Origin of the sequence: Microlunatus kandeliicorticis, assembly GCF_014137855.1 — a bacterium.
In the GTDB taxonomy this organism is placed as follows: Bacteria; Actinomycetota; Actinomycetes; order Propionibacteriales; family Propionibacteriaceae; genus Microlunatus; species Microlunatus kandeliicorticis.
Genome location: NZ_JACGWT010000002.1, coordinates 1 through 461,373 on the forward strand (window position 1 = coordinate 1; position 461,373 = coordinate 461,373).

409 protein-coding genes, 4 tRNA genes, 3 pseudogenes and 1 riboswitch (1 of these 417 only partly in view) are annotated in these 461,373 nt (G+C 72.5%); of the genes and pseudogenes, 171 read left to right on the forward strand and 245 right to left on the reverse strand.

Annotation, left to right across the window (positions count from 1 at the left end; all coding sequences use genetic code 11):
* A pseudogene (locus FHX74_RS04780) lies at positions 1–920 on the forward strand (5-methyltetrahydropteroyltriglutamate--homocysteine S-methyltransferase); the annotation flags it as partial.
* Positions 921–959: 39 nt separating this feature from the next.
* Here FHX74_RS04780 and FHX74_RS04785 read toward each other — a convergent pair.
* The 3 genes from FHX74_RS04785 to FHX74_RS04795 are packed head-to-tail and all read right to left on the reverse strand — an operon-like array spanning position 960 to position 3,657.
* Positions 960–1,865, reverse strand: coding sequence for a DUF2510 domain-containing protein (locus tag FHX74_RS04785; protein WP_182559002.1), 906 nt, complete (start codon positions 1,863–1,865; stop codon positions 960–962).
* 43 nt (positions 1,866–1,908) lie between these two features.
* Positions 1,909–2,853, reverse strand: coding sequence for an aldo/keto reductase (locus FHX74_RS04790; protein ID WP_328823636.1), 945 nt, complete (start codon positions 2,851–2,853; stop codon positions 1,909–1,911).
* 36 nt (positions 2,854–2,889) lie between these two features.
* Positions 2,890–3,657: a LemA family protein gene (locus FHX74_RS04795; RefSeq protein WP_182559004.1), complete on the reverse strand. Its 768-nt coding sequence runs from the start codon at positions 3,655–3,657 to the stop codon at positions 2,890–2,892.
* Between the two features lie 178 nt (positions 3,658–3,835).
* Between FHX74_RS04795 and FHX74_RS04800 the strand changes: the two genes are divergently transcribed.
* Positions 3,836–4,537 carry a hypothetical protein gene (locus FHX74_RS04800; protein ID WP_182559005.1) on the forward strand — a complete coding sequence of 234 codons (702 nt, stop codon included), beginning with the start codon at positions 3,836–3,838 and terminating at the stop codon, positions 4,535–4,537.
* Positions 4,538–4,609: 72 nt separating this feature from the next.
* Here FHX74_RS04800 and pyrE read toward each other — a convergent pair whose 3' ends face one another.
* The 8 genes from pyrE to FHX74_RS04840 all read right to left on the reverse strand — a co-directional run bounded on the left by pyrE (position 4,610) and on the right by FHX74_RS04840 (position 13,712).
* Positions 4,610–5,176, reverse strand: a complete 567-nt coding sequence (gene pyrE / locus FHX74_RS04805; protein ID WP_182559006.1) for an orotate phosphoribosyltransferase — start codon at positions 5,174–5,176, stop codon at positions 4,610–4,612.
* A 10-nt stretch (positions 5,177–5,186) separates the two neighbouring features.
* The gene (locus tag FHX74_RS04810) at positions 5,187–5,837 is read right to left on the reverse strand and encodes a hypothetical protein (protein WP_182559007.1); all 651 of its coding nucleotides are present in this window, start codon (positions 5,835–5,837) and stop codon (positions 5,187–5,189) included.
* A 57-nt stretch (positions 5,838–5,894) separates the two neighbouring features.
* Positions 5,895–7,145 carry an ROK family transcriptional regulator gene (locus FHX74_RS04815; RefSeq protein WP_182559008.1) on the reverse strand — a complete coding sequence of 417 codons (1,251 nt, stop codon included), beginning with the start codon at positions 7,143–7,145 and terminating at the stop codon, positions 5,895–5,897.
* 69 nt (positions 7,146–7,214) lie between these two features.
* Positions 7,215–8,009, reverse strand: a complete 795-nt coding sequence (locus tag FHX74_RS04820) for a spermidine synthase (RefSeq protein WP_268925936.1) — start codon at positions 8,007–8,009, stop codon at positions 7,215–7,217.
* 187 nt (positions 8,010–8,196) lie between these two features.
* Positions 8,197–9,102 carry an aldo/keto reductase gene (locus tag FHX74_RS04825; protein ID WP_235970332.1) on the reverse strand — a complete coding sequence of 302 codons (906 nt, stop codon included), beginning with the start codon at positions 9,100–9,102 and terminating at the stop codon, positions 8,197–8,199.
* 216 nt (positions 9,103–9,318) lie between these two features.
* Positions 9,319–11,934, reverse strand: coding sequence for an ATP-dependent chaperone ClpB (gene clpB, locus FHX74_RS04830; protein WP_182559009.1), 2,616 nt, complete (start codon positions 11,932–11,934; stop codon positions 9,319–9,321).
* A 130-nt stretch (positions 11,935–12,064) separates the two neighbouring features.
* Positions 12,065–12,898 (reverse strand): phosphotransferase, encoded by an 834-nt coding sequence (locus tag FHX74_RS04835; protein WP_182559010.1) that lies wholly within the window; start codon positions 12,896–12,898, stop codon positions 12,065–12,067.
* Between the two features lie 88 nt (positions 12,899–12,986).
* The gene (locus tag FHX74_RS04840; RefSeq protein ID WP_182559011.1) at positions 12,987–13,712 is read right to left on the reverse strand and encodes a glycoside hydrolase family 16 protein; all 726 of its coding nucleotides are present in this window, start codon (positions 13,710–13,712) and stop codon (positions 12,987–12,989) included.
* On the opposite strand from FHX74_RS04840, the gene FHX74_RS04845 reads away from it, so the two are divergent.
* Complete coding sequence (locus FHX74_RS04845; RefSeq protein WP_182559012.1) at positions 13,693–14,058, forward strand: hypothetical protein; 366 nt, start codon at positions 13,693–13,695, stop codon at positions 14,056–14,058. The two genes, FHX74_RS04840 and FHX74_RS04845, sit on opposite strands and share 20 nt — an antisense overlap.
* 238 nt (positions 14,059–14,296) lie before the next feature.
* A complete protein-coding gene (cls, locus tag FHX74_RS04850) occupies positions 14,297–15,763 on the forward strand; it encodes a cardiolipin synthase (protein ID WP_220483553.1) in 1,467 nt (488 codons plus the stop codon).
* On the opposite strand, the gene FHX74_RS04855 is transcribed toward cls, so the two are convergent.
* Entirely contained in the window at positions 15,744–16,304 is a 561-nt protein-coding gene (locus tag FHX74_RS04855; protein WP_182559014.1) for a DUF6886 family protein, read from the reverse strand. The two genes, cls and FHX74_RS04855, sit on opposite strands and share 20 nt — an antisense overlap.
* A gap of 93 nt (positions 16,305–16,397) precedes the next feature.
* On the opposite strand from FHX74_RS04855, the gene FHX74_RS20995 reads away from it, so the two are divergent.
* The 4 genes from FHX74_RS20995 (at position 16,398) to FHX74_RS04875 (ending at position 18,538) form a co-directional block, all read left to right on the forward strand.
* Positions 16,398–16,619: a type II toxin-antitoxin system Phd/YefM family antitoxin gene (locus FHX74_RS20995; protein ID WP_328823637.1), complete on the forward strand. Its 222-nt coding sequence runs from the start codon at positions 16,398–16,400 to the stop codon at positions 16,617–16,619.
* Positions 16,610–17,005, forward strand: a complete 396-nt coding sequence (locus tag FHX74_RS04865; RefSeq protein ID WP_182559016.1) for a type II toxin-antitoxin system VapC family toxin — start codon at positions 16,610–16,612, stop codon at positions 17,003–17,005. Before FHX74_RS20995 ends, FHX74_RS04865 begins: the two co-directional genes overlap by 10 nt.
* A gap of 115 nt (positions 17,006–17,120) precedes the next feature.
* Positions 17,121–18,053 carry a DUF929 family protein gene (locus FHX74_RS04870; RefSeq protein ID WP_182559017.1) on the forward strand — a complete coding sequence of 311 codons (933 nt, stop codon included), beginning with the start codon at positions 17,121–17,123 and terminating at the stop codon, positions 18,051–18,053.
* Positions 18,050–18,538, forward strand: coding sequence for a vitamin K epoxide reductase family protein (locus FHX74_RS04875; protein ID WP_328823638.1), 489 nt, complete (start codon positions 18,050–18,052; stop codon positions 18,536–18,538). The genes FHX74_RS04870 and FHX74_RS04875 overlap by 4 nt, the downstream gene beginning before the upstream one ends.
* Positions 18,539–18,559: 21 nt before the next feature.
* Here FHX74_RS04875 and FHX74_RS04880 read toward each other — a convergent pair whose 3' ends face one another.
* Genes FHX74_RS04880 through FHX74_RS04900 form a run of 5 tightly spaced genes read right to left on the reverse strand, consistent with a single transcriptional unit; the run spans position 18,560 to position 25,395 of the window.
* Positions 18,560–19,471 carry a phosphotransferase gene (locus tag FHX74_RS04880; RefSeq protein ID WP_182559018.1) on the reverse strand — a complete coding sequence of 304 codons (912 nt, stop codon included), beginning with the start codon at positions 19,469–19,471 and terminating at the stop codon, positions 18,560–18,562.
* Positions 19,413–21,122 (reverse strand): thiol reductant ABC exporter subunit CydC, encoded by a 1,710-nt coding sequence (gene cydC / locus FHX74_RS04885; RefSeq protein ID WP_182559019.1) that lies wholly within the window; start codon positions 21,120–21,122, stop codon positions 19,413–19,415. Before cydC ends, FHX74_RS04880 begins: the two co-directional genes overlap by 59 nt.
* On the reverse strand, positions 21,119–22,834 hold the full coding sequence (gene cydD / locus FHX74_RS04890) for a thiol reductant ABC exporter subunit CydD (protein WP_182559020.1): 1,716 nt from the start codon (positions 22,832–22,834) through the stop codon (positions 21,119–21,121). The genes cydC and cydD overlap by 4 nt, the downstream gene beginning before the upstream one ends.
* Positions 22,834–23,877 carry a cytochrome d ubiquinol oxidase subunit II gene (gene cydB / locus FHX74_RS04895; RefSeq protein WP_182559021.1) on the reverse strand — a complete coding sequence of 348 codons (1,044 nt, stop codon included), beginning with the start codon at positions 23,875–23,877 and terminating at the stop codon, positions 22,834–22,836. Before cydB ends, cydD begins: the two co-directional genes overlap by 1 nt.
* Positions 23,878–23,901: 24 nt before the next feature.
* Entirely contained in the window at positions 23,902–25,395 is a 1,494-nt protein-coding gene (locus FHX74_RS04900; protein ID WP_182559715.1) for a cytochrome ubiquinol oxidase subunit I, read from the reverse strand.
* 124 nt (positions 25,396–25,519) lie between these two features.
* On the opposite strand from FHX74_RS04900, the gene FHX74_RS04905 reads away from it, so the two are divergent.
* From FHX74_RS04905 to FHX74_RS04920, 4 genes are all read left to right on the forward strand, one after another.
* On the forward strand, positions 25,520–25,894 hold the full coding sequence (locus tag FHX74_RS04905; RefSeq protein WP_182559022.1) for a BlaI/MecI/CopY family transcriptional regulator: 375 nt from the start codon (positions 25,520–25,522) through the stop codon (positions 25,892–25,894).
* A 70-nt stretch (positions 25,895–25,964) separates the two neighbouring features.
* Positions 25,965–26,930 (forward strand): M56 family metallopeptidase, encoded by a 966-nt coding sequence (locus FHX74_RS04910; RefSeq protein ID WP_328823639.1) that lies wholly within the window; start codon positions 25,965–25,967, stop codon positions 26,928–26,930.
* Between the two features lie 13 nt (positions 26,931–26,943).
* Positions 26,944–27,546 (forward strand): DJ-1/PfpI family protein, encoded by a 603-nt coding sequence (locus FHX74_RS04915; RefSeq protein WP_220483554.1) that lies wholly within the window; start codon positions 26,944–26,946, stop codon positions 27,544–27,546.
* Positions 27,543–28,091 (forward strand): MarR family winged helix-turn-helix transcriptional regulator, encoded by a 549-nt coding sequence (locus FHX74_RS04920; RefSeq protein WP_328823640.1) that lies wholly within the window; start codon positions 27,543–27,545, stop codon positions 28,089–28,091. Before FHX74_RS04915 ends, FHX74_RS04920 begins: the two co-directional genes overlap by 4 nt.
* On the opposite strand, the gene FHX74_RS04925 is transcribed toward FHX74_RS04920, so the two are convergent.
* Entirely contained in the window at positions 28,085–28,735 is a 651-nt protein-coding gene (locus FHX74_RS04925; RefSeq protein WP_182559024.1) for a hypothetical protein, read from the reverse strand. The genes FHX74_RS04920 and FHX74_RS04925 overlap by 7 nt on opposite strands.
* A gap of 151 nt (positions 28,736–28,886) precedes the next feature.
* Positions 28,887–29,675: an enoyl-CoA hydratase/isomerase family protein gene (locus FHX74_RS04930; protein ID WP_182559025.1), complete on the reverse strand. Its 789-nt coding sequence runs from the start codon at positions 29,673–29,675 to the stop codon at positions 28,887–28,889.
* Positions 29,676–29,754: 79 nt separating this feature from the next.
* Here FHX74_RS04930 and FHX74_RS04935 point away from each other — a divergent pair, with 79 nt between their 5' ends.
* Entirely contained in the window at positions 29,755–30,642 is an 888-nt protein-coding gene (locus tag FHX74_RS04935; RefSeq protein WP_182559026.1) for a DMT family transporter, read from the forward strand.
* Between the two features lie 3 nt (positions 30,643–30,645).
* Here FHX74_RS04935 and FHX74_RS04940 read toward each other — a convergent pair whose 3' ends face one another.
* Positions 30,646–31,959 (reverse strand): MFS transporter, encoded by a 1,314-nt coding sequence (locus tag FHX74_RS04940; protein WP_182559027.1) that lies wholly within the window; start codon positions 31,957–31,959, stop codon positions 30,646–30,648.
* 228 nt (positions 31,960–32,187) lie between these two features.
* Between FHX74_RS04940 and FHX74_RS04945 the strand changes: the two genes are divergently transcribed.
* Together FHX74_RS04945 and FHX74_RS04950 are read left to right on the forward strand one after the other, a co-directional pair.
* Positions 32,188–32,604, forward strand: coding sequence for a VOC family protein (locus FHX74_RS04945; protein WP_182559028.1), 417 nt, complete (start codon positions 32,188–32,190; stop codon positions 32,602–32,604).
* Positions 32,605–32,701: 97 nt separating this feature from the next.
* Positions 32,702–34,060: an MGDG synthase family glycosyltransferase gene (locus FHX74_RS04950; protein ID WP_182559029.1), complete on the forward strand. Its 1,359-nt coding sequence runs from the start codon at positions 32,702–32,704 to the stop codon at positions 34,058–34,060.
* A 291-nt stretch (positions 34,061–34,351) separates the two neighbouring features.
* Here FHX74_RS04950 and FHX74_RS04955 read toward each other — a convergent pair whose 3' ends face one another.
* The 4 genes from FHX74_RS04955 to dnaK form a co-directional block, all read right to left on the reverse strand.
* A complete protein-coding gene (locus FHX74_RS04955) occupies positions 34,352–34,789 on the reverse strand; it encodes a heat shock protein transcriptional repressor HspR (protein ID WP_182559030.1) in 438 nt (145 codons plus the stop codon).
* The gene (gene dnaJ / locus FHX74_RS04960; RefSeq protein WP_182559031.1) at positions 34,789–35,970 is read right to left on the reverse strand and encodes a molecular chaperone DnaJ; all 1,182 of its coding nucleotides are present in this window, start codon (positions 35,968–35,970) and stop codon (positions 34,789–34,791) included. The genes FHX74_RS04955 and dnaJ overlap by 1 nt, the downstream gene beginning before the upstream one ends.
* 136 nt (positions 35,971–36,106) lie before the next feature.
* On the reverse strand, positions 36,107–36,802 hold the full coding sequence (gene grpE, locus FHX74_RS04965; RefSeq protein ID WP_182559032.1) for a nucleotide exchange factor GrpE: 696 nt from the start codon (positions 36,800–36,802) through the stop codon (positions 36,107–36,109).
* Positions 36,799–38,682, reverse strand: a complete 1,884-nt coding sequence (gene dnaK / locus FHX74_RS04970; protein WP_182559033.1) for a molecular chaperone DnaK — start codon at positions 38,680–38,682, stop codon at positions 36,799–36,801. Before dnaK ends, grpE begins: the two co-directional genes overlap by 4 nt.
* Positions 38,683–38,990: 308 nt before the next feature.
* Between dnaK and FHX74_RS04975 the strand changes: the two genes are divergently transcribed.
* The 3 genes from FHX74_RS04975 (at position 38,991) to FHX74_RS04985 (ending at position 42,102) form a co-directional block, all read left to right on the forward strand.
* Complete coding sequence (locus FHX74_RS04975; RefSeq protein ID WP_182559034.1) at positions 38,991–39,491, forward strand: DoxX family protein; 501 nt, start codon at positions 38,991–38,993, stop codon at positions 39,489–39,491.
* A 110-nt stretch (positions 39,492–39,601) separates the two neighbouring features.
* Positions 39,602–40,339, forward strand: a complete 738-nt coding sequence (locus FHX74_RS04980) for a response regulator transcription factor (protein ID WP_328823641.1) — start codon at positions 39,602–39,604, stop codon at positions 40,337–40,339.
* Positions 40,340–40,671: 332 nt separating this feature from the next.
* Positions 40,672–42,102: a sensor histidine kinase gene (locus tag FHX74_RS04985; RefSeq protein ID WP_328823642.1), complete on the forward strand. Its 1,431-nt coding sequence runs from the start codon at positions 40,672–40,674 to the stop codon at positions 42,100–42,102.
* A gap of 123 nt (positions 42,103–42,225) precedes the next feature.
* Here FHX74_RS04985 and FHX74_RS04990 read toward each other — a convergent pair whose 3' ends face one another.
* Both FHX74_RS04990 and FHX74_RS04995 read right to left on the reverse strand, forming a co-directional pair.
* Entirely contained in the window at positions 42,226–42,594 is a 369-nt protein-coding gene (locus FHX74_RS04990) for a hypothetical protein (RefSeq protein ID WP_182559035.1), read from the reverse strand.
* 149 nt (positions 42,595–42,743) lie between these two features.
* Complete coding sequence (locus tag FHX74_RS04995; protein WP_182559036.1) at positions 42,744–44,459, reverse strand: bifunctional 3'-5' exonuclease/DNA polymerase; 1,716 nt, start codon at positions 44,457–44,459, stop codon at positions 42,744–42,746.
* 140 nt (positions 44,460–44,599) lie between these two features.
* Between FHX74_RS04995 and FHX74_RS05000 the strand changes: the two genes are divergently transcribed.
* The 3 genes from FHX74_RS05000 to FHX74_RS05010 all read left to right on the forward strand — a co-directional run bounded on the left by FHX74_RS05000 (position 44,600) and on the right by FHX74_RS05010 (position 49,821).
* Positions 44,600–46,705, forward strand: a complete 2,106-nt coding sequence (locus FHX74_RS05000; RefSeq protein WP_182559037.1) for a glycosyltransferase family 39 protein — start codon at positions 44,600–44,602, stop codon at positions 46,703–46,705.
* Positions 46,706–46,733: 28 nt separating this feature from the next.
* Complete coding sequence (locus tag FHX74_RS05005; RefSeq protein ID WP_328823643.1) at positions 46,734–48,128, forward strand: bifunctional glycosyltransferase family 2/GtrA family protein; 1,395 nt, start codon at positions 46,734–46,736, stop codon at positions 48,126–48,128.
* Positions 48,129–48,216: 88 nt separating this feature from the next.
* Complete coding sequence (locus tag FHX74_RS05010; protein WP_182559038.1) at positions 48,217–49,821, forward strand: xylulokinase; 1,605 nt, start codon at positions 48,217–48,219, stop codon at positions 49,819–49,821.
* 22 nt (positions 49,822–49,843) lie between these two features.
* On the opposite strand, the gene FHX74_RS05015 is transcribed toward FHX74_RS05010, so the two are convergent.
* The 5 genes from FHX74_RS05015 to FHX74_RS05035 form a co-directional block, all read right to left on the reverse strand.
* Positions 49,844–51,067, reverse strand: coding sequence for a PQQ-dependent sugar dehydrogenase (locus FHX74_RS05015; protein WP_182559039.1), 1,224 nt, complete (start codon positions 51,065–51,067; stop codon positions 49,844–49,846).
* 116 nt (positions 51,068–51,183) lie between these two features.
* Positions 51,184–52,125 carry an ABC transporter substrate-binding protein gene (locus tag FHX74_RS05020; protein WP_182559040.1) on the reverse strand — a complete coding sequence of 314 codons (942 nt, stop codon included), beginning with the start codon at positions 52,123–52,125 and terminating at the stop codon, positions 51,184–51,186.
* Positions 52,126–52,258: 133 nt separating this feature from the next.
* Entirely contained in the window at positions 52,259–52,951 is a 693-nt protein-coding gene (locus FHX74_RS05025; RefSeq protein WP_182559041.1) for an ABC transporter permease, read from the reverse strand.
* Positions 52,948–53,604, reverse strand: coding sequence for an ABC transporter permease (locus FHX74_RS05030; protein ID WP_182559042.1), 657 nt, complete (start codon positions 53,602–53,604; stop codon positions 52,948–52,950). The genes FHX74_RS05025 and FHX74_RS05030 overlap by 4 nt, the downstream gene beginning before the upstream one ends.
* Positions 53,601–55,268: an ATP-binding cassette domain-containing protein gene (locus FHX74_RS05035; RefSeq protein ID WP_328823644.1), complete on the reverse strand. Its 1,668-nt coding sequence runs from the start codon at positions 55,266–55,268 to the stop codon at positions 53,601–53,603. Before FHX74_RS05035 ends, FHX74_RS05030 begins: the two co-directional genes overlap by 4 nt.
* A 356-nt stretch (positions 55,269–55,624) precedes the next feature.
* On the opposite strand from FHX74_RS05035, the gene FHX74_RS05040 reads away from it, so the two are divergent.
* The 4 genes from FHX74_RS05040 to FHX74_RS05055 all read left to right on the forward strand — a co-directional run bounded on the left by FHX74_RS05040 (position 55,625) and on the right by FHX74_RS05055 (position 60,424).
* The gene (locus FHX74_RS05040; protein WP_182559043.1) at positions 55,625–57,895 is read left to right on the forward strand and encodes a heterodisulfide reductase-related iron-sulfur binding cluster; all 2,271 of its coding nucleotides are present in this window, start codon (positions 55,625–55,627) and stop codon (positions 57,893–57,895) included.
* Positions 57,896–57,967: 72 nt separating this feature from the next.
* Positions 57,968–58,876 (forward strand): LLM class flavin-dependent oxidoreductase, encoded by a 909-nt coding sequence (locus FHX74_RS05045; RefSeq protein ID WP_182559044.1) that lies wholly within the window; start codon positions 57,968–57,970, stop codon positions 58,874–58,876.
* Positions 58,877–58,967: 91 nt separating this feature from the next.
* The gene (locus tag FHX74_RS05050; protein ID WP_182559045.1) at positions 58,968–59,663 is read left to right on the forward strand and encodes a hypothetical protein; all 696 of its coding nucleotides are present in this window, start codon (positions 58,968–58,970) and stop codon (positions 59,661–59,663) included.
* A complete protein-coding gene (locus tag FHX74_RS05055) occupies positions 59,660–60,424 on the forward strand; it encodes a DUF4097 family beta strand repeat-containing protein (protein WP_182559046.1) in 765 nt (254 codons plus the stop codon). Before FHX74_RS05050 ends, FHX74_RS05055 begins: the two co-directional genes overlap by 4 nt.
* A 361-nt stretch (positions 60,425–60,785) precedes the next feature.
* Here the strand turns inward: FHX74_RS05055 and dcd are convergent, their stop codons facing one another.
* The 5 genes from dcd to FHX74_RS05080 all read right to left on the reverse strand — a co-directional run bounded on the left by dcd (position 60,786) and on the right by FHX74_RS05080 (position 66,252).
* Positions 60,786–61,361, reverse strand: a complete 576-nt coding sequence (gene dcd / locus FHX74_RS05060; protein ID WP_182559047.1) for a dCTP deaminase — start codon at positions 61,359–61,361, stop codon at positions 60,786–60,788.
* Between the two features lie 62 nt (positions 61,362–61,423).
* Positions 61,424–62,935, reverse strand: coding sequence for an RDD family protein (locus FHX74_RS05065; protein ID WP_182559048.1), 1,512 nt, complete (start codon positions 62,933–62,935; stop codon positions 61,424–61,426).
* Positions 62,932–64,212, reverse strand: a complete 1,281-nt coding sequence (locus tag FHX74_RS21000) for an FHA domain-containing protein (RefSeq protein ID WP_220483556.1) — start codon at positions 64,210–64,212, stop codon at positions 62,932–62,934. The genes FHX74_RS05065 and FHX74_RS21000 overlap by 4 nt, the downstream gene beginning before the upstream one ends.
* Positions 64,209–65,207 (reverse strand): PP2C family protein-serine/threonine phosphatase, encoded by a 999-nt coding sequence (locus FHX74_RS05075; RefSeq protein WP_182559049.1) that lies wholly within the window; start codon positions 65,205–65,207, stop codon positions 64,209–64,211. Before FHX74_RS05075 ends, FHX74_RS21000 begins: the two co-directional genes overlap by 4 nt.
* A 73-nt stretch (positions 65,208–65,280) precedes the next feature.
* On the reverse strand, positions 65,281–66,252 hold the full coding sequence (locus FHX74_RS05080; protein ID WP_182559050.1) for a siderophore-interacting protein: 972 nt from the start codon (positions 66,250–66,252) through the stop codon (positions 65,281–65,283).
* Between the two features lie 62 nt (positions 66,253–66,314).
* On the opposite strand from FHX74_RS05080, the gene FHX74_RS21005 reads away from it, so the two are divergent.
* Entirely contained in the window at positions 66,315–67,451 is a 1,137-nt protein-coding gene (locus FHX74_RS21005; RefSeq protein WP_182559051.1) for a class I SAM-dependent methyltransferase, read from the forward strand.
* A gap of 4 nt (positions 67,452–67,455) precedes the next feature.
* On the opposite strand, the gene FHX74_RS05090 is transcribed toward FHX74_RS21005, so the two are convergent.
* Together FHX74_RS05090 and FHX74_RS19810 are read right to left on the reverse strand one after the other, a co-directional pair.
* The gene (locus FHX74_RS05090; RefSeq protein ID WP_182559052.1) at positions 67,456–67,596 is read right to left on the reverse strand and encodes a hypothetical protein; all 141 of its coding nucleotides are present in this window, start codon (positions 67,594–67,596) and stop codon (positions 67,456–67,458) included.
* A gap of 151 nt (positions 67,597–67,747) precedes the next feature.
* Positions 67,748–68,077, reverse strand: a complete 330-nt coding sequence (locus FHX74_RS19810; protein WP_220483557.1) for an SHOCT domain-containing protein — start codon at positions 68,075–68,077, stop codon at positions 67,748–67,750.
* A 167-nt stretch (positions 68,078–68,244) separates the two neighbouring features.
* Here FHX74_RS19810 and FHX74_RS05100 point away from each other — a divergent pair, with 167 nt between their 5' ends.
* Together FHX74_RS05100 and FHX74_RS05105 are read left to right on the forward strand one after the other, a co-directional pair.
* Positions 68,245–69,618, forward strand: a complete 1,374-nt coding sequence (locus tag FHX74_RS05100) for a sensor histidine kinase (protein ID WP_220483558.1) — start codon at positions 68,245–68,247, stop codon at positions 69,616–69,618.
* Positions 69,619–69,665: 47 nt separating this feature from the next.
* On the forward strand, positions 69,666–70,274 hold the full coding sequence (locus FHX74_RS05105) for a response regulator (RefSeq protein ID WP_220483631.1): 609 nt from the start codon (positions 69,666–69,668) through the stop codon (positions 70,272–70,274).
* 22 nt (positions 70,275–70,296) lie between these two features.
* Here the strand turns inward: FHX74_RS05105 and FHX74_RS05110 are convergent, their stop codons facing one another.
* The 5 genes from FHX74_RS05110 to FHX74_RS05130 form a co-directional block, all read right to left on the reverse strand.
* The gene (locus FHX74_RS05110; protein ID WP_182559053.1) at positions 70,297–70,629 is read right to left on the reverse strand and encodes an Hpt domain-containing protein; all 333 of its coding nucleotides are present in this window, start codon (positions 70,627–70,629) and stop codon (positions 70,297–70,299) included.
* Positions 70,626–71,000, reverse strand: a complete 375-nt coding sequence (locus FHX74_RS21010) for a response regulator (RefSeq protein ID WP_182559054.1) — start codon at positions 70,998–71,000, stop codon at positions 70,626–70,628. Before FHX74_RS21010 ends, FHX74_RS05110 begins: the two co-directional genes overlap by 4 nt.
* Positions 71,001–71,294: 294 nt before the next feature.
* Positions 71,295–71,486 carry a ferredoxin gene (locus FHX74_RS20675; protein ID WP_182559055.1) on the reverse strand — a complete coding sequence of 64 codons (192 nt, stop codon included), beginning with the start codon at positions 71,484–71,486 and terminating at the stop codon, positions 71,295–71,297.
* Positions 71,483–72,775, reverse strand: coding sequence for a cytochrome P450 (locus FHX74_RS05125; protein ID WP_182559056.1), 1,293 nt, complete (start codon positions 72,773–72,775; stop codon positions 71,483–71,485). The genes FHX74_RS20675 and FHX74_RS05125 overlap by 4 nt, the downstream gene beginning before the upstream one ends.
* A gap of 191 nt (positions 72,776–72,966) precedes the next feature.
* Positions 72,967–73,956, reverse strand: a complete 990-nt coding sequence (locus FHX74_RS05130; RefSeq protein WP_182559057.1) for a peptidoglycan-binding domain-containing protein — start codon at positions 73,954–73,956, stop codon at positions 72,967–72,969.
* Between the two features lie 318 nt (positions 73,957–74,274).
* Here FHX74_RS05130 and FHX74_RS05135 point away from each other — a divergent pair, with 318 nt between their 5' ends.
* Positions 74,275–74,949 carry a DedA family protein gene (locus FHX74_RS05135; protein WP_220483559.1) on the forward strand — a complete coding sequence of 225 codons (675 nt, stop codon included), beginning with the start codon at positions 74,275–74,277 and terminating at the stop codon, positions 74,947–74,949.
* Between the two features lie 142 nt (positions 74,950–75,091).
* Positions 75,092–77,197: an ATP-binding protein gene (locus FHX74_RS21015; protein WP_182559058.1), complete on the forward strand. Its 2,106-nt coding sequence runs from the start codon at positions 75,092–75,094 to the stop codon at positions 77,195–77,197.
* Positions 77,198–77,342: 145 nt separating this feature from the next.
* Here FHX74_RS21015 and FHX74_RS05145 read toward each other — a convergent pair whose 3' ends face one another.
* The 5 genes from FHX74_RS05145 to FHX74_RS05165 all read right to left on the reverse strand — a co-directional run bounded on the left by FHX74_RS05145 (position 77,343) and on the right by FHX74_RS05165 (position 83,355).
* Entirely contained in the window at positions 77,343–78,596 is a 1,254-nt protein-coding gene (locus FHX74_RS05145) for a choice-of-anchor P family protein (RefSeq protein ID WP_182559059.1), read from the reverse strand.
* A 170-nt stretch (positions 78,597–78,766) separates the two neighbouring features.
* Complete coding sequence (locus tag FHX74_RS05150; RefSeq protein ID WP_182559060.1) at positions 78,767–80,359, reverse strand: molybdopterin-dependent oxidoreductase; 1,593 nt, start codon at positions 80,357–80,359, stop codon at positions 78,767–78,769.
* Between the two features lie 94 nt (positions 80,360–80,453).
* Positions 80,454–81,164, reverse strand: coding sequence for a fasciclin domain-containing protein (locus tag FHX74_RS05155; protein WP_182559061.1), 711 nt, complete (start codon positions 81,162–81,164; stop codon positions 80,454–80,456).
* Between the two features lie 107 nt (positions 81,165–81,271).
* Positions 81,272–82,135, reverse strand: a complete 864-nt coding sequence (locus FHX74_RS05160; RefSeq protein ID WP_182559062.1) for a phosphotransferase family protein — start codon at positions 82,133–82,135, stop codon at positions 81,272–81,274.
* A gap of 26 nt (positions 82,136–82,161) precedes the next feature.
* Positions 82,162–83,355 (reverse strand): FAD-dependent monooxygenase, encoded by a 1,194-nt coding sequence (locus FHX74_RS05165; RefSeq protein WP_182559063.1) that lies wholly within the window; start codon positions 83,353–83,355, stop codon positions 82,162–82,164.
* A 138-nt stretch (positions 83,356–83,493) separates the two neighbouring features.
* On the opposite strand from FHX74_RS05165, the gene FHX74_RS05170 reads away from it, so the two are divergent.
* Genes FHX74_RS05170 through FHX74_RS05180 form a run of 3 tightly spaced genes read left to right on the forward strand, consistent with a single transcriptional unit; the run spans position 83,494 to position 88,069 of the window.
* Positions 83,494–85,149, forward strand: coding sequence for a DUF4091 domain-containing protein (locus tag FHX74_RS05170; protein WP_182559064.1), 1,656 nt, complete (start codon positions 83,494–83,496; stop codon positions 85,147–85,149).
* A 60-nt stretch (positions 85,150–85,209) separates the two neighbouring features.
* Positions 85,210–85,704, forward strand: coding sequence for a nuclear transport factor 2 family protein (locus tag FHX74_RS05175; protein WP_182559065.1), 495 nt, complete (start codon positions 85,210–85,212; stop codon positions 85,702–85,704).
* A gap of 34 nt (positions 85,705–85,738) precedes the next feature.
* Positions 85,739–88,069, forward strand: a complete 2,331-nt coding sequence (locus FHX74_RS05180) for a PDZ domain-containing protein (protein WP_182559066.1) — start codon at positions 85,739–85,741, stop codon at positions 88,067–88,069.
* 7 nt (positions 88,070–88,076) lie between these two features.
* On the opposite strand, the gene FHX74_RS05185 is transcribed toward FHX74_RS05180, so the two are convergent.
* Positions 88,077–88,742: a DUF998 domain-containing protein gene (locus tag FHX74_RS05185; protein WP_182559067.1), complete on the reverse strand. Its 666-nt coding sequence runs from the start codon at positions 88,740–88,742 to the stop codon at positions 88,077–88,079.
* A gap of 95 nt (positions 88,743–88,837) precedes the next feature.
* Between FHX74_RS05185 and FHX74_RS05190 the strand changes: the two genes are divergently transcribed.
* The gene (locus tag FHX74_RS05190; RefSeq protein ID WP_182559068.1) at positions 88,838–89,440 is read left to right on the forward strand and encodes a TetR/AcrR family transcriptional regulator; all 603 of its coding nucleotides are present in this window, start codon (positions 88,838–88,840) and stop codon (positions 89,438–89,440) included.
* A 22-nt stretch (positions 89,441–89,462) separates the two neighbouring features.
* On the opposite strand, the gene FHX74_RS05195 is transcribed toward FHX74_RS05190, so the two are convergent.
* Together FHX74_RS05195 and FHX74_RS05200 are read right to left on the reverse strand one after the other, a co-directional pair.
* Positions 89,463–89,810, reverse strand: a complete 348-nt coding sequence (locus FHX74_RS05195; RefSeq protein ID WP_182559069.1) for a VOC family protein — start codon at positions 89,808–89,810, stop codon at positions 89,463–89,465.
* Between the two features lie 253 nt (positions 89,811–90,063).
* A tRNA-Gly gene (locus tag FHX74_RS05200) sits at positions 90,064–90,137 on the reverse strand.
* 188 nt (positions 90,138–90,325) lie between these two features.
* Here FHX74_RS05200 and FHX74_RS05205 point away from each other — a divergent pair.
* The 3 genes from FHX74_RS05205 to FHX74_RS05215 all read left to right on the forward strand — a co-directional run bounded on the left by FHX74_RS05205 (position 90,326) and on the right by FHX74_RS05215 (position 94,055).
* A complete protein-coding gene (locus FHX74_RS05205) occupies positions 90,326–91,102 on the forward strand; it encodes a DUF1707 SHOCT-like domain-containing protein (protein ID WP_328823646.1) in 777 nt (258 codons plus the stop codon).
* Positions 91,103–91,197: 95 nt separating this feature from the next.
* On the forward strand, positions 91,198–91,689 hold the full coding sequence (locus tag FHX74_RS05210) for a PH domain-containing protein (protein WP_182559070.1): 492 nt from the start codon (positions 91,198–91,200) through the stop codon (positions 91,687–91,689).
* Between the two features lie 5 nt (positions 91,690–91,694).
* Complete coding sequence (locus FHX74_RS05215; RefSeq protein ID WP_182559071.1) at positions 91,695–94,055, forward strand: PH domain-containing protein; 2,361 nt, start codon at positions 91,695–91,697, stop codon at positions 94,053–94,055.
* 27 nt (positions 94,056–94,082) lie between these two features.
* Here FHX74_RS05215 and FHX74_RS05220 read toward each other — a convergent pair whose 3' ends face one another.
* Positions 94,083–94,520 (reverse strand): SRPBCC family protein, encoded by a 438-nt coding sequence (locus FHX74_RS05220; RefSeq protein WP_220483561.1) that lies wholly within the window; start codon positions 94,518–94,520, stop codon positions 94,083–94,085.
* Between the two features lie 103 nt (positions 94,521–94,623).
* Between FHX74_RS05220 and FHX74_RS05225 the strand changes: the two genes are divergently transcribed.
* Positions 94,624–95,193: a hypothetical protein gene (locus tag FHX74_RS05225; RefSeq protein ID WP_182559072.1), complete on the forward strand. Its 570-nt coding sequence runs from the start codon at positions 94,624–94,626 to the stop codon at positions 95,191–95,193.
* 73 nt (positions 95,194–95,266) lie between these two features.
* Positions 95,267–96,121, forward strand: a complete 855-nt coding sequence (gene ppgK, locus FHX74_RS05230) for a polyphosphate--glucose phosphotransferase (RefSeq protein WP_182559073.1) — start codon at positions 95,267–95,269, stop codon at positions 96,119–96,121.
* A 155-nt stretch (positions 96,122–96,276) separates the two neighbouring features.
* On the opposite strand, the gene FHX74_RS05235 is transcribed toward ppgK, so the two are convergent.
* On the reverse strand, positions 96,277–98,967 hold the full coding sequence (locus tag FHX74_RS05235; protein WP_182559074.1) for a DUF4062 domain-containing protein: 2,691 nt from the start codon (positions 98,965–98,967) through the stop codon (positions 96,277–96,279).
* Between the two features lie 44 nt (positions 98,968–99,011).
* Positions 99,012–100,649: an arginine--tRNA ligase gene (gene argS, locus FHX74_RS05240; RefSeq protein ID WP_182559075.1), complete on the reverse strand. Its 1,638-nt coding sequence runs from the start codon at positions 100,647–100,649 to the stop codon at positions 99,012–99,014.
* A gap of 74 nt (positions 100,650–100,723) precedes the next feature.
* Between argS and FHX74_RS05245 the strand changes: the two genes are divergently transcribed.
* Positions 100,724–101,545 (forward strand): aldo/keto reductase, encoded by an 822-nt coding sequence (locus FHX74_RS05245; protein ID WP_182559076.1) that lies wholly within the window; start codon positions 100,724–100,726, stop codon positions 101,543–101,545.
* A 184-nt stretch (positions 101,546–101,729) separates the two neighbouring features.
* On the opposite strand, the gene FHX74_RS05250 is transcribed toward FHX74_RS05245, so the two are convergent.
* Together FHX74_RS05250 and FHX74_RS05255 are read right to left on the reverse strand one after the other, a co-directional pair.
* Positions 101,730–102,227, reverse strand: a complete 498-nt coding sequence (locus tag FHX74_RS05250) for a DUF1707 domain-containing protein (RefSeq protein WP_220483562.1) — start codon at positions 102,225–102,227, stop codon at positions 101,730–101,732.
* Positions 102,228–102,258: 31 nt separating this feature from the next.
* Positions 102,259–103,053, reverse strand: coding sequence for an Fpg/Nei family DNA glycosylase (locus FHX74_RS05255; protein ID WP_182559077.1), 795 nt, complete (start codon positions 103,051–103,053; stop codon positions 102,259–102,261).
* A gap of 108 nt (positions 103,054–103,161) precedes the next feature.
* Between FHX74_RS05255 and FHX74_RS05260 the strand changes: the two genes are divergently transcribed.
* Positions 103,162–103,701, forward strand: a complete 540-nt coding sequence (locus FHX74_RS05260) for a hypothetical protein (protein WP_182559078.1) — start codon at positions 103,162–103,164, stop codon at positions 103,699–103,701.
* Here FHX74_RS05260 and FHX74_RS05265 read toward each other — a convergent pair.
* The gene (locus FHX74_RS05265; RefSeq protein ID WP_328823647.1) at positions 103,686–104,324 is read right to left on the reverse strand and encodes a GNAT family N-acetyltransferase; all 639 of its coding nucleotides are present in this window, start codon (positions 104,322–104,324) and stop codon (positions 103,686–103,688) included. The genes FHX74_RS05260 and FHX74_RS05265 overlap by 16 nt on opposite strands.
* A 117-nt stretch (positions 104,325–104,441) precedes the next feature.
* Here FHX74_RS05265 and FHX74_RS05270 point away from each other — a divergent pair, with 117 nt between their 5' ends.
* From FHX74_RS05270 to FHX74_RS05285, 4 genes are all read left to right on the forward strand, one after another.
* The gene (locus tag FHX74_RS05270) at positions 104,442–105,746 is read left to right on the forward strand and encodes an MFS transporter (protein WP_182559079.1); all 1,305 of its coding nucleotides are present in this window, start codon (positions 104,442–104,444) and stop codon (positions 105,744–105,746) included.
* 12 nt (positions 105,747–105,758) lie between these two features.
* Positions 105,759–106,436, forward strand: a complete 678-nt coding sequence (locus tag FHX74_RS05275; RefSeq protein ID WP_220483563.1) for a SanA/YdcF family protein — start codon at positions 105,759–105,761, stop codon at positions 106,434–106,436.
* Between the two features lie 238 nt (positions 106,437–106,674).
* Complete coding sequence (locus FHX74_RS05280; RefSeq protein ID WP_328823648.1) at positions 106,675–107,316, forward strand: hypothetical protein; 642 nt, start codon at positions 106,675–106,677, stop codon at positions 107,314–107,316.
* A gap of 195 nt (positions 107,317–107,511) precedes the next feature.
* On the forward strand, positions 107,512–108,552 hold the full coding sequence (locus FHX74_RS05285; RefSeq protein ID WP_182559080.1) for an NAD(P)-dependent alcohol dehydrogenase: 1,041 nt from the start codon (positions 107,512–107,514) through the stop codon (positions 108,550–108,552).
* A 71-nt stretch (positions 108,553–108,623) separates the two neighbouring features.
* Here FHX74_RS05285 and pgi read toward each other — a convergent pair whose 3' ends face one another.
* The gene (pgi, locus tag FHX74_RS05290) at positions 108,624–110,297 is read right to left on the reverse strand and encodes a glucose-6-phosphate isomerase (protein WP_182559081.1); all 1,674 of its coding nucleotides are present in this window, start codon (positions 110,295–110,297) and stop codon (positions 108,624–108,626) included.
* Between the two features lie 115 nt (positions 110,298–110,412).
* Here pgi and FHX74_RS05295 point away from each other — a divergent pair, with 115 nt between their 5' ends.
* Both FHX74_RS05295 and FHX74_RS05300 read left to right on the forward strand, forming a co-directional pair.
* Positions 110,413–111,945, forward strand: a complete 1,533-nt coding sequence (locus tag FHX74_RS05295; protein WP_328823649.1) for a deoxyguanosinetriphosphate triphosphohydrolase family protein — start codon at positions 110,413–110,415, stop codon at positions 111,943–111,945.
* A gap of 84 nt (positions 111,946–112,029) precedes the next feature.
* Complete coding sequence (locus FHX74_RS05300) at positions 112,030–112,755, forward strand: M50 family metallopeptidase (protein ID WP_182559082.1); 726 nt, start codon at positions 112,030–112,032, stop codon at positions 112,753–112,755.
* A 130-nt stretch (positions 112,756–112,885) separates the two neighbouring features.
* Here the strand turns inward: FHX74_RS05300 and FHX74_RS05305 are convergent, their stop codons facing one another.
* From FHX74_RS05305 to FHX74_RS05315, 3 genes are all read right to left on the reverse strand, one after another.
* On the reverse strand, positions 112,886–113,032 hold the full coding sequence (locus FHX74_RS05305; protein ID WP_182559083.1) for a hypothetical protein: 147 nt from the start codon (positions 113,030–113,032) through the stop codon (positions 112,886–112,888).
* Between the two features lie 162 nt (positions 113,033–113,194).
* Positions 113,195–113,683: a hypothetical protein gene (locus FHX74_RS05310; RefSeq protein WP_182559084.1), complete on the reverse strand. Its 489-nt coding sequence runs from the start codon at positions 113,681–113,683 to the stop codon at positions 113,195–113,197.
* A gap of 106 nt (positions 113,684–113,789) precedes the next feature.
* A complete protein-coding gene (locus FHX74_RS05315; RefSeq protein ID WP_182559085.1) occupies positions 113,790–114,770 on the reverse strand; it encodes an SH3 domain-containing protein in 981 nt (326 codons plus the stop codon).
* Between the two features lie 324 nt (positions 114,771–115,094).
* On the opposite strand from FHX74_RS05315, the gene FHX74_RS05320 reads away from it, so the two are divergent.
* On the forward strand, positions 115,095–116,459 hold the full coding sequence (locus FHX74_RS05320; protein ID WP_182559086.1) for a mercuric reductase: 1,365 nt from the start codon (positions 115,095–115,097) through the stop codon (positions 116,457–116,459).
* Positions 116,460–116,594: 135 nt separating this feature from the next.
* Here the strand turns inward: FHX74_RS05320 and FHX74_RS05325 are convergent, their stop codons facing one another.
* From FHX74_RS05325 to FHX74_RS05340, 4 genes are all read right to left on the reverse strand, one after another.
* The gene (locus FHX74_RS05325) at positions 116,595–117,224 is read right to left on the reverse strand and encodes a DNA-3-methyladenine glycosylase (protein ID WP_328823650.1); all 630 of its coding nucleotides are present in this window, start codon (positions 117,222–117,224) and stop codon (positions 116,595–116,597) included.
* Complete coding sequence (locus tag FHX74_RS05330) at positions 117,221–119,842, reverse strand: PEP/pyruvate-binding domain-containing protein (RefSeq protein ID WP_182559087.1); 2,622 nt, start codon at positions 119,840–119,842, stop codon at positions 117,221–117,223. Before FHX74_RS05330 ends, FHX74_RS05325 begins: the two co-directional genes overlap by 4 nt.
* A 102-nt stretch (positions 119,843–119,944) precedes the next feature.
* Entirely contained in the window at positions 119,945–120,934 is a 990-nt protein-coding gene (locus FHX74_RS05335) for a type IV toxin-antitoxin system AbiEi family antitoxin domain-containing protein (protein ID WP_182559088.1), read from the reverse strand.
* Between the two features lie 137 nt (positions 120,935–121,071).
* The gene (locus FHX74_RS05340; protein WP_182559089.1) at positions 121,072–122,208 is read right to left on the reverse strand and encodes a Gfo/Idh/MocA family protein; all 1,137 of its coding nucleotides are present in this window, start codon (positions 122,206–122,208) and stop codon (positions 121,072–121,074) included.
* Positions 122,209–122,283: 75 nt separating this feature from the next.
* On the opposite strand from FHX74_RS05340, the gene FHX74_RS05345 reads away from it, so the two are divergent.
* The gene (locus tag FHX74_RS05345) at positions 122,284–122,955 is read left to right on the forward strand and encodes a response regulator transcription factor (protein ID WP_182559090.1); all 672 of its coding nucleotides are present in this window, start codon (positions 122,284–122,286) and stop codon (positions 122,953–122,955) included.
* Positions 122,952–124,427 (forward strand): sensor histidine kinase, encoded by a 1,476-nt coding sequence (locus FHX74_RS05350; RefSeq protein WP_328823651.1) that lies wholly within the window; start codon positions 122,952–122,954, stop codon positions 124,425–124,427. Before FHX74_RS05345 ends, FHX74_RS05350 begins: the two co-directional genes overlap by 4 nt.
* A 37-nt stretch (positions 124,428–124,464) precedes the next feature.
* Here FHX74_RS05350 and FHX74_RS05355 read toward each other — a convergent pair whose 3' ends face one another.
* On the reverse strand, positions 124,465–124,932 hold the full coding sequence (locus FHX74_RS05355) for a nitroreductase family deazaflavin-dependent oxidoreductase (protein WP_328823652.1): 468 nt from the start codon (positions 124,930–124,932) through the stop codon (positions 124,465–124,467).
* Between the two features lie 63 nt (positions 124,933–124,995).
* On the opposite strand from FHX74_RS05355, the gene FHX74_RS05360 reads away from it, so the two are divergent.
* Positions 124,996–125,952, forward strand: coding sequence for a hypothetical protein (locus tag FHX74_RS05360; protein WP_182559091.1), 957 nt, complete (start codon positions 124,996–124,998; stop codon positions 125,950–125,952).
* 38 nt (positions 125,953–125,990) lie between these two features.
* On the opposite strand, the gene FHX74_RS05365 is transcribed toward FHX74_RS05360, so the two are convergent.
* Positions 125,991–128,186: an ATP-binding protein gene (locus FHX74_RS05365; protein WP_182559092.1), complete on the reverse strand. Its 2,196-nt coding sequence runs from the start codon at positions 128,184–128,186 to the stop codon at positions 125,991–125,993.
* 187 nt (positions 128,187–128,373) lie between these two features.
* Here FHX74_RS05365 and FHX74_RS05370 point away from each other — a divergent pair, with 187 nt between their 5' ends.
* Positions 128,374–128,730: a PRC-barrel domain-containing protein gene (locus tag FHX74_RS05370; RefSeq protein ID WP_182559093.1), complete on the forward strand. Its 357-nt coding sequence runs from the start codon at positions 128,374–128,376 to the stop codon at positions 128,728–128,730.
* A gap of 78 nt (positions 128,731–128,808) precedes the next feature.
* On the opposite strand, the gene secA2 is transcribed toward FHX74_RS05370, so the two are convergent.
* The 6 genes from secA2 to FHX74_RS05400 all read right to left on the reverse strand — a co-directional run bounded on the left by secA2 (position 128,809) and on the right by FHX74_RS05400 (position 136,661).
* Positions 128,809–131,124, reverse strand: a complete 2,316-nt coding sequence (secA2, locus tag FHX74_RS05375) for an accessory Sec system translocase SecA2 (protein WP_182559094.1) — start codon at positions 131,122–131,124, stop codon at positions 128,809–128,811.
* A gap of 154 nt (positions 131,125–131,278) precedes the next feature.
* The gene (locus tag FHX74_RS05380) at positions 131,279–131,554 is read right to left on the reverse strand and encodes a barstar family protein (RefSeq protein WP_182559095.1); all 276 of its coding nucleotides are present in this window, start codon (positions 131,552–131,554) and stop codon (positions 131,279–131,281) included.
* Positions 131,555–131,571: 17 nt separating this feature from the next.
* Positions 131,572–132,021, reverse strand: coding sequence for a ribonuclease domain-containing protein (locus FHX74_RS05385; protein WP_328823653.1), 450 nt, complete (start codon positions 132,019–132,021; stop codon positions 131,572–131,574).
* A 171-nt stretch (positions 132,022–132,192) separates the two neighbouring features.
* Positions 132,193–134,133: an ExeM/NucH family extracellular endonuclease gene (locus tag FHX74_RS05390; protein WP_182559096.1), complete on the reverse strand. Its 1,941-nt coding sequence runs from the start codon at positions 134,131–134,133 to the stop codon at positions 132,193–132,195.
* Between the two features lie 207 nt (positions 134,134–134,340).
* Positions 134,341–136,212, reverse strand: coding sequence for an acyl-CoA dehydrogenase (locus FHX74_RS05395; protein WP_182559097.1), 1,872 nt, complete (start codon positions 136,210–136,212; stop codon positions 134,341–134,343).
* Positions 136,213–136,319: 107 nt separating this feature from the next.
* Entirely contained in the window at positions 136,320–136,661 is a 342-nt protein-coding gene (locus FHX74_RS05400; protein ID WP_182559098.1) for a biopolymer transporter Tol, read from the reverse strand.
* Between the two features lie 59 nt (positions 136,662–136,720).
* Between FHX74_RS05400 and FHX74_RS05405 the strand changes: the two genes are divergently transcribed.
* Positions 136,721–137,290: a type 1 glutamine amidotransferase domain-containing protein gene (locus FHX74_RS05405; protein ID WP_182559099.1), complete on the forward strand. Its 570-nt coding sequence runs from the start codon at positions 136,721–136,723 to the stop codon at positions 137,288–137,290.
* Positions 137,291–137,394: 104 nt separating this feature from the next.
* On the opposite strand, the gene FHX74_RS05410 is transcribed toward FHX74_RS05405, so the two are convergent.
* The 6 genes from FHX74_RS05410 to FHX74_RS05435 form a co-directional block, all read right to left on the reverse strand.
* On the reverse strand, positions 137,395–138,207 hold the full coding sequence (locus FHX74_RS05410) for an ABC transporter ATP-binding protein (RefSeq protein ID WP_328823654.1): 813 nt from the start codon (positions 138,205–138,207) through the stop codon (positions 137,395–137,397).
* Complete coding sequence (locus tag FHX74_RS05415) at positions 138,204–139,301, reverse strand: ABC transporter ATP-binding protein (protein WP_182559100.1); 1,098 nt, start codon at positions 139,299–139,301, stop codon at positions 138,204–138,206. The genes FHX74_RS05410 and FHX74_RS05415 overlap by 4 nt, the downstream gene beginning before the upstream one ends.
* Positions 139,298–140,287: an ABC transporter permease gene (locus FHX74_RS05420; protein WP_182559101.1), complete on the reverse strand. Its 990-nt coding sequence runs from the start codon at positions 140,285–140,287 to the stop codon at positions 139,298–139,300. The genes FHX74_RS05415 and FHX74_RS05420 overlap by 4 nt, the downstream gene beginning before the upstream one ends.
* A 16-nt stretch (positions 140,288–140,303) precedes the next feature.
* Positions 140,304–141,314 carry an ABC transporter permease gene (locus tag FHX74_RS05425; RefSeq protein ID WP_182559102.1) on the reverse strand — a complete coding sequence of 337 codons (1,011 nt, stop codon included), beginning with the start codon at positions 141,312–141,314 and terminating at the stop codon, positions 140,304–140,306.
* A gap of 94 nt (positions 141,315–141,408) precedes the next feature.
* Positions 141,409–143,250: an ABC transporter substrate-binding protein gene (locus FHX74_RS05430; RefSeq protein WP_328823655.1), complete on the reverse strand. Its 1,842-nt coding sequence runs from the start codon at positions 143,248–143,250 to the stop codon at positions 141,409–141,411.
* Positions 143,251–143,708: 458 nt separating this feature from the next.
* Entirely contained in the window at positions 143,709–144,767 is a 1,059-nt protein-coding gene (locus tag FHX74_RS05435) for a LacI family DNA-binding transcriptional regulator (RefSeq protein WP_182559104.1), read from the reverse strand.
* 254 nt (positions 144,768–145,021) lie between these two features.
* Here FHX74_RS05435 and FHX74_RS05440 point away from each other — a divergent pair, with 254 nt between their 5' ends.
* On the forward strand, positions 145,022–145,774 hold the full coding sequence (locus FHX74_RS05440; RefSeq protein WP_182559105.1) for a sugar phosphate isomerase/epimerase family protein: 753 nt from the start codon (positions 145,022–145,024) through the stop codon (positions 145,772–145,774).
* Positions 145,774–146,892, forward strand: coding sequence for a Gfo/Idh/MocA family protein (locus FHX74_RS05445; RefSeq protein WP_182559106.1), 1,119 nt, complete (start codon positions 145,774–145,776; stop codon positions 146,890–146,892). Before FHX74_RS05440 ends, FHX74_RS05445 begins: the two co-directional genes overlap by 1 nt.
* 94 nt (positions 146,893–146,986) lie before the next feature.
* On the opposite strand, the gene FHX74_RS05450 is transcribed toward FHX74_RS05445, so the two are convergent.
* From FHX74_RS05450 to pdhA, 5 genes are all read right to left on the reverse strand, one after another.
* Positions 146,987–147,181, reverse strand: a complete 195-nt coding sequence (locus FHX74_RS05450) for a hypothetical protein (protein ID WP_182559107.1) — start codon at positions 147,179–147,181, stop codon at positions 146,987–146,989.
* A 3-nt stretch (positions 147,182–147,184) separates the two neighbouring features.
* Positions 147,185–147,403 (reverse strand): hypothetical protein, encoded by a 219-nt coding sequence (locus tag FHX74_RS05455; RefSeq protein ID WP_182559108.1) that lies wholly within the window; start codon positions 147,401–147,403, stop codon positions 147,185–147,187.
* Positions 147,404–147,614: 211 nt separating this feature from the next.
* Positions 147,615–149,150: a dihydrolipoamide acetyltransferase family protein gene (locus FHX74_RS05460; RefSeq protein WP_182559109.1), complete on the reverse strand. Its 1,536-nt coding sequence runs from the start codon at positions 149,148–149,150 to the stop codon at positions 147,615–147,617.
* A 112-nt stretch (positions 149,151–149,262) separates the two neighbouring features.
* Positions 149,263–150,222 (reverse strand): alpha-ketoacid dehydrogenase subunit beta, encoded by a 960-nt coding sequence (locus FHX74_RS05465; RefSeq protein WP_182559737.1) that lies wholly within the window; start codon positions 150,220–150,222, stop codon positions 149,263–149,265.
* Between the two features lie 11 nt (positions 150,223–150,233).
* Entirely contained in the window at positions 150,234–151,412 is a 1,179-nt protein-coding gene (pdhA, locus tag FHX74_RS05470) for a pyruvate dehydrogenase (acetyl-transferring) E1 component subunit alpha (RefSeq protein WP_182559110.1), read from the reverse strand.
* Between the two features lie 325 nt (positions 151,413–151,737).
* Between pdhA and FHX74_RS05475 the strand changes: the two genes are divergently transcribed.
* Complete coding sequence (locus FHX74_RS05475) at positions 151,738–152,673, forward strand: serine protein kinase RIO (protein ID WP_182559111.1); 936 nt, start codon at positions 151,738–151,740, stop codon at positions 152,671–152,673.
* A 51-nt stretch (positions 152,674–152,724) separates the two neighbouring features.
* Here the strand turns inward: FHX74_RS05475 and FHX74_RS05480 are convergent, their stop codons facing one another.
* A complete protein-coding gene (locus FHX74_RS05480) occupies positions 152,725–153,906 on the reverse strand; it encodes a Gfo/Idh/MocA family protein (protein WP_182559112.1) in 1,182 nt (393 codons plus the stop codon).
* Between the two features lie 362 nt (positions 153,907–154,268).
* Positions 154,269–154,814, reverse strand: coding sequence for a CGNR zinc finger domain-containing protein (locus FHX74_RS05485; RefSeq protein WP_182559113.1), 546 nt, complete (start codon positions 154,812–154,814; stop codon positions 154,269–154,271).
* 95 nt (positions 154,815–154,909) lie between these two features.
* Between FHX74_RS05485 and FHX74_RS05490 the strand changes: the two genes are divergently transcribed.
* The 5 genes from FHX74_RS05490 to FHX74_RS05510 all read left to right on the forward strand — a co-directional run bounded on the left by FHX74_RS05490 (position 154,910) and on the right by FHX74_RS05510 (position 158,653).
* Complete coding sequence (locus tag FHX74_RS05490) at positions 154,910–155,911, forward strand: EamA family transporter (protein WP_182559114.1); 1,002 nt, start codon at positions 154,910–154,912, stop codon at positions 155,909–155,911.
* A gap of 376 nt (positions 155,912–156,287) precedes the next feature.
* Positions 156,288–157,037 carry a uroporphyrinogen-III C-methyltransferase gene (gene cobA, locus FHX74_RS05495; protein WP_235970381.1) on the forward strand — a complete coding sequence of 250 codons (750 nt, stop codon included), beginning with the start codon at positions 156,288–156,290 and terminating at the stop codon, positions 157,035–157,037.
* Positions 157,038–157,080: 43 nt separating this feature from the next.
* Positions 157,081–157,560 (forward strand): RNA polymerase sigma factor, encoded by a 480-nt coding sequence (locus FHX74_RS05500; protein WP_182559116.1) that lies wholly within the window; start codon positions 157,081–157,083, stop codon positions 157,558–157,560.
* Complete coding sequence (locus tag FHX74_RS05505; RefSeq protein WP_182559117.1) at positions 157,557–158,171, forward strand: methylated-DNA--[protein]-cysteine S-methyltransferase; 615 nt, start codon at positions 157,557–157,559, stop codon at positions 158,169–158,171. Before FHX74_RS05500 ends, FHX74_RS05505 begins: the two co-directional genes overlap by 4 nt.
* A 68-nt stretch (positions 158,172–158,239) precedes the next feature.
* Positions 158,240–158,653: a VOC family protein gene (locus FHX74_RS05510; RefSeq protein ID WP_182559118.1), complete on the forward strand. Its 414-nt coding sequence runs from the start codon at positions 158,240–158,242 to the stop codon at positions 158,651–158,653.
* A gap of 25 nt (positions 158,654–158,678) precedes the next feature.
* Here the strand turns inward: FHX74_RS05510 and FHX74_RS05515 are convergent, their stop codons facing one another.
* The 4 genes from FHX74_RS05515 to FHX74_RS05530 all read right to left on the reverse strand — a co-directional run bounded on the left by FHX74_RS05515 (position 158,679) and on the right by FHX74_RS05530 (position 164,084).
* Positions 158,679–159,104, reverse strand: a complete 426-nt coding sequence (locus FHX74_RS05515) for a DoxX family membrane protein (protein WP_182559119.1) — start codon at positions 159,102–159,104, stop codon at positions 158,679–158,681.
* A 100-nt stretch (positions 159,105–159,204) separates the two neighbouring features.
* On the reverse strand, positions 159,205–161,103 hold the full coding sequence (locus tag FHX74_RS05520) for an ABC transporter ATP-binding protein (RefSeq protein WP_182559120.1): 1,899 nt from the start codon (positions 161,101–161,103) through the stop codon (positions 159,205–159,207).
* Positions 161,100–163,130, reverse strand: coding sequence for an ABC transporter ATP-binding protein (locus tag FHX74_RS05525; RefSeq protein ID WP_182559121.1), 2,031 nt, complete (start codon positions 163,128–163,130; stop codon positions 161,100–161,102). Before FHX74_RS05525 ends, FHX74_RS05520 begins: the two co-directional genes overlap by 4 nt.
* Before the next feature lie 324 nt (positions 163,131–163,454).
* Positions 163,455–164,084: a TetR/AcrR family transcriptional regulator gene (locus tag FHX74_RS05530; RefSeq protein ID WP_182559122.1), complete on the reverse strand. Its 630-nt coding sequence runs from the start codon at positions 164,082–164,084 to the stop codon at positions 163,455–163,457.
* A gap of 104 nt (positions 164,085–164,188) precedes the next feature.
* On the opposite strand from FHX74_RS05530, the gene xylA reads away from it, so the two are divergent.
* From xylA to FHX74_RS05560, 6 genes are all read left to right on the forward strand, one after another.
* Positions 164,189–165,367 carry a xylose isomerase gene (gene xylA / locus FHX74_RS05535; protein WP_182559123.1) on the forward strand — a complete coding sequence of 393 codons (1,179 nt, stop codon included), beginning with the start codon at positions 164,189–164,191 and terminating at the stop codon, positions 165,365–165,367.
* A gap of 150 nt (positions 165,368–165,517) precedes the next feature.
* Positions 165,518–166,111 (forward strand): hypothetical protein, encoded by a 594-nt coding sequence (locus FHX74_RS05540; RefSeq protein WP_182559124.1) that lies wholly within the window; start codon positions 165,518–165,520, stop codon positions 166,109–166,111.
* A 25-nt stretch (positions 166,112–166,136) separates the two neighbouring features.
* Positions 166,137–166,754 (forward strand): hypothetical protein, encoded by a 618-nt coding sequence (locus FHX74_RS05545; protein ID WP_182559125.1) that lies wholly within the window; start codon positions 166,137–166,139, stop codon positions 166,752–166,754.
* A 63-nt stretch (positions 166,755–166,817) separates the two neighbouring features.
* On the forward strand, positions 166,818–167,972 hold the full coding sequence (locus FHX74_RS05550; protein ID WP_182559126.1) for an S-(hydroxymethyl)mycothiol dehydrogenase: 1,155 nt from the start codon (positions 166,818–166,820) through the stop codon (positions 167,970–167,972).
* Complete coding sequence (locus tag FHX74_RS05555) at positions 167,969–168,571, forward strand: MBL fold metallo-hydrolase (protein WP_182559127.1); 603 nt, start codon at positions 167,969–167,971, stop codon at positions 168,569–168,571. Before FHX74_RS05550 ends, FHX74_RS05555 begins: the two co-directional genes overlap by 4 nt.
* 128 nt (positions 168,572–168,699) lie before the next feature.
* A complete protein-coding gene (locus FHX74_RS05560; RefSeq protein ID WP_182559128.1) occupies positions 168,700–168,912 on the forward strand; it encodes a plasmid mobilization protein in 213 nt (70 codons plus the stop codon).
* Positions 168,913–168,937: 25 nt separating this feature from the next.
* On the opposite strand, the gene FHX74_RS05565 is transcribed toward FHX74_RS05560, so the two are convergent.
* Positions 168,938–169,576, reverse strand: coding sequence for an FMN-dependent NADH-azoreductase (locus FHX74_RS05565; protein WP_182559129.1), 639 nt, complete (start codon positions 169,574–169,576; stop codon positions 168,938–168,940).
* A gap of 88 nt (positions 169,577–169,664) precedes the next feature.
* Here FHX74_RS05565 and FHX74_RS05570 point away from each other — a divergent pair, with 88 nt between their 5' ends.
* Together FHX74_RS05570 and FHX74_RS05575 are read left to right on the forward strand one after the other, a co-directional pair.
* On the forward strand, positions 169,665–170,141 hold the full coding sequence (locus tag FHX74_RS05570) for a MarR family winged helix-turn-helix transcriptional regulator (protein ID WP_182559130.1): 477 nt from the start codon (positions 169,665–169,667) through the stop codon (positions 170,139–170,141).
* 51 nt (positions 170,142–170,192) lie between these two features.
* On the forward strand, positions 170,193–171,407 hold the full coding sequence (locus tag FHX74_RS05575; protein ID WP_182559131.1) for an AI-2E family transporter: 1,215 nt from the start codon (positions 170,193–170,195) through the stop codon (positions 171,405–171,407).
* Between the two features lie 41 nt (positions 171,408–171,448).
* On the opposite strand, the gene FHX74_RS05580 is transcribed toward FHX74_RS05575, so the two are convergent.
* Both FHX74_RS05580 and FHX74_RS05585 read right to left on the reverse strand, forming a co-directional pair.
* Complete coding sequence (locus FHX74_RS05580) at positions 171,449–172,423, reverse strand: aldo/keto reductase (protein WP_182559132.1); 975 nt, start codon at positions 172,421–172,423, stop codon at positions 171,449–171,451.
* Positions 172,424–172,458: 35 nt separating this feature from the next.
* Positions 172,459–173,334 carry an NAD-dependent epimerase/dehydratase family protein gene (locus FHX74_RS05585; protein ID WP_182559133.1) on the reverse strand — a complete coding sequence of 292 codons (876 nt, stop codon included), beginning with the start codon at positions 173,332–173,334 and terminating at the stop codon, positions 172,459–172,461.
* A 127-nt stretch (positions 173,335–173,461) separates the two neighbouring features.
* Here FHX74_RS05585 and FHX74_RS05590 point away from each other — a divergent pair, with 127 nt between their 5' ends.
* The 3 genes from FHX74_RS05590 to FHX74_RS05600 all read left to right on the forward strand — a co-directional run bounded on the left by FHX74_RS05590 (position 173,462) and on the right by FHX74_RS05600 (position 174,676).
* Positions 173,462–173,863, forward strand: coding sequence for a phage holin family protein (locus FHX74_RS05590; RefSeq protein ID WP_182559134.1), 402 nt, complete (start codon positions 173,462–173,464; stop codon positions 173,861–173,863).
* Positions 173,860–174,387: a low molecular weight protein-tyrosine-phosphatase gene (locus FHX74_RS05595; protein WP_407941463.1), complete on the forward strand. Its 528-nt coding sequence runs from the start codon at positions 173,860–173,862 to the stop codon at positions 174,385–174,387. Before FHX74_RS05590 ends, FHX74_RS05595 begins: the two co-directional genes overlap by 4 nt.
* 73 nt (positions 174,388–174,460) lie before the next feature.
* Positions 174,461–174,676 (forward strand): hypothetical protein, encoded by a 216-nt coding sequence (locus FHX74_RS05600; RefSeq protein WP_182559135.1) that lies wholly within the window; start codon positions 174,461–174,463, stop codon positions 174,674–174,676.
* 82 nt (positions 174,677–174,758) lie between these two features.
* Here the strand turns inward: FHX74_RS05600 and FHX74_RS05605 are convergent, their stop codons facing one another.
* Together FHX74_RS05605 and FHX74_RS05610 are read right to left on the reverse strand one after the other, a co-directional pair.
* Positions 174,759–177,008, reverse strand: a complete 2,250-nt coding sequence (locus tag FHX74_RS05605) for a YhgE/Pip domain-containing protein (protein ID WP_182559136.1) — start codon at positions 177,006–177,008, stop codon at positions 174,759–174,761.
* 71 nt (positions 177,009–177,079) lie between these two features.
* On the reverse strand, positions 177,080–179,875 hold the full coding sequence (locus FHX74_RS05610) for an MMPL family transporter (protein WP_328823657.1): 2,796 nt from the start codon (positions 179,873–179,875) through the stop codon (positions 177,080–177,082).
* Positions 179,876–180,035: 160 nt separating this feature from the next.
* Between FHX74_RS05610 and FHX74_RS05615 the strand changes: the two genes are divergently transcribed.
* A complete protein-coding gene (locus FHX74_RS05615) occupies positions 180,036–180,662 on the forward strand; it encodes a TetR/AcrR family transcriptional regulator (RefSeq protein ID WP_182559840.1) in 627 nt (208 codons plus the stop codon).
* 129 nt (positions 180,663–180,791) lie between these two features.
* Here the strand turns inward: FHX74_RS05615 and mgrA are convergent, their stop codons facing one another.
* Positions 180,792–181,823, reverse strand: coding sequence for an L-glyceraldehyde 3-phosphate reductase (gene mgrA, locus FHX74_RS05620; protein ID WP_182559138.1), 1,032 nt, complete (start codon positions 181,821–181,823; stop codon positions 180,792–180,794).
* A gap of 151 nt (positions 181,824–181,974) precedes the next feature.
* Between mgrA and FHX74_RS05625 the strand changes: the two genes are divergently transcribed.
* The 3 genes from FHX74_RS05625 (at position 181,975) to FHX74_RS05635 (ending at position 185,955) form a co-directional block, all read left to right on the forward strand.
* Positions 181,975–182,670 carry a response regulator transcription factor gene (locus FHX74_RS05625; RefSeq protein WP_182559139.1) on the forward strand — a complete coding sequence of 232 codons (696 nt, stop codon included), beginning with the start codon at positions 181,975–181,977 and terminating at the stop codon, positions 182,668–182,670.
* Positions 182,671–182,780: 110 nt separating this feature from the next.
* Entirely contained in the window at positions 182,781–184,211 is a 1,431-nt protein-coding gene (locus FHX74_RS05630; protein WP_182559140.1) for a sensor histidine kinase, read from the forward strand.
* A gap of 88 nt (positions 184,212–184,299) precedes the next feature.
* Positions 184,300–185,955, forward strand: coding sequence for a glycosyltransferase 87 family protein (locus FHX74_RS05635; protein WP_182559141.1), 1,656 nt, complete (start codon positions 184,300–184,302; stop codon positions 185,953–185,955).
* 39 nt (positions 185,956–185,994) lie between these two features.
* Here FHX74_RS05635 and FHX74_RS05640 read toward each other — a convergent pair whose 3' ends face one another.
* Together FHX74_RS05640 and FHX74_RS05645 are read right to left on the reverse strand one after the other, a co-directional pair.
* Positions 185,995–186,954 (reverse strand): DNA-3-methyladenine glycosylase family protein, encoded by a 960-nt coding sequence (locus FHX74_RS05640; RefSeq protein WP_182559142.1) that lies wholly within the window; start codon positions 186,952–186,954, stop codon positions 185,995–185,997.
* Complete coding sequence (locus FHX74_RS05645) at positions 186,951–187,748, reverse strand: YaaA family protein (protein WP_182559143.1); 798 nt, start codon at positions 187,746–187,748, stop codon at positions 186,951–186,953. The genes FHX74_RS05640 and FHX74_RS05645 overlap by 4 nt, the downstream gene beginning before the upstream one ends.
* A 160-nt stretch (positions 187,749–187,908) precedes the next feature.
* Here FHX74_RS05645 and FHX74_RS05650 point away from each other — a divergent pair, with 160 nt between their 5' ends.
* From FHX74_RS05650 to FHX74_RS05665, 4 genes are all read left to right on the forward strand, one after another.
* Positions 187,909–189,447, forward strand: a complete 1,539-nt coding sequence (locus FHX74_RS05650) for a YibE/F family protein (RefSeq protein ID WP_328823658.1) — start codon at positions 187,909–187,911, stop codon at positions 189,445–189,447.
* Positions 189,448–189,542: 95 nt separating this feature from the next.
* Positions 189,543–190,007, forward strand: coding sequence for a group II truncated hemoglobin (locus FHX74_RS05655; protein WP_182559144.1), 465 nt, complete (start codon positions 189,543–189,545; stop codon positions 190,005–190,007).
* Positions 190,004–190,438, forward strand: coding sequence for an NUDIX domain-containing protein (locus tag FHX74_RS21020; protein ID WP_328823659.1), 435 nt, complete (start codon positions 190,004–190,006; stop codon positions 190,436–190,438). Before FHX74_RS05655 ends, FHX74_RS21020 begins: the two co-directional genes overlap by 4 nt.
* Before the next feature lie 42 nt (positions 190,439–190,480).
* The gene (locus tag FHX74_RS05665; protein WP_182559145.1) at positions 190,481–190,969 is read left to right on the forward strand and encodes a DUF4395 domain-containing protein; all 489 of its coding nucleotides are present in this window, start codon (positions 190,481–190,483) and stop codon (positions 190,967–190,969) included.
* A gap of 9 nt (positions 190,970–190,978) precedes the next feature.
* Here the strand turns inward: FHX74_RS05665 and FHX74_RS05670 are convergent, their stop codons facing one another.
* The 3 genes from FHX74_RS05670 to FHX74_RS05680 form a co-directional block, all read right to left on the reverse strand.
* Positions 190,979–191,401, reverse strand: coding sequence for an ankyrin repeat domain-containing protein (locus FHX74_RS05670; protein WP_182559146.1), 423 nt, complete (start codon positions 191,399–191,401; stop codon positions 190,979–190,981).
* A gap of 2 nt (positions 191,402–191,403) precedes the next feature.
* Entirely contained in the window at positions 191,404–192,870 is a 1,467-nt protein-coding gene (lysS, locus tag FHX74_RS05675) for a lysine--tRNA ligase (RefSeq protein WP_328823722.1), read from the reverse strand.
* Between the two features lie 142 nt (positions 192,871–193,012).
* Positions 193,013–193,672, reverse strand: coding sequence for a DICT sensory domain-containing protein (locus FHX74_RS05680; protein WP_182559148.1), 660 nt, complete (start codon positions 193,670–193,672; stop codon positions 193,013–193,015).
* 108 nt (positions 193,673–193,780) lie between these two features.
* Between FHX74_RS05680 and FHX74_RS19815 the strand changes: the two genes are divergently transcribed.
* Entirely contained in the window at positions 193,781–194,692 is a 912-nt protein-coding gene (locus tag FHX74_RS19815; RefSeq protein WP_220483565.1) for a heavy metal-binding domain-containing protein, read from the forward strand.
* A 16-nt stretch (positions 194,693–194,708) separates the two neighbouring features.
* Positions 194,709–194,906: a DUF5302 domain-containing protein gene (locus tag FHX74_RS05690; RefSeq protein WP_182559149.1), complete on the forward strand. Its 198-nt coding sequence runs from the start codon at positions 194,709–194,711 to the stop codon at positions 194,904–194,906.
* A gap of 305 nt (positions 194,907–195,211) precedes the next feature.
* Here FHX74_RS05690 and FHX74_RS05695 read toward each other — a convergent pair whose 3' ends face one another.
* Together FHX74_RS05695 and FHX74_RS05700 are read right to left on the reverse strand one after the other, a co-directional pair.
* Positions 195,212–195,886: an HAD family hydrolase gene (locus tag FHX74_RS05695; protein ID WP_182559150.1), complete on the reverse strand. Its 675-nt coding sequence runs from the start codon at positions 195,884–195,886 to the stop codon at positions 195,212–195,214.
* A 32-nt stretch (positions 195,887–195,918) separates the two neighbouring features.
* Complete coding sequence (locus FHX74_RS05700; protein ID WP_182559151.1) at positions 195,919–198,078, reverse strand: DUF5941 domain-containing protein; 2,160 nt, start codon at positions 198,076–198,078, stop codon at positions 195,919–195,921.
* Between the two features lie 104 nt (positions 198,079–198,182).
* On the opposite strand from FHX74_RS05700, the gene FHX74_RS05705 reads away from it, so the two are divergent.
* From FHX74_RS05705 to FHX74_RS05715, 3 genes are all read left to right on the forward strand, one after another.
* Positions 198,183–198,914 (forward strand): TetR/AcrR family transcriptional regulator, encoded by a 732-nt coding sequence (locus FHX74_RS05705; protein ID WP_182559152.1) that lies wholly within the window; start codon positions 198,183–198,185, stop codon positions 198,912–198,914.
* Positions 198,914–200,650 carry an ABC transporter ATP-binding protein gene (locus FHX74_RS05710; protein WP_182559153.1) on the forward strand — a complete coding sequence of 579 codons (1,737 nt, stop codon included), beginning with the start codon at positions 198,914–198,916 and terminating at the stop codon, positions 200,648–200,650. The genes FHX74_RS05705 and FHX74_RS05710 overlap by 1 nt, the downstream gene beginning before the upstream one ends.
* A 74-nt stretch (positions 200,651–200,724) precedes the next feature.
* Positions 200,725–202,707 carry an ABC transporter ATP-binding protein gene (locus FHX74_RS05715; RefSeq protein ID WP_407941470.1) on the forward strand — a complete coding sequence of 661 codons (1,983 nt, stop codon included), beginning with the start codon at positions 200,725–200,727 and terminating at the stop codon, positions 202,705–202,707.
* 12 nt (positions 202,708–202,719) lie between these two features.
* Here the strand turns inward: FHX74_RS05715 and FHX74_RS05720 are convergent, their stop codons facing one another.
* The 6 genes from FHX74_RS05720 to FHX74_RS05745 form a co-directional block, all read right to left on the reverse strand.
* Complete coding sequence (locus FHX74_RS05720; RefSeq protein ID WP_328823661.1) at positions 202,720–203,787, reverse strand: ABC transporter ATP-binding protein; 1,068 nt, start codon at positions 203,785–203,787, stop codon at positions 202,720–202,722.
* Positions 203,784–204,893, reverse strand: a complete 1,110-nt coding sequence (locus FHX74_RS05725) for an ABC transporter ATP-binding protein (protein ID WP_182559154.1) — start codon at positions 204,891–204,893, stop codon at positions 203,784–203,786. Before FHX74_RS05725 ends, FHX74_RS05720 begins: the two co-directional genes overlap by 4 nt.
* A complete protein-coding gene (locus FHX74_RS05730; protein ID WP_328823662.1) occupies positions 204,890–205,858 on the reverse strand; it encodes an ABC transporter permease in 969 nt (322 codons plus the stop codon). The genes FHX74_RS05725 and FHX74_RS05730 overlap by 4 nt, the downstream gene beginning before the upstream one ends.
* A gap of 31 nt (positions 205,859–205,889) precedes the next feature.
* On the reverse strand, positions 205,890–206,876 hold the full coding sequence (locus FHX74_RS05735; protein WP_182559155.1) for an ABC transporter permease: 987 nt from the start codon (positions 206,874–206,876) through the stop codon (positions 205,890–205,892).
* Positions 206,877–207,021: 145 nt separating this feature from the next.
* On the reverse strand, positions 207,022–208,671 hold the full coding sequence (locus FHX74_RS05740) for an ABC transporter substrate-binding protein (RefSeq protein WP_182559156.1): 1,650 nt from the start codon (positions 208,669–208,671) through the stop codon (positions 207,022–207,024).
* Positions 208,668–210,023, reverse strand: coding sequence for an ROK family transcriptional regulator (locus FHX74_RS05745; protein ID WP_182559157.1), 1,356 nt, complete (start codon positions 210,021–210,023; stop codon positions 208,668–208,670). The genes FHX74_RS05740 and FHX74_RS05745 overlap by 4 nt, the downstream gene beginning before the upstream one ends.
* Before the next feature lie 169 nt (positions 210,024–210,192).
* Here FHX74_RS05745 and FHX74_RS05750 point away from each other — a divergent pair, with 169 nt between their 5' ends.
* Positions 210,193–211,017 (forward strand): endonuclease/exonuclease/phosphatase family protein, encoded by an 825-nt coding sequence (locus FHX74_RS05750; protein WP_182559158.1) that lies wholly within the window; start codon positions 210,193–210,195, stop codon positions 211,015–211,017.
* Positions 211,018–211,174: 157 nt separating this feature from the next.
* Here FHX74_RS05750 and FHX74_RS05755 read toward each other — a convergent pair whose 3' ends face one another.
* A complete protein-coding gene (locus tag FHX74_RS05755; RefSeq protein WP_182559159.1) occupies positions 211,175–213,466 on the reverse strand; it encodes a glycoside hydrolase family 3 C-terminal domain-containing protein in 2,292 nt (763 codons plus the stop codon).
* A gap of 160 nt (positions 213,467–213,626) precedes the next feature.
* Here FHX74_RS05755 and FHX74_RS05760 point away from each other — a divergent pair, with 160 nt between their 5' ends.
* From FHX74_RS05760 to FHX74_RS05775, 4 genes are all read left to right on the forward strand, one after another.
* Positions 213,627–215,222 carry a molybdopterin-dependent oxidoreductase gene (locus tag FHX74_RS05760; protein WP_328823663.1) on the forward strand — a complete coding sequence of 532 codons (1,596 nt, stop codon included), beginning with the start codon at positions 213,627–213,629 and terminating at the stop codon, positions 215,220–215,222.
* A gap of 152 nt (positions 215,223–215,374) precedes the next feature.
* A complete protein-coding gene (locus FHX74_RS20135; RefSeq protein WP_182559160.1) occupies positions 215,375–216,547 on the forward strand; it encodes an NAD(P) transhydrogenase subunit alpha in 1,173 nt (390 codons plus the stop codon).
* Positions 216,544–216,918, forward strand: coding sequence for an NAD(P) transhydrogenase subunit alpha (locus FHX74_RS05770; protein WP_182559161.1), 375 nt, complete (start codon positions 216,544–216,546; stop codon positions 216,916–216,918). Before FHX74_RS20135 ends, FHX74_RS05770 begins: the two co-directional genes overlap by 4 nt.
* Positions 216,915–218,315, forward strand: coding sequence for an NAD(P)(+) transhydrogenase (Re/Si-specific) subunit beta (locus tag FHX74_RS05775; protein ID WP_182559162.1), 1,401 nt, complete (start codon positions 216,915–216,917; stop codon positions 218,313–218,315). The genes FHX74_RS05770 and FHX74_RS05775 overlap by 4 nt, the downstream gene beginning before the upstream one ends.
* Before the next feature lie 7 nt (positions 218,316–218,322).
* On the opposite strand, the gene FHX74_RS05780 is transcribed toward FHX74_RS05775, so the two are convergent.
* The 4 genes from FHX74_RS05780 to FHX74_RS05795 form a co-directional block, all read right to left on the reverse strand.
* Entirely contained in the window at positions 218,323–219,768 is a 1,446-nt protein-coding gene (locus tag FHX74_RS05780; RefSeq protein ID WP_220483566.1) for a hypothetical protein, read from the reverse strand.
* Between the two features lie 143 nt (positions 219,769–219,911).
* Positions 219,912–220,217, reverse strand: coding sequence for a hypothetical protein (locus FHX74_RS05785; protein ID WP_182559163.1), 306 nt, complete (start codon positions 220,215–220,217; stop codon positions 219,912–219,914).
* On the reverse strand, positions 220,214–220,966 hold the full coding sequence (locus tag FHX74_RS05790; protein ID WP_182559164.1) for an SDR family oxidoreductase: 753 nt from the start codon (positions 220,964–220,966) through the stop codon (positions 220,214–220,216). Before FHX74_RS05790 ends, FHX74_RS05785 begins: the two co-directional genes overlap by 4 nt.
* A gap of 52 nt (positions 220,967–221,018) precedes the next feature.
* Positions 221,019–221,333, reverse strand: a complete 315-nt coding sequence (locus tag FHX74_RS05795) for a DMT family transporter (protein ID WP_182559165.1) — start codon at positions 221,331–221,333, stop codon at positions 221,019–221,021.
* 11 nt (positions 221,334–221,344) lie between these two features.
* Positions 221,345–221,410: riboswitch (guanidine-III (ykkC-III) riboswitch) on the reverse strand.
* A gap of 54 nt (positions 221,411–221,464) precedes the next feature.
* Here FHX74_RS05795 and FHX74_RS05800 point away from each other — a divergent pair.
* Positions 221,465–222,028 (forward strand): GNAT family N-acetyltransferase, encoded by a 564-nt coding sequence (locus tag FHX74_RS05800; protein ID WP_182559166.1) that lies wholly within the window; start codon positions 221,465–221,467, stop codon positions 222,026–222,028.
* A gap of 12 nt (positions 222,029–222,040) precedes the next feature.
* Here the strand turns inward: FHX74_RS05800 and map are convergent, their stop codons facing one another.
* From map to FHX74_RS05830, 6 genes are all read right to left on the reverse strand, one after another.
* Positions 222,041–222,805 carry a type I methionyl aminopeptidase gene (gene map, locus FHX74_RS05805; protein ID WP_182559167.1) on the reverse strand — a complete coding sequence of 255 codons (765 nt, stop codon included), beginning with the start codon at positions 222,803–222,805 and terminating at the stop codon, positions 222,041–222,043.
* Between the two features lie 35 nt (positions 222,806–222,840).
* Positions 222,841–223,290 (reverse strand): ribose-5-phosphate isomerase, encoded by a 450-nt coding sequence (locus tag FHX74_RS05810; protein WP_182559168.1) that lies wholly within the window; start codon positions 223,288–223,290, stop codon positions 222,841–222,843.
* Positions 223,291–223,346: 56 nt separating this feature from the next.
* Entirely contained in the window at positions 223,347–225,098 is a 1,752-nt protein-coding gene (locus FHX74_RS05815; RefSeq protein WP_182559169.1) for a dihydroxyacetone kinase family protein, read from the reverse strand.
* A gap of 66 nt (positions 225,099–225,164) precedes the next feature.
* Positions 225,165–226,247 carry a zinc-binding dehydrogenase gene (locus tag FHX74_RS05820; protein ID WP_235970335.1) on the reverse strand — a complete coding sequence of 361 codons (1,083 nt, stop codon included), beginning with the start codon at positions 226,245–226,247 and terminating at the stop codon, positions 225,165–225,167.
* A 293-nt stretch (positions 226,248–226,540) separates the two neighbouring features.
* The gene (locus FHX74_RS05825) at positions 226,541–227,173 is read right to left on the reverse strand and encodes a hypothetical protein (RefSeq protein ID WP_182559170.1); all 633 of its coding nucleotides are present in this window, start codon (positions 227,171–227,173) and stop codon (positions 226,541–226,543) included.
* Between the two features lie 161 nt (positions 227,174–227,334).
* A complete protein-coding gene (locus tag FHX74_RS05830) occupies positions 227,335–228,417 on the reverse strand; it encodes a branched-chain amino acid aminotransferase (RefSeq protein ID WP_182559171.1) in 1,083 nt (360 codons plus the stop codon).
* 125 nt (positions 228,418–228,542) lie between these two features.
* Between FHX74_RS05830 and FHX74_RS05835 the strand changes: the two genes are divergently transcribed.
* On the forward strand, positions 228,543–229,304 hold the full coding sequence (locus tag FHX74_RS05835; RefSeq protein WP_182559172.1) for an SDR family NAD(P)-dependent oxidoreductase: 762 nt from the start codon (positions 228,543–228,545) through the stop codon (positions 229,302–229,304).
* 13 nt (positions 229,305–229,317) lie between these two features.
* Here the strand turns inward: FHX74_RS05835 and FHX74_RS05840 are convergent, their stop codons facing one another.
* Positions 229,318–230,379, reverse strand: a complete 1,062-nt coding sequence (locus tag FHX74_RS05840; protein WP_328823664.1) for a glycoside hydrolase family 130 protein — start codon at positions 230,377–230,379, stop codon at positions 229,318–229,320.
* 11 nt (positions 230,380–230,390) lie between these two features.
* Positions 230,391–230,816 carry a PPOX class F420-dependent oxidoreductase gene (locus tag FHX74_RS05845; protein ID WP_182559173.1) on the reverse strand — a complete coding sequence of 142 codons (426 nt, stop codon included), beginning with the start codon at positions 230,814–230,816 and terminating at the stop codon, positions 230,391–230,393.
* A gap of 157 nt (positions 230,817–230,973) precedes the next feature.
* Between FHX74_RS05845 and FHX74_RS05850 the strand changes: the two genes are divergently transcribed.
* A complete protein-coding gene (locus tag FHX74_RS05850) occupies positions 230,974–232,299 on the forward strand; it encodes a S1C family serine protease (RefSeq protein WP_182559174.1) in 1,326 nt (441 codons plus the stop codon).
* A gap of 350 nt (positions 232,300–232,649) precedes the next feature.
* Here FHX74_RS05850 and FHX74_RS05855 read toward each other — a convergent pair whose 3' ends face one another.
* Positions 232,650–233,087, reverse strand: coding sequence for a DUF1810 domain-containing protein (locus FHX74_RS05855; protein WP_182559175.1), 438 nt, complete (start codon positions 233,085–233,087; stop codon positions 232,650–232,652).
* 55 nt (positions 233,088–233,142) lie between these two features.
* The gene (locus tag FHX74_RS05860) at positions 233,143–235,545 is read right to left on the reverse strand and encodes a glycosyl hydrolase family 95 catalytic domain-containing protein (RefSeq protein WP_182559176.1); all 2,403 of its coding nucleotides are present in this window, start codon (positions 235,543–235,545) and stop codon (positions 233,143–233,145) included.
* A gap of 58 nt (positions 235,546–235,603) precedes the next feature.
* Between FHX74_RS05860 and FHX74_RS05865 the strand changes: the two genes are divergently transcribed.
* Positions 235,604–236,368, forward strand: coding sequence for an exodeoxyribonuclease III (locus tag FHX74_RS05865; protein WP_182559177.1), 765 nt, complete (start codon positions 235,604–235,606; stop codon positions 236,366–236,368).
* A 43-nt stretch (positions 236,369–236,411) separates the two neighbouring features.
* Here FHX74_RS05865 and menC read toward each other — a convergent pair whose 3' ends face one another.
* From menC to FHX74_RS05890, 5 genes are all read right to left on the reverse strand, one after another.
* Positions 236,412–237,542, reverse strand: coding sequence for an o-succinylbenzoate synthase (menC, locus tag FHX74_RS05870; protein ID WP_182559178.1), 1,131 nt, complete (start codon positions 237,540–237,542; stop codon positions 236,412–236,414).
* Positions 237,539–238,357: a GNAT family N-acetyltransferase gene (locus FHX74_RS05875; RefSeq protein ID WP_182559179.1), complete on the reverse strand. Its 819-nt coding sequence runs from the start codon at positions 238,355–238,357 to the stop codon at positions 237,539–237,541. Before FHX74_RS05875 ends, menC begins: the two co-directional genes overlap by 4 nt.
* Positions 238,354–240,369 (reverse strand): S9 family peptidase, encoded by a 2,016-nt coding sequence (locus FHX74_RS21025; protein ID WP_182559180.1) that lies wholly within the window; start codon positions 240,367–240,369, stop codon positions 238,354–238,356. The genes FHX74_RS05875 and FHX74_RS21025 overlap by 4 nt, the downstream gene beginning before the upstream one ends.
* A 34-nt stretch (positions 240,370–240,403) precedes the next feature.
* On the reverse strand, positions 240,404–241,972 hold the full coding sequence (locus FHX74_RS05885; RefSeq protein WP_182559181.1) for an amidohydrolase family protein: 1,569 nt from the start codon (positions 241,970–241,972) through the stop codon (positions 240,404–240,406).
* A 104-nt stretch (positions 241,973–242,076) separates the two neighbouring features.
* On the reverse strand, positions 242,077–243,000 hold the full coding sequence (locus tag FHX74_RS05890; RefSeq protein WP_182559182.1) for a phosphotransferase: 924 nt from the start codon (positions 242,998–243,000) through the stop codon (positions 242,077–242,079).
* Between the two features lie 77 nt (positions 243,001–243,077).
* Between FHX74_RS05890 and FHX74_RS05895 the strand changes: the two genes are divergently transcribed.
* Positions 243,078–245,210 carry a glycoside hydrolase family 36 protein gene (locus FHX74_RS05895; RefSeq protein WP_182559183.1) on the forward strand — a complete coding sequence of 711 codons (2,133 nt, stop codon included), beginning with the start codon at positions 243,078–243,080 and terminating at the stop codon, positions 245,208–245,210.
* A 108-nt stretch (positions 245,211–245,318) separates the two neighbouring features.
* On the opposite strand, the gene FHX74_RS05900 is transcribed toward FHX74_RS05895, so the two are convergent.
* The 5 genes from FHX74_RS05900 to FHX74_RS05920 form a co-directional block, all read right to left on the reverse strand.
* The gene (locus FHX74_RS05900) at positions 245,319–245,654 is read right to left on the reverse strand and encodes a VOC family protein (protein ID WP_182559184.1); all 336 of its coding nucleotides are present in this window, start codon (positions 245,652–245,654) and stop codon (positions 245,319–245,321) included.
* 133 nt (positions 245,655–245,787) lie between these two features.
* The gene (locus tag FHX74_RS05905; protein ID WP_182559185.1) at positions 245,788–246,264 is read right to left on the reverse strand and encodes a hypothetical protein; all 477 of its coding nucleotides are present in this window, start codon (positions 246,262–246,264) and stop codon (positions 245,788–245,790) included.
* A 70-nt stretch (positions 246,265–246,334) separates the two neighbouring features.
* A complete protein-coding gene (locus FHX74_RS05910) occupies positions 246,335–247,141 on the reverse strand; it encodes an ABC transporter permease (RefSeq protein WP_182559186.1) in 807 nt (268 codons plus the stop codon).
* Positions 247,138–247,974, reverse strand: a complete 837-nt coding sequence (locus FHX74_RS05915) for an ABC transporter ATP-binding protein (RefSeq protein ID WP_182559187.1) — start codon at positions 247,972–247,974, stop codon at positions 247,138–247,140. The genes FHX74_RS05910 and FHX74_RS05915 overlap by 4 nt, the downstream gene beginning before the upstream one ends.
* Positions 247,971–248,351, reverse strand: coding sequence for a DUF1048 domain-containing protein (locus FHX74_RS05920; protein WP_182559188.1), 381 nt, complete (start codon positions 248,349–248,351; stop codon positions 247,971–247,973). Before FHX74_RS05920 ends, FHX74_RS05915 begins: the two co-directional genes overlap by 4 nt.
* Before the next feature lie 300 nt (positions 248,352–248,651).
* On the opposite strand from FHX74_RS05920, the gene FHX74_RS05925 reads away from it, so the two are divergent.
* Positions 248,652–249,917 carry a hypothetical protein gene (locus FHX74_RS05925; protein WP_182559189.1) on the forward strand — a complete coding sequence of 422 codons (1,266 nt, stop codon included), beginning with the start codon at positions 248,652–248,654 and terminating at the stop codon, positions 249,915–249,917.
* 35 nt (positions 249,918–249,952) lie between these two features.
* Here FHX74_RS05925 and dnaB read toward each other — a convergent pair whose 3' ends face one another.
* From dnaB to FHX74_RS05985, 12 genes and pseudogenes are all read right to left on the reverse strand, one after another.
* Positions 249,953–251,257 carry a replicative DNA helicase gene (gene dnaB / locus FHX74_RS05930; RefSeq protein WP_235970398.1) on the reverse strand — a complete coding sequence of 435 codons (1,305 nt, stop codon included), beginning with the start codon at positions 251,255–251,257 and terminating at the stop codon, positions 249,953–249,955.
* Positions 251,258–252,080: 823 nt separating this feature from the next.
* Positions 252,081–256,292: a LysM peptidoglycan-binding domain-containing protein gene (locus FHX74_RS05935; protein ID WP_182559191.1), complete on the reverse strand. Its 4,212-nt coding sequence runs from the start codon at positions 256,290–256,292 to the stop codon at positions 252,081–252,083.
* The gene (locus tag FHX74_RS05940; protein ID WP_182559192.1) at positions 256,292–256,726 is read right to left on the reverse strand and encodes a pilus assembly protein TadE; all 435 of its coding nucleotides are present in this window, start codon (positions 256,724–256,726) and stop codon (positions 256,292–256,294) included. Before FHX74_RS05940 ends, FHX74_RS05935 begins: the two co-directional genes overlap by 1 nt.
* On the reverse strand, positions 256,723–257,178 hold the full coding sequence (locus tag FHX74_RS05945) for a TadE/TadG family type IV pilus assembly protein (RefSeq protein WP_182559193.1): 456 nt from the start codon (positions 257,176–257,178) through the stop codon (positions 256,723–256,725). The genes FHX74_RS05940 and FHX74_RS05945 overlap by 4 nt, the downstream gene beginning before the upstream one ends.
* Entirely contained in the window at positions 257,175–257,603 is a 429-nt protein-coding gene (locus FHX74_RS05950; RefSeq protein WP_182559194.1) for a TadE/TadG family type IV pilus assembly protein, read from the reverse strand. Before FHX74_RS05950 ends, FHX74_RS05945 begins: the two co-directional genes overlap by 4 nt.
* A gap of 82 nt (positions 257,604–257,685) precedes the next feature.
* Positions 257,686–257,871, reverse strand: coding sequence for a hypothetical protein (locus tag FHX74_RS05955; protein ID WP_182559195.1), 186 nt, complete (start codon positions 257,869–257,871; stop codon positions 257,686–257,688).
* A 121-nt stretch (positions 257,872–257,992) separates the two neighbouring features.
* Entirely contained in the window at positions 257,993–258,901 is a 909-nt protein-coding gene (locus FHX74_RS05960) for a type II secretion system F family protein (protein ID WP_182559196.1), read from the reverse strand.
* Positions 258,898–259,779, reverse strand: a complete 882-nt coding sequence (locus FHX74_RS05965; protein ID WP_182559197.1) for a type II secretion system F family protein — start codon at positions 259,777–259,779, stop codon at positions 258,898–258,900. Before FHX74_RS05965 ends, FHX74_RS05960 begins: the two co-directional genes overlap by 4 nt.
* A 95-nt stretch (positions 259,780–259,874) precedes the next feature.
* A pseudogene (locus FHX74_RS05970) lies at positions 259,875–261,242 on the reverse strand (CpaF family protein); the annotation flags it as partial.
* A gap of 179 nt (positions 261,243–261,421) precedes the next feature.
* Positions 261,422–262,276 carry a hypothetical protein gene (locus FHX74_RS05975; RefSeq protein WP_182559198.1) on the reverse strand — a complete coding sequence of 285 codons (855 nt, stop codon included), beginning with the start codon at positions 262,274–262,276 and terminating at the stop codon, positions 261,422–261,424.
* Positions 262,277–262,279: 3 nt separating this feature from the next.
* Positions 262,280–262,927 (reverse strand): SAF domain-containing protein, encoded by a 648-nt coding sequence (locus tag FHX74_RS05980; protein ID WP_182559199.1) that lies wholly within the window; start codon positions 262,925–262,927, stop codon positions 262,280–262,282.
* A gap of 266 nt (positions 262,928–263,193) precedes the next feature.
* Positions 263,194–263,859 carry an RNA polymerase sigma factor gene (locus FHX74_RS05985; protein WP_182559200.1) on the reverse strand — a complete coding sequence of 222 codons (666 nt, stop codon included), beginning with the start codon at positions 263,857–263,859 and terminating at the stop codon, positions 263,194–263,196.
* A gap of 922 nt (positions 263,860–264,781) precedes the next feature.
* Between FHX74_RS05985 and FHX74_RS21030 the strand changes: the two genes are divergently transcribed.
* The 3 genes from FHX74_RS21030 to FHX74_RS06000 all read left to right on the forward strand — a co-directional run bounded on the left by FHX74_RS21030 (position 264,782) and on the right by FHX74_RS06000 (position 267,298).
* Positions 264,782–265,309: a DUF3592 domain-containing protein gene (locus tag FHX74_RS21030; protein WP_182559201.1), complete on the forward strand. Its 528-nt coding sequence runs from the start codon at positions 264,782–264,784 to the stop codon at positions 265,307–265,309.
* Positions 265,310–265,518: 209 nt separating this feature from the next.
* Complete coding sequence (locus FHX74_RS05995; RefSeq protein WP_182559202.1) at positions 265,519–266,418, forward strand: ABC transporter permease; 900 nt, start codon at positions 265,519–265,521, stop codon at positions 266,416–266,418.
* Between the two features lie 37 nt (positions 266,419–266,455).
* Positions 266,456–267,298, forward strand: coding sequence for an ABC transporter ATP-binding protein (locus FHX74_RS06000; protein WP_182559203.1), 843 nt, complete (start codon positions 266,456–266,458; stop codon positions 267,296–267,298).
* A gap of 37 nt (positions 267,299–267,335) precedes the next feature.
* Here the strand turns inward: FHX74_RS06000 and FHX74_RS06005 are convergent, their stop codons facing one another.
* Positions 267,336–267,725, reverse strand: coding sequence for a hypothetical protein (locus tag FHX74_RS06005; protein WP_182559204.1), 390 nt, complete (start codon positions 267,723–267,725; stop codon positions 267,336–267,338).
* 91 nt (positions 267,726–267,816) lie between these two features.
* Between FHX74_RS06005 and FHX74_RS06010 the strand changes: the two genes are divergently transcribed.
* Positions 267,817–269,169 (forward strand): MFS transporter, encoded by a 1,353-nt coding sequence (locus FHX74_RS06010; protein WP_182559205.1) that lies wholly within the window; start codon positions 267,817–267,819, stop codon positions 269,167–269,169.
* Positions 269,170–269,206: 37 nt separating this feature from the next.
* Here the strand turns inward: FHX74_RS06010 and FHX74_RS06015 are convergent, their stop codons facing one another.
* The gene (locus tag FHX74_RS06015) at positions 269,207–270,712 is read right to left on the reverse strand and encodes a CCA tRNA nucleotidyltransferase (protein WP_407941471.1); all 1,506 of its coding nucleotides are present in this window, start codon (positions 270,710–270,712) and stop codon (positions 269,207–269,209) included.
* Positions 270,713–270,874: 162 nt separating this feature from the next.
* On the opposite strand from FHX74_RS06015, the gene FHX74_RS06020 reads away from it, so the two are divergent.
* The 5 genes from FHX74_RS06020 (at position 270,875) to FHX74_RS06040 (ending at position 279,284) form a co-directional block, all read left to right on the forward strand.
* Positions 270,875–273,004 carry a hypothetical protein gene (locus tag FHX74_RS06020; protein WP_182559207.1) on the forward strand — a complete coding sequence of 710 codons (2,130 nt, stop codon included), beginning with the start codon at positions 270,875–270,877 and terminating at the stop codon, positions 273,002–273,004.
* Positions 272,997–277,061 (forward strand): murein biosynthesis integral membrane protein MurJ, encoded by a 4,065-nt coding sequence (gene murJ, locus FHX74_RS20150; RefSeq protein ID WP_182559208.1) that lies wholly within the window; start codon positions 272,997–272,999, stop codon positions 277,059–277,061. Before FHX74_RS06020 ends, murJ begins: the two co-directional genes overlap by 8 nt.
* A complete protein-coding gene (gene sigM / locus FHX74_RS06030) occupies positions 277,058–277,819 on the forward strand; it encodes an RNA polymerase sigma factor SigM (protein ID WP_182559209.1) in 762 nt (253 codons plus the stop codon). Before murJ ends, sigM begins: the two co-directional genes overlap by 4 nt.
* Positions 277,820–277,986: 167 nt before the next feature.
* Positions 277,987–278,457, forward strand: coding sequence for a hypothetical protein (locus tag FHX74_RS06035; RefSeq protein ID WP_182559210.1), 471 nt, complete (start codon positions 277,987–277,989; stop codon positions 278,455–278,457).
* Complete coding sequence (locus FHX74_RS06040) at positions 278,454–279,284, forward strand: anti-sigma factor family protein (RefSeq protein ID WP_182559211.1); 831 nt, start codon at positions 278,454–278,456, stop codon at positions 279,282–279,284. Before FHX74_RS06035 ends, FHX74_RS06040 begins: the two co-directional genes overlap by 4 nt.
* Before the next feature lie 16 nt (positions 279,285–279,300).
* Here FHX74_RS06040 and FHX74_RS06045 read toward each other — a convergent pair whose 3' ends face one another.
* Complete coding sequence (locus FHX74_RS06045; protein WP_328823665.1) at positions 279,301–279,744, reverse strand: adenylyltransferase/cytidyltransferase family protein; 444 nt, start codon at positions 279,742–279,744, stop codon at positions 279,301–279,303.
* 177 nt (positions 279,745–279,921) lie between these two features.
* Between FHX74_RS06045 and trxB the strand changes: the two genes are divergently transcribed.
* Both trxB and trxA read left to right on the forward strand, forming a co-directional pair.
* On the forward strand, positions 279,922–280,938 hold the full coding sequence (trxB, locus tag FHX74_RS06050) for a thioredoxin-disulfide reductase (protein ID WP_182559212.1): 1,017 nt from the start codon (positions 279,922–279,924) through the stop codon (positions 280,936–280,938).
* A 50-nt stretch (positions 280,939–280,988) separates the two neighbouring features.
* Complete coding sequence (gene trxA, locus FHX74_RS06055; protein WP_182559213.1) at positions 280,989–281,312, forward strand: thioredoxin; 324 nt, start codon at positions 280,989–280,991, stop codon at positions 281,310–281,312.
* A 78-nt stretch (positions 281,313–281,390) separates the two neighbouring features.
* On the opposite strand, the gene FHX74_RS06060 is transcribed toward trxA, so the two are convergent.
* Positions 281,391–282,002, reverse strand: coding sequence for a GNAT family N-acetyltransferase (locus FHX74_RS06060; protein WP_182559214.1), 612 nt, complete (start codon positions 282,000–282,002; stop codon positions 281,391–281,393).
* Between the two features lie 55 nt (positions 282,003–282,057).
* Positions 282,058–282,192, reverse strand: coding sequence for a hypothetical protein (locus FHX74_RS20680; RefSeq protein ID WP_268925924.1), 135 nt, complete (start codon positions 282,190–282,192; stop codon positions 282,058–282,060).
* Between the two features lie 161 nt (positions 282,193–282,353).
* On the opposite strand from FHX74_RS20680, the gene FHX74_RS06065 reads away from it, so the two are divergent.
* The 4 genes and pseudogenes from FHX74_RS06065 to FHX74_RS06080 all read left to right on the forward strand — a co-directional run.
* The gene (locus FHX74_RS06065; RefSeq protein ID WP_407941464.1) at positions 282,354–283,685 is read left to right on the forward strand and encodes an aminotransferase-like domain-containing protein; all 1,332 of its coding nucleotides are present in this window, start codon (positions 282,354–282,356) and stop codon (positions 283,683–283,685) included.
* Between the two features lie 82 nt (positions 283,686–283,767).
* On the forward strand, positions 283,768–284,754 hold the full coding sequence (locus FHX74_RS06070; RefSeq protein ID WP_182559215.1) for a D-alanine--D-alanine ligase family protein: 987 nt from the start codon (positions 283,768–283,770) through the stop codon (positions 284,752–284,754).
* Positions 284,751–285,602: an SURF1 family protein gene (locus tag FHX74_RS06075; protein ID WP_182559216.1), complete on the forward strand. Its 852-nt coding sequence runs from the start codon at positions 284,751–284,753 to the stop codon at positions 285,600–285,602. The genes FHX74_RS06070 and FHX74_RS06075 overlap by 4 nt, the downstream gene beginning before the upstream one ends.
* A 9-nt stretch (positions 285,603–285,611) precedes the next feature.
* A pseudogene (locus FHX74_RS06080) lies at positions 285,612–285,947 on the forward strand (DUF3817 domain-containing protein); the annotation flags it as partial.
* 504 nt (positions 285,948–286,451) lie between these two features.
* On the opposite strand, the gene FHX74_RS06085 reads toward FHX74_RS06080, so the two are convergent.
* The 8 genes from FHX74_RS06085 to rpmH all read right to left on the reverse strand — a co-directional run bounded on the left by FHX74_RS06085 (position 286,452) and on the right by rpmH (position 292,356).
* Positions 286,452–287,420, reverse strand: coding sequence for a ParB/RepB/Spo0J family partition protein (locus FHX74_RS06085; RefSeq protein ID WP_182559218.1), 969 nt, complete (start codon positions 287,418–287,420; stop codon positions 286,452–286,454).
* A complete protein-coding gene (locus FHX74_RS06090; protein WP_182559219.1) occupies positions 287,420–288,310 on the reverse strand; it encodes a ParA family protein in 891 nt (296 codons plus the stop codon). Before FHX74_RS06090 ends, FHX74_RS06085 begins: the two co-directional genes overlap by 1 nt.
* A gap of 674 nt (positions 288,311–288,984) precedes the next feature.
* Positions 288,985–289,599 (reverse strand): 16S rRNA (guanine(527)-N(7))-methyltransferase RsmG, encoded by a 615-nt coding sequence (rsmG, locus tag FHX74_RS06095; RefSeq protein ID WP_182559220.1) that lies wholly within the window; start codon positions 289,597–289,599, stop codon positions 288,985–288,987.
* Positions 289,600–289,602: 3 nt separating this feature from the next.
* Positions 289,603–290,124 (reverse strand): Jag family protein, encoded by a 522-nt coding sequence (locus FHX74_RS06100; protein ID WP_328823666.1) that lies wholly within the window; start codon positions 290,122–290,124, stop codon positions 289,603–289,605.
* 257 nt (positions 290,125–290,381) lie between these two features.
* Entirely contained in the window at positions 290,382–291,413 is a 1,032-nt protein-coding gene (yidC, locus tag FHX74_RS06105; protein ID WP_182559752.1) for a membrane protein insertase YidC, read from the reverse strand.
* A gap of 94 nt (positions 291,414–291,507) precedes the next feature.
* The gene (yidD, locus tag FHX74_RS06110; RefSeq protein ID WP_182559222.1) at positions 291,508–291,828 is read right to left on the reverse strand and encodes a membrane protein insertion efficiency factor YidD; all 321 of its coding nucleotides are present in this window, start codon (positions 291,826–291,828) and stop codon (positions 291,508–291,510) included.
* On the reverse strand, positions 291,825–292,202 hold the full coding sequence (gene rnpA / locus FHX74_RS06115; RefSeq protein ID WP_182559223.1) for a ribonuclease P protein component: 378 nt from the start codon (positions 292,200–292,202) through the stop codon (positions 291,825–291,827). Before rnpA ends, yidD begins: the two co-directional genes overlap by 4 nt.
* Before the next feature lie 16 nt (positions 292,203–292,218).
* Entirely contained in the window at positions 292,219–292,356 is a 138-nt protein-coding gene (gene rpmH, locus FHX74_RS06120; RefSeq protein ID WP_182559224.1) for a 50S ribosomal protein L34, read from the reverse strand.
* Positions 292,357–292,910: 554 nt separating this feature from the next.
* Between rpmH and dnaA the strand changes: the two genes are divergently transcribed.
* The 4 genes from dnaA (at position 292,911) to FHX74_RS06140 (ending at position 299,534) form a co-directional block, all read left to right on the forward strand.
* Complete coding sequence (gene dnaA / locus FHX74_RS06125) at positions 292,911–294,659, forward strand: chromosomal replication initiator protein DnaA (RefSeq protein WP_182559753.1); 1,749 nt, start codon at positions 292,911–292,913, stop codon at positions 294,657–294,659.
* 708 nt (positions 294,660–295,367) lie between these two features.
* Positions 295,368–296,537, forward strand: a complete 1,170-nt coding sequence (gene dnaN / locus FHX74_RS06130; RefSeq protein ID WP_182559225.1) for a DNA polymerase III subunit beta — start codon at positions 295,368–295,370, stop codon at positions 296,535–296,537.
* 117 nt (positions 296,538–296,654) lie between these two features.
* Positions 296,655–297,713, forward strand: coding sequence for a phosphogluconate dehydrogenase (NAD(+)-dependent, decarboxylating) (gene gnd, locus FHX74_RS06135; RefSeq protein WP_182559754.1), 1,059 nt, complete (start codon positions 296,655–296,657; stop codon positions 297,711–297,713).
* A 135-nt stretch (positions 297,714–297,848) separates the two neighbouring features.
* Positions 297,849–299,534, forward strand: coding sequence for a ParA family protein (locus FHX74_RS06140; RefSeq protein ID WP_182559226.1), 1,686 nt, complete (start codon positions 297,849–297,851; stop codon positions 299,532–299,534).
* A 105-nt stretch (positions 299,535–299,639) separates the two neighbouring features.
* Here the strand turns inward: FHX74_RS06140 and FHX74_RS06145 are convergent, their stop codons facing one another.
* From FHX74_RS06145 to FHX74_RS06180, 8 genes are all read right to left on the reverse strand, one after another.
* Positions 299,640–300,275, reverse strand: a complete 636-nt coding sequence (locus FHX74_RS06145; RefSeq protein ID WP_182559227.1) for a hypothetical protein — start codon at positions 300,273–300,275, stop codon at positions 299,640–299,642.
* Positions 300,272–300,637: a hypothetical protein gene (locus FHX74_RS06150; RefSeq protein WP_182559228.1), complete on the reverse strand. Its 366-nt coding sequence runs from the start codon at positions 300,635–300,637 to the stop codon at positions 300,272–300,274. The genes FHX74_RS06145 and FHX74_RS06150 overlap by 4 nt, the downstream gene beginning before the upstream one ends.
* Complete coding sequence (eccCa, locus tag FHX74_RS06155; RefSeq protein WP_182559229.1) at positions 300,627–304,688, reverse strand: type VII secretion protein EccCa; 4,062 nt, start codon at positions 304,686–304,688, stop codon at positions 300,627–300,629. The genes FHX74_RS06150 and eccCa overlap by 11 nt, the downstream gene beginning before the upstream one ends.
* Complete coding sequence (locus FHX74_RS06160) at positions 304,685–305,683, reverse strand: hypothetical protein (protein WP_182559230.1); 999 nt, start codon at positions 305,681–305,683, stop codon at positions 304,685–304,687. The genes eccCa and FHX74_RS06160 overlap by 4 nt, the downstream gene beginning before the upstream one ends.
* A complete protein-coding gene (locus FHX74_RS06165) occupies positions 305,680–307,041 on the reverse strand; it encodes an EsaB/YukD family protein (protein ID WP_182559231.1) in 1,362 nt (453 codons plus the stop codon). The genes FHX74_RS06160 and FHX74_RS06165 overlap by 4 nt, the downstream gene beginning before the upstream one ends.
* Positions 307,042–307,108: 67 nt before the next feature.
* Complete coding sequence (locus FHX74_RS06170) at positions 307,109–308,041, reverse strand: hypothetical protein (RefSeq protein ID WP_182559232.1); 933 nt, start codon at positions 308,039–308,041, stop codon at positions 307,109–307,111.
* On the reverse strand, positions 308,028–309,299 hold the full coding sequence (locus tag FHX74_RS06175) for a DUF6177 family protein (protein ID WP_182559233.1): 1,272 nt from the start codon (positions 309,297–309,299) through the stop codon (positions 308,028–308,030). The genes FHX74_RS06170 and FHX74_RS06175 overlap by 14 nt, the downstream gene beginning before the upstream one ends.
* Positions 309,292–310,362 (reverse strand): RDD family protein, encoded by a 1,071-nt coding sequence (locus FHX74_RS06180; RefSeq protein ID WP_182559234.1) that lies wholly within the window; start codon positions 310,360–310,362, stop codon positions 309,292–309,294. Before FHX74_RS06180 ends, FHX74_RS06175 begins: the two co-directional genes overlap by 8 nt.
* Before the next feature lie 446 nt (positions 310,363–310,808).
* Between FHX74_RS06180 and FHX74_RS06185 the strand changes: the two genes are divergently transcribed.
* From FHX74_RS06185 to FHX74_RS06205, 5 genes are all read left to right on the forward strand, one after another.
* Positions 310,809–311,156: a hypothetical protein gene (locus tag FHX74_RS06185; protein ID WP_220483569.1), complete on the forward strand. Its 348-nt coding sequence runs from the start codon at positions 310,809–310,811 to the stop codon at positions 311,154–311,156.
* A 43-nt stretch (positions 311,157–311,199) separates the two neighbouring features.
* Complete coding sequence (locus FHX74_RS06190; RefSeq protein ID WP_182559235.1) at positions 311,200–311,514, forward strand: hypothetical protein; 315 nt, start codon at positions 311,200–311,202, stop codon at positions 311,512–311,514.
* Positions 311,515–311,592: 78 nt separating this feature from the next.
* A complete protein-coding gene (locus FHX74_RS06195; RefSeq protein ID WP_182559236.1) occupies positions 311,593–311,940 on the forward strand; it encodes a DUF6507 family protein in 348 nt (115 codons plus the stop codon).
* Positions 311,941–311,981: 41 nt separating this feature from the next.
* Positions 311,982–314,072: a hypothetical protein gene (locus FHX74_RS06200; RefSeq protein WP_182559237.1), complete on the forward strand. Its 2,091-nt coding sequence runs from the start codon at positions 311,982–311,984 to the stop codon at positions 314,070–314,072.
* A 28-nt stretch (positions 314,073–314,100) separates the two neighbouring features.
* Positions 314,101–314,751, forward strand: a complete 651-nt coding sequence (locus FHX74_RS06205) for a hypothetical protein (protein ID WP_182559238.1) — start codon at positions 314,101–314,103, stop codon at positions 314,749–314,751.
* 22 nt (positions 314,752–314,773) lie between these two features.
* Here the strand turns inward: FHX74_RS06205 and FHX74_RS06210 are convergent, their stop codons facing one another.
* On the reverse strand, positions 314,774–315,634 hold the full coding sequence (locus tag FHX74_RS06210) for a hypothetical protein (RefSeq protein ID WP_182559239.1): 861 nt from the start codon (positions 315,632–315,634) through the stop codon (positions 314,774–314,776).
* 319 nt (positions 315,635–315,953) lie between these two features.
* On the opposite strand from FHX74_RS06210, the gene FHX74_RS06215 reads away from it, so the two are divergent.
* From FHX74_RS06215 to FHX74_RS06245, 7 genes are all read left to right on the forward strand, one after another.
* Positions 315,954–316,433, forward strand: a complete 480-nt coding sequence (locus FHX74_RS06215) for a TY-Chap domain-containing protein (protein ID WP_182559240.1) — start codon at positions 315,954–315,956, stop codon at positions 316,431–316,433.
* A gap of 130 nt (positions 316,434–316,563) precedes the next feature.
* On the forward strand, positions 316,564–317,040 hold the full coding sequence (locus tag FHX74_RS06220; RefSeq protein ID WP_182559241.1) for a DUF6301 family protein: 477 nt from the start codon (positions 316,564–316,566) through the stop codon (positions 317,038–317,040).
* A 58-nt stretch (positions 317,041–317,098) separates the two neighbouring features.
* On the forward strand, positions 317,099–318,247 hold the full coding sequence (gene recF / locus FHX74_RS06225) for a DNA replication/repair protein RecF (RefSeq protein ID WP_182559242.1): 1,149 nt from the start codon (positions 317,099–317,101) through the stop codon (positions 318,245–318,247).
* On the forward strand, positions 318,240–318,866 hold the full coding sequence (locus tag FHX74_RS06230; RefSeq protein WP_182559243.1) for a DUF721 domain-containing protein: 627 nt from the start codon (positions 318,240–318,242) through the stop codon (positions 318,864–318,866). The genes recF and FHX74_RS06230 overlap by 8 nt, the downstream gene beginning before the upstream one ends.
* A 62-nt stretch (positions 318,867–318,928) precedes the next feature.
* Entirely contained in the window at positions 318,929–320,374 is a 1,446-nt protein-coding gene (locus FHX74_RS06235) for a hypothetical protein (protein WP_182559244.1), read from the forward strand.
* A gap of 134 nt (positions 320,375–320,508) precedes the next feature.
* Positions 320,509–321,021, forward strand: a complete 513-nt coding sequence (locus tag FHX74_RS06240; protein WP_182559245.1) for a DUF4352 domain-containing protein — start codon at positions 320,509–320,511, stop codon at positions 321,019–321,021.
* Positions 321,018–321,581 carry a hypothetical protein gene (locus tag FHX74_RS06245; RefSeq protein WP_182559246.1) on the forward strand — a complete coding sequence of 188 codons (564 nt, stop codon included), beginning with the start codon at positions 321,018–321,020 and terminating at the stop codon, positions 321,579–321,581. Before FHX74_RS06240 ends, FHX74_RS06245 begins: the two co-directional genes overlap by 4 nt.
* Before the next feature lie 7 nt (positions 321,582–321,588).
* Here FHX74_RS06245 and FHX74_RS06250 read toward each other — a convergent pair whose 3' ends face one another.
* A complete protein-coding gene (locus tag FHX74_RS06250) occupies positions 321,589–322,278 on the reverse strand; it encodes a hypothetical protein (protein WP_182559247.1) in 690 nt (229 codons plus the stop codon).
* Between the two features lie 355 nt (positions 322,279–322,633).
* On the opposite strand from FHX74_RS06250, the gene gyrB reads away from it, so the two are divergent.
* The 4 genes from gyrB (at position 322,634) to FHX74_RS06270 (ending at position 328,570) form a co-directional block, all read left to right on the forward strand.
* Positions 322,634–324,775: a DNA topoisomerase (ATP-hydrolyzing) subunit B gene (gyrB, locus tag FHX74_RS06255; RefSeq protein WP_407941465.1), complete on the forward strand. Its 2,142-nt coding sequence runs from the start codon at positions 322,634–322,636 to the stop codon at positions 324,773–324,775.
* A gap of 44 nt (positions 324,776–324,819) precedes the next feature.
* Positions 324,820–327,450: a DNA gyrase subunit A gene (gene gyrA / locus FHX74_RS06260; protein ID WP_182559249.1), complete on the forward strand. Its 2,631-nt coding sequence runs from the start codon at positions 324,820–324,822 to the stop codon at positions 327,448–327,450.
* A gap of 499 nt (positions 327,451–327,949) precedes the next feature.
* Positions 327,950–328,420 carry a DUF3566 domain-containing protein gene (locus FHX74_RS06265; RefSeq protein ID WP_182559250.1) on the forward strand — a complete coding sequence of 157 codons (471 nt, stop codon included), beginning with the start codon at positions 327,950–327,952 and terminating at the stop codon, positions 328,418–328,420.
* Positions 328,421–328,496: 76 nt separating this feature from the next.
* A tRNA-Ile gene (locus tag FHX74_RS06270) sits at positions 328,497–328,570 on the forward strand.
* 93 nt (positions 328,571–328,663) lie between these two features.
* On the opposite strand, the gene FHX74_RS06275 is transcribed toward FHX74_RS06270, so the two are convergent.
* From FHX74_RS06275 to FHX74_RS06295, 5 genes are all read right to left on the reverse strand, one after another.
* Complete coding sequence (locus FHX74_RS06275) at positions 328,664–329,824, reverse strand: tyrosine-type recombinase/integrase (RefSeq protein WP_235970413.1); 1,161 nt, start codon at positions 329,822–329,824, stop codon at positions 328,664–328,666.
* A gap of 2 nt (positions 329,825–329,826) precedes the next feature.
* Entirely contained in the window at positions 329,827–330,018 is a 192-nt protein-coding gene (locus tag FHX74_RS06280; protein ID WP_182559252.1) for a helix-turn-helix transcriptional regulator, read from the reverse strand.
* 190 nt (positions 330,019–330,208) lie between these two features.
* The gene (locus FHX74_RS06285; RefSeq protein WP_328823667.1) at positions 330,209–331,678 is read right to left on the reverse strand and encodes a replication initiator; all 1,470 of its coding nucleotides are present in this window, start codon (positions 331,676–331,678) and stop codon (positions 330,209–330,211) included.
* Positions 331,679–331,746: 68 nt separating this feature from the next.
* Positions 331,747–333,102 (reverse strand): FtsK/SpoIIIE domain-containing protein, encoded by a 1,356-nt coding sequence (locus tag FHX74_RS06290; RefSeq protein ID WP_328823668.1) that lies wholly within the window; start codon positions 333,100–333,102, stop codon positions 331,747–331,749.
* 128 nt (positions 333,103–333,230) lie between these two features.
* Positions 333,231–333,656, reverse strand: a complete 426-nt coding sequence (locus FHX74_RS06295; protein WP_328823669.1) for a hypothetical protein — start codon at positions 333,654–333,656, stop codon at positions 333,231–333,233.
* Between the two features lie 283 nt (positions 333,657–333,939).
* Between FHX74_RS06295 and FHX74_RS06300 the strand changes: the two genes are divergently transcribed.
* On the forward strand, positions 333,940–334,692 hold the full coding sequence (locus FHX74_RS06300; protein ID WP_182559254.1) for a helix-turn-helix transcriptional regulator: 753 nt from the start codon (positions 333,940–333,942) through the stop codon (positions 334,690–334,692).
* Here the strand turns inward: FHX74_RS06300 and ispF are convergent.
* The 3 genes from ispF to FHX74_RS06315 form a co-directional block, all read right to left on the reverse strand.
* The gene (ispF, locus tag FHX74_RS06305) at positions 334,689–335,180 is read right to left on the reverse strand and encodes a 2-C-methyl-D-erythritol 2,4-cyclodiphosphate synthase (protein ID WP_182559758.1); all 492 of its coding nucleotides are present in this window, start codon (positions 335,178–335,180) and stop codon (positions 334,689–334,691) included. The two genes, FHX74_RS06300 and ispF, sit on opposite strands and share 4 nt — an antisense overlap.
* Entirely contained in the window at positions 335,180–335,767 is a 588-nt protein-coding gene (locus FHX74_RS06310) for an HD domain-containing protein (RefSeq protein WP_182559255.1), read from the reverse strand. The genes ispF and FHX74_RS06310 overlap by 1 nt, the downstream gene beginning before the upstream one ends.
* 188 nt (positions 335,768–335,955) lie before the next feature.
* Positions 335,956–336,048 carry an Lsr2 family DNA-binding protein gene (locus FHX74_RS06315; protein WP_456238301.1) on the reverse strand — a complete coding sequence of 31 codons (93 nt, stop codon included), beginning with the start codon at positions 336,046–336,048 and terminating at the stop codon, positions 335,956–335,958.
* A 563-nt stretch (positions 336,049–336,611) separates the two neighbouring features.
* On the opposite strand from FHX74_RS06315, the gene FHX74_RS06320 reads away from it, so the two are divergent.
* Both FHX74_RS06320 and FHX74_RS06325 read left to right on the forward strand, forming a co-directional pair.
* Positions 336,612–338,081: a hypothetical protein gene (locus tag FHX74_RS06320; protein WP_182559256.1), complete on the forward strand. Its 1,470-nt coding sequence runs from the start codon at positions 336,612–336,614 to the stop codon at positions 338,079–338,081.
* A gap of 389 nt (positions 338,082–338,470) precedes the next feature.
* Complete coding sequence (locus FHX74_RS06325) at positions 338,471–339,823, forward strand: hypothetical protein (RefSeq protein WP_182559257.1); 1,353 nt, start codon at positions 338,471–338,473, stop codon at positions 339,821–339,823.
* Between the two features lie 741 nt (positions 339,824–340,564).
* Here FHX74_RS06325 and FHX74_RS21035 read toward each other — a convergent pair.
* From FHX74_RS21035 to FHX74_RS06355, 6 genes are read right to left on the reverse strand one after another with little or no spacing between them, the layout of a single operon-like run.
* On the reverse strand, positions 340,565–342,097 hold the full coding sequence (locus FHX74_RS21035) for a M23 family metallopeptidase (RefSeq protein WP_182559258.1): 1,533 nt from the start codon (positions 342,095–342,097) through the stop codon (positions 340,565–340,567).
* A gap of 3 nt (positions 342,098–342,100) precedes the next feature.
* Positions 342,101–342,670, reverse strand: a complete 570-nt coding sequence (locus FHX74_RS06335) for a hypothetical protein (RefSeq protein ID WP_182559259.1) — start codon at positions 342,668–342,670, stop codon at positions 342,101–342,103.
* On the reverse strand, positions 342,657–344,777 hold the full coding sequence (locus tag FHX74_RS06340; protein WP_182559260.1) for a hypothetical protein: 2,121 nt from the start codon (positions 344,775–344,777) through the stop codon (positions 342,657–342,659). Before FHX74_RS06340 ends, FHX74_RS06335 begins: the two co-directional genes overlap by 14 nt.
* Positions 344,774–347,560 carry an ATP-binding protein gene (locus FHX74_RS21040; protein ID WP_182559261.1) on the reverse strand — a complete coding sequence of 929 codons (2,787 nt, stop codon included), beginning with the start codon at positions 347,558–347,560 and terminating at the stop codon, positions 344,774–344,776. Before FHX74_RS21040 ends, FHX74_RS06340 begins: the two co-directional genes overlap by 4 nt.
* Positions 347,557–348,009, reverse strand: a complete 453-nt coding sequence (locus FHX74_RS06350; RefSeq protein WP_182559262.1) for a hypothetical protein — start codon at positions 348,007–348,009, stop codon at positions 347,557–347,559. The genes FHX74_RS21040 and FHX74_RS06350 overlap by 4 nt, the downstream gene beginning before the upstream one ends.
* Before the next feature lie 4 nt (positions 348,010–348,013).
* On the reverse strand, positions 348,014–348,241 hold the full coding sequence (locus FHX74_RS06355) for a hypothetical protein (RefSeq protein WP_182559263.1): 228 nt from the start codon (positions 348,239–348,241) through the stop codon (positions 348,014–348,016).
* Positions 348,242–348,693: 452 nt separating this feature from the next.
* On the opposite strand from FHX74_RS06355, the gene FHX74_RS06360 reads away from it, so the two are divergent.
* A tRNA-OTHER gene (locus tag FHX74_RS06360) sits at positions 348,694–348,784 on the forward strand.
* 968 nt (positions 348,785–349,752) lie between these two features.
* Here the strand turns inward: FHX74_RS06360 and FHX74_RS06365 are convergent.
* Positions 349,753–350,688 carry a family 43 glycosylhydrolase gene (locus tag FHX74_RS06365; protein ID WP_182559264.1) on the reverse strand — a complete coding sequence of 312 codons (936 nt, stop codon included), beginning with the start codon at positions 350,686–350,688 and terminating at the stop codon, positions 349,753–349,755.
* Positions 350,689–350,978: 290 nt separating this feature from the next.
* Here FHX74_RS06365 and FHX74_RS06370 point away from each other — a divergent pair, with 290 nt between their 5' ends.
* The 4 genes from FHX74_RS06370 (at position 350,979) to FHX74_RS06385 (ending at position 356,520) form a co-directional block, all read left to right on the forward strand.
* A complete protein-coding gene (locus FHX74_RS06370; RefSeq protein ID WP_182559265.1) occupies positions 350,979–351,986 on the forward strand; it encodes an ABC transporter permease in 1,008 nt (335 codons plus the stop codon).
* Complete coding sequence (locus FHX74_RS06375; RefSeq protein WP_328823670.1) at positions 351,983–352,939, forward strand: carbohydrate ABC transporter permease; 957 nt, start codon at positions 351,983–351,985, stop codon at positions 352,937–352,939. The genes FHX74_RS06370 and FHX74_RS06375 overlap by 4 nt, the downstream gene beginning before the upstream one ends.
* Positions 352,940–353,002: 63 nt before the next feature.
* On the forward strand, positions 353,003–354,673 hold the full coding sequence (locus FHX74_RS06380) for an extracellular solute-binding protein (RefSeq protein WP_182559266.1): 1,671 nt from the start codon (positions 353,003–353,005) through the stop codon (positions 354,671–354,673).
* Positions 354,670–356,520 carry a DUF2264 domain-containing protein gene (locus FHX74_RS06385; RefSeq protein WP_182559267.1) on the forward strand — a complete coding sequence of 617 codons (1,851 nt, stop codon included), beginning with the start codon at positions 354,670–354,672 and terminating at the stop codon, positions 356,518–356,520. The genes FHX74_RS06380 and FHX74_RS06385 overlap by 4 nt, the downstream gene beginning before the upstream one ends.
* A 223-nt stretch (positions 356,521–356,743) precedes the next feature.
* Here the strand turns inward: FHX74_RS06385 and FHX74_RS06390 are convergent, their stop codons facing one another.
* The 5 genes from FHX74_RS06390 to FHX74_RS06410 form a co-directional block, all read right to left on the reverse strand.
* The gene (locus tag FHX74_RS06390; protein ID WP_182559268.1) at positions 356,744–358,435 is read right to left on the reverse strand and encodes an acyltransferase; all 1,692 of its coding nucleotides are present in this window, start codon (positions 358,433–358,435) and stop codon (positions 356,744–356,746) included.
* Positions 358,419–359,414, reverse strand: coding sequence for a hydroxyacid dehydrogenase (locus FHX74_RS06395; protein ID WP_182559269.1), 996 nt, complete (start codon positions 359,412–359,414; stop codon positions 358,419–358,421). The genes FHX74_RS06390 and FHX74_RS06395 overlap by 17 nt, the downstream gene beginning before the upstream one ends.
* 87 nt (positions 359,415–359,501) lie before the next feature.
* Positions 359,502–361,265, reverse strand: coding sequence for a hypothetical protein (locus FHX74_RS06400; protein ID WP_182559270.1), 1,764 nt, complete (start codon positions 361,263–361,265; stop codon positions 359,502–359,504).
* Positions 361,262–362,386, reverse strand: coding sequence for a TRAFAC clade GTPase domain-containing protein (locus FHX74_RS06405; protein ID WP_182559271.1), 1,125 nt, complete (start codon positions 362,384–362,386; stop codon positions 361,262–361,264). Before FHX74_RS06405 ends, FHX74_RS06400 begins: the two co-directional genes overlap by 4 nt.
* Positions 362,387–362,508: 122 nt before the next feature.
* Positions 362,509–364,839, reverse strand: coding sequence for a protein kinase domain-containing protein (locus tag FHX74_RS06410; RefSeq protein WP_182559272.1), 2,331 nt, complete (start codon positions 364,837–364,839; stop codon positions 362,509–362,511).
* A gap of 182 nt (positions 364,840–365,021) precedes the next feature.
* Between FHX74_RS06410 and FHX74_RS06415 the strand changes: the two genes are divergently transcribed.
* Complete coding sequence (locus FHX74_RS06415; protein WP_220483573.1) at positions 365,022–366,293, forward strand: nickel-dependent lactate racemase family protein; 1,272 nt, start codon at positions 365,022–365,024, stop codon at positions 366,291–366,293.
* A 35-nt stretch (positions 366,294–366,328) separates the two neighbouring features.
* Here the strand turns inward: FHX74_RS06415 and FHX74_RS06420 are convergent, their stop codons facing one another.
* Both FHX74_RS06420 and FHX74_RS06425 read right to left on the reverse strand, forming a co-directional pair.
* Positions 366,329–368,737 (reverse strand): beta-galactosidase, encoded by a 2,409-nt coding sequence (locus FHX74_RS06420; RefSeq protein ID WP_182559274.1) that lies wholly within the window; start codon positions 368,735–368,737, stop codon positions 366,329–366,331.
* 17 nt (positions 368,738–368,754) lie between these two features.
* Positions 368,755–370,932, reverse strand: coding sequence for a glycoside hydrolase family 3 N-terminal domain-containing protein (locus tag FHX74_RS06425; protein WP_182559275.1), 2,178 nt, complete (start codon positions 370,930–370,932; stop codon positions 368,755–368,757).
* Positions 370,933–371,226: 294 nt separating this feature from the next.
* Here FHX74_RS06425 and FHX74_RS06430 point away from each other — a divergent pair, with 294 nt between their 5' ends.
* The 7 genes from FHX74_RS06430 (at position 371,227) to FHX74_RS06460 (ending at position 379,856) form a co-directional block, all read left to right on the forward strand.
* Positions 371,227–372,930, forward strand: coding sequence for an ABC transporter substrate-binding protein (locus tag FHX74_RS06430; RefSeq protein WP_182559276.1), 1,704 nt, complete (start codon positions 371,227–371,229; stop codon positions 372,928–372,930).
* A 28-nt stretch (positions 372,931–372,958) separates the two neighbouring features.
* Positions 372,959–373,948: an ABC transporter permease gene (locus tag FHX74_RS06435; RefSeq protein ID WP_182559277.1), complete on the forward strand. Its 990-nt coding sequence runs from the start codon at positions 372,959–372,961 to the stop codon at positions 373,946–373,948.
* Positions 373,949–374,009: 61 nt separating this feature from the next.
* A complete protein-coding gene (locus tag FHX74_RS06440) occupies positions 374,010–374,936 on the forward strand; it encodes an ABC transporter permease (RefSeq protein ID WP_220483574.1) in 927 nt (308 codons plus the stop codon).
* A gap of 3 nt (positions 374,937–374,939) precedes the next feature.
* Complete coding sequence (locus FHX74_RS06445; RefSeq protein ID WP_328823671.1) at positions 374,940–376,862, forward strand: ABC transporter ATP-binding protein; 1,923 nt, start codon at positions 374,940–374,942, stop codon at positions 376,860–376,862.
* Positions 376,863–377,290: 428 nt separating this feature from the next.
* Positions 377,291–378,274 carry an aldo/keto reductase gene (locus FHX74_RS06450; RefSeq protein WP_182559278.1) on the forward strand — a complete coding sequence of 328 codons (984 nt, stop codon included), beginning with the start codon at positions 377,291–377,293 and terminating at the stop codon, positions 378,272–378,274.
* Positions 378,268–379,137 carry an aldo/keto reductase gene (locus tag FHX74_RS06455; RefSeq protein WP_182559279.1) on the forward strand — a complete coding sequence of 290 codons (870 nt, stop codon included), beginning with the start codon at positions 378,268–378,270 and terminating at the stop codon, positions 379,135–379,137. The genes FHX74_RS06450 and FHX74_RS06455 overlap by 7 nt, the downstream gene beginning before the upstream one ends.
* Before the next feature lie 89 nt (positions 379,138–379,226).
* On the forward strand, positions 379,227–379,856 hold the full coding sequence (locus tag FHX74_RS06460; protein ID WP_328823672.1) for a DUF1345 domain-containing protein: 630 nt from the start codon (positions 379,227–379,229) through the stop codon (positions 379,854–379,856).
* An 81-nt stretch (positions 379,857–379,937) separates the two neighbouring features.
* Here the strand turns inward: FHX74_RS06460 and FHX74_RS06465 are convergent, their stop codons facing one another.
* From FHX74_RS06465 to FHX74_RS06480, 4 genes are all read right to left on the reverse strand, one after another.
* Entirely contained in the window at positions 379,938–380,687 is a 750-nt protein-coding gene (locus FHX74_RS06465; RefSeq protein ID WP_182559280.1) for a dienelactone hydrolase family protein, read from the reverse strand.
* 172 nt (positions 380,688–380,859) lie between these two features.
* The gene (locus FHX74_RS06470) at positions 380,860–381,759 is read right to left on the reverse strand and encodes a LysR family transcriptional regulator (RefSeq protein ID WP_182559281.1); all 900 of its coding nucleotides are present in this window, start codon (positions 381,757–381,759) and stop codon (positions 380,860–380,862) included.
* A gap of 62 nt (positions 381,760–381,821) precedes the next feature.
* Entirely contained in the window at positions 381,822–383,291 is a 1,470-nt protein-coding gene (locus FHX74_RS06475; RefSeq protein ID WP_182559282.1) for a sensor histidine kinase, read from the reverse strand.
* Positions 383,292–383,300: 9 nt separating this feature from the next.
* Positions 383,301–383,987: a response regulator transcription factor gene (locus FHX74_RS06480; protein ID WP_182559283.1), complete on the reverse strand. Its 687-nt coding sequence runs from the start codon at positions 383,985–383,987 to the stop codon at positions 383,301–383,303.
* A gap of 155 nt (positions 383,988–384,142) precedes the next feature.
* Between FHX74_RS06480 and FHX74_RS06485 the strand changes: the two genes are divergently transcribed.
* Complete coding sequence (locus tag FHX74_RS06485) at positions 384,143–384,784, forward strand: hypothetical protein (RefSeq protein WP_182559284.1); 642 nt, start codon at positions 384,143–384,145, stop codon at positions 384,782–384,784.
* Between the two features lie 114 nt (positions 384,785–384,898).
* Positions 384,899–385,273, forward strand: a complete 375-nt coding sequence (locus tag FHX74_RS06490; protein WP_182559285.1) for a hypothetical protein — start codon at positions 384,899–384,901, stop codon at positions 385,271–385,273.
* Positions 385,274–385,966: 693 nt separating this feature from the next.
* Here the strand turns inward: FHX74_RS06490 and FHX74_RS06495 are convergent.
* From FHX74_RS06495 to FHX74_RS06525, 7 genes are all read right to left on the reverse strand, one after another.
* Entirely contained in the window at positions 385,967–386,215 is a 249-nt protein-coding gene (locus FHX74_RS06495; RefSeq protein ID WP_182559286.1) for a hypothetical protein, read from the reverse strand.
* 95 nt (positions 386,216–386,310) lie between these two features.
* Complete coding sequence (locus tag FHX74_RS06500) at positions 386,311–388,989, reverse strand: DUF4118 domain-containing protein (protein ID WP_182559287.1); 2,679 nt, start codon at positions 388,987–388,989, stop codon at positions 386,311–386,313.
* 28 nt (positions 388,990–389,017) lie between these two features.
* On the reverse strand, positions 389,018–389,587 hold the full coding sequence (kdpC, locus tag FHX74_RS06505) for a potassium-transporting ATPase subunit KdpC (RefSeq protein ID WP_182559288.1): 570 nt from the start codon (positions 389,585–389,587) through the stop codon (positions 389,018–389,020).
* A 37-nt stretch (positions 389,588–389,624) separates the two neighbouring features.
* Positions 389,625–391,808, reverse strand: coding sequence for a potassium-transporting ATPase subunit KdpB (gene kdpB, locus FHX74_RS06510; RefSeq protein ID WP_328823673.1), 2,184 nt, complete (start codon positions 391,806–391,808; stop codon positions 389,625–389,627).
* The gene (gene kdpA / locus FHX74_RS06515; RefSeq protein ID WP_182559289.1) at positions 391,805–393,466 is read right to left on the reverse strand and encodes a potassium-transporting ATPase subunit KdpA; all 1,662 of its coding nucleotides are present in this window, start codon (positions 393,464–393,466) and stop codon (positions 391,805–391,807) included. The genes kdpB and kdpA overlap by 4 nt, the downstream gene beginning before the upstream one ends.
* On the reverse strand, positions 393,466–393,555 hold the full coding sequence (gene kdpF / locus FHX74_RS06520) for a K(+)-transporting ATPase subunit F (RefSeq protein WP_220483576.1): 90 nt from the start codon (positions 393,553–393,555) through the stop codon (positions 393,466–393,468). Before kdpF ends, kdpA begins: the two co-directional genes overlap by 1 nt.
* 108 nt (positions 393,556–393,663) lie before the next feature.
* Positions 393,664–394,518 (reverse strand): hypothetical protein, encoded by an 855-nt coding sequence (locus FHX74_RS06525; protein WP_220483577.1) that lies wholly within the window; start codon positions 394,516–394,518, stop codon positions 393,664–393,666.
* Positions 394,519–394,633: 115 nt separating this feature from the next.
* On the opposite strand from FHX74_RS06525, the gene FHX74_RS06530 reads away from it, so the two are divergent.
* Positions 394,634–396,922, forward strand: a complete 2,289-nt coding sequence (locus FHX74_RS06530) for a hypothetical protein (protein WP_182559291.1) — start codon at positions 394,634–394,636, stop codon at positions 396,920–396,922.
* 12 nt (positions 396,923–396,934) lie between these two features.
* On the opposite strand, the gene FHX74_RS06535 is transcribed toward FHX74_RS06530, so the two are convergent.
* From FHX74_RS06535 to FHX74_RS06570, 8 genes are all read right to left on the reverse strand, one after another.
* Positions 396,935–397,378: a MarR family winged helix-turn-helix transcriptional regulator gene (locus FHX74_RS06535; protein ID WP_220483578.1), complete on the reverse strand. Its 444-nt coding sequence runs from the start codon at positions 397,376–397,378 to the stop codon at positions 396,935–396,937.
* Positions 397,379–397,540: 162 nt separating this feature from the next.
* Entirely contained in the window at positions 397,541–398,656 is a 1,116-nt protein-coding gene (locus tag FHX74_RS06540; RefSeq protein WP_182559292.1) for a glycosyl hydrolase family 8, read from the reverse strand.
* 181 nt (positions 398,657–398,837) lie between these two features.
* A complete protein-coding gene (locus tag FHX74_RS06545; RefSeq protein ID WP_182559293.1) occupies positions 398,838–399,146 on the reverse strand; it encodes a metal-sensitive transcriptional regulator in 309 nt (102 codons plus the stop codon).
* A gap of 61 nt (positions 399,147–399,207) precedes the next feature.
* On the reverse strand, positions 399,208–400,269 hold the full coding sequence (locus tag FHX74_RS06550; protein WP_182559294.1) for a Gfo/Idh/MocA family protein: 1,062 nt from the start codon (positions 400,267–400,269) through the stop codon (positions 399,208–399,210).
* 64 nt (positions 400,270–400,333) lie between these two features.
* On the reverse strand, positions 400,334–401,218 hold the full coding sequence (locus tag FHX74_RS06555) for a sugar phosphate isomerase/epimerase family protein (protein WP_182559295.1): 885 nt from the start codon (positions 401,216–401,218) through the stop codon (positions 400,334–400,336).
* Positions 401,215–402,423, reverse strand: a complete 1,209-nt coding sequence (locus FHX74_RS06560; RefSeq protein WP_182559296.1) for an ROK family protein — start codon at positions 402,421–402,423, stop codon at positions 401,215–401,217. Before FHX74_RS06560 ends, FHX74_RS06555 begins: the two co-directional genes overlap by 4 nt.
* A gap of 68 nt (positions 402,424–402,491) precedes the next feature.
* Positions 402,492–402,824 (reverse strand): putative quinol monooxygenase, encoded by a 333-nt coding sequence (locus FHX74_RS06565; RefSeq protein WP_182559297.1) that lies wholly within the window; start codon positions 402,822–402,824, stop codon positions 402,492–402,494.
* Between the two features lie 59 nt (positions 402,825–402,883).
* Complete coding sequence (locus FHX74_RS06570) at positions 402,884–403,699, reverse strand: helix-turn-helix domain-containing protein (RefSeq protein ID WP_235970428.1); 816 nt, start codon at positions 403,697–403,699, stop codon at positions 402,884–402,886.
* A 192-nt stretch (positions 403,700–403,891) separates the two neighbouring features.
* On the opposite strand from FHX74_RS06570, the gene FHX74_RS06575 reads away from it, so the two are divergent.
* Genes FHX74_RS06575 through FHX74_RS06585 form a run of 3 tightly spaced genes read left to right on the forward strand, consistent with a single transcriptional unit; the run spans position 403,892 to position 406,745 of the window.
* Positions 403,892–404,938, forward strand: coding sequence for an amidohydrolase family protein (locus FHX74_RS06575; protein WP_182559299.1), 1,047 nt, complete (start codon positions 403,892–403,894; stop codon positions 404,936–404,938).
* Positions 404,938–405,717 carry a metal-sulfur cluster assembly factor gene (locus tag FHX74_RS06580; protein WP_182559300.1) on the forward strand — a complete coding sequence of 260 codons (780 nt, stop codon included), beginning with the start codon at positions 404,938–404,940 and terminating at the stop codon, positions 405,715–405,717. The genes FHX74_RS06575 and FHX74_RS06580 overlap by 1 nt, the downstream gene beginning before the upstream one ends.
* Complete coding sequence (locus tag FHX74_RS06585) at positions 405,714–406,745, forward strand: NAD(P)-dependent alcohol dehydrogenase (RefSeq protein ID WP_182559301.1); 1,032 nt, start codon at positions 405,714–405,716, stop codon at positions 406,743–406,745. Before FHX74_RS06580 ends, FHX74_RS06585 begins: the two co-directional genes overlap by 4 nt.
* Before the next feature lie 91 nt (positions 406,746–406,836).
* On the opposite strand, the gene FHX74_RS06590 is transcribed toward FHX74_RS06585, so the two are convergent.
* From FHX74_RS06590 to FHX74_RS06610, 5 genes are all read right to left on the reverse strand, one after another.
* Positions 406,837–408,228: a glycoside hydrolase family 15 gene (locus FHX74_RS06590; RefSeq protein ID WP_182559302.1), complete on the reverse strand. Its 1,392-nt coding sequence runs from the start codon at positions 408,226–408,228 to the stop codon at positions 406,837–406,839.
* A 61-nt stretch (positions 408,229–408,289) separates the two neighbouring features.
* Complete coding sequence (locus tag FHX74_RS06595; protein ID WP_182559303.1) at positions 408,290–410,788, reverse strand: FtsX-like permease family protein; 2,499 nt, start codon at positions 410,786–410,788, stop codon at positions 408,290–408,292.
* Entirely contained in the window at positions 410,785–411,531 is a 747-nt protein-coding gene (locus FHX74_RS06600; protein ID WP_182559766.1) for an ABC transporter ATP-binding protein, read from the reverse strand. Before FHX74_RS06600 ends, FHX74_RS06595 begins: the two co-directional genes overlap by 4 nt.
* A 251-nt stretch (positions 411,532–411,782) precedes the next feature.
* Positions 411,783–412,442, reverse strand: coding sequence for a response regulator (locus tag FHX74_RS06605; RefSeq protein ID WP_182559304.1), 660 nt, complete (start codon positions 412,440–412,442; stop codon positions 411,783–411,785).
* On the reverse strand, positions 412,439–413,719 hold the full coding sequence (locus FHX74_RS06610) for a sensor histidine kinase (protein ID WP_182559305.1): 1,281 nt from the start codon (positions 413,717–413,719) through the stop codon (positions 412,439–412,441). The genes FHX74_RS06605 and FHX74_RS06610 overlap by 4 nt, the downstream gene beginning before the upstream one ends.
* 122 nt (positions 413,720–413,841) lie before the next feature.
* Here FHX74_RS06610 and FHX74_RS06615 point away from each other — a divergent pair, with 122 nt between their 5' ends.
* Positions 413,842–413,988, forward strand: coding sequence for a DLW-39 family protein (locus FHX74_RS06615; protein ID WP_182559306.1), 147 nt, complete (start codon positions 413,842–413,844; stop codon positions 413,986–413,988).
* A 94-nt stretch (positions 413,989–414,082) separates the two neighbouring features.
* Here FHX74_RS06615 and FHX74_RS06620 read toward each other — a convergent pair whose 3' ends face one another.
* A complete protein-coding gene (locus FHX74_RS06620; RefSeq protein WP_182559307.1) occupies positions 414,083–415,609 on the reverse strand; it encodes a CHAP domain-containing protein in 1,527 nt (508 codons plus the stop codon).
* 244 nt (positions 415,610–415,853) lie between these two features.
* On the opposite strand from FHX74_RS06620, the gene FHX74_RS06625 reads away from it, so the two are divergent.
* Positions 415,854–417,134 (forward strand): GAF domain-containing sensor histidine kinase, encoded by a 1,281-nt coding sequence (locus tag FHX74_RS06625; protein WP_182559308.1) that lies wholly within the window; start codon positions 415,854–415,856, stop codon positions 417,132–417,134.
* A gap of 163 nt (positions 417,135–417,297) precedes the next feature.
* Here FHX74_RS06625 and FHX74_RS06630 read toward each other — a convergent pair whose 3' ends face one another.
* The 5 genes from FHX74_RS06630 to FHX74_RS06650 all read right to left on the reverse strand — a co-directional run bounded on the left by FHX74_RS06630 (position 417,298) and on the right by FHX74_RS06650 (position 422,274).
* Positions 417,298–418,011: a DUF4232 domain-containing protein gene (locus FHX74_RS06630; protein ID WP_182559309.1), complete on the reverse strand. Its 714-nt coding sequence runs from the start codon at positions 418,009–418,011 to the stop codon at positions 417,298–417,300.
* A gap of 119 nt (positions 418,012–418,130) precedes the next feature.
* A complete protein-coding gene (locus FHX74_RS06635) occupies positions 418,131–419,378 on the reverse strand; it encodes a sensor histidine kinase (protein WP_182559310.1) in 1,248 nt (415 codons plus the stop codon).
* Between the two features lie 19 nt (positions 419,379–419,397).
* The gene (locus FHX74_RS06640; RefSeq protein ID WP_328823674.1) at positions 419,398–420,075 is read right to left on the reverse strand and encodes a response regulator transcription factor; all 678 of its coding nucleotides are present in this window, start codon (positions 420,073–420,075) and stop codon (positions 419,398–419,400) included.
* Between the two features lie 120 nt (positions 420,076–420,195).
* Positions 420,196–421,563 (reverse strand): enolase C-terminal domain-like protein, encoded by a 1,368-nt coding sequence (locus tag FHX74_RS06645; RefSeq protein ID WP_182559311.1) that lies wholly within the window; start codon positions 421,561–421,563, stop codon positions 420,196–420,198.
* A 273-nt stretch (positions 421,564–421,836) separates the two neighbouring features.
* Positions 421,837–422,274: a BLUF domain-containing protein gene (locus FHX74_RS06650; protein WP_182559312.1), complete on the reverse strand. Its 438-nt coding sequence runs from the start codon at positions 422,272–422,274 to the stop codon at positions 421,837–421,839.
* 126 nt (positions 422,275–422,400) lie between these two features.
* Here FHX74_RS06650 and FHX74_RS06655 point away from each other — a divergent pair, with 126 nt between their 5' ends.
* Complete coding sequence (locus FHX74_RS06655; RefSeq protein ID WP_182559313.1) at positions 422,401–423,747, forward strand: FAD-dependent oxidoreductase; 1,347 nt, start codon at positions 422,401–422,403, stop codon at positions 423,745–423,747.
* A gap of 16 nt (positions 423,748–423,763) precedes the next feature.
* On the opposite strand, the gene FHX74_RS06660 is transcribed toward FHX74_RS06655, so the two are convergent.
* The 3 genes from FHX74_RS06660 to FHX74_RS06670 form a co-directional block, all read right to left on the reverse strand.
* Positions 423,764–424,417: a hypothetical protein gene (locus FHX74_RS06660; protein ID WP_182559314.1), complete on the reverse strand. Its 654-nt coding sequence runs from the start codon at positions 424,415–424,417 to the stop codon at positions 423,764–423,766.
* Positions 424,418–424,668: 251 nt separating this feature from the next.
* Complete coding sequence (locus FHX74_RS06665) at positions 424,669–425,262, reverse strand: hypothetical protein (protein WP_182559315.1); 594 nt, start codon at positions 425,260–425,262, stop codon at positions 424,669–424,671.
* A gap of 118 nt (positions 425,263–425,380) precedes the next feature.
* The gene (locus FHX74_RS06670) at positions 425,381–425,875 is read right to left on the reverse strand and encodes a MarR family winged helix-turn-helix transcriptional regulator (RefSeq protein WP_182559316.1); all 495 of its coding nucleotides are present in this window, start codon (positions 425,873–425,875) and stop codon (positions 425,381–425,383) included.
* Between the two features lie 80 nt (positions 425,876–425,955).
* Between FHX74_RS06670 and FHX74_RS06675 the strand changes: the two genes are divergently transcribed.
* Complete coding sequence (locus FHX74_RS06675; RefSeq protein ID WP_220483579.1) at positions 425,956–426,825, forward strand: VOC family protein; 870 nt, start codon at positions 425,956–425,958, stop codon at positions 426,823–426,825.
* Positions 426,826–426,910: 85 nt separating this feature from the next.
* On the opposite strand, the gene ygiD is transcribed toward FHX74_RS06675, so the two are convergent.
* A complete protein-coding gene (gene ygiD, locus FHX74_RS06680; RefSeq protein ID WP_328823675.1) occupies positions 426,911–427,786 on the reverse strand; it encodes a 4,5-DOPA-extradiol-dioxygenase in 876 nt (291 codons plus the stop codon).
* A gap of 98 nt (positions 427,787–427,884) precedes the next feature.
* On the opposite strand from ygiD, the gene FHX74_RS06685 reads away from it, so the two are divergent.
* Together FHX74_RS06685 and FHX74_RS06690 are read left to right on the forward strand one after the other, a co-directional pair.
* The gene (locus FHX74_RS06685; protein ID WP_182559317.1) at positions 427,885–429,126 is read left to right on the forward strand and encodes a cytochrome P450; all 1,242 of its coding nucleotides are present in this window, start codon (positions 427,885–427,887) and stop codon (positions 429,124–429,126) included.
* Between the two features lie 9 nt (positions 429,127–429,135).
* Complete coding sequence (locus FHX74_RS06690; RefSeq protein ID WP_182559841.1) at positions 429,136–429,288, forward strand: ATP-binding protein; 153 nt, start codon at positions 429,136–429,138, stop codon at positions 429,286–429,288.
* Positions 429,289–429,678: 390 nt separating this feature from the next.
* Here the strand turns inward: FHX74_RS06690 and FHX74_RS06695 are convergent, their stop codons facing one another.
* Together FHX74_RS06695 and FHX74_RS06700 are read right to left on the reverse strand one after the other, a co-directional pair.
* Complete coding sequence (locus FHX74_RS06695) at positions 429,679–429,972, reverse strand: putative quinol monooxygenase (protein ID WP_182559318.1); 294 nt, start codon at positions 429,970–429,972, stop codon at positions 429,679–429,681.
* Between the two features lie 38 nt (positions 429,973–430,010).
* Positions 430,011–430,083 (reverse strand) — tRNA-Ala (locus FHX74_RS06700).
* A 187-nt stretch (positions 430,084–430,270) separates the two neighbouring features.
* Here FHX74_RS06700 and FHX74_RS06705 point away from each other — a divergent pair.
* From FHX74_RS06705 to FHX74_RS06725, 5 genes are read left to right on the forward strand one after another with little or no spacing between them, the layout of a single operon-like run.
* Positions 430,271–430,690, forward strand: coding sequence for a DUF5318 family protein (locus tag FHX74_RS06705; RefSeq protein WP_182559319.1), 420 nt, complete (start codon positions 430,271–430,273; stop codon positions 430,688–430,690).
* Positions 430,683–432,989 (forward strand): transglycosylase domain-containing protein, encoded by a 2,307-nt coding sequence (locus FHX74_RS06710; protein WP_235970339.1) that lies wholly within the window; start codon positions 430,683–430,685, stop codon positions 432,987–432,989. Before FHX74_RS06705 ends, FHX74_RS06710 begins: the two co-directional genes overlap by 8 nt.
* Positions 432,989–434,464, forward strand: a complete 1,476-nt coding sequence (locus FHX74_RS06715) for a glycosyltransferase family 87 protein (protein ID WP_235970340.1) — start codon at positions 432,989–432,991, stop codon at positions 434,462–434,464. The genes FHX74_RS06710 and FHX74_RS06715 overlap by 1 nt, the downstream gene beginning before the upstream one ends.
* Positions 434,454–435,704: a hypothetical protein gene (locus FHX74_RS06720; protein ID WP_407941466.1), complete on the forward strand. Its 1,251-nt coding sequence runs from the start codon at positions 434,454–434,456 to the stop codon at positions 435,702–435,704. The genes FHX74_RS06715 and FHX74_RS06720 overlap by 11 nt, the downstream gene beginning before the upstream one ends.
* A 38-nt stretch (positions 435,705–435,742) precedes the next feature.
* On the forward strand, positions 435,743–436,300 hold the full coding sequence (locus FHX74_RS06725; RefSeq protein WP_182559321.1) for a hypothetical protein: 558 nt from the start codon (positions 435,743–435,745) through the stop codon (positions 436,298–436,300).
* Between the two features lie 20 nt (positions 436,301–436,320).
* On the opposite strand, the gene pip is transcribed toward FHX74_RS06725, so the two are convergent.
* Positions 436,321–437,283 carry a prolyl aminopeptidase gene (gene pip, locus FHX74_RS06730; RefSeq protein WP_182559322.1) on the reverse strand — a complete coding sequence of 321 codons (963 nt, stop codon included), beginning with the start codon at positions 437,281–437,283 and terminating at the stop codon, positions 436,321–436,323.
* A gap of 36 nt (positions 437,284–437,319) precedes the next feature.
* Here pip and FHX74_RS06735 point away from each other — a divergent pair, with 36 nt between their 5' ends.
* Positions 437,320–438,117 carry a tyrosine-protein phosphatase gene (locus FHX74_RS06735; protein WP_182559323.1) on the forward strand — a complete coding sequence of 266 codons (798 nt, stop codon included), beginning with the start codon at positions 437,320–437,322 and terminating at the stop codon, positions 438,115–438,117.
* 27 nt (positions 438,118–438,144) lie between these two features.
* Here the strand turns inward: FHX74_RS06735 and FHX74_RS06740 are convergent, their stop codons facing one another.
* Positions 438,145–438,729 carry a dienelactone hydrolase family protein gene (locus FHX74_RS06740; RefSeq protein WP_182559324.1) on the reverse strand — a complete coding sequence of 195 codons (585 nt, stop codon included), beginning with the start codon at positions 438,727–438,729 and terminating at the stop codon, positions 438,145–438,147.
* Between the two features lie 63 nt (positions 438,730–438,792).
* On the opposite strand from FHX74_RS06740, the gene FHX74_RS06745 reads away from it, so the two are divergent.
* On the forward strand, positions 438,793–439,377 hold the full coding sequence (locus FHX74_RS06745) for an ArsR/SmtB family transcription factor (protein ID WP_182559325.1): 585 nt from the start codon (positions 438,793–438,795) through the stop codon (positions 439,375–439,377).
* Positions 439,378–439,387: 10 nt separating this feature from the next.
* On the opposite strand, the gene FHX74_RS06750 is transcribed toward FHX74_RS06745, so the two are convergent.
* From FHX74_RS06750 to FHX74_RS06780, 7 genes are all read right to left on the reverse strand, one after another.
* On the reverse strand, positions 439,388–440,458 hold the full coding sequence (locus tag FHX74_RS06750; protein ID WP_328823676.1) for an alanine racemase: 1,071 nt from the start codon (positions 440,456–440,458) through the stop codon (positions 439,388–439,390).
* A gap of 43 nt (positions 440,459–440,501) precedes the next feature.
* Positions 440,502–441,614 (reverse strand): lipid II:glycine glycyltransferase FemX, encoded by a 1,113-nt coding sequence (locus tag FHX74_RS06755; protein ID WP_182559326.1) that lies wholly within the window; start codon positions 441,612–441,614, stop codon positions 440,502–440,504.
* Positions 441,615–441,624: 10 nt separating this feature from the next.
* Positions 441,625–442,398: an HAD family hydrolase gene (locus tag FHX74_RS06760; protein ID WP_220483581.1), complete on the reverse strand. Its 774-nt coding sequence runs from the start codon at positions 442,396–442,398 to the stop codon at positions 441,625–441,627.
* Positions 442,395–443,201 (reverse strand): ribokinase, encoded by an 807-nt coding sequence (locus FHX74_RS06765; RefSeq protein WP_182559327.1) that lies wholly within the window; start codon positions 443,199–443,201, stop codon positions 442,395–442,397. Before FHX74_RS06765 ends, FHX74_RS06760 begins: the two co-directional genes overlap by 4 nt.
* A 34-nt stretch (positions 443,202–443,235) precedes the next feature.
* A complete protein-coding gene (locus FHX74_RS06770; protein ID WP_182559328.1) occupies positions 443,236–443,619 on the reverse strand; it encodes a rhodanese-like domain-containing protein in 384 nt (127 codons plus the stop codon).
* The gene (locus tag FHX74_RS06775) at positions 443,616–444,164 is read right to left on the reverse strand and encodes a cysteine dioxygenase (protein WP_182559329.1); all 549 of its coding nucleotides are present in this window, start codon (positions 444,162–444,164) and stop codon (positions 443,616–443,618) included. Before FHX74_RS06775 ends, FHX74_RS06770 begins: the two co-directional genes overlap by 4 nt.
* A gap of 197 nt (positions 444,165–444,361) precedes the next feature.
* Positions 444,362–445,321 (reverse strand): EamA family transporter, encoded by a 960-nt coding sequence (locus FHX74_RS06780; protein ID WP_182559330.1) that lies wholly within the window; start codon positions 445,319–445,321, stop codon positions 444,362–444,364.
* 127 nt (positions 445,322–445,448) lie between these two features.
* On the opposite strand from FHX74_RS06780, the gene FHX74_RS06785 reads away from it, so the two are divergent.
* Both FHX74_RS06785 and FHX74_RS06790 read left to right on the forward strand, forming a co-directional pair.
* A complete protein-coding gene (locus tag FHX74_RS06785; protein WP_182559331.1) occupies positions 445,449–445,622 on the forward strand; it encodes an antitoxin in 174 nt (57 codons plus the stop codon).
* 137 nt (positions 445,623–445,759) lie between these two features.
* Positions 445,760–446,488 (forward strand): Type 1 glutamine amidotransferase-like domain-containing protein, encoded by a 729-nt coding sequence (locus FHX74_RS06790; RefSeq protein WP_182559332.1) that lies wholly within the window; start codon positions 445,760–445,762, stop codon positions 446,486–446,488.
* Positions 446,489–446,556: 68 nt separating this feature from the next.
* Here FHX74_RS06790 and FHX74_RS06795 read toward each other — a convergent pair whose 3' ends face one another.
* Positions 446,557–447,138: a TetR/AcrR family transcriptional regulator gene (locus FHX74_RS06795; protein ID WP_182559333.1), complete on the reverse strand. Its 582-nt coding sequence runs from the start codon at positions 447,136–447,138 to the stop codon at positions 446,557–446,559.
* Positions 447,139–447,258: 120 nt separating this feature from the next.
* Between FHX74_RS06795 and FHX74_RS06800 the strand changes: the two genes are divergently transcribed.
* Positions 447,259–448,488: an MFS transporter gene (locus FHX74_RS06800; RefSeq protein WP_182559334.1), complete on the forward strand. Its 1,230-nt coding sequence runs from the start codon at positions 447,259–447,261 to the stop codon at positions 448,486–448,488.
* Between the two features lie 77 nt (positions 448,489–448,565).
* Here FHX74_RS06800 and FHX74_RS06805 read toward each other — a convergent pair whose 3' ends face one another.
* The 6 genes from FHX74_RS06805 to pta all read right to left on the reverse strand — a co-directional run bounded on the left by FHX74_RS06805 (position 448,566) and on the right by pta (position 456,698).
* Positions 448,566–449,804 carry an MFS transporter gene (locus FHX74_RS06805; protein WP_182559335.1) on the reverse strand — a complete coding sequence of 413 codons (1,239 nt, stop codon included), beginning with the start codon at positions 449,802–449,804 and terminating at the stop codon, positions 448,566–448,568.
* A 37-nt stretch (positions 449,805–449,841) separates the two neighbouring features.
* Positions 449,842–451,569, reverse strand: a complete 1,728-nt coding sequence (locus tag FHX74_RS06810; protein WP_182559336.1) for an FAD-binding oxidoreductase — start codon at positions 451,567–451,569, stop codon at positions 449,842–449,844.
* Positions 451,566–452,420, reverse strand: a complete 855-nt coding sequence (locus FHX74_RS06815; RefSeq protein ID WP_328823677.1) for a lysophospholipid acyltransferase family protein — start codon at positions 452,418–452,420, stop codon at positions 451,566–451,568. Before FHX74_RS06815 ends, FHX74_RS06810 begins: the two co-directional genes overlap by 4 nt.
* Positions 452,421–452,533: 113 nt before the next feature.
* Complete coding sequence (locus FHX74_RS06820; RefSeq protein ID WP_182559337.1) at positions 452,534–453,349, reverse strand: SDR family NAD(P)-dependent oxidoreductase; 816 nt, start codon at positions 453,347–453,349, stop codon at positions 452,534–452,536.
* A gap of 42 nt (positions 453,350–453,391) precedes the next feature.
* Positions 453,392–454,555, reverse strand: a complete 1,164-nt coding sequence (locus FHX74_RS06825; protein ID WP_182559338.1) for an acetate/propionate family kinase — start codon at positions 454,553–454,555, stop codon at positions 453,392–453,394.
* A 1-nt stretch (position 454,556) separates the two neighbouring features.
* Positions 454,557–456,698: a phosphate acetyltransferase gene (gene pta / locus FHX74_RS06830; protein WP_182559339.1), complete on the reverse strand. Its 2,142-nt coding sequence runs from the start codon at positions 456,696–456,698 to the stop codon at positions 454,557–454,559.
* A 255-nt stretch (positions 456,699–456,953) separates the two neighbouring features.
* Here pta and FHX74_RS06835 point away from each other — a divergent pair, with 255 nt between their 5' ends.
* On the forward strand, positions 456,954–458,657 hold the full coding sequence (locus FHX74_RS06835; protein WP_235970341.1) for a glycosyltransferase family 2 protein: 1,704 nt from the start codon (positions 456,954–456,956) through the stop codon (positions 458,655–458,657).
* A 255-nt stretch (positions 458,658–458,912) separates the two neighbouring features.
* On the opposite strand, the gene FHX74_RS06840 is transcribed toward FHX74_RS06835, so the two are convergent.
* Entirely contained in the window at positions 458,913–460,109 is a 1,197-nt protein-coding gene (locus FHX74_RS06840) for a PQQ-dependent sugar dehydrogenase (protein WP_328823678.1), read from the reverse strand.
* A gap of 101 nt (positions 460,110–460,210) precedes the next feature.
* Positions 460,211–461,014, reverse strand: coding sequence for a deoxyribonuclease IV (locus FHX74_RS06845; RefSeq protein ID WP_328823679.1), 804 nt, complete (start codon positions 461,012–461,014; stop codon positions 460,211–460,213).
* Between the two features lie 212 nt (positions 461,015–461,226).
* Here FHX74_RS06845 and FHX74_RS06850 point away from each other — a divergent pair, with 212 nt between their 5' ends.
* Positions 461,227–461,373 carry the start of an ABC transporter substrate-binding protein gene (locus FHX74_RS06850; RefSeq protein WP_220483582.1) on the forward strand. Its footprint extends 981 nt past the window's final position, so the window shows 147 of its 1,128 coding nt (coding positions 1–147); it begins with the start codon at positions 461,227–461,229; its stop codon lies off the right edge, out of view.

Genomic DNA, 461,373 nt, shown 5'->3' on the forward strand with positions numbered 1-461,373 from the left:
GCCGGATCGACGCGGAGACCCACGACGCCCGGCTGCGTGAGGAGATCGCCCGGGTGGTGGCGCTGCAGGAACGGCTCGGTCTCGACGTCCTCGTGCACGGCGAACCCGAGCGGCACGACATGGTGCAGTACTTCGCCGAGCAGCTCGACGGGGTGATCAGCACCGAGCACGGCTGGGTGCAGAGCTACGGCAGCCGCTGCGTCCGGCCGCCGGTGGTCGTCGGCGACGTCAGCCGCCCGCGGCCGATGACGGTGGCCTGGTCGACCTGGGCCGCCTCGCTGACCGAGCGTCCGATGAAGGCGATGCTGACCGGTCCGGTCACCATCCTGGCCTGGTCCTTCGTCCGCGACGACCTGCCGGCCGGCGAGGTGGCCCGGCAGGTCGCGCTCGCGCTCCGCGACGAGGTGGCCGACCTGGAGGCGGCCGGGCTGCCGATCGTCCAGGTCGACGAGCCGGCCCTGCGCGAGCTGCTCCCGCTGCGGGCGGACGACCAGGACGACTACCTGACCTGGGCGACCGAGGCGTTCCGGCTGGCCACCGGCTGCGCGGCCGCGACCACCCAGGTGCACACCCACATGTGTTACGTCGAGTTCGGTGCGGTGGCCGCGGCCATCGCCGCGCTCGACGCCGACGTGATCAGCCTCGAGGCGTCCCGGTCCCGGATGGAGGTGGTCGGTCAGCTGGCCGGCTCGGGCTACCCGAGCGCGGTGGGCCCCGGGGTGTGGGACATCCACGCCGTCCGGGTGCCCGGGGTCGAGGAGATCGCCGAGCGGCTGCGGCTGGCGCTGGCCGTCTTCCCGGCCGACCGGCTCTGGGTCAACCCGGACTGCGGGCTCAAGACCCGCGGCTACGCCGAGACCGAGGCGGCGCTGGCCCACCTGGTCGCCGCGGCCCGGACGGTCCGCGCCGAGCTCGACTGACCCCGCCCCTCCCGCACCGGTGCTGAGTGCCGGAGTGCGTCAGCCGACGTCGAGCTGGGCCAGGGCCTTTCGCGCCGGGTCGACCAGCTGCGGGGCGGTGTCGGGGATCGAGGCGTAGAACAGGCCGTCCTCGCCGCCGCCGACGTCGACCACGGCGACGATCAGCAGCTCGCCCTTGGCCTTGACGTCGGGGATGTCGTAGCGGAGGTGCGACTCGATCAGCCAGCCGGGGTGGCCGTCGATCGCGTACGACCGGTTCACGCGGTCGTCCCGCTTCACCTCGGCGTCGCCGTAGAACCGGCCGAGGATGCAGGAGGTGACGATCATCGCCCCCTGCTGCGGACCGAAGAAGCCGTCGCCGGCGAGCAGCCGGGCGATCAGCACGCTGGCCTCCCAGCTCGGCCGGCCGTCGCGGGTCTCGAGGATCACCACCTGGTCGCGGACGTCCCGCCCGAACGGCACCCGGCTGTCGCTGATCGGCGCGCTCCACGGCCGGCCGAGCGCCGGGTAGGACAGCTTGCCGCTCACCACCCGGCCCCGGCCGTCGACCGCCGACCCGCTGCTGCTCACCTGGGTGCCCGGACACGGCGAGGCGCTCGTCGCCGGAGCGGTGGGCGGCGGGGCGTCGACCGGCGCGGACGCGGTCAGCGACCGCACGACCAGCACCAGGGCGAGCACCACGACCCCGAGCACGGCCACCGCACCCACCACCAGCCCGACCACGCCGGCCCGACGTCGTCCGGTGCCCGCGGCGGGGCCGGTGGCGCCAGGCACGCCGACCGCGCCGGGAACACCGGTGCTGGGCGGCCCGAACGGCGCCGCCGCTCCGGACGGCGGGGCTGCGGTCGGGGTGGTCGCGGTGACCGCCGACCAGGCGCGGCCGTCCCAGTACCGGTACGCCGCCTGGCCGCCCGGATCCGGGTACCACCCCGGTGCTGCGCTCACAGCCGTCGAGGGTAGGTGCCGGTGGGGTCGGTCCGGGCCGACCTCAGACGGTGCCGCCGGTGATCTCGATCAGCTCCGCCAGGTCGCCCGGCTCGGGCTCCCACAGGCCGGCCTCGACGTTGGCCTCGATCTGCTCGACCTTGGTCGCCCCGGCGATCACCGACCCGACGGTCGGCATCGCCGCGAGCCCGCCCATCGCCACCGCGAGCAGGCTGACCCCGCGGTCGGCGGCGAACTTCTCCAGCGCCTCGATCTGGTCGAAGTCGGCGGCCGCCAGCCGGTCGCCCATCCCGGCGAGCCGGGTGCCCTCGGGGGCGTCGGCGCCGCGCTTGTACTTGCCGGTGAGCAGACCGCTGGCCAGCGGGAAGTACGGCAGCATCCCCTGGCCGGTGTGCTCGAGGGCCGGGACCAGCTCCTTCTCGACGCCCCGCTTGAGCCAGGAGTACTCGTTCTGGGCCGAGACGAACGGCTCGTAGCCGCCGGTCCGGGCGGTCCAGTCGGCGTCGACGACCTGCCAGCCGGCGAAGTTCGACGAGCCGATGTAGCGCACCTTGCCCTCGTGGACCAGGTCGGTCAGCACCGAGAGGGTCTCCTCGATCGGCGTGGCCGGGTCGGGGGCGTGCATCTGGTAGAGGTCGATCCAGTCGGTCTGCAGCCGGCGCAGGCTGGCCTCGACGGCGAGCCGGATGTAGCGCCGCGAACCGCGGACGCCCCAGTCGGGACCGTTGGTGCCGCGCATGTCCATGCCGAACTTGCTGGCCAGCACCACCCGGTCGCGCTTCCCCTGGAGCGCCTTGCCGAGCAGGGTCTCCGACCCGCCGGCGTTGCCGTAGATGTCGGCGGTGTCGAACAGCGTGATGCCGTGGTCGATCGCAGCGTCGACCACCCGGGTCGCCTGCTCGTCGTCGATGCGCCCGCCGAAGTTGTTGCAGCCGAGGCCCACGGTCGAGACCGTCAGTCCCGAGTTCCCCAGCTGGCGAAAGGTCATGTCCGTCATGCGGCCCACGGTGTCACGGGCCGGGCGTCACACCTGACCCGGGTCGCGGTACTGCGGCTGCTGCGGCGGCTGGCCCGGCTGCTGCCACTCGCCGGCCCCCGGCTGGGGCTGGCCGGCTCCGAACGGCGGTGCCGACTGTTGCTGCGGGAGCTGCCCCTGGCCTGGGCCGGTGGGGCCGCCCTGGGCGGGCTGGTCGCCGCGGTAGGCGATCTCGCCAAAGTTCACGCTCGGGGCCTGCCGGACGGCCGGGTCGTTGACCTCGAAGTAGGTCGCCTTCTCGAAGTGGAAGAGGTTGGCCACCAGGTTGCTCGGCAGGCTCTCGACCTTGGTGTTGTAGTTGCGGACGTTCGCGTTGTAGTAGCGGCGGCCGTTGGCGATCCGGTCCTCGGTCTCGGCCAGCTGGCGCTGCAGCTCGAGGAAGTTCTGGTTGCTCTTGAGGTCGGGGTAGGCCTCGACGCTGACGATCAGGTTGCGGACGGCGCCCGACAGCGCGCTCTCCACCTCGGCCCGCTGCTGGCTCGGCAGCGCACCGTCGGACTGGCTGAGCGAGGCGGCCTGGTTGCGCAGCCGGGTGACGTCCTCGAGGGTGTTCCGCTCGTGCGCGGCGTAGGCCCGGACGGTCTCGACCAGGTTGGGCAGCAGCTCGTAACGCCGGTTGAGCTCGACGTCCACCTGCCGCCAGGACTCCTGGATCAGGTTGCGGCCCTTGACGAAGCCGTTGTACGAGCTGGCGAAGACGATCGCCAGGATGATCAGGATCACCAGGATGACGATCAGGACGATGACGGCTCCCACGGGGGGCCTCCTCGGTCGACGGTCGGGTCGCGCTCAGCCTAGCCAAAGCCGGGCCTCTGACCCCTGCCGCGGCGACGGCGCCTCCTCCGCGGAAGAAAGTTCCAACCAAACCGGTCAGAGGTGACTCAGAGCGGGTGAGGGCACAACCGGTGCCACTCGACGACGAGGAGGAAGCGCCATGACCATCCCCCGGACCACGGGCCACCCGACCACCGACCCCGGACGCACGGTCGGCCGCCGTCGGCTCTCCGGCCGCGCCGGGCTCGCCCTGGCCGGGGCCGGTCTGCTGGCCGCCACCGGCCTCGGCGCTCTGGGCCAGGCGACGCCCGCGCAGGCCGCACCGAGCGCCCCGCTGAGCACCGTCGACCTGCTGCAGAGCACCGACGTCGGCGCGCTCCGGGCAAACCTCGGCGAGCTGAACCAGCAGCAGACCGACCTCTACGGCGCGCGGACGGTGAGCGCGTGCACCGGGGAGGCGGGGCTCGACAGCGTGACCGGCGACAAGACCCTGGTGAGTCTCGGGTCGACCTGGAGCAACGCCGACGGCGAGAACCGGGCGCTGGTCACCGAGGCGGTCGCGCAGGCGAGGACCCCAGCGGCGGCGGCCCGGGCGGCGAACGCCGTGGTCACCGCGCTGCGCGCCTGCCAGCACGAGCCGAAGGGACACTGGCGCTACGGGCGGGTCTACCACGGTCCGCTGCGCGACGGCGACCACGTCTGGCTGGACGCGATCGACGGCAACGGCACGGTGAGCGGCGGTGTCGCGGTGATGCTCCGGGGTGACCGGTTCGGCGTGGTCGAGGTGAGCAACGCGGTCGGCGACGGCGACGACGCGATCAAGAACACGGTGCTGCCGGCCGAGCAGCGGCTCGGCGGCTGATCAGGCGACTGAGCTGGCGGCCGGGCGGGCGTGCGGACGCCGTCGCGCGGCGTCGCGCGTCGACGCCGGGGCTCAGCCCAGGCCGAGGTCGGCGGCGCTGACCGCCCAGCGGTACGGCAGACCGGCGGCCTCGATCTTCTCCCGGGCGCCGGTGTCGCGGTCGACGATCACCGCCACCCCGACGACCTCGGCGCCGGCGGACCGGAGCGCCTCGACCGCGGTGAGCACCGAGCCGCCGGTGGTCGAGGTGTCCTCCACCGCCAGCACCCGGCGGCCGGCCACCTCGGTGCCCTCGATCAGCCGTTGCATCCCGTGGCTCTTCTGCTCCTTGCGGACCACGAAGGCGTCGAGCCGCTCCCCGGTCGCCGCGGCGGCGTGCAGCATCGCGGTGGCCACCGGATCGGCTCCGAGCGTCAGCCCGCCGACCGCGTCGAAGTCCCAGTCGGCGACCAGCTCGCGCATCACCCGGCCGACCACCGGCGCGGCCGCCCCGTCGAGGGTGACCCGCCGCATGTCGACGTAGTAGTCGGCCTCGCGGCCGCTGGCCAAAGTCACCCGGCCGTGCACCACGCCGAGCCGTCGGATGTGCTCGACCAGGGCGGCGCGGTCGTCGGTCGGGGCGGTCTGCTCGGCGGTCACGGCGGCCACCCTAGCGGGGCGGTCGGACCGCACCGGCCGGACGGCTCGCGTACCAGCGGCCGACCGCGGGCACCCAGAGGATGGCCACCGCGAGCGCGATGTAGACGGTGGTCGGGACCCAGAAGGCGAGGTGGTCGCGGAGCCACCAGGCCGACCAGGCGAGCGCGGCGAGGCCGACCGCGGTGTGCGCGATCCGGGCCCAGGGCCGGCGGGCGATGAGCAGGAAGCCGGTGACCGTCGAGGCCAGCGGGAAGCCGACCAGCGGGAGGGCCAGCCCGTCGGCCAGGTAGAGCTCGAACCGCTCCGCCAGGTGGTAGACGGCGGCCTCGGGCTGCTGGGTGTAGCTGAACGTCGAGACCACGCTCAGCGCGACCAGCACGCTGAGGGCCAGCAGCACCAGGAACCCAACCGACCCGGTGACCGCCATGCTGGCCGACATCGCGATCACGGCGGGCCGCTGCCCGGTGGTCACCGCGTACGGGTTCGGCACCGGCACCGGGTAGGCCGGCGCCGGCGGGAAGCCGGGCGCGTACGTGTCGCCGTAGCCGGCGCTGTGGACGGGATCGACGGTGACCGGTGGCGGCACCGGAGCAGGAGGGACGGCCGGCGGACCGTAGGTGTAGCCCGGCCCGGGGCCCTGCTGCCACGGCCGCTCGCTCATGCCCCCAGGGTAGGTGCCGCGGGGGTTCGCTCCCCCGGCGCGCAGGGGCCCGGCTGGTCAGCCGGCGAGCAGCACCGACGGGTTGGTGGAGAAGGTGTGGTCGAGCACGAGGCTGGCGGCGCCGACCGCGCCGGCGTGCTCGCCGAGGGCGCTGCCGACCACGGTGACCTGGTGGACCCGGCGGTTCATGAAGTTGCGGCGCAGGTCCTCGGCGTAGACCTCGCCGAAGAACGGCCGCAGCAGCGGCCAGTGCGGGCCGCCGAGCACCACGTGGTCGAGGTCGAGCAGGTTGACGATGTCCTGGGCGGCCTTGCCGAGCCGCTCGGCCAGCCGGTCCATGATCGCCCGAGCCACCGGGTCGCCCTGCACGGCGATGGTGACCAGGTCGACCAGCGCGTCCTCGGTGGCGGTGCGGTTGTCGAGGTCGATCCCGGCCGGCAGCAGCCCGGCCTCGATCGCCTCGGCGACCACGAACCGTGGCTGGCTGGCGTCCCCGACGCACCCGTCCCGGCCGCAGGCGCAGCCGGGGAGCCCGGACCCCACGGTGATGTGGCCGATCTCGCCGACGTTGGAGCTGGTCCCGCGGACCACCTCGTCGTCGATCACCAGCCCGGCCCCGAGCCCGGTGCCGAGGTAGAGGAAGACGAAGTTGCGGCTGTTGACCCGGCCGGCCCAGCGTTCGCCGGCCGCCGAGGCGAGCACGTCCTTGTCGAGCAGCACCCGCAGTCCGAGCCGGTCGGTGAGCGCGTCCCGGAGCGGTACCCGCTCCCAGCCCTCGAGCAGCGGCGGGTCGATCACCACGCCGGTCTCGACGTCGACCCGGCCCGGGACCGCGATCCCCACCCCGCTGATCCGGGTCCGCGGCAGCCGCTGGGTGCTGATCAGCCGCTCGACCTCGCGGCCCATCGCCTCCACCGTGTGCCCGGGGTCGGGCCGGTCCCCGAGCGGACGCCGGACCACGGCCACGGTGTCGCCGCGGAGGTCGAGCACCACGTAGCTGATCAGTGCCGGGTCGAGGTGGATGCCGATGGCGTACTGGCCGCGCGGGTCGAGGTTGAGCAGGGTGCGTGGGGCTCCCCGACCGATCTGGGTCCGGCTGCCCTCGCGGATCAGTCCGGCCCCGATCAGGCTGCGGACGATGTTGGTGACCGACTGCGCCGACAGCCCGGTCACCTCGGCCAGCTCCACCCGGCTGATCCCGTCCCGGCTCTGCCGGATGACGTCGAGGATCACCGTCTGGTTGAAGTCACCCATCCGCAGCTGGCTGGCCGCACGGCGCTGCGGCGGCCGGGCCTCGAGGCTGCGCATCCTCGCATCATGACACCGCCGACCGGTCCAGACCACCGGGTCGACGGGCGGCCGAGACGTGCTCGCGGGTCAGCCGACGCCGAAGGTGCGGGCCGGCGGGGTCGGCGAGGTGTCGCTGTCGTCGTCGGTGAACGGGGCGGCGCCACCGATCAGCGTGTCGAGCGCGGCCCCGGCCACCACCCGGTAGGGGAACGGAGCCGCGCCGGCCTGACGGGCCAGCTGATCGACCGGCAGCGGGGCGCGGGACGCCTCGAGCACGACATTGCCGAACCGCCGGCCCTTCATCGTCGAGGGCTCGGCGCTGAAGATCACCTGGGGGAACACCGCACGCAGGGCGGCCACCGCCCGGCGGGCGTAGCCGAACGGCCCGCGGTCGGTGATGTTGATCAAGAAGGTGCCGCCGGCGCGGAGCACCCGGTCGACGTCGGTGAAGAACTCCACCGTGGTCAGCTCGGCCGGCACCCGGGAGCCGCTGAAGGCGTCGAGCACCACCGCGTCGGCCCAGTCGTCGCGGAACTGCGCGATGCCCTCGCGCCCGCCGACCGGGCGCACCTTGATCCCACTGCGCTGGGGCAGCGGCAGGTGGGTGCGGACGAAGGCGGTCAGCTCCTCGTCGGGCTCGAGCACCACCTGCGCCGACCGCGGTCGGGTGGCGGCCAGATAGCGCGGCAGCGTCATCAGCGCACCGCCGACGTGGATGGTGGCCAGCCGCTCACCGGCCGGCGCGGCCAGGTCGAGGCCGGCGGCGATCCGTTGCACGTAGTCGAACTCGAGCCGGCGCGGGTCGTCGAGATCGACGTGGGACTGGTCCGTGCCGTCGATCCGGAGCATGTACGCGGCCGGCCGGGACAGGTCCCGGCTCAGCCGGACCGGTCCGGCAGCCCCGTGGTAGAAGAGCGGCTCGACCACCGGATCACCCTATGTCCCCGCCCCGCAAGCACCGTGCCCCGAGGCTGTCCGCAGGGCACCGTGCCCTGAGCCTGTCGAAGGACACCGTGCCCTGAGCCTGTCGAAGGACACCGTGCCCTGAGCCTGTCGAAGGGGAGGGACCTCAGCGGATGCCGGCGGCACCGAGCCGGCGCTTGGCCTCGGCGTAGACCTCCTCCGACAGCGGACGCGACGCCGCCTCGACGTTGGCCTGCAGGTGGTCCGGGTTGAGGGTGCCGACGATGTTCGTGTGCATCCCCGGGTGGGCGTTGGTGAACCGGAGCAGGAACTGGGTCGGGGTCTCGCCGTCCTCGAGCAGCTCGTCGAGCCCGGCCTTCCGCCAGCCCTCCCAGCGGTCGCCGTCGCCCAGGCCGGTGCCGGGCTCGCCACGGGCCACGCCACCGCGGATGATCACGCCGGCGCCGGAGTCGGCCGCGGCCTGGATCAGCCGCTCGTGCTGGCGCTCGAGCGCCGAGTAGGGGATCTGGAAGGCGTCGAAGACGCCCCACTCGATGTAGGTCTCCAGGTGCGGCTCGGTCGAGGAGATGCCGATGAACCGGGTCATCCCCTGGTCCCGAATCTCCTGGAGCACCGTGACCAGGTCGTTGCTCTCGGTCTGCTCGACGCTCGGGTTGTGCAGCTGGAGCAGGTCGACGTGGTCGGTCCGCATCCGCTGCAGGCTCTCCTCGATCCCGCGGAGCAGGTTGTCCCGGGTCCACACGTGCGGGGTGTCGTCGGTCTCGTCGTCGCGGTGCACCACCGTGCACCCGCACTTGGTGGCCAGCACGTACTCGTCGCGCCGCTCGGCCAGGAACCGGCCGATGAACTCCTCGCTGCGGCCGTAGTCGTTGGCGGTGTCGACGAAGGTGATGCCGCTGTCGAGGACGGCGTGCAGGATCGTCTCGGCCTGGTCGTCGGTGACCGGCCGGCCACCCCAGATCCGCGACCCGCGGACCTCCATCGCGCCGTAGCCGAGCGTGGTCACCTCGAGCCCGGTGCGGCCGAGCGTTCGGGTGGGCAGTGCGGTCATGGCGATTCCTCCGGGTCGGGAGCGGCAACGGTCCGGTGCCGATTCTTCCCCCGACGTGCGACAGCCCGTCGGCGCCCCCGCGGGGGGAGCCGACGGGCTGTCGGTCGTGCGGCCCTTCGACAGGCTCAGGGCCCGTGGTGGACAGAGCTCAGGCCCGTGGTGGACAGAGCTCAGGGCCCGTCGTGGGCAGAGCTCAGGGCCCGTGGTGGGTGGAGCTCAGGCCACCGGGACGGGGTCGTGCTGTTCCACGACGGTCAGGCCGTCCTGGGCGTCGGCGACGTCGAACCGGACGGTGTCACCCTCGCCGATCTCGCCGGCCAGCACCCGGCGGGCCAGCTGGTCCTCGATGCTGGTCTGGATCAGCCGGCGCAACGGACGGGCGCCGTAGACCGGGTCGAAACCGGTCAGCGCGAGCCAGTCGGCCGCCGCATCGGTGACCTCGACGGCGATCCGCCGGTCGGCCAGCCGCTGGTTGAGCCGGTCGATGTTGATCGCCACGATCCTGCTGAGCTCCTCGGTGCCGAGGGTGTCGAACAGCACGATCTCGTCGAGCCGGTTGAGGAACTCGGGCTTGAACGCCGAGCGCACCACGCCCATCACCGCGTCGCGCTTCATGGTCGGGTCGAGGGTCTGGTCGGCCAGGAACTGCGACCCGAGGTTCGAGGTGAGGATGAGGATCGCGTTGCGGAAGTCGACCGTCCGGCCCTGGCCGTCGGTCAGCCGTCCGTCGTCGAGCACCTGGAGCAGGATGTCGAAGACCTCCGGGTGCGCCTTCTCCACCTCGTCGAGCAGCACCACCGCGTACGGCCGCCGCCGGACCGCCTCGGTGAGCTGGCCGCCCTCCTCGTAGCCGACGTACCCGGGCGGGGCGCCGACCAGCCGAGCCACAGAGTGCTTCTCGGAGTACTCGCTCATGTCGATCCTGATCATGGCGTGCTCGTCGTCGAACAGGAACTCGGCCAGGCTCTTGGCCAGCTCGGTCTTGCCGACACCGGTCGGGCCGAGGAACAGGAACGACCCCGTCGGCCGGTCCGGCGAGCTGATCCCGGCCCGCGAGCGCCGGACCGCGTCCGACACCGCGCGGACGGCCTGCTTCTGCCCGATCAACCGCGCGGCCAGCCGGTCCTCCATCTGCAGCAGCTTCTCGCTCTCGCCCTGCATCAACCGGCCCACCGGGATCCCGGTCCAGTTCGACACCACTTCGGCGATGTCGTTCGGGCCGACCTCCTCGCTGACCATGGGCTGGGTCGCCTGCGCGCCGGCCTGGTCGTCGGCGTCGGCCTTCTCCAGCCGCCGCTGCAGCTCGGGGATCTCGCCGTAGAGCAGCTCGCTGGCCTTGGCCAGCTCGCCCTCGCGCTGCAGCCGGTCGGCCTCGGTGCGCAGCTCGTCGATCCGGCTGCGCAGCTCGCCGACCTCGTTCAGGCCCTCCTTCTCGGCCTGCCAACGCTGCTCGAGACCGCGGAGCTCCTCCTCGGCGTCGGCCAGCTCCTCGGCCAGCCGGTGCGCCCGCTCGACGCTGCCGGTGTCGGTCTCCTTCTCCAGCGCGAACTGCTGCATCCGCATCCGCTCGACCCGACGGCGCAGCTGGTCGATCTCCTCGGGCGAGGAGTCGATCTCCATCCGCAGCCGGGAGGCGGCCTCGTCGATCAGGTCGATCGCCTTGTCGGGCAGCTGCCGGCTGGTGATGTAGCGGTTGGACAGGCTGGCCGCGGCGACCAGCGCACCGTCGGTGATCGCCACCTTGTGGTGCGCCTCGTAGCGCTCGCGGAGCCCGCGGAGGATCGCGATGGTGTCCTCGACGCTCGGCTCCCCGACGTAGACCTGCTGGAACCGCCGCTCGAGCGCCGGGTCCTTCTCGATCCGCTCGCGGTACTCGTCGAGCGTGGTGGCGCCGATCATCCGGAGCTCGCCGCGGGCCAGCATCGGCTTGAGCATGTTGCCGGCGTCTATCGCGCCCTCGCCGGTGGCGCCCGCCCCGACCACGGTGTGCAGCTCGTCGATGAAGGTGATCACCTGGCCCTGGCTGTCCTTGATCTCGGCCAGCACCGCCTTGAGCCGCTCCTCGAACTCGCCGCGGTACTTGGCGCCCGCGACCATCGCCGACAGGTCGAGCGAGACCAGCCGCCGGCCCTTGAGCGAGTCGGGGACGTCCCCGGCCACCAGCCGCTGCGCCAGCCCCTCGACGACGGCGGTCTTGCCGACGCCGGGCTCGCCGATCAGCACCGGGTTGTTCTTGGTCCGGCGGGCCAGCACCTGGACGACCCGGCGGATCTCGGTGTCCCGACCGATCACCGGGTCGAGCTTGCCCTCGCGGGCCTGCGCGGTGAGGTCGACGCCGTACTGGTCGAGTGCGGTCTCGGTGCCCTCGGCCTCGGCCGAGGTAACCCGCTTGCTGCCCCGGCTCGCGTTGAACGCGGTGGTCAGCGCGTCGGCGGTCGCCTTGGCCCCGGTCAGGATCGTCTTGGCCTCCGAGGTGACGTCGGCCAGCGCGATCAGCAGGTGCTCGGTGGCCACGAACTGGTCGCCGAGCTGCTCGGCCCGCGACTCGGCGTCGGCCAGCACCCGGGCCAGCGCCCCGGACAGCGTCGGCTGGGCGACGTTGTTGCCCGACGCCGACGGCAGCTTGCCGATCGCGGTCTGCGCGGCGCGGTCGACGACCGCCGGGTCGGCCCCGACCGACGACAGCAGCGGTCCGACCGTGTTGTCCGGCACCATCAGCAGCCCGTGCAGCAGGTGCACCGGCTCCGCCGTGGGGTTGCCGGCGAGCAACGCGTTGCGCAGCGCGGCCGAGACCGCGTCGCGACTCTTCGTGGTGAGCTTCTGAGCTTCCATCTGACCTTCCGCCCTAGAACCTGAGCCTGCTCGGCTCAACTATGACGCAGCGCCGAGGCACCAGCAAGTCAGAGTTGAGCACACCTGACTCAACCTTGTCGCTCGGACGACTATTCCGGGTCCGTCGACCTCATCCGGCCAGCGCCGCGCGCCAGACCTCGACGTGGGCGCCCACCCAGTCGGTCGTCGCCCGCCAGTGGTCGCCGTGGCCCTCGGAGAACATCCGCCCCCACGGCTGCCGGCCCGTCCGCGCGGACTCCGCGAGCAGCGCGTACATCGCGCCGGCCCGGCGACCGAGCAGCACCGGGAGCTCCCGGCGGGCGCGGCGGCCGACCGGGTCGTCGGGGTCGGGGGCGTAGCCGTCGACGAACGCGCGGAGCCGCTCCGCCGCCACGTCGGTCGGTGTCCCGGGCTCGTTCAGGGCGAACGCCTGCGCGGCGTAGGCGAGGTCCCACCACCGGGTGCTCGGCCCGGCGCCGTCCCAGTCGATGAAGACCCACCGGTCGGGGCCGAGTACCAGGTTCCACGGCGCCAGATCGTTGTGACAGATCAGATCGGCCGGGCCCGGCGGGGGCAGCAGCACCGGCCACTCCCCCTCCGGTGCTTGCTCCGGTCCGGGCGCCGGCGAGCTGTCGTGGATCCGCCGGACCATCGCCCCGACCCGACGGAGCTCGCCGGTCTCCAGCGGGCCGGCGTCCATCGCGAGCACACCGGGGACGTACTCGACCACCTGCCGACCCTGCTCGTCACGACCGAGCACGGCCGGGACGTCGACGCCGGCTGCGCGGAGCGTCCGGAGATAGCGGTGCACCGCCGGGGTCTCGGGCAGCCAGGGCTTCCGGGCGGTGTCGCCGACGCGGACGACGGCGCCGACGGTCGCGTTGCCGCCGGCGAGCGGGGTCTCCCCCGGCCCGGCCGCCGCCGGCGTCCCGTCGGGCGCCCTGTCCGGCGCCTGCTCGCTCATCCGGGCACGCTATCCAGTCGGTCCGGGGACGCCGCGACGCGCACCGGGGATCCGGTGCGCGTCGGGCGGAGGACGACGGGTCGAGCGCTCAGACTTGCTTGTAGTGCGCGATCCAGTCGATCGAGATGTTCGAGCTGGTCGGGGTGGCCGAGGACAGGCACTCACCGGTCGACCGGGCGCAGTCCTTGACGCCGGCCTGGACACCCAGCCACATCGGCACCTTCGGGGTGTTCTCGGTCTGCACCGTGCCCCAGACGCGGCCGTCGATGGTGTAGTCGATCTGGTTGGCGCCGATGATCACGCCGTAGGTGTGCCACTGGGTCATGTCGACCTTGGTCAACCAGCGCTGGATCTGGAAGTTCTGCTGGGCGCTCCCGTAGTGCAGGGTGGCCATGATCGACGGCCCGCCGAAGGTGCCCTCGGCGAAGTCGACCTCGGGCGGCCAGGCACCGCCGTGCGGGTAGAGCAGGAAGGCGTAGCCGACGCCGTAGGCGCGGTCGAACTTGGCCTTGATCACCCACTTGCCGCCGACCGCGCTGAACCCGCGGTCGCTCGACATGCCCGCCGAGCTCCACTGTCCGTTGGCGAAGTGGGTGTTGAGCTGGAAGATCCCGTCGGTCGGGTTGGTCGGGTTGAGGGTGACGGCGGCGTTGGTGGCGTCGTAGGAGGAGACGGTGCCGGTCGGGGTCCCACCGAAGTACCGACCCCAGGTCTTGACGTTGAGCGGTCCGTTGAAGTTGTCGACGAAGTCGGCGGTCCAGCCGGGCACGCTGGTCGGCGCGGTCGGCTGGTAGGTGCGGGCCGCGCTGAACATCGAGGTGACGGCGGCCAGCGAGGTGGTGGTCGAGCCGGCGGCGGTCCCGCTGGTCGGGCTGCTGCTCGAGGTGGCCGTGGCGCTGGGGCTGGTCGAGGTGGCGGGAGCGGTCGGGCTGGTCGAGGTGGCCGGGGCGGTCGGGCTGGACGAGGGGGTCGGGGCGGCGGTGCTGCTCGCCGAGGCGGTGGCGCTGGGGCTCGCGGTCGGGGTGGTGACCGGGGTGGTGTCGTCGGCGTGGGCGGCGACGGGGCCGACCCCGGCGAGGACGGCGGCGGGAACGACGGCGGTGGCGGCCAGGGCCAGCAGGCGACGGGTCGTGGTGATCATGATGTGGAGGACTCCGTGATCGCGGTGGATGGTGGTGAGGTGGTCTTCGCCCCCGCGAATCGGGCCGGTCCTCCCCGGGCCGGTGATCCCATCGTGCCCAGCCGTCCAGGGCCCGGCCAGAGCCACGAGTGCACGACACCAGGCATTCCGTGCAGCAGTTCGTGCACGACGGCCGGACGATCCGTGCACTCCGCCGGGATGGGAGAATGGCGGTTCGTCCGCAGCAGGACCGGCACCGGCCGGGAGGGGAGTACGACGTGACATTCGACCCCGGCACGGTCGTCACCACCGTGCTGCTGGTCGTCGAGTACGCGGTGAAGATCGTGGCCATCGGGACGGTTCCCGCGAACCGCCGGCCGAGCTCGGGGCAGGCCTGGCTGCTGTTGATCTTGTTCCTGCCGGTGGTCGGGCTACCGCTGTTCCTGCTGATCGGGTCGCCGTACGTGCACGGGCGCCGGCACCGCCTGCAGGGCGAGGCGAACAAGGCGATCGAGGCCTACACGGTGAGCGAGCCGCTGCTGCCGGCCACCGTCCCGTCGACGGCGAGCGCGGGCACCCTGGTCCGGCTGAACCGGCAGCTGACCTCGATGCCCTGCGTGCTCGGCAACAGCGAGGGCCTGCACGGCGACTACGAGGACTCGATCGCCGCGATCACGGCGGCGATCCGGGCCGCTCGGCGCTATGTGCACCTGGAGATCTACATCCTGGCCCTCGACCCGACCACCGCCCCGCTGTTCGAGGCGATGGCCGACGCGGTCGACCGCGGGGTGAAGGTGCGAGTGCTCTACGACCACCTCGGCTCGCGCAAGTACCCGGGCTACCACGCGATGAACGACCGGCTGACCCGCGACGGCGTGCACTGGTACCGGATGATGCCGATCGACCTGCTCCGGCGCCGCTGGCGCCGGCCCGACCTGCGCAACCACCGCAAGCTGGTGGTGATCGACGGCATCCGGGCGTTCATGGGCAGTCAGAACATGATCGACTCCAGCTATCTCAGTCGGCGCAACCTGAGGATCAGTCGGCACTGGGTCGATCTCAACATCGAGCTGAGCGGCGAGATCGTCCGGTCCCTCGACGCCGTCTTCGCGACCGACTGGTACGCCGAGTCGGGCCAGCGTCCCGACGACATCGGGCTCGAGCTCGAGACCGGGTCGAGCGACCACGACGGCCGGACCGCCTTCCAGCTGGTGCCGTCCGGGCCAGGCTTCCCCACCGAGCCGAACCTGCGGCTGTTCGCCTCGCTGATCTACCTGGCCCAGGACAACATCCAGATCGTCAGCCCCTACTTCGTGCCCGACGAGTCGCTGATGGCCGCCATCACCACCGCCGCCTACCGCGGCGTCCGGGTGGACCTCTACGTCTCGGAGAAGGCCGACCAGTTCATGGTCCACCACGCGCAGCGGTCCTTCTACCACGCTCTGCTCGAGTCGGGGGTGCGGATCCACTGCTACCCGGCGCCGGACGTGCTGCACACCAAGCTGGTCACCGTCGACGACCGGATCGGGCTGATCGGGTCGAGCAACATGGACATGCGCTCGTTCGCGCTCGACTACGAGATCATGCTGCTGGCCCTCGACCCGGAGGTGGCCGCGGACCTCAACCGGATCGTCGAGCGCTACCGCCAGCGGTGCTTCGAGCTCGACCTGGAGACCTGGAAGACCCGGCCGCGGCTCGAGCGCTACCTCGACAACGCGCTCCGGCTCACCGCGGCCGTCCAGTGACCGACGCCGGCCCCACGCGTGGCCGCGCGTTCCGCAGCCGGATGCCGCTGAACCGCAGGCTGCTCGCGATCACCGCCTCCCACCAGCTCCACAGTTCGGTCACCACCCGCAACTGGATGCCGGCGTCGGCGTGCGCGGCCACCAGGTCCCCGACCGGGCGCGGCGGGCCGAGCGGCGTCACCCGGTGGTCGGCGACCATCGCGCTCGGCGGTGTGCCGTGCGGGACGAAGTCGGCGGCGTCGAAGGCGTAGGCCCACAGCTCGACCCGACGGAAGGCCTCCAGCCACCCGTACTCGATCACGTGCACCCGGCGCGCGCCCGGCCCGAGCAGCCGGTCCGCGTCGACGGCGGTGGTCTGCGGCCCGACCCAGGCCATCGCCCGTGGGCACTGGCGCGGGAACCAGTAGGACGGGACGTTCTCGCCGTCCACCGCCCAGACCCACGGGTCCGGCACCTGTGCGGTGCGCGCGACATGCGGCGCGAACGTCCGGATCGTCGGGTCCTCCGAGAAGTGCAGCACGGTGCCGGGGTCGGGTCGCACGTCATCACGGTAGGGCGCCCACGATCCCGCACGGCATCCACGTCGAGTCAGCCTGGTCTGGTCAGGTTGGTCAACCACGCGTACGATCGACCCGTGACCCAGGTGAACGTCCAGGAGGCGAAGACCCACCTCAGCGACCTGCTCGCGCGCGTCGAACGGGGCGAGGACGTGGTCATCGCCCGCGCCGGGCGGCCGATCGCCCGGCTGGTTGGCTGGGAAGGACCCGCGCCGCGGACCTTCGGCGGGTTGCCGCTCGACGTCCCCGACGACTTCGACCAGGCGCTGCCCGAGGAGGAGCTCCGAGGGTGGGAGTGAGGTACCTGCTCGACACCCACGTCCTGCTCTGGTTGCTCGGAACGGTGGACCGGGTGCCGGCCGAGGTGCGGGGCCGGCTGGCCGACCGGCGCAACGAGCTGCTGGTGTCGGCCGCCTCGGCGCTGGAGATCACCACCAAGGTGCGGATCGGCAAGCTCGACGCCCCGGGCCTGCCCGAGGTGCTGGCCGCGGAGACCGCACGGATCGGTGCGACCGTCCTGTCGATCAGCCTCGCGCACGCCGGCCTGGCCGGCTCACTGCGCTGGACGCACCGCGACCCGTTCGACCGGCTGCTGGTGGCGCAGGCGCGGCTCGAGCACGCGACGCTGGTCACCGTCGACGACGCCGTCCGCGAGCTGCCCGATCTCCCGTTGCTGTCCTGGTGACCGCTCGGCGTCGCGTCTCGAGAGCGCGCCGGATCCACTGTGGGCTGTCTGTGAATCGCGTCCGCGGGTGGCTCCGGACTCGCTCCGCGCCTCGGGACGAGCGCAGAATCGATCCGTGAGTCCCACGACGAAGCGCCGTCCGGTCCCCCCACCCACGAGCGCGGCGGCCCGATCGGCGAAGACCGCGACCGGGAGCAAGGGCCCGGCCGGCTCCGCGCGGGCGCGGTTGGCCGCCCAGCAGGCCGAGGCCGAGCGCCGCCGCCGACGGCTCACCCTGGTGATCGTCCCGCTGGCCGTGGTGCTGGTCGCGGTGGCGACGCTGATCGTGGTCCGGCTGACCAGCAACGGCAGCGGCGACCAGAGCGTCGGGGGCGCCGACGTCATCGGCAAGGTGACCTCGGTCCCGGCCTCGACGCTGGACCAGGTCGGCGCGGGTGTGGTCACCGCCGCGCCGCGGTCGCTCAACGCGCCGGCGCTGACCGCCGACGGGAAGCCCAAGGTGCTCTACGTCGGCGCCGAGTACTGCCCCTACTGCGCGGCCGAGCGGTGGGCGATGGTGGTGGCGCTGTCGCGGTTCGGCACCTTCAGCAACCTCGGTCAGACCCGGTCGTCCTCGACCGACATCTACCCGAGCACGGCGACGCTGACCTTCCACGGCGCGAGCTACCGCAGCGACGTGATCTCGTTCACCGGCACCGAGATCGAGGACGGCGAGGGCAAACCGCTCGACAACCTCACCGCCGAGGACCAGAAGCTCTTCGACACCTACGACGCGCCGCCCTACACCAGCAGCGCCGGCGGCATCCCGTTCGTCGACATCGGCGGCAAGTACGCGGTCTACTCGGCCACCTACGACCCGCAGATCCTGCAGGGCAAGACCCACCAGCAGATCGCCGACGCACTGGCCGATCCGAGCTCGCCGATCGCCAAGTCCGTCGACGGGGCCGCCAACGCGATCACCGCCGCGATCTGCGCCACCACCGGCAACAAGCCCACCGCCGTCTGCACCTCGTCCGGCGTGCAGGCCGCCGCGAAGACGCTGCAGTGAGCACCCGGACGAGCGCGACCACCGGAGCCGCGGTCGCGCGCGACGGGTCGGCGGCCCGCCGTTGGCTCACGGCGCCGTTCCTGCTCTCGGTGGTCGGCCTGGCCATCTCGGTCTACCTGACCGTCGAGCACTTCACCACGCCGGCGATCCTGGCCTGCCCCGAGGGCGCCACGGTCAACTGCGCCAAGGTGACGTCGAGCCCCTACGCGACGCTGTTCGGCGTCCCGGTCGCGGTGCTCGGGCTGGTCTTCTTCGTGGCCATGACCGCGCTCACCGTCCCCGCCGCCTGGCGGGTGCCGGCGCTCACCTGGGTCCGGGTCGGTGCCTGCGCCGTCGGCGTGGTGATGGTGCTCTATCTGGTCTGGGTCGAACTCTTCCGGGTCAACGCGATCTGCCTGTGGTGCACCGGGGTGCACGTGGTGACCGTCGCCCTGCTGGTCGCGGTGCTGTGGCGGATGACCAGCCGCCCCGTCGACCAGGACTGACCCGGCCGGCACACCGCGGACTCAGTCGAGCACCCGCGCGTACGCCGGCGTGTCCAGCGCCGCCTCGAGGCGCGGCTGGTCCTCGCGCCAGGCCTGCAGCACCAGGTGCACGGTCCAGCCGACCGTCCAGGCCACACACCGGTCCACCGACAGCCCGAGCCGCCGGCCGAGGTCCGCGGCGACGTCGAGCGCACAGCCGGCCGACTGGTCGTGCGCGACCATCCCGACGTCCGCGCACGGGTCCCCGACCTGCGGCATCGGGTCGATCAGCCGCCAGCCGAACGGACCCCCGGCGTCCGCGAGGACGTTCTTGACCAGCGGGTCACCGTGCAGCAGCACCGGGGTGACGTCGTCGGCCGCCAGCCCGTGGAGCAGCCGGCGGGCGTCCGGCAACCGGCGCAGGCCCACGGCCGCGCGGCCGGGTTCGCGATGGGTCCGGCGCTCGTGGCTGAGGTCGGCCAGCGCGACCCGCTCGAGCCGCGGGAGCACCGCGGCCGGCGTCGGGAACCGTCGGCCATCGGGCACACCGCAGCCGTGCAGCCGGCCGAGCAACCCGGCCACCACCGCGACCGGCTCCGGGTCGTACGCGCCCGCGCTCGGGTCGACCGTCCGGCCCTCGTCGTGCGGGTCGCCGGCGGCGAGGGGCGCGCAGCGTGGCAGCGGGGTGCCCGGGCGCAACCGACGCGACAACAGCGCCGCGGAGACCGGGTCGCCCGCGACCGGTTCGAGCGCGGCACCGGTCCCGGCCCAGACCTCGAGCGCGGACGCCTCCCGCCGGTACTCCTCCGGGCTGGCCAGCAGCTTGAGCACGAGCTCGGCACCGTCGGTGCCGGTGGCCGCGAAGACGTCCGCCCGGAAGCCGCCGGACAGCCGGTCACCGACGCGCAGCGACCAGAGCGTGCGGCAGCGGTCGATCCGGGCGGTCAGGTCCACCGGCCCAGTCTGCGCCGGCGGCCCGCGGCCACTCCGGACCCACGGCGTGCGCGGTGACGTCGAGCACCGCGTCGCAGCGCGCGAACAACGCGGGGTCGTGGCCGATCACGATCACCGTCCGGCCCCGGGTGGCGCGGTCGATGGTGTCCAGCAGAGCCCGCGCGGTCGGCGCGTCGAGCTGGTCGGTCGGCTCGTCGAGCACCAGCACCGGGTCGTCGCGGAGCAGCAGCCGGGCCAGGGCGATCCGCCGGGCCTCGCCGCCGGAGACCTGGACGCCGTGCCGACCGACCAACCGGTCGGGCGGCAGGTCGAGACCGACCGCAGCGAGCGCGGCGGCGACCGCGGCGTCGTCGGCGTCCCGGCGTCCGATCCGCAGGTTCTCGGCCACCGTGGTGTCGAACAGGTGGGCGTCCTGGGCCAGGTAGCCCACCGGGCCGCCGACCGCCGCCGTCCCGGCCAGCGGTGGGGTGAGACCGAGCAGCGTCGCGGCCAGCGTGGACTTGCCCGAGCCGCTCGGACCAATGATCCCGAGCCGCCGGCCGGGGCCGAGGTCGACGTCCAGACCGGTGAGCACCGGCCGCCCGGACCACCCGACCGTGAGGTCCCGCAGCCGCACCACCCCCGGGTCGGCCGGCTCGAGCGCACCGGCTCCGCCCGACCGCTCGCCGACGGTCGGGGCGCCGACGGTCGGGGCGAAGGCGTCGGTCCCCCGTCCGATCAGCAGGTCGTCGACCCGGCCGAGCGCGGCCCGGACCCGCGACCGGGTCTGCCAGGCCGCCGGCAACGTGGCCATCACGTCGTGCAGCCCGAGCGGGAGCAGCACCAGCAGGGCGAACAGCGGGCCGTCGACCCGACCGGCGGCCAGCGCCCCGGCCCCGATCACCAGCGCACCGGCGACCGCGGCCCCGGTGCTGAGGAACTGGGTCGCGGCGGCCACCGCGGTCCCGACCGCACGGCGGCGTTCCGCCCGCCGGATCCGGTCGTCCACCGCGGCCAGCCGGGCGAGCACGACGTCGGTGCGTCCGAGCACGGCGAGCTCGGCAGCCGCGGTCGCGGTCTCGGCGGCGACCACCGTCGCCTCACCCCGGAGCGCGGCCAGCCCGGCGTCGGCCCGCGCCGACCAGCGTGCGGACGCCAGCGGCACCAGCACCGCGCCGACCAGCAGGCAGCCGAGCAGCCACAGCCCGGCGACCGGGACGATCGCTGCGGCCAGCAGCACGCCGAGCGCGAGCGTGACCAGGGCGGCGACCGCGGGCACCAGCACCCGGACCACCCGGTCCTGGACGGCCGCGACGTCGGCCACCACCCGGGCCAGCAGGTCACCACCGCGCCGTCCGATCCACGAGCGGCGGGTCATCGCCTCCCAGACGTCGACGCGCAGCCGGGCCTGCCGGTCGAGCCCGAGCCGGTGCCCGGTGAGCCGTTCGAGATAGCGCAGGACGCCGCGGAACAGCCCGAACGCGCGGACCGCGACCACCGCGACCAGCAGGTAGAGCACCGGCGGGTGCTCGGCGGCGCGGGTGATCAACCAGCCGGAGACCGCGAGCAGCGCCACCGCGCAGACCGACGAGCCGATCCCGGCAGCCAGCGGGGCGAGCGGTCCGGGGCGTCGCTCGGGCCCGTCCGGCGGGCGCCGGCGCACCCCGGTCACCGGTCGGTCCTGACCACGCGGTCGGCCGCGGCCAGCAGCGCCGGACGGTGGCTGACCACCAGGGCCGCGGCGCCGAGCGCACGGACCCGGGCGAGCACGGCCTGCTCGCGGGCCGGGTCGAGCCCGGCGGTCGGCTCGTCCATGATCACCAGCTGGGCGCCGGCCGCCTCCACCTGCAGCAACGCGCGGGCCACCGCGACCCTCCGGCGCTGCCCGGTCGAGAGCCCCTCGCCGCCGGGCAGCACCGGCGAGTCGGGGTGGAGGTCGTCGACCCCCGCCCCGGCCAGCGCGCTGTGGATGGACGCGTCCGAGGCCGTCGGGACCGCCAGCCGGAGCTGGTCGGCCACCGTGCCGGCCAGCAGGGTCGGCGCCTGCGGCACCCAGGCGATCGCGCGACGCCAGCGCTCGGGATCGCGGAGCGGCTGCACCGTCCGCCCGCCCTGCCGGACCAGCACCCGGCCGCGGTCCGGACGCTGGAGCCCCAGCAGCACCGCGAGCGCGGTGCTCTTCCCCGAGCCGCTGGGCCCGGCCAGCGCGACCAGTTCCCCCGGGCCGACCCGGAGACTGAGTGGCGCGAGCCGGCCGTCGACCGCGACCCCGTCCAGCGTCAGGGCGTCGACCTGCAGCCGCGGATCGAACGCCTCCTCGGAGCTCGGAACGGCCTGAGCGGTCGGAGAGGGCAGAGCGGTCGGAGAGGGCAGGGCCGGCGCCTCGGCGATCCGGGCGAACGCGGTCTCGGCGGCGGCCGCCCCGTCGGCCGACTCGTGGAAGTGGGTGCCGACCTGGCGCAGCGGCAGGAAGGCCTCGGGCGCGAGCAGCAGCACGAAGAGCGCCGTGCCGAGGTCGAGGTGGCCGCCGACCAGCCGCAGCCCGACGGTGACCGCCACCACCGCCACCGACAGGGTGGCCAGCAGCTCGAGCACCAGCGCGGAGAGGAAGGTGGTGCGGAGCACGGTCATCGTCTCGGACGCGTGCGCGGTCTCGGTCCGCCGCAAGCCCTCGACCTGCGCGCGGGCCCGGCCGAACACCTGAAGCGTGGGCAGCCCGTCGACGAGGTCGGCGAAGTGGTGGGCCAACCGGGACTGGACCCGCTGGCGCCGGGCGACCTCGTCGCGGGTGTGCCAGCCGACCAGCACCATGAACACCGGGATCAACGGCAGGGTGAGCGCGAGGATCAGCGCCGAGAGCGGGTCGGCCGACAGCACCGCGACCCCGACCACCAGCGGCACCACCACGGCGAGCACCAGGGCCGGCAGGTACCGGCCGAAGTAGCCGTCGAGCCCGTCGAGACCCTCGGTGACCAGGTCGGCCAGCCGGCCGCCGTCGGCGCCGGCGTCGCCCTGCCGGACCCGCGCGGCCAGCAGCTCGGACCGGAGATCGGCCTTGACCCGGGTCGCCGCCCCGGCCGCGAGCAGCGGGGTGAGCGCGGCGAGCACCGCCCGCACGGCGAGGACCACGACCACCGGCGGCAGCACGTCCAGCGCCGCGTCCCACCCGCCGGCGGGAGCGGCGACCAGCCGGGTGACCGCGCGGCTGAGGAACCAGGCCTGCGCCACCACGACCAGCGCGGTGAGCGAGCCGACGGCCACCAGCCCGGCCAGCCGCAGCCGGGCCGGCCGGCTCCGCGACCACAGCCGCGGGTCGACCGGACCGCGCCGACGGGCCGGCGTCCTCCCGGTGCCGGGGGCGGCGGTCGGGGCGAGGGCGGCCATCAGTGGTCCACCGGGATCGCCGTGACCCGCAGCCGGCGCCGGAACACCCAGTAGCTCCAGGCCTGGTAGGCCAGCACGAACGGGGTGGCCACGGCCGCGGCCCAGGTCATGATCGTCAACGTGTAGTCGGTGGACGAGGCGTTGGTCACGGTCAGGCTCCACGCCGGGTCGAGGGTGCTCGGCAGCACCGCCGGGAACAGCCCGACGAACCAGGCGGCCACCATCGCCCCGACCGTCACCGCGGTGCCGACGAAGGCCCACCCCTCGCGGCCCCGCCGGTTCGCCAGCAGCGCGCCGGCGAGGGCGAGCACCGCGACCAGGCTGAGCACCAGCGCGGCGAGCAGGCCCGGCGCCGTCCGCCCCTCGGCGGTCGCCGAGGCGCCACCGGCCCGCAGGGCGACCAGCGAGCCGAGCGTCCCGGCCACCAGCAGCACGACCACCGGGCCGAACCGCCGCGCCAGCCGGGCGGCCCGGACGCGGACCTCGCCGTCGGTCTTGAGCGCGACGAAGACCGCCCCGTGCAGCACGCAGAGCGCGAACACCGCGAGCCCGCTGAGCAACGGGAACGGCCGCAGCAGCGCGCCCGGCGACCCGACCAGCTCGCCGCGGGCGTCGACCGGGACCCCGGCGACGACGTTGCCGAAGGCGATCCCCCAGAGCAGCGCGGCGGCCGCGGAGCTGACGGTGATCGCGACGTCCCACCGACGCCGCCAGGCCGCCTCGGGCCGCTTGCTGCGGTAGTCGATGCCGACCAGCCGGACGATCAGCGCGACCAGGATGGCCAGCATCAGCAGGTAGAAGCCGCTGAAGACGGTGGCGTACCAGTCGGGGAAGGCGGCGAACATCGCCCCGGCGGCGACGATCACCCACACCTCGTTGGCGTCGAAGTGCGGGCCGATGGTGTTGATCACCTGCCGGCGCTCGCGGTCGTCACGGCCGAGCACGCCGACCAGCGTGCCGACCCCGAAGTCGAAGCCCTCGAGGACGAAGTACCCGGTCCACAGGAACGCGATCAACGCGAACCAGACGGTGTGGAGCTCCATCGCGATCTCTCCTCGTCCTTCGGCTCAGTAGGCGAACTCGAGCGGACGGTCGGTCACGTCGACCGCCCTGGACGCGCCCCCGGCGGCGTCGTCCCCGGCGTTCCCGCCGCCGGCCTGCTCGTCGGTCACCGCGGCCGGCAGCCCGGCCCGGATGTAGCGGAGCAGCAGCCGCACCTCGACCACCGCGAGGACGCCGTAGAGCAGCGTGAACACCCCGAGCGAGATCAGCACCTCGGCCACCCTGGTGCTCGGCGAGACGCCGTCGGCGGTCTTGAGCAGCCCGAAGACCAGCCAGGGCTGCCGCCCCGTCTCGGTGAAGATCCAGCCGATCGAGTTGGCGAACAGCGGCAGCAGCGGCAGCGCGACCAGCAGCGGGCGCCACCAGCGGCTGACGATCGGGCGACCGGTGGCCGCCCGCGACCGGCGGACCGACCACAGCAGCAGGGCACCGACGGCCATCCCGGCCACCCCGAGCGCGATCATCCAGCGGAAGGTCCAGTAGGTCAGCGGGATGTACGGCGCGTACTCCCCCGGGCCGTAGGCGGCGGCGTACTGGGCCTGCAGGTCGTTGATCCCCGACACCCGGCCGTCGAAGGTGCCGGTGGCCAGGAAGGAGAGCAGCCGCGGCACGGTGATCGCCCACAGCTCGTGCCGTCCGTCGGGAGTGCCGATGGTCAGCACCGAGAACGACGCCGGCTGTTCGGTGCGGTAGAGCGCCTCGGCGGCGGCCATCTTCATCGGCTGCACCCGGGTCATCACCTTGCCCTGCAGGTCACCGGAGACGAGCACGCCGAGCCCGGCGACCAGCAGCGTGGTGGCGCCGACCCGCACCGAGGTCAGCCAGGCGGCGACGTCGCGGCCCGGGCCCTCGGCGGGCGTCGTGCCGCGGGCCGCGCGGAGCAGGTGCCAGCCGCCGACCGCGGCGAGGAACGCACCGCCGACCATGAAGCAGCCGAAGATCTGGTGCGGGAAGGTGACCAGCACCACCGGGTTGGTGAACACCGCGCCGATGTCGGTGAGCTCGGCCCGGCCGCTGACCGGGTCGATCCGGTAGCCGACCGGGTGCTGCATGAACGAGTTGGCGGCCAGGATGAAGTAGGCGCTGAGCACGGTGCCGATCGCCGCGGCCCAGATGGTGGCCAGGTGCAGCCGCTTCGGCAGCCGACCCCAGCCGAACACCCACAGCCCGAGGAAGGTCGACTCGAGGAAGAAGGCCAGCAGCCCCTCGAGCGCGAGCGGGGCGCCGAAGACGTCACCGACGAACCGGGAGTAGGCGCTCCAGTTCATCCCGAACTGGAACTCCTGGACGATGCCGGTCACCACGCCGAGGGCGAAGTTGATCAGGAACAGCTTGCCGAAGAACTTGGTCAACCGGAGGAAGCGGTCCGACCCGGTCCGCACCCAGGCGGTCTGCAGCCCGGCGACCAGTCCGGCCAGACCGATGGTCATCGGGACGAAGAAGAAGTGGTAGACGGTGGTGATGGCGAACTGCCACCGCGACAGCGTGACCGGGTTCAGGAATTCCGGGCCCATCTCGAGCTCCTCCGCTTGACTACTACAGAGCCTAGTACGTGCGCATCCGTACGTCTCTGTGTAGTACGTCACCTCGCGTAGTCGCCGGTCCACCGCCTAGGCTGGACGCGTGAACGCGCTCGGAGACCTCGAACGGCAGGTGATGGACCGGCTGTGGGCCGACCCGGCGCCGCAGTCCGTCCGCGAGGTCCACCAGGCGCTCAGCCGGGACCGCGAGCTCGCCTACACCACGGTGATGACCGTGCTCGACCGGCTGGCCAAGAAGGGGCTGGTCCGCCGCGAGCGGGACGGCCGCGCCTACCGCTACCAGGCCGGACAGACCCGCGACGAGCTGGTCGCCGAGCTGATGCACAGCACGCTGGCCGACGAGCTCTCCGACCGCGAGGACGACCGGACGGCCGCACTGGTGGCCTTCGTCGGCCGCGTGAGCCCGGACGAGGCGGCCGCCATGCGCGCCGCCCTGGACCGGCTCGAGGGACGATGACCCACCCGCCGGCACGCTGACCTGCCCTCGGGCGTGGTGATGACGTGGCATCGACGAGCGAGGGTGTGACGTGACCCCGGCGCCGCTGCGGGACCTCCTGCTCGGCACGGTCCCCGAGACGACGGCGCTCGCCCTCGGCCTGCTCACGCTGGTGCTGGTCGGGCCCGGTCCGCTCTGGGTCCGGCGCTGGCCCTTCCTGCCCCGGGTCCCCCGGGCCGCGGTCACCCTGTGGCAGGCGGGCACCGTCGCCTCCCTGGTCGCGGTCACGCTGGCCGGCGCCGTCGCGGTGCGGGCCGCGCTCGCCGGCGACCGACCGCGGGGGACGCTCGGGGCGGCGCTGATCGCCCTGGACACCGTGATCGCCCTCTTCGCGGTGCTGGTGCTGGCCCGGCTCGCCTGGTCGCTGGTCACCGTGGCCCGTCGCACCCGGGCACGCCGGGCCCGGCACCGGGCGGCGGTCGACCTGCTCGGCCAGGTCGACGAGCGCGCCGCGCTGCCCGGGCTCCGCGTGGTGGCCGGTTCGTTCCCGCTCGCCTACTGCCTGCCCTCGCTCCGCGCCTCGCGGGTGGTGGTGAGCTCGGCGACCCTGGCCGCGCTCGACGCCGACGAGCTGCGCGCGGTGCTCGCCCACGAGGAGGCGCACCTGCGGGCTCGGCACGACGTCGTGCTCGACACCTTCACCGCCCTGCACCAGGCGTTCCCGCACCTGGTCCGCAGCGAGATCCCGGCCGAGCAGTGCCGGCTGCTGGTCGAGATGCTCGCCGACGACGCGGCCGTCCGGCGGGTCGGGCGACTGCCGCTCGCCCACGCGCTGGTCGCACTGGCCGGCGCCCCGGTCCCCCGTGAGGCCCTGGCCGCCGGGCGGCACGCGGTGGCCGAGCGGGTCGACCGGCTCGGCCGCCCGGTCACCCGGCGGACCCGAGCGCTGGCCGGTGCGCTCTACCTGCTCGCGGTCTCGCTGGTGGCCAGCGGACCGCTGGTGCTCGTCGTCGTGCCGAGCATGCTCCGCGCTGTTGCCAACATGTTGTCAATATGACAACATGTTGTCAATGAAGGCGATCCTCGCGGTCTACGACACCCTCGCCGACTGGGAGGTCGGCTACCTGAGCGTCGAGCTCCGGACCGGCCGCTTCACCGGCACCCCGGTCGAGGTGGTCACCGTGGCCGAGCACCCGGGCCCGGTCACCACGATGGGTGGATTGACCGTGACGCCGACCCTCACGCTCGAGCGGCTCGACGCCGGCCCGGACGACCTGCTGGTGCTCGCCGGTGCGGGTTTCTGGGACCGCGACCCGGCCGCGGGAACGGTGTGGACCGCCCTGGCGGCCGACTTCCTGGCCGCCGGCCGCCCGGTGGCCGCGATCTGCGGGGCAACCGCCGGACTCGCCCGGGCCGGGCTGCTCGACGAACGCGACCACACCAGCGCGGCCCGGGAGTACCTGGCCGCCACCGGCTACCGCGGCACCGACCGCTACCGCGACGAGCGCGCGGTGGTCGACGGCGATCTGGTCACCGCCGGCCCGCAGTCGCCCGCCCACTTCGCCGCCGTCACCCTCGGCCGCCTCGGTCTGATGAACGCCGACCGCCGCCGCGCCTACCTGGGCGTGTTCGTCGACGGCGACGCCCGGCACTACGCCGGGCTGACCGCGTGAGCACGCCGGGCACCCCGGGCGCCGCCGGCACGGGCGGGGTGCCCGACCGCGACCGCTGGCCGGAGCCGCCGGGGCACAGCCGAGCCGGTACCGCGGTGACCGAGCTGATCATCGCGACCTTCCGGCTCAACGGGCTTTTGCTCGAGTCGGCCCAAACGCTGGCCGCCCGCGGCGGGCTGACCGCGGCCTGGTGGCAGGTGCTCGGCGGCGTGCTCGACGAGCCGCGGACGGTCGCGGAGATCGGCCGCCGGATGGGCCTGAGCCGGCAGGCGGTCCAGCGGGTGGCCGACGTGCTGGCCGGCCGCGGACTGGCCGAGTACCGGGACAACCCGGCGCACCGGCGGGCCCGGCTACTCGCCTGCACCGAGGCGGGCTACTGGGCGGTCCGGCAGATCACCCTGGCCCAGCACCCGTGGACCAACGCGCTGGGTGCCTCGGTCGACCTCGAGACCCTGCGCGCCGCGGTGGCCACCCTCGACCGGATGGCCGACCTGGTCGAGCAGAACCCGCCCGACTCGTCCTCGAAGCCGGACGCCGGTCAGTAGAGGCCGCTGATCCGGCAGATCTGTCGGCCCTCGTACCGGTCGCTCTCGAGGTCGCAGGCCACCGTCGGCTGGTAGCGGGCGTAGGCGTGGGTGATCGTGCCGCCGTCGGTCATCCGGAACCGCTGGCAGGACGCGTCCCAGACGTCGGCGAACGGGTCGTCGTACACCTCGCAGGAGAACCGACCACCGGTCGCGGTCAGCTTCTGCGGCGGAGCGTCGGGGTAGAACTCGCCGTCGTAGCGAGTCGTCCGGCCGCAGGTCGGAACGCCGCCGAACCTGCCGTCGTTCGCCCCACCGCGGGCGAAGACCGCGTTGACCCAGCCCCAGGTGTGCTGGTCGGACAGCGTGTAGGCCCAGGTGTCGTTGTAGCTCCGGCCGTAGTGCACGGTCTCGCCGACCGCCTGGCAGAGCACCCAGTTGGTGCCGCCGTGGATGGTGCCCACCTTGCCCTGCAGGTGGTGCGGGCCACTGAAGACGGTGGTCTTGAGGTAGAAGACGCAGTCGTACTCGCGGTGACCGTTCTTCGTGTGGTGGGTGGCCGAGCACGGCACGGTCGCCGGCGCCGCGTCGGCGGGCGAGGCGCCCAGCACCGGGGCGATCAGCCCGGCGGCCACGACGGTCAGCGCGAGCAGCAATCGCGACACCGGCCCGACCGGACGACCAGAACGGCGAACGCGAGCGACCATGCTGCACCTCCGGTGACCGGCCCCCCCCCTCGGGACCGCGACGTGGCGAGGACGCTAGGACGCGGCGAGGTCAGCCGACGCTCGGGACCGGTCGGCTTTCAGCGGGCGCTCAGCGACCGGTCCAGCGCGGCTCGCGGTGCTCGCGGAACGCCGCCACGCCCTCCCGCAGGTCGTCGGTGGTCTGCGCGATGGCCAGCTGGGCCTGCAGATAGGGCAGCGCGTCGGCCACTCCGAGGTCGCGGGTGGCGTGCAGCGCGTCCTTGCCGAGCCGCATCAGCAGCGGCGACCGGGAGGCGAGCTGACCGGCCCACCCGGCGACCACGTCGGCGAACCGCACCGGCGGGACGACCGCGTTGACGATGTGCAGGTGCGCCGCCTCGTCGGCGGTCATCAACCGACCGAGCAGCATCAGCTCGTTCGCCACCGCGCGCGGCACGCTGCGGTAGATCAGCGCCGAGATCATGAACGGGAACACCCCGACGGTGATCTCCGGGCAGCCGAACCGGACCCCCTCGCGGGCGATCACCAGATCGCAGGCCAGGGCCAGCCCGAACGCGCCGGCGAGCACGTCGCCGTTGGCGGCGCAGATGCTCGGCTTGCCCAGCCCGGCCAGCAGCTCGAACACGCGCGGGAACCGGTCGAGCCCGGCCAGTTTCTCGGTGATCGGCCGGTCGTCGGCGAAGGCCTTGAGGTCGCCGCCGCTGGAGAAGACCCGGTCACCGGTCGAGGTGATCACCACCACCCGGACCGCCTCGTCGTCGCGCGCCTGCTCGAGCCGGGCGATCAGCTGGTCGAGCATCCGTTCGCCGAGCGCGTTGCGGGTGTCCGGGTCGTCGAGGGTGAGCGTGGCCACGCCCCGGTCGTCCACGGCACAGGCGACGAGCTGTCGGTCGGTCATGGCAGCATCCTGCCCGGCGGGACCGTTCCCGTCTGCGTGGTCCCTCGACGGCGGGACGCGCCGGAGCGAGGGAGGCACCGTGACCCGCCGCGGCTGGCTGCTCTTCGTCGCGCTGGGGATCGCCTGGGGCATCCCCTACCTGTTCATCCGGATCGCCGTCGCCGACCTCGACCCGCTGATCGTGGCCGCCGGCCGAACCGCTCTGGGCACGCTGTTGCTGCTCCCGTTCGCGCTCCGCCGCCGGGCGATCGTCCCGGTGCTCCGCCGCTGGCGCTGGTTGGCCGTCTACACCGCGGTCGAGATCGTCGCGCCCTGGTTGCTGCTCGGCCACGCCGAGACCCGACTGGCCAGCTCGACCACCGGGCTGGTCATCGCCGCCGTCCCGATCGTCGCCGCGATCGTGCTCACCGCGACCGGCCAGGACCGGCTCGGCCCGCGCCGGGTGGCCGGCCTGGTGCTCGGGCTGGCCGGGGTGGGCCTGCTGGTCGGGCTCGACCTCAGGGCGGACGACCTGGTGGCCTTCCTCCAGCTGCTCGGGGTGGTCGTCGGCTACGCGATCGGGCCGATCATCGTCAGCCGGAAGCTCTCCGACCTGCCCTCGATCGGGGTGGTCACCTGCTCACTGGGGCTGGCCGCGGTGCTCTACCTGCCGTTCACCCCGTGGGTCCGGCCCACCCGGGTGACCCCCTCGGCGATCGGCTCGGTCCTGGTGCTGGCGGTGGTCTGCACCGCGACGGCGTTCCTGCTGATGTTCGCGCTGATCGCCGAGGCCGGACCGGCCCGGATGACCTTGATCACCTACGTCAACCCGGCCGTCGCCGTCCTGCTGGGCGCCGCCCTGCTGGGCGAGCCGCTGACCCTGGGACTGGCCGCGGGGTTCCCGCTGATCATCCTCGGCTCGGTGCTCGGCACCTGGCGGTCGCGCTCGGTCGACCGGGTCACCGCCGCCGACGCGCCCCTCGGCTGAGGGTCAGGCGGCCAGCCGGTCGGCGGGCCGGTCGCTCGCCGCCGGGTCGTGGTGGTCGGGTGAGGGACGCAGCGTCATGGCCCGCCGCCAGCGCGGACGGGCACCGAAGGCGATCAACGACGACAGCGCGGCGAACACCGCGGCCCCACCGAAGCTGAAGGTGAGCCCGTAGCCGTCGATCAGCAGCCCGGCGAGCGCGGTGCCCGCGGCGGCGCCGGTGGTGTTCGAGGCGGACAGGAACGCCTGCGCCTCGTTCAGCCGGTGCCCCGGGGCCAGGTGGTCCAGCAGCGCCTGCTGCATGATCAACGTCGGCGCGATGCTGAGACCGGTGCAGAAGAGCAGCGGCAGCAGCACGCCGAGGCCGGCGTGGCCGGTGGAGAGCAACAGGGCCATCGCGCCCAGGCAGATCGCGAAGGTGCCGAGCAGCACCGGCACGGCGATCCGCTCGTCGACCTTCCAGTCGCGCGCGCCGTAGACCAGGCCGCCGATGGTGCTGCCGCCGGCGATGAAGGCGAACAGGATGCCGACGTGGTCGGAGCCGCCGAGCAGCTCGCCCGCGGTCGCGGCCATCGAGGTGTCCAGCTGGCCGAAGCCGACGCTGAGCGCGAGCATCACCAGCAGCACCGCGCCGACGCCGGAGGCGAAGACGACCGACTTCGGGCCGTGGGCGGTCGCGGCCTGCGCCACGTCGTGGCGGCTCGAGGCACCGCGGGCGGCGGAGGTGCGGCAGTAGGCACCCACGCCGCCGATCATCAGCGCCGCGGTGACGATCAGCGGCACCACCGGCGGCAGCAGCGCGAGCAGCGCGGAGAGCAGCAGCGGGCCGCCGACGAAGATCATCTCGACCGAGGTGGCGTCGAGGGCGAAGGCGACCTTGCGCGAGGCCGGGTCGCGGAACACCACCCGCCAGGCGGCCCGGATCGCCGGGCTGACCGGGGGGTAGGCGAGGCCGGCACCGGCGGCCAGCGCGACCAGCCCGACCGGGTGCACGCCGCCGACGGTGGCCACGGCGAGCGCGATCATCAACCCGCCGCTGACCAGGGCGGTCGGCAGCAGCACGCGGATCTGGCCGTGCCGGTCCATCAACCGGCCCCAGAGCGGTGTGCCGAGCGCGCAGCCGATCGCGTAGGCACCGGTCACCACGCCGGCGATCGCGTAGGCCGAGCGGGCGTGCTGCACCAGCACCAGCATCCCGATCGGGGCCATCGCCAACGGCAGCCGGGCGATGATCGCGGCGAGGAAGGGACGGGCGGCCGGGCCGTGCCGGAGGAGCCGGAGGTAGGCGCGCGGACCGGTCCCGATCGCGACCTCCGCCACCGTGCTCCCCTGCTTCCTGCCGACCCGCGGCCCTCGTGCGTGCGCGGGCTGGACCTGCGAATGGGTGCCCCGACTATGCGTATCAAGCTTAAACGATCCAGACGCTCGTCCGAGACCGAGTTTTCCGGCGCGGGCTGGTCCGGATCGTGCATCGTCGTCCGGTGTCGGTGGTCCGCGGTAGGACGGAACCAGCCGTCCGGGACCGCCGGACCGACGAGGGAGGTGACGATGCCGGGCATCCAGGTGGCGTTCGACGCCGCCGACCCGCACGCTCTGGCCGCGTTCTGGGCCGCGCTGCTCCACTACCGGGTCGAGGACCACAGCGCACTGGTCGACCAGCTGGTCGCGGCCGGGCAGATGCCGGAGTCCGACCGGGTCGTCCACGACGGCCGGTCGGCGTTCGCCGACGTGGCCACCGCGGTCGACCCCACCGGCGCCGGCCCGCGGCTGTTCTTCCAACGGGTCCCCGAGCCGAAGACCGCGAAGAACCGCGTGCACCTCGACGTGCCGGCCGGCGACGACGTCGACGCCGAGGTGGCCCGCGCGCTGGCGCTGGGCGCCCGCGCGCTCTGGGTGACCAGCGACCGCGGCCCGGTCACCCACACCCTCGCCGACCCCGAGGGGAACGAGTTCTGCCTGCACTGACCGGCCGGGATGTCCACGGACACCGCGCCGGCGGGGGTACGGCCGGTTGCGGCCTCGCCTCGGCGGCCGCGTCGGCCCGCGCCCCTACGATGCGCGGGTGGACCGGCGGATCCTGATCCTCAGCGCGAGCGTCGGCTCGGGCCACACCATCGCGGCGCGGGCGCTCGAGGAGTCGTTGCGCAACCGGCTCGGGATCGAGCGGGTCCGCACCCTCGACGTGCTCGAGACCACCCCCGAGCTCTACCGGACCTTCTACGACGACGCCTACTTCGGTCTGGTGGAGGCGGTCCCCTGGCTGGTCGGCTGGGGCTACGACGCCAACAACCCGCCGTTCAAGCTCGGCGGGTCGATCTCGCTCTGGGACCGGATCAACACCACCAGCACCGTCCGGTCGATCCGCGAGTTCCGGCCCGACATCGTGCTGTGCACCCACTTCCTGCCCGCCCGGCTGGTCTCGCTGATGCTGACCCGCGGCAGCTTCAGCACCCGGCTGGCGGTGATCACCACCGACTACGACTTCCAGGGCCTGTGGCTCAGCAACACCTTCAACCACTTCTACACCGCGCGCGAGGAGACCCGGGCGCACCTGATCGGGCTCGGGCTGCCGGCGGACCGGTTGACCGCCTCCGGGATCCCGGTGCGGGCCGAGCTCGGACGGCCGCTCGACGACGACGCCCGCGCCGCGGTCCGCGCCCGCTACGGGCTCGAGGACGGGGTGCCGACCCTGCTGATCTCCGCCGGCGCCGCGGGAGGCGGCTATGCGCTGGGCATCGTCCGGCAGGTCCGCGAGCTGACCGCCGACTTCCGCGCGGTGGTGGTGTGCGGCCGCAACGCCCAGCTCGAGCACGCGGTGCGCCAGCTGGTCGACGGCCACGACCGGCGGTTCCGGGTGCTCGGCTACACCACCGAGATGCCCGAGCTGATGCGGGTGGCCGACCTGTTCGTCGGCAAGCCGGGCGGGCTGTCGGCCTCGGAGGCGATGGCCGCCGGGCTGCCGATGGTGTTGATCAAGCCCATCCCGGGGCAGGAGGAGCGCAACAGCGACTTCCTGCTCGAGGAGGGCGCGGCCATCCGGTGCAACTACGACACGACCGTCGGGTGGAAGATCGACCGGCTGCTCGCCGAGCCGGGTCGGCTGGCCGCGATGGCCGAGCACGCCCGCCGGATCGGACGTCCGCACGCCGCCGGCGAGATCACCTCGGCGGTGCTCGCCGACACCCGCGAGCAGCTGTGGATCAGCCACGCCGCGCAGCGCTCGATCCTGGCCTCGAGCGAGCGCGGGATCGCCCCGTCCGACCTCCAGGCCGACCGGCGGATCCGGACCCTGGTGGACACCGGCACCGGCCGTTCGGTCGGGTTGATCACCGAGGCCCAGCGCCGGACCGTGGCCAAGGGTCAGCGCCGGCAAGTGGATCTCGGCCGTGGAGGACGACACCCGGCTCACCGTGAGCACTGAGGCCCTGTCACGTCTCCGCCGCCGCCGGATCGACCCGTTCCTGCTGCTCACCCTGCGCAACATCCTCGGCCCGTACACCGAGCTGACCTTCGACGTCCGCGGCTGACGCGGTCGCGCACGCTGTGCCTCACGCACGCTGAGCCTGTCGAGCGCACCCGCCCGCGCTGAGCTCGTCGAAGCGCACCCACGCACGCTGAGCCCATCGACGCACGCTGAGCCTGTCGAAGCGCCATGGCCTTCGACAGGCTCAGGGCACGGTGATCGGGCCCTTCGCGGGCTCGGTGAGCTGGGTCAGCGGGCCGGCGGGCCCGGGAGCGCGCGCTGCGGCTGCCAGGTCGGGCGGGCCCGGCCACCGAGGTGGACGGCCCCGCTCTGCTCGGCGGTGAACACCCGCGAGGCGGGCGGTGCGGCCCGGCCGGCGCGCACCAGTTCGGCGAGCTCGGCCACCTGCACCCGCAGCTGCTCGATCTCGGTCTGCATGGCCAGGATCCGCCGGATCCCCTCGAGGTTGACCCCCTCGTCCTGGCTGAGCTGCTGGATCAGCCGCAGCCGGGCGACGTCGCGGCGCGAGTAGCGCCGGCCGCGACCGGCGGTCCGCCGCGGCGAGACCAGCCCGATCCGGTCGTAGGTCCGCAGCGTCTGCGGGTGCATGCCGGCCAGCTGCGCCGCCACCGAGATCACGAACAACGGCGCGTCGGCGTCGATCGGCTGGGGCAGCCGGCCGGACATCAGGCGCTACCCGACCGGGCGTTCGCGAACAGCCCGAGCCGCGGGTTGCTGGTGCCGGCCGCGGCGGCGTACGCGTCGAGCGCCTGCTTGGCCTCGTCGGTCAGCTGGTCGGGGACGACCACCTCGACGCTGACCAGGAGGTCGCCCGGAGTGCCGTCGCGTCGTGCCACGCCCTTGCCGCGGACCCGGAAGGTACGGCCGTTCGGCGTCCCCGCCGGGATCTTGAGCCGGACCGACGGACCGTCGAGGGTGGGCACGTCGATGCTCGCGCCGAGCGCCGCCTCGGTGAAGGTCACCGGCGCGGTCAGCGTCAGGTTGTCGCCCTTGCGGCCGAACACCGGGTGCGGACGCACGTGGACGATCACGTAGAGGTCGCCGGCCGCGCCGCCGTTCTCGCCGGCGCCGCCCTTGCCCTTGAGCCGGATCCGCTGGCCGTCGGTGACCCCGGCGGGGATCCGGACCTGCATGGTCCGGGTCGACCGGCCGCGGCCGGACCCGCCGCAGGTCGGGCACGGGTCGTCGACCACCATGCCGCGGCCGCGGCACTCCGTGCACGGCTCGGTCACCGCGAACACGCCGCCCGAGGTCGAGGTCTGCATGCCGCTGCCCTCGCACTTGGGACAGACGTGCGGGACGGTGCCCGCCTTGGCCCCGGTGCCCTGACAGGTCGGGCAGGCCGCTTCCGAGACCATCTGCATCGGGACGGTGGTGCCGTTCACCGACGCGGTGAAGTCGATGGTGGCCTCACCCTCGATGTCACTGCCGCGGCGCGGGCCCCGCCCGGTGGCACTGGTCCGAGTCCGGTTGGCCCCACCGAAGAGACCGCCGAAGAGGTCGCCGAAGCCGTCGCCGGCCTGGGTGGCCTGGCGGAACAGGTCGTCGACCGAGCCGGTGCCGGGCTGACCGGTGCGACCGCCGGCCCCGGGGAACCGGAACCCGCCGGCCCCGAACAGCCGCCGCGCCTCGTCGTACTCCTTGCGCTTGGCCGGGCTCGACAGCACGTCATGGGCCTCGGAGACGTCCTTGAACCGGCGCTCGGCCTCCGGGTTGTTCGGGTTGGCGTCCGGGTGGTTCGCCCGGGCCAGCTTCCGGTAGGCCTTCTTGATGTCGTCCGGGCTCGCGTCCTTGGAGACGCCGAGCACCTTGTAGTAGTCCTTCTCGATGTAGTCCTTGGTGCTCACCGGCGCCTCCTCCCGTTCCGTTCCTGTGTCGGCCTGCCGGACCCGGTGGCCCGGTCGGCCCGTGTGCGAGGCAGCGCCCGGCCCGGCCGCGAGGGCCGGGACGGACGCTGTCGATCATCCCTCACCGGGGTGAGGTTCACTCGCCCTCCGCGGGCGACGCGCCCTCGGCCGCCGGGGCAGCCGCGCCGTCGCCGTCGGGCTCGGCCACCGCCACCCGGGCCGGGCGGACGACCCGGTCCTTGATCGTGTAGCCGCGCTGGAGCACCGCCACGCAGGTCGGACCGGTGATCGGCTCGCCGTTCACCTCGGTCGCGTGGCTGTGCATCAGCGCCTCGTGCACGTGCGGGTCGAACGCGTCCCCCACCTGCCCGAAGGGCACCAGCCCGAGCTTCGCCGTGACCCGTTCGAGGTCGTCGGCCACCGCCCGGAAGCCGGCCGACAGCTCCTCGTGCTCACGCGCCGCGGACACGTTGTCGAGCGTGGTCAACAGCTCGCGGAGCACCGCCTCGATGCCGCTCTGCCGGGCCTGGTCACGGTCCCGGTCGACCCGGCGCTTGTAGTTGACGTACTCGGCCTGCAGCCGCTGCAGGTCGGAGGTCCGGTCGGCGAGCGCAGCCTGGAGGGCCGTCACCTCGTCGTTCGCACCCGCGGCCTCCGGGGCGGACGCGCCGCCCGGGGCGGGCGCGCCCGCCGCAGTCTCCTGCGTCGGGCGCACCTGGCCGGTCTCCGGGTCGATCCGCCGTCGGTCGCGCACGGTCGGTCCGGTCTGCTCCTGCTCGGCCTCGGAGGCGGCGTGACGGGCTTCGGTCGGACGGTCGGAGCCGTCGCTCACTTGGCCTCCCCGCTCTTGCTGTCCTCGTCGATGATCTCGGCGTCGACGACGTCGTCGTCGGAGGAGCCCGACGCGGAGCCGGAGCCCTCACCCTGGCCGGCCTCGCCCGAGCCGCTGTCGGCGGCCCCGGCCTGGGCCTGCTGGGCCTGGGCGTACATCGCCTGACCGAGCGCGGCGCTGGTGGTGTTGAGCTTGTCCACCGCGGCCTTCACGGCGTCGTTGTCCTCGCCCTCGAGCGCGGTCTTGACCTCCGCGATGGCCTCGGTCACCGGCTGCTTGACGTCGTCGGCGATCTTGTCGCCGTTCTCGTTGAGCAGCTTCTCGGTCCGGAAGACCAGGTTGTCGGCCTCGTTCCGCATCTCGACGTTCTCCCGCCGCTTGCGGTCCTCCTCGGCGTGCGCCTCGGCTTCCTTGATCATCGAGTCGATGTCGTTCTTGCCGAGCGCCGAGCCGCCGGTGACGGTCATCGACTGCTCCTTGCCGGTGGCCAGGTCCTTCGCGTGCACGTGGACGATGCCGTTGGCGTCGATGTCGAAGGCGACCTCGACCTGCGGCACGCCGCGCGGCGCGGGCGGCAGGCCGGTCAGCTCGAAGTTGCCGAGCGACTTGTTGTCCCGGGCGAAGTCCCGCTCGCCCTGGTAGACCTGGATCATCACCGACGGCTGGTTGTCGTCGGCGGTGGTGAACACCTCCGAGCGCTTGGTCGGGATGGTGGTGTTCCGCTCGATGATCTTGGTCATCACGCCGCCCTTGGTCTCGATGCCCAGCGACAGCGGGGTGACGTCGAGCAGCAGGACGTCCTTGACCTCACCCTTGAGCACGCCGGCCTGCAGGCTGGCGCCGAGGGCCACGACCTCGTCGGGGTTGACGCCCTTGTTCGGCTCCTTGCCGCCGGTCAGCTCCTTGACCAGGTCGACGACGGCCGGCATCCGGGTCGAGCCACCGACCAGGATCACGTGGTCGATCTTGCCGACGCTGATCTTGGCGTCCTCGATCACCGCGTTGAACGGCGCGCGGCAGCGGTCGAGCAGGTCGGAGGTGAGCCGCTGGAACTCCGAGCGGGTCAGCTTCTCCTCGAGGTGCAGCGGGCCGGACTCGCCGAGGGTGATGTAGGGCAGGTTGATCGAGGTCTCGCTCGCGCTGGACAGCTCGATCTTCGCCTTCTCGGCGGCCTCCTGCAGCCGCTGCCGGGCGATCTTGTCCTGGCCCAGGTCGGTGCCGAACTTGCTCTTGAACTGCTTGACCAGGAAGTCGACGATCCGTGCGTCCCAGTCGTCGCCACCGAGCCGGTTGTCGCCCTTGGTGGCCTTGACCTCGAACACGCCGTCGCCGATCTCCAGCAGCGACACGTCGAAGGTGCCGCCACCGAGGTCGAAGACCAGGATGGTCTGGTCGGCGTCACCCTTGTCCAGGCCGTAGGCCAGCGCGGCCGCGGTCGGCTCGTTGATGATCCGGTCGACCTTCAGGCCGGCGATCTCACCGGCCTCCTTGGTGGCCTGACGCTCGGCGTCGGAGAAGTAGGCCGGGACGGTGATCACCGCGTTGGTGACCTGCTCGCCCAGGTAGGCCTCGGCGTCCCGCTTCAGCTTCTGCAGCACGAAGGCGCTGATCTGCTGCGGCCGGTAGCTCTTGTCGTCGACCTTGACCGTCCAGTCGGTGCCCATGTGGCGCTTGACCGACCGGATCGTGCGGTCGACGTTGGTGACGGCCTGGCGCTTGGCGACCTCACCGACCAGCACCTCGCCGCCCTTGGCGAACGCGACCACCGAGGGCGTGGTGCGCGAGCCCTCGGCGTTGGGGATGACGGTGGGCTCCCCACCCTCGAGCACGGCGACGACCGAGTTGGTCGTGCCCAGGTCGATGCCGACTGCACGAGCCATGTGTCTGTTTCCTCCAGAGAAGTACGGGATGCTGACGGGTTGTCCTGCGTGGTCCTGCCACTCGGGTCAACCGGGCCGACATTGAGTGTATTCCGCTCAACTTCGGGTCTTGAGTGACCCGTGCTCAACTATGCACCATCGCTCCGCGCGCGTTCAAGCGGGGTTGAGTCGACCTCGCTCAGCTTGCTCACCGGCCGTTTCGGCCCGCCCTGGCGGCGTGGTGACGTCCCGCCGCGTCGACCGCTCACTAGGGTCGGCGTCGAGGTCGAGGCGCGGCCGGGAGTCGGCGGGTGAGGGGACGGGATCGGATGCGCACGTTCGTCCGCGGGGTGCAGCACCTGGTGCTGCTCGTCGTCCGGGTGGCCTTCGGGCTGATGATGGTGCTCGACGGCTGGCACCGCTGGAACGGCCAGGGGATCGGGGCCCAGGTCGCCTTCCTCAGCCAGTTCTCGGTGCCCTCGCCGCGCTACGTCGCCTGGGCGCTCGTGGTGGTCGAGCTGGTCGGCGGGATCTTCCTCGTCGTCGGCGCTCTGACCCCCCTGATCGCCCTGCTGTTCGTGGCCGAGCAGGTGCTCACCGTCGCCTACGTGAGCTTCTACCACCGCGACCCGGTCACCGTGAACGGGACGCTGGTGCAGGGCTGGGAGCACGACGCCGCCCTCGGAGCCATCGCGTTGCTGCTCTTCGTCTTCGGCGCGGGCAAGATCTCGGTCGACCAGTTGTTCCGGCGCCGCCGCGACGACGACGACGGCGACGACGGCGACGAGGACGAGGACCTCGCGCCGACCGTCACCGGCCGGGTCGTCTAGACCCGACCCCGGCCGAGCGCCACGACACCGAGCCCCACGGCGCCCAGCCTCACAGCGAAGTCATAGGTCGGACACAGACCGTCGCTCACAGCCGGTGCCAAGCTGAGGTCATGGCCCGACCCGCAGCAGCCCCGACCCTGACCCGCGCCGACGGGTCGCCGATCCGCGTCCTCACCGTCGACGACGAAGCCAGCCTGACCGAGCTGCTCTCGATGGCGATGCGCTACGAGGGCTGGCAGGTCAGCACCGCGGCCACCGGCACCGAGGCGGTGAAGGTGGCCCGTGAGGTGCGACCCGACGCCATCGTGCTGGACATGATGCTGCCCGACTTCGACGGGCTCGAGGTGATGCGGCGGATCCGCACCGAGGACCCCGACGTCCCGGTGATCTTCCTGACCGCCCGGGACGCGGTCGAGGACCGGATCGGCGGGCTGACCGCCGGCGGCGATGACTACGTCACCAAGCCGTTCAGCCTCGAGGAGGTGATCGCCCGGCTCCGCGGGCTGCTCCGGCGCACCGGGGTGGCCGAGAACCGCAGCGACTCGACCCTGGTGGTCGGCGACCTCCGGCTCGACGAGGACAGCCACGAGGTCTTCCGCGGCGACGACGAGATTCACCTGACCGCCACCGAGTTCGAGCTGCTGCGCTATCTGATGCGCAACCCGCGCCGGGTCCTCAGCAAGGCCCAGATCCTCGACCGGGTCTGGAACTACGACTTCGGCGGGCAGGCCAACGTGGTCGAGCTCTACATCTCCTACCTGCGCAAGAAGATCGACGCCGAGCGGCCGCCGATGATCCACACCATGCGCGGGGCCGGCTACGTGTTGCGGCCGGCCGCGCCGACGTGATCCGGCTGCGGCTCCGACCGCGGGGATCCGGACGCCGAGCCAGCAGCGAGCAGGGCGGGCATCCACAGGGCGTTCCCGGCGGTTCCCCGGCCGGGCCGGGGTTCGCGCCGCCCGGGGGGCCGGAGGTGCTGGTCACCGGCCAGCCGTCGTCGACAGCCCCGTCAGCAGCCCGGTCAGCAGCCCGGTCAGAAGCGCAGCCGGCTCCCTCGTCGGCAGCGGGGACCTCTCCGGATCCGGGCCCGGGCGTCCCCCCGCCCGGTCCAGGCGGTGCCGTCGCGGCGCAGCCCACCCCGCTGGGTCGGGGCACGCTGGGCCGCAAGCTGGTGCTCCGGGTGGTCGCGCTGGTGGCCCTGGCCGCGGTGCTGCTCAGCGGCGCCTCGGCCCTGGCCACCCGGCAGCTGCTGCTGCACAACGTCGACACCCAGCTGCAGTACTCGACCTCGCGGATCCGCAACGACTCCGGTCCGGGTGGCGATCCCGGCGGCGGGCTGTTCCAGCCCGGCCAGGTGATCGGCACCTTCGTGGCCGTCTACACCACGTCCGGCCAGGCGCTGTTCAACGTCGTGCAGGGCGACGGCCGCCAGCAGTACCGGATGCCCGCGGTCGCCGTCTCCGAGCTCTACGCGACCCAGCCGACCTCCGACATCACCTCGGTGACCCTCACCGGTCTCGGGCACTACCGGGTCGTCTCGTACACCCGGACGCTGGTCGACCAGAACGGCGACACCATCCAGGCGGTGATCGTCACCGGTGTGCCGCTGGCCCAGGTCGACCACACCCTGGTCTCGCTGCTGATCATGCAGGGGCTGTTGTCGGTGCTGGCCATCGGCGGGGCGGCGATCGGCGCCCGGACCCTGGTGATCCGCAGCCTGCGGCCGCTCAACCGGGTGGCCGGGATCGCCCAGCAGGTGTCACGGCTGCCGCTCGACCGCGGTGAGGTCGCGCTGGCGGTCCGGGTCGCTCCCGCCGACGCCGACCCCTCCTCCGAGGTCGGCCGGGTCGGTCAGGCGATCAACCACATGCTGGCCAACGTCGACGGCGCGCTGGCCGCCCGGCAGGCCAGCGAGATGAAGGTGCGCCAGTTCGTCGCCGACGCCTCGCACGAGCTGCGGAACCCGCTGGCCTCGATCCGCGGGTACGCGGAGCTGACCCGGCGGGGGCGGGACGAACTGCCGCCCGACGCGGCGTACGCGATGACCCGGGTCGAGTCCGAGGCCGCGCGGATGTCCAAGCTGGTCGAGGACCTGCTGCTGCTCGCCCGCCTCGACTCCGGACCCGACATGCAGGTCCGCCCCATCGACCTGGCCCCGCTGGTGATCGACGCGGTCAGCGACGCGCGGGCGGCCGGCCCCGACCACCAGTGGGCGCTCGAGCTGCCCGACGAGCCGGTGGTCGCCCTCGGTGAGCCGAACCGGGTGCTCCAGGTGCTCACCAACCTGCTCGCCAACGCCCGCAACCACACGCCCGAGGGCACCCGGGTGGAGGTCGGGCTCGGTCACGCCGCCGACGGCCGGGCGCTGATCACGGTCACCGACGACGGTCCGGGGATCCCGGACTCGCTGCAAGCCAGCGTCTTCGAGCGTTTCACCCGTGCCGACAGCTCGCGGGCGCGCTCGCTCAACGGGACGCCGGTGACCAGCACCGGGCTGGGACTGGCCATCGTGGCCGCGGTGGTCGAGGCGCACCACGGCGAGGTGCGGGTGGAGAGCCGACCGGGCCGGACCCGCTTCAGCGTGTTCCTGCCCGCGGTCACCGCCTCCTGACGGCGCCGGACGCGCCCGGGAACGCCGGGAAGGTGCGCCGCGCCCGGCCGGGGTGCCAGGCCCCGGCGCCGGGCACCTGGCCGGGCGCGGAATCGGTGGGCCCGCGGAGCGGGCGGTCGCTCGCTACAGCGAGGCGTTCATCCAGGCGACGCGGTTGCGGCCGCAGGAGACGCCGCGCCAGCTCGACCAGCTGCCGAGGTGCGGGACGGCGTACGGGCCGCCGGTGACGTAGCGGCGGTTGGAGCAGCCCGCGGTCACGTAGAAGGTGGCGAAGAAGTTCATCCCGCGGCAGCGGGCCTGGGCCTGGTAGTTGCCGCCGACCTTGACCGTGCGGGTCTCGCAGGAGATCCGCTTGGACATCCGGACCTGGTGGGCGGCGGTGACGCTCTGCTGCGGTGCGGCGTCGGCGGTGAGGGGGCTGGAGCCGAGTGACCCGATCACGCCGGCGGCACCGAGGCCGAGGGCGAGACAGGTCCTGAGGGGCTTGTTCATGCTGAACTCCGGGGGGAAAGGAGGTCGAGGCAAGACGAAACACTTGCGCGATCAACTATCCGGACCAGGTCACAGCCAGGTCAACGCGGGAGACGTCGGCTGAGGAGATTCTTGGCCAACCCTTCGGCGTGTCCGAGCCGGCGTCGGGCTCAGGCGGCCTCGTCGTAGGACTCGACCGTCCGGACGTCGAGGGCGAACTCGACCGGCCGGGAGCCGAAGAGCATCCGCCCGGCCTGCGCGGCCGCGTCGGCGATCGCCACCTCCACCTGCGCGGCCAGCCCGGCCGGGGTGTGCACCAGCACCTCGTCGTGCAGGAAGTAGACGAGGTGCGGCCGGCCCAGTCCCGGCCCCGGTCCCTCGGTCCCGAGCTCGCGCAGGGCGGTCCGCAACGCGCCCATCCAGCACAGCGCCCACTCCGCCGCCGTCCCCTGGACCACGAAGTTGCGGGTGAACCGCCCCCAGTCCCGGGACTGGCGGCGGCTGCGCTGGGCGTCCGCGACATCCGCCTCGCCCTCCACCAGCCGGCGGTGCAGCTCGCGCCAGCTCTCCGGGGCCTCGGGCGAGCAGCGCCCCAGCCAGGTGCTGACCCGTCGGTAGGCCTCGCCGTCGCGGGCCGCCTGCTCGACCAGCCCGATCGCCTCCGGGTAGGCGCGGGTCAACCGCGGCATCAGCTGTCCGGAGGTCCCGCTGGTCGCGCCGTACAGCGCGCCGAGCATCGCCACCTTGGCCTGCGACCGCTCGGCGACCACGCCCTGCCCGACCAGGGCGGCGTACAGGTCGGCCCCCTGCGCGGCGGCCGCCATCGCCCGGTCCCCCGCCATCGCCGCCAGCACCCGCGGCTCGAGCTGCGCGGCGTCGGCCACCACCAGCCGCCAGCCGGGGTCGGCACGGACCGCGCCGCGGATCTGCTTGGGCAGCTGGAGCGCGCCGCCGCCGCGGGTGGCCCAGCGCCCGGTGACCACGCCGCCGGGCAGGTACTCCGGCCGCAGCCGGCCGTCGACCACCCAGCTGTCCATCCAGGCCCAACCGTTCGCGGCGAGCAGCCGGGAGAGCTTCTTGTACTCCAGCAGCGCCGGGATCACCGGGTGGTCGAGCTGCTCGAGCTCGTGCTGGCGGGTGCTGCCGGCCTCGAGCCCGGCCCGGCGGAGCGCCGGGAGCAGCTCGGTCGGTGAATCGGGGTTGAGCGTGGGGGCGTCGAGTGCGGCGCGGATCCGGTCCGCCAGGGTCTCGAGCACGACCGGACGCCCGCCGAACCGCGGGCGCGGGCCGAGCAGCCGGGTCAGCGTCGCGTCGTGCGTCCCGACGTCCCAGGGCAGCCCGTCGTGGCGGAGCTCGGCGGCGATCAGCGCCCCGACCGACTCGGCCGCGACCAGCAGCCGCAGCCGCGCGGCCCGCGAGGAAGTCTCCACCGCACGCCACTGTCGCCCGAACTCGGCGACCACCGCAGACAGGTCGGGTTCGTCGCGGCCCGCCACCGTCCCCTCGAGCTCCTCCAGCGCGTCGAGCAGGTCGGGCTCACCCGGCTCGGTCGGCGCGGCCACCGCGAACGGGTCGGGGGCCGCGGGATCGCCGCCGTCCGGCGCAGCCGGCGCGAGCTCGGCGTGCAGGTTGTCGGTGAGGATCGCCCGGACCAGCCGCAGGTCGTGGCAGCGCCGGACCCGGACGCCGGCGTCGAGCAGCACCGGATAGACCCGTGCGGTGTCGGCCCACACCCAGCGCAGGCCGTCGGGCTGACCGCGCTCGCGCTCGGCCACCCAGGCCGGCAACCGGTCCGGGCTGACGGTGTGCTCGGCGATGGGACGGCCTCCGGCGTCGAGCTCGGCCAGTCGCACCGAGGGCCCGTCGCGGGCCAGGGCGATCAGCATGGCCGGAGCGTACGGCCGCCTCCCGACAGCCGCCGCCGCGAGCGGGCCGCTGAGCCCGCGCTCAGCCGTCTCGGTGCTTCACAGCAGCCTGATAGCCGTGCCCGACGGGGGCCACAGCGCCCGGGCCGAGGGTCGGGGTCATGAGCTTCGCCACCCTCGACCAGCACCCGGTCCGGGACTCGCACGCCCCCACCGACCGCGGCACCGCCCAGCCCTCCGACGACCGGGCGCAGCGTCCCGGCGACCGCTCCGACGGTCCGGGTCCGGAGGCGGCGGAGACCGAGCGCCGCCGCTACGCCCGACGGGCCTCGGTCGCCGCCCTGCTGGTCGGCACCGGCGTCCTTTACCTGTGGGACCTGGCGGCCTCCGGCTGGGCGAACGCCTTCTACGCCGCCGCCGCGCAGGCCGGGTCGCAGAGCTGGAAGGCGTTCCTGTTCGGCTCGCTCGACGCCTCGAACGCGATCACCGTCGACAAGCCGCCGGCCTCGCTGTGGCTGATGGCGCTGTCGATCCGGCTGTTCGGGCTGAGCTCCTGGAGCCTGCTCGTCCCGCAGGCGCTGTGCGGGGTGGCCACCGTCGCCGTCCTCTACGCCGCCGTCCGGCGGACCAGCGGACACCGGGCCGGGCTGGCCGCCGGCGTCGCGCTCGCGCTCACTCCGGTGGCCGCGCTGATGTTCCGCTTCGACAACCCGGACGCGCTGCTGGTGCTGCTGGTCACCGCCGCCTGCGCGGTCACCCTCCGCGCCGCCGAGCGTGCGTCGAAGGGGTGGCTGGCGCTGGCCGGGGTGCTGATCGGGTTCGCCTTCCTGACCAAGATGCTGCAGGCGTTCCTGGTGCTCCCGGTGCTGGTGCTGGTCTATCTGCTGGTCGCCCCCACGACGCTGCGCCGCCGGCTCGGTCACCTGCTGCTGGCCTTCGCGACCATGATCGTCTCGCTCGGCTGGTGGGTGGCCATCGTCGAGCTGGTGCCGGCGTCGATGCGGCCCTACGTGGGCGGCTCGACCGACGACTCGGTGCTCGAGCTGGTCTTCGGCTACAACGGCCTCGGCCGGATCCTCGGTCAGAGCCACGGCGGCACCGGTGCGCCCGGAGGGGCGATGGCCGGCGGCTTTCCCGGTGGCGGTGGGTTCGGCGGCTTCGGCGGTCAGACCGGGATCACCCGGCTGTTCACCGGGGTCTCGGGCGGCATGATCAGCTGGCTGCTGCCGGCCGCGCTGCTGCTGGCCGTCGTCGCGGTGGTGCTCCGCGGCCGCGCCCCCCGCACGGACCGGTCGCGCGCGACCGTCCTGCTCTGGGCCGGGGCGATGCTCCTCACCGGTCTGGTCTTCTCGTTCATGGCCGGGATCTACCACGACTACTACACGATCGCGCTGGCGCCGCTGGTCGCCGCCACCCTGGCCACCGCCGGCACCCAGGTCTGGGCCGAGCGGCACCGCCGGGGCCCGCGGATCGCCCTGGCCGCGGCGTCGGCCGTCACTGCGGTCTGGGGCTTCGTCCTGCTCGGCCAGGCCACCGGGCAGCCGTACGCGACCCTCCGCTGGCTGGTGCTGGTCGTCGGGATCGCGGCGGCCTTCGGGCTGCTCGTCGCCGACCGGCTGCCACGGGTGCTGGCCGGGACGGCGCTGACGCTGGCCCTCGCCTCCGGGCTGACCGGCCCGGCCGCGTACACCGTGCAGACCGTCGGGACGCCGCACGAGGGCTCGATCCCCACCGCGGGACCGGTGACCGAGCGTGGGGGGTTCGGCGCCGGCGCCCGCTTCGGCGGCCGGTTCGGTGATCGCTTCGGTGACCGGTTCGGTGATCGCATCCCGGGGCAGGGCGGTCTCGGGGGCACGGCGCCGAACGGCGGCACCACCGGCCGGACGGGCGCGGGGGCCGGTGGCTTCGGCGATCAGAACGCCTCGGTGGGGAGCTCGCTGCTGGCCCTGCTGCGGTCGTCCGGCAGCTACACCTGGGCCGCGGCCACGACCGGTTCGACGAGTGCGGCCCGCTACCAGCTGGCCGGCGGGCTGCCGGTGATGGCGATCGGCGGGTTCAGCGGCAGCGACCCCGCGCCGACCTTGGCGCAGTTCCAGGCCGACGTCGCCGCCGGACGGATCCACTACTACCTGAGCGGCGGCGAGGGCGACCGGATGGGCGGCCGCGACAGCAGCTCCGAGGCCGCGCAGATCGCCGCCTGGGTCGCCCAGCACTACACCGCGCGCACCGTCGACGGCGTCACCGTCTACGACCTGACCGCCGGCTGACCCACCCCGGACAGCGAGCGGACCAGCCGTGACCAGCCCCGAGCCCGACCCGCCCGCGGACCGGCGAGCCGACGCCGCACCGCCGAGCACCCCGACCACCGCTCAGACCCACGAGAACAGGACCCTGATGACCGTCATCACCACGGAGCCCGGACCGGGCTCCCGCTCCGCCGCCGGGACGGCCTCGCTGACCGTCGTGGACCACCACCCGCACCAGGCCGTCGTCGTCGACCTGGTCGTCCCGGTCTACAACGAAGAGGTCGACCTCGGGCCGTCGGTGACCCGGCTGCGCGGGTTCCTCGACGCCGGCTTCCCGTTCCCGACCCGGGTGACCATCGCCGACAACGCCAGCACCGACGGCACCTGGCGGCTGGCCTGCACGCTGGCGCGCGAGCTCGAGGGGGTGCGCGCGGTCCGGCTCGAGCAGAAGGGCCGCGGGCGGGCGCTCAAGGCGGCCTGGTCGCTGAGCGACGCGGAGGTGGTCGCCTACCTGGACGTCGACCTCTCGACCGACCTGTCCGCGCTGCTCCCGCTGGTGGCGCCGCTGATCTCCGGGCACTCCGACCTGGCCATCGGCACCCGGCTGTCGCGCACCAGCCGGGTGGTGCGCGGACCGAAGCGCGAGTTCATCTCGCGGAGCTACAACCTGTTGCTGCACGGGGCGTTGGCGGTGTCGTTCAGCGACGCCCAGTGCGGGTTCAAGGCGGTCCGTCGGGTGGTGGCCACCGAGCTGCTGCCGCTGGTCGAGGACGACAACTGGTTCTTCGACACCGAGCTGCTGGTGCTGGCGCAACGGGCCGGGCTGCGGATCCACGAGGTGCCGGTCGACTGGGTCGACGATCCGGACAGCCGGGTGGACATCGTCCGGACCGCGACCGAGGACCTGCGCGGGATCGCCCGGATGGCCCGCGGGCTGTTCACCGGCAGCATCCCGGTCGAGCGGGTGGCCGCGGAGCTGGCCCCGCGCCGGGTCGGCGGGACGGCCCGGGACGCCGACCTGCCGTCCCCGGTGGCCGGCGTGCCGGGCGGCCTGCTCGGCCAGCTGCTCCGGTTCGGGGTGATCGGGGTGCTGAGCACGCTGGCCTACTTCGTGATCTACCTCGGGCTGCGCGACCACACCGGGGCGCAGGCGGCCAACCTGGTCGCGCTGCTGGTGACCGCGGTGGCCAACACCGCCGCCAACCGCCGGATGACCTTCGGCGTGACCGGGTCGCGCGGGGTGCTGCGGCACCACGCCGGCGGGCTGATCGCCTTCGGGATCGGGCTGGCGCTGACCAGCGGCTCGCTGTGGGCGGTGCACCATCTGGTCGCCGCGCCGAGCCGGACGCTCGAGGTCGCCGTGCTGGTGGTGGCCAACGCCGCCGCCACGGTGATCCGGTTCCTCGCCCTGCGCCAGCTGATGGCCCACCGCCGCAGCCGCTGACCGTGGGCCGGCGGCGCCGAGCGGCCTGCCACAATCGTTCGCGACCAGCGACGGGGCGGCCGGCACCCCGCGCGGAAGGGTGGAGGACGTGGCGGACACGACGCGCGAGCAGACGGCACAGCTGATCGAGCAGGGCGAGGCGGTGCTCGGCCTCGAGCTCGGCTCGACCCGGATCAAGGCGGTGCTGATCGGCCCGGACCACCAGCCGCTGGCCTCGGGCAGCCACAGCTGGGAGAACCAGCTGGTCGACGACCTGTGGACCTACGCGATCGACGACGTCTGGTCGGGGCTCCAGGACTGCTACGCCGCGCTGGCCGCCGACGTCCGCGAGCAGTACGGGGTCGAGCTGACCAGGCTCCGGGCGCTGGGCGTCTCGGCCATGATGCACGGCTACCTGGCCCTCGACGCCGACGGTGAGCTGCTGGTCCCGTTCCGCACCTGGCGCAACACCCACACCGGCGCGGCGGTGGAGGCGCTGAGCGAGGCGTTCGCGGTCAACATCCCGCACCGCTGGAGCGTCGCGCACCTCTTCCAGGCGATCCTCGACGAGGAGGACCACGTGAGCAGGGTGGCGCAGCTGACCACGCTGGCCGGCTACGTCCACTGGAAGCTGACCGGACGCCGGGTGCTCGGCGTCGGCGACGCCAGCGGGATGTTCCCGATCGACAGCGAGGCCCGCGACTACGACGCCGGGCTGCTCGAGCGCTTCGACGCGATGGCCGCCGAGCGCGGAGCCGCGCTGCACCTGGCCGAGCTGCTGCCCGAGGTGCTGGTCGCCGGGGCCGAGGCCGGCACCCTCACCGCCGACGGCGCGGCCCTGCTCGACCCGGACGGCCGGCTCGCCGAGGCCGTCCCGCTCTGCCCGCCCGAGGGCGACGCCGGGACCGGGATGGTGGCCACCAACTCGGTCGCCGTGCGCACCGGCAACGTCAGCGCCGGGACCAGCATCTTCGCCATGGTGGTGCTCGAGGGTCCGCTGTCCCGGCCGCACCACGAGCTCGACCTGGTCACCACCCCGGCCGGCGACCCGGTGGCGATGGTGCACTGCAACAACGGGGCCAGCGAGCTCAACGCCTGGGTCGGGTTGTTCGCCGAGTTCGCGGCCGCCGTCGACCTCGACCTCGACCGGGCGGCGGTGTTCCGGGCGCTGTTCGGTGCGGCGCTGGACGGCGCAGCCGACGGCGGCGGGCTGATGGCCTTCAACTACCTGGCCGGCGAACCGATCACCGGGCTCGACCAGGGGCGGCCGCTGTTCTTCCGCCGACCCGACAGCGACTTCAGCCTGGCCACCTTCTTCCGGACCCAGCTGTACGCCGCGTTCGGCACCCTGCGGATCGGCATGGACGTGCTGCACGAGGAGGGCGTCCGGCTCGACCGGATGTTCGCCCACGGCGGCATCTTCACCACCAAGGGGGTCGCGCAACGCTTCCTGGCCGCGGCCGTCGAGACCCCGGTCGCCGTGGGCGACGTTGCCGCCGAGGGTGGTGCCTGGGGCATCGCCGTGCTCGCCGCCTACCTCAGCCGGGCCGCGGACGGCGCCAGCCTGCAGGAGTTCCTCGACCGCGACGTCTTCGCCGACGTCGAGCTGAGCGTGCTCGACCCGCAGCCGGACGACGTCGACGGCTTCGCCGCGTTCATGGAGCGCTACCGCGAGGCCGTCCCGGTGGTGGCCGCGGCCGCCCAGCACTCCTGACGACAGCCGGTCGCGGACCCGGTCAGCGCGGCGTGATCTTGCCGATCACGTCGTTCGAGCCGTCGGAGGTGGTGAAGTAGAGGGCGCCGTCCGGGCCGAGCTGGACGGTGCGGATCCGGTGCCGGCCCTTGAGGGCTGTGATGATCTTGACGGTGCTGGCCGAGCCGGAGCTGTTGATCTTCATGATCCGGATCTGCTCGTCCTTGAGGACGCCGACCACCAGGGCGCCGTTCCAGCTCTTCCACCGGCTGCCACTGAGGAAGGTCGCGCCGCAGGTGGCGATGGTCGGGTCGCCCGAGCGCCAGGCCGCCCGGATCGCCTTCGGGTACTTCCGGGTGTCGGTCATCGGCACGCTCTCGTTGTAGGTGCCGGGCAGCGGGTTGTAGCCGTAGTTGCCGCCCTGGACCACTCGGTTGACCTCGTCGTCGCGGTAGGTGCCCTGCTCGACCGACCACAGGTCGTTGGTGCCGGGCCGCAGCGCCAGGCCCTGGACGTTGCGGTGCCCGTAGTTCCAGACGTAGCGGGCGTTCCCGCCCCGGGAGTAGAACGGGTTGCTCGGCGGGATCGAGCCGTCCCGGCGGATCCGTAGGATCTTCCCGCCGAGCGACTGCAGGTTCTGCGGGTTGCGCCCCTCGGCGGCGTCCCCGGTGCCGACGTAGAGCATGTCGTACTTGCTGAACCGGAGCCGGCAGCCGGAGTGCCGGCCGCTGCTGATCGGCAGTCCCTTGATCATCGTCTTGCTCAGGGTGGCGTGGGTGTCGCTGTCGAGCTTCCACCGCAGCACCCGGACGTCGAGCGGCCGGCCACGGCTGTCGGCGACGGCCTGGCAGCTGTAGAACCACCGGGTGCTGGAGAACTTCGGGTCGGCGACCAGGCCGAGCATCCCGGCCTCGCTGCCGACGAAGAGCCGCGGCCCCTTGGCCAGGGTGATCCGCTTGGGCTTGGCGCTGCCGCGCTTGCCGTAGAGCCCGCCGCCGCGCAGGTCGTACATCATCATGGAGCCGGCCCAGGTGAGGTCCCAGGGCAGCCGCAGACCGGAGACCACCGTGCCGACGGTGTACGACGGCGCCGCGGCCGTCCGGGCCGCCGCCGGTGCCGACGGGGCAGCCGGAGCCGCGGTGGCGCTGGGGGTCGAGCCCAACAGGGCATCGGAGACGACGAGCGCGAGCGTCGCCGTTCCGGTCAGCAGGGTGCGAGCCGACCGCGACCGGGACGACCGGCGCGTCGAGGGTGTGGAGGCGACCATCGGTGGACCTTTCCAGGTGTCCCCCGACGCTGGCAGATGTCCGTCACCCTACGTCGCGCCGGCCGCCCGTGCGCCGGTGTGCGGAGATCCGCCCACCGACGCCCGGAGCGCTCGGGTCAGACCAGCTGCTTGCTCTGCAGCCACGCCTTGGCGACGTCGGCCGGGTCCTGCCGGTCGCTGTCGACCTTCTTGTTGAGCGCGAGCAGGTCGTCGGTGGTGAGCGCCTTCTGCACCGCGTTGAGCGCCGCCGTCGCGGTCGAGTTCGACGCCACCGCGCTGCTCACCAGCGGGATCACCTGCTGGGGCAGGATCAGCGTCTTCGGGTCGGCGAGCTTGACCAGGTTGTTGTCGGCGATCGCGCTCTCGGTGGTGAAGAAGTCGGCGATGTCGACCTTGCCGTCCTGCAGGTCCTTCACCTTGACCGCGGTCGAGGAGTAGGCCTTGAAGCTGGCGGTGGTCGCCCCGTAGACCGACTTGAGCCCGGGAGGCCCGTAGTCGCGCTGCTGGAGCTCCGGCGGTCCGCCGACCGACAGGTTCTGCACCTTGCTCAGGTCGGCCAGCGAAGTGACGCCGTTCTTCTGCGACCACTCCTGGGTGCAGCAGTAGACGTCCTGGTCGACGGCCTGCGAGGCGTCGAGCACCTTGAGCGAGCCGATCGCCTTCGGCAGCGCGGCGATGACCTCCTCGGAGGTCTTGGCCGTCGCGTTCTTGTCGAAGTAGAGCAGCAGGTTGCCGGTGTACTCGGGGAAGGCCGAGACCGACCCGTCCTGCAGCGCCTTGATGTAGACCTCACGCGAGTTGAGGTTGGCCTTGACGGACGACTGGACGCCCTTGGCCACCAGCGCCTGCGAGTAGATCTGCCCCAGGATGGCCGACTCGGTGAAGTTGCCCGAGCCCACCACGATGCTGCCCGCAGCCGCGGAACCGCTGCTGCCACCGGCCGGCGAGGCCGAACCGCCCGCGAGCGGGTCGGAGTTGCTGCCGCCACAGGCGCCCAGGGTGAGCGCACCGGCACCGGCGGCCATCACCCCGAGGAACCGTCGTCGGTCGAAGTTCATGTCGTTCTCCTCGTTCTGGCGGCATTCCCTACCGCGAGGCTAGGTTATCGGTCTGGATCGGGCGTCTGGACACGGTCTCTGCTTGCCGTGCCCCGGCTCTGGACGGAAGGAGTCGGGCGGACCCGCTCGTGGCTCAGGCCGCGGCCGACACCTCGACCGCCACCCTGCGGTCGGAGGTCGGTCGCGCGCGGCGGCGGAGCCCGGCGACCACGGCGCCGAGCAGGATGTCGAGCACGATCGCCAGCAGCGCGACGAGCAGCGCGCCGGCGAACATCTGCGGGTAGTCCTGACTGGCCAGACCGTCGACGATGAAGCGGCCGAGCCCGCCCGCGCTGGCGTAGGCGGCGACGGTCGCAGTGGCCACCACCTGCAGGGTGGCACTGCGGACGCCGGAGAGGACCAGCGGGAGCGCCAGCGGCCACTCCACCTTGCTGATCACCTGTCCGGGCGTCATGCCGAGCGCACGGGCGGCGTGCACCGCGTTGCTGTCCGCCCCCGCGACGCCCGCCGCGGTGGCGGTCAGGATCGGGGGCAGCGCCAGCACCGCCAGCACGATCAGCACCGGGACGGCCCCGGAGCTCAGCAGCAGCACCATCAGGATCACGAACCCGAGGGTCGGGATCGCCCGGGCCGCGTTGGTGAAGCCGATGATCACGAAGTTCCCGCGACCGGTGTGCCCGACCAGGATGCCGAGCGGGATGCCGATCACCGCGGCGATCGCCACCGAGACCACGGTGTAGAAGAGGTGCTCGCCGAGCCGGTACGGGATCGCGCCGCTGGCGGTGGTCCAGTTCTGCGCGTTCTCGAGGAAGCTGAAGAGGTTCACGCGGTCCGCACCCCCTTCGACCAGGGCAGCAGCCCGCGTTGCAGCAGCAGGATGACCGCGTCGGCCACCAGCGCGAGGACCACCACCAGCACGATGCCGGTCAGCACCGGCGTGTAGAAGGCCGAGTTGAACCCGTAGGTCAGCAGGTCGCCCAGCGCGCCCAGGCCGATCAGCGCGCCGACGGTGACCAGCGAGATCGTCGAGACCGTGACCACCCGCAGACCGGCGAAGATCACCGGCATGGCCAGCGGGAGCTCGACCCGCAGCAACCGCCGGGTCGAGCCGTAGCCGAGCGCGGTGGCGGACTGCTTGACCTCGGCCGGCACCGAACGGAGACCGTCGACCACGCTGCGGACCAGCAGCGCGAGCGCGTAGACCGCCAGGGCGGCGACCACGTTGACCGGGTCGAGGATCTTGGTGCCGAGGATCGACGGCATCGCGACGAACAGCGCCAGCGAGGGGATCGCGTAGATGATGCCCCAGACGGCGAGGATCGCGTTGGCCAGCGGACCGCACCGGCTGACCAGGTACCCGATCGGGATGGCCAGCACCAGACCGATGAGCACCGGGAGCACCGAGAGGACGACGTGCAGTCCGAGCAGCCGGAGGATCATCCCGGTGTTGCGGGCCAGCCAGTCCCAGTCAGGGCTCATCGGATGCCCTCGCCGTGCTCAGGTTCGCGGGCGCGGCCCTCCGGGGCCGTCGGCTCCTCGACCGGAGCGCGGATCAGGGTCGGCTCGCCCTGTTCCCCCGGGTCGGCCTCCTCGTCCGGGGCCGGCTGCTCCGCGGGCGCAGCCCGGTCGGCGTGCTCGGGATCGTGCCGCTCGCCGCCGGCGGGTTCGGTGGTCGGATCGGGCACGTGCTCGACCTGGTCGGACTGGGTCTCGCCCAGCCCACGCCGTTCCTCGGCCTGTTCCTCCGGAGGCAGCACCGCACCGTCGGGCTGGTCGTCGCTCACAGCGTCTCCTCCGTGATCGGTCGTCGACGTCCCCTGGTCGACGTCATGGTCGACGCCACGGTCGACGTCCGGGTCAGCACTCGAATCGACACCCGGGTCGACGGCCGGCTCGGTCGACTCAGCGGTCGGTCCGGACCCGTCGGCCCTCTCGTCGGTGGCCAGGCCCTCCTGGTCACCGAACCCGAGCGCCGCGAGCCCGCCCGCGGCCGTCGCCCCGCTCGCCCCCTGCTCGTCGGCCCCGCCGGCCTGGCTGCCGTCGGGGCCACTCTGCTGCCGGTCCGAGATCTGCTCGGCGATGTCGGCCCGACCCTGGGTGATCTGGCTGAGGATGTCGGACGCGGAGACGACACCGAGGTAGCGCCCGCCGCTCTCGTGGCTCACTGCGACGGCCAGCCCGACCGGCGAGGTCAGCGCCGAGTCCAGGGCCGCCCGCAGGGTGTCGGCCTCGGGGTCGAAGGTGGCGCCCAGCCCGAGCACCTGCCCGGGGCGACGGTGGTCGAGCCAGCCGATCGGCCGGGCGTCGCCGTCCACCACCAGCACCGGCTCGTCCCCGGCGGCGCCGTCGGTGTCGCGCACCACCCGGACGCGGTCGAGGTGCAGGCTCGCCGCCGACTCGAACGACAGGGCCCGGTAACCGCGGTCGCGACCGATGAAGCCCTCGACGAAGCCGTCGGCGGGCTCGTCGAGCAGCTGCTGCGGGGTGCCGAACTGGGCGAGCTTGCCGCCGACCCGCAGGATCGCGACCTGGTCGCCGAGCTTGATCGCCTCGTCGATGTCGTGGGTGATCATCACGATGGTCTTGCTCAGCTCACCCTGCAGACCGAGCAGCAGCTCGTGCAGGTCGGCGCGCACGACCGGGTCGACCGCCGAGAACGGCTCGTCCATCAGCAGCACGATCGGGTCCGCCGCGAGCGCGCGGGCCACCCCGACCCGTTGCTGCTGGCCGCCCGAGAGCTGCGCCGGGAACCGGTGGTAGAGCTTGGGGTCCAGGCCGACGGCGTTCAGCAGCTCGAGGGCCCGCTTGCGCGACTTGTTCCGGTCCCAGCCGAGCAGCCCGGGCACCGTCGTCACGTTGTCGATCACCGTCCGGTGCGGGAACAGCCCACCGTTCTGGATCACGTAGCCCATCTGCCGACGCAGCGTGGTCTTGCGCTGCGACTTCATCGGCTTGCCGTCCCAGAGCACCCGACCACGCGACGGTTCGAGCATCCGGTTGACCATCCGCAGCGTGGTGGTCTTGCCGCAACCCGACGGGCCGACGATCACGGTCACCTTGTCCGAGGGGATCTGGAGACTCAGGTCCTCGACGGCGGTGGTGCCGTCCCGGTAGGTCTTGCTGACTGACTCGAACTCGATCACGCCCAACCTCGCAAGCGTCCGCTGTCTTCGGAACCCGGCCGGTCGTGGTCGACCCGCCCCGTTGGCACTGCGCGCCGGTCGGCACGTCGTGCGTTCGACCCTAGCCAATCCCTCAGACAAATGTCCGACCGCTCACGGCGTGGCCCTGCGCACGGGCCGCCCGGGCATGCGGGCGACCGGCAGGGGCCGACGGCCGTCGGTGGTGGCCGCCGGTGGTTACCCACGAGTAACATCGAGCCGTCCGGCCGGCCGGCTGCGGTGTCGTCCCCGACATCGGCCCGGGTGTCAGGGGTCCCGGGCAGACTGTGGCCGAGCGGAGACCGACACCGGTGTCCGCGGATGTGGAGGGACAGCCCGTGCAGGTCGTCGCCGTCGTGATCGCGTTGGCCGTCTCCGTGGTCGGCGTCGCGCTGTTCGCGCGCGCCGCCGCCTCGATCGTCGGTGTGGTCCGGCTCGGCCGACCGGCGCCGGGACGTTCCGACCGCCCCGCGGACCGGTGGAAGCACCTGCTCGCCGAGACCATCGGACACACCCGGATGCTCCAGTGGAACGCCGTCGGCGCCGCCCACTGGTTCGTGTTCGTCGCCTTCGGTGCCCTGTTCCTCACCCTGATCACCGCCTACGGCCAGCTGTTCGACCCGGCCTTCGCACTGCCGGTGATCGGGCACTGGGTGGTCTACGAGTGGGCCGCCGAGCTGATCGCCTGGCTCGGGCTGGCCTCGATCCTCTTCCTGATGGTGCTGCGGCTCCGGCAACGCGGACGCGGGCGCTCCTCCCGGTTCCTCGGCTCGACCCAGTGGCAGGCCGTCTACGTCGAGCTCACCATCCTCGGCATCGTGCTCTGCGTGCTCGCGCTGCGGGCGATGGAGTACCAGCTGCTGGGGTCGGCGACCAGCCGCTGGCACTTCCCGTTCACGAACTTCCTGCTGCCGCAGGGGATCAGCATCGCCTCGCTGCAGACCGGCATCGTCCTGGTCGCCGCGCTCAAGATCGTCATCTCGATGGCCTGGTTCGTCGTGCTCGGCCTGCACACCACGATGGGCGTCGCCTGGCACCGGTTCACGGTCTGGCCGAACATCTGGTTCAAGCGCGAGGCGTCCGGTCGGCCGGCCCTCGGTGCGCTCCCGCCGATCCTGGTCGAGGGCAAGCCGCTGGACTTCGAGCAGCTCGAGGACCTCGACCTCGAGGCCACCCCGCTCGGCGTGGGCAAGGTCGAGGACTTCAGCTGGAAGGGACTGCTCGACTTCACCTCGTGCACCGAGTGCGGGCGCTGCCAGAGCCAGTGCCCGGCCTGGAACACCGAGAAGCCGCTCTCGCCGAAGCTGCTGATCACCTCGCTGCGGGACCACGCCTACGCCAAGGCGCCCTGGCTGCAGGCGGCCGAGGAGGCCCGAGCGGGCCTGCCCGACGAGGTCCGACGCGAGGCCGAGCGGCCGCTGGTCGGGGCCACGGCCGGCGGGTACGGCGCCGGCCCGGCCGCGCTGCTCGACACCCGCGCGCCGTCGCCGGCCGAGGTCGCGCACGCCGGCCCGATCGCCGTCACCGACGGGGCGGTCGGGGTGATCGACCCCGACGTCCTCTGGTCGTGCACCAGCTGCGGCGCGTGCGTCCAGCAGTGCCCGGTCGACATCGAGCACGTCGACCACATCATGGAGCTGCGTCGGCACCAGGTGCTGCTCGCCGAGGAGTTCCCGAAGGAGCTCACCGGGCTGTTCAAGGGGCTGGAGAGCAAGGGCAACCCGTGGAACATGAGCCCGCGCAAGCGGATGGACTGGGCCAAGGGTCTGCCCTTCGACGTCCCGGTGGTGGGCGAGGACGTCGAGGACCTGACCGGGGTGGACTACCTCTTCTGGGTCGGCTGCGCCGGCGCGTTCGAGGACCGCGCGGTCAAGGTCACCCAGGCCGTCGCCGAGCTGCTGCACACCGCGGGCGTCACCTACGCGGTGCTCGGCAACGGCGAGACCTGCACCGGCGACCCGGCCCGACGGGCCGGGAACGAGTTCGTCTTCCAGCAGCTGGCGATGGAGAACGCGGCCACGCTCACCGAGGCGCGGGCGACCAAGATCGTGACCAGCTGTGCGCACTGCCTCAACAGCCTCCGGAACGAGTACCCGCAGCTGGGCGTCACCGTCGAGGTCGTCCACCACACCCAGCTGCTCAACCGATTGGTCCGCGAGGGCCGGCTGACCCCGGTGGCCCCGCCGGAGGGTTCCGTCGCCGGGCGCACCATCACCTACCACGACCCGTGCTACCTGGGCCGTCACAACGAGGTCTACGACCCCCCGCGCGACCTGCTCGGCGCCCTGCCCGGCAGCACCGTCACCGAGCTGCCACGCAACCGGCAGCGGTCGTTCTGCTGCGGCGCGGGCGGAGCCCGGATGTGGATGGAGGAGAACCTCGGCACCCGGATCAACCTCAACCGCACCGACGAGGCGCTCGAGACGTTGCGTCCGGCCGGCGACGGCCCGGCGGCGATCGCCACCGGTTGCCCGTTCTGCCGGGTCATGCTCTCCGACGGGGTGACCGCACGGCAGGCCGACGGCGGCGCGCCGGCGTCGGTCGAGGTGCTCGACGTCTCGCAGCTGCTGCTCGAGTCGGTGCGCCGCGGCTCCACGCCGACCGCCTGAACCGGTCACCGAGCGCGGGGCGGCGGTTGACCGGGCGGTGACACTGTCGGTGGCACCGGGCAGGATCGGGCCATGACGACGCCACCGCCCGACACCACGACCCAGACCCCGGCGGTGCCCGGCCGCCCGAAGCTGGGGGTCTGCTTCGTCCCCACCATGGCGCCCACCCAGCTGGTCCCGCTGGCCCGCGCGGTCGAGGAAGCCGAACTCGACGACCTGTGGGTCTGGGAGGACTGCTTCAAGGAGAGCGGGGTCGCCTCGGCCGGGATCGCCCTGGCCAGCACCGAGCGGATCACCGTCGGGATCGGCCTGCTGCCCACCCCGCTGCGCAACGTCGCGCTGACCGCGATGGAGTTCGCCACCCTGGAGGGGGCGTTCCCCGGTCGGCTGATCGCGGGCATCGGCCACGGCGTCCAGGACTGGATGGCCCAGGTCGGCGCCCGCGCCGCCTCCCCGTTGACGCTGCTCGAGGAGTACGCGACCGCGCTCCGCGCCCTGCTCGGCGGTGAGACCGTCACCACGAGCGGCCGGTACGTCACCCTCGACGGGGTCGCGCTCGACTGGCCGCCGTCGCCGCCTCCGCCGCTGATGATCGGCGGCCAGGGGCCGCGGGCGATGGCTCAGGCCGGGCGTCTCGGCGACGGCTTGCTGCTCGCCGCCGACCTCAGCTACGACCAGGTCCGCGAGGCGTGCGACATCGCCCACCGCGAGGGCGGCGCCGACCGCCCCGTGGTCAGCAGCCTGATCGTCGCCACCGGCGCCGGCGCCGAGCAGCGGGCCGAGGACGAGGTGCGGCGGTGGTTCAACGAGCCGGCACCCGGTCGGTCGGCGGCTGGTGACGCCGACACCGTCGCCACGACCGTCCGCACCCTGCACGGCTTCGGGGTGACCCGGGTGGTCTTCCAGCCGACCCAGGACGAGCCTGACCTTCCCGGCCTGGTCCGGTTCCTCGGCCAGGAGGTGGCACCGCTACTCGGCTGAGCACTGCGTGGCGTCGCTCTGACGTCATGAATCTGCGAGTGTGACGTCACAGGCTCTTGTCATGACGTCATCGTGATGTCACAGTAGTGCCATGCAGCTCTCCACTTATGTCGACGCGGTTCACGACGGCGTCACCAGCGCGGCCAGCCTGGCCGATGACCACACCCGACAGATCGCCGGTCGCCTGGCCGACGCGGTCGATTCCTCCACCCGGCTGGCGCTGATCCGAGCGCTCTCCGACGCCGCCGCCGAGATCAGCACCGAACTGGCCCCCGGGTCCGTTCAGGTCCGGGTCACCGACGGCGAACCCACGTTCGTCGTCGACCAGCCGCGCGAGCGCGCCGAGGCGACCATCCTCACCGCCCCCGCCGCCCCGCAGGGCGAGGCCGACGACGACCAGTCCGAGCCCGAGAGCGACGCCGACGAACCGACCGCGCGGATCAGCCTGCGGCTGCCGGTCTCGGTCAAGGAGAAGGTCGACCGGGCCGCCGACGAGGCCGGGGTGTCGACGAACACCTGGCTCACCCAGGCGGTGCTGAGCCACCTGGCCATGACGAAGGGGCAGGCCGCCTGGACCCGCGGGCTCGGTCAGGTCGCACAGCTGGCCGAGGCCGGCGGGGTGTTCGGCCGGCACGGCGTCTTCGGCCCGCACGGGCCCTTCGGGGAGGCCGGCCCGCACCGCGGCCCGCGTCCCCCGAAGCCCCCGAAGCCGCCGAAGCCCGGCCGCTTCCCCGGTGAGGACGGTCCGCACAGCGACGGCGGCCGGGTCCAGGGGTGGGTCCGATGAGCCTGGATCTCGACTACGCCGGGATCCGGCACCTGGTCATCGACCGGTTCGGGGCGGGCGCGGTGACCGTGCTGCCCGGCAGCGACGACGTGGTCCGCGGCACCCTCGACTCCACCGACGACACTCTGCTGTCCGAGACCGAGATCCGGCCGGTCCACGACCAGCTGCGGATCGTCCTGCCGCGGAGTTGGGGGCGGACCGCCGAGGCGTTCCTCGAACTGCACGTCCCCGACGGGCTGGAGTACACGGTGACCACCGGCTCGGCGGACGTCCGGATCGAGCCGTCCGCCGCGCGGGTCCGGCTGACCACCGGGTCCGGCGACCTCGGGGTCGGTCAGGTCGACGAGCTGACCTGCACCAGCGGGTCGGGCGACATCGTCGTCGGCCACCTCCGCGGCCGGGAAGCCCGGCTGACCACCGGGTCGGGCGACATCGTGGTCGAGCAGGCGGACTTCCAGGTGCAGGCCAAGTCGGCGTCCGGCGACATCCGGGTCGACACGCTCAGCGGCGGCCTGACCGCGAACACTGCGTCCGGCGACATCACGGTGCCGTCGACCACCGGTTCGGTGGACCTGCGCAGCGCCTCGGGCGACCTGACCGTCGGGGTCGCCGACGGGCTGCCGGTCTGGCTCGACCTGAGCGCAGTCTCCGGGAGCATCGACATCGGCCTGGACGCCGACGCCGGTCCCGAGGCCGGCGACGCCTACCTCACCGTCCGGGCCCGGACGGCCAGCGGCGACATCACCGTCCACCGCGCCTGAGGCCCGGCACGCTCGACCCGCGAGTCCCGGCCGGCGTCCCCGCCCCGCCTCGGCCAGCCCGAATCCGACCTCGCACCCCTCCGGACCACGTCGCACCACGTCTACACGGTGCGAGGTGACCCGGAGGGGTGCGACGTCGTGCAGGCAAGGGCCCCGGGAACACGTCGCATGACGGCCCCACCGGTGCGAGGTGGGCCGGAAGGGGTGCGACGTCGTGCAGGAGAGGGCCGCGGAGCACGTCGCACCACGCCCTCCACGGTGCGAGGTGGACCGGAGGGGTGCGACGTCGGCAAGAGAGAGCCCGTGGGAGCAGGAGCCGCGCCGGTGAGGGGACCCGAAGGTCTACGAGCCGAACGCTCGGTCAGATCCGGGTGCGGTGGAAGTTGAGCGCCGACCGGCTCGGCGTCGGACCGCGCTGACCCTGGTAGCGCGAGCCGTACCCGGTCGACCCGTAGGGCTGCTCGGTCGCTGACGACAGCCGGAAGAAGCAGAACTGGCCGATCTTCATCCCCGGCCAGAGCTTGATCGGCAGCGTGGCCACGTTGGAGAACTCCAACGTCACGTGCCCCGAGAAGCCGGGGTCGATGAAGCCGGCGGTCGAGTGGGTCAGCAGTCCGAGCCGGCCCAGCGACGACTTGCCCTCGAGCCGGGCGGCCACCTGGTCACCCAGGGTGATGACCTCGTAGGTCGACCCGAGCACGAACTCGCCGGGATGCAGGATGAACGGGTCGTCGCCCTCCGGCTCGACCAACCGGGTCAGCTCAGGCTGCTCCTCGGCCGGGTCGATGTGCGGATAGCGGTGGTTCTCGAAGACCCGGAAGAAGCGGTCGAGCCGGATGTCGATGCTGGCCGGCTGCACCATGTCGGGGGCGTACGGGTCGAGGGCGATCTGCCCCGACTCGATCCCGGCGCGGATGTCCCGGTCCGAAAGCAGCATGAGCAGACCTTAGTGGGACGCGACCCGTCGCCCGCGGTCGTCCAGGGCCGGGTCGGTCGCGCTCAGCCGTCGGCGCGGACGGTGATCCGGTGGTCGCCGAAGGCGATCACGTCGCCGGGCGCCAGCCGCCGGCGGACCTCGGGCGTCAGCAGGTGATAGCTGCCGTCGGCGGTGGTGACCGCCGACCCGTTGGTCGACTCGCGGTCCACGACGTAGCTCCCGGTCGCGTCGACGACGATCGCCAGATGGAGCTTGGACACGGTCCGGGCCTGGTCGCGCACCTTGACCACCACGGCATCCGCCTCGTCCGGCCCGGGCTGCGGGTTGCGGCCGAGCAGGGTCAGCGGGCTCGGCTCGAGCGGACGATCGTCGTCGAGCACCAACCGCAGCGGGCCGGTGGGGGTCGTCTCCCGCTCGTCCGGCACGGCGGCGACCGGCCCCGGAGTGACCGGCTCCTCCTCCGGCGAGGAGCGGACGTCGTCGGGTGCGGGGGCGCCGACGACCGCAGCGGGTTCTGCGGGAGGCGCAAGAAGCTCGTCGGCGGCAGGGTCCGGTGCCTCGTCCGCCGGACGCTCGTCCTCGTCCGCACCTGGCCCCTCGGCCGGTCCGGCGTCTGCCGGGACCTCGAGATCGCCCGGCTCCTGCTCGCCCGGCTCCTGCTCGACCCGGTAGGGTTCCGAGACGTCGGGCTCCGCCGGTCCGGTCGGCCCCGGCACCACGGCCGGCACCGGCGTTTCCGCCGCGGCGTCCTGCTCCTCGGGTGCGTGCTCGTCCGTGGTTGATGCCGGTCCGGGCTGGTCGACCACCTCGGCGTCACGATCGAACGCGTCCGGCTCGGACCGGGTCGCGTCCGAGTCGGGCGCACTTCCGCCCCGGCCCTGGGCGGTGCCGGACTCTGCCGACTCCCCCGTGGGCACCGCCGGCTCCGGACGGTCGACGTCGTCCTCGGTGAGCAGGACGCCGGTGGTGGTCACGGAGCGTGGTTCGTCCTCGACCGCGGGGTGCACGGCGGTCGGAGCCGGGCTGTCCGGCTCGGGCGCTGCCTCGCGCTCAGGCTCGTCCCCCGGTTCACCCGCCGCCTGGGGCGCGGTCGCCGTGCGGCCGTGCGGCCGCCGCGGAGCGAGCGCGCGCCGGACGATCACCACCGAGCCGGCCACCAGGTCGTGCCAGCCCTGACGCCGACGCTGCTGGACCAGCTGGAAGACCATGATCAGCAGTCCGACCACGGTGACGGTCAGTCCGAGCAGCACCAGGCTGCGGAGCAGGAACCGGCCGAAGGTCAGGGGGCGTCCGTTGCGCAGCGCCACCACCTGCAGCCCGAGCACCAGCATCCCGGGTCCCGCAGCCCGGCTGGTGAACAACGACGCGCAGACCAGCCACCACGCCACCGACAGCGCGCCGGCCACCAACCAGACCAGCGGCGAACCGACCACCAGCGCCACCACCAGCAGCACGACGGGCAGCGCGAGGTCGATGCCGAAGGCAGCAGCCCGGCGGCCGAGGTCACCGAGCAGCACCCCCGGGGGAAGTCCGACCGCGGCGCCGCCGCGGGCCTGCGCCACCGGGACGCTCACCGGTCTGCGCCGCCGTCCAGAGCCTCGGTCGGCGCGGGCTCGACCACGATCGTCACGCCGTCGCCGAGATCGATCACCGCACCCGGGTCGAGCGGCTCCGGCGCACTCGGCTCCAGGGTCAGCCGGCGGCCGTCGGCGGTGGTGACCAGCGTCCCGTTGGTCGAGTTCATGTCGGTGACCAGCACCTGGCCGTCACCCGGGGCGACCTGGAGGTGGGTGCGGCTGATGTCGTGGCTGGGGCTCGGCACGGTCAGCAGCCGCGGCAGCTGACCGCCGGACACCCGGTTCGCCGACGGCGCCCGGCCGATCAGCACCGGCCGGTCGACCTCGACCTGGCCGCCGCTCGACGGGCGGAGCACCGCGACGACCCGGCGGGGTGCCGGAGTGGGCGGGAGCATCGGGCCACCCGGCAGGTTCGGTGCGAGCAGGGTGTGACCGTGCTCGTCGTCGTCCTCAGCGGTGGGCGCGGGATAGGCCGCGGTCGGCACCGCCAGCGGACCGGGCGCTGCGGGAGCGCCGGGCAGCGACGGGGCGATGATCGTGTGCCCCTCCTCCGCCAGCCGGTCCTCGGACGACGGCTCGGCGGACGACGGATCGGCGGACGAGGGCTCCTCGGCGGGCGGCAGGGCAGCAGTCGGCAGCGCGGCGGTCCGTGCGCTCGGGTCGGTCTCCGGCGCGACGCTCGCACCCACCGCCTGGTCGGCGCTGGTCCGCACCGGCACCGGTTCGGGGTGGGGCTCCGCCGGCGCGGCCTCCGCGACGGCGCCCTGCCGGGTGCCGACCTGGCGCTGGGGGCCGGTCTCGACGATCACCTCCGAGACGGCCGCGGCTCCGATCAGCAAGGGCAGCTCGAGCGCGGGGTCGGCCGTGGGGCCGGCCCCGGTGGTGATCCGCACCCGGGTGCTGCTGCGCAGCGACGCCTCGGTCCAGGTCTGCACCCCGGCGCCGTCGAGCAGGACGTCGCCGGTGTCGGCGTCGACCAACCGGATCGCCCCGCGGGCCAGCGACCGCACTCCGTCCGGACCCCAGAACAGCGCGGCGAAGCTCGGCATCCCCTCCAGCCGGAAGGCCGCCATCCGCGCGAGCAGGTCCTCGATCCCCTCGGCGGCGAGCACGTCCTCCCAGATCGTGCCGATCAGCTCGGACCACTGCGCCGAAGCCGGCTGCAGCAGCACGGCGGCCGACGGGCCGGCCAGGGCCAGCCAGTCGCCGCCGGTGTAGGTCAGCCGCCAGCGACTCCGCCAGCCCTCGTTCGCGGACGCGTCGGTGCTGCTCACGCTCCGCCTCCTCTCGCCGTGCTCGTCAGCGGCCGCTCCCGACCGGCCCCGTCCCGGTCGATCCGCACGGTGTGCTCGTCACGCTCGTCCCGATGATCATCCTCGCCCGCACCCGCGCTGAGGTGATCACCACCCTCATGATCAGCACTCTCATGATCAGCACCGTCGTGATCACCGGTCCGGTGATCACCGTCGCGGCGCTCGTGATCGTTCCACCCCGGCCCGTGGCCGTCGTGATCATGCTGCCGGTCACTTCCATCGGTCGCCCGCTGTTCGGCGAGCACGTCCACCACCACCACCGAGACGTTGTCGCGGGCCCCGTCCCGCAACGCCGCGGCGAGCAGGAGATCGGCCACCGCCGTCGGCGGACCGGCGGTGGCGCTGATCGCCTCGAGCTCGTCCGGCGCGGTGTCCCCGAAGAGCCCGTCGGAGCAGATCACCAGCCGGTCACCGGGCACCATCGGCAGCACCCAGAAGTCGGGGACACAGCCGTCGTCCGATCCGACCGCCCGGGTGACCACGTGGCGTTCGGGATGGGTCAGGGCGCGCTCGGCGGTGATCAGGCCCGCGTCGACCAGCTCCTGCACGTGCGAGTGATCGACACTGATCTGCCGCAGGGTGCCCTCGCCGGCACCCCGCTGGTAGATCCGGCTGTCGCCGACGTTGAACACCACCCAGTACGAGCTCGGTCCGTCCTCGATCGCCACCGCGCCCACCGCGGTGGTGCAGGCCCCGAAGGGACGCCCCTGGTGCAGCGAGCGCACCCGCTGGTGCGCGGTCTCGAGGGTCGCCGCGACGTCGTCCGGATCGATCCGGTCGTGCTGCGCGAGGGCGGTGAACTCCTCGACCACGATGGCGCTCGCGACCTCGCCGGCCTCGTTGCCCCCGATGCCGTCCGCGACCACGAACACCGGCGGCAGCGCCAGGATGCTGTCCTCGTTGATCGCGCGCACGCTCCCGCGATCGGTCACGGCGCCGTAGGCGAGGGCATGCACGGGGCGAGGATAGTCGTCTGGGCGCCCGCGTGGGGCGGAACGGGAGACCGTTCCGACTGCCCGCAGCGGTGGCTCAGGCCGCGCCGGGTGCCTCGGTCGCCGTGATCACGTCGGCCTCCATCGCCGCGTTGAAATCGCGCTTGGTGGCCTGCCAACGGTCCTCGGTGTGACCCGGCCGCCAGTAGCCGGAGACCGACGCCCGCCCGCGAGGCAGACCGAGGGTGCCGAAGAGGTGACGGCGGAGCACCCTGATCATCTCGGCGTTCCCGTGCACGAAGGCCTGCGGCTGCGCACCGAGTCGCGCCACCCGCTCCGGGCTCGCCAGGGCGTCGACCACCGCGAGCAGCCGCTCGCCGTAGGCCGCGCCGTCCCGGTGGATCCAGTGCACCTCGACCTCGGGGCCGGTACGGGGCAGCGCGATCCGCTCCCCCTCGCCGCCGACCTCGGCGAGGACCAGCACCGGAGTGGTGGCCGGCAACCGGTCGAGAGTCGCGGCGATGGCGGGCAGGGCGGCCTCGTCGCCGATCAGCAGCTGCCCGGACGCGGGCTCGGGGACGAAGGCACCGCCCGGGCCCCGGAAGCCGATCCGGTCCCCCGGCTCGGCCGCCGCCGCCCACGGCCCGGCCAGACCGGCACTGCCGTGCACCACGAAGTCCAGGGCGAGCTCGTTGCGGGTCCGGTCGAACCACCGCACGGTGTACGTGCGGGTCACCGGCCACTCCTCCGACGGCCGCGTCGCCCGCACCTCGTCCGGGTCGAAGGGCCACACCAGCCCGCTGCCGGGAGCCGGGAAGATCAGCTTGACGTAGTGATCGGTGCACGGGAGCTCGGGGAAGTCGGCGAACTGCGGCGAGGTCAGCACCACCCGGACCATCGTGTCGCTCAGCGTCTCCCGCCGGACCACCGTGGCCGACCAGACCGGACGGACCGGTTTCGCCCTGCCCCCGGGCGCGGGGGCGCCGGTCAGCGCGGCGGCCGCGGGAGAGGCGGCGCCGGCCTGAGAGCCGGTGGTGCGGGTCGGGTCGACAGCGGGAGAGGTCGTCATGGTTAGGTCACCCTAACTTGCTTGCCGGACCGTGCGGAAGCGCCAGCCGCGAGAATGGTCCGGTGGACGCCACGCTCCCGCCCGACGGCAGAGACCCCGGCACCGGCACTGTCGACGACGGACCCGACGCGCTCCCGGCCGCCGAACGGCTCCTGCTCGACGTGGCCGCCGAGACCAGCGGTCGGACGGGCGGATGGCTCGCCTGCCTGGACCTCGACCCCGGTGCGCCCGGAGCGGCCGTCGAGCGGCTCTCGCCCGAGGCGGTCGTCGTCCACCACGACCGACTCAGCGACGAACGGCGGCAACACGAGCGGCTGGTCCGGCAGCCGGGCGGGACGGACCCGAGGATCAGGGCGGTCGACGACCCGCGGTCCGCGGTCAACGGTGCCCGGGTCGTCCTGCACCGGATCCCGCCGTCGCTCGACGCACTCGACGAACTCGCGACGATGACCGCCGCCCACGGGGAGCAGGACGTCGTGCTGCTCGGCGTCGGCAACAACCGCCACCTGTCCCGGTCGATGAACGACGTCCTCGGCCGGTCGTTCGGCTCCGTGCGGGCCAGCCGCGGCCGCGGGAAGTTCCGGGTCCTCGTGGCCAGCGAGCCCCGCGACGACGTCGACCCGGACCGGTTCCCGGCTCGCCGGGCGGTCGAGGAGCTCGATCTCACGGTGGTGGCCCACGGCGGGGTGTTCGCCGGCGCCCGGCTCGACGCCGGCACCCGGCTGCTGCTCGGAACCCGCGACCGGTGGCCCACGGCGGGTGCCGCCGTCGACTTGGGCTGCGGGACCGGGGTCCTCGCCGCGACAGTGGCCCGGCTCGGGCACCGCCCGGTGCTGGCGATCGACGAGTCCGCCGCGGCCTGCCGGTCGGCCGAGGCCACGATGGCCGCCAACGGATTGTCCGGTGCCGTGACCGTGGTCCGCCAGGACGGACTCGGCGAGCAGGACGCCCGATCGGCCGATCTCGTGGTCAGCAACCCCCCGTTCCACCGCGGCACCGCCAAGGACTCGGCGCCGGCGCTGACCATGATCAGCGAGGCCGGGCGCGTCCTGCGGCCCGGCGGCGAGCTGTGGCTGGTCTACAACAGCCACCTGCCGTATCTCCCCGCGCTCCGGCGGGTCGGGCGGACCGAGCTGGTCGCCCGCGACCGGTCCTATCTGGTGACCCGGACGGTGGCCGCGGGGCCCCGCACCGGCTGACGGCTCAGCGCTTCCTGATCTTGTCCAGCGTCCGTCTGATCTTGACCTGGTTCTCCGGCTTGGACAGCTCGGCCTGGCCGCGCTCGACCAGACGCCGGCCGCGCGGGCTGTCGAGGAACGCCTTGATCCGCTGACTGATCGACATGATCACTCCTGTTCCGGGTGCTGCGACGCGGTCGTCGGGATGTGCTTCCAGGGTACGGATCGGACCAACTGCGCATATCCCGTCGATGCGGTTGGCCGCGGTGCCGGCCGACCCGACGACGCGCGCCGCCGCACGATGATCGACGACGCCCTCAGCGGCGTCGGCCGCGGCGGGTCACCGGCTCGACGCCCGGCGTCCAGTTGAGCACGCTGGCCCGCTCGAGGAACTCGTCGCTGCCGATCTCACCGGTCGCGAACCGTTCGGCCAGCACCCGGCGGGCCTCGAGCTCGGGCGACGGGCGACGCTCCCCGATCCAGGACGGGGTCGGCAGCACGCCGCGCCGCATCAGGACGAACGCGGTGATCAGCGCGAGGGCGAACAGGATGAACATCAGACCTCCGAAGGCGGGTAGGAAGAAGTGCGGTCCGTCCGGACCGAAGGGACCTGGTGGGGTGTTGCCCCACGGATGTGCGTGTTCCATGCCGACCACTCTGCGGCGGCGGGCCCCTCGCGGACATCGGCCGTCGGGCGACACCTCTGCTACGTCACCCGACGTAGACCGGCTACGCGTCGACGCCGATGTCCCGAGGCGTCCGCACGGTTACGCTCCCCGAGGGGCGAGGCGAGCACCGGCACGGAGGAGGACCGATGACCAGCACCGGCCGGCCGCGGCGGCTGCTGCTCGACGTCCCGCTCGGGGTCCTGGTCGGGCTCCTCACCCTCGTCTCCGCGGCGATGGCCACGGCCGGAGGGCCGACGCCCGACGACCGGCTGCGGCCGTTCCCCACGACCCACCGCGGCGGTGGGCCACCCTGGTTCGGCGGCCGGGGCCCGGACGCGTTCTGGACGACGCCGTCGTGGCCGCTGCTCGGCTGCGTGATCGTGCTGGCGGCTGCGGTGGCGGTGCGTCGGGTGCGCCCGCGGGCCGGCTACCTGATCGCCGTCGCCGCCGGAGCCGGGACGTTGCTGCTCGGTGCCCCGCTCGGCCCGGTGATGCTCGGACCGGCCCTCACCCTGCTCGCGCTGGCGCGCGCGGTCCCGCCGCGGCGTTGGGTGGGCTGGGTCGGCCTGCTGGTGCCGTTCGTCTGGTGCGGTTTCGTCGCCGAGCCACGACTCGGCCTGACCGACCCCGCCTTCTGGTCCGCTCTGCTGTTCGGCATCGCGCTGATGGTGCTGCCGGCGCTGATCGGGCTGGTGCTGCGCAACCGGCGCGAGGCACGGGAGCGGACCCGTGAGCTCGAGCTGCGGCGTTCGGTGTCCGAGGAGCGCCTGCGGATGGCCCGCGAGGTGCACGACGTCGTCGGGCACAGCCTGTCGGTGATCACCATGCAGGCGGGGGTGGCCCTGCACCTGCTGGACCGACGTCCCGAGCAGGTCGAGACCTCGCTGCAGGCCATCCGCACCACCAGCCGCAACGCCCTCGACGAGCTCCGGGCCACGCTGGCCGTCTTCCGCGGTCAGCCGGACGGCCCCGGGCTCACGACCGACGCCGGGTTCGCCACCGGGGCCGGGCTCGGGCCCGCGCTGCGCCCGACCGCCGGGCTGGCCCGGCTGGACGACCTGGTCACCGGCTACCGCGCCGCCGGCCGTCGGGTCGAGCTCGACGGCGTCGACCAGGTCCGCGACCCGGACGCCGGGCTGCCCGCCGCGGTCGACCTCGCGGCCTACCGGATCGTCCAGGAGTCGCTGACCAACGTCGCGCGGCACACCACCTCGGCCACCGCCCGTGTCGGGTTCAGCCGGCTGAGCACGCCGACGGGGGACGCGCTGGTGGTCGAGATCGCGGACGACGGTCCGCCGGTCCGCCCGACGGCCGGTTCGGACGGCACCGGTCTGGCCGGCATGGCCGAGCGCGCGCGGGCTCTCGGCGGGCGTCTCGAGGCCGGTCCGCAGCCCGGCGGCGGGTTCCGGGTCCGCGCCGAGCTGCCGGTGCCGAGCACGACCGGACCGTCGACCGGCCCCGCCGGGGACCGGTCGCCGGGCACCGTCGGCTCCGACGCCGGACTGCGGGCCCCTCGGTGACCGCGCCGATCCGGGTGGCGATCGCCGACGACCAGCCGTTGGTCAGGATGGGCTTGCGGGCGCTGATCGACGCCGAGGACGACCTGCTGCTGGTCGGCGAGGCCGAGGACGGTGCGGAGATCGTCGCGCTGGCCCGGCGCGACCAGCCCGACGTGGTGCTGATGGACATCCGGATGCCCGGCACCGACGGGCTGACCGCACTGCGGACGATCACCGCCGACCCGGACTGCGCCGACACCCGCGTGGTGGTACTGACCACCTTCGAGCTCGACGAGTACGTGTTCGAGGCACTCTCGGCCGGCGCGGCCGGTTTCCTGATCAAGGACAGCGAACCGGCGGAGTTCCTCCGCGCGATCCGGCTGGCCGCGGCCGGGGACGCGCTGCTGTCGCCCTCGGTGACCACCCGGGTGATCGGCTCGTTCGCCGGTGGCCCGCGGCGTCGGGCTCCGCACCCCCGGCTGGGTGAGCTGACCGAGCGCGAGCGCGAGGTGCTGGGGCTGGTCGGCGAGGGCCTTAACAACGACGAGATCGCCGAACGGCTCGTGGTCAGCCCCGCCACCGCGCGCACCCACGTCAGCCGGGCCATGATCAAACTCGGCGCGCGCGACCGGGCGCAGCTGGTGGTGATCGCCTACCAGGCGGGTCTGGCCGGCTGACCCGTCGACCGCGACCGAGCGTTCAGTCGATCGGTTCGTCCGCCGGCGCGGCGAGGGCGGCCACCAGCTCGGCGTGGGTGCGGGTCAGCGGCTCGACCTCGGAGGTGCCGCGCTGGAGCGCGTGCTCGATGCTCCGGGCCAGGTCGCTGGCCCGGCGGTAGCCGAAGGTCCCGGCCGACCCGGCCAGCTTGTGGGCGACCTGCCAGGCTTCCGCCCGGCCCTCCTCGTCGAGCCGTCCGGCGGCCAGCGCCCGCAGGTGGGCGCCGAGCTGCTCGGCCCGCTCGAGGTTGCTGCGGTGCGCCTGCTCGGCGATCATCCGCAGCCGGTCGCGGAGCTGGTCGCCCGGGTCGCTCACGCCGACCAGCCCAGGATCTCCGAGACCTGGTCGGAGAGGGTCAAGGGGTCGAAGGGCTTGGCGATCAGCCCGGCCAGCCCCAGCTCGCGCCGCTGCTCCATCGGGACGTCCTTGGCGGTCATCATGATCACCGGGACGTCCGGGGTGTCGGGGTCCTCGCGCATCCGCTGCAGCGTGGTCGGTCCGTCCATGCCCGGCATCATCACGTCCAGCAGCATCGCATCGGGTCGCAGCTCGCGGACCTTCTGCCACGCCTCGGCTCCCGAGCTGGCCACGCTGACCTGCCAGCCGCCGACCAGCTCGAGGGTCATCCGGGCCACCTCGCGGATCGAGTCGTCGTCGTCCACCACGAGGACGTGCCGCGGGCTCACCGCACCGCCGGCCGGGGTCGCCGCACCGCGGAGCGGCCTGTCTGCACCACTACACACTCTCCTGAGCTGTAGTCCGCGCCACGGAAGGGGACATGGCCTGAGGTCGGGTCGTCGCACGGACGGTGTCCGGCGTCGCGACCGGGCCTCCGTCCTGGCGTCATCGTAGGGCCACCGAGGGGTCCGAGTCGCCTCTCGACCGCGGTTGCGCACGAAACGCCTGGTCAAGATCGTTTCCGGGACGACCCCGGGCGCACCTCCCGGACGATCGCGGTCGCCCGCGGGCCGGCGGCTGCCTCAGTCCTCCAGGGTGAGCGCCCCGGACGGGCAGCGTCGGACCGCGACCTCGGCGGCCTCCCGCTCGTCGTCCGGCACCTCGTCGACGAGCAGCTCGACGAGGCCGTCGTCGTCCTGGTCGAACACCGCGGGCGCGCTCAGCACGCAGTTGCCGGCGCCGATGCAGACGTCGTGGTCGGCACGGATCCTCACCGAGCCACCTCCGCCGTCGTGTCCGCCGTCTCGTCCGCTGCATCGATCGGGCCCCAGGCCACCGGCAGCGACCGCACGCCGTAGATGAAGGTCTCCGTCCGGAAGTCCGGGTCGTCGTCGAGCGCGAGCCGCAGGTCCGGGAACCGGGCGAACAGCCTCGGGAAGGCGATCTGCATCTCGGCACGGGCCAGCGGGGCGCCCAGGCAGTGGTGGATGCCGTGACCGAAGGCCATGTGGTTGGTGGGGGCGCGGCCGAGGTCGAGGTCGCGGCCGTGCTCGACCAGCTCGGGGTCGCGGTTGGCCGCCGGCAGCGAGACCACGACCGCGTCACCACGGGGGATGGTCACGTCGCCGATGGTGACGTCGGTGGTCGCCACCCGCGGCAGTGCCATGTGGACGACGCTGAGGTAGCGCAGCAGCTCCTCGACCGCCGCGTCGACGTTCTCCGGGTGCTCGACCAGCAGTCGGCGCTGGTCCGGCTGCCGGAGCAGCACCAGCGTGCCGAGCGCGAGCATGTTGGAGGTGGTCTCGTGACCGGCGATCAGCAGCAGGTTGCCGAGGCCGGCGAGCTCGTCGTCGTCGAGGTCGTCGGGGTCGTCGCCCGACCCGCGCCGGGTGATCAGCCGGCCGAGCAGGTCGTCGCCGGGATCGCGCCGGTGCTGCTGGACGAGCTCGCGCATGTAGGTGCGCATCTCGAGCGAGACCTGGCGGCGGGTCTCCATCGGCAGGGTGAAGTCGATGATGGTCGCGGCCCGGGACTGGAAGTCGTGCCGGTCGGCGTACGGGACGCCGAGCAGCTCGCAGATCACCAGCGACGGGATGGCCGGGGCGAAGGCGTCGGTCAGGTCGACCGGCGAGCCGTGCGCCTCCATCCGGTCGAGATGGTCGTCCACGATCTGTTCGATCCGCGGGCGGAGGTTGCGGATCCGCTTGACGGTGAACTCGGCGGTGACCGCGCGCCGCAGCCGGGTGTGGTCCGGCGGGTCGAGGGTGAGCATGTTCCCGGCGCGGATCCGACGGCGCTCCTCCGGGCTGTCGACCCCCTGCAGATCGAGCTGCTCGCGGCTGAAGCGCTCGGCGTCGCTGAGCACCGCGCGCCCGTCGGCCCAGGTCGTGATCGCCCAGACCGGTTCACCGAACGGGCCCTGGATCCGTTCGACCGCCGCGTCACCGAGCTGCGGGGCGAAGTCCTCGCCCCGGCGGAACAGCGGTGGTGTCGGCCGGCGGCCGGGTGCGGCCCCTCCGGTCTCGCTGCTGCTATCGGTCGTGCTCGCGGTGCTCGTGCTCATGCTGCCCCCATCTCCCGCGGGTTCGGGCGGTGACCCGGTGCCGCGGGGGCTCGGTCGTCCTGTCGCCGCCTGCTGCAGCGGTGCGGGGTCGCTCCGGTGGGAGCGGCCGCGTCGAGGGCGTCGTCACGCCCCGTCGTCAGTCTGCACCGGGGCGGGGAACCGGGAGCACCCGGTGCCCGCCCCGGCCGTGCTCACTTCGGCGCGAACCCGGCGAGCAGCGTCCGCCAGGTGGCCAGGCCGACCGCGCCGGTGCGGTTGAGGCCGTGGCCGGACTGCCAGGTCCTGACCGCGTTCTGGGTGGTGGTGTCGAACCGGCCGGTGGTCGGCACCTTGAGCGCCCGCTGGACCGCGGTCACCGCGCTGCCGGTGCGGCCACCGACCAGGGTCTGGCCCGAGACCGCGAGCAGCGACTTGTAGGTGGCCGAGGCACCCTTGGGAGCCCGCGGGGTCGGGTACTGCGGGCACGGGGTGGTGCGGGCCTTCTTGTACGGCGCGGCCCAGACCATGCCGCTGGCGCGGCAGGGGCCGTAGTCGGTGGCCGCGACCTTGCCGGTCCAGAACGAGGTGCGGCCCATCGCGCCCTCCCAGCTCAGCGAGATGTGCATGTGGTCGCGGTGGCACATCGTGTCGTAGCTCTTGGCGGTCAGCTTGTCGCAGCCCGCGTAGGTCCTCCAGCCGCGGTCGGCCGAGTAGGCGCCCCAGATCTTGCCGTCCCAGATCACGTACATCACGCCGAGCCGGCGGGCGTTGGCGTAGGTGTTGCCGTCGGCGTCCTTGGCGAACAGCCAGCTGATCACCGCCTTGGCCTGAGCGGCCTGGGTCTTGTTGCGGATCGAGTTCATCCAGTCGACCGCGCGGCCGTCGTAGTGCTCGCTGTCCGGGCTGCTGCCGCAGGTGCGGCCGCGGAGGAAGGTGGTGTTCGGGTAGGTGGTGGTGAGCAGCTGCCCGAGCTTGACCGCGCCCGGCTTGCCCTTCGGGTCACAGGAGGTGTCCGGGACGTAGCGAGCCATCGGCTCGATCGCCTCGGGCAGGTTCTGCGGCGCGGAGGGCTTGCGGACGGTGGTGGCCGCGTCGGCGGTGACCCCGCCGCCGGTGCCGAGCACCAGGACGGCGAGACCGACGACGACGGCGGCGACGAGAGCGGTGAGACGGAGCAGCAGTGCGCGCGGAGCGAGGGGCATTGGGGGGTATCCCTACGGTCGATGCCCGGTCCCTGCGCCCCAGCGCCGGCCCGGGAGTTCTTGTCCCCGTGGACAAGAAGAACCTAAGAGTTGGCTGGGGAGCTGTGAAGAACCACGTGTGCACGACCGGTCGGCATTCCGTGCACAGTCCGGGCCGGTCGGCGTGGCGGCTTGCGCGCGGCGAAGGTCCCGGCCGTGTAGGACAGGCTGAGAGCCGCACTGACGCGCGTCGGCGGCCGGGCACGATGGTCCGATGACCGCCACCGGCCCGGGACTCGCCCTCCCGCGTTCCCGCGACCGGAGACCGGGGGCGCCGCGGTGGTGAACCGCCTGATGGACGTGTTGCTCACCGTCCCGCCGTGGCTGGCCCTGGTCGCGGTGTTCCTGTTCCCGGCGCTCGAGGCGTCGGTGTTCGTCGGGGTGGTCGTCCCGGGCGAGATCGCCATCGTGCTCGGCGGGGTGCTGGCCCACGAACAGCGCCTGCCGCTCGCGGCGGTGCTCGGGGCCGCCGCGGCCGGTGCGGTCCTCGGCGACACCGTCGGGTACGCGGTCGGCGCGCGGCACGGCTCGGCGCTTCTGGCCCGGATCCCGGACCGGTTGCTCCCGCCGCGGCACGTCGACCGCGGCACCGGCCTGATCCGCCGTCTGGGCGGCCGGGCGGTCTTTGCCGGCCGGTGGACGGCCAGCCTCCGGGCGCTCATCCCGGGCCTGAGCGGGCTGTCGTCGGTCCCCTACCGGACCTTCGCGGTCTGGAACCTGGTCGGCGGGACCACCTGGGCGGTCGCCTTCGTCCTGCTCGGCTATCTCGCCGGCGCGCAGTACCGCCGGTTCGAGGGGTACGCCAACACGATCGGCCTGGCGGCCCTGGGGCTGGTGGTGGCGCTCGCGGTCGGACGCTGGCTGGTCGGCCGGCGCCGACGCGCCGCCCGGGCGACGGGCGAGCGCGGGGCGACGGAGGACGGCGGGGTGACGGAAGCCGTCGAGCGGTCCTGACCGCCCCCGCCGACGAGGTCGATCGGTCATAATGGGCGAGCCGGCCGGAACGCTCTTCATGCGGGATGCGAACGAACGCGTCCGACGCGTCCCCCGGACGGTGCTCTGATCCACGTCCGTCGGGGGGAACGCAAGTTGACTGGTGGCTAGGCCGCGGCGCGACCGTCGGCAGGACGGTACGGCCGGGCACAAGATCAGCCGGCTGCTGATCACCGCGGTGTCGGTGACCATGCTGCTGATGGCGGCGTCGGTGTCCGCGCTGCTCATCCAGCACGCCCGGATCCACGTCCTGACCGCGCAGATCCAGCCGGCCCTGCAGGCCAACCGCGCCCTGCTCCAGGTGATCACCGACGCCCAGACCGACGTCCGCAGCTACGCGGCCCGGGCGGACCCGGTCTACCGGAGCGGCTACGACCGGCAGCTCGCACGGATCGACGGACTGGTCGCCGAGCTCCAGACCTACGCCACCGGGACCGAGCTCCCGCCCCTCCTCGACCACCAGCGCGACCAGATCGTGGTGTGGCGGGCCTCGAGCACCGCGGTGGTCGACGGGAGCGGCTCGCTCCGCCGGGCCGAGGGCGACTACGCCGCCCTCATCGACCTCAACGACGCCATCACCGATCAGCTGACCAGCCGCTCGACCGGGTTGTCGGACAGCTCGGACCTGATCACCCTGTTCGTGGTGATCGGCATCATCGCGCTGTCGCTGGTCGAGGTGATCGTGCTGCTGCTGCGCGGGCTCCGCGCCCGTCAGGCGATCGGCCCGCCGCTCGAGGGTCTCCAGGCCGTCGTCGCGGCCCGGCGTCGCGGCGACCTCTCGGTCCGCGCCGACCCCCGACGCGGGGTGGTCGAGATCCGCGCGGTGGCCGCCGAGGTGAACGACCTGATCGAGTCCGAGGAGCGCCGCCGCGAGACCCTGCTCCAGGACCTCCGGCTCTCCAACGCCGTCCGCGAGATCGGCCTCAAGATCGGCGGCAGCCTGAGCCTGGAGACGGTGCTCGGCGGCAGCGCCGAGGCCATCACCCGGCACTTCCGCGCCGACACCGCCTGGATCCGCACCTTCGACCCCGGCGACCGCCTGCTCGGGACCGGGATGCGCGCCGCCTACCCGCCCGAGGCCTACGCGAAGATCGCGGTCAGCGACCGGCTGGCCGAGTACTCGACGCTGGCCGCCCGGGCCGCCTGGTCGCAGCAGACGGCGATCGTGGTCACCCGCGACGACCTCGACGGGCCGCACGTGCTGTCCGAGGACTACCGCAGCGAGATGCTGCGCACCCTCCACCCGCTGGGCACCGAGTCGATGCTGATCGGGGCGATCGGCTCGGGCCAGGAGTGCCTCGGGGTGCTCGCGCTCGGCCGCGAGGGGGACCGGCCGGCGTGGACACCCTCGGAGGTCTCGGCGCTGGTCCGGGCCGGGCAGGAGATCGGCCAGGCGGTGCTGCACGCCCGGCTGTTCAAGCGCGAGGAGAACCTGCTCAACCAGGCCAAGGCGCTCGACGAGCTCAAGGGCGACTTCGTGGCCACCGTGTCGCACGAGCTGCGCACCCCGCTGACCTCGATCGTCGGCAACGTCGAGCTGATCCGCAGCGGCGACGTCGGCCCGGTCAACGCGATGATGAGCAAGTGCGTCTCGTCGATCGAGCGCAACAGCCAGCGGCTCACCCTGCTGGTCGAGGACCTGCTGCTGCTGTCCCAGGTCGAGCAGCGTCCGGTCGCCTTCGCGCCGCTGGCGATCGGCGAGGTGGTCCGCGACGCGGTGGCCGCGCAGCGCGAGGTCGCCGGCAAGCGCGGGATCGAGCTCGGCGTCGACGTGGGCCGGCACGCCGCGGCGGCGCGGGTGGTGGGCAACGAGCTCGAGCTCGAGCGGGTGCTCAACAACCTGATCAGCAATGCGATCAAGTTCAGCCCGACCGGCTCGGCCGTCACGGTCACCGGACGGCTCGGGGACGAGACGGTCGCGGTCGCGGTCACCGACCAGGGCATGGGCATCTCCCCGGAGGACCAGCACAACCTGTTCACCAAGTTCTTCCGGTCGACCAATCCGGCGGCGCACAAGATCAGCGGCACCGGCCTCGGGCTGACCATCTGCAAGCACATCGTCGACCAGCACCAGGGAACGATCACCGTCGAGTCCACCCTCGGCCGCGGGACCACGATCACCGTCCGGCTGCCGCTGCTGGGCACGGCCGGCCAGCCGCAACCGACGATCATGAGCGGCCTCGACGACGAGGTCGGCTCCCCGGCCTGACCGGTCCGGCCGAGCCGGACACGGTGCGCCACGCGTGGGCGTCGACGCCCGGACACAAGGAACGCGGCGCGGTGGCCGGGGGACCACCGCGCCGCGTCTCGGGGGGATGGGGGGATGTGGCTTCGTCAGCCCGTTCCTCCCGGGCTCAGCGTGAGGCGACCCCGGCCTTGGCGGCACCGACGCTGATGGTGCTGCCGGCCTTGCCGCCCGCGGAGTCGGTGAGCAGCTGGACCTGCAGTCCGTAGACCTGGACCTGCGAGCCGCTCTTGACCACCCGGTGCAGCCACACGGTGGCCAGGCCCGGGACGGTGATCTTCTGGTTCTCCTTGCCGCTCACGGTGACCGGACGACCGTTGATCGTCAGCCCGACCAGCTTGGTGCCGCTGGAGGTCCGGGTCAGCTTCGACCCGCTGCGGCTGGCGTTGGCCTGGGTGGTCACCGCGTCGAGCTTGATCGCACCGTTGAGCAGCTGGACGTCGGCGATCTTCGACCAGGTGGTCGCCGTGGTGGCCCGGGCCGAGTCGGTGCTCTTGGCGTAGCTGGCCACCGCACCGACCCGCACCAGCTGGCCGACGTTGACGGCGGCCGTGCTGTTGCTGCGGACCTTGCCGCCGGTCGAGCCGGCGCAGGTCAGGTTGACCAGCGCGGTCTGGCCGGAGGTGACCAGGCCGCTGGCGAGGTTGACCTGACTGCCGTAGGCGTTGCCGTACGGGCGGGCGTGCACCGGGGCGTGCAGCTCGGCGCGCGAGCTGCCCACGACGACCTGGCCGCGACCGAGGCCGAGCAGCTCGCTGGCGTTGAGGTAGACGTTGATCGCCTGCGTGAAGCTCTGGTAGGTGCCGTACTTGGCCGAGCTGCTCTGCGCGTTGAGGATGACCTTGCCCAGGTTGGCCGGCAGCTGGACGGTGGTGTTCTTCGGCACGGAGGCGTCGATCGGCACGCCGGCGATGGTGAGGCCGACCAGCTTCGAGGAGCCGGTGCGGTGGTAGCCGGACTTGTCGTGGCTCACCGTCGCGGTCGAGACCACCGCATCCGCCTTGATCAGGCCGTTGAGCAGGTTCAGGCCGTTGGTGGTCGAGGTGCTGGTCGAGCTGGTGGTGCTGCCGGTCCTGGTCTGCAGCCGTGTGGTCACGGCGCCGACCTTGCCGACCTTGCCGAGATCGACGGCGGCCACGTGGTTGGTGGTGGTGCCGGGCTTGGTGCTGCAGCGGCTGGCCCAGGCCGTGGCGCCCGAGTTCACCGTGGTGCCGATCCGGGCCGTGGTGCCGTACCCGGACCCGCCCATGCCGTAGTAGGTCGGTGAGGGCTTGGCCGCGGCGCCGCTGGTGGCGGTGACGGTGGCGACGAGGGCCACCACCGGCATCGCGAAGGCGACCCGGCGGAGGGGGGATGGGGTCATGGGGTTCTCCTGGAAAGGAAAGGAACAGGGGGATCGGCACCACCCCAGTCGCGGTACCGATGCGCCGGACGCTAACCCCGACCCGGATCACCCCGGGGTCGGGTGACCCCGATCACATCTCGTTCTCAGGAGATTCTTCCGGTTGGGAACTAACCGCGCGGGGGCCGTCGTCACTCGACGGTGAACTGGATCTGGTGCCAGCCGGTAGCGCCCCGCGGGAACACCTTGGTGCGCGTCTGCGGCTGACGCTCCCCCGTCTTCGAGATGGCGCGGACCTGGGCGGTGTGCCGACCGGCGGGCCCGTCGAACCGCAGGTACCACTGCCGCCACAGGTCGATCCCGCCGTCGTCGGCCAGGGTGGCCTGCTGCCACGGGCCGTCGTCGATCTGCACCTCGACCGCGGCGATCCCCCGGTGCTGAGCCCAGGCGACGCCGGCGAGCACCGGCTTGTCCCGGGTGATGGTGCCGAGCGAGGCGGGGACGTCGATCCGGCTCTGCAGGAGGATCGGCGCGTCGGTCGCCCACCCGCGCTCGGTCCAGTAGGCGGTGCGGCTGGCGTAGGTGGTGAACTCGAGCCGCTCGAGCCACTTGGTCGCCGAGACGAAGCCGAACAGCCCCGGCACCAGCATCCGGGCCGGGAAGCCGTTCTTGGCGGGCAGCACCTGACCGTTCATGCCGACGACGATCATCGCGTCGCGACCGTCGCTGACCGCGCGGTAGGGCGTCGAGCAGGTGTACCCGCTGTCGGAGGAGTAGGAGTAGACCTGGTCGACGCCGGCCTGGACACCGACCCGTCGGATGATCTCGCCGAACGGCACCCCGAGCCAGCGGGCCGTTCCGACGTAGGGGCCGCCCACCTCGTTGGAGACGCAGGTCAGGGTGATGTCACGTTCGATCATCGGCAGCGCGAGCAGCTCGTCGTAGCTGAGCTCGAGCGGGCGGTCGACCATGCCGTCGATCCGGAGCTTCCAGCCCTCGACCGGCACCTGCGGTGTGGTCAGCGCGATGTCCACCCGGTAGAAGTCCGCGATGCTGGTGGTGAACGGCGTGTCCCCGGGCACCTGGACGCCGGCCGGCAGCGGCGGCGCCGGCGAGCTGGGACGCGGCAGCCCGAGCCGGTCGCGCGCCGCGGCGACCGCGGCGCGGCTGCGGGTCACCAGGACGGTGGTGGCGCCGCCGGCGGCGGCCAGCACCGCCGCAGCCGAGAGCCCGACCAACAGCGAGCGCCGACCGGTCCGCAGCGTGGCCGACGGTTCACCGTCCGCACCGTCGTCGGCGGCGGGAGAGGTGACGGTGGCCGCTGTGTCGCGCGCGACGGGGCGGGTGATCAGGGACAGCAGCGCGACGCCGGCGACCAGCGAGATCAACGACGGCACGGCAGCGAGCGCTCCACCCTGCAGGGCCGCGATCACGGCGCCCACCAGGCCGATCAGCCCGATCCCGACGAGCGCCAGCCGCCGGTGGCGCCAGCCGACCGCTCCGATCACCAGGGCGAGCAGAGCGACGACCAGCGCGATCGAGCCGACCAGCACGGGCTTGTCGTCGGTCCCGAGGGCGCGGACGGCGGCGGTCTTGACCGGCGTGGGGGCGAGATCGATCAGGGCCGATCCGACGGCCAGCAGGGGCGAGGCGGCCGGGGCGACCACCGCCGCCACCGCCGACCCGACGCCGATCGCCGCCGCGGCGGCCAGCAGGCCCGCGAGCGCGCGGACGGGAAGGGGCGGCTGCCGCAGGTCGGGGGTCTCGCCGGTCTGGCTGATCATGGTGTCTTCCTCGGTCGTCTCGTGCTCGCGATGTGCGGTCGCGTCCGGAAACGCGTCGGCCGGGCGTCCCGTGGGACGCCCGGCCGACCGGTGATCACGACTTGGGCAGCAGCACGTGGTCGATGATGTAGACGGTCGCGTTGGCGGTCTGCACGTTGCCGCAGACGACCATCGCCTCGCCGTTGACCTTGAAGCTCTCACCGGAGCCGGTGACGGTGATCTTCTGGTTCTTGTTCAGCGTGTCGTGGGTGCCGGCCAGCTGGTCCGGGCTCAGCCGCTCGGGGACGACGTGCGCGGTCAGCACGTCGGTCAGCAGCCCGCTCGGGTCCTTCATGGCGGCGTTCAGGGTCTTCGACGGCACCTTCTTGAAGGCGTCGTTGGTCGGTGCGAAGACGGTGATGTTCTTGGCGTTGTTGAGGGTGTCGCCCAGCTTGGCCGCGGTGACCGCCTTGACGAGCGTGGACAGCACCGGGTTGTTGCTGGCCGCGGTGGCCACCGGGTCCTGGCTCATCCCGTCGAAGGAGCCCTTGCCGGACTTCGGCACGGCGGAGCAGGCGGAGCCGAACGGCTGGCTCGCCATCGACGAGCTCATGCTCGGCGACATGCTCGGCGACTCCGACGGCGACATCGAGGGTGACATGCTCGGGCTCGACATCGGCGCCGAGGTCATCGGGGCGGAGCTGGCCGGGCTGCCGGCGGTGGTGCTGTCGCTGCCGCACGCGGCCAGGCTGAGCGGCACCAGGCCGAGGACCGAGACGGCGGCGATCTTGCCGACCCGCGAGCGGGTGATCGAGAACACGGACATGGAAAGGCCTCCTGAGGCTCGGTGGACTTCCCGTGGTGGGGAAGACGTACAACCTCCATTCGGAGGAAGATCACCAGCAGATTGGATTGGGCCCGACCGGTCCACGATCACCCGGCTGCGAGTTCGCCGATCCGTTGCAGCGCGTCGATCGCCCAGGTCTGGTAGCCCTCGGGCGGCAGCCCCGGCAACACCTCGGTGGCGCACTGCACGGCCCAGTGCAACCGCAGGTAGGCCTCGACCTGAAGACAGTACCGCGGGACGTGATCGGCCGGCTCGATCCCTCCCATGCGCAGCAGCGCGGCTCGGTCGATGCCGCGCGGGCCGCGCACGGGCCGTTGCCAGTCGATGACCCGACAGCCGCCGTCCTCGGTGAGGAACACCTCGTCCGGAGTGAGGTCGCCGTGGACCAGTCCGGTGTCGTCGGTGATCTCCGCCAGCGTGGCGCTGTCGTGCGCCCAGGCCACGAAGGCATCGACCAGGTCCAGGGGCACCCTGCGGAAGCGGCCGCCGGAGATCACCGCGCGAAGACCACGACGCGTCTCGTCCACCGCGAGCGCCCAGGTCTCCGGAGTGGACAGGTCGAGGTGCACCGGCGCCGAGACATCGATCGCGGCGATCGCGTCCTCCACGGCACGGCAGCACTCGGGATAGTCGGGCTCGCCGATCCGGCCTGCCAGGGTCGGTCGGTCCTGCCAGCTGATCGCCAGTCGGTGTCCGGATCCGGCGACGCCGAGATCGATCCGGTCCGGGAGCAGCGCAGAGCGGACCTGGCGGTAGAAGGCCGGCTCGACGCTCGGCGGGAGCTGCGTCTTGACCGCGAACCGTCGTCCGTCGGCCAGGTCGACCCGCTCGGTGACCGCCAGCGGCCACTCCTGGACGGTGCGGCGTGCGCGCACCGCGGCACCCAGGGCCTCACCGAGCTCGTCGTCGTCGGCCAGCAGCAGCGCGGGGAAGAACGGGTGGGGCCGCACGGATCCATCCTGGCGCGAGTCGACCGTCAGGCGGTGCCGGGCACCGAGAAGTCGCCCAAACCGTAGTCGGGGAGCGCCGGGCCGCCGACCGCGCGTTCGATCAGCGCCATGAAGGCGGTCATCTCCTCGGGGCTCGGTTCGGCCGGCGGCTCGGAGCTGGTCAGGCTCAGGACGTGCTGGCGGCCCATCTCCTGGTTGGCCTCGACGTAGTCGCGCATCCGGTCGGTGTACCCGGCGAATCCGGTCTCAGGGTCCCAGCCGGCCGAGGCGAGCTCGCCGGCCAGCAGGTACGCCCCGACCAGGGCCAGTCCGGTGCCGCCGCCGGACATCGGCGAGGCGCTGTACCCGGCATCGCCGAGCAGCCCGACGCGGGCCTCCCACCAACGGTCCATCACCACCTGCGCGACCTGATCGAGGTAGAAGTCGGGGGTGTCGTCGAGGTGGGCCAGGATGCGGTCGGTCTCCCAGCCGAACCCGGCCATCCGCTCCCGGAGCAGCGCCTTCTGTGCGGCCGGCTCGCGGGTGAACACGTCCGAGTCGCCGGCCGGGAACGAGAACATGGCGATGGCGGTGCTGGCGTCGCGGATCGGCCGCAGCCCGGCGGAGCGCCCGCCCTCCTGGTGGTCGATCATCCACCGGTCGAGCCCGAACTCGTTGGGGACGCTGAAGTAGGCCAGCACCAGGCCGAGATGGCGGACGAACCGTTCGCGCGGGCCGAAGACCTGCGCCCGGAGCGCGGAGTGGATGCCGTCGGCGCCGATCACCAGGTCGAACCGCCGCCGCGACCCGCTGGCGAAGGTGACGTCGACCCCCTCCCCGTCCTGCCCGAGCTCGGCGATCGAGTCGCCGAACAGGTACTCGACCCGGTCGCGGGTGTCGTCGTAGAGCACCTGGGCCAGGTCGCCACGGAGGATCTCGATCTCGGCGATGTAGCCGTCGCCGCCGTGGTCGTCGGCGCGGTAGGTCTCGAGGATGTTGCCGTCGGCGTCGACCTGGTGCGCGCCCGCGGTGTCGGTGCAGGCGGCCCGGACCGCCGCGTCGAGCCCCATCCGGCGGATGACCTCCTTGGACACCCCGCGGGCGTCGACCGCCTGCCCACCCGGACGCAACCCCGGCGTCCGTTCGACCACGGTCACCGCCGCGCCGTGCCGCGTCAGCCAGTGGGCCGCGGCCGGACCGGCGATGCTCGCTCCCTGCACCAGGATCTTCACGTCGCTCATCGCACACCCCTCGTCGTCGCCGCTGTCGTGCGGGTCATGCCGGTCAGACCCGCGACCGGTCCCGAACTCATCGCGAGGTCGTCACCCGAGTGGGACCGCGCCGGTCGGACGTCCCGGCCTGGTGAAAGGGTGGCCCCCATGCCGCGCGACACCTGGACCACCGTGCTCTGCGACTCGCTCGAGAAGGTCTTCGCCGACACCGAGCCGCGGAGCTTCGACCACGGCATCCCGCAGCACGTGCTGGCCGGCGAGACGGTGTCGGTCCAGCTGGCGTTCCTGCCGCCGACCACCGCCCAGGGCGCGCTGCCCGAGGTCCGGGTCCGGGTCGAGGCGGACGGGCGGCTGCAGGCACGGCTGTCGACCGTCGAGCTCGTGCCCGCGCAGTTCCTCGCCTACGACGACCACGACGCCGGCTACCTGCGCGACAGCGCGGGGCTCTACCCCGACCTGCTCCGTCCGCTCGGCGAGGAGGCGATCACGCCAGCGATCGGCCAGTGGCGTGCGGTCTGGGTCGACCTGACCGCTGCGATGCCCACGACCCCGGGGCCGACGACGGTCTCGCTGGTGCTGACCGACGACGACGGGGCCGAGCTCGGCCGTCAGCAGGTGGTGATCGAGGTGGTGGACGCCGAGCTCCCCGCCCTCGACCTGGTCAACACCCACTGGTTCCACTGCGACGGACTCGCCACCCACTACGGGCTCGAGGTCTGGTCGGAGGAGCACTGGGCGGTGATCGACCGGTTCATGGCCGCGGCCGCCGATGTCAAGATCAACTCGTTGCTGACGCCGGTCTGGACGCCGCCGCTGGACACCGCGGTCGGTCACTACCGGCGTCCGACCCAGCTGGTCGGGATCGCCGAGGACGACCAGGGCTACTCCTTCGACTTCGACCGGCTGCGTCGGTGGATCCGGCTGGCCCGGAGCCACGGCCTCCGTTCGCTGGAGATCAGCCACCTCTTCTCGCAGTGGGGCGCGCGGACGGCACCGGCGATCTACGTCGAGCGGAACGGCGCCGTCGTCCGGGCCTTCGGTTGGGACGTCGGGGCGACCGACCCGGCCTACCGACGGCTGCTCGAGGCCCTGCTGCCCGCGCTCCGCGCGGTGCTGGACGAGGAGTGGGGACCGGAGGCGGTGATCTGGCACGTCTCGGACGAACCGCACGGCGACCAGGCGGCGACCTACCTGGCCGCTCGGCAGGTGATCGACGACCTGCTGGAGGGCTGCACGATCGTCGACGCGCTGAGCGACTTCGAGCTCTACCGCTCGGGCACGGTGGCGATCCCGGTGGCCGCGACCGACGCCGCCCAGCCGTTCCTCGAGGCCGGCGTCGACCCGCTCTGGCTCTACTACTGCGTGGCGCAGAACCGCGACGTGTCGAACCGGTTCTTCGCGATGCCGTCGAGCCGGAACCGGGTGATCGGCACGCAGCTGTTCCTGGCCGGGGCGCGCGGCTTCCTGCACTGGGGATTCAACTTCTACAACGCCCGCGGCTCGCTGCGTCCGATCGACCCGTTCCTCGAGCCGGACGCCGGCCGCGGCTTTCCCGCCGGCGACGCCTTCCTGGTCTACCCGGGCACCGACGGCGTGCCGTGGCCGTCGATCCGCTCGCGCGTCTTCACCGAGGCGATGAACGACCTCGCGCTGATGCAGCTGGTCCGGGACCGGCAAGGGCTCGACGCCGTCCGCACCGTCGCCGATCCCGACGGTGACCTGAGCCTCACCCACTACCCGCTGGGCCCGGACCACTACCGGCGGGTCCGGGCCGAGCTGATCACCACGCTGGGCACCGCGTGACGACTGCTGCTCGCCTGCGAGGATCATGATCGGATTGCTGCTCTGCGAAAGGACGGCCGGATGGACGACCTCGAGGCCCGGATCCGACGGCTGGAGGACCGGGCGGCGATCAGCGAGACGGTGATCAACTACGGGCTCGCCGTCGACCGCAAGGACTGGGTCGCCTTCGCCCGGTGCTTCACCGACCCGGTGCTCACCGGCTACCAGGACGGCGAGCCGACCGGGTCGACCCGCCGGTCGGCCCTGGTCGCGATGGTCGCCGAGGCCCTCGACGGCTTCGGGCTGACCCAGCACCTGAGCACCAACCACGTGATCACCGTCGATCCGGACGACCCGGACCGGGCGACCTGCACCTCGGCGATGTACGCGCAGCACGAGCTACCGGGCTCGCCGAACGGCGAGTTCTATCTGCTCCGCGCGATCTACACCGACTTCATGCGCCGCACCGACGAGGGCTGGCGGATCGAGGGCATCGACACCGAGAACCGCTGGGAGCAGGGCAACCTGACCGCGGTCGACGAGGCGATCGCCCGGACCCGGGCGGCTCGGGGCTGAGACCCCGGCCAGAGACCGAGAGGGAACACCGACGGTGCCGAGCACGACCCTTCAGGCAGCACCGCCCGGCGGGCGCCTGGAGCGCACCGAGCACCCGACGCTGGCCGACGCCCTCGCCGCGGCGGTGGCGACGCGGCGCCGGACACCGGACGCCGTCCTGCGCTTCGAGCTGGCCGAGGGGGTGCACCGACTACCCGAGAGCCTGCTGGTGCGGGCGGAGCTCTCCGGTGTGGCCGGCTCGCCGATCGTGCTCACCTCCGCGGCCGGAGCCCGGGCGGTGATCAGCGGCTCGGTCGTGCACCCGGCACCGTGGCGTCCGTTCCGCGACGGGCTCTGGGTCAGCGAGCTGGACGGCGACGTCGGGGTCGATCAGCTCTGGCTGGACGACGCGCGTCAGGTCCGGGCCCGTTACCCCGACCACGAACCGGGCCGCTCGCCGTTCGGCGGGACGGCCGCCGACGCGCTGGCGCCCGAGCGCGTCCGGCGCTGGTCGCACCCGGAGGAGGCCGAGGTCCATGCGCTTCACGCGTTCCGCTGGGGCAGCGTCTTCGCGCGGGTGACCGGGGTCGGTGCCGACGGGGCGGCCGAGCTGGGGCCGTTCACCGCCAACAACCGGGTGACCGCGCCCGACCCGGACGCGCTGCACGCCGAGCTGCGCTACGTCGAGAACGTCTTCGAGGAGCTCGACGCGCCGGGCGAGTGGTTCCACGACCGGCGCGAGGGGCTGCTCTACCTGTACCCGCCGGATGGGCTCGACCCGAACGAGCACCGGGTCGAGCTGACCGGGCTCGTGGACCTGGTCCGGCTGGTCGGGGCGGCCGGCGCGCCGCTCCACGACGTGCTGGTCGAGCGGTTGGCCTTCACCCACAGCGCGCGCACGGTCCTGCGGGCCGAGGAGCGGTTGCTGCGTTCGGACTGGGCGCTGTCCCGCACCGGGGCGCTGCTGCTCGAGCACACCGTCGAGATCGCCGTCCGGGACTGCGACTTCACCGACCTCGGCGGCAACGGCGTGATGATCAGCGGCGACAACGCGGCGGCCGAGGTCTCCGGGTGCCTGTTCGCCGATCTGGGCGGCTCGGCGGTCCATCTCGCCGGTCGCGTCGAGGCGGTCCGCTCCCCCGTCGTCGGCTACCACGCCGCGCTGGAGGTCGACGCGATCGACCGCACCACCGGACCGCGGACGACCGATCACCCGCGGGACTGCCGGGTGCACGACAACCTGATCACCCGGATCGGCACGGCCGACCTCCAGGCAGCGGGCGTCGGCGTCGACATCGCAGCGCGGGTGACGGTCAGCCACAACAGCATCTACCAGGTTCCCCGCGCGGGAATCAACGTCGGCACCGGGAACTTCGGCGGGCACCTGATCGAGCACAACGACGTCTTCGACACCGTGCTCGAGACCAACGACCACGGCTCGTTCAACAGCTGGGGCCGCGACCGCTACTGGCACCCCGACCTGCAGGAGATGCGGCGTCGTGTCGCCGCGGAGCCCGAGCTGGCGCTGCTCGACGCGGTGGAGTCGGTGGTGATCCGACGGAACCGCTGGCGGACCGACAACGGCTTCGACGTCGACCTGGACGACGGCAGCAGCAACTACGTGATCAGCGAGAACCTGCTGCTGCGGGGCGGGTTGAAGCTGCGCGAGGGCTTCCGCCGGATCGTCACCAACAACGTGATCATCAACAACGGGCTGCATCCGCACGTCTCGTTCCCGGCCAGTGGGGACGTGTTCGCCCGCAACATCGTGATGGGCCCCTACCAGCCGATCCAGGTCGAGCAGTGGACCGACGACTTCGACCACAACCTGTTCACCAGCGAGCACGCGCTGGCCGACGCGCGGGCCCTCGGCTCCGACGCGCACTCGGTGGCCGGCGACCCGGAGTTCCTCGACGCGGCCGCGGGTGACTTCCGGCTCGCCCCCACCTCGCCGGCGCGTGCGCTGGGGTTCGTCGACCTGCCGCGCGAGTTCGGGGTGCTCAGCCCGCGGCTGCGACGGCTGGCCCGGACACCGGAGATCCCGGCCCTGCTCGCCGGGACCGGAACGGAGTCCGGCGCTCACCACGAGCTGGCGGGCGCGACGATCAAGTCGCTGGAGACGCTGGCGGAGCAGTCGGCCGTCGGCGCCGACGCGTCCGGGGCCCTGGTGGTCGCGGTGGCACCTGGCTGCCTGGCGGCCGAAGCCGGCCTGCAGCCCTGGGACGTGATCCGCTCGGTCGACGTCGGCGGCACGGTGTTCGTCGTCCACGATGCGGCGACCCTGCTGACGCTGTACGCCAGCCACCGCTGGCACGGCCGGCTGTCGCTGGACGTCCTGCGCGATCACCGGACGATCCGGCTGGAGCTGCCCTACGAGACGTCGTGAGGGCGGATCAGACCCGTGCCGCGCCTTCGGCGACCGGCACCCGTCCCCGGACGTGGGCCTCCCGGTAGGCCCGCACCGAGGCGAGCGCGAGCCAGACCCACGACAGGACCACGGTCGCGGTGAAGCCGAGCACGGCCGGCGCGGCGGTCGATCCGCTGGCCACGGCCACGAAGCCCAGCAGGAGGAGCACCCCGGCCGCCACCGAGAACGCAGCCCAGCCCCGTGCGCCGGTGCGTGCAGCGTGGCGCGCCACCGAGAAGGCAGCGACCGCGAAGGCGACGAACCCCAGCCCGCCCGCGGCGAGGTGGAGCAGACCGTGCGCGGTGAAGCCGCCGCCGGGGGCGTCCGGAACGGCCGCTCCGGCGATGATCAACAGGACTCCGTAGACGATCAGCGCCGGTCCGACCAGTCCCCGCTGGTGGCGGCGGAAGCCGAGGCCGGCCGCGCCGACCATGAGGCCGGTGACGACGAAGACGGCGATGTGCACCCACCCGTGCGGGCCCAGCGACAGCAGGCTCCAGCTGTCGTGGGCGAAGTCGAAGCCTGGACGGAGAGCGCCGTGGACGACCGAACCGAGCAGGTAGACCACGCCCGCCAGCACGCCGTAGCCGAGCAGTGACTTGGTGACCCGGGCCTGCGGGGTGCAGTCGTCGGTGCGGGTGGGTGCGGTCATGGGCTCAATCTAAACTGGTCGGTACAGTTTGAGAAGGTCTGGGCGAGGACTCCATCGGTCGAGCACCGGTGCTCACGAACGCCGGAGGAGGTGCGATGCGGCAGCGCAAGTCCGAGGCCGTGCTGGAGAGCGCCCGCACCCTGTTCCTCGCCAAGGGCTTCGACCACACCACGGTCGAAGAGATCGCCGAGGCAGCCCACGTGTCGAAGGCGACCGTCTACAACAACTTCCCCGACAAGTCCGCCGTCCTCGACGCGCTGCTCGACCGGGTCGCCGTCGAGTCGAGCCAGATCCTGGCCACGGTCGTCGCGCCGCTTTACGGGGACGGTGACCTCGAAGACCGTCTGGCGCGCACCGCCACGGCGCTCGCCCACGGGGTGCTCCGGCCGGAGGTCCTCCAGTTGCGACGCCTGGCCATCACCGAGTCGGCGCGTGCTCCGCAGGCGGTCGCCCGCTACTTCGAGCGCGGTCCCGGCAGTGCCTTGCGGCTTCTGGCCGACGCGCTGCGCGACCTCCACGAGCAGGGGCTCCTCGACGTCCCGGACAACGACCGATCGGCAGCCCAGTTCGCCTACGCCGCCGTCGGCCCGCTCCAGGACCGCGCCATCCTCGCCGGCGAGACGCCGTCGGCCGCCACGATCGAGCGCTACGCCACCGGGGCGGCCCGCGACTTCGTCGCCGCCCACCGGCCCGAGTGAAGGCGCCATCTTGCTTTGCTGCTCAAAACTGTTGGTTGGGCAGCTGCGGAGGGGCGATGAGCTCGAGGTGCCCTCCTCGTGGACCGTCGAGGTAGATGATCCGCGTGCCGGCGCGTGGTCCCGATGCCATGAGGTGCGGGGCCCCGACGACCTGCCAGCCGTGTCGCCCGCAGACGTCGATCACCGCATCGAGATCGCGGACGGTCAGCGCGATGTGGACCACCCCGGCGTGTGAAGGGCTCGTGGGCTCGTGCTTCTGGGCTGGCGGGTCGTACTGCAGCAGTTCGATGCGGTGCGCGCCGAGCGTCACGGTCGCCGCGCGGATGGTGGCTCCACGAACGCCGGTCGTGGCCCGGGGTGACGGCTTCATTGAGAGTAAACAACCGTTCGAGAGTGAAGCCGAGCCCGTCGCACCACATGCGGAGGGCGTCGTCGAGATCGGGGACGGTCAGTCCCGCATGGGCGACGTCTACGACCAGAGGAGCGGAACTCACCCACTCAGTGTCGTGCGTGCCCGAAGGTCAGCGGATCCGGCATGTGCGGGCGCGGAGCCGACCTGGCTCATCGCTCGAGTAGACGAAGGCCCTGGACTGCCGGTGCGGCGGAGACCAGGGCTTTCGGTGTGGAGCGGATGACGGGAATCGAACCCGCACTATCAGCTTGGGAAGCTGATGTTCTGCCATTGAACTACATCCGCGTGACGACGGCCGGAGCCGTGCGACGGGTGGCCACGATACTACGGGCCGGGACGAGGGTCGACCTGACGCCGGGTGAGCCACCGACGCCCGCCGCCCCTGAGGGGTGACCCTCAGCGTCCCTGCGTCGTCCCTGATTCCGGCACCGAGGTCTCGCCGCGCAACCGCCCACGGTCTTAGGTTGAGGCCCGTGAGCACGCCGTCGTCGCACCCCTCCTCGCTCGAGCCGAACGCCGAGTCCAGCACCGCCAAGCCCGTGGCCCCGACCGGCCCCGAGGCCATGCGCGCCTCCGACGCCGACCGGCAGCAGGTGGCCGACGTCCTGAGCAGCGCCTACGCCGAGGGCCGGCTCACCCGCGAGGAGTACGACGAGCGCCTCGACCAGGCGATGACCGCCAGGACCTTCGGCGAGCTCATCCCGGTCACCCGCGACCTCGTCTACGCCCCCGGCACCTCCGCCCCTACCCCGCACGCCCCCGCGACCACCGCCGGTCCGTTGGCCGTCGACCCGACCAACGCCAGCGCCGAGCCCGAGCGACTGGTCGGCATCTTCGGCGGCGCCACCCGGTCCGGACGCTGGCGGGTCCGCCGGCAGACCCAGGCGCTCGCCCTCTTCGGCGGCATCGACCTCGACCTGCGCGACGCCGTCCTCGAATCCCAGACCGTCGAGATCTCCGGCATCTGGTGCTTCGGCGGCCTCGACATCAAGGTCCCCGAGGGGATGGAGGTGCGCGACCAGACCGTCGGCATCTTCGGCGGCTCCGACGTCAGCCACGTCGCCCCGCCCACCCCCGGCGCGCCCACGTTGGTGATCAAGGGCGTCGCGCTCTTCGGCGGCGTCTCGGTCAAGTCGGTCCGCCCGCGCAACGCCGACGGCTGGTCACGCGGCGACTCGCGCGCCCAGCGCCGGCTCGAGCGGGTCCAGCGCCGGCTCGAACGCCACGCCGACCGGCACGGCTGGCACTGACACGTTTCCCGCACCCGAGCCCCGGCACCCACCCGTCGGCCCGTGACTTTCGTCGCGGACCGGCGGAGGTGCCGTGTGCTGGAATGGGGACCGCCATGGACGAACTGTTCGCACCGCCGGCCGACACCTGGCAGCGGCTGTCCCCGAAGTACGCCACCCTCGAGCGCCTGACCACAGTGATCGGGGTGGTCGTCGTCTTCGGCGCCGCCGCGCTGATCGTCGGCGCGGCCAGCGCCGTCTGGTGGATCTCGGCGGTGATCATTGCGGTCGCTCTGGTGATCATCATCGCCCGCTGGATCGTGATCGGCCGGGCCCTCCGCTCATGGGGCTACCTCGAGCGCGACGAAGACCTGTTCATCACCCATGGCGTCCTGTTCCGCACCCTGGTCGCCGTCCCCTACGGCCGCATGCAGCTGGTCGAGGTCAACTCCGGCCCGCTGCAGCGCGCGTTCGGCCTGGCCACCGTCCAGCTGGTCACCGCCAGCGCCAGCACCGACGCCACCATCCCCGGTCTGCCCCCCGACGAGGCCGCCCGGCTCCGCGACCGGCTCACCGAGCGCGGCGAGACCCACACCGCGGGGATCTGATCACGGTGACCCCACCCGACGTCGGTGGCGGCCCGCTCGGCGCCGCGCCGGTCCCCGCGCCGTCACCGCCCGCTTCCCCGGCCCCGACCCCCAGCTCCGACGAGCGCACTCAGCGCCCGCACCCGCTCACCCCGGTCCTCCGCGGTTGGTTCGTGCTGGTGGCCATCGGCCTCGCCGTGGTGCGGCAGACCTTCGAGAACGGCGACGACAACCCGTTCGACGCGCTGCTGCGGTTGGGCCTCGCCTGGCTGCTGCTGATCATCGTGGGCATCGTCGCGGTGGCTGCGCTGGCCGGCTTCGTGTCCTGGTACTTCACCCGGTTCGTGATCGACGACACCGAGCTGCGGGTCGAGTCGGGCGCGCTGTTCAAGAGCTCGCGCCGGCTCGCGTTCGAACGGGTCCAGTCGGTCGACCTGCTGCAGCCCCTGCTGGCCCGGGTCTTCGGCCTCTGCGAGCTGCGGATCGAGGCCGGCGCCGGCGACCGCCCGATCCGCCTGCGGTATCTCCGCCGCGCGGACGCCGACCGGTTCCGCACCTTCCTGCTCGCCCGGGCCCAGGGCGACCGGTCCTCGTTCGCCAGCACCGAGAACGCCGCCCGCGCCAGCCTGTTCACCGACCTCAGCGTCGAGGACCAGCCGGTCGTCACGATCAAGCCCCAGCAGCTGGTCCTCGGCTTCCTGCTCTCCACCGAGTGGCTCATCGCGCTCGGCTTCGTGATCATCGCGCTGATCGCGACCCAGATCTTCGGCGTCACCTTCTATGCCCTGCCCGGTCTGGTCCCGCTGGCCTTCGGCGCGATCAGCCTGATCGGTCGGCGGGTGATCGCGCAGTTCAACTACACGCTGGCCGAGTCGGTGCGCGGGCTGCGGATCACCCGCGGGCTGACCAACCTCAGCAGCCAGTCCGTCCCGCTCGACCGGATCCAGGGCCTGACGATCTGCCAGTCGATCCTCTGGCGCCCGTTCGGCTGGTACCGCGTGGACGTCTCGGTCCTCGGCTACGGCGCGGGCAACGACAGCGGCGAGAGCCGGTCCGACGTCAGCCGGATCCTGCTGCCGGTGGCCACCGCCGAACAGCTGCGGGTGGCGCTGGCCCGAGTGCTGCCCGGCGTCGACCTGGGGGCCGTCGAGCTGCACCGCTCACCCCGCCGGGCCGCGTTCCTCCGACCGTTCGACGCCTGGACGTTCCGCTACGGCTGGGACGACCGCGTGGTGGTCGCCCGCGCCGGCGTGCTGGTCAACGACACCACCGTCGTCCCGCACGCCCGGGTGCAGTCGGCCCGCGTCGAGCAGGGGCCGCTCCAGCGGCTGCTCGGGCTCGCCTCGGCGCACCTCGACTCGCCCAAGGGCCCGGTCCGGCTGGTCGGCCGCCACCTGGCCGCCGCCGACGCCCGGGCGCTGGTGGTCACCGAGCTCGACCGGCAGCGGGCCTCACTCGCCGCGCTGGCCGCCGCCCGGCGCCCACCCGAACCGCCGCCGGTCGACGCCGAGGTGCTCGACCGGTTCCGGCTGACCGAGCCGGAGCTGCTCGGCGAGGGCGGCGAGACCCGGGTCTACGCGCTCGGCCCGGCCGAGGTGCTCCGGGTCTACAAGGGCGGAGACCCCGAACAGGCGGCCCGGCTGGTCAGCCAGCTGCGACCCGCCTACGACCACTGGGCCGGGCAGACCGACGTCCCGCTCGAGCTGCCGCGGATCCTCGACCACGGCCGGGTCGGCGACCGGATCTGGACCGTCGACCGGCGGATGTCCGGGCCGTCGTTCAGCACCTGGCTGCGGACCGCGCCGGTCGAGGCCCGGCGGCCGGCGCTGCTGTCCTACCTCGACAGCGCCTTCGAGCTCCGGCGGCTCGAGGTGCCCGCGTCCGTCTGGGCCCGCCCGTTCGGGCCCGACCCGCGTTCGTTCCCCACCTTCGCCGCGCTGGTCCACGACCAGCTCGCCGGGGCGCTGCGGCGGATCGACCACGTGTTCTTCCCCGAGGCCGAGACCTGGGCCCGCCAGGTGGTGGACGAGGTCGGCGAGCGGGTCGCCGAGCCCCGGCTGGTGCACGCCGACTACTTCCCGGGCAACACCTACGTGAGCACGGTGGACGGGGTCCCGGTGGTCCGCGGCGTCGCCGACTTCAGCCCGCACACCCTGATCGCCGATCCGCTGATGGACGTGGCCGGCGCCTCGATCCTGATGGAGCTCGAGCCCTACCCCGGGGTGGTCGAGGACGCCCGCTGGCTGTGGGACGTCGCGGCCGAGCGGGTCGGGGCCGACGAGGCGCGCTGGTTCACCACCTACCGGCGCTACTACTCCGTCTACTTCGGCGACGACCCGCTGGTCGTCCCGTGGGCGCGCGAGCAGCTGGCCGGTCCCCGCGCCTGAGCCCGGGGCCGGGTCCCGGCACCGACCTCAGCGGGTGCGCGCCCAGGCCTCGAGCCGGTCGAGGGTGCCGGTGATCGCGGCGGCGTTGCGCCGGTCGAAACCGAGCACCCGGTAGACCCACGGACGCCGCACCCGGGTCGGGTCGAACTGCTCGGTGACCCGGGTCCGGCCACCGTCGACGGGTTCGAGCAGATAGCGCCAGCGGTGTCCGGCGAAGTGCCGCCAGGCGATCCGGCGGCCCTCCTCGAACTCGACCACCCGGTTGGTGATCCGGTAGGGCAGGCCGAGCCGCATCGCCATCCCGAACTCGTCGCCCGGTCCCAGCCGTTCGGGGGTGCCGGGCAGCACGTCACGCACCGAGCCCGACCCGTCGAACTCACGGTGCCGCCGCGGGCTGGCCAGCAGGTCGAACACCGCCTCGGGCGGCGCGTCGAGGACCCGGGTCTCCGAGATCAGTCCGCTCACCGGGCCATCCTGTCGCGCCGGGCCAAGTCCGCGCCGACCCCGGCCCTCGACCGGTACCGCCGATCCGGCTGAGCGACCGGGCTGGTCGTGCCATGATCGTCCGGTGCAGCATCGTCCCGCGCAGCCACCGTCGGCACGCGTCCTGGCCGCGGTGGCACTGACCGTGACCGCGGTCGCGTTCACCGCCGGCTGCGGGGAGAGCGGTTCCGCCGGGGCGGCCGAACCGGCCGGCGCCGCCCCCAGCACGACCTCCGGCACGGCTCCCGCGACGACGGCGCCGAGCCGGGTGGCCACGCCGAGCGCGACGCCGTCGGCGTACGCCGTCCCCGCCGTCCAGCCGGGCGAGCTGGGGCGGGTCGTCCTGACCGGCGCCCGCGCGAAGCCTGCGGTCACGGTCAGCGACACCGCCCTGGCCGTCGGCAAGGTCTACCGGCTCACCGGTGCCTGCCAGAGCGCGCCGTCGGGCCGGGTCAGCGTGGTGTTGGTCGACGGTGCGGACGGCACCCGGACGGTCAACACCTTCGACGTCCGCTGCGACGGCGGCCAGCACCCGATCGACTTCCAGGTCGCCGGCGCGGTGCACGCCGGGCTCCGGCTGACCGGCGCCGGACCGCGGACCCGCGCCTGGGCGACCGTGGTCGACGCCGGGCACAACGGCGTCTGCGGCTGCTGAGCCGGTCCCGCCGGTCGAGCGAAAAGCCCGACCTCGTTGAGCCCCGGATCGGCCACGGCCTAGGCTCCCGGCCATGAGCGCCCCAGCACACGGTGGTGACGTGGCCAGCGATCGTCCCGTGCTCGGCATCGACATCGGCGGCAGCGGGATCAAGGGAGCGCCGGTCGACCTCGGCACCGGTGAGTTCGCGGCCGACCGGTTGCGGATCGAGACGCCGTCGAAGTCGACACCCAAGAACGTGGCCAAGGTGGTGGCCGAGATCGTCGACCACTTCGCCGACCAGATCGGCGACGGCCCGATCGGGATCGACATCCCCGCGGTAGTGACCCACGGCCGGACCCGGTCGGCGGCCAACATCGACAAGAGCTGGCTCGACTACGACGCCGCGAAGGAGTTCGAGGACGTCCTCGGCCGGAGCATCTACCTGGTCAACGACGCCGACGCAGCCGGGGTGGCCGAGGTGCACTACGGCGCCGCCAAGGACCACCCCGGACTCGTGCTGCTCGCGACCCTGGGCACCGGGATCGGCAGTGCGCTGATCTATCGCGGCGTGCTGGTCCCCAACAGCGAGCTCGGCCACATCGAGATCGACGGGCACGACGCGGAGAAGCGGGCCGCCTCGAGCGCCAAGGAGAACGGCGACCTGTCCTGGAAGGACTACATCCCGCGGCTGCAGCGCTATTTCGAGGTGGTCGAGGCGCTGTTCTGGCCCGACCTGATCGTGGTCGGCGGCGGGATCAGCAAGAAGGCGGACAAGTTCATCCCGCACCTGAAGCTCAACGCCGAGATGGTGCCCGCCAAGCTGCTCAACACCGCCGGGATCGTCGGCTCGGCCTGGCTGGCCGCCGACCGGCACGCGCACGGCGAGGCGCCCACCCAGCTCAAGACCACCGCGCGCTCGGAGATCAACTACGTCGCTCCGGGCTGAGGGCTTCGTGCCCTGAGCCCGTCGGCGGGCGGAGGCTGGCGCTTCGACAGGCTCAGCGCGCGGGAGGGCTCAGCGCGCGGGAGGGTCGCGCTTCGACAGGCTCAGCGCGCGTGAGGGCTCAGCGCACGCTTCGACAGGCTCAGCGGGCGGAGGGATCAGTGCGCGAGGGCGAGCGCGAGGTCGGCGGCCTGTTCGGCGTCGAGAGTGGTCCCCTCGGCCCACGCGGCGCGGAAGGCCTCGGGACCGAGCCGTTCGCGGGCCCGGGCCTGGTCGTCGTCGTAGCTGAGCACGCCGCTGCTCGGCGGCCGCGGGTTGCCGCTGCTCTCACGGAGCCGGTCGGCCGCCGCCCAGAGCCGGGCCGCGCGGGCGTCGTCCCCTTCGCCGACGGCCAGTGACGCGAAGCCCTCGAGCGCGTACGCGACGCTGTCGAGGTCGCCGAGCTCGCGGGCCTGGGTCAGGCTGGTCACGAAGGTCTCGCGGCTGGCCGTCCGGTCCCCGCGGGCCAGCTGCACCTCGGCGAGGTTGATCTGCGCGGTGGTCGAGCGCCAGAAGTCGCCGTCCCGGCGGAAGATCCCGGTCGCCTCGACCAGATAGCGCTCGGCCGTCTCGAGCTCGCGGCGGCGCATCAGCAGCACCGCCAGGTTGACCAGCGCGGGGGCCACCACGGTGTCGTCGCCGAGGCGACGGGCGCCCTCGAGCGCCTCGCCGAGCAGGTCGGCCGCCTCGTCGTAGTCGGCATGCTCGATGGCCACGATCCCGAGGTTGCCGAGCACCGACACGATCTGGGCCTGGTCGTCCTGCCGCCGGAAGATCGGCAGCGCCTTGGCGTAGGCCCGCTGGGCCGCGGCGTAGTCGCCCTGGACCCAGGCGAGCACCCCCTGGTTCTTCGAGGCCAGCGCCCGGACGTGGTCCTGCTCATCGGTGCCGTCGTCCGGCAGCGCGGCCACCGCCTGCTCGAGCCAGCGGCGTCCCTCGCTGTAGTAGCCGCGGATCCACCAGAAGTACGTGAGCTCGACGGTCAGCTCGGCCCCCTTGACCGGGTCGGCACCCGGCCGGCCGGGGCGGCCGAGGTACCAGGAGAGCGCGGCCCGCAGGTTGTCGTGCTCGGCCTCGACCCGGTCGAGCCACACCTGCTGCTCGGAGTTGAGCTGCTGACGCGCGTACTGCGCCATCCCGAGGTAGTAGTCGGCGTGCCGTTGGCGCAGGGCGTCCGCGTCGCCCTCGGCCTCGAGCTTCTCCACCGCGTACGCACGGACCGAGCGCAGCAGCCCGAACCGGATCTCGTCGTCGAAGTCGCGGGCCACCACCAGGCTGGCGTCCACCAGAGTGGCCAGCCGGTCGAGGAAGTCGGTCGCCGGGTCCGGGTCGCAGATCGCCTCGGCGGCGTCCATCGTCCAGCCGCCGACGAAGACGCCGAGCCGGGTGAGCGCCTGCTGGTGGGCGGCGTCGAGCAGCCCGAAGCTCCAGTCGATCGTGCCGCGGAGCGTGCGCTGCCGGTCGGGCAGGTCTCGGTTGCCGCCTTCGAGCAGGTCGAACCGTCGGTCGAGGCGGCCGAGCAGCTGGGCCGGGGTGAGCAGCTTGGCCCGGGCGGCGGCCAGCTCGATGGCCAGCGGCAGCCCGTCGAGCCGCTGCACCAGCTCGGCGGTGGCGGTGGCGTTCTCGCCGGTCAATCGGAAGTTCGGCCGGACCGCCTGAGCCCGGGCCACGAACAGCGCCACCCCGGGGGACGCCTCGGCCGCGGCGAGCGAAACCGTGCCGCGGCCGTGGTCGGACGGTTCCGGCGCCCCCAGCGGCGGCACCGGGTGGACGACCTCGGCGGCGATCCGCAGCGGCGTCCGGCTGGTGACGACCAGCTCGAGACCCGGACAGGCCTCGATCAGCCGGGCCAGCGCAGGTGCCGCGTCGTTCACCTGCTCGAAGTTGTCGAGGACGATCAGCGTCTGCTGGCCGGCCAGCGTGCGCTCGAGCGCGGCCTCGACCTCCTCGCCCTCGCGCGGCCCGACGCCGAGGGCGTCGGCGATGGTCCGCAGCACCAGGTCGGCGTCGTCGACGGCCTGCAACCCGACGAAGACGGTGGGCAGCTCGGTGGTGTCGCCGTGGCTGCGGGTGTCGCGGAGCCGCTCGGCCAACGCGATGGCCAGCCGGGTCTTGCCGATCCCGCCGGGCCCGAGCAGCGTGATCAGCTGGACGGCCGGGTCGGCCATCCGGTCGGCCAGCTCGTCGAGCTCGGCCTCGCGACCGATCAGCGCGGTGGTCGCCCGGGGCCACCGCCGGGCCGCCGCCGACCCGACCGGGGCCGCCGGAGCGGCGGTCCCGGCCTCCTCCGGCTCGGACGTCCGAGCCGGCGGGGGGAGCTCCCACAGGCTGGCCTCGAACCGCTCGGTGAGCAGCAGGGCGAGGTCGTCGGCGAGCAGCCGCTGCAGCTCGGCCGCCGTCTCGAACGGCTTGTAGGAAGCGGTGTCGTCGCTCTGCAGCGACCGCAGCATCTGGGTCAGGCGCGGCTCGCGGCCCTCCTGCGGACGCTTGACGTAGATCAACTTGGGCCGCGGCCCGCACAACCGGTACTCGTCCTCGAGACCCGAGATCTCCTCGCCGGGGGCCACCCAGCCGTACCGCTGCCAGTAGATGCCGACGAAGATGTGGCTCTGCTCGAGGTAGGCCCGGTAGAGATCACGCGGCGGATAGGGCCGGGCGCCGAGCTCGAACATCACCGGCGACAGGTGCAGCCGACGGATCGCCGCCCGGGCCGCCTGCCGTTCGGGTAGCAGCTCCTGCAGGGTCGAGGAGACGAACACGCGCAACCGATGGTCCGGTGTCCGGATCATCCGGGCCTCCCCCGCCGCCACGGCGCCAAGATATCTCTCAGCCAGCCGCCGTGGGGCGGGTCGGCTCACATCCGATCGGGGGCGGGGATCCCGAGCAGGTCGAGCCCGGTGGCCAGCACCTTGCGGGCGGTCAGGCAGAGCGCCAGCCGGGACTCCCGGACGGTGCCCTCCGAGCGCAGCACCGGGCACTGCTCGTAGAACGCGGCCAGCGCCACCGCGGTGTCGTAGAGGTAGGCGCAGAGCCGGTGCGGCTGGAGGTTCTCGGCCACGTCGGCCACCGCGTCACCGAAGCCGCTGAGCTGCAGGGCCAGGGTCTGCTCGGCCGGCTCGAGCAGCTCGGTGATCTTGTCCCCGACCGGGATGCCGTCGGCCTCGGCCTTGCGGAGCACCTGGCACATCCGGGCGTGCGCGTACTGCAGGTAGGGACCGGTGTTGCCGGTGGTGGCGACCATCCGGTCGACGTCGAAGACGTAGTCCTTGTTGATCCCGCTGGACAGGTCGGCGTACTTGATCGCGGCCAGCGCGACCGGCGGCGCGGCCTTCTCCTCGGCGGCGTCGAGCAGCGAGACCAGCGAGGCGGCGGTGCCCTCCCGGGTCTTGAACGGGCGGCCGTCGGTGCCCAGCACCAGGCCGTAGCCGACGTGCTCGGCCGAGACCGAGTCGGGCAGGTAGCCGGCGGTGCGGGCGGCGGCGAACACCTCGTGGAAGTGGTCGGCCTGCCGGGCGTCGGTGACGTAGATCAGCCGCTCGCCGTGCAGCTCGCTGACCCGGCGCCGGATCGCCGCGAGGTCGGTCGTGTCGTAGTTGAACCCGCCGTCGCGCTTGCGGATGATCAACGGCGCGTTGAAGCCCTCGACGAACACGCAGAGCGCACCGGCGTCGATCACCGCGATGCCGCGCTGCTCGAGGTCGGCGGCCACCACCGGCAGGTCGTCGTTGTAGGTGGACTCGCCGGCCAGGTCGTCGTCGGTGAGCAGGATGTTCATCCGCGCGTAGGTGGAGTTGAACGCGGCGGCGGAGATCTTCATCAGGTCCGACCAGACGGCGCGGGTGTGCGCGTCACCGGACTGCAGCGCGACCACCCGCGCGCGGGCCCGGTCGGCGAACTCGGGGTCGGCCTCGAACTTCCGGGCCGACCGGACGTAGAGGTCGTCGGCCTGCTCGAGGGTCAGCTGCGAGGCGTCGAGGCCCTCCTCGTCGATCAGCTCGACGAGCTTGCCGAACTGGGTGCCCCAGTCGCCGATGTGGTTCTGGGCGATCACGGTGTGGCCGAGGGCGGCGAGCACCCGGTAGAAGCAGTCGCCGATGATCGTGGTCCGCAGGTGCCCGACGTGCATCTGCTTGGCCACGTTAGGGCTCGAGTAGTCGATCACCACCCGCTTCGGGTCGGAGGTCGGCACCAGGCCGGTCCGCGGGTCGGCGAGCAGCGCGGTCACCTCGTCGGCCAGCGTCGACGGCTTGAGCCGGAAGTTGATGAACCCCGGGCCGGCGAGCTCGGGTGGCTCGCACAGGTCGGACACGTCGAGCGAGTCGATGATCCCGGCCGCCACCTCGCGCGGCGGGCGCCCCTCGGCCTTGGCCAGTCGCAGCGCGACGTTGGACTGGAAGTGACCGAACTGGGGCTTGGTGGCCGGGCGGAGCTCGGGGTCCACACCGGTGGCGGCCCGGACCCGATCGCTCAGCGTGGCTTGCAGGGATGACACAGTCGTCCAGTATCTCACCGTTCACGATGCGGACGCCGGGGAATAGACGGCGGGTGGAACGGGCTGTCCTTCGCATGACCGTTCCCACCATCACCCTGAACGACGGCCTCCAGATCCCGCAGTTCGGCCTGGGCGTGTGGCAGGTGTCCACCGACGACATCGAGCCCGCGGTCGGCAAGGCGCTCGAGGTCGGTTACCGGCACATCGACACCGCGGCCATGTACGGCAACGAGGAGGGTGTCGGTCGGGCCATCGCCCAGTCCGGGATCGCCCGTGACGAGCTGTGGGTGACCACCAAGCTCAACAACAACGCGCACGGCTTCGAGGAGTCGCAGCAGGCGCTCAAGGACAGCCTGGGCAAGCTCGGCCTCGACCACGTCGACCTGTACCTGATCCACTGGCCGCTTCCCGCGCGCAACGACTACGTCGACACCTGGAAGGGTCTGGTCGAGCTGCAGAAGCAGGGTCTGACCCGCTCGATCGGTGTCTCGAACTTCCAGCCCGACCACCTGGACGCGATCATCGCGGCCACCGGGGTCACCCCGTCGGTCAACCAGGTGGAGATCCACCCGACCTTCACCCAGACCGCGCTGGTCGCCAAGCACCAGGAGCTGGGTGTGCACACCGAGGCGTGGAGCCCGCTGGGTCAGGCCGAGGACCTGCGCAACGAGACCGTCACCCAGCTGGCCGACAAGCTCGGCAAGACCCCGGCCCAGGTCATCCTGCGCTGGCACCTGCAGAAGGGCTACATCGTGTTCCCGAAGTCGGTGACGCCGTCGCGGATCGAGGAGAACTTCCAGATCTTCGACTTCGAGCTGACCGGTGACGACGTCGCCGCGATCGACGCGCTGGACGAGGGCAACCGGATCGGCCCTGACCCCGACCAGTTCAACTGATCGCCGGGGGCCTGAGCGCCCCCTTGCGGCACCCCGCTGAGCCTGTCGAACGCGCTTCGACAGGCTCAGCGCACGTTCGGGCGCTTCGACAGGCTCAGCGCACGCGTCTCCGGCTCAGCGCACGATGCGCGCTTCGACAGGCTCAGCGAGCGGGCTGCAGGCTCGGCGCACGTCCGGAGCCGGATCAGCGCGCGTCGAGCGGGGCGCGGTGGCAGTGCCCGCCGCGCCCGGTGAGCGCGGGGACGCCGTGGGAGACGACCCCGATGCCCCAGCCGAGGATCGGCCAGACCGGCCAGAAGTACCAGGCGCCGACGGTGATCCCGACGACCAGCCAGATCGCCAGCATCACCGCGCTCCCGGCGACGTAGCTGCCCAGGTGGGCGTAGAAACCGGCCCGCGCGCCGCGGTCGGTCGGCCGGGCCGGAGCGCCGGCAGCCGGCAAGGCAGACGCGAGACCGGGGGCCGGTGCGAGGCGGTCGACCGGCAGGTCGCTCAGCAGCGTGCGGAGGTCACCGAGCGTCCGGGCGGTGAGCACCGCGGTGCTCCGCTGGTCGAACTCGGCCGGCGTCAGGTAGCCGCGGGCCGACGCCTCCGCCAGCACGGTGTGGGTGCGGTCGCGGTCGGTGTCGCCGGCCCGCAGCTCGTCGCGCCCCGGTTCCCGGACCTGCTGCATCTCGCTCATGTGTCCATGATGACCTGTTGATCTTTACACGTCAAGGGCTTGTCGCCGGCTGACAGTGCGGACACCAGTAGCTGCGCCGCTCCTGTCCGAGCGGCCCGAACTCCTCGGTCCGGATCGGCGTCCGGCAGCGCCGGCAGGGCTGTCCCGGCCGCTCGAACACCCAGTGCTGGCGGCCCGGGCGGAGGTCGCCGGTGGTCGACTGCTCCCACCGCGTCCGGTTCGCACTGAGCAGCTGCCGGGCGCGCACGCAGATTCGCTCCAGGTCGGGCACCGCCTCCACCGGCGTGCGCGGGTGAATGCCCTGGAGGAACAACACCTCCGCGCGGTACAGCGTCCCGATGCCGGCCAGGTTGCGCTGGTCGAGCAGCGCCTCACCGACACTCCGCTCGGGGTGCACGCGGATCCGCCGGACCGCCTCGGCCAGGTCCCAGTCCGGTCCGAGCAGGTCCGGACCGAGATGGCCGACCACCTCGTCCTCGGCGGCGGTCGGCAGCCGCTCGACCACCGGCAACCGCCAGCCGACGGCGTCGAGCGTGCTGGTGCCGAGCACCGCCCGGATCTGGTGGCCGGGGCCGCCGGACCAGCGCCGGCCGTGCGGATAGATCCGCCAGCTGCCCTCCATCCGGAAGTGGGTGTGCAGGGTGGTGCCGTCGGCGAACCGGATCAGCTGGTGCTTGCCGCGGCTGACCACCTCGCGCACCGCGGTCCCGGTGAGGTCGACCTCAGCCAGCTGCGGGACCCGGAGCTCGCAGCGGGTCAGCACCTGGCCGGCCAGCGCGGCGTGCAGCCGCCGGCAGGACAGCCAGACGGTGTCGCCCTCGGGCATCCGGCCTCCGTTCGCGCCGCCGCGGGCGCGTCGAGCGTGTGACGGGCGCGTTCTCGGCCGTCATGATGGGTCCGCGCCGCAGCGCGAAGCACGAACCAGGAGGCAACCATGGAGTACCGACGGCCCTACACGATCACCGGCCCGCGGGTGGCGACCGCCGCCGCGCTGGTGGTGCTGTGCGTCGTCGGGGCCGCACTGCCCTACTTCACCCTGGCCTACCTCGACTTCTCCTCCGCACCGACCCGGTCGACCACCAACGTCTTCGGCACCATCAGCCTGCTCAACAAGCTCAGCCTGGAGTACGTCCCGGCGGCCCGCCAGGTCGGGCTCGACCCGCTCGACCACGCGTTCACGGTGATGCTGCTCGGCTCGGCCATGCAGGCGGTCGGGCTGGTGGTGGCGATCGCCACCGTGGCCGGGCAGTTCATGAACGAGATCAACAAGTTCCTCTGGTGGCCGTTCCTGATCGGCGGCGCGTTGCTGGTGCTCGGGCCGGTGCCGGTCTTCATCAGCCACCAGATGCTCACCGGCGACAAGGTCGACACCTCGGTGCTGTGGGGCTGGCTCCCGCTGTTCGCCGCCGGGATCCTGGTCGTGGTCACCGCGCTCCGCTCGCGTCGTCGGCTGGACAGCTACCGCGGGCTCTGAGCCGCGGACGCGGCGGGCACCACCGTCCGCATCACGCAGTTGCCCTTGCCCTTGGGCCGGAGGTAGTCGAACCCGAGCCGGGCGTACATCGTCCGGGTCGCGTTGTAGAGGAACGACGACGACGGACGCTTGCCGGGCTCGAGGTCGTGCGGGTAGGCCTCGACCGTGCCGCCACCGGCTCGCGCGATCAGGGCGAGCGCCCCGCGGACGGCGACGGCCGCCATCCCCCGCCGGCGGAACCTCCGGTCGACGAACAGGCAGGTGATCCGGAAGTCGGGCACCAGGTCGGTCTCCGCCTCCCACTGCTTGCGGTGGTGGATGTTGGCCAGCTCGGCGACCGGGCCGTACTCGGCCCAGGCGATCGCCTCGGCGTCCGGTCCGGGCCCGTCGAGCACCAGGGCGGCGTGCGCGCGGCCCTCGAGCACCCGCCGGTGCTTGAACTCACGGTTGCCCAGCTCCGAGCGTTCCGGCGGATCCGGGTGCAGGTGGAACCAGGTGCACCAGCAGCCGCCCCAGACCCCGTTGTGCCGTTCGGCCAGCCCGGCGAACGCCTCCCAGGTGTCCGGACCCAGCGGCACCACCCGGTGGCCGTCGACCGTCAGCTCCTCCACCTCCGCGCGCACGACAGCACGCTAGCGAGGAGTCCGGACACCCGGGGCCGGTCCGGCCGACCCGGGTGAACAGATAGCCGAACGATGAGTAATGTGACGGCGGTCTCGCCAGCGTCGAAGGAGTCGATCATGAGTGCCTCCGCCACCGCTCCCGCCGGTCGTCGTCGAGTGGCGCTCACCGGCGACCAGCGCAACTCGTTCCTGGCCGCGCAGCTGGGCTGGACGATGGACGCCTTCGACTACTTCATCGTGGTCTTCGTCTACGCCGACATCGCCAAGTCCTTCGGCATGGAGAAGTCCGAGGTAGCCCTGATCACCACCGCGACGCTGGTGATGCGCCCGGTCGGCGCGCTGCTGTTCGGGCTGCTCGCCGACCGCTTCGGGCGGCGGGCGCCGCTGATGATCGACGTCTGCTTCTACTCGGTGATCGGCTTCCTCTGCGCGTTCGCCCCGAACTTCTGGGTGCTGATCGTGCTCCGGATGCTGTACGGCATCGGGATGGGCGGCGAGTGGGGCCTCGGTGCCGCGCTGGCCATGGAGAAGATCCCGGCCGAGCGCCGCGGCTTCTTCTCCGGGCTGCTCCAGGTCGGCTACTCCTGCGGCTACCTGCTGGCCGCCGTGGCCTTCCTGGTGGTCCACGGCGCGCTGGGTCTGTCCTGGCGCTGGCTGTTCGGTCTGTCGATCATCCCAGCGCTGATCAGCCTGCTGATCCGGTCCCGGGTGAAGGAGTCCGAGGTCTGGGAGAACGCGCAGGAGACCCTCAAGGTCACCCGCACCCGGTTCCGCGACCTGCTGCTCGACAAGAAGGTCATCCGTCGGTTCGTCTACCTGATCCTGCTGATGACCGCCTTCAACCTGTCCAGCCACGGCACCCAGGACGTCTACCCGACCTTCCTGCAGGCCAAGCCGGAGACCGGCGGGGCCGGGCTGAGCGCGAACACCGCGACGGTGATCGCCATCGTCTACAACGTCGGCGCGATCATCGGCGGCCTGGTGTTCGGCACCCTCTCCAGCCGGTTCGGCCGCCGCTACACGATCGCCTTCTGCGCGGTGCTCGCGCTGCCGATCGTCCCGCTGTTCGCCTACTCGAAGACGGCCGCGTTCCTCTGCCTGGGCTCGTTCCTCATGCAGGTGATGGTGCAGGGCGCCTGGGGGGTCATCCCGGCGCACCTGACCGAGATGAGCCCGGACGCGATCCGCGGCTTCTACCCGGGGGTCACCTATCAGCTGGGCAACCTGCTCGCCTCGCTCAACCTGCCGATCCAGGAGGCGCTGGCCGCCCGGCACGGCTACCCGTTCGCGCTGACCGCGACCGTGGTGCCGACGCTGGTCGCGGTGGTGGTGCTGGTGCTGATCGGGACCGAGGCCCGCGGCATCCAGTTCGGCCGGCGCGAGACGGCCACCCAGCCGGCCGGGGCCCGGGCCACCGGCTGACACACTGCCCGGGTGAGCCCCGGACGTCGTGCCCTGCTGCTGTTCGGCGCCGCCGCGGGCTCGGTCGTGGGGGCCGCCGCCGCGGGCCTGGCCGGCTCGGTGATCATGGTCCGGCTGCTGGCGCGCGGCCGGGTGCTGTCCGAGGCCGAGGTGCCCGCCCGTGGGGTCGGGCTGGTCCTCGGCGCGCAGGTCTACCCGAGCGGACGTCCGTCGCGGTTCCTGGCCGCCCGGCTCGAGCTCGCCCGCCGGCTGTTCGCGCAGGGTCGGCTGGCGGTGATCATCGTCTCCGGCGACCGCCGGGCACCCGAGTACGACGAGCCCGCGGCCATGCGGCACTACCTGATCAACGTCGGGGTCCCGGCCGAGCGGATCGTGATCGACGGCGGCGGTCTCGACACCTTCGACTCCTGCCACCGCGCCCGGCACGTCTTCGGCGTCCGGCGGCTGACCGTCGTCAGCCAGACCTACCACCTGCCCCGGGCCGTGGCCACCGCTCGCGCGCTCGGGCTCGACGCCGTCGGGGTCGGCGACCGCACCGTCCGGGGTGGTGAGGCCTGGCGGCGCGGCGCGGTCCGCGACCAGATCGCCTGCGTCAAGACCGTGCTCGACCTGCTCGGCCACCTCGCCGGTCTCCGCGACCCGAGCGGCACCGAGCGCAGCGACGCCGTCCGCGAGGCCCTCGGCCGCTGAGTGCCCCGGGCGCATCGACAGGCTCAGCGCGCGGTCGGCTACCGCGCCCTGCGCGGTCGACCACCGTGCCCTGCGCACGTTCTGCCCCACCGTGCCTGCGCACGTTCCGCACCACCCGCCCCGGGCGCTTCGACAGGCTCAGCGCGCGTGGTCGAGGCGGTCCTCGGTTGCTTGCGTAATGGTGTAATCATGTAAGTGAGCGCTCCGGCGGGGAGCGGTCACGAGCGAAGGAGCACCGATGAAGGGACATCCGTTCTTCGGAGGAGGGCCCGGTCCGTTCCGGGGTCCGGGCGGTCACGGCTTCGGGCCGGGCGGCCCGGGCGAGGGTGGGCCGGGACGCGGCCGCGGGCGCGGGTTCGGTCGGCCGGGTGGCTGGCAGAACGTCGACCTGCCGTCGGCCGACGACGCGGCGGCGTGGTTCAGCGGGCGGCTGCCCGACGGCTGGTTCGGCGACGTCGACGTGAGCGTCGACCGCGAGGAGATCATCGTCGTCGGCACGCTGGCCGGCTTGGGTGCGGACGTCGCCCCGGCCGAGGCCGAGGGCCGGGTCAGCCGGTTCCGGGCCGACACCCGTGGCGAGCGGATGGCCATCGCCGAGGAGGCGCAGGCGCGGTACAAGCGCAAGGTGTCCTGGGGCGTCCGGGTGGGCGAGGCGACCACGCTGTTCACCCACATCTCGGTCCCGGTGATGACCCGGCTCCAGCAGCCCGAGCGCCAGGTGCTCGACACCCTGGTCGACGCCGGGGTCGCGCGGTCGCGGTCCGAGGCGCTGTCCTGGGCGGTCAAGCTGGTCGGCGAGCACGCCGAGGGCTGGCTGTCGGAGCTGCGGGAGGCCATGTCCGAGGTCGACAAGCTCCGCTCATCCGGTCCGGATCTCTGATCCCGCCACCGACGACAGCCGACCAGGCGGGGCCGACGCAGGTCGCGGGCGACCGGACGCAGGGATGAGCGGAAGCTGAGCCCTGCGTCCGGTTCACCGGCCGCGGTGGAATAGCCGGGGCGTTGGTGTCGTTCCGCCCCGTGTGCCCGGTGATCCCGGGCACGTCTGTTTCCCGCACGTCGAGAGGATGACCGCATGACCACCGTCACCGCCCTGTCCGCCCCGAAGGCCTCCGCTCCGTTCGAGCGCGCCGAGCTCGAGCGTCGGGAGGTGAAGGGCGACGACGTCAGGATCGACATCCGGTACGCCGGCATCTGCCACTCCGACATCCACACCGTGCGTGAGGAGTGGGGTCCGGCCAACTTCCCGCTCACCCCGGGCCACGAGATCATCGGCACCGTCACCGAGGTCGGCCCGGACGTCACCAAGTACGCCGTGGGCGACACGGTCGGGGTCGGCTGCTTCGTCAACTCCTGCGGTGAGTGCGAGGCCTGCAAGGACGGCGAGGAGCAGTACTGCTCGAAGGGCGTCGTCCAGACCTACAACAGCAAGGACTACGACGGCACCGCGACCCAGGGCGGCTACAGCCAGGGCATCGTCGTGCGCGAGCCGTTCGTGGTGCGGGTCCCCGACGGGGTCGACCTGGCCGCCACCACCCCGCTGCTGTGCGCCGGCATCACCACCTACGCGCCGCTCAAGCGCTACGGCGCCGGTCCCGGCCAGAAGGTCGGGGTGATCGGTCTCGGCGGCCTCGGGCACGTCGCGGTCAAGATCGCCGCGGCCCTCGGAGCCGAGGTCAGCGTGCTGAGCCGTACCGACGCCAAGGCCGACGACGGCAAGGCGTTCGGCGCCTCGGCCTACTACGCCACCGAGGACGACCAGGTCTTTGAGGACCTGGCCAACCACTTCGACCTGATCATCAACACCGTGGGTGCCTCGGTCGACCTCGACCGGTTCTTCGGGCTGCTCGGTCGCGGCGGCGTGATGGTCAACGTCGGCGCCCCGAGCGAGAAGCAGAGCTTCAACATCTTCAGCCTGATCGGGATGCGACGCTCCTACGCCGGCTCGCTGGTCGGCGGTCTCGCTGAGACCCAGGAGATGCTCGACTTCTGCGCCGAGCACGGGATCACCGCGACCGTCGAGGTGATCAAGGCCGACCAGGTCGACGACTACTACGACAAGGTCGTCTCCGGCGACGTCCGCTACCGCGCGGTGATCGACACCGCGACGATCTGATCACCAGGACCTGATCACGACGGACGACGGCCCCGGCCCACCCGCGCGGGTGGACCGGGGCCGTCGCGCGTTCAGCGTCGCTGGTCGCGGTAGTAGCTGATCAACGCCCGGGTCGAGGCGTCCTGCTTCTGCAGCGCCTCGGTGTCGCCGCCGACCGCCGGGGTGAGCTCCTTGGCCAGCACCTTGCCCAGCTCGACGCCCCACTGGTCGAAGCTGTCGATGCCCCACACGGTGCCTTCGGTGAAGGTGATGTGCTCGTACAGTGCGATCAGCTGGCCGACCACCGACGGGCTCAGCTCGGGCGCCATGATCGAGGTCGTCGGCCGGTTGCCGCTGAACACCCGGGCCGGGACGATCGCCTCGGCGGTGCCCTCGGCGCGCACCTCGTCGGCCGTCTTGCCGAAGGCCAGCGCCGCGGTCTGGGCGAAGAAGTTCGCCAGGAACAGCTCGTGCACGTCCGAGTCGCCCTCGCGCAGCGGGTGCGCCGGGTTGGCCACCGCGATGAAGTCGGCCGGGATCAACCGGGTGCCCTGGTGGATCAGCTGGTAGAAGGCGTGCTGGCCGTTGGTCCCGGGCTCACCCCAGAACACCTCGCCCGTGTTGGTGGTGACCGGGCTGCCGTCCCAGCGGACACCCTTGCCGTTGGACTCCATGGTCAGCTGCTGCAGATAGGCCGGGAAGCGGTGCAGGTACTGCGCGTAGGGCAGCACCGCGTGGGTCTCGGCGCCGAAGAAGTTGCTGTACCAGACGTTGATCAAGCCCATCAGCACCGGGACGTTCTGGGCGGTCGGGGTGCTGCGGAAGTGCTCGTCGATCGCGTGGAAGCCCGCCAGGAAGGCCTGGAAGTTCTCCGGCCCGATGGCCACCGCGACCGAGGTGCCGATCGCCGAGTCGACCGAGTAGCGGCCGCCGACCCAGTCCCAGAAGCCGAAGGCGTTGTCGGGGTCGATGCCGAAGTCGGCGACCTTGTCGAGCGCGGTCGAGACCGCGACGAAGTGCTTGGCCACCGCCTCCTTCGCGGAGGCGTCCTGGTCGTCGATCGCCCCGCTGCGGCGCAGCCCGTCGAGCAGCCAGCTGCGGGCCAGCTTGGCGTTGGTCAGCGTCTCCAGGGTGGTGAAGGTCTTGGAGGCGACGATGAACAGCGTGGTCTCGGGGTCGAGCCCGGCGGTCTTCTCCGCGACGTCGGTGGGGTCGATGTTGGAGACGAAGCGGCAGCTGAGACCGTCCTGCTTGTAGGGGATCAGCGCCTCGTAGACCATCACCGGCCCGAGGTCGGAGCCCCCGATGCCGATGTTGATCACGGTCTCGATCCGCTTGCCGGTGACCCCGGTCCACTCGCCGCTGCGGACCCGGGTGGCGAAGGCGTAGACCTTGTCCAGCGTGGCGTGGACGTCGGCGACGACGTGCTGGCCGTCGACGTCGAGCTCGACGTCGGCCGGGTCGCGCAGCGCGGTGTGCAGCACCGCGCGGTCCTCGGTCGGGTTGACGTGCTCGCCGCGGAACATGGCCTCGCGCCGGTCGGCCAGGCCGACCTCGTCGGCCAGCTGCACCAGCGCCGCCAGCACCTCGTCGGTGACCAGGTTCTTGCTCAGGTCGACGAACAGGTCGCCGGCGGTGTGGCTGAAGCGCTCGGCCCGACCCGGGTCGGTGGCGAACCAACCGCGCAGATCGGGCTGGAGCTCGCCGTGGAGCCGGGTCAGCGTGGCCCAGGCCTGGGTGCTGGTGGGGTCAACCGGTGCCGCCATGAGTCTCCGTCCGAGTCCGCGGCGCACGTCGGCGCGCCGTCGTGCCGACGATACTGAGCCGGTTTCGCGGCCTCGGCACCAACCCGGCGGCCGCCGACGGCGTTAGCCTCGGGCCGTGTCCGACCCACGGCTGACCCGGGCCCGCGCCGAGCCCGTCCGCGGCGAGGCGATGCCCGGCTTCGAGTCGGACTTCCGCACCGACCTCGAGCGGATCCGGTTCGCGCCGTCGTTCGCCCGGCTGGCCGAGGTGACCCAGGTGGTGACCTCGGCGGCGACCGGCGGCGTGGTGCACAACCGGCTGTCGCACTCGATCAAGGTCACCGCGATCGCCCGCGCCGTCGCGGTCCGGCTGCTCCAGCAGACCGACCCGGCCCTGCTGTCCCGTCTCGGCGGGCTCGACCACGTCGTCGTCCAGGCCGCGGCGGCCGCGCACGACCTGGGACACCCGCCCTTCGGCCACCTCGGCGAGCGCACCCTCGACCGGCTCGGACGCGAGCGGTTCGGTCTGCGCGACGGGTTCGAGGGAAACGCGCAGACGTTCCGCATCCTCACCGAGCTCGAGGTGCACGGACCCGGCGACGAGGGACTCAACCTGACCACCGCCGTCCGGGCCGCGGTCTGCAAGTACCCGTGGGGCCGGTTCGTCGACCCGGACCCGCACCCCACCGCGTGGCCCGAACCGCCGCGGGGTGCCGGGCACGGCCGGGACGCGCCCGGCGCGGCCAAGTTCAGCGCCTACGACCTCGACCTCACCGAGATGCGCACCGTGCTCGACGCCTTCGCCGACCTGCCGCCGGGACGCCAGACCCTCGAGTGCTCGGTGATGGATCTGGCCGACGACATCGCGTACTCGGTGCACGACGTCGAGGACTTCCACCGGTCGACCGTGCTGCAGTACTCGGTGGTCGCGCCCGAGTTCCGCGAGTGGATGGCCGCCCAGCGCCCGTTCTCGCGGCTCGACGACGACGAGCTGCACGACCTGCGCCGCACCCCGGGCGCCGGGCTCGAACGGCTCCGCCGCCGGCTGGCCACCAAGGACGGCTGGATCTACGACGAGGACACCTTCGCCGAGGCCGTGGTGCGGGTCGGCGCCGAGTTCGTCGACGGGGTGCTGGCCCAGCCCTACGACGGCTCGATGGCCGCCGACCGCGCGGTCACCGGATTCACCTCGCGGTGGATCGACGAGCTGATCGGGGCGGTGCAGATCCTCCCCGACCCCCCGGTCCGCGGCGCGTACGTGGTGCTCCCGGCCGCCGCGTGGCACCAGGTGTCGGTGCTCAAGTTCGTCCACTCCTACTTCATCCTCGAGCGGCCCGACCTGGCCATGTTCCAGCGCGGCCAGGCCGAGACCCTGACCCGGCTGGTCGGCGCGCTCGACGACTGGCTCTCCGACCGCACCGACGCCGGACGGGCACCACGCCGGCTGATCGACCTGATCACTGCGGCCCGGATGGGCTACGAACGGGTGGCCGAGGAGGCGCCGCACCTGCTGGCCCCGCGGATCTCGCTGCCCGAGCTGGCCCGGATGGCGCGCGGCCGCGGGATCATCGACTACGTCAGCGGGCTGACCGACGAGCAGGCGCTCGCCTTCGCCGGCCGGCTGGGCGGCCGGTCGCACAGTGTCCTCTGGTCGGCCGGCGACATCTGACCCAGCCGGTCGGACGCGAAGTCGGGGTCGGCTGGGCGGTGTGGGCGAGCCGCCGGCGGTTGGGCCGGGCCGCAGACTGGTCGGGTGGAGCTGCTCGGGGAGATCTGGCGTCGGGCCACCGCCGTCCAGCAGCCGCCACCGGTCGAGGTGGTGCTCGGCGCCGCGCTGGCCGCGTTCGTCCTGGTCGTCGTGCCGGGCACCTGGCCGGCCGCCCGGATGCTGGTGACGATCGTCCACGAGGGGGCGCACGGCTTCGTCGCGCTGCTGGCCGGACGCCGGCTCCAGGGGATCCGGCTGCACTCGGACACCTCGGGACTGACCGTGTCCAAGGGACCGGCCCGCGGGCCCGGGATGGTGGCCACGCTGGCCGCCGGCTATCTCGGTCCGGCAGTGGTCGGGCTGGTCGCAGCGCTGCTGCTCGCCGCCGGCCACGCGCTGGCGCTGCTCTGGCTGGTCGTGCTGGTGCTCGGTCTGATGCTGCTGCAGATCCGCAACCTGTTCGGTCTGGTGGTGCTGCTCGGCGCCGGAGCGGTGATGGTCGGAGTCAGCTGGTACCTGAGCGCCCCGGTGCAGTCGGGCATCGCCTACCTGATCACCTGGCTGTTGCTGATCGCCGCGCCCAAGCCGGTGGTCGAGCTGATCGGACGTCGGACGCGCGACCGGAGCGGCACCTCCGACGTCGATCAGCTGGCCCGGCTGACCTGGGTGCCCGGGGTGGTCTGGGCCGGGCTGTTCCTGCTGGCCAACCTGGCCGGGTTGGCGGTCGGGGTGACCGTGCTGGTGCCGTCGCTGCTCACCGGGCGGGGCTGATCGTCGGGGAGCTGATCGTCGGGCGGGCTGATCGTCGGGCGCACCGCCGGGAACGACAGCACGCCCCGGCCGAGGGCCGGGGCGTGCTGGGGTTCTGGTGTGCGGGCCTGCTCCGTTGCCGGCCGACGGCTCAGCGGTCGAACGCGCTCCGCTGGGCGGCGAGGACCAGCTCATCGCGCATCGCCGGGGTCGCGGCGGTGGCGATCGCCCGGTTGAGCTCACGACGCTGGCGGGCGTCGACCTGACGGGTACGGATGGCCTGGAACAGGCGGGACATGCTGACGGACCTTCTTTCGGGCGGTGCTCTGCGGTGAATCCGACATCGAAGACTTCGATATCGAAGTACTAGGGTAACGCGACACCGGGTCGCCGTTATTCCAGCGACCTCCGCAGAGGAGACGACCGCCCGAGCGGTCGGTGATCCGCAGCCCGGACGGAGTCAGGCAGCCTGACCGAAGCGCCGGTCCTCGAGCACCAGCCCGACGTTCTCGAGCTCGCCCTCGACCCGGATCCGCTCGACCTCGCGGTCGATGCCGTCGGGCGCCTCGGCGAGCCGCTGCTCGACCCCGAGCATCCCGCAGGCCTGGATCAGCACCTGGTCGTAGGCCATCCGGGCGCCGAACTGCTGGACGGCCGAGCGCTCGACCTCCTGGCCGAGCAGCCGACGCAGCCGACGCAGGTCGGCAGCCAGCCGCTCGATCGGGACGCCGCGCTGGCGGCGCAGCGCCCGGACCTCGTGGCGGTGGACGAGCAGGTCACGCACCCGGTAGCCGGGGCCGTTCACCGCGACCTCGAGCCGCCAGCGGCGGAAGCGCTCCTCGTAGCGTCCGCAGAACGCCTCGAAGCCCAGGTGGCACAGCAGGGGGACGCCGATCATGATGGCGATGGCGATGGCCGCCAACAGCACCTGATACGGGTCCACTCCCATAGCACGGACCCTATGCCCGGGTCGGCTCCGACACCACGGGCGGGGACGGATCTCGCGACGGATCGTGACCTTCCGGTGCCGATTCCGTACGGCCACCCGCCCGGGCTCAGCCGGTCGCGGCGCTCCCGTAGACCGTCACGTGGACGTGGTCGTAGTGGTTGGCGGTGGCCGACCCGCGGTCCGACATCGACCGCCAGCCCTCGGCGCTGCGCTGGACGGTCCAGATCTTCTGGCTGTAGATGACCTGGCTGACGCCGAGCTCGCGGGCGTGCGCGCGGACCCAGGTGGCGATCCGCCAGCCGACGGTGGAGTCAGAGATCATCGCGTCGATCGCCCGGCCCGAGGGGTGCTCGGGCAGCGAGTCGGCCCGGACGCCGCCGAAGCTGCTGACCTGCGGGAAGGCCGCACAGATCGCCCGGTGCACCTTGACTGCGTCGGGAGTGAGGCCCCGCTCGACGACGTTCCCGGAGCGGCAGGACGCACCGCTCACGGCGCTGCTGGAGGAGCCGGTGGACGTCCGGGCCGAGGGGGTGGCCGTGCGCTTCGGCGCGGGCGGGTTCGGGTTCGTCGCGGTGAGCTGCCGGGTCGGGACCCAGCGCGCCTTGCCCGACCAGGAGATCTGGGTCCAGCCGGAGGCGCGACGGTCGGTGACGCCGACCCGGTCCCCGTCGTCGAGGGAGCCGGAGATGGCGTAGGACTTCCCGGGTCCGAGCCGGAGCGTCACGTCGTCACGCAGGTAGCGCCGGCCCACCACGTCACCCAGCGTCGCGGTGGCGCCGAGCACCCCCGGCTTCGCCGTCGGCTTCGCGGTCCGGGCGGCGGCCGACGCGGAGGGCTTCCGGGCGGCCGAGCTGCTCGCGGACGAGGCCGCGGTGGCTGCGGCCGCCGGGAGCGGCGGTCGGCCGCTGTCCCGGTTGGGCCGGGTGGCCCGGGCCGACGCGTCGGGACCGGCGGCCTCCGCGAGGCGACCGGCGGCGACGTCGGTGACCCCGGGCGCCGAGGCGGCGTCGGCGGGGGCGGCTCGGTCGACCCAGACGGCCGTCCCGGTCCCGCCGCCGAGCACCGCGGTGACCGCCAGCGGCAGCACGGAAGCCCGGACGAGACGTCGACGAGTCGACGGCGCGGCGTGTCGCGCGCGGTGGCGTGGCACTGCTGTCCTCCCAGTGACGGATCGGGATCTGTGGTCCGCGACTCTCACATCGACGAAGGCACCGGCAGGGCGCTCGAGCGAGACCAGATCGTTATCAAACGCCGACGAGTGTAGGTGGGATCGCCGCCGAGCGCACATCGACGGATAGCGTGAGCGGGCCGGACGGCGCCTGCGGGGAGCGTCCGGTGTTGGTTGAACGAGCAATCACCTGGCGTCCGGCGGACGCCGACCCGCACCCGACGAGCGACCGAGGAGAGCCGGATGAGCAGCAACAACGCGGAGGAGTTCGACGCGGTCGTGGTCGGCGCCGGACAGGCCGGGCCCGGCGTGGCCGGGGCGCTGGCGAGCCGCGGTGAACGGGTCGCGGTGGTCGAGATGGCCCAGGTCGGCGGCACCTGCCTCAACCACGGCTGTCGTCCGACCAAGGCGCTGCGGGCCAGTGCGCTCGCCGCACACCGTGCGCACCGGGCGACCGAGTACGGCGTGCTCACCGGCAAGATCACCGTCGATTTCCCGGCGGTGATGCAGCGGATGCACACCATGATCGACGGGATGCGCGAGCCGTTGCTCGACTGGCTGACCTCGGACGAGCACCTCGAGCTGATCCACGGGCAGGCGACGATCGCAGCCGGCGAGGACGGCGAGCACACCGTCCGGGTCGGCGACCGCGAGCTGCGGACCCGCAAGCTCTATCTCGACATCGGCGCCCGCGCGGTGGTGCCCGACCTGCCCGGGCTCGACCAGGTCGACCACCTGACCGAGATCGAGCTGCTCCAGCTCACCCAGCTGCCCGAGCGGCTGGTGATCATCGGCGGCAGCTACATCGGTTGCGAGTTCGGCCAGATGTTCCGCCGGTTCGGCTCCGAGGTGACCATCGTGGCCGGCGGCCGCCCGGCGGCCCGCGAGGACCACGACGTCTCCGACCTGCTCCGCGAGCTGCTCGAGGGCGAGGGGATCACCGTCACCACCGGTCGGGCCACCGGGGTCAGCTCCTCCGACGGCGAGATCACCGTCAGCCTCAGCGACGGGTCGGAGGTCACCGGCACCCAGCTGCTGCTGGCGGTCGGCCGCCGACCCAACGTCGACCTGCTCGGCGACCACGGGCTCGAGCTCGACGACCGCGGCTACCTCAAGATCAACTCGCGGTTCGAGACCTCGGCGCCGGGCGTCTGGGCGCTCGGCGACGTCAACGGCCACGGCGCGTTCACCCACACCGCCTACCAGGACAGCCAGATCCTGCTCGACCCCGACCGGACCGTCGACGGGCGGATCACCGCCTACGCGATGTTCACCGACCCGCCGCTCGGCCGGGTCGGGATGACCGAGGCCGAGGCGCGGACGTCCGGGCGCTCGGTGCTCAAGGCCGACCTGCCGATGTCCAAGGTCAGCCGGGCGATCATCGACGGCGAGACCGAGGGGATGATGCGGATCCTGGTCGACGCGGACAGCGAGGAGATCCTCGGCGCCTGCTTCTTCGGGATGCACGGCGACGACCTCGCCCAGCAGATCGGTCTGGCCATGCAGGCCGGCATCGGCTACAAGGCGGTCCGGGACGCGCTGCCGATCCACCCGTCGGTGGCCGAGTTCATCCCCACCCTGCTGGGCTCGCTGCAGCCCCTGGAGTGAGTGCCCTTCGACAGGCTCAGGGCACGGGAGGGGTGGCGCACCGGGCACGTGAGCACGCGCGCTGAGCCTGTCGAAGCGCGGGTCAGCTACGCACCGGGGACGTGACCACGCGCGCTGAGCCCGTCGAAGCGCGGGTCAGCGGCGCTGACCGGGCCGGAAGGCGCTGACGTACCGGTCGCCCGGGATCCAGAACCGCCAGGGAAGGTCGACCGAGCGGCTGATCCCGACCCGGGGGCCGGTGGCCACCTCGGGCGCGTGGGTCCGCGGTTCGAGCCGGAGCGGGACGCCGTCGATCTCCGTCCCGGCGAGCAGGTCGGCGCCGTAGTGCCGGCGGTCGATCCCCAGCGCCTGGGTCAGCCGGCCGGGACCGCGGGCCAGGTCGCGGTCGGTGACGCGGGGCCCGCGCCGGTCGCGGGCGAACTCGACCCCGTCGATGACCTCGCCGGCGCGGAGCAGCACCGCCGCACCGTGCCCGACCTCGGAACAGCTGACGTTGGCGGCCCAGTGCATGCCGTAGCTGAAGTAGACGTAGAGCCGCCCGGCCGGGCCGAACATCACCCGGGTGCGGTCGGTCTCGCCGCGGAAGCTGTGCGACGCCTCGTCGACGCGGCCGTCGTAGGCCTCGGTCTCGACCACCCGGAGGGCCACCGGACCGTGCCGGAGCACCGCACCGAGCAGCTCGCGCGCCGCGCCGACCGGGTCCCCTTCGAGCGCCGTGCGCAACCGGGTCCTGGCCTCGGCGGCGGCCGGCTCCCCGTCCGTCACCCGACGCGGTCGAGCAGCTCGACGGTGCCGTGCGTGCCGTCCACCCGGACTCGGTCACCGGTCCGCAGCACCCGGGTCGCGTCCCCGCACCCCACCACCGCAGGGATCCCGAGCTCCCGGGCCACGATCGCCGCGTGCGAGAGCGGCGCACCCACGTCGGTGATCACCGCGCGGACCCGCGGGAACAGCGGCGTCCAGCCGACGTTGGTGACGTTGGTGACCAGCACCTCCCCGCTCTCCAGCTCGGCACTCTGATCGGTCGACTCCAGCACCCGGACCACGCCCTCGACCACGCCGCCCGAGCCGGCGAACCCGGTCACCGTGGCCGAGCCTCCGGCACCGTGATCGGCACCGGCCGACCGACCATGATCACGATCATGGTCGGCGCCCTCCACGAACACCGCCAACGGCCGGTCCGGGTCGGCGGCCCAGGCGAACGGGTCGAACCGGCCCATGATCACGCTGGGGTAGGCCGGCAGCGCGCTGTAGGCCCGGAAGGCCCGCTGGCGGTCCCGCAGCTCGCGCTCCTGCAACGGACGCCCGCCCAGCAGCGCGACCACCTCGTTCCAGTCGTGGGCGAAGACGTCGTCGCCGATCCCGCTGAGCTCGCCGGCCCGCACCCAGAACGCGCGCAGCACCCAGAAGAACCGCACCACCTCCGAGCGCGCCTCCTCGCGTCGGCGGGAGATCTGCGTCCACTTCTCGATCTTGTTCCGCACCGACGCCACCCGGTGCGGGTGCTCGCGGGAGAACCGGGCCCAGGCGTCGGCACGGGCCCGCTCCTGGCGTCGGAGCAGCTCGCTCACCGAGTAGTCGGCCGCCCGCTGCTCGGCGACGGTCCGCTCGATCCAGGCCGGGTCCTCGGCCGGCCGGGGCACCGAGATCTCGAACTCGTGCGGGCCGCGGTGCCCGTAACGGTCGCGGAAGCCCTCGACGTCGAGATCGCCGTCGGCCAACCGCTCCAGCCCCACCAGCGGACCGAGGCTGGCCAGCTCCCCGTCGGTGCCGCCGAGCCCTGCGAGCAGCCGTTCGGTGTCCTCCAACCCGACCGCGCGCTGGAGCGACCGACGGAGGGTGACCAGCACCGGGCCGTCGCTCCGGGTGGCCGCGGTCAGCATCCCGGTGGCGGCGTGGAACTCAGGGTGGATCACCTCGGTCCACAGCCGGGCCAGTTCGGTCGGGTCGTCGACGGCGGCGATCCGCTCGCGCAGCCGGCGGCAGTGCGCGGGGTGGTCGGCCAGGTAGTCGGGCAGCCGCCGGATGTCGCGGCGGGCGTGCACGGTCATCGACAGCGCGACCGGGACGACGAGCCGGATCACCCGGGTCGGCGGCAGCGGGAGGTAGGGGATGGGCAGGTCGTCGGGCAGCCGACCGAAGACCTCGTGGGTCAGCCGACGGAACAGCCGCTCCCCCACCCCGGCGCAGCGGGCGATCGAGGCGGCCATGCTGAGGTTGAGGTAGAGGCGCCCGCCGACGATCCCGAAGGCGACGTACGGCGGCACCGAGCTGGTCGGCATGGCGTCGGCGAGGAACTCGCGGACCAGGCACCAGGTGGCCGGGGTCATCACGTCGGGGATGGCCTCGCCGACGTTGCCGCGGGTCCACAGGCAGGACACCGCGCGGCTGTCGTTCCAGGGGTCGGGGCGGGCGCCGGCGGTGATCGGCCGGGCCTGCAGCACCGCGAGCTCGTCACCGACCCGGGCCCACTCGATGTCGACCGGGTGGCCGTCGAGCTCCGCGACCCGGGCGCCGAGCGCGGCCAGCCGCCGCGCCTGCGCCGGCTCGAGCGACGGCCGGGTCCGGCGGGCGGCGGGCACCGGGCGCTCGGTGGTGCCGCCGCGGGTCCGGACCGTCATCACCGTCTTCTCGGCCACCGTGGACTCGAGCACGCGGTGGTCGTCGGCCGCGATGCGGAACCGGTCGGGCGTGACGATCCCGCTGACCACCGCCTCGCCGAGACCCCAGGCGCTCTCGACGGTGATCATCGAACCGTCGCCGGTCACCGGGTCGGCGGTGAACAGCACGCCGGCCGCCTCGGCGTCGACCATCCGCTGCACCACCACGGCGAGCGCGAGGTCGTCGTCGGCCACCTGGTGCTCGGCCCGGTAGCCGACGGCGCGGGCGCTCCACAGTGAGGCCCAGCACCGTCGGACGGCGTCGAGCAGCGCGCTCGCGCCGGTCACGTTGAGCAGGGTGTCCTGCTGGCCGGCGAACGAGAGCCCGGGCAGGTCCTCGGCGGTGGCCGACGACCGGACCGCCACCCGCGGGCGCCCGAGCTCGCGGTAGGCGGTGGTGACCGCGGTCTCCACCGCGGCCGGCAGCCGCGCCTCGAGGAAGAGCTCGCGGATCCGGGCGGCGGCCCGGTCGGGCGGCCGGTGGGCGAGGATCGCGGCGACGTTGCGGTCGAGGCCGTCGGCGGCGAGCACGGCCCGGAAGGCGTCGGTGGTGATCACGAACCCGTCCGGCACCGGGACGCCGGCGGCCACCAGCCGGACGAGCGAGGCGCCCTTGCCGCCGAGCAGGGCGAGTGCGTCATCGCCTGTGGAGCGGGCGTTCGCGCCGGCGCTGTCGCCCGCGGCGAGCGGCAGCACCAGGCGCGCGGCCGCCTCCGGGGTCATGCAGGCAAGCTAACAGCGCCGCCGCCCGAGCCTTCCCGCGGCAGCGGGGGTGATCCGCACCGATGACGGTGCGGATCACCCCCGTTGTCGGGCGGGACGTCCTCAGGCCACCCGGCGGCACCGCGCGCACCGCGCCGGGAGCCCGGTCCAACCACGACGGACCAGGTTCTCGGCGACCTGCGCGGCCACCTCGCACGGCCGGTCACGGACGTCGGACCAGCCGTACCGCAGGGTGGCCAGTCCGTCGGTGGTCGCGCGGTTGTCCCGGCGCATGTCGCGGAACCGGCCGGCGCCCTCGTGACCACGACGCCCGTCGAGCTCGACCAGCAGCCCGAAGTCGCGGTAGAGGACGTCGGCCCGGGTGTCGCGGCGACGGACCTGGCGTTCGGCGACCGGCAGCCCGTGGGCGCGCTCGACCGCGCGCAGGTAGACGAGCTCGAGCGCACTCTCGGCACCCACCGCGAGGTCGTCCAGCGTCACCAGCAACCGGCGACGGTGCCGCAACCGTGCCCGGCGGTCCGCCGCCGCGCGGAGCCCGTGGACGGACACCCGCCCGGTCTGGACGGCCGCCGTCGTCCAGCGCACGGCGTCCCCGTCGGCGGCGACGAGGTCGAGGACCGTGTCGGTCAACCCCGTCCGGGGTGGAGAGCCCGGGCTCCGCGGGTCCCGGACGGCGGCCCGTTCGCGGACGAATGACCAGCGGCCCGCCCACCCTGCCGCACCCTGCCCCTGGTGGCGCGGAACCGTGCCGCCGTGCGGGACCAGGACGGTGATCAGCTCCGGAGGTTCGGGGTCGAGGCCCCAGAGGTGTCCGGCGGCCGCGCCCCCGAGCCGCGCCCGGTCACCACCGAGCAGGCAGCCGGCCCAGGCTCGGGTCACCCACGGTGGCCGGGCTCCCGGGGTTCCCGGCGGCCTGGCGGGGAACAGCCAGTAGACGCCGGGCGCCAGCCGGAGCCAGCGCCCGTCGGCCACGAGCCGGTCGATCGCCCGGGCGCCGAGACCGCAGCCCACCGCCTGCTCGCGGGTGACCACGCCGGCCTGGAGCAGCGCCAACCGGAACAGCGACGGCGGGACGGGCTGGCGGGCGTGCACCCGAGGAGCATCGGCCGTCCGGCGGCGCCGATCCAGTACCCCTGTGGACAACTCCCTCGCGGACGACAACGGGGGTGATCCGCACCGTCATCGGTGCGGATCACCCCCGTTGTGCAGGAGTGGGACGGGGAGGAGGGTCAGACGGTCTGCCAGCTGTGGCTGTCGGCCGACCGGAGCATCGCGTCGCAGATCTCGGCGGCGCGCAGGCCGTCGGCGAAGGTGGGCAGGCCCTCGGGCGGCGTCCCGCCGTCGCGCTGGGCGTCGATCGCGGCGTAGCTGTCGGCCACGTAGGCCTCGAAGCACTGGGCGTAGCCCTGCGCGTGGCCGGCGGGCAGGGTGGCCAGCCGGCGCTGCTCGGATGACCCGTGGTTGGGGTCGCGGACCAGCAGGCTGGTCCGGTCGTCCTCGCCGATCCAGAGCTGCTCAGGCTGCTCCTGGTCGAAGACGCCGCTCTGCTTGGCCCCGTCCACCTCGATCCAGAGCCGGTTCTTGCGGCCGGCGCACAGCTGGCTGATCACCGTCGAGCCGGGGACGCCGTTGCGGGTGCGGAACAGCACCATCGCGGTGTCCTCGGTGGTGACGTCGACCAGGGTCGACTCGTCGAGCTCGCCGGTGGCCGCGCTGAAGCTGTTGGCGGTGTCCCCCGGCCGGCGCGGGATGGAGATCCTCGTGGTCGAGACCAGCTCGGCGATCCGCTCGCCGGTCACCCACTCCATCAGGTCGCACCAGTGCGAGCCGATGTCGCCGAACGCCCGCGACGGCCCGCCCTGGCTGGGGTCGACCCGCCAGCTGGTCGAGCGGGGGTCCAGCAGCCAGTCCTGGATGTAGGTGCCGTGGGTCAGGAAGACCGGCCCGAACTCCTCGGCCTGCACCCGGGCCCGGAGCTCGCGGACCATCGGGTGGAACCGGTAGGCGAACGGCATCGTGTTGATCACGCCGGTGCGCTCGGCGACCTCGGCGGCCTGCCGGGCGTCCTCGAGGCTGACTCCGAGCGGCTTCTCGCACAGCACGTGCTTGCCGGCCTCCATCAGCGCGACCGCGTAGGGGACGTGCGAGGCGTTCGGGGTGCAGATGTGCACCGCGTCGACGTCGCTGGCCGCGACCTCCTCGATGCTGGTGAACGCGTGCTCGGCGCCCCACGCGTCGGCGACCTGCCGCGACCGCTCCGGGCTGGAGGCCATCGCCCCGACCACCTGCGCCCCGGCCAGCACCGCGGCCCGCCGGTGCACCTCGCCGATCATGCCCGCCCCGAGAATCGCCACCTTGCGCGTCATGCGCGACAGGCTAGCGTCGGCGCCGGGCGCGCTCCCACACAGCCCGTGACCAGCCGACGGCGTCACAATGGGCCGATGGCCGGCTCGCGGATCCTGGTGATCGAGGACAGCGACGCCATCCGCGTCCCCGTGCTGACCGCACTGCACGCGCAGGGTTTCCAGGTGGAGGGCGACGCCGACGGCAGCCGGCTGGAGGAGCGGTTGAACGCGTTCGGGCCCGAGCTGGTGGTGCTCGACGTGATGCTCCCGGGACGCGACGGGTTCACCCTGCTCGACGTCGTCCGGGCCCAGAGCGACGCCGGGGTGCTGATGCTGACCGCGCGCGACGCCACCGCCGACCGGGTTCGCGGGCTCAGCAGCGGCGCCGACGACTACCTGGTCAAGCCGTTCCAGATGGCCGAGCTGGTGGCGCGCGTCCGCGCGGTGCTGCGCCGGACCGGGGCGGCCGGGGTGAGCACCGCGGTCGGCGACCTGGTGATCGGCGACGACGCCGCGGTGGTCCGCCGCGGCGACGCCGAGATCGACCTGACCGCGACCGAACGCCGGATCCTCGCCTATCTCGCCACCCGGCCCGGCCGGGTGGTCAGCAAGACCCAGATCCTCACCCACGTGTGGGGCTACGACGGCTTCGACCCCAACGTGGTCGAGGTGCACGTCTCGTCGCTGCGCCGCAAGCTCGAGCAGCACGGCCCGCGGCTGGTGCACACCGTCCGGAGCCGGGGGTACCGGCTGTCCGAGCCGTCGTGACCGCCCCGGCGCCCGACCCGGCCGCCCCGACGGGACGGCTGCGGACGGTCTCGCTGCGCTTCCGGGCCACCCTCACCGTGCTGCTGGTGCTGCTGGTGGTGGTGGCCGGTCTGGCCGTGGTGGTCGACCGGACGTTCGCCGCCGAGGCCAACCGGAACGCCAACGCGCTGCTCACCGGCCGGGCCCAGCTGGCCCGACAGCTGGCCCGACAGGGTGTCGGTCCGCAGCAGCTGGTCAACCGGGTGGACGCCCACGGCATCCGGGCCAGCCTCGTGCTGCCCGACGGACGGGTCTTCGGCACCCCGCCGTCGAACGGCCGGCGCGACCTCGTCGACCGGGTCCAGCTCAGCAGCCCCGGCCGGGTGGACGGCGCCGTCCTCACCCTGGTCGTCGACCGGGCCTTCCTCGACAACGCCCAGCAGACGCTGCGCCGGACCCTGCTGCTGGCCGGGCTCGGGGCGCTGCTGCTCGGCGGGCTGTCCATCACCCTCGGGCTCCGCTACGCGCTGCGGCCGCTGAACGCGTTCGGCGCGCTGGCTCGCGACGTCATCTCGGGCCGGCGCGGCGGACGGCTGGCCCCGGACCGCACCGACACCGAGCTCGGGCAGGCCGCGGCGGCGGTCGACGGGATGCTCGACGCGCTCGAGGGCGCCGAGCAGCACGCCCGGGACGCCGAGGCCGACGCCCGCCGGGCCGCCCGCCGGAGCCAGGAGTTCCTCTCCGACGCCGCGCACGAGCTGCGGACGCCGATCGCCGGCGTCCAGGCGGCGGCCGAGACGCTGCTCCACCAGGGGTCGGACGAGGGCGGTCTGAGCACCACCGAGCGCGAGCAGCTGCTGGTGCTGCTGGTCCGCGAGGCCCAGCGGGCGGGCCGGCTGAGCGAGGACCTGCTGACCACCGCGCGGCTCGACACCGGGGTGGACGTCCAGCACGAGCGGATCGACCTGGCCGAGCTCGTCCGCGGCGAGGCCGACCGGACGGCGCTGCTGCACCCCGGGGTCGAGCTGGCCGTGCACGGCCTGAGCCGGCTGGCGGACCCGTGGCTGACCAGCGACCCGGCCAAGATCCGGTCGGTGCTCGGCAACCTGCTCGGCAACGCGGCCCGCGCCACCGCGGCCACCGGGCCGGCCGGGAGCATCGCGGTGACCGTGTCCGAGGAGCCTGGTCGAGTCAGGGTGCTGGTGACCGACAGCGGCCCGGGCGTGCCGGCCGCGGATCGCGAACGGATCTTCGAGCGGCTGGTCCGGCTCGACGCCAGCCGCACCCGCGGGTCCGACGGGCCGGGCACCTCGGGCGGGGCCGGGCTGGGGCTGGCCATCGCCCGCGGCTACGCCCGCGCCCTCGGTGGCGACCTGGTCTGTGTCGAGCCGCCCCCGGACGTCCGCGGCGCGGCCTTCCTGCTCACCCTGCCGCGGACGGCCCGCACCGTCGTCGGGTCGGGAGCGTCACCAGCGCCGAGCGACCGTCCCTAGGCCGCTCAGCCCGCCCCGAGACCGGACCGGTCGAGCCTCAGATCCGCTCGGCCAGCAGCACCGGGATCAGCCGGTCGGTCTTCTCCTGGTACTCGGCGTACGGCGGGTAGGCGGCGACCGCGCGGTCCCACCACTCCTGCCGCTCCTCGCCCTCGATCTCGCGGGCCCGGGCGGCGAACCGCTCCGGGCCGTCCTGCACCTCGAGGGCCTCGGGGTCGGCGACCAGGTTGTGGTACCACTGCGGGTGGTCCGGCGCGCCGCCCTTCGAGGCCACCATGGCGTACACGCCGTCGTGCTCGACCCGCATCAGCGGGGTCTTGCGGATCTTGCCGCTCTTCGCACCGCGGTGGGTGAAGATCACCACCGGCATCCCGGTGTCGGCCAGGGTGTTGGCCTCGGCCCCGTCGGTGCGCTCGTAGGTCTCCACCTGGTCCCGCACCCACTGCTCCGGGCTCGGCTCGTACTCGCCGTTCAGCTTCGGGTTGACGCTCTGGTTCTGTGCCACGTCCCCATGGAACCGCACCGCTCAACCGGGACGCGGGCCGGGTCGGACCGGCAGGATGGGCCCGTGGCGACGCGGGCGGCCGGGGCCGAGGACGATCCGCCGGACGGTCTCGACGAGGTGGCCGAGGCCCTCTACGCCGGTGATCCCGACGACTTCGTGCGAGTCCGCGGCGAACGGGTCAAGCAGGCGCGAGCCGCCGGCGACCGCCGGCTGGCCACGGCCGTCGGCGCCCTCCGCCGGCCCACCCGGTCGGCCTGGACGGTCAACCTGCTGGCCCGCGAGGCGGCCGACGAGCTCGGCGCCCTGCTCGACCTCGGCGAGGCGCTCCGCGAGGCCCAGCAGAACCTGTCCGGTCCCGAGCTGCGCCGGCTCTCGGCCGAACGGCACCGGGCGGTCGAGGAGCTGGTCCGGCGCGCGGCCGCGCTGGCCGCCGACCACGGCGCCGCGCCGAGCGAGGCGGTCCGGCGCGAGGTCGGCCAGGCCCTCCAGGCAGCGTTGGCCGACCCGGCGACCGGCGCACGGGTGCGAGCCAGCCGGCTCGACAAGGTGCCCGAGTACGGCGGGTTCGGGCCGTTCGCCGCCTCGCCGGTCCCCGAGGCAGCAGCCCCCAGCCCTACCGCGACCCGCAACACCGCCTCACGCAGCGCCCGCGACGACGAGGACGACGACGAGGACACCGCCGAGGACACCGCCGAGGACACCGCCGAGGACACCGCCGAGCGCGAGCGTCGGGCCGCCGCGGCGGCGGAACAGACCCGAGCGCTCCGGCAGGCCCTGGACGAGGCGACCCGAGCCCGCGAGGAGGCCGAGTCCGATCTCGACGACGCCCGCACCGAGTCGCAGGGCGCCGCGGACGACCTGGCCGGGCTCCGCGAGCTGCTCGCCCGGGCCGAGCAGCGGGCGGCGCAGGCCGAGGCGGCGGTCGAGCACGCGCGCGAGCGGGTCGAGACCCGGCGCCGGGCAGAGTCCGAGGCCCGCGAGGCGCTCGCCGCGATCGGCCCCGACCCCGCCGACGGCTGACCGCAGCCCGACCCGGACCAGCCCGTCAGACCAGCCCATCAGACCAGTCCGGCCACCGTGCCGACGCTCGAGCCGGTGCCGGGCACCGGGTCCGAGGCGGGCAGGGCGAGCCGGAAGGTGGCACCCTCGCCGGGTCGGCTCTCGGCCCAGATCCGCCCGCCGTGCCGGTGCGCGATCGAGCGGCAGATCGCCAGCCCCAGCCCGGTCCCGCCCTTCTCGCGCGCGTCGGAGGAGTCGACCTGCTCGAAGCGTTCGAAGATCGTCTCGAGCTTGTCTCCGGGGATGCCGCGTCCGTGGTCGGTGACCCGGAACACCACCTCCGCGCCGCTGCTCCCGACCGCGACCTCGACCCGGCCGCCGGGCTCGGAGAACTTGACGGCGTTCCCGAGCAGGTTGATCAGCACCTGGACGATCCGGTCGCCGTCGGCCTGGACGGTCCCCGCCACCGGCCCGACGACGATCTCCACCCGGTGGTCGGCGGCGGTCGGCCCCATCCCCTCGACCGCCTGCTCCACCAGCGAACGCGCCTCCCAGGCGGCGAACCGCATCACCTCGGCGCCCGACTCGATCCGCTCGATGTCGAGCATGTCGTTGATCAACCGGGTCAACCGGTCCGCGCTGCGTACCGCGATCTCGATCAACCGGGTGCCCCGCTGGTCGAGATCGCCGGCCACGCCGCTGGCCACGATCCCCAGCGAGCCGCGGATCGCGGTCAGCGGGGTGCGCAGCTCGTGGCTGACCACGGAGATGAACTCGTCCTTCATCCGCTCCACGGCGCGCCGCGCGCTGACGTCACGGAAGACCACCACCGCCCCGCTCAGCCGGTCACCCAACAGGATCGGGCCGACCGCGAGCTCGACCGGGAAGGTGGTGCCGTCCGCCCGGCGGAACACGTCGGCCACCGTGTCGACCGGGACCCGCTCGGACAGCGCGAGCCCGATCGGGCAGCCCGCGCCGGCCGGGACGGCCTCGTGGTCGTGCAGCACCCGGCCCTCACGGGCACCGACCAGCTGGTCGGCCGCCCGGCCCAGCATCTGCGCGGCGGCCGGGTTGACGAAGGTGATCCGGCCGTCGGGATCGACCCCGAACACCCCCTCGGCCACCGCCGCGACGACCCGGCTGTTCTGATCGGCCAGCTGGCGGAACTCGTCGCCCCGGCGGCGGAGCTGGACCACCTGGTCCTCGAGGTCGTGGGTGAGCCGGCCGTTGTCCACGGTGAGCAGCACCTGGCGCAGACCGATCAGCACCAGCAGCAGGATCCCGGTGACCACCAGCACCGGGTCGGCCAGGCGTCCGGGCCAACTGACGGCGACCGCGATCGCGGCGGCCGTCGGCAGGTAGACGACCACCGAGGTCACCGCCAGCGCTCGCTGGTCGGCCCGGTGCCCCCTCGTGTCCGCCGACGCAGCCGGGCGGTCCGCGCCGTCCGGGCGATCGGGCTCACGGACCAGCGCGGCGAGCGCCATCAGCAGATAGCCCGCGATCCAGCCCACGTCGAGCACCGACCCGGAGGCGTACCGGCCGAGCGCCTCGAGGTAGTTGTAGGCGCCGTCGGCGCCGAAGTAGCAGAGGACGCCGAGGGTCAGCAGGGCCAGCCGTCCGCGGGTGCTCGGCCCGGCGCGGACCAGCGCGACCGCGGCCAGCGTCAGCAGTACGGCGTCGAGGACGGGGTAGGCGGTGAAGACCACCCGGCCGAGCATCGAGGTCCCGCGCGTGGTGACCGCCGGCAGCACCACCGACCAGGTGACGAAGAACAGGCCGAGTGCTACCACCAGCCCGCTGAGCAGCAGCCGGAGCCGCGCCCCGGGGACCACGGGACCGACCGGCACCCGGAGCAGCCCGACCGCGAGCGGCACCGGAGCCAGCAGATAGAAGACGTCCGGCAGCCCGGGCGCGGCCACCCACTGCAGCAGGTGGGTGATCACCGCGTAGCTGCCCTCGGCGAGCGTCCACGACAGTCCCGCCAGCGCCACCCCCTGCCAGGTCCGCTGCCAGGGCGAGGGCGTCCTCGCGCGCCGACCGGCGGCGACGGCCAGCGAGGCGGCCGCCGGGACGGTGAGCAGATCGCTGAGCAGCTCGCGACCGGCCGCCGGGACCGACGCGGCGACCGTGACCAGCAGGTAGCCGAGCACGACGACGGCGGCACCGAGCGCGAAGACCGGGGCGGCGGACGGGCTCAAACGTGAGCGGGGTGGGTCGGCCGACGTCTCGACCACCGACACCTCCCGGGTCACCGGCCGCACCGCCAGGACGGAGGATGCGGACGTACGGATCTGACGGTCGGCGGGCGGTCCCCGACCCGGCGCCGAGACGAGCGGGACCGGGTGGGTCTGACGCTCCGGCCCCGCCGATATCGTACGGCGTGGGACCTGCAGGCGGTCGATCCACGACCGCCGCCGACCGGGTGAAGGGTGGACCACGATGCTCGAGGCCGAGGACATCCGGGACTGGCGCGACCACGCCGTCGTCGACCAGACCGGGGCCAAGATCGGATCGCTGGAAGCGGTCTACTTCGACACCTCGACCGAGCTGCCGGCCTTCGCGACGGTCAAGGTCGGGCTGCTCAACGGCTCGCGGCTGATCTTCGTCCCGCTCGACGGGGCGACGGTCTCGCCCAAGGCGGTCAAGGTTTCGATTGACAAGAAAGTTGCCAAGGACGCGCCGGCGATCGACACCGACGGCGAGCTGCCCGCCTCCCTCGAGCCGGCGATCTACCAGCACTACGGGATGACCTACCAGGCCGGCGCCTCCGGCGAGCGCCGGCTCGGCCGCCGCTGACCCGAGCACCCCACGACGGGCTCGGGGCACCGGGTGAGGACTGCGCCCTGAGCTCGTCGAGGGGCGGGGCCGTCGCCCTCAGTCGCGACCGGCGGCCTTCTTGACCAGCGAGCCGAACGCCTCGAACAGGTGGTCCTCCGGCGTACCGAACGGGTTGTCGTCGACCAGGTAGGTCCAGGTGGCCGACGGTCGGCGCACCTTGGAGGCATCCTCGTCGAGCCCGTCCGCGGTGATCACCGCCGAGTCGAAGACCTCGACCGCGGCGTCGTCGGCGTCGCTGATCACGGTCCGGAAGGCCGCCTGCGCCTCGGCGTGGAAGGCGTGCAGCGGGGTCTGCCGCCCGAGCGCGCGGAGGTGGATCCCCTCGCGGAGGTCCTGGGCGAAGGCCAGGTGGTCGCTCCAAGCCTGGTCGAGGTGGAACAGGCACAGCGTCCGCGCGGCCGCGGCCACCGGCTCCTCCCCCAGCTCCTCGACCAACGCGTCCCAGCGCTCGGAACTGCGCGCCGCGATCAGGTCGGCCGCCGCATCGCCGGTCAGCAGCTGCTCACGGCGTTCGAGCACCGCGAGGCGCTGGTGGTGCAGCTGCTGGCTGTAGAGCCAGCTGTTGCGGTGCACGTCGAGCAGCTCGCCCTCACCGACCCGCTGGGCGTGCTCGACCTGGTGCTGCGCGGCGGCCGAGCTGATCCGTCCGGTCTCGTCGACCTGGCTGTCGCGGACCACGAACGAGGCGGTCTCCGGGTTGTCCTGCAGGCTGGTGAAGAACACCGACCCACCCGGGTCACCCTGGCGTCCGGCGCGCCCGCGGAGCTGGTCGTCGAGCCGTCGGGTCGGGTAGCGCCCGGTCCCGATCACCAGCAGACCGCCGAGCTCGGCCACCGCCTCCCGGTCGGCCTCGTCGGCCCCGCCGAGCCGGATGTCGACCCCCCGCCCGGCCATCTGCGTCGAGACGGTGACCGCGCCGAGCCGGCCCGCCTCGGCGATCAGCGTGGCCTCCTCGGCGTCGTTCTTGGCGTTGAGCACCGAGCAGTCGACCCCGGCCTCGACCAGCCGGTCGTGCAGCCGCTCGGAGGCGGCGACGTCGTGGGTGCCGACCAGGACCGGGCGTCCGGTCTCGTGCAGCTCGACGATCGCCGTGATCAGCGCCTGCTCCTTGTCGGCCTGGTCGACGTAGAGCCGGTCCTCCTCGTCGACCCGGATGTTCGGCCGGTGGGTCGGGATGACGCCGACCTCGAGCTCGTAGAACTCGCGGAGCTGCTCGGCCGCGGCCACCGCGGTGCCGGTCATCCCGCAGACCAGCGGATAGCTGCTGATCAACGCCTGGATGGTGGTCGAGTCGAGGATCACCCCGCGGCCGGTGACCGCGAGCTCCTCCTTGGCCTCGACCGCCGCGTGCAGACCGTCGGGCCAGCGCTGCAGCTCGGCGACCCGGCCGCGGTTGAGGTCGATCAGCTTCACCTGGCCGTCCTCGACCAGGTAGTCGACGTCGCGGGTCAGCAGCACCTGCGCGTGCAGCGCGATGTTGACCGCGGTGAGCACCCGCTCCTGCCCGGCGGCGTAGAGGTCGTCGATCCCCAGCAGCTGCTCGACGTGCTGCAGCCCGGCCTCGGTGAGGTTGGCGCTGCGCCGGTCCCCGCCGATCTCGATGTCGGTCTCCGGATCGAGCTGCTCGACGATCCGGGCCGCCTCGGAGGCGTCGTCGCCCTGCTCGTCGCTGCCGGCCAGCACCAGCGGCACCTTGGCCTCGTCGATCATCACCGCGTCGGCCTCGTCGACCACGGCGACGTCGAGCGGGGTCAGCACCCGCTGGTCCGGATCGGTGCAGAGCCGGTCACGGAGGGTGTCGAAGCCGACCTCGCTGATCGAGGCGTAGCAGACGTCGGTGGCGTAGGCGGCGCGGCGCTGCTCCGGCGTCGCGTTCTGGGTGACGTGGCCGACGCTGATCCCCAGCAGGGTGAAGATCGGGCCCATCCACTCGGCGTCGCGGCGCGCCAGGTAGTCGTTCACGCTCAGCACCTGCACCCGGCGTCCGCGGGCGACGAACCCGGTGGCGGCCAGCGCGCCGACCATCGTCTTGCCCTCGCCGGTGGCCATCTCGATCACCTGGCCGGCGAGCAGCCCGGCGGCGCCGAGCAGCTGCTCGTCGTAGCTGCGCTCGCCGACGGCGCGTTCGGCAGCCGAGCGCCCGATGGCCAGCAGGGTGGCCAGGTCGTCCGGGGTCAGCTCGTCGGTGACGAACTCGCGGAGCACCGCGTACCGCTCGGCCAGGCCGGCGTCGTCGAGGGCGTCGATCTCGGCCGCGAGCCGGTTCGCCGCGTCCACCGCCGAGGAGTGCTGACTGACGTCGGCGGTACCGGGCCGCCCGATCCAGCGCCGGAACGACTGCCGCAGACCCAACGCGCTGCCTCTCTGCCGACTCCCCCGGACCTCGGCGCGCCCGACCGGACGCGTCCGCTCGCACGATAGCTCAGCCGCCGGAACCGGCCGCTGTGCTCGGCTCCCCGCCCCGGCCTCGCGCGCCGGCAGGAGATGAAGGGTGAGTACGCGGGGGTCAGCGCAGCTCGAGCTCGACGCCCTCGTCGGCGAAGACCGCGACGATCCGGTCGAACCGCTCGCCGAGCCGGGCCCGCGAGACGGCGCTGTGCGCCCAGACGAACCGGAACGGCCGGTCGTCGGGGGTGCCGTAGCCGCCGCGCAGGCAGTCGGCGAGCGCGTCGAGGTTGCGTCCGAAGTAGCCGTCGGGTCCGTTGACCGCGCGGCCGAGTTCGGCCCAGAACCCGCGCTGGGTCTCGAACCGGCTGCCGTCGATGCGGTAGGTGACCGGCACCGGGTGCTCCTCCCCGCTCACCGCTCGGCCCCGGTGATCTCGCAGAAGCTGTCGTAGTGGTCGCCGGTGTAGAACCACACCGCTGGGTCGGTCAGCGGCTTCCCTCCGGTGACGATCCGGCGGGCTCCCCGGGTGCGCGAACCGGGCGTGATCACCGTGTACTCGTGGTAGTAGCCCGAGTGCTCGGCGGGCAGCACCCGTTCGCGGTTGCCGAACACGACGCCGTCGTTGCGCGGGAACGGGAACGGCCCGCCGCGGCGGATCAGGGTGACGGTCTCGTCGGCCTCGCCCGGGAGCGAACCGAGCGGGCAGGTCCGCAGCCCGGAGTCGCCGCGGGTGCTGGTCGGGGTCGAACCGGCGGACGCCGTGGGCGAGGACCCGGCGGACGTCGCCGACGGACCGGAGGCACAGCCGGCCAGCAGGCCGACGAGGGCCACGCCGACCAGCCATCGCGACGTCCGCTGCACGCCCCCATTGTGCGGGTCCGGCGCGTGCGTGCCCTTCGACGGGCTCAGGGCGCGCTGTGGAGCGCTCAGGGCGCGGGCGGGGCGCTCAGGGCGCGGTGCGGAGCGTTCAGGCCGCGGTGCGCGGGTCGCCCGACACCACCGCGCCCTGAGCCTGTCGAAGGGCGGCGTCCGTCAGCCGCGCGGCACCGCGAGCCCGACGATCACCGGGTCGTGGTCGCTGGCCCGGTAGGGGTTCGGGTGGTAGTAGTCCACGGCGGTGGTGTCGTACTCGGAGTAGTCGCGGGCGTCCGAGGTGATCGAGTTGATGTTCCAGACGTGCGCGCCGGTCAGCTCACGGGCAGCCGTTCGGTTCAGCAGCACGTGGTCGAGCGATCCGGACAAGCCGTCGTAGACGTAGGAGTGGTCCGACTCCGGGGCCGCGTTGACGTAGCCGCGGGCCTCGAGGGTCCGCAGCGGGTCCTCGTGCGTGTAGGAGTTGAAGTCACCGATCAGCGCGACCGCTCTGGCCCCGCTGGCCTGCTGCACGCTCGGCACCCAGGAGGCCAGCGCCTCGGCCTGGGCCACCCGGTCGGCGTTCCAGGCGCCCTGGCCGTGGTCGGCGTTCGGGTCGTCGGCGTCGCTGGGCGCCGAACCCTTCGACTTGAAGTGGTTGACCACGACCAGGGCCCGCGCCCCGCCGGAGCGCGGGGTGAAGACCGCACCGATCGGCGTCCGGGCGTTGCCGAACGGACCGCTGTCCACCGCGTCCGCGCCGTCGGCATAGGCGTGGCCGACCAGCTTCGCCCGCGCCGGCTGGTAGATCAACGCGCTGGTGATCACGTCCTGGTCGGAGGTCGGTTGCAGCTGGGTCGACGACGGCACGAAGGCCCACTTGCGGTAGCCCGCGGCCCGGTTGAGCGCGGTGACCAGCGTCCGCAGCGCGCTGTCCCGCGGTGCCCCGACCTTGATCGAGTTCTCGATCTCCATCAGCCCGGCGACCGCCGGGCTGAGGGTGTTGACCGCCGCGACGATCTTGGCCTGCTGTCGGCCGAAGTCCACCCGGTCCCAGGCGCCGCGGACGTCGCAGTCCTCGGTGACGTTGTACGAGCCCGCAGTGTCGAGATTGCTGCCGGTGCAGCCGGTCCGGCCCTGGCCGACGGTCGGGAAGAAGTTCTCCACGTTGAACGAGGCGATGCTCAACCGCCCCCGCACGGTCGGGACCTTCTCCCGCGGGCGGACGGTGATCCGGGCGATCTCGTGTCCCGCCGGGGTGGGGGTGGTCGGCTGCAGCGTCCAGTCACCGAACCGGACGTCGATGATCACCGGCCGGGTGATCCGCGCGGTGTCGCCGACCTTCACGTCGCGGTTGCGGGTGAGGTAGGGCGGGGTGCCGCCGGCCGGGTTGCTGGCCGTGGCGAAGAAGCCGGCGTTGGTGCCGTCGTCGAGCAGCACGCCGCGAGCCGCGTTCCGGGCCGCCTGCGCCTTCTCCCTCGTCGAACCGTAGGGCGCGGCGTCGGTTGGCTGCACCGCGACGCCCCTGCCCTCGCTGAGCGCGAGCTCGCCGTAGTGAAGCACCGGGTAGACGTCGGAGATCGTGAAGGTCTTCGGTGCCTGCCAGAGCATCGACTCGAGGTTCTCGCGGTGCGCGGCGGTGGCCGCCCAGGACAGCCCCGTGATCGGGCGGACCGCGGCGTGCGGGGCCCGGGAAACGGACACGGTGACCGCGCCGCCGATCTCGGTCAGCGTGTTCCCCTTCGCGCTGCCGTACTCCTGCACGGTCCCGGACACGTCGACCAGGTCGCCGATCGCCACGCCGGCGGGCTTGCCGCCGGTGTAGACGAACACCGCGTCGGACGGCCGGTCCAGGTCGCGGCGCGGACCACCGGTGCCGGGGGTCTGGACGACGAACCCGCGCAGATCGGCACTGCCGTTGCCGTAGACCGCGGTGACCACCGACGGCCGCAACGCGACCTGGCGACCCAGCAGCGGTGAGGTCGCTCCGGTGCCCTGCACCTCGGCGATGGTGACGGGGTCGGCAGCGTGCGCCGGTACGGCGGTGGCGGCCAGGCCGGAGCCGGCGACCAGGGTGGCGCTGAGCACGATCGGCAGCGCACGGGGGGAACGGCGGGACATCCAGGGATCTCCTCGGGGGCGGTGGACGTGAAGGATTGCCGCGGAAGCGGCACGCCGTGCCCAAATCTGTCCTGCCCCGCCCGTCGAGCGCAAGGTCCTGCGGCGATCGTTCACCCGTTCGTCGTTCGCCTCCCGCGGACCGAGCCCGTCGAGGCAGCCCTGCGCCACGACGACGGGCTCAGCGCACGTTCCGGTGCACGACCTCGCTCAGAAGGCGGCCTCGTCCAGGTCCATCGCGCCGAGGTCGACGGCCTCGGCGATCGCCCGCTCGGCGCTGATCCGCGGCAGCTGGGTAGCGGCGAACCAGCGCGCCGAGGCCACCTTGCCCTCGTAGAACCACTGGTCGGCCGGGCTCAGCTCGCCACCGAGCTTGGCCAGGGCGACCTCGGCGCCGCGGAGCAGCAGCCAGCTGCAGATCACGTCGCCGAGCGCCATCAGCAGCCGGGTGGTGTTCAGCCCGACCTTGTAGACGTTGCGCGGATCGGACTCGGGCATCATCGGCACCGAGCTCTGCAGGTCGCCGACCATCTGCGCGACGATCTCGCCGACGTCCTCGAGCGCCTTGGCCAGCAGGGCTCGCTCGGTCTTGAGCTGACCGTTGCCGGCCTCGCTCTCGAGGAAGGCGGTGACCTCGGCCGACAGCGCGCCGAGCGCCTGCCCCTCGTCGCGGACGATCTTGCGGAAGAACAGGTCCTGGCCCTGGATCGCCGTGGTGCCCTCGTAGAGGGTGTCGATCTTGGCATCGCGGACGTACTGCTCGATCGGGTAGTCGGTCAGGAAGCCGGAGCCGCCGAAGGTCTGCAGCGACTCGGTGCCGAGCAGCGTCCAGCTGCGCTCCGAGCCGTAGCCCTTGACGATCGGCAGCAGCAGGTCGTTGAGCCGGTGGGCGGTCTTCGCCGTCTCCACGTCGCCGCTCGCCTTGGCCAGCGCCACCCGGTCCTGCACGGTGGCGGTGTAGAGAACCAGCGCACGCATCCCCTCGACCGCGGCCTTCTGGGTCAGCAGCGACCGCCGGACGTCGGGGTGGTGGGTGATGGTCACCCGCGGCGCGGACTTGTTGGTCTGCTGGGTGAGGTCGGGCCCCTGGACGCGGGTCTTCGCGTACTCGAGCGCGTTGAGGTAGCCGGTCGAGAGGGTGGCGATCGCCTTGGTGCCCACCATCATCCGCGCGTGCTCGATCACCTGGAACATCTGGCGGATGCCGTCGTGGACCTCGCCGAGCAGCCAGCCCTTGGCCGGGACGCCGTGCTGGCCGAAGGTCAGCTCGCAGGTGTTGGAGACCTTGATCCCCATCTTGTGCTCGACACCGGTGACGAAGACGCCGTTGCGCTCCCCGGTGAGCTCCCCGGTCTCGAGGTCGAAGTGCTCCTTCGGGACGACGAACAGGCTCAGTCCCTTGGTGCCCGGGCCGCCGACGCCCTCGACACCGGTCGGGCGGGCCAGCACCAGGTGGACGATGTTCTCGCTCAGGTCGTGCTCGGCCGAGGTGATGAACCGCTTGACGCCCTCGATGTGCCAGCTGCCGTCGGGCTGCGGGATCGCCTTGGTGACGCCCGCCCCGACGTCGGAGCCGGCGTCCGGCTCGGTCAGCACCATCGAGCTGCCCCACTGCCGGTCGACCATGAGCCGACCGATCTTCTGGTCGCGCTCGGTGCCGTTGGCCCAGATGACGAAGCCCATGCTCGGCCCCGAGGCGTACATGTAGACGGCCGGGTTGGCCCCCAGCACCAGCTCGGCGATGCTCCACTGCAGCGACGGCGGAGTCGGCTGGCCGCCGATCTCCTCGGGCAGCTCGACCCGCCAGAAGTCGGAGTCCATGTAGGCGGCGAACGACTTCTTGAAGCTCGCCGGCAGCGGTGCGGTGTGGGTCTCGGGGTCGAACACCGGGGGCGTCCGGTCCGCCTCGACGAACGAGTCGGCGATCTTGGTCCGGGCCAGCCGGTCCGCCTCGGTCAGCATCGCCTCGGCGGTCTCGACGTCGAGGTCGGTGTAGGGCCCGGACCCCAGGATCGCGCCGCGGTCGAACACCTCGAAGAGGTTGAAGGTGATGTCGCGGAGGTTGGTCTTGTAGTGGGTCATCGGAGGCGTCCCTCGAGGTGTCAGCTGGCTTCGGCGGCAGCGTCGGTGCGTTGTTACCGACGAGTAACTTCCATGATGCTACTCGCCGGTAACCAGCGCAAGTGGGGTCAGCCCCGGTTGCCGTCGGGGTCGAGGTCGGCGAGCTCGGCCAGGGCGGCCTCCCACCGGCGGCGGCGCTCGCCCGCGTCCTGCTCCCACCAGGGGGTCCCGCGCTCCCCGAGCCCGTGCTTGGCCGCGCCGACCCGGCGTCGGGCGGCGGCGACGGCGTCCTCGTCGCCGCCGGCCCGGGCCTGCTTGACCGCGTTGCGGGCCCGCCCGAGGAACCGGCGCAGCCGGGCGGCCTCGTCGGCGGGGATCAACGGGTCCTGCCGGCGCCAGCGGCGGCCGCCGACCACCAGCCAGCGCTCGTCCTCGGACGAGCGTGCTGCGTCGTCGTCGGAGCCGTCCACGAGCGGAGGCTAGTCCGGCCCGGTGCGGATCCCGGCGGACCGACGGGCAGACTCGGGGGATGAGCAATCCGACCACCGACCCCGCAGCCGTGAAGAACATCGCGTTCCTGGTCGCTCCCGAAGGGATCGAACAGGTGGAGCTGGTCGATCCCTGGCGCGCCGTGGAGGACGCCGGACACAACCCCGAACTGGTCAGCACCGCACCCGGACAGGTGCAGGCCTTCGACCACCTGACCGCCGCCGACCGGATGGACGTCGACGTCGTGGTGGGCGACGCCGACCCCGACCACTACGACGCGCTGGTGCTGCCGGGCGGGGTGGCCAACCCGGACGCACTCCGCCTGGACGCCGACGCGGTCGCCTTCGTCCGCGACTTCGTGGCCAGCGGCAAGCCGGTGGCTGCGATCTGCCACGCGCCGTGGACGCTGATCGAGGCGGACGTGGTCCGCGGGCGTCGGCTGACCTCGTGGCCGAGCCTGCAGACCGACATCCGCAACGCGGGCGGCGAGTGGGTGGACGAGCAGCTGGTCACCGACGGGAACCTGATCACCAGCCGCAAGCCCGACGACCTGCCGGCCTTCATCGGCGCGCTGCTCGAGGCGATCAATCATGGTGCCGCAGGCGCCTGATCGGACGGGTGCCGCAGGCGCCTGACCGACACGGACCCGAACAGACGCGAGACGCCGGCACCCCTGCGGGGGTGCCGGCGTCTCGCGCGTACCGGTGGTGGAGCTCAGTCGTGCAGCCGGGGCACGTCGCTGAGCAGCCGCCGGGTGTACTCGTGCTGCGGATCGAAAATCACCTTGTCGGTGGGACCCTGCTCGACCATCACGCCGTGCTCCATCACCAGCACGCGGTCGGCCAGATAGCAGGCCTGGCCGATGTCGTGGGTGATGAACAGGATGGTCATGCCCAGCTGGTCGCGCAGGTCGGTGAGCACGTTGAGCACGTTGACCCGCAGCGACGCGTCGAGCATCGAGGTCGCCTCGTCGGCCACCAGCATGGTCGGCGACATCATCAGCGCCCGGGCGATCATCACCCGCTGCCGCTGACCACCGGAGAGCTGGTGCGGGAACCGGTCGAGCACGTCCGGCCCGCTGAGCCCGACATGGTTGAGCGCCTCCTCCATCTTCGCCTGCCCCGCCTCGGCGTCCCCGAGCAGCCGGAGCGCCCGGCTGAGCAGCCGCCGGACGGTGAAGAACTGGTTGAACGCGCTGAACGGGTCCTGGAACACCGCCTGCACGTCCCGCCAGTAGGCGGTCCGGGCGCCACCGCGGAGCTTGGTGACGTCCCGGTCCTCGAAGGTCATCGTGCCGCTGGTGATCGGCAGCAGGCCGAGCACCATCCGGGCCATCGTCGACTTCCCGGAGCCGGACTCACCGACGATCGTGGTGATCTGGCCCTTGTTGAGGTCGAAGCTGACGTTCTTGACCGCTTCGACCGCCCGGCGGCCGTGACCGAAGGTCTTGTTGACCTCGCGGGCCGAGAACAGCGCCTCGTGGCTGCCGGCCAGCGCCGGGTCGTCCCGGACGACGGACTGGGTCACGCGTTCGCTCCCTCGGTCGTGGCGGCGTGTGCCGGGGTGGCGCCGGCCGCGGGCAGGTCGAGCTCGGTCGGGTCGTCGATGTGCCGCGGTACGGCCTTGTCGGCCGGGACCGCCTCACCCGGGTGCTGCGCCGACCAGAAGCACGCGCTGAAGGTCAGCTCGTCGCCGACGTGCGGTGGCTCCTTGGTGCGGCAGTCCGGCATCACCAGACCGCAGCGCGGGTGGAACCGGCAACCGGCCGGCGGGTTCGCCAGGTTGGGCGGCGAGCCCGGGATGCCCCGCACCCGCTTCTTGCGGAAGGCGGGCTCGGGCACCAGCACCGAGTTGAGCAGTGCCGCCGAGTACGGGTGCTTGGGACCGGTGGCGATCTCCTCGGCGGGGCCGATCTCGGCGATCTTGCCGGCGTACATCACCGCGATCCGGTCCGAGACCGTCCGGAGCACCGGCAGGTCGTGGGTCACGAAGACGACCCCGGACATGATCTTCTGCTCGAGCATCTGCTTGAGCATGTCGATCAGCGCCTTCTGGCTCGACACGTCGAGCGCGGAGGTCGGCTCGTCGGCGATCAGCAGCCGCGGGTTGAGCAGCGTCGAGATGATCGTCACCACCCGCTGCTTCATGCCGCCGGACAGCTGGTGCGGGTAGGCGTCGAGCACCCGGACCGGCAGCTCGAGCTCCTTGAGCCGGTCCCGGGCCCGGTCCAGCGCCTCGTTCTTGCTGATCCGGGCGTTGTGGGCCCGCATCACGTCGTAGACGAGGGTGCGGACCCGGAGCGTCGGGCTGATCGAGTTCATCGCGCCCTGCGGGAGCAGCGAGACCACCGAACCCCGCCAGGTGCGCGGGATCCGGCTGCCGACCGCGAGGTCCTGGGACTGGCCGTCGATCACCAGGGTGCCGCTCTCGACGTAGAGCGGGGCCCGCGCGGTGAGCGAGAGGATCGCTCCGAGGGTGGACTTGCCGCAGCCGGACTCACCGGCGACGCCGAGCACCTCGCCCTCGTCGATGTGGACGCTGACGTCGTCCACCGCCCGCACCTCGACCCCACCGGTCTGGTAGGCCGCGGTCAGGTGGGTGGCCTCGAGCAGCCGGGTCATGCGACACCTCCGTCTCTCACGGTCGACGAGCTCGCGCCGGCGGTCCGGCCGGCCCGACCCGGGGCCTCGATCAGCGGGCTGCTGCCGAGGGTCTGCGGGCTGGCCACGGCCGGCACCGGGGTGGCGGCACCACGCGGACGCTTGCGCAGCTTGCCGCGGCGGAGCCGCGGGTTGAACACCTCGTCGAGGCTCGACTGCAGCAGCAGCAGCGAGAACGCGACCAGGGTGAGCATGATCGTCGGTGGCAGGAACGCCCACCAGGCCCCGGTGCGGACCGAGCCCCAGGCGAGCGCCCAGTAGAGCATCGTGCCCAGCGAGGTCTCCCCGGACGGGCCGAGGCCCAGCATGCTCAGTGCCGACTCGGTGAGGATCGCCCCGGAGACCTGGAGCACGAAGGCCATCGCCACGTAGCTCAGCAGGTACGGGAGGATGTCCCAGAGCAGGATGCTGATCCACCGGGCGCCGGAGAGCCGGGCCACGTCGATGTGCTCACGGACGCGGATGCTGGTCGACTGCGCCTGCACCGCGCGGGCCGTCCACGGCCAGCTGGTGATGCCGATGACGAAGCCGAGGATCACCGCGTTCCGGCCGTTGAGGGCCACCGACAGCAGGATGACCACGACGATCGACGGGATCGCCAGCACGATGTTGGTGATACCCATCAGGATGTCGCTGACCACGCCGCCCTGGAAGCCGGCCACCAGACCGATGATCAGGCCGATGACCATGGCGATGATGCCGGCCAGCAGACCGACCAGCAGCGAGGTGCGGATGCCGTTGACCAGGTTGGCCAGGACGCTCTGGCCCTCGTTGTCGGTGCCCAGCCACATGGCCAGCTTGTTCATCGACGGGGCGTCGTAGAGCCCGCCGATCACCGCGTTGGGGTCGGTGCGGACGATGAACGGTCCGAGCACGCCGACGACCAGCACGAACAGGATGAGGCTGGCGGCCACCCAGAACCGCGGGGTGAAGTTGATCGCTTTCATGGTGTTCTCCTCTCGCTCAGCGGTCGCCGGTCTGGGCCGCGCGGATCCGCGGGTCGATGAGGCCGTAGGCGATCTCCACCAGGAAGTTCGCCGCCAGCACCGCCACCGTGATGATCAGGGTGATGGCCTGGATGACCGGGTAGTCGTTCTGGCTGATCGCGTTGAACAGTGTGGTGCCGATGCCGGGGTAGCTGAACACCAGCTCGGTGATCAGCGCGCCGCCGACGATCCCGCCGATCGACAGCGCCAGACCGGTCACCTGCGGGAGCATCGCATTCCGGAAGATGTAGCGGACGATCCGGTTGTCGCGCAGACCGAGGCCACGGCCGTAGTTGACGTAGTCGGCGCCGAGCTCGTAGATCGACATCGACCGCATGCCGACGGCCTGGCCGCCGACGAAGACGATCACCAGCGACCAGAACGGCAGCCACCAGTAGGTGATCGCGTCACCGAAGAAGGCCAGCGTCGGTTCCGGGCTGAGCCCGAAGGAGTAGGCGCCGCTGATCGGCAGCACCCCCAGCTTCACGCCGACGATGTAGAGCAGCAGGATGGCCAGGCAGTAGTACGGCATCGAGCTGGCGAACAGCGAGCCGACGAAGGCGCCGCGGTCGAACCAGCCGCCGCGGAAGGCGGCCACCGCGCCGAGCAGGTTGCCGACGATCCAGCCGACCAGGATGGCGGGCAGCTGGATGGCGATGCTCCACGGGAGCGCCTGGCCGACCAGCTTGTTGACCGAGGCCGGGTACTGCGCGAACGAGGTCCCGAGGTTCCCGTGAGCCAGGTTGCTCAGGTAGATCAGGAACTGCTCCCACATCGGCTTGTCGAGGCCGAACTGCTGCATGTAATTGTTGTAGACGGCCTTCATCTGCTCGCCGGTGGCACCACCACCGCGGGACATGTTGCTGACGATGGCGTCGACCGGGTTGCCCGGCACCAGCCGGGGCAGGATGAAGTTGAGCAGGAGGGCGACGATCAGCGCTGCGAGGTACCACAGCACCTTCCTGCCGATGTACTTGGCGAACTGCATGGGTTCCCCCGAGACCAGGTAGAGGAGCGGACACCGGAAACGCCTGAGCCCTCCGCGGGAGGTTCCACGAAGGGCTCAGGCGGTCACCGACGGATCAGGCCGAGACCTTCTTGATCTTGAAGAGCCACTGGATGCCCGCGCCCTGCCACATCGGCGGCGCGTACGGGTTCTTCTCGTCGGGGAAGTTGGTCCAGTTGCCCTCGACGTACTCGTAGAACTCCAGCGGGCGGTACATCAACGGCACCTGCGGGACGTACTCGCGGTAGATGGCGTCGAGCTTGTCGTAGGCCGCCTTCCGCTCCTCGTCCGTGGTCGCGGACCCCGCGGAGTCGAGCAGGCCCGCCACCTCGGAGTTCTCGAACCGGCCCCAGTTGGAGTAGGCGGACTTGCCGGCCCCCGGGATGCCCCGGCTGTCCATGGCGTCGCGGAAGCGGGTCCACGGGCTGGCCGGGCTGACACCCGAGTAGGAGTAGCAGGCCATGTCGAAGTTGCCGTTCTGCAGCGCGTTCGTCACGTTCGGGCTCTGCGGGAACTCGGTCACCGCGTCGATGCCGACGGCCTTGAGGCTCTTGGCCGCGACCTCGCAGGCGGTGTTCCAGTCGGTCCAGCCGGTCGGGGTGATGATCTTCCACGGACCCAGCCGGGTGCCGTCGGGCAGCGAGTAGACGCCGTCCGACCCCTTCTTGCAGCCGAGCTCGTCCTCGAGGATCGAGATCGCCTTCTTGGGGTCGTAGCTCCAGCCCTTGCTCTTCGCGTCGTCGGCGTTGAAGAACTTCTGCTCGAACCCGCTCGGCAGGATCAGGCTGGGCTGCGGCACGTCGGAGTAGCTCGACATGGCGGTGGCCACGATGGTCGCGGTGTCGATCGCGTAGGCGATGGCCAGCCGGACCTTCGGGTTGCTCAGACCCTTCTTGAGGGTGTTGATCTGCAGCAGCGGGATGTTGCCCGGCAGGTAGTACGGCTTGTCCTTGAGCCAGGTGCCGGCCGGGAGCTTCTGGTTCTCCCAGAGCTTCCAGATCTGCGGGGTGAAGGTCTGCGAGGCGTCGATCTTCTCGCCCTGCAGCGCCAGGTCGGCGTCGCCGTTGCCCGAGAAGATCGGGTGGTTGATCGCGGTCATCGGCGGGGTGCCGAACACCGTCTTGCCCCAGTAGTTGTCGTTGCGCTTGAGCGCGACCTGGGTCTGGTCGGCCTTGTCCAGCAGGAACGGGCCGCTGCCGACGGGCTGCTCGTTGGTGTCGGTGAGCAGCTTGCTCGAGCCCTTCGACGACCAGATGTGCTTCGGGATGATGTAGGTGCCGGCGATCGCGTTGCGGATCGGCAGCATGTTCAGCGGCTTGGTCTTGCCGGTGAACTGCACGGTCTTGGAGTCGACCGCCTTGACCGAGTCGAGGTAGGTCCAGACGTTCGAGTAGCTGACCGCGGTGTCCTTGGCGAGCTCGAAGGTGTACACGACGTCGTCGGCGGTCAGGTCCTGGCCGTCCGACCACTTGGTGCCGTCCTGCAGCGGGACCACGAGGACGTTGCTGCCCTTCTCCTGCAGCTCCTTGCCCAGACCCGGCTGCAGCGAGCCGTCGAGCAGGTTGAAGCGGAGCAGGGTCTCGTAGATCAGCTGGCTCTGGCCACCACCGGTGGGCCACGCCGGCGACGGGCCGAGCGGGTTGAAGTTGGTGGGCGGGCCCCACTGGAAGCCGGACACGAAGAAGGTGTCACCGGCGGTGCCGGAACGCCCCTTCGAGCCGCCGCTGCCACCGCTCCCGCTGCTGTTGCCGGTCTGTGCGGTGCCACAGCCTGCGGCGCCGACGCCCACGGCCGCGGCGCTCACCCCCAGGCCGGCCAGCGCCAGGAACCGCCGGCGGCTGGTCTCCCAGGTCGCGCCCCAGCGGCTCTCGTCGCCGCCGTCGGGCCCGAAGGGACCCTTCTCGTTGGCATCGGACACGCGTGTTCCTCCTTGAACTCGGCCCCAGCGGCCGAATGGCGATACGAAGTGTTGATCTTGATCCGGCATCAGCCGGGTCCCCAGGTGCCGGATCCGGGTCGCGCACTCGACGGCGACGTCCGTCGGGCAACCCGCTCCGCGACGTCGCGATCCTGTCTCGATACCCGGGCCTTGCAGGCCCGGGGCCAACCCATCACTTAACCGGTTCGGCTGTCAAGGACGACACCCGAATCGTTATCCCGCCGCGTCCCACAAGATCAGCGCGATCTCAACCAGGGCAGGGATAGCGGCCCTGCCGAGGCGGTGGTGAGGTGACTGACGGGCCCGCGATGGCGGTTCCGGCAGGTCAGGATGACACATCCCGGCGGCCGGCGTGGCCGTTGTCGAAAGAAAATCGATTCAGCGGCGCGTCGCCCGGTGCCCGGGCCTCAGGGAGCCGGCGGTCACCCAGCCGGCGCTCAGGCGACCGGTGCCGGTTCTCGGCAGGTCAGCGTGGTCGGCGCCGGGCCGGGCGGCGGGGCGGTGCTGCCGCGGGCCAGCATCACCGGGGTGCGCTCCTGGAAGGTGCCGATCGCCGCCCCGTCGACCAGGTCGGTCACGCGGCGGGCGACGTGCGCGCCGAAGGCGACCACGTCGTGGCTCATGGCCGAGAGCTGCGGCGTGGTGATCTCGCACAGCGGCGACCCGTCCCAGGCCAGCACGCTGACCTCGCCAGGCACGTCGATCCCCATCTCGTGCAGCACGCCGAGACTGGTCACCGCCATCAGGTCGTTGTCGAACATCAGCGCCGTCGGCCGGTCGGGGCCGGTCATCAGCGCGCGGGTCGCCCGGCGTCCGGCGTCCGCGGAGAAGTCGGTGTGCTCGATCCGGGTCTCCAGCCCCAGTCCGGCGCCGACCGCGAAGAAGGCCTCGTCGCGGACCCGGGTGTGGGCCAGGTCGCCGAGGCCGGCCACCCGGCCGATCCGCCGGTGGCCGAGCCCGGCCAGGTGCCGGACGGCCTCGGCCATCGAGGCCCCCTCGTCGATCCACACGCAGCTCAGCCCCTGCGCGTGCTCGACCGAGCCGACGCAGACCGCGGGCAGCTCGAGCTCCTTGAGCAGGCCCATCCGCGGGTCGTCCAGCCGGAGGTCGACCACGATCGTCGCGTCCACCCGGCGCTCGGACCACCACCGCCGGTAGATGGCCAGCTCGCTGTCGAGGTCGGGCACCACCTGGAGCAGCAACGCCGAGGCCCGGTCGGCGAGCACCGACTCGATGCCGGCGACGAACTCCATGTAGAACGGCTCGGCCGCGAGCACCCGCGGCGAGCGGGCCAGCACCAGTCCGAAGGCGTCGGTCCGCGACCCGGAGAGCAGCCGGGCGGTCCGGTTGGGCGCCCAGCCCAGCCGGTCCGCGACGTCGAGGATCCGGGCCCGGGTGCTCTCCGAGACCCCCGGACGGCCGTTGAGCGCATAGGAGACGGCGCCCTTCGAGACACCCGCCTCGCGGGCGATGTCCCGGATGGTGATCCGCTCCATCACGAACCGTCCCTTCCTGGCCGTTTCCAGTCCGGAGCCCCTGGTCTGGAACTGAACCGGTTCGGTAGTGTGGCGCGAGACCAAGTGATAGCTCCGGAAGTCGGTCGCCGTCAACCACCAGGCTTCCCCAGCGCGGTCCGTGTCACCCGCTCCGTCGCGGGCCACCGGCAGCCCGCTGGGCGCCGGGCCCGACCCTCCGGACACCCCGTAACACCCGTCCGATCTCGTTCCGCGTCCAGAGGAGAACCCTGCCCATGCTCAGCACCGAGAACCTCTCGGTTCAGCTCTACACCGTCCGGGAGGCGCTGTCCGACGACGTCGACGCCACCCTGGCCCGGCTCGCCGCGGCGGGCTACCAGCTCGTGGAGCCGTTCGCGTTCACCAAGTTCTTCGACGGCCTGAAGAGCGGCCTCGCCGCGCACGGGCTGTCCGCCCCGACCACGCACGCCAGCCTCGTCGACGCCGACGACGTGGACGACACGCTGGCGGCGGCCAAGGAGCTGGGCATCCAGACGGTGATCGACCCGCACACCGACCCGAAGCGCTGGAGCAGCGCCGAGGAGGTCGCGAAGATCGCGGCCTCGCTCAACGCGGCCGCCGAGAAGGCCGCGGCGCACGGGCTGAGCGTTGGCTACCACAACCACGCCTTCGAGCTCGAGAACAGCATCGACGGCCGGCACGCCCTCGAGGTGTTCGCCGACCACCTCGACCCGGCCGTCCGGCTCGAGGTCGACACCTACTGGGCCTACGCGGGCGGCGCCGACGTGCCGGCCCTGCTGGGTCGGCTCGGTGAGCGGGTGCTGGCCATCCACATCAAGGACGGCGACGGCACCAAGGACGTCAAGAACCAGACCGCGGTCGGCTCCGGCTCGCTGCCGGTGTGGGACTACATCGACGCGGTGCCGAACCTCGGCTACGGCGTCGTCGAGCTCGACGACAGCGCGACCGACCGGTTCGTCGCGGTCGAGGAGAGCTTCAGCTACCTGAGCAAGGGGAGGAACGCCTGATGAGCAACGCGAGCACCGGCAAGACCGGACCCGTCGGCGTCGGCATCATCGGTGCCGGCGTGATCAGCAAGACCTATCTGGAGAACCTGACCTCGTTCCCCGACGTCCAGGTGCTGGCCGTCGGCGATCTGGTCGAGTCGGCGGCGCAGGCCCGCGCCGGCGAGTTCGGCATCGACACCCACGGCGGGGTCGACGCGGTGCTCGGCCACCCGGACGTGGAGATCGTGGTCAACCTGACCATCCCGGTCGCGCACGCCGAGGTCGCCCAGAAGGCGATCGAGGCCGGCAAGCACGTCTGGAACGAGAAGCCGCTGACCCTCGACCGCGACTCGGGTCAGGCATTGATCGACGCCGCCGAGAAGGCCGGCGTCCGGATCGGCTGTGCGCCCGACACCTTCCTCGGCACCGGTCTGCAGACCACCCAGAAGATCATCGAGCGCGGCGACATCGGCACCCCGCTGACCGCGCTGACCCTGATGCAGAGCCCCGGCCCGGAGTCCTGGCACCCGAACCCCGCGTTCCTGTTCCAGGAGGGCGCCGGTCCGCTCTTCGACATCGGCCCGTACTACCTGACCGCGCTGGTGCAGATGCTCGGCCCGGTGGCCACCGCCTACGCGGTGAGCTCGAAGTCGAAGGCGCAGCGGACCATCGGTTCGGGCCCGAAGGCCGGCGAGGTCTTCGACGTCACCGTCCCGACCCACCACGGCGCCACGCTCTCGTTCGAGAGCGGCGCGTCGAGCCAGGACATCTTCAGCTTCGAGTCGTCGGTCGGCCGGATCCTCTTCGAGATCAACGGCACCGAGGGCACCATCGCGGTGCCGGACCCGAACATGTTCCAGGGCGAGATCAAGGTCCGCAAGGCCGGCTCGGACGACTGGGAGACCGTCGCCGACACCAAGGAGCTGTCCTCGCGCGGCACCGGGGCGCTCGACATGGCCCGGGCGATCCGTGAGGACCGTCCGCACCGGGCCACCGGCGCGCTCGCGCTGCACGTGCTCGACACCATGCAGTCGATCGCCGAGTCCGCCGAGCGCGGCGCCCCGGTCGAGGTGAAGAGCACCACCGATCGTCCGGCCGCGATCCCGGACGACTGGGACCCCAAGGCCCGCACGGTCTGAGGTCCACCCGACCGCAGCAGAACACCCCGCACTCGCCGGCTCCTCGGAGCCGGTCGGGTGCGGGGCGTTCTGTGGTTCCGGGTCGACGCAGCCGTCAGGGCTGGGCGTCCTCGTCGAGGATGTCGTTCAGCGCCTCGCGGACGGCCTGCCGGGTGGCCAGCCGGACGGAGGCCGCCCGCTGGATCTCGGCGGTGTCGGCGTCCTCGATCCGCTGGCGCTCCTCGCGCTCGGCCTCGAGCGCGCGGTCGCGCGCGTAGCGGATCCGTTCGGTCAGGTCACCGTCGGTCATGCGTCAGCTCTCCTCCTCCAGCTTGAGGGCCACCCCGAGCGCCATGAAGGTCGGCGCCCAGTGCCCGATGAAGATGCCCCAGCGGTCGGACTGGGCCTTGTCATCGCCCTTCTTGGCGCGACTGGAGAAGTAGGTAGCGAGCGACAGGCCGATCGAGGCGAACGCACCGATGTAGGCGTACTCGCTCTTGAACCCGGCCTCGGACAGCTTCTTGATCAACATCGGGTGCTCCTGTGGTTCGGTGGTGGGTCACCGGGGATTCGTGCCGGGGCCCTCCTCCGGACGCGCCCACCCGGAAACCGTCCGGCCGACGCTCGTGGTATGCCTCCCTCTGTCCGGGGAGTTACCCCGGACGGCCCGGGCCGAACCCGGTCGGTGCCCCCAGTGCAGCAGGCCGGTCAGTGCACCACGGCCAGTCCGTGCAGCAGGGCGGTCAGTGCAGCAGGGCCAGCCCGGGGTCGCGGAGGATGTCGGCGACGTCGACCAGGAACCGCGAGCCCTGCTCGCCGTCGGCCAGCCGGTGGTCGAAGGACAGCGCCAGGGTGGCCACCCACCGCGGCGCGACCCGCTCGTCCGCACCGGTCCCGACCACCCAGGGCCGACGGTCGATGGTGCCCACCGCGAGGATGCCCGCCTCGCCGGGATTGAGGATCGGCGTCCCGGCGTCGACCCCGAGCGGTCCGATGTTGGTGATGCTGAAGGTCCCGCCGGCCATCTGCGCCGGCTGGGTGCGTCCGGCCCGGGCGGTGCTGACCAGCTCGCCGGTGGCCGCGGCCAGCTCCACCAGCGACAGCCGTTCTGCGCCCTTGATGTTGGGCACCACCAGCCCGCGCGGGGTGGCGGCCGCGATCCCCAGGTTGACCCCACCGTGGAAGACGATCTCCTGGTTGGCCTCGTCCCAGCTCGAGTTGAGCTCGGGGGTGCGTCCGAGGGCCAGGCAGACGGCCTTGCTGATGATCAACAGCGGCGAGACCCGCAGGTCGGCGAACTCCTTGCGCTGCTTGAGTTTCGCGACCAGCTCCATCGTCGCGGTGACGTCGCAGGTCAGCCAGACCGAGACGTGCGGGGCGGTGAACGCGGACTGGGTCATGGCCAGGGCGGTGGCCTTGCGGACCCCCTTGATCGGGACCCGACGGTCCTCGCCGGCGAGCCGGGCCGGACGGGCGGGACCCGCCGACTCGGGCTCGTCCTCGGCCGCAGCCGGCTCGGCCAGGTCCGCCTGCGGTGCCGACGTGCCCGAGACCGCGGCGCGGACGTCGTCACGGGTGACGATCCCGCCGTCGCCCGTCCCGGTGACCGTGGTCAGGTCGACGCCCAGGTCCTTGGCCAGTTTGCGGACCGGCGGCTTGGCCAGCGGTCGGCCGGCCTCGACCACCGGGGTGACGTCGACACCGGCGGTCGGCGGGGTGGCCGGGCCCGGCGCGGGCAGCGGCGCGCCGTGCGGCTCGTCCGCGGTCGGGGTCAGCGGGTGCACCTCGTCCGGACGGTGACCGACCGGGTGGTCGGTCGCGAAGGAGTCCGCGACACCGGCGCGACTCGCCGTCTCGGCCGGGTCGACGGCCGGGTCGGCGCCGGGGCGTCGCGGACGGCGACGGGTGCCGCCCTCCCGCGGCCCGTAGCCGACCAGGTTGGCCACCCGGGTGCCGGAGGCCTCCGGGTCGGCCAGTGCGGGGACCAGGTCGTCGGTCGGCGCGTCGGCCGCGGCGGGGCCGTCGACCGGTGCGGGCGTCCCGCTGCCGTCGTCGATGGCGATGATCGGGGTGCCGACGTCGACGGTGTCTCCCTCGGCGACCAGCAGCCGGGCCACCCGTCCGGCGAAGGGGATCGGCAGCTCGACCAGCGACTTCGACGTCTCCACCTCGACGACGATGTCGTTGATCTTGACCTCGTCACCCTCGGCGACCCGCCAGGTGACGATGTCGGCCTCGACCAACCCCTCACCGGGGTCCGGCAGCCGGAACTCCTTCACGCGCGGTCCTTTCCCGGATCCAGCATGATCGACTCGGGCATCATCACGACGGCCGTGATCGTCGGGCTCATGATCATCGGGCTCATGATCATCGGGCTCATGATCATCGGGCTCAGTAGGCCAGCGACCGGTCGACCGCGTCGAGCACCCGGTCGAGGTCGGGCAGGTACTCGTCCTCGACGCGGCTCGGCGGGTAGGGCATGTCGTAGCCACCCACCCGCAGCACCGGCGCCTCGAGCGCGTAGAAGCACTGCTCGGTGATCCGGGCCGACAGCTCGGCACCCATCCCCAGGTTGAGCGGCGCCTCGTGCACCACCACCGCGCGACCGGTGCGCTGCACCGAGCCGACCACGGTGGCCAGATCGAGCGGCGACAGCGAGCGCAGGTCGACGACCTCGAGGTCGCGTCCTTCCTCGGCGGCCGCCGCGGCCGCGTCGAGACAGGTCTTGACCATCGGGCCGTAGGCGAGCAGCGTCAGGTCGCGTCCGGGTCGGACGACGGTCGCGCTGTGCAGCGGGACCGGGCTGGCCTGCTCGTCCACCTCGGCCCGCTCGTGGTAGCGGCGCTTGGGCTCGAGGAAGACCACCGGGTCGTCGGAGGCGACGGCCTGCTGGATCATCCAGTAGGCGTCGACCGGGTTGGAGCATGCGACGACCTTGAGCCCGGCGGTGTGCGCGAAGTAGGTCTCGGGCGACTCGCTGTGGTGCTCGACCGCGCCGATCCCGCCGCCGAACGGGATCCTGATCACCATCGGCATCCGGACCCGGCCGCGCGAGCGGTAGTGCATCTTGGCGACCTGGTTGACGATCTGGTCGAAGGCCGGGAAGACGAAGCCGTCGAACTGGATCTCGCAGACCGGCCGGTAGCCGCGGAGGGCCATCCCGACCGCGGTGCCGATGATCCCCGACTCGGCCAGCGGCGAGTCGATCACCCGTGCCTCGCCGAAGTCCTTCTGCAGCCCCTCGGTGACCCGGAAGACACCGCCGAGCTTGCCGATGTCCTCACCGGCCAGCACCACCTTGGGGTCGGCTTCGAGCGCGCGCCGCAGGCCGGCGTTGAGCGCCTTGGCCATGGTCAGCCGGGTCACCAGGCCACCTCCGTCCCGGTCGCGGCGGCGTCCTGCCCCGCCTCGGTGAAGGAGTCGCGATAGGCCTCGTACTCGGCCCGCTGCTCGCGCAGGTGCACCGGGGTGTCGGCGTACACCACGTCGAACAGCCCGGCGAGGTCCGGATCGGGCAGCGCCAGACAGCGGGAGCGGACGTCCGCGGCCAGCTCGTCGGCCTCGGCGTCGATCGCGGCGAACCAGTCCGGACCGGTGTCGGTGTGGCGTTCGAGGTAGGCCCGGACGCGGGCGATCGGGTCCTTGAGCCGCCAGTGCTCGAGCTCGTCGGCCAGCCGGTACTTGGTCGGGTCGTCGGAGGTGGTGTGCGCACCCATCCGGTAGGTGTAGGCCTCGATCAGGGTCGGTCCGCTGCCCGAGCGGGCCCGCTCGAGCGCCTTGCTGGTGACCGCGTGCACGGCGAGCGCGTCGTTGCCGTCGACCCGGACGCCGGGGAAGCCGAAGCCGGCCGCGCGCTGGTAGAGCGGGATCCGTGACTGGCGCTCGATCGGCTCGCTGATCGCCCACTGGTTGTTCTGGCAGAAGAAGACGATCGGCGCGTTGTAGGAGGAGGCGAAGACGAACGCCTCGCTGACGTCGCCCTGGCTGGTGGCGCCGTCGCCGAGGTAGCCGATCACCGCGGCGTCCTTCTCGGGGCTGCCGTGGCCGACCAGACCGTCGCGCTCGAGCCCCATCGCGTAGCCGGTGGCGTGCAGGGTCTGGGCGCCGATGACGATCGTGTACAGGTTGAAGCGGGTGTCGATCGGGTCCCAGCTGCCGTGGCTGACGCCGCGGAACAGCTTGAGCAGGTTGACCGGGTCGACCCCGAGCGTCCAGGCGACCCCGTGCTCGCGGTAGGTCGGGAAGACCGAGTCGAGCGGACCGAGCGCCCGCCCGGAACCGATCTGCGCGGCCTCCTGGCCGAGGCAGGACGCCCACAGCCCGAGCTCGCCCTGACGCTGGAGCGCGGTGGCCTCGGTGTCGACCCGGCGAGTCAGCAGCATGTCGCGGTAGAAGCCGGCGATCGCCGCGTCGTCGCCGTCGAAGGCGTAGTCGGGGTGGTCGACCCGCTCACCCTCGGGGGTGAGCAGCTGGACCAGGTCGACCTCGGCCGGTCCGCTCGGGAACCCGGGGCCCCGGTGGTCCGGAAGGGTGTCGCTCATCTGTGCCGTGTCCTCTCGCCTCGTCGCGGGGTGACCGCAGGGGTGGCGGTGACGACCGGCGGGTGGTGCCCCGCGGCTGTCGGTGCCGCCCGGTCGCCGGTGCGGGTACGGGTGGCCCGCGGACGACCGTGGCGTCAACGTACTCCCGGGCCTCGGCCGCTGGGAAAACCACTTGCGTGTCCTGGTTTCTCCTCCGGAAGATGGCGCCCGATCAGTCAACCGGCCCCGGACCAGCGCCGCGGGCCCGCCCGGAGGAGGTGTGTCGTGTCCGTCGCCGCCCTCGGTCGTGCCCTGCGACCGCCCCTTCTCCGGAGAGATCCTGATCATGAACGCCACCTTCCCGGCCGACCGGCCGGGTCCCGAGCGGCTGCCCGACGCGGGCCGCTCGACCACGCACGACTTCCTCGCTGAGTCCTTCCCTGCCGACGACCCCGCCGACGGTTCCTGGTTCGCGTCCGCGGGCTTCGAGCTGCCCGACGACGAGCTGCCCCCGGGCCAGCGCTGGTCCCGCTACGACGAGATCGGCGTCCTGACCGGACCCGAGCCGGTGCCCGGCTGGGTGGTCACCGAGGACGCGGCCGTCGAGACCGAGCTCGGCATCCTCAAGACCGGCAAGGAGGCCGACGTCTGGCTGATCGACCGGGCCGTGCCCGGCCGCGCCGATCGTTCCTGTCTGCTCGCGGCCAAGCGCTACCGGGACGCCCAGCACCGCCAGTTCCACCGCGACACCGGTTACACCGAGGGACGCCGGGTGCGGAACAGCCGCGACCGGCGGGCGATGGCCAAGGGCACCCGGCACGGCCGGTCGGTCGAGTCCGGGCAGTGGGCGGTCGCCGAGTTCGACGTCCTCGCCCGGCTCTGGTCGGCGGGACTGCCGGTGCCCTACCCGGTGCAGCTCGACGGCACCGAGCTGCTGCTCGAGTTCGTCACCGGCGAGGACGGCGAGGCGGCGCCGCGGCTCGCCCAGACCCGTCCGGACGCCGAGCGGCTGTCGTCGTACTGGGAGCAGCTGCGGGCGGCGATGCAGGCGCTGGCCGCGCTCGGCCTCGCCCACGGCGACCTGTCGCCGTACAACCTGCTGGCCGCCGGCGACCGGCTGGTGGTGATCGACCTCCCGCAGGTCGTCGACCTGGTCGGCAACCCGTCGGGTCCGGACTTCCTGGCCCGCGACTGCCGCAACGTCTGCAGCTGGTTCACCGCACGCGGGCTGCCGCAGGACCCGGACCTGCTCTTCGGCGAGCTGATCAGCTATGCCTGGTGAGTCGGGCGGACCGGTCCGGGCTCACCCGGTCCGGGCTCAGCCTGTCCGCGCTCAGCCGGTCCGAACCGGGACCCAGCGGCGCTCGGCGGCCGAGGTGACCATGGCCTCGACCACCCGGGCGGCCCGGGCCGCGTCCTCGATCGTGGCGCCGACGTCGGTGCCGCTGGCGATCCCGGTGAGCAGCCGGTGCGCCTCGATCACCTTGAGGTCGTCGTAGCTCATGGCGATCCCGGCGCCGGGCTGGAACCGGGCCAGCTCGGCGTCGCCCGGCCGGACCAGGCGGGTCTGCCAGGACGCGTCGACGTGACCCTGGCGACCCGCGCCGCCGAGGCAGACGTCGAGCTCGCCCATCCGGCGGAAGTCCCAGCGGAGCGCGCCGTCGCTGCCGTGGACGGTGATCGCGTAGCTGCACTGCTCGCCCACCGCCACCCGGCTGGCCACCAGCGACCCCCGGACCCCGCCGGCGAAGCGGAGCAGCGCGGCGGCGTAGTCCTCGTTCTCGACCGGGAGCGGCGGGCCGTCGCCGGCGACGTGCGCGTGCCCGGTCGAGGCGCCGGCGGCCGGTGGCCGCTCGGGCACGAAGGTGGCCGTCTCGGCGACCACCTCGGTCAGCTCGCCGACGAGGTGGCGCCCGAGGTCGATGCCGTGGCTGACCAGGTCGCCGAGCACCCCGGACCCGGCCTCGGCGGCCCGGAACCGCCAGGACAGCGGGCCCGACGGATCGGCGGAGTAGTCGGCCAGGAAGCTCAGCTCGACGTGCTCGACGGCGCCGATCCGTCCCTCGGCGATCCAGGCCCGGGCCAGCTCGACGGCCGGGGCGTTGCGGTAGTTGAACCCGGCCGCCGACCGGACCCCGGCGTCGCGGACCGCGGCGGCGATGGCCTCGGTCTCGGCCGCGTCCCGTCCGGCCGGCTTCTCGATCCAGAGGTGCCGGCCGGACTCCGCCACCGCCACCCCGACCTCGCGGTGCAGGAAGTTCGGGCCGGTGACGCTGACCAGGTCGAGGTCGTCGCGGGACAGCAGTTCGCGCCAGTCGGTGTGGGTCGCCACGCCGTACAGGTCTGCGGCCCGCGCCAGCCGGTCGTCGGGCGCGTTGTCGGCCACCGCCACCAGCACCGGGCACACCGGCAGCTCCGGGTAGTGCTGCCGGACCCGGGTGTGGGCCCGGGCGTGCACCTGACCCATCCAGCCGAGCCCGACGATCCCGACCCGCAGGGGTGTCACCGCCGTCATGGCCGCGACCCTAGTGGCGCGCTCCGCGCGTCCGACCCGCTCTCCCCCGACGCCGCACCCCCTACGTCCCGCTCTCCCCCGACGTCGCATCCCCTACGTCCCGCTCTCCCCCGACGCCGCACCCCCTACGTCCACCTCGCACCGGATATAGGGGGTGCGACGTGGCTGCAGGCGGTGCGAGGTGGGGTTTCGCGGGCCGGGTGCGGTTTCGCGGGCTGGGTGGGGGTTCGCGGGCTGGGTGGGGTTTCGCGGGCCGGGTGGGGTTTTGCGGGCCGGGTGGGGTTTTGCGGGCCGGGTGGGGTGGCGGGTGAGAGTGCGGAGCGGGGGTGGAGGCCAGAGCGCGGGAAGTCCGGCCGACCCGGTCAGCCGGCAGTGCGCTTGCGGGCCCGGTAGGCCGCGACGTGGGTCCGGTTGGCGCAGTTGCCGGTGTCGCAGAACCGCTTCGAGCTGTTCTTGGACAGGTCGACCAGCACCGCCTCGCAGTCGGCCGCGGCGCAGGTCTTGAGCCGGGCGAAGTCACCGGCGCGGAGCAGGTCGACGAAGCCCATCGCCGCCTCGGCTCCCAGCCGGTGGGCGAGCGGCTGGTCGGACGCGGTGACGTGCAGGTGCCAGTCGACGTCGTCGTGCCGGGTCAGGTAGGGCCGGGCCTCGGCGTCGGCCAGGATCGCGTTGACCAGCGGCACCGCGGCGTCGGCCGAGCCGGCCCGCCAGACGTCGTGCAGGCGGTCCCGCAGCTCCTGCACCTCGACCAGCTCGGTCCGGGTTCCGCGGCGGACTCCGCTCATGCGGTGCTCGTCCAGCCAGGCCAGCAACGCGGGGACGTCGGGCAGGTCCTCGGTCTCGACGCCGGTGTTGACCAGCGCGGCCGCGGTGACCAGCGCCTCCTGTGTGTCATGGGCGTACAGCATGTTGACTCCTGACAGTCCGCGGCCCTAGGGTCATGATCGAAGGGATTTTAGCTCCTGACGACGACGCGCGGAGGAGCCGACGGGAGGAGCGGGCGATGAGCACCGAGGCGACGCTGGTCGAGGCGGGCGTCGGGACGACGTCCCCGACCGCGACCGTACGACCGACCGGGGGCGGGGTGCTGCTCGCGCTCGGCGCGGCCGCGGCGTTCGGCTCGTCGGGCACGCTGGCCCGCTCGCTGCTCGACCTCGGCTGGTCGCCCGCGGCGCTGGTCGCGGTCCGGCTCGGCGGCGCCGCGCTGGTGCTGCTCGTGCCGGCTCTGCTCGCCGCGCGGCGGTGGCGGCCGAGCCGGCGGTCGGTGCTCCGGCTGGCGCTCTACGGTCTGGTGGCCGCGGGCGGCGCCCAGTTCTGCTACTTCAGCGCGATCCAGTACCTGCCGGTGGCCACCGCGATCCTGATCGAGTTCACCGCCCCGATCTGGCTGATCGCGGTCTACGCCGTGCTGCACCGGCGGCGGCCCTCGCCGCTGGTGCTGCTGGCCGCCGCGCTCGCCCTGGTCGGGCTGGTGCTGGTGCTCGACGTCCTGCACGCCGGCGCGGTCGACCCGCGCGGACTGGCCTGGGCCCTCGGCGCCGCCGCCTGCGCCTGCGGCTACTTCCTGCTCTCCGACTCCACCGGCGGTGCGAGCGAGGCGACCGGTGGCACCGAGGACGAGATCCCGCCGGTGCTGATGGCCGCCGCGGGCACCGGGCTGGGCGCGGTCTTCGTGCTCGCCGTGGGCGCCACCGGGCTGATGCCGCTGGCCGCCCGGACCGGCACGGCCCGGCTGACCGGTCTCGACCTGCCCTGGTGGGCGGCGCTGGCCGTGCTGGTGGCGGTGCCGACCGTGCTGGCCTACCTGCTCGGGATCGCCGCGATCCGCCGGCTGGGCGGGGCGTCGGCCTCCTTCCTGGGGCTCGCCGAGGTGCTGTTCGCCGTGCTGTTCTCGGCCCTGCTGGTCGCCCAGCGCCCGGGGGCGGTGCAGCTGGCCGGGATGGTGCTGGTGATCGCCGGGATCGTGCTGGCCCAGCGACTCCCGACGCCCGGGGCGCGCCGCTGAGCACGGCGTTCGCGAGAATGCTCCCGTGGGCAGATGGCGGAGTCTCGAGGTCGGCGGGCGACGGGTGCTGGTCACCGACGGCTCGGCCCGCGCGCTCGGCACCGTCACCGAGCTCCAGCACGCCGGGGCCCGGGTCACGGTGGCCGCGCCCGGAGCGGCGGCGCTGACCGACCTGGCCGAACGCGGGCTAGTCACGGTGACCACGGCGGTCGACGTCCTCGAGCCGGGGCTCGCCCTGGTGGTGCTGGCCGGCGGTCCCGACGACGACCGGCTGGCCGGCCTGGCCGCCGACGCCGGCCTGCTGGTCACGACCGTGGCCCGCGACGTCGCATCCGACGTCCCCGTCGAGCTGGACGACGAGGCCGCGCGCGGCACCCTGGCCCCGCTCGAGCCGGGCGAGGTGGTGCTCGTCGGCGGGGGCCCGGGTGACCCGGGGCTGCTGACCCTGGCCGGGCTGGCCGCCGTCGAACAGGCCGACGTGATCGCCACCGACCGGCTGGCCCCGCTCGGGCTGCTCGACCGGGCCCGGCCCGACGCCGAGATCGTCGACGTCAGCAAGACCCCGCGCGGGGCGTTCACCACCCAGGAGACGATCAACGCGCTGCTGGTCGACCGCGCGCTGGCCGGGCGCCGGGTGGTCCGGCTCAAGGGCGGCGACAGCTTCGTCTTCGGGCGCGGCGGCGAGGAGTGGCAGGCCTGCGCGGCCGCCGGTGTCCGGGTGCGGGTGATCCCCGGGGTCACCTCGGCCACCGCGGCCCCCGCGGCGGCCGGGCTGCCGCTCACCCACCGCACCCTCACCCAGGGCTTCGCGGTGGTCTCGGGTCACGTCGGCCCCGGCGACCCGCGGAGCACCGTCGACTGGGCCGGGCTGGCCCGCTCCGGGCTGACGCTGGTGGTGCTGATGGGCTGGGACCGGCTGGCGGCGATCACCGACGCCCTGATCGAGGCCGGTCGATCCCCCGACACCCCGGCCGCGGTGGTGGCCGACGCCACCCTGCCGAGCATGCGGGTGGTCCGGGCCCCGCTCGCCGCGCTGGCCGGGACGGCGGCCGAGGCCGGGCTGCGCCCGCCGGTGGCGGTGGTGATCGGCGAGGTGGCCGGATTCGACCCGGCGGCCCAGCCCTGACCTCGCACCTCACGTCCCGCCCGCGGGGAGCGTCTACCGGTCGATGAGCAAGCCAGCGTTCGCCGTGGTGGTGGAGCGGCACGGTCCGACCGTGCTGCGGGTCTGCCGCGCGGTGGTCGGGCCCGACGACGCCGACGACGCCTGGTCCGAGACGTTCCTCTCCGCGCTCCGCGCCTATCCGGAGCTGCCCGAGGACGCCAACCACGAGGCGTGGCTGGTCCGGATCGCCCACCACCGCTCGGTCGACCTGCTCCGCCGCCGCGGACGGGCCCCGCGTCCGGTGGCCGCGCTGCCCGACCGGCCGTCGCCGCACGGCAACCCGCGTCCGCCCGAGGACGCCCTGTGGGCCGCGGTGGCCGCCCTGCCGGAACGCCAGCGGCTCGCTGTCGCCTACCACTACCTCGGCGGGCTGCCGCACGCCGAGGTCGCCGCACTGATCGGCGGCCGGACCGACGCGGTCCGCCGGGCCGCCGCCGACGGCATCGCGGCGCTGCGCCGCGCCTACCCCGAGGACGACGGATGACCGATCCACTGACCCTGCTCCGGACCGACGACGCCGACCGGCTGACCGCGCTGACCTCCCGGCTGGCGGCCGAGGCCGAGCGCGAGGGGCTGCTCGACCTGGCCTACCGCACCGTCGACAGCCCAGTGGGACCGCTGCTGCTGGTGGCGACCCCGGAGGGCCTGGTCCGGGTGGCCTTCGCGGTCCAGGACCACGACGCGGTGCTGGCCGGGCTGGCTGTCGCCGTCAGCCCGCGGCTGCTGCCCGCCGCCGGACGGCTCGACCCTGCGGCCCAACAGCTCGACGAGTACTTCTCCGGTCGGCGCGACGCGTTCGCGCTGCCGCTGGACCTCCGGCTGACCGGCGGGTTCCGTCGCCGGGTGGTCGAGCGGCTGACCACCATCGGGTACGGCCGGACCGGGAGCTACGCCGAGCTCGCCGCCGCGGCCGGCAGCCCGCGGGCGTTCCGTGCGGTCGGCACCGCCTGCGCCACCAACCCGCTACCGGTGGTGCTGCCCTGCCACCGGGTGCTGCCGAGTGGTGGCTCGGTGGCCGCGGGCCGGGTCGGCGGGTACGCCGGCGGGGCCGAGGCGAAGCGGTGGCTGCTCGGCTTCGAGGCCGCACACCGCTGAGGCGCGGGCTGAGCCGGCTGGCGGGTTTCTGCAAGACCGGCAGGGAGGAACCGGCCTAGCGTCGGGGCATGAGCACCGATCCCGCCTCCACCCATGACCCGGCGTCCACTGAGGGAGCCCCGGCGGCCCGGCTGGCCATGGTCACCGTCGACTGCGCCGACCCCGGCGCCTCGGCCGCCTTCTGGTCCGCCCTGCTCGGGCTGCCGATCAGCTACGCCGACGAGAACGCAGCCATGGTCGGTGGCGCCGACGGCTCACCGGCGATCGGCTTCGGGAAGGTCGAGGGCTACCGTCCGCCGTCGTGGCCCGGCGAACCGAGCGACAAACAGTTCCACCTCGATCTCGACGTGGCCGACATCCCGGCCGCCGAGGCCCGGGCGGTCGCGCTCGGCGCGACCGTCCCGGAGTTCCAGCCCGGCGACCGCTGGCGGGTGCTGCTCGACCCGGCCGGACACCCGTTCTGCCTGGCGTCGTGGTCCTGAGCTCACCCGGCCCGGGCGCGCGGCGTCAGTCCTTCGGGTGCACCACGGCGTCGAGCACCAGCGCCGCGCCGGCGCCGAGCATGAAGACGTCCTTGCTGACCCCGAGACCCTGCGGGGTCGGCCAGATGCTGTTGGGCTTCCGCATGCCGGGCGTCCGGTAGTAGACCGTCAACAGCGTCGCGGAGAAGGCGGTCAGCCCGGCCCCGGCGAGGAAGCGGGGGACGAACGGTGCCAGCAGCGCCGCACCGAGCGCGATCTCGCCGGCCGACAGCAGCTTGAAGAACTTCGTCGGCTCCATGTCCTTGAACTGCGGCAGTGCGTTGCTGGCCATGCCGTGCATCGCCTTCGCGGTCTCGGCGTCACCGCCCCACTTCTCCAGGCCGCTGTGCAGCACGAACGCGCCGGTGGTGGCGCGGAGCGGGAGGTTGCGCAGGAAGGTCCGGAATCCCATGGCCGGAACCCTACGGTGACCGACCCCGGAGACGACGATCGGGGCGGATCGGCCGCGTGGTCGCGGTCCGATCCGCCCCGGTGTCGGGTGCGGCGGTCGGTCAGGCCAGGGACTCGACCCAGGCGTTGTGCAGCGCCGCGTACCGGCTGTCGGTGCTTCCGGTGAGCTCGGCCGGGCTGCCGTCCTCGACGATCTGCCCGTGCTCGAGGACCAGCACCCGGTCGGCGATCTCCACCGTGCTCAGCCGGTGGGCGATGATCACCGCGGTCCGCTCGGCCAGGATCGTCTGGAGCGCGCGCTGGACCAGCCGCTCGCTCGGGATGTCCAGGCTCGAGGTCGCCTCGTCGAGGATCAGCACCGCCGGGTCGGCCAGGAAGGCCCGGGCGAAGGCGATCAGCTGGCGCTGGCCGGCCGACAGCCGCTCGCCGCGCTTGCCGACGTCGGTGTTGTAGCCCTCGGGCAGCAGGTCGATGAAGGTGTCCGCGCCCACCGCCGCCGCGGCCCGCTCGATCTCGCTCTGCGGCGCGCTCGGCTTGCCGAAGGCGATGTTCTCCCCGACCGTCCCGTCGAACATGAAGTTCTCCTGGGTCACCATCACCACGTTGCGGCGCAGGTCCTCATCGGACAGCTCGCGCAGGTCGATGCCGTCGAGCAGCACCCGCCCCTCGGTGGGGTCGTAGAACCGGCTCATCAGCTTGGCGATGGTGGTCTTGCCCGCCCCGGTGGTGCCGACCAGCGCCAGCGTCTGACCCTTGGGGATGGTCAGGTCGAGGTCGGGCAGCACCGGGCGGTCGGCCACGTAGGTGAAGTGCACGTGGTCGAAGCGGACCTCGCCGCGGGCCCGGCCGATCGCCTTCGGGTGCTTGGGCTCGGGCACCGACGGCTCCTCCTCGAGCACGCCGGAGAGCTTCTCCAGCGCCGAGGAGGCCGAGAGGAAGGTGTTGTAGAACTGGCTGATGTTCTGCATCGGCTCGAAGAACATCCGCAGGTAGAGCAGGAACGCGGCCAGCACCCCGATGGTGACGTCGCCCTCCAGCGCCCGGTAGCCGCCGTAGAGCACGACCACGCCGATGGTGATGTTGCCGATCAGCTTGATGCCCGGCATGAAGACCGCCACCAGCCGGAACGACCGGGTGTTGACGTCGCGGTACTGGCCGGCGACGTCGGCGAAGATGTCCTGGTTGCGCGGCTCGCGGCGGTAGGCCTGGACCGCCCGGATGCCGGTCATCGTCTCGACGAACTGGACGATGGTCAGCGCCGAGGACTCCCGGACCTTGCGGTAGGTGTCGGCCGAGTTGCGGCTGAACCAGCGCGACAGCAGCAGCAGGAACGGGAAGCAGAGCAGGCACACCAGGCCGAGCTTCACGTCGAGCAGCACCATCAGCACCGCGACGCCGATCATGGTGAGCACCGCGTTGATCAGGCTGTCGAAGCCGGTGGCCAGCAGCTCCTGGATGGCGTCGACGTCGCTGGTCAGCCGGGACACCACCCGACCCGAGGTGTAACGGTCGTGGAAGGCCACGTCGAGCCGCTGGAAGTGCTTGAACACCCGCCGGCGCAGCTCGAGCAACACGTTCTGGCCGACCCCACCCGAGGTGCGGAGGAAGACGATCCGGCTGATCGTCTGGAAGGCGACCGCGAGCAGCATCACCGCGACGATGGTGAACAGCGCCTGCGCGCCGCGCCCGGCCAGGATCGGCGGGACGCCGCGGTCGATGCCCCGGCTGACCAGCCACGGGATGCTCAGCCGGGCACCGTTCTCCACCAGGACGGCGAAGACCATGAACACGATCGTCTTGTGGTACGGCCGGAGCAGGTCGCCGAGCAGCCGGCGGCTGCGCTGCCGGAGGAAGACGGTGCCCTGGTTGGCCAGGTCGGCGTCGCCCTCGGCGCTGACGCCGCGCCAGGCCTCGAACCGGTCGGCGCTGCCGTCGGTCGGCCGGTCGTCCTGGTGGGGCTTCTGCCCCGCCCCCGACGGTCGCGCCTCGGTGGTGCTCATCGTGCCTGCCTCCCGCCCTGCGCGCGTTCGTACTGGTCCTGGTCGTGGGCCTCGTCCTCGCACCCGGCCCGTTCGAGCTCGGCGCGTTCGAACTCGGCCTCCTCGAGCCGCTCCTCGGCGCGGTCGATCCCCTCCTCGTCGTCGAACTCGGCCGACATCAGCGCCTGGTACTCGGGCACCGTGGCGAGCAGCTCGGAGTGGGTGCCGACGGCGGTGATGGTGCCCCCGGAGAGCAGCGCCACCTTGTCGGCGAGCAGCACGGTCGAGGCGCGGTGCGCGACGACGATGCCGGTGACGCCGACCAGCACTCGCTTGAGCGCCTCCTCGACCAGCGCCTCGGTGTGGATGTCGAGCGCGGACAGGGTGTCGTCGAGCACCAGGATCGCCGGCTTGGTGAGCACCGCGCGGGCCAGCGCGAGCCGCTGCCGCTGACCGCCGGAGAGGCTCATGCCCTGCTCGCCGATCCGGGTGTCCAGGCCCCAGGGGAGGTCGTGGACGAAGTGCGCCTGGGCGACGTCGATCGCCTCGGCGATCTCCTCCTCGGTGGCGTCGGGCCGGCCGAGCGTCAGGTTCTCCCGGGCCGACATCGAGAACAGCGTCGGGTCCTCGAACGCGGTGGCCACCACCTGGCGGAGCCGGGCCAGCGGCAGCTCGCGGACGTCCACGCCGTCGACGGTGATCCGGCCAGCGGTGACGTCGTAGAGCCGCGGCACCAGGCTGGTGAGCACGGTCTTGCCGGCGCCGGTCGAACCGACCACGGCGACGGTCTCGCCGGGCAGCACCTCGAGGTCGAGGTCGTGCAGCACCGGGATCCCGTCGTCGGGGAAGTGGAAGCCGACGCCCTCGAGCCGGAGGTGCCCCCGGACGTCGCCGAGCTCGGCGTGACCGTCGGTGATGGTGTTCTCGGTGTCGAAGATCTCGGCGATCCGGTCGGCCGCGGTCATCGACTCCTGGGCCATCGACAACAGGAAGCCGAGCGAGGCGATCGGCCAGACCAGCGACACCATCAGGGTGGTGAAGCCGACCAGGGTGCCGAGGCTCAGCCGGCCCTGACCGGCGGCGAGCGCACCGAGCGCGAGCACCACGATCAGGGTGAGGTTCGGGATGACCTCGAGGAAGGTCCAGAAGAACGACTGCAGCTTCACCCGGCGGATCGAGGTGTCGTAGAGCTTGGTGCTGCGCTGGTCGAACTTGCCGAAGATGTGCCAGGAGCGACCGAAGGACTTGATCACCCGGAGCCCGAGCGCGCCCTCCTCGACGGTCGAGGCGACGTCACCGGTCTCGTCCTGGACCTTGCGGGACAGCCGGGTGTACTCGCGCTGGGTGCGCAGGCAGAGCCACACGATCGGGACGATCGAGACCAGCACCACGAGCCCGAGCGGCCAATAGAGGTGCAGCAGGATGCCGACCACGACCGCGATCTGGGCGATGTTGACCAGGATGAAGAGCATCCCGAAGCCGAGGAACCGGCGGACCGTGGACAGGTCGTTCATGATCCGGCTGAGCAGCTGACCGGACTGCCAGTGGCCGTGGAAGGCCATCGGCAGCCGCTGCAGCTTGGCGTAGAGGTCGAAGCGGATGTCGTACTCGGTGCCCAGCGTCGCCTTGGAGACGATCCAGCGGCGGCCGAACATCAGCAGCGCCTCGACGACACCGAGGGTCATGGCCAGCAGGCCGAGCGAGTAGATGCCGCGGCGGTCGGAATGCGCGATCGGGCCGTCGATCACCGCCCGGGTGACCAGCGGGACGACGATGGCCGCGCCGACGCCGATCCCGGCGAAGACGAAGCTGCCGATGAAGCGGCCCTTGTAGGGGTTCAGGTAGGTGCGGAACCGCCACAGCGAGGCCGAGGCCCCGGTGCGGGGGTTGCCGCGCCGGTCGACCGACGGCGCGGCCAGCGCGGGCTGCCGGTCGAGCACGGAGACGGACTCGGCGCTGGGTCGGCCGGCGCTCGGCGCCGGGTCGGGCGTCGGCAGGTCGGGTTGCGGGCTGGACGTTCGCGGTGCGGCCGAGAGGTCGGCAGACATGGTGGACGCATCCTCAACAGATCGGGTGGCGACGGGCTCGTGCGATCGGGCGCCGGAGTGGCGGCCACGACCTTCCCACCAAGGTCCGACACTGCCCCTCAGATCCCGGGCCCGGACCGGCCGGCCCGTGAGGTCGTCCGGAGCCCGTGTGCGGGAACCCGATAGATCCAGTATCGAACTTCGCCCGCGGTTGAGGTCAACCGCTTAACCAGTCGCTACTGAATCGGTTCACAACCTACTTCAGCGCGGTTCGGCCCGGCAGATGCATAGCCGCCGTCTCGATCGGTGAAATCGCTTTCCGTCCTTCCGGGACGCGTCGGCCCGTCAGCGCGCACCGAACAGCGCCGTCCAGGCGCTTACCAGGTCGACGTGCTCGGGATCGCGGAGCCAGCGCAGCTGGAGGCCGTCCATCATCGCGATCACCTGCCGACCCCGGACCGCCGGATCGGGGTGCAGGTCGGAGACCGCGCTGCCGAAGAAGGCGATCACCCGTGCCTCCCGGGCCAGGAAGTAGTCGTGGGCGGGGTGCCGGTCGTTGAGCGACTCGGCGTTGAGCACCGAGTAGAGCCGGACGATCTCGGGCTGCCGCGCGTTGCGGGCCACCACGGCGGCGCAGACCTCGGCCAGCGGGAGGGCCCGGACCCGCTCCTCGAGCTCGGCGGGCGGCACGCCCAGCTCCACCGCGAGCGCCTCGTCGTCCACCCGGTCGCGGCGCTCGAGCACCGCGATCAGCAGCGCGTCCTTGGTCCCGAAGTGGTGCAGCAGCCCGGCGTCGGTGATCCCGCAGGCGGCGGCGATGTCGTGCACCGAGACCGTCCAGAACCCGCGCCGGGCGATCAGCGCGGACGCGGCCTCGAGGATCTGGTCGCGCCGGTCGGCCGGGGACAGCCGCTGCCGCCGCGCCGGCTCGGCCGTCGGCGTCGGTCGCGCGCTCTGCCCAGTCGTTGCCCTCACCCGTTCGTTCGAGCCCGTCCGATCGCTTGACCCCCCGCTCGGACGGACGCTAGCGTACCGCTTACCTAGTGACCACTAAGTAAGGCTCGACGAAAGGGAACGCGATGGTGCGCACACCGACGCCCGAGGACAAGTTCAGCTTCGGTCTTTGGACCGTGGGCTGGACCGGCACCGACCCGTTCGGTGGACCGACCCGGCCGGCGCTCGACCCGTGGGAGTACTCCGACAAGCTCGCCGAGCTCGGCGCCTGGGGCATCACCTTCCACGACAACGACGTGTTCCCCTTCGAGTCCGACGAGCAGACCGCGAAGAAGATCGTCGGCCGGCTCAAGGACGCCGCCGACAAGGCCGGCCTGGTGATCGAGATGGTCACCACCAACACCTTCACCCACCCGGTGTTCAAGGACGGCGGCCTCACCTCCAACGACCGCGCGGTCCGCCGGTTCGGCCTGCGCAAGATCCTCCACGCGGTCGACCTGGCCGCCGAGGTCGGCGCCGAGACCTTCGTCATGTGGGGCGGCCGCGAGGGCGCCGAGTACGACGGCTCGAAGGACGTGTACGCCGCCTTCGACCGCTACAAGGAGGGTCTCGACACCGTCGCCGGCTACATCAAGGAGCAGGGCTACGACCTGCGGATCGGCCTCGAGCCGAAGCCGAACGAGCCCCGCGGCGACATCTTCCTGCCCACCGTGGGGCACGCCCTGGGGCTGATCGCCCAGCTCGAGCACGGCGACATCGTCGGTCTCAACCCCGAGGTCGGCCACGAGCAGATGGCCAACCTCAACTACACCCACGGGATCGGCCAGGCGCTGTGGAGCGGCAAGCTCTTCCACATCGACCTCAACGGCCAGCGCGGGCTCAAGTACGACCAGGACCTGGTCTTCGGCCACGGCGACCTGATCAGCGCCTTCTTCACCGTCGACCTGATCGAGAACGGGTTCCCGGGCTCGCCCGACGCCCCGCGCTACACCGGCCCGCGGCACTTCGACTACAAGCCGTCGCGGACCGAGTACATCGACGGCATCTGGGCCTCCGCGCAGGCCTGCATGGCCACCTACCTCGGTCTGGCCGAGAAGGCCAAGGCGTTCCGGGCCGACCCGCGGGTCACCGAGGCGATGACCTACGCCGGGGTCTACGACCTGGCCACGCCGACGCTGGCCGAGGACGAGTCGGTCCAGGACTTCCTGGCCGCCGCGGAGGACATCGACCTCGACCGCGCCGCCCAGCGCGACTACGGGTTCGTCGCCCTCCAGCAGCTGGCCGTCGAGCACCTGATCGGCTGATCCGGCCGCGTCCACGCCGAGCCGGTCGGAGCGCCCCCACCTCGGGCGCCCCGGCCGGCTCGGCGTCGTTCGTCGTCGGCATCGTTCGTCCCCGGCGTGGTTCGTCGTCGGCGTCTCGCGCCGGACGCGGTCCGCTGGGATCATGGACCGGTGCCGTCCCGAGCCCGCCGACCCGAGCCGACCCCGCAGGAGTACGCGGTCCACATCGACCGGCGGGCCACCGACCGGATGTACGCCGGGGTGGTCGGCATCTGGGGCGCGCTGCTGGTCGTCGGGCTCGTGGGTTTCGGGTTGCTCGCCGCCGGCGTGATCTCGCAGACCGCCGCGGTCGGCCCGCTCGTCTTCATCCTGGTCTGCGTCCCCAACCTGGTGATCTACGGCTGGATCTGGCGGGCCACCCGCCGGCTCGACGTCCCGCTGCTGGTCCGCCCCGGCGGGCTCACCTGCCGGACCCCGCGCGGCGAGCTCAGCGTGCCCTGGGACCGGGTGGTCGACGTCCGCGTCGCGCGCGCCTTCCGGCAGGACCAGCTCACCGTGCTGGTCGACCCTTCGATCGGCCCGGACACCCCGGGGGTGAGCGCGACGCTGAGCCGGTCGAGCTGGTCGACGGTCCGCAAGGCGGGGCTGCGGCTGTCGTTCCGGGTGGTCGCCGAGCCGGCGTCCGAGGTGCTGGCCGCGGTGGCCACGCTCTCCGGCGGGCGCTTCACCCCGGCCCTGCCCGGCGAGGCGAAGCCCGCCCGCTGACCCGTCGGGTTGGCAGCATGACCCGGTGACCTCCCTCCCCGGCGCGCCCACCGGCCCGGTCGCGGGGCCCGCCACGCCCACCCGGCCGCCGCAGTTCACCGCCCAGCCGCAGCTGGCCACCACGATCCGGCGTTCGGCGGTCGACCGGATGTGGGCGCCGGTGCTGATCCTGATGCTGGTGCCCGTGCTGCTGCTCGTCGGACTGACCGTGCTGGTGGCCGTCACCGAGGACGGCGGCTTCGGGCTCGTCTTCGGCCTGATCACGCTGCTGATGCTCGGCTTCGCCGGGATGCTGGCCGGCTTCTGGTGGCGGCTCCGCACGCTCCGCGACCCGCTGGTGATCAGCCCGGCCGGCGTCGGCTACACCACGCTCAGTGGGGTGATGGCCGTGCCGTGGGAGGCCGTCCAGGTGGTGCAGGTCGAGTCCGCCGGTCTCGGCGCCCGGCTCAACGTCCGGCTCTGGCCTGGCCTCGCCCCCAACGCACCGGGCGTGACCGCGACCGTGCCCCGCTGGTTCTGGCGCCGGACGCTGCGCACCGGCCTCTACCTGCCGTTCCGGATGCTCGAGCAGGACCCGACGCTGGTGCTCGCGGCGATCAACGACCTGTCCGGCGGCCGACACCGTCCGGCCCTCCCGCGCTGAGCGGCAGCACCGCGCGCTCACTACGATGACGGAGCCGCCAGCCCCGTCGTCGAGGAGGACATCGTGCCGCAGCAGGTCCAGGGAGTCATCGCCCGCAGCAAGGGGGCGCCGGTCGAGCTGGTGACGGTCAACGTCCCGGACGCCGGCCCGGGTGAGGCGGTGGTCCGGATCCTCGCCTGCGGGGTCTGCCACACCGACCTGCACTACCGCGAGGGCGGGATCGGCGACGACTACCCCTACCTGCTCGGGCACGAGGCCGCCGGCATCGTCGAGCAGGTCGGCGACGACGTCCGCGACCTCGCACCGGGCGACTACGTGATCCTCAACTGGCGCGCCGTCTGCGGCACCTGCCGGGCCTGCCGCCGCGGCCGTCCCTGGTACTGCTTCAACACGTTCAATGCCACCCAGAAGATGACGCTCGAGGACGGCACCGAGCTGTCGCCGGCGCTGGGCATCGGCGCCTTCATGGACAAGACGCTGGTGGCCGCGGGCCAGTGCACCAAGGTCGACGAGCGCGCCCGTCCCGCCGCCGCCGGGCTGCTCGGCTGCGGGGTGATGGCCGGGCTCGGCGCGGCGATCAACACCGGCAACGTCGGCCGCGGCGACAGCGTCGCCGTGATCGGCTGCGGCGGGGTCGGCTCGGCGGCCATCGCCGGGGCGCGGCTGGCCGGAGCGTCGAAGATCATCGCCGTCGACGTCGACGAGCGGAAGCTGGCCGTGGCCCGCGAGCTCGGAGCGACCGACGCGATCAACGCGCGCGAGGGCGACCCGGTCGCGCAGATCCAGGCGCTGACCGGCGGGTTCGGCGCCGACGTGGTGATCGACGCGGTCGGCCGCCCGGAGACCTGGCTGCAGGCGTTCTACGGCCGCGACCTAGCCGGCACCGTGGTGCTGGTCGGCGTCCCCACGCCGGAGATGACGCTGGAGCTGCCGCTGCTCGACGTGTTCGGGCGCGGCGGCTCGCTCAAGTCGAGCTGGTACGGCGACTGCCTGCCCGACCGCGACTTCCCGATGCTGATCGACCTCTACCTGCAGGGCCGGCTGCCGCTGGACGCCTTCGTCACCGAGGAGATCGGCATCGGCGACATCGAGGCGGCCTTCGACAAGATGCACGCCGGCGACGTGCTCCGCTCGGTGGTGATCCTCGACGGCCCGGACAGCGACTCCGGCTCGACCAACCCGCTCGAGGCGCACGAGGGCGAGCAGGTGAGCGCGTGAGCGCGCGGATCGACCACACGGTCACCTCGGGGACCTTCAGCCTCGACGGTCAGACCTTCGACGTCGACAACAACGTCTGGGTGGTCGGTGACGACCGCGAGTGCGTGGTGATCGACGCCCCGCACGCGGTGGCGCCGATCCTCGCGCTGGTCGGCGACCGGTCGGTCGCGGCGATCGTGTGCACCCACGGTCACGACGACCACGTGCGGATCGCCCCCGAGCTGGCCGCGGCCACCGGCGCGCCGGTGCTGCTGCACCCCGCGGACCGGGTGGTCTGGGCCCTGACCCACGACGTCGCCCCCGACGGCGAGCTCGACGACGACCAGACGATCCTGATCGGCGGCACCGAGCTGCGCGTCCTGCACACCCCCGGCCACACCCCGGGCGCCGTCTGCCTGTACGCCGAGGCCCTCGGCACCGTGTTCAGCGGCGACACCCTGTTCCAGGGCGGGCCGGGCGCCACCGGACGCAGCTACAGCGACGCCGACCTGATCCGGCGGTCGATCCGCGAGCGGCTGTTCGCGCTGCCGGACGCGACCGTCGTCCGGACCGGGCACGGCGACGACACCACGATCGGCGCCGAGAAGCCGAACGTCTGAGCGGAACCCGCTCGCTCTGCGGACGGCTGGTCCTCGAGCCTGGTCGGCCGGGACCTGTCGCGCAAGACTGGTCGGTGAGCCCGGCGTGACGCCGGGTTCCAGCCACCTTGAGCACCAGGGAGCGACCGATGACCTACGTCAGGACCGACCCGTCGACCATGACGCCGGCCGAGCTGGCCGACTACCGGGCCCGGACCGGCGCCGCGGTCCCGGAGGACGTCGTCCCCGGGACCACGGTCGAAGTCCGCTTCGACGCCGCCGAGCACGCGGAGGTCAGCCGGCGGGCCGAGGCCGAGGGCCTCGAGGTCGCCGACTACGTCCGCCGGGTCGCGCTGGCCTGACCTCCCGGCTGACCGCCGCGACCGGTCAGGCCGCGAGCGCGCGGCCGGCGTCGCGGGCCGCGTCCTTGGCCCGGGCGTGCAGCTCGGCGGCCGTCTCGGTGAACGCGTCCAGGGCCGGGTTCACCCCCACCAGGGTGAACTCCCGCTCGACCACGGTGAGGTCGGCACCCCAGACGTCGGCCAGGATCCGGCGCAGGTAGCCGGTCGAGTGGTCCCAGCCCTCGCGGGGTGTGCCCGGACCGTACGCCCCACCGCGGACGGTGGCCAGCACGACCTTCGTGCCGGCCAGGAACGGCGGTGCGCCGGCGGCGGCGCGCGGGTCGGTGATGATCAGGTCGATCCAGGTCTTCACGTGCTGCGAGACCCCGAAGTTGTAGAGCGGGACGGCGAGCAGGATCGCGTCGGCCTCGACCAGCTCGTCGACCAGCCCGGCGGCGAGCTTGACCGCGGCGGCCTGCTCGGCGGTGCGCTGGTCCTCGGCGACGAAGCCGGCGGAGACCGCGTGGGCCCAGGCGTCGGCCGGCAGCGGGTCGACCCCGAGGTGACGGGTCTCGACCCGGTCGCCGGGGTGGGCCTGCAGCCACTCGGCCTCGACCAGGTCGGCGATCTCCCGGCTGGCCGAGCCCTCGATCCGGATGCTGGCGTCGAGACGGAACAGAGTCATATTGGTGTGCTCCTCGTGTGGTCACTTCATGGTTGAAGCTTCTTGCAGTGAAACTCAGTTCAAGCGTGAAGTCAAGTAGGCTCAGGGCATGGACACCGCACCCCGCTGGCTCGATGCCGAGCAGCAGCACGCCTGGATCGGGGTCGCGGCGATGGCCATCCAGCTCCCGGGCGCGCTGGACGCCCAGCTGCAGCGCGACTCCGGGCTCAGCCTGTTCGAGTACTTCGTGCTGAGCCGGTTGTCGATGACTTCCGACCAGACGCTGCGGATGAGCGCCCTCGCCGAGCTGGCCAACGGCTCGCTCTCCCGGCTGTCCAACGTCGTCAAGCGGCTCGAGCAGCGCGGCTGGGTGCGTCGGTCCCCCGACCCCGACGACGGCCGGGCCACCGTCGCCAGTCTCACCCCGGAGGGACGCCGCCGGGTCGAGGAGGCGGCTCCGGGGCACGTGGCCGAGGTCCGGCGACTGCTGATCGACGTGCTGAACCCCGAACAGCTGCGGGCGGTCGGTGAGGCGGGCGCCGTGGTCGCCGCGACGATCCGGCACGGCTGCCCGCCGCCCTGCTGACCCCGGCTCGTGGCGCCGGGCGCGGCAGCCGGTCTCGCTAGGCTGACCCGCATGCCCTCCCGACCGGTCCTTCCGACCGAGCCGTCCGGCGACCGTCCCGTCCCGCCCGGCCGTCCCGGCGTCGTGCCGTCCGACCGGCACCCCACCACGCGGGACGCCACCTGGCCGCTCTGGGGGGTGGTGGTGGCTGCGGCGCTGGTGATCGTCGGCGTCGGGCTGAAGTCGACCGCCAGCATCATCGGGCCGACCTTCCTGGCGCTGACCCTGGTGATCACCTTCCAGCCGCTGCGCCGGGTGCTGGTGACCAAGGCGCGGATGCCCGGCTGGTTCTCCACCGTGGTGGTGCTGCTGGCGATCTACGGCGCCCTGCTGGTCGTGCTGGGCTCGGTGGTGCTGGCCATCGGTCAGCTGGCCACGACGCTGCCGAGCTACACCAGCTCGTTCGTCACCCTCTACAACAACGCGCTCGCGCAGCTGTCCGACCTCGGGGTCGGCCAGGCGCAGCTGACCAGCATGCTCAGCTCGATCAACGTGTCGAGCTTCACCGGGATCGCGCAGACCCTGCTCAGCAGCGTCAGCAGCGGGCTCTCCCTGATCGTGCTGCTGGTGACGGTGATCATCTTCCTGGCCGCCGACGCCGCCGGGTTCGACCAGCGGCTCGACCGGATCCGGCGGCAGCGCTCGACGCTGGCCGACGCGTTCGGCGAGTTCGCCCGCCGGGTGCGCAGCTACTGGATCGTCACCAGCGTCTTCGGGCTGATCGTCGCGGTGATCGACGTGATCGCGCTCTGGATCATCGGCGTCCCGCTGGCCCTGACCTGGGGCGTGCTCGCCTTCGTCACCAACTACATCCCCAACGTCGGCTTCGTGCTCGGGGTGATCCCGCCGGCCCTGATCGCGCTGCTCGACGGCGGCCTGGGGCCGATGGTCGCGGTGATCGTCAGCTACTGCGTGGTCAACTTCGTCGTCCAGACGCTGATCCAGCCGCGGTTCACCGGCGACGCGGCCGGGGTCAACCCCTCGATCGCGTTCCTGTCGTTGATCTTCTGGGCCTACCTGCTCGGTGCGCTGGGCGCGCTGCTGGCCATCCCGGCCACCCTGTTCGTCAAGGCGACGTTGATCAACGCGAACCCGCGGGCACAGTGGTTCGCCGCCCTGATCGACACCGACGAGGAGCACCGCAAGAAACGCAAGCGGGACAAGCGTTCCCGCCGCAGTCCGCGTCCGACCGAACGCGAGGCCGAACCGGCGGACGCGGCCGGCTGAGCCGACCGCGCCCGTCCCGTTCGGGCGTCACCGGGTGGTCGTCAGCGGCGCAGCTCGGCCGGCTCACGCGGCGTGTACGGCGCCTCGAGCCGGCCGACCTCCTCGTCGCTGAGCTCGATCTCGAGCGAGGCGACCGCGTCGGTCAGGTGGTGCGGCTTCGAGGCCCCGATGATCGGGGCGGTGACCGCCGGGTTGCGGCTCACCCAGGCCAGCGCGACCTGGGCCGCGGGTACGCCCCGCTCCTCCGCCACGGCCGTCACCGCCGCGACGATCTCGGCGTCCGCCGGCTGGTAGAGCGTCTGGCCGAACTGGTCGGTCTCCGAGCGGTTGGTCTTCTCGTCCCAGGGTCGGGTCAGCTTGCCGCGGGCCAGCGGGCTCCACGGGATCACCCCGACACCCTGGTCCTCGCAGAGCGGGAGCATCTCGCGCTCCTCCTCGCGGGCCAGCAGGTTGTAGTGGTTCTGCATGCTGACGAAGGGCGTCCAGCCGTTGACCGCGGCGGTGTACTGCGCCTTGCTGAACTGCCAGGCCCACATCGACGAGGCGCCGAGGTAGCGCGCCTTGCCGGCCCTGACCACGTCGTGGAGCGCCTCCATCGTCTCCTCGATCGGGGTGTTCGGGTCCCACCGGTGGATCTGGTAGAGGTCGACGTAGTCGGTCCCGAGCCGGCGCAGCGAGTGGTCGATCTGCGTCATGATCGACTTCCGGGACAGCCCCTGGCCGTTCGGGCCGGGCGACATCCGGCCGTGCACCTTGGTGGCCAGCACGATCTCGTCGCGGTGCCCGAAGTCGCGCAACGCCCGACCGGTGATCTCCTCGCTCGACCCGTCGGAGTAGACGTTGGCGGTGTCGAAGAAATTGATCCCGGCCTCGATCGCGCTGCGGATGAACGGCCGGCTCTCCTCCTCCGGCAGCGACCACGCGTGGTTGCCGCGGTCCGGCTCGCCGTAGGTCATGCAGCCCAAACAGATCGGTGACACCTGCAGTCCGGTGTCACCCAGTCGTACGTAGTCCATGTCTCTCTCCTCAGCTGTCTCTCGTCGGCGTCGTCTCAGACGTGGTCGCGCCAGCTGTGCTGCGGCGTCCAGCCGAGCACGGTGCGCGCCTTGGTGCTGTCCAGCCCGGGCTCGTGCTCGCCGAGCTCCCGGCGCAGCGGGACGTCGGGGGCGACCTGCGCCAGCAGCTCCGCGGTCGGGGTCCGCATCACCGAGTCGGGGTTGGCGATCACGAACACGTCGGCACCCGGCTGGTCGTGGTCGAGCGCGCAGGCGACGGCCGCGGCGCCGTCGCGGGCGTCGATGTAGGACCAGTAGTTCCACTTCCGGACGGTCGGGTCGTCCTGGAAGTCCTCGAAGCCGGCGTAGTCGGCCGGGACCATCACGTTGCTGAACCGCAACCCGATCATCGACAGCTCCGGGTTCCACCGGCAGAACTGGACGGCCATCGTCTCCTCGAGGTGCTTGACCAGCGAGTAGGTGCTCTCCGGCCGGTGCACGTCCTCGTCCACCGGCAGGTAGTCCGGCGGGGTGTCGAACGGGAGCCCGAGCACCGTCTCGCTGGAGGCCCAGACGATCTTGGTGATGTTCGCGAGCTTGGCCGCCTGGTAGACGTGGAAGCTCGAGGTGATGTTGTTGGCGAACGTCGCCGCGTTCGGGATCAGCCCGGGAGCCGGGATCGCGGCGAGGTGCACCACCGCGTCGATCCGGTCGTACCTGTCGTCGATGCCGGTGAGCACCTCGGCCACCTGGCCGTAGTCGGTGAGGTCGACCCGGACGAACGCGCCGTCCCAGTCCGGGTCGGGCGTGCGGTCGAGGCTGACCACCTCGTCGCCGCGGTCGGCGAGATGGCGCACCACCACCCGACCGAGCTTGCCGCTGCCGCCGGTGACGGCGATCCGCCGGCGCTGTCCGTTCGACCCGAGTGCCATGAAGCCGACGCTATGCGCGGGCCCCGGCGGTCTCGTCGGCAGGGTGGCCTCCGGTCCCGGCGGTTCAGGGGGCGGCCAGGGTCACCGTCGCTCCGGTCGGGCGGCGGCGCGTGGGAGCATCGGGACCATGCGATGGATCCTCCGGCTGCTCGCCAACGCGGCCGCGCTCGGCGTGGCCACCTGGTTGCTCGACGGCATCTCGCTGACCGCGACCACCACCGAGGGCAAGATCGTCGCGCTGCTGGTGGTCGCGCTGATCTTCGGCATCGTCAACGCGGTGGTGAAGCCGGTGTTCAAGCTGGTCACCGCGCCGGTGGTGCTGCTGACCCTGGGCATCTTCCTGCTGGTCATCAACGCGCTGATGCTGCTGCTGACCTCGTGGCTGTCGAACCTGGTCGGGTTGGGCTGGCACGTCGAGGGGTTCTGGACGGCGGTGCTCGGGGCGATCATCGTCTCGGTGGTGAGCTTCGTGCTCAACGCGTTCGTCCCCGACCGGGACGAGCGCAACCGGCGGCGGGGCCGCCGGTGAGCCCCGACGCCGGGGGTGCCGGCGGAGGCGTCGACCCGGTCCGGGTGGTCTTCGTCTGCTGGGGCAACATCTGCCGCTCGCCGATGGCCGAGCGGGTCGCCGAGCGGATGGCCGCCGACGAGGGACTGCAGGACGTGGTGTTCACCAGCGCCGGGACCAGCAGCGAGGAGCTCGGCGAGCCGATCGACCCGCGGGCCCGGCGGACGCTGGCCGAGCACGGCTACCGCACCGAGGGGCACCGGGCGCACCAGATGGACGCCGACGAGCTGGCCGGCGCGGACCTGGTGGTGGCGATGGAGCAGCTGCACGTCGACCGACTGGCCCGGCTGGGACGCGGCCGCGAGGTCCGGCTGCTCAGCGACTTCGACCCGGACGCCGGGCCGGGGTCGGGCGTGCCCGACCCGTGGTACGGCGGCCAGGACGGGTTCGTCGACACCCTGAGCATGATCGAGTCGGCGATGCCCGGCGTGCTCGAGCGGGTCCGCGAGCTGCAGGCGGCCCGGACGGCGGACCAGCCCGGCTGACCGCACTCCGGGCGTCGGCCGGGGCTAGGCTGGATCCCGTTGCCGGGTCGCCCCGGCGGGAGCGGAGGTCCTGATGGCGAACGTGATGAAGGGCGTGGCCGGTGTGGCCACCGCGGTGGCCTGGATCATCGGCATGGTGATCCTGGTGATGGCCGACACCGGTCGGCTCTCGCTCTGGCCCTGGCTGACCATCGGCGGCGCGATCGCCATGTTCGCCAGCTTCGCCACCCTGGTGATCGCCTTCGCGCACGCGGTGATCGTGACCAGCGAGCCGCACGAGTCCAAGTAGCTCACGCCTCGGACGCGTCAACGGGGGTGATCCGCACCGAGGTCGGTGCGGATCACCCCCGTTGTGCTGCGTGGCGCGACGCTCAGGCGGGCAGCGCGGTCAGCTTCTGAGCCGGGAGCACCCGGCGACGAGCCACCGCCACCACCGAGGCGGCCAGGCCGACCACCAGCCAGCCGAGCAGGACCGCGACGGCGTGGCCGGTGCCCGAAGCGCCGGTGACCACCGCGCGCAGCCCGTCCAACCCCGGCGACAGCGGGAGCACCGGGCGCAGGTCGTCGATGAAGCTGGGCACCGCACTGGTCAGGCTGGCTGCAGCGACCACGGCCAAGGCGAGCGCGGAGAGCAGCCGGCCGAAGCCGCCGAACCAGGCGGTCAGCGCGTGGTTGACCACCGCGAACGTCACCGCGGCGAAGACCAGGAACCCGAGCGTCGCCGCGTAGTCGCCGAACGACAGGTCGAGCAGCTGCTGGAGCACCACCGAGAAGACCACCGCCTGCACGGCCCCGATCGCCGCGCCCGGCGCCAGCGCCTCGAGCGCGAGCCGGACCGTCGACTTGGCCGAGCCGAGCACGTCGGACGGCACCGCCCGGACCACCAGGTAGGTGACCAGGCCGCCCAGCCAGAGCGCGAGCAGCGCCAGCAGCGTGGTCGTCGTGGTGTCGGAGAACAGGCTGTCGGGCTGCTGGTGCTCGACCGGCGCAGCGACCACCGAGGCCAGCGTGGTCCGGTCGGACTTCGTGTAGGTCGGGATCTGCTTCGCGCCCTTCTCGAGCCCGTCGGCGAGCTTGGTGGTGCCGTCGGCCAGCTGGTCGCCGCCGTCGCTGAGCTTGACCAGCCCGGTGTGCAGCTGGTCGACCCCGGCCGAGGACTTCGACACCCCGACCGCGAGCTGGTTCGCCCCGGTCGAGAGCTTGCCGACCCCGGTGGCCAGCTTGTCCGCCCCGGTGGCGGTCTTGGCGATCCCCGTGCTTAATCCGGTCAGTCCCGTCGAGAGCTGATCCGTACCGGCTGCGAGCTTTCCGAGGCCGGTGGCGAGACTCGAAGTGCCGGTCGCGGCCTGGTGAACACCGGACGCGAGACCATCGCCGCTGGTGGCCAACTGCTGCCCCCCGCTGACGAGCTTGCCGGCATTGGTGCCCAGAACGGAGGCGCCGTTGGCGAACAGCCGGTACGAGGCGATCACACCATCGGGCTGACCCTTCGGTGAGATCTGATCCTTGCCGAAGATGGACTGAGATGCCGCCTTGAACCCGGCGGCGAACACGGCGCACTGCTGCGGATCGGAGATTTGGGCAGGAGCGCAGAGGGCTTGGTCCGGGGCGTTCTGAATCTGCTCCGCCTGCTTGGTCGCCTCGGTCTGCGCCGTTTGCAGCCCGCCTGCATAGGTACTGATCCCGCTGCCGAGCTTCCCCACGTTGTCCACGTAGGTGCCGACACCCTGGGTGTACTGCGCGGTGCCGCTGTCGACCTTCTTCAGCCCTCCGGCGAGCTTCTTCGCTCCGTCTGCCGATGACTGCGTTCCATCGGCCAACTGTCCGACCTGCTTCGGCAAGCTCTTCGTCCCGGCGGCCAGCTGGTCGAGTCCGTTCGCCAGCTGCGTCGTCCCGGTCGAGGTCTGCGCGATGCCGCCGGCGAGCTGGCTGCTGCCGGTGCTGAGCTGGGCCATCCCGTCGGCGAGCTTGCCGGCGCCGGTGGCGGTCTGGTCGAGTCCGCTGCTCAGCTGGGTGGCGCCGTCGGCGAGCTTACCGGCCCCGTTGGCGACCGTGGTGAACTGCTTCTTGGTGTCGTTGAACCCGAGGTAGATGTTCTCGAGGTAGTTCTGGGTCAGCGTCTTGTTCAGGGTGCTGACCGCGACGCTCGAGATCGCCTGCGCCACCGCGGGGTCGGTGACCCCGGCCACCTGCGAGGTCTGCACCTGCAGCGTGGCGCGCTGGGCGTCGTCGGCCTTGTTCTTGGCGTAGCTGGTGGCGTCGGCGCTGAAGCTCTTGGGGATCGTCACCACCGCGGCGTACCGGCCGTCGGCCAGGCCCGAGGCGGCGTTGGCCCGGTCACTGAGCACCCAGTCGAAGTTGACCGCCGCCTGCTTCTTGATGTCGTCGCTGCCGTTGACCAGCCCGCCGGCCAGCTGCCGACCGAGCGGCACCAGCTGGCCGTTGAGCCGGACCGGGTCGTCGAGGTTGACCACCGCGGCCTGCACCCGGGCCAGCCGGTCCTGCGAGTGGTAGGTCGCGGCCAGAAAGCCACCGGCCACCAGCAGCGGGACCAGCAGGACACCGAGCAGGGTGATGATCCCCGCCTTCCGGGTCGTGCGGCTGCGCTCGATGCTGAACATGTCTGTCTGCGTCCTCGGGTCGTGTCGACGGGCGGTTCGGGGTGCGGGGTCGGTCCGCGGGGTGCGGCCGGTCAGGCCGGGGCGCCGACCAGGTCGGCCGGGCGGTCGAGCACCCGCGGCGACCGCGGGCCCTCGAGCAGCCCGGGCGCGACGCCGGCGGGCAGCAGCTGGGAGAGCTCGTCCGGGCGGTCGGTGGCGATCACCAGACTGCGGTCGGCGCGCGCGGCCATCAGCTCGCCCAGCACCGCGGCCACCGCGGCGCGGTCCGTCTCGGGCAGCTCGCCGGCGTGGTCGATCACCACCAGCTGCACCCGCGACCGGACGGTCCGGCGCAGCTGGGCGACGAAGCGCTCGGCCCGGGCGTCGAGCACCACCGACCGGCGCCGGACCGCGCTGCCCTGCTGCGGCAGCACCAGCCCGAGCGCCTTGACCTCGCCGGCGGACGGCTTCATCCGGCCGGTCAGCGTCCAGAGCAGCGCGGTGGTCGCCGGCCCGGACGGGACCGCGACGACCTGGCCGGGCATCAGCTCGACGTCGATCGGCCCGAAGCTGCGGTCGCCGACCCGCCCGGCCAGCCCCTCGGCGTAAACCAGCGCCGGGTGGTTCGGGACGGGCCAGTCGGCCTGCTTGACCTGGTGGGCCAGCGCCTCGCCCTCGACGTCGAAGGTGGGCAGCCGCTCGTCGATCCAGCGCGGCAGCTTCCAGGCGGTGCGGCCGAGCAGCGCGAGCACCGCCGGCACCAGCGTCATCCGGACGATGAAGGCGTCGACGAAGACGCCGACCGCCAGCCCGAACGCGATGGTCTTGATCTCCGCCGTGCCCTCGGGGACGAACGCGGCGAACACCGCGAACATGATCACCGCGGCGGCGACGACCACCCGCGAGCTGGCGACGAACCCGGTCTCGATGGCCCGGTGCGGGTCACCGCTGCGCAACCCGCCGCCGTGGACGAAGTCCTCGCGGATCCGGGAGACCAGGAACACCTCGTAGTCCATGGCCAGCCCGAAGAGGATCCCCATCAGCAGGATCGGCAGGAAGCTGATCACCGGGCCGACGTGCTCGACGTTGAGCGGACCGGCCAGCCAGCCGTGGATGAAGACCAGGCTGGTCGCGCCGAAGCTGGCCAGCACGCTGAGCAGGTAGCCGATGGTCGCCTTGAGCGGGACGGCGATCGAGCGGAACACCATGGTCAGCAGCACCAGCGAGAGACCGACCACCAGCACGCCGAACGGCAGAAGCGCCGAGCCGAGCCGGTTGGAGACGTCGATCTGGATGGCGGTGATCCCGGTGACCGCGGTGTCGACGCCGTACTCGGCCTTGAAGTGCGGCTCGAGAGCCCGGATCCGCTCGACCAGGTCGGCGGTCGCGGGCGCGTCGGGCGCGGTGGTCGGGATGACCTGGACGATGCCGGTGTCCGCGGTCTGGTTGGGTGTGGCGAGCGGGACGCTGGCCACGCCGGGCAGGGCGCGGATCTCGTCGCCCATCTTGTCCATCACGCCCAGCGGGTCGTTCGAGCCGACGATCTTGGCGGTGACGATCAGCGGGCCGTTGTAGCCCGGGCCGAAGTGGTCGGCGACCAGGTCGTAGGTGGTCCGGGCCGGGGTGCCGACGTCGGCGGTGCCGTTGTCGGGCAGCGACAGCCGGAGCGACTGCGCCGGCAGCGCCAGCGCGCCCAGACCGATGACGACGATCGCGATGGTCAGCGCCGGCACCTTGGTGACCAGCCGGACCCAGCTGCGGGCCAGCTGCGGACGCTGCTTCGCCGCGACCGGGACGGCGTGCTGCGCGGGCTGGCCGTTCGCCGCGGCGGCTGCGGCGGCCTTGCGGGCCGGGCGCGAGCCGGCCGGCTTCGGACGCAGCCGCTCGCCGGCGAAGGCGAGCAGCGCCGGGAGCAGGGTGAGCGCGATGACCACGGCCACCGCGACGCCGACCGCGGCGGCGATGCCCATCGTGGTGAGGAACGGAATGCCCGCGACGGACAGCCCGGCCAGCGCGATCATCACGGTGAGCCCGGCGAACACCACCGCCGAGCCCGCGGTGGCCACCGACCGGGCGATCGACTCGCCGACCTCCATCCCGTCCCGGAGCTGGTCCCGGTGTCGGGAGGTGATGAACAGGGCGTAGTCGATGCCGACCGCCAGCCCGAGCATCAGCGCCAGCATCGGGGTGGTCGAGCTGACCGTGACCAGCGCGGTCACCGCCACGATCCCGGCCATGGTGACGCCGACGCCGAGCAGCGCCGTCAGGAGCGGCATCCCGGCCGCCCGGAGCGAGCCGAGGGTGAAGAACAGCACGATCAGCGCGACCACCACGCCGATGCCCTCGGTGGCCGAGATGTGCACCGAGTTCATCTGGAAGGCGTCGCCGCCGACCGAGACCGTCGAGCCGGGCACGGCCGCCTGGATGGCCCGGCCCTCGGCCTCGAGCCGGTTCTGGAGCGCGGTGGTCACGCCCTCCCGGTCGACCGAGAGCTGGACGCTGATGATCGCCGCCGACCCGTCGTCGGAGATGACGTTCTTGATCCGCTGGTCGAACGGCGAGCTCACGGTGTCGACCAGGTCGATCTTCTTGAAGGCGGCGACGCCGTCGAGGATCGCCTGCCGCTCGTCGCCGGTGCGGACGCTCTGCCCCTCGGGCGCGACCACGATCACCTGGGCGCCGGCCCCGCTGACCTGCGGGAACGTCAGCTTGAGCGAGTCCAGAGCCTGCTGCGACTCGGTGCCCGGCAGCGAGAAGGAGTCCTCGAAGTTCGCCCCGGACAGGCCGGCCGCGCCGCCGAGGACGACCAGCACGGCGAGCCAGGCCAGCAGCACCCGCAGCCGGCGCCGGATGGCGAGCTTGGCGAGTCCGTACAGGTAGGAGGACACCGGATCTCCTTGCGCGGCCCGTCGCGGGCGTTCGGCGGTTCCGTGCCGGTCGGCACGGGTCGATACAGTACTGTATTCAATACACCGGCGTATCCGGATGCCGGCGACCGTGACCCTGGCCACAAGCTGTGTCGGTCCGGAGAGGAAGATCGGACACCTGATGACCAGCACCAGCGCCGCACCCCCCGTGAGCGGCCGGCGGGCGGCGACCCGGGAACGGCTGATGAACGCCGCGGTCGGCGTGTTCGCCGAGCGCGGGATCATCGGGGCCAGCGTCGAGGAGATCTGCGAGGCCGCCGGGTTCACCCGCGGCGCCTTCTACTCGAACTTCGCCGACAAGGACGAGCTGGTGCTGGCCATGCTGCGGCTGCAGATGGAGCACCAGTACGCGGCGGCGCAGGCGGCGATCGACGTGATCGCGGAGAACGGGCCGCGCGGCGACCCGGACGCGGTGCTCACCGCCGCGCTCGACACCCTCGAGCACCACCTGCACCCCGAGCGCGAGTGGGTGCTCGCCCAGCACGAGCTGCTGCTCTACGCCGCCCGCCGACCGGCCGTGCGGGACGCCTACCGGGAGTTCAGCGACGGCTACCTCGAGCAGTTCGGCGCGTTGATCGCGCGCGGCGTCGAGGCGTCCGGGCTGAGCCTGGCCATCCCGTTCGGCGACGCGCTCGAGCTGCTGACCTCCTGCCACGTGCAGGACCAGCTCGACCGGCTGTTCGACCAGGGCGGCGAGTCCCGCCGGTTGCGGATCCTGCTCCGGTTGCTCACCCGGCCCGCGGGCTGAGGCCCCATCCGCTGCCCTTCGACAGGCTCAGGGCACGGAGCTGGGGCTCAGGGCACGGGTGTGGGGCTCAGGGCCCGGGGGTGGGGTCAGGGCACCGTGAGGGGTCGGCGGGCTCCGTGACGGATCAGGTCACTCGGTGGCGTCGCGGGCGCCGGCCCAGAGGTCGACCCCGGAGTCGACGGCGTGCTTGTCGATCTCGGCGAGCTCGTCGTCGGTGAAGTCGAGGTTGCGGACCGCGGCGACGTTGTCCTCGAGCTGCTTGACGCTGCTGGCGCCGATCAGCGTCGAGGTCATCCGCTGGTCGCGGAGCACCCAGGCCAGCGCGAGCTGGGCCAGGGTCTGGCCGCGGCTCTGGGCGATCTCGTTGAGGGCACGGACCCGCCCCAGGTTCTCCTCGTTGATCACGCCCTGGTCGAGCGACTTGCCCTGCGCGGCGCGCGACCCCTCCGGGATGCCGTCGAGGTAGCGGTCGGTGAGCAGCCCCTGGGCCAGCGCGGTGAAGGCGATGCAGCCGGCACCGACCCGTTCGAGGGTGCCGAGCAGCTCGGGCTCGATCCAGCGGTTGAACATCGAGTACGAGGGCTGGTGGATGGTCAGCGGGGTGCCGAGGTCGGCCAGGATGCTCGCCGCCCGCGCGGTGTGCTCGGGCGAGTAGGACGAGACGCCGACGTAGAGCGCCTTGCCGGCCCGGACGGCCGCGTCGAGCGCGCCCATCGTCTCCTCGAGCGGGGTCTCGGGGTCCGGGCGGTGGTGGTAGAAGATGTCGACGTAATCGAGCCCGAGCCGCTGCAGGCTCTGGTCGAGGCTGGCGGTCAGGTACTTGCGCGAGCCGTGGTCGCCGTACGGCCCCGGCCACATGTCCCAGCCGGCCTTGCTCGAGATGATCAACTCGTCGCGGTAGGGCTTGAAGTCGGTGGCGAACAACCGGCCCGCGTTGGTCTCGGCCGACCCGTAGGGCGGACCGTAGTTGTTGGCCAGGTCGAAGTGGGTGACCCCGAGGTCGAAGGCCCGCCGGGTGATGTCGCGCTGCCGGGCGAACTCGACGTCGTCGCCGAAGTTGTGCCAGAAGCCGAGCGAGACGGCCGGCAGTTTCAGGCCGCTGCGCCCGCAGCGGCGGTAGGGCTGGACGTCGTAGCGATCCTCGGCGGCCTGGTAGGACATGACAGCGAGAATAGGGGGACCGACCCGGCGCGCCGACCGCAGGGTCGGGGCCCGCGGAGCCGGTCGGAAGCGACCTCCGACGGTGATCTTCCGACGAGCCGATGAGACACAGATGTGGACCATTCGGGCGATTCGATGAAACTCTGGCGCCATGCACATCTTGGTGGTGGACGACGATCAGGCGGTCCGGGACTCGCTGCGTCGCTCGCTGGCCTTCAACGGGTACGAGGTGACGACGGCCGACGACGGGCTGGAGGCCCTCGCCCGGCTCGGTGCGGTCCGGCCGGACGCCGTGATCATGGACGTGATGATGCCCAAGCTCGACGGGCTGGAGACGACCCGGATGCTGCGGTCGGCCGGGAACGACGTGCCGATCCTCATCCTCACCGCGCGCGACGCCGTCGGCGACCGGGTCGACGGGCTCGACGCGGGTGCCGACGACTACCTGGCCAAGCCCTTCTCGCTCGACGAGCTGCTGGCCCGGCTCCGCGCCCTGGTCCGGCGCGCCGGCACGGTGGCCGACTCCTCCGACCCCTCCACCCACAGCCTGACCTTCTCGGACCTGGTCCTCAACACCCACACCCGTGAGGTGATCCGGGGGTCGCGCCAGATCAGCCTGACCCGGACCGAGTTCGCCCTGCTCGAGGCGTTCATGAAGAACCCGCGCCGGGTGCTCGAGCGGTCCTGGCTGCTCAACGAGGTGTGGGGCTTCGACTTCCCCACCACCGCCAACAGCCTCGAGGTCTACATCGGTTACCTGCGGCGCAAGACCGAGGTGGACGACGAGTCGCGGCTGATCCACACCGTCCGCGGCGTGGGCTACGTGCTGCGCGAAACCCCGCCGTGACCGGGGCGCCGCGATGACGACCACCGACCCGCGGCCCGTGACCACTTGATCATGACCACCCCCCGTCCCATGATCAGCAGGCTCCCGTCCGGTCCGCCCCGGAACCGACCATGATCAGCTTCCTGCGTCGTTACCTGACCGCCGTCTCGCTGCGCCGGCGGGTCTCCGCGCTGACCGCGTTCGCCGTGGCCACCGCGGTGGCGGTGACCGGCGTGGCCGCCTACGTGACCACCCGGGTCGCGCTCTACAACCAGCTCGACAGCGAGCTGACCAGCCTGGCCCGCTCGGTCGCCGTCACCGTGCGTCCGGACGTCCGCGGCCTCGGCGGGCTGACCGGCGAGGCGCTGGCCGCCGGCAACGTCAGCGTCGCGGTGATCAAGGCCGACGGCGAGGTGCGGCTGGTCCCCGACGAGGCGGTCACGCTGCGTCCCGGCCCCGAGGAGCTCGTGGTGGCCCGGGTGCAGACCGGCTCGTCCGCCCGCACAACGATCGCCTCGAACGGCCAGCTCTACCGGGTGGTCGCGGTGCCGGTGCCCGGCTACGAGTACGCCCTGGTGCTCGGCCGCCCGCTGGCCGCCACCAACGTGATTTTGTCCTCGCTGTGGGTGGTGCTGCTGATCTTCGGGGCGGTCGGGGTGATCGCCGCCGCCTTCGCCGGGTCGGCGGTGGCCCGGTCGAGCCTCCGCCCGGTCCGCCGCCTGACCGCGGCGGTCGAGGAGGTCACCACCACCGACGACCTCGCCCCGATCCCGGTCAGCGGACGCGACGAGCTGTCCCGGCTGGCCGACTCCTACAACCGGATGATCCGTTCGCTCAGCCGGTCCCGCGAGCGGCAGCGCCAGCTGATCGCCGACGCCGGGCACGAGCTCCGCACCCCGCTGACCAGCCTGCGGACGAACATCGAGCTGCTGGCCGCCGACGACCGCAACCCGATGCTGCCGCCCGGGGCGCGGACCGAGATCCTCACCGACGTCACCGCGCAGCTGGCCGAGTTCACCGCCCTGATCGGCGACCTGGTCCAGCTGGCCCGCGACGACCAGCGAGCGCCCGCGCTCGAGCCGCTCGACTTCCGCGACGTGGTCAACGCCGCGCTGGAACGCGCCCGCCGGCGCGGGCCCGGGCTGCACTTCGACGTCGAGCTCAACCCGCTCTACCTGGTCGGCGAGCCCGACACACTGGAGCGGGCGATCACCAACCTGCTCGACAACGCGGTCAAGTGGAGCCCGGCCGGGGGCACCGTCCGGGTCCAGCTCGAGGGCGACCGGCTGCGGATCGCCGACGAGGGTCCGGGCATCGCCGAGGAGGACCTGCCGCACGTGTTCGACCGCTTCTACCGCGCCGAGTCGTCGCGGAACACGCCGGGCACCGGGCTCGGGCTGTCGATCGTCGCCCAGGCCGCCGCCCGGCACGGCGGCTGGGTCCGGGCCGGACGCTCGGCCCAGGGCGGTGCGGAGTTCACCTTCCGGGTGCCCGGGTCGACCATCCCGCCCGAGGACGAGGCCGCCGCCACCGAGATCATCCCCCGGGTCACCGCGAGCTGAGCCGGGCCGGGTCTCAGACGGCCCGGTTAGGCTCCCGCGGAGGTCGTCCGGCCCCGGACGGACCAGCGAGCACCCGGGAGGCAGCGGCGTGTCGACCCCGCAGAGCCCGGCCGTCCCGCTGCGGACGCCGCCCGCGACGCCGGACCGCCGCCCGGGCGTCCCGGCGCTGGCGACCGCGGCCGCCCTCACAACGGTGGTCGCCTTCGTGGTCCGGCTGGTCCCGGTGCTCCGCGGCGGCGGGCTGCACGGCCTCGGCAACTACGACGACGCGGTGCACTTCGCCGCCACGGTCGGGCTGGTCCACGGGCGGCTGCCCTACCGCGACTTCCTGCTGCTCCAGCCGCCCGGGATCCTGGTGCTGCTGAGCCCGTTCGCCGCGCTCGGCCGGCTGGTCGGCGACCCGGACGCGTTCGCCCTGGCCCGGCTCGCCTGGATAGCCGTCGGCGCCGTCACGGCCGGGCTGCTCGGGCTGGTGCTCCGCCGGCACGGGCTCGTCGCGGTGCTGGTGGGCGGGCTGACCTACGCGCTGTTCTTCCCGGTGTCCTACGTCGAGCGCACCACCCTGCTCGAGGGTCCGCAGAACACCCTGCTGGTGCTCGCGGTGCTGCTGCTCGGGGTCGACGGCGGCCGCTTCGGGTGGCCCGCCGCACTCGACCGGACAGCTCCGGGCCGCTGGCTGCGCCGGCTGGTGCCGGACGCCGGCGACGCCGGGTCGAGCACCGCGGAGGGACCCGCCGACCCGTTCCCGCCCTCGAGGCTCCGCCGGGCGGTGATCGCCGGCTGCGCGCTCGGGCTGGTGGTGACGATCAAGATCTGGGGAGTCGTGATCGTGATGGCGGTGGTCGGCTGGCTGCTGGTCGGCCGCCGGTCGCGGGAAGCCGCGGCGACCGGTCTCGCCGCGATGGCCCTGGCCGCGGTGGTCTATCTGGTCTTCTTCGTCCAGGCGCCGACCGCGATGTGGCAGATGGTGGTCACCGACCAGCTGGGCCGGCGCTCGGTCGGCACGGTGTCGGGTCGGCTGGCCGTCGCCACCGGGTTGCGCGGGGACGGCGGCGATCGGGTGCCGGGCGTGCTGCTCGGCGTCGTGCTGCTGGTGGTGCTGGCCGCGCTGCTGCTGGCCCTGCGCACCGCGCTCGGCCGGCTGGGGGTCGCGCTGTACGTCGTCTCGGTCCTGGTCCTGGTGGCCACCCCGTCGGAGTTCCTGCACTACGGCGCGCTGCTCGGGGCCCCGACGGCCCTGGTGCTCGGCACCGCCGCCGGCACCCTCGCCGGCCGTCCCGCCGCCGCGCCGCGCGGGCGTCCGGTGCTCGCGGCCGTGCTCGGGGTGGCGGTGCTGGTCGGGCTCGGCTGGCACCAGCCCGACAGCCGGTTCGGCACCCGCTTCCGGATCACCCCGGCGGTGCGGGACGCCGTCGACCGGGCCCCCGGCTGCGTCACCTTCGACGACCCGGGACCGGCGCTCGAGCTCGACGTGGTGCAGCGCAACCTCGACCGCGGCTGCCCGCTGGTCGTCGACCTCGGGGGACGCTCTTACCACCCGCCGATGATCCGGGCGGTCCCGCGGGACCGGAACAGGCTGTGGCAGGCCTACGCCCTGGACTACCTGCGCGGTGGCGACGTCGCGCTGATCTCCCGGTTCCGCACCGGCGGCGGGTTCTCGGCCGCGACCCGGGCGGTGGTCCGCCGGTGGCCGCTGCTGGCTAAGTCCGGACCGGTCGACGTCCGGCGTCCGCCGGGACGCTGACCCGCTGCGCCGCGGACCGTCCGGCTCAGACCGTCCGGCTCAGGACCGGCCGCGGGTCGCGTACGGCGTGTGCGTGGGCAGCGTCATCCGCGGTGCCCGTCGGGGCGGCCGCAGGCCCATCAGGGCGAGCAGCTGCTGCACCCGGAACCGGTGACCGCGGTAGGGCTCCAGGACCTCGGTGCAGGCGTCGTCGTCGAGCGCCTCGCCGGTCAGCGCCCAGGTGATGCCCTTGCCGACGTGGTAGTCGCCGATGCTCCAGGCGTCGGCGTCGCCGTGCGCGCGCTGGCGGACCTCGGCCGACGTCCAGGGCCCGATCCCGGGCAGGCTGCGGAGCGCCGCGTCGACCGCGGCCGAGTCGCGGCCCAGGGTGCGCTCGAGCGCGGTGGCGCGGGTGGCCGCCCGGACCAGGGTGCGGCTGCGGCGCTGCTCGACCCCGGCGGCCAGGAACTTCCAGCTCGGCACCCGGGCCCAGACCTCGGCGGTCGGCGGCAGCCGCATCCCGAAGGCGGCCGAGCCCGGGTCGTCGGTCGGGCCCGGTGCCGGCTCGCCGTACTCGGCGGTCAGCAGCCGGAACGCCCGGAACGCCTCCTTGCCGGTCACCACCTGCTCCAGACAGGCCGGCGCCAGCGCCTCCAGGACGAGGTCGGTCGCGCCGACCCGGTAGCTGCCGAACCGCCGCAGCGCCTCGACCAGCGGCGGGTGCTCGGGGCGCGGGACGAAGCCGCTCGGGTCGTCGTCGGCACCGACCAGCCGCGGGACCTGGTCGATCGCCCACTCCGCCCCCGGGCCCCAGGCGTCGGCCCGGACCCCGTCGGCGAGCGGAGCCAGCTTGAGCAGGACGGGCCCCTCGGGCGTCCGCGAAGCCCGCAGCCAGCCGGTGCCGATCCGCCGGTGGGTCGGATCGGCCGGCCCGCGGCGGTGGTGGCCGAGGATCGCGGACAGCGGGACCGGGCGGCCCAGCCCGACCACCCGGCTCGCCTGCGGACGTCGCCCGGTCACCCGGCCGCCTCGCGGCGGTCCGACCCCTCGTTCCCGCCGAGCACCGCCCGGACCTCGAGCCGGCGGCGCGGACCATCGCCCAGCAGCGCGCAGTCGAATCCGGCCGCTCCGAGCGCGGCCACCACCTGCCGTCCGCTCCGGAGCGGACGGTCGGTCTCGAGCAGGGCCCGGACGACCAGCCCGCGGGTGTGCTTGGCGTGGTGGCTGACGCTGACCAGCCGGCCGTCGACCTCGGTGACCACCCGGACCTGCAGGGTCTCGACACCGGCCGGCATCCGCCAGGCGTCGGCGTAGCCCTGCGAGCGGCAGTCGACCACCGGACCAGCCGGCAGGTCCAGCGACGCGGTCCGCTCCCGCCACCAGCCCGGCAACGACCCGAACCCGGGCAGCCGGGTGTGTGCGGAGACCCGGTAGGACGGGATGACGTCGCCGAGCCGGATCGGCCCCCACAGCGCGCTCTGCACCCGCACCCACCGGGCGGCCCGGCGGCGGGCGTCCGCGGACAGGCTCGGGTGGTCGAGCGCGGCGTACAGCACGCCGGTGTAGACCTCGTGGGCCGGCCGGGCCGGCAGCCGGGCGAGGTCGACGTTGCGCCGGACCTCGGCCAGCGCGGCCGGTCCGACGCCGAACCGGTCGGCGGCGTCGTCGCGGGCGCTGGCCCCGACCACCGCGTCGAGCACGGCGCGCCGGGCCTCGGTCAGCTCGGGATGGGCGAGCGTGGACAGGTCGACCCGTCGGCGTCCGGTGCGCTGCGGCTCCGCCTTGCCCTCGGACGGCGGCAGCAGCACGAGCACGCGCGACCCTCCCTCGTCCGTCCGATCCCGCCGGTGCACCGGCCGTCCTGCTGCCGCGCCGAGGTGGATCGCCTCGGTACCGTTCGGGTGTCAGGCGACACCCCCGACAGCTGCGGCCTGCCCCCACGGACAGGTCGCCCGACTCAGGTTAGGTCAGACCGTGCCGCATCCCGACCACGCCGGCCGCCCGCAGACGGCGGAGGGCTCGGTGCGCCAGCTCAAGGCCCTGCGGCTGATGATCGTGGTGCTGATCCCGGTCGCGATCTGGACGGTGGTCGGGCTGATCGCCTTCTGGCCGGGCCCCTTGGCCGGCCACGTCCGGCAGGACCTGTCGCAGTACTCGGTCAAGGGACTGACCCTGCCCACCGGCGAGATCACCCGGGTCACCCCGGTGTCGTGCAACGGCCAGGTCGGTTCCACCGGCGGCGGTCAGGCCGGGTCCGCGGGCACCTGCGCGACCATCGACGTCCGGCTGCTCGACGGTCCGGAGAAGGGCCAGCAGGTCCAGGTCCAGCTCACCGACGCCGTCTACTCCTCGGGCGCCTCGGTGGGCGAGAAGGTCAAGCTGTTCCGAGTGCCGACCGACGGGGCGCCGGCGTACCAGTTCTCCGACTTCGACCGGACGCTCCCGCTGGTGGTGATCGCGCTGGTGTTCGCCGCGGTGGTGATCGCGGTCGCCCGCTGGCGGGGGCTGGCCTCGCTGCTCGGGCTGGCCTTCGCCGGCTTCATCCTGGTCAAGTTCCTGTTCCCGGCCCTGGTCGAGGGATCGAACCCGGTCGCGGTCGGGCTGATCGCCTCCTCGGCGATCATGTTCGTGGTCTTGTACGCCGCGCACGGGTTCAGTGCCCGCACCACCACCGCGCTGCTCGGCACCCTCTTCGGGCTGGTGGTCAGCGCGGGGCTCGGCTGGGCGGCCAGCAGCTGGGCGCACCTGACCGGCGTCGCCTCCGACGACGACTACCTGCTGTCGGCCACCGCCCCGGACCTCAAGCTCACCTCGGTGGTGATCTGCGGGGTGATCGTCGCCGGGCTCGGCGTGCTCAACGACGTCACCATCACCCAGGCCTCCGCGGTCTGGGAGCTGGCCGAGCTCGATCCCGACCGGCGCAAGCTGTTCTCCCGGGCGATGCGGATCGGCCGCGACCACATCGCCTCGACTGTCTACACGATCGCCTTCGCCACCGCGGGCGCCACCCTCGGGGCCCTGTTGCTGATCGCGATCTACGACCGCCCGCTCTTCGAGGTGCTGCAGACCGAGGCCTTCGCCGGCGAGATCGTCCGCACCCTGGTCGGGTCGATCGGCCTGGTGCTCGCCGTCCCGCTGACCACCGCGATCGGGGTCGCGGTGGTCCGGGCCGGGGACCGGGGTGCGGCCCGGCAGCTCGGACGCCCGGTGGCCGTCCCGGACGGTGCCGCCCCGCTCGTCGACGACGCACCGGCCGAGGACGACGGCCCAGGCGACGACGACGCTCCGATCACCGACGACGCACCGGCCGACACCCCACGGCCCCGCCCCACGGCGTCGCCGACCTCGCCCCCCTCGCCCGCCTCGCCCGCCTCCGAGCCCGAGGAGCCGGCGGCCGCCGCGGGTCGGCGGCGCGGCTGGCGACTGCCCCGACGCCGACCGGACGACGACGTCGACTTCTCCGACCTCCGCGACCCGGACGACCCGCCGCCCGCCCCGCGGCGCAGCCGCTGACGCGATCAGGGCCGCGGCGGAGCCGCTGACGCGATCAGGACCGCGGCGGAGCCGTTCTCCTTCCCTATCCGGGCGGGTCGGGCCAGGCTGGGCGCATGCCCACGCTCTACGAGGCGGCCGGCGGCCGCGAGGGTCTGCTGGCGCTGGCCGAGGCCTGGCACCGGCGGGTGCTGGCCGACGAGGTGGTCGCCCACGCGTTCAGCCACGGCTACCGGGAGGACCACACACCCCGGCTGGCCGCCTACTTCGTCGAGGCGCTCGGCGGCCCTGACGACTACAGCGACCGCTACGGCGACGAGAGCGGCGTCGTCCGGCTGCACAGCGGCAACGGCGAGCACACGGTGATGGACAACCGGGCGATCGCCTGCTTCGACCAGGCGCTGGCCGACGTCGGGCTCGACCGCGACGAGCGGCTGCGTCAGGTCCTGCACGACTGGTTCGCCTGGGCGATCCGCACGGCGATGGCGCGCTATCACGGGTCGGCCGACGACGTCCCGGACGACCTGCCGCTGCGCCGCTGGGACTGGGACGGGCTGGTTCCGCTGCCCGGCAGCTGGTGAGTCCCGACCGGGCGGTCGCCGTGGTCGTCCGCGGCGGTCGGCTGCTGGTGGTGACCCGGCATCGCGTCGACCCCACCGGGGTGTCCGACTACGTGGTGCTCCCGGGCGGTGGGATCGAACCGGGCGAGACTCCCGAGCAGGCCGCACTCCGCGAGCTGGCCGAGGAGACCGGGCTCGTCGCCGACCACGCCGTCCCGCTGGCCGTCCGCACCGACGGCGGCCGGACCGCCCACTACCTGAGGGTCACCGACCCGGGCGGTGACCCGGTGCTGGGCGGGCCCGAGGCCGTCCACCAGAGCGCGAGCAACCGCTACGGCTTCGGCTGGCTCGGTCCCGACGACCTCGCGCCGCTACGGCCGGCCGAGCTGCGCGCGGTGGCGCGGGCCTGGCTGGTCGGGTCCGACGGTCATGTCGGGTTTCCCGACAGGTGAACACGGCGTTGGTCGGGCGCGGTGGCGACCTACCGTCGTGACGTGAGCCTGGCGAGCGTGCTGACCTTCCCGAACCCGGTCAACGAGAAGGCGGCCCGGGTGGTCGCGGGCTGTGTCGTCCTCAGCGGGCTGGTGATCCTGCTCGGCGGTTGGTACTGGCTGACCGTCCCGCTGGCGGTCGGGTTCGCGCTCCGGGTGGCCAGCGGTCCGAGGTTCAGCCTGTTCGGGCTGCTCGCGACCCGGCTCGTGGCGCCCCGGCTGGGGCGCGCGAAGCTGGTCCCGGGTCCGCCGAAGCGGTTCGCGCAGGCCATCGGGCTGACCTTCTCGACCGCCGCGGCGGTGCTCGCGCTGGTCGCGGACCAGCCGCTGGCCGCCGGGATCGTGCTGGCCGTGCTGGTCGTCTTCGCCACCCTCGAGTCGGTCGTCGGGTTCTGCGCCGGGTGCTGGGTGTTCGGGCTGCTGATGCGCGCGGGCGTCATCCCGGAGAGCACCTGCGAGGCCTGCGCGAGCTGGCGCCCCACCGCCGGCTGAGCCGCGCGCTCAGCGTCCGGTCTCGCCGCGGGCGGTCCGGAGGATCTCGAGCAGGTCGGGCCGGTCGAAGAAGGTCGCGGTGTCCCAGGCGTTCGGCGTGCCGGTCCGGGCGCTCGCCCCGGCGGCGACCAGGGTGCGCACCACGTCCTCGTAGCCCTTGAACACCGCCCCCGCCAACGGGGTCTGACCGCGGTCGTTCATCGCCTCGGCGTCGGCGCCGCGGTCGAGCAGCGCCTGCACGGTCGCCGCGTGCCCGTGGTAGGCGGCCAGCATCAGCAGGGTGTTGCCCCGGGCGTCGGTCATGTCCACCGGGACGCCGGCGTCGACGTAGGCCCCGAGCCGCTCGGTCTCTCCCGCCCGGGCCCGGTCGAAGAGCCAGTGCGCGAGCTCGACCGGGTCCGATCCGTCGGGGACGGCACCCGGCTCGCCCACGGTCAGCTCCCCGGGCGGAGCAGCGGGAACAGGATGGTCTCGCGGATGCCGGCGCCGGTGAACAGCATCATCAACCGGTCGATCCCGATGCCGACGCCGCCCATCGGCGGGGCGCCGAACTCGAGCGCGGCCAGGAAGTCCTCGTCGAGCTGCATCGCCTCGGGGTCCCCGGCCGCCGCGGCCAGCGACTGCGCGTAGAGCCGTTCGCGCTGGATCACCGGGTCGATCAGCTCGGAGAACCCGGTGCCGCGCTCGACCCCGGCGATGATCAGGTCCCAGGCCTCGATCAGCCGCGGGTCGCTGCGGTGCGGGCGGGCCAGCGGCTGCGCCGACGGTGGGTAGTCGCAGACGAAGGTCGGCTGCAGCAGCCCCGGCTCGACCAGCGCCTCGAACAGCTCGAGGACGATCTTCTCGGCGTCCCAGGCCGGGTCGAGCGCGACGTCGTGCCGCTCGGCGATCCGCCGCAGTGTCGCCGCGTCGGTGTCGGGGTCGACGGTCTCGCCCACTGCCTCGGACAGCCCCGGGTAGACCCCGAGCCAGCGCCACTCGCCGTCGAGGTCGACCACACCGTTCGGCGTCTCGAGCTGCCGGCTCCCGAGCGCGTCGGCGGCGTCGAGGACGATCTGCCGGGTGATCTCGGCGACCGTCCGCTGGTCCCCCCACGACTGGTAGAACTCGAGCATCGTGAACTCGGGGCTGTGGCTGGAGTCGACGCCCTCGTTGCGGAAGATCCGGCCCAGCTCGTAGACGTTCTCGACGCCGCCGACCACGGCCCGCTTGAGGAACAGCTCGAGCGCGATCCGCAGCGTCATGTCGATGTCGAAGGCGTTGAGGTGGGTGGCGAACGGCCGCGCGTTGGCGCCTCCGTGGACGAGCTGGAGCACCGGCGTCTCGATCTCCACGAACCCGCTGCGGTGCAGGGTCTCCCGGACGCTGCGGGTCACCGTGGCGCGGGCCCGGACCATGTCGCGGGCGGCTTCACGGACGATCAGGTCGGCGTAACGCTGCCGGACCCGGAGCTCGTCGGACAGCTCGGCGTGCAACGTCGGCAGCGGTCGCAACGCCTTGGAGGCGAGGGTCCAGTCGCCGGCCATCACCGACAGCTCGCCGCGCTTGCTGCTGATCACCCGGCCCTCGACGGCGACGAAGTCGCCCAGGTCGACGTCGGCCTTCCAGGCGGCCAGCCGCTGCTCGCCGACCTCGGCCAGCGACAGCATCACCTGCAGCCGGGCACCCGAGCTGGTCTGGTCGAGTCCCTCAGCCAGGGTGGCGAAGCAGAGCTTGCCGGTGTTGCGGAGCAGCACCACCCGGCCGGTCACCGCGACCCGCTCCTGGGTCTCCTCGCCCGCCGTCAGGCCGCCCCAGGTCTCCCGGACCTGACGCAGCGTGTGGGTGCGCGGCACCGTCACCGGGTAGGGCGCCACGCCCTCCCCGACCAGCCGCTCGCGCTTGGCCAGCCGGACCCGGATCTGCTCGGCGCGCTCGGCCTGTTCGGCCTGCGCGTCGGCGGCCGCGCTCGGGGCGCCGGACCCGGGATCGGTGTGCACCGGCACAGCCTAAGCGGGCGCTGAGCCGACCCCGGTCGCGCGTCCCGGGGCCGCCCCGGACCGCTCAGTCGTTGCGGGTGCCGAACCGGTCGAGGTAGGCGACGATCCGGCTGAACAGCTCGGAGGCCTCGCGCGGCCGGATCTCCGCCGGCGGAGGGTTGTCGGCGAGCTCGTAGAGCACCGGAGCGGCCTCGCCGACGCCGTGGTTCGCGGCGATCTGGGCCAGGATCCGCGAGGACAGCCGGACCGACTCCGGGTCCATCGTCCAGACGGCCTGGAACAGCCGGTCGATCTCGGGCACGACGCCCTGACCCGGGACCTCCCAGGCGGCCAGCACCACCGGCAGGTCGAGGCTGTCGCAGACCACGATCCACTCGTCGGCGAGCGGCTCGTCCGGCCCGATCCGGACCTGGGTCGGCATCGAGGGGGCGTCCCCGGGATCGAAGTCGGCGAACACCAGCGCGTGCCGGGAGGTGGCGGCCAGGTGCTGCCAGCGCTGCTGCGCCCGCTTGTAGAACTGGACCCGCTGGAAGGCGCCGAACAGCAGCGGCGCGTCGGCCGGAGCGCAGAACTGATCCTCGATGGCCCAGGACAGGGCGATCAGCGTCCGCTTGCTCAACCGGTAGGAGGTGAGCCCGGGGCGGCGTTCGAGCTGCCAGTACACCGACTGGGTGATGTCGACCGGGGGGGTGTGGTCAAGATCGCTCGGGGGAACCAAGGGCACGGTCATTCGATGTCCTCATTCGTTCGGCAGGAGCGCTTCCTCCGAGCGCTGTCACGATCGTACTCACGGGCCTCGCCCACGCCCCGTGCGCCGGTTAGCCTTCGCACCATGAGCAGCTACGGGCAGAACCCCTACGGCCAGCCGTACGGCCAACCGCAGGGACAGCCCCAGGGCCAGCCCCAGCCCTACGGTCAGCCGCAACAGCCCTACGGACGTCCGCCCGGCCAGCCAAACCCCTACGGCCAGCCCGGCGGCCCGTCGCCGTACGGGCAGCAACCCGGCGGGTCGCCTTACGGCCAGCCGGGTCAGCAGCCCGGCTACGGCCCGCCCGGCCAGCACGGTCCCTACGGCCAGCAGGGCCAGCCCGGTCAGCAGGGGCACCCGGGTTACGGCCCGCAGAGCCAGCCGTCGGCGGGGCCGGCGCCCGAGCCGCGGCCCGGCCTGCAGGTGCGCGACCTCGCGGTGACCACCACCGAGAGCGTCCCGGGTGCGGTGATCAGCGAGGTGCTCGGCGAGGTCGTCGGGGTGGTGGCGCGGTCGCGCGACCTGCCGCCCGGCCGCCCGCGCACTCCCGAGGCCTACGCCGACTACCTCACCCGGTCGCGGCAGCAGGCGGTCACCCGGATGGTCGAGATGGCCCGCGAGGCCGGGGCGGACGCGGTGGTCGGGCTGCGGTTCGACTGCAGCGAGATCACCCAGACGCTGAGCGAGGTCAGCGCCTACGGCACCGCGGTGCGGACCACCGAGGACGTCGCCCTGGCGCACGCCGCCTCGGCCGGCACGCCGTCGCGGTCGGCCCTGGCCGACGACCTCCGCGACGCCCACAGCGACCAGCCCGCTGGTGCGGACGTCCGACCCGAGGGCGCGGGCCAGCCGGCGACGGGGCAGGCTTCCTCGGAGCGAGCCGGGTCGGAGGCGAACGGCGACGACGACATCACCCACCTGCGCCCGCGCGGGTGGGACCAGCCCGGTGACCAGCAGGGCGAGCCGTACCGGCCGTCCTGGCCGCCGCAGCAGTGAACCCCGAGGAGACGCGATGACCGACGAGAAGACCCCGGCGGACGCCGAGGAGACCGCGGCGGACGCCCGCGAGGCGACCAAGGCGAAGTTCCGCGAGGCGCTGGCGCACAAGCAGAAGCGCGGCGGCGAGGACCACATCGACCGCGATCCGCAGCAGGCCACCAGCCACGGCCCGGTCAGCGAGAAGCGCACCTTCCGCCGCAAGACCGGCTAGGCCACTCCGCGCGACCTGACGTGGGCTGGACCTGTCGAAGCCCCTGGGATTGCGCTTCGACGAGCTCAGCGCACGGTCGGGAGGTCACGCGGGCTGAGCCTGTCGAAGCCGCTGGGAGTGCGCTTCGCCACGGCGCTTCGACGAGCTCAGCGCACGTCCATCCCTCCGCGCGAGATGACGCGGGCTGAGCCTGTCGAAGCCCTGGGACTGCGCTTCGCCAGGGCGCTTCGACGAGCTCAGCGCACGTTTGCGGTACGGCGCTTCGACGAGCTCAGCGCACGTTGCGGCACGCCGCTTCGACAGGCTCAGCGGGCGTTGTACGCACGGTCGACGAGGTGCAGCCGGATCCGGCCGCCGGCGTCCGACCAGGTCACCGCGGAGAGGTCACCGACCACCAGGTCGGCGTCGAGCTCGTCGCGCGGGGTGGTGGTGACCACGGCGAGGGTGGCGCAGCCGGCCGCCTTGGCCGCGATCAGCCCCTTGGGCGCGTCCTCCACCACCAGGCACTCGGTCGGGTCGACGCCGAGCCGTTCCGCGGCGAGCAGGAACGGGTCGGGGGCCGGCTTGCCGTGGACCACGTCGCTGGCGGTCACCAGCACGGCCGGCGCCTCGAGCCCGCTGGCCTCGATCCGGGCCCGGGCCAACGGCGTGTTGCACGAGGTGGCGATGGCCACCTGGTCGTGCGGGAGCGTCCGGAAGGCCTCGTTGGCGCCGGGCAGCACCACGATGTCCTCGACGTCGGTCAGCTCGAGCTCGTCGATCCGGGCGATCCCGGCGTCGACCCGCTCGGCCGGGAGCACCGCCCGCACCACCCCGGCCGACGGCACCCCGTGGAAGCCCTGGAGCCGTTCGGCGGGCAGACCGTTCTCCTCGGCCCACCGGCTCCAGGAACGCAGCACCGCCGGCGTCGAGTCGATCAGGGTGCCGTCCATGTCGAAGATCACGGCGGCGAAGTCGGTCGCGGTCAGGTCGCGGGCCATCGGTCGGTTCCTCCGGGTACGGCGTCATCCGGTCAGCGACCGGCCGACCGCCATTCTCGGACAGAGGCCAGCGCCGCCGGTAATCCGACCAGCACCATCCCGAACACCAGTCCGGTGACCAGCCCGGACGGCGCCGGAGCGGTCGGTCCACCGCCCGCCGGGGCCACCAGCAGCACCAGCAGCGCGACCAGCAGCACCCGACCCTCGACCCCGAGTCCGGCGAGCGGGTCGAGCGCCGCCGTCGCCCGGGTCCGGAGCCGCAGGCCGTAGATCAGGTCGTAGCGGCGATAGGCGACCACGGCCAGGAAGCCGAACACCGCTCCGCCCAGCCGGCCGTGGGCCAGCAGGGCAGCCACCACCGCCGCCTCACCGGCCCAGAGCAGCGGGGGCAGCAGCCAACCGAACCGGTGCCGGACCGGCGGCTGCGCGGTCGCCGCGAGCAGCGGGACACCGACGACGGCCCCGACCAGCGCGAGCCAGCCGAGCCCGGCGCACACGCAGGCGATCACCCCCAGCCACAGCGCGAGCAGCGCGACCACGCCGGGGAGGAACGGGCCGCGCCACCGCCAGACCCGCTGGAGCAGCCGCACCGACAGCCCGAGGTCGAGCTGGGCGTCGAGCGGACCGACGGCCGCAAGCTCCGGGCCGAGGTCGCGACTCGGTCGGCGCAGCTCGCGGAGCACCCGCCCGCCGAGCGCCCAGAGCAGAGCGAGGGCGTTGCCGACCACCGCGACCGCGAGCACCCACAGCGGCTGCCGCGTGAGCAGCAGCAGCGACAGCAGCAGATAGCGCTCAGCGATCGGCAGGTGGACGACCTTCTTGGCCCAGAACACGGTCCGGGCCCGGCGGTCCGGACGTCCGGTCAGGCCGGTCCGGGCCCCGGCCGCGGCCCGGCTGTCGTCGACGACGTCGAGACCGAGCCGCTCGGGCCGACTGAGCCGCCCGGGCGCGAGCTTGTCGGCGTAGCTGTGGTCCTCCAGGTGCCGCCCGGTCACCAGCACCAGCGCGATCGCCGCCCACAGCCAGCCGTCGGGGTGCCCGTCACGGACCGCGACCGCGGCCACCGCGGCGAACACCGCGTACTCCTTGACCCGGTCGCCGACCCCGTCGAGCCAGCCGCCCAGGTTGGAGAACCGCCGGGTGAACCGGGCGATCTCGCCGTCCATGCAGTCGACGACCAGCGCGACCTGGAGCAGCACCGCCGCCAGCACCCAGGCCCACCAGGCGCCGGTGTAGACCAGCGCCGCCGCCAGCAGACCGATCAGCAGGCTGGCCGCGGTGACCAGGTTGGGGCTCCAGCCGAGACCGAGCGCCACCGCGGTGCCGTGCCGGGACAGCCGGCGGACGACCGCCGTCGAGTAGAGCCCGTCCCCACCGCGCGAGGCGGTCCGCAGCCGCTGTCGCCAGCCGGTCCCCGCGGCACCGGTCTGCCCGGCGATACCGCGCCGCCAGCGGTAGTAGCCGTACGCGCGGGCGCCGACCGGCAGACCGCCCCGGACCAGGGTCAGCAGGGCGAGGTCGAAGGTCGCGCCGGGGTCGGTCGCGCCGGGGTCGGTCGCACTGGTCGGGTCGGCGGGGAGAGCGGCTTCGGTCGCGCCCCACAGCCGGGCCGCCTCAGCGCGGTCGGCCGGGTCGACCCGGAGCGCCCCCACCACCGCCCGGTTCGGGTCACCGACCCGGTGCCGCGGACTGCCGGAGGACTCGACCAGCCGGCCGTCGGCGCCGACCCGCGCGGGGGTCGCGGCCGGCAGCCCGGCCAGACCGACCGGCGGAGCCTCCGGGTCGCCGGGGGCGACCAGCAGCGTCTCGGTCCCCGCGCCGGGCCGGTCGAGCAGGTCGAGCAGCGACGGCAGCGGCGGGTCGGCGAAGCTCACGGTGCCGTCGAGCACGAACAGCGGACGGTCGGGCGAGGCGGACGCGGCGCGGGACAGCACCAGCCAGGGGGAGGCGCTCCCGACGGCTCCGGTCGGGACTCCGCCGGCGTCGCGTCCGTCCGTCGGCCCGGGCACGGCTTCAGGCACGGTTTCCGGCACGGGTACGGGCACGATCCGGCACCCCGGTGCGCCGGCGGCCAGCGCGGCCGCCAGGTCGGCGGTCGGCATCCGGCTGCCCGGACCGAGCAGCACCGCGACGTCCGCGCCGGCGGACAGCCCGTGGACCGCTCGTGCTGACGTCTCCGCGGCCTCCGGCACCCGGGCATGCTACCGATCCGGTCCCCGGTGCCCTCCATCCCAGCGGGGGAGGTCGCCACCGAGACCTTGAATGAGTGAGCGCTCACTCACTATGATCTCGACTCGTGCCCCGTGCCGCCGCTCTCCCGCCCGAAGAACGCCGGGCCGCGATCATCGCGGCCGCCGAGCCGTTGCTGGTGGCGCTCGGCCGTGACGTCAGCACCCGGCAGCTCGCGGCCGCGGCCGGGGTGGCCGAGGGGACCCTGTTCCGGGTCTTCCGCACCAAGGAGGAGCTGATCCACGCGACCATCGCCTCGTTGGTCGACATCGCGCCGGCCGTCGCGGCGATGCAGCGGATCGACCGGACCGCCCCGCTCTCGCACCGGCTCACCGAGGTCGCCACCGCACTGCGGTCGCGGATCGACCGGATCACCGCGCTCTTCGGCGCGATCGGTCCGGGGCCGCACCACGCCGAGCCGCACAGCGACTTCGTCGAGAAGCGCCGCCGTGACAGCGCCCAGCTCGTCCAGGCGATCGTCGAGGTGATCGGCCCGGACGCCGACCGGTTGCGGGTGCCGCCGGCGGAGGCCGCCCGGCTGCTGTCGGCGCTGGTGTTCACCACCCGGCACCCCGTGCTCAACCCGGAGGGCACGTCGCCCGACCCCGCGCACCTGGTCGACCTGCTGCTGCACGGGATCGTCTCGCTCGACCTCGAGTTCGGCGACCCGGACCTGATCGCCCCCGACCTCGCCCTGCTCGACCCCGACCCGGATCGCCACCGGCACGACCCGGACCACCGGAACGACCCGCACGACCGGCACGTCCACGGCTACAGCGCCGTGGGGAAGGACGCCTGATGCTTCTCCGTCTGCTCCGTCACACCCTGCGGCCCTACCGGGCGCTGCTGGTCGGCATCGTCGTCCTCCAGCTGGTGGGCACCCTGGCCAACCTCTACCTGCCCAGCCTCAACGCCAAGATCATCGACCAGGGCGTCGCCACCGGGAACACCGGCTACATCTGGCGCACCGGCGGGGTGATGCTGGCGATCAGCGCCCTCCAGATCGTCTGCACGATCATCGCGGTCAACCTCGGCGCCCGCACCGCGATGGGCTTCGGCCGCGACCTGCGCGGGCGGATCTTCGACCGGGTGCTGACCTTCTCGGCCCGCGAGGTCAACCGCTTCGGGGCACCGTCGCTGATCACCCGGACCACCAACGACGTCCAGCAGGTGCAGATGCTGGTGCTGCTCAGCTGCACGATGTTCGTGGCCGCGCCGATCACCATGGTCGGCGGCATCGTGATGGCGGTCCGCGAGAACGCCCGGCTGTCCTGGCTGGTCGCCGTGGCCGTGCCGGTGCTGGCCCTGGCGATCGGTTTGATCATCCGCAAGATGGGGCCGCTGTTCCGGCAGATGCAGACCCGGATCGACGCCGTCAACCGGATCCTCCGCGAGCAGATCACCGGCATCCGGGTGGTCCGTGCCTTCGTCCGCGAGCCGTACGAGCAGGACCGGTTCGGCGTCGCCAACGGTGACCTGACCCAGACCGCCACCACCGTCGGTCGCTACATGGCCTCGCTGTTCCCGGTGGTGATGCTGATCCTCAACGCCTCGAGCGTCGCCGTGCTGTGGTTCGGCGCCCGGCTGATCGACAGCGGGGACCTGCAGATCGGACAGCTGACCGCCTTCCTCACCTATCTGGTCCAGATCCTGATGTCGGTGATGATGGCCACCTTCCTGCTGATGATCGCCCCGCGGGCCGCGGTCTGCGCCGAGCGGATCGGGGAGGTGCTCGAGACCGAGTCGAGCGTCGTCCCGCCGACCGCCCCGGTCACCCAGCTGCCCGGACGCGGCGTGGTCGCCTTCGAGCAGGCCGAGTTCACCTACCCCGGCGCGGACTTCCCGGTGCTCTGCGGGGTCGAGTTCACCGCCCGCGCCGGCCAGACCACCGCGATCGTCGGGTCGACCGGGTCGGGCAAGACCACCCTGGTCTCGCTGGTCCCGCGGCTCTTCGACGCCACCGGCGGCCGGGTGCTGGTCGACGGCACCGACGTCCGCGAGATCGAGCCCGAGCTGCTGTGGAGCCGGATCGGGCTGGTCCCGCAGAAGGCGTTCCTGTTCAGCGGCACGGTGGCCAGCAACCTGCGCTACGGGAACCCCGAGGCCACCGACGAGGAGCTGTGGGAGGCGCTGCGGATCGCGCAGGCCGCCGACTTCGTCTCCGAGATGCCCGGACAGCTCGAGGCGCCGATCGCCCAGGGCGGCAGCAACGTCTCCGGCGGGCAGCGGCAGCGGCTCTCGATCGCCCGGGCGCTGGTGAAGAGACCCGAGATCTACGTCTTCGACGACTCCTTCTCCGCGCTCGACACCGCGACCGACGCCCGGCTGCGGGCCGCCCTGGCCGAGAGCACCGGCGACGCCGCGGTGATCATCGTCGGCCAGCGGGTGTCGACCATCGCCGACGCCGACCAGATCGTCGTCCTCGAGGACGGCCGCACCGTGGGGATCGGCACCCACATCGAACTGCTCGAGAGCTGCCCCACCTATCGGGAGATCGTCGAGTCGCAGCTCAGCGCCGAGGAGGCCGTCGCGTGACCAGTCAGACCACCCGTCCCGCTCGCGCCGCGGACCAGCCGGAGGAGCCCTCCACCCCGGCCTCGGGCAGCACCGTGCCGGCCGCCGGTGCCGCTCCGAAGGCGCCGGAGCGTCCCAAGTACGCCCCGCCGCGCACCGGGGGCCCGCCCGGAGCGATGGGCCGCCCGGTGGAGAAGTCGATCAACTTCGGCCCGTCGCTGCGCCGGCTGCTCGGCCACCTGGGCCCGGAGCGACCGATCCTGGTCGGCGTCGTGGCGCTGGCAGTGGTCGGCATCGTGCTCAACGTGCTCGGCCCGAAGGTGCTCGGCTGGGCCACCGACGTGATCTTCACCGGGGTGATCGGCAAGATGCTGCCGGCCGGTGCGGACAAGGCGCAGGTGGTGGCCGAGCTGCGGGCCCGCGGTCAGGGCACCTTCGCCGACCTGGTCAGCAGGCTGGACGTGGTCCCGGGCCGGGGCATCCAGTTCGACCGGCTGGCCGAGATCCTGCTGCTGGCCGTCGGGCTCTACCTGGTCGCCTCGGGGTTCATGCTGCTCCAGGGCTACCTGCTCAACGGCGCCGTCCAGCGCTCGATCCGGCGGCTCCGGGGCGAGGTCGAGGCCAAGATCAACCGGCTGCCGCTGAGCTACTTCGACCGGCAGACGCGGGGTGAGCTGCTCAGCCGGGTCACCAACGACATCGACAACATCTCCCAGTCGCTGCAGCAGACGCTCAGCCAGCTGCTCACCTCGGTGCTGACGGTGATCGGCGTCGTGGTGATGATGTTCGTGGTGTCGCCGACGCTGGCGCTGGTCGCCCTGGTGACCATCCCGGTCTCGATCCTGCTCACCACGGTGATCGGCAAGCGCAGCCAGAAGCTGTTCGTCCAGACCTGGAAGACCACCGGTGAGCTCAACAGTCACATCGAGGAGGCCTACAGCGGCCACGCGCTGGTCAAGGTCTTCGGCCGCCGGCAGGAGGTCGAACAGGTCTTCGCCGACCGGAACGAGACGCTCTACCGGGCCGGCTTCGGCGCCCAGTTCATCTCCGGGATCATCATGCCGACGATGATGTTCATCGGGAACGTCAACTACGTGGTGATCGCCGTCATCGGCGGCCTGCGGGTGGCCACCGGGACGATGAGCCTCGGCGACGTGCAGGCGTTCATCCAGTACTCGCGGATGTTCACCCAGCCGCTCACCCAGGTGGCCTCGATGGCCAACCTGCTGCAGTCCGGCGTCGCCTCGGCCGAGCGGGTCTTCGAGGTGCTCGACGAGACCGAGCAGACCACCGAGTCCGACGCCGCCCTCGAGACCACCCGCGGCCGGGTCACCTTCGACCACGTCCGGTTCTCCTACGAGGGCGACAAGCCGTTGATCACCGACCTGTCGCTGGTCGCCGAGCCGGGACAGACCGTGGCCGTCGTCGGCCCGACCGGGGCGGGCAAGACCACCCTGGTGAACCTGATCATGCGGTTCTACGAGCTCGACGGCGGCCGGATCCTGCTCGACGGGACCGACATCGCCGCGGTGCCGCGGGCGGTCCTGCGCAGCCGGCTCGGGATGGTGCTGCAGGACACCTGGCTGTTCCACGGGACGATCCGGGACAACATCGCCTACGGCCGGCCGGGCGCCAGCGAGGCCGAGATCCTGGCCGCCGCCGAGGCGACCTACGTCGACCGGTTCGTGCACTCGCTGCCCGACGGCTACGACACGGTGATCGACGAGGAGGGCAGCAACGTCAGTGCGGGCGAGAAGCAGTTGATCACCATCGCCCGGGCCTTCCTGGCCGACCCCGCGATCTTGATCCTCGACGAGGCGACCAGCTCGGTCGACACCCGCACCGAGCTGCTGGTCCAGAAGGCGATGGCCACCCTGCGCACCGACCGCACCAGCTTCGTCATCGCGCACCGGCTGTCGACCATCCGCGACGCCGACGTGATCCTGGTGATGGAGCACGGCGACATCGTCGAGCAGGGCACCCACGCCGAGCTGCTCGAGCGGCGCGGGCACTACTACGACCTCTACCAGGCGCAGTTCTCCGGCGCCCCGGAGGAGCTGGAGGCCGTCACCGCCTGAGCCGGGAGCGGCTCAGGCGGCGTGCGCCGACTCCGCACCCCGGCCGGCCTGCTCCGCGGCCACGTGGCAGGCGGCCAGCACCGGCGCACCGTCCCCGGGTGCGAGCTCGAGCAGCGGCGGGGTGACCCGACGGCAGACGTCGCGGACCAGCGGACAGCGGTCGGCGAACCGGCAGCCGGGCTCGGGGTCGATCACCTTGGGCGGCTCGCCCTTGGCCTGCTCGGCGGTCACGGTCAGCGCGGCCCGCGGATCGGGGACGGCGGCCACCAGCAGCTGGGTGTAGGGGTGCCGCGGGTTGCCCAGCACCTCCTCGACCGGCCCGGACTCGACCACCCGGCCGGCGTACATCACCATCATCCGGTCCGCGACGTAGCGGGCGCTGGCGATGTCGTGGGTGATGTAGAGCAGCGAGACCCCCTGCTCGTCGCGGAGTCGGGCCATCACGTTGAGCAGCCCGATCCGGATCGAGATGTCGAGCATCGAGACCGGTTCATCGGCCAGGATCACCTGCGGCTGGTAGGCGAGCGCCTGGGCGAACCCGATCCGCTGCCGCTGGCCGCCCGAGAGCTCGTACGGGTAGCGCTGCAGCACCTCGGCCGCGGGCCGCAGCCCGACCGCCTCGACCACCCGGATCGCCTCGTCCATCCGGTCGGCCGGAGCGATGTCGGGCCGGTGCAGCTTGAGCCCGCGGAGGATGCCGTGGTTGACCCGGTAGGCCGGGTTGAGCGAGCTGAACGGGTCCTGGAACACCATCGGCACCGCGGCCCGGTAGGCGAGCTGCTCGCCGCGGCTGCGGAGGGCGGAGACCCGGCGGCCGTTGAACCAGATGTCGCCCGAGCTCGGTCGGTAGACCCCGGCCAGCAGCCGGGCGATGGTCGACTTGCCGCTGCCGCTCTCCCCCACCAGTGCGACGATCTCGCCCTTGCCGATGGCGAAGGTGGCCTCGTCGACGGCGTGCAGGGTCTTGCGTCCCCGCCAGCCGCCGACCCGGAAGGTGCGGGTCAGGTCGGTGGCGGCCAGCAGCGCACCCTCGGGCGGGGTGGCGGTGTCGCCCGCGGAGGGGGCGGTCGCGGTGCTCACAGCGTCTCCTCTCGGTGGGCGGTCGGGACCGGCCCGGTCGGCTCGGGCTCGCGGGCGCCGTCGCGGTGCAGCAGACAGCGCACCTCGACCTCGGCGCCGGCCTCCACGACCTGGGGGGCGGTGCCGATCCGGTAGAGCGGCGGGACGGCGGCGTCGCAGTCGTCGAACCGACGCGGGCAGCGCGGCGCGAACCGGCAGCCCGGCGGCATCGCGTTGAGCGCCGGCGGCGCGCCCGGGATGCCGGTCAGTGGCACCCGGGGCCCGCGGATCGACGGGAACGCGTCGAGCAGCCCGATGCTGTACGGGTGCCGCGGGGTGTCGAAAACCTCGCGGGTCGGCCCGACCTCGACCGCCTGCCCGGCGTACATCACCATCAGCCGGTCCGAGAAGTGACTGACCAGGCTCATGTCGTGGGTCACGAAGACCACCGCGAAGCCGAGCTGCTGCTGGAGCTCCTTGATCTGCAGCATCAGCGAACGCTGCGCGACCACGTCGAGCGCCGAGGTCGGCTCGTCCATGATCACCAGCTCGGGGGTGAACAGCAGCGCCATGGCGATCATGGCCCGCTGCCGCATCCCGCCGGAGAGCTGGTGCGGATAGCTGGTCAGGTGGGTGGCGTCGATGCCGACCAGCCGCATCACCTCGCGCGAGCGGTCGGCGATCTCGGTGCGGCTGCGGACGCCGTGCGCCTTCATCGCGTCGGCGAACTGGGCGCCGATCCGCTTGACCGGGTTCAGCGCGTTCATCGCGCTCTGCATGACCACCGACACCTGCCGCCAGCGCACCGGGGCGAGCTCGGAGGCGGTCATGGTCACCAGGTTCCGTCCGGCGAAGGTCACCGAGCCCTCGGCGATCCGGGCCGGCGGGTTGAGCAGCTGCGCGATCGCGAAGAGCATCGTCGACTTGCCGCAGCCGGACTCGCCGACCACCCCGAGGAACTCACCGGGCCGCAGCTGCAGGTCGACCTTGTCGACAGCCCGGACCGAACCGTTCGGGGTGTCGTACTCCACCGACAGCCCGCGGACGTCGAGCAGCAGCTCCTCGCCGTCGCTCCCGACGTGCGTCGTGTCCCGCAGCACGGTGCCCGGGTTCGCTCGGGGGCTCATCGGGTCGCCTCCTGGGCCTGCCGACGGCGCCGGGCCCGCGGGACGGGCCGCAGCGCCGGATTGCCGATCTCGTCGAACGCGTAGTTGAGCAGCGCGAAGGCGGCGCCGAGCAGCGCGATGCACAGCCCGGGGGCGATCACCCACCAGGCCTGACCGGTCTGCAGGGCCTCGTTGTTCTGCGCCCAGTAAAGCATCGTGCCCCAGCTCACCGAGCTCGGGTTGCCGAGCCCGAGGAACTGCAGACCGGCCTGGGTCAGCACCGCGTAGAGCGCCGCGCCGAGGAAGTTCGCCGCGATCAGCGAGGTCATCGTCGGCAGGATCTCGAAGATGATGATGTAGCTCGACCGCTCCCCGCGGACCCGGGCCGACTCGAGGAAGTCCCGGCGGCGCAGCGACAGCGCCTGCGCCCGGAGCTGCCGGGCGCCGTAGGACCAGCCGGTGATCACCAACACCACGATCAGCACGGTCAGGCTGCCGCCTCCGGCGTAGGCGGCGATGACGATGATCAACGGGAACGCCGGGATGACCAGGAACACGTCGGTCAGCAGCGACAGCACCGCGTCCGGGATGCCGCCCAGGTAGGCGGCCGAGATCCCGATGATCACGGACAGGATGCTGGCCAGCGCGCCGGCCACCACCGCCACCAGCAGCGACAGCCGGGTGCCCCAGACCAGCTGGGCCCAGACGTCCTGGCCGAAGGCCGTGGTGCCGAGGATGTGGTCGGCCGACGGCGGCAGGCTCAGGTCGAAGGCCCGCTTGTTCGGGTCGGAGACCGAGGTGAAGAGCTGCGGTACGGCAGCCATCACGATGAAGACCAGCAGCAGCACGGCCCCGGCCATCGCCTTGCCGTTGCCCCGGACGGCCCGCCAGACCCCGCTGCCCCGCCGACCGCGGGACGACGGGTTCGGGGTGCTCGCGGCCGTCGGCTCGACGGCGGCGCCGGTGTTCGCGGCGATCGCACTCACGCGTGTTCTCCCTTCGACATCGTCTGCGCCCTCAGCCCTCGGTCCGGACCCGCGGGTCCAGCGCCGCGGTGAGGAAGTCGCACAGCAGCACCGCGACCAGCACCACCACGGTGATCAGCACGAACAGCGCCTGCATCAACGGGTAGTCCTGGTTGTCCACGGCGCTCTTGAGCATGTAGCCGATCCCGGGGTAGTTGAAGGTGTACTCGACCAGGATCGAGCCGCTGACCACGAAGCCCAGCGACATAGCGAAACCGGCCAGGTTGGGCAGCACCGCGTTCCGGGCCGCGTACTGCCACATGATCGACCGGTTCGACAGACCCTTGGCCCGGGCCATGGTGATGTAGTCCTCGGCCAGCGTGGTCACCACGTTGTTGCGCATGGTGAGGATCCAGCCGCCGATCGAGATGATCAGGATGGTGATCGCGGGCATCACCGCGTGGGCCAGCACGTCGACCACGAACTCGCCGGTGAACCCGGGCGTCAGCGTCGGGTCGTAGCCGCCGTCGCTGGGCAGGAACCCGTTGAGCACCACGGTGAAGAGCAGGATCAGCAGCAGCCCGATCCAGAAGTACGGCAGCGCCGAGGTGATCACGAAGACCGGCGGCAGCACGCTGTCGAGCACCCCGCCGCGACGCCAGCCGGCCACCGTGCCGATCGCGGTGCCGAGCAGGAAGGCGATCACCGTGGTCACGCCGACCAGCCCGAGCGTCCAGGGCAGGGCCTGCGCGATCACCGTGCTGACCGGCTGCGGGAAGAAGGTGAACGAGGTGCCGAACTGCCCGGTCAGGGTGTTGCCGAGGTAGTCGACGTACTGCACCGGGAGGCTCTTGTGGGTGTTCAGCCCGAAGGCCACCTCGAGGGCCTTCATCGCCTCCGGGTTCACCCGGCCCCGGTAGCGGGCCATCATCGCCTCGGCCGGGTTGCCGGGCATCAGCCGCGGGATGAAGAAGTTGACGGTCAGGGCCACCCAGAGGGTGATCAGGAACAGGCCCAGCCGTCGGGCGATGAAGCGCATCGTGCCCTCTCGGGGTCGGCCACCGCAGGGTGGTGGGACGGACGGAGCGGAGACCCGCGCGGGCGGGCGGTCCGATCGGGGCGGGCGGTGGCCGGCCGGTCGGCCGGCCACCTGCCCGCTCAGGCCGCGCGGGGCGGCCGGGCGATCACTTCGGCGAGAGCCGGAGCAGCACCTGCTCGACGTCCGGCAGGGCGTACGGCGCCGGCAGCGCGTACGGGTCCTGGGCGGTCGGCCAGCCGGTGATGTCCTTGGTGCTGTACTGGAACCAGCTGACGCCCTCGGTCACCGGGATCACCGGCACCTCGCTGAGCATCGACTTCTGGATCTCCTTGACGATCTCCTGCTGCTGGCCCTCGTCGGCCGACGCGTAGGACTTGAAGAGCGCGTCGACGTCGGGGTCGCTGAACCGCTCGTAGTTGCTGGTCGCGTTCTGCCCGAGCGGCGCGGTGTTGCCGCTGTAGAGCATCTGGCGCAGCTCGTAGTACGGGGTCGGCCCGCCGGTCTGCGAGGCGTAGGCCAGGTCGAAGTCACCCTTGTAGATCCGGGTGTTGTAGGTCGGCCCGGCCAGGTCCTGCACGGTCAGGTCGATGTTGACCTGCGCCAGCTCCTGCTTGATCTCCTGCAGCGAGGCGTCCCAGTCGGTGTAGCCGCTGACCGTGATCACGGTGAGCTTGAGCGGCTTGCTGGCCGAGTAGCCGGCCTGCGACAGCAGCTGCTTGGCCTTGTCCTGGTTGAACGTGTAGCCGTACTGGTCGGCCGCCTGCTGGTTGTACCAGTCCTGGTAGGTCGGCAGCACGATGCCCGACTGGTTGGCCGCCGGCTGGTAGCCGCCCTCGCCGACCTTGGCCACCTGGGCCCGGTCGATCGCGAAGGCCAGCGCCTGCCGGACCGTCTTGTTGCCGGTCACCGAGTGCTTGAGGTTCGGGTACAGGCTGACGTTGGTGGTCGGCGGGAACCAGTAGTGGTGGTTGGTCTTGTCCCGGGCCACGTAGTAGCGGTCGATGTTCGGGATGAACTGGCCGCCCCACTGCGCCTTGCCGGTGGCCAGGTCGAGGTTGGCCGGGCTGTTGTCGGTGTAGGCCGGGTAGTTCACCGTCTTGATCTTGGGCAGACCGGGCTGCCAGAAGTTCTTGTTGGCGCTGTACTGGATGTTCTGCGGCTTGCAGTTGCCGATCGTGTACGGACCGGTGGCCACCGGGTTGCTGTCGGCGTACGTGACCGGGTTCTTGGCCACGTCGCCGGTGCCCCAGATGTGCTCGGGGACGATCGGGGTCTGGTCGGCCACGTAGTAGTAGTAGGGCTTGGCCGCGGTGTCGAACTTCAGCGTGACCGTGTCGGTGCCGGCGGTGACCGACTTGAGCCCGGAACTCCAGAGCGCGTTGAGGTCGAGCCCGGAGAACTTCTTGAGCAGGTTGAAGGTGAAGGCTACGTCCTTGGCGCTGAACGGCTGCCCGTCGCTCCACTTGACGCCCTGCCGGATGGTGAAGGTCAGCGTCTTGGCGTCCGAGCTCCACTCCGACTTGGTGGCCAGCATCGGCGTCTCGGCCGCGTTCTTGAGCGGGTTGACGTAGACCAGCGGCTCGTAGACGAAGCCGAAGGAGGTGCCGTTCACCGACGGGTTGAACGGGTTGAAGCCACAGGTCCAGGTGGACCCGGAGGTGTTGGCGATGCTGAGGGTGACGTTGCTGTCGCTGCCGGACGAACCGGAGCCGGAACCCGACCCCGATCCGCCGCAGGCGGCGAGGGCGAGGGCAAGGGCTGCCGTCCCCGCCACCGCCACGGTCCTGATCTTCATGCTGGTGCCTCTCTGTGCTGCTGTGCTGTCGCGGTCAAGGTGTCGTGCCGTGCTGCGGGAGGAGCGTCGGCGGAGAGCGGTCGGGTCGACCAACCGAGGTCGGCCAGCACCCGGGGCCGGTCGCCGGGGTCGTGGGTCTCGTCGCCCGGTGGACCGGTGGGGTCCCCGAAGACGAGGTCGCGGAGCTGGTGGACGGCGACCGCGGTGGCGCCGTCGAGGACCGAGGCGAACCGTTCGCCCACCGCCCGGACGACCGGCCGGTGCGCGGTGGCCCCGTGCAGCCGTTCCGCAACCCGCCGGGCGACCGGGTGCCCGCCGGACTGGCCGATGTCGCCACCCAGCAGGACCAGCTCGGGATCGAGCAGCGCGACCGCGCCGACCAGACCCTGGGCGATCCGGTCGGCCAGGTCGTCGAGGAAGCGCTCGGCCCGGAGCGGGGTCAGCCCGGTCACCGGCGGGGCGGTGCGGGCCGGCGGCGCGGGCGGGACCGCGGGTGCGTCCTCCACCCGGTCCGCGGCCGCGCGGACCGCGGCCCGGCCGTGGGCGGCGACGATCTTGTGCCGCAGGGCGAGCTCGCGGACCCGTTCGCTCTCCAGCAGGTCGGCGAGCGCCTGCCCGCCGGCCCCGATCGGTGCCAGGTCGAGCTCACCGGCGCCGCCGCGGCTGCCGCGGTGCAACCGGCCGTCGACGATCAGGCCGGCGGCGACCCCCTCGCCCATCCAGAGCAGCACCACGTCGCGATAGCCGCGGGCGGCACCCTGCAGCGACTCCCCGATGGCCACCAGGTTGACGTCGTTCTCCACGGTGACGGGCATCCCGAGGGCGGCGCTGAGCCGGCCGGGGACGTCGAAGCCGAGCCAGGCGGGCATGTGCTGGGCGTACTCGAGCCGGCCGGTCACCGGGTCGATCGAGCCGGAGATCCCCACCACCGTGCGGCGCAGGTCGTCGGCACCGAGCCGGGCGGCCCGGACGGCGGAGCGCATCAGCCGCCGGAGCACCGGCAGCGGGTCGCGGTCCGGGGTGATCTCCTGGTGGCGCTCGACCCGGACGGTCCCGGTCAGGTCGGCGATGCCGACCGACATCCCGGACGGCCGGACGTCCACGCCGGCGGCGAAGCCGGCGTCCGGGTTGACCGACCAGAGCTGCGCGTTGGGACCGGGTCCCCCGTTCTCCCGGTGCCCGGCGCGTCGCACCAGCTCGGCCTGCTCGAGCCGGCGCAACAGCTCGGCGGCGGCGGGCTTGGACAGCCCGATCCGCTGCTCGAGCTCGATCCGGGTCAGCGGGCCGTGCCGGAGCAGCGCGAACAGGGCGGCGCGGTCGTTGATCGCGCGCAGCACGCGTGGTCCGCCCATTCCGGCCCCCCAGCCGTCCCGGCCGGACGACCGAAACTTCGGCTATCCGTCTGGGAACTTAACAGATCGACGCGTCATACCATCGACCCGTGACCGAGCCCCGTCAAGCCCTTCGGGCGAACTGTGATCATGGCGTCGCCGTTCGTCACATCGTCGTCACAGAGAAGCGATGAACGGCTCCCCCGCCGGCTCCGCCGGACGGCCGCTCCGGCTGGTCAGCTTCAACGTGCTGCACGGCGCCCGGCCGGGCGAGACCGGCCCGGTGGACCTCGACCGGTTCGCCGCGGCGATCGCCGCTCTCGACCCCGATGTGCTCGCGCTGCAAGAGATCGACCACCTCCAACCACGGAGCGGCGGTCAGGACCTGACCCGCGCGGCGAGCGACGCGATGGCCGCGACCAGCAGCTGCTTCCTCCCGGTGCTGCCCGGCCTGCTCGGCGCCCCGCCCGCGTCCGGCCGGACCCGGGCCGAGGTCGACTCCGTCACCGACCCGGGGTACGGCTTGGCGCTGCTCAGCCGGTTCCCGGCGCTCGAGTTCCGCCGGCTCCGGCTCCCGCGGCTGCCGGTGGCCTACCCCGCGTGGCGTCGCGAGCCCGGGCGGCTCGGTCATCCGGAGCGGCGGCGGGACGAACGGCGCGGGGCCCTGCTCGGCCGGTTCCAGACCCCGGCGGGCGTGCTCACCGTGGTCGACGCGCACCTGAGCTACGTCCCCGGGCCGCGGGAGGCCCAGCTGCTGCTGCTCCGCCGCCGGCTCCGCGACGTCCGGGGGCCGCTGCTGGTGATGGGCGACCTCAACTGCGCACCGCCCTGGCCCGACCGGCTGCTCGGGCTCCGGCCGCTGGCCCGGGTGCTCACCTCGACCAACGAGGACCCGCACACCCAGATCGACCACGTGCTGGCCCGCGGCCCCTGGCGGGTGCACCACGTCGAGGCCGTCGACGCCGGGCTCTCCGACCACCGGGCGCTGGTGGTCGAGGCCTCCCTCGAGCTCTGACCCGCGCTTCGACAGGCTCAGCGGGCGTCCGTGAGCGCTTCGACAGGCTCAGCGGGCGTCCGTGAGCGCTTCGACAGGCTCAGCGCGCGTCCGTGAGCGCTTCGACAGGCTCAGCGCGCGTCCGTGAGCGCTTCGACAGGCTCAGCGCGCGTTCCGGCTAGCGGGCGGCGTCGACCGCGGCCACCAGCCGGTCCAGGGCGGCCCGGTCGAAGCCGAAGGCGCCACCGAACAGCGCCAGTGAGCTCATCGGCATCGTCCCGATGATCTTGAGCAGGTCGCTGTCCGCGAGCGCGCCGACCGGGGTGTCCGTGGTGAGCACCGCGCGGCCGACCGGGTCGGCGAACCACTCCTGCAGGGTGGAGTCGGCGGTGATCGGCGCGGCGATCGACGGCGCCTCGAGCTTCACCGGGGTGCTGCTGACGAGGTCGCGCGACGACGTCCCGACGTCGATCGTGAACGTCCCCGCCTCGACCACCCAGCGGCCGAGCCGGGTCGACCAGAAGGCGAACGACCGCTCGTCCAGGCTGATCTCGATCCGGGCGTGCTCGCCGGGGGCCAGCTCGACCCGGCGGAAGCCCTTGAGCTCGCGCACCGGCCGCGCCACCGTCGCGGTGTCGTCGCCGACGTAGACCTGGACCACCTCGGCCCCCGGACGGTCGCCGGTGTTGGTCACCGTCACCGCCACCTCGACGGCCAGGTCGCCGCCCGCCACCGACCCGCGCTGGAGCACCTCGACGTCGGTCAGCGCGAAGGTCGTGTAGGACAGCCCGAACCCGAACGGGTGGCTGACCGGCTGGTGCGCGGCGTCGTAGCCGCGGTAGCCGACGAAGACGCCCTCGCCGTACCGAACGACCTGCTCCTCGCCGGGGAAGTTGAGATAGGACGAGTTGTCCTCCAGCCGCACCGGGATCGTCTCGGCCAGCTTGCCGCCGGGGGTGGCCCGGCCGAGCAGCAGGTCGGCCACGGCGCCACCGGCCGCCTGCCCGGACAGCCAGCAGTTCAGGATCGCGGTCGCGTCGGACTCCCAGCTCGACAGCTGCACGGTCGACCCGCCGACCAGCACCACCGCCACCTGGTCGTGGACCGCGGCGACCGCGCGGAGCAGCTCGAGCTGGTTCGCCGGCAACGCCAGGTGCTCGCGGTCGAAGCCCTCGGACTCGGCCGCGTCGGGCAGCCCGAGGAAGACCACCACCCGCTCGGCGGTGCTGGCCAGCTCGACCGCCTCGGCCTGCAGCGCCGGATCGACCTGCTCGTCGTCGAGCCGGAACCCGGCGGCGAACTCGACGGTCACCTCGGGCTCGACCGCGACCCGGAGCTCGTCGAGCGGCAGGTCGAGGCGGGTCGGGTTGACCTGCGAGCTGCCGGCCCCCTGGCAGCGCGGGGTGCGGGCGAACTCGCCGATCACCGCGACCGTGCTGCCCGGCGGCGGGTCGAGCGGCAGCAGGCCGTCCTCGTTCTTGAGCAGCACCGCCGAGGCGCAGGCCGCGCGGCGGGCCAACCGGTGGTGGTCGGCCCGGGTCTGCTCGTCGAGCTCTCCGGCGGCCCGGCCGTCGCGGCCCGCGGCGGTGCGCTCCACCAGGGCGAGCACCCGGCGGACGGCGGTGTCGAGCACCGCCTCGTCGAGCGCACCGGACCGGACCGCCTCGACCACCGCGACGTCGCTCGTCCCCAGCGCCGGCGGCATCTCGAGGTCGAGCCCGGCGCGGAGCGCCGCCACCCGGTCGTGGACCGCACCCCAGTCGGAGACCACCAGCCCGGTGAACCCCCACTCGCCGCGGAGCAGGTCGGTGAGCAGCCAGCGGTGCTCCGAGGCGTAGGTGCCGTTGAGCTTGTTGTAGGCGCACATCACCGTCCACGGCTGCGCCCGGGTGACCACCGCCTCGAACGCCGGCAGGTAGATCTCGCGGAGCGTCCGCTCGTCGACCTCCGCGCTGACCCGGAGCCGGTCGGTCTCCTGGTTGTTGGCGGCGAAGTGCTTGAGCGAGGTGCCGACGCCGCGGCTCTGCACCGCCTCGACCAGCGCGACGGCGAGCTCGCCGGCCAGGAACGGGTCCTCGGAGAAGTACTCGAAGTTGCGCCCGCACAACGGCGACCGCTTCATGTTGACGCCGGGGCCCAGCACCACCGAGACCCCGAGCGCGCGGGCCTCGGCGGCCAGCGCCACGCCGACGTCGGCGAGCAGCTCCGGGTCCCAGGCCGAGGCGATCGCCGACGCGGTGGGGAAGCAGGTGGCCGGGGCGCTGCCGCCGATCCCGACGTGGTCGGACTCGTCGAGCTGAGCGCGCAGCCCGTGCGGGCCGTCGGAGACCATGATCGGCTCGATCCCCAGCCGCGGCACCCCGGCGGTGTGCCAGAAGTCCGAGCCGAGGGTCAGCGCCGCCTTCTCCTCCAGCGTCAGCTCGCCGACCAGCCGGTCGAGCTCCCCGTGGGCCTCGTGCTCGGTCGCCATCGCCTCTCCCCTCGCCGGCGGCGGCGCCGGAGGCCTGCGTCCTGCTGGACGGGCCGACCCTACCGAGCAGCCAACCGCGGAGCGCGGCGGTCCGAATCACTCGGGGACCCCGCGACGCCACGTCCGGCGTCCGGGTGGACCGGAGGGGGAGACTGGAACGGTGGTGACCACGGTGGAACCCGAGACCCAGACGCCGACGCCGTCCGCGCCGGCCCGCGGCACCCGGTGGGCGGCGCTCACCGGGCTGATCGGCGGCGCCGCCGGGCTCGCCGTCGCCGAGCTGGTGGCCGCGGTGATCGCCCCGCTGGGCGCACCGCTGACCGCGGCCGGCCAGTGGGTGATCTCGGTGCTGCCCGCCCCGCTGATCAACTTCGGCAAGGACACCCTCGGCACCGCCGACAAACCGATCCTGGTCGCGCTGGTCGCCGTGGTCGTGCTGGCCCTCGCCGCGCTGGCCGGCGTCGCCGAGTACCGGCGGGTGGCCACCGGGCTGATCGTCTTCGCCGTGCTCACCGCCGTCGGGCTGTTCACCGTCAGCACCCAGCCGGACGTCGCCTGGAACGCCTACCTGCCCACCGTGCTCGGGCTCGGGCTCGGTTACCTCGTGCTGTGGCTGCTGGTGGGCCGGCTGCGCTACTGGCGTCCGGCGCACCCGCCCGCGGGCGACCGCGCGACCGAGGCCTGGGGCACCGCGTACGACCGGCGCAGCTTCCTGCGCACCACCGGCATCCTCGGCGTGCTGTCCGCCGTCGGGCTGGTGGCGGGCCGGATGCTCGCCGCCGGCGCCTCCGCGGCCGCGACCGCCCGGTCGAACATCCGGCTGCCACGACCGACCAGCACCCAGACGGTGCCCGGGGGTGCCGACCTCAGGATCCCCGGGATCAGCCCGTACGTCAGCGCCAACGACGACTTCTACCGGATCGACACCGCGCTCCAGGTGCCCAACGTCGACCCGGCCAGCTGGCAGCTCACGGTCACCGGGATGGTCGAGAACCCGATCACCCTGACCTTCGACCAGCTGCTGGCCAAGCCGATGATCGAGCACGTCGCCACGCTGACCTGCGTCTCGAACGAGGTCGGCGGCAACCTGGCCGGCAACGCGGTCTGGCTGGGCTGGCCGATCCGCGAGCTGCTCGCCCAGGCCAAGCCCAAGCCGGGGGCCGACATGGTGCTGTCCCGCAGCGTCGACGGCTTCACCGCCGGCACCCCGCTGTCCGCGCTGACCGACGACAACCGGCAGGCGCTATTGGCCGTCGGGATGAACGGCGAGCCGTTGCCCGCCGAACACGGCTTCCCGGTGCGGATGGTGGTCCCCGGTCTGTACGGCTACGTGTCGGCCACCAAGTGGGTGACCAACCTCAAGGTGACCACGTTCGCCGACGACCAGGGCTACTGGACCCCGCTCGGCTGGTCGGCCCGCGGTCCGGTCAAGCTCGCCTCCCGGATCGACACCCCGAGCGGCAGCGTCAAGGCCGGCACGGTGGCGGTCGGCGGCGTCGCCTGGGACCAGCACGTCGGGATCGCCAAGGTCGAGGTGCAGGTCGACGGCGGCGCCTGGAACACCGCGAAGCTGGCCGCGGTGACCGGGCCCGACACCTGGCGCCAGTGGACCTGGGCCTGGCCGGCCACCCCGGGCAAGCACACCCTGACCGTCCGGGCCACCAACGCCGACGGCGAGCTGCAGACCGCCGCCGAGGCGCCGCCCGCCCCGGACGGCGCGACCGGCTACCACACGGTCGACGTCACCGTCCGCTGAGCGGCTCCGTCGCCGTCCGCCTGGGCGACTCCGCCCTCCGGCGAACCTTTGCGCCCCGGCGGTGAAGGTCGCGCCCGGTCCACCAGGCGCAACCTTCACCCGCGGGGCGCCAAGGTGGGGAGGACGGGGCGCGCAGCGGCTAGGTTGCGTCCGTGCGGATCGCGGTGGCCCGGGAGACCCACCCGGGTGAGACGCGGGTGGCGGCCACCCCCGAGACGGTGGCCGGCCTGGTCCGGCTCGGTCACGAGGTCGCGGTCCAGCCCGGCGCCGGGCACGGGGCGCTGATCGACGACGACCGGTACGCCGACGCCGGGGCGCTGCTGCTCGAGGAGCCCTTCGACGGTGCCGAGCTGGTGCTGGGCGTCCAACCCCTCGACGACGCCGGGCGCAGCCGGCTGCGGCCGGGGACCGCGACGCTGTCGTTCCTGCCGGCCACGCTGATGCTGGCCGACCTGGTGGCCCGTCGTGACGCCGGGCTGACCAGCTTCGCGATGGACTACGTGCCGCGGATCTCGCGGGCCCAGCCGATGGACGCGCTCAGCTCGCAGTCGTTGGTCGCCGGCTACCGGGCCGCGGTGGTGGCCGCCGGCCGGCTGCGCGAGTTCTTCGGGCTCAGCATGACCGCAGCCGGGACGATCAAGCCGGCCCAGGTGCTGGTGCTCGGCGCCGGCGTCGCCGGTCTGCAGGCGATCGCCACCGTCAAACGGCTCGGCGCGGTGGTCCGCGGCTACGACGTCCGGGCGGCGGCCGCCGAGGAGATCGCCTCGATGGGGGCGGTCCCCGTCGACCTCGGGCTCGACACCCTCGAGGGTGCCGGCGGGTACGCCCGGGAGATGACCGCCGAACGAGCCGCGCTGCAGCGCGAGCGGCTGGCGCCGTACGTGGCCGCCGCCGACGCGCTGATCACCACCGCCGCGGTGCCGGGCCGCCGGGCGCCGGTGCTGGTCCACCGGGCGATGGTCGAGGCGATGCGCCCCGGATCCGTGGTGGTGGACCTGGCCGCCGACTCCGGCGGCAACGTCGAGGGGGTGGAGCCCGGCCGGGTGGTGATGATCGGCGGCGCCGCGGTCTGGGGCGGGTCGAACGTCCCCGCCCAGATGCCGGCCCCGGCCAGCCGGCTCTACGCCGCCAACGTGCTCGCGGTGGTCACCCTGTTGACCCGGGAGGGCGACTTCGCCCCCGACTTCGACGACGAGATCGTCGCCGGGATGTGCCTGACCCACCAGGGTCGGGTCCGCAACGCGATGCTGGCCGAGCTGCTCGGCTCGGAGCCGGCGGAGCCCGGTCCCGACCCGGACGGAACCCCCGAGGAGGAGCCCCGATGAGCAGCGGCCTGGTCTGGCTGACGATCCTGGTGCTCTCGGTGTTCGTCGGCATCGAGGTGATCTCCAAGGTCTCCTCGACGCTGCACACTCCGCTGATGTCGGGCGCGAACGCGATCCACGGGGTGATCCTGATCGGCGCGGTGTTGGTGGCCGGGTCCGCGACCTCCACCCCGGTGCTGGTGCTGGCGCTGATCGCCGTGCTGCTCGCCGCGATCAACATCTCGGGCGGGTTCGTGGTCACCGACCGGATGCTGCGGATGTTCGTCCGACGACGGCCCGAGTTGCCCGGACCCGGCCAGGAGACCGGGACCGCGACCGGGACCGCGACCGGGACCACGCCGGGGAGCCCGACCGGTCGGGACCCCCGGTGACCACACCCACCTGGGCGCAGCTGGCCTATCTGGTGGCCGCGGTCTGCTTCATCCTGGCGCTCAAGGGGCTGTCCTCGCCGAGGACCGCCCGACGCGGCAACCTGGTCGGCGCAGTCGGCGCGGTGCTCGCGCTGGTCACCGTGTTCGTGGCCGGCTTCGCCTTCGGGACGCTGCGCCACCTGGTGCCGATCCTGGTCGCGCTGGTGATCGGGCTGGCCGTCGGGGCGGTCGGGGCCCGGCGGGTGAAGATGACCCAGATGCCGCAGCTGGTGGCGTTGTTCAACGGCGTCGGCGGGGGCGCTGCGGCGATCGTCGCGGTGATCGAGGTCGGGGAGCTGCTGGGACGCGAGGCCGGCCCGGGTCGGCTCGTCGCGCTCGTCGCCGGCGGCTTCACCATCGTGGTCGGCAGCGTCAGCCTGTCCGGCTCGGTGGTCACCTTCGCCAAGCTCCAGGAGCTGATGACCACCCGACCGGTGGTGTTCCCCGGCTACCGACCGGTCTACGCGCCGGCGCTGGTGGTCACCGTGGTCTGCACGGTGCTGCTGGTCGTCCGGCCGTCGCTCTGGCTGGCCCTGGTGCTGGTCGCGCTCGGCCTGCTGCTCGGGGTGCTGCTGGTGCTCCCGGTCGGCGGCGCCGACGTCCCGATCGTGATCTCGCTGCTCAACGCCTTCACCGGGCTCACCGTCGCGGCCAGCGGGTACGTGCTCGGCAACACGCTGCTGCTGGTGGCCGGCACCCTGGTCGGGGCAGCCGGCACGCTGCTGACCCTGCTGATGGCCCGGGCGATGGGACGCTCGGTGGCCAACACCCTGTTCGGGGCGCTGAGCGGCACCTCCACGCTGGGCGGCGGCACCGTCAGCGACCGCCCGGTGCGGTCGGCCGGGCCCGCGGACGTCGCGATCATGCTCGGCTACGCCGACCGGGTGATCATCGTCCCCGGCTACGGGCTGGCGGTGGCCCAGGCCCAGCACACCCTCCGCCAGCTGGTCGACGTGCTGATCAGCCGGGGCACCCGGGTCGACTACGCCATCCACCCGGTGGCCGGCCGGATGCCCGGGCACATGAACGTGCTGCTCGCCGAGGCCCAGGTGCCCTACGAGCAGCTCAAGGAGATGACCGAGATCAACCCCGAGTTCGCCCAGACCGACGTGGTGCTGGTGGTCGGGGCGAACGACGTGGTCAACCCGGCCGCCCGCACCGACCCGTCGGCGCCGATCTACGGGATGCCGGTGCTCGACGTGGTCGAGGCCCGCCAGGTGGTGTTCATGAAGCGCTCGATGCGGCCCGGGTTCGCCGGGATCGAGAACGCGCTGCTGTTCGAGCCGACGACCACCCTGCTCTTCGGCGACGCGAAGGACACCATGGGCAAGCTGCTGGCCGAGGTCAAGGCGCTCTGAGCCGGGCTCAGCGCGGGAACCGGTAGGGGTTCGTGGCGGTCCGGGCGAACACCGCCCACGAGGTCGCCGCCGTGTGCAGGTTCTGGTAGTAGCCGAAGCCGAACCCGCTGTCGAGGTTGCTCGAGGCGGCCGGCAGCCCGCCGGTGACCTTCCGACCGCCGTAGGTCTGGCCGACGGCCAGGTTCCGCTGGGCCCAGCCGAGCGACCAGAGCAGCGGCGCGTACCGCGGGTCGCGACGGTCGTGGTCGACCAGCGCGCAGGCCAGCTGCCCGGTGCCCTCGAACCACACGGCGGCCGGATCGGGCAGCGGGTTGTAGACCTGGCCACCGATCTTCTGGGTCGGGTCGGTGAGCAGCGAGCCGCTGGCGAAGACCGCCCCGGTGACCCGCTGGTTCCCGGTCAGCGCCGAGTTCTGCCGCAGCGGGGTGTCGGTGCTGGCCAGGTTGCCCCAGGCCCAGTCGAGCGCGGCGTCGCGGTCGCGGTCGCGGGCGGCCAGCCAGGACCAGCTCTGGACGTCCTCGGGCAGCTGGAGCGGGTTCTTGTTGATCGCGGTGCCGTCGTCGGAACCGGTCCAGAAGAAGCCGCCGTCGGCGTTCCAGAGCTGCTCGACGAACGCCCAGGCGTGCGCGGCACGGGTGGTCCACACCGAGGACTTGGTGAGCCGGGCCAGCAGGGTGAAGAACGCGTACACGTCGATGTTGTGCTCGGTCGACTTGTGGGTCTCCAGGCCCGCGGTGGCGCCGAACGTGTAGCCGCCGAGCCCGGTCGTGCTGTTCGCGTTGGTCTGGATCCAGGTGCCGATCCGCACCGCCGCGTCGCGGAACCGGCGCTGCCCGGTGGCCCGGGCCAGCTGGGCGAGCGCGATCCCCGACCACGCCATGTCCCCGACCGCCGTCCCCACCAGCCCGAACTCGTAGCCGACGTGGGCGGTGCCGTCGGCGTTGACGAAGGTGTCGGCGTGGTACGCCTGGCGGAGCCGGCCGTCGCTGAACTGGCTGTCGTGGTCCTGGGCGTAGATCAGCGCGTCGCCGATCGCCGCGGCCCGGGTGCGGTCGCCACCGACCAGCAGCGCGATGATCGTGAGCGCGTTGTCGTAGACGAAGGCGATGTCGTTCAGCCCGGACGCGTCCTGGTAGCTCTGCGCCAGCCGGGGTCCGCTGACGCGGTAGGCGTCGGTCACCCCCTGGAGGAAGCGGACCGCCCGGCGGGCGTCGACGGTGGGCAGACCGTCGTCGCGGCGGGCCGGGGCGGAGCCGAGGTCGAAGCCCGCGCTCCCGGTCGGCGTGGCCGACGCCGTGCCGGTGCCGAGCCCGGCGAGACCCAGCCCGACCGCCGCCGCACCACTCCCGAGCGCCACCCGACGGCCGAACGCGCCGGCCGGGTGGGAGGGGGCCGGGACGGGGGACGTGCCGGTGCCGTCGAAGCTCTGCTCGGTCTGTCGGTCTCGCGGCATCTGCGCTCCTGACGGTTGTCGCCGGCCACCGTGGACGGCTCCCGAGGCGCGGTGAGAGCGCTCTCAGGGCGGCAGTATCACCACCGCCGCCCGTGGGCGTCAACGGACCGCCGACCCGGGCGGTCGCGGACGCCCGCCGGCTCTCAGCTGTCCGCCGGGTCCGGGCTCAGCTTGGCCCGCATCACGGCGGTGGACTCGCCCCACAGCGCGGCATCGGCCAGGATCACCGCGAGCACGCCGGGCTCGACCAGCCCAGTCCGGACCCGCACCCCCTGGACGCGGGCCAGCCGACGGACCTCGGCCCGGACGGCCTCGACGTCGAGGCCGTCGCGCACCGGGAGCACGGCCTGCTCGCGGCGTCGGGCCCGGGCCAGCAGGTCGGCGGCGACAGTCCTGGCGTCCCCGGTGTGCCCGGTGTCCCCCGCGGAGTCGGCGGCGTCGCTGGTCACCGCGAGACCCAGCTCGCGTACGACGGCCCGCCGAGCTCGGCGTCCGGTCCGGGCAGGTTGGCGCCGTCGGCGAAGGCGGCCAGCACCCCGCCGACCGCCGGCACCTCGACCATCCGCGGAGCTCGCTGCCCGGCGCTCTCGGCCCGGATCCGCATCGCCTCGGCCAGGCTGAGCTGCTGCGGCCCGGCCAGGTCGGCAGCCCGCCGGCAGCCGTCGGGCCGCTCCCCGAGCGCGTGGTCGACCAGCCGCCGGGCCACCCACGCGGTCTCGCACGGCTGGAACCGCAGGCCGTGCGGCGCGAAGCCGAGCGGCCCGATGGTCGCGGTCTCGGCGATGGTGTCGACCAGGGTGTGGAACTGGGTCGCGCGCACCACGGTGACCGGCAGCCCGGAGTCGGCGAGGATGCCCTCGGCCGCGGTCTTGGCCCGGTAGTAGCCGAACGGGTTCCGGTCGCAGCCGACGATCGAGACGTAGACGACGTGGGTGTGCGCCATCCGGGCGCGCAGCATGGTGGCCAGCCGCTCGGTGCCGGCCACGTCGACCGCGTGGTGCTTGGTCGGGTGACTGGCCGCGTGGACGATCACGTCGGCGTCGGTGATCACCTCGGCCATCCCGGCGCCGGTGGCCAGGTCGAAGCCGGTGCGCCGGCTGGCGGCGACCACCTCGGTGTCGCGGAGCCGGCGCCGGTCGAACTCGGTGACCACCGCGCTGCCCAGACCGCCCTGACCACCGGTGACGACGATCTTCATGCCACCCAGCGTAAGCACCCGCCGACCGGCCCCGGGGAGGTCGCGGCCGGGCTCAGGGCAACAGCTTCAGCCCGACCACGCAGGCGACGATCCCGGCCAGCAGCAGGGCCTTGATCACCGAGAACGTCTCGGCCCCGGTGATCATCGCGAACCCGACGGTGAGGACCGCGCCGATGCCCACCCAGACCGCGTAGGCGGTGCCGACCGGCAGAGTGCGCATGGCCACGGCGAGACCGCCCATGCTGAGGGCCAGGCCGACCACGAAGACCAGCGAGGGGACGAGCTTGGTGAAGCCGGCCGACCGGCCGAGTGCGGTGGCCCAGACGGCCTCCATCACCCCGGACAGCACGAGCACGAGCCAGGACATGACTGCTCCTCGGTGGCCGTCTTGTCGCTCGCCGGGTACAGCTCCCTCGTCCGGAGCCCGCGACTGGGCGGGCCTGACCTCACGGTCTCACGCCCCGACGGGGGCGGCAACTCGCCGGTAGCCTGCCGGGCGTGCTGATCAGACCGCGGACCGGGGCCGACGTCGCTGCCTGCGCCGAGATCTTCACCCGGACGCAGGCCCTCGACGGCTACCCGCGGTACGTCGAGCACGCCGACGCCTCGTTCGTCACCTCGCCGGCCGAGCTGGGAGCCTGGGTCGCGGTCGACGAGGGCGTGGCCGCCGGCGCGCGGGACAAGGCGCCCGGAGCGGGGCCCGCGGGACCGGCCGCCGACCGGGTGCTCGGTCACGTCGCCCTGCACCACGCCGAGGGCGATCCGTGCTTCCGGCCCGCGCACGCGACCACCGGGCTCCCGGCCGACGCGCTCGCGGTGCTGGCCCGGCTGGCCGTCGACCCGGAGACCCGCGGGCGCGGCGTCGGGGCCGCGCTGGTCGCCCACGTCGAGCAGGTGGCCCGCGCGCTGGGGCGGCGGCTGGTGCTCGACGTCACCACCGACGCCCTCGGCGCCCAACGGCTCTACGAGCGGTCGGGCTGGCAGCGGATCGGCCGGACGATCATCCCGGTCGCCGACCTCGGCGACCTCGACGCGTACGTCTACCTGGCGCCGGAGCGCTGACCCCGTCCGTCCTCAGCGGGCCGTGAGCACGATCGGGTCGCCGTCGGTGATCGCCACCGTGTGCTCGACGTGCGCCCCGCGGGATCCGTCGCGGCTGCGCAGCGTCCAGCCGTCAGCGTCGGTGTAGATCTTGTCGGTGGTGTGCGCGAACCACGGCTCGATGGCCACCACCAGGCCCGGTCGCAGCGGCAGACCGCGTCCCGGCCGCCCGTTGTTGGGGATGTGCGGGTCGCCGTGCATGGTGCGGCCGACGCCGTGCCCGCCGAAGTCGGTGTTGATCTTGAGCCGGGCCCGTCCGGCCACCTTCCCGATGGCGGCCGAGATGTCGCCGAGCCGGCGTCCGGGGCGGGCCTCGGCGATCCCGGCCTCGAGCGCCCGGGTGGTGGTCTCGATCAGCGCGACGTCCTCGGGCCGGGGATCCCCGACGATCACGGTGATCGCCGAGTCGGTCACCCAGCCGTCCAGCGACGCGGCGAAGTCGAGGCTGACCATGTCGCCGTCGGCCAGCACGTAGTCGTGCGGCAGTCCGTGCAGCAGCGCGTCGTTGACCGAGGTGCACAGCACCTTGCCGAACGGCATCGCGCCGAACGACGGGTGGTAGTCGATGTAGCACGACTCCGCGCCGGCGTCCTTGATCATCCGGTGGGCCAGCGCGTCCAGGTCGAGCAGGTTGACCCCGACGTCGGCGGTCGCCGCGAGCTCGGACAGCACCGAGGCGACGAAGCGCCCGGCCGGGCGCATCTCCTCGATCTCGGCAGGGGTGCGGTACTCGATCACCGACTCACCCTAGTGCGGTCCACGTCGCGGCCCGATCAGTCGGGGATGGCCGCGACCTTGGCCGCGGAAGCCGACTTCTCGTCGAAGGTGTAGCCCAGCCACTCCTTGGCCAGCCGGCGGGCCAGCTCGATGCCGACCACCCGCTGGCCGAAGCACAGCACCTGGGCGTTGTTGGAGAGCACCGAACGCTCGACCGAGAAGCTGTCGTGCGCGGTCACCGCGCGGATCCCGTCGACCTTGTTGGCGCTGATCGCCACCCCGAGCCCGGTGCCGCAGACCAGCAGCGCGCGGTCGGCCTTGCCGTCCTTGATCAGGTTCCCGGCCTCGATGGCGACCTCCGGGTAGGCGGTGTTCTCGCCCGCGGTCACGCCGACGTCGACCACCTCGGCCACCCGCGGGTCGGCCTCCAGGTCGGCCTTGAGGATCTCCTTGTAGTCCAGGCCGGCGTCGTCGCTGCCGACCACGATCCGCAGCTTGTCGCTCATCGTCGTCTCCTCCTCGCGTTCGGTTGTCCCGTCCGGTGCAACACCGCCGGACGGTCTCAGCTTCCGGTTCGGCCGCTGCCGGTTCCGAGGGCCTCGCCGGCCACCCGGACGCAGATCGCGAACGAGGTCGCCCCCGCGTCGGGCGTCCCCACGCTGCGGTCGGCCAGCGGGCGGGCCCGGCCCACCTTCGGCCGCAGCTCGGCGGTGTCCTCGGCCGCCCCGCGGGCCACCTCGACCGCCTCGGCCCAGGCCGTGCGCCAGTCGGCGCCGCCGGACACCTTCTCCTCGAGGGTGCGGACGAACGGTTGCCAGGCGTCGAGCATCGTCTTGTCCCCCGGCTCGGCCCCGCCCAGGCTGGTCAGTGCCTCGTAGCCGGCGGTCAGCGCCTCGACGACGTCGCGGTCGCCCGGGGTGCCCTCGTTGCCGAGCCGGTGACCGATCGCGGTCAGCGCCGCGCCCCAGAGCACACCGGAGGTGCCACCGGCCTGCGCGGCCCACTCGTCGCCGGCGGCCTTGAGCACACCGCGGGCGCCGCGACCCTCCTCGACCGCCGCCGCCGCGGCCTTCCGGGCCGCTGCCGAGCCCTTGACCATCCCGCGGCCGTGGTCGCCGTCGCCGGCCACCGCGTCGATCCGGCCGAGCTCCTCCTCGTGCTCGGCCATCGCGTCGGCGATCGCCGCCACCGCGGCGGAGATCCGCTCGCCGGCCCGCCAGCTGTCGTCGTCGCCGTCCTCGTCCTCCTCGGGAGCCTCGGCCGCGGCGGCCGCCTCCTCCGGGGTCCGCCGCTCGCCGCCGGCGTCACCGGGACCGCCGACGACCCCGCGCCGGAAGGTCGGCGTGTCCGCCGCGGCCAGCCACCACCGCTCGAGGTCGTCGTCGAGCCACATCACGGTGAGCGAGCAGCCGGCCATGTCGAGGCTGGTGACCAGCTCGCCGACCTCGGGCCGCACCAGCGTGCAGCCGGCGTCGCGGAGCCGCGCGGCCGCGCGGCCCCAGACCACGAACAGCTCCTCGTACTTGGTGGTGCCGAGCCCGTTGAGGATCACCGCGACGCGGTCGCCGGCCCCGTCGGGCTTCTCCGCCAGCACGCCGTCGACCAGCAGCTCGGCCAGCTCGGCGGCGCTCGGCATCGCGTGCTCACTCACCCCGGGCTCGCCGTGGATGCCGAGCCCGAGACCCATCTTCCCTTCGGGAACGGTGAACAGCGGCTCGTCGGCGCCGGGCATGGTGCAGCCGTCGAAGGCGACACCGAGGCTGCGGGTCATGTCGTTGGCCCGCTGCCCGGCAGCGAGCACCGCGTCGAGGTCGGCCCCCTCCTCGGCGGCCGCGCTGGCCACCTTGAAGACGGTGAAGTCGCCGGCGATCCCGCGCCGCTTGGTGATCTCCTCGGCGGGCGCGCTGGCGATGTCGTCGGTCACCGCCAGGTAGCGCGCGGCGACGCCCTCGGCCTCGAGCTGCTGGACGGCGAGCCCGAAGTTCATCACGTCACCTGCGTAGTTGCCGGTGGTGAGCAGGACGCCGGCCCCACCGTCCGCGGCCCGGGCGACCGAGGCGGCGTCGGCCGCGGACGGCGAGGTGAAGATGTTGCCGATCACCGCGCCGTCGGCGAAGCCGGGGCCGACGACCCCGCAGAACGCCGGGTAGTGCCCGGAGCCGCCGCCGACCACCACGGCCACCTTGTTCGCGGGGGTCCTGGTCGCCCGCACCACGCCGCCGGGCACCGCCACTACGTAGTCGGCGTTCGCGTCGGCGAACCCGGCCACCATGTCCTCGGTGAACCGGGCCGGGTCGTTGTACAGCCTGGTCATCGCAGCCCTCCTGTCGTTCCCAGCCGTCCGGTCCTCGCGCGTCCGCTCTCCGGCGCCGCGACGTGATCAGGGGATCAGCGAGACCTTGATCGACTCGGCGCCGCTGCCGACCAGGTCGAGGCCCTTCTGGAACTCGGCCAGCGGGAGCTGGTGGGTGACGATCTCGTCCATCGGCAGCGCTCCGGAGGCGAGCAGCTGGAGCGCGGCCGGCCAGCAGTGCGGACCGAGGTGGGCGCCCAGCACGTCGAGCTCCTTGTCGTCGGAGATGATCGACCAGTCGACGGTGACGTCACTGCCGAACACCCCGTACTCGACGTAGGTGCCGAGCTTGCGGAGCAGGTTGAGCCCCTGCGGGACGGCCGCCGGGTGCCCGGTGCCCTCGAGGTAGACGTCGGCACCGTAGCCGTCGGTCAGCTCCTTGACCTTGGCCACCGCGTCCTCCTCGGCGATGTTGATCGCCAGGTCGGCGCCGCACTTGCGGGCCAGCTCGAGCTTGCGCGGGATCGAGTCGAGCGCGATCACCATCCGCGGGTTCTTGCTCTTCGCCCCGGCGATCATCCCGAGCCCGATCGGGCCGCAGCCGGCGACCACCACCACGTCGTCGAAGGTCAGCTTGGCGCGCTCGACCGCGTGCATCGCGCACGACAGGGGCTCGACGAACGCGGCGTGCGCCGGCGGCAGCTCCTTCGGCACCTGGTGGACCAGCGCGTCGGCGCTGTAGACCATGTACTCGGCCATCGCGCCGGGGGTGCGGCGCTTGAAGCCGTAGAGGTCGTGCGGCCCGCACATCCAGTACTCGCCGCGCAGGCAGTAACGGCACTTCCAGCACGGGACGATCTGCTCGCTGGTGACCCGGTCGCCGACCGCGACGCCCCACCGCTCGGCGGCGGCGTCGTCGAGCTGGACGACGGTGCCGACGAACTCGTGGCCGGGGATGACCTCGGTCTCCGCCCAGGCCGGCCGGTTGTCGTCGCCCCAGAACTTGGCGGCGCCGTGGTAGCACTTCAGGTCGCTGGCGCAGATGCCCACCGCGTCGACCTTGACCAGCGCCTCACCCGGTCCGGGTGTCGGTACGTCGACCTCCGCCAGCTGGTAGTTCTCCGGGCCGTGGCAGATCACGGCCTGCATCTTCTGCGGGATCTCGACCATGAGGGTTGCTCCTTCGATGCGGTGACTGAGCTGGTGGCGTCCTCTGCACCCTAGCCACCGCTCCGGCACGGGCGTCCGCGCCCTGCACCCGTCCCGGGCCGGGGGCTCGGTCGGGCGGCTCCCGGACGCACGAACGGCCCGGACCCCAGCGTCGCTGGTGGTCCGGGCCGTCTCCCCCGTGGAGGTAGGGCGGGCCGCGATCTCCCCCGAGATGGTCACGCCCCGGCCTGGGACCGGATGCCGGGCGGCCTCCCCCTGTGGAGCAGCCCGGCATCCGGAGACTGTGGTGAGGTTCAGCTGTTCTGGGCTTCCCAGGTGAACCCGAGGGCCGCGGTGCCGCCCTGGCTGGAGTTCGGGGCGTTGCTGGCCAGGCTGTAGCTGATCTTGAACGTCCGGGACTCCGACCCGGTCCCGGTCGGCGCCCAGTCCCCGATCCCGGTCGCGAAGCTCGTCTTCGCGGTGGCGCCGGTGCCGAAGCCGGCCAGGCTGCCCGAGTACAGCGTCGGGTTGGTGGCCGAGGCGGTGAAGTTGGTGCAGGTGCCGAACGAGCCGCCGCTGCCCTGGACCACGGTCAGGCTGATCTGGGAGGCCAGGTCGTTGGTCGTCGCGTAGCCGGTGCCGTACAGCTTGACCGTCGAGGCGAGGCTGCCGGTGGAGGTGACGGTGATGCACTGGCTGCCGGTCGCACCGGGCTTGAGGTTCGCGGCGGTGAACAGGGCGGTGTTGGCGTCGTCGTCGGACAGTGCGACGGTGCCGGAGGTCCAGTTCGAGGTCGGGTTGACCGTGGTCGCGGAGTAGGCGGAGTAGGAGGCCTGCGCGACGGCGAGACCGGAGACGACCAGGGCGGCGGGGATCGCGGTGAACGCGACGATCTTCTTCACGGTCGTGCTCTTGGCGTTCGTGTTCTTGGGGGTGGTGTTCGACATGTCGGGGGGGGGCTCCTGAGTGCTGTTCCTGGGGGTCCTGCTGACAAGAACAATTCAAGATTCAACACATCAGGACACGGTTCGGACCGCAGTCCGGAGACCCGAAAGAAACCCCGAGGTTCGGCCACCGACCTCAGGATCAGCGCAGGCTGCCCGCGGGCTCAGCCCGGAACGCGGATCAGCCAGCCGTCCTCGGCGGGCGCGGCACCGCGGACCACCGCGGCGTAGTCGGCGGCCAGCGCAGCGGTGACCGGGCCGGGCTCGTCCCCCAGCTTGCGGAGCACGCCCTCGGAGCCGCCGACGGTGCGGACCGGGGCGATCCCCGCGGCCGTCCCTGCGGCGAACACCTCGGTGACCGATCCGTCGGGGTCGGTGAGCTCGTCGAGGGCCAGCGGCCGCTCGACCACGGGGATCCCGCGGCGGGCGGCCAGGGTGAGCACAGTGGCCCGGGTGTGCCCGGGCAGGATCGTCCCGGCCAGCGGCGGAGTGACCAGCGTCGCGGTGCCGTCGTCGGGCCGACCGGTGACCGCGAAGCAGTTCATCGCGCCGAACTCCTCGACGTAGCGGTGCTCGACCGCGTCCAGCCACAGCACCTCGTCGTAGCCCTGGGCCACCGCCGCGCTCTTGGCCACCATCGCGGCGGCGTAGTTCCCGGCGCACTTGACGTCGCCGGTGCCGCCCCGGGCGGCGCGGATCAGCTCGCGCATCGCGAACACGTCGATCATGGTCCGGCCCGCCGCGAAGAAGCTGTCCACCGGCGAGGCGACCACCAGGAAGACGTACTCGGTGGAGGCCCGGACGGCCAGCGACGGCTCGGCGGCGAACATCACCGGACGGACGTAGAGCGAGCACCCCGGCGCCGACGGGACCTGGTCGACGTCCTCGGCCACCACGGCGCGGACCGCCTCGACGAAGACGTCCTCGGGCAGCTCGGGCATCCCCATCCGGGCGGCACTGCGGCGGAACCGGCGGGCGCAGTCGGCGGCGCGGAAGATCAGCGCCGACCCGTCGGCCGCGCGGAAGGCCTTGAGCCCCTCGAAGATCGCCTGGCCGTAGTGCAACACCATCGAGGCCGGCGACAGGCTGATCGCCTCGAACGGCTGCAAGGTCGCGCCCGACCAGCCGCCGTCGGCGTACCGGGCGGCGACCACGTGCCGGGTGAACACGGCACCGAAGCCCAGCCGTCCCTCCAGCTCGGGGCTCGCCGCCGCCGGCCGGGCGGTCTGGTCCTCGTCGACTGTCATGGCGTCTCTCCGTCGTGCGCGCTGGTTCGTCGGGTCGGACCGGTTACGGCACGCCGCCCGCGCCGTCGGTCCTTCCCCTAACCTAACGCCGCGGCGGCGGACGCCCGCGGCAGCGAGGAGCGGGGATGAGCGGGGTGCTGAGCGGCAAACGGGTGCTGATCACCGGAGCCTCGCAGGGCATCGGGGCGCAGGTCGCCGACGCCTTCGCGGCGGCCGGGGCGCGACTGGTGCTCAGCGCACGCGACGAGACGGCCCTCGCTGCGCGACGCGACGACCTCGCCTCCCGGCACGGCGGTGAGGCGGTGGTGGTCGCCGCCGACCTCGCCGAGCCGGACGCGGCCGAGCTGCTGGCCGAGCGGGCCTGGGCCGCCTTCGACGGACTCGACGTGCTGGTCAACAACGCCGGTCTCTCCTACCCCGAGACGGTCGAGCAGCTGACCGCCACCGCGCTCGACGCCACGCTGGCGGTGAACCTGCGCGCGCCCGCGCTGCTCGCCGCCCGGGTCGGCACCCGGATGGCCGACGCCGGCGGAGGGTCGATCATCACCATGGCCTCGGCCGCCGGGGTGCGGCCGCTGCACGAGCACTACGCCTACTGCCTGACCAAAGCCGGGCTGATCATGGCCACCAACGTGCTCGCGCTCGAGCTCGGCGGCCGCGGCGTCCGGGCGAACTCGCTCTGCCCGACCGTGGTGCTGACCGCGATGGGCCAGCAGGTCTGGGGCGACCACCCGGACAAGGCGGCTCCGATGCTGGCCAAGATCCCGCTGGGCCGGTTCGCCGAGCCGCACGAGGTCTCCGACGCGGCGCTCTGGCTGGCCTCGGACGCCTCCTCGATGGTCACCGGCGTCACCCTGCCGGTGGACGGCGGGCTGCTGCTCTCCTGAGGCTCCGCCGGTCTCAGCCCGGGTCGGCGCGGAGCAGCCGGGCGGCGCCGATCCTGGAGTCGGCCATCCCGTAGAACACCCAGGGCTGCCCGTCGATCTCCTCGATCGCGGTGGGGAAGACCACGTTGGGCACGGTCCCGCTGCGCTCGTCGTCGGTCTCCGGGGCGAGCAGCGGCTCGGTGCTCCGGGTCACCACCCGCCACGGGCGGTCGGCCTCGAGCAGGATCCCGCCGGCCGCGTAGTTGACGTGCTGCTGCTGGTCGAAGGCCGACTCGATCCGCCCGGTGACGCCGTGGTGGATCACCAACCAGCCCTCGGGCACCCGCCGGGGCGGCGGCCCGCCGCCGATCTTGAGCTGTTCCCAGGGCTGCTCGGGCCCGGCGACGAACCGGTGCTGCGACCAGACGGTCAGCGCGCCGAGGTCGGCCCGGGCGGCGGCGAGCGCGACGAACGAGATCCAGATGCTCTGCCGCTGCTCGTCGAGCCACTCGGGCGGCCGGTCGCCCTGACCCGGGCGCGTCTCGCCGAGGTCCCACATCGGCCGGTGCAGCACGGCCAGGCTGGGCGTCCCGTCGGGCGCGGTGACCGGCTCGGGGAAGAACGCGGTGTCCTTGTTGTGGAACAGGTTCAGGTCGACGTCGAGCTCGTCGTGGTAGCGGAAGACGACCGGGCCGACCCGGGTCCAGTGCCGCAGGTCGGTGCTGACCGCGAGCGCGGTCCGCGGACCCAGCGGGCCGTAGGCCACGTAGGTCATCAGGTGCCGGCCGAGCGCCTCCACCCAGGTCACCCGCGGGTCCTCGACCCCGGCGTTACCCACCCCGCGCTCGAACGACCGCTCGGGAGCCAGCACCACCCCGCGCCGTTCCACCCCGGTCGGGACGCCGTCGGTGACCAGCACCCGGGCCAGCCCGACCCGGGAGACGTTCCCGTCGGCCACCAGCCGGGGCAGCAGGTAGACCTCGCCGTCCGGTCCACGGCCGCTGCCGGGGTTGAGGACGCCCTCGGCCTCGAGCGGTTCACCGGGCTGCGGGGTCATCACCACGCCGGCGCGTTCGAGCCGGTAGGGGAAGCTCACGGGGGTGCCTCTCAGCGGGCCATGCCGTAGAGGTGGGTGACGCGCAGCGTGAGCATCAGCCGGCCGTCGGCGACCATCGCGGCGCGGTACTCGTCCCAGTCGGGGTGCTCGCCGGCCAGGTCTCGGTAGAGCTGGACCAGCGCCTCGACGGTGTCGTCGTCGGGGTCCGCGGCCACCGGGGTGAGGGTGACGTCGGCCTCGGCGACGGCGTAGGCCCAGCGGTCGTCGCTGGTGACGTAGAGGCTGGCCCGCGGGTCGCGGTGCAGGTTGCGGGTCTTGGCCCGGCTGTCGGTGACCGAGACCCGGAAGACGCGGTCCTGCGGGTCGAAGGCGTAGCTGACGTTGGACAGCTGCGGTCGTCCGTCGCGCTTCTGGGTGGTCAGCGCCCCGGTGCCCTTGGTGCCGAACAGGGCCAGCAGCTTCGCGTCGTCCGCCATGCCGGGAAGGCTACGCCGCGCCGCGCGGACGGCCCCAGGCCCGCGGGGCCCCCGTCGAGCCTCACACCCACCCCACAGCCGGGTCCGAGCCGGGACACCGGGAACGGGCGTGTGCTGAGCACCCCAGCGACACCGCACCAGAACGAGGCGAACGATCATGATCGAGGCGAACAGCACCCGTCCCTCCCCCGCCGCAGCGGCCGTCCGGGCGACCGGCCCGCGGAGCCGGCGACGGCTGCGCACCGCCGCCCTGGCCTTCACCCTCAGCGCCACCCTGATCACCGCGACCGCCACCGGGCAGGACCTGGCCGCGGCGTCGACCGGCGTCAGCACCGGGGTCGGCAGCGCGGTGCTGGTCGGGCGCTGGTCCGGTGGGTACGGCTCCACCGGCGGGTACGGCTCCACCGGCGGGTACGGCGGGTACGGCGCGTCGGGTTCCGGCTCGGCCGGCAGCACCGCGACCAGCAACGGCAGCGCGGCCAGCGCCGCGGAGTCCAGGGGCGTGGTGCTGATCGACACCGTGCTGCCCTACGACGACGCCGAGGGCGCGGGCACCGGGATGGTGCTGACCGCGAACGGCCAGGTGCTGACCAACTACCACGTGGTCGAGGGCGCGAGCACGATCCGGGTGACGGTGGCCAGCACCGGCACGACCTACACCGCAACCGTGGTCGGGTCCGACGCGACCGACGACGTCGCCCTGCTCCAGCTGAAGAACGCCAGCGGGCTGGCCACGGTGAGGATCGACGACGACAGCCCGGCCGTCGGCGACCAGGTCCGCGCGGTCGGCAACGCCGGCGGCACCGGCTCGCTCACCTCGGCCGCGGGGTCGGTCAGCTCGCTCAGCGCGACGATCACCACCCAGGCCGAGGAGTCGGTGGCCTCCGAGACCCTGCACCGGCTGATCGAGACCGACGCCGACGTGGTGCCCGGCGACTCGGGCGGGCCGCTCTACGACAGCCAGGGCGAGGTGATCGGGATGGACACCGCTGCGTCCTCCGGGGCGGAGGTCGACGGCTACGCGATCGCCATCGACGAGGCACTCGCCATCGTCGGCCAGATCCGGTCCGGAGACACCTCCGACGGCGTCCGGATCGGTCCGGCTGCCTTCCTCGGGGTCGAGGTCGCCGACGTGGCCAGCACCGACACCGACCAGAGCTGGGGCGACCAAGGCTGGGGCGACCAAGGCTGGAACGAGCAGGGCTGGAGTGATCAGGGCTGGGGCGGCGACCAGACCGGCGTCTCGACGGGCACCGGTGCGGCGGTGGCCGGGGTCGTCTCCGGCAGCGCCGCCGCGAAGGCCGGGCTCACCGCCGGGGACGTGATCACCGCGATCGGCGGGACCACCGTCACCGGCGCCGACCAGGTCTCGGCCCTGCTGGCGAAGTACAGCCCCGGCGACCGGGTGGCGATCAACTGGACCGACACCGACGGCACCGCCCACCAGGCCACCGTCACCCTCGGTTCCTCCCCGGTCGCCTGACACTCGTCGCCCTGAGCCTGTCGAAGGGCGAGCCGATCGCGCTTCGACAGGCTCAGCGCACGGCTCGGGGAACGTGCCCTGAGCCTGTCGAAGGGCACACGGGATCGCGCTTCGACAGGCTCAGCGCGCGAGTTCGGGGAACGTGCCCTGAGCCTGTCGAAGGGCAAGGCGGATGGCGCTTCGACAGGCTCAGCGCGCGGGTTCGGGCTCAGCGCGCGGGTTCGGGCTCAGCGCGCGGGTTCGGGCTCAGCGCGCGGGAGTGGAAGCGTGCCCTGAGCCTGTCGAAGGGCAGGGCGATCGCGCTTCGACAGGCTCAGCGCGCAGGTTCGGGCTCAGCGCGCGGGTCGGGCTCAGCGCGCGGTTTCGAGCAGCCGCAGGGTGGCCTCGTCCTGCGCGCCGGCGTAGAACTCCTCGAGCACCTCGGCGAACACCGTCCGCTCCGGGGCGACCCGACCGAACAGCGTCACCGACGACCGCAGCTTGAGGGCGTCGATCCCCCCGAGGATCTCCTCGGCGGTGCGGTCGCGGTGGCCGAGCACCGCCTCGGTGCAGGTCACCAGTCGCTCGCCGAGCACCGGGTGCTCGAGGTAGGCGCGGGCCTCGTCCGGCCCGCTGATCGCGTAGCGCTGCGCCATCGGGCTGCTGCCCAGACCGGCCAGCTGCGGGAACACGAACCACATCCAGTGGCTGGTCTTGCGCCCGCGGCGCAGCTCGGACAGCGCCTGGTCGTAGCTGGTCCGCTGCGCCTCGACGAACCGGTCGAGGCGGTAGGGGTCGTCGCTCACCATCACCCCATCGTCACAGCTGTCCGCCGGCGCGCGCCCGCACCCCGGCCGCCGCGGCTCAGCCCAGCACCCACCGGCCGTCCGCGTCGAGCTCGACCTCGTGACGCCCGGTCGGGGTCCGGACCGCGAGCGGGCGCCCCGGCGTCCCGCGGACCTCCGCCCCGGTCAGAGCGCCGTCCCGCCAGCGCAGGTCGACCTCGAGCCCACCGACCGCGCACAGCCCGCGGACGCTCCCGGTCGGCCACCCGGAGGGCAGCGCCGGGAACAGCCACAGGGTCCGCTCGTCGGCCCGGGCGAGCAGCTCGAGCATCGCCGCGGCGCCACCGAAGTTGCCGTCGATCTGGAAGGGCGGGTGGGCGTCGAAGAGGTTCGGGTAGGTGCGCTGCGGGCCGACCAGCCCGCACAGCACCCGGTGGGCCCGTTCGCCGTCGCCCAGCCGCGCCCACAGGCAGGCCCGCCAGGCGGTCCCCCAGCCGGTGGCGTAGTCGCCGCGCTGGTCGAGGCTGACCCGCGCCGCCGCGGCCAGCTCCGGTGTGGTCTCGGTCGAGATCCGCCCGCCGGGATAGACGGCATACAGGTGCGAGACGTGCCGGTGGTGCTGCTCGGGGGCGTCGGCGTCCCAGTCCTCCAGCCACTCCTGCAGCTGGCCCTGCGCGCCGATCCGGTCGGGGACGATCCGGGCCGCGGTCGCCCGCAGCAGCGCGGCCAGTTCGTGGTCGCGGTCGAGCAGCGCGGCCGCCTCCGCGGTCGCGGTCAGCAGGTCGACCACCAGCTGACGGTCCATCGCCGGACCGGCGGCCACCGACGACCCGTACGGGTGCTGGTTCTCCGGCGAGACCGACGGACTGGTGATGAGCCCGCGGCCGCCCGGGTCCTCGACCAGGGTGTCGAGGAAGAACTCCGAGGCGCCGCGCAGGACCGGGTAGAGCCGGGCCAGCTCGTCGGGGTCACGCCGGTAACGCCAGTGCTGCCAGAGCGTGGTGCACAGCCAGGCGCCACCGGTCGGCCACAGCCCCCACGGTGCCCCGTCGACCGGTGCGGTCGCCCGCCACAGGTCGGTGTTGTGGTGCGCGACCCAGCCGCGGGCGCCGTACATCGCCCGGGCGGTCGGCGCGCCGGTGACCGCGAGGTCCTCGACCAGCGCGAGCAACGGCGCCACCAGGTCGCCGAGCCCCGCGGCGTCCGCCGGCCAGTAGTTCATCTCGGTGTTGATGTTGATCGTCCACTTGCTGCCCCAGGGCGGGGTGAGCCCCTCGTTCCAGATGCCCTGCAGGTTGGCGGGCTGGCTGCCCGGACGCGAGCTGGCGATCAGCAGATAGCGCGCGTACTGCAGGTAGAGCGCGTGCAGCGCCGGGTCGGCCCCGTCCTCGCCGTTGCGCACCCGCTCGTCGGTCGGCCGGTCGGGCGCCGGACCGAGGTCGACGGCGAACCGGTCGTAGTAGCCGCGGTGATCGGCGACGTGCCGCTCCCGCAACCGGTCGAGGCCGGCCGGATCGAGCACCTCGCCCGGCGCGGCGGTCCGGGTCCGGACGACCGCGACCGGGTCCCCGCTGACGTCGTCGTAGCCGACGTGGCTGGTGGCCGCGGCGACCAGCAGGGCGACCCAGGTCGCGTCGGCCACCTCGAGCGGGCTGACACCCTCGTCGGTGGCCCTTTCCTCGTCCGGGTCGCGGGTCGTGACCACGCCGTCGGTGACGACCCGGACGCCGATCGCCCAGCTCAGCGCACCGGGCACGGTGTGGTCGTCGACCACGTGGTCGGCGCCCGGCCCGGTGACCAGCACCCGGTCGGCCCCGTCGGCGCGGACGCGGACCCCGGCCGCCAGCGGCGGCAGGTCCTCGGCCGGGTCCCACACCGGAGCCGCGGCCGGCCCGGTGGCCGCCGTGTCGCCCATCGGATCGACGCCGGGCACGGCCCGCGCACCGCGGTAGCCGAGCCGCAACCCGAACGGCTGGTCGGCCGTGATCCGGTGAACGAGCAGCTGGTCGGGAGCCGAGACGAAGGTCTCCGCCGTGGTGCGCCGGCCGTCGCTCCCCCACCGGGTGCCGGCCACCGCGGTGCCCAGGTCGAGCTCGCGCCGGTAGTCGGACGCCGGCTCGTCAGGCGTCCGCCCGGGCTGGTCGAGCCGGACGAACAGGTCGCCGAGACTGCCGTAGGAGGCGTTGCGGAGCGGGACGCCGAGCAGGGTGGCGTCGGCCCGATCCTGCGCGGCCCGGTACTCGCCGGCGTCGACCAGTCGACGGACCTCGGCCAGCGCCTCCGGCCCGGCGGCCGGGTTGTCGTTGCGGTAGGGCCCGCCCGACCACAGCGTGTCCTCGTTGAGCTGCAGCCGCTCGCGGCCCGGACGCCCGAAGACCATCGCCCCGAGGTGGCCGTTGCCCACCGGCAGCGCGGCGTTCCAGTCGCGGGCCGGGGCGTCGTACCAGAGCCGGTCGGTGGATTCATCAGATGTCTGGGCCACGTCGGCAGGGTAGCGGCGGCCCTCGTCGCCGCTCCGGCGCTCCGGGCAGGATGGGCGGGTGCGGATCGCCACCTGGAACGTCAACTCGGTCGGAGCCCGGCTGCCCCGCCTCCTCGACTGGCTCGAGACCCGCGAGCCCGACGTGGTCGCGCTCCAGGAGACCAAGTGCGGCGCGGACGCCTTCCCGACCGACGAGGTCGGCGCCCTCGGCTACACCGCGCTGCCGGTCGGCGGCACCGGGACCGGAGCCCGCTGGAACGGCGTGGCCGTCCTCTCCCGGGTCGGGCTCGAACCGGTGGCCACCCGACTGGCCGACTTCGAGGAGCCGCGCTACGTCAGCGCGGTATGCAGCGGGCTGACCCTGACCAGCGTCTACGTCCCCAACGGCCGGACGATCGACGACCCGCACTACGCCTACAAGCTCGACTGGCTGGCCGCGTTGCGGGCCACCCTGGACGACGCCGACCCGGACCGGCCGATGATCATCACCGGTGACTTCAACGTCGCCCCGACCGACGCCGACGTGTTCGCCCCCGAGGCGTTCGTCGGCTCCACCCACGTGACCGAACCCGAACGGGCGGCGGTCCGGGCACTGGTCGACTGGGGACTCACCGACGTCCCGGCCCGTCCGGGCAAGGGCGACCGGCCCTTCACCTACTGGGACTACCGGGCCGGGATGTTCCACAAGGACCAGGGGATGCGGATCGACCTGGTGCTGGCCAGCCGCGGGGTCCGCGTCACCGACGCCTGGGTCGACCGCGAGGCCCGCAAGGGCAAGGGTCCCTCGGACCACGCACCGGTGGTCGTCGACCTCGAGCTGTGATCACCCACCCTCGCCCCTCGACGGGCTGAGGGGCGCGGTCGACTCAACCGACCTTGATCGACTCCACGCCGAACTCGGCCATCGCCTCGGGGATCGGGTCGACGCCGATGCCGGGGCCGTCGGGCACCCGGATGCAGCCGTCCTCGAGCACGAACGGACGCGTGATATCCGTGCGGTAGAAGCGATCCGAGGCCGAGACGTCCCCCGGCAGCGTGAAGCCCGGGAGCGCGGCGAGCGCGACGTTGGCGGCCCGGCCGATGCCGGTCTCGAGCATCCCACCGCACCACACCGCGACGCCGTGCGCGCGGGCCAGGTCGTGGATCCGGCGCGCCTCGAGGTAGCCGCCGACCCGGCCCGGCTTGATGTTGATCACCGCGGCGGCACCGAGCGCGATCGCGTCCGCGGCAGCGTCGGCGGAGATCACCGACTCGTCCAGGCACATCGGGGTCCGCAGCTGCCGGGCGAGCAGCGCGTGCTGGCGCAGGTCCTCCTCGCCGAGCGGTTGCTCGATCAGCAGCAGGTCGTGCTCGTCGAGCCGCCGCAGCCGCGGGGCGTCGAGCAGCCGGTAGGCGGCGTTCGCGTCGACCTGCAGCGGGACGTCGGGGCCGAACCGCTCGCGGACCGCGGCCACCAGCTCGACGTCGACCCCCGGTTTGATCTTGAGCTTGATCCGGACGTAGCCCTGGTCCAGGTAGTCCTCGACCACCGCGAGCAGCCGCTCGGTGCTGTCCTGGATGCCGACGCTCACCCCGGACGGCACCCGGTCGACCACCGAGCCGAGGTGGTCGGCCAGCGACACCCCGGCCAGCCGCAGCTCGGCGTCGAGCACGGCGGTCTCCAGCGCGGCCTTGGACATCCGGTGACCGCGGACCTCGGCCAGCGCCGGGGCCACCCGCTCGGCGGTGAGCCGCAGCCCGCCGGCCGCCTGCCGGGCCAGCAGCAACGGCACCAGGTGGTCCCTCAGCATCAGCCGCGACCCGGCCAGCCACTCGCTCGAGTAGTCGGGGATCTCGCTGACCACGCACTCGCCCCAGCCCGAGGTCTGGTCGCCGTGGTCAGTGGCCCGGACCTCGACGAGCAGCGCGACCCGGTCGGTCTGGGTGCCGAACGAGGTGGTGAAGGGGCTGACCAGCGGCAGCCGGACGGTGTGCAGCCAGACCTCGTCGATCCTCACGAGGGCTCCTCTCGGTAGTAAGCGGGCACGGACCGGTCGAAGCCGGCGATCACCGATCCGGCGGCCAGCCAGCGGCCGAGGGTGGCGCGCAACGCCAATCGGGCGGCCAGCGCGGCGTCCGGGTCGGTGCGCCACAGCGTCTCGGCGTCGCGCGGCACGACGGCGAGCAGGTCGTCGGCCGCCGTCGACTCGGGCGGCGTCCCCGGTCGTGGCGGCCAGACCCCGAGCGGCCAGCGGACCAGCAGCCGGTCCGAGGGCGTCCCGACGTTGATCCCGTCGGTCAGCGGGCCGTAGAAGTCGGTCAGGTAGGCCACCCCGACGGCACCGAGCCGGGTCAGGTTGACGTGTGCGTTGCGGGCGATCAGCGGGTCGAACGTCCACTCGATCCGGTCCATCCCGCGGTCGAGGCACCAGGCCCGCTGGTGCAGCTTGAGCGCCAGCCCGACCCCGCCGCCGGCCGCGTCCGCGTCCACCGCGGCGATGTGCGAGTGCAGGTAGGGACCGGCGGCGGGCACGGCGGGCTCGTCGCGGCCGAGGAACCCGACCGCGGTCCCGACCACCCGGCCCTCCCGCTCGGCCACCCCGACGTACCCGCCGGCGTGGGCGTAGGCGATCAGCGTCGACGGCTCGGCCGGGCTCTGCTCGAACGGCACCCGCCAGACCCGCGCGCACAACGCGGCCACCGCGCCGGCGTCGGTCGGGTCGGGCAGCGGGTCGAGCGCCCGGACGGTGACCCCGGCGCGGGTGGCCGCCGCGACGGCGGTCGCGTGCGGGTCGTCGGCGGGGTCGTCGTGCTGCCCGTGGATGTCGGTCACCGGCCCGGGACGTGACGGGTCAGCCAGTCGGCCACCCGGGTGTTGTAGTCGACCCGGTGCGACGGGCGACCGTCGATCACGAACCCGTGCGCGCCGCCGGAATAGATCACCAGCTCGGTGGGGACACCGAGGGTGCGGAGCGCGGCGAACCAGCGCTCGGCCTGGTTGACCGGGCACCGGTGGTCCTCCTCGCCGTGCAGCACCAGCGTCGGGGTACGCACCCGGTGCACCTCCGACTGCGGCGACTGCCGCCAGAGCCGCTCGTGGTCGGTGAACGGGTCCGCGGCCTGGTGGACCCGGGTGAGCATCAGTCCGAGGTCGGAGGCGCCGAGCGTCGAGGTCAGGTCGGCGACCACCCCGCCGGCCACCGCGACGGCGAACCGGTCGGTGCGGGCCGTCAGCCGGCAGGTGGTGAACCCGCCGTAGCTGTAGCCGGTGACCGCCAGCCGGGCCGGATCGGCGACGCCCTCGGCAACCAGCTGGTCGAGCGGGACCAGGAAGTCGGCCTCGTCGGCCTCGCCCCAGCCGCCGACCACCGCGGTGAAGAACGCCTCGCCGTAGCCGTCGGAACCGCGCGGGTTGAGGGTGAGGACGCTCCAGCCGCGGGCCAGCAGCTGCTGCTGGTAGACGTGGGTGGCGTCGGCCATCCCGGTCCAGGCGTTGTGCGGACCGCCGTGCACGTCGAGCAGCAGCGGGGTGGGGCCGCTGGCCCCGGGCGGGCGGAACAGCCAGCCGTGGACCGTGGTGCCACCGACGTCGAAGCTCCGCGGCTCGCCCGCCACCAGGTCGACGTCGGGCAGGTCGGCCGCGGTCAGCGCGGTCCGGACCTCGAGCCGGCCCCCGTCGGTCCCGACCAGCGCGACCTCGCCGAAGCTGTACGGCGTGGTGAGGACGAGCGCCACCCGTCCGTGCGCCGGGTCGCCGGGCCGGCCCGCCGGCCGACTGACGCCGGTCACCGTGGTGTGGTCGTCGGTGACCACCGGCCGGGGCGGGGCCGACCCGTCGGCGGGCACCCGCCACAGGTGGGTCCAGCCGCGGTCGCGGACGCAGAAGAGCACGTCGCCGTCGGCGGTCAGCACCGGCGGCGCCCCCGGGTAGGCGGCCGAGCCGACCATGACGTTGCGGTCGAGGTCGCCGCTGAGGCTGCGGTCGGGTTCGTCGCCGGCGACCGCGAGCCGGAGCAGGTGCGCGTTGCCGATGGTGACGTCGGCCCGTCCCACCGCCAGCACGGCGGCACCGTCTGCGGTCCAGAGCACCGGGCCGCCGACGTGCCGGGCCGACCCGACGACCTGCGGAGCGCCGCCGGCCACCGGCACGAGGTGGACGGCGCCGGTCAGCTCCACGTCGGCGCGACCGTCGGGGTCGCCGAGGTCGGCCGCGGCGGTGAAGGCCAGTCGGCTGCCGTCGGGCGACCAGGCGGGCCGACCGGCGTGCCGACCGCCGTGGGTGAGCTGTCGGAGCAGCCCGGGCATGCCGTCGGCGAGAACGTCGAGGACGAACACCTCGTGGACGGTCGCCCCCCAGCGTCCGGCCCCGTCGGCCTTGTCGTCGAGCCGCCGGACGTGGACCGGGGCGGCGGCGTCCGGGCGGCGGGCGGGGCCACCGCGGACGGTCGCGGCGGTGAACGCGATCCGGTGCCCGTCGGGGCTCCACACGGGCGCCCCGGCGCCCTGCGGCAGCCGCTCGGCCTCGGTGACCGGGACCGCGGGACCGCCGGCGAGCGGGAGCAGCCACAGCTGCGGCGGCTCGCCGGGCCCGGGTCGACGCAGGAAGGCGACGGTGCTGCCGTCGGGCGAGACGGCCGGGTCGGTGTCCCAGCCCGGCTCGCCGTCGCGTCCGGTCAGCCGGACCGGGTCGCCGGCGGCGGGCAGCCGCCACAGCGCGCTGACCGTGGTGTCGGTGTCGAGGTCGGCGCGGTGCAGCGCGAACACCACCGACCCGTCGGCCAGCAGCTGCGGGTCGGAGGGGACGGTCAGCGCAGCGAGGTCCTCGGGGGCGAGCGCGCGGGTCACGGCATCCTCCTCCGGTTCATCGACGTCCTCGGGGTCATCGGGGCACCCCGGTCAGCGCACGGCCCGGCAGCGCCGTGGTGACCAGCTCGCCGCCGTCGACCACCGGCGTCCCGGCCACGATCACGTGGCTGAACCCGGTGGACGGTCGGAGCGCGGTGAAGTCGCTGCCGGGGGCCACCCGGTCGGGGTCGAAGACGGTGACGTCGGCGTCCATCCCGGGTTGCAGACGGGCCTTGCGGGCCATCGCCGGGACGGCGCGACCGAGGATCCCGGCCGGGACCACCGTGGCCCGCCGGACCACCTCAAGCAGGTCGAGCGCGCCGAGCTCGCGGACCACCCAGCTGAGCGCGGTGGCGAAGCACCCGGCGCTCCGCGGGTGGGCGAACAGCCCGGGCGGCAGCGGCCAGACGTCCTCGGTGAGCGCCCGGCGGGCCTGCTCGGCGGTCGGGGCGCCGGGGTCGCCGACGTGGACCATCGGCATCGCGTCCGAGCCGATCGCGGCGCCCGGGAAGGTCAGGCAGCGCAGCAGCATCCGCAGGTCCTCGGGGTCGTCGAGGTCGAAGTTGCGGGTGATGCAGAGACCGCCCGGGTCGGACTCGCGGAGCTCCCGGAGCCGGTCGGCGTCGCGGACCCGCTCACCGGTGCGCAGATAGGTGAGGTCGGTGGGCTTCATCCCGTTGCGCGCCAGCTGCTCGGGGGCGAGGAAGGCTGCGCCGATCACCGTCGACCCGGCCGGGTAGGGGTAGGCCTCGGTGGTGATCCGAATCCCGCGGGCCTGGGCGGCGAGCAGGGCGTCGGCGACGTCGTCGGCCCGCCGGATCGAGGTGGAGTTCATGTGGCAGAGGTGGATCGGGGCGCCGTGGCGCTCGGAGGCGTCGATCAGCTCGAGCACCGCGTCGACCGCGGTGTACGGGCCGGTCGGGGCGATGTCGCGGGCGTGGACGAACAGCGGCTGGTCGGCCTCCGCGGCCAGCCCGGCCAGCAGGTCGAGCTCCTCGAGCCGCGAGCCGGGGACATAGCCCTGGAGCAGGCCGACGCCGATGGCCCCGGCCTCGAGCTGGCGCCGGACGGTCTCGACGATCCGGTGCTCCTCGACCGGCTCGGCCGGGCCGCGCCACCGCGGCAGGTCCTGGTGACGTTCGAACGTCCGAAAGGCCAGCCGGTCGGCCGGGCTGGCCTGCGGGGTGGACACCTCCGCGCCGTCGAGCACCGCCATCCGGGCCACCGCCCAGGCCGCCGAGAAGCCGTAGTGGATCGGACGCCCGTGGTCGGCGGCCCAGGCGTAGTGCGCGTCGACCGGGAGCGCGCCGGACTCGAGCTCGAAGGCCGTGGTGACGCCGTCGAGGGCCTGCAGCCGGGCGCCGTTCACGGTCTGCGCGTGGCTGTGCAGGTCGACGAACCCCGGCGCGACGACCTGACCGGGGACCTCGATCCCCCGGCCCGCGACCAGCCCGGGCTCGGGGTCGCCCGCTCCCACGCCGGTGATGGTGTCGCCGGTGATCGCCACCCAGCCGACCGCGTCGAATCCGGTCTCGGGGTCGAGCACCCGGCCGCCGGTGATCAGCAGATCGCAGCGGCTCGGTGCGCCGGCTTCTGGGGTCATCACCACACCTGTTCGCAGTTCGGGGACGTGCCCGATCCTCTCGCGGCCGGCCGTCGGGAGTCGCGGCGGGTCAGGCCTCGGGGCGGGTCAGGCCTCGGGGCGGGTCAGGCCTCGGGGCGGGTCAGCTCGTGCCGCAGCCCGTCGAGGGCGATCCGGTCGTCGGCGTCCCCGGTGTGCGCGCCGGCGAACCGGTCGGCGTACTGGCTGATCTCGTCGAGCCGCCACTCGAGGTCGTACATCGCCAGCAGCTCCGGGTCGGGCGGGGGCTCGACCGGGTGGCCGGCCGCGACCAGCCCGCCGAGGTCGCGCTCGCGCGGGGCCAGTGCCACGCTCTCCCAGTCCACCAGCCGCGGGCCGTCGGGGAGCAGCAGCTGGTTGGCACTGTGCGGCTCGCCGTGGGTGACCACCCAGTCCGCACCGCGGGCCACGTCGGCGAGCGCGTGGTAGCGCTCGGTCCAGCCGGCGATCGCGTGCACCCGGTCGGCCACCAGCGTCCGCGCCTCGGTGCCGTGGGGGCCGCCGTCCCAGCGTCGGTCGACCAGCCGGGACAGCCGGTCGGCCAGATCCGGTCCGACCCGAGGTCGCCAGCGCGGCAGCCGGGACGGCGGAGTGGTGGCGTGCAGGGCGGTCAGCATCGCGGCGGTGCCCGCGACCAGGTCCGGCGTCAGCGGCCCGTCGCCGGCCACCGGCGCGTCGGTCCAGGGCGTCAGGCTGAGCAGGCGGTCCGGGCCCAGCGCGCCGCACGGCGCGCCGTTCGTCGTCGGCACCGGCGCCCAGACGAACGGCAGCGTCCGGGCCAGGACGGTCGCGGCGGCGTAGGCGTCGGTCAGCGACCGCGCGTCGTGGTGGACGCCGAGCGTGTCGACGGTGGCGAACCACCGCGGACCGTCGACGGCATCGATCCGCCAGTGGTGCGCGCCGAACCCGACCGGGAGGTGGGTGGCGGCGACCACCGGCTCGCGTGGCCAGTGCCGCTGCACGGCCGCGAGCACCGCGGCGTCGTCGAGGCCCTCGGGCGGTTCGCGCACCTCCCCTGCCTAGCCGAGCGCCGCGGGCGGTGTCCACCGCGTTCCGCCGTCCCGGCGCGGCCTGTCAGGCTGGTCGGGTGAACGACGCCGATCACCCGACCACCTCCTCCGACCAGCCGACCGACCTGCCGACCGACCTGCCCGGCGAGCTCGCCTGGCCGGTCGGGGAGGCCGTGCTCCGGCTCCGGCTGACCGCCGACGCGCCGGCCGCGCTGCTGTCCTTCGGGCCGGCGACGCCCGAGGCCGGCACCCGGGCGGCACCGCTGGTCGAGCTGGCCGTCGACCGCGAGGGACGGGTCGGGAACAGCCCGAACGCCCAGCACCGGCGCTACGCCGCGACCGCACGGCTCCGTCCGGTCCGGCAGACCGAGACCACCGAAGGTGAGGTCCGGACGCTCGAGATCGTCCAGCACGACCCACGAACCGGCCTGGCGGTCAGCACCCGGTTCGAACACCGCGGCGGCTCGGCCGTCCGGGTCACCACCACGCTCACCAACGACGGCGACGCCCCGGTGCTCGTCCAGTACCTGTCGAGCCTCAACCTCGCCTGCTTCGCGGGCACCGCGCTGGCCGACGACCCCGAGCGCCTCCGGATCGCCCGGGTCCGCAACACCTGGACCGCCGAGTTCCGCTGGCGCGAGGAGACGCTCGAGCAGGCCGGGATCGTCGACGTCGGGCTGGGCGACGACGCGTCGAGCTGGGGCCACGTCGAGGCCGCCGGGGTGGGCAGCTGGTCCACCGGCAACTGGCTGCCGATGGGCTGCGTCACCGACACCCGCACCGGTCAGGCCTGGAGCTGGCAGGTCGAGCACAACGGGAGCTGGGAGTGGCAGGCCCTCGACGTCGGCCGCCGGCTCTACCTGACCGCGGCCGGACCCAACGAGGACCGGCACGGCTGGTTCGAGACGGTGGCTCCCGGCGGCTCGTTCACGGCCGTCCCCGCCGGGCTGGTGTGGAGCCCGGACGGGCGGGACGGCGCGCTGGCCGAGCTGACCCGCTACCGGCGGACCATCCGGCGCCCGAACGCCGACGACGCCGACTGCCCGGTGATCTTCAACGACTACATGAACGCGCTCGAGGGCGACCCGACCACCGAGAAGCTGCTGCCGCTGATCGCGGCGGCGGCCGAGGCGGGGGCGGAGTACTTCGTGATCGACGCCGGCTGGTACGCCGACGACCCGGGCTGGTGGGACGAGGTCGGCGAGTGGACGCCGTCCAGCTGGCGGTTCCCCGGCGGGATCACCGAGGTGACCGACGCGATCAAGGCGTCCGGGATGGTCCCCGGGCTCTGGGTCGAACCGGAGGTCGTCGGGCTCAAGAGCCCGCTGCTCGACCGGCTGCCGGCGGAGGCGCTGTTCGGTCGGGACGGCAGGCCGGTCGCCGAGCACGGCCGCTATCAGCTCGACCTCCGCCACCCGGCCGCCCGGGCGCACCTCGACGCCACCATCGACCGGCTGGTGAACGACTACGGCGCCGGCTACTTCAAGTTCGACTACAACATCAACATCGGGCTCGGCACCGACGTCGGCGGGGGCAGCCCGGCCGCCGGTCTGCTCGGCCACAACCGTGCCTACTCCGACTGGCTCGACGGGCTGTTCGCCCGGCACCCCGACCTGGTGATCGAGAACTGCAGCTCGGGCGGGATGCGGGTCGACTACGCCCAGCTGAGCCGGCTGAGCATCCAGTCGACCTCCGACCAGACCGACCCGCTGCGCTACGTGGCGATCGCCGCCGGCGCCGTCGCCGGGGTGACCCCGGAGCAGGCCGCGTCGTGGGCCTATCCGCAGCCGGAGTGGAGCCGCGACGTCAACGACCTCACCCTGGTCAACGCGCTGCTCGGCCGGGTGCACCTGTCGGGCCACCTGGACCGGCTCGACGACGACGGACGCGGCTCGATCGCGGCGGGCATCGCCGCCTATGAGCAGTTCCGGCACCGGATCCCGTCGGCGGTGCCGTTCTGGCCGCTCGGGATGCCGGGCTGGTACGACCCGTGGACGGCGGTCGGGCTGACCGACGACGAAGGCGTGCTGCTGGCGGTATGGCGCCGGGGTGGCGAGGACACCGTGGTCGTCCCGGTGACTGGGGCGACTGCCGCGCAGGTGCTGTTCCCGACCGACCGCGGGGCCGAGGCGTCGGTCGGCGGCGACGGGCTGACCGTGCGGCTGCCCCACGACCCGCAGGCGGTGCTGATCCGGGTCGACCGCGGCTGAGCCGACCGTCGTCGGCAGAATCTGACCGCTCGCGTCGGTCCGCGAGGCGCCGCGAGCGGGAGCCGCGGGTGCCGGCGCGGTCGAGCGGTCAGATCCTGCCCGCGGGCGTCACCCGATCAGCCCGAACGGGTTGCCGTCGGCGTCGGTCAGGGTGGCCACCCGCGGGCCGCCGACGTCGCGCGGCTGCTCGGTCACCGTGGCGCCGGCGGCGGTGAGCTCGGCGATGGTGGCGTCGAGGTCGCTGCTCGACCAGTTGCCGACCGGCACGGTCTGGCCGCGCTTCGCGCCGTTCGGGTCGAGGCCGATCTCCACGTCGCCGACGCGGTAGCCGACGTAGTAGGGCTGGTCGGTGTGCGGCTCGCCCAGCAGCGTGGTGTAGATCCGCTTGGCTGCCTCGAGGTCGTCGACGGGGAAGACGATCGAGTGGAGCCCGGTGGTGGTCATGGCTACTCCTTCGGTGGGTGGGTGGCGGTCATCGTCCTGACGCGCGCCGAGCCTCTGGTGTGACGGGGCCGTCCGCGACGCCACGGCCGATCCTGCTCGACGTCCCGGGTCGCTCGCCCACCCGCCGCCGCCATCAGCCGAGGGTGGCCAGCAGGGTCAGCGGGCCCCAGGCCAGGATCGGCAGGTAGCAGGCCACCATCAGGGCCAGCGGTGCTCCGCTGACCAGGCCCTGGTCGGGCCGGACGCCCTGCGCGAGCTGGCCGACCATCGACACGTCGAAGAGGTACGTGACGGCCGATCCGCCGGCCAGCCCTGCGACCACCGGCGGCGTGACCGGGACCCGGCGGCCGAGCACGCGCTCGCCCCACGGGCGGGCCAGGCCGGTGACCAGGAACCCAGTGGCCAGCTGGACCGCGCTCAGCCCGAAGACGTAGGCGTAGCCCGCGGCGGGACGGTCCCCGAGCTCGTAGCTCCGCAGCTCGGCGGTGCCGGGCAACACCCCGGTGATCATCAGGACCCGCCAGAGCGCCGACGGCACCGTGACCAGGAAGGCGGCGGTGGCGACGCCTCGCAGCCAGGACGGTCTGCGAGTCGTGGTGGGAGAACGCACCCTCGCAAACTAGCGTCCGGCTCCGCCCGGGGGTGGTCGGACGGCGGCGTGGACCGCGTGCGGACCCCGCTCAGACGCGGCGCCGCCGGTAGATCGTCGTGGCCACGACGTAGGCGACCACGGTGATGGCGACCAGCCAGACCAACGCCACGGTCAGGTTGGAGCCGACCGGCTGCCCGTTGAGCAGGGCCCGGATCGCGTCGACGATCGAGGTCACCGGTTGGTTCTGGGCGAAGGCGCGGACCGGGCCGGGCATGGTCGCGGTGGGCACGAACGCCGAGCTGATGAACGGCAGGAAGATCAACGGGTAGGCGAATGCGCCGGCCGCGTCGACGGTCTTGGCCAGCAGTCCCGGGATGACCGCGAGCCAGGTCAGGGCGAGGGTGAAGAGCAGCAGGATTCCGGTGACGGCGAGCCAGGCGAGCGGTCCGGCCTCGGAGCGGAAGCCCATGATCAACGCGGCTCCGACCACCACGACCAGCGAGACCAGGTTGGCCACCAGCGAGGTGAGCACGTGCGACCAGAGCACCGCCGACCGGGCGATCGGCATCGACTGGAGACGTTCGACGATGCCGCCGCGGACGTCGAGGAACAGCCGGTAGGCGGTGTAGGAGATGCCCGAGGCGACGGTGATCAGCAGGATCCCCGGCAGCAGGTAGCTGACGTAGCTGCCGGAGCCGTGCTGGATGGCCCCGCCGAGCACGAACACGAACAGCAGCAGGAAGGCGATCGGCATCAGCGCGGTGGTGATGACCGTGTCCAGGCTGCGGGTCACGTGCTTGAGCGAGCGGCCGAGCAGCACCCCCGTGTCGGCGACGGCCCGCGAGCGCCGGACGGCGGCCGGCGCGGTGGCCGGGGTGAGAGTGGTGGTGCTCACGATCGAGGTCCTTCCTCGGGTTCGGGTGCGGGACGGGTGGTGCCGCCGACGACCGCGAAGAAGACGTCCTCGAGGCTGGGCTGCTTCTCGACGTACTCGACCTCGGCGGGGGGCAGCAGCTGCTTGAGCTCGGCGAGCGTGCCGTCGACGATGATCCGGCCCTCGTGCAGGATGGCGATCCGGTCGGCCAGCTGCTCGGCTTCCTCGAGGTACTGAGTGGTCAGCAGCACGGTGGTGCCACCGCGGGCCAGCTCGCGGACCGCGTCCCACACCTCGATCCGCGCGGCCGGGTCGAGACCCGTCGTGGGCTCGTCGAGGAAGACCACCGCCGGCTCGCCGACCAGGCTCATGGCCAGGTCGAGCCGTCGGCGCATCCCGCCGGAGTAGGTGGCGACCCGGCGGTCGGCCGCGTCGGTGAGCGAGAACGTCTCGAGCAGGATGTCCGCGACCGCGCGCGGCCGCGGGAGATGGCGGAGCCGGGCGACCAGCACGAGGTTCTCCCGGCCGGTGAGGATGTCGTCGACCGCCGCGAACTGGCCGGCCAGGCTGATGGTGTCCCGGACCCGGGCGGCCTCGGTACCGACGTCGTGGCCGAGCACCCGGGCGCTCCCGGCGTCGGCGCGGAGCAGGGTGGAGAGGATCCGGACCAGGGTGGTCTTGCCGGCGCCGTTGGAGCCGAGCAGGGCGACGATGCTGCCCCGCGCGACCTCGAGATCGACGCCGCGGAGCACCTCCAGCTGCCGGAACGACTTGCGCAACCCGTGGACCGCGAGCGCCGGGGCCGACGGGCTCTGCGCCGCCGCCGGGGTTGGCGTCCGGGTGGCGGCACTCACCGGGAGCCGCCGTCGGCACGAGCCGGGCCCTGCGGGTCGAGAGCGTCGGCACGGCCGATCGCGCTGGCGAGCCGGCGACGCTCGCGGTTCACCCAGCCGCCGGCCGGCTGGTCGCGGACCAGTCCGTCGGCGAACGCGACCGGATCCGGCCCGACCAGGGTGGCGATCGGGGTGCCGGCGGCCGCGCCGGCCTCGAGCCGGTCGGCCAGCCGCTCGAGCGTCTCCGCGACGCCGTCGGCGGTGCTCGGGCCGAAGACGTAGAGGTGCCGCTCGAGCGCCGGGACAGCCGCCCGGTAGCTCGCCGGCAGCCGGCGGGTGCGCGCCCGGTAGTCCCGGTACCGGCGCTTGTCGCCGACGAGGCTGGTGATGACGTTCATGGGTCCTCCCGGTGGGTCCGCGTGCGTCCGGATCGGTACTGCACGTCACTGACTACCGGTACATAGTAACGCCGAGTAGCGCCGGGTTGGCAAGGGATTGCTGCCTCAGATTCGGCTCAAACTCTCGAGTTTGTGGATACCATCAACGAACCCCCACCCGTCGCGCGAGCGGCGACGGCGTACCTCCGCGGCGGGCGATTGCTTGTGCCGCGTCGCCCACGCCCCCGTCTGCGCCCGTTGATCTCAGCCGGACTCGGCATCAACCGGGACCAGAACCCGACCCCCGGAATGGATGTCCTCGTGAACAACGAACTCGAGCTGGTCAGCGACGGCGACGGGCTGGCGGTGATCGGCGACGCGACGACGGTTGACCTGTTTCTCTCCTCGGCGGGAGTGGCGTCGAGGGAGTTCGACTTCGCCGGTCGCCTGGGCTCTCTCCTCAGCCAGGCAGCGGGTCTCACGCAGGTGGGATCGCAGGTCGCCGCCGAGTCCGGTCGCTGGGTGAAGCTCACCGAGGAATCAGCCAAGGCCATGAAGCTCGGGAAGCTGATGAGGGGATCGTCGGATTCCATCAACCGCGCCGTCGTGGTGACGAACAAGGGTGAGATCACCAAGCTGCTCGAGATCGTCAAACCCGGAGCCGGCACCTTCAGCAATCCCGCCCTCCTCGGCGGAGCCGCGGGGATCATGGCCCAGCTGGCCATGGAGCAGGCGATGGAGGAGATCACGGACTATCTGGCCGTGATCGACGAGAAAGTCGACGATGTCCTTCGAGCCCAGAAGGACGCCGCGATCGCCCCGTTGCTCGGGGTTGGATTCGTCATCGACGAGGCGATGGAGATCCGTCGAGAAGTCGGTCACATCTCTGATGTCACCTGGTCGAAGGTGCAGGCCACGACCCAGACGATCGCGCAGGCACAGGGCTATGCCCTGCTCCAGCTGGACGCACTCACGGAGAAGCTCGAGAAGAAGTCGCGCGTCGGCGACATGGCGAAGGTCGCTCGCGAGGCCGAGACCGCCGTCCGGGATTGGCTGGCCGTGTTGGCTCGGTGCTTTCAGCTGCAGGACGCGGTCGCAGTGCTCGAGCTGGACCGGGTGTTGATGGCGGGTCCCGAGGAGCTCGAACGCCACCGTCGCGCGCTCCGCCACGCCCGGGCCAAGCGTCGATCGCAGATCACCGCGCGCACCGAGCAGATGCTCGAGCGGATGGACGCGGCCGCCGGCACCGCCAACGCACAGGTTCTGCTGCACCCGCTGCAGTCCAGCGCCGTCATCACGTCGAGCAACCACGTCGCGAACGAGATCGTCGTGTTCCACGAGGGACTGGGGGTGGAAGGCGCCCGGGATGCGCTCGAGGCGAAGCGATGGCTCAGCGCCGCAGGAGACGTTCGCGACAAAGTCATCGAGGCCGGGGCCGGCGGAGTCGATGCGGCGAGCCGCATCGGGAGGTCGACCCTCGACAACGCCAGAGCCAGGACAGACCGCCTCGCAGAGGGTGTGACCGGACGGTGGAGGCGCCTGCGGGGCGGCGAGCCTTCGGAACCCGACGCCGACACGACCACCTGAGCCATCCGTCCCTCGCGAGCCGGATCTCAGACGCCTCAGAACTGCATGTCGGCGAAGCGCGAGTAGTGGCCCTGGAAGGCGACGGTGATGTCCTTGGTCGGGCCGTTGCGGTGCTTGGCCACCAGCATGTCCGCCTCGCCGGCCCGGTCCGACTCCTTGTCGTAGAGGTCGGGGCGGTGCAGCAGGATCACCATGTCGGCGTCCTGCTCGAGCGAGCCGGACTCGCGGAGGTCGGACAGCATCGGCTTCTTGTCGGTGCGCTGTTCGGGGCCACGGTTGAGCTGGCTGAGCGCCACCACCGGGACGCCGAGCTCCTTGGCCAGCAGCTTGAGCTGGCGGGAGAACTCGCTCACCTCGAGTTGGCGCGACTCGACCTTCTTGCCCGAGGTCATCAGCTGGATGTAGTCGATGACCACCAGCTTGAGGTCGTGGCGCTGCCGCAGCCGGCGGGCCTTGGCCCGGATCTCCATCATCGTCAGGTTGGGGCTGTCGTCGATGTACAGCGGCGCCTCGCTGACCTCACCCATCTTCTTGGCCATCCGCTGCCAGTCGTCGTCGTTCATCGTGCCGTTGCGGATGTGGTTGAGCGGAATCGAGGCCTCGGCGCTGAGCAGCCGCATGGTGATCTCGATCTGGCTCATCTCCAGGCTGAAGATGGCCGAGGTCAGGCCGTTCTTGATCGAGCAGGAGCGGGCCAGGTCGAGCGCGAGCGTCGACTTCCCGCAGCCGGGTCGGGCGGCCACGATGACCATCTGGCCGGGGTGCAGCCCGTTGGTGAGGTCGTCGAGGTCGGCGAAGCCGGTCGGGACGCCGGCGAGCTGACCGCCGCGCGACCCGATGGCCTCGATCTCGTCCATGGTCGGCTGCATCAGCTCGGCCAGGCTCTTGTAGTCCTCGCTGGTCTTGCGGTCGGTCACCGCGTAGACCTCGGCCTGCGCCCGGTCGACGATGTCGGAGACCTCGCCCTCGGCGGCGTAGCTCATCTGGCCGATCCGCACCGAGGCCTCGACCAGCCGGCGCAGGATGGCCTTCTCGCGGACGATCTCGGCGTAGTAGCCGGCGTTCGCGGCCACCGAGACGCTGCCCAGCAGGTCCGCGAGGTACGGCGCGCCGCCCACCCGGGTCAGCTCGCCGCGCCGGGTCAGCTCGTTGGCGACGGTGATCGCGTCGGCCGGCTCGCCGCGGCCGTAGAGGTCGAGGATCGCGTCGTAGACGCTCTCGTGGGCGGGGCGGTAGAAGTCGGCGCCGCGGACCACCTCGACGACGTCGGCGATCGCGTCCTTGCTCATCAGCATCGCGCCGAGCACCGACTGCTCGGCGTCGAGATCCTGCGGCGGCAGCCGGTCGAACCCGGTCGGCGCCCGGTCCGCGCCACCGGCACGGTCCCCCGAGCGATCCCCCGACCGGTCGCCGAAGCCCCGTCCGAACGACGGAACGATCTCCGCGACGCTCACCCACAACCCCCCACAGCTCGACCCCGGTACCGACGACCGGTCGGCGGACCGACCGGCTTCCCCGGGCGACGACTCAGAGAATCACACCTGTGTCGTTCGCCCGCTGCACCAGACGCTAGGACCCGGGTCTGACAGTGTCGGACCGCACGCCGCCGAGGTCATCGCGGTGGCGAACCGGTGCGATGACCCGTCGTGCGTGGGAGGACAGCCGTCTCCGTGGCCCCGGGGGTCGAGCCTGGTGCTCGCCGGCCGGCGCGACGCGTCCCTGTGGTCCCCAGACCCCGCGGGCCGCCTCGCCGGTGCCGTCCGGCGTGATGCAGAGCGAAACCGTAAGCCCGGAACGAGCCCCGGCGACAGCCCGCTGTGCACAGGGGGTGTGGACAACGCCCGGCGAGGTGTGGAGACACGCCATGAGGTTGTGCACGGACCGGGGAACAGCCTGGGGACAACCCGGCCACCCATCCGAGAAACTTGCTCTGACCAGGGAAAACGCTCGTCACCAGCCGTGGACGAGAAGTTGTTTCGGGCGTGTCCGGTCGCCACGCCCGAGGTGAACGGAGGATTGACAGCTGAGAAAAACTGTGGTGTCTGACCACAGCGGTGGATCGTCCTGGGGATAACTTTCGCGGCGGCGCGGGCTGGGCACCAGGTCCGGCTCGGCGTGCACCACCCCGGACCGGACGTCCGCGGCCGGGCTCCGCCGACCGGCTCAGGAACGTGCCCGCAGCCTGCCCTCGAGGACGCGCTGGAGCAGGTCGACGGTCTCGGGGTCGAGGTCGAGCCCGAGCCACCGGGCGTGCGACGACACCTCGAGCGACAGCCGTTCGACCTCGGCCACGTTGCCCGCCCGGTGTTCGGTCCGGATCCGTGCGGCCATCAGCCGCTCGTCCCTCGGGGCGGCGGTGAGGCCCCGACCGGCGGCCCACCGCGCCCGGTCGAGATCACCGGAGGCGAGCGCCCGGTCCGCGAGCTCGACCGCGATGTCACGGACCACCGAGACCATGTCGGTGCGCAGCTCCTCGGCCCAGTGCCACTGGCCAGGCGCGGCGTCGGCCAGCGGCGCGCCGCGCACCAGACCGAGGGCGGCGACCAGGCCGTCGGTGCCGGTCAGGTTGACCCCGGCATGGGTCAGCATCTGCAGCCGGTGCCAGTCGGACGTCACGGTCGGGGCGAGCTGGATGCGGCCCGAGTAGGCATCCGGCAGGTAGCCGTGGCCGTCCTCGTCCTCGCCGAGCCAGGTCCGCAGCCGGCTGACGTTCGAACGCCGGGTGCCCTCGGCCACGGCCAGCGCGTTCGCCATCGCCTGCGCACTGCTCCCCGGGTGTTCGAGCAACCAGGCGCAGTACTCGATGCACTGCTTGACCGCCCGGGTCGGCCTCGGGCCGGCGGCCCCGCGCAGCTCGATCGGCCCGAGCAGGTTGACCACCGGGTGCTGCTCGCCCCGACCGGTCTCGGTCACCCGGACGGCGGACAGCTCTTCGCGGCCAGGCCGCGGGGCGCGTGGAGCGGAGTCCGCACCGGCGGCGCGGCTGTCCCCGTCCTCCGGCCCGGCGTCCTCGGGTCCGGGCTCCTCGGAATCGGCGTCATTCGGCTCGTCGTCGCGGGAGTCGTTCGTCCAGGGGACGGTCACGACGTTCCGGCCGACCGCCGCCGCCGAGGCGCGTCGCGGGCGGCGGGCTCGCCGTGCGGGGTCGCCGGCCGTGTCGGGATCGGCGACGGGATCGGCGACGGGGTCGGTGCCGGGAATATCGGTTGCCTCGGACGGTCGCGCGTCCGTCGGTGTCTGGTCCGCACGGCGGGCGTGGGCCGGTCGGTCCGGCGGTTCGGCCACGATGGTCGACTCCTCCCTCGGTCCGCCGGACCGGTCGGAGGGATCGCCTCCGGAGGGTGCGGCGGCATCGTCGAGGACGCCCGCTTCCACGGGATCGGACGTCCGCAGGGGCAGGGGGCTGCTCGGCCAGGCGCGGCGGGGACGGCCGGCGGTGTTCGAGCGGAGCGCGGTCGGGGGATCGGGGGTGGGCGCCGGCTCGTCCGCGGTGTCGCGAGGAGCGAGTCCGGTGGCGACGTCGGGGTCGGCTTCGACGGCGGGGTCGGCGAACGGGTCCTCGGGTGCGAAGAGCGATCGCCAGTCGAGCCGACCGGGGTCGCTCCGCGTCGTCGGGACGCCGGCCCCGGCCGAGGCGGGCGGGTCGAGGGCATCGGCGAGAGACCAGGGTCGCCCGTCGGTCGTGCGGTCCTCGGTGCGGACCGCGGTCTCCTCGGCGTTCGCCGGCGAGGAGAGCACCGAGTCGTCCTCGGGCAGGGCGAGCCGGCGGGCGACGACTTCGTCGTCGGGGGCCCACCACGGCGCTGGCACCGTGTCGACGCGGCCGGTGGTCGCGACCAGGTCCTGGACGGCGGTCGCGACCTCACCCGAGAGGTGCTGCGGCGCGACCCTCAGGCCGAGCGGCTCGAGTCGCGCTGACCCGTCCTCGGTGGCATCGAGCTCGAGCCGCCACACCGTGTCCGCCGGACCGACGACGACGGCGGCCATGGCCACCGGCGGCTCGGTGAGCAGCAACCGTTCGAGCCGAGCCCGTTGCTCGGGCGTGGGACGGTCGGCGACCAGGGCGATCTCGGGGAGCCAGGGGTCCGCCTGCTCGGGCCGGAGTCGGCGTTCGGGCACCGGGCCGACGTCGTCGGGTGACCCACCCTCGAGCCCGGCCGGTGGCGTGCGCTGACCCGCCGCGCGTTCCTCCCACCGGTCCAACAGCCGGTTCAGGTCGGTCGCGTGGCTCACCGCGGGGTGGTCGATCGCCTCGACCAACGCCGGGTCGCCACCGACGACTGTCACCACCAGGTCGTCGGCCCATCGGCTGAACGCGAGGTCGACCAGCATCGCCGCGAGCACGTCGTGGTTGCGTTCGGCGGGGGAACCGGACCCCTCGACCGCGCGCCGTGCAGCCGTGGGAGGAGCGGGCGGAACGAGGGCCAGCAGTCCGACGGCCTCGAGGTTCAGCACGACGGCGGCTCCGGCGTCGTCGGCACCGAGGCCGACCATCGCCGGGTAGGGCTGGGGCGTCCGGGTGAGTCCCGGGGTGCGGCGCAGGGCGCCGGCACCGACGCGGTCGAGGATCCACCGTTCGCCCTCCGCCACGAAGCCGTCCGGTACCACCACCGGCTCGTCGCCGGACCCTAATGCGAGTCGGAGCTCGACGTGGTCGTCGGTGACGACGGCGGCCAGTACCGCCGGGAGCGGTTGACCGGAGTCGAGGGCGTGCCGGGCGACCGCACGCAGCGCGAGGTCGAGCAGGTCGACACCGAGCGGGTCCTGGGTGCGCCCCAAGCGCGCCTCGAGCAGCTGGGCGGGGGCAGCGGGCTGGGCGATCCGGCGGCCGACCGGTCGGGTGTGCAGCTGGAGTCGGCGACGGGCGGCCAGACCGGCGAGCAGGCCGGCGGCGAGCAGACCGCCGACGCCGGCCACCACCGGCAGCCGATCGACCAGCTCGCTCGGCGCGAGCGACGAGGCCTCGGTCTCCTCAGCCGCGGTTCCCGGCGACGCGGTTCCCGGAGCCGCGGTCGGACCGGAGGTCGCCGGACCGGTCGCGCTCGGGGTAACGGCAGGCGTCGACGCCGAGGCGCGGGGCTCAGCCGTGGCGGCGCCGGTCGAGGGTGCCTCGGTCGCAGTGCGCTGGGGACGTGACGGCGCGGTCGCGTCCGGATCTGGCCGGGTGCTCGCCGGCGCAGCGCGGCCGGACGACGGGTCGGCGGTCGAGGGCGGGGCGGCCGAGGAGGTCGCGGGCGTCGGGACGGATCCTCGCGTCGTCGGGGCCGGGCTCGTCGGGGTCGGGCTCGTCGAGGCCGGGCCCACCGACGTCGCCGGGGCCGTAGGACCCGTCGTCGGAGCCGCGGGAGCCGCCGAGGCCCGGGGCGCGGCCGAGGGCCGCGCGTCGGGTGCGGACCGGGTCGCGTGCGACTCCGGTGCCCGCTCGGTCGCAGGGCGGGGCCCGGTCGGCACTCGTTCCGGCGTGGTCGCGGCGACGTGCTCGCGTCGGTAGACCGTGCCGTCGACCTCGATCCGGTCGGGCAGCCGCAGCACGGCGCCGACCTCGATCAGGTCGGGATCCTCGACGACCTCGCGGTTCGCGTGCCACAACCCGGGCCACGCGGACGCCGATCCGTAGACGCGCTCGGCCAGGCCGCTGAGTGTGTCGCCGTCGCTGACCCGGTGCTCGGCGCCGCTGGACGGCGCGACCCCCGGCACCGTGAGCCGCCACCCGACCGTCAACCGGTCCGGACCACCCGTCAGCAGCCCCGGGTTGGCACCGGCGATCCGCCGCCAGTCGCGTCCCTCGCCGTAGTAGTGCTCGGCGAGCGACCAGAGGTCGTCGCCGGGACGGACGACGTGGACGACGGACGGCTCCGCGGTCGGCGACCGACGGACCGCGGACCCCTGCCGACCGGCGTCCTCCTGTGACGGCCCGCCGGGCGCGGACGTCGGCTGGTTCGACCGGGCCGACGAGGACGCGGGCGCGGTGGCTGACGTACGGGGAAACGGTGTCGGCCCGGTGGTCGGCGCGCTCGGGGCTGTGTTCGGGTGCGGCACGAGGACCATCGCCACGACCAGCAGGAGGAGCCCGGCGGCCACCCGGCGTGGGGCAGCGAGCCCGGGAAGCGGGATGCGGATCCGCTGCCGGCTCAGCAGACCCACCAGCTCGGCGAGCAGGGACACGACGAAGACCGCCCAGGCCACCCAACCCGCGACCGTGATCAGCCCGATCAGCACCCGGCCGTCGTCGGGTCGCAGCAGTGCGGCGGCGAGCCCGCTGACGCTCCACCGGTCCGGCAGCACGTCGCCGCCGAGCGCGGTGAGCGCCACCGGGACGCCGACGGTGACCGCGAGCAGGGCGAGGAGGGCACCGACCCCACGGACCACCCGCATCATCGGCTCCCCACCAGCTCGGCCTCGGCCTCACCACGGCCGCGCACGCTGTCGATGCCGATCACCGACAGCATCAGCGTCGGCACGGTGATCTCGGTGGTCACGCGCAGCCGGTCGCCGTCGAAGCCGACGGTGCCGGGCACACCGCTCCCGTCGAGGTAGGCCTGCGCGGCGGCCAGGGCCCGCCCGGTGTCGTTCGAGCCCGCGAGCGCGTCGGTGGCCTGCGCCTCGCTACCCGCTCGCGCGGCGGCGGCGGCGATCGACTGGGCCCGGCTGGCGGCGTCCACCTGCTGTCCGCCGTCGATCACCAGACCGGCCGTGAGGATCAGCGCGACCATGATCACCACCGCGAGCACACTGAGCGACTGGCCGCGCCCGTCGACGGGCGGGCGCAGCCGCGCCCACCTCCTGGCCCCTCGTTCCCGCCCGGTCATCGCTGGCGGTAGGTGTCGAGGGCCGAGCGCCCGTCGGCGGACAGGTCGATGGACCCAGGGAAACCCGGGAGCAACAGGTCGCCGAACCCGACTCGGCACTCGAGGTGGCTGGTCACCGTGGCGGGCTGGCCCACCGGGACGGCGAAGGCCGTGGTGTCGACGCTGACCGTGGTGCTCTGGCACCGGACGCCGTGGCTGTCGAGCTCGTCGCGCGCGACCTGTTCACCGTCGGTCTCGGCCAGTCCGGGATCCCGGGCCAGCGAGGCGGCTCGGGCCGCGGAGTAGGCGGCCTCCGACAGGTGGGTGCGGGCCAGCCAGAGCCGCCCGCCCGCGATCATCAGCCCGAGCATCAGCACCAGCCCGGGGATGATGATCACTGCCTCGACCGACAGCGAGCCGCGCTGGTCCCTGACCGGTCCGCGTGCCCACCCCGACAGCGTCGACCTGATCATGGCGTGGTCACCCGCTCGACCGGCGCGTAGCCGACCTGCCGGACCGTGCCGAGCCCACCGACGTCGATGAACAACGGGATCCGCCCGGTGACGGTCACGGTCACCCGGGTGGCGCCGCGATCCACCGTCACGGAAAGGTCGGTCAGGCCGCCCGAGGTCGCGATCCGTTCCGCGGCGGCGCTGGCCGCCCCGTCCGTGCTCCCGTCCACCGCGCTCCCGCGGGCGATGTCGGTGGCGGCGTCGGTCGCCGCGACGGCCACGTTGTGCCCGTGGACCCACACCCCGGCCTGGATGATGCCGAGGGTGCTCAGCATGATCAACGGGAACAGCACCGCCCACTGGACCGAGTTGGACAGGCCACGACCGTCCGCGGGCCGGGCTTTCCACCGTCGGAGCGGGCTGGGACGCAGCTGCGTCAGCGACATGGTGATCACACCTCCTCGGTCAGGGTGCTGGAAGGGGTCGGCCGGCCGTTGATCGGGCCGCCGCACTGAGACGGGGCGGACCTCAGTTGCCGGGGAGGTGGCCCTTGACGTAGAGCGTGATCGCGGTGATGACGATGCCCGCGACGGTGACGGCTCCGGCCAGCAGGATGGCGTTCTCAGTGGACTGGCTGAGCCCGCGCTCGCGCTGCGCCGGGTCCTGCCAGGCCACCACCAGTCCGAGCAGACCGAGCAGCATGTTCTTGATCATCTGTCCCCCTTGTCGAGGTCATGGGTGGAATCCGGTGGGAGCCGCCGTCGCGGAGGGGGCGCCGCGACGGACACGACGCTAGGCACTGCGCAGGCCCAGCGGAAGTGGGCTTGTGGACAACTCACGAGCCGACGATCCTGAGCAGCGGCGGGACCAGGAAGATCAACCCGAACACCAGCGCGGGCAGCGCCATGAACACCGTCATGCCTTCGGAGACGGCGTTGGCCTCACGCTGCTGCGTCGCCAGGTGCGCGTCGCGGAGCTCCTTGACCCGGGCCCGGAGGGCGGCCGACAGGGCGGCTCCGCTCTCGTCGAGCTGCATGACGTCGGCGAGATCGGCCAGCTGCGGGAGGTCGAGTCGCTCGGCCACCCGACGGAGCTCGACGAACGGCGATTGCTGCTCGAGCCGTGCGCGTTCGAGCGCGGCCCGGATCTGCCGGAACACCGGCGCCTCGCTGAGGTTCGCCGCGTTGTGCAGCGCCTGGGTCGCCGAGGCGTTGGCCAGTCGCTCGAGCGTGACCAGGTCGATGTAGGTGAGCAGCGCCGCGCCGGCGTCGGTCCGCGAGTCCTTGGCCCGGGCCCGGAGCTGGAGGTCGGGGACGAAGAACCCGACCACCCCACCGAGCAGCGGCACGAGGACGGGGACGGCGACCGGCAGGGTCCCGGACAGCAGGGCCCAGCAGCCCACGAGCACCGCCGGCATGATCACCCCGGCCACAGCCAGCACCGCCTTGTCGGCGTAGAACTCGGCGACCGGGATGCCGCGGAGCTCGAGGTCGCGACGCTGTCGGCGCGTCAGCGGGACCGGCGTGCGGCGCGCCAGCCAGGCGCCGAGCCGGTACGTGCGCCCGGCCCCCTCCGGGGACACGGCGACCGGTTCGCTCACCGGCTCGTCGAACAGACCGCCGACGACGTCGGCCAGCACCGGGGTGCGCGGGACGAACGCCACCACCAGCGCGATCAGCCCACCGGTGACCAGCACGCCGGTCGCGAGCACCAGCGCCAGCGTCAACCCGGCTCCGGTGATCATTCCCGACCCCCGACCAGGATCCGGTCGCCCGGCCGGGTGCGGGCGCGGAGTCGCAGCACGACCAGCGAACCGAGGTAGGCCGAGACCAGCGCGAGCAGCAGGACCTGGCCGAGCGGGCTGCCGTACGGGGCGAAGAAGTCCCGCCCGAAGGCAAACGCGAGCCCGAGGGTGACCCCGGTGATGATCGTGACCTGCCGGACGACAGTGAACGGCTTGGCGCGTTCGGTCTCCACCTCACGACGGCCGGCCAGCTGCGCTTGCAGCGAGTCGGCCAGAGCGGTCAGCGTGGTGGACGCTCCGGTGGAGCCGCGGTTGGAGGCCAGGATCAGCGCGGCGACCACGCCGTCGGCGTCCGGGGAGTCGAGCGCGTCGGCGAAGCGCATCAGCGCGTCGCGGGTGTCCCACCGGTTGTTCAGCCGGGCGACGAGGACGCCGAGCTCGGTCTCCAGCTGAGGTGGCGCGGTGCGGCGGGAGAGCCGGATCGCGTCCGGGATCGACTTTCCGGTGGGGAGCGCCGCCGAGAGGGTCCGGACCCAGCGGTCGAGCGCCTCGAGCAGCTCGACGTCCCGCGGCTTGGGTGCCACCAGCACCAGCGGCAGCACCAGCGCGGCCATCGGGAACAGCAGCACGGCCACCACCCAGCCCGTCAGCGCGGCCACCAGCACGCCCGCGACCGTCGCGCCAAGCAGCACCAGGTCGCGTCGACGTCCGGCCGGTCCGCTCGGACGGCGGGTGAGCCGCGCCCAGCGGAGACCGACGCCGGTTCGTGGCCCGGTGCGGGCCGGTGTCGGCTCGCTCCGGCGGAGCCCACGGACGATCGCCAGGACGCCGAAGACGAGGGCCGCTCCGCAGAGCGCGGCCCCGACCGCGCCGGTCACGGTCGGACTCCCCGGCGGAAGTATTCAGAAGGGACGGACCCGGCGAAAGCTTCGTCCTCGGTGCCGAGGCCCTCGCCACCGGGGAGCGGGCGGCGGAAGGGCGCGAGCTCGGCGGCGAAGTCGGCGTCGGGGAAGAAGCCGGCCGGTTGCCGGCCGTCCCCGCCGGCGCTGTAGGTCAGGTGAGTGGTCGGGCGGTCGGCCTCGATGGCGCGGGTCACCTGGCGGATCTCGCTGACGAACCGCTGCCGGCGTCCGCCCTTCCACGTGTCGTCGATCAGCCGGATGTGCACGAACAGGCTGATGTTGTGCGCGATCTGCCGGTAGGCCTCATCGATGGTCAGGACCCCGCCCTGTGCGACGCGGGACGCGAGCCGGTCCATCGTCGAGGCGGCCGAGTGGGAGTGGGTCGTGGACAACGTGCCCGCCCCGGCCTGCATCGCCTCGAACATCGCCGCGGCCTCGCCGCCGCGCACCTCGCCGACCACCAGCCGGGAGAGGTTCTGGCGGAGCGCCTCGGGCATCAGGTCGGCGACCGTGACGTTGCCGAGCGACTCCCGGCCCTGCACCTCGCCGTGCCCGACGCGCGCCTGCAGAGCCAGGATGTTCTGCCGTCCCGGTTGCCGGTGGGTCATCAGCTCGTAGTCGGTCTCGAGCGTGCCGAACCGCTCGGTCGTGGGGATCGCGTGGATCAGGGCGCGGAGCAGGGTGGTCTTGCCGGCGCCCTGATCCCCGGAGATGACGATCGACTTCCGCGCCAGCACGGCGGCGTCGAGGAACCGGGCCACCTCGAGCGGCAGCATCCCGCCGCGGACGAGGTCGGCGAGCGACACGTCGGTGAGGATGTGCTGCCGGATCACCACGCTCGGCCGGTAGGACAGCCCGAACCCGATCGCGTGCAACCGGAACCGCTCGCCGAGCGCGAGGGTCATCGTCGGGTGGGTGTCGTCGAACGGACGGCTGGGGCTGGCGTTCTCGCCGAGGAACCGGATCGCGTCGACCAGCTCCTCGTCGCTGTCGGCGACCGGCGGGAAGGTCTCGCGATGCCCGTCGCCGTACTGGACAACGACCGAGTCCCAGCCGTGGATCTCGATGTTCTCCGCGTCGGGCAGCTCGAACAGCGGCTGGAGCCGACCGAACCCGAACACCGCGTCCTCGACGGCCCGCACGTAGGACTGCTCGGTCTCGGCCGACCAGAGCGCTTCGCCCTCGCGGTGCAGCGCCCGGACGTGGTCGGCGACGACCCGCCGGATGACCGCGCGTCCCATCAGCAGCCGGTCCTCGGTGGGCATCGGCCGACCGAGGTCCGCCAGGTGCGCCTGGGTCTGCTCGGTAATCCGCTCGGAGGCCTCCTTGCGGAGCAGCACGACGCGTGGCCAGTCCACCTCCTCGCCGGCCCGCCGCGGCGAGAGCCGACGGCCGCCGTCCGGCTCGCTTCCCGGGCGGCCAGACGCCGAGGATCGCAGGGTGCCGGCTCCGCGCGCCGCGAGCGTCTGTTCAGCCCGCAGATCGGTTGCCGTCGAGGGGCCGGCCCCGGCGAACAGCGGCAGCTCGGTGAGCCCACGCGGCGGCGTCCGGTCGGCACCGACTGGCTCTTGAACGTCTTGGCGTCGGCCGGGTCCGTGGCCGAACCGCGTGCCGCCGCTCACCGTCTGCTCCCCGGCACTGCAGCGACCCCGACCGGTTCGGTGGGCGACGGCCGCGGCGCCGCGGCGGCCCCATCGTCGAGCCGGTCGCTCCGGCTGCCGATCCGCGCCTGCAGCTCGGCGCCGACGTGCGGCAGCGCCCGCGGGAGCGGCGCCGTGTCGAAGCGGCGCGAGCGGCGGCCGCCGTCGACCAGCGCGGCGGCCGACTCGGGGTCGTCGGGGACGGTGCTCAGCACCGGCAGGCCGAGCAGCGCGGCGATCTCGGCGGACCGGTAGGGCCGGCCCTCGCCGATCACGACGACGCCGGCGAGGTCGCCACCGCCGGCCAGCCGGGCCTGCTCGGCCAGCTGGGTGCCGTGCCAGCGCGCGGCGGCCAGCGCCCGCAGACTGCTCCGGGTCACCAGCGCGCACACGTCGGCGCGTTCGAGCAGGGCCTGCGGCACCCCGCCGGCCCCGAGTCGGCCGAGGTCGACGACCACGTCGATGCCGCTGTCGCCGAACCGGACGAAGGTCTCGGCCAGCTCGGGCCAGACCGGCTCGAAGAGCGCGGCGTTGCCCGGCCGGACGAACCCAGGGAGCAACCGGCGCGAGGTGGCCGGGTCGTCGGCGAGCGGCACGGTCTGGTCGCTGACCACCTCGCGGAGCGGTCGCCGGTCGCGGTGACCCTCGGCGACGCGCAGCAGCCCCTTGCCGGTGCGGACCTGACCGCCGAGGAACCCGGCCAGCACGGCCTGCGAGGCCGAGGGATCGGCGTCGACCAGGATGACCGACCGCGGCCAGGTGAGGGCGAGGCCGAGGGCGAGCGTGGTCACCCCCGGTGCACCCGAGGCGGACGCGAGCACGAGGACGGCCACCGCTCAGCGCTCCGGGTCGCGGACGAGGACCAGCCGGTCGGTCGCGGCCAGCGCGGCCGCGGCGCCCGCCTGCGCCGACGCGACATCCAGATCGACGACGACCGACTGGCGGTCGGCGGTCGGGGTCAGCGAGAGGACGGTGGCGTCGATCGACAGCCCGCTGTAGTCGTCGCGGTAATCGGGTTGGGCACCGGACGGCGGCAGGGCGATCAACCGGACCGGGCTGCTCGGCTGGAGGAACCCGGTCGGGGCGCGCCCGGCCGCGAGTTTGACCCCGACCACGCTGTGCCCGGTCTCCGGCAGCACCGTCCGGGCCACGGCACCGGGGGCCAGCAGGGTGCCCTGCATCAGGTCCACGGTGGCCTGCTGGCCGACCAGGCCGGCGAGCTCGGTCGCCGGCACGGTCCGGATCCCCGCCGTGTTGCCGACCCGGACCACGGTGAGGTCGTCGGCGGTCAGCGTGGTGCCGCGGTAGACGGTGGAGCGGACAGCCACCACCTCGCGGGCCTCCGAGGCTTGGTTGTAGAGGAAGAACGCACCCAGCGCGCCGAGACAGAGCGCGACCACCCCGAGCGCGATCCACCTGGGGCTCCGTCGCACCTTCGGTGCGGCGGGCGCGGGCAGCCGAGGCGCCGGCGCGCCAACGTCCATGTCTACGTTCCCTCTCGTGTTCCCCGTGCGCACCGGACCACGGCCGTGGGCTCGCACCGCACGCGGCGGTCCGGGAATCCGTCAGCCGGGCCATCCGGGACGAGGGTGGAGCGACGTCCGGGACCCAGGGGCCGAGCGGCGACGGATAACCAGATCTCAACACACAGAGGGTTCGTCGTGGGCCGAACCGGAGAATTTGCGGCGGGATCGATCACGACGCATCGGATCCGCCGTGGTCGGCATCCGCCCCGAAACCGGCTCGCCACCTAGGCCGCCGCCAGCTCGCCGGCGTGGGCGGCCAGCCGGCGGACGGCGCGGCTGCACCGGTAGCGCACCATCGCGTGGCTGATCCGGAGCCGCTCGGCGACGTCGGCGCCGGGTCGGCCCTCGACGTAGACGGCGTGCAGCACCGCCTGGCTCTGCGGGTCGAGCAGACCCAGTTCGGCCGCGGAGGCGATCACCGCGGTCGCCGAGACGCCGCCGGGCTCCGGCGTGCCCAGCACCCAGCCCGGGAGACCCGGACCCAGCTGGTCCACCGGGTCATCGGGTCCGCCGCCCTCGGACCGGACCGCCTTGAGGGTGTCGAGGGCCAGATTCGCCGCGATCCGCCGCGGCCGGCGCTCGAGCGGGTAGGTCCGGACCCGGACCCACAGATGGGTGAGGTAATCGTCGAGGTCCGCGCTCGGGTCGCGGTGCGCCATCCGGATCATCTTGGGCACCATCGCCCGGAGCAGCACCAGTGCGGCCACGCCGATCGGTCCGGACGGGTCCGACCGAGTCCCGCCACCCTCCTGCTCGGCCCGGATCAGTCGGCCGAGCACCGGATCGGGATCCGCACCGACCCGCGCGAGCACGTCGGCCGGCGTGCGGCAGTCGGCCAGCCGTGGCTCGTCAGCCCAGTCGGCGATCTGCCGCTCCGGCCGGTCCGCCACCTGAGACCACGTGGCCTGCAACCGCGCCCCCAGCCCGGACGGCGCTGAGACCGCTATCCCGTTCCGCCCCGTCGTCGACGTCATCTGCACCACTCCCCCGGCTCTCCTGGCCGGCTTCCCGACCGGCGCTCCGAGCCTGGTCGGCGGGTGTTGTCCGTGGTGTTGTCCAGCCCTGCCGAGGTGTTGTCCGGGCGGAGGGATGTGTTGCCCGCTGCCGTCCGTGCTGGGTCTCTGACGCGGTCGAACGAACAACCTCAGGACTGGCTGAAGCGACCTCAAGAAATCGTCAGGAACCGGGCGATCCCTTGAGCCAATCTTGAGCCGACGCTGGTGATTCGAGCAGAAAAACTGAAGGTTGAAGGGTCAATCTGAACCCGTCGCACCTCCGTGGGAAACCGCGGACCCTGGGGCGTCGGAGCAATCTTGGAGGGGTGTTCCGACGCCTCGAGCGGGACTTCGTTCGAGGCATGGTCCGGTGCGTGGCAGGGCCTCGACCCACAAGGATCCATGGGGATGGATCAGTGCAGGTTCAGCGACTGACTGCGCTCGTGCTGGTGTTCGGGGGATCACCGCAGGCACGACGGAGCCGGGGCTGGTCGACGAGCCGGTCCCGCTGGTGACAGCCGGCGGGGCCGGTTCGTGTTCTCCGCTCAGGGCCACGGCGTCTCGCTCGCGCTTCGACGGGCTCAGCGCACGTCCCACCCCGCGCTTCGACAGGCTCAGCGCACGTCCCACCCTCACCACCCGCACGCGCTTCGACAGGCTCAGCGCACGTCCCACCTCACCGCCCACCCCGCGCTTCGACAGGCTCAGCGGACGTCCCGGCCCCAGGGCTGAGTGCGGGCGCAGAAGGTCTGTGGAGGATCTGTGCCCCGTGTCGATCGGCCCGGTCGGCGGTCGGGTCACGGCTAACCTGACGCCCGTGAAGTGGTTCCGATTCCCCCGGGTGCTCGGCGTGGTCGCCGTGGTCTACCTGCTGGCGGTGGCGGTGCTCTTCGCCCGGCTCTCGATGGAGAACCGCTCGTTCTTGGCCAACGCCGACTCCACCCAGGGCACCGTGGTGGCCCTGGTGCCGCGCACCTTCAGCGGCGGTGAGCGCGGCCCCGGTCTGCACCGCAACCGCGGCGTGCCACTGGCCCCCGAGATCCGGTTCACCGTCAACGGCCAGAGCTACACCTACACACCGGTCAACGGCCGCTACAAGCCCAACGTGCGGATCGGCGACCAGGTGACGATCCTCTACTCCCCCGACGACCCGGCCAGCACCGCCCGGCTCGCCGGCGAGGGACGCGTGGTGATCCCGGTGATCACCATCGGGTTCGCGCTGCTCGCGGTGGCGCTCGTGGTGGTGCTGGTCCGCACCCGCAAGCTCGGTGCGCCGCCCCCCGCCCAGCAGCAGCACCAGGCCGGCCGCCGGCCGCCGCAGCCCGAGCTGCCCCGCGCCTCCTGACCAACCCGACCCGCGACCGGACGTCCGCCGCGGGCCCTCCCGACGTCGGCCGGGACGACTGTGGACACCCTGTGGGAGCGCCGCGTCGGACTGGTCGCGGTCCGGGCGCTCCGTGGCAGACTGACGCGCGGCCTGCCTACGGCGGGCCGGATCCCGGCCGGACAGGCGTCCGCCGCGGGGTCACCCGACAGGCGCGAAGGACAACACCCATGGCGGTCGTCGACGCGAGCGAGGTTCCCGACAGGGAGTTCGAGCCGGTCTACCACCTCTACGGCCCGCACCGGGCCGGTCTGCCGAACCTCGCGGTCTACGCCAAGGAGCTGTGGAACCGCCGGGCGTTCGCCACCGAGATGAGCAAGGCCAGCATGCGCAGCGCCAACACGCTGACCTTCTTCGGCCAGGCCTGGCTGGTGCTCAACCCGCTGCTGCTCGCCGGCGTCTACTTCCTGCTCATCACCATCCTCGGCCACTCGGTCGGCGGCGGCACCGCGACGCCGATGCAGCACTTCGCGCACCTGACGCTGGCGCTGTTCGTGTTCACCTTCTTCTCCACCAGCTGCAACACCGGGGCCAGCTCGGTCACCACCTCGGGCAAGCTGCTGCTCAACACCGCGTTCCCCCGGCTGCTGATCCCGCTCGGCGCGGTCCGCACCGCCTTCTTCCGCTGGCTGCCGACCGTCCCGGTCTACATCGTCTTCCACTTCCTGGCCGGCCTGCCGATCCGGCCGCACGCGCTGATCGCGCTGTTCTTCCTCGGCTGCATCGTGCTGTTCTCGATGGGGATGGCCTCGATCTTCGCCACCCTGCAGGTCTACTTCCGCGACACCTCGAGCTTCCTGCCCTACATCCTGCGGCTCTGGATGTACATGTCGCCGGTGCTCTGGTTCGCCGACCAGATCAACGGCCAGTCGGCCCCGATCCAGGCCATCGCCCAGTCCAACCCGATGTTCGGGATGGTCCGCGGCTACGTCGACTTCATCCAGGACAAGAACCCGCACGTGCACCCGGTGGTGTTCGCGATCAGCGCGGCCTGGGCGATCGGCGCCGCGGTCGTCGGATTCCTCTACTTCGTCTCCCGGGAGCGTGATTTCGCTGTCCGTGTCCTCTGAGCAGACCGGCCTGTCATCCGGCAGGATCGGAGCCACCATGACCACGCCGCCCACCCCGCCGACGCCGGGTTCCGCCCCGGACCCCCGGCGCACGAGGGCCGAGGCCGAGCGCACCGACCTGGCCGCCCGGGTCCGCGACGTCTCCATCACCTACCGCACCACGTTCGAGAAGAAGCCGACGCTGAAGCAGGCGCTGGTCCGCTTCGGTCGCGGTCAGCGCGCGGTCAGCGAGATCCAGGCGCTCAAGAACGTCAGCTTCGAGGTCCCGGTCGGCACCTCGCTCGGCATCGTCGGCGCCAACGGCGCCGGCAAGTCGACGCTGATGCGCGCCCTGGCCGGCATCCTCCCGCCCACCAGCGGCACGGTGGAGACCTGGGGCCGGGCCAGCACCCTGCTCGCCCTCGGCGTCGGGTTCAACAACAGCCTCTCCGGACGCGAGAACGTCATCCTGGGCGGTCTGGCCGCCGGCCTGAGCAAGGAGGAGGTCGAGGAGCGCGCCGACGAGATCGCCGAGTGGACCGAGCTCGGCGAGTTCATCGACATGCCGATGCGGACCTACTCCTCGGGCATGTTCTCCCGGGTGGCGTTCTCGGTGGCGGTCCACATGGAGCCCGACCTGTTGATGATCGACGAGGCGCTCTCGGCCGGCGACGCGCACTTCCGCGAGAAGGCCAACGCCAAGATGGAGGAGCTCCGCGGTCGGGCGCGCGCGATGTTCCTGGTCAGCCACGGCCTGGGCAGCATCAAGGAGATGTGCTCCGAGGCCATCTGGCTCGACCACGGCCGGCTGATGATGCAGGGCAGCCCGGACGAGGTCGTCGACGAGTACATGAAGTTCCTCAAGGTGAAGAAGACCGCGACCACCACCGAGGACATCTAATCCGAGCCCGGCCGGTCCGAACCCGGCCGGGAGCGGCTCAGCCCTCGGCCAGCCGCCGGTCGAGGAAGTCCTGGATCGGTCCGGTCTCGCCGTCTCGACCGCCCTGGCCGACGATCAGCGGCGGCGGGGACGGGGTCAGCTTCACCCCGCGGAACCGCTCGGCCAGCCCACCGGGGACGACCAGCACGTAGTAGCTGCCGTCCTCGCCGACGGCCACGCTGCGGTTCTTCCGCAGGTACCAGCCGGTCTTGTCGGTCCTGACGCTCTGCCCCGACAGCAGGGTGGCGCGGAGCGGCTCGGGCGCCACCCCGCGCTCCCGGGCGGCCTGCACGAACGCGTCCACCAGCTTCTGCGCCCGCAACGACTCCGAGCGGGCGTGACCGGCGGCCAGCTCGGCCCGGCGGCGTGCTTCCTCGGCGCGCGACACGCGGCGATGCTACGCGGACCGGTGGGTAGCGTGTCCGGGACGGCCGAACCTACCGACGTGCACCAGGGGTTGGGTCAGAGGAGGTGGACGAGTGCAGTTCGTACGCGGCCTGCGACGGCTGTGGCGCCACCGGCTCTTCCGCCGGTTGCTGGCCGTCCGGATCGCCACCCAGTCGACCGACGCGCTGCTCCAGGTGGCCCTGGCCTCCTACGTGCTGTTTTCCCCCGAGCGCCAGCCCGACGCCGGCTCGATCGCCGCAGTGCTCGCGGTCACCCTGCTGCCGTTCTCGGTGCTCGGCCCCTTCGTCGGCGTCGTGCTCGACCGGCTGTCGCGCCGGCAGGTGCTGCTGGTCGTCGACCTGACCCGGGCGGCGATCGCGCTCGGCTTGGCCGCACTGGCCGCGACCGGCGTCCGCTCCGGGATGGTCGAGTTCGGCTTCTACGGGCTGGTGCTGCTGGCCATGAGCCTCAACCGCTTCCTGCTCGCCGCGCTGTCCGCCGCGCTCCCGCACACCCTCGAGCCCGACGAGTACCTGGTGGCCAACTCGGTGGTGCCGACCGTCGGACCGGCCGGGGCGCTGGTCGGTGCCGGGCTCGGGACGGTGCTCCGGGTGCTGCTCGGCGGCGCCCTGCCCGCGTCTCAGGCCGACGCCGTGCTGTTCGTCGTGGTCGCCGCCGGGTTCGTGCTCAGCTCCTCGCTGGCCCTGCGGATCGGACGACGCGAGCTCGGACCGGACGACGTGCCCGGGGACGCCGGGGCCGGCCGCACCCGCGCCGCCGAGGTGGTCACCGGGCTGGTCGAGGCGCTCCGCCACCTCCGTGAGCGCCGGGCCGCCGGGCTCGGGCTGATCACCATCGGGGTCTCCCGGGTGGTCTACGGCGTGGTGTTCGTGGCCACCATCCTGGTTTACCGCAACTACTTCCACCCGCCGCAGGACGTCGACGCCGCGATCGCCGATCTCGGCCTGCTGGTGGTGATCACCGGTGCCGGGTTCGTGGTCGCCGCCGCGGTCACCCCGCCGGTGGTCCGGCGGATCGGTGCCCGCCGCTGGATGACCCTGTGCCTGCTCGGCTCAGCCGTGCTCCAGCTGTTCCCGGGCGCGATCTACCGCCGCCCGAGCCTGCTGGTCGCCGGGTTCTGCCTCGGCCTGCTGGCCCAGAGCATCAAGATCTGCGTGGACACCTTCGTCCAGGCCGACGTCGACGACGACGTCAAGGGTCGCGCGTTCGTGCTCTACGACATGGTCTTCAACGTCGCGCTGGTGGTGGCCGCGGTGATCGGCGCGCTGGTCCTGCCCCACGACGGACGCTCGGTGCCGATCCTCGCGGTGCTCGCCGGTTGCTACCTGTTGTTCGGGGTGGGCTTCTGGCTGCTCAGCCGGGGGCTCGACCTCGACCGCGGTGGCGAGTCGCTCGACGAGCCGGCCGCGGCCACCGCGAGCTGACCCGGCGTCGCCCGGGAGCTCTCCGGGACGTCTCCGCTCAGCCCGCCTGGCGGGCCGCCCACCAGGCGCGGAGCTCGGCCTCGGCCCGCTCCGGGCCGAGCGGACCGTGCTCGAGCCGCTGCTCGAGCAGATGACGGTAGGCCTCGCCGACCGCCCGGCCGGGCGGGATGCCGAGCAGCGCCATGATCTGGTTGCCGTCGAGGTCGGGCCGGATGGCGTCCAGCTCCTCCTGCTCGGCCAGCAGGTCGATCCGGTGCTCGAGCTCGTCGTAGGCCCGCCGCAGCCGGGTCGCCTTGGCCTGGTTGCGGGTGGTGCAGTCGGCCCGGGTGAGGATGTGCAGCCGCTCGAGCTGGTCGCCGGCGTCGCGTACGTAGCGACGGACCGCCGAGTCGGTCCACTCGGCGTCGCTCCCGGCCAGGTCGCCGTAGCCGTGGAACCGCAGGTGCAGCGCGACCAGGTCGCTGACCGCCTCGACCACGTCGCTGGGGAACCGCAGCGCGGTCAGCCGCTTGCGGGCCAGCTTCGCCCCGACGACGTCGTGGTGGTGGAAGCTCACTTTGCCGCCGGGCTCGAACCGCCGGGTCCGGGGCTTGCCGATGTCGTGCAGCAGCGCGGCCAGGCGGTTGACCAGGTCGGGGGCGTGTCCGCGTTCGCGTTCGAGCGCGATCGCCTGGTCGAGCACGGTGAGGCTGTGGGCGTAGACGTCCTTGTGCCGGTGGTGCTCGTCGCGCTCGAGCCGCAGTGCGCCGAGCTCGGGGAGGAACACGTCGGCCAGCCCGGTGCGGACCAGCAGGTCGAGGCCGACCCGCGGTCGGTCGGCGAGCAGCAGCTTGGTCAGCTCGTCGCGGATCCGCTCGGCCGAGACGATCGACAGCCGCTCGGCCATCGCGGTCATCGCCGCCAGCACCTCGGGCGTCGGCGCCAGCTGCAGCCGGGTGGCGAACCGGGCCGCCCGGAGCATCCGGAGCGGGTCGTCGCTGAACGACTGCTCGGCGGTCGCCGGCGTCCGCAGCCGGCCGGCGGCCAAATCGTCGAGGCCGCCGTACGGGTCGACGAAGGTGCGGTCGGGCAGCGAGACCGCCATCGCGTTGACGGTGAAGTCGCGCCGGATCAGGTCCCCGTCGAGGGTGTCGCCGAACTGCACCACCGGCTTGCGGCTCTCGGCGCGGTAGACGTCGGCGCGGAAGGTCGTCACCTCCACCTGCCACTCGCGCGGCTCGTCGGTGCCGGCGTTCCCCGCGGTACCACCGGGACCGGAGTCGGCGGCGAGTCGACAGCCGACCGTGCCGTACTCCTTGCCGATCGTCCAGACCGCGCGGCTGAGCCCGCGGAGCAGCCGCTCGATCTCGTCGGGGCGTGCCGAGGTGGTGAGGTCGAGGTCGTCGCCGAGCTCGCCGCGCAGCGCGTCCCGGACGCTGCCGCCGACCAGGTAGAGCTGGTGGCCGGCGTCGGTGAACGCCGCACTCAGCCGGTCCAGGGCCGGCCCGACGCGGACCAGCTCGGCCACCGCCTTGCGCTGGGCCTCGCGCCGCTCGCGCTCCACCCCGGCGGCTGGCGGGCCGACGGGGCTGTCGGCACGGCGGGTCGGCGAGGAAGGCACGTCGCGGCATCTTAATCGCCGTCGCGCTCCGGCCCGTCTCCTCGCGCCGCCGTACCCGCTGCGCAGCAGACCGTCCGGCCCCGGACCGGCCATTACCATGGCTCGGTGCAGCCCGCCCCGGACACGTCTGACCGTGCCCGCGGGCGAGTGTCGGCCCGGACGTCGACCCGGGTGCCGCTGCGCGGGCTGCGCTGGCTGCTCGCCGTGCTGCTCGCTCTGGGGACCACGGCGCTCGGGCTCGGGTCACCGGCCCGCGCCGCCGCCGACGAGCCGGTGCCACTGGTCCGGATCACCGTGAAGAGCTTCTCGCCGGCCGTGCTGCAGCCGGATTCGACGGTCACCATCACCGGGACGGTCACCAACATCTCCGGCCGCCCGCTCGCCGCGCTGTCGGCCTACACCTGGCGCTCGGCGCTCCCGATCACCACCGGCGCCGGGCTCGAGGCCGCCGCGACGTCGGTGTCCAACGACCCGATCGGCGAGCGGATCAGCGAGTTCGGCCGGTACGACGTCCTGCTCGACGGCTCGCGCACCCTGGCCGACAAGGCCAGCCTCCCGTTCACCCTGCGCACCAGCACGAAGGAGCTGCTCGGCGACAACCCGGCGAACGGGGTCTACCTGATGGGCGTCCAGGTGCTCCAGCCGAGCTCGAACCTGGCCATCGGCCGGGCCCGGATCTACGTCCCGGTGGTCAACCCGAGCCAGTCGACCGGCACCGCCTCGACGGTCAAGCTGAGCTCGCTGGTGATGCTCGACACCACCCCCTCGCTGGTCCGCACCGGTGTGCTGTCGAGCGACCGGCTGGCCACCGAGGTGCGGACCGGCGGCCGGCTCGACCGGCTCCTCCGCAGCGCGGAACGGCCCGACATCAGCTATGCCGTCGACCCCGACCTGATCGCCACCCTGCGGACGATGAGCGCCGGCTACCAGGTGCTCGGCAGCGACGGCCGGCTGGTGGCCGGCAGCGGCCGGACCGCCGCCCAGGACTGGTTGCGCCGGTTCGCGCTGGTCCAGGCCGACCACGACGGCTTCCGGCTGCCCTGGGCACGCTACGACCTGCCCTCGCTGGTCCATGCCGACCGGCTCGGGGTCGCGCAGGCCGCCGAGACCGCGGCCAAGGCGGTCGACGCGGTCGGCGACCTGCCGCTGCTGATCGCCCCCGCCGGCGGGTACGCCGACCAGGCCACCCTCGACGCGGCCCGGACGCTCGGCGCCCGGGCGGTGCTGCTCGACAGCGCCGGCGTCGGCGGGCTCGGTCCGCTGCTCCGCCGGCCCGACGGGCTGACCGTGCTGACCTACGACTCCACCAGCTCCTCCGGCGGCCCCGGCCCGGCGCCCGACACCACCGCGGTGCACCTGCGCCAGTCGGCGCTGGCGGCCAGCTACATCCAGGCCCTGACCGCCGACCCGGGGGTGACCGTCGGGCAGCTGCGGGTGGTCAGCGACCCGGACCAGGCGGCCGGGGACCTCAACCCGTCGACCGCGCCGTGGCTCCGGATCAGCTCGGTCGGCGACCTGCTGGCCGGCAACCCGATCACCTGGACCGGGCGCCCGGACTACCCGGCGAACGCCCGCCGAGCCGAGCTGACGCCGGCCGAGCTGACCGCCACCGACGACCTCGGCACCGACTACGCCACCCTCAGTCAGCTGCTCGCCGACCCGGCCGGCCTCTCCACCCAGCGCGACCAGGCGCTCCCCCGGGTGGTCAGCGACACCTGGCGTGGCCAGGCCGGCGACCAGGAGGAGTTCGTCGAGCAGCAGGCCGCCCCGTTCGACCAGGTGCTCCGCGGCGACCTGATCCGGCTCGAGGCCCGCGACCTGGTGCTCACCGGCTCGGCCGGCAACGTCCCGCTCACGGTGGTCAACGGCTACAGCCAGCCGATCCGCGTCCAGGTCACCTTCACCTCACCCAACCGGCAGCGGCTCAGCGTCGCCGACGTCCCCGCGGACAAGGTCGGCGTGGTCGCCGCGGACGACCGGATCCCGATCACCGCCGAGGTCGAGGCCCGGGCGCCGGGCGCGCTCCCCGTCCAGGCCCGGCTGACCACGGTCGACGGCACCCCGATCGGCAAGGTGGTCACCATCCAGATCAACCCGACCCAGGCCAGCCGGATCGGTTGGCTGATCTCGGTCCTCGCGCTGGTGGTGCTGGTCGGCTCGACCGCCTTCCGGATCCGCCAGGTGCGCCGCGAACGGGCCCGGCAGGAACCCGCGGGCGGAGCCACCGGTGGCTGAGCTGCGGACCCGGGGGTCCGGCGCCGGGACCGCCGAGCCAACGGCCGAGGCGGCCGGGTCCCGGCTGATCTCGGCGACCGCGGTGATGGCCGCCGGCACGATGGCCTCGCGGGTGCTCGGCTTCGTCCGGATCGCGCTGCTGTCGTTCGCGCTGGGCAACGCCACCCCGCAGGTGGACACCTTCAACATCGCCAACGGCATCCCCAACATGCTCTACATCCTGCTGGCCGGCGGGGTGCTCAACACCGTCTTCGTCCCTCAGATCGTCCGGGCGATGAAGAACGACCCGGACGGCGGCGAGGCCTACACCAACCGGCTGGTCACCGTCGGGCTGCTCGGGCTCGCCCTGATCACCACGGCGGCCACGCTGCTGGCTCCGGCGATCATGTGGCTCTACACCGACGGCCGGTGGAAGCTGCCGGTCAACGCCGGGCACTTCGACAACATCGTGGTGCTCGCCTACCTCTGCCTGCCGCAGATCTTCTTCTACGGCGTCAACGTGCTGCTCGGCCAGGTGCTCAACAGCCGCGGCGTCTTCGGGCCGATGGCCTGGTCGCCGCTGGCCAACAACGTGGTCGCGGTGCTGGTGCTGGTCGGCTACGTGGTGGTCTGGCCGCCGCTGCGCGGGCTGCAGGACCAGCCGTTCACCCTCGAGCAGCTGCTGGTCCTCGGGCTCGGCGCGACCGCGGGGATCGTGCTCCAGGCCGCGGTGCTGATCCCGTTCATGCGCCGCGCCGGGTTCCGCTACCGGCCGCGGTTCGACTTCCGCGGGGTCGGGCTGGGCCGAACCGCCTCTTTGGCCAAGTGGACGCTCGGCTACGTCGTGGTCACCCAGGTGGCGGTCTGGGTGGTGACCCGGCTGGCCAGCGGCGCCACGCTGGCCCCGGCCGGCCCCGGCGACCCGGGCGGCGAGCACGGCGCCGGGCTGACCGTCTACAACAACGCCTACCTGCTCTGGATCCTGCCGCACAGCCTGATCACCGTCTCGCTGGCCACCGCGATGCTGCCGTCGGCCTCCCGCCGGGCCGCCGCGGGCGACCTGGCCGGCGCCGGGCAGGAGGCCATGCGCGCGCTCCGGCTGGCCACCACGGTGATCGTCCCGGCCGCGGTCGCCTTCCTCGCGCTGGCCTTCCCGATCAGCGATCTGCTCTTCGGCAACGGCAGCGGCGCCGGCGACTGGCGGCTGATCGCCTGGACGCTGACCGCCTTCGCGGTCGGACTGGTCCCGTTCACCTGCCAGTACCTGTGTCTGCGCGGCTTCTACGCGCTCGAGGACACCCGGACGCCGTTCTTCATCCAGCTGGTGATCGGCGCGGTCAACATCGTGCTCGCGCTGCTGTTCGTGCTCCCGGTCGGACGCCCGGACGCGATCGCGGTGGGACTGGCGCTGGCCTACGCCCTCTCCTACGTGGTCGGGCTCGGGGTGTCGTTCCGGCTGCTCCGTCGCCGGCTGCCGGTGCTCGACGGCGCCGCGCTGGTGCGGCACTGCGTCCGGCTGGCGGTCGCGGTCGCGCCGGCGGGGCTGCTCGCCGCCGGGATCTGCGCGCTGGTCGGGCTGTGGTCGCAGGCGCTGCCCGCCCGGGCGCTGGCGTTGGTGCTGGCCGGGGTGGCCGCGTTGGCCACCTTCGCGCTGACCGCCCGGCTGCTGCACATCGCCGAGGTCCTGCAGCTCGCCCGCCAGCTGGGTGGACGGCTGCCCGGCCCGGCCCGTCGGCTGGCCCTGGCCTACGCCGGGCCGGCCGCCAGGAGCGCCGTCGTCCCCGGCGCGGGAGAGGTCACCGATCCGCATCGGTCCGGCGATTCCTCCGGGGAGTGCACGGCCCGGTCTGGCACCATCGGGGACGACGAGGCCGCAGCGACCAGCCGACACGCCGGCGCGGGCGGACCACTGGCCGGGGGACCAGGCTCGATCGCCGCTCCGCACGACCCGACCGGGTCGGTGCCGACGCTCGAGGGTCTGGCCGCCGCGGAGTCGTCGATCGACACCCACGTCGGCGACTCCGGTCACTCTGGGTCAGGACACACCATGGCCAGCAGCCCCACCCGCACCCCTGACGGTGCGACGCTCGACCGCTCCGACGACCCCGCAGACACCTCCGTCCCCGGCCCGGTCACCGACCCGGCGGTCACCGACGCCGGTTCCGCGGCCACCCCCACCGTCGAGCACCCGGCCACCCTCGAACCACCGGCGCCCGGCGCGGACGTCCCCGAGGACCTGCACCTGCCGCCGGGCACCGTGCTCGGCCGTCGCTACCGGCTCGAAGAGCTGCTCGTCTCCGCCCAGCCCGCGGTCACCTGGCGGGCCTTCGACCAGGTGCTCTCCCGCTCGGTGCTCGTCCACCTGCTGCCGGTCGGCGACGCCCGCGCCCCGCGGCTGCTCGACGCCGCCCGCCGGGCCGCCATCGCCACCGACTCCCGCTTCCTCCGGGTGCTCGACGCGGTCGACGTCACCGAGCAGCCGAGCGCCGGGGTGGCCGGCCAGACGGCGGGCGAGCCGGGCTCGATCGGCTCCTACATCGTCTGCGAGTACGCCACCGGGCAGAGCCTGCAGACCCTGCTGGCCGGCTCGCCGCTGACCGGGCTCGAGGCCGGCTGGCTGCTCCGGGAGATCGCCGACGCGATCGCCGGCGTCCACGCGCTGGGGCTGCACCACCGCCGGATCAACCCCGACACCGTGATCATCACGCCGGCCGGCAACGTCAAGATCGTCGGTCTGCTGATCGAGGCCGTGCTCCGCTCGCACCCCGGTCAGGCCGACGAGCCGGACCCGGAGGCGAACGGCGCCCGCGAGGAGGCCGCCGACGTCCGCGACCTCGGCCGGCTGCTCTACGCCTGTCTGGTCGGCCGCTGGCCCGGCGGTCCCGCCTTCGGGCTGCCCGCCGCCCCGCACACCCGCGACGGCGGTTCGGACACCCCCGAGCCGGTGGCCACCGACCCGGACGCCACCCAGCCGTTCGCCGCGGTCGGCGTCAGCGGACGTCCGGTCGACGAGGGCGCGGTCGGCGCCGAGGACCACCGCTGGCTGACCCCGCGGCAGGTCCGGCACGGGGTCTCGCCCGCGCTGGACCGGATCTGCGACCAGCTGCTCAGCCCGCACCCGCGGCACCGGGTGCCGCCGATCGCCACCGCCGCCCAGCTGGTCGACGAGCTCAGCCGGGTGCTCGGACCGGCCGACGCCTCGGGCGACCTCGAGCGCCGGCTCCGCCACCCGGGCGGCAGCACCGCCGACGCGACCCCGCCCGGGGTGCCGCGCTCGGCGTTCCTCGACTCCGCCGGCACCAGCTGGTCCCCCCGCTCCCCGCGGAGCCCGGGGCGGCGGACGGCCAGCGCCGTCTCGCCGTCGGCCCGCGTCCACGCCCCCGTCGCCGGTCTGACCACCGCGCCGGTCGGGCGGGCCACCCGGCCCACCGAGCCCCCGCGGACCTCCGGTCGGCGACACCCGCGCCGCTGGATCGCGTTGCTGATCGCGCTCGCCCTGATCGCCGTCCTCGCCGTCGCCATCGGCACCGCCCTGACCCGCGGACCGGGCACCAGCGCCACCGGACCGAGCTCGAGCCGGCCGTCGACCACCCCGAGCGCGGCCGCCGCCCCGAAGACGGTGCCGATCGTCGCCGCCCGCGATTTCGACCCCACCGCCCAGGGCGGCAACGGGACCGAGAACCCCAGCCAGGTGCCGCTGGCCTACGACGGCAACCCGAAGACCCGGTGGACGACCCTCACCTACTACGGGAGCCCGAAGCTCGGCCGGCTCAAGGACGGGGTCGGGCTGGTGCTCGACCTCGGCGCGCCGGTCCCGGTCCGCGACGTCACCCTGCAGCTCTCCGGCGACGGGACGAACGTCCAGCTCCGGGTGCCGCAGAACGCGTCCGACGCCCCGGTGATGAACACCGACCGCGCCTGGCGGACCGTCGCCTCGGTCAGCGGTGCCGGCGCGCAGGCCACGCTGACCCCCGCCCAGCCGGTGACCACCCGTTATGTTCTGGTGTACCTGACCTCGCTGCCGAAGGAGGGGAACGGGTACCGCGGTGGGATCTACGAGGTCGAGGTGCAGCAGTGACCGAACCGGCGACGACGCCGGGCGCCCCGCATGCCGCTCCCGAACCCGCTCCGGAACCTGACGACGCCACCCTGCTCCGGGCGCACGTCGAGGGTGACCCCGAGGCCTTCGGCCGGCTGATCGCCCGGCACCGCGACCGGATGTGGGCGATCGCGTTGCGGACCATGCGCAACCCCGACGACGCCGCCGACGCGCTGCAGGACGCCTGCGTGTCGGCGTTCCGCCGGGCCTCCGGGTTCCGCGGCGACGCCCAGGTCACCACCTGGCTGCACCGGATCGTGGTCAACGCCTGTCTCGACCGGCTGCGCCGGATGAAGGTCCGCCGCGCGGACCCGCTGCCCGACGACCCGGACCGCAGCCCCGAGCTGGCCGCCGAGCTCAGCCGCGCAGCCGACACCGACGACCCCGCCGTCCGCAGCGAGGAGACCTCGGAGGTCGTGGCCGCGCTCCGCCACCTCAACCCCGACCAGCGCGCCGCCCTGGTGCTGGTGGACATGGAGGGCTACTCCGTCGAGGAGGCGGCCGCCATGCTCGGCTGCGCCGCCGGCACGGTGAAGAGCCGGTGCGCCCGCGGCCGGGCCAAGCTGGCTCCGCTGCTCGCGCACCTGCGGATCGAGGACGAGCCCGGCGACGCCGACCCCGACGCCACCCGGCCCGGCCCGGCCCCGGCCGCCCCACCGCGGGTCGGCACCCGCCGGGCTCCGGTCCCCAGCGGCAGCGACCCACCGCGGGCCGGCACCGGAGCACACCGGACCTGACCCCGCCGGTCCGGACCCCGCCGGTCGCCGAGTGGAACCGAGCGACCGCGGCGTGCGTCTACCCGGTACGGGTGGACTGCGGCGTCGCCGCAGCGCCGTCCGACGCCGACCCGAAACCCCCGACCCCCGACCGACCGCCAGCCACCCGACCGCCGAGAGGAGCGCCCATGGCCGAGCCGTTGACCCTGGCCTACAACTGGCGCACCCCGGCCGTGGTGTCGACCAGCGGCCTGGTGCTCTGCCTCGGGCTGCTGATCCACGCGCGCGCGGACGGCTGGCTCGGCGTGTGCGCGGTGATCGTGCTGTTCTGGGCCGCGTTCATGGTGGTGGTCTGGCTCCGGACCCGCGCCCGGATGGCTGTCGACGGGGCCGTCCTCACCGTCCGGCACTACCGCGGCACCCACCGGCTCGATGGCCGGAAGGTGGTCGCGGTGCGCGAGTACGTCACCGGCAGCGGACCGAGCTACAAGGTGCGGCTCTCCGGCGACCCCAAGGTGTACTTCGTCCCCACGGCGCTGATCCGGCGCGGACACTCGAGCTTCTTCGACTGGGTGCTGCGCTATGCCCCCGACGCCGAGCTCGACCGGCGCTCGCGGCGCACCATCGACCTGCTCCGGACCCGGGGGCTGCTCGAATGACCGACCGACCGCAGCACCTGACCAGCGAGGAGCTCGCCGACTACGACGTCGGCCTGCTCGACCCCGCGCGGACCGAACAGGTCCGGCTCCACCTGGCCGTCTGCCCCACCTGCGCGAGCGCCCTCGCGGACGTCCGGAACGTCAGCCGGGTCCTGGCCCGCGAGCCGCGTCCGGCCCTGCCCGCCGACGTCGGCGTCCGGCTCGACGCCGTGCTGGCCGAGCTGGCCCGGGCGGAGAGCCGGATCCGACCGCCGGAGGGCGATCGTCCCGGGCCGACCGGCGGTGGGACTCCGCCCGGGACGGCGGCGCCGTCCGCGACGCCGGTGCGACGTCGGTCCGGGGAGCCGGCAGCGATCGGCGACGACGACGGTCGGGCCCGCTCGCTCGCCGCCCCACGACCGACCCTGGGCTCGCTGGAGAGCAACTTCCGCCGGCACCGACGGCGTCCGCTCCGGTTCGCCTTCGCCGCTCTCGGTGCCTGCGCGGTGGCGGGGGCGGTCGGGTTCGGCGGTTACCTGCTCAGCGCGGTCAGCGGCCACAACGAGCCGTCCGCCGACAGCCCGATCGTGGTTTCGGGCAGCGAGCTGGGCAGCTCGTCGGCGGTCGAGAACACCAGCGGCCTCAGCCCACACCGGTTCAGCGCCGCCTGGAACTGCGCCCGCAAGGCCACCGACGGCCGGATCAGCGGCATCGAGAGCTCGGTGGTCAACGGCGAGCCCGGGCTGCTGGTCTACCTCCGCGGCAGCAACGGCACCACCCGGGTGGTCTTCGTCACCGGTTGCGCCACCGGCCGTCCGTCCGCCGGCCCGTCGGCCACCATCCGCTGACCCCGAACGGTCCGGGCTAGAGGTTGGCGATGTGCTCGATCAGCGCGGTGGTGGAGATCGACGGCGTCCGCGGCAGGTAGATCACCTTGGCCAGGTCGGAGCAGAAGTCGAACTTGCCGGCCCAGTCGTCGCCCATCACCAGCACGTCCGCCTCGTGCTCGACGATGTAATCGCGCTTGAGCTCGAGGCTCTCCTCGACGAACACGGTGTCGACGGCGCGCAGGTTGGCCACCAGCTCGAGCCGCTCCGCCTGGCTGAACACCGGGTAGCGCCCCTTCTTGCTGAAGTTGAGCGCGTCGGAGGAGACCCCGACGACGAGTCGGTCCCCCAGCTCGGCGGCCCGGTTGAGCACCCGGACGTGACCGACGTGGAGCACGTCGAAGGTGCCGAAGGTGATGACGGTGGTCCCGCCGGCCGGCGCGTCCACCGCGTCGTCGGACCCGTTGCTGGTCTCGCTCACGTGCACTCCTCGACTCGGCTCCGGGCCCGGCGCGGCCCGGAAAGGGCTGCGTCACCGTGCGTTCACCTTAGACGTCGGCGCCCCGCCGGCCCGGAATATCACGCCCGGGATGCCGGTTATGGCCACGGTAGGGTGAGGCTCCGACCGGGAGCCCACAGCGCAGAGAGCTGGATGCCAATGACGCAGCAGGACACCTCGCGGCAGCAGGACCAGGTCCGCGACGTGATCATCATCGGGAGCGGGCCGGCCGGTTACACCGCCGCCACCTACGCCGCCCGCGCGGAGCTCAAGCCGCTCGTCTTCGAGGGCTCGATCACCGCCGGCGGCGCGCTGATGAACACCACCGAGGTGGAGAACTTCCCCGGCTTCCCCGAGGGGATCCAGGGTCCCGACCTGATGGACAACCTCCGCAACCAGGCCGAGCGCTTCGGCGCCGAGCTGGTCGCCGAGGACATCACGGCGGTCGACCTGACCGGGCCGGTCAAGGAGGTCACCGACGCCAACGGGACCGTGTTCCGGGCCCGCGCGGTGATCCTGGCCACCGGGTCGAGCTACCGCAAGCTCGGCGTCGCCGACGAGGACCGGCTGTCCGGGCACGGGGTCTCGTGGTGTGCGACCTGTGACGGGTTCTTCTTCCGCGACAAGGACATCGCCGTGGTCGGCGGTGGCGACTCCGCGATGGAGGAGGCCACCTTCCTGACCCGGTTCGCCCGGTCGGTCACCATCGTCCACCGGCGCGACCAGCTGCGGGCCAGCAAGATCATGGCCGGCCGGGCCGAGCGCGACCCGAAGATCCGGTTCGCCTGGAACTCCGAAGTGGCGGCGCTGCACGGCGACCAGGCCCTGACCGGCGTCACGCTCCGTGACACCACCGACGGCAGCGAGCGCGAGCTCGAGCTCAACGGGCTGTTCATCGCGGTCGGCCACGACCCGCGTTCGGAGCTGCTGCGCGGCCAGGTCGACCTGGACGCCGAGGGCTACGTGCTCACCGAGGGCAAGTCGAGCCGGACGAACCTGCCGGGCGTCTTCGCCTGCGGCGACCTCGTCGACCACACCTACCGGCAGGCGATCACCGCCGCGGGCAGCGGGTGCGCGGCGGCGCTCGACGCCGAGCGCTACCTGGCCGATCTCGACGATCTCGACGGCGGTCTCGACGCCGCCGTCGCGGTCCGCAGCCCGGCCACCGTCGGCTGACCCGACCCTTCCGACTCACCTTTCCAAGAACCAGAACGAGGAGTACAGCCATGGCTGCCGTCAGCGAGGTCACCGACGCCGACTTCGAGCAGAAGGTGCTCAAGTCCGACAAGCCCGTCGTCGTCGACTACTGGGCCGACTGGTGCGGGCCGTGCAAGCAGGTCGCCCCGATCATCGAGGAGCTGGCCAACGCCCACGGCGACAAGGTGACCTTCGTCAAGATGGACACCAACACCAACCCGGTCACCCCGGCCAACAACCACGTGCTCGGGCTGCCGACGATCCAGGTGTACGTCAACGGAGAGCTGGTCAAGGCGTTCAAGGGCGCCAAGAGCAAGTCGGTGCTGCTCGGCGCCATCGAGGAATACCTCTGAGGCTCGGATCGGGCGACCGACCGGCGGGTCGGGCCGGCTGAGGTCGCGATCCCGACGCCGGTCGGCTCCTGACCGAGCTCAGGACGGGGTCGCGGCCGAGTCGCCGTCGACCCGCACCGCCTGACGGCCACTGTGCTGGAACCCGGCGGGCTGCGCAGGGATCGGCTTGGCGACCAGCCCGGTCAGCCGTTCCCACGCCGCGGCGAGGTCCGGGCGCCAGCGGGCCGTGGTCGAGACGTCCATCCGCAGCCGGGGTTCGAGTGGGTGCGGCTGGACGACCCGGAAGCCGACCGCTTCGAGAAAGGCCTGCGGGATCCGGTCGGGTCGTTCGGCCGCCGCTGACCCCGAGCGTGCGGAGCCGGGATGCCCGACCGCCTCCAGCGCGATCGCGCCGCGCCTCGCGGCCTCGCCTGCCGCGTTCTGGACGAGCTGTCGACCGAGCCCATGCCCGCGCAGACTGGGCTGCACCCAGGCCGCGGTCAGCGCGGCCGTCCGCGGATCCGGCCGGAAGAGCGTCCAACCGTCGACCGCGGGAGCCAGCGGGCTCGGGACGAGGACGACGAAACCGGTGACCTGTCGGTCCTGCTGGCTGACCACACCGCACAGGCCCCAGCTGTCGACCGCCTCGGCGGCGGTCCGCGCGGGCAGCTCCGGGTCGGCAGGCAGCTGATCGAGATCGGCGGCCGTCATCGGTCGGATCCTCCGCCCAGACCCCATCCGCCCAGACCCCATCAGCCCGGGCCTCTCAGCGATCCGCGCGCGGGCGGGGCTTGGCGAGTCCCGCGGCGAACCCGAGCAGCAGGCCGGCGAGGACGCCGAGGACCAGCCAGGCCGCCCACCGCGCCCGCCGGGGCGCCGGGGGGAAACTCTGCCGAGCCATGCCGGTCATGCTAGTGCGCCGCGCAGCGGGTGAGCCGCCCGCGGCCTGAACAGTCGGCGAACGCCGGGCCGGGGGTTCGCCCGGCCGGCGTCCCTGAGTCACGACGTCCGTCGCGGTGCCCGAACCGGGCTGCGCGGGTCGGAGTGCGGCACACTGGTCGGGTGAGCGAGGAGCCCGTCACCCGGCCGGTCCCGGCCCGACGCCGGGACACCCGGCTGGACGCGTACGCCCACAACTACGCCGAGCGGACCTTCGGGATGACCGCCTCGGCGATCCGGGCCCTGTTCGCCGTCGCCAACCGTCCCGAGGTGGTCTCGCTCGCCGGCGGGATGCCCAACATCTCGGACCTGCCGCTCGACGTGGTCTCGTCCACGCTCTCCGACCTGGTGGCCGAACGCGGCACCCAGGCCATGCAGTACGGCGCCGGCCAGGGCGAACCGATGATCCGTGAGCAGATCTGCGAGGTCATGCGGCTCGAGGCCATCCAGGCCCACCCCGACGACGTCACCGTGTCGGTCGGCTCGCAGCAGGGTCTCGACCTGCTGACCCGGATCTTCTGCGACCCCGGTGACGTGGTGCTGTGCGAGGCGCCCAGCTACGTCGGGGCGCTCGGGGTGTTCCGGGCCTACCAGTGCCAGGTCAGCCACGTCGCGATGGACGAGCACGGCCTGGTGCCGGAGGCGCTGACCGAGGCCCTGGCGGCGCACGCCGCCGCCGGGCGCCGGGTGAAGTTCCTCTACACGATCCCCAACTTCCACAACCCGGCCGGCGTGACCCAGACGCTCGAGCGCCGCGAGCGGATCATCGAGATCGCCCAGGCTGCCGGGCTGCTGGTGGTCGAGGACAACCCGTACGGTCTGCTCGGCTTCGACGGCGACCCGACCCCGGCGATCCGCTCGCTCGACGCGGACAACGTGGTCTACCTCGGCTCGTTCTCCAAGACCTTCGCCCCGGGCTTCCGGATCGGCTGGGTGCTCGCACCGCACGCCGTCCGGGAGAAGCTGGTGCTGGCCCAGGAGTCGGCGACGCTCTGCCCCCCGGTGTTCAGCCAGTTCGCCATCTCGGCCTACCTGAGCCGACACGACTGGCGCGGCCAGATCAAGCAGTTCCGCGAGATGTACCGCGAACGCCGGGACGCGATGCTCGCCGGGCTGCAGACGCACATGCCGGCCGGGACGACCTGGACCCGTCCGACCGGAGGGTTCTTCGTGTGGGTGCGGCTCCCGGAGGGGCTGGACGCCCAGGCCATGCTCCCCCGCGCGGTGTCCGCCCGCGTCGCCTACGTCCCCGGCAACTCGTTCTACGCCGACGGGCTCGGCAGTCGGCACATGCGGCTGTCGTACTGCTTTCCGACGCCCGAGCGGATCATCGAGGGCACGCGGCGGCTCGGCGAGGTGATGGCCCACGAGGCGTCGCTGCACGAGACCTTCGGCTTCCTCGGCAGCGGGGCCGCGGGCGGGCCGTACGAGGCGCCGGGCGCCAACCAGAGCTGACCGACCATGATCGGTAGGTCTCGCGATCATGGTCGTGAGCGGCTGATCACCGGGGAACGCGACGAGCACGGAGGAAGGACCGATGACCGATCAGGTGCTGGTGCTGTCCGGCGGGCTCTCGCACGAACGCGAGGTCTCGTTGCGCAGCGGGCGCCGGGTGGCCCAGGCACTGCGGTCCCGTGGCGTCGACGTGGTCGAGTCCGACGTCGATTCGGGGCTGATCGCCCGGCTCGCCGAGCTCGGCCGGCCGGTGGTGTTCCCGCTGCTGCACGGTGAGGCGGGCGAGGACGGCGCGCTCCGCGAGGTGCTGACCCTGCTCGACATCCCCTTCGTCGGGTCCGTCGGCAGCGCGGCCCGGGTGGCCTTCGACAAGTCGATCGCCAGCACCGTGGTCGCCGAGGCCGGTATCGCCACGCCGCGGCAGGTCGCGCTCCCCCACGAGACGTTCCGCGAGCTCGGCGCAGCCGCCCTGGTGCAGGCCCTCGGCGACCAGATCGGCTTCCCGATGATGGTGAAGCCGTCGCGCGGCGGATCGGCGCTCGGGTGCAGCAAGGTCAGCACGGCCGCCGAGCTGCCCGCCGCGATGGTCGGCGCCTACGCCTACGGCGCGGTGGCCGTGGTGGAGAACTTCGTCGAGGGTGTCGAGGTCACGGTGGCCGTCGTCGACCGCGGCGACGGCCCGCAGGCGTTGCCCGCCGTGGAGATCCGACCCGACTCGGGGGTCTACGACTACGCCGCGCGCTACACCGCCGGCGCCACTCGGTTCCTGTGCCCGGCCGAGCTCGACGACGACACCGCCCGGCGGGTCGCCAAGACCGCGCTCGCCGTCCACGACGTGCTCGCCCTCGCCGACCTGTCGCGGACCGACCTGATCGTCACCCCCGAGGGGGTTCCCACCTTCCTCGAGGTGAACGTCGCGCCCGGCATGACCGAGACGTCGGCCGTGCCGTTGGCGGTCGAGGCCGCCGGCTGGGGTCTCGGGGCGATGTGCGCCGACCTGGTCGCGGTGGCTCGCGACCGCGGTGTGCGGGCGTCGGCCACGCGACCCGACCTGCCCGTGCTGCCGTGAGCCCGTGGGCGACCCGCGCCAAGCAGGCCGGGGTGATCCTGCTCGGGCTCGCGGTGACCGCGGTGATGATCGCGCTCGGGCTCTGGCAGCTCGACGTCTACGGCCAGCAGGGTGCCAAGGCGGCCGAGGCCCGGGCCAACGGACCGGTGATCGCGCTGAGCTCGGTCGCGGTGCCGGGTCAGGCGGTCGGAGACGGCTACGGGCGAACCGTTTCCGCCACCGGACGCTGGGATTCGAAGCTCCAGGTACTGGTGCCGACCGCGGACGGCTCCGCGGACCGGGTGCTGACCGGTCTCCGGCTCGACGGCGGCGGCGTGCTCCCCGTGGTGCGGGGTCAGCTCACCCCGCGGCCGTCCGACGGCTCGACCGGTCCCACGCCGCCGACCGGCGAGGTGACCGTCCAGGGCATCCTGTTGGGCTCCGAGCAGGACCCCGGCACCAACCAACCCGGGACCGGCAGCAACGAGCTCCCGGCGGTCGAGCTCCCGATCCTCGCGCAACGCTGGCCGGTGACGCTGGTCAACGGTTTCATCACGCTCGGCCCCGACATGTCGCGGGCCCAGGGACTCGAGCCGACGGCGGTCAACCTCCCCGAGGGTCAGGGCCGGAGCCGGAACGCCGCGTACGCACTGCAGTGGTGGATCTTCGCGGCCTTCGCGCTCGGCTTCGGGATCCGGATGGCTCGCGACATCGGTCGGCGGGACGACTACGAGTTCGCCGAGCGCGAGGGCGAGCCGGGGGACGACCCGCAGCTCCCCGGTGACGGCGACGCGACACCCGACGCCGACAAGGCGGCCGACACCGACCAGCCCGAGGTCACGGAGGCGGGTCTCAGCCGACGCGCATAGGGTCGATCCATGCGCAACGCCCTGCTCCGCTATCGGGTGGTGGCCTACGTCGTGGGCACCCTGCTGATCGTGCTGACCTGTATCGGGGTCCCGCTGAAGTATTTCGCCGGCAACGACTCGGTGGTCGGGGTGGTCGGGACGGCGCACGGCTTCCTCTACATGGTGCTCATCATCACTGCGGTCGACCTCGGCTTCCGCGCCAAGTGGACCTGGAAGCGGCTGCTGCTGATCGCCCTGGCCGGCACCGTGCCGTTCCTGTCCTTCGTCGCTGAGCGGTCGGCCACCAAGAACGTCCGACCCAAGATCGAGGCCGAGCGACGCGCGGCGGCCGCGTCGACCCAGTGACTTGTCGGTAAGTCTCCGAGCCGACGAAACGATTTGTCGACATAAACTGCGGCCGCTGCCGCGCCCGCTGGGAGAGCTCATCGAAGCCCTAGCTGGCTGAGCCTGTCGAAGCCCTTCCCCAGCATCGACTAGCCTGACGCACTTCGACGAGCTCAGTGCACGGCCTGACCGCTGGCTGAGCTTGTCGAAGCCACTCCACCTCCGCGACCTACGCGATGCACTTCGACGGGGCTCAGTGCGCGGAGTGACCGCTAGTTGAGCTTGTCGAAGCCTCTCGAGGAGTTCCGTCCGGCCACCGTTGGCTGAGCCTGTCGAAGCCTCTTTCGCCCGCTCACCCTGCGCGAGGCACGTCGCCAGGGCTGCGCGCGCTGACACCGCTGGCTGAGCTTGTCGAAGCCCCTTCACCTACTGGGCCAGAGCGAGGCACATCGTAGGCTCAGTGCGCGCAGACGTCGCTGGCCGAGCTTGTCGAAGCCCCTACACCCACCCACCTTGCGCAGGAGCTCAGCGGTCGATGAGACCCGCAATGCGCTCCAGATCCTCGTCACTGGCGAACTCGATGGTGATCCGGCCCTTGGCTCGGCCGACGTCCACCTTCACCCGGGTCTCGAGTCGGTTCGCGAGCCGATCGGCGACGGCGACCGCCCGCTCGTTGGGCTCGGCCGCGCGACGGCGACGCGGGGCTGCCGGGGTGTCCCCGGTCTCCCCCAGCGCGACGATCTCCTCCAGCGCCCGGACGGACAGCCCTTCGGCCACCACGCGCTGCGCGAGCCGCTCCTGGGCCAACGGATCGTCGAGAACGAGCAACGCGCGGGCGTGGCCCGCACTCAGGACGCCGGCGGCGACTCGCCGTTGGACGGTCGGAGGGAGTCGCAGCAGCCGGATCGTGTTGGAGATCTGCGGGCGCGACCGCTTGATCCGCTGGGAGAGCTCTTCCTGGGTACAGCCGAAGTCGTCGAGCATCTGCTGGTAGGCCGCGGCCTCCTCGAGCGGGTTCAGCTGTGCACGGTGCAGGTTCTCCAGCAGCGCGTCTCGAAGCAGGTCATGTTCCTCGGTCTCCCGGACGATCGCCGGGATCGTCTCGTTGCCGGCACGCTCCGCCGCGCGCCAGCGGCGTTCGCCCATCACGAGCTCATAGCGCTGATCGCCGCTCTCGTTCGGGCTCAGCGGCCGCACGACGATCGGCTGCAGCAGTCCGACCTCACGGATCGAGTCGACCAGCTCGGCCAGCGCGTCTTCGTCGAAGACGGTGCGTGGCTGGCGAGGGTTGGGTCGGATCGAGCTGATCGGCACCTCGGCGAAGCTCGACCCCTCGGGAATCGGGTGGGCCGGTGCCGCCTCCTCAGCTGCCCGGGCAGCAGGGACAGGGGAGTCGGGAACCGTCGGCGAGTCCACCGGTCGGGGCGCGATCGGCTCGGTGCGCTGGAAGAGCTCGCCGAGACCACGTCCCAGTCCGCGGGTGTTGTTGCTCATCAGGCCTCCTGGCTGGGTGTGCCGTCCACGGCGCCGCGTCGGGCGATCTCGCGAGCCGCCTCGAGGTAGCTCTTCGCCCCCGCGGAGTCGGGCTGATAGGTGAGTACGGTCTGGCCGTAGCTGGGCGCCTCGGAGATGCGCACCGAGCGCGGGATCACGCTCGGGAGCGTCTGTTCCGCGAAGTAGCCGCGAACCTCGTCGGCGACCTGAGCCGCGAGCCGGGTCCGGGCGTCATACATGGTGAGCAGCACGGTACTGAGCTCGAGTTCGTCGTTCAGCTCCCCCTTGACGAGGCTGATGGTGTTCATCAGCTGCGACACCCCCTCCAGGGCGTAGTACTCGCACTGGATGGGGATCAGGATCTCCTGCGCTCCCACCAGGGCGTTGAGCGTGAGCAACCCGAGGGACGGGGGGCAGTCGAAGAAGATGTAGTCGACCTCGGCAGTCTTGAGGTACTTGGTGATGGCCCGACGAAGGCGGTTCTCCCGTGCCACCACCGAGACGAGCTCGATCTCCGCACCGGCAAGGTCCACCGTTGCGGGGAGGACCCGCAAGTTCGGAGCCTCCGGCGAGACGACCGCAAGGTCGGCGATCGACTCACCGTTGATGATGACCTCATAGGTGCCGGGCACGCCGCGGTGGTGGTCGACGCCGAGGGCGGTAGAGGCGTTGCCCTGCGGGTCGAGATCGATGACCAGGACGTGGAGTCCACCCATGGCGAGGGCGGCGGCAACATTGACGGTCGTCGTCGTCTTGCCGACTCCGCCCTTCTGGTTCGCGACCACGAAGACCCGCGGGTTCGTCGGACGAGGCAGGGGATCGACCTCCCGCGGTGTTTCACGTGAAACGGTGCGAACGGGGTCCTCGTCGATCGGCACGTCATCGACCATCGCGGACTCGTCAGTTGTCGGGGGCTCCGCCTGGGTCTCCGGCTCGACAGTGGTGGTCGTGGAGTCGGTGACGACCGGTCCGGTGGTCGACAGGTCCGCCTGAGGCGCCCCGAGGTCTGCTTCCTGAAGGATCGAGTCACCGTTTACGTGCGGCAGTTTGATCGGTCCGAGGGTGGACTCTGCGTCCGGGCACGAGGCAGGCGGAGTAGAAGTCTCGTCAACGACTGGTTCCGTTTCACGTGAAACACGCGGCCAACCGAGAAGCCGACCGATCCGGCTGCGCTTGGGCCAGCCCAACCCTGTCGGGCGGGGTCCGACCGCCGACTGCTCACTGGTTCTCACGTCTGCGCCGTCCTTCGTCTTCCGTCGATCGAGCGGAGTTCACGCTATCGAACGGGGCAGACAGGGGCCCGGAGATCGCCCGGCGAGCCACCGAACGGGTTTAGGTTCGGCGGCCACCGTGCTTCACCCCATGGCACCAGGGAGGGCAGCATGGACGCCCTTCGTCAGGCTCAAGGAGCGCTGCTGGATCGGTCCTCAGGACCTCGAAGCCGTCGCTGTGCTTGCGCCTCGGCTCGAGCGGGCTCGAGCCGTCGGTCAAAAGATCCGGAGTGCGCGGAGCAAACCATCGTGCTTTGCAGGCGGCTCAGCATCGGATGCCGAGCACGTGGTCGTCAGCGCAGTGCGCGGCGGATCCGTACGACCGAGGTCGGCTCGGACGTGGCGTCCGCGCGCACCTCCCGGACGTCGGCCCGTAGACCGGCTGACGCCAGCACGGGGGCGGCGTCCTGGACCTCCTGGGCCGCGGACTTCCCCTTGAGCGCCAGGACCTCGCCGTCGTCGGCCATCAGCGGTGAGCACCAGGGCACCAGACGGGGGAGTGGCGCCAGGGCGCGCGCGACGACCAGGTCGTACCGCTCACGGTGATCCTCGGCCCGGGCCCGGACCACCCGGACGCGCTCGGCCAGGCCGAGTTCCTCGACGGCCTCGGTCAGGAAGGTCACCCGGCGGAGCAACGGCTCGAGCAGAGTGACCTGCAGGTCGGGTCGGGCCAGCGCCAGCGGAATCCCCGGTAGGCCAGCGCCGCTCCCGACGTCCACCACCGCAGAGCCCTCGGGCACCAGATCGCGGATCGCCACCGAGTTGAGGATGTGACGATCCCAGATGCGCGGCACCTCACGCGGACCGATCAATCCCCAATCGACACCTCGACTTGTCAGGATGTCGACAAATCGCTCAATCGACTCGACATCCGGAAACAGCCGGTCGAGCCCGGCGGGCGCGGTCACGGGTCAGGACTTGGGCAGGATGACCACGCGACGGGCGGGCTCCTCGCCCTCCGACTCGCTGGTCAGCCCAGCCGCCGCGACCACGTCGTGGACGATCTTCCGCTCGAACGGGTTCATCGGGTCCAGGCGGACCGACTCGCCGGAGCCGCGGACGTCCTCGACCGCGTCGGTCGCGAGCTGGGTCAGCACCTTGCGCCGGTTCTCGCGGTAGCCGCCAATGTCGAGCATCAGCCGGCTGCGGTTGCCGGTCTCGGTCATCACCGCGAGCCGGGAGAGCTCCTGCAGCGCCTCGAGCACCTCGCCGTCGCGACCGACCAGGACGTCGCCTTCGGTGAGGATCGACACGTGCGGACGGTTGCTCTCGACGTAGGTGTCGATGTCGCCGTCGAAGTCGGCGATGTCAAGCAACTCCTCGAGGTAATCGGCTGCGATCTCGCCCTCGGTCTCGAGCGGGTCGCCGTCCTCCTCGTCGTCGCTGTCGTCGCTGTCGTCGTCCGCGGCCTCGGCACCCTGCGCGTCACCCACCGGCTCGGAGGGCCCAGTGTCGGAGTGCCCAGGGACGGAGGGGGCAGGGGAAGTGCTCACCGCGGAATCGGGAGCGGTCGTCTCCTGCGTCTCGTCGGCGCCCGGAGCGGGGTCGGAGACGGTCGGCTCGTCGACAGCAGCCTGCTGCTCGGTCATGGTCCTCCTCGGGACGGGGTGTGCCGGCCGTGGCGCGGAGGCGCAGCACAGCACCGGCGGTGGTCGCCGGCTCGACGCCGGCGGGAATCAGGGGACGGTCGTCAGCTCCTGCGCTGGGACCGCGTCTGCCGGCGGGGCTGCTGACGGATCACCCGCGGGCTGCTGTCGGCCGTCTCGGTGGCGACTGCACCCTCGACGGCCGTGGCGGCGCGTCCGTTGCCGTTGCGACCGCTGGTCTCGGCCGGAGCCGCCACCGTGAGCTGCTTGCCCTTGGCCTTGCGGCGGGCCTCCCAGGCGTCGTACGCCGGGGTTCCGGGGGCCGGGTTGCGGCGGATGACGTAGAACTGCTGACCCATCGTCCACAGGTTGGTGGTGAGCCAGTAGATCAGCACACCGACCGGGAAGTTCACGCCGCCGATCGCGAAGATCAGCGGGAACAGGTACAGCATGATCTTCTGCTGCTGGGCCATCGGACCGGTCAGCGCGTCCGGCGGCATGTTCTTCCGCATCAGCTGGAGCTGCGTGATGAACATCGTGACCGTCATCAGCACGATCAGCAGCACGGTCACGACCTGGACCGAGGTGATGCGGCCGGTGAAGGGCAGGAACTTGTCCGAGATCTGTGCGCCGAAGATCGTCGCCTTCTGCAGCGACGGCAGCAGGTCGCTCTCGTGGATCCGCATCCAGTAGCCGCGGGCGATGCCGTTGGCGGCCCCGTCGAGCACCCGGAACAGCGCAAAGAAGATCGGCATCTGCAGCAGCAGCGGCAGGCAGGAGGCCAACGGGTTGGCGTTGTTCTCCCGGTAGAGCTTCATGGTCTCCTGACCGAGCTTCTCCCGGTCGTGACCGTACTTCTTCTGCAGCTCGCGCACCTTGGGCTGCAGCAGCTGCATGTTCCGCGACGAGCGGATCTGCCGGACGAACAACGGGATCAGGATCACCCGGATCATCACGGTCAGCGAGACGATCGACAGCGTCCAGGTCCACCCGCTGTCGGTGCCCAGCAGCGGCGCCCACAGGGTGTGGAACAACACGAGCAGACCGGAGACCGCCCAGTACAGCGGTTGCATCAGGGTGCTGCCGAAGGAGGCGAGCGAATCGAAGATGCCCATCGGGACGAGCACCGGGATCAGCGTTTCCATCAACTCCACCATCTGTCTGTCCGCGCCGGGCGGTCTGTCGCCGCGACGCTGTCTGCCTCAGGTCGGTCCTGCCTCCGACGGGCCCTCACGCGGCCTCGTCCATCATCCGCCCTCGTGGAGAGGGCCGGCCCGGATCGGGGACCCCGGTTTCTCCTTGGACCTCGTCCGCGTGTTCGGCGGAGGTGGGATCGACGGTGCCGGGCACCGGGTCGTACCCGCCTGGTGCCCACGGGTGGCAGCGGAGCAACCGTCGCGCGGCGTACCAGCTGCCCCGGATCGTCCCGTGGTGCCGGACGGCATCGAGGGCATAGGCCGAGCAGGACGGGTAGTAACGGCACACGTTGCCGTAGAGCGGGCTGACGAAGAACCGCCACAGGTGCAGCAGGCCGATCAGCAGGTACTTCACGAGGCCAGGCTCCGTCCGGCCCGGGCCCAGGCGCGTTCGAACTCCGCCCCGAGGCGGTCGGGCTGGCCGGCTGCCGCCGGCAGGGCACGGACGACGACGCGTGACCCGGCCGGCAGGGGATCCGACGGCCCGCAGCCGGAGCCAGAGGGCGCACTCACCCGCGCCGCCGCGAGGTGTCGCAGCCGGCGCTTCACGCGGTTGCGGGTGACGGCGTTGCCGACGGCCTTGGACACCACGAAACCCACGTGGACGCTCGGGTCGTCGGGCAACCGTCGTACGTGCAACACGAGGGACGGACCTCCGATCCGGCGTCCATGGCGAACCGTGTCGGCGAACTCGTCGCCGTTCAGCATCCGCAGACCGCGGGGCAGCACCCGGGCGCGGTGGTGATCAGGCGGACAGCTTGGCGCGGCCCTTGCGGCGGCGGGCGGCGAGGATGCCGCGGCCGGCCCGGGTCCGCATCCGCAGGCGGAAGCCGTGGGTACGGCTCCGGCGCCGATTGCTCGGCTGGAAGGTGCGCTTGCTCACGGGAAAACTCCCACACTCGTCGTCGGTTCAGGTCCGTCTGCAGCCACCCAGATGCGGGCACGCAGACGCACGTCGCTCGCGAGAGCGACTGCACAACACTACGCAGGGCCGCCGATCCGGTCAAACCTGACGACCTGCCTCAGGCTGTCCATTCGACACGCCGCGGACACGCCGGGAAATCACAGGAAAACCAGCCCACGCCTTGCGGTCGGGGAGGGCCGGATGGCAAGGTTCACGCGTCGCCTCGCCGCGGCCCACGATCAGGACCAGACAAGAAGCCCCGCGCAGCGGGAACCCCGCGCGGACCGATGCATATTCCCCCCGACCCACCGCTTTGATTCAGGGTGCATTCGGCGACCGCCGACGTCGTACACAGCTGTGGATAACTGTGTGGACGTCGCTAGCATGTCTGATCGCGCCGACCGGTCGACCGACGCGGACGGTGTCGTCCGCGTGGGCTCCCGCTGCTGCGGGTCCGGCGGAGACCGAAGAACGACCGAGGACTAGGCAGCGGAGACCGAGTGACAGACGCGTCCGAACCGTCCGACCCGACGATGCCCGGCCTCGCCGGGCCCGACGGGGAGGAGCCGGGCTCCGGATCCGCGCCCACGGAGAACCGTGACCCGCTCGTCGTCCGGGCCGCCTGGGACCGGGTCCGGGTGGCACTCACCCAGGAGCAGCGCGTCTGGGTTCAGGGCAGCGTCCCGCTGGCGCTCCGCGGCGATACCCTGATGGTCGCCGTCCCCACCGAGTTCAACCGCGAGCGGCTCGAGACCCGCTACCGCGACACCATCGAGTCGGTGCTCGCCCACCACTTCCAGCAGCCGACCCGGCTCGCGGTCGTCGTCGACAAGGACCTGCCGCAGGCCGACCCGGTCGAGGAGTCCGCGGGCCACGGCGCCGGCTACGAGGGCCGTCACGTCGGGGGCACCCAGCCGCTCGGCTTCGAGGCGCATCCCCGCGAGTCCGGCGCCGAGGACGACCTCGCCGGGTACCGCCCGACCGAACCGCGCGGTTACCCGCGACAGGCTGCGGACCCCGAGGACTACGACGGCTACGCCCGCCCCGGCTTCGGATCGCGCCCGGCCGGCTTCCCGGTGGGCGCGGGCGACCGACCGGACACCACCGGCCGCGACGACGACCGGGTCGACGACGCCGAGGTGCGCTACGGCCGCCCGGTGCACCCGGCAGCCACCGGACCGTCCGGCGGAACCCCGGTGTTCATCCCCAGCTCCAGCCCGCTCGACCCGGTCGAGCGGATGCAACGCGACGTCGACGCTCGGCTCAACCCGAAGTACTCCTTCGAGACGTTCGTCATCGGCAGCTCGAACCGGTTCGCGCACGCTGCCGCGGTCGCCGTGGCGGAGTCGCCGGGCAAGGCCTACAACCCGCTGATGATCTACGGCGACTCCGGGCTGGGGAAGACCCACCTGTTGCACGCCCTCGGGCACTACGTCCGCAACTACTTCGGCCGGGCCCGGGTGCGCTACGTGTCGACCGAGGAACTGACCAACGACTTCATCAACGCGATCTCGGACAACAAGACGCACAGCTTCCGTCGCCGCTACCGCGACGTCGACCTGCTGCTGGTGGACGACATCCAGTTCCTCGAGGGCAAGGAGCAGACGCAGGAGGAGTTCTTCCACACCTTCAACACGCTGCACAACGCCCAGAAGCAGATCGTGATGACCTCCGACCGGCCGCCGAAGCTGCTCGACTCGCTCGAGGCGCGGCTCCGCAGCCGGTTCGAGTGGGGTCTGATCACCGACGTCCAGCCGCCCGACCTCGAGACCCGGATCGCCATCCTGCGCAAGAAGGCGGCCGCCGAGCGGCTGACCGCCGGGCTGGACGTCCTTGAGTTCATCGCCAGCAAGATCCAGACCAACATCCGCGAGCTCGAGGGCGCGCTGATCCGGGTCACCGCCTTCGCCAGCCTCAATCACCAGCCGGTCGACCTCGCCCTGGCCGAGGTCGTACTCAAGGACCTCATCCCCGACGGCGCCGAACCCGAGATCACCGCGGGCACCATCATGGCCATCACTGCGGCCTACTTCGGGCTGACCATCGACGACCTGTGCGGTCAGAGCCGCACCCACGTGCTGGTCAGTGCCCGGCAGATCGCCATGTACCTGTGCCGGGAGCTCACCGACCTCTCGCTGCCCAAGATCGGACAGCTGTTCGGCGGCCGCGACCACACCACCGTCATGCACGCGACCAAGAAGATCCGCACGGTGATGAGCGAACGCCGCAGCGTCTTCAACCAGGTCACCGAGCTGACCAACCGGATCAAGCAGCAGTCCTGACCCCCGCCGCCGCACCCGCACCGGTCACCGGCGGCGGGACGCTGGTGCCTGCCCTCTGCGCTCCGCGGGACCGCCCGGACGGTGCCACTGCGATGGCCGGAACCGGACACCGGCGCCCCCGGCACAGCCCGGTATTAAGAGCCTCACCTGTCCGAAAGCGGTCACCCACACCTGGGGAAAACGTTGTGGACAACTGGGGACGACACGCGACCCGGTGTTGACCGGCCGGGGACGGACGCGGCGCAGTCGGGCGCGAACGTGTAGTTCGGACACAGATCCTCCCCGTGTGATTTTCGCTGTCGCACACCGTCGTCCGCACCCGGTACACCGCGATGACCAGGGGAAACGCTCGTTGTCCCCAGCTTCCACAGGCGCTATGACGAAGATGAGGAATCACACATTCCCTCCAAGAGCCGAAGAAGGGTGGGCGGTCGGTTGTGCACAACGTCGGGCTTCGCCGGGTCGAGCATCGAGCTGGACACTCACCACGTCGTGCAGTGTCGACGGCAGCTCTGACACTGCGGGTCGCCGCCGGGCTCGTGGACCGGATGACAGGTCGGCGCGCGTCGGTATGATCAGCGGGCGTCCCGGCCGGGTGCCGACGCCTCTCTGGCCTCCAGGTCGTCGACCGCCGCGACGAGAGGCCGACCAGTCCCGACCCGGCCGTCCCGACGGGCCCCGAAGCCGCGACACCTCCGTGGAGGCAGTGTGAAGATCCGACTCGAACGCGATGTGCTGGCCGAGGCCGTCCAGTGGGCCGCCCGCAGCCTGCCCACCCGTCCGAGCGTGCCGATCCTCGCCGGCCTGCTGGTCCGTGCGCACGAGTCCGGGGTGACGCTGTCGAGCTTCGACTACGAGACCTCGGCCCGGATCGAGGTCGCGGGTCAGGTCAGCGACGACGGCACCGCGCTGGTCTCCGGGCGGCTGCTCGCCGACATCTGCCGTTCGCTGCCCAACCGCCCGGTCGACATCGTCTCCGACGACGTCCGGATGGAGCTGACCTGCGGGAGCGCGCGGTTCACCCTGCAGGCGCTCCCGGTGGCCGACTACCCGTCGCTGCCATCGGTCCCCGAGGCCACCGGGACGGTGGCCAGCAGCGAGTTCGCCCAGGCGGTCGCCCAGGTCGTCGTCGCGGCCGGCCGGGACGAGCTGCTCCCGGTCTTCACCGGGGTCCGGGTCGAGATCGAGGGCGACACGTTGTCGCTGTTGGCCACCGACCGCTACCGGATGGCGCTCAAGGAGCTGACCTGGAACCCGAACAGCACCACCGTCTCGGCGACCGCCCTGGTCCCGGCCCGGGTGCTGTCGGACACCGCCAAGTCGATGACCGCGGGCGAGGAGGTGACCATCAGCCTGGCCAGCGGCGGCAACGGCGGCGCGGGCGACGGGATCATCGGCTTCGTGGGCACCGGTCCCGGCGGCCGCCGGCAGACGACCACCCGGTTGCTCGACGGCGAGTTCCCCAAGGTCCGCCACATCATGAACACGCAGTCGGCGCTCAACGTGCGGACCTCGACCACCGAGCTGATCGCCGCCGCGCGACGGGTGGCGCTGGTCGCCGAGCGGAACACCTCGCTGCGGATGACCATCGGCGACGGGGTGATCACCCTCGAGGCCGCCACCGGTGACCAGGCGCAGGCCACCGAGGCCATGGAGGCCACCGTCGAGGTGGTCGACGGCGGTGCGCTGCCGATGACCGCCGCGGGCTTCAACCCCGGCTATCTGCTCGACGCGCTCGGCGTGCTCGACGCGCCGTTCGTCAACTTCGCCTTCACCGCACCCGGCAAGCCGTGTCTGCTGACCCCGCTGGCCGAGCTCGACGGTGACCCGGTCGGCGACTACCGGCACGTCATCATGCTGATGCGGCTGCCTGGCTGAGCCGGACGGTCGCCGCTGCTTGCGGGTGCCCGCGGGCTCACCCGAGGATGTGGTGCGGCAAGATCGGAGCCGACAACCGGGCCCGGCGGGCCGTCGACGAGTGAGGGTGTGGGTGCGATGCAGCTGGGGATGATCGGTCTGGGTCGGATGGGCGCCAACATCGTCCGGCGGCTGATGCGCGACGGGCACGACTGCGTGGCCTTCGACAACAACCCCGACTCGGTCAAGGCGCTGGTCGACGAGGGCGCCACCGGTGCGGACTCGCTGCAGGACTTCGTCAGCAAGCTGTCCACCCCGCGGGTGGTCTGGGTGATGATCCCGGCCGGGATCACCGGGCAGGTCGTCGACCAGGTGGCCGAGCTGCTCGAGGACGGTGACATCGTCATCGACGGCGGCAACTCCAACTACCGCGACGACGTCCGCCGCGCCCGCAAGCTCAAGGAGCAGGGCATCCACTACGTCGACATCGGCACCAGCGGCGGCGTCTTCGGTCTCGAGCGCGGCTACTGCCTGATGGTCGGCGGCGACGACTACGCCGTCGGGATCATCGATCCGGTGCTGCAGACCATCGCCCCCGGAGCCGGCGAGGTCGAGCGGACGCCCGGCCGCACCGGTGACCTGGCACCGGAGGAGAAGGGCTATCTGCACTGCGGGCCGTCCGGCGCGGGCCACTTCGTCAAGATGGTGCACAACGGCATCGAGTACGGCGTGATGGCGGCGTTCGCCGAGGGGCTCAACGTGCTCCACAACGCCGACGCCGGCACCAAGCAGGCCGAGCACTCCGCCGAGGTCGCGCCGATGGAGGAGCCGGAGTACTACCAGTTCGACATCGACACCGCCAAGGTCGCCGAGGTCTGGCGCCGCGGTTCGGTGATCAGCTCGTGGCTGCTCGACCTGACCGCCGCGGCGCTGCAGCAGAACCCGAACCTCGACGGCCTCGCCGGCCGGGTCTCGGACTCCGGCGAGGGTCGCTGGACGGTCAAGGCCGCCGTCGACCTCGGCGTCCCGGCCCCGGTGCTGGCGGCGTCGCTGTTCGAGCGGTTCGCCTCCCGCGACGAGGACCACTTCGCCAACCAGGTGCTGTCGGCGATGCGGCAGCAGTTCGGTGGTCACAAGGAGCTGCCGGCCGGTGACTCGCTCGAGGCCGGCGGCGAGAAGGCCGACCACAACAACTGACGTCCGGCAGCGCGGCAGGTGAACCCCGGCTGGCGGATCATGGGCGGCGACAAGCGCCACCCATGACCCGGTCGGCGGCCGCGGACAGCCCGCCGGCCGCGCCGCGCCGGGTCGCGAATCCGGAGGACCGAACGCATGACCGAACCCGCCCTCGTCCGTGACGTCGCCGCGACCGTCCGCGGCCAGCAGGCGGAGCTGATCGTCGACGGCGTCCGGCACCCGATCACCGCGGCCACCGTCGACGAGGTGCGCGAGGCGGTCTTCGTCGAGGTCACCCGGATCGCCGTCGAGCAGCGCCGCACCGTGCGCTTCCCGATCGAGGAGAACGGGACCCGCTGGCACCTCGCGGTCGATCCGGACGGCACCCGGCGCACCGAGTACTCCGAGCCGATCGGCCGGCCGCAGAACCGGCCGATCCCCAACCCGCCCGCCCCCGAGCCGTTCGAGCCCGAGCCGTTCGAGCCTGAGCCGTTCGAGCCCGAGCCGAACGAGCCCGAGCCGGCGGCGGAGACGTCGCCGGCCGACGTCCGACCGCAGCCGCCGGCTGCCGAGCCCGAGTCGCCGGCGCCGGGGGCCGAGCCGGCCGCCCCGTCGGGCCCCGAGCACGGATTCGACCCCACGGTCGGGCAGCGCCACGATGGTCCCGTGGCCCCCAGCAGCGAACCGCACGACCAGCAGACCCCGCAGCCGTGGACGCAGCAGGCGCCCGCGCCAACCCCGGCCGCGGAGGGGGACGTGCGCTACGGCGCCGCGGCCCGTCGGCCGTGGCCGCCGCAGCAGCCCGCCGCGCCCGTCCCGCCGAACCAGGCCGCTCCCTACCGGGCCGCCGGCACCGTCCCGGGCGCGGATAGCGACCGCCCGCCCCAGCCGGACGAGCCGCAGCCGCGGCACGCCGTCTCGTTCCTGCCGCCCGAGCAGCCGGTCGAACTGCCCACCGCCCAGGCGCCGCAGGGCTTCTTCTCGCGGATCCTCGGCCGCAAGAACGAGCCGGACCCGGCCCTGCTGGCCGCCCAGCGGGCCGAGGCCGCCGACCAGGCGCTGGTGAGCAAGCACTGGCCCGGTCCCAAGACGATCGCCGTGGTCAACGGCAAGGGCGGCAGCGGCAAGACCCCGACCACCGCGCTGCTGGCGGCCGTGTTCGCCCGGTACGGCGGCGGTGGCGTGATCGCCTGGGACAACAACGACACCCGCGGCACCCTGGGCTGGCGGACCGCGAGCGGCGGCCACGACCGCACCGTGCTCGACCTGCTCCCGGCCACCGAGGAGCTGATGGACCGCGATGCGCAGGTCGGCCGGCTCGCCTACTACGTCCACCACCAGCCGGAGGACAAGTACGACGTGCTCCGGTCGAACCCGTCGCTGCTGGCCCGCGAGCAGCGGCTGACCACCGAGCAGTTCCTCGCCCTGCACGCCGTCTGCAACCGGTTCTACCGGCTGATCTTCATGGACTCCGGCAACGACGAGTCGACCTACGCCTGGCTCAACATGATCGACGCCGCCGACCAGATCGTGGTGCCGACCACCACCCGCCCGGACCACGCGGAGGCCGCGTTGCTGCTGCTCCAGGCGCTCCGCAACCGGAACGCCGAGGGCCGCGAGCTGGCCGAACGGGCCGTGGTGATCGTCTCCCAGGCCGATCAGGACGAGGCCTCGGCGAGCACCATCGCCGCCGGCTTCCAGCAGCTGCTGCCGCCGGAGAACGTGGTGACGATCCCCTACGACCGGGCCATCCGGGACAGCCAGCTGCGTTACGACCGGCTGAACCCGGTGACCCAGCGGGCCTTCCTGCGCGCGGCCGCCGCGGTCGCCGGCCAGCTCTGACCCGACCCGTGCGGGCCTGTTCCGTGCGCTGAGCCTGCCCGTGCGCTGAGCTTGTCGAAGCGCTCTCGTTCCGTGCGCTGAGCCTGTCGAAGCGCCCGGCCGGGCTCAGCGCCCGGGCTCGTGGACCAGCAGGTCGAGCACCGCGTCGACCCCGCGCCGGGTCCGCGCGCCCAGCCGGGCGAGCGGGACCCGCCCACCCGCGGCGAGCGCCCGGTCCGGTGGCAGCGTGACCAGGCCGCGGAGTCCCGGGGTGGCGGCCAGGGTCGCCGTCTCCCGCGGTGTCCGGTGCCGACCGAAGCTGCCGGACAGCACCAGCACCACCCGGTCGAGCTCGGCGGTCGCGTCCCCGGTCCGGGTCCGGAGCGTGTCGAGGGCCTCCGCGGCCAGCGCGCACCCGGCGGGATTCGCGCCGCTGACCAGCACCAGCACGCTCCGCGGGTCGGCCAGCTCGTCGAGGGCCGCGCCGGCGGCGTGGGGTCCGAGGTCGTGCAGGGTCCAGCGCGGGTCGACCGCGTCGGCCTGGTCGCCGTCGGCGAGCCGGGGGCCGAGCGTCCCGCCGGTGTGGTCGAGCAGCACTGGGACGCTGGCCAGCCGCTGGCGTGCGGCGGCGAACAGCAAGGCGGTCACCGTGGTGGTGCCGACACCGCCGGCCGTCCCGGCGACCAGCCACCGCCGCAGCAGCGAGTCCGCGCGCGGGTCCGGGATCGCCCGACCTCCGCCGGTCGGGTCGAGGACGCTCACGTCCCGTCCTCCACGATCACCCGGGCCCCCAGCAGTGCGCCGAGCTGCCGGACGATCGCGACGCCGGTCTCGCCGGCGGGCCCCCAGGGGGCGGTGGCCTCGGTGAACCACACCTCGGCCCCGAGGGGGATCGGCACCGGCCCGGTCAGCCGCTCCAGGTCGCCGCGGTCGGCGATCTGCCGGGACAGCTCGACGGTGAGGACGGCGACTGCCGGCTCGCCGGGTTCGGCGCGGACCAGCTGGAGCGCCCAGCCCTCGAACAGGCTCCGCGGCACCAGTGACCCGTCGACCGCCGCGCCGGCGGCGACCAGGGTCTCCAGGGTCAGCGGCCGGGTGGAGGTCAGCGACATCTCACGAGGCACCGTGGGCTCCTTCCCGGCCGTCGACCGGCCCGTCGTCCTCCCCGGCTGCGGCCGCCCGGGCGTGCGCGACCTGGACGATCCGGCGCGGCTCCCCGCGTCGCACCAGCTGGCCGCGGCCGGGCACCATCTGCTCGGCGTACACCCCCGGCACGATCTGTCCCTCGCCGCGCTCGCCGGAGAGCACCAGCAGGCTGCCGCCGGTGTCGCGGAGGGTCTGCAGCCCGACGTCGTACATCGCCCGGCCGACCCCGGCCACCGGCCGGGTCAGCAGCACGTGCAGCCGCAGGTCGCGCGCCGACGGCAGGAACGGGAGCAGCGGGCCGAGCGGGTCGTTGCCGCCGGAGGCCAGGATGTCGAAGTCGTCGGCGACCACCACGATCCGCGGTCCCGACCCGACCCCGGGGCGGGTGCCGCCCTCGCCGCCGGCCGGGGTCATCCGGCCCTGGAGCTCGGTGGCGATCGCGGTGGACAGTCCCCGGGCCAGTCCGGCCGTGGTCGCGTGTCCGCCGAGATAGGCGTCGGGCACCTCGGCGGCGACGTCGCCGCGCAGGTCCATCACCGCGATCACCAGCTCGTCGGCGGTGTAGCGCTCGAGCAGCCCGCGGACCAGCGTCCGCAGCACCGTGGTCTTGCCCGACCCGGTGTCACCGAACACCAGCAGGTGCTGGTCGCCGCCGTCCAGCTCGAGCAGCGCCGGCTCCATGGTGTCCTGGCGCAGACCGAACGGCACCGCGTCCGGCTCGTCCATCGCGTCGGGCAGCAGTGCGGGGTCGAGATCGGTGGGCAGCAGCCGGATCGGCGCCGCGGCCGGCCCCTGCCAGCTCTCCGCCGACCGGCGGGCGAGCTCCTCGAGCGCGGTGCCGAGGTCGTCGTCGGGGACGTCGTCGAGCACCGGGAGCGCCACCTGGCCGAACAGGCTGTCGTCGGTGAGCACCCGGCCCGGCTGGTCGGCGCGGAGGACGGCGTTGAGCTTGCGGCTGACCGTCGAGTCGGCCGGGTCGTTGAGCCGCAGCTCGATCCGGGTGCCGATCATCGGCTGCTGGGTCATCCGGATGTCGTTCCAGCGGGTCAGCCCGAGCACCACGTGCAGCCCGAAGCTGCCGCCCCGCTGGAGCAGCTCGAACAGCTGCTCCTCGAGCTCGTCGAACTCGGTCCGCAGCAGGGACACGCCGTCGACCAGCAGCACGACCTCGGCGGCCACCAGCTCGGGCACCTGCCCGGCCGCGTGCCGGGCCCTCAGCACGGCCAGCGAGTCGATCCCGCGGTCGCGGAACGTCCGCTCCCGGGCGGCCAGCATCCCGCGGAGCTCCTCGAGCAGCCGGAGCAGCCGGTCGGGGTGCGCGCGGGTGGCGACTCCGCCGACGTGCGGGAAGCCCTCGATCCGGCGCAACCCGCCGCCGGTCAGGTCCATCCCGTAGATGCTGACCTGGCGCGGGGTGTGGGTGAGCGCCAGCCCGGCCGCCACCGTCCGCAGGAAGGTCGACCGCCCGGTGCCCGGGGCGCCGATCACCGCCACGTGGCCGCCGGCCCGGGACAGGTCGAGCAGCCACGGCTCCTGGGTCTGCCGGGTCGGGTTGTCGATCAGCCCGATCGGGACCCGCAGCCCCGGCTGCCGCGCGCCGGCGAGCTCGTCGCTGATGACCCGGGCCAGCGGCAGCCGGTCGGGCAGCGGTGGGAGCCAGACCGGGCTGACCTGGCGGTCGGCGCCGGTCTGCAGCCGGTCGACGCACTCCTCGACCAGTGGACGCCCGACCGTCGGCGCGGTCAGCTCGAGCTCCCCGGGCTCGTCCCCGGCGCCGGCGTGCTCGCTCTGCAGGGTGTTGAACGTCGGCAGCAGCATCGGCTCGGCGCGGTCGTCGTCGAGGTCGACCGGCTCGTCGGTCCCGGTGGCCGGTCCGGACACGTAGCCCGACCGGAACCTGCGGTAGACGGTGGTGTCGACCTTGAGGTAGCCGTAGCCGGGGATGGCCGGCAGGTAGAAGGCGTCCTTGGTGTCGAGGACGACGTTGCTCTCCGCCTCGGAGAACGTCCGCAGCCCGATCCGGTAGGAGAGGTAGGTGTCGAGGCCGCGGAGCCGGCCGGACTCGATCCGCTGGCTCGACAGCAGCAGGTGCACCCCGATCGACCGGCCGATCCGGCCGATCTGGATCAGCAGCTCGACGAAGTCCGGCTCGGCGGTCAGCAGCTCGCCGAACTCGTCGATCACCACGAACAGGTGCGGCATCGGCGGCAGCGCCGGGCCGCCGGTCCGGGCCCGCTCGGCGCGCAGCTCGCGGTAGTGGCTGATCGAGGGCACCGAGCCGGCGTCGCGGAGCTGCTCCTGGCGGCGGACCACCTCACCGGCGATGCTGGCCCGCGCCCGGGCGGTCAGCTGGGGGTCGTCGGCCAGGTTGTCGATGATCCCGGCGACGTGCGGCAGGCCGGCGAACGGCGCGAACGCCGCCCCGCCCTTGTAGTCGACCAGCACCATGCTGAGGTCCTCGGGCGGGTGCGACAGCGCGAGCGCGAGCACCAGGGTGCGGAGCATCTCCGACTTGCCCGAGCCGGTCGCGCCGATGCAGATGCCGTGCGGGCCCATGCCGAGCTCGGCCGACTCCTTGAGGTCGAGCAGCACCGGCGCGCCGTAGTCGTCGACGCCGATCGGGACCCGGAGGAAGTCGCGACTGGAGCGCTTCTGCTCCCACAGCGCGGGCCCGACCTCGCCGACCTGCTCGATCCCCAGCAGGCTGGTGATCCCGATCCCGGCGGTCGACTCGGTCTCCTCGGCGGCGCTGAGGCTGAGCCGCAACGGCGCCAGTGACCGCGCAACGGCGGCGAACAGCTCGGGGCTGGGCCGGTCGAGGGTGACGCTCTGCGGCTCGGGGACCCGCTTCTCCTCACCGACCGGGCGGCTGTCGGCGACGGTCGCGGTGCGGGCGGCACCGACGGGCCGGTCGAGCGTGATCCGCACCCGGACGTCCGACGGCTCGTGCAGCCGGTCGCTGAGCAGGTGAACCGTGGTGATCTGCAGGTCCGGCAGGTCGAGGTCGGCGTCGGGGATCGGCAGGCTCGAGGCAACGTGACCCCAGTCGTCGCAGAACACCACCAGCCGGGGGATGGGGGCGGCGGACAGGTTGCCGACGGTGCGTTTGGCGGCGGCCGCGGTCTGCGCCCGGTCGGCCAGCTCACCGCCCATCACCCGGGCCAGGTCGGCCATGCTGCCGGCCACCCGGCGGGCCGGCACCCCGGCGTCGCGGAGCTTGGGGTCGACGGCGTGCGGGAGCAGGTCGAACCCCTGCCAGTCGGCGGCCACCGAGGAGTCGAAGACGGCGGCGAGCAGCAGGTCGTCGGGGGAGTGCAGCGCGGCCAGCTGGAGCACCATCGCGCGGGCGCAGTCGAGCACCCCGGCCCGGTCGCCGATCACCGCCACCTCACCGGCGCCGTCGAGACCGACCGCCACCGGCATCCCGAGCACGGTGGCGTAGTGCTCGGCCACCGCCTCGGTCTCGGCCAGCATGATCGGGTCGTGCGGTCGGACTGGGTTCTCCGCGGGCGGCACCGTCAGGGTGAACCAGGGGACGTCGCCGACACCGACCCGCACCCGCAGGAAGTCCTCGTGCGCGCGCCGGCGCTCCCACAGCCGTCCCGGGTCGCGGATCAGCTCGGGCAGTGCCGCCGGGTCGGGGTCGACCTCGTTGGCCCGGTCACGGACCGCGCGGGTCCGCTCGCGCATCTCGGCGCGGAAGCGCTCCAGGTAGTCGAGGTAGAGCTCGCGCTGGGTGCGTCGGCTCCGGGCCGCCTGCCCGCGCGAGCTGAGCGCGAACCCCAGACCGCCGACCAACGCCACCACCAGCAACACCGCGCCCATCACCAGATAGAGCGGGTTGCTGTTCCGCAGCACCACGATCATCGTCACCGACGACAGCGCACCGAGCACCGGCAGCAGGGTGTGCAGCGCAGCTCCACCGACCTGCCCGTCGGTCATGGCCGGCGGCGCCGAGACCGTGGTCGGCTCGGCGGGCGGAACCGGTTCGGTGATCCGGGTCGGCCTGTGGACCAGGCGGTGGGTCACGACACCACCCCCCGCCGGGCCCTGACCGGTGCGCCGGCGGCGGCGCCCGTCGTCGCCAGGGTCGTCGCCGAGCTCGTCGCCGGGGGACGCACGGGCGGGACGATCCGCCCGGCGACCCGGTCGACCACGGCGGCGGCGGCCGCGAGGTGGGCGGCCCGGGTCCGGGCCGACGACCTCCGGCTGTCCAGACCCTCCGCGCCGGCCAGGGCGCGGTCGAACGGCAGCACCAGCACCGGGTCGTCGTCGCGGTCGGGCGCGACCGGGTTCCCGACCCGCTCCGGGCGGGCGGGCAGCCGGGTCCGCAGCTCGGCCCGCAGACCGGCCGCGGTCGGTGCCCCCGTGCCGGCCACGTCGGCCAGCAGCACCAGGACGCTTTCACCGGGCCCCGACCCGGCCAGCTCGAGGGCACGGGTCGCCGCGGCGGCGGCCGACGCCGGTGCAGCGCGGCCGACCACCACCGTGAGGTGGCTCTCCGCGGCGAGGGTGGCGCTCTCCTCGGCGTCGCGGGTGCCCCAGTCGGTGAGGACGAGGTCGAAGAAGCGGGCGACCGGCCCGACCTGCGCGCCCCAGACCTGCCCCGGCACCCGCGCCCGACCCGCCTCGGTCAGGTCGAGAAGGTGCAACCCGGAGACGCTCCGGGCCAGCCCCTGCCGGGCGTCGGCGGCGGTCCGCGCGGTCCGGCGGATCGCCGCCGCCTCGCGTTCCGCCTCGACGTCGGGCTCGCCCGGGGCCTCCGATCCGCACCGCCGCAGCAACCCGGCCTGCCCACCCGCCGCGTCCACCGCCAGCACCGGTCCGCGCCGTCGTCGGGCCAGCAGGCCGGCCAGCGCGGCCACCGTCGTGGTGCACCCGGTCCCGCCGCCCACCGACACCACGGCGATGCGTCGACTCACGGTCAGCGGCGTCCGGACCCGGGTGTCGTCGGTGCCGAGTCGTCGGGCGGCGGCGGTGCCGCCGAGCAGGACCGGTGCGAGCCCGGCGAGCACCCGGTTCACCGGAACGCCCTGAGCAGGTCGGCGAACACGCCGAAGCTCCCGAGCACCAGCGGCACCAGCGCGATCACCGCGAGGGCCTCGACGAGGTTCCCGAACCGGCGCAGCCGGGCCCGGTGGTGCGCGGCCGGCCGGACACCGGCCGCCACCGCGACGACCACCACCAGCAGCACCAGCAGCCCGGCCCGCTCGGCGGGGGTGAACGCCGGATGGTGCCGCAGCACCGCGACGACCGCGCCGGTGGCGGTGGCGAGACAGAGCGGGACCTGCTGGACGGTCAGCGGGAACGCCCGGGTGCGGAGAGCGGTGACGGTGACCACGGCGAGCCCGAGCACCAGCGTCCAGCGGTCGCGCGAGCCCACCAGCACCGCAGCGGTCCCGGCCAGCGGCAGCGCGACGGCGACCGCCGACCAGGACAGGGTGGCGTAGGCGTCGTCGACCGTGCGGACGGCGTCGGACCGCCGGCTGGGCGCACCGTCCAGCACCTGGTCGTCGAGTCCGGTCAGCCCCGAGCTGGTCAGCGCGTACCAGGGCAGCAGCCCGAGCGCGACCACCGCGACGCCCCCGGTCACCGCGACCGCGTGCTCGACGGTCAGCCCGGCCGAGGCGAGCGCGAGCGGGACGGCCAGCAGCCCGGCTCCGAGCAGCGCGGCCGGGAGTGCCGGTCGGTGTCCGAGCCCTCCGCCGACGCCGGCGCCGAGCACGAGCCAGACCAGGGCGGCCGCCAGGACCGGCCAGACCAGCGCGGCGTCGCCCGGGACGCCCGCGGTCACCGCGCGAGCGAGCTCGCGCCCCAGCGGCAGGCACAGCCCGGCCGCGGCCGCGGTGGCCGCGATCACCGGCCAACGGCGTCCCTCCGGTGCGCCGGTCGGCGCCGTGGGAGTCGGGAGGGTGCCGAGCCGACCGGCGGCCACGGCGACCAGCGCCAGCACCGCGACGACGAGCACCAGGACCCCGACCGGGACGGGACGGGACAGCGCGGCGACCGCGGTGCCGGCGCCGATGACGACGGCGCCCACCGCGTAGCGCGAACCGGCCGACCAACGACCGCGACGGTCGGCGAAGGTGTCGCCGACCACATCGGTCACGTCGGCCACCTCGGGTGGCGGCGGGGCCTCGTCGGCGCGGACCAGCCGCAGCTGCTCGCCGTCGGCCAGCTGCTGTTCGGCGGCGGTGAGCCCGGCCTCGACCTGCTCGCCGGTGACCCGCACCAGGGTCAGCGGGCGTCCGACCGGCCCGGACGGCTCGTCGAGCAGCTCCATCAGCCGCGGCAGCAGCCCGCCGAGCGTCTCGTCGTCGGGGACGACGAGCTCGGCCCGCTTCCGGCTGCCGATCACGGTGAGCCGGGTGAAGTCGGTCATCGTCCCTGCTCCCTCGGTGGCTGCGGCTGGTCGGACCCGTCGAGCCCGGGTGTCCACGTCGACGGCGTCACGGGGCCACCCGCCCGATCAGCCCTGTCATCGCCAGCCCGACGGTCGCGTCGGTCCCGGTGCGGACGGCGTCGATCCCGACCGAGCCCGGGCGTTGCAGGTCGGCGGTGGTGTCGCTGGCGGTCAGGTTCCAGTCCTCCGGCTCGCTGCCGCCGGCCTGCCAGACCTTGACCCGCAACGTCGTGGTGCCGGTGCCGACCGCCTGCATCCGGACCGTCACCGGGGTCTGCGGCTGCTGGTCGGCGCGGGCGGTGCCGCCGAACAGGATCACCGTCGGGGACAGCTGCAGGGTCGGGTCCTCGGACGAGCCGCCGTTCTGGGCCGTGGTGGAGTCGCGGAGCAGCGCCAGCGCCACCGAGCCGTCCGGGCGCAGCTGGACGAGCGCACGGTAGTCCTGGGTCGAGCTGACGCGGCGGCCCAGCACCGAGACGGCGACCGTCCCGTCGGCCGCGCCGGTGGTCCGGCGCAGCGTCAGCTGCAGGTCGCTGCGGTCGGTCAGCACGGCGGGCAGGTAGCCACCCCGGACGTCGGCGCTGCCGGTCCCGGAGAGCTGGACGGTGGCCGCACCGTCGCGGACGGCGTAGGCGTCGGCCGGGCCACGGAGCGTCCAGCGGCCGCCACGGTCCGCGGTTCCCCAGCCGGTGTCGACCTGGCGGTCGAAGGTGTCCGAGGCCGCCACCGGTCCGGTGGCCGGGCCCTGGGCGGCCTGGTCGCGGGCTGCCTGCGCCTGCTGGCCGAGCAGCGAGGAGACGAAGGAGAAACCGACGCAGATCGCGCAGGCCACCGCGGCCAGCACGATCCCGCCGATCAGCCGGCGGACGTTGTCGTTGGTCACCCGCCGCTCGGCGAGCTCGCCGTAGACGAACGCGGAAGCCAGCCGGGCGCGGTGGGTCTTGACGGTCTCGAGCAGGATCAGGTCACGGTTGGGCACCCGGCTCACCTCCCGTCCGGTCGGTTTGCGTCAGGTCGGGGGCTCCGGGCCCGGGGACCGGTCGTTCGACCTGGGCGGCGCGGAGGCCGTCCACCCCGAGGCCGAGGACCTCGTCGAGCTCGGCCCGCGGGAAGGCGCCAAGGACCGCGTCGAGCCGCAGCCAAGCCTCGGGCTCGAGCGCACCGAGGTCGACGAGCAGCGCCGGGATCCGTGGTCGTCCGACGGTGCGGGCGCCGTACCGCTCGGCCATCAGTGCCGGGTCGAGGGCGAAGCCGCGGACCGCCGGCGCTCCGATCAGCAGGGTCAGCGGGATGGGCGGCGGCGCCAGGCGGGGGTCGAGCAGCAGGTCGGCCGGGCCCGGCCGGGCCATCGCCACCGCGATCAGTGGCATCGCGGTCTCCGCCAGGTGCTGCAGCGCGGCGTCGAGCGCCTCGCGGGCGGCGGCGATCCGGTCCGGCGTCGGGTCGGTGATCGCCAGGGTCAGGTGCAACAGCTCTTCCACGCCGTTGCTGGTCCGCTGGCCGCTGAGCGTGCCGGTGACCCCGGCGCCGGCCAGCACCACGCTCGCCTCGCCGGGCATCTCCTCGCGGACCAGGGCGGTGAGCTCGTCGGGATCCCAGGGCGCGCTGGCGGGCTCGGACGGCCCCCACGCCTCGGGCGGTCGGCCGAGGACGGCCTCGGTGATCCGGGTGGCGGCGACCCCGAGCCGGGTGCTGCTGCGGGCCGGGTGCCGGAGCGCGACGATCACCGTCAGCTGCAGCGCGTCGGTACGCACCGGACGCAGGTGGCCGACGGCGAACTCGTCGATCCCGGTCGGCGCCGGCCGGGACCAGACGTCCTCGATCCGGTCGAGCCGTCGACCGTCGAAGCCGTTGCGGAGGCCCCCGTCGGCCTCGCGGACCACCCAGGTGCCGCCGGCCAGCCGCCAGATCCGGGTGAAGGGCAGCGTGAGCCGGCTGAGCTCGTCCGAGACCAGCACCGGGACCCGACGGTCGCGCTGGCACATCGCCAGGAAGTTGAGCCGCAGCGGGGAGAGCCGGACGATCCGGCTCCGGGTCTCGGTGACCACCCAGCCGAACCGGTCGGTCCGCGGCGCGTCGTCCGGGTCGGGTCCCACCGCGGGCTCCGGGCCGATCCGGTCCGCCAACGGGTGGCCGACCTCGGTCACCGGGACGTCGCGGAAGTCCGTCGGCTCCAGCTCCGGCCGATCGGATCGGTCGGAACCGGCCGCGTCGCCGGCGGGCGGGTGCTCAGACACCGGGCACCACCCGCAGCGTCCGGCCGCCGACGGCGAGCACCGAACCGATCCCGGCGGCGAACCGGACACCCGGCGCCAGCGGCACCCGGGACCCGTCGGGCAGCACGATCGCGGTGCCGCCGCCCGATTCGAGGTCGGTCACCCACAGCACGGTGCCGGTCCACTCGAGCATCAGGTGGGTCTTGGCGACCCGGCGGGACAGGTCGGGCAGCGCCAGCAGCCCGCGTCCCGGTCCCGGGTTGGGGTCGACCGGGTTGCGACCGACGAACAGCACCCGCTGGACGTCGTGGCGCTCGCCGTTCTCCAGCACCACCCCGACGCCGGGAGCCGCGCCGTCGTCGGGGTCGTCGGCACCGACGACGCCGGCGGAGCGTCGACCGACCGGGCCGTCGAGGCTCGCGGACGCTTCGGCGGCGCGGCTCGGAGGGACCGAGACGTCGATCACCGGCTGCAGCAGCCGGTCCGGTCCGACGTCGGTGGGTGAGTCCGGCGAGACCACCGGTCCGGTGGTCGGACCGGTGCGGGACGGGAGTCCCCGCGCCGGGTCGTGCCCGTGCCGGACGTCCACCGTCAACGGGTGTGTGCGCCCGCCCGGGAGGCGGCGCCCCGGCAGCCCGAGAGGGGCCCCGGTCAGGTCGTCGACGGTGCGGAGCCCGAGCACGACGCGTCCGGGGCTGCGGCCGGTCATCAGCAGCACGACCGCCACGGCGACGAGGACGAGTGCGGCGGCCAGGGCGACCGCGACACCGGCGAGCCTCCCGCCGACCAGCAGCCACACCGCCACGGTGGCCAGCGCGAGCGGGACGACGAGGTCGATCAGCACCGCCGCGACCCGGGCGCCGAGCCCGGCCGGGCTCACCCCGGTGATCGGCCCGTCGGTGACGAGCCCGTCACGGGTCGTCGAGTCCACGGCGGCCGCCGGCCACCAGGGTGAGCCACACCGGTCGCAGTGCTCGGCGTCCTGCTCCGAGCCGGCGTCAGCGGCGCGAGCCGGGGTCCGGACCGCGGGGTCGGGTGATCCGCAGACGAGACAGCTGGCCGCTCCGGCGAGTGCTGCTGGCACGGGCGACCGTCCTCCCTCGCGGTTCTGGCCGGCGGATCGGACCGGCCTGCTGGGTGCTGGATGAGCTGGCTGGGCTGGGTAGCTGCGGGGTGTGGCCACTGGTGTGGCGTGGTGGGCCGGCGTCCGGATCCGGGGGCGACGGACCGACGGCACTCTAACGATTCCGCGGCTCAGCCGGTCGGCCGCGACGGGGTGACCGCCGTGACGGCGGTGACGCTTGTGACGTCGGCGACACCCACGGATGGCGGGGATTGACGCACGTGTCCACATAGAGAGAAGAATTTTCCCTGCGTCGGGGGGGCATGACCCCCTGACACCTCTATCGTGCTGGACGGCGCTGGTTCACGCGGAGCGGAACCCCCGCCGTACGACACACAGAGGGACGACACAACAACTGCCGGACCGAACCACGGTGCAGGGGCACCGGGTCGACGAGAGGGGACGACGTGGCGCGGTACGTGATGGGTGACGAGACGCTGTCGACGCTGACCAAGCAGACCGCGAACTCGAGCCAGGACCTGGGCGCTCAGGTGCGCAAGCTGGCGCGGGCGGCCGATCCGATCCAGGACGACTTCCAGGGCGCGGGCAAGGTCGCGTTCATGGAGTTCAAGGGCCACACCGACGAGATCGCCAACGGGCTCAACGCCGCACTGGCCTCGGTGCTGCAGGGCGTCGGCGGCATGGACGGCGCGTTCGCCCGCGGCGTCCAGCAGCAGGCCGACGAGACGCGGTCGCTGATGGGGTCGGCCAACTTCGACGCGGCCCGCTTCGGCGGCGCCGGCGGCGCAGCCTGACCCGATCCCCGAGAACACACGACCTGAGACGAAGGAGTTCATGATGGTGGCTGCAGGTGCCGGCGATCGGGCGTACAACACCGCGTCCTCCGCTGATTCGCAGCAGTTGTTCAACACCGCGGCGGCCGAGCTCGAGGCGCTGCTCGACCTGCGGGACAAGCAGGTCCGCGCCGCGATGGCGCACTACCTCGCGACCGGGGTCTCCGAGGAGTACCACGCCAAGGAGGTCCGCTGGCACACCAAGGCCCAGCAGGTCCGCGACATCATCCGGAAGCTGCGCCAGTCGCTGCAGCAGAACGACGAGACCGCGATGACCGCGCTCAAGCAGGCCAGCACGGCGGTGTCCAACATCATCTGATCGGCTGTCGATCAGAGACCTCATCGGACAGCAGGACAGCAGGGCCGGTCGCCTCGGGCGACCGGCCGGGGGACGAGCATGAGCAAATACCGGATCAACGCGGCGGGCGTCTCCAAGACGCTCACCGCCACCTCGAACACCGCCGAGGGCTTCCAGACCGATCTGGCCCCGCTGGACGGCTACGTCCAGTCGGCCGCGTCGGCGTGCGGGAACAGCGGGGCGATCGTGCCCGCACTGCAGGCACTCTTCACCTACGAGGGCAAGGACCTCGAGGCGATGGCCCAGCAGATCAAGTCCTGCCTGAGCGGCGCGGCCCTGGCCACCACCGCCTACGTCCACGGCGACGAGCAGATGGTGCAGAACGCGCAGCGCAACGCCTCGCAGGCTCAGATGAGCACCATCCCGCCGCAGTGGCTCCCGCACTGACGCACCCCGGGCTCCTTCGGTACTGAGAGGACGAGACAGTCATGGCATCACCGATCAAGGTCGAGGGTGTGCAGCTGCCGGGCGACAACATGGACCCGGACGCCATCGAGACCGCTGCGACCAACCTCAAGAACACCGGGCACGCGGTCAGCACCCGGGGAGCCACCGTGCTCACCACCTGGCAAGGGCTGTCAGCCTCCTACGAGGCACCCGAGCAGGAGCTGCTGTTCACCTCGATGAACCCGGCCAAGACCAAGGCCGAGAGCTTCGGGACGGACATGGGCACGGCGGCGAGCGCCCTGAACACCTTCGCCTCCGAGGTGCGGACGATCAAGGCCGAGGTGGCCAAGATCAAGGCCGACGCGATCGCCTTCCTGGGCACGATCAAGGACGGCAAGGTGACCGTCCACCATCCCGCGGTCTACGGGGGCAAGGCGTCGATCCCGGCTCACGACTCCGACGAGGACTGGGACTCCGACCAGGACACGGTGGACAAGAACAACGCCTTGATCCACCGGCTGAACGACCAGCAGGAGAAGCTCTGGACCGCCGAGCGCACCTGCGCGAACGCGCTCAACGCGATCTGCGGCGCGGCGGCGATCGGGGCGGCCGACCCCAACGACCCGAACTCGAAGGGCTACGGCTACACCGACCTGCCCGACAACGCCGAGATGCCGTGGGGTCACAGCGTCGAGCGCAAGGAGGGCTGCGCCGAGAGCGTGGTTAAGGGCTTCTTCGTCGACGGCCTCTGGAACGGCATGGTCCAGGGCCTGACGTCGCTCGTCGGCTTCAGCTGGAGCGGCCCGGACGGGATCGGTTTCTCGTGGTCGACCTTCGGTCACGCCTGGGAGGGCGTGGCCAAGCTCGGCACCGCGCTGTCCCCGACCAACTACCTGATGATGATGATGCCCGGTCCGGCCGGTGACTGGGCTCGGAGCAGCAACAAGGCGCTCGTCCAGACCGTGACCGGGATGGTCGGGATCGACCCCTACGCCAAGGACCCGTTCGCCGCCTGGAAGGGCAACGCCTGGCGGACGGGTGGTTCGACCGTCTTCAACATCGCCTCGTTCCTGGTGCCCGAGTCCAAGGTCGGCACGGTGGGCAAGGTCGGCGAGGCCGGTGACGCGGCCAAGCTCGCCGAGACGGCCGGCAAGACCAGCCGGGTGCTCAGCTTCGCCGGTGACGCCGCCAAGATGATCAAGGGCGTCACCCTCGACGGGCTGTCCAAGATCACCAGCAAGTTCGGCGACCTCGGCAACCTGTTCAAGTTCGGCGACGACGCCAAGATCCCCGAGGTCGGCCGCGGCGACACCGGGGTCAACACGACCAACGTCGGTGGTCACGGTCATGCGGACGCGCCCCCCGCTCGCACCCCGGTCGACGACGGCGCCACCGCCCACCCGACCACGGGCCATGGTGACAGCACGCCGACCACGGTCGGGCACGGCGACGGAAACGCCACCCACCCGACCACCGGTCACGGGGACGGCACCTCGCCCACGGTGGGTCACGGCGACCCGACCAACGCCCACCCCGTCCCCGGTCACGGGGACGGTGCGGGTCCGCACCCGACCACGGGCCACGGTGAGGGGACCAACTCCGCGCCGGTGCCTGCCGAGCACACGCCGGTCAACGATCCTTCGCTCTCGAAGTCTGCGCCCGAGGTCCGAACCCAGGTCGACCAGATCAAGCACGACATCCAGCCCGAGTTGCAGAAGCAGGCCGACAACGCGCTGCAGCACGCGCTGGCTCGAGCCAAGGCAGAGGGTGTCTCGCCGACGGCCCAGCGGACCGGTACCTACGCGCACACCTACCTGGACCGATGGATCGGTGCTCACGCCGACGAACTGGTCAACCCGGATGCGGGCTACCGGGTTCGGGCGGAGACCTCCTTCGACAGCACCGGTGCTGAAGTGGCACAGGGCACGAAGGGCTCGATCCGACCGGACATCGTGATCGAGCGCCAGACCGGCACCGGCTGGGAGGTCGTCGACGTGATGGACCTCAAGACGGGCAAGGCAGGCATCTCCACGACGTGGGCGAACAAGGTCCACAACTGGCTCGACCCGCTCAACCCACCGTCCGAGCTGAGGCCGAATCCGATTCCGCCGGCACCGGTGGCCGGCCGCTGAGCCGGCTGCGGCTGGCAGGATTGGGACCATGGCTACGGATCCGGCTGGGAAGGCTTGGCAGTCGATCGCGCGTGACCTCGTCGAGCGGCTTCCCGGTAGATGGCGCACCGCAGGCACGGGAATCCGCACCGTCCTGGTGCGGGAGCCGATCGAGTGGGTGGTCGTCTGGGTCGGGACGAGTCGGATGCGCAGGAGCGACCCGCCGTATCTGATGGGGGGTGAGGCTGAGTTGGTCGGTCCGCCGTTCACGTTGGCCAAGGGCCACGGCATCCGAAGCGATGAGCGTCGAGGGAAGCCCTCGCAGATCGATCCGACTGCTCCCGACGCCGCCGCCGCGATCGAGGCGTTCGTGGTGGAAGACGTGCTTCCCCGAGTCGACCCGTGGACGCCTGAGCGTCTGGCCGCCGTGGCCGAGGAACAGCTGGTGGTTCCCATGCGCGAGCGGGGACGACCGATCATCTTCCAGAATGCGGCCGGCTGGCGGGTCATCCTCTCGGATGAGAGCCCAGAAGACCCGGCGGAGCAGGCGGCAGGCTGGTTCGGCGAAAGCGGGTCACCGGAGGAGTCCGAGTGGTACCGCCAGCTCGCCGCGGCCTGGCGCTCGGGTGGCCGTGCGGAGGCACTGCGCTACCTCGAGGGGGAGCGAACGAAAGCCCTGGCCAGTCTCAAGCTCGCCTGAGGATCTCGGCCGGGCTGGGCCGTCACCTGGGCAGCCGGTTTGCTGCGTTCGCCAACGGCGGTGAGAGGACCAGCTGAGGTCCACCCTCGGCGACCGGCTCGGTGCCGATCGGGTGGGCGTCGCCGTCGACAAACCAGTAGAGAAGCGGGCTGCAGGCATCGGGCGCATCGTCGAACATCGATCGTGCGAAACCCTCCAGGATTCCGACGGTGCTGAGGTCCTGACGGGTTCTCACCGGCTGCACGATGATCATCGAGTGCCTCGGGACCGCGACCAGTGCGCCGTGCGGGGAATCCTCCCCCGCCAGGTGCGAGACGATCGCGATACCGGCCGACACCGACGGGTTGCCCTCCTCCGACGCAACCCGCACGCTCGCGTTCCCGGGCAGTTGCTGGCTCTGGATGTCAAGGCCTACCAGAACCTCGCTCACGGTCTGGTCGAGAGCGATGCGCACGGCCTCCTCCGGAGCGATGTCGAGTCGTTCGAGATCGGACCGACGAATCAGGCGGGTCGAGTCGCTCTGGTTCGCGAGCAGCCGTAGGTCGAAGGCGGAGTTGAACGGAATCGTCATGCCGTCCTCTGCCGTATCGCGCGGCAGAGCCTGCAGCCGTAGTTGACCGGCCGACTCGAGGCCGGCGTCCGCCTCCGCAATCTGTCGGTCGATACCAGCGAGCCAGCCCTCCACGGTTCGTGGCCATCGGGTGGACGGCTCCGGCGCGCATGCCCCGAGCAGAGAATCGGTCGCTACACGGATGCGGTCGTGCGCGCGAGGCAGCACAACGCAGTCCTGGTCGCGGTCGAGATGCGCGCCGGGCTTCAGTACCGGGAGCAGGTCGTCGAGCAGGGCGTACACGTCGGAGCGGACGTCGTTCGGCGTGGTCACGGCCACTGTCTATCAAAGGTGCTGCCCGCTCGTCCTCGCGGCGGATGGCGTGGCCTGACGGACTTCTAGGGTGAAAGCCGTGGCAACGAGCGCGAACCAGTGCCGTTTCGTCGAGCTCGTCCGCTGGTTGGCCCCTCCAGGAGTTGGGCCCTGCCTGGGTAAGCCGCGACGCAAGAAGTCGGGTGCTCGAGGCAGGGCGCTGTGGGACCTCGACAACGGCGCCATGCTCCACGTCGGTCGCACGACGAAGTCTTGTGCTCGGTCGTTCACCAGCCCGGCTGACACCGACGTGCAGCGCCAGCTCGGAGGATGAAGGGCGATGGACGAATACTGGTCCGACTTCGCCGGCCGGCTGGCCCGAACCCTCGGGGAACTCGCCGAACGCTCGGTGCTGACCATCGCTTGGGCGTCCGTGCCGACGATCTACCTGCAGTTTGCGCAGGACGAGGAGGGTTTGACCGTGCGCACCGGCGCGGAGGACGTGGCCGGCTCGGCACAGCTCGGCGAGCTCAGCGCGCTCGGTTGGGAGTCGCCCGAGACCGACCCGCTCGGTCGTCGTACCTGGCACACCGCGCTCGGGTGGCCGGCCCGTTCGGGCGACTACGACCGGCTCGCGCAGCTGTGCGTGCGCACGTTGACCGACGCCCACGGCGTCCCTTCGCCGGACGAGCTGGAGTACCGCGCGCACCGGGAGGGCGAGGAGCCCCCGGAGGACGTTGTCCTCTACGAGGAGGACCTCGAGCAGGCCGAGCCGCACCTCGTGCTCGACCGCCTCGGCATCACTGACGCGAACGGTTGATTGAGGTGGCGGGTGCTCACCGCTGTTCGTCCCTGGGGCGCCGGCCGCGTGATCACAGCCAGGGCCAGAGGTGCCATTCACTCGTTCCCGTGGCGGTGGGTGCGACCCGGCCTCTTCTAAGGTGACCACCATGGCAGAGAGCGCGGAGCTGGGCCGTTTCACCGAGCTCGCCCGCTGGCTGGCCTCCTGGAGCTGGCCCATCGAGGAGAAGGCGGCGCAGACCCTGGTGACCGACCACGGATGGGCCCTTGAGAGCGAGACCCCTGGCATCGCAGCCCACTTCCGCACCGGGATCATCGACCACCGCGACGAGGCGAGCTTCCTGGTCGACGAGGGTGTGCTCGAGGAGCTGCAGTTCTTCACCGCTCTTCACCACGACGGCGGCGACGAGGCCGACAAGGCGCTGACCGACGCTCTGGCGGTCCAGGTCGCGGCGGTCATCGAGGTCCTGGGCAGGCCGCGGCGCAAGAAGACAGGGAGTCGGGGGAGTGCCCTGTGGGACCTCGAGAACGGAGCGATGCTCTCGGTCAGCCGCGCGCGCAGATCGTGCGCCTGGACCCTGACCAGCCCGAGCTACGCCGACGTGCAGCGCCGGCTCGGTGGATGAGATGAGGGGCCCGTTCGGTCCGCGGTCCGACCCCGGCCGGTCTCACTAGGCTGACGGGGTGTTCGTCACCCACCTCCAGCTGGTCGACTTCCGGTCGTACCCCGGGGTGGACGTGCCGCTGGAGCCCGGGGTGACGACGTTCGTCGGGGCCAACGGCCAGGGCAAGACCAATCTGGTCGAGGCGGTCGACTATCTGGCCACCCTGTCCTCGCACCGCGTCGCCTCGGAGATCCCGCTGGTCCGCTCCGGTGCCGAGCGGGCGCTGGTCCGGGCCCGGGTGCAGGCCGGCGTCGACGACCCTCGGCAGCTCCAGCTCGAGATCGAGATCACCCCGGGCAAGGCCAACCGGGCCAAGCTCAACCGCTCGCCGCTGTCGCGGGCCCGCGACCTGCTCGGAGCCCTCCGCACGGTGATCTTCAGCCCCGAGGACCTGGCCGTGGTCAAGGGCGACCCCAGCGAACGCCGTCGGTTCCTCGACGAGCTGGTCGCCGCCCGCTGGCCCCGGCTGGCCGGGGTCAAGGCCGACTACGACCGGGTGCTCAAGCAGCGCAATTCGCTGCTCAAATCGCTCAGCGGCCGCCGCGGTTCCGCGGCCGGGGCGGACGTCGCCGCCACGCTCGACGTCTGGGACGGCCAGCTGGCCCGGGTCGGGGCCGAACTGCTCCAGGCCCGGCTGCAGACCCTGGCGGAGCTGATCCCGCACACCGCCAAGGCCTACGCCGACATCGCGCCCACCAACAACGAGGCCGGCGCGGAGTACAAGTCGTCCCTGTCCGAACGGCTGGCGCTCGCCGAGCTGCCTACCCGGGACGAGCTCGCCGCCGCGCTGATTGAGGGCATGGCCGAGCGACGGCCCGACGAGATCCAGCGCGGCATCTCGCTGGTCGGTCCGCACCGCGACGACGTCGCACTGAGCCTCGGCACCCTGCCGGCCAAGGGATACGCCAGTCACGGCGAGTCCTGGTCGTTCGCGCTCGCGCTGCGGCTCGGCAGCTTCGCGCTGCTCCGCTCCGACGGGCTCGAACCGGTGCTGGTGCTCGACGACGTCTTCGCCGAGCTCGACGCCACCCGGCGCGAGCGGCTGGCCCAGGGCGTCCTCGACGCCGAGCAGGTGCTGATCACCGCCGCGGTCGCCGCCGACGTCCCCGCGGTGCTCGCCGGCACGCGGTTCCGGGTCGGCGGTGGTGAGGTGGTCCCCGATGAGTGACCCCGACGCCCCGGAACAACCCGAGGACCGGCCCGCCGACCAGCCGGACGACCGGCCCGAGGCCACGGAGGACCACGCCGACGCCAGGATCGCCGAGCCCGATCCGGAGACCCCCGCGCACGAACCGACGGGGCTCGACCTGGCCCGGACGATCGCCCACGCCGTCAGCGCCAGTCGCGGCCGGAGCCGTCGGTGGCGTCAGCAGCGCGGCGAGCGCCCGGCCCGGCCGGTCGACCCGCGCTCGAGCGGCGCCCACCCCGACGACCGGGACCCGCAGCCGCTCGGCTCGGTGGTCGACCGGCTGGTCGAGAGCCAGGGCTGGACCCGCGAGGTCAGCGTCCACCTCATCCTCGGCAAGTGGCCGTCGCTGGTCGGGATCGAGGTGGCCGCGCACAGCACCCCGGTCGGTTACTCCGACGGGGTGCTGCGGGTCCGCACCGGGTCCACCGCCTGGGCGACCCAGCTCCGGCTGATGGCACCGCGGCTGGTGGCCAGGCTCAACGAGGCGCTCGGCGACGGCACGGTGACCCGGGTCGACATCAAGGGCCCGGACGCTCCCAGCTGGAAGCACGGCCGGCGGTCGGTCCGCGGCCGCGGGCCGCGCGACACCTACGGCTGAGCCGGCCGACCGGCGTCCCGAGCCGGGTCCGCTGACCGTCCCGCGCCGTAATATGCGCCGCGATGCTGCCGATCACGATGCTGGGCACCGACCTGGCCATCCTGCTGGTCAACACGACCCGGGTGTGGCTGGGGCTGCTGCCCAAGATCCTGACCATCTGGATGATCGGCTGGCTCGGCTACCAGGTCACCCTCAAGCTGGCCATCCTGGCCAGCGGGCTGAGCGCCTGGCTGTCGCTGGTGATCTTCAGCTGCGGCTTCGTCTTCAAGCTGTCGGCCATCGTGCTGATCCTGCGGCTGGCCGGTGCCGAGCTGCGGGTCCGCGAGCTGATCCCCGAGGACGAGTACGAGGACGACGGCCGCGAGGGCAGCGTGGCCCGGCTGCTGGCCATCACCCTGCTGCCGTTCCTCGGCATCTACACTGCCTTCGGCCAGGTGCAGGACGCCGCCGGACAGCTGCAGATCGAGTCCAAGTTCCAGAGCGGCGGGGTGCTGAGCACCGAGGACATCACCAGCCGGCTCAACGTCGACAGCGGCAGCCCGCGGCACTACCTCACCGTCACCGCCGTGGTCGTCGGCGCCTACCTGCTGCGCCGGCTGCTCGACAAGGTGCACGAGCACACCGGATGGCGCCCGCTCGGGATCGTGGTCGCGCTGGTCGAGGGCTTCTTCGTGCTCTCGGCGCTGATCGTCGGTGGCGGGGCCGTCTCGCGGCTGCTCTCGTGGCTCGACAACCGCGCCTTCGTCGGCTGGCTGGCCGCGGTCGGCCGGGCGATCGCCTCGGCCTGGTCGGCCCTGCTCAGCGTGTTGCCGCAGACCCTGGTCACGGTGCTCTCCGCGATCAAGGACAACTTCTGGCCCGTGCTCACCCAGGTGGTCAGCCAGCCGATCATCTGGCTCGCCGTGGCGGCCCTGGTCTACGGCTCGAACGTGATCTCGGTGGCCGAGCTCTGGCGCAAGGGCAAGCCGCTGGCCAGCCGGGTCCGGGTGGCCCGACGGGTGATGGAGCGCCGCGCCGGCCGGGCCGAGGTGCGCGCGGCCCGCCGCGAGCAGAGCACCCGGGCCGCCTTCGTCCGCGAGGAGTTCAAGGAGGCCTTCCTCGGCGACATCGACGACAAGTACCTGCCGACCGTCCACTCGCTCCGGCTGATCCTGCGCGCGGGCGCCGTCTTCCTCGGTGCCTACGTGCTGGTCTACAACGCCTGGCAGATCGCGGCGAACTACTGGCAGACCGCGCTCGACCGGGTGATCGGCGGCCACGACATCGTCTTCTGGTCGACCTTCGGCCCGGCCGTCGACCTGATCACCGACCTCCCGCTCGAACCCTGGCGGATCTGCCTGCTCGCGGTCGCGCTGCAGCGGGCGCTGGAGATCTTCCGTTCCAGGGCCGAGGCCACCGGGAGCCTCTACCCCGAGGGTGACGCGCCGCTCACCGCAGGCTCCGAGGCGAGTCGGCGGTTCGCCGACCGGCTCCCCGTCGGGGCCGCAGCCGCGGAGGTCCGGGCGTGACCGACGTCCCGCCGGGGGCGTCGGCTCCCGGACAAATCTCTGGGCCGCCCCCTGCACCGCCTTCTGGGCCCAACGAGGAGCCGGCCGCCCGGGTTTCCCGGGTCGGTGCGGTCCTGGTCGCCTTGGCCTGTGTGGTGCTCGCCACCATCGGGCTGAAGTACAGCGAGCCCACCAGTGACTACGTCGACGTCCGCGGCGTGGTCGGCCGGCCGGTGGAGATCGGCGGCGGGCAGCTCACGGTCACCGGAGTGCGCTCCGGATCGGTGGTGCAGTACGACACCGACGACCGGATCACCACCAAGGGCCTGTTCCTGGTGATCGGCGTCCAGCTCGACGCCCCCGGTCAGGAGGCGGCGGTCACCCTCGCCACCGTCGAGGGGGACGGCCGGACCTACAAGCCGTACTCGTCGTTCACCCTGACCGCTGACGCCGGCTACCGGTCGCGCGCCGACCTGGTGGTCGAGGTCGACCCCGCGCACCTCACCGGGCTCAGCGTCGGGCTCAGCAAGCTCGAGATCATCCACGGACTGCAGCAGCGGGCGCTGATCGCGCTGCCCATCACCGACCCGAACGTCGAGCAGTGGCGGCGCACCTCGGGCGCCACCGTGCAGGCCGAGGAGTACCAGTCGAGCCAGGTGCTGTCGTGAGGGCGGCCCGCCCCGCCGTCCCCGCCCGGTGGACCCGTTTCGTCGGCAGCGACCGCCGGCGCTCCTGGCTGATCACCGGGTGCGTGACCGCGCTGGTGGTCACCTACCTGGTGATCTGGACGCTCTACGCCGGCACCCACACCTATCCGCGCTACCGCCAGCTCGCCGCCGGTGCCGCGAGCACCGGGAACACGTCGTTCCGGGTGACCAGCCTGGTCAGCACCGAGGCCGTCCGCACCAAGTACGGCGACGTCGCCCACCCCGACCCGGGTGCGGTCTTCGTCGTCGCCGAGGTGACGGTGCTGCTGCGCGCCCCGGAGGAGGACCCGATCTGCGGGCTCGACCTCCTCGGCCCGGGCGGGCGCACCTGGGAGACCCCGATCGGGGGCCCGACCACCGACCAGCCCTCGGACTGCTCCGACGGGCTGGTGGTCGGCCGGCCGTTCAGCTACCAGCAGATCTTCGAGATCCCCGCCACCTACGCCGACCAGCTCCGCGGGCTGGTGGTGGTCAACCACCTGACCGGGGCGCCGAGCCAGGTGATCCGGCCGGCCGGCTGACCCTGCGTCAGCTCGAGCGGGGCAGCACCCGCACCGGCACGGTCACCCGATAGGCGGTGTCCGGGTCGGGCTCGAGATGCGGGTCCTTGCCACCGAGTGTCCGGTCCACCTGGGTCAGGTCGGTGATGACGACCCGGAAGCTGTCGGTGGGTGTCCAGCGGCCGTCGAACTCGTAGATGAGCCGCAGCTCGACCGGGGGCAGGCCGGGAGTGACGGTCTGCCCGCCGGTGCCGTCGCTGCTCGTGCCGACGTTGACGTACTGGACCGAGGCATAGCTCGGGTCGGTCGGCTTCTTGCCGTAGAACTGGCTGGTGGAGGGCGTCTGGCCCTCGTCGCCGGTGTTGGCCACGGTGCCGTAGACGATCACCCGGACGATCCGCTGCCCGAGGGAGTCGACCGACTGCGCGGTCGCCCGTTGCAGCGTGAAGACGTACGGCCCGGTGCTGATCGGCCCGCCGACCGCGACGTCGTGCACCCGGTCGGTGCGCTGCCGGAAGCCGCCGAAGCCCGCGGTCAGGGCGACCAGCAGCGCCAGCCCGACCACCGGGGCCAGCACGAGCACCAGCCGGCGGCGGCGCGGTGGCGGTTCGGGCGGGGCCGGCCAGGCCGGGTGCGGCTGGGCCGGCGAGGGCGCCGACCAGTGTGGGTCGACCGGGTCGTCGGCGCGCCAGCGGGGTGGCGGCTCCGGCACGGTCACGCCCACAGTCTAGAGCGGAGGAGGTCCGGCGAGCCCGGACGACGAGCGCTGCAGATCGCCGTAGGAGGGCCGTGGAGGCCCTGGGTGCGTACCGGGTCACGTCCTGGACCCTGTCGACGGCCCTGTGGGGCCTTCTCGGGGCACTCAGTGGCATCCGGGCGCCCGGACGCGGCCGTCCGGAGTCGGGTTTCTCGCGCGCGCGGGGTAGACTCGTCACGTCCGCCGACGGCAGTGTCGGGGTTCGCTCTCCGGGTCCGGGGACGCCCTCGCTGCCCGCGCGGGCTGCACCGGCTCCGCGTGGCGCCGGCGCACGACAGACGAATCGCGCCGCCTGATCTCCCGGGCCCGTCCCGGAGTGGGTCGAGGGCGGCGCACGTGTGACAGGAGCCCGGAGTCGGTGACCGACAACCCTTCGCTCGACACCCCGCAGCCCGACGACCTCCCCGACGACGCGTCGTCCGAGCAGCCCGCCGAGGTCGCGGAGCCGGAGGAGAGCGCTGATCCGCTCGGCGGCCTCGAGAGCAGCCTGCCCGACCCGCCGCCGGCGCCCGAGTACGTCTACGACGCCGACTCGATCACCGTCCTCGAGGGTCTCGAGGCGGTCCGCAAGCGCCCGGGCATGTACATCGGCTCCACCGGTGAGCGCGGCCTGCACCACCTGGTCACCGAGATCGTCGACAACGCGGTGGACGAGGCGCTGGCCGGCTACTGCGACCACATCGACGTCCGGATCCTCGACGACGGCGGTATCCGGGTCACTGACAACGGCCGCGGCATCCCGGTCAAGGAACACCCGACAGAGAAGATCCCGGCAGTCACGCTGATCCTCACCGTGCTGCACGCCGGCGGGAAGTTCGGCGAGGGTGGCTACAAGGTGTCCGGGGGTCTGCACGGCGTCGGCAGCTCGGTGGTCAACGCGCTGAGCGAGAAGCTCTACGTCGAGGTCCGGCGCGACGGCCACCACTGGCGGCAGAGCTTCAGTTACGGCGTCCCCGACGGGCCGCTCGAGCAGGGTGAGCCGACCGAGGAGACCGGCACCACGGTCACCTTCTACGCCGCGCGCGACATCTTCGAGACCACCACCTACTCCTACGAGACGCTCGCCACCCGGTTCCGCGAGATGGCCTTCCTCAACAAGGGCCTGACCATCGCGGTGACCGACGAGCGGACCGACCGCACCGACGAGGACGGCGAGCGGCACTCGGACACGTTCTGCTACGCCGACGGGCTGATCGACTACGTCCGGTACCTGACCAAGAACAAGGAGCCGATCCACCCGACGGTCATCGCCGTCGACGCGGACCGTCCCGAGGCCGGGCTCAGCCTCGAGCTGGCCATGCAGTGGAACACCTCGTTCAACGAGTCGGTGCACACCTTCGCCAACGCGATCAACACCCACGAGGGTGGCACCCACGAGGAGGGCTTCCGCGCGGCCCTGACCTACACGGTCAACAAGTGGGCCGACGCCTGGGGCATGGTCAAGAAGAAGGAGGACCGGCTCAGCGGCGACGACATCCGCGAGGGGCTGACCGCCATCGTCTCGATCAAGCTCGAGGAGCCCCAGTTCGAGGGCCAGACCAAGACCAAGCTCGGCAACACCGAGGCCAAGAGCTTCGTCCAGCAGGTCACCAACGACAAGCTGAGCGACTGGTTCGAGCAGAACCCGCAGGAGGCACGGGCGATCATCCGCAAGGGCCAGGCCGCGGCGATCGCCCGGATCGCGGCCCGCAAGGCGCGCGACGCCGCCCGCGACCGCAAGGGCCTGCTCGGCCGCAGCGGTCTCCCCGGCAAGCTCAGCGACTGCCAGTCGACGAACCCGGAGGAGTGCGAGGTCTTCATCGTCGAGGGCGACTCGGCGGGTGGCTCGGCCAAGGGCGGCCGCGACCCGCGGATCCAGGCGATCCTCCCGATCCGCGGCAAGATCCTCAACGTCGAGAAGGCGCGGATCGACAAGATCATGCAGAACAACGAGGTCCAGGCGATCATCTCCGCGCTGGGCACCGGGGTCCACGACGACTTCGACGCCGAGAAGCTGCGCTATCACAAGATCGTCCTGATGGCCGACGCCGACGTCGACGGGGCGCACATCAGGACGCTGCTGCTGACGCTGATGTTCCGCTTCATGCGGCCGTTGATCGAGAGCGGCAAGGTCTTCCTGGCCCAGCCGCCGCTGTTCAAGATCAACTGGACCAACGGTGCCGCCGAGCTGGCCTACACCGACGCCGAGCGGGACGCGCTGCTCAAGGCCGGTCAGGAGGACGGCAAGCGGCTGCCCCGGGAGAACCCGATCCAGCGCTACAAGGGTCTGGGTGAGATGAACCCCGACCAGCTCTGGGAGACCACGATGGACCCGGAGCAGCGGATCCTGCTCCAGGTCACCCTCGAGGACGCCGCCCGCGCCGACGAGATGTTCTCGATCCTGATGGGCGAGGACGTCGAGCAGCGCCGCAACTTCATCCAGCGCAACGCCAAGGACGTCCGCTTCCTCGACATCTGACGTCGAAGCCCTGAGCCCGTCGACGCGCACAAAGGAAAGAGCGAATGACCGAGACCCCGGAGCTCCCCGCCAGCCGGAACCAGCCGGTGGACCTGCAGGACGAGATCCAGAAGTCCTATCTCGACTACGCGATGAGCGTGATCGTCGGGCGCGCGCTGCCCGACGTCCGCGACGGGTTGAAGCCAGTGCACCGCCGGATCCTCTACGCCATGTACGACGGCGGCTACCGGCCGGACCGCGGCTGGAACAAGTGCGCCCGCGTCGTCGGCGAGGTGATGGGGCAGTACCACCCGCACGGTGACGGCGCGATCTACGACACCCTGGTCCGGCTGGCGCAGCCCTGGGTGATGCGGGCGCCGCTGGTGCTCGGCCAGGGCAACTTCGGCTCGCCGGGCAACGACCCCGCGGCGGCGATGCGCTACACCGAGTGCCGGATGGCGCCGCTGGCCATGGAGATGGTCCGCGACATCACCGAGAACGCGGTCGACTTCAAGGCCAACTACGACGGCAAGACCCGCGAGCCGGTGGTGCTGCCGTCGCGGTTCCCGAACCTGCTGGTCAACGGCTCGACCGGGATCGCGGTCGGGATGGCCACCAACATCCCGACCCACAACCTCCGCGAGGTCGCCTCGGCGGTGCAGTGGAGCCTGGAGCACCCCGAGGCGAGCGCCGAGGAACTGCTCGAGGCGGCCATGGAGCGGATCCAGGGGCCCGACTTCCCCAACGGCGCGCTGATCGTCGGGCGCCAGGGGATCGAGGACGCCTACCGCACCGGTCGCGGGTCGGTGACCATGCGCGCCGTGGTGGAGATCGACGAGGACCGCTCCGGGCGGACCAACCTGGTGGTCACCGAGTTGCCCTACATGGTCAACCCGGACAACCTGGCCCTCAAGATCGCCGAGCTGGTCAACGCCGGCCGGCTGACCGGGATCTCCGACATCCGCGACAACACCTCGGCCCGGACCGGCCAGCAGCTGGTGATCGTGCTCAAGCGCGACGCCCAGCCGCGGGTGGTGCTCAACAACCTCTACAAGCACACGCAGCTGCAGGACACCTTCGGCTGCAACATGCTGGCGCTGGTCGACGACGTCCCGCGGACGCTGCGGCTCGACCAGTTCATCTCCTACTGGGTGGAGCACCAGCGCGACGTCATCCAGCGGCGGACCGAGTTCCGGCTGGCCAAGGCCGAGCGCGAGGCCCACATCTACCGCGGGCTGGTCAAGGCCCTCGACGCGCTCGACGAGGTGATCGCGCTGATCCGGCGGTCGCCGAGCACCGAGGAGGCCCGGGCCGGGCTGATCGAGCTGCTCGAGATCGACGAGGTGCAGGCCAACGCGATCCTCGACATGCAGCTGCGCCGGCTGGCGGCCCTCGAGCGGCAGCGGATCATCGACACCCTGGCCGAGTACGAGCGGCTGATCGCCGACTACCAGGACATCCTGGCCAAGCCGGAGCGGCAGCGGAAGATCGTCGGCGACGAGCTGGCCGAGATCGTCGAGCGGTACGGCGACGACCGGCGGACCCGGATCGTGGCGGCGGACGGGGACCTCGGGGCCGAGGACCTGATCCCGGACCACGACGTGGTCGTGACCATCACCCGCGGCGGGTACGCCAAGCGGACCAACACCGAGCTCTACCGGGTGCAGAAGCGCGGCGGCAAGGGCGTCCGGGGGGCGAGCCTCAAGGCCGACGACGAGGTCGAGCACCTCTTCGCCACCACCAACCACCACTGGATCCTGTTCTTCACCAACAAGGGGCGGGTCTACCGGACCAAGGCCTGGATGCTGCCCGAGGCCGGGCGGGACGCCCGCGGGTCGCACGTGGCCGGGCTGCTGTCGTTCCTGCCGGACGAGGAGATCGCCCAGGTGCGCGCGGTGCGCGACTACGAGGCGTACCCGTACCTGCTGCTGGCGACCAAGAAGGGGCTGGTCAAGAAGAGCCAGCTCAGCCTGTACGACTCGCCGCGGCAGGCCGGGATCATCGCCATCAACTTCCGCGACGACGACGACGAGCTGATCGGGGCCGAGCTGTGCCGGGCCACCGACGACGTGCTGCTGATCTCGCGCAAGGGGCAGGCGATCCGGTTCGCCGCGGACGACAACCAGCTGCGGCCGATGGGCCGGGCGACGTCGGGCGTGGCTGGGATGAAGTTCCGCGACGGCGACGAGCTGCTCTCGCTGAGCGTCATCAGCAACGAGCTGGAAGAGGACAACTGGTTCGTCTTCACGGTCACCGACGGCGGGTTCGGCAAGCGGACCCGGGTCTCGGACTACCGGCAGCAGGGCCGGGGCGGGCTCGGGATCAAGGCGATGCGGCTGAGTGACGAGCGCGGATCCTTGGTCGGCGGGCTGGTGGTGGCCGAGAATGACGAGATCATCGCCATCAAGGCCAGTGGTCAGATCACCCGCAGCGCGGTTGCCGAGGTTCCGGTCAAGGGTCGTGACACGATGGGGGTGAAGTTCGTCGGCGTCACCAACGGCGACAGCGTGGTGGTGATCGCGCTGAACCCGGAGACGACGGCGGCGGCCGCGGCCGAGCTCGACGCGGACGGCGAGGAGCCGGCGGAGGCGTCGACCGGCGAGCAGGCGACCGACGAGGTCGCCGGCGAGGGTCAGACGGTGAGCGACTCGGAGCCCGAGGACCAGGCTGCGGGCGAGGAGGAAGACAGTGAGTGATGGCCGCAGGAGCCCGCAGGCTCCGGTCACGGGTGACCAGACCGACGACGGCGACTTCTACGCCACGGTGAGCGCCAGTGCCGGGGCGAGTCGCGCCACCCGGATCCGCAACGGCGCGACGGCTCCCGAGGCCGCGGGCGCGCGGACCGAGGCGTCCGAGGCGCGCGCTGAGCCTGGAGTCACGCGCGCTGAGTCTGTCGAAGCGGCTGAGCCCACTGGTACGCGCGCTGAGCCCGCCCCCACGCACGCTGAGCCCGCTGGTACGCGCCCTGAGCCTGTCGAACCGCAGCCCAAGGGTTCGGAGCCGAAGAGCGCGGAGGCCAAGGACGAGGGCAACGGCTGGCGCGACCGCTGGAGCGCCCTGACCTCGTCGGTGGCCGGCAAGGTCGGTGGCGGCTCGAAGCCCGCGTCGACCGAGGCTGGGGCCACGGCTCCCGCTCGAGCGGCCGAGCCCGCAGCGCGGACCGCCGGACCCGAGCCGTTGAGCGGACCGCCGACCGTGACCATCCCCGCGGTGGCCGCAGCCGCCGCCGGGACGGTGCAGACCACCACCACGACCGCGGCGCCGGCGGCCAAGCCGAAGCCCGGTGTGGCCCGGCGGACCCGCAAGGCGCGGCTCCGGCTGTCCCGCATCGACCCCTGGTCGGTGATGAAGACGTCGTTCCTGTTCTCGATCGCGGCCGGCATCGTCTTCGTGGTCGCGATCTACGTGATCTGGACCGTGATCGGCAGTTCCGGGCTGTTCACCTCGATCAACGAGGTCGTCGGCAGCGTGGTCAGCACCCCGGGCGACACCACCCCGTTCCGGATCGAGGAGTACATCAACACCCAGAAGGTCATGGGGGCGACCGCGCTGATCGCGGCCCTCGACGTGGTGATCTTCACCGCGCTGCTGACGCTCTGCTCGTTCCTCTACAACCTGGCCGCCACGATGCTCGGCGGCCTCGAGGTCACCCTCGCCGAGGACTGACCTGGAGCGATTTGAGGCGCCCCCGCCGATCGGCTAACGTTGCCCGTCGGCGCGGGTGATCCTCGTCGCCACCCTCGGGCCTATAGCTCAGTCGGTTAGAGCGCTGCCCTGATAAGGCAGAGGTCGGTGGTTCAAGTCCACCTAGGCCCACCTCGATCGAACCACCTCTGACCAGGGTGAACAGGTCTCGCGGGGTCGTGGCGCCAATAAGCCGGAGTGTCCCGAGGACACCAGACGGACACATCAGGACTCACCACCCGTCAGCGACACCACCACGCCAGCTGGCTGATCATGACGACTCAGCAGCGCGTCCAAGCGGTCGACAGCCTCGTCTGAACCGTCCTCGAAGAGTCCGCCGTAACGGGTGAGGGTGAACGCAACGTTGTTGTGGCCCGCCCACTCCGACACCTCACGGACGTTGCACCCGGCGGCGACCAGAATCGCCACGAAGCTGTGCCGAAGGCCGTGAAAGGTGATTGGCGGCAGACCGGCTCGCTTGACCGCCGGCTCCCAGGCGCGTCGGGCGAAGAGTGATCTCCGCAGTGGCCCGCCCGCCGGCGCGGTGAACACGAGCGCGTCCGGCTCTGGGCCCACGAAAAGGGACAAGTGGCGCTCGAGCTCGCGCATCGTCGCCCGGGCCACAGGAACTGTCCGCCTCGACCGACGGGTTTTCGGTTCGTTCCCCAGTGTCACATGACCACGCACCTCGACGGCGGTGGAGACCACCCGGATCCGCGAACGCAACACGTCCACGTGCTCACGGGTCAGACCGGAAGCCTCTCCCCAGCGGAGGCCCGCGAACGCACCCACCAAGACGAGGGCGCGATACCGCTCAGGCATGGCCTCCGCCAGGAGCCCGACTTCGGACTGGGAGAGAAATCGCGGTGCCTTCATCCGCTCCGCGGGTAGCGGAACGTCCAGCGCTGGGTTGGTGACCAACCGACCGTCCGCCACAGCCGCCGACAGACACTGACTGAGTGCGAACACCGCCTTGCGGACCGTGGTGGGCGACAGCCCGGACTCCATCATCTCGGCCACCCAGCGCCGCACGTCAGCATTCGTGATCCGGGCCAGTGAGGTGCTCCCGAAGCGAGGAACCACCTGGCCGGACAAGGTCTGCTCAAGACGGGCTCGAGTCGAAGCCCTCACATCGTGGCGGGTCTTGATCCACTCGGCAGCCCATGTCCCGAGCTTCACTTCGCCGCGACGGGGATCACGCCAAACCCCGCTCGCCAGCTGCACCTCGAGCTCTGCTGCCCGGCGCTCGGCGTCCGCCGAACGCTTCACGGTTTCGCTGTGCTCCCGACCGGCGTGGTCGCGGTAGCGGACCTTGTAGCGGAGGACCGTTCGCACGCGACCGGTCGAGTCCCGCTGCTTCAGCTCCCGGCGCTCGATCGACGCCATGGTCACCGACCTCCGATCGGCTCGGCGATGCGCTCCAACCAGGCCTCGACGTCCGATCGACGGAAGCGGACGAATTTGCCGACTCGATAGCCGGCTGGTCCCTCGCCACGGCACCGCCAGCTGTAGATCGTGCTCATGGACACTCCGAGCAGGTCGGAGAGCTCTCGCATCGTCATGAGACGTTCTGCAATCATCGTGTCTCCGCTCTTGGGCTGCGCCCGGTCTCCCCGAGTTGGTCATGATTCGGCTCTCGCCCCGCCCGTCAAGGGCACTGCGCTGCGCTTCGTGTCGTCCCGATTCGCTCCGCTCACCCTGGACCGGCGGACCGCGAGCCGATGGCAGCAGTGATCGGGGAGGCCGGAGGAGAGCGCGGTGCAGAACAGATCACCCGTCCGGGTCGGTCTCCGTCGTCGGTGCTGAACCCGCCGCACTGCAACGACGAGCAGTCTTGGCTTGCTCGTACTCTGCGCGCCATCGTGAGCGCTCCCATACCGACTCCAAGATCACCCGCGCGTACAGAACCGGATCAGTCCGAAGGTCGGTCCAGACGAACCGCGGCCGTCCATCGGGAAGAGTGACCGAAGCAGCCAGCCGCTCGAGCTCCGGCGCGAGGATCCCCGCCTCGAGCAGCGCCTCGCGAACCACTGCTGCTCGATCCACGCGATGCTCTCGCAGGGTCTTGCCCGACCACTCACGGGACACCAGAACTCGCCGGCCGCCGAGACCCAGGTGTTCCCTGTCATGTGCCTTGCGCGCACACTCGCCCGGTCGAAGGCCTGGCCCGGCGTCCTTCGGCTGGACCCCGAACCTCAGCCAGTTCGCACACTGCTCTGAGCAGGGCAGCAACCTCACCTCATGATGGAGACGATCGATGTGCGCCTCGTACTCGCCGTCGACCTCGCCGCCCGCCCCCGCAAACGTGTCGGCGATCGACTTCGCGAGGTACTTGGTCAGATACCGCACCGCCCGATCCGCGTCCAGCGACGGCGCGACGATGCCGGCCATGTCGAGCTGACGGCCGAACCGAAGCGAATGAGACGCACGGTCGTCGTCGACCTGGTCCAAGGCTTCCTCCCATCGGGGGAGGACGATGCCCGTATCGGGCTCGATATAGTCCTGCCCGTCCCACACCAGCTGCCGACGGTCGAAGACGGGCCGAACGAACCGTGGCCACCACACCTGGTGATGGGTCGCTCTGACGACATCTCTGAGCGTTGCTCTCGGGATGGCGCCGCGAACTGCGGCATGCAGGTGCGGCGCCAAGCGACGCTGAGGCTCGACTGCCGCGAAGTACTGCACCCGATAGCCGGCGCACCGGCGCAGGTTCTGCCAGAAGCGATCGACGAGCTTGGAGAAGTGCAGCGCGTCCAGAGCCGCTCGTCGATAGTCATAGGTCGCGGGATCAACCGGAGTTCCGTTGCCCTTCACCCGACCGTAGGACGGCAAAGTCAAGGTTAGGAACATCGACGGTCGGTATTCGCGACCATCTGCTGAGCTGAAGACCCGACCGATCGTCCGGTCCTCGGCCGGTACTCTCGGTAGATCGGCAACGTCGTCCCGATGCCGCGTCGAGCGAACTCGCCTCTCACCCATCTGGGCTTCCAGTGGAAGCTCGGCGTCGATCTCGTCGTCGCCGTCATCCTCTTCCAGATCTGACGTATCCCTGGCCGGCTCGTCGCCCCGGTGCCATCCCTCGGCACACTGCTGCATCCGCAGTCTTCGGGCCTTGTCCGCGCATGAGGGGCAGACCGCCTCGCGCGTCGACCCACAAGCCAGGGGGACCTTCGTCTCGGATCCGCTGGCCTGGTCCAGCACCCGCCGAAGCAAGGGGCGCACGCAGACCTTCTGCTCCACGGCCAGCTCATACGCCATGTCCGGCGTGACGCGCGGCGTCCCAACCTCCCTGCTCGTGACCGCTGACATCACGCCGCCTCGGAGTTCCGCGAGCGGGGCGATCGTGAGCGAGGGGGACGAGCCGGATCAACCTCGAGCGGCTCGACCGGGATCTGTGCCGCCGCCGGATAGCGATGGGCAATCTCGCGGATGGCGTGGTCGTCGACGAATCCAGCGCGCACTCGGACCAGGCGGCCGGCGTCATCGAGCGCGAAACCCACGCCGGGTGTCGAGCGCGGAATCCGGTGAGCCGCCGCACCAGCCGAGATCGCTCCGTCGCCCAGCACCATTGCCACCTCCTCACGATCCCGAAGGCGCAGCGCAATGGTCTGCTGAAAGAGATGTCGAGCCTTGAGGGTCTCCTTCCGCGGATCCTGGAGGAATCCGAAGACGAAGTAGCCCGGCGCCCGACCGATGGAGCACAGCCGAGCAAGGGCGACCTCGGCCCGACGGAGCAGATCCCGATCGGGCAGATAGGCGACCAGTGATGCCAGCTCATCGATGAGGACCAGGACCAGGGGTGCTTCGACCGAGGGCACGTGCTCTCGTGCGACACCCACCATGCCGCGGGCGCGCCGCTCACACTCTTCGACAGCGTCCTCGAGGAGGCGTACGGCCGTCCCAGGATCGTCGGCGTAACGAGTGAAGAGGGGCCGCCCGAGACCCAGCTCCATTCCGCCTTTGAGATCGATGCCGTGGATCTGCACCAGCCCCGCATGCGCCGCCGGCGCCAGCTCCACCATCAGCGACCACATCACCGAGCCCTTGCCAGCTCCGGATGCTCCCGCGGTGAGCGTCGAGACGCGCAGATCGACGGTCCACGGTTGCTCGTCTTCTGTCCGCCCCAAACAGACCCGCGTCAGAGGCAAGTGATCCGCTTCCGGAAGGGGGGTCGCGAACGGTTCGGCGAGGACGTCGCCGAACCGGCAGATGATCCGGCAGCTGATCTGATCCTCGTCCGGAGCGACCCGCACTCGGTGTGCAGCCACAGCGAGGCGCAGTCGTTCCGTTGCTTCCTCGACGTCCCCGATGGTCTGGCCGAGCAGCAAGGCCGGTCGCAGAGTGAGCTGATGGCCTGCCCAACTCATCCCTCGCAACGTCGGGACGACAACCCGTTCGCTCGGCCCAATTACTCCGAGGGGTGGCGTCACCAGTGCCAATGCAACCCGAGGAGTTCGGCGCGACAGGCCGCAGGCCTCGGCAATCAACGGCCACTGCTTGCGGACAGCCCGGCCAGTCCGACGACGCCACAGAGGGTCGGCGAGCAGACGCCGATAGCTGATCGGGGAAAGCCGAGCCCAGCACACGACAGCGAGAACGGGCACGAGCAGCAGGCCGACGACGACGACTTGCCGCTGAAGCGTGGCCAAGGCGAGTATCGCCACCCACAGAAGCGCGCGCCGTGGGTAGCGCCGCAAGATGCCCGCTGCGCCACAGGCCCACCACCACGCCTCGCGAACTGGCTGGCGCAGTAATCGCACCGCCTGCGACTTCGCTGTCCGAGTCACCTGGATCAGGCCGCCTTCGCCGCCACGCTGGAGCCGCTGCGGGGCCGGGCATCGGCCAGGCCGGTGCAGCGGAAGCTGTAGGCGATCTTCGGCCGCATGCCGTTGTCGTTGATCCACGGCGTCACCATCAGGTTCTCCAGCACCACCGGCCGGACGAACTGGCCATCCGTCAGCGCCGGCGGGACCGGCTGATGATCAGCGGCGATCTTCACCTTGACGGTCCGCTCGCGGGCGTCGGGATCGAAGTCGAGCACCTCGACCGTCCACAGCAGCCGCCCCGAGTCATCCCGAGCCTGCACCGGCCGCTCCTTCGTCGAAGCCTCGAAGTCGTTGGCCGGAATCACCTTCGACACCACGCCGGCACCGAACGGGAACGCGTCGTCGAAGCTCATCTTGAACGGAACCTGCATGGCTGACTTCCTCTCGTCCACGGCTCCGATCGGGGTGATCGGTGCATGGATTCAGGACAACCGAAAGGCCAGGGACGGCGAAACAACCTTGTTGGACACTAGGGACGAATTGGGACACACATCACGTCCTAGTCAGTCCTTTCGCGTGTCCGCACCAACGAAGTACTCGCCCTCGGACTGCGAGCCACGAGCTCGTCGACGGATGCGACTTAAGGTGATGTGAACGCATGTGCCCCGAAAGACGACGAATGTTCTGTCCTTCCAAGTCCTTGACATGTCCAGAAACGTCCCATCTACTGGAGAAGTGAACGAGCGCCTCCGCAGTCAGATGAAGCGACGCGGATACTCCCCTGGACGCCTCGCCCGAGCGTGTGATGTCAACATCAAGACCGTCGAGCGATGGATAGCCCACGACCGAATTCCGCATCGGGAGACACGCTGGGCGGTCGCCAGGGAGCTCGACGCCGATGAGGTCTATCTGTGGCCCGGCCTGCTGGATGATCAGGACGACAGTCAGCGACAGGGGACCGTGGAGTCCGAGTTGCTCGGCGTCTACCCCGACCGAGCTTCTGTGCCGCGCGACGTCTGGGTGCAGCTCCTCGGCTCAGCGACCAGACACATCGACTTCCTCGTCTACGCGGGAACGTCCATGGCGAACCTCAACCCGAGGATCGGAGCGATGCTGGCGGAGCGGGCCGCGGCCGGCGTGAGCGTGCGTCTGTGTTGGGGAGATCCGGACAGCCAGGCGGTCGACGTCCGCGATCGCGAGGAGGGGCTGCGTGGCACGCTTGCCGCCAAGATCCGGGCATCGCTGACCTACTACCGCGAGCTGATGGATGTTGACAACGTAGAGATCCGACTTCACGGCACCACGCTCTACGCATCGATCTTCCGCTTCGACGACACCATGCTGGTCAACCCGCACATGTGGGGAGCCCCGGCTTCGGCCAACCCCACCTTGCACCTACGGCGGCTCGAGGGCAGCACGTGGTTCGACGGCTACCGTCGCAGCTTCGATGCCGTTTGGGATACGGCGCAGATCTGGGAACCCGCCTAGGCGTTTCGGTTCTCCACCGGGTAGACGAGGACACTCGCCCACGCGCTGCAAGCCGCTCCTTCCCCCTCCGGCCCGATCCCATCGTTGGACCGGGCCTTCACCGACACCGCCTCCAGAGGCAAGCCCAGCGCGCCAGCCAGGTTCGCCCGCATCGCTTCAATGTGCGGCCGCAGCCTGACTGTGCCGAGTACGACGAAGCAGTCGAGATTCGACACCTCGTATCCATGATCAGCGACCACCGCCGCGAACTCCTCGACGAAACCGAGGCTGCGAGCGTCCTCTGCAGCAGGATCGTCCTCGGGGAAGTGCGTACCTAGATCGCCGTCGGCAATTGCGCCCGCAAGCGCATCAACGACGGCGTGACTGAGCACGTCGCCGTCGGAGTGCGTGTCGAAGCCGACGCCTGCCGCAATGCTCACGCCGCCGAGCACGAGTTCCTTGCCTGGCACCAGGCGATGTGTGTCGTGACCCAACCCGGTTCGGAACATCAAACGGCCACCCGATCCAATCCCGCCAGGCGTGCAGGCTCGACCTCGATACCAGCCACCTCGATCAGGGCAGCGGTCGCAGCACAGGCTTCCTCGAACTCGGGGAGCCCAGAGTGAATCGACCTGGCCACCACATGATCGGCACCGTAGCGGTCGAGGATCTCTGCCACCCGTTCGTGGAGGCTCATCGGCTCGCCCGAAGGGCTCGTCGTCAGATCACAGAACGTCAGCGCCTTGTCCAGCGCGGTGTTGCACCACGGGAACTCATCGCAGTAGCCGTCGATCCCCCTCAGTGCGGCTTCAATCCGCGCGCCTGAGTGATGAGCGACCAAGAGCGCCAACTGGTGCTCACCACACGCTTCGAGAAATCGGGCGCCGTCCGCAGGGTGGAAGCCGGACGTCGCCAGGCTTGCCGAGTAGCCAATGTCGTGCAACAGGGCTGCATCGACCAGCAGGTCGAAGCCTCCGCCGAACGCGGGGGCCAACTTTTCGGCGACCGCACCGACGGCCCGCACGTGGGACCACCGGCGTCCCAGGGGCGCCAGATAGCCCCTCGCGCACTCGTAGGCCCACCGGCTCTCAAGCATGCGAGAAACATACGCGGTGCCCTCAGACGACACAGGTAGGCGAAAGTCACAAGTCACCCCCGACCACGGCGGATTGTCTGGAGGCAGTTCGTCGCGTCTTGGGTCATCTCTGTAGAGCAGTAGGAGTGCAAGTCACTCACGGGACGATCATCCAGTGCTCGCCTTGCTGCCCTCGCACCTTCTGCCCACTAGTTCGCAGCCTCATACTGCTCACGGACGGCGGCGCTGATGCGGCCGCGCGAGGAGACCTCTATTCCGTTCGCCTCGGCCCACTCATGGATCTGTGGGTATCGCTGCCGCTCGCAGCACTGCGCGGCCCCAGAGCGTCGACCGCCCGCCCGGCTGGCGTAACCGTCATGAGTTTGTCACAGTCCTTCGGGGTCACCTCAATCTCGGCCGACGGAGCAACGTGAACCGGGCCAGACAGCGACCGTCGTATCCCAGTCGCTACCGTCGAACTTGAGAGGACCTTGCCAGTATCGCCCTCGTGGGATGAGGTTCTTGGAAGGCCCGGAGTGGCCGCCTGCGCACGCCGGGCGAGCCAAAGGGCGCCACTTCGCAAATTGCGGATCACCTAGAAGCCTCAAATCCCCTCCAGCCGCGTTCTTCTCTGCCAACATGGATCCTGGCCAGCTTCTTGGCTGTCGCGAGGCACCCATTACACAGCAATTGAAGAGATAACATGAACCTACTCTCAATGATCCTACCGGGCTTCCGAGATTTACGAACGCCTTTCTCTGCCGGACTCCTATGGGCAACCGCCTTTTTCGCAGCATGGATCGCGCTTCCTCCAGCGACTTCAGATCGGCTGCAAATAGCGTTTCGACCTTACAGTGCTTTGATCGTGAAATTTCCATCAGGCGTAAAGACGGGGATCCTTATCGCTTCGGTATATCTTGTTGGTGTCATTCTTACGTACGTCTTCTCGGCGCTGTCGCGCACGCTCGGAGTTCTGCTCGACTACCGCATTCTTATAGCGGTTCTCGCCGTCGCGGTGGTAGTATTGGTTTCATTTCTTGGGGCGACTGCTCTTTTCTGGGTCGGGGTGCTGCTGGGTGTTTCTGTCACAGCACTGATCGTGATATTTGTTCGAAGCTTGCTAATATCCAAGACCGCCCAGGGCGCTGACCGATTGGAGCAGCCAGTCAGCGAGGAGCCGTCGCGTAACGAAGACGTGGAGCCTGGCATCGGCCCCACCGCCGCCCTCTCCACGACCGCCCAAGACGAAGGTAGTGATTCCGTGGGAGCAACTGCCCAACAGGAATCACCTATGACTCTGCAAGATCTCCTTGGCGATGTCTCTGAAGCTCTCAGATTCGTGGGTCTTACAGTGCTCGAAGGCCTCAGGACTCTCGCCTATAGCTGGAGCAATGAACGAGCTGAGAGGCTCTACTTCTTAAAACAAGACGCTGAGCGACGAGTTCAAAGGTCACCCTTCATGAGCCGCGAAATTGTGGATACCATGTCGCTCGCTGGCTCCGCAGATGCGCTTGACTTTCTCAATGCAAAATTCCCGCCAGAAGATTCCGAAGACCTACTTAGCACGATGAGCAGTGCCGATTCTGACTGGTTGCGGAACCATATTACGGGAATCGAGCAAAACCAAAACGCAGCCAAGCGACCTTGGCGACGATTGTATCGTGAGGCACGAACCGCTCACTATGTACCACGTCGAGATGTAGAGACCTATGTGAAAGAGTCTCTGCTGGGTGTGCTTGCTGGGAGTTCGGAGGCTAGAAGAGAATTTGTCTGGAGATATGTCGTCGTGGCATTGCCGCCAGAGCAAATTGATCGACGTATATCTGAGCTCAAGGTGAGACTTAAAGTGGACCACGAAAAGCTTTACGACGAGTACGATCGTCTCTCCGCCGAAGCCGAATTTCGGAGTGCCATCGGCATCCCGATGGCGGCAACCCTCATCTTTGTAGGCTACGCGCAGGTGCAAACATTCAGCTGGTTGACATTTGATCAATGGTGGCCAACCGTCGACCGGCTTCTTAATGTTCAAGCTTTGCCGTCATGGCTTTATTGGCTGCCAGAAGCCTGTCGGGAAATACTGCATCAACCATTCTGGGCGTTCGTTATTGGCGTAGTGATTATGATTCTGTTTTCCTCGGCCGGAAAGGCCAAAGCCGGAGAGGCCGCACGTCTTCTCTACGCAGCCGTCCGCCAGGGCATCCTCTCAAAGGCAGACGAGCCGCTGTTTGACAGCTCCGAACTTGGCTTTGATCAAGGCGGAGTTCTTGGCGTCCGCCCTGAGGGTCGTGAACCTGCCGAAACGGCACCCATGATGACCGAACCAACGTCCCAGTAGTCATTTGCTGCTGGGCGCGTAGTCTTGCTAATCGTCGTTATCGCTACTACCTCGGCGTCCCACCGACGATGATCATAAGGATGCTGACAAATCAAACCGGGTCCGAGATGCTGCTGGCATCCGCGCACATCTCGGCCGGCCGATCACTCCTGGTCGAGGTCAGCTGACAATGATGGCGAATACATTGCCGAATCTGGCTCTATGGGATCAAGGCGGCTCGCTGCGCTCGCCGCGGCTGCGGTCCGGTCCTCGCTCGCTGCGCTCCCTGCGGTCCGGTCCTCGCTGAACTTGGCTTCGCTTCAATTACACGCGACCAAAGTCGCCTACGCGAGCGCATACTCAAGTACTCTGCTGGACGTGGACCGACCAAATGACCGCCAAGACTTGCCATGAAGGAGCCATCAGAAGCACCGCGAGAGAACCAACTCGAAGTGGCGGAACGCCGAATCGACGCTCTTTCGGAATTAGTTAAGCCGAACACAGGACATGCGCGCGAACTGAGCATACTAAAAAGAGCGATTGGTCTAGCGCAGGATCTTCCGTTCCATTTGTTGCAAAACGGCTTGGGAACCTATGACCTCCGATTGTTGGAGAGCGTTTGCCGAGACATTGTGCTCCTAGAACCGGAACGGAGTATCTACAACCTTCAGCAAGCGCGACAGTCACTCATCAGGTCCTTATACACTCTTACTTCATCGCAGGAGAATTTCGGCGACTCAGTCGACTGGGCAAAAGCTCAGCACATAAACGCAGCGGTTGCTGCATTAGCTCCAACGGTGGAAATAGTAGAACCCTCTGACGGCGGGTCACCTTGGCTAAGCTCGGACGGTGCGCAACACCAGTCCATATACCTTGAATTGAGAAAGGCACTTGATCTCGCCATACAACGTATCGAGTCGCTTTCGTCCGGACCAACTACCCTGGACGCCTCAGACGAGCTCGATTTGGTTCGAGAAGCACTCCAAATCGCCGAAATATTTGCCGACAGCGCTCGGACCTATGGCGTGCTTGACGTATATTCTATCAATGACCTCACTTCAGTAATCGGGCAAACCGCATTGTTTGAGATGATGGAAGGCGTAGACGAATTACGTGCTCTTCGGCGTCGCTTAATCCAACGGCTGTTCGACTCAATCGCCGAGGGTGCCCGTAGGGTAACTGATACTGAACGGGCACAACTCCAAGGACTAAGCGTAGATCTGGCGAACCTCACAGCATCTAGAGTCGTTGCCGACGCTGACGCCGTGTCTAGGGCACGGGCAGCGACAGAAGAAAGCGCTGGATCCGTGGCCGAGAGCGAGCTGGCTCAGCAGTTCGCCGGGTATCAGGTAGCACAATTGCGGGCCAGCTGGGGATGGCTCATCGTTTCAGTCTTCGCGCTTGCAGCCACGGTCGGGGTTGCCTTGGCCGCCCTGAATCAATCAGTTGGCTTGGGTTGGCAGAGCTATGTATCGCACCTACTTGTTGCACTTCCATGCCTGGGGCTGGCTGCATACTGCTCGCGTGAGGCATCTCGCCACCGCCAGGCTAGCCAATGGGCTGGGCGCCTCGCGGTTCAACTCAAGTCCGTGGGTGCCTTCACCGGTCGGCTCAGCAACGAGAGTCGCGATGCCGTTCTAACAAGTTTTGGACACTACGTGTTTGGACCGCATAGCGTCTCCGACGACAACCAGATCCAGTCTGTCCCACCCGAGATAGTAAAGGCCGTCGCGGATGCAATCAAGGCACGCGGGACAGTTTGAATGACAGATCAGCCCCTTAACGCGGGCCCCAATAGGAGCTGAAGGTGACCCCTGTGCTCTTACAGAGTCGGCTGCGCAAAAATATAGGCGGGATCCGTCCGAAAGGCGATTCCGCTGTTTACCTGAACTTTCACAGAATCCCAACCCCATCTGGCGAAATGAGAAGGCGGACAGTCGGGTTGATGGCGGACAGTCGGGTTGATGGCGGACAATCAGCGCTTAGTGGTACCGGGTGACTGCGCGCAAGGCGCACAGTATTCGTCAGCGCTCGGGAGTTACCCGTGGCCACTCGCATGGATCCGCTCGGCGTCCGACGATCGTGGTTGTGAGAGCAACGGAACTATGACCGCGAGTCCTCCCGTGTACTGTTCGGCTCTGACTGACCGTCGGTGAGTTCGAGCCAGACGTACCGTGCGGGCCAACAAATAGCGTGGCTCGGACGCGCTGGCCGTTCATCGGCCGACTGGCCGATCCACCACCACCACTGGTCTTCGCCGACTAGATGGACGTACCAGCCGCCGGCGTCCTCGAAGACCTCCGAGGCGATCCGGAGTCCATAACGGATCCCGGACCCGTTCCTCGTCGCGCCTCGGCGCCCGAACGCATCCGGGGCGTCGATGACCGAGACCCACTCGATCGGAGGTGGCGGGCCGAAGTCCACATACTCGAGCGGACCGTTGACGTCGACCAACCGGCCGTTATCGTCGAAGCTCAAGTCCTCCCACCTGCTCGGAGGCTCCGTCACGGCGACACCCCACGCCCGGAAAGCCACGCATCCGGGTCGACCGGAGTGCCGTTGACCCGCACCTCCAAGTGAAGGTGCGGCCCGGTCGTGTTGCCCGTGGCACCGATCCGGCCGATGACCTGACCCGCGCTCACCGCATCACCCACCCTCACCTCCTGAGCCGACTGATGCGCGTACCAGCTCTGCACACCGTTGGGGTGCTGGATCTTCGTCAGGTTCCCGTACGCCCCGCCCCAGCCTGCCCAGACAACCGTCCCGGCCATGATTGCGTGAATCGGGGTGCCGGTGGGAGCCGCGAAGTCCAGCCCGGTGTGACAGTTCGCCCAGTGGCTCGAGCACTGCCCAAACCGCGCAGTCAGAACATAGTGGTCGACCGGCAACACGATCGAGCCGAACCCACGGACACCCGATGCACCGCCGCTCCCGGCTTGATCCCCGTAGACGGAGATGTGGACGTGGTCACGGTGCGCAGCGGTCGGGTCCGGCCCGCTGTAACAGGCGGCGGCCGACGTGCCGCAGCTTCGCCAACCCTCGGAGGCCCGCTCGACGTTCCAGATGCGGGCGTTCCAGATGACGTACTTCACGCCTAGTGCCTGATGCTTCCGGACGGCCCAGGCGGCGATCGCATCACCCAACCGCACGCCGGTCGCGCTCGAAGGACCCGGGATCATCGCGTCCACGGCTCGGCCGTCCTGGTGGTCGGTGTCGACGTTCGCCGGCCGATCACCGACGCCGTACAGGGTCGTCAACTGCGGCCAGGAGTCCTTCAGGCAACGGAAGACCCGGAGCGCGTCGGGGGTGAGGCCCTGCTCGGCGGCCATCCCGGTCGCGGGGCAGCTCATCGCACCGGCCGCACCGCACATGCCGGACCCCATCGCCGCGACCGCATCGGCGCTTCCAGCCGGGGCCTTGGCCTTGATCGAGGCCACCAGACCGGCAGCCGAACGCTCCCACTTCGCGTAGGCGTCAGGAAACGCCGAGCGCTGCACCGTCTGCGCCGCGACGGTGACCGACATCAGCTGCCAGCCCGTCACCTTCGCCAACGCCTGGAAGAACAGCCGTGACGAATGCACGGGATCCTCGCGGACGGCAGCAGGCCCCCAGCTCGCCCGCTGTTGGAACAGTCCTAGCGAGTCGCGGTCGCCGTAGTTGAGGTTCCGCAGTCCCGACTCCTGGAGCGCCGTTGCGATCCCGACGACCGCGCCGCGGTCACCGAGCGACAGCTGCTGTGAGACCGACCAGATCGTGGTCGCGTTGCGGACCTGTTCGGCCGAGAAATCACCGGAAGCCTGCGCATCGCCGGCCAGCGCGAGGGTCGAATCCGCGCACGAACCGCCGTCGGTGATCCGCTGCTGCTGGCCGCGCAGGCTCGCCGTCAGCTGGGCTGCCAACATCCACGGGCCGAAGACCACCGCCAGGGATGTGCACAGCCCGGCCAACACCAGCCCGACGATCAGGTAGCGGAACCCACGCTGGCGCGCCAAGGTCGTGGCGAGCTGGAGCGCCATCTTCGCGGTCGCGGGATCCACGGCTCAGACCTGCTCGACCGACGTCGCCAGCCATCCGAGTCTGGCCTGCGGATCGGCCACGACCAGCACTCGGATCGTCAGGTCCGACGACAGCTGCTGGCTGAACGTCACGCTGTAGGGCGAAACGTCCTCGACCGAGGGCGGACCCACCGGACGTGCGGCGGGCACGTTGTCCAGTGAGGTCAGCTCGAGCTGCTCCGCCAGCGCAGGCACCGCAGAATCCTGGAGAGCCTGCTTGCGGCTCTGTGGATCACGGTCGAGCCAGGCTCGAACGAACTCCTCGACGGCTTGGCGTGACTCGGTCGGCGCTGTGCTCGGCTGGGTCTCGTCCGACCCGGCCGGTGCGGTCGTGGTGGGTGATCCGGTGATTGTGGGGGTCGTCGACTCCGCAACTTTGCTGACTGCGCTCGGCGCCGGCGGCTTGGACGCCGAAGTGGTGCCGCTGGTCGCCGTCCAGACGATCAGGAGCGCGCCGACCGCGACTACCGCGGCGAGCAGCAGCAACGACCGCCACGGCACACGACGCCGGGCGGAGTCTTCGACGTCGTAGGTGAGGACATCAGGCCGGCGCATGGACGGACTCGGCCCGGTTGCTGCGATACATCACCAGCGGCTGTTCGTGGCCGTCTTCGTCGAGCTCGAGCTCCGCGGCCGGCACGTAGACCTCCGCCGGTGCGTCGCTCGCGGTCGACCGCGAGTACAGCGGCCCATCCTCGTCGGCGACGATCACGCCGGTCGGGTAGACCACCTCCACTCCACCCCGCGCGGGAACACCCGGCCGCGGCCGCACCACATCTCCGGGACGCTCTCCGCCCGGCTCGGCAGCATCGGCGGACGTAGTGGTTATCGGCGGAAATGGTCGCAGACGAGAGCCGAGGTCCGGGCCCGCCTGCGCGTCAGGTTCGCTGATCTCCGGGTCTGCTGCTTCGGCCGCGTCGATGCGGTTCGGGCCGGCCGGAAGCGCTGCCACCGCGGTTCGCCGACCGACGATGCCAGGCCACGCTTGCCGCGCCTGCGCTGCACTGCCCACCGGGAGCGCCACGGCGGTGACCGGAGTGGCTGCACCGAGCTGAAGGGAACTTCCCCCGGGCACACCGCTCGTCGACGACGATAGCGCCGGTGCAGCAACCGCGGTCTGCCAGGCCGGAGAGGGCAACGAACCCAGCGACTCCAGCGCCTCGGTGGACGGCGACTGCGCGTCTGACCCGTTGGCCGCCGCTGCGGCGACGACTCCGCGCTCGACGCCCTGCTCACTTCCGAACTTCGCGCCGAAGTAGCTGGCCACCCCAGAGGCCGCCGCGCGTACGTAGGAGCGATTCGGGTCCAGCCCTGGGACGATCGTCTTGAAGCTCCGCAGCGGCCGGGTCAGCACGATACCGACCACGGTCGCCACCACCACCCAGAACAGCTTGGCCCCGCCACTCAGCGAATCAGCCGACTGAATAGCGCCGAGGACCAAGGCCATCACACCACCCGCGATCACGAACTTCACCACCGCCACCGCCGCCGCGGTGAACAGATCCCACAACCGGCGCAGCACCGTCGTGTGCGTCGGCAGCACCCCGAGAATCACCGCCAGTGGCGCCGCCAGCACCAAGCCCTGCATCATCACCCGGGCGATCATCACCATCAGCATCGCCAGCCCGATGAATAGGCTCATCGCCAACACGACGACCACCCCGAACAACGCCGGGCCAGTCCGCTCGCCGCGACCTGTGAAGGTCTCGTAGGCGGCCGGATCCTTCGTCTTCAGCTCGTCGGCGACCGCCTTGAACTCTCGCGCCTTGTCCCGGTCAATGCTCTGCTTGGCCTCCGGGTCGGCCTGCATGCGCTTCATGTCCGACCACGTGTAGTGCGTCGCACTCATCAGCCGCGGTCCGAGCGCGACTGCCGTGGGCGAGTCCGGGTCACCGAAGTTCCCCGTCAGCCAGGTCCGATAGGCGCTCTCGCGGGTGACCGCATCGCTGCCGGAGGCCGAGAACTGCTGCCCGGCCACATTGGACAGCTCGACGACGCCACGGTCGACGCTGCTGGACAGGGTCGTCGGGAACAGCAGCGCGAACGCGGCCAACGCGACCGATCCCACGATGACCAGCATCGAACGCATCGTGTCGGCGTAACTCGAGCGCTTCGCCCGGAACCCGATGATCAGGCCGACGCCGAGCACGGCCACCGGCAGCCACAGACCCAGCAGTGGGCCCTGCAACTTGCCGGCGATCGCGGTCACCACGTTGGTCAGCCAGTCGATCGAGAAGCCCTTGGCCAGGTGCTCCAACGTGTCGAGCTGGGCCAGCGTCGCCCCGGTGAGCGACATGACCACATTCGCGCTCTGCGTGTTCGTCACGGCCACCGGGTCGCTGAGGAAGTCGCTCCCACAGCCCAGGTCGTAGTTGGCCCACTGCCAGTTGTAGCCGTAGACGTCACCGATCGGCACCGACGGATTCTTGAACGGGTCCGGCGCCGAGTCCGGGACGTCGGCCGGCTTCGAGGTCAACATGCCCGGCAGACCCGACTTCGGCGCGATCGGTGCCGGGGCGTCCGAACAGATGTCGGCCGCCGCCGGACGTGCGCTCACCAGCAGCGCCGCCGCCGCGATCACCCCCGCGAGCAGCAGACGCACCACCAGACGCTGCGTCGCCGTACCGCGCTTGCCGCTCGAGCGTTGACGCGATCGGGTCATGCCGCCACCTCCTCGACAGGCACCGTCGGCACCAGATCGAACAACTCGGGGTCGATGAACGGAGTCGGCTGCGGCGCGATCGACACCGACGGTCTGGGCCGTCCGGGAGTCGTCTGCAGCGCCGCACGCAAGGCGGGATGCCAGTCCAGATCGATCCGGATCTTCCCGAGCCGGCCCAGCGGATCGAGCCAGATGAACTCACCCGTCTCGGCAGCGCCCTGCCCATCGCGCGGCTTCGGCGACAACGACTGGATCACCGGCGCATAGGCCTCCGGGCACTGGATCAGCTTGCACGCCTCGACCGCGGTCGACTCCTTCGTCAGCCGGCCGACGAACGCCGAGCCCATCAACGCGTCCACTCGCCCGATCGACAGGTGGTCGGCCGGGTGCTGGCTGGCCGCCCCGATCGCGGTGTTCCACTTGCGTGAGTCCCGCGACAGCCGCACGAAGAACGCCCGCCCCGATCCCCACTGACCCATCAGGTGGTTCTCGTCGAGGAACACGTTCTTGCGCACGTCCCGCGGCCGGCCGTAGATGAACTTCGAGGCGAAGAACGCGGCCAGGTGCAGCAACGGCTGCGTGTAGCGCTCCTCCGAACCCCAGTACTCCCGTTCCACCGACTCCGGCGGTGGCATCAGCCCCGGCATCGTGACCACCACCAGCGTCGCGCCCTCGACCTGGTCGTCCTTGATCGGTGCCCGGTGCGGCGGCATGATCAACTCCCCGAGCGGGAACTCCGCCGCGGCCTTGATCTCCTCCACCAGCTGGCGGGCCAGCTCCCGCTGCTGCTCTGTGCCGGCCTTCTCCGAGATCTCCTCGAGCTCCTCGGCGATCCACCGCGGGTTCGTCTGGGTGTCCCGCAGACCCCGGTTGGTCGCCCGCTCCGCCACCCGCCGCAAGGAATCGCGCAGCATCACGTCGGTGCCCGGCAGCCGCAGCGTCGAGTTTGGCAACCACATCCGCAGCACGTCGAACATCAGCTGCTGCCGCTCCGCCGCCGCCCGCCGCGCCGCACGCGCGTACTCGAGCTGGTCGAACACGCCGCCTTCGTCAAACGCCTCCCGCACCGGATCCGGCACCAGCTGATAGGGCGACAACGTCCCCGGCCGCGACGCGGTCAGATCGAGCACCCGGGAGAACGGCGCCAGCTCCGGCAGTTCCGCCAACCGGGCCAGCGGACCCGACGGGTCGAAGATGATCGTCGGCTGGCCCGCCCGGACCGCGTTGTAGGCCAGCGTGCCGATCAGCACGCTCTTGCCACCACCCGGCTCGGCCACGATCGGGAACAGACCCGGCGTCTGCAGCACCTCCGGTCCGTAGTGCATGTCGAAGCGCGACGCCCGCCGGGCCGACCCGATCCCGTAACCCAGATACGGGCCGGTCGGGGTGCCCAACGCGCTGTCGACGTTCGGCATCGCCGAGGCCAGATACCGGACCGGCATCCGCCGCTGGTAGCCGTGTTGGGCCCGCGGCTCGCCTGGAATGAACTCGCGCAACGCCCGCGCCTGACCCCGGGCGTGCTGCAAAGGCATGTTCAACCGCTCCCCGTACAGGTCGACGACGTCGCGGGCCCGCGCCAGCGCCTCGTCCTCACTGGCCCCGTACACCGCCAACCGAACCGTCCCCATGAACCGGGCTGCGGTCCGACTGTCACCCTCGGTCACCTCGTCGAGGTTCGCCGCCGCCGCCTGAATGGCCCGGCCGACCGATGGCGGGGGAGTGATCTGGTGCTCGTCGTAGTGCTGAGCGATCCCGTTCGCCCGGTTCTGTTCGAACTCGATCGCCTTCGACAGCGTCCGCGCCGACAGCAGCGTCCCCGACAGCGACCACTCGATCGGGAACCCGAGCCGGTTCCCGGCAACCATCCACGGATCACGACCGTCCTCGGGCCACGTCCGCTCCGGCATCACCCCCATGGTCAGCACCGCAACCGACCGGCCGACCTGATTGCCCTTGATCTCGCTCAGCACCCGCACCGACGACGCGTACGGCTCGCTCAACCAGACCCGGCGCTCGGTGAACTCGGCCAGATCCTCCAGCTCCCACCGGTCACCGCCGACGCCAGCGAACACCGGGGCCGGGATCCCCATCGACAAACTGCGGTGGAAGAGGAAGCCCATCTCCTTGGCGGACGCCGGCCGGCCGTCGAAGCCCGGACCGCTCACCACCTTCTCCACCTGCAGGATCTGCTCGATCAGCGCCAGCGTGTCCCGGCTCGGCGACTCAGCACCCTGGATCAGCTCAGCGCGAACCGACGCCTTCGGGGTCGGCGCGATCCACACACCGAGCGCCACCACCTTCTGGTCCAACCCGGTCGACTGGAGCCGGCGCTGGGCGTAACCGAGGTAGTCGTCCCACGACTCACCGCCCTCGACCTGCGGCAGCGGAAACGGCGTCTCCTCATCCAGAGACCTCGCGAACTCGAACGACGGATAGGGCCGGGTCGAGACCCGCAGCCGGATCGGCCGACCCTCCGGCCGCGACGCCGCCAGCTGCCCGTACCGATAGGCCTGCTGGTCCCACAGCCGACGCCGGTCCTCCAGGGTGCGGAAGTCCCAGGACTGCCCGTCGAGCAAGAACCAGGCAAACACACCGCCGCGGGTGAACTGCAGGTGCCCGGCGATCTCGTGAGTGGCCAGTGGAAAGGTCACCTCACGCTCGGCCAGCAACCGCTGCCGCAGCCACCCGTGCGCAGCCCGGCCCTGACGGACGATCCGGCTGCCCGGCCGCGGGATCTCCTCCACCGCTCCCGGATCCACGTCCACGCTGCTGCGTCGCTTCACTTCTTCTCCTCCGCGGCCTCACACGCCGCCTTCCAGCGACCAGGCACCGAAGCGTCCAGCTCACCGATCCGCGGCCACGGCATCGTCCACGCGGTCCTCGCCTCGGCCCGGGTCCGTGACTCGCGGCCCAGCTCGTCGCGGAGCGTGGCCACCTTGTGCCGCAGCGGCTCGTCGAAGGAGACGTTGCGCATCACCCGCACCGCCAGATAGATCGACGCCGGGGCGCCGTAGATCAACCCGAACCAGAACGCGAACCACGGCGCGTGGCCGACCGTCACCTGGCCGAGCAGCGCCAGCAGCAGCCAGACCAGACAGACCCCGACCGGGATCATCAGCAAGGTCACCGACCACTGCACATAGGTCCACTCGAAGGGGAGCGTCGCCCCCTTCGGACCCAGCCAGACTGCCCGGAGCTTGCGCGGACCGTCGTCCGTGCGCAGAACAGGCACGATCTCAGCTGACGCCGAGAGCGGTCAGGATCTTCCGACCGAACGCCGCGAAACCGATCGCACCCATCCCGATCGCCACGATTACGATCGCGACCAACGTGTTGAAGCCGACCCGAGCGGTCTCGGAGTACTGCGCCCGTTTCGCTCCCGCGGCCAGCGCGATGCCGACCACGATGATGACCAGGCCGAAGATGGCCAGCAGCAACGTCTGGACTTTGCCTTCATCGAACATCGGACAGTCCTTCCAACGGGGGGAGCCAACAGGCGATCGCCCGCTGGCCGTGGCGCCTCGAAGCGCCGAGATGAGGGGGCAACCCGCCGGACCAGAGGCGGTCAGGGTGCAGGCGACCGCTAGGCAGCGCGCTGGCCTCGACCAGGGCGCACAGCTGGTGCAGTGCGGGACTCGCGCCAGAACGATTCACGCTCGGCTCCGGGGGGACAACGGCGGCGGGGGTGCCGGACAGCACGCTACCTGACCTGAGAGTACGCTGACAGTCACGCCGTGGTCCGTTACGGAAGGTTTGCCGGACCTTTGTCCACAGCCTCGTCGACCGCCTCTCGGAGACGGATGCCCGCACCCTCGCGGACACGAGAGGGACACACGACACCTGCGCGCAGCGGCAGATGACGGCAACCATCCGCAGATGTCCCACGCGGCCAAAGCCGGTCAACGCAGGAGAAGTCGGGCCTATCGCGCTGGGCCGAGGTGATGCTCCGACAGCCCCGGATCGATCTGATAAGGCAGAGGTCGGTGGTTCAAGTCCACCTAGGCCCACCCTTCACCAGATCATTGCAACTTCGAGCTCGCTTGCCGATCACGAGTCGCAACCGATCCCGTCCCCGTTGCGGTCCAGATCGTAGATGTCATCGCCGGTGACCCGAACTGGTCCGGTATAGGCCGGCCCGTTGCCGGAGCCACCGGCGCAGTCGTAATCGGAGGCAGGTGGCAGGCAGGGTGAATAGCCCGGCGTGCACCCGGAAGCTGGCGAAGTCTCGCGGCTCTCCCTGGCTGCCTGGCGATCGGCCGCTCGTCTCTCGGCCGCTGCTTTGCGCTGCGCGGCCGCTCGCCGGGCCTCTTCCTTGCGTAGTGCCTCGGCTCGTGCCGCCGCCTTGGCCCTCGCGACAGCCTTCGCCGCCGCTTTCGCCTTCGCCGCGGCTTTCGCCTGCGCGGCCCTTTCGGCAGCGAGCTTCCGTGCTGCGGCCTGCTTGGCGGCGGAGCGGCGAGCAGCCTCAGCCGAAGCCCTCGCACTGGCCTTCGTCGACACTGAGGCTCTGGCGCTCGGTGACGGACTTGGACTCGGCGATCGAGTGGGCTGTACCGCGGACGGACTGGCTTCTCGTTGGGTCGCCTCGCCGGCGCTGTCGGCAGAGCCAGCGCCCTCGTTTGCAGTGATGCCGGTGAATCCCACCAACAGCACGACTGTCGCCAGGACTGACGTCATAATCTTGTGACGGGAGAGCCAGCTAGGACGCCGCTCCTCTCGCCAGAACACCCAACCCTGGGGTGCGGGTCCCCAGCCGGGATCGGGCTTCCATCCCGTGGGTGGTGTCCAACCCTTCGGGGGTGTCGGCCAGCTGGGGGGCGGGACGAAACGTCGGGGCACGGTGTTCCTTGCGGGCTCGGCACGCGGTGGAGCGCGGGTCGTCGGGGGCGTGCTCGATTTAGCCAGCTTGAACAACCTCAAAACTCCGGCGCTGGAAAGCGTTACCAAACGGTGGCCAAGTACCGAGCCACCGATGTGCTCAGCGGACCCGCGGCTTGCCCTTGACCCAGACCACCTCGGCGGTGCGGGTGACTCGGTTGCCGCCGTCGCTGGCCGGGGTCGGCTTGCTCCGCTGCCAGACGTGGTAGGCGATGTAGACCTTGTTGGCCGGCTTGCCGACCACCTCGGCGCCGCCCGGGCCGTAACCGAAGGTGGAACTAGTGGCCATCAGGTGGTTGAGGAAGCTGAACCGGCTGCCGATGGTGGAGCCGACCAGGACATCCGTGTGGTAGTCGTTCGTGTCGAACCGGCCGCGGGAGACGAACAGGTAGAGCTTGCGGTCGTGCCGGATCACGTCCGGCGCCTCCATCACTGGTCCGTTGCTGACCGACGCGAGCGTGTGCCGCGTGCTGGTGGTGAACCGCACACTCCGGCCCGAGAACGTCAGCCGCTGCGAGACGATCCGGTAGTCGCCGGTCGGGAAGCTCTTCACCCAGCCGTTGCGCCAGACGAGGTAGGTGTTGCCCTCCACGGTTTCGTACGTCGACGGGTCGATCGCCTCCCACCGCGTGCTCTTGCTCCCGTCCCCGTTGCGCACGCAGTAGAGCTCGTGGGTCAGGCTGAATCCGCCGGTCGGTCGGGTCGAGGTCGCGTAGTAGAGACAGTGCTTGGCGCCGCCGCGTGACGCGGTGAAGAACATGAAGTAGGACGAGCCGCGCTGGATGACGTGGGGTGCCCAGAACGCCGACAGGCCGCTCGGCTTGCTGGCGAAGGCGTGACCGATCTTGCTGTAGCCCCCGACTGCCGCCGACCCGCGGAAGACCGGGAACACGTCCTTCGCGCCCTTGCCCGTCGCGTAGACGTAGTAGGAACTGCCGAAGCGGTTGAAGCCGGGATCGGCGGCGTACGCGCTGTTGATCGTTCGCGGCGTCGCCGACGCACGGGGCAGCGGACCGGCCCACTGGCCGGCAGCCACCAGACCGAGTCCGGCGACAACGCCGGTGACGCGAGCAGGGATACGACGTGCGACGTTCATGGCGACTCCCGTGGTCCGCGGGCCAACTCCCTCGTCCGGCGGCTCGCACTCTAGTCAGCCGCCGGTCCAACCGACTGGACCGCGCGCGCACGGCCAGCGTCGTTCACCCGGATGGCAACTCGACGGCAACTCCTTGACGCCCCGATGAGGGCATGGCAGCATCGAGCGAACGGAAAGCGTTTGCCAAGACGGTGCGAACGCGACGTCGGATCAGTGTGGATCAGGTGGTCATGAGCAATCGGGAGCTCAGTTCTGTGGCGAGCGGCGGGAGGCTGCTGGCCGCGCCGGACGCGGACACCGCGGACGCGCGCAGCACCGGCCGCGCCCGTCGCGGCGGCACCGGCAGCCGCTGGTCGCGGGACAAGCTGCTGATCGGCATCGGGCTCCCCGGCGCGATCGCGTTGATCCTCTTCCAGTACGTGCCGCTGCTCGGCAACGTGATCGCGTTCCAGGACTACCAGCCCTATCTCGGCATCACCGGGTCCGACTGGGTCGGCTTCGAGAACTTCGCGGCGATGTTCGAGGACCCGAAGTTCTACACCGCGCTCTACAACACGCTGATCCTCACGGTGATCCAGACCGTCCTGGTCTTCCCGATCCCGCTCTTCATCGCCCTGCTGCTCAACAGCCTGGCCGGCGAACGCCTCAAGCGGCTGCTGCAGTCGATCCTCTACCTCCCGCACTTCCTGTCCTGGGTGATCGTGGTCAGCCTGTTCCAGCAGATGCTCGGCAACGCCGGCATGCTCAACACCTTCCTGGTGCAGAACGGCCTCCCGATGTTCCAGGTGATCGGCGTCCCCGAGCTCTTCAAGGCCCTGCTGACCACGCAGGCGATCTGGAAGGACGCCGGCTGGGGAACGATCATCTTCCTGGCCGCGATCAGCCGGATCGACCAGGAGATGTACGAGGCGGCCGCGGTCGACGGCGCCGGTCCGTGGAAGCGGATGTGGAACATCACCCTGCCCTCGCTCAAGGGCCTGTTCATCCTGTTGCTGATCCTGCGGCTCGGCAACAGCCTGTCGGTCGGCTTCGAGCAGATCATCCTGCAGCAGGGACCGGTCGGCCTGCCCGCCAGCGAGGTGCTCGACACCTACGTCTTCAACAACGGCATCCTCTCCCAGGAATGGGGGACCTCGGCCGCGGTCGGCCTGGCCAAGACCGTGGTCGGCATCGGACTGGTGATCGGAGCCAACAAACTCGCCCACCTGTTCGGCGAGAGAGGGGTGTACGAGAAGTGACCACCACCCAGCCCTCGCTCGACGAGGCCACCATCGGCGACAGCACCACCAGCCGCTCCCGCACCAGCAAGCGCCCGGTCTGGATGGAGAAGCCGAACCCCTTCGTCCAGCTGGTCAAGTTCCTCGCCCTGCTGATCTCGGTCGCCCTGGTGATCATCCCGTTCTGGTCGATCATCGCCACCTCGATCGCCGACCAGAAGACGATCAACGACTCCGGCGGCGGCATGGTGATGTGGCCCAAGGGGGTGACGCTGTCGGCCTACGCCTCGGTTCTCTCCGGGGGCGTGGTCACCCGGGCCATGATCATCTCGATCCTGATCACCGTGGTCGGCACGCTGCTCTCGCTGGTCACCACCGCCGGACTGGCCTACTGGCTGTCGCGTCCGCGCGCCGCCGGCGCCAAGCCGATGCTGCTGCTGGTGCTGGGCGCGGTGCTGTTCACCCCCGGCATCATCCCGAGCTACCTGGTCGTCCGGCAGCTCGGCCTGATCGACAGCTGGTGGTCGCTGATCCTGCCGGTGATGGTGAATGCGTTCAACGTGATCGTCATGCGGGCCTTCTTCCAGGACCTCCCGCAGGAGCTCTTCGAGTCGGCCGCGCTCGACGGCGCCTCCAGCCTGACCACCCTGACCCGGATCGTGCTGCCGCTCTCCAAGGCGGTGCTCGCGGTGATCGGGCTCTTCTACGCGGTGTCCTACTGGAACGCCTTCTTCAACGCCCTGCTCTACATCCAGTCCTCCGACAAGTGGCCGATGGCGCTGGTGCTCCGGACCTTCGTGGTCAACCAGACCACCATCGGCGGCGACCAGATCGGCGCCACCGAGGTGTTGCCGCCACAGCTGTCGCTCCAGATGGCGATCCTCGTGATCGCGATCGTCCCGATCCTCGTCGTCTACCCGTTCATCCAGCGGCACTTCGCCAAGGGCGTCCTCATCGGCGCCGTCAAGGGCTGAGACCGCCGCCCTTCCGTCCCTGCTCTCGTCCGCCAGGCCTCGCGCTCGTCAAAGGAGATGTCCATGTCCGCCTTCCAGGTCACCCGTCGCCGGCTGCTCGCCGGGGCCGGCGGCGCCGCCCTGCTCGGTGCCACCGGCCTCGCCGGCTGCTCGAAGTCGTCCTCGGACGAGGCCAACTCGGCCACCGTCAACGACTCGGTCAAGCTGCCGACCTACGTCCGCTACCAGGGGGTCAAGCCGGACCTGCCCGGCACCGACGCCGGCGTCGACCCGGCGTTCCGCTACTTCCCGACCGACAACCCGTCGGTGGTGCCGGAGAAGCCCGGCAACGGCGGCTCGGTGAGCGGCATGGCGAACATCTACTACGCCGTCCCGCCCGGCCCGGACCGCAACTCCTACTGGCAGGGTCTGAACGAGCGGCTCGGCACCAGCCTGCAGTTGCAGATGGTCAGCAACGCCGACTACACGACGAAGTTCGCCACCACGATCGCGGGCAACGACCTGCCCGACATGCTGCAGACCCCCAACGGCTCGCCGCCGCCGGTGGCCAACCTGCCGCAGCTGCTCGACAAGCGGTTCACCAACCTCAGTGAGTACCTGAGCGGCGACGCGATCAAGGAGTACCCGAATCTCGCCAACATCCCCACCGCCAGCTGGAAGTCGACGATCTTCAACGGCGGCATCTACGGCATCCCGATCCCGCGCGGACTGATCGGCAGCTACAACTTCATCCGCGCCGACCTGTTCGAGGCCAAGGGCCTGCCGACCAGCCCCAAGGGCTACGACGAGCTGCTCAGCGTGGCCAAGGAGCTCACCGACCCGAAGTCGCGACGCTGGGCCTTCGGTCTGATGAGCCAGCTGCGGCAGATCTTCGCCGGCATGAACGACGAGCCGACGGTCTGGAAGTACGAGAACGGCACGCTCACCCACACCTACGAGACCGAGCAGTTCAAGCAGAGCGTCACCGACATGATGGCGTTCTGGAAGGCCGGCGTGGTCCACCCCGACGCCTTCAACACCGCACTGCCGTTCAAGCAGCTGTTCAACGCGGGCACCGTCGCGATCAACGGGCACGACGGCTACCCGGGCTGGACGCAGTACATCCTCGACAATGCGTCGAACTCGAGCTTCAAGCTGGGGCTGATGGAGGAGTACAAGCGCGACGGCAGCGGGCTCGCCCCCTGGCACCTCGGCTCGGGCATCTTCTCCTTCACCATGCTCAAGAAGCAGGACGGCGCGAACAACGGCAAGGACAAGATCACCACGCTGCTGCGGGTGCTCAACTGGCTGGCCGCGCCGTTCGGCACCAGCGAGTACCTGTACCGGCTCTTCGGGCAGAAGGGCGTCGACCACACCGTCGACGCCAAGAACAACCCGAGCCTGACCGCGACCGGGACGGCGAACACCGTGCTCCCGATCCGCTACCTGGCCGACAGCCCGTACACGATCTACCAGCCGGGCCGGCCGGGCGACGCGGACATCCAGCACGGCTACCAGTCGAAGGAGATCCCGACCGGCCGGGCCAACCCGACCACCGGTCTGTTCTCCAACACCGCGGCGACCGACAACGCCACGGCGGACAAGAACTTCAACGACGGGGTCAACGAGATCATCCAGGGCCGCCAGCCGATGAGCAATCTCGACGGGCTGATCAGCACCTGGAAGAGCTCGGTGGGCGACAAGATGCGCAACGACTACCTGCCCCAGCTCGAGGGTGGCGCCCAGCCCAAGTGAGCACACCCCAGCCCGCGGCGATCGCCGGTGCGGTCGGGGCCCTCGACGAGGACCGCGACCGCTCGCCGCTCACCGGGTGGACGCGTGATCACCACCGGCTGGTCGCCGACCGGTCGCTGCTCGCACTGCGGCGGTGGGCGAGCCCGGGTCACGCGCAGTTCGCCCTGCCCGGCCCGGCCTCGAACGCCGGACCGGTCAGCGACGGGCTCGAGGCGTTCGCGCGATCGTTCCTGACCGCGGGCTTCCTGCTGGGCAGCGGCGACGACGACCCGCACGACCACGCCGGCTTCTACGCCGCCGGTCTGACAGCCGGGCCCGACGGCTCGGCGACCGACCGCTGGCCACGGCTGGACGAGACCCGGCAGGCGCGGGTGGAGGCCGCCGCGCTGGTGATCGCGCTGCACGAGTCGCGGTCGCGGATCTGGGACCGGCTCGACGCTGCGGTGCAGGAACGGCTGGTCGACTGGCTCAGCGGGTCCATCGGGACCGCCTACGGCGACAACAACTGGCGCTGGTTCCAGAACGTCACCCAGGCCTTCCTCCGCAGCGTCGGGGGTCCGTGGGATCAGAACGAGGTGGAGAGCAACCTCGACTGGCTCGACGCCTGCTATCTCGGCGACGGCTGGTACTCCGACGGCCGTCCGGACGGTCGCGGCGGAAACGTCGATTGGTACAACGCCTGGGTCATGCACCTGTTCTCGCTCTGGTACTGCCGGATCCTCGACGACCAGGCCCCGGCCGACCGGATGGCGGTCTATCGCGAGAGGTTGGCCGCCTTCCTGCCGCAGGGCGTCCGTCTGTTTGGCGCGAGCGGTGCCCCGTTGTTCCAGGGCCGCTCGCTGGTCTACCGGTTCGCCACCACCGGGCTGTTCGGAGCCGCTCCGGTGTTCCTGACCGGCTCAGCCGGCGTGGAGCCCGGGGCGTTGCGTCGGGTGTGCAGCGGTGCGCTGCGGTGGTTCGTCGAGCAGGGGGCGTACGGCGCCGACGACGTGCTGAGCCTCGGCTGGCGGGGTCGGTTCGAGCCGATGCGCCAGGGCTATTCGGGGCCGGGCTCGCCCTACTGGGCCAGCCTCGGGTTCGCCGGCCTGCTGCTCGGTGGTGATCATCGCTTCTGGACCGACACGGAGACCGAGCCGGCGGACGGGGTCGCGCCCGCGCGACCGGTCGGCTGGCTGGTCGGCCGCCACCACGGGCTGGTCCGGGTGGTCAACCACGGCGTCGATCACAGCGGGGCGGCGCCGCTGGTCGAGGACCCGCAGTACTGCCGGTTCGGCTACAGCGAGCTCGCGGCGCCGGTGCCGCTCGCGGTCGGCGTGACCGCGCCGGTGGACAACCAGGTCGTCGTCGCCGACGAGCGCGGGCGCTGGTCACACCGACGGCCGCTCGAGCTGGTGCGGATCGACGACGTCACCGCGGTGAGCCGGCATTGGGCGCGGTGGACCGACGACGGCGAACGCTGGGACGAGGGTCCGGAGTTGATCACCGGGTCGGTGCTGCGGGACGGCGTCGAGGTGCGGGCCGTCCGGGTGGCGGGCCAGACCGGCGGCGCGCTGGCGATCTCCGGGTTCGCCCTCCCCGAGGACAGCACGCTGACGAGCGCGGTGATTCCGTTGACTGCGGGGCTGGCCGTGCGGTCCGCGGTGCACGAGGTGGCCAATCCCTACGGTGAGAGCCTGGTGGTCCCCTACGTGATCACCGACGCCGGTGCGGGTGACCAGGTCCACGTCGCCGCGGTGGTCCTCGACCAGCGGGAGGCCGAGGCGGCGTTGCCGTCGGTGGTGGTCGAGGCTGCGGTGGTCACGGTGCGCTGGCCCGACGGTCGGACTCACCGGCTCGACCTCGGCTGAACGGCCCTTCGACAGGCTCAGGGCGCGGGCCCTTCGACAGGCTCAGGGCGCGAGCCCTTCGACGGGCTCAGGGCACGTGGTTGGGAGTGCTCAGGGTACTGTTCTCTCGCGCACTGAGCCTGTCGAAGTGTGGCCCTTCGACAGGCTCAGGGCACGTGGTTGGCCCTTTGACGGGCTCAGGGCAGGAGCCAGCCCTTCGACGGGCTCAGGGCACGGGCAAGGCTCAGAGGGTGAGGGCGGGTTCCGGTCGGTGGATGCCGCGGGGGCGGTAGCCGAGGGTGTCGGCCAGGCAGCACAGGTCGGCGAGCAGCCAGATCAGCGCGCTCCACATCTCGGTGCCCTGCAGACCCGGCTCGGGGGCGCCCGGGTGCGGGGCCTCGAAGCCGAAGCCCTGACCGTCGATCCAGTGGCCGACGGCGTCCCCGAGCAGCCGGCGGGCCAGCGTCTCGATCTCGTCGCGGCGGTGGGCGGTCTGCTTCGCCGCCAGCCAGAGCGGGTGGGCGACGTCGAGCACGTTGCAGGCGTTCTGCCGCGCGGGCGCGAAGAACCGGTCCTCGCGGCTGTGCGCGAGCACGGTGTCGATCACCCGCTCCGGGTACCGCAGCGGGACGCCGAACTGCGCCAGCGTGCCGCGGGTGGCGCGATAGCAGCCGTTGACCGGCTGGAGCATCCCGTCCTCGGCGCGGGCCGCACCCCACATCCCGGTCCCCGGGTCGGCGTGCAGCTCCATCCAGCCGAACAACGTCTCGACGAAGCCGGGCCGGGCGGTCACCCCGCGGGGCAGGTTCCACCGCAGCGCGGTGCCGATCATGTCGACCCAGCTGCCCGCGCTCCAGGCCCGCTCGACCCAGGGCAGACCGTCGAGGAACTCGGCGAGCTCCTCGGCACTCCGGTCGGCCACGGCATGGATCGGTTCGGGGAACGCGCTACCCAGCAGGTCGAGAGCGTAGCCGACGCAGAGCACGTGGTAGGCCGCGGCGTGGTCGTGCCAGTCGGTGGGCACCCCGTCCGGCTCACCGGCCAGGTCGAGCTCGGGCACCAGCCCGGTCCGCGCGTCCTGCCAGCCGCGCAGCCGGTCGGCCTGCACGTCCGCCGGGAGCTGGGTCGGCGCGGTCCCGAGCCAGAGGTCGGCGATCTCGATCGCGTCGCACTGGGCGCGGACGGTCGGACGGTGTCCGGGACGGTCGACGAACTGCCCGCCGGGCAGCTCGGGCGACCAGCTGCGGGCCAGCACGGCAGGCATCTGGGCCCGCGCCCGCTCGGCCCAGGCCGTCACCCGGCGCGCCAACGGATCCTCTGCGCCCGCGCCGGCCGGGGACCCGGTCGGTGGGACCCGCCACTTGATCACCCGGGCCGGGTTGCCGCCGACCACCGCGCCGGCGGGGACGTCCTTGCTGATCACCGCCCCGGCGGCCAGCACCGCCTTCGACCCGACGGTGACGCCGTCGACGATGGTCACGTTGGACCCGATCCAGACGTCGTCGCCGATGGTGATGCCACGGGTGGTGCCGGGCTGCCGGAAGACCTCGACGTCCGGGTCGGTCATCGTGTGGTTGAAGGCCAGGATCGACGTGTGCGCGCCGATCCGGACGGCGTCGCCGAGCTGCACCCGGCCACGGACCACGCTGTAGGCGTTGATGGTGCAGTCCCGTCCGGCGCGCAGCTCGTCGCTGAGGTACGCGTGCGCGGCCACGTAGCTGCGGTCGCCGAGCACCAGCACCTCGTTCTGGATCGAGGCGAGCTCGCTGAGGAAGACCCGGTCGCCGAGCTGCCAGCCGGGTCGGGCCTCCACCGCGAGCCGCTGGAGCTCGAGCTGGCGTCGTTGCTGATCATGGTCGGCGCGGCGCCAGAACCACCATGGCGAGACGTCGTCGGGGTGGCGGTCGAAGGGGAACGGCTCAGGCGACGGTGTCATAGCGCTCCCGGCTAACGGCGTGGACGAGTGGGTCACCGGCGAGAGCCCGGGCCACCTCGTCGACGGCGGAGGCACCGAGCCGACGGAGCTCGTTGCCCGCGGCGCCGGCGAGGTGCGGGGTGAGGGTGACGTTGGGCAAGCTCCACAGCGGCGAGTCGTCCGCCGGGGGTTCGGGCCAGGTGACGTCGAGCACCGCCTCGATCCGGCCCCGCTCCAGCTCGGTGATCAGGGCGGCCTCGTCGACCAGGGCGCCCCGGGCGGTGTTCACGAAGGTGGCGCCGTCGGGCAGCAGCGCGAGCTCGCGGGCGCCGATCATGCCCTCGGTGCTCGGCAGCCAGGGCGCGTGCAGGCTGACCACGTCGTTGTCGCGCATCAGGGTGTCGAGGTCGACCAGGGTGACGCCGAGCCGTTCCGCGTCGGCCGGCGTCAGCGTGGGGTCGGCCAGCGAGACCCGCAGGTCGAACGGGGCGAGCAGCTCGATCACCCGGCGGCCGACCATCGACGCGCCGATCAGCCCGACCCGGGCTCCGTAGCCGCCACGCTCACCGAGGAACGCGTGGTTGTCGGGCCGGCGTCGCCGCTCCCGGTAGGCCCGGGTCAGCTCGGGCACCCGCTTCGCGGCGAGGAGGATCACGGCCAGGGTGTACTCGGCGACCGGGAGTGCGTTCGCCCAGGCCTGCGACGAGATCACCACCCCGCGGTCGTAGCAGACCGGGTCGGCGAACGCCCGGACCGAGCCCGCGCTGTGCACCACCGCCCGCAGCCGGGGGGCCAGGTCGAGCACCTCGGGCCCGACCCGACCGCTGCCCCAACCAGTGATGATCACCTCGGTGTCGGGCAGGAGCACGCTCGTCGCGGGATCCAGCAGATCGGTGGGGGTGGGCGCGAGCCGCACCTCGCCGAGCGCGGCCAGTCGTGCGCGCCGCTCCGGGTCGAAGAACCGGGACAGCATCGGCTCCGCCATGGCGATCAAGATCATGGAACGGCCGGGCTCCCTCGTCGTCGATGGGTAATCGCTTTCCCAACGCTAGGGGTGGGGGTCTGCGCTGTCAACGAGACCTGCGCCTCAGCGAGGGGCGGTGGGCCCGGGCAGCACGGCCAGCAGGACGGCGAGCACCACCACCGCGACCAGCAGCACCGCGACCGCGATCAGCAGGGCGCGCCGCTGCCGCCGCAGTGCCTGTTCGGAGCCGGCGAGCCGGAGCAGCAGCCCGGCCGGCCAGTCCGCCCAGTCGAGGGTGCGGGCCAGCTGCGGGATCCAGCGGAGGGGCCCGGCGCTGCCGACCGTGTCGCCCGGTCCGGCCGGCGCGGTGACCGCGGCGTCGAGCGGGCGACGAAGCAGGGCCTCGGCGGTCTCCGGGTCGGACCGCGCGAACAGGGCGGCGGCCCGCGTCGTCGGGACGGCGTCGGCGAGCTGGTCCCAGGCGGTGTCCACCGAGGCGCCGGCCGGCCGGGCCCGGAGCGCCGCGATCAGCTCGTCGTCCGGGCTCGAGCGGACCAGCTGTTCGGCGTGGGCGCAGGTCGGCTGCCGGGCCAGGTGGAGGCTCAGGCACCAGCGGCGCCAGGCGGCGGCCATCGGCTCCGCACCGTCGAGCTGCTCGGCCACCGTCCGGGCCAACGGCAGCGGCAGCCGGTCGGGCTCGAGGGTCTGCAGCCGGGGACGGAGCTGGGTCGGCAGCCCGGTGTCGGTGGGCAGCAGCGCGGCGGCGAGATCGACCACGTCCTGGTCGTCGCCGGCGGCGCCGACCCACCGGGCGGCCGCCGTGCGGGTCCGGGCGGTCCCGCGGGGAGCGGTGTCGATCATCGCGTCGAGCAGCGGGCGGCGGCGTCGGAGCTCGGTCACCGCGTCGGCGTCGGCGGCCAGCCTGGGCCTCCGGAGCAGCTCGTTGGTCACCAGCGTCCGGCCGCGCGCGGTGGCCTCGTCCCAGCGCGCCCAGAGCCACCCGTCGGCGACCTTGCTCACCGGCTGGGTCATCATCACGAACCGCTCGGCCTCGCGCTCCCAGTCCGGGACGGGTCGCGAGAGTCGCTGCCACCAGACGTCGTGGTCGGTGATCCCGAGCTCGACGGCGTCGGCGAACCGGGCGACCGCGTCGTCGATCGCCCCGGGGCGCGCGCCGCCTTCCCGGTCGTCGGTGGCGTCGACCTCGAGCCGGTTGACCAGGTCGGCCGGCAGCCGCCGGGTCAGTCCGGCCAGCAGCTGCGGCCAGTCCTCGTAGCGGTCGGGCCGGAGCGGACCGCTGCCCCAGGGCCCGTGCGGCCCGGTGGCGTCGTCCGACCCGGCGTCGCCGTCGATCTCCGGGGCCGGTTCGACGCGCCAGCGCACCGGCGCGGCCACCCGGACGGCGTCGGCCTCGCCGTCGGGGTCGACGTCGACGTCGCGCTCGAGTCGGAACACCCCGCCGTCGACCAGCGCGGGCAGGTCGAGCGACCCCAGCGTCCCGGTCGGGTCGTAGAGCGCGTGCACGCAGTAGTTGCCGGGGCGCCCGGCGCCGTCGGTCCCGACGGCGCGCTTGGCCACCAGCAGCGACCCGCCGCCGACCCGTCGGTGCGCGACCAGCGGCACCGCGTGCTCGTCGGGACCGCGGCGTGCCGCCGCGGACAGGTGGGTGAGCAGGTCGGCGAGGTCGAGCCCGGCCCGCGCGCCCGTCACGGTGCCGTCGGCCTGGCCGGGTTCGAGACCGGCGGGCCAGTCGACGGACCGCACCACCACCCCGAACCCGGCGCCGCGGCCGTCGAGCCGCCGCTCGGCCCAGGTGTAGCGCCACTGGGCGCAGACGACGGTGCGCAGCTCGGGGGTCGCCGACCGCGCCGGCACCGTCCCGGTCACAGCAGGACCCGCCGTCCTTCTCGGGCGTCGAGCATGCCGGCCGCCACCAGCGAGGCGAGCAACGGATCGACGACGCGCTGCGGGTTCCGTTGCAGGAAACGGTTCTGGTAGATGTCGGCGGGCTCACCCGTGGCCGAGACCAGGTGATAGCTGGCGCTGGCGTAGGCGCCCTCGATCCGGTCGACCAGCACCTTGCCGTCGGGGATCGAGCGCAGCACGTCCCGAATGTAGTGCGAGTCCTGCTCGATCACCTGGTAGGCGCGGAGCAGGGTCAGCCCGCCGCCGTAGTCGAGGTCGGACCGGGCGTCGGTGAGCATGTCGATCGCCGCCGGGTCGATGTCGTCGGACTTCCCGATGATCACCGCGGCGTGGGTCTGCGGCTGCGCGACGTCGGCGGCCGCCTTGATCGCCGCGTGGGTCGAGTGCCAGGTCTGCCGCTGGTCCTGCCGGCGGGCGGCGGTCCGCGGGGCGAGCCCGAGCGCGTCCGGGGTGATCAGGTGCATCACCACGTCGGCGGCGAACAGGAACCGGTTGTCGGTGCCGTGGTGCCGACGGGTGTTCTGCTCACCCGAGGCGTCGAAGAACGAGAGGTAGAACCGGTCCCGTCCCTCGGCGCGCGCGGTCAGGGTGAGCGCCTCGCGCTGGACGTCGCCGCGTCCGGGGGCGGTGGCCTGCGGGACGGACCCGTAGCGGTAGAAGTCGCCGAAGACCTCCTCGGTCAGCGACTCGGTGAACTCGTCGGCGTCGAACGACAGATAGGGGAGCAACCGACCGCGGTCGAGCTGTTCGAGCAGCGTCCCGAGATAGACCGTCTTGCCCGCCGAGGTCTCGCCGATCAGGCCGACGACCACCGACGGGATCCGAAAGGCCTGTCGCGGGATCCGGTGGCCGCGTGGGCAGACGAGGTGGACGCCGCGGGCGTGCTGCTCGGCCTGGACCTTCGGATCGACCTGGTAGAGCGGAGCCGGGTCGCCGCGCCACACCGCGTCGGCCCAGGCACGGAAGCCGCGCTGGTAGACCGTCTCGGGCCGCTCGACCTGCTCGCCGTCGTGGGTGCGGTAGACGACGGCGTCCTCGGTGATGCGCTCCAGACAGCGCGGGCAGAAGTAGTCGCGGGCCACGGGTCAGCCGATGATCATCGCGGTCAGCGCGGCCAGGACGGTGAACACCCCGAAGGTGCCGAGGATAACCCGGACCCGGAACGCGCCGGTGGTCAGCGGACGCTCAGAACGACGCAGGGCCATCACAGACTCCTCAGCCAGGTGATCAGGAAGGTGCCGAGGACGACGCCGACGACGATGCCGGCCAGGGCGGCGACCCCCAGGGCCCGGCGGTAGTGGGTCGGGGTCAGTGCGGCGGCGCGTGCGGCGAGGCCGTGCGGGGTGGCGGGAGCGAGCAGCGCCGGGATCCGTTGCTGGGCGGCGGAATCGAGCGGCAGCCGGTCGCGGATCAGGCCCTCGTCGCTCGACGGCACGGAGTGGGACAGCTCGCGCCGGAGCTGGTCGAGCTCGGGCCGGTTGGCCGGCTCGTCGGAGAGGGCCGCGGCGACCGGACTGCGCAGCTCGGCCGGCAGCTGCTCGATCTGGGCGGTGCGCTCGGCGAGGTCGTCGGCGGGCCGCCGGCCGGTCCCGGCCTTGATCAACACCGCTCCCCAGCCGTAGACGTCGGTGGCCGGACCGACCACCCGCCGCTCGAGCTCGGGCGGGGCGTAGCCCGGCGTGCCGAACGCCGCCTCGGTGATCACCGTGGTGTCGGCGGGCACCGCGCTGCCGAAGTCGACCAGTACCGGGTAGTGGTCGTCGCGCATGATCACGTTGGACGGTTTGAGGTCGCCGTGCACGAGGCCGGCGTCGCGCAGCTCGCCGAGCGCCTCGAGGAGGCTGTGGGCGAGCCGGAGCAGGTCGTCGCGCTCGAGCGGGCGCCGCGCCACCACCTCGTCGAGATCGCGACCCGGCACGAACGACAGGGCCAGGAACGCCGGCTCGTCGGGGTCGAGTGTGTCGTCGCGGTCGCGGTGGTCGACGTAGGTGGTCAGCCGGTGCCGGTTGGTGACCCGCTGGGCGATCGTCGACTCGCGCCGGAACGCGGTCACCTCCTCGTCGCCGGCGTCGTCGCGCAGCACCTTGAGGAAGCACCAGCCACGGCCGTCGCGGGCCACGAACTTGTCGGTGCCGCCCTGACCGCCGGCCACCCGGCGGGTCAGCTTGAACGGGCCGATCCGGGCCGGGTCGCCCGGGCGCAGCGGCTGCAGCTCGCGCCCGGTGAACAGCACGGTGGCGCTCTCCGCCCGCACCGAGGCGCGGCTGGTCACGTCGCGGTCGGCCGCCGGCGCACCGGTCGGGTCGGCGGTCGGGTCGGCGGTCGGGCCGGCAGTGGGATGGCCCTCGCGCGGGCCGAGCGCGGTGGTGACCGCGGAGGCCGGGTCGGGTGCCAGGGCGGTGGTCACCGTCTCGGTCCCGCCGGCGGCGTCCGCCGCGGGCTCCTCCCACCAGCCGGCCGGGGCGCGGGGTGGCTCCCCGGGACCGGTGGCGACCGGCGCGGGAGTCGGCCGGGGCGCCGGCGACGGCTCGGGGACGGTCTCCGGCAGCCGCGCGTGGTCCGGGGCGGGCAGCGGACGCTCCCAGTCGAGCCAACCGTCCTCCGGGGTCCAGCGCCGGACGAGCACGGTGTCGCGGCCGACCAGGGTGGCCAGGTACTGCCGCCCGTGCCGACCGTCCCCGGTGGCCGGCTCGGTCGCCCCGGCCAGCGCGGCGGGGGTGGCGGTGAGGACGTCGTCGGCCAGGGCCGGCGCCTGCCACCAGGCGCTCCAGCCGTCCTCCGGGCGGGACCGCCAGCGCTGGTGGACGCGTCCGGTGCGCAGCAGCACGGCCTGGTGCTGGATGCCGTCGTCCAGCGTCCAGCTGGTTAGCGCGACCGCCGGCTCGGCCCACCCGTCGACGGTCTCGACCCCGCCCCAGCGCAGGCTGCCGTCGGCGTCGCGCTGCTGACGCTTGACCTTGAGCTCGCCCTCGGCGGTCAGCAGGTACAGCTCGGTGCACCCGTCCGCGCCGGCGACCGCGTCGAGAGCGATCGCGTCGGGGGCCATCCCCACCGGTTCCCAGCGGGTGCCGGTGGCCCAGTCGTGCTGGCGGCGTTCGAGCAGCACGCCGTCGGCGCCCGCCGCGACCAGCTGCTGGTCACCGGGCCGGGCGGTCCAGCGGGCGAGGGCGCGGACCGGCCGGTCGAGCAACTCGGGCGGCCAGGCGACCCAGGACGCAGGGCCGTCATCGTGCTCGTCCGCGTCCGCCGGGCCCGACCGGTCGGTCCGCAGCGTCCAGGCCAGCAGCCGCTGGTCGTCGGTGACCGCGAACAGCTGGGCCCGGCGGTGGTCGAGATCGGGGCCGGTGGCCAGCGCGACCACCGCGGAGTCCGGCACGGTCAGCGGCAGCCACCCGGCGTCCTCGGCCGCAGGACCGAGCGGATCCGGCCGGTGCCAGAGCGCGGTGCCGTCGGCGAGCACCAGCCAGTCCGGCCCGGCCACCAGGCAGGCGCGGCGACCGCCGAGGCGCGGCCTCGGTCGTGGGTCGGCTGGCACCGGTCGACCTCCCCGGTCGTTCGATCGGAGCGGGAGGCCGGGTTCGCCGGTCACCTCCCGCGCACGGACCGGTTCAGGGTACTGAGGCCGCACCGCCGGGACATCGGCCTGCGGTCGACGGTCAGGGTTTCTTGAGGGTACGGACCCGGGAGCGGGGTGGCGGGTGCGAGAGGATGACCCCTATGCGGTTGCCCTACGGACGCGGACGGCTCGAGGTGGCGCTGCCCCCGGACGCCGAGGTCACCGTGGTGCGCCAGCGTCCGCTGCCCGCGCTCGACGACCCGTCCGCCGCGATCGCCGACGCTCTCGCCCACCCGGTCGACGCCGCGCCGCTGGCCGAGCTGGCCCGGGGCCGGTCGAGCGCCTGCATCGTGATCTGCGACATCACCCGCCCGGTGCCCAACGGACTCTTCCTGCGCCCGATGATCAGCACGCTGATCGAGGCGGGCATCCCGGCCACGGGGATCACCGTGCTGGTGGCCACCGGACTGCACCGACCCAACCTCGGGGACGAGCTCGCCGAGCTGGTCGGTGACCCGTGGGTGCTCGAGCACGTCCGGGTGGTCAACCACGACGCCCGCGACGACGACCGGCACGTCTCGCTCGGCCGGACGCCGACCCGCGGCACCCCGGTGGTGCTCGACCGTGCGCTGGTCGAGGCCGAGCTGCGGATCGTCACCGGTCTGGTCGAGCCGCACTTCATGGCTGGCTGGTCGGGCGGCCGCAAGGTCGTCGCCCCCGGCTGCGCCCACCACACGGTGATCAGGACCTTCCACTCCGCGCGGTTCATGGGCGACCCGCAGGCCCGCGAGTGCAACCTCGAGGGCAACCCGCTGCACGAGGAGCAGCTGCAGATCGTCCGGATGCTCGGCGAGGTGTACGCGCTCAACACGGTGATCGACGAGGACCGCGCGCTGGTCGACGTCACCTTCGGTGAGGTGGTGGCCAGCCACGCGGCCAGCGTCGCGCACGTCCGCACCGCGATCCAGGTGCCGGTCGGCCGCCGGTTCGCCACCGTGCTCACCTCGGCGGCCGGCTATCCGCTGGACAAGACCTACTACCAGACGGTCAAGGCGATGGTCACCCCGCTCGACATCCTCGAGCCGGGTGGGACGCTGCTCGTCGCCTCCGAGTGCTCGGAGGGATTGGGGTCACCGGAGTACCGGGACGCGCAGACCCGGCTGGTCGGTGTCGGCCCCGAGGACTTCCTGGCCTCGCTGTGGCGCAAGGAGCTCGCCGACGTCGACGAGTGGCAGACCCAGATGCAGCTGAAGTCGACCGGGCGCGCCCGGGTGCGGCTGTTCACCGACGGGCTCGCCGCGGGCGACCGGGCGCTGACCGGCGTCGAGCTGGTGGACGACCTGGCCGCCGCGGTCGAGCAGTCCATGATCGACAGCGGCTCGCGCGAGATCGCCGTGGTGCCGGACGGGCCGTACGTCATCCCGGTCGTCTGACCGCACGCTTCGACGGGCTCAGGCGTTCGGCTGGGTCAGCGCGTGGCTCCGAGCGTGATCACCAGCGGTGCGGCGGCCGGCGCGGTCACCAGCACCAGGTCGGCGTCGTCGCGGAGCTCGGCACCGGCGGTCGGGGAGCTGATCGGGCGGTCGGTGCGGAGCCAGACCTCGGTCCGCCGGCCGAGCGGCGGTGCGAGAACCACCTCGCCGTCCGACCAGGAGGCGAGCTCGGCGTTGGCCGCGACCACCGTGGTGGCGTCCTCGAGCCGGAGTGCGCGCGGGAGCATCGCGCCGGTCCGCGCCGGCAGCACGTAGGGCCGGCTGGCCGCCGGTGCGTCCGACACCGGGGCGACCGTGACCTCGGCGTCGAACCCGGTCGGGTTGATCAGGTGCAGGAAGCCCTGCCCCTGCCGGTCGCGGCTGTCCGTGGCGATCACGCCGGGGACGGTCGTGGCGAATCCGAGACCGGGCTCGGCGCCGAGCTCCCGCACCAGATCGGTGACCAGCGCCGGGCTGGTCGGGATCTCGGCGGTGATCACCACGGCGCGACCGGCGCCCGCCGTCACCTCGACACCGCAGACCGTCCCCTCCAGATCCGTCAGCAGCGGGGTGGACCCTCCGGTGCAGCTGAGCCCGGCCACCCAGCCGACCCGGGTCTCCTCGAGCGCGGCGGCGACACCACGGCCGACCACCGACGGGTAGTAGTCCGAGGTGCCCCAGCGCACCGCACCGCCGCGCACCCCGAGCCTCTCGGCGAGCACCGGACACGGCCGGCCGTCCGTGTCGAGCTCGGGCACCCGCCCGAGCAGCAGCAGCGACCCGCCGCCGTCGAGGTGCTCGACCAGCTGCTGCTGCACGTCGGCCCCGAGCACCCGGCCGGCGGCCAGCGCGACCACCCGGGGCAGCGGGGCGTCCGCGTCCTGCAGGTTCGTCGCGCCGAACCGGAAGCCGCCGAACAGCAGCGAGCGCTGCAGCGCCTTGCGCGGACCCGGGCCACGGAAGGTCCTCAGGTCCTCGACCAGCTCGGTCATCAGCGCGCTGCGCGGGTGGTGGTACTCGGTCATGAACGCGTCCGGCCAGAAGCCGAGGGTGACGTCGTCGTGCTGCTCGGCCTGGCTGGCCAGCCACCGCGCGTGCATCTGTGCCGCGTGGGTGACCCGGGCGGTGGCCGCGAAGGCCAGTCCGCGCTCGCCCCGCGGGCCGATCGGGGCTGCGGTGCCGTGCCGCTCGCCGGTGAAGCTGATCCGGTCGTTCCCGTCCCCCACCGGCTGGTCGAGCTTCGGGTTGATCCCGCCGGCGAGCAGGTAGTAGTTGATCATCCGGTTGCCCTGGGCCAGGCAGAGCCGGGTCTTGAGGTCGACCGAGGCCGGGTCGTTGAGGGCGTCGAGGCCACCGCTGTAGTCGCCGGTGCCGGCCTCGAACTCGAGCGAGGTCAGCGGCTGGTCCGCGTCGTTGAGCGCACCCATGGCCAGGTTGACGAAGTGCAGGTCGGCCGCGACCGCCCCCGTCACCTCGCCGAGGTAGTGGTCGGATCCGGCCACGAACCCGCGCCGGCCCGGCCAGCTCTCGGCCAGCTGGCTGACCCCGATGGCGAACGGGATGCCGTCGCCGCCCTCGGTGCCGTGGATGTTGATCATGAACGGGACGTCGGTGATGCCGTGCTCGCGGGCGACGGCGGCCAGGTGGTCGACGTAGCGACCGAAGCGGCCGCGCATGAACCGACCCAGGTCGACCCGGAGCGCGCCGGCCCAACCCTCCTCGGGTGACCGGACGGCCGCGGCCCAGCGGTCCGGGTCCCGGTGGTCGAACGGGTAGCGGTCGTCGAGGCGGTCGCCGTGCGTGCGGACGCACCAGCCGTGCAGGTCGGCGAGCAGGTGGTCGGTCAGGTCGGGGCTGTTCGAGACCCAGGCCAGCATGCCGATCTCGTTGTCGAGCTGGACGCCGATCACCGGTCCGCCGTGCGGCTGCAGCCGGCTGGCGAGCACCGGGAGCACGGCCGCGTACCAGCGGTCGACCTCGGCGAGGTAGGCCGGCGCGAGGTAGTCGACGGTCCGGGTCGGCGCCGGCACCGCGTCCCATCCGACCCCGACGATCTCCGGGTGCTCGGTGTAGAGCCGGTAGGGCAGCCCCTCGTTCTTGAGCTCGGCCATGACGAACGGACCCGGGCGGGCGAAGAACCGCAGTCCGCGCGCGGCGCAGAGGTCGATCCAGGCGCCGAGGTCGCGCTCGGGGGCGGTCTCCCCGGTCAGGTCGATCCGGCCGTCGGGCAGCTCGTGGAACAGCCACGGGATGTAGCTGGCCACGGTGTCGCACCCGGTCTCCACCAGCAGGTCGAGCCGCTGCTCCCACTCCGCCCGCGGTACCCGGAAGTAGTGCACCTCGCCGGCCATCACCAGGGTGGGACGTCCGTCGACCAGCAGCTCGCGGCGGCGGATCTCGATCATGGTCTGGATCTCCTCGTTCAGTCGGTGATGCGGAGCCGGGCCGGGGTGCCGCGGGCGGCGTCGGGCCCGACGGTGAGCTCGACCTCGGTCGGGCGCAGCCGGGGGTCGGTCCGCTGCCCGGCGTCGAACGTCCGCGCGGTGATCTTGAACGAGACCCTGCGGGTCTCGCCGGGCGCGAGGGTGACCCGCTGCCAGTCGACCAGCCGGATGGTCGGCCGGACGGTCCCGGCGACCAGGGTGCGGGCGTAGAGCTGGACGACGTCGCTGCCCGCCCGACCGCCGGTGTTGGTGACGTCGACCGAGGCCCGCACCACGCCCGCCCGCCGGGGCAGCCAGTCGCGGCTCAGCTCGACGCCGGAGTAGCCGTAGCTGGTGTAGTCGAGCCCGAATCCCAGCGCGAGCTCCGGGGCGCCGAGCCCGAGCAGATAGCGGCCGAGCCCGGCGTCGCGGGACCGGCCGCGCCGGCCCAGCCCGCGGTCCATCGTCCCGACCAGCCGGTCCGGCTCGGTCCGCGGCAGGAACACCGGCAATCGGCCGGTGGGGGAGGCGTCGCCGAGCAGCAGGTCGGCCAGTCCCTCGGCGCCCCCGGCGCCCGGGTGCCAGACCAGCAGGACGGCATCGGCCAGGTCGAGCACCGGACGCAGCAGCGGCGGGTTCGCGGTGACCACCAGCACCACCAGCGGCTTGCCGAGCGCGGCCAGCGCCCGGAGCAGCTCGAGCTGCCCGACCGGGAGCGTGGTGTCGGGCAGGCAGCGGTCCTCGCCGCTGCACCGCGGGTGCGTGCCCACCACGGCGACGGTGAGGTCGGCCTCCTCGCTGCGGCGCAGGGCCAGGTCGGCGAACCGCCCGTCGGTCACCATCAGGTTCTCGCCCAGCCGGTCGGCCAGGACCTCGGCGATGCTCGGCGGACGGTCCGGCCGGGACGGGAACACCCAGCTGCCGAGCAGCGCCTCGGCGTCGTCGGCGAACGGCCCGCAGAGGTGCACCAGGCCGACGTTGGGGTGCAGCGGCAGCAGCGCCCCGCTGTTCTTGATCAACACCGCCGACGAGATCGCGGCCTCGCGGGCCAGCGCGGTGTGGGTCGAGGTGTGGCTCGCGGTGTGGCTCGCGGTGTGGGTTGCGGGGCGAGCGCGCGACGGACGACGGGAGCCGGTCGCGGCGTCGAGCAGGCCGAGGTCGAGCTTGAGCCGGAGCACCCGGCGGACCGCGTCGTCGACCAGCGCGGGGTCGACGTCGCCGTCGGCGAGCAGGACGGGCAGCTGCTCGCGGTAGACCCCGGAGGCGAGATCGAGATCGACCCCGGCCTCGAGAGCGAGCCGGGCGGCGGCCCGCCGGTCGGCGGCCACCCCGAGCTGGACGAGCTGGCCGATCCCGTCCCAGTCGCTCACCACCACGCCGGGGAAGCCCCAGGCTCCCTTGAGCAGGTCGCGGACCAGGGCGCGGTGGGCGTGCATCGGCACCCCGTCGACGTCGTGCAGCCCGACCATGATCGCCCGACAACCCGCCTCGACCGCGGCGCGGAACGGAGGCAGGTGCACGGTGCGGAGCGCCTGCTCGCCGACCGAGAGGGTCTCCGAGTCCTGTTCGGCCCGCACCAGGCCGTAGCCGACGAAGTGCTTGGCGGTGGCGGCGAACCGGCCGTCGGCCTGGAAGCCGGCCACGGTGGCCGAGGTGCACCGGGCCGAGAGCTCCGGCTCGGTGCCGAAGGTCTCACCGACCCGGCCCCAGCGGTGCTCCTGGGCGATGTCCACCATCGGCGCCAGGCTGAGGTGCAGCCCGGCGTCCGCCGCCTCGGCCGCCGCGGCGACGGCGCACCGCCGGACGAGATCGGGGTCCCACCCGGTGGCCAGGCCGAGCGGGACCGGGAAGGTGGTGGCGAGCCCGTGGATGACGTCGCTCAGGACGAGCACACCGACGCCGTGCGGCGACCGTCGGGCGGCCTGCTGCGCGCGCTCCGTCAGCTCGGCGGCGGGTGGCAGGGTGACCGACCCCGGGTCGGCGCCCGCGGAGTAGATCAACGCGCCGACCTCGCCACGCTCGATCGCCTCGGTGTCCAGTTCGAGCCGGACCGGGTCGACCGCGGTGGACACGCTCAGCTGCCCGGCCTTCTGCTCGGGCGTCAGGGCGGCCAGCAACGCCTCCACCCGGGACTCGGGCGGGCGGTCGGGGTCCGACCAGGCTGGCGTCGTCGACATCGCCGTCATTCCAGCGGTGCGTAGCGGTGAAAACAAGGTGCGGGTCTCGCTCAGTGAGACACCAGGCCGAACTCGTGAAGGGCTCGAATGACCGGGGTCCACCGCCGTAGCCAGCGCTTTCCGCGCCGCCAAGGGGCTCTCACGTGGCGAGACGGGTGCGGTCCCGGGGTGGCCGTGCGTCAGGGGATTGCCCTAGGTTCTCACGATACGGAACGAGATGGCTGTTTCCGTCGCGCTGCCGCGACCCGCTCGGTGTCGGTGCGGCCGACGGCTCGAGACCGCAAAGGAGCGGAGATGGGTCTGCGCAGGACGCTGGTCGCGGTGATCGCGGTCCTCACGTCGCTGACGCTGCTGACCACCGGGTGCGCGGGCAGCCGGCTGGCGCACGAGCGCGAGGCACGGCGGAACCACAGCGGCGGCACCGGCGGGATGATCCCGCAGCTCAACCTGCCGGCCGAGTTCGACGCCTCGGTCGGCGGTCTGGTCAACTACAACCCCTACGCCCCCCAGCAGCTGGTCAAGACCTGGCTCTACGAGCCGCTGATGGTCCAGGACAGCCTGAGCTGCGGGGTCACCCCGTGGCTGGCCACCAAGTACACCTGGGTCGGCTCGAACAAGCTGATCTTCGACATCCGCCAGGGCGTGAAGTGGAGCGACGGGTCGGCGTTCACGCCGAACGACGTGGTGACCACCCTCAACCTGATGAAGAAGTACCCGGCGATGGACGTCAACGGGCTGTGGACCAGCGCCTTCGGCGCCCCGGCGACGTCGGTGACCGCGCAGGGCGACCAGGTGATCATCACCTTCGCCGGCCCCGCGGTGTCGAAGTTCTCCTCGATCCTGGGCAACCTCATCGTCCCCGCCAAGATCTACGGAAAGGTCGGCGACCCGACCAAGTACGTCGACAAGAAGCCGGTCTCGACCGGGCCGTTCCTGGTCGGCAGCTACAACGGCCGGCGGCTCGAGCTCGACCGCAACCCGGACTACTGGCAGGCCGACAAGATCAAGGTGCAGAAGCTGGTGCTGCAGGGCAACTACGACGCCAACCAGGCGGTCCAGATGCTCCGCAACGGCGACCTCGACTTCTACACCGGCGAGATCCCCAACCCGATCAAGACCTTCGTCGACCCGAACCCGCAGCTCAACCACGTCTGGTACGCCCCCAACGGCAGCACCGTGCTGGCACCGAACCTGACCCGCAAGCCGTTCAGCGACGTCCGCTTCCGGGAGGCGATGGCCTACGGCGTGAACAAGCAGCAGGCCTCGCTCAAGGCGACCTACGGCCTGATGCAGGTGGCCAGCCAGTCCGGGCTCACCCTGCCGGCCAAGAAGGATCTGCTGCCTCCGGGCTACGCACTCAACGGCGGGGCGTCGACGATCCTGGCCTACGACCCGGCCAAGGCGAACCAGCTGCTCGACGCGGCCGGCTACACCAAGGGCCCGGACGGCTTCCGCCGCAACCCGGACGGCTCCCCGATCAAGCTGACCTTCGCCGTCCAGGCCGGGTTCATCGACTACCAGGCGGTGGCCGACGAGGTGGTGAGCAACCTGCGGGCGCTCGGGATCGACATCTCGGTGGTCGCCTCGCAGCCCGACTCGGTCGACGCGCTGAAGAAGACCGGCGACTTCGACATCATGATCAACTACATGGCGGCCGGCTGCGACTACGTCAACGGGGTCGGTGCCACCCTGGCCACCGCGCAGATCCCGACGAAGACCACCATCCTCGGCAACGTGGAGCGGTACTCGAACCCGACCGTCGACCAGGCGCTCAAGAACCTCAACGGCGAGACCGACCAGGCCAAGGTCAAGGACGAGGTCGGCGTGCTGGTCAACACCATGATGACCCAGTACCCGGTGGTCCCGCTGTTCTACGCCCCGGCCCGGGCGATCTACCGGACCGACAAGGCGGCGGGCTGGCCGAGCGCGGAGGACCCGTACTGCAACCCGCAGGACAACGCCCGGATCTGGATGACCCGGCTGAGCGCGGCGAAGTGACCGGCGCGGCGAGAAAGGGGATCGAGAGGTGAAGTACTTCCTGCGCAAGGTGGGGTTCTTCGTGCTCACGCTGTGGGCCGTCGTCACCCTCAACTTCTTCATCCCGCGGCTCCAGCCGGGTGACCCGGCCGAGCTGATGGTGCAGAAGCTGGCCGGCAAGAACGCCCAGCTCAACCCGGCCCAGGTGGCGGCGATCCGCGACATGCTCGGCACCCCGACCGGGTCGCTGTGGAGCCAGTACTGGCAGTACCTCGGCCAGCTGGCGCACGGCAACTTCGGTGTCTCCTACACCTACTTCCCGTTCGGCGTGATGCAGGTGATCGGGCAGGCGTTCTGGTGGACGGTCATCCTGGTCACCATCGTCCAGGTGCTGTCGTTCGGGATCGGGGTGCTGCTCGGCGCGTTCGCGGCCTGGAAGCGCAACGGCCGGTTCGACACCGCGGTCACCCTGGTCTCGACCTTCGTCGGCACCCTGCAGCCGTTCTGGATCGCGCTGCTGCTGATCTACGGCCTCGGCTACGGGCTGGGCTGGTTCGCCACCTCGGGCGGGTACGAGGACTCGACGCCCGGCTTCAACTGGGGCTTCGTCTACGACGCGATCAGCCACGGCTTCCTGCCCGCGCTGACCCTGATGATCGTCACGCCGGTCGGCTGGGTGCTCGGGATGCGCAACACGATGGTGCTCAACCTGGGCGAGGACTACGTCCGGCTGGCCAAGGCCAAGGGTCTGCCCGACAAGGTGGTCGCGCTGCGCTACGCCGCCCGGAACGCGCTGCTGCCCAGCGTGACCGGCTTCGCGCTCGCCCTCGGTGGCGTGCTCGGCGGCACGATCCTGGTCGAGACGGTCTTCGACTACCCCGGGCTCGGTCGGCTGATGGGCGAGGCCGTCGGCTACAAGGACTACCCGATGCTCCAGGCGCTGATGCTGCTCACCGCGGTGGCCACGCTGCTGGCCAACCTCGTCGCCGACCTGCTCTACGGCGTGCTCGACCCGCGGGCCCGGAGGGCACAGGCATGAGCGCGGCGCGGGAGCACACCGAGCCGACACAGGAAGCGACAGCTCGACGGGAGGGGGAACGATGACGGTGGTGGGCGCCGACCCGATGGCCGAGAGCGCACCCGAGCAGACCGGGGTCGCCGACGGGGCGAAACGGGCCTCCGGCCCCGACCCCTGGTACAAGATCATCTGGAGCAGCAAGAAGGCCCGGGTGGGGCTGATCGTGCTGGCGATCTACATCCTGGTGGCGATCTTCGCCCCGCTGATCGCGCCCTACCCGCCGCAGCAGAACACCTTCACCCCGCTGCTCAACGCCTCCTGGTCGCACCCGCTGGGGACCAACACCGGAGGCCAGGACGTGTTCAGCCAGCTGGTCTACGGCTCCCGGGTCTCGCTGCTCGTCGGCGTGCTCGGCGGCACCCTGGCCACCGCGATCGCGCTGGTGATCGGGCTGATCTCCGGCTACACCGAGGGCACCATCGTCGACGACGTGCTCAGCTTCCTGACCAACGTCGCGCTGGTCATCCCGGTGCTGCCGTTGATCATCACCCTGGTCGCCTACTCCAACGTCCGCGGCATCGGGCTGATCGTCGGCGTCATCGCGATCACCTCCTGGGCCGGCGCGGCCCGGGCCAAGCGGGCCCAGATCATCACGCTGCGCAACCGGGACTTCGTCACCGCGGCGAAGTTCTCCGGCGAGGGTCCGTGGCGGATCGTCTTCTTCGAGATCATGCCCAACATGACCTCGCTGGTCGCCGCCGCCTTCGTCGGCGCGGCCACCGGGGCGATCGGCGCCGAGGCCGGGCTGGCCGTGCTCGGGCTGGGCAGCAACGACTCGGTCTCCTGGGGCACGATCCTCTACCAGGCCGACGCGGCCGGCGCGATCAGCCAGGGGCTGTTCGCCTGGGTGTTCGTCCCCGGTCTGGTGCTGGCGGTGCTGATCACCGCGATGTCGTTCATCAACTTCGGTGTGGACCTGCTGAGCAATCCGCACCTGCGGGAGGGCTGATCCGTGACCGCGACCGTGACCACCACCGACCGGGCCGCCACCGGTGGCCCGCTGCTGAGCGTCGAGCGGCTGTCGGTCCGCTACGAACCCAAGCGGCACGCGCCGACCGAGGCGGTCAGCGACGTCAGCTTCGAGATCCGACCGGGCGAGTTCATCGGCCTGATCGGGGAGTCCGGCTCGGGCAAGACCACCCTGGGCACCGCGCTGCTCCGGCTGCTCGAGCGACCGGGCCGGATCAGCGCCGGACGGATCGTCTTCGACGGCACCGACATCACCGACCTCCCCGAGGACGACCTGCGTGGGATGCGGTGGACCGAGATCTCCACCGTCTTCCAGTCGAGCATGAACAGCCTCAACCCGGTGCTCCGCGTGGACGAGCAGTTCCGCGACGTGATCGAGTACCACACCAGGCGGCGCGGCCAGCAGGTCAGCGACCGGATCGACACGCTGTTCGACATGGTGCTGATCGACCGCCGGTTCCAGCGCTCCTATCCGCACGAGCTGTCCGGCGGGATGCGGCAGCGGATCAACCTGGCCCTCGCGCTGGCCATCGAGCCGCGGTTCGTGCTGCTCGACGAGCCGACCACCGGTCTCGACGTGGTGGTGCAGAAGTCGATTCTCGACAACATCCGCCGGCTGCAGGCCGAGCTCGGCTTCGCCGTGCTGTTCATCAGCCACGACATCGGCACGGTGCTCGACCTCTCCGACCGGATCCTGGTGATGTACGGCGGCCGGATCGTCGAGCAGCAGCGGGCGCGTGACCTGCTGGCCGACCCGCTGCACCCGTACACGAAGGGGCTGCTCGGGTCGTACGGCGATCCGCGGGCGGAGACGGTGACGATCACCTACGTCCCGGGGCGGCCGCCGGACCTCACCGCCGGCTACACCGGCTGCGCGTTCGCGCCGCGGTGCCCGGAGGCGATCGCCGGCTGCCGCAGCGTCGAGCCGCCGCTGCTGCGACTCGGTGAGCACGGCGGCGAGGCCGCTTGTCACGTGGCCGCGCTGCAGCGTGGTCAGGGCGAGCGGAGCGGGGTCGGCACCGAGGAGGTCGGCCCGGTGGTCCGCGGCTTCGCCGGACCGCAGTTCGTCAAGACCGCCGAGGACGAGCGGTCACTGCACGACCGCGAGGTGCTGCTCTCGGTCGACGCGGTGAGCAAGACCTACCTGCGTCGTCGCGGGCTCGGCACGACCCGCACCGAGGCGGTCCGGGACGCGTCCTTCGTGCTGCGCAAAGGGGCGGTCACCGCGCTGGTCGGTCAGAGCGGCAGCGGCAAGTCGACGCTGGCGCGGATGATCACCGGCGTCGAGTCGCCGAGCACCGGCTCGGTCACCTTCCACGGCGAGCAGGGATCGTTCGCGGTCGGCAGCCGGCGCGGGCGGTCGCTGCGCGACTACCGCAGTCACGTCCAGATGGTGTTCCAGGACCCGTACAGCGCGCTCAACCCCACCAAGACCCTCGGGTACATCCTCAGCCGTCCGCTGGCCAACTACCGCGGGCTGCGGGGCGCCGAGGCCCGCCGGGCGGTGCTCGAGCTGCTCGAGACCGTGGCCCTGACGCCGGCCGAGCGCTACATCGACCGGTTCGGCTACGAGCTGTCCGGCGGTCAGCGGCAGCGGGTGGTGATCGCCCGGGCGCTCGCCGTCGAGCCCGAGCTGATCATCGCCGACGAACCGATCGCGAGCCTGGACGTCTCGATCCGGGCCGAGATCCTCGAACTGCTCAACAGCCTGGTCCGCGACCGCGGGGTGACGATCCTCTACATCACCCACGACCTGCTCAGTGCCCGGATGATCGCCGACGACGTGGTGGTGCTCAACCAGGGCCGGGTGGTGGAGCAGGGGCCGGCGCTCGAGGTGATCCGGAACCCGCAGGACGACTACACCCGGCTGCTGCTCGACGCGGTGCCCAACCCGACGGCCGGCTGACCCACCGGCCGACAGGGCCGCGCTGGCCTCCTGACCTCGCGTTCCGACGCGTGGCCCCGGGGCCGCCCGACCGGCTCAGCGGACGGTCGGGCGGCTCGACGGGTGGTCCCTGCCGGTGCGCTTGCGGGCGGCCGGTGCCGGGGACGCGATCTCCCCCTGCGGCCCCGGCCCGCGATCGCGTCCCCGACCGACGGTCCGGCCCCGGAGCGGTGGGCCCGGACGGTCGTTGGCGACGTCCTCATTCCACTCCGCAGCCGGCTCTGCGGCGTCGGACCGGCGGGCGAACCGCGTCGGCGCGGTTCAGCCGAACGGGTGAGTATCAGCAGGCGGCGTCGGCGATCGTTGCGGCGATTCATCGGCGCGACTGGTCAATCCGAGCACGATTCCCTGTTGGATTTCGATCGGTCGGCGCGCCAGGGTTGGAAGCTATGGAGTACACGCATCTCGGCCGTACCGGCCTGTCCGTCTCCCGGCTGTGCCTGGGCACGATGAACTTCGGTCCGCACACCGACGAGCCGACCAGCCACGGCATCATGGACACCGCCCACGACCAGGGCATCAACTTCTTCGACACCGCCAACGTCTACGGCCGCCAGGTGAGCACCGGCCGGACCGAGGAGATCATCGGCAACTGGTTCGCGACCGGCGGGGGCCGCCGCGAGAAGACCGTGATCGCCACCAAGGTCTACGGCGATCTCCCGGGCGAGGGCCACGACGAGAAGTGGCCGAACAGCGGCAAGCTCTCCGCGCTGAACATCCGCCGCGCGCTCGACAAGAGCCTGCAGCGCCTGCAGACCGACTACATCGACCTGTACCAGTTCCACCACGTCGACCGGGCCACCCCCTGGGACGAGATCTGGCAGGCCATGGAGACCGCGGTCGCGCAGGGCAAGGTGCTCTACGTCGGCTCGTCGAACTTCGCCGGCTGGCACATCGCGCAGGCGCAGGCCGCCGCGGAGAAGCGCAACTTCCTCGGTCTGGTCAGCGAGCAGTCGATCTACAACCTGCTCAAGCGCGAGGTCGAGTCCGACCTGATCCCGGCCGCCGAGTTTTACGGCCTGGGCATCATCCCGTGGAGCCCGCTGCAGGGCGGTCTGCTCGGTGGCGTCCTCAAGAAGGAGGCCGAGGGGTTGCGGCGCAACGACCGCAGCGAGGAGCTCGAGCGCAACCGTGCCGCCATCGAGGGCTACGAGCAGCTCGCCGACGACCTCGGGGTCGGTGCCGGCACCCTGGGCCTGGCCTGGCTGCTGCACCAGCGTTCGGTGACCGCGCCGATCATCGGCCCGCGGACCCCCGACCAGCTGGACACCGCGCTGGCCGCGGTCGACCTCAAGCTCGAGCAGAGCACCCTCGACAAGCTCGACGAGCTGTTCCCGGGCCGCAAGCCGTCGCCGGAGGACTACGCATGGTGAGCGCGACCCGCACCCTCGGCGACCGCCAGGTCAGCCCGATCGGTCTCGGCGGGATGCCGATGTCGATCGAGGGCCGGCCGGACCGTGAGCGCTCGATCGCCACGATCCACGCCGCACTCGACGCCGGTGTCACCCTGATCGACACCGCCGACGCCTACCACTGGCACGCCGACGAGGTCGGGCACAACGAGACGCTGATCGCCGAGGCGCTGGGCAGCTGGGGTGGCGACGCCTCGAGCGTCCTGGTGGCCACCAAGGGCGGGCACCTGCGTCCGGGCGACGGCAGCTGGACCCAGAACGGCCACCCGGACCACCTCAAGCAGGCGGCGCGCGAGTCGGCCCGCCGGCTCGGGGTCGACGCGGTCGGTCTCTACCAGTTCCACCGGCCTGACCCGGACGTCCCGTACGCCGAGTCGGTCGGGGCGCTCGCCGAGCTGCTCGACGAGGGCGTGATCCAGCTGGCCGGCATCTCGAACGCCGACCCGGACCAGATCCGCGAGGCCCAGCAGGTGCTCGGCGGCCGGCTGGCCTCGGTGCAGAACCAGTTCAGCCCGGCGTTCCGGACCAGCGAGCCCGAGCTCGAGCTCTGCGCCGAGCTCGGCATCGCGTTCCTGCCGTGGAGCCCGCTCGGCGGGATCACCAACGCGGCCGGGCTGGGCGAGAAGTTCGCCCCGTTCGCCGAGGTGGCGCAGCAGCACGGCGTCACGCCGCAGGTCGTCTGCCTCGCCTGGCAGATGGCCCTCGCCGACGTGGTCATCCCGATCCCGGGTTCGTCCCGGCCGGAGACGATCCGCGACTCGGTGACCGCCGCCGACCTCGAGCTCTCCGCCGAGGAGCTGGCGACCCTGAGCCAGGCCGGCTGATCCCGGCCTGAGCACGACGTCGAGACCGGGCCGGTCATCACCGGCCCGGTCTTGCCGTCCTCCCAGCCGGACGGGCTTAGCGTCCGGTCGTGACCGCGAGAACACGTCTGCTGATCGCCGTGGCCGTCGGCCTCGTCGCCGGGGTGCTGGTGGCGACCCTGGTCGACGCCCCGCTCGGGGTGCTGGTCGGCATCGCCGCGGTCGAGGGCACCTTCACCGTGCTGGGCTGGGTGAAGCTCTGGCCGCTGGACTCCGACGAGACCTGGCGCTGGGTGACCCGCGAGGACTTCCGCCCGCGGGTCGGCGAGCTGCTGGTGGTGATCTGCGCGCTGGCCGGCCTGCTCGGGATCGCGGTGCTGATCGGTCTCGGGCACTCCTCGACCAAGTCGGTCGCCGCGGCGGTCGCCCTGATCGGTGTGTTCCTCGGCTGGGCCGCGCTGCACCAGATGTACGCGGCCCGCTATGCCCACCTCTACTACGCGGGCGAGGAGGGCGGGATCGACTTCAACGCGAAACCGGAGCACAGCTTCCACCCGTGCTTCCGCGACTTCTTCTACTTCAGCTACAACCTCGGGATGACCTACCAGGTCTCCGACACCGGGGTCTCGAGCCCGGCCATCCGGGCCGTGGTTCTGCGGCACTGCCTGCTCAGCTACCTGTTCGGGACGGTGGTGCTCGCGTCCACGATCAACCTGGTGGCCGGGCTGGTCACCAACTGAGCGGCAGGCGCCGGTAAATCGTGCGGCTCGACGGCGGGTCACCCGCGTTGCCGGGGCGCCCGCCGCATCGAGCCGCAGCACTCACCGCGATCCGCCGCGCAGCGTCCGGCCGAACAACGCCTCGAGCTCGCGGAAGTGCCGCTCGGCAGCCTCCTCGTGGTAGCTCGAGGTGTCGGCCATCGAATAGCCGTGCGGCGCGCCGGGGAAGATCTCGTTGGTGTGCGGGCGGCCGGCGTCGCGCAGTGCCTGGCCGAGCGCCTCGACCGCCTCGGGCGGCATCGACCGGTCCTGGTCGGCGTGGCCGAAGGCGAAGGCGGCGTTGCTCGCCGCCACCGCCAGGTGCGGGCTGTCGGATTCGTCGGTGACCAGGCCGCCGCCGTGCCACCCGCCGACCGCGGCGACCCAGTCCGGGTACCAGCCCGCGGTGCGGACGGCCAGCCGGGCGCCCATGCAGTAGCCGGTGGTGCCGATCGCGCCGTCGCCCGCGTGCTCGGAGAGGGTGCGCACCCACGCCTCGGCGTCCGGCTGGGCCTTGTCGGGGGTCAGCCCGCCAACCCGGCCCATCACCCCGGAGGCGAAGAACGCCTCGCGGCCGCCCTCCTCGCGCAGGTCGCCCTTCGGGGCCAGCTCGTCGGCCGACCCGTCGCGGTAGAAGACGTGCGGGGCCAGCACCACGTACCCCCAGCCGGCGATCCGGTCGGCCATGGTCTCGATCTGCGGCCGCAGCCCGATCGCGTCGACGTAGAAGAGGACACCGGGGGCGCCCGCCTGCCCGGTCACATACGCCTCGGCGGTGCCGTCGGCGGTCTCGATCTGAATCCGTTCACCCATGCCGCGGACTGTACGCACGACGCCTGGCAGTCTGCTGCGAGGGGCAGGGGCCTCGGCTCGGCCCCGGATCCCGGTAGATCACGCGGCTCGACGGCCGGGAACGCGCGCCGCTCGGCTCCTGCGGGTCTCGAGCCGCAGGATCTACCGGGGACTCAGACGACCGCGGTGTGGCTCACGCGGCGACGGGCGTCCGGTCCGGGCGTGAGGTGGCCATCTGGGTGAGCAGCGCCGTGGCGGCCGGGCTGGCCTCGGCCGGGACGGCGACGGTGACCGACCAGACCAGGGCAGCGGCTGGGTCGAGCGGCACCGCGCAGAGCCGGTCCGGGCGCTTCTCGGCGAAGTGGGCCGGGACCAGCGCGACACCCAGTCCGTGGCCGACCAGGTCGAGCAGGGTGCCGACGTCGTTGACCTCCATGCCCACGGTCGGACGGAGTCCGGCGGCGGCGAAAGCCTGCTCGGCGAGCATCCGGGCCGCCCACTCCGGGGAGAAGCCGACCAGCTGTTCGCGGCCGACCAGCTCGAGATCGACCACCGGCAGCCCGGCCAGCGGGTGGTCCGGCCGGCAGAGCAGCACGAACCCCTCCTCGAACAGCGTCCGGAGCCGGACCCCGCGCGGCGTCGGCCCGCACCGGGCCACCAGTGCGAGGTCGAGCCGGCCGGCCCCGAGCCGTTCGATCAGATCCGCCGACCCGGCGAACCCGAGCCGGACGTCGACCTGCGAGTGCTCGCGTCGGAACGCGGCCAGCTCGGCCGGCAGGTCGATCACCCCGAGGCACTGCTCGGTGCCGACGCTCAGCGTGCCGCCGAGCACCCCGCGGACCGCGGCCACCGCGTTCTTGGCGGCCGTGGCGGCGGCGACGGTGCGGACCGCCTCGGCCAGGAACGCCTGCCCGGCCGGGGTCAGCTCGACCCGGCGGGTGCTGCGGGTGAACAACGGCGTCCCGAGCTCGGTCTCGAGCGCTCGGACCGACGCGGACAGCCCGGACTGGCTGATCTGCAACCGGTCCGCGGCGCGGGTGAAGTGCTGGTGCTCGGCGACGGCGACGAAGTGCTCCAGCTGACGCAGTTCCACCCGGTCAGCGTAGTGGCGCAGTGACGTGCCGCGGACGGCCGCGGGCGCCGTGCGGACCGGGCTCAGACGGCCGGCAGGGTGAGCAGGAAGGTCGCTCCGCTCCCCGTCGGCTTCGGCACGCACACCAGGTCGCCGCCGTGGGCGCGGGCGATGCCCCGGGCGATCGGGAGCCCGAGGCCGAAGCCCTTGTCCGGGCCGGTCGCCTCGGTGCGGCTCCGCGCGGCGTCGAGCCGCACGAGCCGGTCGAACACCCGGGCGGCGTCTGCGGCCGGGATGCCGGGTCCGTCGTCGATGACCTCGAGCTCGGCCCACCCGTCGCGGATCCGGGTGGTCAGCCGGACGCCGGTGGTCGGCCCGCCCGCCCGGAGCGCGTTGTCGAGCAGGTTGGTGACGATCTGGACGATCCGGTCCGGCTCCACCCGGACCGGGACCGGGTCGCCGTCCACGCGCAACCGGGCGTCGGGCGCGCTCAGGGTCCGGATCGCCACGGCACGTTCGGCGAGAGCGGTCAGGTCGGCCTCGGTCGGCCGGAGCTCGAGCCCCTGGTCGATCCGCGCCATGGTGAGCATGTCGTCGACCAGCCGGGCCGCGCGGTCGTTCTCGCGGATCGCGGTCACCAGCCGACGCTCGCGCTCCTCGCGCGGCAGGTCGCTCCGGAGCACCTGCTCGGTGGCCGCCCGGGCCCCGGCCAGCGGCGTCCGCAGCTCGTGCGCGGCGTCGGAGAGGAACGTCCGCAGCCGGTCCTCGGCGCTCCGGGCCTGGGTCTCCGCGCCCTCGACCGCGTCGAGCATGGCGTCGAAGGCCACCGCGGTCCGGCCCAGCTCGGTCTCCGGCCGGGTCGGCCGCAACCGCCGGCCGCGGTCGCCCGCGGTGATCGAACGGGCGGTCTCGGTCATCTCGGCCAGTGGCCGCAGCGCGCGCCCGACCAGCGGGCCGAGGACGGCGGCGGCGGCGAGCAGCACCAACAGCCCGCCGACCACCAGCACCACCTCGACCTGGGCGATCGTCCGCCGGACGTCCGCGGCCGAGGCGATCAGGGTGAGCCGGGCGCCGTCGGAGAGCCGGGTGTCGATCCGGTAGAGGTCGCCCTGGACGACCACCGGGTCCGCGGGGCCGGGGGCGGCGGCCGGTCCCCTCGGGCCGGGCGGCTGGGCCGTCGCGGTCCGGGTGCCGGTGCTCGCGCCGGCCAGCGGACCCTTGGAGTACTGCGCACCGCTCGCGGTGACCAGCACCACGGACACGCCGTCGCCCTCGATCTGGTCGACGAGCTCGCGATCGGACACCTGACCGACGAGGGCCGCGCCGATCTCCGCGCGGTCCTGCAGTCGTTGCCGGAGCTGGGTGTCGAGCCGGGCGCTCAGGGCGATCGCGGTGGCCAGCGCCAGCACCGCGACCATGATCGCCAGCAGCAGCCAGACCGCCACGGTGACCCGGCGTCGGAGCGAGGCGGTCCTGAGACGACCGCCCCGGCGACCCGGCGACGGGACCGGCGCCGGCACGGTGGATCGGTCGGGCGCGATGGGGTTGCTCATCGCGGGTGATCAGCTCTGCTCGGCCGGCACCGCGGCCCGGAGCACGTACCCGGTGCCCCAGACCGTATGCAGCAGCCGCGGGCCGTGCGCCTCGAGCTTGCGCCGCAGCGAGCTGATGTGCACCTGGACGAGGTTGTCGGCGTACTCGCCGTACCCCCACACCTGGGTGAGGATCTGGGTGGGGGAGAGCACCCGGTCGCGGTTCTCGGCCAGGTACTGGAGCAGCCGCCGCTCGGTGGCGGTCAGCTCCACCGGGTGCCCCGCACGGGTGATCACCCCGGCGTCGGCGTCGATCAGCAGGTCGCCGATCTCGATCACGCTCGCCAGCGCGCCGGTCCGCCGCAGCACCGCGGACAGCCGGGCGATCAGCTCGGCCATGGCGAAGGGCTTGGTGAGGTAGTCGTCCACCCCGGCGTCGAAGCCGCGGAGCCGTTCGTCGACGGTGTCCTTGGCGGTGACCATGATCACCGCGGCGCTGCTGTGGGCCCGGACGAGCCGGGCCAGCGTCGGCCCGTCCCGTCCCGGCAGCATCCAGTCGAGCAGGACGGCGTCGGGGCGGAACTCGGCGATCGCGGCCTCGAGGTGCGCGCCGTCGACCAGCAACCGGCTGCGGAAGCCGGCGTCGGTGAGGGCGTCGACGACCGAGCCGCCGATGGCGGCGTCATCCTCGACGATGATCACGCGGGGTTCGGGCACCGCCCCAGTGTGGCCGACGAGGTTCAAGAACCTCTGAAGGATCGGGCGGGCGGGGCCGCTCTTGAAGGCCGCTTCAGCAATGCCCGGCACGGTGGACGACGTCAGCCGCTCGGTGCACGTCGCCGGCGGATTCCCATCACAGCGAAGGATCGTTGATGTCCGAGCAACCGTTCACCCCGAAGCGCAAGACCCACCGCACGCGACTGGTCCTGGGGGGCGTGGCCGCTCTGCTGGTGGCCGGTGGTGCCTACGCCGTGCCCGCGCTGGCGGACAGCGGGACCCCCTCCGCGCAGCCCAGTGCGCCGGCCAGCGCGCCCGCAGCGCCGTCCGGTGCGCCGAGCGCCCCCACCGCGCCGGCTCAGGGCAAGGACGCCGCCAAGCCGCCGGCTCCGCCGACCCCGGGCCAGAACGCCCCGAAGCCGCCCACCCCGCCGGCCGCCGGCAAGGACGCGAAGGGAGGCAAGCGGGCCGAGGGCACCAAGGACGCCCCCAAGCCGCCCGCGCCGGGTGGGAACTGCGCTCCGGCCGCCGGCCCCGCCGCGGGTGGTCCCGCCGGTGGTCCGCCTGCCCCGCCCGCGCCGCCGACGCCGCCGAAGACCAACGGCAGCGCGGCACCCTCGGCTCCGGCTGCCCCGTCGGGTGCTCCGTCCGCGCCGGCCGCTCCGTCGGGTGCTCCGTCGGCGCCGGCTGCTCCGTCGGGTGCTCCGTCGGCTCCGGCTGCTCCGTCGGGTGCTCCGTCGGCTCCGGCCGCTCCGTCGGGTGCTCCGTCCGCGCCGGCGTCGTCCGGCAACCGCTGACCCGGCTCGTGGGGAGCGGGCGGACCCGGTGACCGGGTCCGTCCCGCTCCTCGCCCACCCACCGAGGAGTCGATCGTGAAACTCTCTTCAGCTCTGCCTGGCACCGTGGACGTCATGACGCTGCTGCTCCCGTCCCTCGGCACCGCCCTCGACGACGTCGCCGCTCGGCTCGCCGGGTTGCACGTCGGCTCGCTCGGACTGGTCGACCTGGTCATCGGGTTGATCGTCGTCGGCTCGGTGATCGGCGCGCTGCGGCGGCGGTCCGGCCTGCTCGGCGCGATCGGCTCCGGTCTCGGCGCCGCGGTGTTCTGCTGGCTGGCCGTGACGGCGATCGTGACCTGGGCGCCCGCGGCGGTGCACGACCCGGTCAGCGCGAGCGCGTTCGCCCGCACGGTCCCGCTGCCCACGCACGCCGCCCACCAGGCGGGTGCCTGGCTCCAGAGCCTGGTCGGCTCGGTCGACCAGCCCGACGCCGGACCGCGGCGGTGAGCGAACCGCACAGCCCGCGGACCCCCGCCGATCCGACCGGCGCGACCGACCCGAGCGATCCCACGCTCCAGCTCCATCAGGTCCGGTCCCGGCACGCTCGCGAGCTGCTCGACAGCGACCGGTACGCCCGGCCGAGTGAACGGCGTGGGCGGCACGCAGGCACCGGGTCGGACCGGCCGGCGGGTGCGACGTCGTGGACGGCTCACGGCCCGGGCACTCCGTCGCGGCCGTCCCGGGCACGTCGTCGGCACCGGCGCTGGCCCGGGATCGTGGTCGCCGCGGTGGTGGTGCTGGGCGGGATCGCCGTCGGGCCCAGCCTCGCGTCGGCGTTCCGGGCGGCGACCGCCGAGCAGCCGACCGCAGGGACGACGTCGTCGGCTCCGGCCGGCGGATCCTCGATCGAGCCCAGCGGAGCGCCGTCGGACCAGCCGTCCGGCCAGCCCTCGGAGCAGCCGTCGGCCCCGGCGGGAGCGTCGTCGACCGGACCGGAGGCGGGGGCACCGAGCGCGCCGGCGGCTCCGGACGGTCAGCACCCCGGCGGCCCCGGCGGTGCGCCCGGAGGTGGCGGTCCGGCCGCCGGTCCCGCTGGTCCTGACGGTGGTGCTGCGGGCGGTCCTGGCGGTGGTCCCGGCGGTGGTCCCGGAGGGGGCCCGGCCGGCCCCGGCCGCTGACGGGGCCGACCTGTTCCGGGGCTCAGGGGCGCGGGACGTCCGCCGGATCCACCAGGTCGCCGCGGACAGCCATCCAGGCATCGGCGAGCTCGGGGCAGAACCGCCGGCTGAGGATCTGGTGGTGGCACCCGGCGCACCGGCAGGAGAAACGCACCTGGCCGAGCGCGGGGTGCTGGAGCACCAGCAGCTGCGCGTCGGTCCAGGGCGCCGGGTCGGGGACGTCGACGGAAGCGGCGGCGGTGACGTCGAGGGGGCGTACGTCGATGGACATGCTTCATCGGACCGCGCCCGCCTCGGCGTGATACCAAGCGCGGCTTCCGCTCCGGTGAGGACTCGGTCAGGATCGCGACCGACCTCGGCGCCGGCTCAGGAAGCCCGCGTGATCTCCTCCACCCGGACCGACTGGTCGTCGGTCGGCCGGTCCTCGGCCGGCTGATCATCGGCCGAGGGCGCGGAGGGCAGGTCGAGCACCATGGTCAGCCCGCCGCCGGGGGTCTCCTCGGCGGTCAGCGTGCCCCCGGTGGCCTCCGCGAGACCCCGGGAGACCGCGAGCCCGAGCCCCAGCCCGTCGCCGTTGGGCACGTCGCCCAGACGCTGGAACGGCGCGAACAGCCGGTCGAAGCCGGCGGCCGGCACGCCCGGCCCGTGGTCGATCACCCGCAGCGAGACCCAGTCGCGACCGTCGGCCCGGTACTGCGAGAGCCGCAGCTGGACCGGACGTCCGGGCGGGCTGTAGCGGACCGCGTTCTCCACCACGTTGACGATCACCCGCTCGATCAGGCCCTGGTCGCCGCGCGCGCTGGGCAGCTCGTCCGGTGGTTCGCACCAGGTGACCCGCGGCGGCGTCCGGCCGTCCCCGGGCTCGGCCAGCCCGGCGGAGTCCAGGGCCCGGGCACACACCGCGGCCAGGTCGATGTCGGCGAGCAGCGGCCGGACGGCCCCGGTCTGCAGCCGGCTCATGTCGAGCAGGTTCTCCACCAGCGCGTCCAGCCGGTCGGCGGAGTCCTCGATGGTGGCCAGCAGCTCGGCCTCGTCGGCCGGCGACCAGGCCACCTCCGACGAGCGCAGGCTGGCCGCGGCCGCCTTGATCGCCGCGAGCGGGCTGCGCAGGTCGTGCGAGACCGCGCCGAGCAGGGCCGTCCGGGTCTTCTCGGTCGCCGCCAGCTCGCGGGCCCGCGCCGACTCGGCCCGCGACCGGCGGCGCTCGGTGATCACCGCGAGGTGCGCCGCGAACGCCTTGAGCAGCCGCTGCTCGCCGGCCGACACCGACGGGCCGTTGAACGCCAGCACGACGCCGTTGGTCACGGGGACGGCCAGGTCGGCCCCGGTCACCGAGCGGGGGGCCTCGCCGTAGCCGGCCCGCAGCCGGCCGTCGGCGAACACCGCGGCCCCGTCGAGCTGGAACATCCGGCACGCCTCGCGGAGCAGCGCCAGCTCCTCCTCGGTGGCACCCGGATCGCTGGGCCCGGTGACCGACGCGACGCCGCCCTCCTCGGCCGCGGCGTTCTCGCTGCTGTGCAGCAACCCGTGGGCCAGCACGGCCAGCGCGTTGGACTCGGCCCGCGCCCGCCGGGCCAGCTCGGTCTGACGGGCGGCGCGGTCGACGACGGTCGCCACCGCGACGCCGGTGACCAGGAACACCCCGATGGCGAACGCGTTCTCGGGCTGAGCGATGGTCAGCGTCCCGATCGGCGGCACGAAGAGCAGGTTCAGGGCGAGGCTGCTGACCACGGCGGCCAGCACCGCGGGCCACAGCCCGCCGACCAGCGCGGTGGCCACCACCAGCGCCATCATCACCATGGTCTCGGTGGGCAGCCCGTGCCAGCCGGTGGTGAGCTCGAGCAGCCCGGACAGCGCCGCGGTGCCCAGCACGGCGAGCAGGTAGCCGGCGATCACCCGACGGCGGCTGACCGTGGCCCGGCGCCGTCGGGTCGCGTGCCCGCGGGCGTGGTCGTGGGTGACCACGTGGACGTCGATGTCGCCGGAGTCGGCGATCACCGTCTCGCCGATCCCCGGCCGCAGCAGGGCCGACAGCCGGCCGCGGCGGCTGGCCCCGACCAGCACCTGGGTGGCGTTCTCGGCCCGGGCGAAGTCGAGCAGCCCCTCGGGGACGTCGACGGCGACCACGGCCCGGAAGCTGCCGCCGAGGTCGGCGGCCTGCCGGCGCAGCTCCTCCAGCCGGTCCGGGGTGACCCCGCTGAGCCCGTCGCGGCGGGTGACGTAGACCGCGACCCACTCCCCACCGGTGGTCCGCGACGCGATCCGCGCAGCCCGGCGCATCAGGGCCAGCGACTCCGACCCACCCGACAGCCCGACCACCAGCCGCTCGCGGGTGGCCCAGGTCTGGCCGATCCCGTGGCTGTCGCGGTAGCGGTCGAGGCCCTCCTCGACCCGGTCGGCCAGCCAGAGCAGCGCCAGCTCGCGGAGTGCGGCCAGGTTGCCCTCGCGGAAATAGCGCGAGAGCGCGGTGTCGACCTTCTCGGCCGGATAGATGTTGCCGTGCGCCATCCGGCGACGCAGCGACTGCGGGCTCATGTCGACCAGCTCGACCGCGTCGGCGGCCCGGACCACCGCGTCCGGCACCGTCTCGGCCTGCCGGACGCCGGTGATCGAGGCGACCACGTCGTTGAGCGACTCGAGGTGCTGGACGTTGAGCGTGGTGATCACGTCGATGCCGTGGTCGAGCAGCAGCTCGACGTCCTGCCAGCGCTTGGTGTGCCCGGTGTCGCGCCCGTCGTTCGGGTCGCGCACGATGGTGTGGGCCAGCTCGTCGACCAGCGCGACCTCGGGGGCCCTGGCCAGCACCGCCTCGACGTCGAGCTCGGTGGTGGTCAGCCCGTGGTAGGTGACCTCGCGGCGGGGGACCACCTCGAGGTCACCGATCTCGGCCTCGGTCCGGGCCCGTCCGTGGGTCTCGACCAGTCCGATGACCACGTCGGTGCCGCGCTCGGCGCGCCGGTGCCCCTCGTCGAGCATGGCGAAGGTCTTGCCCACTCCGGGGGCCGCCCCCAGATAGACCCGCAGCCGTCCGCGCTCACCGCCCATCGTCGTCACCCCTCAGCGCCGTCCGCTCTCAGATCCTCGACAGGGCCAGGTTCAGCTGTAGCACGTCGACCCGCGGCTCGCCGAGTAAGCCGAGTGTCCGGCCCTGGGTGTGGGCGGCGACCAGGGCCCGCACCTGCTGCTCGCTGAGCCCCCGGGCCCGGGCCACCCGCGGGACCTGCAGCGCGGCGTACTCCGGGGAGATGTCCGGGTCGAGACCCGAGCCGGACGCGGTCACCGCGTCGGCCGGGACCTGGTCGGCCGGGACGCCCTCGGCCTTGGCCACGGCGGCCCGCCGCTCGGCGATCTCGGTGATCAGCTTCGGGTTCGACGGGCCCAGGTTGCTGGCACCGCTGGCCAGCCCGTTGTTGTCGTTGGCGGACGGCCGGCCGTGGAACCAGCGGTCGCCCTCGACCTGCTGGCCGATCAGCGAGGAGCCGACCAGTCGGCCCTGGACGGTGACCGGGGAGCCGGCGGCCTGGTCGGCGAAGGCGACCCGGCCGATGCCCCAGACCACGACGGGGTAGGCGATGCCGAGCAGGGCGGTGAGGACGAGCAGGGCACGCAGCCCGGTCCAGCTCTGGCGGAGGAAGTCGATCATGGGCGAGACATCAGCTTTCGTGGGTGGTGGCGAGGGGTCAGGACAGGCCGGGGATCAGGCTGACGACCAGGTCGATGACCTTGATCCCCAGGAAGGGCAGCAGGATCCCGCCCACGCCGTAGACGAAGATGTTGCGACGGAGCAGCGCGACGGCCGAGGACGGCTTGTAGCGCACGCCGCGCAGGGCCAGTGGGATCAGCGCGACGATGATCAGCGCGTTGAAGATCACCGCCGAGGTGATCGCGGTCGTCGGGCTGTGCAGCTTCATGATGTTGAGCGTGGCCAGCCCGGGGTAGACCCCGGCGAACATGGCCGGGATGATCGCGAAGAACTTGGCCACGTCGTTGGCGATCGAGAAGGTGGTCAGCGCCCCGCGGGTGATCAGCAGCTGCTTGCCGATGCCGACGATGTCGATCAGCTTGGTCGGGTCGGAGTCGAGGTCGACCATGTTGCCGGCCTCCTTGGCCGCCGACGTCCCGGTGTTCATCGCCACCCCGACGTCCGCCGCAGCGAGCGCCGGGGCGTCGTTGGTGCCGTCACCGGTCATCGCGACCATCCGGCCGCCGGCCTGCTCGGACTTGATCAGCGCCAGCTTGTCCTCGGGGGTCGCCTCGGCCAGGAAGTCGTCCACGCCGGCCTCGGCCGCGATGGCCGCCGCGGTGCGCGGGTTGTCGCCGGTGATCATCACCGTCCGGATGCCCATCGCCCGCAGCTGGTCGAACCGCTCGCTCATGCCCGGCTTGACCACGTCCTTGAGGTGGATGACGCCGAGCAGCCGGTCACCGTCGGGGCCGCCCCGCTCGGCCACGGCCAGCGGGGTGCCGCCGCCGGCGGAGATCTCGTCGACCACGGCGGCCAGCTGGCTGCTGTCGGTGCCGATCCAGGCGGTCACGGCGGCCGCGGCCCCCTTGCGGATCTCGCGCAGCGGCGCCGTCCCCTCGCCCGCCACGTCGATGCCCGACATCCGGGTCTGGGCGGTGAACTCGACGAACGTCGCGCCGGTCGGCAGGTCCTCGTCGCGGGCGCCCTGCTCGAGGGCGAGCGTGACCACCGACCGGCCCTCGGGGGTCTGGTCGGCCAGGCTCGACCAGCGGGCGGCGTCGCGGAGCTCCGACTCGCTGACCCCCTCGAGCGGGACGAACCGGGTCGCGTACCGGTTGCCGAAGGTGATGGTGCCGGTCTTGTCGAGCAGCAGCGTGCTGACGTCGCCGGCGGCCTCGACCGCGCGGCCGGACATGGCCAGCACGTTGCGCCGGACCAGCCGGTCCATGCCGGCGATGCCGATCGCGCTGAGCAGCGCACCGATGGTGGTGGGGATCAGGCAGACCAGCAGGGCGGTCAGCACCACCACCGACTGCTTGCCCCCGGAGTAGGCGGCCATCGGCTGCAGGGTGGCGACGGCCAGCACGAAGATGATCGTCAGGCTGGAGAGCAGGATCGACAGCGCGACCTCGTTCGGCGTCTTGCGCCGGCTGGCGCCCTCGACGAGGGCGATCATGGTGTCCAGGAAGGACTCGCCCGGTGCGGCGGTGATCATCACCACGATCTCGTCGCTGAGCACCCGGGTGCCGCCGGTCACCGCGGAGCGGTCGCCGCCGGCCTCGCGGATCACCGGCGCGGACTCGCCGGTGATCGCCGACTCGTCGACGCTGGCCACGCCCTCGACGACGTCGCCGTCGCCCGGGATCACCTCGCCGGCGCTGACCCGCACCCGGTCGCCGACCCGCAGCTCGGTGCCGGCCACCTGGGTCTCGGAGCCGTCGGCCTCGATCCGGCGGGCCGGGGTGTCGGTGCGGGCCGCCCGCAGGCTGGCCGCCTGCGCCTTGCCGCGGCTCTCGGCGACCGCCTCGGCCAGGTTGCCGAAGATCACCGTGAGCCACAGCCAGACCGCGACCCCGATGGTGAAGACGCTCGGGCGGGCCACCCCGGCCACGGTGGTGATCACCGAGCCGATGGCCACCACGAACATCACCGGCGAGCGCCAGAGGTGCTGCGGGGCGAGCTTGCGGAGCGCCTCGGGCAGTGCGGCGAGGAGCTGACGGGCCAGGCCGCCGCGATCGCCGCTGCGGTCGGTCTCGCGGCGTCCGCCCTCGGGGGCGGCGGGCTCGGTGGCGTGGTCGGGGTCGGTCGCGCGGGCGGGGTCGGTGACGGCGTGCTGGGTGGACATCGGATCGGCTTTCGTGAGGACGTCGGTGGGCGCGGACTCGTCGGCGGGGCTCACGAGAGCGCCTCGGCGATCGGGCCGAGCGCCAGTCCGGGGAAGAAGGTCAGCCCGGTGACCAGCAGCACCACGCCGACCACCAGCCCGATGAACAGCGGGGTGTGGGTGGGCAGCGTGCCCGCGGTCCGCGGCACCCGTCCCGCCTCGGCCACGCTGCCGGCCAGCGCCAGCACCAGGACGATGGGCAGGAACCGGCCGAGGAACATCGCCGCGGCCAGGGTCAGCTGGAAGAAGGTCGAGGTGACGGTGATCCCGCCGAACGCGCTGCCGTTGTTGTTCGAGGCGGACGCGTAGGCGTAGAGGACTTCCGACAGGCCGTGCGCGCCCGGGTTGCCCAGGGCGTTGCCGGTGCTGGGCAACCCGATGGCCACACCGGTGCCGATCAGCACCAGCGCCGGGGTGGTCAGCACGTAGAGCGCGACGTAGGTCATCTCGCGCGAGCCGATCCGCTTGCCCAGCAGCTCGGGGGTGCGACCGACCATCAGCCCGGCGACGAAGACGGCCAGGATGGCCACGATCAGCAGTCCGTACAGCCCGCTGCCGACGCCGCCGGGCGAGACCTCGCCGAGCAGCATGTTGATCAGGGTGATGGCGCCGGCGGCCGGGGTCAGCGAGTCGTGCATGCCGTTGACCGCGCCGGTCGAGGTGCCGGTGGTGCTGACCGCGAAGAGGATCGTCGACCAGATGCCGAACCGGGTCTCCTTGCCCTCCATCGCACCGCCGGCGGCCTGGGCGGCCGCGCCGTGCGCGCCGACCTCGGCCCAGGTGGCGATGGCCAGCGCGACACCCCAGAGGACGGTGACTGCGGCGAGCAGCGCGCGACCCTGCTTGCGGTCCCCGAGCATGGTGCCGACGGTCCGGGTCAGGCAGACCGGGATGACCATCAGCAGGAGGATCTCGATGATGTTGCTCAGCGGGTTCGGGTTCTCGAACGGGTGGGCGGAGTTGGCGTTGAAGAAGCCGCCGCCGTTGGTGCCGAGCTCCTTGATCGCCTCCTGGCTGGCCACCGGGCCGCCGGGGATCTGCTGAGTGCCGCCGGTGATCGCGTGGGCGACGGCGGTCGGGGCGAAGTTCTGGATCACCCCGGTGGCGACCAGCACCACCGCCGCGACCAGCGACAGCGGCAGCAGCAGCCGGACGCAGATCCGGATCAGGTCGACCCAGAAGTTGCCGAGCTCGCCGTTGCGGTCCGCCGTGAAGGCGCGGACCAGCGCGGCGGCGACGGCCAGACCGACGGCCGCGGAGGCGAAGTTCTGCACGGTCAGGCCGGCCATCTGGGCGGTGTAGCCGAGCGCCTGCTCACCGGAGTAGGACTGCCAGTTGGTGTTGGTGACGAACGAGACGGCGGTGTTGAGGGCCATCGCCCAGCCCATCCCGCTCATGCCCTCGCTGAAGGGCAGGTGCTTCTGGCCGACCAGGATCGCGAACAGGCCGATCACGGAGACCACCGAGAAGCCCAGCACCGCGAGCGCGTAGCTGCGGGCGTGCTGGGTGCCGTCGGGGTCCACCCCGAGCACCCGGTAGGCGGCCCGCTCGACCCGCAGGTGCTTGGTCGGGGTCAGCACGCGGGCCATGTAGTCGCCCAGCGGGACGTAGCAGACGGCGATCATGACCACCAGCAGCCCGATGGTCAGCAGCCCGGAGACGGTGTCGCTCATCAGAAGCGCTCCGGTTTGATCAAGGTCACCAGCAGGTACACGACGAGGGCGGCGACCAGCACGAGCAGCGCCGCGGACACGAGACTCACGACGTCCATCTCACTGACCGGCGGTCTGGACCACCGCCTCCCTTGACGGGTTCTTGACGGCCCTTGACGGGTTCTTGACGCCCGCCGGGCGCCGGGGTCGGCCGGAGGTCAGCGGGGGTCGGCGACGGGCGTCGCGGACTCGCCGATCTCGCCGTGCCGGGACAGCGTGAGCGCCCCGCCGACGGCGAGCGCGAAGCCGATCAGGGCGACCACCGTCCACCCCGGACGGGGGTGGTCACCGAGCAGCGCGACCCCGACGATCGCGGGAGCGACGGTCTCGAGCACCACCAGTGGTGCGGTGGCCTGGGTGACCGAGCCGCGCTGCAGCGCGGTGGAGTAGGTGAGCAGCGCGACCGCGCCGCCGACCAGGAGCGCGTACGTCGCGGGGTCGGTGAGCACGCCGTGGACGGTCAGCGGTGACTGGATCATCCGCGAGGCGACGGCGACCACGCCGTAGCCGAGTCCGGCGACCGCGCCGAGCGAGGCCGCCCCGCGGACCCCGCGGAGCCGGGCCAGCGGGACGGCCAGCGCCGCGAGCAGCACCGACACCACCAGCAGTCCCCAGTGCTCGGCCGACGTCCCGGCGCCGGGGGCCTCCTCGGCCGCCGACGAGCCGACCATCACCAGCCCGAGCACCACGACGGCCACGCCGATCTTGTCGATCCGGCCGAGCTTCATGTGCAGGAAGATCGCGCCGAGGACGGCGGTGACCGCGAGGAAGCTGCAGACGATGGCCTGGACCGCGAACAGCGGCAGGCTGCGCAGCGCCGCCACCGAGAACAGGAACGCGAGCCCGTCGAGCGCCAGTCCGAGCAGGTAACGCCAGGACCGGGCCAGCCGGAGCATCAGGCGGGGGTCGAGCCCCTCGGTGGTCGCGGTCTGCCGGGCGGCGAGGGCCTGGAGCACCGAGGCGACCCCGTAGCAGAGCGACGCGGCGAACGCCCCGAGCAGACCGACCAGCACGCGCGCCAGCGTAGGGGAGCGCGGGCCACCCACCGCTGAGCGCGGGCCGGCCGTTCCTCTTCTCTCAGCGTCGGGCGATTCGGGCCCGCTGGTGCGGCACGCGATGATGGAACCGATGGCTCAGACGACGGCACGCACGAAGCAGCCCCAGGACCCCTACGCCCGGCAGGCCAAGACTCTGTCGGCGCAGGTGCAACGGCTGCGCGGGTGGCTGGGCTCCGACCCGTCCAGACTGGCCGACCTGACCGACGCGCTGCTCGCGCTCGACGAGCACCGGCTGCTCGGCCACCAGTACCGGGCCGCGGGACCCGACGCCCAGGAGGCGGTCAAGCGGAGCGCCGAGCTGCTGCTCGCCGACGGTCCGGTCGGGCCCTACACCACGGCGCCGGACGCGGTCCGCTGCGGCGTCGCGTTCCTCCAGCTGGCTGCGGTGCAGGTGGGGCTCGGGGTCCCGGGCGGCGCCGGCCGCACCCTCGCCTCCTGGCAGCAGCTGCACGCGCAGCTGGTGCCGCACCGGCTCGACCTCCGGCTGCCCGCGGTGGCGGCGTTCCGCGGCCTGCACGCGGGCGCCCGGGCCGCGCTGGCCGACGGGGATCCGGCGCGGGCCAACGGCTGGGCCGACCGGGCGGCCGCGGCGCTGCCCTCGGTCCCGGCAGAGGCGCGGGCCGACGGTTTCCTCGAGCTCGACCTCGACCTGCTGCTCGCCGACGTCCGCTGGGCAGCCGGGCGCGGCGAGGAGTCGCTGACCCTGCTGCACCGGGCGCGCGACCGGTACGAGGAGATGGTCGGTGGCCGGTTCGACCAGCCCGGCCGCCACCCGGTTCCGCTCCTGCAGCGGCTGGCCGAGCCCTTGTTCGGCCTGCACCGCGACCTCGCCGACCGACTCCGGCGCTCGGCCGAGATCGAACTGGCCCTGGTCACCCGGCGACGTCTGGTCGAGCTGCTGGCTGGGCTCGCCCCGCGGCTGGAGGACCCGGTCCCCGCCCAGCTGACCGCCTCGCTCACCGACCTCGCCGACGACCTGCTCGTCGCCGGGCGGGTCGACGAGGCGGTCCCGGTCGCCGGTGAGGCCGTCGGCCGGGCCGAGGAGCGGGCGGCGGCCGGGGCGCCCCGGTTGCTCGCCGGTGCGGTCTGGGCCCGGGTGCTCGCCGCGTCCGGTGAACCGGACGAGGCCGCGGACCTGCTCGGTGGGTTGCGTCGGGCCGAGGCCGCGGCCGCCGGGCCGGAGATCGTGGCCTACGCCGACGCGGTGCAGCAGGAGCTGACCGGTGCGGAGCCGGGTGCCGACCTCGACGCGCTGCGGGACGCGGCGCGTGGGGTGCTGCCGCTCGGACCGCGGATCGACTGGCCGGTCGCCGACCCCGGCCCCGCGTACGCGTTCGTCGCACTGGCCGCGGCGCCCGAGCCGGTCGTCCGGCCGGCCGACGAGGACTGGATCCGGGCCGAGCGCGACCGTGCCCACCGGGTCGAGGAGGAACGGCTGGTCGCCGCCCGGCGCGAGGGCGACGAGCGTCGCCGGGCCGAGGAGCAGGCCGCCCGCGCGGCGGCCGAGCGCGAGGCGGCGCAGGCGGCTGCGGCGGCCGAGGAGGCGCGTCGCGTCCGGGCGCAGCAGGAAGCCGCCGCCGAAGCCGACCGGGTGGAGCGGCAGCGCCGTCGCGAGGAACGTCTGCGCGAGCACCAGGCCGAGCTCGACCGCCGCGCCGCCGAGGAGCGTGCGGCCCGGCGGGCGGAGCTCCAGACCCGGATCGCCGCCCTCTCCGCCGACGCCGTCGGCGCCGAGTCCTCCGAGCTGGAACGGCTCCGGCTCGAGCTGGCCTCGCTCGCGGAGCCCACCCGCGTCGAGCCCAAGCCTCCGCGCGCTGAGCCCGAACCCCCGCGCGCTGAGCCCGCGCCCGCTGAGCCCGAAGCCGCGCGCGCTGAGCCCGAGCCCCCGCGCGCTGAGCCCGAACCCACGCGCGCTGAGCCTGTCGAAGCGCAGAAGCGGGAAGAGTTGGGGGCTTCGACAGGCTCAGCCCACGCTCCCGCGGAGCCGCGCACCGAGTTCGAGCCCACGCGCGCTGAGCCTGTCGAAGCGCAGGAACGGGAAGAGCCGGTGGCTTCGACAGGCTCAGCCGACGTTCCCGCGGAGCCGCGCACCGAGCCGGTGGACGAGGTCGAGGCGACCCGGGCCCGCTGGCAGGAGCTGCGCGCGGCCGGGGAACGCAAGGCGGCTCGGGCCGAGCTCGAGCGGTTGGTCGAGCTGCTGCGGGCGCGGATGGAGCAGGACTTCACCGCGTGGGCGTTGCCGTTGCAGACCGCGCTGGACGACCTGGCGAGCGCGCGGCTGCGCGGCGGTGACCTGTTCGGGTCGCGCGCGGCGGCGCGCGAGTCGAAGGCGATCAGCCGCCGGATCGGGATCGGCTGATCGCGGAGGATCTCAGGCGGCGGCGAGCAGCCGGCCCGTCATCTCGTTGAGGGCCTTGGTCAGCCGCTGCTCGGCGGTCCGGCTCAGGCCGGTGGCGGCCTGCACCTGGGCCGGCACCGACTTCGCGCGGCGCTTGAGCCGGCGGCCGGTCTCGGTCAGGGAGATGATGACCTCGCGCTCGTCGGTCTCGCTGCGCCGCCGGTCGACCAGAGCCTGCGTCTCGAGCCGCTGGAGCAGCGGGGACAACGTGCTCGACTCGAGCCCGAGCCGCCGGCCGATCCCGGCCACCGAGGTCGGGCCGTCCTGCCAGAGCAGCGACATCACCATGTACTGGGTGTAGGTCAGCCCCAGCGGGGCCAGGACCTGGCGGTAGGTGGCGGTGACCGCGTGCGAAGCCCGATAGATCGCGAGGCACAGCCTCTCGTCCACCGGGTCGGTCAGTTGCGCCTGAGTCATTTTCCGATCGTACGCCTGCGCGACCCGGCTTTTCCGGTTGCGTCGTGCGCGATGGAGTCGGTGGAACGAGCAGAATCTTCGATTCCGACAGAATCGCGGGCGGATTTGTCGTTCGGATCGAAACTCCTGGTCAGGACGTGGTCCGGACCGGACGATCGCGGGTCAGCGCAGCGGCGGGCAACCGCCCAGGTCGTCGGTCTGCAGCATCAACCGGCCGAGCGCGACCCAGGCCGCGCCGTAGTAGGTCGGGGTGGTCGCCTGCACCTGATCAGCGACGTCGAGCGCGTCCCGCGCGGCCTGGCGGTCGCCCGCGGCAGCCTCGGCCGCCGCCCGGCCGACCGCGGCCACCGGTGACCGGTTGGCGGTCACTGGACGGCCGTCCCGGTCCAGCGCGGCGGTCCCGGTCGGAGGGCTCGCGAGGCGGTCGGTCAGAGCCGCGGCGAGCCGTCGGTCGGCGGGTTCGCACGCCTCGGCGTACCGGATCGGCAGCCGGGCCGCGTCGTAGCTGTACCGGACGCCGTCGGATCCGCGCCCGGCCGGGCCGGCGGTCGCGGTGACCGCGCCGTCGCTGCCGATCACCGCCCAGTCGGCGGGCAGCCCGCCGACGGTGGCCGCGGCGGTGGCCGCCCGACTGCCGGTGAGCAGCGCCTCCCACCGCTGGTCGCCCGAGGCCGTGGCCAGGACCGCGTAGGCGGCCGGTGAGGCATAGCTCGGGTTGTAGGCGTACCGGTCGTCGTCCGGGGTGGTGGCCCAGTTGCCGGCGACCAGCACCAGCCCGGCCCGGGTCGACACCGTCTCGGTGTCGAGCACCGCCCGGCCCAGGGCGACCCCGGCGGCGGTCAGCGAGGCGTCGCCGAACCGGTGCCCGGCGAGCACCAGCGCGCGGGCGGCGTCGAGGTCGGCGTCGGCGGCCGAGGACCGGTCGACGACCTGGCCGTCGTCCCACCGCCAGCTCAGCGTGCCGTCGCGGCGGAGCAGGTGGCTGCGGGTCCACGACCAGACGCGCGCGAAGGTGTCGCGGTCGTCGAGCCCGGCGGCCACCAGCATCGCGTACGCCTGGCCCTCGCTGACCGTGTCGCCGCCCTGGTCCCGTCGGACGACACGGCCGTCCGGGTCCACCCAGCCGGTGAGGAAGGCCTGCCCGGCGCGGACGGGGTCACCGCTCCCGGTGCTGCCCGAGCTTGCGCTGGGAGTCGGCGTCGCGGTCCGGTCACCGGTCCTGCGCCCGAGGACCAGCACGCCGGCGACGACCAGCACCACGACCAGCAGGCCGGTCACGGCGACCAGTTGCGCGGTGCGGCGGGGCGACCGCGGCGGCCGGGGCTCGGGCAGGTCGAAGGGGGAGCTGGGGTGGCGGGGGATGGCGGCGGTCCGCTCGTCAGGGGGTGGGGGTCAGGCCAGGATACGGGTGGGTCCTCGGCCCGGGACCGGTGATCAGCGCCGGTGGCCAGGTCGGTGATCAGGACCGGACGAGCCGGGCGATCGCCGCCGACGCCTCGGCCAGCTTGTCCTCGCCCAGGCTCCCGCCGGACGCCGCCGCGTCGGCGACGCAGTGCCGCAGGTGGTCGTCGAGCAGCGCGAGCGCGACCCCTTCGAGCGACCGGGTCAGCGCGGAGATCTGGGTCAGGACGTCGATGCAGTACTGCTCGTCGTCGATCATCCGGGCGATCCCGCGGGCCTGCCCCTCGATCCGCTTGAGTCGCGCCAGGTACCGCGCCTTGTCGCTGATGTAGCCGTGCTGGTGGTCGGCGGCCGCCTCGGTGTCCACGCGTCCTTTGTACCCCCATGGGGTATGCAGGGCAACACCGGAGCGGCCGCCGACCGCCGGGTCAGTCCAGAGCGATCTCGCGGCCGGCGTCGGCCGAGGCGTAGATCCCGTCGAGGATCTTCTGCACCTCGACACCGTGCCAGGCCGGCGCGATGTTCTCGCGCTCGCCGCGGCAGGCGGCCACGAACCAGTTGATCTCGGTGTCGAACCCGTCGACCCCGTCGAACGTGCCCGACCGGATCTGCGGCGTCATGTTGACCACCGTGTCGAGCACCTCGGTGGCGATCTGCAGCTCCGGTTCGAGCTGTGCGCCACCACGGTCGCCGTAGACCGAGACGTTGAGACCCTCGCTCGGGGTGTGCAGCGAGTAGGAGACGTCGACCATCAGCGAGGCGCCGTTCTCGAACCGGACCACCGCGTTGGCCATGTCCTCGACGTCGTTCTTGGCCGGGTCGTAGTCGGCCACCTTCCAGCGCGGCAGGCTGGTGATGTTCGACCGGTTGCCGAGCCGCTCGTAGGTGTTGCCGCTGACCGCGACCGCGCGCGGGCTGCCCATCAGGTACCAGCACAGGTCGATCACGTGCACGCCGACGTCGATCAGCGGACCGCCACCGGAGATCGACTTGTCGGCGAACCAGCCGCCGGGGTTGCCGACCCGGCGGATCGCGGAGGCCTTGGCGTAGTAGATGTCACCGAGTCGTCCCTCGTCGATGAAGGACTTGAGCACCCGGCAGTTGGTGGAGAACCGTCGGACGAAGCCGACCGAGACCACTCGGTCGCTCTTCTCCGCCGCCTCCTGGACGGTGCGGGCCTCGGCGTAGGTGCGGGCCAGCGGCTTCTCGACCAGGACGTGCTTGCCGGCCTCGACCGCGGCGACCGCGAGCTCGGCGTGGGTGTTGTTCCAGGTGCAGATGCTCACCGCGTCGATGTCGGCGTCGGCGAGCAGCTCGGCCGGGCTGCCGTAGGAGCGGCTGGCGCCCCACTGCGCGGCCACGGTGGCCGCCCGGTCGGCGTTGACGTCGGCGATCGCGGCGATCTCGACGTCCGGGTTCTTGGCGTACGACGTGAGGTGGAGGTTGGCGATCGCGCCACCGCCGATTACGCCGATCCTCAGTGCGGACATGGGTGTGGGTTACTCCGTTGCTCTCGGGTGTCTCTGGTGGGGAAGGTGTTGGGGGTCTGCGGCGTCAGGCGGCGAGCAGCCGGCGGGCGTTGGCCAGCCCGCGGGTGGCCCCGACGAAGCAGTCCTCGTGGCCCTCGAACTCGATCGACACGTACTCGTCGTAGCCCGACTGCTTGATCGCGGCGATCACGCCCGGGAGGTCGATGTCGCCCTCGCCGACGATCGCGCCGCGGAGCGCCTTGCCGCCCCGGCTGGAGAACCAGCCGTCGGGTGCGGAGAAGCCGGCCGGCCGGATGTAGAAGTCCTTGAGGTGGACGATCATCGCGTAGGGCAGGTTGGCCGGCACCGCGCTGGTCGGGTCCTCGTCGACGCAGACGAAGTTGCCGATGTCCAGCGTGGTCTTGAAGTTGTCCCGGTCGACCGCGTGCACGATCCGGCGGACCCGGTCGCTGCTCTGCACGAAGAAGCCGTGGTTCTCCAGGCTGGTGGTGATGCCCTTGGTCGCGGCGTACTCGGCGATCTGGCGGCAGGCGTCGACGATGATCGGGAACTTCTGCTCGAAGACCACGCTGTCGTCGCCCGGCACCACGCCGTGCGGGACGACGTCGTGCCGCATGGTCCGGATGCCGAGGGCCTCGGCCAGGTCGACGAGCTTCTTGACCCGCTCGATCTCGGCGGTCTTCTCCGCGGCGTCCTCGTGGGACAGGTCCGCGCCGACGGCCAGGTTGGAGAGCGGGACGCCGCGCTTCTCGGCGTGCGACCGGACGGTCTCGACGAAGGACGGATCGCTCTCCTCGTTGGGGATCGGGGCGTCCGCACCGCGGTAGATCGCCGCCAGCTCGAGGTGCTCGCCCTCGCTGTCGGCCACCCAGTCGATGACGTCGGTCAGGCTCATCTCGCCGGTCGCGACGCGCTGGTGGAAGGTATAGGAGCTGAAACCGAGTTTCATGGTGCGCTCTTTCCGGTTCGGTCGGCGGTCTCCGCGGCCCGCCAGGTGGTCCAGGTCGACCAGGGCGCGGAGACCCCGGGAATCGAGGTGATCGGGGTGGACGCCGCCTCGAAGGCGAGTCCGAGGGTGCCGAGCACGGTGGCGTCGGCGCCCAGCCGCGAGCCGACCACCTCGGGTCGGTCCGCGGTGGTCAGCAGCCCGTGCACCGCGCGGCGCAGCGGGTCGAGCAGGGTGGCTCCGGCGCGGGACAGGCCACCGCCCACCACCAGCAGCTCGGGGTCGACCGCGAGCAGCACGGTGGCCACCGTCGGGGCGATCTCGGCGCAGAAGGCCTCGATCTCCTCGGCCGCGTCGCGCCGGCCCGCGGCCGCGGCGACGAACACCTCGCGGCCGGTCCGGCCGGTCCGCCAGCGCAGCTGACCGCGGCGGCTGGTGCTGGTCCAGCGCATCCCGCGCAGGGTGCCCAGTTCGCCGGCGACCCGGTGGTGGCCCTGCCGAATCCGGCCGTCGATCACGAGCGCCAGCGAGATCCGGTGCCCGAGCTGGAGATAGGCGATGTCGGTGGTCGGCGCGGTCGTGATCCCGGCCCGCTGCTCGGCCAGCGCCGCCGCCTTGATGTCGTTCTCGAGCGCGACCGGGCACCGCCAGCCGCGGGCCAGGGTCTGGCCGGGGCGGTCGCCCGACCAGTCGGGCACGGCGAGGCTGTGGGTGATCCGCTCGTCGGGGCCGATCACGCCGGGGACGGCGAGCGCGGCGCCGCGCAGCTCGCGCAGGGTGTGTCCGGTGGCGCGGACGGCCTCGCCGACCACGGTCCGCACCAGGGCGATCCGGGCGCCGGGGGCCGGTTCGCCGGCGGGCAGCCGGTCGGTGCGCTCGGCCAGCACCCGGCCGGCCAGGTCGGTCACCACCGCCCGGACCCGGGAGGCGCCGACGTCGATCCCCGCGACGCAGCCGGCGTCGGCGGCCAGCTCGACCGTCCGGGCCGGCCGGCCACCGCGGGCCCCGGTCGGGGTGGCCTCCGTGAGCCGGACCACGCCGGCGGTCACCAGGTCGCCCACCACCGCGTCGACGGTCGGGCGCGACAGGCCCGTCCGGGTGGCCAGCACCGCCACGGTCGACCCGGTCGGCTCCGGGCGCAACGCCTCGACCACCGCGGCGGTGTTCCGGCGGCGGACCGCGGCACCCCCGGGCTCGAGGTAACGCAAGGTGGTTTCGTTAATGGGTTGAGTATGTCCTACCGGTCCCGGACCTCCCGCACCCACCCCCGGCCGGGTCAGTCGATCTGCATCTCGCCCATCTTCGACCAGCCCTCGACGCCCTCGAGCGACTGGCTGACGATGTCCGGGGTCTTGGCCAGGTACTGCGGGAGCCCGTGCTCGGGGTCGGTGGCGTCCTTGAAGTGCTGGCTGTTGACGTGGTCGCCGGCCGCTCCGTCCCGGAAGGCCTCGACCAGCACGTAGACGCCCTCCTCCTCGAGGCTCTTCGACCACTCGAACCAGAGGTTGCCCGGCTCGGCCCGGGTGGCCTCGGTGAAGGCCCGGACCTTCTCCGGGAAGGTGTCGGCGTACTCGGGCTTGGCGGTGAACTTGACGACGATGAAGATCATGGCGGCATCCTGCTGCCTCGTCCTGACGGCGTCCATGCCCGGGGTGGGGTCGGTGCGTCTCAGTCTGAGACGGGGTGCAGCCCGACCCGGATCCGGTACCGCCGGATCCGGCGGTAGACCGTCGCCCGGGAGATGCCGAGCTCGGCGGCCGCCTCGGCAGGCCCTCCGCAGCGGCTCAGCGCCTCGACGATGGCCTCCCGCTCCAGCCGCTCGAGCGCGCTGAGCCGGGGCCCGCGACGCTCGGTGATCGCCTCCAGGAAGTCGTCCTTCTGCTCGGCCGTGGACGACGCGACCCGGGTCAGCTGGGCCTCGATGTTCATCGCGGTCTGCGCGGCCAGCGCCATCAGCAGGTCGGGGCGCCTTTCCGACCAAGTGGTCAGGCTCAGCGCCCCGGCCACCGTGCCGGTGACGGGGTCGTGCACAGGGGACCCTGCACAGGTGAAGCCCGCCAGGTCGGCGCTGTAGTGCTCGACGCCGGCGACCAGCGACGGCCGGTCGTCGGTGAGTGCGATCCCGAACCCGTTGGTCCCCACGGCGTCCTCGGAGTACGTCGACCCGGGGGCCAGCGAGACCGCGTCGAGCGCGCGGAGGATGTCGCGGTCGTGGCAGAGCCGAATGGCCACCAGCCCGTCCCGGTCGCTGAGCATGATGCTCAGCGGTTCGTCCGGCAGGCTGGCCTGCAGCACGCGGAGCACTGGGAGCGCGGCGTGGGCGAGAGAGGTGTCGTCGTCGAAATCGGCGGTGTGGGGGACCTCGAGTCCGGCCGGGGGCAGCCCCCGCCGTTCGCAACGCTCCCAGGAGGCGAGGATCTGCGGTCGCTGGGCGAGCGGCAACGCGGTCTCAGCTCGCGCCGTCGCGGCCAGGTCGGCGTCCATGCTCACCCCCGTCAGGTCCCGAATCTAGCGGTTGGCGGGGCGGGGGTGAAGAGGCCGTGCTCGGGAGCGGGATCGGGTTCCGGGTCGGGCGTCTCACTTTGAGACACCCCGAACCCTTGGCAGCGACCGGTCGCGAACGCTCCAATACTGGGGTCGGCCAGAGGTCGGACCCAGCGGCAAAGGAGCCCGGACGTGTACAGCAAGGACGGCGAGAACTACTTCATCGTGGACGCCCACATCGCGTTGTGGGACGCCCGCCCGGAGAACCAGCGCAACATCCACGGCAAGCAGTTCATCGACTGCTTCTACGACTACCACCGCAACCTCAGCCCGGCCTCCGAGCTGTGGACCTACGAGGAGTACCTCTACCAGGGCGGCGAGCGCCTGATGCGGGACATCTTCGAGAACGGTCCGGTCGACCACGCGATCTTCCAGCCGGCCAAGCTCGGCGAGTTCTACAACCACGACTTCGGCCAGACCGAGGAGGCCTGGGCGCTGGTCCAGAACAACCCGGGCAAGCTCACCTACAACCACTGGTGGGACCCGCGCGACGGCGAGGCCGGGCTGGCCCAGCTGCGACGCGACGCCGAGCGGTTCGGACTCAAGGGCGTCAAGCTCTACACCGCCGCCTGGTACGGCGACTCACGCGGCTGGAAGCTCAGCGACCCGTGGTCGCGCCGCTACCTCGACGCCTGCGTCGAACTCGGGATCAAGAACATCCACATCCACAAGGGTCCGACCATCCGCCCGCTCGACCGCGACGCCTTCGACGTCGCCGACGTGGACGCCGTGGCCAGCGACTACACCGACCTGAACTTCGTGGTCGAGCACGTGGGTCTGCCGCGGCTGGAGGATTTCTGCTGGATCGCCACCCAGGAGCCGAACGTCTACGGCGGCCTCGCGGTGGCCATCCCGTTCATGCACACCCGCCCGCGCTACTTCGCCCAGATCATCGGTGAGCTGCTCTACTGGATCGGCGAGGACCGCATCCTGTTCAGCAGCGACTACGCGCTCTGGACGCCGAAGTGGCTGGTCGAGACCTTCGTGGACTTCCAGATCCCCGAGGACATGCAGCCGGAGTACTCCGCCATCACCACCCAGCAGCGCAAGAAGATCCTCGGTCTCAACGCCGCCGCGCTCTACGACATCCCGGTGCCCGCGGAGCTCCGGATCACGGCGGAGCCGACCGAGGAGCCGGTGGCGTCGCCGGCCCCCGAGCACGCGGTCCCGGTGGCCTGATGACGGCGGTCCTCAGCGAGCAGCGGACCGACCTGCGCGAGCGGGTCTGGGACGCGTTGCACACCGTCATCGATCCCGAGCTCGACGAGCCCGTCACCGACCTCGGCTTCGTCACCGAGTGCACGGTGACCGTGACCGGCGCGACCCGGATCCGACTGCGTCTGCCCACCGCGTTCTGCTCGCCCAACTTCGCCTACCTGATGGTCTCCGACGCCCACGACGCCGTGCTCGCGCTGCCCGGCGTCACCGCGCTGACCCTGACGCTCGGCGACCACTCCGACTCGGACAAGATCAACGCCGGGATCGCCGCACACCTCGGCTTCGCCGACGCCTTCCCCGCCGAGACCACCACCGAGCTGCACGAGCTGAGGGCGGTGTTCCGCCGCAAGGCCCACCAGGCCTTCGTCGAGCGCGTCTGCACGGCCCTGGTCCGCGAGCACGGCCGGAGCGCCGACGATTTGCCGGCCCTGCGCCTGGAGGACCTGCCGCCCGGCCGGTTGCGGGACGGACTCCTGCGGCGGCGTACCGACCTCGGGCTGAGTGTCGACCCGTCCGACCCGGTCTGCGTCGATGAGCAGGGTGTCCGGTGGCCGCCCGAGGAGCTGCCCCGGCGGCTGCGGTTCGCCCGTGCGGTGCGGGTCTCAATCGACGGCAACGCCCACTTCTGTCGAGGCCTCCTCGCCACCCGCTACCCGGGGGCCGAGACCGTGCAGGCCGAACGGCACCACGAGCTGCTCTCGCTCACCCCGATCCCCGATCACGACAGGAGTGCGTCATGAAGGTCGTCCGCGTCGTCGGCTACCACCAGGACCTGCAGCTCGACGAGGCGCCCGAGCCGGAGATCACCTCGGCGATGGACGTGATCGTCAAGATCGGCGCGGCCGGCGTGTGCCGTACCGACCTGCACATCCTGGAGGGCCAGTGGGCCGAGAAGTCGCAGGTGCAGCTGCCCTACACGATCGGCCACGAGAACGCGGGCTGGGTGCATGCGGTCGGTGACGGCGTGACCCACGTCGCCGTCGGGGACAAGGTGATCATGCACCCGCTGATCACCTGCGGGCTCTGCCCGGCCTGCCGGTTCGGGGACGACGTGCACTGCGAGAACAACGAGTTCCCCGGGATCGACACCGACGGCGGGTACGCCGAGTACCTGAAGACGGGCGCGCGCAGCGTGATCAAACTCGACGACTCGCTCGAGCCGGTCGACGTCGCCGCGCTGGCCGACGCCGGGCTGACCGCCTACCACGCGGTGGCCAAGGCGGCCCGCGTGCTGCGTCCGGGCAACGTCGTCGTCATGATCGGCGCCGGCGGGTTGGGGCACATCGGTATCCAGGTGATGAAGGCGATCAGCGGCGCCACCCTGTTGGTCACTGACCGCAACCCGGCGGCGCTCGCGTTGGCCGAGGAGCTCGGTGCCGACCACACGGTCCAGTCCGACGAGCAGGGCAGTCACATCGCCCGGATCCTCGAGTTGACCGGCGGCAAGGGTGCCGAGGCGGTGATCGACTTCGTCGCCGAGGGCGGCTCGACCGCTCAGGGCGTCCAGTTCCTCCGCCGGAGCGGGAACTACTACGTGGTCGGCTACGGCGAGAACCTCGACATCCCGACCATCGACATCATCAGCTCCGAGATCAACTTCATCGGCAACCTGGTTGGCTCGTACAACGACCTCGCCGAGCTGATGGTGCTGGCAGCTCAGGGCAAGGTGAAGCTGCACACCACCGTCTACAAGCTGGACGAGTTCCAGCAGGCCATCGACGACCTGTCGGCCGGCCAGGTGCGCGGCCGGGCGATCCTGGTCCCCTGAACGCGCGGGGCGCGTCTCCAGCACCGGGGACGCGCCCCGAGCCCTTCGGTGCCCGGGTGCGCATGGTCTTGGGTCTGCGGCCGGATCCCGCTCAGGACGCGGTGCCGGCCAGCTCGGTCGCGGTGATCACCACGGCCGCCGCCGACCAACCGAGCGGGGCGACCGAGGCGGGCTGCCCGTTCCACAGCACCTTCTCCGGGATCGCGCCCTGTGCGGTGCGGTGGGCGTCGATCCAGCGGAGCAGCCGGACCGCCTCGGCCCGGTCGCCGAGCGCGGCCGCGGTCATCGCCTCGGTGGCGGTGGTGGGCGTCCAGCTGATCCCGTCGGACTTCCAGCCGCCGCCGGGGGCCAGCCCGCCGGACGGCCGGGCCATCGTGGCCAGAGAGGTGCGCCAGGCCGGGAGGACCGGCCCGGGCCCCGCCGTCGCCGGGGCGAAAGGGGGGAGCAGGAAGGCCAGACCCAGGTCGGCGGTGCCGGCCGGGTCACCGAGGTGGCGTCCGAACCCGGGCGTCGCGGTGCCGACCAGCCGGGCACGGAAGGCCACCGCCCGTGCGGTCAGCCGAGCAGCGGTGGCGTGGTCACCGAGCCGGTTCCAGCAGGCGGCGGCGGAGGTCAGCCCGGCCAGCAGCACCGCGGAGGTGGCCAGCGTCGGCCGGTGCTCGTCCACCTCCCAGTAGTCGGACGACACCGGGAAGCCCGGGCCGGCCGTCCGGGCCAGCAACAGCGACGTCGACCGGGTCAGCAGGGCGCGGCGCTGGTCGAGCAACGCACGGGCCGCCGGCCCCGGCAGGGTGGTCGCGGTCTGGTCGAGCGCCCAGGCCGCCCAGCCGGTGCCGTCGAGCTGGGCCCGCCGCGCGTCCGGGGTGGTCGAGCGGTCGGGCAAGTAGCGGGCCTGGAACGACCCGTCGGAGCCCTGGACGTGCTCGAGGTAGGCGAGGGTGCTCAGCGCCTCGGCGGGGTGGCCGGTCCGGGCCAGCGCCACCGCCACGAACGCGGAGTCGCGCGGCCAGACGTAGGCCCACGGTCCGTCCCACCCGGCGGTGGCCGCCCGGTGACCGGCGCTCAGCAGGTCGAGGTCGAGCAGCGCGTCGCTGATCATGGTGCTGGCCCCGAGCTCGGGCACCCGCGGCACCGTCCCGGTCGCCAGCCAGGCCCGCTGCGCGGCGACCAGCGCGGGAGCGTCGGGGGCGTCGGCCAGCACCCGGGTGCCCGGGACCAGCCGGTCGTTCTCGCTGACCGGCTGCACCCGCCCACCGGCACCGACGGCGATCCCCTGCTGGAGCAGCGGGACGACCGCCCGCCCGGCTCCCGGTCGGGCGGCGACGCCGACCAGCACCAGCAGCACCAGCCCGATCACCGCCAGCAGCCGCGCCTCGCAGGCCACGGCGTGCCGACGACCGTGCCCGGGCAGCACCGCCACCGCACCACCGAGGGCGGCGGGCGGTGCGTCGGCGACAGGGATCGCCGGGGCCAGCACGGTCACGGGCTCACTCTCCCGACCGCAGGGTCAGGGTGCAAGCCCCGACGGGACCGCGGGCGGGCCCTCACTCGTCGGCGAGCGCCTCCACCGGGGTGGCCCGGGCCGCGCGGCGGGCCGGGAGCGCCGAGGCGAGCGCGCCGGCCAGCACCGCGACCGCGACCACGGTGAGCGTCCGGGTGGCCGACATCGCGAACTCGGCTGAGCCCAGGCCGGACTGCCGGGTGATCGCCAGGGTCCCCAGCCAGCCGAACCCGGTGCCGACCGCGACCCCGACCAGCGCGGCCACCAGGGCGAGCAGGACGGCCTCGACCACCAGCATGGCCCGGAGCTGACGACGGTGCAGCCCGAGTGCCCGGAGCAGGGCCGACTCCCGGGTCCGTTCGAGCACGGACAGCCCGAGCGTGTTGCCCACCCCGATCAGGGCGATCAGCACCGCCACCCCGAGCAGCGCGGTGGCGATCGAGACCAGCACCCCGAGCAGCGTGGTGTACGAGGCCGTCTCGGCGAGCGACCCGCCCGCCGACAGTCCGGTGCCGGCCGCGGTCAGCCCGCGGACCGCCGCGGCCACGCCGGGGCTGGCGTCGATGTCCGGCACCGACGCCCAGACCGCAGCGGTGCCCGACCGGGTGGCCAGCGCCGGATCGAGCCGGAGCAGCGTCGCCCGGGTCACCACCAGGGTGTTGTCGTCACCCAGGTTGCTCGAGCGCACCGGCAGGGTGGTCGAGCGGTCGCCGATGCGGACGGTGATCCGGTCGCCCACGTCCCAGCCGTTGGCGCGGAGGGTGAAACGGGTGGCCAACACCGCGCTGTCGCTCAGGTCACCCAGACCCGAGCGGGTGGCCGGCGCGGCGTCCGCGCCGGGTCCCTCGACCAGCATGGTGGTCCGCTCGGACTTCGGCGCGCCCGCTCGGCCGACGGTGGCCGGGGCGGCGGCCACCGGGACCGCGACCCGGACGCCGGGCACGGCCCGCAGTGCGGCCAGCGTCCGGTCCGGCACCACCGCGCCCGGTTCGAGCGCGGTCACGGTGAGGTCGACCGGATAGCGGGCGTTGAGCTGGGCGATCACCGTCTGCCGGACGCTGCTCGACCCCACCTGGAGGGTGACGATCATGCCGACGGCCAGCATCAGCGCGGTGCAGGTGACCGCGGCCCGACCCGGATTGCGGAGGGCGTTGGCGGTGGCCAACCGGCCCACCGGTCCGAGCAGTCCGGCGACCTGGCCGACCAGCCGGATCAGTGGCGGCAGCAGCGTCCGGGCGAGCAGCAGGACGGCGACGGCGAGCAGCAGTGATCCGCCGACGGCCAGCAGCAGCGACTGCCCGTCGGTGGTGAGGCCGAGGGTGACCAGCCCGGCCCCGACCACGGCCAGGGCGGTGGCGAGCGCCACCCGCACCCGCCCGCTGCGGGCCACGGCGGCTTCGTCGGCCACCGGACGGAGCGCTTCGAGCGGACTGACCGCGAGCGCGGCGCGGGTCGGCACCGCGGCCGCCAGCACGGTGACCACCAGACCGCCCGCGGCGCAGCCGAGCACCGTCGGCCACGGGACCGCCAGACCGGCGGACAGCGAGCCGGTGATCGCGGTGGCCGCGGCTCCGGCGGCCAGCGACAGGCCGACGCCGAGCAACGCGCCGACGGCGCCCACCACCGTCGCCTCGACCAGCAGGCTGCGGCGCACCGTGCCCGCGTCGGCGCCGACCACCCGGAGCAGACCGATCTGACGACGCCGTTGCACCACCAGGATGGCGAAGGTGTTGACGATGATCATCGCCCCGACCAGCAGGGCGATCGCCCCGAAGACGAGCGCGATGATCCGGAACACGTCGACCCCGTGCCCGAGGCTGCGGACGGTGTCGGCCCGGACGGCGGCCGCGGTCTGCACCTCGACGTCGGACCCGAGCGTGCGCTGGACCGTGGCGGCGACCGTGGCGGGGTCGGTCCCGCCCCGTGCGGCCACCAGGTAGGAGAAGGCCGGGTCGCCGGCGAACAGCGCGGGCGCCGCGAACCCGCTGTCGCGCAGCCCGCCGAGCAGCGAGCGGCCGGCGTCGACGGTGCCGACAACGGTGACGTCGCGGGTCCGTGCGCCGCCGCCGATCCCGGACAGGGTGAGGCTGCTGCCCAGCCCGAGCCGGGTCCGGGAGGCGGTGTCCACGGCGAGCGCGACCTCGTCCGGCCCGGTCGGCCAGCGCCCGCTGACCAGCCGTCCGGGGGCGAAGCGCGGGTCGTCCGCGGCCGAGGTCAGGTCGAGCGAGCCGGACGGCGCGGTGGTGCCGGTCCCGATCCGGAAGTCGGCCGACGCGCGGTACCGCGGCGCGACCGCGTCCACGCCCGGGGTGCTGCGCAGGGTGGCCAGCACCTGGGCGGTGGGCCGGATCTCGCCGTTCGGCTGGACGACCACGTCGGCCTGTCCGAGCGCGGCGGTCGCGGCCCGGCCGAGGGCCTGGCTCTCGGTGGCCAGGAAGACGCTCGAGCCGCCGAGGAACCCGACGCTGATCATCACCGCGAGCAGCACGGCGACGACCCGGCCCGGGTGCCGGCGGAGCTCGGCCAGCGCGAGCCTGATCATGCGGTCACCGGCTCGTGCTCGCGGAGCGCGTCCAGGACGTCGTCGGTGGTGGGTCGGTCGAGGTCGCGGACCACCGCGCCGTCGGCCAGCACCAGCACCCGGTCGGCGTAGCCGGCGGCGATCGGGTCGTGGGTCACCATCACCACGGTCTGCCCCGACTCCTGCGCGCAGGTGCGCAGGAACGAGAGCAGCTGGGCCGCGGTCCGCGAGTCGAGCGCACCGGTGGGCTCGTCGGCGAAGACGGCCTCGGGCCGTCCGATCAGCGCGCGGGCGATGGCCACCCGCTGCTGCTGCCCGCCGGACAGCTCGGACGGCCGGTGTCGCAGTCGGTCGGTCAGTCCGAGCGAGGTCACCACGGCGTCGAACCAGTCGCGGTCGATCGTCCGTCCGGCCAGGTCGGCGGGGAGCGCGATGTTCTCGCCGGCGGTCAGGGTGGGCAGCAGGTTGAACGACTGGAAGACGAAGCCGATCCGGTCCCGACGGATCCGGGTCAGCTCGCGGTCCGGACGCCCGGTCAGCTCCTCGTCGCCGAGGAACACCCGGCCCGAGGACGGCCGGTCCAACCCGGCCAGACAGTGCATCAGACTGGACTTCCCCGAGCCGGACGGCCCCACGATCGCGGTGAAGCTGCCGGAGGCGAGGTCGAGGTCGACACCGCGCAACGCGGTCACCTCGGTCCGGCCGCTGCCGTAGGTCTTGATCAACTTCTCGGCCCGGACGGAGCTCCGGGCGGGGGTGTTCATGATCACGGACGACGACGTTAGGCGGCCGGCCGCGCCCCGGCATCCGCTCGCCGGCCACGCCCGGCTACGACCGCGGTCCGATCTTCGCCCACCGGCAGCCCGTCGACAGGCTCAGGCCCCGTGATCAGCGTGCCGCATCAGGGCGCCGTGGTGATCATCGTGCGCAGAGCCCACCCACGGTGCCCGAGCCCCCCACCGTGCCCTGAGCCCCCCACGGTGCCCTGAGCCTGTCGAAGGGCAGAGGGCCGTGGTCAGCGGGGGACGAGCCCCGTCTCGTAGGCGAACAGCACCAGGCTGACCCGGTCGCGGCACTGCAGCTTGGCCAGCAGCCGGCCGATGTGGGTCTTGACCGTGCCCTCGGCCATGTAGAGCGTGGCGGCGATCTCGGAGTTGGTCGCGCCGGCCGCGATCTCCTTGAGCACGTCGAGCTCGCGCGGGGTGAGCTGCTCGAGCCGGCGGTCGCGTTCGTGCTGCTCCTCGCCCGGGAGCGTGGGCAGCACCCGCTGGAGGAGCCGCTTGGTGGCACTCGGCGCGACCACCGCGTCGCCGGCGGCGACGCTGCGGATGGCCGCGAGCAGGTCGCCGGGGCGGGCGTCCTTGAGCAGGAAGCCGCTGGCTCCCGCCCGGAGCGCAGCGTAGACGTACTCGTCGAGGTCGAAGGTGGTGAGGATCAGCACCCGGGTGGGGTTGCCGGCGGCGGTCAGCTGGGCCGTCGCCTCCACCCCGTCGAGGTTCGGCATCCGGATGTCCATCAGCACGACGTCGGCCGGCTCGCGCTGGAGCTGGCGCACCGCGTCCGCCCCGTCGATCGCCTCGCCGACGACCTCGAGGTCGTCCTCGGCCTCGATCAGCATCCGGAAGCCGCCACGGACCAGCCCCTGGTCGTCGGCCAGGAACACCCGGATCGTCATGCCACACGTCCTCTCTGCGGGATCGGAACGGGCTGCTGCCCGGTCCGGAGCGGGACCGAGGCCCGCACCAGGAAACCTCCGCCGGGAGCGGGCCCGGCCTGCACCGTGCCGCCGTGCAGCCCGGCGCGCTCGCGCATCCCCTGGACGCCGTGGCCCTGGCCGTCGCTCGGGGCGGCGGCGCCGCGCCCGTCGTCACGGACCTCGACCACCAGCCGGTCCGGCAGGGCGGTCAGGGTCACCGTGGCGTGGGCTTGCGGCCCGGCGTGCTTGAGCACGTTGGTCAACGACTCCTGGACGATCCGGTAGACCGTCAGCCCGACCGCGGTCGGCAGCGGCGGGACCGTGCCGCGCACCTCGTACCGCGCGCGGTCGGTGGTCTTGCGGACCAGCTCGGGCAGGTCCCCGACGCCGGGGGCGGGCCGGTAGTCCTCGGCGGCGGCGCCGTCGACCGTCCGGCCGACCGGGTCGAGCATCTCGCCGCGGCGCAGCAGCCCGACCATCTGCCGCATCTCGGCCAGCGCCTCCCGGCTGGTCTCGGCGATGGTCTCGAGCACCTCGGGGGCGCGCTCGGGCTTGCGGGCGGCGATCGCCTTGCCGCCCTCGGCCTGCACCACGATCACCGAGAGCGAGTGGGCGACGATGTCGTGCAGCTCGCGGGCGATCCGGTTGCGCTCGTCGACGGTCGCCGCGCGCGAGCGCTGGATCTGTTCGGCGGCCAGCAGGCGCTGCTGCTCGGCCTGTGCCTCGCGCCGGTAGGCCAGCTGCTGCAGGCTCTCCTGGCGGCGGCGTCCGACCAGGTAGGGACCACCGACCAGACCGAGACAGGCGAGGCCGGTGACGGAGCCGATCAGCCAGGCGTGCGGGCCGGCGTCGTAGGTGTTCCAGTACCAGCGGATCGGGGCGATCACCGAGCCGACCACGGCGGCGGCCAGCCCCCAGCGGGCCAGCCGTTGACCCGACCAGCGGGCCAGCGAGTAGACCATCACCGGGACCAGCAGGATCGCGGTGAACGGCTGGTCGGTGACCAGCACCAGCCCGAGCGCGGAGGCCACCGCGAGGACGAGCGCGACCGCGGGCAGCCGGCGGCGGAGGGCCACCGCCCCGCACAGGCCGAGGCTGCCGGCCATCACCCAGGGGTTGCTGGAGGTGTAGGGGGCCGCGCAGATCAGCGCGGCCAGGAACGCCAGGCCGGCGTCGACCAGGGCCCGGCGGTCGCGGATCTCGAACCACGAGCGGCGCCGGTGCGCCGCCGGCGCCTCGGGCAGCACTCTGGACATCGCTCGCCAATCTAACCGGCGGGACGCCGTCGACCATCCGGCCACGGTCTCGGCCGGGTTGCGACCACGGTCGTGCTTGCGGCGTCGGGCCGGCTGCCCGGACCCGCGGCTAGGCTGCCGGGATGAACAAGGTGCGGGTCCTGCTGCTGGCTGCGGTGATCGGCGGGAGTGCTGCGGTGTGGTTCCGCCGGCGGCAGCAGCGCGCCGCCGCCGAGGCCGACCTGTGGGCCGAGGCCACCGACTACGTCACCCCCACCCGGGACGCCTGAACCCCGTCCTGAGGGGCGCGCCCGGCGCAGCGACGCGGCACCGCCCGCGCGGGTCGCGCGGACGGTGCCGAGGTGTGTCGGTCGGGCGGTTCGCTCAGGCGGCGTCCTTGATGTGCAGGAAGCGGGCCGAGGTGAAGGCCGACGATGTGCTGGCGATGAACCGGTACGAGGCGTGGCCGCTCCAGCTGTCCTCGCTGATCCAGACGCCAGTGCTGGTCACCTGCTCGACGTAGACCACGTGGCCGCTCGAGCCGCCGCCCGGGGTGTTCCGGCCCCACTGCATGACCGCGCCGACGGCGGGGGTGGTGTTGACCGCGAAGCCCTTCTTCTTGGCGCCGGCCCGCCACTGCCAGGCCGAACCGCCGGGGTAGCCCCACGGCGGGTTCTTCACGCCGGCCAGGGTCAGTCGGTAGGCGACGTAGTTGGTGCAGTTGTGGCCGGCGTACATCCGCCAGTAGCTGATCGCCGGGTTGTAGCCGGTGTAGCTGATGCAGTCGAAGCTGGTCGACCAGCAGGCCGCCGGACGGACCGAGCCGCCGAGCCCGAGGGTCGAGCTCCAGCGCGAGGCGCCCAGCGAGAACAGCACCAGGCTGCCGTCGTTCTGCATCACCAGCCGCGGCACGGCGCCGGTCGACCCCGACTGCCACAGCACGCCGGTGCTGCCGCGGAGGACGACGTTGCCGGTGCTGGTGAGCGCCAGCGAGGGTGCGCTGCCGGTGGTGTTGCTGTGCCACAGGACGTTGCCCGCGGTGTCGGTCACGGCGAGGTCGCCGTTGCTGCCGACGGTGGCGCTGTAGAGGCCGTTCGGTGAGGTGAGCACCCGGCCCGCGCCGAGGGTCTGACCCGGGTAGAGCGTCGCGGTGACCGCGACCCCGACGGTGCGCCGCGCGCTGGTGGCGCGGGTGATCGCCGCGGTGGCGATGCTCCGGGTGCGCAGCGTGAGGCTGGCGGACGAGCGGACCTTGAGCTTGGCCGCGTAGCTGCCGGTGGCGCTGACCTTCGCGGTCGCCGCGGTGGTCCAGACGCCGTTGCGCAGCCGCTGGACGGTGACGGTGGTGCCGCGGAGGGCGTTCGAGGTGACCCCGGAGACGGTGAGCTTCTGGCCGATCGCCGGTCGTTTCGGGCTGAGCTTGCTGATGCTGACCGCCTGGGTCGCGGTGACCCGCCCGATCGGGCTCGACGCCGCGGTGACCCCGGAGGTGCCGGCGTACCGGGCCTGCACCTCGCTGTTGGTCTGCAGCTTGAGGGTGGTCGACCATGCGCCCTTGGTCGTGGTGGTGACGGTCCGGCTCGACCAGCGGGTGGTGCCGACGGTGCGCCAGCGCAGGGTGACCGGTGCGGTCGGGACCGCGGTGGTCGGCCCGGTGGTGGGCAGCGCGACCAGGGTGCCGCGGACCGTCGAGCTCTTCCCGGCCGCGACGGTGGTCGGCAGCTTGAGGGTCACCGAGCCGGTCAGCGGGGTGACCGGGGCCGGGGTGCCGGGCTGGCTGGGGGCGGGCGGGGTGGCGGCGGGCGGGGTGGTGTCGGCGAAGGCGGGCACTGCGGCGAGCGTGCCGAAGGCCACCGTCGCGGTCAGCGCGGTGGCGAGGGTGGTCGGGAGCAGACGGGACAGCGGCGGCACGGAGAACTCCTGGTCCGGGGTCGGTGATCACATGGCCCACCCCCCGGCGTGCCGCACGGGTCGAACCCGTGACTGGGCGTCAATCTGCCTGACCAGCCGGCTCTCTGTCCAGTGATGATCATGAGAATCTGCCGAGGATTCGCCGAGTGGCCGGCGTGTCGCATGATCACCGGGCTGTCCGTGGTCCTCATCCCGATCACGTGGGATCTCGCAGAAACCCGTCGCGTACGCCTAAGATTGTTTCGTGTCGAACTTTGCGGTCGATGCGGTCCCCCCGACGACCGTCGAGACAGACGCCCTGGTGGCCGCGGCCCGCGCGGTCAGTGGCAGCCACGACCTGGAGGCGGTCAGCCGCCCCTTCCTCGACCTGCTGCACCGGTGTGCCGCGTTCGACACCTTCTATCTGACCTCGGTCGACCCGCTCCGGCACGAGCAGCAGGTGTTGTTCGTCGACGACCGCAGCGGGCACCCGACGGTGCTCGAGGGCGCGCAGATCGACTGGGAGCAGACGGTCTGCCGACAGGCTCTCGAGAGCGGGGTCTGCGCCACCACCGACGCAGCCGCCGAGTGGCCCGAGCAGACCCTCAGCGTCCGGCTCGGCATCCGCTCGTACGTCGGGGTGCCGGTCCGCGACGGCGAGGACCGGCTGCTCGGCACCCTGTGCGGGGCGAGCCGGCGGACGGTGCCGGCCGACGCCGAGCTGATCGAGGTGATGGCCATGCTCGCCGGTCTGCTCGCCGACCGCTGGCAGCAGACCCGGGACGACGAGGCCCGGCGCGCCGAGCAGGCGGCCTCGAGGCTGCGCGACTCGGCCCTGGTGCTCACCGAGGCCGAGGAGGAGCTCGGGGCACCGCTGCTGGCCATCCAGGGACTCGCGGACCAGCTGATGACCTCGTGGTCGTCGATGCCGGACGAGCGCCGGGTCGCCGCGCTGCACGGTCTCCGGACCGCTGCCCAGGACGCACATCGGCGGATGCAACAGCTGCTCGGCGAGGCCCGCGAGGACGCGATGAGCCGCGAGCTCGAGCTCCAGCCGGTCGAGGTCGGGCAGGTCATCCACGACGTCGTCGGGGCGGTGCGGCAGGAACGCCCGCACCGCACGGTCCGGCACCCGGTCGGTGAGGCGGCCCGGGTGCGCGCCGACCGCGTCGGGATCCAGCGGGCCATCCGTCACCTGGTCGAGTACGCCGTCGAGCACTCCGGCGACGAAGCGGTGCTCGACGTCTCCCTCCGCCGCAACGGCGACACGGTGGTGGTCTCGGTCGAGGGGCAGGGCATCCGGCTGCCGGCCGCGGGCGAGGAGTTCGTCCCGTTCGCCCGCCGCGAGGCGGCGACCGTCACCCCCATCCACCGGGCAGCGGTCCGCGACGTCGACCCCGTCGCCGAGCCCGCCGCGGTCGCGCCCGCCGGGCCCGGCCTCGGTCTCTACGTGGCCCGCAACCTGGTGCTGGCGATGGGCGGTGACGTCCGGGTGAGCCGCTCGGGTGCGGCCGCCGCCTTCGCGGTCAGCCTGCCGGCTGCCTGAACCCGATCGCCCGCCCGACCGTCCCCCGGGGACCTCGAACGGCCGCCACCCTGGGGGTGGCGGCCGGAGACGGCGGTCGTGATCTTGCGGCCGGTGCCCGACATGGCTCACCGACAAAGAGCCCGTCCTGGGGAAACGGCCGGGCACCGGCCACGTGTGGGAGTCAGCCCGAGGTGCCGACCGGGGACACCTGGAGCTGCTTGACGTCCGTCCGCTGGCAGGCCTGCGTCTTGTAGGGGACGTAGGCCGCGGTGGTCGAGGCCGGCGGGTAGACGCGGAAGCCGTCCGAGGTGGTGGGGGCGCACGACTTGGCGTCGAAGTTGCCCGCGTTGGCGATCTGGAGCAGCGCGGTCGTGGCCTCGCCCGAAGCAAGCTTCACCACGCCGGCCTTGCCGTTCTCCGCACGGGTGGCCGCCGAGCCGAGCTGCGTCCCGTTCTTGTCGCCGACGAAGGCGACGCCCGGGTAGCCGTAGAGGTTGCAGCTGCTCGCGCTGGTGTTGGTGAAGGTCAGCAGCACGTAGACGCTGCCGGCCGCGCCGCCGCCGTCGGCGGTCTTGACCCCGAGGTCGAGGTCGCCGAGCGTGCAGGTGGGCGTGCCCGCAGGGGTGCTGCTCGGGCTGCTGCTGGTGCTCTCCGAGCTGCTGGAGGGCGTGCTCGTCGCGGTGCTCGAGCCGGAGCCCGAGGACGAGCTGGTGGTCGAGTCGTCGGGAGTCGGGCTGGTGCTCGAGGTCGGGCTCACGGAGCTCTGGCTCGGAGCCGGTACGGCCGACCCGGCGGCGGTGGTCTGCACCCCGTTGCCGCAACCGGCGGCCAGCACGAGCAGCGCACCGGCACCGAGGACCGCTGAAGCCCGCCGGAGCACCGCCGGGCGCGTCATCGTGTTCATGTCCTCGACGGTAGGCCGCCTTCGTCCCAGCCCCGGCACCGCGACGTCACAGCCTCGTCACAGTCCGTCATCACCGCTCGTGATCACCGGGTCCCCGGCGGGACCGGTGCTCAGGCGTCCGACCGTGGCGCCGACCCGGGCAGGTCGATGATCACCCGGGCGCCGCCCTCGGGAGCGTTCTGGAAGCTCAGCCGGGCCCCCAGCACGCCGGCCTGACCCGTGGCGATGATCAGACCCAGCCCGTGCCCGTCGCGGTGCGTGCTGTCCTGCCGGAACCGCTGCGGACCCGCAGCCAGGAACTCGGGGCTGAAGCCCGGCCCGTGGTCGGTGATCATGATCCGGTGGGCCTGGGTGTCGATCTCCACCGGGGCCCGCCCGTGCCGGAGCGCGTTGCGGACCAGGTTGCTGATCACCCGGTCGAGCCGGCGCGGGTCGGTCAGGATCATCACCTGGTCGCCGCCGCCGTAGACCTCGACCGCGCCGGCCGGGTACTCGCCGGTGGCGATCCCGCGGTCGACCGAGCGGCGGACCAGCTCGGGCAGCACCACGTGCTCGAGCTCGGCGGTCTCCACCCCGGTGTCGAGCCGCGCCACCTCGAGCAGGTCCTGCACCAGGCTGGTCAGCGCCGCCACCCGGTCGCGCACCAGCTGGGCGGGCCGCGAGTCGTCGAGCAGCGAGGCCGCCGCGGCCAGCCCGGTGACCGGCGTCCGCAGGTCGTGCGCGACGTCGGCGGTCACCCGCTGCTCCGAGCGCAGCTGTTCGGCCAGCCGTTCGGCCATCGCGTCGACGGCGTCGGCGAGCGCGCCGACCTCGTCGTGTCCGGGGCCGACCGCGGCCCGCAGCGAGGTGTCCTCACCGCGGCTGACCGCTCGCGCCGCCCCGGCCGCCAGCCGCAGCCGACGGGACAGACCGGTGGCCAGCCCGGCACCGATCAGACTGGCCAGCACCACGGTCGCCACGCCGGCGACCAGCAGCGACTGGTCGACCGCACGGACGCCCGGGTCGACGGCCGCGAAGGTGCTGCGGATGCTCAGCACCGTCGACCCGGACCGCCCGGCCGCCCACAGCTCGCGGGTGCTCCCGCCGGTGACCAGGGTGGCCCGTGCGCCGTCGGCGCGGACGGCGTCGCGGAGCCGGCTCGGCAGCGCGGGGTCGTTCACCTGCGCGCCGAAGCTGAGCAGGTCGGTGGCCTGGTAGATCTCGATGGCGGCACGGATCTGGGCGTCGGCGTTGCTGCGCTGCGCGTCGATCCGGTTCTGGATCACCAGCAGGTGCACGGCGACGGCCAACCCGGCCACCGCGACCAGCACCACCGCGGCGATCGACGCGGTGATCCGGAGCCGCAGCCCGGTGCGCATCAGCGCGTCCCGGCCGGGCTCATCGGCGCAGCTTGTAGCCGAACCCGCGGACGGTCTCGATCCGGTCGTTGCCGATCTTGGCCCGCAGCCGCTGGATGTGGACGTTGACCAGGTGCGCGTCGTCGGCCCAGTCGGGGTAGTCCCAGACCCGCGTCAGCAGCGTGTTCCGCGACAGCACCACGCCGGTGTTGTCGGCGAGCTCGAGGAAGAGCCGCATCTCGGTCGGGGTCAGCGGCACCGGTTCGCCGTCGCGGCGGAGCTCGAGCGCCTGCCGGTCGAGGGTGAGGTCGCCGTAGGTCTCGAGCTCGGTCGCGGCTCCGGACTCGGCCCTGCCGGTGGGCAACGAACGCCGGGCGACGCTCCGCAGCCGGGCCAGCAGCACCTGGACGTCGAAGGGCTTGGTCACGTAGTCGTCGGCGCCCGCCTCGAGCCCGGTGACCACGTCGATCGAGTCGCCGCGCGCCGACACCAGCAGGAACGGGGTGTCCCCGACGCCGCGGACCCGTCGGCAGAGGCTGATCCCGTCGAGACCGGGCAGCATGATGTCGCTCAGCACCACGTCGAAGGCGGCGTCGTCGCCCCGGTGCTGCTCGAAGATCTGCCAGGCGCGCAGGCCGTCGGTGGCCCACTCCACCTCGTAGTCGTAGCGCTCGAGGTTGAGCTGGGTCGCTTCACCGATGACCGGGTCGTCCTCCACCCACAACAGTCGCGGCCGCACCCCGCAAGCTCACCACGACGACCTCACGATCGCGTCACAGCAGCGGCGGCCGTGTCGCGGACGGCGACGGCCCCGCGTCAGGTGCGGGTCGGGTGCGGGTCAGGGTGCGGAGAAGGACGGCTCGGCGTGCAGCGCCTCGAGGGTCTCGTCGCGCCAGGCCGGCCCGTCGGGATAGGTGAACTCGGCGATGCTGTCGAGCTTCATCTCCGCGCCACCGCCGGGCACCCGCGGAGCCACGTAGCGACCGTTCTCGATCACCACCGGCTCGACGAAGTGCTCGTGCAGGTGGTCGACGTACTCGAGGTAGTGGTCGTCCCAGCTACCGGCGACCGCGACGTAGTCGAACATCGCGAAGTGCTGCACCAGCTCGCACAGCCCGACGCCGCCGGCGTGCGGGCAGACCGGCACGCCGAACTTGGCGGCCAACAGGATGATCGCGACCAGCTCGTTGACCCCGCCGACCCGGCAGGCGTCGAGCTGGACGGCGTCGATCGCGTCCGCCTGCAGCAGCTGCTTGAACATGATCACGTTCTGGCACTGCTCGCCGGTGACGACCTTGATCGGGCTGACCGCCTTGCGCACCGCGGCGTGGCCGAGGATGTCGTCCGGCGAGGTCGGCTCCTCGATCCAGTAGGGATCGAACTCGCCGAGCCTGCCGACCCACTCGATCGCCTCGGCGACGCCCCACACCTGGTTGGCGTCGATGCCGATCGGCACGTCCGACCCGACGGCCGCGCGGGCCAGGCCGAGCCGGCGGACGTCCTCGGCCGGGTCGGCCCCGACCTTGAGCTTGATCATCCCGAAGCCGTCGGCGACGGCCTCCTTGCACAGCCGCTGGAGCTTGTCGTCGTCGTAGCCGAGCCAGCCCGGGGTGGTGGTGTAGGCCGGGTGGCCCTCGGCCAGCAGCCGGGCAGTGCGCTCGGCCTTGCCGGGCTCGGCGGCCCGGAGCAGCGCCAGCGCCTCGTCCTCGGTGAGTGCGTCGCGGAGGTAGCGGAAGTCGACCAGCCCGACCAGCTGCTCGGGGCTCAGCTCGCTGAGCAGCTGCCAGAGCGGCTTGCCGGCCCGGCGGGCGGCCAGGTCCCAGACCGCGTTGACCACGGCGCCGGCGGCCATGTGGATGGCGCCCTTCTGCGGGCCGAGCCAGCGCAGCTGGCCGTCGTTGGTGACGCGGGCGGAGAGCTCGGCGGTGTCGGCGATGGCCGCGTCGATGCTGGTGCCGCAGACCAGCGGCTCGAGCTCCTTGATGGCCGCGGCCTGCAGCCCGTTGCCGCGGCCGGAGGTGAAGACCAGGCCGTAACCCTTCTCGCCCGAGGAGGTGTGCAGCACCAGGTAGGCGGCGGAGTAGTCCGGGAACGGGTTCATCGCGTCCGAGCCGTCGCGGTGCCGCGAGGTGGGGAAGCGGACGTCGTGCACCTCGAGTTCGGTGATGACGTTGTGCGGGTCCGAGGGGTCAGGGCTGACGGTCATCTCTTCCACCATCTTTCGTTGTCGCTCGCCGGCGGGTGCTCCGGTGCAGCCGAGGACTGCCGCGGCGAGCGGCCAGGCTATCGCGACCGACGGGGTCTCGGTGAATCCCCGCGGGAACGAGTCCTCCTACCTTTGGCTCATTCTCCGCACCGCTGAACCCGCGTGCAAGCCGTTTGGACGACCGACATGGCGGGTACTCACGAGCCTGACATCGACGGCTGGCGCCATGACATCGGATGATTCGGGTGTGCGCGCGCTCAGCGCGCGCCGGGCTCAGAGCGAGCTGGAGGCGGCCAGGGTGCGGCGGAAGCTCATCAGCAGCCGCTGGCAGACCGACGGGCTCGGGCCGAAGTCCTGGTTGTCGGTCCGCCGGGTGTTGAGGAACTCGCTGTAACCGCTGAGCTTGTCGTCGTCGAGGTCGAGATTGCGGTAGGCCATCGTCCAGGACGGGAACTGCCGCTCGGGGCGGTCGCCCTCCCAGATGGTGATCAGGCCGTGGTGGCGGGGGTCGACCGCGATCCGGGTGTAGAGGTCGCGGACGGTCTGCTCCTCGCCCTCGAGCACCTGCATGATGTTGCCGTCGATGTAGAGCAGGGCTCCGGTCACGCCGAGCTCGCCGTTGTGACGGTGCGCGGTGGCCAGGATGTCGTCTAGGTCGTCGTGGGTCAGCAACTGGGTTGCCGTGCTCACGTAGACGAGGGAGTAGACCACGACGCCAGCCTAATACGGCACTGGGTGACCCGCGCTGAGCCGGACGAGAGCTGAAGCCGTGCGCTGAGCCCGTCGAAGCGGCGAGCACCACTCCCCAGGGGGCGCCCGAGGGAGGACACTGATCGCGTGGCGACGGCGGTGGTGATCGGAGCGAGCTTCGCGGGGCTCCTGTCGGCGAGCGCGCTGCGCCGCCGCGGGTACGACGTGACCGTGCTCGAGCGGGACGTGCTGGCCCCCGACACCGGTCCGCGCGACGGAGTGGCGCAGAGCCGGCAGCCGCACGTCCTGCTGCACCGCGGCCTGCTGGCCATCGAGTCGCTGCTGCCCGGGGTCGAGCAGGACCTGCTCGCCCGTGGAGGCGTGCCCTTCAACACCGGGCGGATGCCGTGGTTCGGCGAGCACGGCTGGTCGCCGGTGAACGACTGGTCTTTCGAGATCATCTCGATCAGCCGGCCGGTGCTCGAGGCGGTCGTGCGCGAGCACGTGCTGGCCCAACCGGGGCTGACGCTCGAGAGCGGGGCCCGGGTCGACGGGCTGGAGCGCGACGGCGACCGCTGGCGGGTGCGGCGGGCCGGGGCCGAGCCGCTGAGCGCGGAGCTGGTCGTCGACGCGACCGGGCGGAGCTCGCGGCTGCCGCACTGGCTGGCCGAGCTCGGCGTCCGGGTGCCCGAGCCGGACACGATCGACGCCAAGGTCGGGTACGCCTGCCGGGCCTACCGGGTGCCCGACGGTGCCCGCCTCGGGCTGCGGACGGGGATTTTGGTCGCCTCGACCCCGGAGCACCCCCGTGGCGGGCTGGCGCTGCCGATCGAGAACGGGCGCTGGCTGGTCTGCGCGGTCGGGTACGGCGACGACCGTCCGACCCGCGACAACGAGGCGTTCGAGCCGTTCTTCCGGAGCCTGCGCGACCCGGCGCTCTCCGACCTGATCGCCGGGCTGGAGCCGGACGGGGACGTGATCATCCACCGGCAGACCCAGAACCGGCGGCAGCGCTACGTCGACGCGTCCGACTGGCCGGGCGGGTTGCTGGCCGTCGGCGACGCGCTGTGCGCGTTCAACCCGGTCTACGGCCAGGGCATCACGGTGTCGGCCTGCCAGGCCGAGCTGCTGGCCAGCGAGCCGACGCTCAGGGCCGGACCGCTCGGCGGGGCGGCGACCCGTCGGCTGCAGCGGAGGGTGGGGGCGATCACCGAGCTGCCCTGGTCGGTGGCCACCAGTGAGGACCTGCGGATGCCGACCAGCGACGGCGAGCTGACCGCGGTGCAGCGGGCGAGCCTGGTCTGGACGACCCGGCTGATGCGGCTCAGTGCGGCCGGCGACGAGGCGTGCGTACGGACGTTCAACCGGGTCTACCACCTGATGGGGGACCCGAAGCTGCTGTTCAGCCCGCCCGTGGTGCGGTCCGTGCTGCGTTCGGTGGTGCGCGGGGTGCCGGAGCCGCTGCCCAAGCCGGAGATCGCGCTGTTCTCCTGATCGGCGGGGTGTCCGGTCAGCGCACCAGGGCCTGGACCTCGCCGACCGGGAGCTGGGTGGCGTTGTCGGTGTAGAGATTGATGACGCCGGACTGGCCGTTGATGGTCCAGGTGACGGCCCAGGTGGCGATGGCGACCACCGTGTAGTCGCCCATCGGCAGTGACGGGGCGCTGTAGGTGTAGCCGCAGTCGGGCGACGGGGTGCCGGGTTGGACGGACTCGGTCCAGGGCGTGCCGCCGCCGGCGCAGGTGCGGGTGTGGCCGTCGCCCATCCGGTAGGTGACGCTGGCCAGCCGGGCGTCGAGCGCGACGCTCTGGGCGCCGACGGTCTCGGTGACGGGTCCGATGTGGGTGGTGGTGCCTGCGGACAGCCAGAGCGGATAGCCGACGGCGGCCATCTTCCACCGGTTGATCGACGGGGGCGGTCCGATCGCCGGCTTCGCGTCGGGGACCGTCAGCCGGGCCACCGCGATCTCGGCGATCTGCTGGGGAGACAGCGCGGCCGGCTGGTTGGGCTGGGTGAGCTCCCGGATGGCCTGGCCGTTGTCGGGCGGCGGGGTCGGCGCGGGGCCGGGCGAGCACGCGGACCCGCCGTTCAGGTTGTCCCCGCAGGTGGCGCCGGTGGCCCGGCGGCGCTGGTAGGCGGCGTAGTCCTGGAGGTACTTCGCCATGGCCGCCTTGTAGGCGGCTCCTGGATCAGGAGCTTTCGAGTTTGATCGCGAGGCTCGCGCGTGCGGCCGCTCGGGCGTGCGCCGGGGCGCTGATGGCGACTGTGATCCACCCGGATTGGTGTTCTGCCCTGAGGATTTGGCCGTTGTCGTATTGCCGGATTGAGAGATTCCTCCGGGGTCGTTTACGTCCGCTTCCGCGACTGCTGGGACGCATAGCAAGAGGAGCACGACGGCGGCACCAAACCCGCGCCTCAACATCTGCTGGCCTGTTGATCGTCGGACTCCCAGATCTTCCAATCGTTATCGATTTGCCTGAAGTACATGGTGCCTTTGATGAGCAGTCCGTGACCAACAACCTTGCCTGAGCCATCGATGATCCTGTTCTGCCGGCCATCGACGCAAAAGGTGAACGTCAGCTCAGTCGCAGGACTGTCAGACCGATGTAACCCGGGTTCGAACTTCGGCGTATCGACTTCGAAGTCCCCGGTATATCGAAGCTTTTGCTTATGAATCTGCGCGACATAACCGGCGAATGCCGAAAGGTAGGGACCTGCGGCGTAGCGCTTCATCGTAGGAGTGGGTTCGATAGCGCCGCCGGCTCGAGTAACTTTGATGTATTCCGCGTAGAACGCCTTGTAGGCATTCGTGGAGGCCGCGACGGCTGCCGCCTGCTCCTTCTCCTTCTGTGCCTTTTCCGGCGTGCACGGGTCAGTCACCGTCGAGGTGCTGCAGCTGAAGGTCGGGCTCGGCGTCGGCGAGGCGGTCGGCTGCGGATCGGGGGTGCACCCGGCCGCGAGCAACGCGGCAGCGGCGACGGCAGCCGCCAGCGACCTCGATCGGCGCACCTTCCCCCTCCTGGGCTCGACAAGGCGTTCATCCTCACCCGGCCCGGGGGCAGTCGCAACCGACCTCGGCGAAGTTGTGGACAACGCCGACACGCAGGATGCGCGCACCGGAGAGCGGTCAGGTCCCCGACGGCCGCAGGGCCGACGCCATCACCCGCTGCTCCGGGTCGAGCACGGCCAGCACCCGGTCGAGGACCTCCGACAGCTGCGCGATCTGCTCGGGCGTGAGCACGTCGATGACCAGCGACCGCACCGTGCCGACGTGGCCCGGTGCGGCGTGCACCACCTTCTCCCAGCCGGCCTCGGTCAGCACCAGGTTGACCGCGCGCTTGTCCCCGGGACACGGCTCGCGTTGGACCCAGCCCTCGGCTTCGAGCCGGCTCATCACCCGCGACAGCCGCGGCAGGGTCGCGTTGGTCATCGCCGCCAGCGCGGTCAGCCGGAGCCTCCGCGCCGGCGCTTCGGACAGCATGGCCAGCGAGAAGTAGTCGAAGTGGCTGAGCTGCTCGTCCCGCTGCAGCTGCGCGTCGAGCTCACGCGGGAGCAGCTCCACCACCGCGGCCAGCCGGATCCAGGCGTGCCGCTCGTCCTCGCTCAGCCAGCGCGTGTCCATCACAGCCCTCCTCGGTTGAAATCTCAACGACCACTGCCTACGATACTTGTATCTACAACAAACCAGCCGAAGGGCCCACCATGGAGTCCACGCAAGACCTGCTCGCCGCCGACACCCGGATGGGGGCCGTGTCGCTGCGCGTCGCCGATCTCGACGCGATGACCGCCTACTACCGCGATGCGGTCACGCTCTCGGTGCTGCGGACCGAGGCCGGCCGGGTGGTGCTCGGCCGCGGCACCGAACCGGTCGTGATCCTTGAGCACGCGCCCGAGATGCGGCACGCCTCGCCGAGTTCGGCCGGGCTGTTCCACACGGCGATCCTGTTCGAGACCGAGGCCGACCTGGCCACCGCGGTCTGGTCGGTGGCCAGTCGCCACCCGGGCACCTTCACCGGCAGCGCCGACCACCTGGTCAGCCAGGCGTTCTATTTCACCGACCCCGAGCGCAACGGCGTCGAGCTCTACACCGACCGCGACCGGACGGCCTGGAGCTGGACCCACGGACAGGTCGAGATGGCCAGCCTGCAGCTCGACCCGAACCGGTTCCTGCGGGACCACCTCGACCAGACCGCGGTCGACGAGGCGGACCGACGACCGGCCACGGTCGGGCACGTGCACCTCTCGGTCGGCGACATCCCGAGCGCCCGCACCTTCTACGTCGAGCGGCTCGGCTTCGAGACCACGGCCGAGCTCGGCGGATCGGCGCTCTTCGTCAGCGCCGGCGGCTACCACCACCACATGGCGATGAACACCTGGAACAGCCGCGGCGCCGGCCGCCGGCAGCAGACGCTGGGCCTCGGGCTGGTCCGGATCGAGGTCCCGGGCCTCGACGACCTCGGCGCCCTGGGCGAGCGGCTCGACTTCTACGGCGTCCCGACCTCCGACGACGGCCGCACCGTTCGCTTCGAGGACCCGTGGGCCAACCGGATCGAGGTCAGCCCGGCCGCCTGAGGCCCCATCCGCGCACAACGGGGGTGATCCGCACCGACATCGGTGTGGATCTCCCCCGTTGTCGTCGAGGACGGTGCGCGAGGCCTCAGATGTTCGCCTCGCGGCCCGACGGCGCCCCGGCGGGCAGCTCGGGCGCGCCTTGCTCGGCCGCTCCGCCGGACGGACAGTCGAGGCCGAGCGTGTAGGCGGTCATCGAGAGCGACCCGTAGGCGTACCCGTCGACGAGGACGTCGGCGCCCGTCCCGGAGGCACCGGCCAGCCCGGCCAGATAGAGCAGCGGGATGTAATGGTCGGGCGTCGGGACCGCGTGGCCGAAGTCGCGGTGACCGTCGAGGGCCGCGGTCTCGGTCGGCTGGTCGGCCATCACCTGCTTGACCTGCTCGTCGAACCGCTGCGCCCAGTCGAACCCGCCGTCGGGCAGCGTCGGGCTCATCCCGCCGAGGTTGTGCACCACGTTGCCGCTGCCGACGATCAACACGCCCTGCTCGCGCAGCGGAGCCAGCCGCGCGCCGAGATCGAGGTGGTAGTCGAAGCCCTGGTCGGCGTTGATGCTCAGCTGCATCACCGGCACGTCCGCGTCCGGGAACACGTGCATCAGCACCGACCAGGTGCCGTGGTCGATGCCCCAGCTGTCGACGTCCGCGCCCACCCAGGTCGGGTGCACGACGTCACTGACCTCCTCGACGAAGCCGGGCAGCCCGGGTGCCGGGTACTGGACGTCGAACAGCTCCTGCGGGAAGCCGTAGAAGTCGTGGATGGTGCGGGGCCGCGGCATCGCGGTGACCGCGGTCGCGTTGATGTACCAGTGCGCCGAGACGACGAGGATCGCCCGCGGTTTCGGCACCGCCGCGCCGAGCGCGTGCCAGGCCCGGGTGTAGCGGTTGTCGGCCAGGGCGTTCATCGGGTTGCCGTGGCCGATGAACGCGGCGGGCATCAGCGCGGGACTGCTCGGTGTGGACACGGCTCACCTCACGGACGTCGACGGTCGGCTCATCCTCGCAGGCCGACGCGCCTGCCGGTCGGACGTTCGAGCGGCCGCTCGCCGGGTACGTCCCGACCATGACGCCACCCGGAACCCGATCCGACCAGACGCTCGCGCTCGCCCGGCAGGGCTATCGCTGGGCGGCCCGGTTGCGCGGCGGACGCGAGGCGGTGCCGTGTCGCCTGCTCGGGCGCCGCGCCGTGCTCGTCGGCGGACCGGCGGGCGTCCGACGCTTCTACGACGACCGGCTGCAGCGGCACGGCGCCTTCCCCGCGGCGATCCGGCTGGTGCTGTTCGGGCCCGGCGCGGTCCACGGACTCGACGACGAGGCCCACCACGCGCGCAAGGCGATCTTCGTCGGACTGCTCGACGCCCGCGCGGTGCAGCGGCTCCGCGCGGTCGCGGCGGAGGAGTGGCAGAACGCCCTCGACGCCTGGGCGCCGGGGGAACGGCGGACCGTCTGGCCGTTGGCGGTCGACGTGATCGGTCGCGCGGTGCTGAGCTGGGCCGGCGTCCGCTGCTCCCGGAGTGAGGTCGGACACCGCAGCCGCCAGCTCGCCGCGGTGGTCGACGGGTTCGCGCGGCCGGTCCGCCCCTACCTGCGGGCCGTCGCCGACCGGCGGGCGCTCGACCGGTGGGCGGCCGGGTTGGTCCGCGACGTCCGCGAGGGACGCTCGGCGGCACCCGAGGGGAGTCCACTGGTGGTGATCGCCCGGGCCACCGATCCCTCCAGTCGGTTGTTGCCGGCCCGGGTGGCGGGGGTCGAGTTCCTCAACGTGGTGCGCCCGACGGTGGCGTCGTCGTGGTTCGTGGCGTTCGCGGCGCTGATGCTGGCCGAGCGGCCGGACTGGCGGGCTCGGATGGACGACCCGCTGATGCGGTACGCGTTCGCGCAGGAGGTTCGTCGGCACTTCCCGTTCGTCCCGGCGCTGGTGGCCCGGACCCGGCGGGCCCAGGACGTCCTCGGCTCCCCGCTGCCCGCGGGCGGGCTGGTGGTGCTCGACGTCTACGGGACCAACCACGACCCGCAGGCTTGGGACGAGCCCGACCGGTTCCTGCCGGAGCGGTTCCTCGACCGGACGGTCCGGCCGGACTCGCTGGTGCCGCAGGGTGGCGGTGCGCTGGCCACCGGGCACCGCTGTCCCGGCGAGGACGTGGTGCTGGCGATGATCGATGCCGCCTGCCAGGCGCTGGCCGAGCGGGCCTGGACGCTGCCGGAGCAGGACCTCGACTGGCCGGCCAGCCCGCTGCCGACCCGGCCGCGGAGCGGGGTGGTGCTGGTGCGCGAGCGCGAACCGGTGGAGGTCGGCCGCGGCTAGCCTGCCGCCATGCCGCGGCTGATCCACCTCAACGGTCCGCCCGGGATCGGCAAGTCGACCCTGGCGGCGCTGGGGGTGGAGCGACACCCGGGCACGCTCGACCTCGACGCCGACCAGCTGCACCCGCTGATCGGCGGCTGGCTCGACCTCGGCGAGAGCTGAGGTCCGGACACGACAGCAGGACCGGCAATCGCGACTCCGGGGGAAGGGAGACGTGGTTGCCGGTCCTGTGCTGTGGTGCGTGTCGGGTTGTGGGTACTGCCGGGGCGTCGGCGGGTCGTTCGTCGCGGCGTCGGGGGCCACCGCCACGAAGTCACCTGGTGACGTCATGGTCGTGCGTGTCGGTTCCGGTGTGGATCTCGTGCCGGCGTCGGGGGCCGCCAGCCCGGAATCTGCTCCGGATCGTCAGGTCCGGTGGTGATCGTTCGCCTCGGCGTCGGGGGCCGCCTCGGGTCCGGATCGTTCGTTCCTGACACCCAGAACACTACGGACTTCGCGGAGCCTGTTCTCGGCGTCGCGTGCACACCTGCTCGGCAATCCGTGCAGTCCTGTTCAGATGCTGGTGGGCTCGTAGCGGGTCAGGGCGATCTGGCCGCCGGTCAGCTCCCCGAGCTCGCTCGCCCCCTCTGGCGTCGCGCGCCAGGCGCGGTAGGCGTCGTCGGCCTCGACCGACTCCCAGGTCTCGATCACCACCAGGTGGTGCGGGTCGGTGAGGTCGCGCACGACCTCGGCCGAGACGAATCCTGGTCGGGCGCGGGTGTCGGCCAGCACCGCGCTCAGCCGGGCTTCCGCATCAGCGGGAGCGTCAGGACGAAAACGGAGGTCGAGCAGCGAGGTGATCGGCATGGCACGACGCTAACGGGTGCGAGGCACGGTGCGAGGGGTGGAGCCAAGGGGACTCGAACCCCTAACCCCCTGCTTGCAAAGCAGGTGCGCTACCAATTGCGCCATGGCCCCGGGTGGGCCGGCCGGAGCCGGACCGACGGCTCAGATTAGAGCACCCGGCTCGGGCCGGACAAAGGAGAACTCGTCCGCCCGCGCGAGGGTGGGCCCCGACCCGCCGCTTCGCGCCGACTAGCGCATCGCTGAGTAACCCTCGTGGAGACTCGCCCGGTCAAACGATCACCACGTACCCTGGGGTGCCATGTGGTCCCAGCGCGAGGTCATCGACTACGCGCTGCAGCGCCGGTCGACCCTCGAGGCGCTGCGGCGACCGTCGCGCACCCTCTCGCGCCCCGACGTCTGCGACGCGGACCCGATGCTGGTGCGCAGCGCCAAGTACCACGGCGAGCCTTCCGACAGCCCGTGCCCGGTCTGCCGCTCGGAGAAGCTGACGCTGCTCCACTACACCTTCGGCGACCAGCTCGGGCAGTACTCCGGCCGGATCAAGCGCACCCCCGAGCTCGAGGAGATGGCGCACGAGTACGGCGAGTTCAAGGTGGTCGTCGTCGAGGTCTGCCTGGACTGCCGCTGGAACCACATGATCATGTCGTACCTGCTCGGCGACGGCGTCAAGCGCAAGCCGCCGCGGCGCCAGCAGACCGTCGAGGACATCTATGGCTGAACCCACCACCGGCGGGAAGACCCCTCGCCGGGGTTCCGGCGCGCCCGCCTCCGGCTCCGCGAAGCCCGGGAAGCGGAAGCCGAAGCGCACCCGCGGCCAGAAGGTCGGCCGGTTCTTCGGGATCACCGCCCTGGTCGTCGCCATCTGCATGGTGCTCGGCTTCGGCGCCCTCGCGGTCGGCTATCTCCGCACCGAGGTGCCCGACCCCAACAAGGCGTTCACCACCAACACCACCTTCGTCTACTACGACGACGGCAAGACCCAGCTCTCCAGCCTGGCCATCCAGAACCGGCAGTCGATCAGCTACGACGAGATGCCGGCCAGCATCAAGGAAGCGATCGTCGCGGCCGAGAACCGGACCTTCTGGACCGACCCCGGCATCTCGATCAGCGGCATGGCCCGTGCGGCCCTCAACATCGCCCGCGGCGGCAGCCTGCAGGGCGGCTCGACGATCACCCAGCAGTACATCAAGGTGCTCTACCTCACCGAGAACCAGACGGTGTCGCGCAAGATCAAGGAGATCTTCCTCGCCGCCAAGCTCGGCCGCAGCGTCCCCAAGCAGGACATCCTGCGCGACTACCTCAACACCATCTACTTCGGCCACGGTGCCTACGGCATCCAGGCCGCCAGCAAGGCCTACTTCGGGATCGACGCCAAGAAGCTGTCGGTGCCGCAGGCCGCCGTGCTGGCCAGCGTGATCAACAATCCCTCCCTCTTCGACCCCGACGACCCGGACAACCGCCCGCGGCTGCTCGACCGCTACCGCTACGTCCTCGACGGCATGCGGCAGGCGGGCAACATCACGCCCGCGCAGGAGGCGCAGTACGCCAAGGCGCTGCCCAAGTTCCCGAAGATCAAGACCCCGGAGCGCTACGGCGGTCCGCAGGGCTTCCTGCTCAAGGCGGTCGAGGACGAGCTGGGCACCATCGGGCTCGACGAGAGCCAGGTGCAGGGCGGTGGCTACAAGATCGTCACCACCTTCGACAAGAAGAGCGAGGACGCCGCGGTCGAGGCGGCGCAGAAGTACACCAAGATCGCCGCCGGCAACGCCGGTCGGAAGACCTCGACCCTGCACGCCGCGGTCGCCTCGGTCGACGTCTCGACCGGTGCCGTCCGCGCGATGTACGGCGGCCCGAACTACATCGACAACTCCCGCAACTGGGCCACCACCCACCGGCCGACCGCCTCGACCTTCAAGGCGTTCACGCTGGCCGCCGGGCTCGAGAACGGCTTCAGCCTGCGCTCGACCTTCCACGGCAACACCTGGTACCTGCCGGGTGACCCGATCCCGGTGCGCAACGAGAACAACGACCAGTACGGCTATGCGGTCAACCTGATCCGGGCCACCGCGCTGAGCATCAACACCGCCTTCGTCGACCTGATCACCCAGCTCAAGGACGGCAGGGCGGCGGTCGAGAAGGTGGCCGAGGACGCCGGCGCCCCGAAGACCACCGGCTGGGACGCGGCCGAGCGCAACGTCCCGATCGGCACCCCCGAGGTCAGCCCGCTCAACCTGGCCTCGGCCTACGCGACCTTCGCCAACGGGGGCGTGCACGTCCCGGTCCACGTGATCAAGGCGATCTACGACCACAACGGCAACCTCGTCTACAAGGCCGACCCGAAGACCAACCGGGCGGTCAGCAAGGACGTCGCCGCCGACACCACCTACGCACTGTCGAGCGTGGTCGACCAGGGCACCGGCCGGGTCGTCCAGGCCCTCGGCCGTCCGGTGGCCGGCAAGACCGGTACCAACGGGGTCGACACCCCCGGCCAGGGCAACATCGTCAACTCCTCCTGGTTCGTCGGCTACACCAGGCAGATCTCCACCGCGGTGATGTACGTCGCCGGCAACAGCGGCAGCGCGAGCCTCGATCCCTACCGCCAGCCCGGTGACACCACCTTCTACGGCGCCACCTACCCGGCCCGCACCTGGCTCGACTACATGCAGGTCGCCACCCAGGGCCAGAGCATCGAGAAGTTCCCCGACCCGGCCTGGGTCAACACCGACGGTCCGCCGCCGGCGACCAGCGCCCCGCCGACCAGCGCCACCCCGACGCCGTCGAAGACGCCGAGCTCCACCCCGACCCCCAGCGCCACCCCCTCGGAGACCCCGAGCGCGCCGGCCAGCTCGGCCAGCGCCCCGGAGTCGAGCCGCACGCCCGAACCCCCCGCCCCCAGCTCCAGCTCGAGCAGCAGCAGCGGTTCTCCCGAACCGCCCGGCCGCGGCCGCAACGGCGAGAACGCGACCGGCACCAGCAGCGCGGCCGGCCCGGCGGGCAGCACCTCGGGCAACGGCTGATGAGTCGACCCGGGGCGGTGATCGAGGCCCCGGCCGACACCGACGGGTTCGCCCGTCGGCTCAGCGCCCGGATCGGTGGTCCGCTCGGGCAGCACGCCTCGGCGGTCAAGAGCGCCCCGAACGCCGCCGTCGCGGTGATGGTCGTCGCCACTCTCACCTGGCTGGTCGGGATGGTGCAGCGACTCCCGTGCCGCACCACCGACGCCGCGCACTACCCGGACGCCTTCAAGCTGATGTGCTATTCGGACATCGGCATCCTCTACCGCGACCGCGGTTTCGTGCTCGGCAACGTCCCCTACCTGCAGAGCGGCGACTACCCGATCCTCGAGTACCCGACGCTGACCGGCTGGTTCCTCCAGGTCGAGGCGGTGATCGCCCGGGTCTTCGGCGCCCAGGTCGGAGTCGGACTGAGCAGCCAGCAGCAGCTCGACTCCTCCAACGTCTTCTTCGACGTCAACCAGGTGCTGCTCTTCGCCTGCTTCGCGGTGGTGGTCGGCGCCCAGCTGCGCACCGTCCGCGGCCGGCCGTGGGACGCGCTGATGGTCGCCGCGTCGCCCTGCGTCGCGGCCACCGGACTGATCAACTGGGACCTGTTCGCGGTCGCCCTGACGTCGGTCGCGCTGCTGCTCTGGTCGCGCCGCCGACCGACCGCCGCCGGGGTGCTGATCGGGCTGGCCACCGCGGCCAAGCTGTATCCGGTGCTGCTGCTCGGACCGCTGCTGCTGCTCTGTCTGCGCGGCAACCGGATGCCCGCCTTCGCCCGCGCCTTCGGCGGCGCGGCGATCGCCTGGTTGGTCGTCGACCTGCCGGTGATCATCGTCGCGCCCGACGCGTGGCTCTACTTCTGGCAGTTCAACAGCGACCGGCAGGGTGACCTCGGCTCGCTCTGGTACGTGTTCAGCCTGGCCGGGCACCCGGTGCCCTCGCTCAACGCGGTGAGCACCGGGCTGCTGCTGGTCGGCTGCCTGGCCATCGGGGTGCTGATCATGGTGTCGCCGCGCCGGCCGCGGTTCGGCCAGGTGGCCTTCCTGGTCGTCGTGGTCTTCCTGGTGACCAACAAGGTCTACTCCCCGCAGTACGTGCTCTGGCTGTTGCCGCTGCTGGTGCTGGCCCGGCCGCGCTGGCGCGACTGGCTGCTGTTCACCAGCGCCGAGCTCTTCTACTGGGGGGCGATCTGGTGGCACCTCGACGGCGTGCTCGGCCCGGGCAACGGCGGGCCGGACCGGACCTACTGGCTGGCGGTCATCGTCCGGATCGTCGTCGAGCTGGTGATCGCCGGGTTCGTCGTCCGCGACATCCTGCGGCCCGAGCACGACCCCGTGCGGACCCCGCGCGCGGTCGGACCGCCGCGTCGCGACGGCACTCATGCCCTGATCGACGACCCTGGCGGCGGCCTGCTCGACGGCGCCCCGGACGCCCGCTGGCTGACCGCGCTGCTGCGACCGGGCCGCGAGGCGGTCAGCGGTGACCGCTGAGGCCGGGCTGCGCGAACGCGGACCCAGCGTCCGCGCCGAGCGGGTGGCCGGTCTGCGGTCCCGGCTCCGCGCCCCGGCGGTCCGGACCGTCGCGCAGGCCTGGCTGGCCAGCCGCGGACTGATCGCGCTGGTCGCGTTGCTGCTCGCGCTGCAGGGCTACCGGCTCGGTGACCAGGTGAGCAACTGGGACGTCCAGCACTTCGTCGCGCTCGCCCGCGGCGGCTACCTGGCCGACCCGAGCGGCAAGCTGATGGCTTTCTTCCCCGGGCTGCCGCTGCTGCTCCGCGGCGGGCTGCTGCTCGGCGTCCCGGTGCAGGTCACCGGCATCGTGCTGGCGACCGCCGGGTCGATCGCCGCGGCGGCTGCGCTGGCCCGGCTCGGAGGACCGTGGGCGGCGGTGGCCTGGCTGTTCGCCCCCACCGCGGTCTTCACCACCGTGCCCTACACCGAGTCGCTGTTCTGCGCGGCCGCGTTCTGGGCCTGGGAACGTGCCCGCGCCGACCGCTGGGTGGCCGCGGCGGTGCTGGCCGGGCTGGCCTGCACGGTGCGGGTGTCCGGGCTGTTCCTGGTCGGGGCGCTGGTGGTCATGATCATCACCAGCCGCCGTGCGAGCGGATCAGGCCCTTCGACCAGCGCAGGCCCTTCGACAGGCTCAGGGAGCGGTTGGGGTCTCTCGACAGGCTCGAGGCACCAACGTTCAGGGGTGGGGCGGAAGCTGGCGCTGATGCTGCTGCCGACGGCGGTGCTGGCCGGGTTCGCCACCTACCTGCACACGCTCACCGGGAGCTGGACGGCCTGGTACCACGCGCAGTCGACCGGGTGGGTGCGCAGCTTCACCTGGCCCTGGCAGTCGTTCCTCAACACCATCCCGGCGATCGTGCCCGGCGCCTACGCCGACCACCCCTACTGGGCCTGGGTGTTCCGCGGCGAGATGGCCTCGATGGCGATCGGTGTCGGCGTCACGGTCTGGTGCCTGGTCCGCCGGCGGTGGGCCGAGGCCAGCTGGGTCGGGGTGCAGGTGCTGGCGTTCTCGCTGTCCTACTGGTTCTTCTCGGTCAACCGGGCCCTGCTGCTCTGGTTCCCGCTGTGGATCATGCTGGCTGAGTGGGGGCGGTGGCGCCCGCGCCGGCGCGTCCCACGGGTGCTGCACCGGACGGCGGTGGTCACGCTGTTCGTCGCCGGCGCCGTACTCATGCTGTGGTGGAGCTGGTTGTTCTTCACCGGGCACTGGGCGTCGTGACGCCGGGCGCGCGCACCCGCGGCCCCTATCCTGGCCGGGTGCGAGGCAGGGAGCGGACGGCGGACGACGAGGCGACGCCGCTGCTGCCGCGCAAGGCCCGGGGCATCCTGCTCGGCGTGATCGGGCTGATGCTCGCGGTCAGCTTCTTCCTGCCCAACGTCGCGATCCTGTCGCGCCCGCCCAGCTACCGCTGGCTGCCCGGCACGGCGGTCTCGTTCCTCGAGGTGACCTCGCGCTCGGTGCCCACCGCCGACCCGGACACCGTCGGGCTCGGCTTCACGGTGACCTTCCTCGGGCTCGGGGTGTGGCAGCTCGGGCTGCTGATGGTGGTGCTCTCGGCCTGGATCCTGGCCTCGGCCGAGGTCAACCGCTGGCTGTGGGTGTTCCTGCTGATCGGGTCGATCTTCCTGACCTTCGGCATCTCGACCACGGTGCTCGGGAAGGTCGCGCTCGACGCCGCCCGCGCCCCGACCACGATCGGGATCGCCTTCTGGGTGGCGTTCCCGGCCGCGCTGGCGCTGCTGATCTGGACGCTGCACGCGCACAGCATGGTCGACCGGACGATCTACGGCGTCCGACCCGACCTGATCACCTGAGCCCGATCACCGCCGGCTGGTCATCGGAACCGGTCGGTCGCGGCCAGCAGTGCCGCGCCCATGGCCTCGTTCCCCTTGTGCCCGGCACCACCGAAGACCGTCAGCTCAGCGTCCGGCCAGAGCCGGCTGAGCTCCCAGGCGTTGACCGCGGGTCCGCTCAGGTCGGCCCGACCGTGGAGCATCACCCCGGGGATCCCGGCCAGCCGGTCGGCGCGGTCGAAGATCACGTCGTCGGGCAGGAACACCCGGTGGCTGAAGTAGTGCGCGCAGATCCGGACGAACGCGAGCCGGTCGTCGCCGATCCGATCGCTGTAGGCGGTGGGGGAGCCGTACTCCTCGGTCGACAGCACCGCGTCCTCCCAAGCGCACCAGGCCGCGGCGGCGCGGGCGCGGACCTCGCGGTCGGGGTCGTCCATCAGCCGGGTGTAGCCGCGGAGCAGCCCGAAAGCGTCGAGCCCGTCACCGCGCAGCTCCTCGGGCACCGCGTCGCGGAAACGCTCCCACGCCTCGGGGAAGAACCGCCGGACCCCGCGGTAGAGCCAGTCGATCTCGCTGTGCCGGCCGGTGGTGACCCCGATCAGGATGAGCTCGCTGACCCGCTCGGGGTAGCGGGTGGCGTAGGTCAGCGCCAGGGTCGAACCCCAGGAACCGCCGAACACCAGCCAGCGGTCGACGCCGAGGTGCTCGCGGAGCCGTTCGAGGTCGGCGACCAGGTGCGCGGTGGTGTTGACGCCGAGGTCGGTCGCCGGGTCGGAGGCGTGCGGGGTGCTCCGCCCGCAGCCGCGCTGGTCGTACTGGACGATCCGGTAGCGCGTCGGGTCGAAGCTCTTGCGCGGGCCGGGGCGCAGCCCGGAGCCGGGCCCGCCGTGGAGCACCACCGCGGGCTTGCCGTCGGGGTTGCCCGAGCACTCCCAGAAGATCGCGTTCTGGTCTCCGACGTCGAGCATCCCGGTCGCGTAGGGCTCGATCGGCGGGTAGGGCACCGGCTCAGTATGAGCGCCGTTTCCTAGACTCGGGCCGTGCAACCACGGTGGATCGAGCTCGAGGGACTGGCCAACCTGCGCGATGTCGGCGGGACGCCGACCACCGACGGGGGTGCCATCGCCGACGGGGTGCTGCTGCGCTCGGACAACCTGCAGACCCTCAGCGAGTCCGACGTGGCCCGGCTGCGGGAGCTGCACCTGACCGACGTGATCGACCTGCGCAGCGACATCGAGGTGCAGGCCGAGGGGCCGGGGCCGATGATGCGCGCCGACGGCGTCGCCGTCCACCACCACTCGCTGTTCCGCGAGGACGAGTCGAGCCGCGACCTCGAGCACCTGGCCGCGAACACCGCCAAGGCGTTGCCCTGGGTCGAGCTCACGCCGACGGTCTCGATGGAGCACCCGACGGCCTCGATCTATCTGTCCTACCTGGTCGACCGGCCCGACTCGGTGCTCGCCTCGCTGCGCGAAATCGGGGCGGCCGAGGGGGCGGTGCTGGTGCACTGCGCCGCCGGCAAGGACCGGACCGGGACGATCATCGCGCTGGCCCTGCTGCTGGCCGGTGCCGACCCGGACGCGGTCACCGCCGACTACGCGGCCAGCACCGAACGGGCCCAGGCGATCCTCGACCGGCTGCTCGCCTCACCGACCTACGCCGACAACCTGCGCGACCGGCCGATCGAGAGCCACTACAGCCACCCGGAGACGATGCGCGCCTTCCTCGACTACATCGAGCAGGAACACGGCTCGGTGCAGCAGATGCTCGCCGGGATGGGCTGGACCGAGGAGGACACCAGCCGGATCCGGGCCAAGCTGCGCCCGGACCTCGGCTGATCCGTCGTCCCGACCCCGAGCCTCGGCTCAGATCCGGTCGAGCAGTTGACGCGAGCGCTCGAGCACCAACGCGGTCGCGGTGGCGTCGTAGGTCGGTAGCGTCGAGTCGACGAACAGGTGGTGGTCGCCGGGGTAGGTGAACACCTCGGCGCCCTCGCCGACGGTGGCGGCCAGCTCGCGGGCCGCGTCCAGGTCGCCCTCCTCGGCGAAGAACGGGTCGTGGTCCATCCCGTGGATCTGCACCGGGACACCCTCGGGCCAGGGACCGATGGCCCACTCCCCGGTGATCGGGAGGCACGACTCGTAGAACAGGGCTCCGCGGGCACCCGGTCGGGTCTGGGCCAGTTCCTGCGCGGTCATCACGCCCCAGGAGATGCCGGCGTAGACCAGCTCGTCGGGCAGGTCGGCGAGCGCGGCCTCGACGCGGCGTTCGACCTCCTCCGAGCCGATCTCCTTGGACAGCGCGAGCCCGGCCTCGATGGTGTCGGCCCGGCGGCCGTCGAAGAGGTCCGGGGTGTGCACGGTGTGCCCGCTGGCGCCGAGCTGCTCGGCGAAGGCGCGGACGCCGTCGGTGAGACCCTGGACGTGGTGGAAGAGGACGACGTCAGCCATGTCCTAAACTCCTTGATCGTACGGACGTTGTGGAATGATCCAAGAATCTAGATCATTGAGGAGATGGCGGTCAACATCTCGATCCCCGACTACCCGCTCGACGACCTGCTGGTCGTGACGGCGACCGAGCAGCTGCGGTTGCTCGGCGACGACCTACGCGGCCAGCTGCTCGAGCTGCTGCTGGAGCGCGCCGCCACCGTCACCGAACTGGCGGCCGCGGTGGGCCGTCCGAAGAGCACGGTGGCCTACCACGTCAACCTGCTGACCGAGGCGGGGCTGCTCAAGGTGGTGCGCACCCGCCGGGTCCGGGCGATCGAGGAGCGGTTCTACGGCCGGGTGGCCCGGACCTACTACATCGGGGTGCTCACCAACGCGGAGGACCAGGCCCTGGTGGGCTCGATCAACGCACTGGCCGAGGCCGCCGCCGAGTCGGTGCCCGCGCAGCAGGCCGACGACCTGCGCTGCCTGCTGCTGCACGCCCGGATCCCGCGGGACGAGGTGCGGGCGTTCTGGGCCGAGGTGCAGGAGCTGTCCCGCAAGTTCGCCCAGATCCCGCGCTCCGGCGACGAGGTGTTCGGCTTCGCGGCCGGGCTCTACCCGACCGACGCCCCGACCCTGCCCGAGCCCGAATCGTCCGAGCCGGTCTGAGCGGACGGGGTCAGGACTCGACGATGTGGTCGACGGTGGCGGTGGTCAGCCGGAGCTCGACCGGGACCTCGTCGCCGACCGCGGGTGGGGTCTCCTTGCCGGGGAGGAACACCATGCTCGACTGCATGTGCGGCGGTTCGAGGAACCAGCGCTTGCGCCCGGCGACGGTGTAGGGGCTGAGCGCGAGCCCGGTGGCCTCGAGCGAGCCGGTGGCCAGCGCGACCGCGCGCTGCCGGATGCTCGACGCCGACGTCGGCGCCTCCAGCCCGACCCCCTGCGAGGTGCCGCCCGCGATGACCAGCACCCAGCCGTCGGCGGGCACCAGCCGCTGCCGGTAGCCGATCCGCTCGCCGCGGCGGACCGGGTGGACGTCGAGCACGGTCGCGGTGGTCGAGCGCGAGTCCGCCGCCCCGAGCCAGAGCCGGGTGCCGACCCGCTGCCGCAATGGGGCGGGGCGGCCGTCGGCGCCGGTCAGCTCGCGGGACAGCGCCATCGCCTCGGCCGAGGGCAGGTGCGAGAGCCAGAGCGTGCCCGGGTGCGCCGCGAGCGCGGCCCGCCCGAGCCGCTGCGCCTCGGCGTAGCGGCCCTTCTCGAGCAGGGGCAGGTGGATCGTCCAGCCCTCGAACTTCACGCCGCCGTGGTTGAGCGCCTCCAGCTGTCGGGCGGTCTCGGCCAGCCGCTCGGGGACGATGCCGTGCCGCCGCATCGAGGTCAGCACCTCGAGTAGCACCCGCGGCGACGGTCCGCTGCCGGCCAGCATGGCCAGGTGCTCGACCGTCGACACGGTGGTGATCACCCGCGGGTCGGAGGCCAGCTCGGTGGCCAGCGGATCACCGGCCTGCCACGGGTGCAGCACCACGATGCTGCCGCCGAAGACCTCGCGGACGGTCTCCACCTCGGCGGCCACGCCGACCGCGACGGTGTCGACGCCGAGCCCGGCGGCCTCCTGGGCCAGCCGGCGCAGGCCGAACCCGTAGCCGTTGCCCTTGATCACCGGGACCAGACCGGGGGTGTTCGCGGCGACGTCGCGGAGATGGGTGCGCCAGCCGTCGCCGTCCAGCCGCAGCGTCAGTCCCGTCACGCCGCTCAGCGTAGTCGGGCGGGTTCCGGGCGCCGCGGGTCGATCAGCGGCGCCGGAGGTAGAGGTCGAAGGCGGCGTAGAGCGGCCGGTTGAGCGGCAGGTCCCACTCGCCGAGGTACTCGACGGTCTGGCCGCCGGTGCCCACCTTGAACTGGATCAGCCCGATGTGCGGGTCGTCGGGATCGACGCTGTCGGTGATCCCGCGCAGGTCGTAGACGGTCGCACCGGCCTCGCGAGCGTCCCGGATCATCTGCCACTGGACGGCGTTCGAGCCACGGAACTCGCGCTTGGCGGTGGTGGAGGCGCCGTAGGAGTACCAGGCGTGCTCGCCGACCCGGACCCAGGTGGTGGCGGCGATCAGGTCGCCCTCGTGGTGGGCCAGGTAGAGCCGGATCCGGTCCGGGTCCTCGGCGGTGAGCGCCTCGACCATGGTGCGGAAGTAGCTCAGCGGTCGCGGGGTGAAGTGGTCGCGGGCGGCCGTCTCGGTGTAGATCGCGTGGAAGGCGGCCAGGTCGTCGACGCTCCCGCGGGTGACCGTCACCCCCGCCTTGGCGGCCTTCTTGATGTTGCGCCGCCAGAGCTGGTTCATCCCGGCCAGCAGCTCGTCCTCGGTCCGGTCGGCCAGCGGCAGCTGGAAGACGAACTTGGGCTGGCCGGCGGCGAAGCCCTCGCCGTCGCGCGGCGGTCGCCAGCCGAGGTGGCGGAGCTGGTTGCGGGCCCGGACGCCGGCGGTGTTGAGGTGATCCGGCGGGGCGTCACCGATCCGCGTCATCGTCGGGTCGGCGATGGCGGCCTTGGTGGTGTCGGCGTTCCAGCGGCGGAGGACGACCGGTCCGCCGAGCCGGACGGCGAAGGCCCGGCGGCGCTTCAGGTGGGCGACCATCGGGGCCAGCCAGGCGTCGAGGTCGTCGCTCTCCCAGTCGATCACCGGACCCTCGGGCAGATAGGCCAGCGAGCGGCCGATCCGCGGCAGCCGCCGGTGCAGCACCAAGCCGGCACCGACCAGCTCCGAGCCGTCGTACCAGCCGATCGACTCGTGACCCCACTCGCTCTTCACCTGCGCCCAGGCCGGGGTCTGCAGGAAGCTGACGCTGGGGCGTGAGTCGTTGAACGCACGGTGCTGGTCGGTGCTGATCGGCCGGACCTGGAGACTCACCTGCGCGAGGTTACCGACTCGCGGCGGCCGAGCCCCGATCCACCTCCGGCGCGGGAGGATGCAGCGCGGTGAGGCTGCGGACGGCGTCGGGATCGGGTCCGGTGCCGGATCGGTCGAGGTGGACGGCCTGCAGGCCGGCGGCCCGGGCCGCGACCACGTCGAGGTCGTACCGGTCCCCGACGTGCAGCACCCGCTCCGGGGGGACGCCGAGCGCGGCGCAGACCGTCCGGTAGCTCCGCGGGTCGGGCTTCGGGGTGCCGAGGGCCTCGGCGGTGAACACGTCGACCAGGTACGGCGTCGCCCCGATCGCCGCGACCTTGGCACGCTGCTGGACGTCGGACCCGTTGGTCAGCACCGCGATCGGCACCCGGCGCCACCACCGCGCCAGCGTCGGGTGGACGTCGGGGAACGGCCGCCAGCACGCCTGGTAGCGGCTGCGGAAGCCCTCGAAGGTCGCGTCGAGCTCGTCGTCGGTGCCGACCGGGTGCCCGAGGACGGGGAGCAGGTCGCGGAGCCGGCGGCGGCGTTGCTCGGCGAAGCTGATCCGCCCGCTGCGCCAGCTCTCGAAGTGGACCTCCTCGACCCGGAACCAGAAGTCGACCAGCTCCGGCGTCGCCTCCGCGCCGAGGCCGGGCAGCCAGGCGGCGAGCGCGTCGCGGGCCGAGCCGGTGTGGTCGAACAGGGTGTCGTCGAGGTCGAGGACCAGCGCTTCGACGGGCTCAGCGGGCGCTTCGACGGGCTCGGCGGGCGTTTCGACGGGCTCAGCGGGCGTCGGGGAGGTCACGCGGGCTGGGCGCCGGGCCAGGTGGTGGCCTCGGCGGAATCGCGGACCGCGCGCTCGAGGGCCTCGGCTCGGTCGAGTCCCTGGGCCAGCGCACCGGCCAGCGACCCGGCGAAGGTGTCTCCGGCGCCGGTGGTGTCGACCACGTCGGTCTTCGGCGGGCGCGCGCTCGCGTTGCCCCAGCCGGCCCCGTCCGCGCCGCGGGTGATCACCGGGTCGGTGAGGTCGCCGAGCTGCTCGTGCTCACCCTCGTTGACGATCACCACGTCGGCCAGCTCGGCCAGCTCGGCCGCCCGGTCGGTCACCGGCGACGGGTTGAGGATCGACGTGACGTGGTGCTCGCGGGCCAGCTCGAGCGCCGCCCGGACGGCGTCGGCCGGCACCTCGAGCTGGAGCAGCAGGACGTCGGCCGAGGCGATCAGCTCCGCCCGGGCACGGACGTCCTCGGCGGTGACCCGGCCGTTGGCACCGGCGATCACCACGATGGTGTTCTCGCCGTCGTCGCTGACCCGGATGTGCGCCTGGCCGGTCGGCACGTCGGGGGTCTCGAGCACGGCGTCGACCTCGACCCCGCGGTCGGCGAGCCGACGGCGGTAGTCGCGGCCGTCGTCGTCGGCGCCGACGCGACCGACCATGCTCACCCGGGCGCCCGACCGGGCCGCCGCCAGCGCCTGGTTGGCCCCCTTGCCGCCGTAGGTGCGTTGGAGTCCGGAGCCGACCAGCGTCTCGCCCGGCTCGGGCTGGCGCGACACCCGGACCACCACGTCGATGTTGACCGACCCGACCACCACGACGTGTCCGCTCATGGCGGCATCCTCTCGCACCGCCGGCCGGCGGATCTCAGCCGAGCGCGCGGAAGAAACGGGTGACCGGCACGTCGGGTTCGATCAGCAGCACCTCGCCCCAGCGGCGCCAGACCGCGGCCCGCCAGCCCGCGAACCCGCCGACCACCACGGACGCCGTCCCGGTCGGGAGCCGTGCTGCCAGCGCAGCGGCCCGCCGACCGTCGGCGCAGACCAGCAGCAGCGGACGTCCGCCGGCCGCCTCCGGGTCGTCGACCGCGCCGGGCAGCAGGCCGTCGCGACGCCGCTCGGCGGTGGTGCGCAGATCGACCGGCACCGCACCCGCGATCCAGGCCGCGGCGGCTTCGGCCGGGCTGAGCAACGGCGGGACAGGCCGCGGCTGGGTCGCGCCGGGTGCCGGGGGGACGGCGAGCGCGGTCACCGGGTCACCCCGAGCCGCCGGTCCTCGACCACGTCGAGCAGGTCGCCGACCACCGCGTACCGGGTGATCTCGGTCAGGGCCGGGCCGTAGGCGTGCAGGCTGACCGCCGGCTCCGGGCTGGCGTTGATCACGTGGTGGACGTGCGGGATGCCGAAGGTGCGGACGTGGCCGGTCTCGACCAGCCGCTGCCCCTGGATCCGCGGCGGGCGGACCGGGTCGGTGCTGCCGGCCACCCACTCGGTCAGGGTGCCGAGCACCGGGACGAACGCGCCGTGGCTGTCGCCGTGACTGTGCCAGCCGTTGCCCTGGCCGGGCGCCCAGCGGAGCAGCCAGAGCTCGACGTCCGCCGTCTCCTCGAGCAGCACCCGGACCGGGCCGGCGCCTGCGTGCGGACCGAGGTCGTGGTCGAGGCGGGGACGCCAGCGGTCGGGTTCGGCGAGCAGCCGGCGCAGGGCCAGCCCCGGGTCGGTGGAGGAGGTGGGGAGTGCGTCGGTGTGGGCAGCAGCGGGAACGGACAGCGAGGACGACGAGGACGACGGGGACATGGGTGGTCTCTCGGGTGTGGCCGGGACGCCGGCCGGGCGGACGTGGGACGCGGAGGTCAGGCTCGCGTCAGCGACACGTCGCGCTGGCGGTCCGGCGAAGGTCCACGTGCAGCCGACGGCACCCGGTGCTCGGCGTCGCCGAGTCCGTCCGGTCGTGCGGTCGGGTCACTGGTCCTCCGGGGTCGCTCAGGTGCGGGTCACGGTAGGCGGACGTCCTGGGTGGCGTCAACGACCTCGCCGGCGGTCTCGCCCGCTGGTCCGCCGACCGGTCCGTCCGCCGGTTCGGACCGCCGTCGAGGCGGGCGGCTGGCCACCAGTACGCCGCCGACCACGGCGACGCCGGCGACCAGCTCGACCAGGTCGGGCTGCTCGCCGAAGATCGCCCAGCTGGCCAGCACCCCGATCACCGGGACCAGCATCGAGAACGGGGCCACCTGGTTCGACGGGTGCCGGGCCAGCAGGGTGGTCCAGATGCCGTACCCGACGACCGTGGCCACCAGCACCACGTACAGCAGGCCGAGCACCGAGGGCAGGGCGGACAGCCGGGCCAGCCCGGTGAAGGCGCCGGCGATCCGCTGCGGCCCCTCGACCGCCAGCGACAGCAGGAACACCGGCACCGGCGGCACCACCGACATCCAGAGGGTGAGGTGCAGCGGCTTCGGCGCCCGGGCCTGACGGCTGCAGACGTTCCCGATCGCCCAGCCGAGCGCACCGCAGAGGGTCAGCACGACCGGGAGCAGCGCGGCGACCTGCGCCCGGTGCACGGCGATGGCGGCCAACCCGAGCACCGCCACCCCGATCCCGATCGCCTGCCGGCGGGTGATCCGTTCGTGCAGGAAGAAGCCGGCCAGCAGCACGGTGAAGGGTGCCGAGGCCTGCAGCACCAGCGAGGCCAGCCCGCTCGGCATCCCGGCGGCCATCCCGAGGTAGAGGAAGGCGAACTGGAGCAGCCCGATCCCCAGCCCGACGCCGAGCAGCCAGCGCAGCCGGACCCGCGGCCGCGGGACGAAGAGGATCGTCGGCACGGCGAGCAGCGCGAACCGGACGGCGACCATCAGCAGCGGCGGGAAGTGCTCCAGAGCGATCGCGGTGGCGGGGAAGTTGAGCCCCCAGCAGACGGCGACCAGCAGGGCGAGCAGACGGTCGCGTACGGGCACGGCTCCATCCTCGGGCCTGCGTCGACCGGTATTCGCCGGGAGGCCCTGGGTGGACGAGGGACCGCGGGTCTACTGTGCGAAGTGAAGGTCGGCACCGTCCGACGCCGATCCGACGAGAGGAGACGCGATGGGTTTGCTCGATGACGCGAAGAACGCCCTGAACAACGACAAGGGCGAGGAGACGAGCGACTCCGCCATCGACAAGGCGAAGGAGTTCGGCTCGGAGAAGACCGGCGGCAAGTACGACGACAAGCTGGACAAAGCCGGCGACGCCGTCGACCGCCAGGTCGGCAACGAGTAACCCTCGTTCCTGTCACGAGACCACGAACGCCCCGCGGACACCGTTCCGCGGGGCGTTCGTCGTGTGAGCGCGGTCCTCGGCACGATGACCCGGAAATGGACGGGCGCCGGTCCGGCGCGGCTGTCTAGGCTGCCGCCGTGACCGCCGACGCCCCGACCATCCTCGCCACCTCAGGCGGGCTCGCGCCCGGACGGCGCACCCGGTACGAGTTCTCCGCGCTGAGCCGGCTGGCCGTGGACCTGGCCGGGGTGACCGGCCGGGCGCCGCGGGTCTGCTTCCTGGCCACCGCCACCGGTGACAACCCGGTGGTGCTGCACTGGCTCACCGAGGCGGCGATGCTCGCGGGCTGGCAGGCCAGCCACCTGACCGCGTTCTCGATGCCCAACCTGCCCGACCCGGCCGCGCACCTGCTCGAGCAGGACGTCGTCTGGGTGATGGGCGGCAGCGTGGCCGGACTGCTGGCGATGTGGCGGCTGCACGGCTGGGACACCGCGCTCCGGGACGCCTGGCAGGCCGGGGTGGTGCTGACCGGGATCTCCGCCGGGTCGATCTGCTGGCACGCCGGCGGCACCACCGACTCGTTCGGCCCCGAGCTGCGTCCGGTCACGAACGGGCTCGGGCTCCTCCCGTACAGCAACGGCGTCCACTACGACGCCGAAGCGCAGCGGCGACCGCTGCTCCAGTCACTGGTCGCGGACGGGACGCTGCCGCCCGGCTACGCCACCGACGACGGCGCCGGGCTGCTCTACCGCGGGACCGAGCTGGTCGAGGCGGTCAGCGAGACCGACGGCGCGCTGGCCTACCGGATCGACCCCGGCCCGGACGGCACCGCCGTCGAGGAGCCCCTGGACACCCGTCGGCTCTGAGCCCGCCCTTCGACAGGCTCAGGGCGCGGTCGACGTGACCACGGTGCCCTGAGCCCGTCGAAGGGCCTTCAGGCCGAGGGTGCGGCGGTGTCGAGCAGCAGCTCGGCGGCGGCGCGGGCGTCGTCGGCGATCGAGGGGTCGCGGTCGATCCGGGCGGACAGGCTGGCGCCGTCGTAGACCAGCTGGAGGCGGCGGGCCAGCGCCTCCGGGTCGTCGGCGCCGAGCTCGGCGGCCAGGTCGCGGAACAGGCCCCGCACCGCGCGCCGGAACCGGCGGGTGGCCTCGTCGACGCCGTCGCCGGGCGTCGACTCGGCGCTCGCGGTGGCGAAGGGGCAGCCGTGGTAGTCGGCCCGCCGGAAGACCGCGGCGTGCGAGTCGAAGACCGCCAGCACCTTGTCGCGCGGGCTCTCGACGTCGGCCATGGCCCGGTGCATCCGCTCGAGGATCGCCTGGTGACGGCTGTCGAGGTAGGCCGCGATCAGCGCGTTCTTGCTGCCGAAGGTCTTGTAGAGCGAGGCCTTGGCCACCCCCGCCTCGTCGATGATCCGGTCGACGCCGATGGTCTGGATGCCCTCGGCGTAGAACAGCCGGTTGGCTGTCTCCAGGATGCGCTCGCGGGCGCTGACCCGGGTCGCGGTGCTGACTGCCATGGTCGTCTCCTCGTCGGTAGACCGGTCTGTCCACTTTATCGCCGAGACAGGTAGACAGACCTGTCTGTTGTGTGCCAGTCTCCTCCGAGTAGACAGATCTGTCTAGTCGAGGAGCTCTTCATGACCGTCACCACCGACTGCCCTGAGGTCAGCGTCGTAGCCGCACCGGTCGAGCGAGTCCGGCCGCGGCACGCCCGCCGCTCCGGCGCCCTGGCGCTGCCGCTGTCGATGGTGGTGTCGTTCCTGGCCGCGTCGGCGGCTCCGGTGCCGCTGTGGGCCCACTACGGGGCGGTCTGGCACGGCGGTGCGCTGGTCACCACGGCGGCCTTCGCCACCTACGCCGGCGCGGTGCTGGTCGGGCTGCTGGTGCTCGGCGAGGTCTCGAACCACCTGGGCCGGGTCCCGGTGCTGCTCGCCGCGCTGGCCCTGCAGACCACCGCGCTGCTGCTCTTCGCCGGGGCCGACGGCTACCCGCCGATCTTCGTCGGCCGGGTGCTCCAGGGGCTGGCGGCCGGAGCCGCGCTCGGCACCCTGGGTGCGCTGATGATCGAGGCGCACCGCGAGCGCGGGACGCTGGCCAGCGCGGCCGCGCCCGGCGTCGGCACCGGGACGGGCTCGCTGCTCGCCGCGCTGCTGGTCGCCTACCTGCCCTGGCCGACCCACCTGGTCTACCTGGTGCTGGTCGGGGTCTTCACCGTCCAGGCGGTGGCGCTGCTGCGGATCGGTGAGTCCTCGCCGCGCCGTCCCGGTCTGCGCCGGTCGCTGCGGCCGACGGTCGCGGTGCCCGGCCGGGTGCGGCCGGCGTTCGTCGCGGTGGCGCCGGTGCTGTTCGCGGTCTGGGCGCTGCCCGGTTTCTTCAGCTCGCTCGGTCCGGTGCTGATCCGCCGGCTCGCGCACTCGCCGTCGGTGCTGCTCGGTGGGCTCGGGCTCTTCCTGCTGGCCACCGTGGCCACGGTGGCCACCGTGGTGCTGCGCGACCTGACCGCCGCCCGGACGATGCTGGTCGGGGTGCTGACGCTGCTCGTCGGCCTGGTCGGGCTGGTCGGCGGCCTGCTGCTCGGATTGCCCGTGGTCTACCTGGTCGCCACCGTGCCGGCCGGCGCGGGTTTCGGCAGCGCCCTGCAGGGAGCGATGCGGTCGGTGGTCTCGCTGGCCGCCCCGGACGAGCGGCCCGGTCTGCTCTCGGCGGCCTACCTGGTCAGCTACGCCGGGCTCGGGCTGCCCGCCGTCCTCGCCGGGGTGCTGGTCAGCCTGGGGCTCCCGGTCGACGACGTGGCCACCGGCTACCTGGCCGCGGTGGCGGGGTTGGTGCTGCTCGGTTACGTCTCGCTCCGACGCGCCACCCGCTGATTCTCCCGCACTCGACGGCGCGCGCCGGGGCCGTTGAGCGTGAGCGACCGGCCCGGCCGTCGTCGAGTGCCGGGTTCTCAGCGGATCGGTCCGTCGGGCATCAGGGCGGTACGGACCGGGGTGAGCGCGAGCCAGCCGGCGACCACGGCGAACAGCGCCGCCACCACCCACAGCGTCGCCGGGATCCCCGCCCGGTCGGCCAGCAGCCCGGCCAGCGGGGCGCTGAGGACGATCATGCTGCGGTTGACCGACCGGCCGGTGGCGTTGGTCCGGCCCTGCAGCCGGTCCGGGGTGACCGCCTGCCGGAAGCTGATCTCGGCCGGTCCCTCGAGCCCGAACGCCGCTCCGACCACGACCTGCGCGGCGGCGAACACCGCCACGGTGGCCCACCCGTCACGGGTCGGGGTGGCCAGCAGCAGGAGCACCCCGGGCAGGTAGCCGATCCTGGACACCAGCACCGTCTGGCCGACGCCCCACCGGTCGGAGAACCGCTCGCTGACCGTGGTGGTCACCAGCGCGGCGACGCTGCCCAGGGCCAGGCAGACCCCGATGACCAGCACGTCCAGCCCGAGCCCGCGGAGCGCCCAGGCGACCAGCACGGTGTTCCAGCCGGTGTAGGCGACGAACCACAGGTGGGTGTTGAGGGTCAGCGGGCCGAGCTCGCGGTGGCCGTAGATCCACCGCAGCCCCTCGACGACCTCGTGCCGCAGCGCGCGGCGCCCGGCGCGGTCCGGTGACGGCAGCGTGGGCAGCCGGGTCATCGCCACCGCGCTGAGCAGGTAGGAGACCGCGTCGGCCAGCAGGGCCAGCGGCGGCCCGACGGCGGCGATCACCACCCCGGCCAGCGCGGGGCCGCCGGTCGCGGCCACCGCACCGCTCTGCTGCAGCCGGGTGTTGGCCCGGGTCAGCAGCGGACGCGGCACCAGCTGCGGGGTGATCGCCTGGTAGGCGGCGTCGCCGAACAGCGCGAGCAGGCCGAAGACCGTCATCAACCCGACCAGGCCCGGGATCCCCAGGTGGCCGGTCAGGGCCAGCACCGCGATCGTCCCCAGCACCAGCCCCTGGCCGAGGTCGGTCCCGATCAGCACCGGCTTGCGCCGGACCCGGTCGAGCCAGCTGCCGGCGACCAGTCCCACCACCGCGTACGCCACCCAGCGGGCCGCGTTGACCAGGCCGACGTCGGTGGTGCTGCCGCCGAGCCGGGTCAGCACCAGCGTCTGCAGCGCCAGACCGGTGAGCGCCGACCCGAACGCCGAGACCGTCGTCCCGGTCCAGAACGCGACGAACCCCCGGTGCTCGCGCAGCCGGGGGCTCATCCGTTGCTCCACGTCGGGTCGGACCGACCGACCAGGGTCAGCCGGTGATCTTGCCCGGGTTGAAGTGGTGCCCCGGGTCGGCGGCGTCGAACAGACCGCCCATCAGCTCGGCGCCGGCTGGGCTGAGGTCGTCGGCCAGCCAGCGGGCGTGCTCGGTACCCACCGCGTGGTGGTGCGACAGCGTGCCGCCGCTCTCGATGAACGCCTGCTGGATCGCGGACTTCACCACGTCGTACTGCGCGATCGCCTCGTGCGGGTCCTGCTTGAAGGCGAAGGTGAAGTAGAGGCAGGCGCCGGAGTGGTAGCTGTGCGACAGGTGGCACATGATCCAGCCCTTGACGCCGATCTGGTCGAACGCGCGGTGCGCCGAGGCGACCACGTTGTCGTAGAGCCCCTTGAGCTTCGACCACGGCGCCGCGGTCTCGCTGACGTCGCCGGCCGCGCCGCGGTCGAGCAGGAAGTCGCGGATGTAGGGGGTGTCGAACTTCTTCTGGTCGTAGAGCTCGCCCGGCCCCTTGCCGAGCACGATCCCGCCGTGCTCGGAGACGATCTTCTTGACCATCGACCGCTGCCGGGCGACGTGGTCCTTGCCGCCCTCGTAGCCGATGAAGCTCAGGCACACCTGGTCGAGGTCCCAGCCGCGGCGCTTGAGCACGGCCATCAGCCCGTTGCTGACCACCGAGGAGAGGCCGGAGCTCTTCTTCCGGGTGGCGAAGCTGAACGCGGTCTCGCCGGCGTCGGAGACCCGGGTGATCGACGGGCTGGCGTCGCTGACCGAGATGGCGTGCATCGCGGCGAGACCGGCGCTCCAGCTCGGGAACAGGTAGCCCAGGACCAGCCGCTCCTCGGGCAGCCGGTGGACGTTGACCGTCACCTCGGTGATCACGCCGAGCCGGCCCTCGCTGCCCAGGATCATCTCGCGGACGCTGGGCCCGGTCGAGGTGCTCGGCAGCGGCCGGATGACGATCTTCTTGCCCGGCTGGACGACCCGCAGACCGCGGGTGATGTCGGCGATGTCGCCGTACTTGTCCGACTGCATCCCCGAGCTCCGGGTGGCCACCCACCCGCCGAGGGTGGAGTGGGTGAAGCTGTCGGGGAAGTGGCCCATGGTCCAGCCGCGGGCGTTGAGCTGCTTCTCCATGTCCGGGCCGAGCACGCCGGCCTGGATCCGGGCCAGCCCGGAGTCCTCGTCGACGTCGACCACCCTGTCGAGCCGGCCCATGTCGAGCGAGACCACGGTGCGGGTCTCGGCGGGCGGCGGCTCGAGGCTGCCGGCGATGTTGCTGCCGCCGCCGAACGGGATGATCACCGCGTCGGACTCGACCAGCAGGTCGACCACGGCCTGCACCTGGTCCTCGTCGGCCGGGTAGACGACCACGTCGGGGACGCGGGGCAGGATGCCGGCGCGGATCTTCACCAGGTCGCGCAGGCTCTTGCCGTAGGTGTGGACGATCCGGCTCATCGGGTCGGTGTGGACGTGCTGCTCGCCGAGGGTCGAGCGCAGCCGGGCGAGGACGTCGTCGCCGACCTTCGGCTCCGGGATCGGCAGCTCCTCGAAGGTGAGCATCGGGTTGCCCGGCGTGGTGACGTCGAGGTCGATGACCTTCTGCACGAACGCGGCGAACTTCGGCTTGTCGTCGTGCCGGAAGCTGACGCCCTCGACGCCCCAGCCCCACCACTTCATGTGCTTGACCTGCGGCTCCACCGTGCTGTCGGTGCTCCCGCCGGGGCTGCTGGTGGTCGGGGTGGTCTCGGCGTCGGTCATGCGTCCTCTTTCTGTCTGACCTGCGGGTTGCCCGGGTTCGCCGCACCGGGCCGGTGCCGGGCGTCCGGGCGGGGGAGTGCGGAGGGGGAGAGGGACCGCTGGGCGGTGCCGTTGCTCCCCTGGTGGCCGTTGACCCCGCGCTTGACGCCGCGGGCCTTGCCGCGGAGCTGCCGGCGGGTGAGCGTGGTCACCGGTTTGTCGATCTCGGTGAACAGCGCGCGGACGGCGGCGGTCATCCGCTCGGCGAACTGGAGCACGGTCTCGCCCGGCTCGGGTCGCAGCGGGGCGCCGATGTTGACGGTGACCGGCGGGCGCCCGCGGCGCGGCCAGTTAGTGCCCTTGGGCATCGCCTCGTAGGCGCCGACCAGCGCGACCGGGACGCAGGGGACGTTGCGGCTGACGCAGAGCGCCGCCGCCCCCGGGGTGAACCGGCCGAGCTGGCCGTCCTTGGACCGGGTGCCCTCGGGGAAGATGACCAGCGGGACGCCGTCGTCGAGCAGTTTGGTGGCCATCCCGCCGCGGCCGCGCAGGCCGGTCCGGTCGACCGGGAAGGCGTTGAAGAACAGCGCGGTGAGCGCCTTGCGCCAGGTCACGTCGAAGAAGTAGTCGGCGGCGGCGTTGGCGGCCAGATAACGGCTCTGCTGGCGCGGCCAGGCGCCCATCACCAGTGGCGCGTCGAGGTGCGAGGAGTGGTTGGAGACCACCACGTAGGGCATCTCGAGCCCGTCGAGGTGCTCGCGGCCGCGGACGGTCACCGAGGTGAGTGACCACACCAGTGGCTTGAGCAACATCCGTTGCGCCACGAAGCGGGCGCTCGCGTGCACCGGCGAGGTGTAACGACTGCGGGGCACCTTCGTACCTTATTCCTTACTCGGCGTGGAACCGGCTCGGTGGAGCAGGCTGCCGCCGGGCCAGTCGGCCGTGGGGTCCGGGCGGTGGCTCGCCGGGTGCGATCCGCGGCACCCTAGTGCGGCCTCCGACTCGAGGACAACTTCGCCGAGACCGCCCGGATCGCGGGTCGCGGGGCGAGCCGGGCCGCCGCCATCAGCACCCGGTAGCGGACGCTCGGGATCGAGATGACCCGGCCGGCCTCGGAGTCGTCGAGGGCCTGCCGCACCAGCGGACCGGCCTCGAGCCAGAGCGGCTCGGGGATCCGGCCGGCGTTGATCCCGGCGCGGGCGTGGAACTCGGTGCGGACCCAGCCGGGCATCAGCAGCGTGACCCCGACCCCGGTGCCGGCGAGCTCGTTGGCCAGCCCCTCGGTGAAGACGCCGACGAACGACTTCACCGCGGAGTAGACGCCCATGGTGACGTAGCCGGCGGTCGACCCGACGTTGATGATCCGGCCCGCCGGTTCACCCCGCTCGGCCCGCGCGGCCATCGCCCGGCCCGCGGTGCCGGCGAGCACGACGACGGCGCGGACCATCACCTCGATCGCCCGGTCGTGCGGGGTGAAGTCGTCGACGCAGATCCGGCTGTGGACGCCGAAGCCGGCGTTGTTGACCAGCAGGTCCACGGCCCGGTCGTCCTGGCGGAGCCGGGCGGCGACCCGCTCGACCTGGTCGCGGTCGGCGAGGTCGGCGGGCAGCACCTCGACGTCGATCCCGAACCGGCGGTGCAGCCGTTCGGCCTGCTCGGCCAGCCGCGCCTCGTCGCGTGCGACCAGCACCAGGTCGGTGCCGCGGGCGGCCAGCTCGTCGGCGAACGCGGCGCCGATCCCCGACGTCCCGCCGGTCACCAGGGCGCGGGACGCGGACGGGTTGGGTGCGGGCTCAGGCATCTGGCCACCTTAACCAGCGCGACGGTGCCGGCGGGCTCCCGCTCAGCCGACGAGGGCGACGGCTTGCCGCGCGATGGCCAGCTCCTCGTCGGTCGGCACCACCAGCACGGTGACCGCGGTGCCGTCGGGCGAGATCACCCGCGGATCCCCGGACGCGGCCTGGTTGCGGGCCGGGTCGACGGCGATCCCGAAGCCGTCGAGCCCGTCGGCCACCGCGGCCCGCAGGGCGGCGTTGTTCTCGCCGACCCCGGCGGTGAAGACCAGGGTGTCCAGTCGGCCGAGGGTGACCAGGTAGGCACCGACGTAGCAGCGGATCCGGTGGACGTAGACCGCGAAGGCGAGCGCCGCGGCGGCGTCCCCGGTGGCGCGTCGCTGCTCGAGCTCGCGGAAGTCGTTCACCCCGGCCAGCCCCTTGAGCCCGGACTGCTTGTTGAGCAGGGTGTCGATGGCACCGGCGTCGAGCCGCTCGGTCCGGGCCAGGAACCCGTGCAGCCCGGGGTCGACGTCGCCGGAGCGGGTGCCCATCACCAGCCCCTGCAGCGGGGTGAGGCCCATCGAGGTCTCGACCGCCGCGCCGTGGTGGATCGCCGACGCCGAGCACCCGTTGCCCAGGTGGAGCACGATCTGGTCCAGCTCCTCGGTGGGCCGGCCGACCGTCTCGGCGGCCAGGGCTGAGACGTAGGCGTGCGAGGTGCCGTGGAACCCGTAGCGGCGGATGCCGTGCCGGGCGGCGAGCTCGGTGGGGACGGCGTAGGTGCGGGCCGCCTCGGGCAGACCGGTGAAGAAGGCGGTGTCGAAGACCGCGACGTGCGGGACGTCGGGGAGCATCCGCTGGGCGGCGCGGATCCCGGCCAGCGCGGGTGGGTTGTGCAGCGGGGCGAGGGCGCTGAGCTCGTCGATCGCCGCGACCACCGCGTCGTCGATCACCGTCGGCTCGCTGAACCGCTCGCCGCCGTGCACCACCCGGTGCCCGACCGCAACCACGCCGAGCCGGTCGAGGTGCAGGTCCCGGTCGGCGAGCTGGTCGGTCATTGCCGTCATCGCCGCGTCGTGGTCGGCCACCCCGTCGGGCTCGCCGATCCGCTCGATGGTGCCCTTGGTGAGCACCTCGGCCCGGCCCGCCCGCAGCAGCTGGTATTTCAGCGACGACGACCCGGAGTTGATCACCAGCACCAGGTCCCGCGGCGCGTCGGCCCTCTGCTCCACGTCAGCTCCTCTGCTCGGTCTGCGGGTCGTGCTCGTCGGTCACCGTCTGCGCCTGGACGGCGGTGATGGCCACCGTGTTGACGATGTCGTGCACCAGCGCGCCGCGGGAGAGGTCGTTGACCGGTTTCCGCAGGCCCTGGAGGACCGGGCCGATGGCCACCGCGTTGGCGCTGCGCTGGACCGCCTTGTAGGTGTTGTTGCCCGTGTTGAGGTCGGGGAACACGAAGACGGTGGCCTGGCCGGCGACCGAGGAGTCGGGCAGCTTGGTCCGGGCCACCTGCGGGTCGATCGCCGCGTCGTACTGGATCGGTCCCTCGAGCGGCAGGTCCGGCGCCCGTTCGGCGACCAGCGCGGTGGCTGCCCGCACCTTGTCGACGTCGGCACCCGAGCCGGACTGCCCGGTGGAGTAGGAGAGCATCGCCACCCGCGGGGTGATGCCGAAGTCGGCGGCGGTGGCCGCCGAGGAGATCGCGATGTCGGCCAGCTGCTCGGCCGTCGGGTCGGGGTTGACCGCGCAGTCGCCGTAGACCAGCACCCGGTCGGCCAGGCACATCAGGAAGACGCTCGAGACGATCGCCACCCCGGGTCGGGTCTTGATGAACTCCAGGCTGGGTCGGATGGTGTGCGCGGTGGTGTTGACCGCGCCGGAGACCATCCCGTCGGCCATCCCGAGGTGGACCATCATGGTGCCGAAGTAGGAGACGTCGGTGACCACCTCGCGGGCCCGTTCGAGGGTCATCCCCTTGTGCGCCCGCGCCTCGGCGTAGACCGCGGCGAACCGCTCGACCAGCTCGGGGTCGTGCGGGCTGACCACCCGGACCGCGTCGAGGTCGAGACCGAGGGCCGAGCCGCGCGAGCGGACCCGGTTCTCCTCGCCGAGCAGCACCAGGTCGGCGACGCCCCGGCGGAGCAGGATCGCGGCGGCCTCGAGGATCCGGTCGTCGGTCGACTCCGGCAGCACGATGGTCCTCCGGTCGGCGCGGGCCCGCTCCATCAGCTGGTACTCGAACATCAGCGGGGTGCGCACGTCGGAGGCCGGCACGTGCACCGCGCGGAGCAGCGCCTCCTGGTCGACCCGCTCGGCGAACAGCCGCCGGGCCGTCTCCGCCTTGACCGGCGAGTGCTTGGTCAGGGGCCCGCGGACCCGCGACAGCCGGTCGGCGGTGGTGAAGGTGTCCTGCTCGGTGAGCAGCACCGGGAGGTCGTGGTCGACGCCCTGGGCCAGCCGGGCGATCGAGTCGGGCACCGCGTAGCCACCGGTGAGCACGATCCCGGCCAGCGCCGGGAAGGTCCCGGACTGGTGGGCCAGCATCAGCCCGGGCAGCAGGTCGGTGCGGTCGCTGGCGGCGATCACGGTGACGTCGGGTTCGAGCCGTTCGAGCACGTGCGGCAGACCCATGGCGGCCACCAGCAGCCCGAGCGACTCGCGGTCGAGCCAGCCGTCGCTGCCCTGGATCAGCTCGGCGCCGACGGCGTCGCCGAGCGCGCGCACGGTAGGCGCCGCCAGCACCCGGTTGGCGGGCAGCGCGGCCACCTGGACGCCCTCGATCCGGCCCAGCGCGGAGACCGTCGCGTCGAGCCGGTCGGGCTCGACCCGGTTGGCGATCACCGCGACTGTGTGCACGTGCTGCGCCCGCAGCTCGGCGATCCCGCTGAGCGCGGCCGCCTGGACCTCGTCCGGGGTCCGGTCGCGACCGGTGACCACCAGCACGGCCGGCGAACCGAGGTTGGCCGCGATCCGCGCGTTGAACGAGAGCTCGGTGCCGGTGTTGATGTCGGTGTAGTCCGAGCCGAGCACCAGGACCACGTCGAAACGCTCGGCGAGCTCGCCGAACCGCTGGACGATGGTGGCCAGCGCCTCGTCCGGGTCGCGTCGGGCCTCGGCGTAGGTCACGCCGATCGCCTCGGCGTAGGTCTGCTCGACCGCGGGCTGGCTGACCAGCAGGTCGAGGATGACGTCGGTCTGCGCCGACTCGGGCCGACCGGGGTCGGCGGCCGGGCCGTACGGCGAGGCGTCGTGGGTCAGGGGCCGGAAGACGCCGACCCGGCCGACCTCGCGGGCCAACAGGTCGAGCAGCCCCAGCGCCACCGCGGACTTGCCCGTCTGACCCTCCGGGGAGATGACGTAGACGCTGCGGGTCACGCGACGAGCGTAGTGGGCACGCCGGCGGTGCACTCCCGGCCGCGACGGCTCAGGTCTCGGTCAGGACGCGAACGGGTGAGAACCTGAGCCGGATCCGCGGCGGGGCGCTGACCGAAAGCTGAGCTTGGCGGAACTTCACGGCTTTTTGCCCTGGTCCTGGGCAGATCCAGTTGACGATTCAAACGTCCGGCGAAGCTTCGGACGGGAGTCTTCCGGTGTCGGTTCGCGGGAGCCGACGGACCCCGAGGAGACACCATGAACGAGAACACCACCCCCGAGAGCTGGACCGAGGACGACCGGTGCGGCCACGACGGACTCACCGACCACTTCCACCTGGGCACCGCCGCCCTCGAGCCGCACGAGCTCGCCGAGGTCGACGAGCTCGAGGCGCTGGTCGCCGCCGACACCATGATCATCGACGAGCGCGGGGACCTGGTCGCCGACGCGGCCGCCGAGCAGGCCGACGAGGACGAGGACGCGCCCGTCCGGGCTCGCCGCAGCCGGGAGCGCAAGCCGGCTCGCGACCTGTCCTCCTACCTGAAGCAGCACCTGGCCGACCTCGAGTCGCTGCCGACCTACCGGCCGACCATCGGCTGCGTGATCCCGGCCTACAACGAGGCCGAGTCGATCGAGGCCGTGCTCCGCTCGCTGCTGGCCCAGACCCGGCTGCCGGACCAGATCCACGTGATCGTCAACAACACCAAGGACGCGACCTTCGACATCGCGGCCCGGTTCGCCGGCCCGCGCAAGGGCCGCAAGCCCACCCTCGAGGAGAAGCGCCGCGGGATCAAGCGCGGCAAGACCGAGGTCTTCGTCCACGACATCGGCGAGAACCCGGACAAGAAGGTCGGCGCGCTCAACTACGGCTACGCGCTGATCGACGGCTCGGGCGACTTCCGCGCCGACTACCTGCTCGGCGTCGACGGTGACACCACCCTGGCGGTCGACGCGGTCGAGAAGCTCGAGGCCGAGATCTGCTCGGACTCGCGGATCGGCGGCATCTCGGCGATCTACTCGATCGACGACAGCGTCCAGAAGGGGCTCGTCGCCCCGCTGCTGATCGCCGGCCAGCGCGCCCAGTTCGCCGCCTTCAACATGCAGAACATGCTCCGCGGCCGCAACATGGCGGTGCTCGGTGGCCAGTGCTCGATCTTCTCGATGAAGGCGCTGCGCGAGGTCATGACCGCCAACCACCAGAAGACCCCGTGGGTCAACGACTCCGAGGTCGAGGACTCGCTGCTCAGCCTGCAGATCAAGTCCGCCGGCTACCTGACCAAGATCAGCGCGACCGCGCGGGCCGACGTCGGCGGCATGACCACGCTGCGCAGCCTCGACGGGCAGCAGGTCAAGTGGAACTACGGCGCCATCGACCTGATGTGGCCGGGCCAGCGGGGTGACACGAAGGGCCAGCCGTTCCACCCGAACCTGCGGCTCCGGTGGGCCGAGAACGTCGGGATGCTGACCAACATCTTCACCCGGATCGCGTTCGTGCTGCTGCTCGCCGCGGCGCTGAGCATCCACGCCTTCGTGTTCAGCCCGCTGTGGCTGATCCCGCCGGCAGTGGCCATCCTGCTCAACGTCCGGATCGCCATGAGCATGAAGAACCGCACCTGGAAGGACATCGTCTTCGCCGCGACCGGCATCCCGGCCGAGCTCTACATGTGGCTGCGCGCCGGACACTTCCTCCGCGCCTGGTCGAAGTTTCTCTCCAAGGTCAAGACCGACAACTGGGCCGAGCAGGCCAAGGCCGAGCGCGGCTCGGGCAACAGCTACCTGATGCCGCTGGTCATCCTGCTGGTCTCGTTCGTCGCGCTGGCGATCACCTGGTTGCAGATGCCGACCGTGGTGCAGTCCACCGTGCTGTGGCTCGGCTGGCCGGTGCTCTACGTGGTCACCATCGCGCAGACCGTGGTGATGGCGGCCAAGCTCTTCCGTCGCCAGCACGGCTACCGCGTCTGAGCCGCGCTCCAGGCGGGACGCTCTCGCCGCGGCGGTCGGGGCCCTCTGCTCTCGGGCAGTCGGGGGAGGGCCCCGGTCCCGCAGCCGCTGCGGCGGTGGTCACCCGGTGCGAACCGGCTGACCGATCCCGACACCGGGCCGGAGGCATCGCTTCCGGCCCGGTTCGCGTTCCCCGGTTTGCGTTCCCCGGTTTGCGTTCCCCGGTTCGCGTTCTCCGGTTCGCGTTCTCCGGTTCGCGTTCTCCGGTTCGTCTGCTCAGAGCGCGACGCGCAGGATCCGGTCGTCGTTGCGGCCGGGAGTGGCCCGGCCGTCCGTGTTGCTGGTGGTCATCCACAGTGCACCGTCGGGGGCGACGACCACGGTGCGGATCCGGCCGTGCTCGCCACCGAAGTGCCGGACCGGGTCGGCGGCGTCGGTGCCGTCGAGCGCCACCGAGAACAGGCACTCGCCCCGGAGCGCCCCGACGAAGGCGGTGCCACGGGTGACCGCCAGGCCGCTGGGCGAGCAGCTCGAGGTCGGGCTCCAGGTGGCTGCGGGGGAACGGAACCGGCTGTCGTCGGACCGGCCCTCGACGTCCGGCCAGCCGTAGTTGCCGCCCCGGACGATCCGGTTGAGCTCGTCGGTGCTCTTGTCGCCGAACTCGGTCGCCCACAACCGGCCGGCGGCGTCGAAGGCCAGGCCCTCCACGTTGCGGTGGCCGTAGCTCCAGGTCCGGTTGCCGAACGGGTTGCCGTCGGCGGCGCCGCCGTCGCGGGTGATCCGGAGGATCTTGCCGGTCAGCGCCGTCCGCGACTGCGCGGTGGCCCGGTCCTCGGCGTCGCCGACCGAGACGAACAGGGTCTTGTCCGGGGCGACGAGCAGCTTGCCCCCGTGGTGGTGGGTGCTGGTCGGGATCCCGGTCAGCACCGGACGCGGGCGGCCGACCCGGTCACCGGCGAGGCTGACCCGCACCACCCGGTTGTCCGCGGCGGTCGTCGTGTAGGCGTAGAGCACGTCCTCGTCGTCGGGGTCGAGGGCCAGTCCGAGCAGACCGCCCTCCCCGCCGGCCGACGGGCGCTGGACGCCCGCGACGGTTCCGAGCGTCCGGACCCGTCCGGCCGGGGTGATGCTGAGCAGCCGGGCCGAATCGCGTTCGCCGACCAGCGCGGTGCCGTCACGACGGAAGGCGATGCCCCAGGGCACCTCGAGGTCCTCGGCCACCGTCCCGGTGATCCGCGGCCGCGGCGGTCCGGCGTCCGCGCTGGGTGAGGCGCTGCCGGACGGGCTGGTCGAGGCGCTCGGGACGGCGCTCGACGGGCTCGGCGTCGGCCCAGCACTCGTCGGGGCGGCGCGGCTCGGTGTCGTGTTCGGAGCCGAGTCCGGTGCGCTCTCCGCCCCGCCGCTCGCGCAGCCGGCCAGGGTCACGGCGCCGGCGCCGACCGCGGCGCCCAGCAACCGTCGTCGTGAGATCACAGGTGCCCTCCTGTCGGAAAGGGCACTCCACGCTACCCGGCGGTTCCTGTGCAGCCCCGGGTTCGCACTGCCGCCGCACCGGAGGGCGCTGGCCGGCGGGCTCAGGCCTCGAGCCGCTCCCGCAGCCAGGCCAGGTCGGCGGACTGGCCCTCGACCCCGCCTGGGGTCTCGACGATCACCGGGACGCCGGCGTCACGGACCACGGCGACCAGCCCGTCGGGGTCGGCGTACCCCTGGCCGAGGTTGGTGTGCCGGTCGGCGCCGGACCCGAACGCGTCGCGCGAGTCGTTGGCGTGCACCAGGTCGACCCGCCCGGTGACCGCCTTGACCCGCTCGACCAGGCCGACCAGCTCCTCACCGCTGGCGTGGAAGTGGCAGGTGTCGAGACAGAAGCCGACGGTCTCACCGCCGGGCGCGGCGGTGACGGCCTCCCACAGCCGACCGATCCGGTCGAGCTGGCGGGCCATCGCGTTCTCGCCGCCCGCGGTGTTCTCGATCAGCACCGTGGCCGGCATCTCCATCCGCTCGATGCACTTGCGCCAGTTGTCGAAGCCGACCGCGGGGTCGTCCGCGTCGGAGACGTGACCGGCGTGCACGACGATCCCGAGCGCGCCGATCGCGGCGGTGGCGTTCACGTAGGACTGCAGCAGCTTGCGGCTGGGGATCCGGATCCGGTTGTTGGTGGTGGCCACGTTGATCCGGTAGGGCGCGTGCACCACCAGAGCGATCCCGGCCCCGGTGGCCGCGTCGCGGAGGGCCTCGGCGCCGCCCTCGTAGCGGACCACCGGCTCCTTCCAGGCCTGCGGCTCCCCGAGGAAGAACTGGCTGACCTGCGCGTCGCGGGCCCGGGCCTCGGCGATCGGGTCGGTCTGGTCGACGTGCGCCCCCAACAACACTCCACTCACCCTGGCGAGAGTAGGGCACGGCTCGGACACCGCCGGGGCGCACGGCCACCGGCCAACGTTCGGTAACGGCTCGGCGACGACTCCGCGACATGCCCCGCGTGCCGGGCCGGATCGGCCGTCCGGCCGCCGCGGTCGTGTCATATTGACGCCACCGGCGCTCAGCGGGGTGGCGGTGGCGAGGGCGCCCGGACGGGCCGAGCGGGAGGACAGTCGTGCGGAAGATCGGGATCGTGGCGGGGGCCGTGCTGGCGACCGGGGTGCTGTTCGCGGGGGCCGGCTGCGCGCCGCCCGCCTCGACCGGCTCGTCGAGCGGGTCGAGCTCGACCGGGGCGGCGTCGTGGAACTCGGCGCAGGACGCC

Bases quoted from the DNA above. Each gene is read 5' to 3' on its own strand.
- FHX74_RS04790 (WP_328823636.1), bottom strand. From the start codon at position 2,853: ATGACCTTTCGCCAGCTGGGGAACTCGGGACTGACGGTCTCGACCGTG.
- FHX74_RS04800 (WP_182559005.1), top strand. From the start codon at position 3,836: ATGACCATCCCCCGGACCACGGGCCACCCGACCACCGACCCCGGACGC.
- FHX74_RS04810 (WP_182559007.1), bottom strand. From the start codon at position 5,837: ATGAGCGAGCGGCCGTGGCAGCAGGGCCCCGGGCCGGGCTACACCTAC.
- FHX74_RS04815 (WP_182559008.1), bottom strand. From the start codon at position 7,145: ATGCGCAGCCTCGAGGCCCGGCCGCCGCAGCGCCGTGCGGCCAGCCAG.
- FHX74_RS04825 (WP_235970332.1), bottom strand. From the start codon at position 9,102: ATGACCGCACTGCCCACCCGAACGCTCGGCCGCACCGGGCTCGAGGTG.
- clpB (WP_182559009.1), bottom strand. From the start codon at position 11,934: ATGGAAGCTCAGAAGCTCACCACGAAGAGTCGCGACGCGGTCTCGGCC.
- FHX74_RS04835 (WP_182559010.1), bottom strand. From the start codon at position 12,898: ATGAGCGAGCAGGCGCCGGACAGGGCGCCCGACGGGACGCCGGCGGCG.
- FHX74_RS04840 (WP_182559011.1), bottom strand. From the start codon at position 13,712: ATGTTCAGCGCGGCCCGCACCTACCAGCCGACCGCGCCGACCAGCGTG.
- cydD (WP_182559020.1), bottom strand. From the start codon at position 22,834: ATGGCCGCCCTCGCCCCGACCGCCGCCCCCGGCACCGGGAGGACGCCG.
- cydB (WP_182559021.1), bottom strand. From the start codon at position 23,877: ATGGAGCTCCACACCGTCTGGTTCGCGTTGATCGCGTTCCTGTGGACC.
- FHX74_RS04915 (WP_220483554.1), top strand. From the start codon at position 26,944: ATGAAGGCGATCCTCGCGGTCTACGACACCCTCGCCGACTGGGAGGTC.
- FHX74_RS04930 (WP_182559025.1), bottom strand. From the start codon at position 29,675: ATGACCGACCGACAGCTCGTCGCCTGTGCCGTGGACGACCGGGGCGTG.
- FHX74_RS04945 (WP_182559028.1), top strand. From the start codon at position 32,188: ATGCCGGGCATCCAGGTGGCGTTCGACGCCGCCGACCCGCACGCTCTG.
- FHX74_RS04955 (WP_182559030.1), bottom strand. From the start codon at position 34,789: ATGTCCGGCCGGCTGCCCCAGCCGATCGACGCCGACGCGCCGTTGTTC.
- dnaK (WP_182559033.1), bottom strand. From the start codon at position 38,682: ATGGCTCGTGCAGTCGGCATCGACCTGGGCACGACCAACTCGGTCGTC.
- FHX74_RS04975 (WP_182559034.1), top strand. From the start codon at position 38,991: ATGCGCACGTTCGTCCGCGGGGTGCAGCACCTGGTGCTGCTCGTCGTC.
- FHX74_RS04980 (WP_328823641.1), top strand. From the start codon at position 39,602: ATGGCCCGACCCGCAGCAGCCCCGACCCTGACCCGCGCCGACGGGTCG.
- FHX74_RS04990 (WP_182559035.1), bottom strand. From the start codon at position 42,594: ATGAACAAGCCCCTCAGGACCTGTCTCGCCCTCGGCCTCGGTGCCGCC.
- FHX74_RS04995 (WP_182559036.1), bottom strand. From the start codon at position 44,459: ATGCTGATCGCCCTGGCCCGCGACGGGCCCTCGGTGCGACTGGCCGAG.
- FHX74_RS05000 (WP_182559037.1), top strand. From the start codon at position 44,600: ATGAGCTTCGCCACCCTCGACCAGCACCCGGTCCGGGACTCGCACGCC.
- FHX74_RS05015 (WP_182559039.1), bottom strand. From the start codon at position 51,067: ATGGTCGCCTCCACACCCTCGACGCGCCGGTCGTCCCGGTCGCGGTCG.
- FHX74_RS05020 (WP_182559040.1), bottom strand. From the start codon at position 52,125: ATGAACTTCGACCGACGACGGTTCCTCGGGGTGATGGCCGCCGGTGCC.
- FHX74_RS05030 (WP_182559042.1), bottom strand. From the start codon at position 53,604: ATGAGCCCTGACTGGGACTGGCTGGCCCGCAACACCGGGATGATCCTC.
- FHX74_RS05045 (WP_182559044.1), top strand. From the start codon at position 57,968: ATGACGACGCCACCGCCCGACACCACGACCCAGACCCCGGCGGTGCCC.
- FHX74_RS05050 (WP_182559045.1), top strand. From the start codon at position 58,968: ATGCAGCTCTCCACTTATGTCGACGCGGTTCACGACGGCGTCACCAGC.
- FHX74_RS05055 (WP_182559046.1), top strand. From the start codon at position 59,660: ATGAGCCTGGATCTCGACTACGCCGGGATCCGGCACCTGGTCATCGAC.
- dcd (WP_182559047.1), bottom strand. From the start codon at position 61,361: ATGCTGCTTTCGGACCGGGACATCCGCGCCGGGATCGAGTCGGGGCAG.
- FHX74_RS05080 (WP_182559050.1), bottom strand. From the start codon at position 66,252: ATGACGACCTCTCCCGCTGTCGACCCGACCCGCACCACCGGCTCTCAG.
- FHX74_RS05090 (WP_182559052.1), bottom strand. From the start codon at position 67,596: ATGTCGATCAGTCAGCGGATCAAGGCGTTCCTCGACAGCCCGCGCGGC.
- FHX74_RS19810 (WP_220483557.1), bottom strand. From the start codon at position 68,077: ATGGAACACGCACATCCGTGGGGCAACACCCCACCAGGTCCCTTCGGT.
- FHX74_RS05100 (WP_220483558.1), top strand. From the start codon at position 68,245: ATGACCAGCACCGGCCGGCCGCGGCGGCTGCTGCTCGACGTCCCGCTC.
- FHX74_RS05105 (WP_220483631.1), top strand. From the start codon at position 69,666: ATGGGCTTGCGGGCGCTGATCGACGCCGAGGACGACCTGCTGCTGGTC.
- FHX74_RS05125 (WP_182559056.1), bottom strand. From the start codon at position 72,775: ATGAGCACGAGCACCGCGAGCACGACCGATAGCAGCAGCGAGACCGGA.
- FHX74_RS05130 (WP_182559057.1), bottom strand. From the start codon at position 73,956: ATGCCCCTCGCTCCGCGCGCACTGCTGCTCCGTCTCACCGCTCTCGTC.
- FHX74_RS05145 (WP_182559059.1), bottom strand. From the start codon at position 78,596: ATGACCCCATCCCCCCTCCGCCGGGTCGCCTTCGCGATGCCGGTGGTG.
- FHX74_RS05150 (WP_182559060.1), bottom strand. From the start codon at position 80,359: ATGATCAGCCAGACCGGCGAGACCCCCGACCTGCGGCAGCCGCCCCTT.
- FHX74_RS05155 (WP_182559061.1), bottom strand. From the start codon at position 81,164: ATGTCCGTGTTCTCGATCACCCGCTCGCGGGTCGGCAAGATCGCCGCC.
- FHX74_RS05165 (WP_182559063.1), bottom strand. From the start codon at position 83,355: ATGAGCGACGTGAAGATCCTGGTGCAGGGAGCGAGCATCGCCGGTCCG.
- FHX74_RS05170 (WP_182559064.1), top strand. From the start codon at position 83,494: ATGCCGCGCGACACCTGGACCACCGTGCTCTGCGACTCGCTCGAGAAG.
- FHX74_RS05175 (WP_182559065.1), top strand. From the start codon at position 85,210: ATGGACGACCTCGAGGCCCGGATCCGACGGCTGGAGGACCGGGCGGCG.
- FHX74_RS05185 (WP_182559067.1), bottom strand. From the start codon at position 88,742: ATGACCGCACCCACCCGCACCGACGACTGCACCCCGCAGGCCCGGGTC.
- FHX74_RS05190 (WP_182559068.1), top strand. From the start codon at position 88,838: ATGCGGCAGCGCAAGTCCGAGGCCGTGCTGGAGAGCGCCCGCACCCTG.
- FHX74_RS05195 (WP_182559069.1), bottom strand. From the start codon at position 89,810: ATGAAGCCGTCACCCCGGGCCACGACCGGCGTTCGTGGAGCCACCATC.
- FHX74_RS05210 (WP_182559070.1), top strand. From the start codon at position 91,198: ATGGACGAACTGTTCGCACCGCCGGCCGACACCTGGCAGCGGCTGTCC.
- ppgK (WP_182559073.1), top strand. From the start codon at position 95,267: ATGAGCGCCCCAGCACACGGTGGTGACGTGGCCAGCGATCGTCCCGTG.
- FHX74_RS05245 (WP_182559076.1), top strand. From the start codon at position 100,724: ATGACCGTTCCCACCATCACCCTGAACGACGGCCTCCAGATCCCGCAG.
- FHX74_RS05250 (WP_220483562.1), bottom strand. From the start codon at position 102,227: ATGAGCGAGATGCAGCAGGTCCGGGAACCGGGGCGCGACGAGCTGCGG.
- FHX74_RS05255 (WP_182559077.1), bottom strand. From the start codon at position 103,053: ATGCCCGAGGGCGACACCGTCTGGCTGTCCTGCCGGCGGCTGCACGCC.
- FHX74_RS05260 (WP_182559078.1), top strand. From the start codon at position 103,162: ATGGAGTACCGACGGCCCTACACGATCACCGGCCCGCGGGTGGCGACC.
- FHX74_RS05270 (WP_182559079.1), top strand. From the start codon at position 104,442: ATGAGTGCCTCCGCCACCGCTCCCGCCGGTCGTCGTCGAGTGGCGCTC.
- FHX74_RS05280 (WP_328823648.1), top strand. From the start codon at position 106,675: ATGAAGGGACATCCGTTCTTCGGAGGAGGGCCCGGTCCGTTCCGGGGT.
- FHX74_RS05285 (WP_182559080.1), top strand. From the start codon at position 107,512: ATGACCACCGTCACCGCCCTGTCCGCCCCGAAGGCCTCCGCTCCGTTC.
- pgi (WP_182559081.1), bottom strand. From the start codon at position 110,297: ATGGCGGCACCGGTTGACCCCACCAGCACCCAGGCCTGGGCCACGCTG.
- FHX74_RS05305 (WP_182559083.1), bottom strand. From the start codon at position 113,032: ATGTCCCGCCTGTTCCAGGCCATCCGTACCCGTCAGGTCGACGCCCGC.
- FHX74_RS05310 (WP_182559084.1), bottom strand. From the start codon at position 113,683: ATGGGAGTGGACCCGTATCAGGTGCTGTTGGCGGCCATCGCCATCGCC.
- FHX74_RS05320 (WP_182559086.1), top strand. From the start codon at position 115,095: ATGAGCAGCAACAACGCGGAGGAGTTCGACGCGGTCGTGGTCGGCGCC.
- FHX74_RS05330 (WP_182559087.1), bottom strand. From the start codon at position 119,842: ATGACCCCGGAGGCGGCCGCGCGCCTGGTGCTGCCGCTCGCCGCGGGC.
- FHX74_RS05340 (WP_182559089.1), bottom strand. From the start codon at position 122,208: ATGACGCGCAAGGTGGCGATTCTCGGGGCGGGCATGATCGGCGAGGTG.
- FHX74_RS05345 (WP_182559090.1), top strand. From the start codon at position 122,284: ATGGCCGGCTCGCGGATCCTGGTGATCGAGGACAGCGACGCCATCCGC.
- FHX74_RS05370 (WP_182559093.1), top strand. From the start codon at position 128,374: ATGCTCGAGGCCGAGGACATCCGGGACTGGCGCGACCACGCCGTCGTC.
- FHX74_RS05390 (WP_182559096.1), bottom strand. From the start codon at position 134,133: ATGTCCCGCCGTTCCCCCCGTGCGCTGCCGATCGTGCTCAGCGCCACC.
- FHX74_RS05395 (WP_182559097.1), bottom strand. From the start codon at position 136,212: ATGACCCACTACAAGACCAACCTCCGCGACATCACCTTCAACCTCTTC.
- FHX74_RS05405 (WP_182559099.1), top strand. From the start codon at position 136,721: ATGAGCAATCCGACCACCGACCCCGCAGCCGTGAAGAACATCGCGTTC.
- FHX74_RS05415 (WP_182559100.1), bottom strand. From the start codon at position 139,301: ATGACCCGGCTGCTCGAGGCCACCCACCTGACCGCGGCCTACCAGACC.
- FHX74_RS05420 (WP_182559101.1), bottom strand. From the start codon at position 140,287: ATGAAAGCGATCAACTTCACCCCGCGGTTCTGGGTGGCCGCCAGCCTC.
- FHX74_RS05425 (WP_182559102.1), bottom strand. From the start codon at position 141,314: ATGCAGTTCGCCAAGTACATCGGCAGGAAGGTGCTGTGGTACCTCGCA.
- FHX74_RS05435 (WP_182559104.1), bottom strand. From the start codon at position 144,767: ATGGAGCGGATCACCATCCGGGACATCGCCCGCGAGGCGGGTGTCTCG.
- FHX74_RS05440 (WP_182559105.1), top strand. From the start codon at position 145,022: ATGCTCAGCACCGAGAACCTCTCGGTTCAGCTCTACACCGTCCGGGAG.
- FHX74_RS05445 (WP_182559106.1), top strand. From the start codon at position 145,774: ATGAGCAACGCGAGCACCGGCAAGACCGGACCCGTCGGCGTCGGCATC.
- FHX74_RS05450 (WP_182559107.1), bottom strand. From the start codon at position 147,181: ATGACCGACGGTGACCTGACCGAACGGATCCGCTACGCGCGCGACCGC.
- FHX74_RS05455 (WP_182559108.1), bottom strand. From the start codon at position 147,403: ATGTTGATCAAGAAGCTGTCCGAGGCCGGGTTCAAGAGCGAGTACGCC.
- FHX74_RS05465 (WP_182559737.1), bottom strand. From the start codon at position 150,222: ATGGCCAAGGCGCTCAACGCCGGCCTGCGGCGCGCGCTCGAAGCCGAC.
- pdhA (WP_182559110.1), bottom strand. From the start codon at position 151,412: ATGAGCGACACCCTTCCGGACCACCGGGGCCCCGGGTTCCCGAGCGGA.
- FHX74_RS05475 (WP_182559111.1), top strand. From the start codon at position 151,738: ATGAACGCCACCTTCCCGGCCGACCGGCCGGGTCCCGAGCGGCTGCCC.
- FHX74_RS05480 (WP_182559112.1), bottom strand. From the start codon at position 153,906: ATGACGGCGGTGACACCCCTGCGGGTCGGGATCGTCGGGCTCGGCTGG.
- FHX74_RS05485 (WP_182559113.1), bottom strand. From the start codon at position 154,814: ATGCTGTACGCCCATGACACACAGGAGGCGCTGGTCACCGCGGCCGCG.
- FHX74_RS05490 (WP_182559114.1), top strand. From the start codon at position 154,910: ATGAGCACCGAGGCGACGCTGGTCGAGGCGGGCGTCGGGACGACGTCC.
- FHX74_RS05500 (WP_182559116.1), top strand. From the start codon at position 157,081: ATGAGCAAGCCAGCGTTCGCCGTGGTGGTGGAGCGGCACGGTCCGACC.
- FHX74_RS05505 (WP_182559117.1), top strand. From the start codon at position 157,557: ATGACCGATCCACTGACCCTGCTCCGGACCGACGACGCCGACCGGCTG.
- FHX74_RS05510 (WP_182559118.1), top strand. From the start codon at position 158,240: ATGAGCACCGATCCCGCCTCCACCCATGACCCGGCGTCCACTGAGGGA.
- FHX74_RS05515 (WP_182559119.1), bottom strand. From the start codon at position 159,104: ATGGGATTCCGGACCTTCCTGCGCAACCTCCCGCTCCGCGCCACCACC.
- FHX74_RS05520 (WP_182559120.1), bottom strand. From the start codon at position 161,103: ATGAGCACCACCGAGGCGCGACCGTCGGGGGCGGGGCAGAAGCCCCAC.
- FHX74_RS05525 (WP_182559121.1), bottom strand. From the start codon at position 163,130: ATGTCTGCCGACCTCTCGGCCGCACCGCGAACGTCCAGCCCGCAACCC.
- xylA (WP_182559123.1), top strand. From the start codon at position 164,189: ATGGTGCGCACACCGACGCCCGAGGACAAGTTCAGCTTCGGTCTTTGG.
- FHX74_RS05560 (WP_182559128.1), top strand. From the start codon at position 168,700: ATGACCTACGTCAGGACCGACCCGTCGACCATGACGCCGGCCGAGCTG.
- FHX74_RS05565 (WP_182559129.1), bottom strand. From the start codon at position 169,576: ATGACTCTGTTCCGTCTCGACGCCAGCATCCGGATCGAGGGCTCGGCC.
- FHX74_RS05570 (WP_182559130.1), top strand. From the start codon at position 169,665: ATGGACACCGCACCCCGCTGGCTCGATGCCGAGCAGCAGCACGCCTGG.
- FHX74_RS05575 (WP_182559131.1), top strand. From the start codon at position 170,193: ATGCCCTCCCGACCGGTCCTTCCGACCGAGCCGTCCGGCGACCGTCCC.
- FHX74_RS05580 (WP_182559132.1), bottom strand. From the start codon at position 172,423: ATGGACTACGTACGACTGGGTGACACCGGACTGCAGGTGTCACCGATC.
- FHX74_RS05585 (WP_182559133.1), bottom strand. From the start codon at position 173,334: ATGGCACTCGGGTCGAACGGACAGCGCCGGCGGATCGCCGTCACCGGC.
- FHX74_RS05590 (WP_182559134.1), top strand. From the start codon at position 173,462: ATGCGATGGATCCTCCGGCTGCTCGCCAACGCGGCCGCGCTCGGCGTG.
- FHX74_RS05600 (WP_182559135.1), top strand. From the start codon at position 174,461: ATGGCGAACGTGATGAAGGGCGTGGCCGGTGTGGCCACCGCGGTGGCC.
- FHX74_RS05605 (WP_182559136.1), bottom strand. From the start codon at position 177,008: ATGTTCAGCATCGAGCGCAGCCGCACGACCCGGAAGGCGGGGATCATC.
- FHX74_RS05615 (WP_182559840.1), top strand. From the start codon at position 180,036: ATGACCAGCACCAGCGCCGCACCCCCCGTGAGCGGCCGGCGGGCGGCG.
- mgrA (WP_182559138.1), bottom strand. From the start codon at position 181,823: ATGTCCTACCAGGCCGCCGAGGATCGCTACGACGTCCAGCCCTACCGC.
- FHX74_RS05625 (WP_182559139.1), top strand. From the start codon at position 181,975: ATGCACATCTTGGTGGTGGACGACGATCAGGCGGTCCGGGACTCGCTG.
- FHX74_RS05630 (WP_182559140.1), top strand. From the start codon at position 182,781: ATGATCAGCTTCCTGCGTCGTTACCTGACCGCCGTCTCGCTGCGCCGG.
- FHX74_RS05655 (WP_182559144.1), top strand. From the start codon at position 189,543: ATGCCCACGCTCTACGAGGCGGCCGGCGGCCGCGAGGGTCTGCTGGCG.
- FHX74_RS19815 (WP_220483565.1), top strand. From the start codon at position 193,781: ATGAGCAGCTACGGGCAGAACCCCTACGGCCAGCCGTACGGCCAACCG.
- FHX74_RS05690 (WP_182559149.1), top strand. From the start codon at position 194,709: ATGACCGACGAGAAGACCCCGGCGGACGCCGAGGAGACCGCGGCGGAC.
- FHX74_RS05695 (WP_182559150.1), bottom strand. From the start codon at position 195,886: ATGGCCCGCGACCTGACCGCGACCGACTTCGCCGCCGTGATCTTCGAC.
- FHX74_RS05710 (WP_182559153.1), top strand. From the start codon at position 198,914: ATGCTTCTCCGTCTGCTCCGTCACACCCTGCGGCCCTACCGGGCGCTG.
- FHX74_RS05725 (WP_182559154.1), bottom strand. From the start codon at position 204,893: ATGAGCCCCCGAGCGAACCCGGGCACCGTGCTGCGGGACACGACGCAC.
- FHX74_RS05735 (WP_182559155.1), bottom strand. From the start codon at position 206,876: ATGCGCTTCATCGCCCGACGGCTGGGCCTGTTCCTGATCACCCTCTGG.
- FHX74_RS05740 (WP_182559156.1), bottom strand. From the start codon at position 208,671: ATGAAGATCAGGACCGTGGCGGTGGCGGGGACGGCAGCCCTTGCCCTC.
- FHX74_RS05745 (WP_182559157.1), bottom strand. From the start codon at position 210,023: ATGGGCGGACCACGCGTGCTGCGCGCGATCAACGACCGCGCCGCCCTG.
- FHX74_RS05750 (WP_182559158.1), top strand. From the start codon at position 210,193: ATGAACGGCTCCCCCGCCGGCTCCGCCGGACGGCCGCTCCGGCTGGTC.
- FHX74_RS05755 (WP_182559159.1), bottom strand. From the start codon at position 213,466: ATGGCGACCGAGCACGAGGCCCACGGGGAGCTCGACCGGCTGGTCGGC.
- FHX74_RS05770 (WP_182559161.1), top strand. From the start codon at position 216,544: ATGAGCAGCGGCCTGGTCTGGCTGACGATCCTGGTGCTCTCGGTGTTC.
- FHX74_RS05780 (WP_220483566.1), bottom strand. From the start codon at position 219,768: ATGCCGCGAGACCGACAGACCGAGCAGAGCTTCGACGGCACCGGCACG.
- FHX74_RS05790 (WP_182559164.1), bottom strand. From the start codon at position 220,966: ATGAAGATCGTCGTCACCGGTGGTCAGGGCGGTCTGGGCAGCGCGGTG.
- FHX74_RS05795 (WP_182559165.1), bottom strand. From the start codon at position 221,333: ATGTCCTGGCTCGTGCTCGTGCTGTCCGGGGTGATGGAGGCCGTCTGG.
- FHX74_RS05810 (WP_182559168.1), bottom strand. From the start codon at position 223,290: ATGAGCGACAAGCTGCGGATCGTGGTCGGCAGCGACGACGCCGGCCTG.
- FHX74_RS05815 (WP_182559169.1), bottom strand. From the start codon at position 225,098: ATGACCAGGCTGTACAACGACCCGGCCCGGTTCACCGAGGACATGGTG.
- FHX74_RS05820 (WP_235970335.1), bottom strand. From the start codon at position 226,247: ATGGTCGAGATCCCGCAGAAGATGCAGGCCGTGATCTGCCACGGCCCG.
- FHX74_RS05825 (WP_182559170.1), bottom strand. From the start codon at position 227,173: ATGTCGAACACCACCCCCAAGAACACGAACGCCAAGAGCACGACCGTG.
- FHX74_RS05830 (WP_182559171.1), bottom strand. From the start codon at position 228,417: ATGACAGTCGACGAGGACCAGACCGCCCGGCCGGCGGCGGCGAGCCCC.
- FHX74_RS05835 (WP_182559172.1), top strand. From the start codon at position 228,543: ATGAGCGGGGTGCTGAGCGGCAAACGGGTGCTGATCACCGGAGCCTCG.
- FHX74_RS05845 (WP_182559173.1), bottom strand. From the start codon at position 230,816: ATGGCGGACGACGCGAAGCTGCTGGCCCTGTTCGGCACCAAGGGCACC.
- FHX74_RS05850 (WP_182559174.1), top strand. From the start codon at position 230,974: ATGATCGAGGCGAACAGCACCCGTCCCTCCCCCGCCGCAGCGGCCGTC.
- FHX74_RS05855 (WP_182559175.1), bottom strand. From the start codon at position 233,087: ATGGTGAGCGACGACCCCTACCGCCTCGACCGGTTCGTCGAGGCGCAG.
- FHX74_RS05885 (WP_182559181.1), bottom strand. From the start codon at position 241,972: ATGACCCCAGAAGCCGGCGCACCGAGCCGCTGCGATCTGCTGATCACC.
- FHX74_RS05900 (WP_182559184.1), bottom strand. From the start codon at position 245,654: ATGACCACCACCGGGCTCCACTCGATCGTCTTCCCCGTCGACGACCTC.
- FHX74_RS05920 (WP_182559188.1), bottom strand. From the start codon at position 248,351: ATGAACGTCATCACCAGCCTCGTCGGCGACAAGCGCCGGTACCGGGAC.
- FHX74_RS05935 (WP_182559191.1), bottom strand. From the start codon at position 256,292: ATGCGGGTGGTCCGTGGGGTCGGTGCCCTCCTCGCCCTGCTCGCGGTC.
- FHX74_RS05940 (WP_182559192.1), bottom strand. From the start codon at position 256,726: ATGACCGGGCGGGAACGAGGGGCCAGGAGGTGGGCGCGGCTGCGCCCG.
- FHX74_RS05945 (WP_182559193.1), bottom strand. From the start codon at position 257,178: ATGATCAGGTCGACGCTGTCGGGGTGGGCACGCGGACCGGTCAGGGAC.
- FHX74_RS05950 (WP_182559194.1), bottom strand. From the start codon at position 257,603: ATGTCGCTGACGCAGCTGCGTCCCAGCCCGCTCCGACGGTGGAAAGCC.
- FHX74_RS05955 (WP_182559195.1), bottom strand. From the start codon at position 257,871: ATGATCAAGAACATGCTGCTCGGTCTGCTCGGACTGGTGGTGGCCTGG.
- FHX74_RS05960 (WP_182559196.1), bottom strand. From the start codon at position 258,901: ATGATCACCGGAGCCGGGTTGACGCTGGCGCTGGTGCTCGCGACCGGC.
- FHX74_RS05980 (WP_182559199.1), bottom strand. From the start codon at position 262,927: ATGGACGTTGGCGCGCCGGCGCCTCGGCTGCCCGCGCCCGCCGCACCG.
- FHX74_RS05995 (WP_182559202.1), top strand. From the start codon at position 265,519: ATGGCGGTCGTCGACGCGAGCGAGGTTCCCGACAGGGAGTTCGAGCCG.
- FHX74_RS06000 (WP_182559203.1), top strand. From the start codon at position 266,456: ATGACCACGCCGCCCACCCCGCCGACGCCGGGTTCCGCCCCGGACCCC.
- FHX74_RS06035 (WP_182559210.1), top strand. From the start codon at position 277,987: ATGGCCGAGCCGTTGACCCTGGCCTACAACTGGCGCACCCCGGCCGTG.
- FHX74_RS06040 (WP_182559211.1), top strand. From the start codon at position 278,454: ATGACCGACCGACCGCAGCACCTGACCAGCGAGGAGCTCGCCGACTAC.
- trxB (WP_182559212.1), top strand. From the start codon at position 279,922: ATGACGCAGCAGGACACCTCGCGGCAGCAGGACCAGGTCCGCGACGTG.
- trxA (WP_182559213.1), top strand. From the start codon at position 280,989: ATGGCTGCCGTCAGCGAGGTCACCGACGCCGACTTCGAGCAGAAGGTG.
- FHX74_RS06060 (WP_182559214.1), bottom strand. From the start codon at position 282,002: ATGACGGCCGCCGATCTCGATCAGCTGCCTGCCGACCCGGAGCTGCCC.
- FHX74_RS20680 (WP_268925924.1), bottom strand. From the start codon at position 282,192: ATGGCTCGGCAGAGTTTCCCCCCGGCGCCCCGGCGGGCGCGGTGGGCG.
- FHX74_RS06070 (WP_182559215.1), top strand. From the start codon at position 283,768: ATGACCGATCAGGTGCTGGTGCTGTCCGGCGGGCTCTCGCACGAACGC.
- FHX74_RS06085 (WP_182559218.1), bottom strand. From the start codon at position 287,420: ATGAGCAACAACACCCGCGGACTGGGACGTGGTCTCGGCGAGCTCTTC.
- FHX74_RS06090 (WP_182559219.1), bottom strand. From the start codon at position 288,310: ATGGTCGATGACGTGCCGATCGACGAGGACCCCGTTCGCACCGTTTCA.
- dnaA (WP_182559753.1), top strand. From the start codon at position 292,911: ATGCCCGGCCTCGCCGGGCCCGACGGGGAGGAGCCGGGCTCCGGATCC.
- gnd (WP_182559754.1), top strand. From the start codon at position 296,655: ATGCAGCTGGGGATGATCGGTCTGGGTCGGATGGGCGCCAACATCGTC.
- FHX74_RS06140 (WP_182559226.1), top strand. From the start codon at position 297,849: ATGACCGAACCCGCCCTCGTCCGTGACGTCGCCGCGACCGTCCGCGGC.
- FHX74_RS06165 (WP_182559231.1), bottom strand. From the start codon at position 307,041: ATGACCGACTTCACCCGGCTCACCGTGATCGGCAGCCGGAAGCGGGCC.
- FHX74_RS06190 (WP_182559235.1), top strand. From the start codon at position 311,200: ATGGTGGCTGCAGGTGCCGGCGATCGGGCGTACAACACCGCGTCCTCC.
- FHX74_RS06195 (WP_182559236.1), top strand. From the start codon at position 311,593: ATGAGCAAATACCGGATCAACGCGGCGGGCGTCTCCAAGACGCTCACC.
- FHX74_RS06200 (WP_182559237.1), top strand. From the start codon at position 311,982: ATGGCATCACCGATCAAGGTCGAGGGTGTGCAGCTGCCGGGCGACAAC.
- FHX74_RS06205 (WP_182559238.1), top strand. From the start codon at position 314,101: ATGGCTACGGATCCGGCTGGGAAGGCTTGGCAGTCGATCGCGCGTGAC.
- FHX74_RS06215 (WP_182559240.1), top strand. From the start codon at position 315,954: ATGGACGAATACTGGTCCGACTTCGCCGGCCGGCTGGCCCGAACCCTC.
- FHX74_RS06220 (WP_182559241.1), top strand. From the start codon at position 316,564: ATGGCAGAGAGCGCGGAGCTGGGCCGTTTCACCGAGCTCGCCCGCTGG.
- FHX74_RS06230 (WP_182559243.1), top strand. From the start codon at position 318,240: ATGAGTGACCCCGACGCCCCGGAACAACCCGAGGACCGGCCCGCCGAC.
- FHX74_RS06235 (WP_182559244.1), top strand. From the start codon at position 318,929: ATGCTGCCGATCACGATGCTGGGCACCGACCTGGCCATCCTGCTGGTC.
- gyrA (WP_182559249.1), top strand. From the start codon at position 324,820: ATGACCGAGACCCCGGAGCTCCCCGCCAGCCGGAACCAGCCGGTGGAC.
- FHX74_RS06275 (WP_235970413.1), bottom strand. From the start codon at position 329,824: ATGGCGTCGATCGAGCGCCGGGAGCTGAAGCAGCGGGACTCGACCGGT.
- FHX74_RS06280 (WP_182559252.1), bottom strand. From the start codon at position 330,018: ATGATTGCAGAACGTCTCATGACGATGCGAGAGCTCTCCGACCTGCTC.
- ispF (WP_182559758.1), bottom strand. From the start codon at position 335,180: ATGTTCCGAACCGGGTTGGGTCACGACACACATCGCCTGGTGCCAGGC.
- FHX74_RS06310 (WP_182559255.1), bottom strand. From the start codon at position 335,767: ATGCTTGAGAGCCGGTGGGCCTACGAGTGCGCGAGGGGCTATCTGGCG.
- FHX74_RS06325 (WP_182559257.1), top strand. From the start codon at position 338,471: ATGAAGGAGCCATCAGAAGCACCGCGAGAGAACCAACTCGAAGTGGCG.
- FHX74_RS06335 (WP_182559259.1), bottom strand. From the start codon at position 342,670: ATGCGCCGGCCTGATGTCCTCACCTACGACGTCGAAGACTCCGCCCGG.
- FHX74_RS06340 (WP_182559260.1), bottom strand. From the start codon at position 344,777: ATGACCCGATCGCGTCAACGCTCGAGCGGCAAGCGCGGTACGGCGACG.
- FHX74_RS06355 (WP_182559263.1), bottom strand. From the start codon at position 348,241: ATGTTCGATGAAGGCAAAGTCCAGACGTTGCTGCTGGCCATCTTCGGC.
- FHX74_RS06370 (WP_182559265.1), top strand. From the start codon at position 350,979: ATGAGCAATCGGGAGCTCAGTTCTGTGGCGAGCGGCGGGAGGCTGCTG.
- FHX74_RS06380 (WP_182559266.1), top strand. From the start codon at position 353,003: ATGTCCGCCTTCCAGGTCACCCGTCGCCGGCTGCTCGCCGGGGCCGGC.
- FHX74_RS06390 (WP_182559268.1), bottom strand. From the start codon at position 358,435: ATGACACCGTCGCCTGAGCCGTTCCCCTTCGACCGCCACCCCGACGAC.
- FHX74_RS06395 (WP_182559269.1), bottom strand. From the start codon at position 359,414: ATGATCTTGATCGCCATGGCGGAGCCGATGCTGTCCCGGTTCTTCGAC.
- FHX74_RS06415 (WP_220483573.1), top strand. From the start codon at position 365,022: ATGCGGTTGCCCTACGGACGCGGACGGCTCGAGGTGGCGCTGCCCCCG.
- FHX74_RS06420 (WP_182559274.1), bottom strand. From the start codon at position 368,737: ATGATCGAGATCCGCCGCCGCGAGCTGCTGGTCGACGGACGTCCCACC.
- FHX74_RS06425 (WP_182559275.1), bottom strand. From the start codon at position 370,932: ATGTCGACGACGCCAGCCTGGTCGGACCCCGACCGCCCGCCCGAGTCC.
- FHX74_RS06430 (WP_182559276.1), top strand. From the start codon at position 371,227: ATGGGTCTGCGCAGGACGCTGGTCGCGGTGATCGCGGTCCTCACGTCG.
- FHX74_RS06440 (WP_220483574.1), top strand. From the start codon at position 374,010: ATGACGGTGGTGGGCGCCGACCCGATGGCCGAGAGCGCACCCGAGCAG.
- FHX74_RS06450 (WP_182559278.1), top strand. From the start codon at position 377,291: ATGGAGTACACGCATCTCGGCCGTACCGGCCTGTCCGTCTCCCGGCTG.
- FHX74_RS06455 (WP_182559279.1), top strand. From the start codon at position 378,268: ATGGTGAGCGCGACCCGCACCCTCGGCGACCGCCAGGTCAGCCCGATC.
- FHX74_RS06465 (WP_182559280.1), bottom strand. From the start codon at position 380,687: ATGGGTGAACGGATTCAGATCGAGACCGCCGACGGCACCGCCGAGGCG.
- FHX74_RS06475 (WP_182559282.1), bottom strand. From the start codon at position 383,291: ATGAGCAACCCCATCGCGCCCGACCGATCCACCGTGCCGGCGCCGGTC.
- FHX74_RS06485 (WP_182559284.1), top strand. From the start codon at position 384,143: ATGTCCGAGCAACCGTTCACCCCGAAGCGCAAGACCCACCGCACGCGA.
- FHX74_RS06490 (WP_182559285.1), top strand. From the start codon at position 384,899: ATGACGCTGCTGCTCCCGTCCCTCGGCACCGCCCTCGACGACGTCGCC.
- FHX74_RS06495 (WP_182559286.1), bottom strand. From the start codon at position 386,215: ATGTCCATCGACGTACGCCCCCTCGACGTCACCGCCGCCGCTTCCGTC.
- FHX74_RS06500 (WP_182559287.1), bottom strand. From the start codon at position 388,989: ATGGGCGGTGAGCGCGGACGGCTGCGGGTCTATCTGGGGGCGGCCCCC.
- kdpC (WP_182559288.1), bottom strand. From the start codon at position 389,587: ATGATCGACTTCCTCCGCCAGAGCTGGACCGGGCTGCGTGCCCTGCTC.
- kdpA (WP_182559289.1), bottom strand. From the start codon at position 393,466: ATGAGCGACACCGTCTCCGGGCTGCTGACCATCGGGCTGCTGGTGGTC.
- FHX74_RS06530 (WP_182559291.1), top strand. From the start codon at position 394,634: ATGGCTCAGACGACGGCACGCACGAAGCAGCCCCAGGACCCCTACGCC.
- FHX74_RS06535 (WP_220483578.1), bottom strand. From the start codon at position 397,378: ATGACTCAGGCGCAACTGACCGACCCGGTGGACGAGAGGCTGTGCCTC.
- FHX74_RS06550 (WP_182559294.1), bottom strand. From the start codon at position 400,269: ATGTCCGCACTGAGGATCGGCGTAATCGGCGGTGGCGCGATCGCCAAC.
- FHX74_RS06555 (WP_182559295.1), bottom strand. From the start codon at position 401,218: ATGAAACTCGGTTTCAGCTCCTATACCTTCCACCAGCGCGTCGCGACC.
- FHX74_RS06565 (WP_182559297.1), bottom strand. From the start codon at position 402,824: ATGATCTTCATCGTCGTCAAGTTCACCGCCAAGCCCGAGTACGCCGAC.
- FHX74_RS06570 (WP_235970428.1), bottom strand. From the start codon at position 403,699: ATGGACGCCGACCTGGCCGCGACGGCGCGAGCTGAGACCGCGTTGCCG.
- FHX74_RS06580 (WP_182559300.1), top strand. From the start codon at position 404,938: ATGACGGCGGTCCTCAGCGAGCAGCGGACCGACCTGCGCGAGCGGGTC.
- FHX74_RS06585 (WP_182559301.1), top strand. From the start codon at position 405,714: ATGAAGGTCGTCCGCGTCGTCGGCTACCACCAGGACCTGCAGCTCGAC.
- FHX74_RS06595 (WP_182559303.1), bottom strand. From the start codon at position 410,788: ATGATCAGGCTCGCGCTGGCCGAGCTCCGCCGGCACCCGGGCCGGGTC.
- FHX74_RS06600 (WP_182559766.1), bottom strand. From the start codon at position 411,531: ATGAACACCCCCGCCCGGAGCTCCGTCCGGGCCGAGAAGTTGATCAAG.
- FHX74_RS06605 (WP_182559304.1), bottom strand. From the start codon at position 412,442: ATGACGATCCGGGTGTTCCTGGCCGACGACCAGGGGCTGGTCCGTGGC.
- FHX74_RS06610 (WP_182559305.1), bottom strand. From the start codon at position 413,719: ATGTCCAGAGTGCTGCCCGAGGCGCCGGCGGCGCACCGGCGCCGCTCG.
- FHX74_RS06615 (WP_182559306.1), top strand. From the start codon at position 413,842: ATGAACAAGGTGCGGGTCCTGCTGCTGGCTGCGGTGATCGGCGGGAGT.
- FHX74_RS06630 (WP_182559309.1), bottom strand. From the start codon at position 418,011: ATGACGCGCCCGGCGGTGCTCCGGCGGGCTTCAGCGGTCCTCGGTGCC.
- FHX74_RS06635 (WP_182559310.1), bottom strand. From the start codon at position 419,378: ATGCGCACCGGGCTGCGGCTCCGGATCACCGCGTCGATCGCCGCGGTG.
- FHX74_RS06645 (WP_182559311.1), bottom strand. From the start codon at position 421,563: ATGACCGTCAGCCCTGACCCCTCGGACCCGCACAACGTCATCACCGAA.
- FHX74_RS06660 (WP_182559314.1), bottom strand. From the start codon at position 424,417: ATGGCGAAGTACCTCCAGGACTACGCCGCCTACCAGCGCCGCCGGGCC.
- FHX74_RS06670 (WP_182559316.1), bottom strand. From the start codon at position 425,875: ATGGACACGCGCTGGCTGAGCGAGGACGAGCGGCACGCCTGGATCCGG.
- FHX74_RS06675 (WP_220483579.1), top strand. From the start codon at position 425,956: ATGGAGTCCACGCAAGACCTGCTCGCCGCCGACACCCGGATGGGGGCC.
- FHX74_RS06685 (WP_182559317.1), top strand. From the start codon at position 427,885: ATGACGCCACCCGGAACCCGATCCGACCAGACGCTCGCGCTCGCCCGG.
- FHX74_RS06690 (WP_182559841.1), top strand. From the start codon at position 429,136: ATGCCGCGGCTGATCCACCTCAACGGTCCGCCCGGGATCGGCAAGTCG.
- FHX74_RS06695 (WP_182559318.1), bottom strand. From the start codon at position 429,972: ATGCCGATCACCTCGCTGCTCGACCTCCGTTTTCGTCCTGACGCTCCC.
- FHX74_RS06705 (WP_182559319.1), top strand. From the start codon at position 430,271: ATGTGGTCCCAGCGCGAGGTCATCGACTACGCGCTGCAGCGCCGGTCG.
- FHX74_RS06710 (WP_235970339.1), top strand. From the start codon at position 430,683: ATGGCTGAACCCACCACCGGCGGGAAGACCCCTCGCCGGGGTTCCGGC.
- FHX74_RS06715 (WP_235970340.1), top strand. From the start codon at position 432,989: ATGAGTCGACCCGGGGCGGTGATCGAGGCCCCGGCCGACACCGACGGG.
- FHX74_RS06740 (WP_182559324.1), bottom strand. From the start codon at position 438,729: ATGGCTGACGTCGTCCTCTTCCACCACGTCCAGGGTCTCACCGACGGC.
- FHX74_RS06745 (WP_182559325.1), top strand. From the start codon at position 438,793: ATGGCGGTCAACATCTCGATCCCCGACTACCCGCTCGACGACCTGCTG.
- FHX74_RS06765 (WP_182559327.1), bottom strand. From the start codon at position 443,201: ATGAGCGGACACGTCGTGGTGGTCGGGTCGGTCAACATCGACGTGGTG.
- FHX74_RS06775 (WP_182559329.1), bottom strand. From the start codon at position 444,164: ATGTCCCCGTCGTCCTCGTCGTCCTCGCTGTCCGTTCCCGCTGCTGCC.
- FHX74_RS06785 (WP_182559331.1), top strand. From the start codon at position 445,449: ATGGGTTTGCTCGATGACGCGAAGAACGCCCTGAACAACGACAAGGGC.
- FHX74_RS06795 (WP_182559333.1), bottom strand. From the start codon at position 447,138: ATGGCAGTCAGCACCGCGACCCGGGTCAGCGCCCGCGAGCGCATCCTG.
- FHX74_RS06800 (WP_182559334.1), top strand. From the start codon at position 447,259: ATGACCGTCACCACCGACTGCCCTGAGGTCAGCGTCGTAGCCGCACCG.
- FHX74_RS06805 (WP_182559335.1), bottom strand. From the start codon at position 449,804: ATGAGCCCCCGGCTGCGCGAGCACCGGGGGTTCGTCGCGTTCTGGACC.
- FHX74_RS06810 (WP_182559336.1), bottom strand. From the start codon at position 451,569: ATGACCGACGCCGAGACCACCCCGACCACCAGCAGCCCCGGCGGGAGC.
- FHX74_RS06820 (WP_182559337.1), bottom strand. From the start codon at position 453,349: ATGCCTGAGCCCGCACCCAACCCGTCCGCGTCCCGCGCCCTGGTGACC.
- FHX74_RS06835 (WP_235970341.1), top strand. From the start codon at position 456,954: ATGAACGAGAACACCACCCCCGAGAGCTGGACCGAGGACGACCGGTGC.